The sequence below is a fragment of the Flavobacterium sp. HBTb2-11-1 genome (genome assembly GCF_009826975.1).
Lineage (GTDB): Bacteria > Bacteroidota > Bacteroidia > Flavobacteriales > Flavobacteriaceae > Flavobacterium.
On record NZ_WUMO01000003.1, the window covers coordinates 1 to 461,373 of the forward strand.

The 461,373-nt window shown below is 36.2% G+C and carries 281 protein-coding genes (1 of these 281 only partly in view); 189 read left to right on the forward strand and 92 right to left on the reverse strand.

The features are described from left to right. The 3 genes from GR162_RS07545 to GR162_RS07555 form a co-directional block, all read left to right on the forward strand. The coding region (locus tag GR162_RS07545; protein ID WP_160781618.1) for a gliding motility-associated C-terminal domain-containing protein at positions 1 to 4,480 on the forward strand (4,480 nt) is incomplete at its 5' end. Positions 4,481 to 5,077: 597 nt separating this feature from the next. Next, entirely contained in the window at positions 5,078 to 5,998 is a 921-nt protein-coding gene (locus GR162_RS07550; protein WP_160781619.1) for a type IX secretion system membrane protein PorP/SprF, read from the forward strand. Between the two features lie 113 nt (positions 5,999 to 6,111). Beyond that, positions 6,112 to 8,001, forward strand: a complete 1,890-nt coding sequence (locus GR162_RS07555; RefSeq protein WP_160781620.1) for an OmpA family protein — start codon at positions 6,112 to 6,114, stop codon at positions 7,999 to 8,001. An 80-nt stretch (positions 8,002 to 8,081) separates the two neighbouring features. Here GR162_RS07555 and GR162_RS07560 read toward each other — a convergent pair whose 3' ends face one another. From GR162_RS07560 to GR162_RS07575, 4 genes are all read right to left on the reverse strand, one after another. Then, positions 8,082 to 9,074 carry an AraC family transcriptional regulator gene (locus GR162_RS07560; RefSeq protein WP_160781621.1) on the reverse strand — a complete coding sequence of 331 codons (993 nt, stop codon included), beginning with the start codon at positions 9,072 to 9,074 and terminating at the stop codon, positions 8,082 to 8,084. A gap of 33 nt (positions 9,075 to 9,107) precedes the next feature. Then, a complete protein-coding gene (locus GR162_RS07565) occupies positions 9,108 to 10,088 on the reverse strand; it encodes a helix-turn-helix domain-containing protein (RefSeq protein ID WP_160781622.1) in 981 nt (326 codons plus the stop codon). Between the two features lie 471 nt (positions 10,089 to 10,559). Further along, positions 10,560 to 11,888, reverse strand: a complete 1,329-nt coding sequence (locus GR162_RS07570) for a sigma-54 dependent transcriptional regulator (RefSeq protein ID WP_160781623.1) — start codon at positions 11,886 to 11,888, stop codon at positions 10,560 to 10,562. Positions 11,889 to 11,893: 5 nt separating this feature from the next. Then, complete coding sequence (locus tag GR162_RS07575; protein WP_160781624.1) at positions 11,894 to 12,985, reverse strand: sensor histidine kinase; 1,092 nt, start codon at positions 12,983 to 12,985, stop codon at positions 11,894 to 11,896. Positions 12,986 to 13,947: 962 nt separating this feature from the next. Here GR162_RS07575 and GR162_RS07580 point away from each other — a divergent pair. After that, on the forward strand, positions 13,948 to 14,385 hold the full coding sequence (locus GR162_RS07580; protein ID WP_008467641.1) for a hypothetical protein: 438 nt from the start codon (positions 13,948 to 13,950) through the stop codon (positions 14,383 to 14,385). A 656-nt stretch (positions 14,386 to 15,041) separates the two neighbouring features. Next, positions 15,042 to 15,218: a histone H1 gene (locus tag GR162_RS07585; protein ID WP_008467640.1), complete on the forward strand. Its 177-nt coding sequence runs from the start codon at positions 15,042 to 15,044 to the stop codon at positions 15,216 to 15,218. 106 nt (positions 15,219 to 15,324) lie between these two features. Here GR162_RS07585 and GR162_RS07590 read toward each other — a convergent pair whose 3' ends face one another. Continuing rightward, positions 15,325 to 16,077, reverse strand: a complete 753-nt coding sequence (locus GR162_RS07590) for a response regulator transcription factor (protein WP_008467638.1) — start codon at positions 16,075 to 16,077, stop codon at positions 15,325 to 15,327. A gap of 207 nt (positions 16,078 to 16,284) precedes the next feature. Between GR162_RS07590 and GR162_RS07595 the strand changes: the two genes are divergently transcribed. Continuing rightward, entirely contained in the window at positions 16,285 to 17,463 is a 1,179-nt protein-coding gene (locus GR162_RS07595; RefSeq protein WP_160781625.1) for a serine hydrolase, read from the forward strand. Positions 17,464 to 17,538: 75 nt separating this feature from the next. On the opposite strand, the gene GR162_RS07600 is transcribed toward GR162_RS07595, so the two are convergent. Next, positions 17,539 to 18,579 carry a GntR family transcriptional regulator gene (locus GR162_RS07600; protein ID WP_066035194.1) on the reverse strand — a complete coding sequence of 347 codons (1,041 nt, stop codon included), beginning with the start codon at positions 18,577 to 18,579 and terminating at the stop codon, positions 17,539 to 17,541. Between the two features lie 385 nt (positions 18,580 to 18,964). Here GR162_RS07600 and rhaT point away from each other — a divergent pair, with 385 nt between their 5' ends. The 16 genes from rhaT to GR162_RS07680 all read left to right on the forward strand — a co-directional run bounded on the left by rhaT (position 18,965) and on the right by GR162_RS07680 (position 48,679). Next, on the forward strand, positions 18,965 to 20,014 hold the full coding sequence (rhaT, locus tag GR162_RS07605; protein ID WP_008467632.1) for an L-rhamnose/proton symporter RhaT: 1,050 nt from the start codon (positions 18,965 to 18,967) through the stop codon (positions 20,012 to 20,014). A gap of 26 nt (positions 20,015 to 20,040) precedes the next feature. Beyond that, positions 20,041 to 22,185 carry a bifunctional aldolase/short-chain dehydrogenase gene (locus GR162_RS07610; RefSeq protein ID WP_160781626.1) on the forward strand — a complete coding sequence of 715 codons (2,145 nt, stop codon included), beginning with the start codon at positions 20,041 to 20,043 and terminating at the stop codon, positions 22,183 to 22,185. Positions 22,186 to 22,661: 476 nt separating this feature from the next. Further along, on the forward strand, positions 22,662 to 23,936 hold the full coding sequence (locus GR162_RS07615; RefSeq protein WP_160781627.1) for a TIM barrel protein: 1,275 nt from the start codon (positions 22,662 to 22,664) through the stop codon (positions 23,934 to 23,936). 174 nt (positions 23,937 to 24,110) lie between these two features. Further along, entirely contained in the window at positions 24,111 to 25,472 is a 1,362-nt protein-coding gene (locus GR162_RS07620; RefSeq protein ID WP_160781628.1) for an FGGY-family carbohydrate kinase, read from the forward strand. Between the two features lie 93 nt (positions 25,473 to 25,565). Then, complete coding sequence (locus GR162_RS07625; RefSeq protein ID WP_008467628.1) at positions 25,566 to 26,306, forward strand: (Fe-S)-binding protein; 741 nt, start codon at positions 25,566 to 25,568, stop codon at positions 26,304 to 26,306. Positions 26,307 to 26,484: 178 nt separating this feature from the next. Further along, entirely contained in the window at positions 26,485 to 27,885 is a 1,401-nt protein-coding gene (locus GR162_RS07630; RefSeq protein WP_160781629.1) for a lactate utilization protein B, read from the forward strand. Beyond that, positions 27,878 to 28,465 (forward strand): LUD domain-containing protein, encoded by a 588-nt coding sequence (locus GR162_RS07635; RefSeq protein ID WP_160781630.1) that lies wholly within the window; start codon positions 27,878 to 27,880, stop codon positions 28,463 to 28,465. Before GR162_RS07630 ends, GR162_RS07635 begins: the two co-directional genes overlap by 8 nt. A gap of 177 nt (positions 28,466 to 28,642) precedes the next feature. Further along, a complete protein-coding gene (locus GR162_RS07640) occupies positions 28,643 to 32,683 on the forward strand; it encodes a two-component regulator propeller domain-containing protein (protein ID WP_237421321.1) in 4,041 nt (1,346 codons plus the stop codon). Between the two features lie 629 nt (positions 32,684 to 33,312). Then, the gene (locus GR162_RS07645) at positions 33,313 to 34,710 is read left to right on the forward strand and encodes a hypothetical protein (RefSeq protein WP_160781632.1); all 1,398 of its coding nucleotides are present in this window, start codon (positions 33,313 to 33,315) and stop codon (positions 34,708 to 34,710) included. A gap of 46 nt (positions 34,711 to 34,756) precedes the next feature. Then, the gene (locus GR162_RS07650; protein WP_160781633.1) at positions 34,757 to 37,789 is read left to right on the forward strand and encodes a TonB-dependent receptor; all 3,033 of its coding nucleotides are present in this window, start codon (positions 34,757 to 34,759) and stop codon (positions 37,787 to 37,789) included. Positions 37,790 to 37,800: 11 nt separating this feature from the next. Continuing rightward, positions 37,801 to 39,402, forward strand: a complete 1,602-nt coding sequence (locus tag GR162_RS07655; protein ID WP_160781634.1) for a RagB/SusD family nutrient uptake outer membrane protein — start codon at positions 37,801 to 37,803, stop codon at positions 39,400 to 39,402. A gap of 1 nt (position 39,403) precedes the next feature. Beyond that, positions 39,404 to 41,041 carry a glycoside hydrolase gene (locus GR162_RS07660; RefSeq protein ID WP_237421322.1) on the forward strand — a complete coding sequence of 546 codons (1,638 nt, stop codon included), beginning with the start codon at positions 39,404 to 39,406 and terminating at the stop codon, positions 41,039 to 41,041. A 132-nt stretch (positions 41,042 to 41,173) separates the two neighbouring features. Continuing rightward, positions 41,174 to 42,760, forward strand: a complete 1,587-nt coding sequence (locus GR162_RS07665; RefSeq protein WP_160781636.1) for a glycoside hydrolase — start codon at positions 41,174 to 41,176, stop codon at positions 42,758 to 42,760. 78 nt (positions 42,761 to 42,838) lie between these two features. Further along, complete coding sequence (locus tag GR162_RS07670; RefSeq protein ID WP_160781637.1) at positions 42,839 to 45,262, forward strand: sugar-binding domain-containing protein; 2,424 nt, start codon at positions 42,839 to 42,841, stop codon at positions 45,260 to 45,262. 111 nt (positions 45,263 to 45,373) lie between these two features. Beyond that, positions 45,374 to 46,741: a glycoside hydrolase family 27 protein gene (locus GR162_RS07675; protein ID WP_160781638.1), complete on the forward strand. Its 1,368-nt coding sequence runs from the start codon at positions 45,374 to 45,376 to the stop codon at positions 46,739 to 46,741. Then, positions 46,742 to 48,679 (forward strand): family 43 glycosylhydrolase, encoded by a 1,938-nt coding sequence (locus tag GR162_RS07680; RefSeq protein WP_160781639.1) that lies wholly within the window; start codon positions 46,742 to 46,744, stop codon positions 48,677 to 48,679. 80 nt (positions 48,680 to 48,759) lie between these two features. Here GR162_RS07680 and GR162_RS07685 read toward each other — a convergent pair whose 3' ends face one another. Next, positions 48,760 to 49,092, reverse strand: a complete 333-nt coding sequence (locus tag GR162_RS07685) for a YegP family protein (protein WP_129748184.1) — start codon at positions 49,090 to 49,092, stop codon at positions 48,760 to 48,762. A 128-nt stretch (positions 49,093 to 49,220) separates the two neighbouring features. After that, positions 49,221 to 49,970, reverse strand: coding sequence for a DUF1349 domain-containing protein (locus GR162_RS07690; protein WP_160781640.1), 750 nt, complete (start codon positions 49,968 to 49,970; stop codon positions 49,221 to 49,223). A gap of 101 nt (positions 49,971 to 50,071) precedes the next feature. Between GR162_RS07690 and GR162_RS07695 the strand changes: the two genes are divergently transcribed. The 4 genes from GR162_RS07695 to GR162_RS07710 all read left to right on the forward strand — a co-directional run bounded on the left by GR162_RS07695 (position 50,072) and on the right by GR162_RS07710 (position 53,250). Further along, a complete protein-coding gene (locus GR162_RS07695; protein WP_160781641.1) occupies positions 50,072 to 50,842 on the forward strand; it encodes a response regulator transcription factor in 771 nt (256 codons plus the stop codon). Positions 50,843 to 50,909: 67 nt separating this feature from the next. Further along, positions 50,910 to 51,380, forward strand: coding sequence for a copper resistance protein NlpE (locus tag GR162_RS07700; protein ID WP_160781642.1), 471 nt, complete (start codon positions 50,910 to 50,912; stop codon positions 51,378 to 51,380). Positions 51,381 to 51,527: 147 nt separating this feature from the next. Further along, a complete protein-coding gene (locus GR162_RS07705; protein ID WP_160781643.1) occupies positions 51,528 to 52,649 on the forward strand; it encodes an XdhC family protein in 1,122 nt (373 codons plus the stop codon). Beyond that, positions 52,639 to 53,250, forward strand: a complete 612-nt coding sequence (locus tag GR162_RS07710) for an NTP transferase domain-containing protein (protein WP_237421323.1) — start codon at positions 52,639 to 52,641, stop codon at positions 53,248 to 53,250. The genes GR162_RS07705 and GR162_RS07710 overlap by 11 nt, the downstream gene beginning before the upstream one ends. Before the next feature lie 204 nt (positions 53,251 to 53,454). On the opposite strand, the gene GR162_RS07715 is transcribed toward GR162_RS07710, so the two are convergent. Continuing rightward, positions 53,455 to 54,606, reverse strand: coding sequence for a cysteine desulfurase family protein (locus GR162_RS07715; RefSeq protein WP_160781645.1), 1,152 nt, complete (start codon positions 54,604 to 54,606; stop codon positions 53,455 to 53,457). Positions 54,607 to 54,990: 384 nt separating this feature from the next. Between GR162_RS07715 and GR162_RS07720 the strand changes: the two genes are divergently transcribed. From GR162_RS07720 to GR162_RS07730, 3 genes are read left to right on the forward strand one after another with little or no spacing between them, the layout of a single operon-like run. Beyond that, positions 54,991 to 55,629 carry a 2Fe-2S iron-sulfur cluster-binding protein gene (locus GR162_RS07720; protein WP_160781646.1) on the forward strand — a complete coding sequence of 213 codons (639 nt, stop codon included), beginning with the start codon at positions 54,991 to 54,993 and terminating at the stop codon, positions 55,627 to 55,629. Next, positions 55,626 to 56,606: a xanthine dehydrogenase family protein subunit M gene (locus GR162_RS07725; RefSeq protein ID WP_160781647.1), complete on the forward strand. Its 981-nt coding sequence runs from the start codon at positions 55,626 to 55,628 to the stop codon at positions 56,604 to 56,606. The genes GR162_RS07720 and GR162_RS07725 overlap by 4 nt, the downstream gene beginning before the upstream one ends. 7 nt (positions 56,607 to 56,613) lie before the next feature. Beyond that, positions 56,614 to 58,818, forward strand: coding sequence for a xanthine dehydrogenase family protein molybdopterin-binding subunit (locus tag GR162_RS07730; RefSeq protein ID WP_160781648.1), 2,205 nt, complete (start codon positions 56,614 to 56,616; stop codon positions 58,816 to 58,818). A 279-nt stretch (positions 58,819 to 59,097) separates the two neighbouring features. Here GR162_RS07730 and GR162_RS07735 read toward each other — a convergent pair whose 3' ends face one another. The 12 genes from GR162_RS07735 to GR162_RS07790 all read right to left on the reverse strand — a co-directional run bounded on the left by GR162_RS07735 (position 59,098) and on the right by GR162_RS07790 (position 80,747). Beyond that, positions 59,098 to 59,661 (reverse strand): DUF2911 domain-containing protein, encoded by a 564-nt coding sequence (locus GR162_RS07735; RefSeq protein WP_160781649.1) that lies wholly within the window; start codon positions 59,659 to 59,661, stop codon positions 59,098 to 59,100. A 101-nt stretch (positions 59,662 to 59,762) separates the two neighbouring features. Continuing rightward, the gene (locus GR162_RS07740; RefSeq protein ID WP_160781650.1) at positions 59,763 to 61,568 is read right to left on the reverse strand and encodes a glycoside hydrolase family 2 protein; all 1,806 of its coding nucleotides are present in this window, start codon (positions 61,566 to 61,568) and stop codon (positions 59,763 to 59,765) included. Positions 61,569 to 61,788: 220 nt separating this feature from the next. After that, complete coding sequence (locus GR162_RS07745) at positions 61,789 to 64,188, reverse strand: glycoside hydrolase family 2 TIM barrel-domain containing protein (protein WP_160781651.1); 2,400 nt, start codon at positions 64,186 to 64,188, stop codon at positions 61,789 to 61,791. A 72-nt stretch (positions 64,189 to 64,260) separates the two neighbouring features. After that, entirely contained in the window at positions 64,261 to 65,325 is a 1,065-nt protein-coding gene (locus GR162_RS07750) for a glycoside hydrolase family 88 protein (RefSeq protein WP_237421324.1), read from the reverse strand. Positions 65,326 to 66,022: 697 nt separating this feature from the next. After that, a complete protein-coding gene (locus GR162_RS07755) occupies positions 66,023 to 67,543 on the reverse strand; it encodes a RagB/SusD family nutrient uptake outer membrane protein (protein ID WP_066034270.1) in 1,521 nt (506 codons plus the stop codon). A 205-nt stretch (positions 67,544 to 67,748) separates the two neighbouring features. Beyond that, positions 67,749 to 70,751 (reverse strand): TonB-dependent receptor, encoded by a 3,003-nt coding sequence (locus GR162_RS07760; protein ID WP_160781653.1) that lies wholly within the window; start codon positions 70,749 to 70,751, stop codon positions 67,749 to 67,751. A 349-nt stretch (positions 70,752 to 71,100) separates the two neighbouring features. Beyond that, on the reverse strand, positions 71,101 to 75,195 hold the full coding sequence (locus GR162_RS07765; protein ID WP_160781654.1) for a two-component regulator propeller domain-containing protein: 4,095 nt from the start codon (positions 75,193 to 75,195) through the stop codon (positions 71,101 to 71,103). A gap of 280 nt (positions 75,196 to 75,475) precedes the next feature. Then, positions 75,476 to 77,104, reverse strand: a complete 1,629-nt coding sequence (locus GR162_RS07770; RefSeq protein ID WP_160781655.1) for a right-handed parallel beta-helix repeat-containing protein — start codon at positions 77,102 to 77,104, stop codon at positions 75,476 to 75,478. 233 nt (positions 77,105 to 77,337) lie between these two features. Next, on the reverse strand, positions 77,338 to 78,522 hold the full coding sequence (gene uxuA, locus GR162_RS07775; RefSeq protein WP_160781656.1) for a mannonate dehydratase: 1,185 nt from the start codon (positions 78,520 to 78,522) through the stop codon (positions 77,338 to 77,340). 119 nt (positions 78,523 to 78,641) lie between these two features. Beyond that, positions 78,642 to 79,454, reverse strand: coding sequence for an SDR family oxidoreductase (locus GR162_RS07780; RefSeq protein ID WP_160781657.1), 813 nt, complete (start codon positions 79,452 to 79,454; stop codon positions 78,642 to 78,644). A gap of 178 nt (positions 79,455 to 79,632) precedes the next feature. Continuing rightward, positions 79,633 to 80,295: a bifunctional 4-hydroxy-2-oxoglutarate aldolase/2-dehydro-3-deoxy-phosphogluconate aldolase gene (locus tag GR162_RS07785; RefSeq protein ID WP_160781658.1), complete on the reverse strand. Its 663-nt coding sequence runs from the start codon at positions 80,293 to 80,295 to the stop codon at positions 79,633 to 79,635. Further along, positions 80,292 to 80,747, reverse strand: a complete 456-nt coding sequence (locus GR162_RS07790) for a YhcH/YjgK/YiaL family protein (RefSeq protein WP_160781659.1) — start codon at positions 80,745 to 80,747, stop codon at positions 80,292 to 80,294. Before GR162_RS07790 ends, GR162_RS07785 begins: the two co-directional genes overlap by 4 nt. A 184-nt stretch (positions 80,748 to 80,931) precedes the next feature. On the opposite strand from GR162_RS07790, the gene GR162_RS07795 reads away from it, so the two are divergent. Beyond that, the gene (locus GR162_RS07795; protein WP_160781936.1) at positions 80,932 to 81,939 is read left to right on the forward strand and encodes a LacI family DNA-binding transcriptional regulator; all 1,008 of its coding nucleotides are present in this window, start codon (positions 80,932 to 80,934) and stop codon (positions 81,937 to 81,939) included. A 268-nt stretch (positions 81,940 to 82,207) separates the two neighbouring features. On the opposite strand, the gene GR162_RS07800 is transcribed toward GR162_RS07795, so the two are convergent. Further along, positions 82,208 to 83,377, reverse strand: coding sequence for a DUF4861 family protein (locus tag GR162_RS07800; RefSeq protein ID WP_160781660.1), 1,170 nt, complete (start codon positions 83,375 to 83,377; stop codon positions 82,208 to 82,210). 198 nt (positions 83,378 to 83,575) lie between these two features. Here GR162_RS07800 and GR162_RS07805 point away from each other — a divergent pair, with 198 nt between their 5' ends. The 5 genes from GR162_RS07805 (at position 83,576) to GR162_RS07825 (ending at position 96,442) form a co-directional block, all read left to right on the forward strand. Next, entirely contained in the window at positions 83,576 to 84,235 is a 660-nt protein-coding gene (locus tag GR162_RS07805; RefSeq protein ID WP_237421326.1) for an HAD family phosphatase, read from the forward strand. A 536-nt stretch (positions 84,236 to 84,771) separates the two neighbouring features. Then, positions 84,772 to 87,699 carry a triple tyrosine motif-containing protein gene (locus GR162_RS07810; protein ID WP_237421327.1) on the forward strand — a complete coding sequence of 976 codons (2,928 nt, stop codon included), beginning with the start codon at positions 84,772 to 84,774 and terminating at the stop codon, positions 87,697 to 87,699. Between the two features lie 217 nt (positions 87,700 to 87,916). Continuing rightward, on the forward strand, positions 87,917 to 91,867 hold the full coding sequence (locus GR162_RS07815; RefSeq protein ID WP_160781661.1) for a family 16 glycosylhydrolase: 3,951 nt from the start codon (positions 87,917 to 87,919) through the stop codon (positions 91,865 to 91,867). Positions 91,868 to 91,988: 121 nt separating this feature from the next. Then, entirely contained in the window at positions 91,989 to 94,640 is a 2,652-nt protein-coding gene (locus tag GR162_RS07820) for a beta-1,3-glucanase family protein (protein WP_160781662.1), read from the forward strand. A gap of 176 nt (positions 94,641 to 94,816) precedes the next feature. Beyond that, on the forward strand, positions 94,817 to 96,442 hold the full coding sequence (locus GR162_RS07825; RefSeq protein WP_008467574.1) for a glycosyl hydrolase family 18 protein: 1,626 nt from the start codon (positions 94,817 to 94,819) through the stop codon (positions 96,440 to 96,442). Positions 96,443 to 96,719: 277 nt separating this feature from the next. Here the strand turns inward: GR162_RS07825 and GR162_RS07830 are convergent, their stop codons facing one another. Together GR162_RS07830 and GR162_RS07835 are read right to left on the reverse strand one after the other, a co-directional pair. Continuing rightward, a complete protein-coding gene (locus GR162_RS07830) occupies positions 96,720 to 98,651 on the reverse strand; it encodes a metallophosphoesterase (RefSeq protein WP_160781663.1) in 1,932 nt (643 codons plus the stop codon). Positions 98,652 to 98,999: 348 nt separating this feature from the next. Further along, positions 99,000 to 100,064: a phosphatidylinositol-specific phospholipase C1-like protein gene (locus tag GR162_RS07835; RefSeq protein ID WP_160781664.1), complete on the reverse strand. Its 1,065-nt coding sequence runs from the start codon at positions 100,062 to 100,064 to the stop codon at positions 99,000 to 99,002. 265 nt (positions 100,065 to 100,329) lie between these two features. Here GR162_RS07835 and GR162_RS07840 point away from each other — a divergent pair, with 265 nt between their 5' ends. From GR162_RS07840 to GR162_RS07860, 5 genes are all read left to right on the forward strand, one after another. Next, a complete protein-coding gene (locus GR162_RS07840; RefSeq protein WP_066034284.1) occupies positions 100,330 to 100,854 on the forward strand; it encodes an RNA polymerase sigma-70 factor in 525 nt (174 codons plus the stop codon). Between the two features lie 281 nt (positions 100,855 to 101,135). After that, positions 101,136 to 102,059, forward strand: coding sequence for a FecR family protein (locus GR162_RS07845; protein WP_160781665.1), 924 nt, complete (start codon positions 101,136 to 101,138; stop codon positions 102,057 to 102,059). Between the two features lie 69 nt (positions 102,060 to 102,128). Beyond that, on the forward strand, positions 102,129 to 105,413 hold the full coding sequence (locus tag GR162_RS07850) for a SusC/RagA family TonB-linked outer membrane protein (RefSeq protein ID WP_160781666.1): 3,285 nt from the start codon (positions 102,129 to 102,131) through the stop codon (positions 105,411 to 105,413). A 5-nt stretch (positions 105,414 to 105,418) separates the two neighbouring features. Further along, entirely contained in the window at positions 105,419 to 107,188 is a 1,770-nt protein-coding gene (locus GR162_RS07855) for a RagB/SusD family nutrient uptake outer membrane protein (RefSeq protein WP_160781667.1), read from the forward strand. 502 nt (positions 107,189 to 107,690) lie between these two features. Then, positions 107,691 to 108,059, forward strand: coding sequence for an STAS/SEC14 domain-containing protein (locus tag GR162_RS07860; RefSeq protein ID WP_066034288.1), 369 nt, complete (start codon positions 107,691 to 107,693; stop codon positions 108,057 to 108,059). Positions 108,060 to 108,130: 71 nt separating this feature from the next. On the opposite strand, the gene GR162_RS07865 is transcribed toward GR162_RS07860, so the two are convergent. Genes GR162_RS07865 through GR162_RS07875 form a run of 3 tightly spaced genes read right to left on the reverse strand, consistent with a single transcriptional unit; the run spans position 108,131 to position 109,361 of the window. Continuing rightward, complete coding sequence (locus tag GR162_RS07865; protein WP_160781668.1) at positions 108,131 to 108,403, reverse strand: PrgI family protein; 273 nt, start codon at positions 108,401 to 108,403, stop codon at positions 108,131 to 108,133. Positions 108,404 to 108,440: 37 nt separating this feature from the next. Further along, positions 108,441 to 108,839 carry a hypothetical protein gene (locus tag GR162_RS07870; RefSeq protein ID WP_111367219.1) on the reverse strand — a complete coding sequence of 133 codons (399 nt, stop codon included), beginning with the start codon at positions 108,837 to 108,839 and terminating at the stop codon, positions 108,441 to 108,443. Positions 108,840 to 108,872: 33 nt separating this feature from the next. Then, the gene (locus GR162_RS07875) at positions 108,873 to 109,361 is read right to left on the reverse strand and encodes a hypothetical protein (protein ID WP_160781669.1); all 489 of its coding nucleotides are present in this window, start codon (positions 109,359 to 109,361) and stop codon (positions 108,873 to 108,875) included. A 337-nt stretch (positions 109,362 to 109,698) separates the two neighbouring features. On the opposite strand from GR162_RS07875, the gene GR162_RS07880 reads away from it, so the two are divergent. Both GR162_RS07880 and tnpA read left to right on the forward strand, forming a co-directional pair. Continuing rightward, positions 109,699 to 110,172, forward strand: coding sequence for a CinA family protein (locus tag GR162_RS07880; RefSeq protein ID WP_160781670.1), 474 nt, complete (start codon positions 109,699 to 109,701; stop codon positions 110,170 to 110,172). A gap of 424 nt (positions 110,173 to 110,596) precedes the next feature. Further along, positions 110,597 to 111,058, forward strand: coding sequence for an IS200/IS605 family transposase (gene tnpA / locus GR162_RS07885; RefSeq protein WP_160781671.1), 462 nt, complete (start codon positions 110,597 to 110,599; stop codon positions 111,056 to 111,058). A gap of 55 nt (positions 111,059 to 111,113) precedes the next feature. Here the strand turns inward: tnpA and GR162_RS07890 are convergent, their stop codons facing one another. Beyond that, a complete protein-coding gene (locus GR162_RS07890; protein WP_160781672.1) occupies positions 111,114 to 112,031 on the reverse strand; it encodes a DsbA family protein in 918 nt (305 codons plus the stop codon). Positions 112,032 to 112,361: 330 nt separating this feature from the next. Here GR162_RS07890 and GR162_RS07895 point away from each other — a divergent pair, with 330 nt between their 5' ends. Next, entirely contained in the window at positions 112,362 to 112,838 is a 477-nt protein-coding gene (locus GR162_RS07895) for a TlpA family protein disulfide reductase (RefSeq protein WP_160781673.1), read from the forward strand. Positions 112,839 to 112,844: 6 nt separating this feature from the next. Then, positions 112,845 to 113,459, forward strand: coding sequence for a thioredoxin family protein (locus GR162_RS07900; RefSeq protein ID WP_008467550.1), 615 nt, complete (start codon positions 112,845 to 112,847; stop codon positions 113,457 to 113,459). Between the two features lie 154 nt (positions 113,460 to 113,613). Here the strand turns inward: GR162_RS07900 and GR162_RS07905 are convergent, their stop codons facing one another. The 4 genes from GR162_RS07905 to GR162_RS07920 all read right to left on the reverse strand — a co-directional run bounded on the left by GR162_RS07905 (position 113,614) and on the right by GR162_RS07920 (position 117,278). Continuing rightward, positions 113,614 to 114,843 carry a PQQ-dependent sugar dehydrogenase gene (locus GR162_RS07905; RefSeq protein ID WP_160781674.1) on the reverse strand — a complete coding sequence of 410 codons (1,230 nt, stop codon included), beginning with the start codon at positions 114,841 to 114,843 and terminating at the stop codon, positions 113,614 to 113,616. 348 nt (positions 114,844 to 115,191) lie between these two features. Next, complete coding sequence (locus GR162_RS07910) at positions 115,192 to 115,485, reverse strand: DUF3861 domain-containing protein (protein ID WP_160781675.1); 294 nt, start codon at positions 115,483 to 115,485, stop codon at positions 115,192 to 115,194. Between the two features lie 18 nt (positions 115,486 to 115,503). Then, positions 115,504 to 116,235: a LytTR family DNA-binding domain-containing protein gene (locus tag GR162_RS07915; protein ID WP_160781676.1), complete on the reverse strand. Its 732-nt coding sequence runs from the start codon at positions 116,233 to 116,235 to the stop codon at positions 115,504 to 115,506. Next, positions 116,232 to 117,278, reverse strand: a complete 1,047-nt coding sequence (locus GR162_RS07920) for a sensor histidine kinase (RefSeq protein ID WP_160781677.1) — start codon at positions 117,276 to 117,278, stop codon at positions 116,232 to 116,234. The genes GR162_RS07915 and GR162_RS07920 overlap by 4 nt, the downstream gene beginning before the upstream one ends. Positions 117,279 to 117,542: 264 nt before the next feature. On the opposite strand from GR162_RS07920, the gene GR162_RS07925 reads away from it, so the two are divergent. The 4 genes from GR162_RS07925 to GR162_RS07940 all read left to right on the forward strand — a co-directional run bounded on the left by GR162_RS07925 (position 117,543) and on the right by GR162_RS07940 (position 124,165). Next, complete coding sequence (locus GR162_RS07925; protein WP_160781678.1) at positions 117,543 to 118,697, forward strand: efflux RND transporter periplasmic adaptor subunit; 1,155 nt, start codon at positions 117,543 to 117,545, stop codon at positions 118,695 to 118,697. Between the two features lie 5 nt (positions 118,698 to 118,702). Then, positions 118,703 to 121,873: an efflux RND transporter permease subunit gene (locus GR162_RS07930; protein WP_160781679.1), complete on the forward strand. Its 3,171-nt coding sequence runs from the start codon at positions 118,703 to 118,705 to the stop codon at positions 121,871 to 121,873. An 18-nt stretch (positions 121,874 to 121,891) separates the two neighbouring features. Then, the gene (locus GR162_RS07935; RefSeq protein ID WP_160781680.1) at positions 121,892 to 123,298 is read left to right on the forward strand and encodes an efflux transporter outer membrane subunit; all 1,407 of its coding nucleotides are present in this window, start codon (positions 121,892 to 121,894) and stop codon (positions 123,296 to 123,298) included. Positions 123,299 to 123,703: 405 nt separating this feature from the next. Further along, positions 123,704 to 124,165, forward strand: a complete 462-nt coding sequence (locus tag GR162_RS07940) for a hypothetical protein (RefSeq protein WP_066034299.1) — start codon at positions 123,704 to 123,706, stop codon at positions 124,163 to 124,165. A gap of 175 nt (positions 124,166 to 124,340) precedes the next feature. On the opposite strand, the gene fucP is transcribed toward GR162_RS07940, so the two are convergent. From fucP to GR162_RS07975, 7 genes are all read right to left on the reverse strand, one after another. Beyond that, positions 124,341 to 125,645: an L-fucose:H+ symporter permease gene (fucP, locus tag GR162_RS07945; RefSeq protein ID WP_160781681.1), complete on the reverse strand. Its 1,305-nt coding sequence runs from the start codon at positions 125,643 to 125,645 to the stop codon at positions 124,341 to 124,343. A gap of 125 nt (positions 125,646 to 125,770) precedes the next feature. After that, entirely contained in the window at positions 125,771 to 126,214 is a 444-nt protein-coding gene (locus GR162_RS07950) for a MaoC/PaaZ C-terminal domain-containing protein (protein ID WP_066034300.1), read from the reverse strand. Between the two features lie 106 nt (positions 126,215 to 126,320). Beyond that, the gene (locus GR162_RS07955) at positions 126,321 to 127,394 is read right to left on the reverse strand and encodes a Gfo/Idh/MocA family protein (protein ID WP_160781682.1); all 1,074 of its coding nucleotides are present in this window, start codon (positions 127,392 to 127,394) and stop codon (positions 126,321 to 126,323) included. A 33-nt stretch (positions 127,395 to 127,427) separates the two neighbouring features. Continuing rightward, the gene (locus GR162_RS07960; RefSeq protein ID WP_160781683.1) at positions 127,428 to 128,684 is read right to left on the reverse strand and encodes a sugar ABC transporter substrate-binding protein; all 1,257 of its coding nucleotides are present in this window, start codon (positions 128,682 to 128,684) and stop codon (positions 127,428 to 127,430) included. Beyond that, on the reverse strand, positions 128,684 to 129,823 hold the full coding sequence (locus GR162_RS07965) for a CaiB/BaiF CoA-transferase family protein (protein WP_160781684.1): 1,140 nt from the start codon (positions 129,821 to 129,823) through the stop codon (positions 128,684 to 128,686). The genes GR162_RS07960 and GR162_RS07965 overlap by 1 nt, the downstream gene beginning before the upstream one ends. A gap of 97 nt (positions 129,824 to 129,920) precedes the next feature. Then, positions 129,921 to 131,063 (reverse strand): CaiB/BaiF CoA-transferase family protein, encoded by a 1,143-nt coding sequence (locus tag GR162_RS07970; protein ID WP_160781685.1) that lies wholly within the window; start codon positions 131,061 to 131,063, stop codon positions 129,921 to 129,923. Further along, positions 131,060 to 132,208: an ABC transporter substrate-binding protein gene (locus tag GR162_RS07975; protein ID WP_160781686.1), complete on the reverse strand. Its 1,149-nt coding sequence runs from the start codon at positions 132,206 to 132,208 to the stop codon at positions 131,060 to 131,062. Before GR162_RS07975 ends, GR162_RS07970 begins: the two co-directional genes overlap by 4 nt. 391 nt (positions 132,209 to 132,599) lie before the next feature. Between GR162_RS07975 and GR162_RS07980 the strand changes: the two genes are divergently transcribed. The 3 genes from GR162_RS07980 to GR162_RS07990 all read left to right on the forward strand — a co-directional run bounded on the left by GR162_RS07980 (position 132,600) and on the right by GR162_RS07990 (position 135,422). Continuing rightward, entirely contained in the window at positions 132,600 to 133,613 is a 1,014-nt protein-coding gene (locus GR162_RS07980) for a zinc-binding alcohol dehydrogenase family protein (RefSeq protein ID WP_160781687.1), read from the forward strand. Between the two features lie 174 nt (positions 133,614 to 133,787). Then, entirely contained in the window at positions 133,788 to 134,585 is a 798-nt protein-coding gene (locus GR162_RS07985) for an SDR family oxidoreductase (RefSeq protein ID WP_160781688.1), read from the forward strand. Between the two features lie 6 nt (positions 134,586 to 134,591). After that, the gene (locus GR162_RS07990; protein WP_160781689.1) at positions 134,592 to 135,422 is read left to right on the forward strand and encodes an amidohydrolase; all 831 of its coding nucleotides are present in this window, start codon (positions 134,592 to 134,594) and stop codon (positions 135,420 to 135,422) included. Positions 135,423 to 135,746: 324 nt separating this feature from the next. Here the strand turns inward: GR162_RS07990 and GR162_RS07995 are convergent, their stop codons facing one another. Continuing rightward, complete coding sequence (locus GR162_RS07995) at positions 135,747 to 137,429, reverse strand: glycoside hydrolase family 28 protein (RefSeq protein WP_160781690.1); 1,683 nt, start codon at positions 137,427 to 137,429, stop codon at positions 135,747 to 135,749. Positions 137,430 to 137,822: 393 nt separating this feature from the next. Here GR162_RS07995 and GR162_RS08000 point away from each other — a divergent pair, with 393 nt between their 5' ends. From GR162_RS08000 to GR162_RS08010, 3 genes are all read left to right on the forward strand, one after another. Further along, the gene (locus GR162_RS08000; protein WP_160781691.1) at positions 137,823 to 140,342 is read left to right on the forward strand and encodes a right-handed parallel beta-helix repeat-containing protein; all 2,520 of its coding nucleotides are present in this window, start codon (positions 137,823 to 137,825) and stop codon (positions 140,340 to 140,342) included. 161 nt (positions 140,343 to 140,503) lie between these two features. After that, the gene (locus GR162_RS08005) at positions 140,504 to 141,568 is read left to right on the forward strand and encodes a Gfo/Idh/MocA family protein (protein ID WP_160781692.1); all 1,065 of its coding nucleotides are present in this window, start codon (positions 140,504 to 140,506) and stop codon (positions 141,566 to 141,568) included. Then, complete coding sequence (locus tag GR162_RS08010; protein ID WP_160781693.1) at positions 141,565 to 143,145, forward strand: sodium:solute symporter; 1,581 nt, start codon at positions 141,565 to 141,567, stop codon at positions 143,143 to 143,145. Before GR162_RS08005 ends, GR162_RS08010 begins: the two co-directional genes overlap by 4 nt. Before the next feature lie 364 nt (positions 143,146 to 143,509). On the opposite strand, the gene GR162_RS08015 is transcribed toward GR162_RS08010, so the two are convergent. Further along, positions 143,510 to 144,718, reverse strand: a complete 1,209-nt coding sequence (locus tag GR162_RS08015; RefSeq protein ID WP_160781694.1) for an MFS transporter — start codon at positions 144,716 to 144,718, stop codon at positions 143,510 to 143,512. Positions 144,719 to 144,818: 100 nt separating this feature from the next. Between GR162_RS08015 and GR162_RS08020 the strand changes: the two genes are divergently transcribed. The 35 genes from GR162_RS08020 (at position 144,819) to nagB (ending at position 218,663) form a co-directional block, all read left to right on the forward strand. Continuing rightward, the gene (locus GR162_RS08020; RefSeq protein WP_237421328.1) at positions 144,819 to 145,637 is read left to right on the forward strand and encodes a helix-turn-helix domain-containing protein; all 819 of its coding nucleotides are present in this window, start codon (positions 144,819 to 144,821) and stop codon (positions 145,635 to 145,637) included. A gap of 540 nt (positions 145,638 to 146,177) precedes the next feature. Further along, complete coding sequence (locus GR162_RS08025) at positions 146,178 to 148,364, forward strand: alpha-rhamnosidase (RefSeq protein WP_160781695.1); 2,187 nt, start codon at positions 146,178 to 146,180, stop codon at positions 148,362 to 148,364. A gap of 209 nt (positions 148,365 to 148,573) precedes the next feature. Next, positions 148,574 to 150,253, forward strand: a complete 1,680-nt coding sequence (locus GR162_RS08030) for a hypothetical protein (protein WP_160781696.1) — start codon at positions 148,574 to 148,576, stop codon at positions 150,251 to 150,253. Positions 150,254 to 150,432: 179 nt separating this feature from the next. Beyond that, the gene (locus GR162_RS08035; RefSeq protein ID WP_160781697.1) at positions 150,433 to 151,557 is read left to right on the forward strand and encodes a glycosylase; all 1,125 of its coding nucleotides are present in this window, start codon (positions 150,433 to 150,435) and stop codon (positions 151,555 to 151,557) included. A gap of 180 nt (positions 151,558 to 151,737) precedes the next feature. Further along, entirely contained in the window at positions 151,738 to 155,079 is a 3,342-nt protein-coding gene (locus GR162_RS08040) for a glycoside hydrolase family 2 TIM barrel-domain containing protein (RefSeq protein WP_237421329.1), read from the forward strand. Positions 155,080 to 155,379: 300 nt separating this feature from the next. Further along, entirely contained in the window at positions 155,380 to 158,766 is a 3,387-nt protein-coding gene (locus GR162_RS08045; protein ID WP_160781698.1) for a glycosyl hydrolase, read from the forward strand. A gap of 300 nt (positions 158,767 to 159,066) precedes the next feature. After that, positions 159,067 to 160,491 carry a sialate O-acetylesterase gene (locus GR162_RS08050; RefSeq protein WP_160781699.1) on the forward strand — a complete coding sequence of 475 codons (1,425 nt, stop codon included), beginning with the start codon at positions 159,067 to 159,069 and terminating at the stop codon, positions 160,489 to 160,491. Between the two features lie 284 nt (positions 160,492 to 160,775). Beyond that, a complete protein-coding gene (locus GR162_RS08055; RefSeq protein ID WP_160781700.1) occupies positions 160,776 to 163,103 on the forward strand; it encodes a DUF5703 domain-containing protein in 2,328 nt (775 codons plus the stop codon). Positions 163,104 to 163,118: 15 nt separating this feature from the next. Then, complete coding sequence (locus GR162_RS08060; protein ID WP_160781701.1) at positions 163,119 to 165,578, forward strand: polysaccharide lyase family 1 protein; 2,460 nt, start codon at positions 163,119 to 163,121, stop codon at positions 165,576 to 165,578. Between the two features lie 282 nt (positions 165,579 to 165,860). Then, positions 165,861 to 167,876, forward strand: coding sequence for a glycoside hydrolase family 127 protein (locus tag GR162_RS08065; protein ID WP_160781702.1), 2,016 nt, complete (start codon positions 165,861 to 165,863; stop codon positions 167,874 to 167,876). Positions 167,877 to 168,024: 148 nt separating this feature from the next. Further along, positions 168,025 to 169,011, forward strand: coding sequence for a pectinesterase family protein (locus tag GR162_RS08070; RefSeq protein ID WP_160781703.1), 987 nt, complete (start codon positions 168,025 to 168,027; stop codon positions 169,009 to 169,011). A 672-nt stretch (positions 169,012 to 169,683) separates the two neighbouring features. Beyond that, positions 169,684 to 173,022, forward strand: a complete 3,339-nt coding sequence (locus GR162_RS08075) for a SusC/RagA family TonB-linked outer membrane protein (protein ID WP_160781704.1) — start codon at positions 169,684 to 169,686, stop codon at positions 173,020 to 173,022. Between the two features lie 19 nt (positions 173,023 to 173,041). Next, positions 173,042 to 175,042: a RagB/SusD family nutrient uptake outer membrane protein gene (locus tag GR162_RS08080; protein ID WP_160781705.1), complete on the forward strand. Its 2,001-nt coding sequence runs from the start codon at positions 173,042 to 173,044 to the stop codon at positions 175,040 to 175,042. A 104-nt stretch (positions 175,043 to 175,146) separates the two neighbouring features. Then, on the forward strand, positions 175,147 to 176,859 hold the full coding sequence (locus GR162_RS08085; RefSeq protein WP_160781706.1) for a polysaccharide lyase: 1,713 nt from the start codon (positions 175,147 to 175,149) through the stop codon (positions 176,857 to 176,859). A 104-nt stretch (positions 176,860 to 176,963) separates the two neighbouring features. After that, entirely contained in the window at positions 176,964 to 177,653 is a 690-nt protein-coding gene (locus GR162_RS08090; RefSeq protein WP_160781707.1) for a DUF3826 domain-containing protein, read from the forward strand. A 48-nt stretch (positions 177,654 to 177,701) separates the two neighbouring features. Beyond that, positions 177,702 to 179,408, forward strand: coding sequence for a polysaccharide lyase (locus tag GR162_RS08095; RefSeq protein WP_160781708.1), 1,707 nt, complete (start codon positions 177,702 to 177,704; stop codon positions 179,406 to 179,408). Positions 179,409 to 179,671: 263 nt separating this feature from the next. Beyond that, the gene (locus GR162_RS08100) at positions 179,672 to 182,824 is read left to right on the forward strand and encodes a DUF6298 domain-containing protein (RefSeq protein ID WP_370516234.1); all 3,153 of its coding nucleotides are present in this window, start codon (positions 179,672 to 179,674) and stop codon (positions 182,822 to 182,824) included. Positions 182,825 to 183,088: 264 nt separating this feature from the next. After that, positions 183,089 to 184,492, forward strand: coding sequence for a glycoside hydrolase family 140 protein (locus tag GR162_RS08105; protein WP_160781709.1), 1,404 nt, complete (start codon positions 183,089 to 183,091; stop codon positions 184,490 to 184,492). 254 nt (positions 184,493 to 184,746) lie between these two features. Continuing rightward, positions 184,747 to 186,315 (forward strand): glycoside hydrolase family 28 protein, encoded by a 1,569-nt coding sequence (locus GR162_RS08110; protein ID WP_160781710.1) that lies wholly within the window; start codon positions 184,747 to 184,749, stop codon positions 186,313 to 186,315. Positions 186,316 to 186,376: 61 nt separating this feature from the next. Next, entirely contained in the window at positions 186,377 to 187,294 is a 918-nt protein-coding gene (locus GR162_RS08115; protein WP_160781711.1) for a glycoside hydrolase family 43 protein, read from the forward strand. A gap of 142 nt (positions 187,295 to 187,436) precedes the next feature. Then, on the forward strand, positions 187,437 to 189,299 hold the full coding sequence (locus GR162_RS08120) for a six-hairpin glycosidase (RefSeq protein WP_160781712.1): 1,863 nt from the start codon (positions 187,437 to 187,439) through the stop codon (positions 189,297 to 189,299). Positions 189,300 to 189,552: 253 nt separating this feature from the next. Then, on the forward strand, positions 189,553 to 192,240 hold the full coding sequence (locus GR162_RS08125) for a glycoside hydrolase family 78 protein (RefSeq protein ID WP_237421330.1): 2,688 nt from the start codon (positions 189,553 to 189,555) through the stop codon (positions 192,238 to 192,240). 202 nt (positions 192,241 to 192,442) lie between these two features. Beyond that, positions 192,443 to 193,861 (forward strand): acetylxylan esterase, encoded by a 1,419-nt coding sequence (locus GR162_RS08130; protein WP_160781714.1) that lies wholly within the window; start codon positions 192,443 to 192,445, stop codon positions 193,859 to 193,861. A gap of 268 nt (positions 193,862 to 194,129) precedes the next feature. Continuing rightward, on the forward strand, positions 194,130 to 196,580 hold the full coding sequence (locus tag GR162_RS08135) for a glycoside hydrolase N-terminal domain-containing protein (protein WP_160781715.1): 2,451 nt from the start codon (positions 194,130 to 194,132) through the stop codon (positions 196,578 to 196,580). Between the two features lie 188 nt (positions 196,581 to 196,768). Further along, positions 196,769 to 198,334, forward strand: coding sequence for a glycosyl hydrolase family 65 protein (locus GR162_RS08140; protein WP_160781716.1), 1,566 nt, complete (start codon positions 196,769 to 196,771; stop codon positions 198,332 to 198,334). A 177-nt stretch (positions 198,335 to 198,511) separates the two neighbouring features. After that, complete coding sequence (locus tag GR162_RS08145; protein ID WP_160781717.1) at positions 198,512 to 201,262, forward strand: alpha-L-rhamnosidase; 2,751 nt, start codon at positions 198,512 to 198,514, stop codon at positions 201,260 to 201,262. 144 nt (positions 201,263 to 201,406) lie between these two features. After that, positions 201,407 to 202,552, forward strand: coding sequence for an exo-alpha-sialidase (locus GR162_RS08150; RefSeq protein ID WP_160781718.1), 1,146 nt, complete (start codon positions 201,407 to 201,409; stop codon positions 202,550 to 202,552). 169 nt (positions 202,553 to 202,721) lie between these two features. Further along, complete coding sequence (locus GR162_RS08155) at positions 202,722 to 203,606, forward strand: sugar phosphate isomerase/epimerase (protein WP_160781719.1); 885 nt, start codon at positions 202,722 to 202,724, stop codon at positions 203,604 to 203,606. A gap of 190 nt (positions 203,607 to 203,796) precedes the next feature. Further along, positions 203,797 to 206,526, forward strand: a complete 2,730-nt coding sequence (locus GR162_RS08160) for a hypothetical protein (RefSeq protein ID WP_160781720.1) — start codon at positions 203,797 to 203,799, stop codon at positions 206,524 to 206,526. Positions 206,527 to 206,627: 101 nt separating this feature from the next. Then, a complete protein-coding gene (locus GR162_RS08165) occupies positions 206,628 to 210,158 on the forward strand; it encodes a malectin domain-containing carbohydrate-binding protein (protein ID WP_160781721.1) in 3,531 nt (1,176 codons plus the stop codon). A 163-nt stretch (positions 210,159 to 210,321) separates the two neighbouring features. Further along, positions 210,322 to 212,733 carry a sugar-binding domain-containing protein gene (locus GR162_RS08170; RefSeq protein WP_237421331.1) on the forward strand — a complete coding sequence of 804 codons (2,412 nt, stop codon included), beginning with the start codon at positions 210,322 to 210,324 and terminating at the stop codon, positions 212,731 to 212,733. 190 nt (positions 212,734 to 212,923) lie between these two features. Then, positions 212,924 to 213,481: a YdeI family protein gene (locus GR162_RS08175; protein WP_160781723.1), complete on the forward strand. Its 558-nt coding sequence runs from the start codon at positions 212,924 to 212,926 to the stop codon at positions 213,479 to 213,481. A 47-nt stretch (positions 213,482 to 213,528) separates the two neighbouring features. Next, positions 213,529 to 214,173, forward strand: a complete 645-nt coding sequence (locus GR162_RS08180) for a Pr6Pr family membrane protein (RefSeq protein ID WP_160781724.1) — start codon at positions 213,529 to 213,531, stop codon at positions 214,171 to 214,173. A gap of 86 nt (positions 214,174 to 214,259) precedes the next feature. Beyond that, positions 214,260 to 216,353 (forward strand): alpha-L-fucosidase, encoded by a 2,094-nt coding sequence (locus GR162_RS08185; protein ID WP_160781725.1) that lies wholly within the window; start codon positions 214,260 to 214,262, stop codon positions 216,351 to 216,353. A gap of 396 nt (positions 216,354 to 216,749) precedes the next feature. After that, positions 216,750 to 218,663 carry a glucosamine-6-phosphate deaminase gene (gene nagB, locus GR162_RS08190; protein ID WP_160781726.1) on the forward strand — a complete coding sequence of 638 codons (1,914 nt, stop codon included), beginning with the start codon at positions 216,750 to 216,752 and terminating at the stop codon, positions 218,661 to 218,663. 315 nt (positions 218,664 to 218,978) lie between these two features. Here the strand turns inward: nagB and GR162_RS08195 are convergent, their stop codons facing one another. Beyond that, the gene (locus tag GR162_RS08195; protein WP_008467437.1) at positions 218,979 to 219,692 is read right to left on the reverse strand and encodes a LytTR family DNA-binding domain-containing protein; all 714 of its coding nucleotides are present in this window, start codon (positions 219,690 to 219,692) and stop codon (positions 218,979 to 218,981) included. 72 nt (positions 219,693 to 219,764) lie between these two features. Beyond that, positions 219,765 to 220,823 carry a sensor histidine kinase gene (locus GR162_RS08200; RefSeq protein WP_160781727.1) on the reverse strand — a complete coding sequence of 353 codons (1,059 nt, stop codon included), beginning with the start codon at positions 220,821 to 220,823 and terminating at the stop codon, positions 219,765 to 219,767. Positions 220,824 to 220,953: 130 nt separating this feature from the next. On the opposite strand from GR162_RS08200, the gene GR162_RS08205 reads away from it, so the two are divergent. The 15 genes from GR162_RS08205 to GR162_RS08275 all read left to right on the forward strand — a co-directional run bounded on the left by GR162_RS08205 (position 220,954) and on the right by GR162_RS08275 (position 249,314). Beyond that, positions 220,954 to 223,194: a GH92 family glycosyl hydrolase gene (locus tag GR162_RS08205; protein WP_160781728.1), complete on the forward strand. Its 2,241-nt coding sequence runs from the start codon at positions 220,954 to 220,956 to the stop codon at positions 223,192 to 223,194. A gap of 22 nt (positions 223,195 to 223,216) precedes the next feature. Further along, positions 223,217 to 225,094 (forward strand): sodium:solute symporter family protein, encoded by a 1,878-nt coding sequence (locus GR162_RS08210; protein WP_160781729.1) that lies wholly within the window; start codon positions 223,217 to 223,219, stop codon positions 225,092 to 225,094. 385 nt (positions 225,095 to 225,479) lie between these two features. Next, positions 225,480 to 226,445 (forward strand): glycoside hydrolase family 130 protein, encoded by a 966-nt coding sequence (locus tag GR162_RS08215; RefSeq protein WP_160781730.1) that lies wholly within the window; start codon positions 225,480 to 225,482, stop codon positions 226,443 to 226,445. Positions 226,446 to 226,452: 7 nt separating this feature from the next. Then, positions 226,453 to 227,520, forward strand: a complete 1,068-nt coding sequence (locus GR162_RS08220; protein WP_160781731.1) for a carbohydrate-binding family 9-like protein — start codon at positions 226,453 to 226,455, stop codon at positions 227,518 to 227,520. Beyond that, on the forward strand, positions 227,495 to 228,613 hold the full coding sequence (locus GR162_RS08225) for a putative glycoside hydrolase (RefSeq protein WP_160781732.1): 1,119 nt from the start codon (positions 227,495 to 227,497) through the stop codon (positions 228,611 to 228,613). Before GR162_RS08220 ends, GR162_RS08225 begins: the two co-directional genes overlap by 26 nt. A gap of 91 nt (positions 228,614 to 228,704) precedes the next feature. Next, the gene (locus GR162_RS08230) at positions 228,705 to 229,727 is read left to right on the forward strand and encodes an isoaspartyl peptidase/L-asparaginase family protein (protein ID WP_160781733.1); all 1,023 of its coding nucleotides are present in this window, start codon (positions 228,705 to 228,707) and stop codon (positions 229,725 to 229,727) included. A 264-nt stretch (positions 229,728 to 229,991) separates the two neighbouring features. Beyond that, a complete protein-coding gene (locus GR162_RS08235) occupies positions 229,992 to 233,129 on the forward strand; it encodes a glycoside hydrolase family 2 TIM barrel-domain containing protein (protein ID WP_160781734.1) in 3,138 nt (1,045 codons plus the stop codon). A gap of 6 nt (positions 233,130 to 233,135) precedes the next feature. Further along, entirely contained in the window at positions 233,136 to 235,454 is a 2,319-nt protein-coding gene (locus tag GR162_RS08240; protein ID WP_160781735.1) for a beta-N-acetylhexosaminidase, read from the forward strand. Between the two features lie 187 nt (positions 235,455 to 235,641). Continuing rightward, the gene (locus GR162_RS08245) at positions 235,642 to 237,126 is read left to right on the forward strand and encodes an alpha-L-fucosidase (RefSeq protein WP_160781736.1); all 1,485 of its coding nucleotides are present in this window, start codon (positions 235,642 to 235,644) and stop codon (positions 237,124 to 237,126) included. A gap of 11 nt (positions 237,127 to 237,137) precedes the next feature. After that, positions 237,138 to 239,378 (forward strand): GH92 family glycosyl hydrolase, encoded by a 2,241-nt coding sequence (locus tag GR162_RS08250; RefSeq protein ID WP_160781737.1) that lies wholly within the window; start codon positions 237,138 to 237,140, stop codon positions 239,376 to 239,378. A 13-nt stretch (positions 239,379 to 239,391) separates the two neighbouring features. After that, positions 239,392 to 242,052: a glycoside hydrolase family 3 protein gene (locus GR162_RS08255; RefSeq protein WP_160781738.1), complete on the forward strand. Its 2,661-nt coding sequence runs from the start codon at positions 239,392 to 239,394 to the stop codon at positions 242,050 to 242,052. Positions 242,053 to 242,314: 262 nt separating this feature from the next. Beyond that, positions 242,315 to 245,401, forward strand: a complete 3,087-nt coding sequence (locus GR162_RS08260; protein WP_160781739.1) for a SusC/RagA family TonB-linked outer membrane protein — start codon at positions 242,315 to 242,317, stop codon at positions 245,399 to 245,401. Between the two features lie 16 nt (positions 245,402 to 245,417). Beyond that, positions 245,418 to 247,019 (forward strand): SusD/RagB family nutrient-binding outer membrane lipoprotein, encoded by a 1,602-nt coding sequence (locus GR162_RS08265; RefSeq protein ID WP_160781740.1) that lies wholly within the window; start codon positions 245,418 to 245,420, stop codon positions 247,017 to 247,019. A 143-nt stretch (positions 247,020 to 247,162) separates the two neighbouring features. Further along, the gene (locus GR162_RS08270) at positions 247,163 to 248,209 is read left to right on the forward strand and encodes an exo-alpha-sialidase (protein ID WP_160781741.1); all 1,047 of its coding nucleotides are present in this window, start codon (positions 247,163 to 247,165) and stop codon (positions 248,207 to 248,209) included. A gap of 151 nt (positions 248,210 to 248,360) precedes the next feature. Continuing rightward, on the forward strand, positions 248,361 to 249,314 hold the full coding sequence (locus GR162_RS08275) for a M20/M25/M40 family metallo-hydrolase (protein ID WP_237421332.1): 954 nt from the start codon (positions 248,361 to 248,363) through the stop codon (positions 249,312 to 249,314). A gap of 116 nt (positions 249,315 to 249,430) precedes the next feature. Here the strand turns inward: GR162_RS08275 and GR162_RS08280 are convergent, their stop codons facing one another. Continuing rightward, positions 249,431 to 249,796: a helix-turn-helix domain-containing protein gene (locus GR162_RS08280; RefSeq protein ID WP_160781742.1), complete on the reverse strand. Its 366-nt coding sequence runs from the start codon at positions 249,794 to 249,796 to the stop codon at positions 249,431 to 249,433. 81 nt (positions 249,797 to 249,877) lie between these two features. Between GR162_RS08280 and GR162_RS08285 the strand changes: the two genes are divergently transcribed. Next, the gene (locus tag GR162_RS08285) at positions 249,878 to 250,753 is read left to right on the forward strand and encodes an NAD(P)H-binding protein (RefSeq protein WP_160781743.1); all 876 of its coding nucleotides are present in this window, start codon (positions 249,878 to 249,880) and stop codon (positions 250,751 to 250,753) included. 169 nt (positions 250,754 to 250,922) lie between these two features. Here GR162_RS08285 and GR162_RS08290 read toward each other — a convergent pair whose 3' ends face one another. The 4 genes from GR162_RS08290 to GR162_RS08305 all read right to left on the reverse strand — a co-directional run bounded on the left by GR162_RS08290 (position 250,923) and on the right by GR162_RS08305 (position 256,576). Continuing rightward, positions 250,923 to 251,915, reverse strand: a complete 993-nt coding sequence (locus GR162_RS08290; RefSeq protein WP_160781744.1) for an FAD:protein FMN transferase — start codon at positions 251,913 to 251,915, stop codon at positions 250,923 to 250,925. A 262-nt stretch (positions 251,916 to 252,177) separates the two neighbouring features. After that, a complete protein-coding gene (locus GR162_RS08295; protein ID WP_160781745.1) occupies positions 252,178 to 254,361 on the reverse strand; it encodes a PepSY domain-containing protein in 2,184 nt (727 codons plus the stop codon). Between the two features lie 132 nt (positions 254,362 to 254,493). Beyond that, positions 254,494 to 254,976: a DUF2271 domain-containing protein gene (locus tag GR162_RS08300; protein ID WP_160781746.1), complete on the reverse strand. Its 483-nt coding sequence runs from the start codon at positions 254,974 to 254,976 to the stop codon at positions 254,494 to 254,496. A 109-nt stretch (positions 254,977 to 255,085) separates the two neighbouring features. Further along, positions 255,086 to 256,576: an ankyrin repeat domain-containing protein gene (locus GR162_RS08305; RefSeq protein ID WP_160781747.1), complete on the reverse strand. Its 1,491-nt coding sequence runs from the start codon at positions 256,574 to 256,576 to the stop codon at positions 255,086 to 255,088. 746 nt (positions 256,577 to 257,322) lie between these two features. Here GR162_RS08305 and GR162_RS08310 point away from each other — a divergent pair. The 3 genes from GR162_RS08310 to GR162_RS08320 all read left to right on the forward strand — a co-directional run bounded on the left by GR162_RS08310 (position 257,323) and on the right by GR162_RS08320 (position 261,936). Continuing rightward, positions 257,323 to 258,297 carry a ribonucleotide-diphosphate reductase subunit beta gene (locus GR162_RS08310; protein ID WP_008467402.1) on the forward strand — a complete coding sequence of 325 codons (975 nt, stop codon included), beginning with the start codon at positions 257,323 to 257,325 and terminating at the stop codon, positions 258,295 to 258,297. Positions 258,298 to 258,315: 18 nt separating this feature from the next. Continuing rightward, positions 258,316 to 260,010: a ribonucleoside-diphosphate reductase subunit alpha gene (locus GR162_RS08315; protein ID WP_160781748.1), complete on the forward strand. Its 1,695-nt coding sequence runs from the start codon at positions 258,316 to 258,318 to the stop codon at positions 260,008 to 260,010. 321 nt (positions 260,011 to 260,331) lie between these two features. Next, positions 260,332 to 261,936, forward strand: a complete 1,605-nt coding sequence (locus GR162_RS08320) for a Na+/H+ antiporter (protein ID WP_160781749.1) — start codon at positions 260,332 to 260,334, stop codon at positions 261,934 to 261,936. A gap of 171 nt (positions 261,937 to 262,107) precedes the next feature. Here GR162_RS08320 and GR162_RS08325 read toward each other — a convergent pair whose 3' ends face one another. Both GR162_RS08325 and GR162_RS08330 read right to left on the reverse strand, forming a co-directional pair. Continuing rightward, entirely contained in the window at positions 262,108 to 263,880 is a 1,773-nt protein-coding gene (locus GR162_RS08325; RefSeq protein ID WP_160781750.1) for a DNA mismatch repair protein, read from the reverse strand. Positions 263,881 to 263,940: 60 nt separating this feature from the next. Further along, complete coding sequence (locus GR162_RS08330) at positions 263,941 to 264,774, reverse strand: universal stress protein (RefSeq protein ID WP_160781751.1); 834 nt, start codon at positions 264,772 to 264,774, stop codon at positions 263,941 to 263,943. A 182-nt stretch (positions 264,775 to 264,956) separates the two neighbouring features. Between GR162_RS08330 and mnmE the strand changes: the two genes are divergently transcribed. The 4 genes from mnmE to GR162_RS08350 all read left to right on the forward strand — a co-directional run bounded on the left by mnmE (position 264,957) and on the right by GR162_RS08350 (position 268,227). After that, positions 264,957 to 266,357 carry a tRNA uridine-5-carboxymethylaminomethyl(34) synthesis GTPase MnmE gene (mnmE, locus tag GR162_RS08335; RefSeq protein ID WP_160781752.1) on the forward strand — a complete coding sequence of 467 codons (1,401 nt, stop codon included), beginning with the start codon at positions 264,957 to 264,959 and terminating at the stop codon, positions 266,355 to 266,357. 243 nt (positions 266,358 to 266,600) lie between these two features. Beyond that, complete coding sequence (locus tag GR162_RS08340; protein ID WP_160781753.1) at positions 266,601 to 266,870, forward strand: hypothetical protein; 270 nt, start codon at positions 266,601 to 266,603, stop codon at positions 266,868 to 266,870. A 100-nt stretch (positions 266,871 to 266,970) separates the two neighbouring features. Next, a complete protein-coding gene (locus GR162_RS08345) occupies positions 266,971 to 267,165 on the forward strand; it encodes a hypothetical protein (RefSeq protein WP_160781754.1) in 195 nt (64 codons plus the stop codon). Between the two features lie 147 nt (positions 267,166 to 267,312). After that, complete coding sequence (locus tag GR162_RS08350) at positions 267,313 to 268,227, forward strand: family 16 glycosylhydrolase (RefSeq protein ID WP_160781755.1); 915 nt, start codon at positions 267,313 to 267,315, stop codon at positions 268,225 to 268,227. A gap of 113 nt (positions 268,228 to 268,340) precedes the next feature. Here GR162_RS08350 and GR162_RS08355 read toward each other — a convergent pair whose 3' ends face one another. From GR162_RS08355 to GR162_RS08390, 8 genes are all read right to left on the reverse strand, one after another. Then, positions 268,341 to 269,729, reverse strand: coding sequence for an endo-1,4-beta-xylanase (locus GR162_RS08355; RefSeq protein ID WP_160781756.1), 1,389 nt, complete (start codon positions 269,727 to 269,729; stop codon positions 268,341 to 268,343). 117 nt (positions 269,730 to 269,846) lie between these two features. Beyond that, a complete protein-coding gene (locus GR162_RS08360; RefSeq protein ID WP_160781757.1) occupies positions 269,847 to 270,950 on the reverse strand; it encodes a CIA30 family protein in 1,104 nt (367 codons plus the stop codon). Positions 270,951 to 270,953: 3 nt separating this feature from the next. Next, complete coding sequence (locus tag GR162_RS08365) at positions 270,954 to 272,480, reverse strand: RagB/SusD family nutrient uptake outer membrane protein (protein ID WP_160781758.1); 1,527 nt, start codon at positions 272,478 to 272,480, stop codon at positions 270,954 to 270,956. A 58-nt stretch (positions 272,481 to 272,538) separates the two neighbouring features. After that, the gene (locus GR162_RS08370; protein ID WP_160781759.1) at positions 272,539 to 275,637 is read right to left on the reverse strand and encodes a TonB-dependent receptor; all 3,099 of its coding nucleotides are present in this window, start codon (positions 275,635 to 275,637) and stop codon (positions 272,539 to 272,541) included. A gap of 451 nt (positions 275,638 to 276,088) precedes the next feature. Beyond that, positions 276,089 to 280,213, reverse strand: coding sequence for a two-component regulator propeller domain-containing protein (locus GR162_RS08375; protein WP_160781760.1), 4,125 nt, complete (start codon positions 280,211 to 280,213; stop codon positions 276,089 to 276,091). 240 nt (positions 280,214 to 280,453) lie between these two features. Then, on the reverse strand, positions 280,454 to 282,733 hold the full coding sequence (gene bglX, locus GR162_RS08380; RefSeq protein WP_160781761.1) for a beta-glucosidase BglX: 2,280 nt from the start codon (positions 282,731 to 282,733) through the stop codon (positions 280,454 to 280,456). 326 nt (positions 282,734 to 283,059) lie between these two features. Further along, entirely contained in the window at positions 283,060 to 283,563 is a 504-nt protein-coding gene (locus tag GR162_RS08385) for a transposase (RefSeq protein ID WP_160781762.1), read from the reverse strand. A 1-nt stretch (position 283,564) separates the two neighbouring features. Further along, positions 283,565 to 284,032: a MarR family winged helix-turn-helix transcriptional regulator gene (locus tag GR162_RS08390; RefSeq protein WP_160781763.1), complete on the reverse strand. Its 468-nt coding sequence runs from the start codon at positions 284,030 to 284,032 to the stop codon at positions 283,565 to 283,567. A gap of 392 nt (positions 284,033 to 284,424) precedes the next feature. Here GR162_RS08390 and GR162_RS08395 point away from each other — a divergent pair, with 392 nt between their 5' ends. The 15 genes from GR162_RS08395 (at position 284,425) to GR162_RS08465 (ending at position 314,397) form a co-directional block, all read left to right on the forward strand. Continuing rightward, a complete protein-coding gene (locus GR162_RS08395) occupies positions 284,425 to 287,616 on the forward strand; it encodes a TonB-dependent receptor (protein ID WP_160781764.1) in 3,192 nt (1,063 codons plus the stop codon). An 18-nt stretch (positions 287,617 to 287,634) separates the two neighbouring features. Further along, positions 287,635 to 289,218, forward strand: a complete 1,584-nt coding sequence (locus GR162_RS08400) for a RagB/SusD family nutrient uptake outer membrane protein (RefSeq protein ID WP_160781765.1) — start codon at positions 287,635 to 287,637, stop codon at positions 289,216 to 289,218. Positions 289,219 to 289,226: 8 nt separating this feature from the next. Further along, entirely contained in the window at positions 289,227 to 290,471 is a 1,245-nt protein-coding gene (locus GR162_RS08405; RefSeq protein WP_160781766.1) for a glycan-binding surface protein, read from the forward strand. Between the two features lie 83 nt (positions 290,472 to 290,554). Continuing rightward, complete coding sequence (locus GR162_RS08410; RefSeq protein ID WP_160781767.1) at positions 290,555 to 292,009, forward strand: cellulase family glycosylhydrolase; 1,455 nt, start codon at positions 290,555 to 290,557, stop codon at positions 292,007 to 292,009. 223 nt (positions 292,010 to 292,232) lie between these two features. Further along, positions 292,233 to 295,073, forward strand: coding sequence for an RICIN domain-containing protein (locus GR162_RS08415; RefSeq protein WP_160781768.1), 2,841 nt, complete (start codon positions 292,233 to 292,235; stop codon positions 295,071 to 295,073). Between the two features lie 180 nt (positions 295,074 to 295,253). After that, a complete protein-coding gene (locus tag GR162_RS08420; protein ID WP_160781769.1) occupies positions 295,254 to 296,927 on the forward strand; it encodes an alpha-L-fucosidase in 1,674 nt (557 codons plus the stop codon). A 64-nt stretch (positions 296,928 to 296,991) separates the two neighbouring features. Beyond that, entirely contained in the window at positions 296,992 to 300,126 is a 3,135-nt protein-coding gene (locus GR162_RS08425; protein ID WP_160781770.1) for a glycoside hydrolase family 2 TIM barrel-domain containing protein, read from the forward strand. A gap of 46 nt (positions 300,127 to 300,172) precedes the next feature. Further along, positions 300,173 to 302,608 (forward strand): sugar-binding domain-containing protein, encoded by a 2,436-nt coding sequence (locus tag GR162_RS08430; RefSeq protein WP_160781771.1) that lies wholly within the window; start codon positions 300,173 to 300,175, stop codon positions 302,606 to 302,608. A gap of 6 nt (positions 302,609 to 302,614) precedes the next feature. Further along, positions 302,615 to 304,507, forward strand: coding sequence for a glycoside hydrolase family 97 protein (locus GR162_RS08435; protein WP_160781772.1), 1,893 nt, complete (start codon positions 302,615 to 302,617; stop codon positions 304,505 to 304,507). Positions 304,508 to 304,539: 32 nt separating this feature from the next. Then, positions 304,540 to 305,460, forward strand: coding sequence for an alpha/beta hydrolase (locus GR162_RS08440; RefSeq protein ID WP_237421333.1), 921 nt, complete (start codon positions 304,540 to 304,542; stop codon positions 305,458 to 305,460). 340 nt (positions 305,461 to 305,800) lie between these two features. Further along, positions 305,801 to 307,783: a glycoside hydrolase family 97 protein gene (locus tag GR162_RS08445; RefSeq protein ID WP_160781774.1), complete on the forward strand. Its 1,983-nt coding sequence runs from the start codon at positions 305,801 to 305,803 to the stop codon at positions 307,781 to 307,783. An 87-nt stretch (positions 307,784 to 307,870) separates the two neighbouring features. Then, positions 307,871 to 310,075, forward strand: coding sequence for a beta-glucosidase (locus tag GR162_RS08450; RefSeq protein ID WP_160781775.1), 2,205 nt, complete (start codon positions 307,871 to 307,873; stop codon positions 310,073 to 310,075). A gap of 22 nt (positions 310,076 to 310,097) precedes the next feature. Next, positions 310,098 to 311,672, forward strand: a complete 1,575-nt coding sequence (locus GR162_RS08455) for a glycoside hydrolase family 43 protein (RefSeq protein WP_160781776.1) — start codon at positions 310,098 to 310,100, stop codon at positions 311,670 to 311,672. A gap of 3 nt (positions 311,673 to 311,675) precedes the next feature. Then, complete coding sequence (locus tag GR162_RS08460; RefSeq protein WP_237421334.1) at positions 311,676 to 313,481, forward strand: glycoside hydrolase family 2 protein; 1,806 nt, start codon at positions 311,676 to 311,678, stop codon at positions 313,479 to 313,481. Then, positions 313,471 to 314,397 (forward strand): esterase family protein, encoded by a 927-nt coding sequence (locus GR162_RS08465; protein ID WP_202393919.1) that lies wholly within the window; start codon positions 313,471 to 313,473, stop codon positions 314,395 to 314,397. The genes GR162_RS08460 and GR162_RS08465 overlap by 11 nt, the downstream gene beginning before the upstream one ends. 122 nt (positions 314,398 to 314,519) lie before the next feature. Here GR162_RS08465 and GR162_RS08470 read toward each other — a convergent pair whose 3' ends face one another. The 4 genes from GR162_RS08470 to GR162_RS08485 all read right to left on the reverse strand — a co-directional run bounded on the left by GR162_RS08470 (position 314,520) and on the right by GR162_RS08485 (position 325,763). Further along, positions 314,520 to 318,527, reverse strand: a complete 4,008-nt coding sequence (locus GR162_RS08470) for a two-component regulator propeller domain-containing protein (protein WP_160781777.1) — start codon at positions 318,525 to 318,527, stop codon at positions 314,520 to 314,522. 156 nt (positions 318,528 to 318,683) lie between these two features. Next, on the reverse strand, positions 318,684 to 320,633 hold the full coding sequence (locus GR162_RS08475) for a sialate O-acetylesterase (protein ID WP_160781778.1): 1,950 nt from the start codon (positions 320,631 to 320,633) through the stop codon (positions 318,684 to 318,686). A gap of 96 nt (positions 320,634 to 320,729) precedes the next feature. Beyond that, entirely contained in the window at positions 320,730 to 322,817 is a 2,088-nt protein-coding gene (locus tag GR162_RS08480; protein ID WP_160781779.1) for a beta-galactosidase, read from the reverse strand. Positions 322,818 to 322,901: 84 nt separating this feature from the next. After that, complete coding sequence (locus GR162_RS08485; protein WP_160781780.1) at positions 322,902 to 325,763, reverse strand: TIM-barrel domain-containing protein; 2,862 nt, start codon at positions 325,761 to 325,763, stop codon at positions 322,902 to 322,904. A gap of 500 nt (positions 325,764 to 326,263) precedes the next feature. Between GR162_RS08485 and GR162_RS08490 the strand changes: the two genes are divergently transcribed. Beyond that, positions 326,264 to 328,660, forward strand: a complete 2,397-nt coding sequence (locus GR162_RS08490) for a glycoside hydrolase family 31 protein (RefSeq protein ID WP_160781781.1) — start codon at positions 326,264 to 326,266, stop codon at positions 328,658 to 328,660. Between the two features lie 10 nt (positions 328,661 to 328,670). Further along, on the forward strand, positions 328,671 to 329,015 hold the full coding sequence (locus GR162_RS08495; RefSeq protein ID WP_160781782.1) for an L-rhamnose mutarotase: 345 nt from the start codon (positions 328,671 to 328,673) through the stop codon (positions 329,013 to 329,015). Positions 329,016 to 329,128: 113 nt separating this feature from the next. Here the strand turns inward: GR162_RS08495 and GR162_RS08500 are convergent, their stop codons facing one another. Then, positions 329,129 to 329,665, reverse strand: a complete 537-nt coding sequence (locus GR162_RS08500) for a dihydrofolate reductase family protein (RefSeq protein ID WP_160781783.1) — start codon at positions 329,663 to 329,665, stop codon at positions 329,129 to 329,131. 72 nt (positions 329,666 to 329,737) lie between these two features. Beyond that, complete coding sequence (locus GR162_RS08505) at positions 329,738 to 330,472, reverse strand: helix-turn-helix transcriptional regulator (protein WP_237421335.1); 735 nt, start codon at positions 330,470 to 330,472, stop codon at positions 329,738 to 329,740. Positions 330,473 to 330,773: 301 nt separating this feature from the next. Between GR162_RS08505 and GR162_RS08510 the strand changes: the two genes are divergently transcribed. The 16 genes from GR162_RS08510 (at position 330,774) to GR162_RS08585 (ending at position 364,812) form a co-directional block, all read left to right on the forward strand. Next, a complete protein-coding gene (locus GR162_RS08510; RefSeq protein WP_160781785.1) occupies positions 330,774 to 332,942 on the forward strand; it encodes an alpha-N-acetylglucosaminidase in 2,169 nt (722 codons plus the stop codon). Positions 332,943 to 333,220: 278 nt separating this feature from the next. After that, positions 333,221 to 336,232 (forward strand): TonB-dependent receptor, encoded by a 3,012-nt coding sequence (locus GR162_RS08515; RefSeq protein WP_160781786.1) that lies wholly within the window; start codon positions 333,221 to 333,223, stop codon positions 336,230 to 336,232. Between the two features lie 19 nt (positions 336,233 to 336,251). Beyond that, positions 336,252 to 337,865: a RagB/SusD family nutrient uptake outer membrane protein gene (locus tag GR162_RS08520; RefSeq protein WP_160781787.1), complete on the forward strand. Its 1,614-nt coding sequence runs from the start codon at positions 336,252 to 336,254 to the stop codon at positions 337,863 to 337,865. A 295-nt stretch (positions 337,866 to 338,160) separates the two neighbouring features. Then, positions 338,161 to 340,473, forward strand: a complete 2,313-nt coding sequence (locus GR162_RS08525) for a GH92 family glycosyl hydrolase (protein WP_160781788.1) — start codon at positions 338,161 to 338,163, stop codon at positions 340,471 to 340,473. 21 nt (positions 340,474 to 340,494) lie between these two features. After that, a complete protein-coding gene (locus tag GR162_RS08530; RefSeq protein ID WP_160781789.1) occupies positions 340,495 to 342,768 on the forward strand; it encodes a GH92 family glycosyl hydrolase in 2,274 nt (757 codons plus the stop codon). 14 nt (positions 342,769 to 342,782) lie between these two features. Then, positions 342,783 to 343,343 (forward strand): hypothetical protein, encoded by a 561-nt coding sequence (locus tag GR162_RS08535; RefSeq protein WP_160781790.1) that lies wholly within the window; start codon positions 342,783 to 342,785, stop codon positions 343,341 to 343,343. A 53-nt stretch (positions 343,344 to 343,396) separates the two neighbouring features. Then, complete coding sequence (locus GR162_RS08540; RefSeq protein WP_160781791.1) at positions 343,397 to 345,229, forward strand: metallophosphoesterase; 1,833 nt, start codon at positions 343,397 to 343,399, stop codon at positions 345,227 to 345,229. Positions 345,230 to 345,281: 52 nt separating this feature from the next. Beyond that, positions 345,282 to 349,313 (forward strand): two-component regulator propeller domain-containing protein, encoded by a 4,032-nt coding sequence (locus tag GR162_RS08545; RefSeq protein WP_160781792.1) that lies wholly within the window; start codon positions 345,282 to 345,284, stop codon positions 349,311 to 349,313. Between the two features lie 487 nt (positions 349,314 to 349,800). Next, complete coding sequence (locus GR162_RS08550) at positions 349,801 to 350,682, forward strand: inositol oxygenase family protein (RefSeq protein WP_160781793.1); 882 nt, start codon at positions 349,801 to 349,803, stop codon at positions 350,680 to 350,682. 181 nt (positions 350,683 to 350,863) lie between these two features. After that, positions 350,864 to 354,001: a glycoside hydrolase family 2 TIM barrel-domain containing protein gene (locus GR162_RS08555; protein ID WP_160781794.1), complete on the forward strand. Its 3,138-nt coding sequence runs from the start codon at positions 350,864 to 350,866 to the stop codon at positions 353,999 to 354,001. A gap of 104 nt (positions 354,002 to 354,105) precedes the next feature. Beyond that, on the forward strand, positions 354,106 to 355,248 hold the full coding sequence (locus GR162_RS08560) for an acyltransferase family protein (RefSeq protein WP_160781795.1): 1,143 nt from the start codon (positions 354,106 to 354,108) through the stop codon (positions 355,246 to 355,248). 55 nt (positions 355,249 to 355,303) lie between these two features. Beyond that, positions 355,304 to 356,941: a sodium/sugar symporter gene (locus GR162_RS08565; RefSeq protein ID WP_160781796.1), complete on the forward strand. Its 1,638-nt coding sequence runs from the start codon at positions 355,304 to 355,306 to the stop codon at positions 356,939 to 356,941. Positions 356,942 to 357,082: 141 nt separating this feature from the next. Further along, a complete protein-coding gene (locus tag GR162_RS08570; protein WP_160781797.1) occupies positions 357,083 to 358,612 on the forward strand; it encodes a glycoside hydrolase family 28 protein in 1,530 nt (509 codons plus the stop codon). A 181-nt stretch (positions 358,613 to 358,793) separates the two neighbouring features. After that, positions 358,794 to 360,233, forward strand: a complete 1,440-nt coding sequence (locus GR162_RS08575) for a glycoside hydrolase family 28 protein (protein ID WP_160781798.1) — start codon at positions 358,794 to 358,796, stop codon at positions 360,231 to 360,233. Positions 360,234 to 360,335: 102 nt separating this feature from the next. Beyond that, positions 360,336 to 362,315, forward strand: a complete 1,980-nt coding sequence (locus GR162_RS08580) for an alpha-L-arabinofuranosidase C-terminal domain-containing protein (RefSeq protein ID WP_160781799.1) — start codon at positions 360,336 to 360,338, stop codon at positions 362,313 to 362,315. A 25-nt stretch (positions 362,316 to 362,340) separates the two neighbouring features. Beyond that, entirely contained in the window at positions 362,341 to 364,812 is a 2,472-nt protein-coding gene (locus GR162_RS08585) for a glycoside hydrolase N-terminal domain-containing protein (protein WP_160781800.1), read from the forward strand. Positions 364,813 to 365,294: 482 nt separating this feature from the next. On the opposite strand, the gene GR162_RS08590 is transcribed toward GR162_RS08585, so the two are convergent. Then, the gene (locus tag GR162_RS08590; RefSeq protein ID WP_160781801.1) at positions 365,295 to 366,107 is read right to left on the reverse strand and encodes a ferritin-like domain-containing protein; all 813 of its coding nucleotides are present in this window, start codon (positions 366,105 to 366,107) and stop codon (positions 365,295 to 365,297) included. A 24-nt stretch (positions 366,108 to 366,131) separates the two neighbouring features. Beyond that, a complete protein-coding gene (locus GR162_RS08595) occupies positions 366,132 to 366,878 on the reverse strand; it encodes a ferritin-like domain-containing protein (protein ID WP_160781802.1) in 747 nt (248 codons plus the stop codon). A 276-nt stretch (positions 366,879 to 367,154) separates the two neighbouring features. On the opposite strand from GR162_RS08595, the gene GR162_RS08600 reads away from it, so the two are divergent. The 3 genes from GR162_RS08600 (at position 367,155) to GR162_RS08610 (ending at position 370,545) form a co-directional block, all read left to right on the forward strand. Further along, a complete protein-coding gene (locus GR162_RS08600; protein ID WP_160781803.1) occupies positions 367,155 to 369,347 on the forward strand; it encodes a hypothetical protein in 2,193 nt (730 codons plus the stop codon). A gap of 66 nt (positions 369,348 to 369,413) precedes the next feature. Further along, on the forward strand, positions 369,414 to 369,713 hold the full coding sequence (locus GR162_RS08605) for a Gfo/Idh/MocA family protein (protein WP_160781804.1): 300 nt from the start codon (positions 369,414 to 369,416) through the stop codon (positions 369,711 to 369,713). Further along, a complete protein-coding gene (locus GR162_RS08610) occupies positions 369,679 to 370,545 on the forward strand; it encodes a Gfo/Idh/MocA family protein (protein WP_160781805.1) in 867 nt (288 codons plus the stop codon). The genes GR162_RS08605 and GR162_RS08610 overlap by 35 nt, the downstream gene beginning before the upstream one ends. Positions 370,546 to 370,639: 94 nt before the next feature. Here GR162_RS08610 and GR162_RS08615 read toward each other — a convergent pair whose 3' ends face one another. Beyond that, positions 370,640 to 371,926, reverse strand: coding sequence for a hypothetical protein (locus GR162_RS08615; RefSeq protein ID WP_160781806.1), 1,287 nt, complete (start codon positions 371,924 to 371,926; stop codon positions 370,640 to 370,642). 378 nt (positions 371,927 to 372,304) lie between these two features. On the opposite strand from GR162_RS08615, the gene GR162_RS08620 reads away from it, so the two are divergent. The 21 genes from GR162_RS08620 to ctlX all read left to right on the forward strand — a co-directional run bounded on the left by GR162_RS08620 (position 372,305) and on the right by ctlX (position 402,446). Further along, entirely contained in the window at positions 372,305 to 373,918 is a 1,614-nt protein-coding gene (locus tag GR162_RS08620; protein WP_236940353.1) for an arylsulfatase, read from the forward strand. A 169-nt stretch (positions 373,919 to 374,087) separates the two neighbouring features. Next, on the forward strand, positions 374,088 to 374,903 hold the full coding sequence (locus GR162_RS08625; RefSeq protein WP_160781807.1) for an AraC family transcriptional regulator: 816 nt from the start codon (positions 374,088 to 374,090) through the stop codon (positions 374,901 to 374,903). A gap of 72 nt (positions 374,904 to 374,975) precedes the next feature. Beyond that, positions 374,976 to 375,566, forward strand: coding sequence for an NAD(P)H-dependent oxidoreductase (locus GR162_RS08630; RefSeq protein ID WP_160781808.1), 591 nt, complete (start codon positions 374,976 to 374,978; stop codon positions 375,564 to 375,566). Beyond that, positions 375,515 to 376,153 (forward strand): DUF2652 domain-containing protein, encoded by a 639-nt coding sequence (locus tag GR162_RS08635; RefSeq protein ID WP_160781809.1) that lies wholly within the window; start codon positions 375,515 to 375,517, stop codon positions 376,151 to 376,153. The genes GR162_RS08630 and GR162_RS08635 overlap by 52 nt, the downstream gene beginning before the upstream one ends. A gap of 227 nt (positions 376,154 to 376,380) precedes the next feature. Next, positions 376,381 to 376,833: an Hsp20/alpha crystallin family protein gene (locus GR162_RS08640; RefSeq protein ID WP_008469248.1), complete on the forward strand. Its 453-nt coding sequence runs from the start codon at positions 376,381 to 376,383 to the stop codon at positions 376,831 to 376,833. 80 nt (positions 376,834 to 376,913) lie between these two features. Beyond that, positions 376,914 to 378,083 (forward strand): cation:proton antiporter, encoded by a 1,170-nt coding sequence (locus GR162_RS08645; RefSeq protein ID WP_160781810.1) that lies wholly within the window; start codon positions 376,914 to 376,916, stop codon positions 378,081 to 378,083. Between the two features lie 130 nt (positions 378,084 to 378,213). After that, on the forward strand, positions 378,214 to 379,191 hold the full coding sequence (locus GR162_RS08650) for a fasciclin domain-containing protein (protein ID WP_160781811.1): 978 nt from the start codon (positions 378,214 to 378,216) through the stop codon (positions 379,189 to 379,191). 158 nt (positions 379,192 to 379,349) lie between these two features. After that, positions 379,350 to 379,802: a response regulator gene (locus tag GR162_RS08655; protein WP_160781812.1), complete on the forward strand. Its 453-nt coding sequence runs from the start codon at positions 379,350 to 379,352 to the stop codon at positions 379,800 to 379,802. A gap of 91 nt (positions 379,803 to 379,893) precedes the next feature. After that, a complete protein-coding gene (locus GR162_RS08660) occupies positions 379,894 to 381,024 on the forward strand; it encodes a serine hydrolase (RefSeq protein WP_160781813.1) in 1,131 nt (376 codons plus the stop codon). 390 nt (positions 381,025 to 381,414) lie between these two features. Further along, complete coding sequence (locus tag GR162_RS08665) at positions 381,415 to 385,110, forward strand: family 10 glycosylhydrolase (RefSeq protein WP_160781814.1); 3,696 nt, start codon at positions 381,415 to 381,417, stop codon at positions 385,108 to 385,110. A 129-nt stretch (positions 385,111 to 385,239) separates the two neighbouring features. After that, positions 385,240 to 388,752, forward strand: coding sequence for an N-acetylmuramoyl-L-alanine amidase (locus GR162_RS08670; RefSeq protein WP_160781815.1), 3,513 nt, complete (start codon positions 385,240 to 385,242; stop codon positions 388,750 to 388,752). 242 nt (positions 388,753 to 388,994) lie between these two features. After that, positions 388,995 to 389,678 (forward strand): SDR family NAD(P)-dependent oxidoreductase, encoded by a 684-nt coding sequence (locus GR162_RS08675; RefSeq protein WP_119791407.1) that lies wholly within the window; start codon positions 388,995 to 388,997, stop codon positions 389,676 to 389,678. Positions 389,679 to 389,687: 9 nt separating this feature from the next. Further along, entirely contained in the window at positions 389,688 to 391,103 is a 1,416-nt protein-coding gene (locus GR162_RS08680; protein WP_160781816.1) for an SDR family oxidoreductase, read from the forward strand. Between the two features lie 574 nt (positions 391,104 to 391,677). Further along, positions 391,678 to 394,680 (forward strand): TonB-dependent receptor, encoded by a 3,003-nt coding sequence (locus GR162_RS08685; RefSeq protein WP_160781817.1) that lies wholly within the window; start codon positions 391,678 to 391,680, stop codon positions 394,678 to 394,680. Positions 394,681 to 394,691: 11 nt separating this feature from the next. Further along, the gene (locus GR162_RS08690; protein ID WP_160781818.1) at positions 394,692 to 396,041 is read left to right on the forward strand and encodes a RagB/SusD family nutrient uptake outer membrane protein; all 1,350 of its coding nucleotides are present in this window, start codon (positions 394,692 to 394,694) and stop codon (positions 396,039 to 396,041) included. Positions 396,042 to 396,134: 93 nt separating this feature from the next. Continuing rightward, positions 396,135 to 397,085 (forward strand): isoaspartyl peptidase/L-asparaginase family protein, encoded by a 951-nt coding sequence (locus GR162_RS08695; RefSeq protein WP_066034422.1) that lies wholly within the window; start codon positions 396,135 to 396,137, stop codon positions 397,083 to 397,085. 15 nt (positions 397,086 to 397,100) lie between these two features. Beyond that, positions 397,101 to 397,961, forward strand: coding sequence for a cyanophycinase (locus GR162_RS08700; protein ID WP_160781819.1), 861 nt, complete (start codon positions 397,101 to 397,103; stop codon positions 397,959 to 397,961). A gap of 5 nt (positions 397,962 to 397,966) precedes the next feature. Further along, positions 397,967 to 399,355: a YfcC family protein gene (locus GR162_RS08705; RefSeq protein WP_160781820.1), complete on the forward strand. Its 1,389-nt coding sequence runs from the start codon at positions 397,967 to 397,969 to the stop codon at positions 399,353 to 399,355. Positions 399,356 to 399,367: 12 nt separating this feature from the next. Continuing rightward, entirely contained in the window at positions 399,368 to 400,420 is a 1,053-nt protein-coding gene (locus GR162_RS08710) for a cyanophycinase (protein WP_119791393.1), read from the forward strand. An 88-nt stretch (positions 400,421 to 400,508) separates the two neighbouring features. Further along, positions 400,509 to 401,423: a dimethylarginine dimethylaminohydrolase family protein gene (locus GR162_RS08715; protein WP_066035215.1), complete on the forward strand. Its 915-nt coding sequence runs from the start codon at positions 400,509 to 400,511 to the stop codon at positions 401,421 to 401,423. Positions 401,424 to 401,498: 75 nt separating this feature from the next. Continuing rightward, complete coding sequence (ctlX, locus tag GR162_RS08720) at positions 401,499 to 402,446, forward strand: citrulline utilization hydrolase CtlX (RefSeq protein ID WP_160781821.1); 948 nt, start codon at positions 401,499 to 401,501, stop codon at positions 402,444 to 402,446. A gap of 217 nt (positions 402,447 to 402,663) precedes the next feature. Here the strand turns inward: ctlX and GR162_RS08725 are convergent, their stop codons facing one another. Next, positions 402,664 to 404,586, reverse strand: a complete 1,923-nt coding sequence (locus GR162_RS08725; protein WP_160781822.1) for an RICIN domain-containing protein — start codon at positions 404,584 to 404,586, stop codon at positions 402,664 to 402,666. 500 nt (positions 404,587 to 405,086) lie between these two features. Here GR162_RS08725 and GR162_RS08730 point away from each other — a divergent pair, with 500 nt between their 5' ends. Both GR162_RS08730 and GR162_RS08735 read left to right on the forward strand, forming a co-directional pair. Then, entirely contained in the window at positions 405,087 to 406,388 is a 1,302-nt protein-coding gene (locus GR162_RS08730) for a HAMP domain-containing sensor histidine kinase (protein ID WP_237421336.1), read from the forward strand. Between the two features lie 4 nt (positions 406,389 to 406,392). Beyond that, positions 406,393 to 406,821 (forward strand): response regulator, encoded by a 429-nt coding sequence (locus GR162_RS08735; RefSeq protein WP_160781824.1) that lies wholly within the window; start codon positions 406,393 to 406,395, stop codon positions 406,819 to 406,821. A gap of 108 nt (positions 406,822 to 406,929) precedes the next feature. Here GR162_RS08735 and chrA read toward each other — a convergent pair whose 3' ends face one another. From chrA to GR162_RS08790, 11 genes are all read right to left on the reverse strand, one after another. After that, a complete protein-coding gene (chrA, locus tag GR162_RS08740) occupies positions 406,930 to 408,060 on the reverse strand; it encodes a chromate efflux transporter (protein WP_160781825.1) in 1,131 nt (376 codons plus the stop codon). Beyond that, entirely contained in the window at positions 408,050 to 408,484 is a 435-nt protein-coding gene (locus tag GR162_RS08745; protein WP_035692241.1) for a DoxX family protein, read from the reverse strand. Before GR162_RS08745 ends, chrA begins: the two co-directional genes overlap by 11 nt. A 269-nt stretch (positions 408,485 to 408,753) precedes the next feature. After that, complete coding sequence (locus tag GR162_RS08750) at positions 408,754 to 409,929, reverse strand: chromate transporter (RefSeq protein ID WP_160781826.1); 1,176 nt, start codon at positions 409,927 to 409,929, stop codon at positions 408,754 to 408,756. An 11-nt stretch (positions 409,930 to 409,940) separates the two neighbouring features. After that, entirely contained in the window at positions 409,941 to 410,438 is a 498-nt protein-coding gene (locus GR162_RS08755; RefSeq protein ID WP_008469217.1) for a hypothetical protein, read from the reverse strand. Positions 410,439 to 410,680: 242 nt separating this feature from the next. Then, positions 410,681 to 411,259, reverse strand: a complete 579-nt coding sequence (locus tag GR162_RS08760) for a DUF4833 domain-containing protein (protein WP_160781827.1) — start codon at positions 411,257 to 411,259, stop codon at positions 410,681 to 410,683. 23 nt (positions 411,260 to 411,282) lie between these two features. Further along, complete coding sequence (locus GR162_RS08765) at positions 411,283 to 411,708, reverse strand: GtrA family protein (RefSeq protein WP_160781828.1); 426 nt, start codon at positions 411,706 to 411,708, stop codon at positions 411,283 to 411,285. 1 nt (position 411,709) lies between these two features. Then, on the reverse strand, positions 411,710 to 412,396 hold the full coding sequence (locus tag GR162_RS08770; RefSeq protein WP_160781829.1) for a CDP-alcohol phosphatidyltransferase family protein: 687 nt from the start codon (positions 412,394 to 412,396) through the stop codon (positions 411,710 to 411,712). Between the two features lie 153 nt (positions 412,397 to 412,549). Then, positions 412,550 to 413,356 carry a phytanoyl-CoA dioxygenase family protein gene (locus tag GR162_RS08775; RefSeq protein ID WP_008469212.1) on the reverse strand — a complete coding sequence of 269 codons (807 nt, stop codon included), beginning with the start codon at positions 413,354 to 413,356 and terminating at the stop codon, positions 412,550 to 412,552. Positions 413,357 to 413,587: 231 nt separating this feature from the next. Then, complete coding sequence (locus GR162_RS08780) at positions 413,588 to 414,376, reverse strand: SDR family oxidoreductase (RefSeq protein WP_008469210.1); 789 nt, start codon at positions 414,374 to 414,376, stop codon at positions 413,588 to 413,590. A gap of 279 nt (positions 414,377 to 414,655) precedes the next feature. Next, positions 414,656 to 416,086 carry a hypothetical protein gene (locus GR162_RS08785; protein WP_091134110.1) on the reverse strand — a complete coding sequence of 477 codons (1,431 nt, stop codon included), beginning with the start codon at positions 416,084 to 416,086 and terminating at the stop codon, positions 414,656 to 414,658. Between the two features lie 23 nt (positions 416,087 to 416,109). Next, the gene (locus tag GR162_RS08790; protein WP_160781830.1) at positions 416,110 to 420,693 is read right to left on the reverse strand and encodes a molybdopterin cofactor-binding domain-containing protein; all 4,584 of its coding nucleotides are present in this window, start codon (positions 420,691 to 420,693) and stop codon (positions 416,110 to 416,112) included. Positions 420,694 to 421,227: 534 nt separating this feature from the next. Between GR162_RS08790 and GR162_RS22145 the strand changes: the two genes are divergently transcribed. The 3 genes from GR162_RS22145 to GR162_RS08800 all read left to right on the forward strand — a co-directional run bounded on the left by GR162_RS22145 (position 421,228) and on the right by GR162_RS08800 (position 422,818). Further along, positions 421,228 to 421,395, forward strand: a complete 168-nt coding sequence (locus GR162_RS22145) for a hypothetical protein (protein ID WP_202393920.1) — start codon at positions 421,228 to 421,230, stop codon at positions 421,393 to 421,395. Next, positions 421,364 to 421,927: a PRC-barrel domain-containing protein gene (locus GR162_RS08795; protein WP_237421337.1), complete on the forward strand. Its 564-nt coding sequence runs from the start codon at positions 421,364 to 421,366 to the stop codon at positions 421,925 to 421,927. The genes GR162_RS22145 and GR162_RS08795 overlap by 32 nt, the downstream gene beginning before the upstream one ends. Before the next feature lie 234 nt (positions 421,928 to 422,161). Further along, on the forward strand, positions 422,162 to 422,818 hold the full coding sequence (locus GR162_RS08800) for an outer membrane beta-barrel protein (RefSeq protein WP_160781831.1): 657 nt from the start codon (positions 422,162 to 422,164) through the stop codon (positions 422,816 to 422,818). A gap of 121 nt (positions 422,819 to 422,939) precedes the next feature. Here the strand turns inward: GR162_RS08800 and GR162_RS08805 are convergent, their stop codons facing one another. Further along, entirely contained in the window at positions 422,940 to 425,456 is a 2,517-nt protein-coding gene (locus tag GR162_RS08805) for a cation-translocating P-type ATPase (RefSeq protein ID WP_160781832.1), read from the reverse strand. Positions 425,457 to 425,750: 294 nt separating this feature from the next. Here GR162_RS08805 and GR162_RS08810 point away from each other — a divergent pair, with 294 nt between their 5' ends. Continuing rightward, positions 425,751 to 427,175, forward strand: a complete 1,425-nt coding sequence (locus GR162_RS08810) for an amino acid permease (RefSeq protein WP_160781833.1) — start codon at positions 425,751 to 425,753, stop codon at positions 427,173 to 427,175. Positions 427,176 to 427,388: 213 nt separating this feature from the next. After that, positions 427,389 to 428,009: a hypothetical protein gene (locus tag GR162_RS08815; RefSeq protein WP_160781834.1), complete on the forward strand. Its 621-nt coding sequence runs from the start codon at positions 427,389 to 427,391 to the stop codon at positions 428,007 to 428,009. Positions 428,010 to 428,099: 90 nt separating this feature from the next. On the opposite strand, the gene GR162_RS08820 is transcribed toward GR162_RS08815, so the two are convergent. The 6 genes from GR162_RS08820 to GR162_RS08845 all read right to left on the reverse strand — a co-directional run bounded on the left by GR162_RS08820 (position 428,100) and on the right by GR162_RS08845 (position 436,148). Continuing rightward, the gene (locus tag GR162_RS08820; RefSeq protein ID WP_160781835.1) at positions 428,100 to 430,103 is read right to left on the reverse strand and encodes a RagB/SusD family nutrient uptake outer membrane protein; all 2,004 of its coding nucleotides are present in this window, start codon (positions 430,101 to 430,103) and stop codon (positions 428,100 to 428,102) included. 12 nt (positions 430,104 to 430,115) lie between these two features. Next, complete coding sequence (locus GR162_RS08825; RefSeq protein ID WP_091134119.1) at positions 430,116 to 433,484, reverse strand: SusC/RagA family TonB-linked outer membrane protein; 3,369 nt, start codon at positions 433,482 to 433,484, stop codon at positions 430,116 to 430,118. A gap of 339 nt (positions 433,485 to 433,823) precedes the next feature. Then, positions 433,824 to 434,816: a hypothetical protein gene (locus GR162_RS08830; RefSeq protein ID WP_160781836.1), complete on the reverse strand. Its 993-nt coding sequence runs from the start codon at positions 434,814 to 434,816 to the stop codon at positions 433,824 to 433,826. Between the two features lie 10 nt (positions 434,817 to 434,826). Beyond that, positions 434,827 to 435,120, reverse strand: coding sequence for a hypothetical protein (locus GR162_RS08835; RefSeq protein WP_160781837.1), 294 nt, complete (start codon positions 435,118 to 435,120; stop codon positions 434,827 to 434,829). Between the two features lie 35 nt (positions 435,121 to 435,155). Beyond that, entirely contained in the window at positions 435,156 to 435,818 is a 663-nt protein-coding gene (locus GR162_RS08840; RefSeq protein ID WP_160781838.1) for a hypothetical protein, read from the reverse strand. Between the two features lie 9 nt (positions 435,819 to 435,827). Beyond that, positions 435,828 to 436,148, reverse strand: a complete 321-nt coding sequence (locus GR162_RS08845; RefSeq protein ID WP_237421338.1) for a hypothetical protein — start codon at positions 436,146 to 436,148, stop codon at positions 435,828 to 435,830. Between the two features lie 402 nt (positions 436,149 to 436,550). Here GR162_RS08845 and GR162_RS08850 point away from each other — a divergent pair, with 402 nt between their 5' ends. The 4 genes from GR162_RS08850 to GR162_RS22150 all read left to right on the forward strand — a co-directional run bounded on the left by GR162_RS08850 (position 436,551) and on the right by GR162_RS22150 (position 442,112). Next, a complete protein-coding gene (locus tag GR162_RS08850) occupies positions 436,551 to 437,297 on the forward strand; it encodes a LytTR family DNA-binding domain-containing protein (RefSeq protein ID WP_160781840.1) in 747 nt (248 codons plus the stop codon). After that, positions 437,297 to 439,219 carry a histidine kinase gene (locus GR162_RS08855; RefSeq protein WP_160781841.1) on the forward strand — a complete coding sequence of 641 codons (1,923 nt, stop codon included), beginning with the start codon at positions 437,297 to 437,299 and terminating at the stop codon, positions 439,217 to 439,219. The genes GR162_RS08850 and GR162_RS08855 overlap by 1 nt, the downstream gene beginning before the upstream one ends. Before the next feature lie 127 nt (positions 439,220 to 439,346). Continuing rightward, entirely contained in the window at positions 439,347 to 440,615 is a 1,269-nt protein-coding gene (locus tag GR162_RS08860) for a hypothetical protein (RefSeq protein ID WP_160781842.1), read from the forward strand. Positions 440,616 to 440,666: 51 nt separating this feature from the next. Further along, positions 440,667 to 442,112 carry a hypothetical protein gene (locus GR162_RS22150; RefSeq protein ID WP_202393921.1) on the forward strand — a complete coding sequence of 482 codons (1,446 nt, stop codon included), beginning with the start codon at positions 440,667 to 440,669 and terminating at the stop codon, positions 442,110 to 442,112. Between the two features lie 20 nt (positions 442,113 to 442,132). On the opposite strand, the gene GR162_RS08870 is transcribed toward GR162_RS22150, so the two are convergent. Beyond that, on the reverse strand, positions 442,133 to 442,591 hold the full coding sequence (locus GR162_RS08870; protein ID WP_008469187.1) for an RNA methyltransferase: 459 nt from the start codon (positions 442,589 to 442,591) through the stop codon (positions 442,133 to 442,135). Between the two features lie 370 nt (positions 442,592 to 442,961). Here GR162_RS08870 and GR162_RS08875 point away from each other — a divergent pair, with 370 nt between their 5' ends. Next, positions 442,962 to 443,273 carry an EthD family reductase gene (locus GR162_RS08875; protein WP_160781843.1) on the forward strand — a complete coding sequence of 104 codons (312 nt, stop codon included), beginning with the start codon at positions 442,962 to 442,964 and terminating at the stop codon, positions 443,271 to 443,273. Positions 443,274 to 443,503: 230 nt separating this feature from the next. Then, positions 443,504 to 443,746, forward strand: coding sequence for a hypothetical protein (locus GR162_RS08880; RefSeq protein ID WP_160781844.1), 243 nt, complete (start codon positions 443,504 to 443,506; stop codon positions 443,744 to 443,746). A 24-nt stretch (positions 443,747 to 443,770) separates the two neighbouring features. Here the strand turns inward: GR162_RS08880 and GR162_RS08885 are convergent, their stop codons facing one another. The 3 genes from GR162_RS08885 to bioB form a co-directional block, all read right to left on the reverse strand. Continuing rightward, the gene (locus GR162_RS08885; RefSeq protein ID WP_160781845.1) at positions 443,771 to 444,274 is read right to left on the reverse strand and encodes a DNA-deoxyinosine glycosylase; all 504 of its coding nucleotides are present in this window, start codon (positions 444,272 to 444,274) and stop codon (positions 443,771 to 443,773) included. Between the two features lie 17 nt (positions 444,275 to 444,291). Beyond that, a complete protein-coding gene (locus tag GR162_RS08890) occupies positions 444,292 to 444,843 on the reverse strand; it encodes a GNAT family N-acetyltransferase (protein ID WP_160781846.1) in 552 nt (183 codons plus the stop codon). 127 nt (positions 444,844 to 444,970) lie between these two features. Continuing rightward, positions 444,971 to 445,960 (reverse strand): biotin synthase BioB, encoded by a 990-nt coding sequence (bioB, locus tag GR162_RS08895; RefSeq protein ID WP_160781847.1) that lies wholly within the window; start codon positions 445,958 to 445,960, stop codon positions 444,971 to 444,973. A gap of 199 nt (positions 445,961 to 446,159) precedes the next feature. On the opposite strand from bioB, the gene GR162_RS08900 reads away from it, so the two are divergent. Beyond that, positions 446,160 to 446,933, forward strand: coding sequence for an SDR family oxidoreductase (locus GR162_RS08900; protein WP_160781848.1), 774 nt, complete (start codon positions 446,160 to 446,162; stop codon positions 446,931 to 446,933). A gap of 14 nt (positions 446,934 to 446,947) precedes the next feature. On the opposite strand, the gene GR162_RS08905 is transcribed toward GR162_RS08900, so the two are convergent. Beyond that, complete coding sequence (locus tag GR162_RS08905) at positions 446,948 to 447,418, reverse strand: Lrp/AsnC family transcriptional regulator (protein WP_160781849.1); 471 nt, start codon at positions 447,416 to 447,418, stop codon at positions 446,948 to 446,950. A 188-nt stretch (positions 447,419 to 447,606) separates the two neighbouring features. On the opposite strand from GR162_RS08905, the gene GR162_RS08910 reads away from it, so the two are divergent. From GR162_RS08910 to GR162_RS08935, 6 genes are all read left to right on the forward strand, one after another. Beyond that, the gene (locus tag GR162_RS08910) at positions 447,607 to 448,422 is read left to right on the forward strand and encodes a DUF1338 domain-containing protein (RefSeq protein WP_160781850.1); all 816 of its coding nucleotides are present in this window, start codon (positions 447,607 to 447,609) and stop codon (positions 448,420 to 448,422) included. Between the two features lie 39 nt (positions 448,423 to 448,461). Then, positions 448,462 to 450,015: an aldehyde dehydrogenase family protein gene (locus GR162_RS08915; protein ID WP_160781851.1), complete on the forward strand. Its 1,554-nt coding sequence runs from the start codon at positions 448,462 to 448,464 to the stop codon at positions 450,013 to 450,015. 69 nt (positions 450,016 to 450,084) lie between these two features. Continuing rightward, positions 450,085 to 452,091 carry a trehalase family glycosidase gene (locus GR162_RS08920; protein WP_160781852.1) on the forward strand — a complete coding sequence of 669 codons (2,007 nt, stop codon included), beginning with the start codon at positions 450,085 to 450,087 and terminating at the stop codon, positions 452,089 to 452,091. 227 nt (positions 452,092 to 452,318) lie between these two features. Beyond that, positions 452,319 to 454,451: a beta-galactosidase gene (locus tag GR162_RS08925; protein ID WP_160781853.1), complete on the forward strand. Its 2,133-nt coding sequence runs from the start codon at positions 452,319 to 452,321 to the stop codon at positions 454,449 to 454,451. A 204-nt stretch (positions 454,452 to 454,655) separates the two neighbouring features. Further along, entirely contained in the window at positions 454,656 to 456,953 is a 2,298-nt protein-coding gene (locus GR162_RS08930; protein ID WP_160781854.1) for an aminotransferase class III-fold pyridoxal phosphate-dependent enzyme, read from the forward strand. Positions 456,954 to 457,121: 168 nt separating this feature from the next. Further along, positions 457,122 to 460,070, forward strand: a complete 2,949-nt coding sequence (locus GR162_RS08935; RefSeq protein WP_160781855.1) for an FAD-binding and (Fe-S)-binding domain-containing protein — start codon at positions 457,122 to 457,124, stop codon at positions 460,068 to 460,070. A gap of 651 nt (positions 460,071 to 460,721) precedes the next feature. Here the strand turns inward: GR162_RS08935 and GR162_RS08940 are convergent. After that, positions 460,722 to 461,373, reverse strand: partial view of a hypothetical protein gene (locus GR162_RS08940; RefSeq protein WP_160781856.1) — the final stretch only. It continues 1,358 nt past the right edge of the window; only the last 652 of its 2,010 coding nucleotides appear in the window; the start codon falls outside the window, past its right edge — the gene reads right to left on this strand; the stop codon is at positions 460,722 to 460,724.

Consider the following 461,373-nt stretch of genomic DNA (forward strand, 5'->3'; position numbering starts at 1 on the left):
AGTGTCGCATGCAGGCGGATGCGATAATACATACACGACTACAGTAACGGTAAACCCAGATCCTGTAATTAATATAACAAACCCAAATGTGGTCTGCGACGGTACAACGGTAGATTTATCTGCCCCAGCCGTAACAGCAGGAAGCGCGGCTGGTTTAACGTACAGCTATTTTGCAGATGCCGATGCAACGGTTGCACTGGTAAATTATAGTGCAGTGGCAGAATCTGGCACGTATTACATAAAAGGAACCAATGCAAACGGATGCTATTCTGTAGTGCCGGTTGTGGTTACGGTTAATCCATTGCCTACAGCAAATGTTGTGGCAACAGGAGCGGTCTGTCTGGGAGGAATTTCTCCAGTGGTTACCTTTACAGGAGCAAACGGAACGGCGCCTTATACTTTTACTTATAATATTAATGGAGGTAGTAATTTAACTGTATCAACTGTATCTGGAAATTCAGTAAATGTTGCAGCTCCTACGGCTGTTTCAGGAAGTTTTGTCTATACTTTGGTTAGCGTGCAGGACAGCAGTTCAACAGCCTGCGCCCAGACTCAAAACGGTTTTACAACGGTAACGATAAATCCGCTGCCAACTGCAGCAATTTCAGGAACAGCTACGATCTGCCAAAACGGTACAGCGCCAGCAGTTACCTTTACGGGAACTGGCGGCACGGCGCCTTATACTTTTACGTACAAAATAAATGGCGGAGACGATCAAACCATAACGACAACTTCTGGCAATTCGGCAACTGTTGAAGCTCCGACAGATAGCACAGGAGATTTCGTCTATAGTTTGGCAAGCGTAAAAGATAACAGCAGTACAGCCTGCACGCAGACCCAAACCGGAACAGCGACAATTACGGTAAAAACATTGCCGACAGCTGCTATTTCAGGCGCTGCAGAAGTCTGCAAAAACGGCACATCGCCGCTTGTAACCTTTACTGGAGCAAACGGTACGGAGCCATACACATTCAAATATACGGTTAATGGAGGAGCGGAACAGAGCATAACTACAGTAAGCGGCAGCTCTGTAACTGTTGCAGCACCTACAAATGCATCAGGAGACCTTATATACGAACTTGCAAGCGTAAGTGACAATTCTTCATGCGGGCAGCCGCAGACCGGTTCTGCAGCCATTAAAGTGAATGAGCTGCCTACGGCAACGATTTCAAGCACGGATTCAGAAGTCTGCCAGAATGATGCAAGCCCTGAAATAACATTCAGAGCATCGGGAGGCTCTGCTCCGTATACGTTCAGATATAAAATTAACGGAGGAGCCGACCAGACCGCTTCCACATCAGGAGGAAGCACAGCGACAGTTTCAGTTCCAACGGGAACGGCGGGAACCTTTATCTATTCTCTTGTGAGCGTTACCGAGGGCAGCACAAATGCATGCGAACAGCTGCAGACGGGCTTTGCAACGGTAACAGTTAACCCTACGCCAACAGTAGCGATTACTAATCCAGCAGCAGTATGTTCAGGAACTTCTGTAGATTTGACAGCGGCAGGGATAACGGCAGGAAGCACAGCAAATTTAACATATGCTTATTTTACTGATGCTTTAGGCACAGCTGTTTTGGCGAATCCAAGTGCAGTAACGGCAGACGGAACCTATTACATACAGGGTACAACGGCATCAGGATGCAAGTCTGCTATTGAACCAGTAACAGTAACGGTTAACCTGACGCCGACAGTAGCAGTTACCAATCCTGCGGCCGTATGTTCAGGCACATCTGTAGATTTAACGGCAGCAGCTGTGACAGCAGGAAGTGTTGGAGTGGCATCGTATGCCTATTTTACAGATGCGGCGGGAACATCAGCTTTAGCCAATCCTAATGCGGTAACAGCGGATGGCACGTATTATATTCAGGGAACATCGGCAGAGGGATGCAAATCTGCAATACAATCGGTAACGGTTACAGTAAACCCAACGCCAACGATAGCAATTACTAACCCTGCAGCCGTATGTTCAGGCATATCGGTTGACCTTACAGCGCCAGCGGTAACGGCAGGAAGTGTTGGAGTGGCATCGTATGCCTATTTTACAGATGCGGCGGGAACATCAGCTTTAGCCAATCCAAATGCAGTGACAGCGGATGGCACGTACTATATTCAGGGAACATCGGCAGAGGGATGCAAATCTGCCATACAATCGGTAACGGTTACAGTAAACCCAACGCCAACTGTAGCAATTACGAACCCTGCAGTCGTATGTTCAGGCACATCTGTAGATTTAACGGCAGCAGCTGTGACAGCAGGAAGTGTTGAAGTGGCATCGTATGCCTACTTTACAGATGCGGCGGGAACATCAGCCTTAGCCAATCCTAATGCGGTAACAGCCGATGGCACGTATTATATTCAGGGAACGTCATCTGAGGGATGCAAATCAGCAATTGAGCCTGTAGTGGTGACAGTAAACCCAACACCAACTGTGGCAATAACAAATCCTGCAGCAGTATGTTCAGGCACAGCAGTTGACCTGACAGCAGCTGCGGTAACAGCAGGAAGCACGGGAGTATCATCGTATGCTTACTATACAGATCTTGCAGGAACATCAGTTTTAGCAGATCCAGCTGCAGTAACAGCGGGGACCTATTATATTCAGGGAACGTCATCAGCGGGATGCAAATCTGCAATTGAGCCGGTAACGGTAACTGAGAATGCCTTATTAGCATTAAACGGCACAGAGTCTACGCTATGCGCGGCAGACGGAACGGGCTATGTCTTGAGCTTCAGCGTTACAGGGCAGGCGCCTTATACGGTAACTGGTACAGGAGCTCCTGGAACATGGAATGGAAATGATTGGACTTCTGATAAAATTTTGGCAGGAGTAGATTATAATGTAAGCGTTGCAGATGCTAATGCTTGTAACACAGTTGCTGTAGCTAATATAGCGCCAATCTGCTGTGTGTATGAAGTTTCAGTGCCAACATTCCCAGTTACGGCTATAACATGTTATGATCAAATGCCTACTGCGACAAGTCTGACAAAAGCAGAATACGAAGCCTTAGGAAACGGAGATGGAAAAATTGGAGCTATCCCATGCGGAGTGATTGAGATTACGGCTTCAAACAGCTCTGAACCGTCATGTAACGGAGATGTAACTAGAACTTACACAGTAACAGAATATGCCGATCCGAACAATAATAAAGTGAGAGATGCGGGAGAAGATACCGTATTGAACACGACATCTGTAACACAGACCTTCACGCTTGAGAGAGCAGATTTTGTAATGCCAGCAGATCAAGGAAGGACTGTAGCTTGTGCTTCGGCAGTAACAGCACCAGTGGTTCCAGAAGTGCGAGATAACTGCGGTAATGTATTAACGCCATCTGCACCAGCTATTTCGGCAGTGCCATCTTGTAACGGTGTTGAAACTTACACATACACCTTTACAGATTGTGCAGGAAATAAGCATGATTGGGTATACACCTATACGATCGATAATACGGTTGCGCCGCAGGGCACGGCACCGGCCAATCTTACAGTCCAGTGCATTGGAGACATTCCCGTGGCGAGCATAAATGCGGTAACTAACCTGAGCAGCAATTGTAACAATTCAGTAACGGTAACAGTAGCAGACACCAATAATGGAGGCTCGGGATGCAGTTCCAGCCCTTATATTGTAACCAGAACCTATACACTGACAGACTGCGGAGGATTGAAAACGGAACTGGTTCAGACCATCACAGCGATAGATACAACTAAACCAGCCTTTGTTGGGGCATTGCCCGCAAATGTTACGGTAGAATGTTCAGCGGCTGTTCCTGCGGCGGCAACGCTTACAGCGACAGATAACTGTTCGGCGGCGACAGTAAGCTACAATGAGGTGAAAGTAAATGGAAGCTGTTCAGGAAACTACCAGCTGATCAGAACCTGGACGGCATCTGATGCCTGCGGCAACCAGACCGTGCACACGCAGACTGTAAACGTTGCAGACACGACAGCACCTGTTTTTGTGGAGACACTTCCTGCAAAAGAAGTTTATGCAAATTGCGATACCATCCCAGATGCTGTCACGCTTACAGCGACAGACAACTGCAGCAGTGCGGCTGTAAGTTATAGTGAAGTGAAAGCAGAGGGAGACTGCACGGGAAGATACTCTTTGATCAGAACATGGACTGCGGAAGATGAATGCGGCAATCAGAATAAGTTCACGCAGACCATTTATGTATCATGTCTGGAAGTATTCAATGCAATATCACCAAACGGAGATGGCATCAACGATACTTTTGTAATTAAAGGCATCGACTGTTTTCCAAATAATACGGTTACAATTTACAATCGATATGGTGTTAAAGTATACGAGAAAAAAGGCTACGACAATGTAACGAATCCTTTTGAAGGGTTCTCAGATGGAAGAGCCACAGTACTGAAAGGAGACAAACTTCCAACAGGAACCTATTTTTATACTTTAGAATATGAAGATAACGGAAAAATGGTTCAAAAATCAGCATATCTTTATATAAATAATCAATAATAATATAAAAAAAGGACTGCTTTTGCAGTCCTTTTTTTATATTATTCATTTCTAAAGCCGAATGAAGCCGAAGTAGTGAATCAGAAGCAGAAAATTTTAAATAAAAAGATGTCTTATTATACAATTTTAAAAACTTTTATTGATAGTGTAAGTAATATGTATATAGGATATTTGAATTATAAATTACCATAGTAGATATCGTTTTTGGAATTGATTCCTATTCTTGGTTTTTAATAATTTGATAGCAATGAAATGAGAGGATTTATCCTCTCATTTTTTTTGATTTTTAGTAAAATGCTATGAGATGTTTTTTTTGATGGAGAGAAGCATAGATTTTTTTGATTTGATGCAATTAACTCTACCATTGTAAATTACTAATTCATTTTTGAAGGATGTTTTGTTTTTAAATGATTGATAGATAAGAGCTTAATTTTTTGTGTTTTAGAAAAACATTGTCTTAATCTGTTGTATTAAAAACTTTTACTGGTAATATAAATGTGAGAATAGAAGGAATTTTGCGCCATAATATTTTGCTATAATTATTAAATAACCAGAAGTAGTAATCATTAATAATTTAAAAAAAATAATTGGTAAGTAATGAAAAAAGTTTTAAAAGCAGCAATACTATTGTTTTTTGGAATTTGGAGTGCTTCTGCACAGCAGGAATCCCAATATACACAGTATATGTATAATACGATGACCTTCAACCCAGGTTATACAGGATCAAGAGAAATACCTACGGCAATGGGGTTATACAGAACTCAATGGATTGGTCTAGATGGAGCTCCAAAAACAATGAATTTTTCTATTCAGTCGCCTGTTGGAATGCATAGCGGTTTAGGCTTAAACGTTGTAAGCGATAAAATAGGACCAACAACCTCTACAGGAGCAACACTTAACTATTCTTATACTATTTACGGAAGCACAGATGTAAAGTATTCATTTGGTATTTCTGGAGGATTCAACAATTTTGATGTGGATTATACTAAATTAAAAATGCAGAATCCTAATGACCCTTATATGTCAGGACAGGTTTCGAAGTTTTCACCAAATGTTGGTGTTGGATTTTATATACATTCTTATAACTGGTATGTGGGGTTATCGTCTCCACAGCTGTTAAGAACCTCTTATTATAATGATGTTAAAGGTAAGGAAACAACCTATTCATCAAAATCGCATGTTTATTTGATAGGAGGCTATGTGTTCGATTTAAACCCATATTTGAAGTTTAAACCAGCGGCATTAATAAAAGCAGTTCCAGGAGCACCGATCGCTGTAGATGTTTCTGCAAATTTCCTTTTCAATGATAAATTTACTATTGGTGCTGCATATCGTTGGGATGCTGCAGTAAGTGCACTCGCAGGTTTTCAGGTCACAGATGGTATTCAAATAGGCTATGGATATGATTACGATACTTCTAATATTGGTAATTATAATTCTGGCTCACATGAAATTTTCTTAAGATTTGATTTGATAAACAGATCAAAATCGAGATTAGTTACGCCAAGATTTTTCTAATAACATTTAATACCAAAAAAATAATCATGTGTAGTAAAAATATAAATTTTGTTTTTGTTTTTTTGATTGCTTGCCTATTTAGTATAGGAAATATAAATGCTCAAAATAAACAAATGCAGAAAGCAAATGAAGCATATAATAGATTTGCTTTTATTAAAGCGATTAAATTATATGAGGGCCAGCTAAGCAATGGAAATAATTCAATTGAGCTGTATAAAAGGTTAGGAGATTCTTATTATTATAATGGAAACTATCCAGAGGCTGAAAAATGTTATGCTAAGGTTGTAAATTTTTCGACTAAATTTAATCCAGAGTATTATTTCAGATATGCTCAAACTTTAAATAATGCTAAGAAATACAATGAAGCAGAAACAGTAATGAAATCTTATTATGCTAGTTCTGGCAAAACAGATTTAAGCAAAGACTGGAATGAGACAAAATTAATGGATGGAATTAAAAGACAATCTGGTCGTTATAATTTTAATTCAGTTGGAATTAATACTCCCGCTTCAGATTTTGGAGGTTCTTTTTATGGTGAAAATAAAGTATTGTATACTTCTGCAAAAGATACAGGAGTAATTTTTAAAAGAAAACACAGCTGGAACGAAAAAGCATTCTTAAAATTGTATGAAGCTGAAATTACAGCTGATGGCGGACTACAAAATCCAATTCTTTTGAAGGGAGATATCAACACAGCCTATCATCAAAGCTCTCCTGCTGTTACCAAAGACGGGAAAACCATGTTTTTTACAAGAAACAATTATATTAACGGAAAACTTGGAGAAGATAAAAAAGGAACAACCTATTTGAAGATTTATACTGCACAGAATATCGATGGCAAGTGGAAAAATGTTAAAGAGCTGCCTTATCCTATAAATAGTGATGGTTTTTCTTCTGCACACCCTGCTTTAAGTCCAGACGAAACACAATTGTTTTTTGCTTCTGATCGCAATAACAGTTTCGGAAATTCAGATTTATATGTAGTAAGTTTGAAAAATGGAGTGCTGACTAGTAATGATGTTACCAAATTGGGTGACGAAATTAATACTCTTGGTAGAGAAACATTTCCTTTTATGGATAGCTCAGGAATATTATATTTTGCTTCTGATGGGCATCCTGGACTTGGTGGATTAGATATATTTGCAGCAATTAAAGACAGTAATGGAAAATACCATGTTGTAAATTTAGGAGATGGTGTTAATAGCGCTTCAGATGATTTTGCCTATACTTTCAATTTCGAGAATAAAAAAGGTTATTTTTCATCAGATAGAAATGGAAATGATGACATATACGGTTTTACGGAAAACAAACCTGTAACTTTTGATTTTGATTACAGATCAACAGTTTTTGGTACTATTACCGAAAATGGACGTCCAATAGCGGACTTTAATGCGCAATTGTTTAATGCAAAAGATGAAAGTATCGCTACGCTTAAAACAGATAGCCAAGGAAAATATGAAATTTTATTAGACCCGTATCAAAACTATAAAGTGGTCTATACAAAACAACATTATGCGGATAAAACTTTAAACACAGGATTGCTAAAACCTTTAGAGAAAAAGGAAATGAGTTTTGAAATAATTAGAGAAATGGAAGTTGTGGTAGAAGGTGAAAAAGTAAAAATCAAGGATGGTGACGATTTGACAGAAAAGTTAAAACTAAGTCCAATTTACTTTGATTTTAATGGATATAATATTAGACAATCATCTCAGAAAGAACTGGGTAAAGTTATAGCCTTAATGAAAGACCGTCCAAATATTTCGATAAAAGTAAATTCATATACTGACAGTAGAGGAAGGGATGAATTTAATATGAGACTTTCCCAAAATAGAGCTAAATCTACAGTGGATTATATTGTAAATGCGGGTATTTCAAAAGATAGGATTAGTGGAGAAGGTTTTGGAGAAACGCACTTACTAAACCATTGTTTGAATGGGGTTATATGTTCTGAAAAAGAACATGAAGTTAATAGACGTTCAGAGTTTATAATTAGTTTCAAATAAATAGAAACCGGTTATTTTTTGACTAACCGCTGTTTATCGTTTTATTGGTACAGCGGTTTTTTATTACTACATTTTCTGTTTTAGCGGGCTTTTTTTACAAAATCGTCTATGGGTTTTCTATTTAGTTGCTCATAATATTTAGTGTTAAAATAGTTGAGTTTTGTATAGTTCAATTCATACATGACTTCAGATAAGGTTGAATACTGTCCGCTTTTCAAAAGTTTTTGGGCGAATTTCATTTTCTCTTCTATAAAATAATTTTTTGGGCTGTTTTGAAAACGTTTTTTGAACAGGCTTTTATACTTAGACGCTGACATTCCCGCCATGCTTGCCAGAAATGTTAAAGAAGGAAAAGGACCATGCATATTATTTAGCAGATAGTTTTTTGTCTTCTCCATAAATTCATTTTCAATCTTGGTAAGTTTTGTATCCTCATGTTTTGATTCATAAAATTTATTAAAGAAATTGCCCAGCACTTTTAATGAAATTCCTTTTATATATGAATCATATGAGAGATCAGTAACATCCTTAGTCTTTAAAGAGTTGATTAGTAGTATGCTGTTGCTGTCGATATTGCCGTAATGGTAAAAGACTTTTTTTGTTGTTTGATTATGATTAAAGGCATTTTCCTTTTTTTTAAATTTCTCAATAAAATCATGAAGCAGCTTTTTATCAATAAGCAGTCTTAGAGCAATAATCCTTTCGTTTACCGTTGGTATGAATGTGCTTTCTATCTGATTGTCAAGAATAGCTAAATCCAATTGATTGAAAGCGCCAATTTCATAATCAACCTCGTCGATTTTAATCAGATTGATATGTTCGCTCAAATCAAAATGGAAAATATATAATTCGTTTTCAGATTTTTTTCTTGTCAGTTTAAAAGGTGCTAATGGCGTTACATCAGCATAAACAACTGAAATGCCTTCCATTACTGGAGAAAAGTAAAAAAAGCCTTTTCCTATATCATCGGGGAGAATAATAAGCTTATCCTGTATTAGCTCTGTATTTAGTTGTTTTGCTAAATCGTATTGCCATTCGGGCGTTAAACTGTAATAATGCGTAACTTTTCTCATAGACTTAATTTATTTCTCATTATTGATAGAGCTTTACAGCTGTTTACAAAAGGACTTAGGAGATATCCCGAAATGTTCTTTAAATTTTGATGCGAAATAAGAGTTATTAGTAAAATTTAGCTCATCTGAAATTTGTGAAATAGTCAGCTCTTTATTTTCAAGAAGCTCTTTGGCTAGCAAAAGTTTATTTTCCATGAAAAAAACATTAGCGGTATTTCCAGTTATTTTCTTAAACAAAGTCTTAAATTTTGACTCTGACATATTACACATTTTGGCCATATGTGTAATGCTAGGAAAGTGATCTTTCAAATGATCAATCAAATACATTTGCATCTTGATAATGTGGCTTAAATCTGTTTTGTTGACAGTCTGGATAATGATTTTTTTGGTGGCTATTTTTTTTAGATAATTTGAAATCAATAAATGCACAGTGCCTTTAAGATGCAGATCGAAAATAGCTCCTCCCACTTCCAATTTTCTAAGATCGTTTAATATATGAAAGCTATCGCTGCTCATTCTGTCAAAGCGAACCATTGTGTTTTCTTTAGGATCAAGTATGGCGTCAATGTTTTGAATTACAATGTTGTTCTTTTGAGTAAAGGTTTTTATCATACTCTTTTTTATGAAAAGACATAAAGCAAAAGTTTTGCTTCCTTTTGTTACATTATACTCAGATTCCAGCGATCCGTCGATTACAGCTAAATTATAATTCCATCTGCCAACATTATAAACAAGAAAATCGGTGCTTACAGTAGCTTCACCTTCTGTGAGATTGTAGTAAAATCCAACAAAATCCTGGTTCAAATTCTGCTGTATCAATTTGAAGTTTCTTTTATATTCTACATTTATGTAGTAGGCAAAAATACCTTCGCCACAGTCTAAAAAATATCGAATTCCTGTTTGGGAGTCCTCAGGCAATTTGATAAAGTTTCCTTCAATTTTTCCTCCAATTTGTGCAGCATAATGTTCTACCCAAGAAAGATCAGCATCATAATAATGTTTAATTATTTTCATGGAAATGTGGATTTGTATTATAAAGTTAAGTTTTTTAATAAAAGAAATGTATTTTTTGTTGTATAAGTTATTGATAATTAGAAGTATGCTAATTGTTGATAACTTAAATTGCCATAGCAATACGATAAAACTTAAAAGTTTGGGGTAGTGTTATGAAATCGTCTTAACTTTTTTGTGGTAAAAATACTATAAATATAGTTTTTAAGAGTGATTAAGAAGTAAATTAGAATTAGGAACTGAGAAAAATTTGATTGTATTTTAAAAAAAAATGTGCTTGAATACTTTTTGTGTTCTAGTTTGATCATTTTGATAATGATTTTGATTTATTTTAATACTTTTTTGCCTTTTAAAGGCAAAAGATGTGCCTCTTTTTATAGTATTTTGTAAATCAGTATATTGTATTCAAGCCTTTTCTAAAATATACAAATAGTATAGGTAAATTTTGAATAGCTGAGGAATATATCCCCATTTTTAAAGGATTTTTTGATTTAAAGTCTTTCTGTCAATTTGAAGTATTTGAGCTGCTTTTGTTTTGTTGTTGTTGACAGCTGTTAAGACTTTTATAATTTGTTCTTTCTCGTATTCTTTTAAGGATTTGAAAATAGTATCAGACGAAGGAATGTGATATTTTAAATGTTCTGGAATATGATTCAAAGTGATGTTGTCATCGTTCATAATAACCAATCTGTGAATAACATTTTCGAGTTCACGCACATTTCCGGGCCAGCTGTATCGCTGTAAGACTTCAATTGCTTTGTCATTTATTTGAATATTTGCTTTTTTATATTCTAGTGAATATTTCTCAATAAAAAGATTTATTAAGGATTGCAAGTCTTCTTTGCGGTCTCGCAGAGGTGTCGTTTTAATATTAATCACATTTATTCTGTAATACAAATCTTCTCTAAATAAACCTTTTAAAACCAATTCTTCCAGATTACTGTTTGTCGCAGACAAAATTCTGACATCAATTTTTTCTGGTTTTGTAGCGCCGACCCTTAAAATTTCTTTTTCTTGGATTACACGCAATAGTTTAACTTGTACAGACATGGGAGCATCTCCAATTTCATCTAAGAAAATAGTGCCTCCAGAAGCGGCCTGAAATAAACCTATACGACTTTCTGTCGCACCTGTAAAGGAACCTTTTACATGGCCAAACAGTTCTGATTCTATTAAGTTTTCAGGTATTCCCGCGCAGTTTACAGCAATAAAAGGTTTGTCAGCTATTTTGCTTGTAAAATGTATGGCTCTGGCAATCAACTCTTTTCCAGTACCGCTTTCTCCCTCTATAAGAACAGTTGCTCGGGTATCTTTCACACGATTTATCGTCTCGATTAAATCTTTAATTTGCTTCGAGTTTCCAATAAGATTGCCATATGCATTTGCATTATTTAATTCTAAAGAAAGGTCCGGAGATTTAGAAGCGGGTATTCTTTTCTTCAGTGAATCTAATATCGCCTTATGAAGTTCTTCGCTTGTAAATGGTTTTGTCAGATAATCTAAAGCGCCAGATTTCATAGCATTAACAATATTATACACAGAAGGTATTCCTGATATAACCAATTTTGGTATTGCTGGATAATGTTCTTGCGTATATTTTAGCAATTCTATGCCATTAATGTTTGGCATATTTAGGTCACTTATTAATAAATCTATTTCTGAGTTTTTTAAGACTTCAATAGCTTCATTTACAGAAGAAGCTTTGTATGTACGGTAGTTAAAAGATTTTAATTGTCTTTGAATTAAATCCAGCATATCATTGTTATCATCGACAACCAATATGTTTTCTTTTCTAAAAGTCATGATATTTAAGATAAAGGGATTCGAATGGTAAAAATCGATCCGCTTGGAAAATTGTTTTGGAGCGTAATCTCTCCGTTATGATTTTTAATGATGCCATGAACTACACTCAAACCAAGACCGCATCCATAATTGACAGGTTTGGTTGAAAAAAAAGGTTCGAATATTTTTTCTTTTATGGAGTCAGGAATCCCTGTTCCGTTGTCTTCAATTTTTAAATACAAATTAGCATCATCATCATTAACTATTATTTTAATAATGCTCTTTTCAGGTGATGCATAAATGGCATTTATAAGAAGATTAAAGAGAACTTGGGTGATTTGAACAGAATCTACTTTCGCCATAATATTGTCGTTCTTGAAAACTAATTCATGCCTGATTGATTTTTTCTGAAAATTGGATTTTAGGAAGGAAAGAGCAAAAACGATGATTGGTTTTAGCTCCTGCAATTCTAATTTTTGTGGCATTTCACAAGAAAAGAACATTAGTTTTTTGACAATTTCGCGCGAGTAAATAACGGAATTGATAATTATAGAAATATCAGCACCAATTTCAGGATCTGAATTTTGTTCCTTTATCAGTTCTGCAAAACCTAGAATATTGCCCAACGGCGTATTCAGTTCATGAGCTATTCCTGCAGTCATTTCGCCTAATAAAGAAAGGCGCTCCATGCGTTCTATAGTTTGCCGCAATGCAGCTTTTCTTTCTAAGGTTTGATACTTATCAACATAATTTCCTATTTCTATTGCAATAGTATCAAGAAGCTTTTGTTCATCATCACTAAAATCACTTAAATTGTATTTTTTTGATGGATAATGCACTTTAATATGGCCATAGTTTGTTTTATTTACAATGATAGTGCTGGACTGAAACACGGATAGTTCCATAATCTCAGATGTCGACAAATGATAATCTTTAATATGAAGTTCGACCACACATTCTGTACTATAACGCCATGCATTTTTTGTACTTACAATTATGTCGTAAAATGTTTGAATATTTATTGAATTCGATTTAGAGATGGTTTTAGAAATATCATATAGACAAGTAAGCTCTTTTATTTTTTCTCTTAAATTCTCCTCAGTTGACTGTAAATACATTGTAAGAAATTATTTATAATAATTTTAGATTAATTTCAAAAATAATTAAATAATCTTAACCAATAAATAAAAGCTTGCTTAATATTAACTATTTGAAAACAAAATAAATAGGTGTCTTTTTTATGTCTTATTTTGTTGTTTTTATGTCTTATTGGAGCATTGATTGATAATAAAATTATATATAGAAAAATCGTACTTTTTGTTTGCTTTCAAAAAGTGGTTTTACAAAGTAAAAATTAAAAAGTCTTATTATGATATTTTAAAAACTTTTAGGTCTACTCAAGAGAAAATCTTAAAGATAATTTTGTGTTCAGACTAATCTGAGACAAAATCATGAATACCACAAACTTTTTTTTAGAGTTTCCTCTAAATTTTTCTGAAATAAGGAAATTGAACAAGATGTATTTCGAGCATTTGTTTAAGCAACGTGTTATTTTTACTTCAATATTGATTTTACTACTTCTCATTTTTTCTGATTTCATCAATATTAATTTCGAAGATGACTTTTTTCTCTGGTTGATAAGAAGTCTGGGCATAATTGTTTTTTTTGTCGTTTTCGAAAATTCCTTTGTAGATGCCGTTTCAGGAATTACTTTTCAGATAGCAAAGCGATTATTGAGATTTAAGAATCTAAATAGCAGATATAAGTTTGTATTTACTAATTCTAAGCTCTGCATTAGATTTCCTTTAGGAAGATTAACGCATAAATGGACGACAATTGAAAAAGCAATTCTGACTAAAAACTTTTTGTTTTTATACATAAAAGAGCAAAACAATTATATTATTTCTATTTCCAGAAAAGATTGTAGAAAAATGGAAGAGCTGTTGGCTTTTGTTGAACAGAATGTCATACACGTCATAAAAGTTTAAAATTAACCTTATAGTGTCAGTTTTATGGCATATTAGGGTTATTATTAATTATTTTCCGATTTAAGTTTGTAATGTTTTTAAAAATAGGAGAGATGCAGAAGGAAAAAGTTTTAGTATTTGACAGCAAAGGGATTTTCTTAAGGATGTTCAAAAGAAGGTTTAAAGAAGAGTTCGATTTTGTGGAAAATTCTTTTTTTGACAAAACGGTAACCACAGAATCTGATCGGATTGTTTTTGTAATACATAATCATAACGAATTGCTTAATTTTCTGTCGCAGGAGAAAAGAGGATCCAACGTTTTAGTTTGCTTATTTAATTTACAGTTCTATAGAAGTTTATCGTTTTTGGAAGGAACAAATAATTTTATTTTGTTTGATGAATCAAAAACTAGAACTGAAATTTTAAAGGAATTAAAGGCCTTTTTTGATAATAAATTGGATTCTAATACAATTAAAAAAAGTTTATTACCGCCAAATGTTTCTTACCGAAAGTTTCAGGAATATTACAAGGCAATGTACTTTTTGATGTAATTTATTTTATTTTTTATATTTTTTCACTCGTACACTTAATAGAAATGGTACTTTCAAAGCAGGATAAATGTTGTTTTTATCCTGCTTTTTCATTGTTTGATTAATTCTTAGAAAAAACAGCTTTCTGCAAAACTAAATGTTGAAATAAAGTATTTTCAAATAATAACTGGTTTACTAAAAGTATTAATTTTAAAGACACATTTTTAGATCTTGCAGATAAGATGTAAAAGTGTGATTAAGCAATTTTAGATTTTGAAAATCTGAATCTATAAAAACTAAGATTAATAAAAGCATTATTGACGTATTTGTTTTAAAGAATATGTACCTCAATAAAACTCTTATTGAGTAAATTTTCCTTTTTTGAGGATTTTTTACGCTCCAAAAATTAACAAATAGAAGAGGTATAGGCCATCTTTTTGAATAAAGTTACTTTTAATTTTATACTTTCTACGGAGTACTAAAACAGTTGTTATAAAAATACTTTTAAAGTAAGTGTTTGATTGTTAATGCGTTGTGTTTGCTGGCATTTTAGAAAAAAGCGAAGTCAATTTATTGTAAAGAAAATGAATGAAAAACTGCATTAAATTTAACAGCAAAATTGTTGTAACTATCACACAAACTTTTATTTTTGTGACTTAATTTAACAATATATAAGCATGAAAGATTTATTAGTAAAAATCAACGCCGAAATTGAAACATTCAAAGCTGAAGCTGAATCTTTGACTGAAAAAGGAATTAAAGCTGCTGGACCAAGAGCACGTAAATCGACTTTGGAAATTGAAAAACTTTTAAAAGAGTTTAGAAAAGTTTCTATCGAAGAATCAAAAAAATAATACAACTAACCCCGCTATAAAGCGGGGTTTTTTATATAACTATTAATGAAAGAAGGAAAAAAAACTTAGCATCTTAAAACCTTAGCAACTTAGTGACTTAAAAAAATCATATCCACTTTAGTTTCGTAGCAATTGAGCATGCCTCTGCCGTATTGTTAACTTTCATTTTTTCCAGAATATTTTGCCTATGGCGACTCACAGTATTAATGCTAATAAAAAGTAGAGCAGCTATTTCTTTGCTTTGCTTTCCTGCCTGAAGCATTTTAAGGATTTCTTTTTCTCTTGCAGAAAGAAAAAATTCATTCTCTTTTTCGTTTTGTTTTACGATATTTCCATTCGCCGTATTTAGAATCGCACCTTCGTATTGTAATGCTAAAGAAAAATCAAAATTATAAAGGCAAAGCGCTAATTCTACATCTTCATAGTCATTTGAAAAATAAAACATTTTGTGCTGCAAAGATTTTCCAGACGTTTTATCATTCATTCTTAATCTGCTGATTACGCAAAAATCTTTTCGCTCCTCTACAGGAATGGTTTTTATAAACTGAAAAAAATGAAGTTCTAAAAGATATTTTTGCAATACGTCATCAGCATTTAGTTTGCCAAAAAGTTCTTCTTCCCAAATACTCTCAATTTCCTGTACCTGATCTTTTTTAAAAATACCAAGTTCTTCGGAAATTTTTCCAGAATAAATATAACTTTTGTTATTATACAAATCGCTTAGGACAGCAATCCCGTTTTCTAAATCAGCAAATTTCTGTGCAATTTCCTGAAATGCTTTTAAATCCTGCATAGGCAAAGTGCCCGAGTTTTTTTGCTCTAAAAGCTGTTTGCTTAAATCATCTTTTATGTTTTTCATAAAAATGGTTATTTATCAGTATTGTCTTATGCTTTTATGGCGAATATATTTGTGGGATTATAGGACTGAAATATAATAAAAAATGGTATTTAAACTAATCATAAAATTCCTAATCATTTTATTCGACTTATTATCAAGCTCTTTTGCAAATGCCGTTCAATAGAGTTTGATGTAAAGCAGAAGTAATTCTTAATACTGAACCAAATCATGAAAAATCTTTTTTTAACTATTTCTTTTATAACTATCATTTCTGTTCAAGGACAGAATTCCACAATAAAAAGACTCGATGGGAGCACAATTTCGTCGGATAGTTTGACAGCCACAATTGAAAGTCTTATGGCTAAAGCCGACGTAAAAGGATTAGCCATATCAGTTTTTAATTCTAAAAAACCTATATACACCAAAACTTTTGGTTTTGGTAACGTCGAGGCTAAAAAGAAATTAGAACTGCAGACCAATCTTTACGGAGCTTCTTTGAGCAAAGCAGTATTTGCTGTTTTGGTTTTGAAATTGGTTGACGAAGGGCTAATAAGTTTAGATAAACCGCTTCAGGATTATCTTCCTAAACCTATATACGATTATGATTTTAAAGTATGGCATGAAGATTTTAAGGAATTGAAATCGTATCCCGAATATAAAAAGATTACAGCCAGAATGTGTCTAGACCATACATCGGGATTGCCGAATTGGCGATGGTTTGAGCCGGATGAAAAACTGAAAATTAAGTTTGAGCCCGGAACCCGATATAGTTATTCGGGAGAAGGACTTACTTATCTTCAGGTGGTATTAGAAAAAATTACAGGAAGAACTTTAGAAGATTTGGCTCAAGAAAAAGTATTCAAGCCGTTGGGAATGACTAATTCAAGTTATCGCTGGCAGGAAAAATTCGAAAAAGATTTTGCCTATGGATATGATAATGATGGAAAGATCCAGGAAAAAGACAAAGACAACGCGCCAAGAGGAGCGGGAACGCTAGAAACTACGATTGAGGATTATAGTAAGTTTATAACGGCTGTTTTAAACAAAAAAATACTTAGCGCTAAGTCATATAAAGAAATGTTCAGTCCGCAGATTCGTATTCGTTCCAAAAATCAGTTTGGACCTGGAGCGTTAGAAGACGGAAATTGGAATGATAAAACAGAGCTTTCGTATGGCCTAGGTTGGGGAATAGTAAAAACACCTTATGGATATGGTGCCTTTAAAGAAGGTCAGGGATCAGGTTTTCAAAATTATAGCATTGTATTTTCAGACAAAGGCATCGGTATGCTGATTATGTCGAACAGCTATAAAACAGGCGAAATAATGAAATATTTACTGGAAACAGGAATAAAAGACACTTATACGCCATGGGAATGGGATCAGTACATTCCGTATGATAAAAAATAAGATGCTAAGGTTCTAAGATGCTAAGACTCTAGATTAAAAAAACTTAGTATATAAGCATTTTAGAACCTTAGTACCTTAAATAGAATTTCTATCAATAAAATTAAAAGGAACTTTTACCTGTGCTTTTTCTTTGTTCAGAATCATTCTCGCCGCTGTTTCTCCCATAATATTGAAATCGGTAGACATAACGGTAATACCCAATAATTCTTTTAGCGGAGTGTCGTTATAAGAAATGACGCCAATCTCTTTTCCCAAAACAAATTCTTCATCACGAATCTGCTTCATTAAATTCACTAGATCAGACTCTTCAATGGTGATAAATAAATCTCCTTTTTTAAGAATCATATCATCATAAACCTCACTTAGAATTTCAAAATTAATTTCATGTTCCACACAGAATTTTCTAAATCCGTGTAAAATTCGTCTAGGATAAGGGTAAACAGCTTTATCCGGGTATACTAGAATTAATCGTTTATATTTTGCAATTTTAGAAAGACCTTCTTTTAAGGCATTATAAATATCATTTTCAAAATCCTGATAAATCTTAATGACATCGTCACCCGTTCCTAATTTAATGTTATCTAAAATAACCAGTTTTTCTTGCGGAATTTTTTTGATGGCGCTTACCACATCATCAGTAAAACTTAAATGCCTTAATTCGTCTGTCTTAAAGTGCGTTGTAATGACATAATAATCGTAAGCTCCTTCAAACTTATCTAAGATATTCAAAAATAAAGTTTCGTCGCAGTGGTAAATTTGAAGATCAACATGAGCGTTGGCTCCTAGAGTATCAATGAATGAACTATAGGTTTTCATTTTATAAGAACTCAATTTGTTGGTCAAAAACAAAATATTGACTTTAGATTCTAATTTTGTTCGGGTAATATAATAGCCTTTTCCTCTAATCGAAGAAATGATTTTTCTTTCTTTTAAAATGTTATAAGCTTTCTCAACAGTATCACGAGACATATAAAACTCTTCGCTGAAACTATTTATAGAAGGAATTTTTTGATTGATTTTTAAATTTCCGTTAGCGATGTTCTGAAGAATAGAGTCTACAATCTGCTTGTATTTAGGAACTCGAGAATCTTCATCTATTTTAATAAGTTTAATCATGTTCATTTTGAGGAAATCTGTCTCGTATTTCAACGTGACTCTTTTTAATTCTAAATAATTTAAAAAAATCTCTTCTATAAAAAGAATCTGTTAAGCAGAATCATTTTTATAATGAAAAAGAGAAATTGACAAGGCTTGTAATCTTTTTTTTATGATTTCTGAATTTTAACCCAAATGAAGAATTAATAATTACGAAATCGATTGCTAAAATAGCCATTTTAAATTTATTTACCCAATAATTGCAAGCCCTTATTTCTAATAATCTTTAGTTTTAACAAAAAATATGAAATCCGTAAAGGATAGTACAGGACAGTTTTCTTTTTGACATTCTCTTATTTTACAAAACCAAATACTAACAAACCTAACCTAAACCAAAAACAATAATATGGAATCATTATTAGGAATCATTTTTCATTCTATCGGAGGATTTTCTTCGGGTAGTTTTTATATGCCTTTTAAAAAAGTGAAAGATTGGGCTTGGGAAAGCTATTGGCTTGTGGGCGGATTTTTCTCTTGGCTGATTGTTCCGCCAATTGCAGCTTACTTAACGATTCCAAATTTTACTGAAATTATTGCAGCAGCTTCTCCATCAATAAAAACTTTCACTTTTACAATGGGTTTAATCTGGGGAATAGGCGGTTTAACTTATGGTTTGGGCGTTCGCTACTTAGGAATGTCTTTAGGAAACTCCATTACTTTAGGATTTTGTTCTGCATTTGGAGCTTTAGTTCCGTCAATTTATTATGATATCGTTCCGACTGAAGGCAAAATATCATTCTCTCATATGCTTTCTAATTCTGGCGGACAGCTGGTTTTAATAGGAGTTGTAGTGTATCTGATTGGAATTGCAATCTCAGGAAAAGCAGGAATGCTGAAAGAGAAGGATTTTGCCACTGGCCATGAAGATAAGGACAAAGACTTCAATTTAGTAAAAGGTCTTATTGTAGCCGTGATTTCAGGAATTTTAAGCTCATTCTTCAATTATGGAATTGAGGCTGGAAAATCAATGGCAGAACATGCTGTAATAAATGGCGCTAATCCGTTATTTCAAAATAACGTGACTTATGTTGTGCTGCTTTGGGGAGGACTTACAACCAACTTTATCTGGTGTCTTTATTTGAATTTTAAAAACAAATCAATTAAAAATTATACCGACAAATCTACTCCAATAACAAAAAACGTTTTGTTTTCTGCTCTTGCTGGAACCATGTGGTTTTTACAGTTTTTCTTTTACGGAATGGGAGAAAGCAAACTTGGAAATGGTGCCAGTTCATGGATTCTTCATATGGCAACCATCATTTTAACGGCAAATTTTTGGGGATTTTATTTGAAAGAATGGAAAGGAGTTTCTAAAAAAACATTAAGAACTTTTTTCTGGGGAATTGGGCTTATTATGCTTGCAATCGTTTTGGTAGGAATTGGTAACTCATTATAAATACAAGAAATAATTTAAAATACTATATGTCGAATACAAACACAATTAATAATATGAATTTTAAGCATGTAAGCTACCTTTGGGATGAGGCTAAGGCAGCAGCATTAGCAGGTGATGAAGTAGCGCTTTTTATTTATCGTTCTAACTTGCTAGGGGCTGATTTAAGATTGACCAACTATGGTGGTGGAAACACTTCTGTAAAAATTACAGACAAAGATCCTCTTACAGGAGAATCTTCTGAAGTAATGTGGATTAAAGGTTCTGGCGGTGATATTGGAACGTTGACAAAATCAGGTTGTGCGGCTTTGTATTTGGACAGACTTCGTAATCTTGAAAATGTTTACAGAGGTATTGAGTTTGAAGATGAAATGGTAGAATTATTTAACCACTGTATTTTCGATTTAGCCTCAAAAGCGCCTTCAATCGATACGCCTTTACATGGTTTTCTTCCATTCAAACATATCGATCACTTACATCCAGACGCGGCAATTGCAATCGCTGCTGCAAAAGATGGAAAGAAAATCACAGAAGAATTATTCAACGGAGAAATTGGCTGGGTTGGATGGCAGCGTCCAGGATTTGATCTTGGACTTCAGTTGAGAGCTTGTTTAGAAGAAGCAGAAAAAAAAGGTAAAAAACTACGCGGCATCATGTTAGGTTCTCATGGTTTATTTACTTGGGGAGACACCGCGTTTGATAGTTATATCAATACGCTGGAAGTAATCGAGAAATGCGCTTCTTACTTAGAAGATAATTATGGAAAAACGCGTCCAGTTTTTGGAGGAAAGAAAATTGACAGTCTTCCAGAGGCAGATCGTAAATTGAAAGCAGCAAAAGTAGCTCCGATTTTAAGAGGTTTCTGTTCATCAGAGCGCCAAATGATTGGTCATTATACAGACGATGCAAGAGTTTTAGAATTCATTAATTCTAATGATCTTTCAAAATTAGCTCCATTAGGAACTTCTTGTCCAGATCACTTCTTGAGAACTAAAATAAGTCCTTTGGTTTTAGAATTAGATCCAAACGAAGATTTATCTGATGTTGATGCCATTAAAGCAAAATTAACTCCAGCTTTTGAAGCATATCGTGCAATGTACAAAGACTATTACAATGCATGTAAAAAATCAAACTCGCCAGCAATGCGTGACCCAAACCCTGTTGTGATTTTATATCCTGGAGTGGGAATGTTCACTTTTGCTAAAGATAAAACAATGGCGCGTTTAGCATCTGAATATTATATCAATGCCGTAAATGTAATGAAAGGCGCAGAAGCAGTTTCAGAATATACTTCTTTACCGCATCAAGAAGCTTTTGATATTGAATATTGGTTATTGGAAGAAGCAAAATTACAGCGTATGCCAAAACCAAAAGCATTATCTGGAAGAGTAGCTCTTATCACTGGTTCTGCGGGCGGAATTGGTAAAGCTATCGCTAAAAAATTCGCTCAAGAAGGAGCTTGCGTGGTAATTAACGATATCAATGAAGAGCGTTTGGAAGGTGCTTCTGCAGAGTTTGTAAAAGCATTCGGAAAAGATGCAGTTTCTAGCACTTTATTGAATGTTACGGACGAAGTAAGCACAGAAAAAGCATTGGACGAAGCTTGTTTAGCTTTTGGAGGTGTTGATATTGTGGTGAATAATGCTGGAATCAGTATTTCTAAATCTATCGCAGAACATACTCTTGAAGAGTGGGATAGATTATACGATATTTTGGTTAAAGGACAATTTATTGTTTCAAAAGCCGGAATCGAAGTAATGCGCAAACAAGGTTTTGGAGGTGATATCGTAAATATCGTTTCTAAAAATGCTGTTGTGGCTGGTCCGAACAATCCTGGTTATGGTTCAGCAAAAGCGGCTCAAGCGCACTTAACACGTTTAATGGCTGCAGAACTTGGAGCTGACAAAATTCGTGTGAATACAGTAAATCCTGATGCTGTAATTTCAGATTCAAACATTTGGTCTGGAGGATGGGCAGAAGGTCGTGCAAAAGCATACGGAATTACAGTTGAAGAACTTCCGGCTTACTATGCAAAACGTACGTTATTAAATGAAATCATATTGCCTGATGATATTGCAAATGCTTGTTTCGCTTTTGTTGGAGGTTTCCTAAATAAATCTACAGGAAACGCCTTAAACGTAGACGGCGGCGTTGCAATGGGCTTTTATAGATAAAGATTGTTTAGGTTTTTATATAAGTTTGTTTAAGCAAAAGTGGTTTTTTGTGGTCTAGCGTTCGAATTCTTTCGAACGTTAGATTTTTTTAGCATATAACAATTCGCTTTAACAAACAAAACTTAACAAAAAAGTGAAGTTAAACAAGAGTTCAGCAATTATGGCATATTAAACGCAGATGGCGCAGATTCGCTATCGCGAAAACGCGGAAAAATGCGGATTTTTTATTTCACGCAGATTTAGACTGATTTAAGCAGATCTAAGAGATTTTTAATTTGAGATGATTAAAGAAAAGATCTGCGTTCTCTGCTAGAATCTTTTTAAATCTGCGTGAAACAAAAAATCTGTGTCAATCAGCGTCTTCGCGATAGCGAATCCATAAAATCCGTGTCCGAAATTTCGGCACTACGTGTTAAAAAAATATACTAAACGTATAAAATTTATATATTGTAAACTCTATAAAAAGATAAATAACTATGTTAATCTCATCAAACCACATCGATTCTCATAACGGGGATTTTATTAAAAAACACGAAAATAAGCTAATTTTTACGGCATCAGAAATAAATGATACAGAAGCGATTATTCAAAAATTAATCGATTTTCAAATTGCAATTCCATCTTGGGCCTTAGGAACTGGAGGAACACGTTTTGGACGTTTCGCTGGTGGTGGAGAGCCTCGTTCATTAGAAGAGAAAATTGAAGATGTTGGTTTGCTTCATAAACTTAACAGTGCCTCTGGCGCAATTTCACTTCACATTCCGTGGGATATTCCAACAAATTATAATGAAATAAAAACATTAGCGGCACAGCACGGATTGAAATTTGATGCGATGAATTCGAACACATTTCAAGATCAAGCAAACGCTGAGCATACTTATAAATACGGTTCTTTGCAAAACGTAAATAAAGCAGTTCGCAAACAGGCAATTGCTCACAATATAGAAGTAATTAAACACGGAATCGAATTAGGATCTGAATCTTTAACAGTTTGGCTGGCAGACGGTTCTAATTTTCCAGGACAATTAAATTTTAGAAAAGCGTATCAAAATACATTAGAAAGTTTAGAGGAAATCTACGATGCATTACCTTCAAATTGGAAATTATTCTTAGAATACAAATGTGCTGAACCTAACTTTTATTCAACAACTGTTGCAGATTGGGGACAATCTTATTCGTATGTGAAAAAATTAGGAGACAAAGCGCAGACTTTGGTAGACTTAGGACATCATTTACCAAATGCCAATATCGAGCAGATTGTTTCTTTATTATTGATGGAAAACAAATTAGGAGGTTTCCATTTTAATGATTCAAAATATGGAGACGACGATTTAACAGCAGGCGCATTAAAACCATATCAATTATTCTTGATTTTTAATGAATTGGTAGAAGGAATGGACGCAAGAGGAATGAATCATGCTAAAGATTTAGGCTGGATGATTGATGCTTCTCACAATATCAAAGATCCATTAGAAGATTTATTGCAATCTGTTGAAGCCATTATGATTGCTTACGCACAAGCACTTTCTGTTGATAGAAAAGCATTAGAACAAGCTCAAGAAGAAAATGACGTGGTAAAAGCGCAGGAAATTCTTCAGAATGCTTTCCGTACAGATGTTCGCGCATTAGTTGCTGAAGCTCGTCTTCGTTCTGGCGCGGCATTAAATCCAGTAGCATTATATCGTTCGCTTCAAGTTAGAGAAAATCTAATTGACGAAAGAGGTTTAAAAACAGTGGCAACAGGATTGTAATTATGAGTTATAAGTTATGAGTTATGAGTTAAAAGTTTTAAGTTGATAAACTATTTTTGTTTGTGTTGTTTTTGATGTAAAATAAATTCACTAAGCAATATAATATTAAGTTTTTCAACAAAAAGCATAACCCATAACTCATAACCCATAACTCAAAACTCATAACTAAAAAAAATGAATGTAGTTGCGATTTTTGATATTGGCAAAACAAACAAAAAGGTTTTTTTATTTAACGAAAATTATAAAATTGTCTGGGAGAAATCGGTTAATCTTGATGAGACCACAGATGAAGATGGTTTTCCTTGCGAAGATATCGAATTACTGAAAAACTGGATTTTAGATCGATTATCTGAAATAAAAGAGCTGACAGATTATGTTTTAAAAGCCATCAATTTCAGCACTTACGGAGCCAGTTTTGTTTATATAGACAAAAACGGAAAAGTTTTAACTCCTCTGTATAATTATCTGAAAGATTATCCAGAGGATTTAAAATCTGATTTTTATAAAAAATACAAAGAAGAAAAAAAGTTTGCTGTAAAAACAGCTTCGCCAGTTTTAGGCAGTTTAAATTCGGGAATGCAGATTTACCGATTAAAAGAAGAAAAGCCAGAAATCTTCGAAAAAGTGAAATACTGCCTGCATCTGCCGCAGTTTTTAAGTTTTCTTTTAACGAATGAAGCATACGCCGATATTACAAGTATTGGCTGTCATACTAATTTATGGAATTTCAAAAAAATGAAATATCATAAATGGCTGAAAGAAGAAGGCATTTTAGATAAAATTCCGCCGATACATTATGGTAAAGACGTTATCAAGAATGCTGATAATCTTGCCATTGGAGTTGGGCTTCACGATAGTTCATCAGCGATTATTCCGTACACAATCAATTTTACAGAACCTTTCGTTTTATTGTCAACAGGAACTTGGAGTATTTCTCTAAATCCTTTCAATACTAAACCGTTAACTTTTGACGAATTACAAAACGATTGCCTTTGCTATATGCAATACACAAACAAGCCAGTAAAAGCGGCGCGTTTGTTTGCAGGAAACGAACATGAAGTGCAAACCAAACGTTTGGCAAAGCATTTTAATGTTCCAGTTGATACATACAAAGAAGTTTATTTTGATAAGAAAATTGTAGCCAATTTAAGAGCTCTTAATTATCAGATTATCTATCCTAAAAAATACGATTTTGATATTCTAAAAGAATGTCCTTTTCAAAAAAGAGAGCTTTCATATTACAAAGATTACGAAACAGCCTATCATCAATTGATGCTGGATTTGGTAGAACAACAAGTTTTTTCTACCAATTTGGTAATTCATAACAGTCCGGTAAAAAAGATTTTTGTGGATGGCGGTTTCAGTAAAAATTCGATTTACATGAATTTATTGGCAGAAGCTTTTCCAGATGTTGAGGTTTATGCGGCTTCGATGGCACAGGCAAGTGCATTGGGAGCAGCATTGGCCATTCATCAAAACTGGAATCCAAAACCAATTCAGAACGATTTAATTGACTTGAAATTCTATAAACATTAGGTTAAAACGGTCTGTATGTTGTAAATTTGCTGAGAAACGTATTTTTTACATTTACAGTACACGCCTAATGAACAACACACTAAATACTACAATATGAAAATTGGACTTTTTATACCTTGTTATGTCGACCAATTTTACCCAAAAGTAGGAATTGCAACCTACGAATTACTCCAAAAATTAGGTTGTGATGTCGAATTTCCGATGGGACAAACCTGCTGCGGACAGCCAATGGCCAATAGCGGTTACGCACATTTGACAAAAGGATGCGATGCCAATTTTATTGCCAATTTTTCTGGATTTGATTACATAGTCTGTCCTTCTGGAAGTTGTGTTTTGCATGTGAAAGACCATTTGCATGATGAAAAACAAGAAGAGAAAGCGACAGCAATTCGAAATACAGTTTACGAACTTACCGAATTTATTACCGACGTTTTAAAAATCGATCATATTGACGGAAGATTTCCTTATAAAGTAGGAATGCACGTAAGCTGTCACGGTCAACGCGGATTAAAGCTTTCGCAAATGTCTGAATTAAACGCACCATTTTTCTCTAAACCAGAACAATTATTACACAGTATAAAAGACCTTGATTTGGTTGCTCTAACCAGAAAAGATGAATGCTGTGGTTTTGGAGGAACTTTCTGTGTGACTGAAGAAGCCGTTTCGGTAAAAATGGGGCAAGATCGTATTAAAGATCACGAAAGTCATGATGTGGATTATATTACAGGTGGAGATATGTCTTGCCTAATGCACTTGGACGGAATTCTAAAAAGGCAGAAAAGCAGAATTAAAACCATTCACATTGCTGAAATATTAAATTCACTCGAAAATTAATTTTTTCTACCATTAAGAAATTAAGTTCATAAAGCTTGGTTAAATATTTCTTAGTAAAAAAATAAGAGATTTAAGAGATTTTAAAAAACTTAATTTTCTTTTAATCATAAAGAAATTAAGTTCATAAAGTTTAGCTTAATTTATTTAATATCTTAATGGTAAAAACAACTTTTATAAGATGTCATCAGAAAAAACAATACCGCACAACGAAGCCGCAGCAAAGTTCAATAAAGACGTAGAGCGTGTCAATTGGCACGATGAAACGCTTTGGTTTGTGCGTGCTAAAAGAGATAAATCAGCGCACCAAATAGCAGATTGGGAACTACTTCGTGAAACGGCTTCTCAAATTAAATTTAATGTGCTTTCTAATATTCACGATTATTTAGTCGAATTTGAAGCGAATGCCCAACAAAACGAAATAATTGTGCATTGGGCTGCCGATGCAAAAGAACACAACGAAATTGTACATTCGATCTTGGCGAAACATGATGTAAAGCAGATGGTAAAATCCAAATCGATGCTTACAGAAGAATGCCATTTGAATGATTACTTAGCCGAAAAGGGAATAGAAGTAATTGATTCGGATTTAGGAGAATATATTGTACAGCTTCGTAAAGAACCGCCAAGTCATATTGTACTTCCTGCGATTCACTTAAAGAAAGAAGATGTAAGTGAGACTTTTTACGAACATTTAGGTACAGAAAAAGGAAATTTCAATCCGCAATATTTGACAGAATCAGCTCGCCAGAGTTTGAGAAACACTTTTTTGACTAGAAAAGTAGCTTTAACAGGAGTCAATTTTGCTGTTGCGGAAACAGGAGAATTTGTGGTTTGCACCAATGAAGGAAATGCCGATATGGGCGCGCATTTAGCAGATGTTCATATCGCCTGCATGGGATTTGAAAAACTGATTCCGAAAAGAGAACATTTAGGTGTTTTCTTGAGATTATTAGCAAGAAGCGCAACTGGACAGCCAATTACGACTTTTTCAAGCCATTTCAAGAAGCCAAGAGACGGAAAAGAAATGCACATTGTAATTGTGGACAACGGAAGAAGCACGCAATTAGGAAGAGAAGATTTTAGAAATTCGCTGAAATGCATTCGTTGTGGCGCGTGCATGAACACTTGTCCGGTTTACAGACGAAGCGGCGGACATAGTTATCACAATGCGGTTGCGGGACCAATTGGTTCTATCTTGGCACCAAACTTAGATATGAGCAAAAATGCCGATCTGCCTTTTGCTAGTACGCTTTGCGGTTCGTGCACCAATGTTTGTCCAGTAAAAATTGATATTCATGATCAATTGTACAAATGGCGTCAGGTTTTGGTAAAAGAAGGGCATATGCCAAAAGCCAAAACCATTGCGATGAAAACAATGGCGACCGTTTTGGCCAATCCGACTGTTTTTAATATTGCCGGTAAATCAGGGCGATTTGTAATGAAGAATATTCCAGGAATAGTCAATAATAAAATGAACAAATGGTATGATCAGCGCGAAATGCCAGATGTTCCAGAAGAATCTTTTAGAGAATGGTACAAGAAAAATTCGAGAGAATCTAAAGCAAAAGGGGATGAGTAGTAAAGGCGAAATTTTAAAAAGAATAAAAGCAAATCAACCCGATTTGGTTTCAGAACTGCCAAATTTGAAAGTTTTAGGTTCAGAACAATTTGATATATTAGAAACCTATAAAACGGTTTTAAAAGGCATAGGTGGCGATTCTGTAGAAGTTGCTGATTATAATGAAATCATCAACTATATAAAATCCAATTACAATCTTGAGAAAAGGCTGATTACAACCCTTCCAGAACTTTCAGAGATTGCTTCTTTAGACTGGAAAACAGTAGATCCACATTCACTTCAGGATGTTGAATTAACGGTTGTAAAAGCGCATTTTGGAGTAGCAGAAAACAGCGGACTTTGGGTAACTGATGATATTTTAGGACAGCGTGTTGCTCCTTTCATTGCGCAATATTTAGCTATTATTGTTCATAAAAAAGATCTTGTGCCAACAATGCAGCAAGCGTATCAAAGAATTGGAAACATGGAATATGGTTTTGGAACTTTTATTGCAGGTCCGTCAAAAACAGCAGATATTGAGCAATCTCTCGTTCTTGGCGCTCACGGAGCAAGGGGATTGATCGTGTTTTTATTGGGTTAAGTTTTTCATCTTATTGCAAGGTGAAAATATTCGCATAGAAATAAAGCTCAGTAGGGAATAGTTTATTAAAAAGAAAAGACTAAACATAGAATGCAGGAATGTTTGCCATTTCTGCATTCTTTTTTTAAAATTTTCCTAAAATTAGCTTATAATTGTACTCTTTACACGAATATAATAATGTACATTTTGAAGCGTTTAGTTCTACATCTTCTACTGTTAATTGGATTTTCTTTGGTAGGATATTCGCAGGATTATCCCATCAAATTTCTTGACATATCAGACGGTTTGTCTAACAATTCCATTACCACAATTTATCAGGATAAGGAAGGCTATATGTGGTTTGGAACCTATGATGGCTTAAACCGATATGACGGATATAATTTTAAAGTTTTTAGAAACCGAATCAACGATAAAAAATCTCTTTTATTCAATACCATTTATAATATAGAGGGTGACTCTAGAAATAATATCTGGGTAGGAGGAACTAGCGGAATTTGTATTTACGATAAAACAAAAGCATCATTTCATACGGTTCAATATACGCTGTGGAACGATAAGCCCAAAGTGCTACAAGATATTATACATCAGATGCGCTCCGTGTCAGATAATTTGGTTTTGGTTGCTTCGCAGAAATTAGGATTATTGGCTTTTGAAAATGGTTCTTTTATTGGCAAACATATCCCGCTCAACGCATTAGGAAATAAGATTACGATTTCTAATTATGATGCTATTGCAATTCAGGAAAATAAAGAAAAATCAGGATGTTGGGTGTATGTTCGTAATGTTGGAATTTGCTCTTATAATTATAAGGCTAAGGACTTAAAAATTGTTTTTCCACTTTCAATAGGAGTAAAAGCCATTAAACTTTCTTCTGATGGAAATCTTTTGTTAGGAACAGACGAAGGTTTGTTTTTAATGAATACCAAAACAGGTTCTGTTTCAGAAAATTATTTCACCAATAAATGCAGCGTTACAGATGTTCTAGTAGATAAAAAAGGAAAAATTTGGGTTACAACAGATGGTTGCGGCATTTTCTACATTAATCCGAACACTAAAAAGCTTCTTTCTTATAACGAACAATTAGCCAAAAGCAATTCGGTTTGGAGTTTATACGAAGACCAATCAGGCAATAAATGGTTTGGTTCGCTTCGTGGCGGAATCAGCATGCTGAGTGATACGCCAAAGTATTTTAAAAGTGTTCGTTATAATGCCACAGATCCAGCAGACAATTTTATTTTATCTTTTTGCGAAGATGAAAATAAGAATGTTTGGGTCGGTACAGACGGTGCAGGCTTAAAATATTGGGATAGAAAAAACAACAATTATACAAATTATGGAAATTCGCTTTCCAGTCCTTTTATAACAGGAATAGTTCGTGATAATACTAACGATATCTGGATTTCAACTTGGGCTGGAGGAATCAATAAAATAAACAAGAGTACGAATAACGTTAAAAAATATTCTTGCTATAATCCTTATACCAAACAAATTGAGAAAAATATCTGGTTTGTCTTTAAAGATTCAAAAGCAAATATTTGGGCAAGTTCGACAAATGAAGGTACGCTGTATCTTTTAAATCGAAAAAAAGATGTCTTTGAAACTTTCGATAAAAGAATCGACAACCTGCAGTGTATGATTGAAACTTCCGATGGAAAACTATGGGCAGGAAATTATACCTCACTCTTATCTATTGAAAAGAATACTCGAAAAATAACTAAAAAAGTAATTGGCAATCCTATCAGATGTATTTACGAAGACAAGGACAAAAATCTTTGGGTGGGAACTCAGGAAGGGGGATTGCTTTTATTTGACAGAAAGACAAATACATTTAAAAGATTAACAATAGATGATGGTCTGCCTTCAAACTCCATTCTAAGGCTTTTGGAAGATCAAGAAGGAAACTTGTGGATGAGTACTTATAATGGAATCTGCCGATACGATAAAAAGACTAAAACATTCCGTAATTTTTCTGTAAATGACGGACTTCAAAGCAATCAGTTTAGTTTTAATGCAGGAATAAAACTATCATCGGGAGAATTTCTTTTTGGAGGCATAAACGGTTTTAATATTTTTTATCCCCATACAATAAAAGGCTTTATTCAAAAGAATAATGTCTTGCTAACAGATTTTTACGTCAATAATCAGCTTATTGAAGAAAGTAAAGCTGAGGTTGATGTGAGTTCTAATAAAATCAAAGAAGTTAGCTTGGAATACGATCAAACCACTTTGTCATTAGAATTTGTGGCGCTAGACTACAATAACGCAGATAAGATAAATTATGCCTATTTTTTGGAAGGTTGGGATCAGCAGTGGAACTATGTGGGTCAAACCCGAAAAGCAAATTATTCGCGACTTCCAGAGGGGAAATACACCTTTAAAGTAAAGACAACCAATTTTCAAGGCGGATGGAATAAAGAAGTAAGTCTGGTTTCTATAACAGTTTTACCGCCTTGGTATAGAACTTGGTGGGCTTATGCCTCATATCTTTTAGCAATTGGGGGAATACTATTTTTATACTTGGATTATAACAAAAACAAAGAAAAATTAAAGTATAAGGTTAAAATCGCAGAGCTTGAAAGCAAGAAAGAAAAAGAGATTGCCGAAAAGCAGTCGTCTATGTTTACTTATATTTCGCATGAATTTAGAACACCGCTTTCGCTGATTATTAATCCGCTGAAAAAAGCAGTTCAGAAGGAAATTGTAGAAAACGGATCTTCTGGAAGTGATTTGGCCATTGCTCATCGAAATGCCAGAAGACTTTTAAGTTTGGTAGATCAATTACTTTTACTAAGAAAAGCAGAAAACGATGTCGATTCCTTGCGTTTGTCTCCAATAGATGTAAATAATCTTTCGAATGAAGTGTATCAATGCTTCGTCAATCAGGCAAAGCAAAAACAGATTAGTTATAATTTCATTATTCCAGAACACGAAATTACCATTATTGGTGATTATGAAAAGATAGAGATTTCATTATTTAATTTAATGTCAAATGCTTTTAAATACACGCCAATTGGAGGCGAAATCAATTTGACAGTAACTGAAAATGATGATGAAGTTTTTCTTGAAATAAGTGATAGCGGAGATGGAATTGATAAAAAAGATATTGATGTTATTTTTGAAAAATTCAGACAAATCAATTCGAAAGTTTCAGTTGGAACTGGTTTTGGCATTGGACTTTATATTGTTAAATATTTCGTTGACAAACATAAAGGATCTGTACTCTGCAGCAGTGAGAAAGGAAAGGGAAGTACATTTAAATTGGCATTTTTAAAAGGAAACAGTCATTTTGAGGATATAGAAATTACCAATGAAAAACCACAGCGAAGCCAATTATTTGATGAATTGATTCCAGATGAAATCGAAGAGCCGATTCCTGCAGCAGTAACTTCTATTGCCGACAGTGATTTTAAGAAGACTATGTTAAGCGACAAGCGAACTGTTTTGATTATTGATGACAATGCAGAAATTAGAGCGTACCTTATTAAGCTTTTTGCTGATAATTATATAGTCTACAGTGCTGAAAATGGCGAAGAAGGTTTAAAAATGACCAAAAAACATATGCCAGATCTTGTCATTAGCGATATTACAATGGAAGCTATGGATGGTTTAGAGCTGTGCCGAAGAATTAAAGAAGATAACGCTTTATCACATATTCCGGTTATTTTATTGACAGCATCTAAAAATCCGGAAACTCATTTGCAAGGAATTAATGAGGGCGCAGATGACTATATCACAAAACCATTTGATGATGATATTCTCACAGCAAGAGTCGATTCTCTATTGCGAAATCGCCATAACTTGCGAACCTATTTCTTAGATAGTATAACATTAAAAGAAAATACACAGAAAGTTCCTGTTGAATATCAAGAGATATTAAAAAAATGTATCGAAATTGTTGAAGCTAATATTCATAAAAAAGATTTCACGATTCGAACTTTTGCCCTTGAAATGGGAATGAGCCACAGAACGCTTTATACTAAGATCAAAATTATTTCTGGTCAAACCTTAAATGCTTTTATTCGTTCTTTGCGAATCAGAAGGGCAGCGATGCTGATGCTGACTGAAGATATGAATATTACTCAGGCGAGTACCGAGGTTGGATTTGAAGATCCGAAATATTTTAGACAACAGTTTGTAAAACTTTTTGGAATGACTCCTTCAGAATATATCAAAAAGTATAAAACGTCATTCAATTCTGACTTGAATATCATTAAATAGGCTCTAGATTCATTTTTACTGTTGCAGAATCAGCTGCTTTTTTTAGTGAAAGCTTGAATTTTTTTTATCCAGCTCAAACGTTTTAGCTTAAAAACTGCATTTTATTCAATAATTATATATTTTGTAAAAAATCCCACATGATTTTAAATACTCTTTAAAATTTAATTCAAAATAATGGTTAATTACAATTTTGACCTCCTTTTTTTTCCAATTTACCCCTCATCAGAAGTGTTATTTAAACATTTCTTTGCAGTAATAGCAATCAACAAATAGGTTTTGCTGTTAGTCATAAGTGTTAATTAAGATAGTTAGTTATCTGTTTAAAGAACTGAGCACTCTTTAAACTTTAAGATCAGTAGTGGTTGGTTTTCATTACTTATCATCCCGCAGTTTATTTAGGCTGCGGGTTACTTAAAAAAGACATTTATTATAAACGGAAAGAAATAAAAAGAAATATCTAACCATGTAACCAAACTCAAATAATATGAAAATGACCACATAATAATCGTTTTACTTTTTTTACCGCCTCACATAAAAAAAGCATTGCCTCGAGTAACCTACGAGATTTAAAAAACAAACTTTGACTTTTAGAAAAAAAACTAACTAACCTAACCTCAAAAATTAAAGAAATGAAAAAAAATGTATTTTTATTTTTTCTTGCTCTTTTTGGCCTTCTCGTAACAGGATGCCAAAACAATGAATCAGGATTTCCAAGTTCTGATAATCCTACGGTGGTAGTTTCTACAAAAGAGATTTATGGAGCTCCGAGTAGAAAATTTGAAATTAAAGCTGCGCTTGCAGACGATTTAGGATTAAAAAGCGTACAAATTCAGATTCCAGAATTATCTCTGGATAAAGTGATTTCTTTTGGAACAGATCCGCTTTTAAAATCGTATGATTTAAGTTATTTTTTTGAAATTCCTGCTGACAGAGGAACGTCGGAAGCTTTCAAAATTAAACTAGCTATTACAGACGTTTCAGGCAATGTTGTCAACGAAGAGATTAATCTGCGTTTAGATGGTGAGTTTGCGGCTCCTAGCATAACAATGGTTACGCCAAAAGAAGGGGCGGTGATTTTGTTGTCTACAAGTAATGAAATGCCAGTAAATTTTGTAGTAAACGATGATTCAGGAATCGACTATGTACAAGTAAAATGCGAAGCTTTAGGAATCGATGAAATCATTCAGTTGTCAGGATCTCCGCAGTCATATACATTCAACAAAACATATAAATTGCCAGTAACTGCTGCTAATTATGTTTTAACAATTACAGCTAAAGATAAATTTGCGATTCCAAATTCAGGAGTACTAAACGTAAATATTGTGGCTACTAATGAATATCCAGCTATCTATTTATGCGATCAGCCAAAAGGGACCAATCTGACTACAGATGCAGTTGGAGTTCCGATGTATTTCCATGAAAAAAGCGGACAGGATTTCGAATTCAAGTATTACGCCGATAAAGACAACAAAGAAGTATATTTCTTAGGTCAGGAATCTGATTTTGCCCCTCACTGCTTTGGTTTAAATGCTTCTGGAGAATTAGTAGATGATGTGGCTTCAACGCCAATTATTTTGCCAACAAAAGGATATTATAAAATCAAAGTAAATCCAAATACTTTAAAATATACTGCTGAGAAATATACTCCAACAAGTAAAGTTTGGGCAGATATTGCAAATGGTTTATGGCATGATGATGCTGCGTTAAGAAAACCATTTGTAAGTGTTTGCGGCGGCGGAATTCAAGGAGCAACTTGGGATACTTGGGATGCCTGGACTCAAAAAAGTTTACACTTAACTAATAATCCTGCCAATCCATATCAATTGGTTGGAGAATACACTTTAACGGGAACTATAGAAGCAACTTTCACAGGCCAATGGTGGGATCCTTCTTGGAGACTAATCAAAAATGGAATTGCAACCATGTCGCCAGGAGAAAATGGAAATGCGAAATATCCTGCCGCTCCAGGTGTTTACAAAGTAGTCTTAGATACCGAATTGGAAAGAGTATTTATAACAAAAAAATAGTTGGTTATAACGTAGTTGTAACATTAAACAAATAAAACAGCTTGATATGAAATTTAAATATATAGGATTTTTTATTGCCCTTTTGTGTACTGCTGTATCTTTTGGACAAATAAAAATAAAAGGTACTGTTAAGGATAAAGCCAATGTGCCGATTCCAGGAGTAAATGTAATAGTAAAAGGAACTTCGACATCGGCAGCAACTGATTTTGATGGAAATTATGCGATAAGTGTTCCAAACAAAAATGCACAAATCGAATTCTCGTTTGTAGGTTTTACTTCCCAAATTGTATCGGTTGGAGATAAAACAGAAATTAGTGTAGTAATGCAGGAATCAAGTCAGGCATTAGATGAGATAGTGGTAGTAGGTTATGCGGCTGTAAAAAAGAGCGACGTTACGAGTTCAATTTCTTCTGTAAAAGGAAAAGAATTGCAAACTATGACTGTTGGTAACGTAGCAGAATCGCTTCAAGGAAAAGTTTCTGGAGTGCAGGTTACGGGACAAGGAGGTCCAGGAGCGCAGCCAAGGGTTTTAATTCGTGGTATTTCGACTTTAAACTTAAACACAGATCCATTGTATGTAGTAGACGGAATTCCGATGGGAACAAGCATCAATTTCTTAAGCAACAACGAAATTGAATCTATGGAAGTCTTAAAAGATGCTTCTGCAAGTGCTATTTACGGTTCTCGTGCGTCAAATGGAGTTATTTTGATCACCACTAAAAAAGGTAAAGAAGGCAAAACCAGATTTACTTTCGATTTAAGCTCTGGTATGCAGATTATGAATAATCCATACGATATGGCTGATGCAGAAACTTACGCCCGAATAATGAATACGGCCAACAATAATTCAGGTTATGCTGATTATCTGCCAAATCCGTCACAATACAGAGGAAAAACGACAGATTGGTGGAAGGAAGGAATTAGAAAAGGAACACCCGTTACCAATGCTTCTTTAGGAATTTCAGGAGGCTCTGACAAACATACTTACGGAATAAGTCTGAATTATTATAATTCGGAATCTATTTACGGTATAGGCGGATGGGAAAGAATAACAATGAGAATTGCCAACGATTTTAAATTCTCAAAAAAGCTGTCAGCAGGAATTACATTAAATCCGCGTTATGAAACTTGGGGAGCACCTGGAAACTGGGCTGACTTCGATAAAATTGATCCCATTACGCCAATTTACAAACCAGCAGATCAGTTGAACGGAACAGAAAATGAATACAGCATTTATGCAAGATCTCCATCTTATGTATGGAATCCGGTTGCAGCTGTAAAAAGATATGATGACTATACCGATCAGTACAATTTAAACACAAACGGATATTTACAGTACGAGCCAATAAAAGGTTTAGTGATTCGTACACAAGCATCTGTTGAGGTTGGAGACAAAGTGAGAAATAAATTCGTTCCAGATTTTGTAATTGACGCAGCTCACGAAAAACAAGAAATTAATACCGTTGAAAAATGGAATACTACAAATGTAGATTGGACTTGGCAGAATACGATTACGTACTCTAGAAAATTTGCAGAAAAACACCATGCTTCTTTAATGGTGGGTAATACCATGGAAGAATATAACGGCAATGATCTTTGGGGATATGGTGAAGGGGTGCCAAATAACTCAGATTCTATGAGAGAGTTAAATGCTGCTACTAAAAATAAAGACAGTAAAGGAAACAGCTGGTCTAGTTCATTAATGTCTTATATTTCTCGTTTTTCTTATAACTACGACGGTAAATACTATTTTACAGGAACATTCAGACGTGATGGTTCTTCAAAATTCATGACCAATAACAAATGGGCAAATTTCCCTTCGGCATCAGTTTCTTGGAGAATTTTAAATGAAGGCTTTATGGAATCTGCCAAAGATGTTGTTAGCGATTTAAGATTAAGAGCAGGATGGGGTAAAGTTGGTAATCAAGGTTTGCCAGATGCGGTTTATCAATCAAATATTGGGCAAGGATATTATGTAATTGGCGGAGGAGTTGTTGATACTTCTTTTCCTTCTTCAATGGCAAATAAAGACATTAAATGGGAAACGGTAGAAGATATGAGTTTTGGTTTGGATTTCGGTTTCTGGAAAAACAAACTTTCAGGCTCTTTGGAATATTATAAAAAGAAAACCAATGACATGCTGTTCTTAAAACAGTTTCCAACGTATAGCGGATTTCCAGATTATTCAAGAATGTGGACCAATGTTGGTTCTATGCAGTCAAGCGGTATCGATTTGCTTGTTTCTTATAAAGATAAAAAAGGGGATTTCTCTTATGGGGTAGACGTAACTTTTACAACGGTGAATGTAGATATGGTATCGCTTTCTTCTGATGGAGAAAGATTATACGGATCAGGAAACAGAACCTTAACTGTTAAAGGTGACGTTCCTGGGTATTTCTACGGATATGTGGCAGATGGATTGTTCCAAAACCAAACGGAATTAAACTCGCATACAGATGAGCACGGAACGAAATTACAGCCGTATGCACAAGTAGGAGATGTTCGCTTTAAAGATTTAAACGGCGATGGAAAAATAGATGAAAAAGACAGAACAAAAATTGGTTCTCCGTGGGCTGATTACAACATTGGTTTGAATTTAAATTTTGCTTACAAAGGATTTGATTTAGTGGCCAATTTCTATTCAAGTATCGGAAATGAAATCGTTAACCAGAATATATCGGATTTATACAATGGTGCAAGTTTAACTAACAAAGTAAGCGGATTGGAGCAGATGGCTTGGCATGGCGAAGGGACTTCAAACTATATCCCTCGTTTGTCTAAAGACGATAACAACGAAAACTTTACCAAATTCTCTTCTCTTTATGTAGAAGATGGCTCTTATGTGCGTATGAAAAATTTACAAGTAGGATATTCTTTCTATAACAAATTCGGATTGGATAAATTAAGAGTTTCATTATCGGGCCAGAATTTATGGACATGGACAAAGTATACAGGAGTTGATCCTGAGGTTGCTGGAGGAGATCCTAATCAGGGAGATAGGGTAAAAGGATCAGGTTTTGGAGGATGGAATTATCCAGTACAGCCAACAATCTTGATGGGACTTAATGTTGCATTTTAATCAAAACGATCATGAAAAAAATAATAGTATCAATAATAGCTTTTTCTCTATTAGCAGTTTCTTGCAGCGATTTTATTGAAAAAGAACAAAGAGGAACACAGACTTTAGAAAATTATTTTCAAACCGCGCAAGAATGCGAAAATTATGCTAATGAGTTAACACAGCGATTGCTGCTGGCCAAAGATTGGTGGACACTAACAGCTCCAAGAGTGACCAACGAAATGTCTACAGATGACGCTTGGATGGGAAATACAGGACAAGACAGCGGAGCCCATAGACCATGTTCGCAATACATTATTACTCCAGATAATATGGGAGATATGAATAGTATTTATACAGCCCATTATTATACCATTCAATCTGCAAACATTGGTTTAGAAAGAATGGCTAAATCGCCAATTACAGATGCCCAGAAAAACCAATATATGGGAGAATCTTTATTTGTGCGTGCATATTGCTACTACGAATTGGTAAATCTCTTTGGAGGTGTTCCTTTATATACAAAATCATTAGGAACAGGAGATTTAACTTTACAGAGAAGTTCTGCTTCAGAAGTATATGCGCAAATTGAAACCGATCTTAAAGATGCGGCGGCTAAATTAGAAGGCGCTCCTGTAAATAGAGACGGCAGAATAAACAAATGGGCGGCTTATGCTTTATTGGCACGTGTTTCTTTATTTCAAGAAAAATGGGCTGAGGCAAAAACCTATTCAAACAAAGTTATTACAGAAGGACCTTTTCAGTTAGAGGCAGATTTCTTAAATATTTGGAATGTAAACAATCATAACGGAGTAGAATCTATTTTAGAAGCGCAGTCTTCTTCTATTCAAAACAGAGATTTAGGCGCGGCATTGCCAACTTTATCTGGAGCAAGAGGAGAAGACAAGAAGAATTTTCCAAGTAATGATGCTGCTGATGTTTTAGACGGATGGGGATGGTGTATGCCAACAAGTGACTTAGAAAATGCTTATCTTTCTGAAAATGATGTGATTCGTCGTAGAAGTACTATCACAAAATGGGGAGAAGCAGCTTATGGAGATGAAGTTTTAAACCCAACACATAAGTTTAGCTTAAACGATAATAAATCAGGACGTATTTGCCGTAAATATTATATTCCGATTGCAACTCGTCGTTCTTTAGATAAAAAAGACGGACACTTACCGCTAAACATTCCATTAATTCGTTTGGCGGAAATGTATTTGACAAGAGCAGAAGCAAATTATCATTTAGGTGGTGATGCTTTAGCAGATATCAACATCATTAGAGCACGTGTGAAATTGGATCCAAAAACAGGAATTTCGGGACCAACTTTATTGAGACAAATCTACAAAGAACGCCGTTTAGAATTGGCTTTTGAAGGATTGCGTTTATTTGATATCCGCCGCGAAAAAGACCCAACAACAGGAAGACCGGTTATAGAATCTTTAATGGGACCAAACGGAACTTTTGTGAAATATAATTTAAGTTCTACAGATCCATATGAAACAACTAACTTGAGAGAACCGCAAGACAAAGGAATCAATTTTGATCCTTCTAAACACTTATTGTGGCCAATTCCGCAAGTAGAAATCGATTTAAGTGGTAATGTCATTAAACAAAATCCTGGGTACTAAAATGAAGTTTAATAATCAAAATAAAGTGAGTCTGCTGTGTGCAGGCTTACTTTTCGCAAGTTCTCTTTTTGTAAGCTGTGATGCTGAAAAATCTGAAAATTCAGGTTCAGAAAATGCTTTGGCGGAATTGAATGTGAGTTTAGACATGAATCTTCAAACCATGGAAAGTTTTGGAGCTTCGGATGCTTGGCAATGTAATTTTATTGGAAAAAATTGGCCTACTGACAAAAGAAATAAAATAGCCGATTTATTATTCAGCCAAGGTATGGATGCTGACGGAAATCCAAAAGGAATTGGATTGTCTTTGTGGCGTTTCAATCTTGGGACAGGAAGCGCAGAACAAGGTGACGCAAGTGATATTACAGACGAATGGAGAAGAACGGAATGCTTTACTGCTGATGGAGTTTCGTACAATATGTCAAAACAATCAGGTCAGGTTTGGTTTATGAAAGCCGCGAAAGAACGTGGTGTAGACAAACTTTTAGCTTTTGCCAACAGCGCACCTGTTTATTTGACTCAAAATGGAAAAGCTCATGCGACAATCAAAGAATTTTACAATTTAAAAGAAGGTAAAATGCTAGATTTGGCCGATTTCTGGGCAACATCCTTAGAAAAGTTAAAAACAGAACATGGTTTGACTATTGATTATGTGAGTCCGTTTAACGAACCGCAATATGAATGGGATGGTTCTGGACAAGAAGGTTCTCCAGCAACCAATGCTAATATTTATAGTTTTGTAAATGTCCTTTCGCCAAAATTACAATCAAAAGGCTTAGATGCAAAAATTGTAGTGGGAGAAGCTGGGTCTTATGAATCTTTATACAAAACTGTTTCAGGAAAAGAAAGCAGATCCAATCAGATCGATTATTTTTTTGCCGCTAATTCTTCTAAAAATATTGGCGGTTTAAGCAATGTAAAAAAGACAATTTCTGGACATAGCTATTGGCAGGCTTGGCCGTTGCAAGAAATGATTTCTTCCAGACAGTCAGCAGCTGCGAGAATCCAATCAGTTGGAGGGGTTAGTCTTTGGTCATCTGAATATTGTGTGTTAGAAAGTCCTGGAACTGCTGAACTTCCGGGCGGATCAGGCGCAGGAAGAGATTTAGGAATGTCATTGGCGCTTTGGACAGCACGCATCATCAGCACAGACATTGCTGTTGGAGGTGTCACATCTTGGCAGTGGTGGACCGCGGTAAGTCGTGGTGATTATAAAGATGGATTAATTCACGTAGATGATGGAGCAAGCAACGGAGCTGGAAATGCCGATTACTGTAAAAATGACGGATACATCAGAGATTCTAAAACACTTTGGGCTTTAGGAAACTTTTCGTTCTTCGTTAAACCAGGAATGGTAAGAGTTCAAATTCCTAGTGTTGACAATTCAACTGCTTTGAATGATGTTATGGTTACGGCTTATAAAGATGCGACAAATAAAAAACTGGTAATTGTTGCCGTTAACATAAGCAAATCGGCGAAAGCCTACAAATTAAATCTTTCAGGCGGAGCTGTAACAGATAATAAATTAACGCCTTATACAACTTCTGAAACATTGAGTTTGAAAAAAGGAACAGCGGTTGATGTTTCTGGTTTTGAAATTCCAGCGAGATCTATAGTAACTTACGTAGGAACGTATAAATAAAAATAAAAAATTAACCGCAAAGTCGCAAAGACAAAAAACGTAATCCCGATAGCTATAGGGAGCAAATCTAAAAATAAGCTTAGCGAACCTTGCTATAACTTGGCGTCTTTGCGGTTAAAAAACAAAATATAAATGAGAAAAGTATATCTCTCGCTTTTATTGGTAATTAGTTCGCTGTCTTTTGCACAGCGAACCGTTACCATCAGCACAGATAATGTAGTACAAACCATGGACGGTTTTGGAGGTTCTGATGCTTGGAGAACGCAATTTGTGGGTAAAAACTGGCCAGAACAGAAAAAAAATGCCATTGCAGATTTATTGTTTAGCAAAGAAATCGATGCACAGGGAAATCCAAAAGGAATTGGACTTTCGATTTGGAGATTCAATTTGGGTGCAGGAAGCGTAGAGCAAGGAGAAAACAGTAAAGTTTCGGACGAATGGAGAAGAAGCGAATGCTTTTTGAATGCCGATGGAACTTACGATTTTTCAAAACAGGAAGGCCAAAGATGGTTTCTGCAGGCAGCCAAAAAACGCGGAGTAGAAAAATTCCTGATTTTTACCAATAGTCCGCCAGTGCATATGACGAACAACGGATTGTCTTTTGCTTCTCAAAAGAATAAACTGAATCTAAAAGATGGTGCGATTCCAAAATTTGCCGATTTCTTAGTTCAAAGTATTCAAGGATTGGAGAAAAAAGAAGGGATCAAATTCGATTATGTCAGTCCGATAAACGAACCGCAATGGGAATGGATGCCAAAAAATGGAGACACTAACAGTCAAGAAGGAACACCAGCAACCAATCAGGAAATATATGATTTAACCAAATCACTTTCAGAGAAACTGAAAGTTAAAAAACTGAGCACCGAAATCGTAATTGCAGAAGCCGCGCAAATCGATTATTTATATGAAAATGTAAATGCCGAAAATCGTGACAATCAGATCGATTTTTTCTTTGGAAAAACAAAAACCAATGTGGCAAAATTTTCGAATGTAAAAAATGTAATTCTCGGACACAGTTATTTTACTACTTGGCCTATTGAAAGACAAGTTTTAAGCCGAAAATTGATTGCCGCAGAAGTTAAGCAAAAACCGGGATTAAAGTACTGGCAGTCGGAATATTGCATTTTAGAAAATCCGGGAGAAGCTGAAATTCCGGGAGGTTCTGGCGGCGGAAGAGATTTAGGAATGCAGACTGCTTTATTCGTAGCAAGATTAATCCATAATGATATTGCCGTTGCCAATGCCGCATCATGGCAATGGTGGACTTCTATTACAAGAGTAGATTACAAAGACGGCTTAATTTATCTGGATGACGGAAAAAGCAATGGAAGCACAACACCAGATTATGTGAGGAATGATGGAGAATTTCACGATTCCAAATTGCTTTGGGCTTTAGGAAATTATTCGCTTTTTGTACGTCCGGGAATGCAGCGAGTTGATGTTCCAAACCAAAAAGAATTAGATGCAGCAAATGATGTAATGCTTACCGCATACAAAGACATTTTAAACAAAAAACTGATTGTTGTTGCTGTAAACTGTGGCAAAGAAGCTCAGAAATACAAATTCGATTTATCAAAAGGAACTTTAAAAAACAATGAGTTCACACCTTATGTAACTTCTGACACATCAAATTTAAAAAGAGCTGAAGTCCAAAAAAATGGAAATTTAGAAATTCCTGCAAGGTCAGTAGTGACGTTCGTTGGAGAATTACAATATTAAAAAAAGGTTTCAAGTTTCAGGTTTCACGTTCAAACCTAACTTGAAATCTGAAACCCGAAACAAAAAATAACTAAAAACATGTTTACTAAGAAAATTTTACTTCCTGTTTTACTCTTTTCTTGTCTGTCTGCGAGTAGCCAGATTTCGTTTGGAGATTCAAAAAAAATTAATGAGAATTGGAAATTCAATCTTCAGGATGTTTCCGATGCAAAAAATGCTGCTTTTGATGATACTAAATGGCAGAACGTAAATGTACCGCACGACTGGAGCGTAAAAGGACAGTTGAGTCCAACGCTGGCAAGCTGTCAAGGGTATCTGCCGGGTGGCATTGCTTGGTACAGAAAATCAATCAATATTCCGCAAAGCAAAGCGGGAGAAAAAGTGTATTTGTATTTTGAGGGAGTTTACAACAGAAGCGAAGTTTTTATCAATGGAAAATCATTAGGAAAACGTCCAAACGGCTATATTTCATTTGCTTATGATGCTACACCTTTCGTGAAATTTGGAGGAGAAAATACGATTTCAGTACGTGTTGACCACAGCCAAAGTGCCGATTCAAGATGGTACACCGGTTCGGGAATTTACAGAAATGTTTGGTTGGTTTGTGCAAACCCAGTTCACATTGCACAATGGGGTGTATATGCTTATCCAGAAGTGAAAAAAGGTGCTGGAACATTGAACGTTGAGGTTGATGTAGAAAATGGTTCTGCTTCTAAATCTACATTGACTGTTGTAAACGAACTGTTTTCAAAAGATGGAAAATCGGTTGGAAAAACAGTTTCTAAAGTTGAAGTGGCAGCAAATCAAAACGGAAAAATTTCAGCCAAAATCAACGTTAAGAATCCACAATTATGGGATTTAGACAATCCAAATTTATATCAGCTAAAAACAACCGTTTTACAAGACGGTAAAGAAATAGACAAAACGGTAACTCAAACAGGTTTTAGAAGTTTTACATTCGATCCAAATAATGGTTTTGCCCTTAACGGAAAATGGATGAAAATGAAAGGCGTTTGCTTGCATCACGATGCGGGAGTTTTAGGATCTGCAGTTCCAAGAGAAGTTTGGGTAACTAGATTAAAAACCCTGAAAGAAATTGGAGTAAACGCAATCCGTACTAGCCATAACCCGCAGGCGCCAGATTTCTATGAACTTTGCGATGAATTGGGATTATTGGTTTTAAACGAAGCTTACGACGAATGGGAGTTTCCAAAACGCAAATGGCTAGAAGGATGGAATTATGGAACACCTGGATTTGAAGGCTCGTTTGATATTTTTGCTGATTGGGCAGAAAAAGATTTAGAAGATTTCGTACGCCGCGACAGAAATCATCTTTCCGTTTTTGGATGGAGCATTGGCAATGAAGTGGATTATCCAAACGATCCGTATTCTCACCCAGTTTTAGATCAGGGAAAAAACGGATTCGGACAGGCTGCTTATGGAGGCTATAAAAAAGACGCTCCAGATGCCATGCGACTTGGAGCAATTGCAAAACGTTTGGTGGCTGCGGTAAAGAAATACGACAAATCTCGCCCAACAACAGCAGGTTTAGCTGGAGTTGCCATGTCTAACGAAACAGAATATCCAGGCGCTTTAGACATTACAGGCTATAATTATACAGAAAGCAAATATCAGTCAGATCACGAAAAATATCCAAAGCGAGTGATTTTTGGAAGTGAAAATGTACATGATATGGAACCTTGGCTCGCAGTAAAAAACAACAAACATATTTTCGGCCAGTTCCTTTGGACAGGAATCGATTATTTGGGAGAATCAGGAAGATGGCCTTCACGAGGATTTTACTCAGGTTTAGTTGATTTTGCTGGAATTATCAAACCAAGAGGCTATTTCCGCCAGTCATTATGGTCAGATAAGCCGATGGCGTATTTGGGAACCTATCCATTAGTAAATGAAAAAGATGTTTCTAAAGACGCATGTGCAATCTGGAATTACGAAAACGGTCAAAAAATCCGTGTGGTTTGTTATACCAATGCAGCAAAAGCACGTCTAGAATTGAACGGGAAAGTAGTGGGAGAAACGAAACCCTACGATGAAAAAACGGGAATAATCTATTGGGATATTCCGTTTGCTTCAGGAAAATTAGAAGCAGTTGGGTTAGATAAAAGCGATAAGGAGGTAAGCCGTTATGCCATTACTTCTACTCAACAGCCATTTGAGTTAACTATTGCCGATAAAGATATCACCATTAGTAAAGATAAAGGCGTTGCTAAAATTATGGTTCAGGTAAAAGACCAAAACGGACTTCCAGTAATGCTTTCAGACAACGAAGTGACTTGCACCATCAATGGAGCAGCGACTTTATTAGGTTTGGAAGCAGGAAACAACAGCGATATGACCGATTACACAGATAATGTACAGCGTGTTTTCCACGGACATATAGCAGCATATATTCAGGCAAATGGAGATTCGACAGCGCCAATAAAAGTAAAATTTACAAGCCAGTGGCTAAAACCTGTTGAGGTTACTGTAAATGTGAAATAACAAAGCAAGAAAAGACCTGGCAGGTTTTTAAAACCTGTCAGGTCTAGTTTTTGTCTGTAACAATAAAATTTCATTACATTTAAAGTGTAAAAACCACACATAAAAACACAGATGAAAATTACAAACTTACTTACAATGGCTATAGGAGCCTTTTTTCTATCAGCTACAACTAACGCTCAAAACACATTTCAAAAAGAAGAATTTAAACAATGGGCTCAGACTCCGCCCATGGGTTGGAATAGCTGGGATTGTTACGGACCAACAGTTGAAGAACACGAAGTAAAAGCCAATGCCGACTATATGGCAAAAGAGCTCAAGAAATTTGGATGGGAATATGTCGTTGTAGACATTCGTTGGTTTGTCGAAAATGATAAAGCAGGAGGCTACAACCAAACAGATCCTCGTTATGTAATCGATCAATACGGGAGATATCTTCCAGCTGTTAATCGATTTCCTTCAGCAAAAGACGGACAAGGTTTTAAACCACTAGCCGATTATATCCATAAAAAAGGATTAAAATTCGGAATCCATATTATGCGCGGTATTCCGAAAAAAGCTGTTGAAGAAAAAATGCCAATTAAAGGAGCAAACGGAATTACAGCAGATCAGATTTATTCAACAGCATTACAATGCGAATGGCTGAGAGACAATTATACAGTTGTAGCGGATAAACCAGGAGCACAGGAATACTACAATTCTATTTTCGAATTATATGCACAATGGGGAGTAGATTTTATTAAAATTGATGATTTGTCTAGACCGTATCACGAAGGCGAAATTAATTTAATTAGAAACGCCATTGATAAATGTAGGCGTAAAATTGTTTTAAGCACATCTCCAGGAGAAACACCAATCTCAGCAGCGCCACACGTATCTACACATGCCAATATGTGGCGTATGGTAGATGATGTTTGGGATACATGGCCGCATATCACGCATTTAATGGATGTGGCACAAAAATGGTATCCGTATATCGCCCCGGGGACATGGCCAGATTGCGATATGATTCCGTTAGGGCGTATTTCGATTAGAGGAGAACGTGGCAACGATAGAATGACTCGTTTAACAAAAGACGAACAATATACTTTAATTACATTTTTCAATATCTTCAAATCACCATTGTTTTTTGGCGGCGATTTACCAAGCAATGATGCTTTCACCTTATCGTTATTAACGAATAAAGAAGTAGTAAAAATGCATAATGAAAGTACTGAAGTAAAACAGCTTTTCCAAAAAGATGGAAGGATTGCAGTCACTTCAAAAAATGCAAAGGATGGGAGTGTTTATTTAGCTTTATTTAATATTTCAGATAAAGATTCGCAGAAAGTATCCGTAAATCTTTCAGATCTCGGAATTTCAGGTACTGCGGAAGTTTTAAATATGTGGACAGGAGAAAAATCTAAAACAACTTCAAAAGAAATTGGAGCGAATTTAAGACCTCACGCTTCAGTGTTATATCAATTAAAAAGTAAAAAATAAATGAAGAGAATATTTTTTTGCCTTATATCATTATTAAGCCTTTTTGATCCCTTACAAGCCCAAAATACAGCAAAAGGAATTCCGCCCGTTATTGCCGACAAAGACTTAACAGCGTATTTGTTCGTTTATTTCATTGGAAATAGAGTCGAAGAAGAAGCGGTCAATTACGCCATAAGCACAGACGGTTATCATTATTATGCCCTTAATAACAACAAACCTGTTATAGACAGTAAGAAAATAAGCTCGACAGGAGGAGTTCGTGATCCGCATATATTGCGTGGCGAAGATGGCAAGACTTTTTATATGGTTTTGACTGATATGACTTCTTCAAAAGGTTGGGACAGCAATCGTGCAATGGTTTTATTAAAAAGTACCGATTTAGTAAACTGGAAAAGCAGTATTGTCAATATCCAAAATACATTTCCAGGAAACGAAAATCTAAAACGTGTTTGGGCGCCACAAACTATTTATGATACAAAAGCGGGCAAATACATGATTTACTTTAGTATGCAACATGCAGGAGGACCGGATAAAATTTATTACGCTTATGCGAATAAAGATTTCACGGCTTTAGAAAGCGCTCCTAAACTGTTATTCGTTCCAAAGTCAGGAAATGCTTGTATTGACGGGGACATAATTGAAAAAGATGGAGAATATCATCTTTTTTACAAAACAGAAACCAATACACCTGGAATCAAAGTGGCAGTTACAAAAGATTTGACTTCAGGAAATTGGATTGAAAATGATAACTATCTGCAGCAGACAAAAGATGGAGTAGAAGGTTCGAGTGTTTTCAAATTAAACAATTCAGACGAGTATATTTTGATGTACGATGTGTACACCAAAGGGAGGTATCAATTTACAAAAACGAAAGATTTAGAAAATTTCAGCGTAATTGACAATGACATTTCAATGGACTTTAATCCGCGCCATGGAACGGTTCTTCCGATAACCCGTTCTGAATTAAAGCGGATTACAGACAAATGGGGAACGCCAGCAAAACTTCCAAAAGTAAGCCATAATCCAGTTTTGGAAGGGTATTATGCCGATCCTGAAATTTTGTATTCCAACAAAACAAAAAAATATTACATCTATCCAACAAGCGATGGATTTGACGGCTGGTCAGGTTATTATTTCAAAACTTTTTCGTCAGATAATTTAGTCGATTGGAAAGATGAAGGTATCATTATCGATCTCAAAAAAGATGTGGCTTGGGCAAACAGAAATGCTTGGGCGCCTTGTATTGTTGAGAAAAAGATAAAAGGAAAATACAAATATTTCTACTATTTTACGGCTGCACAAAAAATTGGAGTTGCAGTTTCTGATAATCCCACAGGACCTTTTAAAGACAGCGGAAAAGCAATTGTAGCGACAAGACCAGAAGGAATAAAAGACGGTCAGGAGATTGACCCAGATGTTTTTACAGATCCCAAAACAGGAAAGAGCTATTTATATTGGGGTAATATGTATATGGGCGTTGCAGAGCTAAATCCAAATATGGTTTCGATCAAAGCAGGAACAACTCAAGTAATTGCAGTTGATGACACTTTCCGTGAAGGAACTTACGTAATCTACAGAAACGGAAAATACTATTTCTTTTGGAGCGAAGATGACACCAGAAGTCCGAATTACAAAGTGAGATACGGAATTTCAAATTCTCCAACAGGACCAATTGAAGTTCCAAAAGATAATATCGTCATTCAAGGAAAACCAGAAGAAGGAATTTATGCTACGGGGCACAATTCGGTTTTACAAATTCCTAACAAAGATGAATGGTATATCACGTACCATAGATTCTCATATCCAACAGGAATAAAAATGGGAGATGCTGGAGGCTTTCATCGTGAAGTCTGCGTTGATAAATTAGAGTTTAATGCAGATGGAACGATCAAACAAGTTGTTCCAACTCATGGTGGAATTGATGCTTTGAAGAAGTAATTTCAGGATTTAATTTTCAATAAAAAAGCTGTTTCTGAATAAATAGAAACAGCTTTTTGTTTTTATAATATAAATAGGTATTAAGCCGTTTGATCGTCTATAGTAGCGTCAGGAGCATTTTTCTTTACCGATTCAATTCCGTTTTCTCTAGCAGATACACTTTCGTACATTTCGCTTGAGCCAATGATTTGGCCATTTCCAGCTTTTAAATTAAAATATGGCTTTCCGCTTTTAGATTCTAATCTATCATAACGATCATCGTCTGCCGCATTTTTTTTAACAGACTCAATTCCATTATTGCAAGCTGCTTTTGTTGTGTATCCTTCACTTGTTAGAATAGTCTGGCCATTACCAGCTTTTAAATTGAACTGGAATTCTCCATTGGCTCTAGTAGTGATTACAAATTTTCCCATGTAGTTTATTTTTTAAAATTAGGTAATAATAAAATTTTGCTATTTATAAAAATACAAAACTTAGTAATACAAATCATACACCTGTTTAAAAAAATGATTATCTTATTGATAAAAAATTTAAACTAGGATTATATGCCTAAACGAAAATCAGAAACACTTTTTTCTTCTAGATTGATTTCTTCAAAAATACTTTTCGTTCCTTTATCTACAGGGCATTGCGTGCTAATTCCCACCCAAATTTCTTTTGGATAATTGTTTTTGTACAAACGAACCATCTGCCAATTTTTTTTATCTACCGAATAATAACTCGCAACCGTTTTAGTATCAGAACTGATTTTCATGTAAACAGAAGGCACTTTCACTACATCATGATTATTATCGTCAGAAGTTCTCATGGTACGAACAGTTACAACTCTGTGATTGCCTCTTTCATCCTGCTCAAAACAAAATTTCTGATAAAAACTATCGTTAACATAAAGATATAGGACACCAGCATTATATAATCCTTTTTCTGTAAACTCAGGCGTAACTTTCGCGGTAAGCGTAAAAGGTTTTGTGTTGTCTACTTTAGACAAAAGCATTGGGGCGCTTGTATTGGACAATTTTTCGTTTGGATCAGAAAAGTAATCTGATTTTTCACCAGCTTTAAAAATGATTTTTTCATTTGTTTCTAATTTTATTAGCGAGTCGGCACCGTTAACCGCTTTTGTAAAATGTATAGAAGACAGTTTAATATCGCAAGGCGAACCATTTACAAATGCAGAATCTGTTTTTGTTTCCTCTTTCAATGTGGCTTTTGCAGATTTGTTTTTATTATTGCAGCTTAATAAAATAGAAAGACTAAGAATAATAAGGATGTTAGGAAAAAATGTTTTCATAGATTATTTTTTTGGGATAGAAAGTGATATTTTTAATGCTCCAAAAATAGAATTGCTTTACAAAAGAGGCAATACGTAAAATTAACCAATTACACTTCTAAATGCCACAGACTTCTTCGATCGAAAACCAATTAATGACCACATTTTTAGAACAAAAATTTGAAATTGGAGAATCTAATGATATTGAAATGTACAAACAGTTCGTTAGCAATTATGTCAAAATTGAACAATGTGTAGCTGTATTATCCGATTATCAATCCGATAGAAGTTATATCTACGCTGGGAGTTTCGGTTCTGTTTTTGGACTGCCAAATGAAAAAGCTGTAATTGACTCTGCTTTTGAAGAATGTATTTTTACCAAAATCAATTCGGAAGATTTGATAGATAGACATATTTTAGAACTTAATTTCTATCAGTTTTTAAAAGGAATACCAAAAGAAGAATATAGTAATTACAGCACGTTTAGCCGTTTAAGAATGAAAGAATCGGTAGAAAAATGTGCTTATATAAATCATCGAACGATTTATCTCAAAACTTTTAGCAACGGTAGTATTTCCCTTGCATTATGCCTTTATATTCCATCAACCGATTTACAGCCTAGAAAGGGAATCGACGGAAAGATTTTTAATATTCAAACAGGTGAGATAATTGAGTCTGAGAAATATAAAAATAAGGCAGAAGCCATTCTTTCTAAAAGAGAAGTGGAAGTCCTAGCCAATGTTGCAAAAGGATATAAAAGCGAGCAAATTGCTGCAGAAATGCATATTTCAGTCTATACGGTAAGGCGTCACAGGCAAAACATTATCGAAAAATTGAAAGTTACCAATACTGCAGAGGCTATACAAACAGCGATAGTCATGGGAATTATTTAGCTGTAAACTTTAATAGTTAAATTTCATGTTACGTAAGAATAATCTTTATATTTGAAGAAAAAATAATATGAAGAAAATATTTATTCTTGCGTTTGCAGCTGTTATTGTAACATCTTGCAATTCTAAAAAAAGTAAAGATGAAAATAATGCTGTTTTGACAGACACCATCGCAAATAATGAAAAAGAGGATACCGTTGAGAGCATTTCTGTATATGAAGGAACATTGCCATGTGCAGATTGCGAAGGAATAAAAACAATTTTAAAAATTGATGCTGTAGCTAATAAATTCCAGTTATCCAGTATATACGAAGGAAAACAGCCTGAAAAAAGCTTTACAGAAAAAGGTAATATCAACACAGAAAGAGGTTTAGAAAAAGATCCTGATGGAACGATTTTTATTCTAAACTGGGACAAACCAGAAAAAGATCAAACGTATTATGGTTACTACAGCAAAAATCCTGAAAAACTTTATTTATTAGATAGAAACAAAAAAGTAATCAAATCTAAGTTGGATTATTTTTTAGAATTAAATGAATGAAATAATTTAAAACCTTTTAAATTAAGCTTTTTACGGAAAATATTATAAACTTAACTACTGCGATTGTACTTAAGTTTGTAATATTTTTTTATTTTTAGGCTGATAAAAAGTACCATCAATATTAATTTCTATTGATGAAGATTCACTATGAAGGAAATCAGCGAAATTCTAAAAGCTTACACGCAAGCAAAATCTGAAGGAAAGAAAACGGCTTTAGCGACCGTAGTTAAAGTTGAAGGCTCATCATACAGACAACCAGGCGCTAGAATGCTTGTAACAGAAGATGGTCAGCTTACAGGTGCAATAAGTGGCGGATGTTTGGAAGGAGATGCGTTGCGAAAAGCGCTTCTCTCTATAAATCAAAAGCAAAATAAACTTGTAACTTATAATACGAGTAACGAAGAAGATGCCGAAGTTGGTTTACAGCTTGGTTGCAACGGAATCGTTCATATTCTTTTTGAATATATAAATGAAGACGCTGGAAACAACCCGATTCAGCTTTTAAAACAATTAGAATTAGAAAGGAAAGAAGCTGTGATTGTAACCGTTTTTTCTTTAAAAAGAAATGCTTTTCAAACTGGAACCACTTTGTTTTTTAGAAAAGACAATCCGCTTATAAATTATAACAATGATTTAAACCTAATTTCTGATGTAAAAGAAGTGCTTGAAAGCAAAACATCGGTAGTAAAAAAACTTCAGGAAGAAAACGACAACGAAGCCTTAATTGAATATGTAAAACCATCTATTTCACTCATAATTGCTGGTGCAGGAAATGATATTCAGCCACTGGTGAAAATGGCTTCTGTTTTGGGATGGAAAATTACTATTGCAGAAGGTCGCGCAACACACGCCACTTCAAAACGTTTTCCAGAAGCCAGCCAAATTTCGGTTGTAAAACCCGAACATTTTCTTGATCAAGTTATTATCGACGATCAGACTTATTTTCTTCTAATGACACACAATTACAAATACGATTTGACGGTTTTAAAATCATTATTGCAAACCAATTATCATTATGTTGGCATCTTAGGTCCAAAATCAAAATTCAATCGAATGCTAGATGATCTTTTGATTGAAGGAATTACCGTAAACGAAGAACATTTAAGCCGAATTCACAGTCCCGTAGGTTTGGATATCGGAGCTGAAACCTCAGAAGAAATTGCCCTTTCGATTATTGCTGAAATTAAAGCTGTTGCCTCTGAATGTGCGGGAACATCGTTGAAATATAAATCGGGCAAAATTCATAATGAAATTCATTATGGAAAATAAACATCATCAGAAAATTGGCATTATCATTCTTGCAGCTGGAAATTCGTCTAGATTAGGCAGACCCAAACAGTTGTTAAAACATAAAGAATCAACTCTTCTCAAAAATACGATTTCAGAAGCTTTAAAGATTCAAAATTCTTTTTTAATAGTGGTGACAGGTGCAAATCACGATGTAATAAAAAAAGAGCTGAATTTGCCTGAAGTAAAACTTTCATTCAATTCTGAATGGGAGAGCGGAATGTCTTCTTCAATTGTCAAAGGAATTACAGAATTAATGCTTTTAAACCCCGATTGCGAACAGTGCATTCTATCAGTCTGCGACCAGCCTTTTGTAACAAGTTCTGTCTTCGAAAATTTAATCAACCAATCTAAGAGAACTGGAAAGGGAATTGCAGCATCAGCTTATGCGGAAACTTTAGGAACACCAGCTTTATTTCACCAAAAATACTTTGAGGAACTTCTAAAATTGAAAGGAAAGGAAGGAGCCAAAAAACTCATTGAAAAATATGCTGATGATGTAGTTTCAGTTCCTTTTGAAAAAGGGAATATTGATATTGATACTGAAGAGGATTATTCTCAGTTGATTTCTTTTGACAAGTGACAAAGGTTTAAAGTGACAGAGGAGCAAAGTTTTTTATGCAGATTATGTAGATAAAGTTTGTCATCCTGACGAAGGAAGGATCACACGAGAGAATCGACAAAGATTGAGACATTCTATAATGGAGCTTCTAGTGTGATCCTTCCTTCGTCAGGATGACAAAAAAAACTTCCCGCCTCAGCGACTTGGCGAGAGATAAAAAAAAACTTAGTGTCTTAGCGCCTTAGCGGCAAACTCCATAGCTAAACTCAAAACACGCTCAACAGCAATATCAATTTCTTCTTCTGTAGTAAATCTCCCCAAACTAAAACGAATCGAACTCAAAGCTTCTTCATCAGATAATCCCATTGCTATTAAAACATGCGAAGGCTTAGAAGTAACAGCAGAACAAGATGCTCCATTTGAAACGGAAATATTTCCTAAAGCCAAAATCAGCTGTTCTGAATTTACGCCAGGAAAACAAATATTTGAAGTATTATAAATTCGGTTTTCTGTATTTCCGTTAACAAAAGAACCTTCAAATTGTAATAAACCTTTTTCAAGTTTATTTCTTAATGCTTCAATTCGTTTCTGATCTTCTTGCTGTTCTTTCAAAGCAATTTCTGCAGCTTTCCCTAAACCAATAATGCCAGAAACATTTAGTGTTCCGCTTCGTAATTTTCTCTGTTGTCCGCCTCCAAGAGTCTGAGGTTTCAATTTTACTTTGGCTTTCGCCGAAATATACAAAGCGCCGACTCCTTTTGGGCCATAAAATTTATGAGCTGACAATGCTAAAAGATCGATTCCCAAAGTTTTTACATCAATCGGAACTTTGCCGACAGCTTGAGTTGCATCACACATAAAAAGTACATTTCTGGCTTTCAGTGTTTTAGAAATCGCACTAATGTTTTGTATGACGCCAGTTTCATTATTAGAAAACATTCCAATGAAAACCAATGTTTTATCTGTAATTATTTCTTCTAAAAGTTGAATGTCTAAAAGGCCATCAGCAGCGATTGGAAGATAAGTAACTTCAAAACCAATGCTTTCCATAAAGTGGCAAGTTTCAAGAACGGCTTTATGTTCGGTCTGAATGGTTATAATATGCTTTTTGCCTTGATCAGCGAGTCCTTTTATAGCTAGATTGATGCTTTCTGTAGCACCAGAGGTAAAAACGATTTCATCAGCATCGGCATTTATCAAATCTGCCGTTTGCCAAGCAGCATTTTCAACAGCTTCTTTTACTGTTAAACCAGCCAAATGTGTGCTGGTCGAATTGGCATAAAAATCAGTAAAATAGGGAAGCATCGCATCCAAAACGCGTTCATCAACACGCGTTGTGGCATTATTATCCAAGTAAATGATTTTTTGCTGTGACATAATTTGAGGTTGATTCAGTAAAAATACAATTTCAGAATTAATCTATATGGAAAATTAACTGTAAAGCTCCCAAAGTTTTAATGGGTATAATTTTTTGTTTCTCGCAGATTTTGCAGATCTAAACAGATTTTTATTTATTTCTATATAAAGAATCTTCGCAAATCTTTCCATCGTATTCAAAATCTGCATTATCTGCCAAATCTTCTAGAGAAAAATAAGTTTGCGAACTTTGCGAAAACATTGCGCCTTTGCGGTAAAAAAATAAAGAAATTGTAATTATTCTAAATAAGGGTAATGTTTGAATTTCATAACTTTTTGTGATTTAAGTTGATTAAATTTGTTAGAATGACAAAAGTGAATTTGCTAATTTAACAAATAGATTGCATGGCTTCTAAAAAATCAAATCAAAGTAAAGTAACGTCGGAAGATGCTAATTCGCGTCGTGACTTTATAAAGAAATCAGGACTTTTTACCGCTCTTGCTCTGACGCCTCCTTCATTGGTAATGGCTTCAGAAAAGAAATGGGATGAAAAAATAGCAGAATATCTAGAAACAGTACCGCTTTCTATTGAAGTAAATGGCACAAAACACAACTTGAACATAGAGCCGAGGACTACGCTACTTGATTTACTTCGCGAACAATTACAACTTACGGGAACTAAAAAAGGTTGCGATCATGGGCAATGTGGCGCATGTACTGTTCATGTAAACGGAACCCGAATTTTGTCGTGTCTTTCTCTGGCTACGATGCAGCAAAACGCGCAAGTGACTACTATCGAAGGTCTTGCAAAAGGCAAAAAACTACATCCGATGCAGGAAGCTTTTATCAAACACGATGGTTTTCAGTGCGGGTATTGCACTCCAGGACAAATCATGTCGGGAATTGCCTGTATCAAAGAAGGCCATGCCAGCAGCAGAGAAGAAATCAGCGAATATATGAGCGGGAACATTTGCAGATGTGGCGCTTACCACAATATTGTCGATGCTATAACGGAAGTGAAGGAAGGAGGAAAGGAGATATGAAAAATTTTCAGATAATAAAAGCATTGTCGTCTTCATCGGCAGTTTCAGGAAAAGCAAAAGATAATTCCTCGATGTTTATTGCTGGAGGAACCAATCTTGTCGATTTAATGAAGAAGAATATTGTAGCTCCAGATAAACTAGTTGACATCAACGGATTGGATTTAAAGAAAATCGAATTTTTAAAAGGAAAAGTTTCGATTGGAGCATTGGCAAAAAACAGTCAAGTTGCTGAAGATTCATCCATAAAAGAAAAATATCCTTTACTCTCATTGGCTTTAGCAGCTGGAGCTTCTCAGCAAATTCGTCATATGGCAACAGTTGGAGGGAATATACTGCAAAAAACGCGTTGTTCATACTATTACAATACTGATATGCCATGTAACAAAAGAACACCAAAAAGCGGATGCGGTGCCATTGGGGGTTTTAACCGAATGCATGCTGTTTTTGGTGCCTCAGATAGTTGTATTGCTGTGCATCCAAGCGATATGTGTGTAGCTTTGGCTGCACTTGATGCAACAGTTTTGGTGGAAGGTCCAAAAGGAAAACGAGATATTAATTTTACCGATTTTCACAGACTTCCAGGAAATACACCAGAAAAAGACAATACACTGGACAGCAGAGAATTAATTACTTCTATTGAAATTCCAGATAATAATTTTACTAAAAATGTACATTATCTAAAAGTTCGAGACAGAACAAGTTATGCTTTTGCATTGGTTTCTGTTGCAGTAGCTTTAGACATAAAAAATAATACCATAAATGATGTTAGACTAGCTATGGGCGGTGTGGCACATAAACCTTGGAGATTAACTGAAACAGAAAAATTCCTGAAAGGAAAAACAATATCTGAAGATCTATTTAAACAAGCTGGCCATTTGTCTATGAAAGGAGCAAAAGGATACGGCGACAATAATTTTAAACTAACGCTTGGAGAGAATGCAGTAGCAGAAGCACTTACAATAGCAGCATCAAAATAATTAAATTATGAGTAAGACAAGTAATATTAATAGAGTTGACGGATTTGCTAAAGTAACGGGTTCTGCAACTTATTCGTCTGAATATAAAACATCTGGTGTGGTTTATGCCTGCCTTGTGGGAAGTACCATTGCAAAAGGAAGAATCAAAACCATTGATACTAAAAAAGCAGAATGGGCGCCGGGAGTTTTGGCGGTTATTACACATTTGAATGTAGATAAACCTGCAGGTTATCAGAAAGCCAAAGACAAGCATAATTTTGGTCAGCCGCTGCAGATTTTTAAAGATGATTCGATTTTGTATTACGATCAGCCGATTGCTTTGGTGATTGCAGATACTTTTGAACGTATGCAATATGCGGCAAGTCTAATTAAAGCTGAGTATTTTAAAGAAGAGCATTCGACAGAACTTAAAAAAGCAGCAGAAAAAGAAAAGAAAGTTGAAACCGATAAAGGAAATGATTACCATCGCGGTGAACATGATGGCTATAAAAATGCTGAGGTAATTCTAGAAGCTGAATATACAATTCCAACCGAGGTGCATAACCCGATGGAATTGGCCAATATCATTGCCAAATGGGACGGAAACAAACCAATTTTATATACAAAAAGTCAAGGTGTAGAGGGAACTCGCAGAAGTGTAGCAGGTGTTTTTGATGTTCCCGCCGAAAATGTCGAGGTTCATGCTGAATATCTTGGAGGCGCATTCGGAATGGGATTGCACACTTGGCCGTACGAAATCGCAGCTTTAATTGGCGCGAAAAAATTAAATCGTCCTGTAAAATTAGTTTTGCATCGTGAACAGATGTTTACCAATGTTGGTTTCAGACCTTACACCATTCAGAAAATGGGTCTTGGTGCTACAAAAGAAGGGAAACTGACAGGCTTAACGCACGAAGCTGTAGCTATGACTTCGAGTTATGAGGATTTCATGGAAGGAACCGTAAACATGTCGCGATTTATTTATGATTGTCCGAACGTTTCAACACGCTATAGAATTGTGCCTTTGGACACTTGTACGCCGATCTGGATGCGTGGGCCAGGTGAAGCAACAGGTTCTTTTGCCTTAGAATGTGCCATGGACGAATTGGCTTATAAATTAAACTTAGATCCGATTGAATTCCGTAAACTGAATTATGCCGAAAAAGATCAGGAGCAAAATAAACCGTGGAGCAGTAAATACCTTTTGGAATGCTACGAAGCGGGAATGGAACGTATTGGCTGGAACAACCGTAAAAATGAACCGAGTTCTGTTAAAGAAGGAAATTGGCTGGTAGGTTATGGAATGGGAACGGGAACGTTTGGCTGTTATCGAAGCCCAACTTCGGTAAAAGCAAAATTCTTAGCCAATGGCGATTTGGTTTTGCAATGCAGCGTAAACGATATGGGACCTGGAACAGCAACCATGATGACAGCAATTGGAGCTGAAGTAATAGGTTTGCCAGCTGAAAATGTAATCATCGAAATGGGCAAAAGCGGACTGCCAAAAGGCCCAACGCAAGGTGGTTCGGCAACGACTTCATCTGTTGGTTCTGCAGTTCATGATGCTTGTAATTTATTGTTGAATAAAATAATTGAATTGGGAAGTAAAAATCCTGCTTTGAAAGGAATCGCTCTCACTGATTTAACTTTTGAAAATGGGGCAGTTTCTTCTAAAAAAGACAAATCGAAGTCGGTTACTTTAGCAGCACTTTTAAGCAGTAATAAATTAGAAGATTTTGAAGTAGAAAATCTTTCTAAAGCTGCTGAAGAAGCGAAGAAATATTCAATTTACTCATTTTCTGTTCATTTTGTAAAAGTATTAGTGAATCCGAATTTGGGTAAAATACGATTGGCTCATGTGGTTTCCTGTGCAGATATTGGAACAGTGATCAATCAGAAAACATCTGCGGGACAAATGTTTGGCGGTGCAGTAGGAGGAATCGGAATGGGATTGATGGAAGCATTAGAAATCGATCATCGTTTCGGTCGTCCGATTAATAATAATTTCGCAGATTATCATGTTCCTGTAAATGCTGATATAGAAAAGCAGGAAGTTTTCTTCGTAAATAAAAAAGACCCGATTAGTAATCCAATGGGAACAAAAGGTCTCGGAGAAACAGCGTTGGTTGGAATGGCGCCCGCAATTGCCAATGCCGTTTTTAATGCAACGGGAAAACGTGTTCGAGATTTACCTATTACATTGGATAAGATTTTAGAAACTGCTAAGGTTTAAACAAAAACAATTACTAGAGTCCCTTTGAGAGTACAATGTTAAAGGGATTATTTTTTGTTTTGAAGAAAATCTCGCAAAGTCGCAGAGACGCAAAATTTTTTAAACCATATAAGTGATATAAGTTCAATTAAGAGAAAACTTAAAATTCCTTATATGACTTATATGGTTGTTTTTTTTGCATTAAACTTTGTGTCTCTGCGACTCTGCGAGATAAAAAAAATCGCAAAGCTTAAAAAAAACTTTGCGACTTTGTGCCTTCGTGGCATATAGGATTAAAACTTATTTAATTGTAATTGGCAACTCAACTGTTGTTTTATCCCAACCGATAACAAGATTTGCTACGTTACCTTGAGTTGTAAAAGCAATCGATAAAGCTTCGATAACATCAGAAACTGGTTTAACAGGAACTGAAACTCTTACAACATCTTTGCTTTCGTCGTAAGCATAACCGCCCCATAAATCTAGTTCTTTATTGATAATGATAGTCCATTTGTCCTTTTCTGGAATAGCAAATAAGCTGTAGTATCCTGCAGGAACTTTTTTACCACCGATTGTTACATCTTTGTAGAATTTGATTTCTGTGTTTTCATTAGCGCCAACTCTCCAAACTTCTCCAAACTTAACCACATCACCAAAAATAGTTCTTCCTTTTACAGAAGGTCTTGCATAAAGAACTTTGATAACTGGGTTTGGATTATCTGTTTTTTTGAATTTAACCGCTTTGTTTGGGAAATACGAAATATCAACCGGACTTGCATCAAGCGGAGCAAATTTTACTATGTCCTGAGCCTGAACTGTAAAAGCAGCAAACAAAGTAACTGCTAGTAAATAGAATTTTTTCATGGTTTACAATTTTTAGATTAACTACAACAAAGTAAATTAATAATGAAGAAAAATCATATAATTTGAAGCCTGTTTTTTGTTAATGAATTGGTAATGACGAATTAATTCTGATATTCTTTTTTCTTTTTAGCATACCAATCCTGCATAATGTAAAACGCTTTTTTCTTTTCACCGTCATTTGAAATTAGACCTTTACGATTGTAACCGTCCTGAATTCCAGGAAGCAATCTTTTTGGAGATCTAAAATCGACTAAAATCCAAGGGCTTGTTCCGCTTAGATGTGGAATCTTTTCGATCATTTTTAAATTCTGAATGTATAAATATTCTTGATATTCTTCTGTCCAGCGTTCGTTTTTCTCTCCGTGGAAACCAGCTTTGGCATCGCCACCAAATTCAGACACAACAATCGGTTTATTGTATTTAGATTTCCATGTTATTTTCTCAGCATCTTCCAGATTTCCGCCGTACCAGCCCAAATATTGATTGAAAGCCACAACATCTAAAACTTCGCCAATAGGGTCATCAATAGTTTCTTTTTTTGTTAATAAAGCAGCGCTGATTAATCTTGTATTGTCTAATGATCTAGTGTGTGATGCTAAATTTTTAATGAACGTATTTCTAGCGTCTGAAATTGGTGTTTCATTTGCCATTGACCAAATAACAATACTAGCTCTGTTTTTATCTCTTGTGATAGCGGCAGTTAATTGATCTTCGGCATTTTTATAGGTGTTTTCATTTTTAAATTCTACTGTCCAGTAAACTGGGATTTCTTCCCAAACCATTAAACCCAATTTATCAGCTTCTCTAACCATGTTTTCGTTGTGTGGATAATGTGCCAGACGAACATAATTACAGCCTAATTCTTTCGCCCAGTTTAATAAACGTAAAGCATCTTGTACAGAATTAGCACGTCCGCCTTTTCCATTTTCTTCATGAATCGAAATTCCGCGTAAAAAGATCTCTTTTCCGTTTAGCAGAATTTTATCTTCTTTGGTTTCAATAGTTCTAAAACCAATCTTATCGTTTAATTTTTTTCCGTTGAAATCAAAAGTAACATTATACAATTTCGGATTTTCTGGCGACCAATACGAGATTTTTTTAGTTGGAATTTCGAAGTTTAAAATTCCGTTGCTAGCCGCTTTTCCTTTGAAATTGATTTTTAATTCAGGAATAGAAATCGAAATATTATTTTTCGAAGCATCTAAATTATTGATTTTAATAAAACCTGAAATAATATTTGCATTGCCTTTTTTCAGCTGAATAGTATAATCTTCCACAAATGATGATTCTTCTTCAATTAAAGTCACATCGCGCGTGATTCCGCCATAATTCCACCAATCGGTGTTTACGGTTGGAACATCTTCTTTATGACGTGTATTATCAACTTTAATTACTAAATAATTTCCAGTAGGTTTTACAATCGAAGTTACTTCGTAATTAAACGGAGTGAAACCGCCTTCATGTGTGCCAAGTTTTTTTCCGTTTAAATAAACATCGGCTTTGTAATTGATTGCTCCCAAATATAAGAACAGACGTTTATTAGCTGTTAAATTGTAATCAAAAGACTTTTTGAACCAAACATTTCCTTCATAATATTTCAGTTCCGCAACCTGCGAATTCCAATCGCCTGGAATATTGATTGTAGGGGATTTATCAAAGTCATATTCTACCAATTCCTGTTTGTTTTGAGCATGATAATTAGAAAAAAAAGCTCCTTTTGCCGGTTTTTCACTTTTGTCGTATTGATCCAAGTGAAAGCTATAAAAACCAGTTTGATAAGGATCGATAATATAATTCCAAACTCCGTTTAAAGAAGTGGTGTTTCGGTTTGATACGTTAGAAATTAAACCTTGTGATTGTCCAATTGCGAACGATGTCAGGAATAATAGTGTTAGAATTTTTTTCATTTTTTAATCTTTGTTTGTATTCTATTTATGTTTTGCCACGAAGGCACTAAGTCACGAAGTTTTTTTTCTCTCGTTTTTTTGTCATCCTGACGAAGGAAGGATCGCAATAGAAACTCCGCAATCTTTATCGCCAATCTTTGTAGAATTCCGAGTGTGATCGTCAGGATGACAAGCTAGACTAAAAAACTTTGCGTCTTAGCGTCTTTGTGGCTAGAAAATCTTATTCGATAGGAATCTTCAAATATTCTCCTTTAAAGCTCTGGTTCAATGCCGTCATTTCAATCGGTTTGCCAGAACTATCAGGCATTACTTCAATCGAAGCTTTTCCGTTTGCCATTCTGATGGATTCGCTTCCAGTTGGTGTTCCTTGATTTTTTAGCGTTTTTCCACCTTTTAAACATTGAAAATAAACACTAGCTTCATAATCCAGGCAGCGCAAATTATTGTTGTCAATTGCAATTGCAGTTACCAGATAATTACCATTTTTTAGTTTTTCTGATGATAATTGCAACGAAACCGCCGTGTCATTTTTATTGAAACGATAATTCACTTTCAACGTATCCGAAACTGTTTTGCCTTCTTTTGTTTTTCCGACGGCAACTAAAATATTTTCCCCTTTCGTAAAATTGACATCCCAAGTTAAACCATTTGCAGGATAAAGAGCAAGATTTCGCTGTTTTTCTCCTAGTGATTTTCCGTTATGGAAAAAAGTCACTTTCTCACAATTACTGAAAACGCTTATCGTTCTCAGTGTGCCTTCAGGACCTTGGCGTTCTGTCCAAGTATGCGATTCGATGTAAGCGAAAGGTGCTGTTGCCCAATAGCTTTTAAAAACATAATAAGCATCTTTCGGAATTCCGTTTCGGTCTGTCAATCCTTTTTGGTTCATGTACGGAATATCGTCTTCAGGACGCAAAGGCGTTGCAAAATCCTTAAATGCCCATTGTATGTTACCCACGAACGTTGGGTCATTCTCGGATATATGCAAATGCCAGTCAAATAAATCAACGATATAATTTTCGCTCCAATCCCCAATTTGTGCAATGTTAGCGACTTTAGTCTGTACAATGGCTTCTTCCCATCCTTCGGCTTTTATTACATTTTCACCTGTAATTGGGTTTTCGCTATGACGTCCAACATGACTATCTCCGCCATATTCGGCATGAATAAAATGTTTGTATTCTTTCTTGTAAACATCAATCGCTTTTTGGTAGCTTTTATAGCTTCCAGAATACCATCCAGACCAGATAGAAGGGGAGAATACATCTACAATATGCGAACCTTCGTAATATTTTCTGATAGCCGTTTTTCTTGTCGGATCAAGTTTGTGAGCAATATCATTTAATTCATTTAAAAACGTATTGGTTTTTTCTGCGTTATCACCATCAGGAAAATCAGGAAGCCAGTTTATTTCGTTTCCTAAAGACCAGATAATAATACTCGGATGATTATAATTTTGATTGATGATTTCAGCCAGCATATTTTTGGTATTCGTTTTCCAAACGTCATTTCCAATTCCGCCGCGGCACCAAGGCAATTCATCCCAAACCAAAAGTCCAAGTTCATCGCAGGCTTTATAAACTTCTGGATCTTGCGGATAATGTGCTAAACGGACAAAATTAGCGCCCATTTCTTTAATCGATTTCATATCAGCCCAATGCTGTTCGTTGCTCATCGCAGCGCCAACACCAGCTTGTTCTTCATGGCGATGCGTTCCTCGAATTAATAATCTTTTTCCATTCAAATAAAAAGGGCCATGATCTTTAAATTCAAACCATCTGAAGCCAACTTTTTCTGAAATACTGTCTTTAATCTGATTTTTTTCTGATAAAACAGCAGAAAGTCTGTATAGATTTGGTTTTTCAGTATCCCAAAGTTCGGGGTTTTTGATGTTTTCAAAAGTGATTGTTGAAGTTCTATCTGTAACCAAAACGGTTTTGCTCGCTACTTTTTTCCCTTTCGGATTTTTAAGCGTTACAGTTAAAGATAAGTCCTTTGAATTGTCAGGATTTACAAAAGAAGAAACAACTTGTAGGGAAGCTTTTTTTGAAGAAACTTCAGGAGTTGTAATTTTTATATTTTCGATATGATTTTTGTATTTCGAAACTAGCCAGACGTCGCGCGTGATTCCTCCATAAATGAAGAAATCGCTTTTTTGAGACGGAATAATTTCGATATCATAACTATTATCCACACGAGCAAAAATATCGTTGTTTCCTTCTTTTATGAAATTCGTAATATCAATAGAAAAACCAATATAACCGCCAATATGCGATCCCGCTTCTTTTCCGTTGACATATACTTTTGTGGTTACATTCGAGCCTTCAAAGTATAAAGAGTAAACTCTGTTTTTATCGATTTGCGGAATATTTAATTTTTTTTGATACCAGCTTGCATCGCGTCGGTAACCTGGATTTAAGTCGGTTGCATCTTCGGCATTCCAAGTATGCGGTAAATTTAAAGAAGTCCAGTTGGAAGCTTTTTGCGCTTCGTTTAATTTTTGAGTATCATTTTCTAAATAAAGCCAATTGTCGTTAATGTTCATCTTTGTCTGAGCAAAACTGCTCAGACAAATCTGAAACAAAACAAAAAGTGCAAAAGTTGAAAAAGTTTTTTTCATAGTTAAAAAGGTTCATAGTTACAAAGGTTCAAAGGTTTTCTGGCTTAAAGTTCAAAGGTTCAAAAACCTTTGTTACTTTGAACCTTTGAGCCTTTGCGCCTTTATTAAAGCTTCCAAAAAATAATAATCGGCGTAAATTATTGGTTCGTCAATTTCGTCATGTTTTGGCCAGTTTCCAGTACTGTGATCAAATAAGAAAGGTGCTTTGATCTTAGCATCTAAAATATATTTACCCGTTTGTACTGAAGTCATCAGTTTATCTGCAAAAGCCAAATAACTGTCATTTTTTGTGTAACCATACAATTCGTATAGGGCAGACGCAATTACCATTGCTGCAGAAACATCTCTTGCCGAATTTGGAATGCTAGGATCTTTAAAATCCCAATACGGAATTCCGTCTTCTGGCAGGTTTTTATTCGTCATAAAAAACTTCGCTGTTCCTTCGGCTTGCTTTAAGTATGCTGGATCTTTTGTATATCGATATGACATCGTGAATCCGTAAACTGCCCAAGCCTGACCGCGAGCCCAAACCGAATCATCATTGTATCCTTGAAGAGTCGTTTTCTTTCTAACTTCACCAGTTGTTGGATTATAATCGATAACGTGATAACAAGAGTTGTCTGCTCTAAACTGATTTTTTAAAGTTGTGTTGGCGTGCTGAATCGCAACGTCACGATATTTTGGATTTCCTGATATTTTAGATGCTTCAAAAAGCAATTCCAGATTCATCATATTATCAATGATAACTGGATAATCCCAAATTTCCTTGTTGAAATCCCAAGAACGAATCGCGCCCACTTTTGGGTTGAATCTTTTGCATAAAGTTTCGGCGCCTTTTACAATTACCGCTTCGTATTCTTTCTTGTTTTCCACTTTCAGCGCTTCTCCAAAACTGCAAAACACTTTAAAACCTACGTCATGCGAATTGCTGTTGACACTTTCCTTTTTGCTGAAAGGAGTCCATTTTTGTGCTTGTTCTTTATATTTTGAATCGCCTGTCAATCGGTACAGTTGCCAAAGATTTCCAGCAAAAAAACCGCTTGTCCAGTCTCTAGATGGCACTTTGCGGATTTCGAGAGTTTTGGTATTCATGCTTCTTGGCATCGACATCGAATCTACTGGATAATCTAGTAGCATTTTGTAACGCGTTTCGAGTAAATTATTTTTCGCTGTTGTGCTTTTTGTTTGAGAATTAACCCCAGATTTGCACGCTGTTGCCAGCGATGCAAACCCAAGGATTAAAATGAAACTAATTTTATTCATATTACTAATTAATCTTTATTTTTAGTTTCTATACTAAAATGTTAGACGCGGATTGTACGGATTCGCTATCGCAATCCCGATAGCTATCGAGAGCTGATTTGGACGTTTTTTTTATTTCACACAGATTTAAAAAGATTTTAGCAGATTCAAACAGATTAATTTTGAAATGCGCTAAAAAAATATTCTCTCGCTCCCGATAGCTATCGGATTGCAGATTTTGGAGATTTTTTTATTCATCTAATACATATTGATTGTAATTAGATCTGCTCACCCAAGCGTTTACGAATAGGCGAAGCAATCTTCCAAATCTGCGGGAAAAATAAATCAGCGTTATCTGCAAAAATCCTTTTAAAATCTGTGTGAAACCAAAGACGCATAATCTGTTTTTTTATTTTCTCACAGATTGAGCAGATTGAGCTAATTTTTTTTTTACTTCAGGCAGATTAAAAATATTTTTTAAATTTAATCTGTTAAATCTGCTGGAAACCATCGATTCAAATTAGTCCTAAATAGCTATCGGGATCGCGATAGCGAATCCGTTTCATCCGTGTTCAATACTAATTATGCTAAATTAATAACCCGGATTATTAGGTTTTAGATTCGGATTAATAGCCAATTCTGTTCCTGGCAATGGCCATAAATAATCTCGGTTTGGATCAAAATTGGCATGCGGTTCTAAACCGTTTGGTCCAAATACTTCTGGTCCGATTTTTAACCTTTTGATGTCGTACCATCTCACATATTCAAACGCCAATTCTAATCTTCTTTCATCAATAACCATTTTTCTGAAATCGGTTTGAGAAAGTCCTGGCGTTACATTTGCCGGGAACGAAACCAGTTTTCCAGCTTTATTTCTCGCTCTTGCACGAACACGGTTTACGTAACCATCAGCTTCAGTTGTTCCTGGATTAATTTCGTTTAAAGCTTCAGCAGCAGTTAGTAAAACTTCTGCGAAACGCATTGTAATGTAATTGTGCTGAGAAGTTCTTCCATTCGCTCCAGCTTTCCCCGGAAAACGGAAATATTTAGCAATATGTGGACGTGGCGCTTTTTCATTGTCGCTTGAAGGATAAACCTGAAGCGATCCGCCTGGACCTGTTTTCTTTCTGATAATGGTATCAAAACTTACGGCTCTTCTATAATCTCTCTGATCCCAAGTATTGAATACTTTTAATGACGGAACAGCAACAGAAAACCCTTGTCCGTAACTATAACTGTCATCTTTTAACGATCCTGTAAAAAACGCGGTATAATCTTGACCGTAATTTCCAGAAGTCAAGTTGTTAAAGTCAATTGTAAATAAAGGTTCTTTTAAAGAAGCTGTTTTGGTAGCATTGAATAAATCCTGAAAATCAGCATCAAGACCTAAACCAAATTTGGCTTCGTTTGTAATAACAAATTTGGCTTCGTCGTACGCTTTTTGAAAATTTCCTAAAGTCAGGTAAACAGAAGCCAAATACCCTGCAGCAGTACCTTTTCCAGGAACAGCTTTTACTTTTGGTTTGTCATCTAGCCATTGTTTGGCAAATTCCAAATCGGCAATGATTTTTGGGTAAACGTCTGCTTCTTTTGTTTTGCTAAGGGAATTTACTTGATTCACATCATTTACAACAAAATCAACATAAGGAATATCTCCAAATAGGCGCACTAAATGATAGTAAGCAAAAGCTCTTGCAAAATACGCCTGAGCCACAATGGCATTTACTTTTGCTGGATCTCCAGGTGTTTTTTTAGCACCTTCAATGGCTTGATTTGCCGCGGTAATAATTACATACGATTGTGGCCAAAAGTTAGCTACAAGTGCATTGGTGTCATTCATCGACATGTCGTTTACGTCAATACGTGCAGCCTGAGTGGTTCTATCGCCGATGTCAGCCATATCATCACGAAGCATAAGGGCAATTGTAAATTCTCTTCCCCAATAATTGTTGTGGGCAATATTAGCGAAAGCTCCATTTACAGCAGCTTGCAAATCGTCTGTATTGTTGAAAAAGTTCTCTGGACGAATAATTCCTACTGGTTTTTCTTCCAGATCAGAACAGCTGAAAAACGCCATTGTTCCGAAGCAAAGAAAAGCTATATATTTTTTCATAGTATTTTTATTAGAGCTAATTGGATGTAATTAATTTTAACACATAGAGACATAGGTTTAAAACTCTTAAAAAGGCGTTTCACTTATCTAAAACACACATAGAAAGCTATGTGTTAGAAACCATGTTTCTTTCTGCATTCTTTACGTAACGCATAAAATCTATGTTTCTATGTGTTTAATTAATAGACCCAAAGAGGTTATTAGATTAAAATTTTAAATTGAATCCTGCCGTAAATGTTCTTACGTTTGGATATCCTCCATAATCCAATCCTAAATTGGTATTACTTCTTGAGTTGGTGTCGTTTAAATAATTCGTTTCAGGGTCTGTACCTGGATAATCTGTAATCGTCCAAAGGTTTTGCGCGCTGATGTAAAAACGAACTTTGCTTAGGCCTATTTTTGACACAATTTTTTCATCTAAGCTATATCCGATAGAGATGTTTTTTAGACGGATATAACTTCCATCATAAACAAATCTTGAAGTAATTCTTTTGGTTCTAGCAGCATTTGCAGGAACATTTGTATCCGTATTAGTCGGTGTCCAAGCATCTAAAACTTCGGTTGTAGCATTGTTGTTTCCAGAAGCCAATTCCATCAAAGTATAGTTTAGGATTTGATTTCCTTGCGAACCTTGAAAGAAAATATTCAGATCAAGATTTTTATAGGTGAAATCATTGTTAAATCCGAAGATGAAATCTGGATTTGGGTTTCCAATGATGGTCTTATCCTGAGAATCTAATTTTCCGTCGCCATTGTAATCTCTGAATTTTTCTCCTCCAGGAGCCGTTTCAAAGTTTCCTGGTAATACCGTTTCTCCTTGTTGAATTACACCATCATAAATAAATCCGAAGAAAGAGCCAACCGGTTGTCCAACTCTTAAAATCTGTGACTCAGTCGCTAAGAAATGCCCAGGCGCAGAGTTGATTAAAAGATCTTTATTATCGGCTAATTTTAATACTTTATTTTTGTTTGAAGAAATATTAAAGTTGGTTGACCAAGTAAAATCTGCACCAATGAAATTTCTAGTGTTAATACCCAATTCCCATCCTTTATTTTCTAATTCACCTACGTTTTGAAGCTGAGAAGCAATTCCAGAAATTCCAGGAAGTGGTCTGTTGAACAACAAATCTTTGGTAATTGTTTTATAATAATCCGCCGTTATGCTGATTCTATTGTCAAACAAACCTAAATCAATTCCGTAATCTTGCTGATAAGACGTTTCCCATTTTAAATTCGGATTATCTAATGAAGTCAGCTGAACCGCATTGGTAATCACGTCACCGCTTACATAATAGATTTCAGAGAATCTAGAAAGAGTAGAGTAGGCACCAATTGAAGGATTTCCTGTTGCTCCGTAACTTGCTCTTAATTTTAAGTTTGAAACCGTTTTATTGTCTTTTAAGAAGTTTTCTTTGCTAATGTTCCATCCAATTGCTCCAGAAGGGAAAGTTCCGTATTTATAGTTTTTACTAAAGCTAGAAGAACCGTCTCGTCTTGCTGTGAAGGTCAGTAAATATTTATCAGCATAATCAAAATTCAACCTTCCGAAAGCAGAGATTAATTCCGTTTCAGATAAGCCAGAATCCGGTTTTAAGAAAACTGTTCCTGCTCCCAAATTTCTATACGAATTGGTATTCGTTAAAAATCCTCTTGAAGCAGCATACGAATTTTCGTTTTTGTTTTTTTGATATGAATATCCTCCCAAAACCGTCAGCATTCCTTTGTCAATAATTTCACGTTTGAAAGTCAAATAATTCTCTGTTAGGAAAGAAGAAAATCGTGTATTGTTTACAGAAGCTTCTCCTTTGATATTTTTTCCGGCAATTAATGTTGAAGGAATAAATCTCCCAGTTTGCGAATTACTATCGGTTAAACCTAAAGTGGTTTTAAAATCTAGATCTTTTGTGATTTGATATTGAGCGAAGAAATTGTTTCGGTTTGTAACAGAAACGGTTTCCAAGATATTCTCCATTGCTGTTGCGTAAGGATTGTCAATATCATCACCAATTGGAGCTGTTGTCGTGTAAGTTCCGTCAGCATTATAAATTCCTTTATCAGGCATAAAACGATACGCCGATGCGATAACACCCGCAGCTCCAGTTCCTCCAGCGCTAGTCTGGCTTACGATTCCTTCTTTGTTCTGTTTGCTTGTAAAAGTGTTTAAGCCCATTTTGAATTTTGGAGATAAATCAGCTTCAAGATTTCCTACGATTGTGTATTTGTCAATTCCTGAATTGATTACAACACCATTTTGATTGAAATACGTTCCAGAAACATAATATCTTATATTTTCAGATCCGCCAGAAAAAGACAATTGTGAATTCGAAATCATTCCATCACGATAAATTACATCTTGCCAATCTGTATTTGCTGGACCTTGAGTATGCGTTGTAAAACTTTTTCTGTAAGCTGCAAACTGGTCTGCATTCAATAAATGCAATTTGTTATTTACCGATTGGACAGAAGTCGAATTGCTAAACTCAATTACTGGTTTTCCTGGTTTTCCTTTTTTTGTCGTTACCATAATAACCCCGTTAGAACCTCTTGATCCGTAAATAGCAGTTGCAGATGCATCTTTTAAAACCTCAATAGAAGCAATGTCCTGCGGTGCTGGCATAGAAACGCCTGCAAAACCGTCCACAACAATCAGAGCATCTCCACTTGCATTAATTGAAGTTCCTCCACGAACTCTGATTTTTACAGGAGCTCCAGGTTCACCACCGTTATTGGTCATTACCGAAACACCCGCAGCACGACCTTGTAAAGCCTGCTCAGCATTTAAAAGAGGAAAAGCAGTCAGTTCTTTTGCTGTAACAGAAGATACAGAACCTGTTATGTCGCTCTTTTTACGTGTTCCGTAACCTACTACGATAACTTCGTCTAGTGCTTTTGTATCTGGTTTTAAGCTTACATTGATTACGCTTTTGGTTCCAACTGGAACTTCAACCGTTTGAAATCCGACGAAATTGAAAACTAAGACAGCATTTTTCTCTCCTACAATCACAGTATAATTTCCGTCCATATCGGCAGAAGCGCCTACAGAAGAATTTTTGATGTAAACATTGGCACCAGGAAGTCCAAGTAAATCTTCACTAGAAGTTATTTTTCCGGTCACTTTTCGTTCTTGTGCGTGCATCACGATATTTATCAGTAAAAAAGATACCAGTAAACACCATTTAAACGATTTGTTTGTTTGGTTTGTAAACATTCATTTTTTGGTTTTAGAGTTAATAAGTTAGATTAAGTAGAAAAACAATAAACTCATTCCGATGACGAGAATGACAAATAAAATTTGAAGCACTAAGTAACTCGTTTTTTTGATTTTCATATCGCAAATGTAAAAGCCGAAAACGATATAGAAATACAAAAAAGGGTATCTAAAAATACAGATACCCTTTTTTTAACCCTTTAAAACAGTGGAGTGTTTAAATAAGATGCGAAAATTGTGAGATGTAAAATTGTGAAAAGTGAAAAGTGAAATGTGAGATGTTAAAAGTAAAAAGTAAAAAGTAAAAAGTAAAAGATAGTAACATCTAACATTTCACATCTCACATTTTTCACAATTCAATCGTTGAAGATTTATAAAATTTGTCAGCGTATTGTGATGGCGTTTCGCCGTACTTTTTCTGGAAGCATTTGCTAAAGTATTTCGGATTATTGAAACCGACTTTATAGCTTATTTCAGAAACGGTCAATTTGTTTTGTTCTAATAATTGAGCCGCACGCTTTAATCTAATTTCATGAATAAATTCGTTTGGCGTGCAATTCGTCCACGCCTTGATTTTTAAAAATAGCATGGTTCGGCTTACGCCTAATTCTGAACAGAAAAACGGAATATCAAATTGTTCATTTGAAATGTTTTCTTCCACGATTTTGAAAGCTTTTTTCAATAGTTCTTCGTCCAATGATGAAACCGTTATTTCTGACGGAATAAAACTGTCCTCGCTTGAGAATTTGATTCTTAAACGTTCTGTGGTGTTCAACAGATTTTTAACACGAAGCTTAAACTCCATTAGATTGAATGGTTTACTGATGTAATCATCTGCACCGCTTTCTAATCCTTCAAATTTGTAAACCAAAGATGATCTCGAAGTCAGCAGAATAACAGGAATATGGCTGGTTTTGATGTTTTCCTTTATTTTAGAACACAATTCAGTCCCTACCATTTCTGGCATAATGACATCGCTGATAATCAGATTTGGAACAAATTTTAATGCTTTTTCCAGAGCAATTTTACCATTTTCAGCCTCAATAATATTGTAATCTTTTTTCAGAAGGTTTTTCATGAATTTTCTCAGAACCTTGTGATCTTCAACCAATAAAATCGTCTGTTTTTCTTCATTGACAATTAAATCTTCGATGTCTTCATGTTCGATGACTTCCGAAGGTTCCAATTGCGCTTGGTATTGCTCAATATCGTCACTAATTTTAAAATCAGGAATGATTTCACTGTCCAGAAGATGTTCGCGTCCCAGCGGTAAAGTCACTTTAAAAATTACGCCGCCACTTGGTTTATTGGTAACATCGATTTTTCCTTTATGCAGTTCTACAATGTTTTTTACGATTGAAAGTCCGATTCCTGTTCCTTTATTGTAATTTTTCTGAACCTGATTGTGAGTTGGAACTTCAAAAAACAAATCAAAAATTTTATCGATATGTTCTTCTGCAATTCCAACACCTGAATCTTCAACAGCAATAAACAGATTTTGCTGATCGTGATTGATTTTAATATTTATTGAACCGCCTTTTGGAGTATATCTAAAGGCATTCGAAATCAGATTGTAAAATACACGTTCGAGTTTATATCGATCAAAATAAACCAGAATCTCTTCGTTTTCAGTTTCAAATGTATAGTCGTAACCGCCGTCTTTGGCATATTCAATAAAGGATAAAAAGATTTCTCTAGTAAATTTGACAATGTTTCCGTTTGCCGATTCAAGCGTAACCTGATGATTTTCTAGTTTTCTGAAATCCATTAGACGATTAATCAGACTCAAAAGATGATTGGCGCTGCTTTCAATCACCAGAAGCTTTTTGTACATTTCGTTAGTTCCGTTATAGTCAGAAAGAATTTGCTGTAATGGTCCTAAAATCAAAGTCAATGGCGTTCTGAATTCATGCGAAATATTGGTGAAGAAATCTAATTTGAGCTTGTTGTTTTCTTCGATTCGCTGTGTTTCTAAATATTCCAGTTCGAGTTTTTGTTTCAGTCTGGCTTTTGATTTCATAATCCAAATCAAACCGTATAAACCTAAACCAATTACGATTCCGTACAACATAAATGCCCAAATGCTGCGCCACGGAGCTGGATTTACGATTACGGTTAAAGTGGTTGGTGTCTGATTCCAAACGCCATCGTTATTAGCACCACGAACTTCAAACGTATAGGTTCCAGGATTCTGGATCGCAAAATTGGCTTCACTGTTTTTAGTTGTTGTCCAGTTGTTTTCCAAACCGGTTAAACGATAACTGTATTGATTGTTTTTAGATCGAATATAATTCGGAATCGCAAAACTGATCGAGAAATTGGCCTTGTCATAATCCAAAGTAATCGTTTTGGTAAAACCAATGCTTTGTTCTAAAATTCCGTCTTTATCGTGCGCATGAACAATTTCGTTTTTAATCTTCAAATCAGTAATTAAAACTTGTGGAGCATATTTATTCAAGGAAATCTTTGTAGCATCAAAGAATGTTGCTCCAGACGGACTTCCAAAATAAAACTGATTGGAACTTAATTTTAAAGCCGAATTATCATTAAATTCATTACTCGCCAAACCGTCTTTCTGGTCGTAAATAACAACCGTTTTCTTAATTGTATTATATTTTATAATTCCTTGATTGGTACTGATCCATAGGTTTTTATCATCATCTTCTAAAATTGAATGTATAGAAGTGATAACCGTATTTCCAAATCTCAAATTGATTCGGTTGAATTTTTTTCCATCAAAATAATGCAATCCTTTTGCTTTTGTCCCAACCCAAATTTTGTTTTGAGAATCTTGAAACAAAGTCAGAATATCATCGCCAGACACAGTCGAATGATCGTAAAAGAAATGCTGAATCGTATATTTCTGCGGATTGAAATTTTTGAGCGGAATGCGGTTCAAACCATTTTGAGTTCCAACCCAAAGAAAATTTTGCTTATCGACTAAAATCGTGCGCAGGATATTATTGGTAAGGAAAACTGGTTTGGTGTTATCATTTCCAATAGCATCAAAGGTTTTGGTTATGGTGTTGTACCGAATTAAGCCTTTGCCGAAAGTTCCAATCCATAAAATTGAACCTTCAGTTTTAAGAGCATAAACACCGCTGTCTTTTAGTAATTCGCTTAAATCTGAAGAAATTCTGTTATTTTCAATTCTTTTAGAAACGGTATTGTAAGCTGATAAGCCTTTTGAAAAAGTTCCAATCCATAAAATATGATCATCAGAAAGGCACATCGCTTTGATATCATTTTTATTCGTTTGTCCAGTTTTGCTGTTGATGTAACTTACAGACTCAGTATTTCTATTGTAAATCGTAATTCCGCCTCCTTCAGTCCCAAAATAAATATTCTGGTTTTTGTCGGCAATTATCGAACTTACGACATCAAAACTCATCGGAATCTTTTTCGAATTCTGATTATAATTAGAGAAATTGACGTTTGAAACATCCCAAAGATTCACACCTTTGTAATAGCAGCCAATCCAGATTGAACCTTTTTTATCCATAAAAACGGACTTCACTTTGTCGATTCCGTTATTGTTATTGCTATTATTTATTTTCTGAAGGCTTTTATCTTTTCCAAGAATATAAATTCCGTCATAGGCGCCAACCCATAAAGAGCCTTGATTGTCAATTACTAAAGATCGAATATCGGTATTTATTTCGCGGTATTTTTCAGCTGGCAAAAAAGAAACAAAAGCTTTTTCTTTTGGATTGAATTTTAAAAGGCCTTTGTTTTTTGTTCCCACCCACAAACTGCCGTCTTGGTCTTCAATAACCGATTGAACGTTTAATAAATCAGTTGTGTTTAACGGATAATTTTTAAAGAATAATTTTCCGTTCATTCGATTTGTCAGCTTACATAACCCTTTTGTCGTTCCAATCCAGATTTGGTCTTCTTTGGTTTTTAAAATGCTGAGAATATTATTGCTAGGAAGAGTAGAAGCATCATCATCTGAATGAAAAACAGAAGTAAATAATCCTGTTTTTTTATTGTAAATGGTTAATCCTTTTGAAGTTCCAAACCACATTTCGCCACCAATTTCTCTGATGCTCCAAACAGCGTTATTGCTTATCGTATGATTTGCTTTCGTATGAAGATATCTCGTAAAACGGTTCGAAACAGGATCATAACAGTTTAAACCATTATAAGTTCCCACCCAGATTTTTCCTGCGTTGTCTTCTTCAATAGCTAAAATATCATTGTTGCTAATCGAATATTTATCTGTAGCATCATTCCTAAAAATCGTAAAACCGCTTCCATCATATTTATTCAGACCATCACGTGTACCAAACCACATTTGTCCAAACTTATCCTGATGAATGGCAATAACAGAACTCTGCGAAAGCCCGTCTGTCGTTGAAAAATTTTTAAGACGATATTTATTTTGGGAAAATACATTTCCGAAAACAAAAAGTAAAACTAGAAAGACGCTCGTGTATTTCATAGTGTGTTTTTTTAGGTTCAAAGTTGCAGAGTTTTGCTTAATTATTTTAGTCTCGCAATCCAGATAGTTATCGGGAGCTAAAGACGCAAAGTATTTTCTCATTTTTGTCATTTCGACGAAGGAGAAATCTCCACGAGAAGCTCGACAAAGATTGGCTTATTGTTGCGGAGTTACTTGCGAAGATTTCTCCTTCGTCGAAATGACAAACAATACTTATTGATCATTTAATAAAACAATAAGCTTTTTGTTTTAGCTCCCAATAACTATCGGGATTGCGAGATTATTTCAAGCGTTTTTTTAATTGATAATCATACAGAGAAGGAATCTTCTCAATTGGCGTATTCAAAAATTCAATATAAGGATCGACGTCGTATTTGATTTCAAATTTCGTATTTCCGTGAACGCCAATGATTCTGGCTAAAGCGCCGTCTTTCATTCCGTGCAATAAAACTGGTTTTGATGCATCAGGATTTTCAACTTGTACATTTAAATTCCAAAAAGTGCTGAAAGGCCCGTGAGAAGGTTTCCAATAATCAGCGCCGCCGCCTCCAAATAAAGCATAACTATTATTTTTATCGGCTTTTAGATGAACCGTGATATTGTCAAACAAATTTTGATGATTGGCTCCTGAATGCTGATCTAAAACAGGATCTGTAAATATTTCGCAGTTTTGATACACATTTTTAGTCGCAAAAGTGTTGAAACTTAAAGGATGAACCGCTGAATTGTAGATCTTTATATTTTTAACCAAAACATTATGTACGCCGCCTAAAGTTACTGTATAATGCGCCAAATGCGATCCATCTGTTGTAACATCTTGAATGGTTACGTTAGAAACTTCTTCGGCTAAAATTCCGCTGTCAGCATTGGTAATTTTAACATCTTTCACCCATGAATTGAATAATCGGGTTAAGAAAATCCCATTATTTCCGGGTTCTACATGATGCGCCACCCTCGGAATGTCAGGGAACGTAAAACGAAGCTGTTCAATTCCGACTTCATTTAAATGTTTCCATTCAACCAATTGTGCTTGATAACTCGGTTTTATCGAAATAGTTAAAGGTGTTTTTAAAGTGATTTTAGAACCAGAGATTTTAGCGATTTCAACCTGCTGCCTTACAATAGGAAGCTTTGGGAATTTCCAGTGATGCGAACCTGGCTTTACTTTAGCACCTTGATACAAATCTTTGATGATCTCGCCGTTTTCGCCATCCTTATTGAACAATTGCAATTCGACAACATCGCCAACTTTCAATCCTTTTACATCAGAAACAGTAACAATATGTTCGCCCATTTTTCCCGAACTGACTTTAGCCAACGGATTAGATTCTGGTTCGTATTTATCTAAATATGATTTTACACGCTCACCCGGAACCTGAGTCCATATAAAACCTCCAGACCACGCATATTGCGAAAAAGGAAGATCAATATTGTTTTCTGGCTCTCGCTGTCTTTTGTCAAATGTGGTCAAGTATTCGCGAAGTTCAGCCAAAACATCAGAATCTTTAAGATACATCATCGGTCTTGGACAATAGATTTCAGTTCCGTTTTCAGCAGAACCAGCGCCTCGAAGTACAAAATTACTTCGTTCGATGTAGAGAATTTCACTCAAAATAATACGTCCTGCAGGCAATTGCACGATTACATTTCCTTCAATAGAATTGGCTGCTTTAAAAGCTTTTAAAAGTGCTTTTGAATCGTCTAAATTGTCATTGGCTTTTACGCCAAAATCTGTTGCGTTAATGATTTTTCCATTAGTTTCAGGAATGGGACTTTCGCCAAAACGATATCCTGCGTAACTAAAATCAGGCAGATAATTGGTTTTTGAAGTAAGAATTTTGGGTATTTCCTGCGCCAGTAAAGTGTTTATAAAAAAGCCACAGGATAAAAGAATGGCTTGGCGAATCATGGTTTTGTGGTTTTTGTGGTTAGTTAGTTTTTTTGTTTTTGCCGCTAAGGCGCTAAGGCACGAAGTTTTTTTAAGCTTTGTGTTTTTAGTCACGCAAAGTCGCGAAGATGCAAAGTTTTTTTGTTTTACGAATTGTAAGTCTTGATAAGAACTTTGTCAAAGTTTAAAACTTTGACAAAGTTGAGTCTTAATAAAAAAAACTTCGTGCCTTAGCGCCTTCGTGGCAAACAAAATTATAAAGATCGTTTAATCCCTATTTCAAGTCCGCGTAGTTCTGCTAAGCCTCTTAAACGGCCAATTGCAGAATAACCCGGATTCGTTTTTTTCTTTAAATCGTCCAGCATTTGATGTCCGTGATCTGGACGCATTGGCAAAATGCTGTTGTTTCTTTTTTCCACTTCTAAAATTGCTTTTACAACTTCATACATATCAACGTCGCCTTCAAGGTGATTTGCTTCGTAGAAACTCCCTTCTTCGTCGCGCTGTGTGCTTCTTAAGTGAATGAAATTCATTTTATCGCCATGGCGTCTTACCATTCCAGGCAAATCATTATCGGCACGAACACCGTAAGAGCCTGTACACATTGTAAACCCGTTTGATTTAGATGGAGCAGCGTTCATTAACTCAATCAAATCTTCTTCTGTACTTACGACTCTTGGCAAACCTAGGATTGGGTAAGGAGGGTCATCTGGGTGAATCGCCATCAATACGCCTTTACTTTCAGCAACGGGAATAATTTCTTTTAAAAAGTGAAAAAGATTATTTTTTAAAGCTTGTCTGTCAATATGATTGTATGCACTTAAGGTTACCAAGAAATCTTCAACTGTATAAGCTTCTTCAGCTCCTGGAAGTCCCGCTAAAATATTTTGTTGCAATTTTACTTTATCTTCTGCCGTCATCGCTTCAAAATAGTTTTTTGCTTTTTGCTTTTGTGCATCAGAATATTCGTTTTCAGCACCTGGTCTTTTTAAAATAAACAATTCAAAAGCTGCGAAAGCATTGATATCAAAACGTAATGCTTTTGAACCGTCTTCAACCGTATAAGACAAATCTGTTCTTGACCAATCTAAAACAGGCATAAAGTTGTAGCAAACGCATTTGATGCCGCATAAAGCTAGATTGCGAATGCTTTCTTTATAATTTTCAATGTATTGCAAATAATTTCCAGTCTGTTTTTTGATGTCTTCATGAACCGGAATACTCTCTACAACCGACCAAGTTAGGCCAGAAGCACCTTTTTTAGGATTTCCGTCTTCATGCTCGATTTCAACTTTGCGCTTGATAATTTCATCAATGCTCCAAACTTCTCCGTTTGGAATATGGTGTAAAGCCGTCACAATTCCAGTTGCGCCAGTTTGTTTAATGTCTTGTAAAGAAACAGGATCATTTGGTCCGAACCATCTTAATGTTTGTTCCATTTTTTATATTTTTTATTTCTTGCAAGGTTTCCAAAACCTTATAGGTTTAAATTAGTTGTTTTTATAAATTAGATACCTACAAGGTTTTGGAAACCTTGCAGGAGAGGTTGGACTAACTCTTAAATACTTGTCGCGGCAAATCCGCCATCAACTTTTAAGATAGTTCCCGTTACGAATTTTGACATATCGCTGCACAAAAATAAAAGCGCACCGTCAATATCTTCTGGAGCTCCGAATCTTCCCATTGGCGTATGATCGATTATTTTTTCGCCTCTTGGGGTTAGATTACCTTCTGGAGTCAATAATAAAGCGCGGTTTTGTTCGCCAATGAAAAATCCAGGAGAAATAGCATTTACACGAAGTCCTTCGCCATATTTTTGAGCCAATTCGACCGCCATCCATTGTGTGAAATTGTCGATTGCCGCTTTTGAAGCAGAATAACCCACAACTCTTGTTAAAGGTCTTTGTGCTGAAGCGGATGAAATGTTAATAATATTTCCTGATTTCTGTTTAGCGAAAAGCTCAGCAAAAACCTGAGTAGGAAGCATCGTTCCAATAATGTTCAAATCGACAACTTTTTGCAAATCATCGCTTTTCATATCATAAATTGCTTGATCAGGCTGAATTGTTGCGCCAGGCATATTTCCGCCCGCCGCATTGATTAGAATATCAAGATGCCCGTATTTTTCAACAATAAAATCTTTGGCTTTTTCTAATTCTTCTTTGTTTAAAACATTTGCCTGAACAGCAAAACCTTGTCCGCCGTTTGCTTCGATTGCTTTTACTGTGTTTTCAGCTTTTTCTAAAGATTGTGAAACGATTCCGACCACAACACCTTGCTGTGCCAAAACATCTGCAAATCGGCTTCCCAGAACACCAGCGCCACCAGTTATTAATGCAATTTTTCCTTTTAAATTAAATATTGACTCCATTTTAATTTTTAATTTTCAATACTTTATGTGTCAAATTCCAAAATTTGAAATTCCAAATTCCAAATTTGGATGATAAAGTACAGTTATGATTTATTTAGTTTTAATATTTTGTATTTGAATTCCAATTTAAAAGTTAAGGTTTCGTTTTAGTTGGAATTTGGGATTTTAAATTTGGTATTTAATTTCTGATCGCTCCAATCAAATCCAAAACCCTTTTAGTTTCTTTTTCGATGGTTTCATAAGCACCGTATTCCATTACTTCTTTACTAATTAATTTGCTTCCCATTCCAACAGCAGAAACACCGGCATTAAACCAAGTTTCAATACTTTGGCGAGTAGTGTCAACACCGCCTGTTGGCATAAAGATTAAATCTGGAAATACATCTTTGATTCCGCTCATAAAGTCAGGCCCTAAAATATTTCCTGGAAAAAGTTTAATGAACTTTACTCCAGCATTTTCAGCAGCAATAATTTCTGTCGGAGTCATACAGCCAGGAGCGTATAAGACTTCTTTAGAAATTAAAAATGAAGCAATTTCAGGAACAAACCCGGGACTTATAAAAAAATCGGCACCAGTTAAATAATACGTTTCTGCTTGCGCTAAATTTTTGATGGTACCAATTCCTAAAAGCATTTCAGGCATTTCAGCATTTCTTACTTCAATCATTTTTTTGAAGTTTGAAAGTGCTTCAGGGCCACGATTTGTATATTCTACAGCTCTGATTCCTGCATTATAAAGTGTTTTTAGAATAGCGATACTTTTGCTTTCGTCAGCATTAAAATAGAGCGGAAGTATTCCTTGTTTTAAAATGACATCTATAGAGTTCTGAATGGTGCTCATGATTCTATTTTTACTTTAATGACAATCTTTTTCAATGGCCCGCTTCCGATCATGGCAGAATGAACGTCTTCTGGAAACAGAATTGTAAATTGATTTTCTTTTATTTCAAAAAACATATCAGGTTTATCATGAAAGAAACGAACATCTCTTTCGTCACTGTAATCGCCATTTGGACTGATGCATTTTTCTCTAGGTTTCCATGCAAAGGTTTCTGGACCAATAATAGAAATCTGGATGTCAATGTTTTTGTCATGGCATTCAAAACCTTTAACACTTTCTTCTCTTGTGCTTCCTTCTCCAACAATTACGATTAGTTTTAAGCCTTCACCAATTTCATAAGAACCTTCTTCAAGATTGGCAATATCATTTTGGTTTACATAATCAAATGCTTTTTTGAAATTGGGATGCAGACCGTAGTATTTTGTTGCATTATGTAATGAGTCTATTATCATTTTGTACGGTTTTTATTTTGGTTTTTTAATGTTATGTGTATATTTGCGTGTGCGTACACGGTATTTTACAAATGTATGCAAAATGTAATGTAAAACAACTTATTTTTGATAAAATAAATTAATTTTACCCAACTGCTTTTATATTTTTAACTTAAAAAGAATCAATATCATAACAATTAAAAAAATTGCCGAATTAGCAAATGTCTCTGCCGGAACAGTAGACAGGATTATACACAAACGCGGACAAGTAGCTCAGGAAACCGTTGATAAAGTCAATGCGATTATTGAGGAGTTTGGTTATACGCGAAATATTCTGGCAAGCAATTTGGCTCTGAATAAGAAATTTCATTTTGCAGTTTTTCTTCCAAAATCTGAAACTTTAGAATATTGGAAAAGTCAGGCAGATGGTATTGAAAAAGCAGCTTTAGAGTTCAGCAAATTCGGAATCGTATTGGATTACTTTTTCTATGACTACAATCTGTTATCTTTTAAAGAAACGGCAGAAAAAATAATGAAATTTGATTGTGACGGTTTGCTATTTGCTCCAATTTTTTATGAAGATTCGGTTCGATTTTTAAAAGAATATGAAAAGAAAAATATTCCAGTTGTAATGATCGATTCGAATATATCTGAAGAAAACGAACATGCTTATGTGGGGCAGGATGCTTTTCAGAGCGGATATTTGGCAGGAAGATTAATCAGTTTTGCCGTGAAAAATGAAAGACAAGTTCTGATTTTTAAGATTACCCGCGAGATTGAAAGCACTTCGGTTTATCAGCAGCGCATCAAAGGATTTTACTCTTATTTTGAAGATCATAACGAATTGACCAACTTCAAGTTCTCAGAATTTACTTTAAAAGATTCTGGAATTGATCAATTGAGTTTGGAAATGTTTTCTGGAACAAATAGTGTTTTTATACCTAATTCCAGAGCTTATATTGTGGCTGAGTTTTTAAACAAAAACAATATAAAAGGTGTTCGAATAATCGGTTTTGATTTGCTAAAAGAGAATATCGAATATTTAAATAAAGGCGTAATTGATTTTTTAATCAATCAAAGGCCAGAAGAGCAGGGGTATTTGGGAATCAATTATTTGTATAAAAAACTGGTTCTTCAGGAAGAAATAGAAAGAACACATTATATTCCGCTGGAGATTATTTTGAAGGAGAATTATTTTCCTGTAAAGCGATAGTTGTTTTGCCACGAAGAAGCTAAGGCGCGAAGATTTTTTTTAGGCTTTGTGTTTTTTAATCTCACAATCGCGATAGCTATCGGGAGCTGAGGCAAAAAGCTCTTTTTGTTTCACGCAGATTTAAAAGGATTTAAGGAGATTTGTTTAAATTAAAAATCTGAATAATCTGCTGCAATCAGCAATATCTGCGTGAAATAAAATCATTTTAATCCTATAATCTGTCGCTTTGAAAAACTTCGAGCCTTAGCGCCTTAACGGCAAAAAAAAATCACTTCTTAACCTTCGCAACCAAAGGATTATTAATCTTCTCAGCAAAAGAACTCAAATACTTTTCCCATTCCTGCTTAGTCTGAAACGGACTTCCTTTTTTCCATCCAAAACCAACATAATAAATGGCTTTATTGTTTTTTACTGAAATATTTCCGTACAGATTGCTTAAATCTTTTTCATCAGTAATATGATTGTCAAAACTTAACAAAGTGTTTTTTGGAGCAACCAAACCAATTCCAATTTCAGAATCGTCAATGGGTTCCCAATAGCTCAACCAACCTTCTTTTAGATTTGTGCCGATTGTTCCTTTTTTGTCATGAAGCGTTAATCCAGCAGCAATTTGTTTGGTTCCAGTAATATTGATTTCAAAACGCGAAAGTTGGCTTCCGTAATCTAAACTGATTAATTTTGATTCGGTTATTTTATTGCCTTTTGCATCCCAATCTGCATAAGTCAGAATAAAACTGGTTCTGATTGGCCCCGTCGTAATGGTTTTCCAACTGATGAAATTTTTAGAAAAATAATATTTTCCATCCACATTTACGGCAATTCCGCCCACACCGCGACTGTCGCCTACGTGAAAATTATCCAAACCTTCACCAGTATCTTTATGATACGTTCCGGTTCCGTTAGTTGCTTTTTCGTACCATTTGTTAATGATTGGATAATCCACTCTTTTTAGCCACGCATCAATTCCGCTGGTTAAAGTTCCGCCAGGAATTTTGTCTTCAACCATTTTTTGAGCTACAGGGCCGTAGGTTCTAAAGGCGACTTTATTGTTTTCCCAAGCATAATCGTCTGTACGTTCTGGAACAAAGCGAGAATAACAGCTGATTACTTTTGAAGCTGAAGGATTTGTTCCAACTATAACTTCAAAATCCTGTTTTGAAGAAGCTTTGATTTTAGGCTGAAAAAGTAATACATCTGCTTTTCCATCGCCATCATTATCTACTGTTTGAGTTTCTAAGAAAGTATTGCTGCCAATTTCTTTTACGGCATAATTTTCAAGTTTCGAATCTGCATGTAATCCAAGAGATTTTTTAGTCAATTCGATGGTTTCAAATTCTCTGTCTACTTTTAAATTGTTGGTAACGGTAATGATTTTATTCTGAGAAAAAGCAGTAAAATTAGCTGTCAGAATGGTTATGATAAAAAGATGTTTTTTCAAAATTCTTCGGTTTTTAATATTTCAAAAATTAGGTTTGATAGGATTATAAAAGTACAAATCAAAACGGAATTGAAAATACAGAATAGGAGTAATTCTGTACAGAAGTTTAAAAATGAGCAGAAAAGCTTTGAAAATGAAATAGATTATTTTTCGTAATTTACATTTCCTGATTTTGATTTCGGGAGATTATATAATTAAATGAAAATCAACAAAATGGTTAAATGTATTATTTTCGATTGTGACGGCGTATTGGTCGATACAGAAAAAATCGGCAACGGAATATTGTTAGAAATGGCTCAAGAACACGGATTTGAAATGGAATTGGAAGATGCCTATCGTCATTTTAACGGTCGAAACCTAAAAGATTGTTTCAGACATATTGAAGAAGCAATTGATCAGAAACTTCCAGAAAACTTTGAAACAGAATATCGAGAAAAGAGTTTTGAAGCTTTTAAAACTCACGTAAAACCAATGGAAGGTATTATCGATTTTATAGAAAGAATAGAAAAATTAGAAATTCCGTATTGCGTTGCATCAAGTGGACCAGTAGATAAAATTCGTCTGAATCTTGAAGTGGCAGGATTGCTGGATAGATTTGAAGATAAAATATTTAGTTCGTATCAAATTGGCAGTTGGAAACCAGAACCAGGAATATTTCTTCATGCGGCTGCAACAATGGGTTTTGAGGTAAAAGACTGTGTCGTGGTTGAAGATAGTAAAGCTGGCGTTAAGGCAGGAGTAAATGGCGGATTCAAAGTGTACGGTTTCGCAAATGGTTTTAATAATGATGATTTAAAAGAAGAAGGAGCAGAGCTTTTTACTTCGTATGAGGAATTAAGCGAGATACTAGGTTTTTAGTTTTGTTTCAAGTTTAAGGTTTCAAGTTTCAAGTTAAACCTCGATAGCTTTTAAAAACCTGTCGGGATTGTTTTTACGATTAAATTATTCCGTTAGGAATATTTGGTCGGTAGAAAAAAAAAACGCATTTGCATAGTGTCCTGTAGGGCCACCTGTTTTTGCGTAATGAATGTTATACGTATGTTCAAACGTTCCTACGGAACGTGTAACTCTGAATCTAATTCGAAAATCTACCAACCAGACATTCCTACGGAATGAAGAACATCTTTTTGCACTTTTACAAAGTTTAATTTTCTCATTGCCACATTTCCTAATTATCAAATTCACTCATTAAAATGTAATTTGTTGCAATAAAATAAAATTTTATATATTTGAATTTCCACATTCTCTTTTTTGCTTTAATAATAATGAATAATTGTTATTTACACATTTAAAAAGAAAGAATGTTTTTGTCTAGAAAATGACTTTTCCCAAAGAAGCATTTCCGGATTGTGATTGCAAAAAATCACAAAACTAACCTACAGACCCGCGACAGAATGATGAAATTTAAAACCAGAATTTTACTTCTATTTCTATTATTTTCTTCGATTACCAACTCCCAAATCAAAAAGATTGGAGTTCCCTTTATAGCCAATTATAGTCCGAAAGCTTATAAAGCTGCATCAGAAAATTGGGATGTTTTGCAAGATTCTAAAGGCATGATGTTTTTTGCCAACCATTTTGGAATCATGCAGTTTGATGGTGTTCGCTGGGCGATTGTGACGCAGCCAGAAAATCGAAGCATGGTTCGTTCTATGGCAATTGACAGAAAGGATAAAATATATGTTGGCGCTCAAGGCGATTTCGGATTTGTGATCCAGCTCCCAAACGGACAATATCAATACACTTCTTTAGTAAAACTGCTTCCTAAAACTGCTAGAAATTTTGGTGATGTGCTTCATACGGTCATTCGAAATGGCGAAGTGATTTTTTTCTCCTATGAAAGGCTTTTTATTTATAAGAATAATACAATCAAGGTCATAAATGCTAAAAAAGCTTTTGATGATTTCTTCGAAGTTGGGAAAGAAATTTATGTTTCGGATAACGAAAAAGGATTATTAAAACTAAAAAACGATGCTTTAGTTCCAGTAGAAAATGGCCAGAAGTTTCTTGGATTACAGGTTCGAAAGATTTTTCAAACCAAAAACGGACTTTTGCTATTCACTCAAAAAAATGGCCTTTTCATTTTCGATGAAAATCAAATTAAACCATTTGCAACAGAAGTGGATCATTTGCTGAAGCAGAATCAGATTTCGGCAGGAATTCAGCTTTCTGATGGCTATTTCGGAATCGGAACCCGTCAATCTGGGTTGATAGTTATAGACGGTGAAGGACATTTGATTCAGCATATTGACAAACAAATGGGACTTCAGAATGAATATGTGACCAATTTTAAAATTGATAAGGAAGGAAATCTGTGGGTGACGCTCAAAGGCGGAATTTCATTGATTCAGATTTCATCTCCTTTGTCTAAAATTATAGACAGCACTAATTCCGAAACCAAAATCTATTGCAGTCAGATTTACCAAAATAAATTATATATCGGTACCGACAACGGTTTGTATTGGCTTGATTGGGAAGCTTACAAAAGCGGAAAAAGAGAAAATGTAACCTTTCAGCACATTTCTGGAATGTCTGAAAATGTCTGGAATGTGGGAGTTTTTGGTGATTCATTACTAGCCTTTGAGAAAAACGGAATATTTGAAATCAGTGGAAATTCTGCAAAAGCTTTGGCAAAAATTGATGGCGCTTGGCAAGGAATTCTAATTCCAAATCATTCGGATTTACTGCTTGTTGGAGGTTATACAGGATTGTATCTTTTGAAAAAAATAAATGGTTCTTGGGTTTTTCAGCATCGTATAAAAGGTTTTGATGAAAGCAGCAGAATTATGGAAACCGACCAACAAGGCAACATTTGGATTGCGCACGGTTATAAAGGAATTTATAAAATTAAATTCAACGCGACATTTGATTCCGTTAAGGATATCCAATTTTATAATGATAAAAACGGATTTCCGTCGAGTTTGTTTTTGAATACATTTAAAGTGGATAATCAGATTTTGTTTGGAACAACAAAAGGCGTTTACAGACAGGATTTGTCTTCAAAAAAAATGATTCCAGATCCAGTTTTCAAAAAATATCTGGGGTTAGAAAATCATATTCGATTATTAAAACCAGACCATCAGGATAATATTTTGTACATTTCTGGCGAAAATACTGGAAAAATGAGCAGGCAGAAAAATGGAAGCTTTAAGATTGAAGAACTTCCTTTTCGAAAACTTCGTTATATATATGTTCCTGGTTTTGAAAATATTCAGACTACAAAAGGAGGTGATGTTTTTTTTGGAACGCAAGAAGGTTTGATTCATTACAGTGCCATTAAAAACAAGAAATATCAAACAAAATATAAAGCTCTTATTTCTGAAGTAAAATGCATTTTTCCTAAAGATAGCCTATTGTTTTCCAGCCGTTATGATGTTTTGCCTAATAAAACAGGATCAGAAAATGATAAACTTTCAACGGTATTGCCATATTCTAGTAATGCGCTTCATTTTTCTTTTGCATCATTATGTTTTGAAGATGCCGATGCGACGAAATATGAATATTGGCTAGAAGGTTTTGAACCAACGTGGTCAGATTATAGTCTTCAGACCGAGAAAGAATATACGAATTTGCCTGAAAACGAATATGTCTTTCATCTAAGAGCAAAAAATATGTATGATGTGGTGAGTGAAGAAGCCGTTTTTCACTTTGAAATTTTACCCCCTTGGTATAGAACTTTTTGGGCTTACTTATTTTATTTTGCGCTTTATAGCATTGTAATTTACTTAATTGTTAGATATCAGAAATCTGTTGCGGAGCGTCAACGTCGTCAATTGATAGAGAATCAGGAAAAGGAATTGCTGCGAAGCCGTGCCGAACTTAACGAACAGAAACTCACATTGGAGCAGCAGAATATGGCTATTATTCGAGAAAATCTTGAAACGACCATAAATCTTAAAAATGCTAAGGTAGCTTCAAATACGGTCAATTTGATTCATTTAAATGAAATTTTGCTTTCTATTAAAGATTTGATTGGACAGATTGATAAGAAAAATGATCCAAATGTAAACTTTAGCCTGCTGACCAAAATCAATAAATTGATTGATCACGAATTGCAGGGAGACAAACATTGGAATGAGTTTGAAGAAATCTTCAATCAGCTGCATGACAATTTTATGCAGCGGTTGAAATCGACTTATCCAGAATTGACTCCTCGTGATATGCGTTTGTGTGCTTACTTGCGAATGAACTTTAATACAAAAGAAATTGCACCGCTTTTAGGAATTTCGGTTAGAGGAGTTGAAGATACCCGTTATCGCATTCGCAAAAAATTACAGCTTCCGTCAGATACGAATATCACCGAATTCATTCTTAATTTTTAATTTTTCTCAGAAAAATGGAATTTAAAGTGATTTTGTGCATTTCATCGATGATTTGTTACATTTCTTCGATAGTACCGTAGTCAAACCGTACTCCAAAATGTAAGTCTTGCCTGATTTTTTAGTTAATATTGCGCTGTTATTGTCAGAAAATACGATCTGCTTTTTCAAATTGAATGTATTGATGAAATAACATTTACTAACTAAAAACCTATCAAAAATGAAGCAAAATGACTTTTTTTTCGGCCGACCACCGAAAAGCAATTCTTATTTATTTAAACAATTTTGTCTGGCAGTTTTATTCTTATTGCTGCCATTTCTTAAGACTCAGGCCCAATGTAATACGCTTGTCTGGTCTGATGAATTTAATGGCACTACGGTAGATTTGACCAAATGGCAAAGTATCTCAGGAAATGGATGTCCGTCGCTTTGCGGATTTGGAAATGCTGAGGCACAGCGCTACGATCCCAATCAGGCAACAATTGTAAAAGAAGGAACAAACAGCTACTTAAATATTGAAGCAAAATATGCGCCGAGTTCGCAATTTCCTGATCAGCCGTATGCTTCTTCAAAACTAACTACCGAAGGAAAATATTCGCTTAAATATGGAAGAGTAGAAGCGCGTATGAAACTTTCTAACGGAATGGGCGCTTGGCCAGCTTTTTGGATGTTGCCAGTAGGAGGAAACTGGCCTTTTACAGGAGAAATTGATATTATGGAAGCCAAACATAGAAACCCGAAATCTATAGATGGAACTATTCATTACGATGGCGGTGGCTATCAGTTTACAGGAAGAAGTTATAGTTCTCCAATTGATTTATCGGCTGATTTTCATGTGTATGCTGTAGAATGGGGTCCAAATATCATTAAATGGTTTGTTGATGATGTGTTATTTCACACTGCAACCCCAAATACGACGGTAAATGGAGGATGGCCTTTTAATGACAACAATTTTTATATTATTCTGAATTTAGCAGTTGGAAGCTATGGAACGCCTTACACGAGAGTAAACGGTGCAGGAGTTGAGCCTATTCCTGCCGATTTCCCAGCAAAATTACAAGTCGATTATGTTCGTGTTTACGATGGGAGTTTTAAATATGCGGTAACAGGCGATAACAAAGTGTACCAAAATGAAACTAGTAAAACCTATTCTGTAAATGCAATTGCGGGGGCGACCTACAACTGGACTGTTCCAGCAGGAGCAACAATTGCATCAGGACAGGGAACAAATTCGATTACTGTAAATTGGGGAACTTCTGGAGGAGATGTTTCTGTAGCGGCAACAGTTTCAGGCTGTAATGTCAATACCTACAAACTGGCGGTTACAACCGAACCTGCCTTGCCAGTTGAAAAAATACATGAAGATTTTCAAAGCAATCGAAATGTATTGTATCCTGTAAAAACTGGAGTTTTGACAGAAGCTGTTGCGAATCCTTCTGCAACTGGAATTAATACATCGGCTTTGGTTGGAAAATACGTTAGAAATTCAAGCGAATTGTATGATGTTTTGAATATCAGAAATGTAACGATTACGAATGCGAACGATTATGTTTACGGAAGAAAAAGGCTTTCGTTTGATATTTATACTTCGGCTCCAGTTGGAACAAAAATATCCATGCAGCTGGAAAATAGCAATGTAACCACTGCAACCAATTATCCGTTAGGGAGACATAGCGGTTTTAAAGCAACAACAACAGTTCAGAACAAATGGGAAACCATTGAATTTGAGTTCGAAAAAGTAATCGATCCAAATACAAGTGCTTTGGCGATTAATAATGTAGTGATTCTTTTTGAATCAAATTCTAATTCTGGAGCAACGTATTATTTTGATAATTTGCTGACAAAAGCGGCGCCAGAAAAACCAATTGTAGCCACAGATGTTCTGCAAAACTATGATGGAGCCAATAAAATCATAAAGGGAACTACAACTGGAACATATTCTGTTGTGGCAAATCCGGGTTCAAATTCGGTTAACTCTTCTGCAAATGTGGCAAGGTATGTTCGAAATGCATCAGAGCAATACGATGTACTTTTCTTTAATACACAAACTTCAATCGAAGATGCTGGTTTATTTAAAAATCAAACCAATAAAATTATGATTGATGTGTATACAACAGCACCAATTGGTACGGTTGTAAGCATGAATTTTGAAAACAGCGCGACTTCGCTTCCAGCCAATTATCCGACAGGAAGAAATAGTAATTATGTAGCCATTACAACCAAACAAAATCAATGGGAAACATTAACTTTCTATTATAATTCCAGTCCGGATGCTGGAACTTCAAACTTAGCTGTAAATCAAATGGTTTTATTGTTTAATTCAGGTTCGTACACAAGCGATACCTATTATTTTGATAATATCAGAATTGGTTCGACTAAACTTCCAGATACTTTTACGCCAGGTGTGGTATATGAAGATTATCAAACGATTCACAATATTACTTTTAGAGATGCGATTGGGACTTATACGCCAAATACGGCAAATCCAAATGCAAGCGGCATTAATACTTCCTCGAATGTTGGAAAATACGTTCGTAAGTCAACAGAATTGTATGATAATTTCTCATTCAATACGACTTTAAACAATATTGGAGATTTTAAAGCGGGAACAAAAAAATTCGCGATGGATGTTTACACTTCTGCGCCAGTAGGCTCTATTATTTCATGGCAGGCAGAAAGCAGCGCTTCGGTTCCGTCCAATTATCCTGTTGGAAGACACAGTATTTATCAAGGAGTTGTAAAACAAAGCAACGCTTGGCATACCATTACTTTTACGTATGTAAGTACGCCAGATGCTTCGACGCCAGATAATGATGTTAACCGTTTTGTTTTCTTGTTTGAACCAGGAACTAATTCTGGAAACACTTATTATTTTGACAATTTAAGAGCTCTAAATTTAGTGTCTACAGAAACTCCAGCAGGATTGCCTTCGCCTTGGATTAGTACAGATTTAGGTGCTGTTACGCCAGCAGGAGAAGCGACACATTCTAATGGTACTTACACGATCAAAGGAGCAGGAAATGATATTTGGGACACAAGCGATCAATTTCAGTTTGTAAATCAGTCTATAACTGGAGATGCCGAAATTATTGCTAAAGTTAATTCATTAACCAACACTAATACGTATGCAAAAGCAGGTGTAATGTTTCGTGAAACGCTTACAGCAACTTCAAAACATGCTATAACAGATGCAAGTGCTGCGGCAGGAATTGAGTTTTTAACTCGCGATACTACTTCGGGAGTAACAACTGCTACGGTTACAACAGGAGCTGCTCCAAAATGGGTTCGTTTGGTAAGATCAGGAAATGTATTTACTTCTTATGCTTCTGATAACGGAACTACATGGACACAAGTTGGAACGCCAAAAACAATTGCAATGGCGAACACAATTTATGTGGGAATGGCAGTTACCTCTCACGCTAACGGAACATTAGCAACAGGAGTTTTCAGCGATGTAACGGTTAGAAATATTACAGCAAACCCTAATGTGAATTTAGCTTTAGGAAAAACAGCAACAGCTTCTACAGAAGAAAATGTAACGCTTTCGGCTAGTAAAGCAACTGACGGAGATGGCGCAGCATCAAGATGGGCAAGCTCTTTTGCCAATGCTACAGAATGGATTTATGTTGATTTAGGAAGCAATTATACGCTTAACCGTGTCGTATTAAAATGGGAAGCGGCTTATGCAACGCAATACAAAGTGCAGTTGTCTGCAGATAATGTTTTCACAGAAAGCGAAACTATCAATACGCAAACAGCAAGCGATGGCGGAACTGATGATTTAGCAGTAAGCGGAACAGGAAGATATCTGCGTATTTTATGTACAGCAAAAGCTTTGGCTCCTTACGGATATTCATTGTATGAAATTGAAGCTTACGGATCTTCATCAACAGCTAGAATGGCTTTGAATGTTGAAGAAGAACCTCAAACGGAAGAAGCTGTTTTTGCAGTATATCCAAATCCGACGAATAATTATGTTCAAGTTTCATCTCCTGATAACTTAGACAATAAAGTCATTACCATTTATGACAACACAGGAACTTTGATTTTACAGAACAAACCTCAAGGAAATGAAAGCGTAATTGACGTAAGTAAACTTCGCAGAGGAATTTATATTCTAAACTTCAAATCAGATCAAAAAAGCTGGACTAAAAAGCTGATTAAGAAGTAATTTTTTAAATCCGTTGGGTGCAATTTAAAGAAATACCAATTGCACCTAACGGATTATTTAGTCATTAATTTGAAAATGGCTTTGGTTTAAAATCTATTTATTAATCTCAAATTATTTAAATATGAAAAAAATTAGACTTCAAAGATTTTCTTTATTGACAGCACTCTTTTTAGTGTTTTCAAGCCTGACGCATGCTCAAGGGCCTGTGCCATTTACAATCAGTAATAATTCCACTTTCGCAGACAGCGATCTTTATGTGGCCATTGTCGGAATCGACTATACCACAGGAAACCATGTTTGGGTAAATGCCAAAACAAGTCAGGTTCTACCAATGAATGCTTCTTACAATACCGTTACAGGACCAACTTATGGTGGAAATACAGGTCCAGGACAAAACTCAAAATATGCAGCCTGTTTTACCAAGCTAAGTGAAATTCCAAACAAAACTTTCACATTACCTTTAATTGCGGGATGTCGAGTTTTTATTTCTAAAGGCTCTCAATTGTATTTTTACTTTTTCGGTGCCAGCGGAGCGCCTTCGGGGTATGCTTCGCCAAATCCGCAGAATGCTACAGATCCAAATCAGGGAATTTTGTATGAAATGATCGAATTGACCAATAATCAATACGGTTTCTTCGGAAATCCAACAAGGGTAGATTCATACAAATATCCAATGGGATTGGAGTTGTTTGGCGCTAACGGATATCAAAAGAAAGTAGGCGATTTGAAAAAACACGCCGATATTGTTGCCGCTTTTAAAGCGAATGTTCCAGCAGAATTTCAAGGTTGTGTAAACGATGCAACAGGAGAAATTACTGCTCCGTCAAAAACTTCAGCTTATGCTGAAGGATCGGGCCCATACGCCAATTATTTAAAATCGTATATCGACGCGATTTGGAACAAATACAAAAATGAAGATTTAATATTTTATGCAGGAGATGCCGGAGTTTTTAAAGGAAGAGTTATTGGAGAACAACTGGAAATGGTTGGGCAATCTGGAGCTTTTGTTGGAAGAACTGGACGCGTTCAAAATCGACCAACGACTCAGGAAGCTCTTGAAGGAAAAGGTGTTTTGGACAGGAGATTGGTTGACGGAGATCTGGATTTAGTAATTCAAGCTCAATTAACGGCTGCGATCAACCGTCATGTGGTAAACACTACAACGGCAAATCCGGGACAGCAGAATTGGTACGATGCATCAAAATATTATCAAACAAACCCAACCAATCATTATTCTAAATTTTGGCATTTGCCAGGAATTAATATCGATAATTTAGCTTACGGTTTTGCTTATGATGATGTTGCCGATCAATCGCCATCGCTTCATTCGCCACAGCCGACAAAAGTTATCGCTACGTTTGGAGGTTATTATGGACTTACAACGCCTTCGGTTCCAGCATCGACAGATGTAATCACAGTTTATAAAGATTGCAATTATACAGGATTCTCAGGCGGATTAACAATTGGAGATTATAATCTGGCTCGTTTGAATTCGTTAGGAGTTTTAAATGATGATATTTCTTCACTTAAAATCACTCAAGGTTATCAGGCGATTTTATATCAAGACGATAATTTTGGAGGGGCTTCAACCGTAATCAATTCTGATAATTCTTGTTTGAATACGACTTGGAATGATAAAGTGAGTTCTATTAGAGTTATAGCAAACGGAACGGCAACTTTAGGAAATCAGACTTTCTTTCTTCAAAACAGAAACAGTGGTTTATACATGGATGTTTGGAATTCTAGCATGTCAAACGGAGCAGGAATCAATCAAGGCGCTTTGAATTCTGGAAACAATCAGAAATTTACTTTTACGCATTTAGGAGACGGAATGTATAAAATCATTGCGAACCATAGCGGTATGTCAATGGATATCAATAATTTTAATAAGGCCAATGGTGCAAGAGTAGAGCAGTATCCGTATAACGCCACAACAAATCAGCAGTTTATTTTAGTTTCTACTGGAGATGGCTATTATAAAATTGTTGCCCGTCATAGCGGAAGAATTGTTGAGGTTGCAGGAGCAAGTACAGCTTCTGGCGCAATTGTTCAGCAGTGGGATAATAACAACCAAACTTGCGGACAATGGAAATTAGTTCCCGCAACAAGTTCACAAACTTCAGTATTGATTCAAGCAGAAGATTATTCAGCGATGAGCGGTATTCAAGTCGAAGCAACTACAGATACAGGCGGCGGTTCAAATGTTGGTTATACAGAAACTGGAGACTGGTTAGCGTATAACAATATTAATTTCCCAACAACAGGATCTTATTTAATTGAATACCGAGTAGCAAGCGCAGTTACAGGTGGAAGATTATCTTCTGATTTGAATGCAGGAGCAATTGTTTTAGGAAATGTTGATATTCCGAATACAGGGGGTTGGCAAAATTGGCAGACTGTTTCGCAAACCGTAAATGTAAACGCAGGAACGTATAATTTCGGAATCTACATTCAGAATACGGGAATGAATATTAACTGGATTAAAATTACAAAAGTGGCAGGAACAGCTAGAATGGCGGCAGCTGAAACAATAGAAGAACCAGAAGAAACGGTTTTAAATGTTTATCCAAGTCCAGTAGAAAATACTCTTTTTGTTACCACAGATCTTTCTGGAGAAACTGCAAAAATTGTGGATTCTCAAACTGGAACTACTTTGTCTTCACAAAAAATAACCAACAATAGTTTTGATGTTTCGCATCTTAGAAAAGGAATCTATTTTATAGTTTTTGAGAAAGATGGTAAGCAAACCATCAAGCGATTCATAAAGAAATAGTTTTAAAAAGTGATCTCAGGCTTTAGATTTAGATCATAATTTACGTAGTGTTAGTTCTACGGTATTAGATTATAAATCAAATCAAAAAATCTAAAGTCTGAAATCTTAAATCAAAATATATAACTCAAATAACCGTCCCATGTTTACGAGTTTATTAATCTATTAAAACAATTATTATGAAAAACAATTACCGAAGAATGCTGCAGAAATGCATGATTATTTTAGTGTTGGGGGCTTTTAATTTAGTTTCGGCCCAAAAGAAAGTAATAGCTTATGTTCCGAACTGGATTGATTTGAATGCCTTTTCAAGTACGATTCAGTACAGTAAATTGACGCATATTAATATTGCATTCGAAAATCCTGATGCAAATGGTTATTTAAGCTTTAATTCAGGAAGTAATGCCATTATCAATGCGGCGCATGCCCAAAACGTTAAAGTTTTTGTATCGCTAGGAGGAGGTTCTGTTTCAGAAGGCGGACCAATTCGCGATAATTATTTTAATTTAATAACGCCAGCCAATAGAACGGCTTTTATCCAGAAAATCTACGATTATGTAGTGGCTCACAATTTTGATGGAGTAGACGTTGATTTGGAAGGTCCAGCAATTAACGGAGATTACGGCGGATTTGTAATCGCTTTGGCTAATAAATTGCATGCCAATGGCAAATTGATTTCAGCAGCGCTTTCAGAAGGATATGGTGGTGCCAATGTACCTTCATCTACTTTTGCGGCTTACGACTGGATCAACATTATGGCTTATGATGCAACTGGGCCTTGGGCGCCAAACAATCCGGGTCAGCATTCTCCTTACAGCATGGCAGTAAACCAATTTAATTACTGGACAGGAAGAGGATTACCAGCAAGTAAAGCTATTATTGGACTTCCGTTTTATGGCTACGGTTTTGGCGCTTCTGCCAATCAGGGAATTTCTTATGCGAATATCGTAGCGCAATATCCAGGAGCTGAAAATCTAGATCAGGTAGGAAATACGATTTATTATAACGGAATTCCAACCATCAAACAAAAAACAACTTTTGCTATTCAGAATGCGGGAGGAGTTATGATTTGGGAATTGTCTCAAGATGCAACAGGAACAAAATCTTTGTTGAATGCCATTAATCAGGTAATTACTGGAGGTACTTCTCCAGGAACAGGAACTTTAATTCAAGCCGAAAATTACAATACGATGAGTGGGGTTCAAACCGAAGCAACAACTGATACAGGTGGAGGTTTAAACGTTGGATATTGCGATACAGGAGACTGGATGGCGTATTACAATATTAATTTTCCAACTTCTGGTTCATATCAAATAGAATATCGCGTTTCAAGTGCGGTTACAGGCGGTAGATTATCATCTGATTTAAATGCAGGAACGATTCAGCTTGGTGCCATAAATGTTCCAAATACAGGAGGATGGCAAAATTGGCAGACGATTACGCAAACCGTAAACGTAAATGCAGGAACGTATAATTTTGGAATCTATGTTCAAAATACTGGTTTTAATATCAACTGGTTTAGAATAACAAAATCGGGTTCAACGGCAAGAACAGCTGCGCCAACTACAGAACAATCAATTGCAAGTTTGGAAGTTTATCCAAATCCAACTGAAAGCCAGCTTTTCTTTAGTACAGAGGTTTCTGGCGGAAATGTAAATGTCATCAACACAGAAGGCGGAGCAACTGTTTTCTCTCAAACTGTAAACAATAACAGTATTGATGTTTCTACTTTAAAAACAGGAATTTATCTAATTTCAGTTGAGAAAAACGGAATCAAAACGGTAAGACGTTTTATTAAAAAATAATACTAACCCATTTGCCATAATGGTTTTAGATACATTAAATTTTAGGTTTTAATGTGATAAAGGCTGTCAGAAATGATAGCCTTTTGTTTAACCATAATAGTCTTTTTTTAAACCGCAAAGCACGCAAAGGTTTACGCAAAGAGCGCAAAGTTTTTTTAAGTTAAATTTTATAAAATAAAAAGTTCGCAAAGTTTTGAGTTTAGCTTTGCGAACTTTGCGTTTTTATAAGTTTACAGAGATAAAAAATCTTTGCGTGCTTTGCGGTAAAAAAAAAGAATCATTTGAGGCTTTTAACGCCCCCATTTTTCAAGTCAACTGTAAAATGATCTGCTGGGATTTCATGCATAAATTTATTGAAGATAATAAGAAATAATTTCATCTGTTTTTGCAGCGCAGTGTCTTTTGAAAGATCTGCTTTAGAACCTTCTAAAAATAAATGAGATAAGACTTTGTATTCTTTTGCTCTTTGAATTCCAACATCGGCTAAAGCCAATTCATCAGCACTTCTAAAACGATAAAAATCTACTAGAAGATCATAACCCGTCCAATTAAAATTTTCTTTTTTGAGATTGTTTTGAGATAGAACTTTTTCTGATTTTGCTTCAGCCTCATTCCATTGTTTTTGAAATTGATCTTTATTTTTAAGAATAAAATCAAAATCTTTATCCGATTGCATACTGGCCAAAACAAGCAAATCTTTTGCAGAAACATTCATTATAAAATCTTTGAAAGCAGAAGGCCAATCGTCTTTTAAGAATCGAAGACGTACTAATTCTTTTAAATGAAAATCGGTAAAATCGTGATAGTTTTTTGTTTTTAAAATATCAATATTCCAAATGTCTTGTGCATTTTGACTTTCTAGAAATTGATATTCCATTTTATACAAATCAAAAAGTTCGTTGTATCTCGGAACATCATCTGTAGTAATGGTTTGAATATCTACAAGATTATCTTTTTTGAAAGTCAATAATTTGTAAGCGGGAATATAGGCCGCAAGCGATGGCGTCTGAATATTAACCAAAGTATTTCCTTTTGCAGAAGTTCGAACTCCTGTATCATTAATATGCATATGTCCGCCAAAATGAATTTTTAGTCCTGCATCTGCAAAAACTTGTGCTACTTCTTCAACAGGAACACGGTTTAACTGCCATTTGTTAGGGCCAAGCAATTCTTTTATTTCTGCGGAAGCGTCATCGTTAAAATCAATCATTGGAAAATGGCTGAAAGCGATCAAGGTTTTTCCTTGTTTTTTGGCTTCCGCCGAAATCGTCTCAACCCATTTTATGAGATGTTTTTTGTTAGAAAGCACATTGTTATAACCTGTACTGGCTTCGCTGTAATTTTTAGAATCTTTTTCTGCAGAAGCATTTTTCTTCGGAATATAAACATTTCCATCAATCGCCATTAACCAAAGTCCGTCGATAGGTTCTACGACATAACTAACATCTGGAACTTCGTAATCTGGAGCTACTTCGTATACGCGATTTGCCAATTTTGAACTTTCTAAAGCTTTTTCGAATGTATAATTTTTGCTTGTATAAGAAGAAAACGGAGTTGCCCAGAATTTGTATTTTTTATTGGGATGAAAACCAAAATCATGAAGCTGATCTGTAATTCCTAAATAACCCATTTTAGCAATATCGGCTGTAACAACTACTGGCTGTTCGATGTTTAAATTGGGCTTATAAAGGCCGTCTTTGCTAAAAATGGGCTGGCTTTTACCATCATTTCCTAAGAAATCTTCTTTGCCTGATTCTTGAGCAAAAGGCCCAACTGGATCATGATTTCCTGTGGTGATGAAGAATTCTATTCCGTATTTTTTGGTGTATTGTTCTAATATTGTAGCTAGTCCGCGAACGTGAATTGGTTGTCCGTCATCGGTATAATCTCCGGGGAGTGCCACATATTTTATTTTTCGTTTTGCGATATCTTCTAAAGCAGCTATAAATGCAAAATAATTTTCATTGAAGATTCTAGTGGAATGCAACTGAGATGACATGGTTCGAATTAAAACATGTTCTCCCGTCTTAGGATTTAGAACGCCTTTGTAATCGGAGTCAGAAAAACTGCCGAATAAATCCTGTAGATGTACATCTGAAAGAAATGCGATTTGTGTTCCGTTGAGGTTTTTTACTTTTTGTGCTGATGCGACATTATTGAAAAAAACTAGGAGCACTAACATGTATAATATTGTATATCTTGAATTCATAGGTTTCGTATTGTTTTTTAACGCAAAGAGCGCAAAGTTTTTTCGCAGAGAACGCAAAGATTTTGAGTATGATTTATAAAATAAATAAGTCCACAAAGCTTTGTAGATTTTATATTTTTTTTAAAATATCAAATTCAATTTTTAACATAGCCCGCGGTTTCAACCGCGGGAACATGACGTATATTCCTCTCTGTGCGTTCTTGCGGTTGAAACCGCAGGCTATATCTGAAAAACTATATGGATAAAGCTTTGCGGACTTTGTTTTTGCTGTGCAAAATCTTAAGAAAAAAATCTTTGCGAACTTTGCGTAACTCTTTGTGTCCTTTGCGTTAAAAAAACGGTTAAAAATTAAGGCACGTTTACAGGATTATTTCTAACATAACTTCCATCATCATATTTAATCTGATAAGGAGAATTAAAGAAAGTGCTTGGCAGATAATAATCGGTTGTGATGATTTGTGCACCTGATTTTTTAGCAGCTTCAAAATGCGAATAATCATTGGCGCGCGCTTCTTTGGTATCAGAATCGGCTCTAGTTCTTATTAAATAGCCTTTTTTAACTAAATCTTCAATTTGTGGATCTTCAGAATTGTTTCTGAACAAAGCTGCGGCCTCTGGTTTTCCTGGTTTGGCGTTAATAAAAACGGCGCGTCCCTTAAGGGACGGATGATTCAATGCGTACAAATCTCTTTTTACGCCGTTATTATCTAATAAGAATAAAAATCTTCCTTTTGCCTCTTTTAATGTTGGCCAATTGTTATGCAAAACCGCTTCTTCGAGTGTTTTATATTTTCCGCGAACCATGTCTGGCGTAATCAGTTTGTCTTTTCCTAATTCTTTTCGGATTACTTTGTCCATTTCGTCAAAAACTGCTGTGGTGAAATCTTCTGGTTTTGTTCCGAAGAAATTAGCATCGCCGTCTTTTGGTTCTAGAGTAATGAAAACAGGAATATGATTTGGATTGGCATCTGACCATTTTTTCAATTCCTGAAGGCAGATTTCGAAAGTATAGCAAGAAGTTCTAAAATCGATATCTGGCATATGGAAAACCTTGAAACCTGGTTTTTTCATTAGTCCGTTTGGGTCGTAAGCTTCTTCAGATTTCGCAATTTCCAAACCTTTCGGGTGCGCATATTTTCCGCCTTTCGCGTCAGCAAAAATATCAATTTCCAGATTTCGCAAACCTTTGTTTAATTGATCGGTAATGCTAATGTGAGTGTATTGCAAACCTTTAAGCGAACGAGAAGTATCTCTAGCTTGAATAAGATTGTATAAGTCAGTTTCAATCGCGTGACGATAACTGTTATGTGATCCGATAACCTGAATTTGGTTAATTTTCAGATTGTCGTTTTGCATTTGAGCACTTAAATTTAAAGCACTGGCAAATAATAAAGTGAACAAGAATGATTTCATAATTCTAAAATGTAATTAAAACTGTTTGACTGGGACGCATCAAAAGAAAATTCCATTTTTTGAAAGTGACTAAATTAAATGTCATGCTCGATTTTGATGTTAGTTTAATAAAAAGAAATCGCAAAGACATTCCTATTTCTGCTTGAAAAAAGTAGTATTTCTACATCAAATGTGTTTGTTTTTTAATTTAAAGATAACATTGACACAAAAAAGATTGGAGTTTCATTTCCTTATTTTACGATAGTATAAAGCCTCTAATTGCCGTATGAATAATCCTGAAATTTTTGAACAGACGTATAACCAATATTGGAAAAAGCTCAACGCTTTTTCTTATACGATGACTCAGGATAAAGACTTGGCACAGAACATTGTTCAGGATGTTTTTGTGGATTTATGGGAGAGAAAAGAAGAACTGAATATTAATGCAATTGAACCGTTTTTGTTTCGTGCGGTTAAGAATCAGGTTTTCAAACATTACCAGAACAATCGTTTTGATAAGACTATTTTAGAAGAAAAATTTGAAGACTACATTATAGATAATTTTTCAACAATTGATCCAGAAATTATGGATCTACTTTATTCTCTATTGGACAAACTTCCAGAAAAGAGAAAAGAAGTTTTGCTGATGTATAAATTTCAGGATATGACAATCGATCAGATTGCAGAAGAACTTGGAATTTCTAAACAAACCGTAAAAAATCAGATTTCATCGGCGGTGAAACAACTTCGAGAAGGCTTAAAAGACTTAGCTTGGCTAGCTCCTTTCATTATTTTCAATCAAAAATTTTAAAATAACTTTCGCTTGATGTTTTCATAATATTTGGTGATAGTACGATTTCGTGATTCTGGTACTTATATAAAACAATAGTCTGTTAAGTGTAATTAGCAATTTTTGTTTTAACACATAGAAACATAGATTTTTCTTTTTAATAAAAGGTATTTAAAAAAACTAGTTTTTACACATAGCTATACAACTATGATTATTTAAACTAGTGAAACGCCTTTAACAAACAGCGAAAAACTATGATTCTATGTGTTGAAAAATTACACTGATAGGCAGTAATAAGTATTATGATAAAAAGAATCAAACATAGTTTAGAATATCTGCTGGATAAAAGTTCGCGAGGAAAAACTTCGTCGGCAGAAGAAAATTTATTACATGATTTTGCTTTTAGCGAATATCAGAATTCAAAATGGGATAATGATTTTATGGGAAACCCAGAAATCGAATCTCAAAATATCTATGAAGAAATTCAATTAAGAATTGGAAGAAAGAGATCTTTCCGTCCTTATTTAAAATATATAGCTGCTGCCAGCATTCTTTTTCTACTTGGTTTAGGATTTTTCTTGAGACCAAATGTTTTAAACCAAAAACAAATCACATTTAAAACGTCATCGATTCCCAAATCTATCCAATTAAGTGACGGTTCGAAAATTTATCTGGCAGCAAACTCATCATTTCAGTATCCTGAAAAATTTGAAGGCGATCAAAGAACGGTTTCTTTACTAAAAGGAAACGCGTTTTTTGAAGTTGCCAAAGACAAACAGCATCCTTTTATTATTCATTCTGGTGAAATACAAACCAGAGTTGTAGGAACTTCATTTCACATTCAATTATCAAAATTAAACTGTAAGGTAATCGTAGTAACCGGAAAAGTAAATGTTTCAGGAAAAGGACAAAGTGTTGATTTAGTACCGAATCAGGAAGCTTTATTTGAGTCTCAAAAGTTAACCAAACAAATGGCTGATAAAGCTTTTTTGGTGAATTGGTATAATGAAGATGTGACGTTGGAGCAAACTACTTTAAAACAAGTAATCACCATTTTACAATACAAATACGGAGTTTCATTTGAGTATGATGACAAATACGTATTAGCAACGCCGTTAACGGTATTCATCAAGAAGGACGCGACATTAGAAAATGTTTTGGAGCAAATAAATTATATCACAAACCTAAAATTCAAAGTTTATGGCGAAATAGTAAAAGTGGATTAAAAACAAAAAAGCAGTTGCGGGAACAACTGCTATTAATAATTAAGCATCGTAAAAACAATTACTTAAATCATGTATTTTAAACCTTCTTATTTAAATCTAAAGAGTTTTGTCTTTTTAGTTCTAGCTTTACTTGCCTTTCAGAGCGGTTATAGTAAAACTAATTTGCTAAAAGAGCCAAAAGTAACAAATAAAATAGAAAAAGCTACCCTTGTCTCTATTTTTTCAAAATTAACGCAGCAGACTGACTACAAATTCAGTTATGGACAAGCTGTAATTGCTGATAATACAGTTTATGCAGTAAATTATAACAGTGAGTCTATTACGGCGATTTTGAATGATCTTTCTAAAAAAGCCAATTTTAATTATAACATTAACGGAAAACTAGTTTTAATTCAAAAAACAGCTGCGCCAAAAGCAGTTAATACTAAAGCGGTTGACAGAATTAAAGTAAAAGGAAAAGTGGTCGATGAAAATAAACTGCCGATTCCTGGAGCAACAATTACAGAAACAAGTTCGTCAAATTCAACGGTAACTAATTTCGATGGAGAATTTGAAATTACAGTTGGAGAAGGAAAAACGATTGACATTTCTTATATGGGTTATAAAACTAAAACAGTTGCCGTACAAACTGGTTTTATGACCATTCAATTAGATCCAAATACAGCGGAATTAAACGAGGTTTTGGTTGTAGGTTACGGAAAACAATCTAAAAAAGACGTTACTGGTGCGGTTACACAATTGGAAGCAGCAAACTTCAAACAAGGTGTAAACGTTTCTGTAGACAATTTAATACAAGGAAAAGTGGCTGGTGTGCGTGTTGTAAATACTAGCGGTGAGCCAGGAGCGGGGGTAAACGTAACAATTCGTGGAGTTGGATCTATTAGAAGCGGAAGTACGCCGTTGTTTGTTGTAGATGGTGTGCCTTTGTCTAATGACGATGTGAGTCCGTCGGGAAGTAATGTTGGATTTGGAACTTCTTCAGCAAAAAATCCATTGAACTTTTTGAATACAAGCGATATCGAATCGATTACGGTTTTGAAAGATGCGTCGGCTTCTGCCATTTATGGAGCAAGAGGATCTAACGGAGTGGTTTTGGTAACCACTAAAAAAGGTTCTAAAGGAGAAGGAACATTAACTTTTGATACTTATACAGGAGTTGCAACTGTGGCTAACAAACTTGATGTTTTAAGCGCTGGCGAATACAGAAATGCAATTAAAGACAAAGCGTTTGATCACGGCGGAAATACAGATTGGCAAGATGTAATTTACAGAACAGCTATTACGACAAACAATTCGCTGTCTTTTTCTAAACAGACAGAATCTGGAAATTATTATGCTTCGATTGCTCAAATGGATCAGGAAGGTGTGGTTCGCAACAGTAATTTCAAACGTCTTTCTGGAAGAATCAATGCTACTGAATCGTTTTTGGATAACAAACGTTTGAAAGTAAAAATGAATCTTACGGCGAGTGAAACTAAAGATAATGGAGTTCCAACAAGTGATGACGGTGGTTCTAACGGACAATTGATTGTGCATACTTTAATGGCAAACCCGACCCGTTCTGTTTTTGATGCGAATGGAAATTATACCAATTTCAATATGAATGCGCATTACAACCCAGCGTATTTGTTGAGCATTTACCAAGATCAGACTAGAACTTTAAGAGTTTTAGGAAACTTAGAAGCGTCTCTTAGAATTATTGACGGATTAGAATATAAATTGAACATTGGTGTCGATCGTTCGATGGCGGAGAGAAACACAACCATTTTTCCAAACTTAACCGATTTGAATCCGAAAGGGAAATATGTTCAGAATAATTTAGACTCTAAAAACTCTTTAGTTGAGCATTATCTAACGTACAATTTGAATTTAGATAAACATAAAATTGAAGCTTTAGGAGGTTTTTCATACCAAAAATTTGAAAGATCGGGTACAAGTTTCAGCATTGACGGAATCGCAAATCAAGGTGAGGGAGTTCCGCCTTCAATCAATCCTGGTTTTAAAGGCACGCAATCTGGAACAACAGGTTACGCGCAGGAAAATGAATTGCAGTCTTATTTCGGAAGATTGAATTACAGTTTTGATAACAGATATCTTTTAACAGCTTCAATGAGAGGTGATGGTTCTACTCGTTTTGGTAAAAACAACAAATATGGTTATTTCCCATCATTTGCCTTAGGATGGAATATTGCTAACGAAAGTTTCTTGAGAGATTCTTCTACTTTGAACAATTTAAAACTAAGAGCAAGCTGGGGACAAACAGGAAACCAAGAGGTTGAAAATAAAATTACGCAAGCTAGTTATTCTTTGTCTGGAGCTGATGGATATTATTTATACGACGATTTAAATCTAGTGAATGGAGTTTCTGTAAACAGAACACCAAATCCTGATTTGAAATGGGAGGTTGTAACGCAATATAACGTTGGTCTAGATTTCAATTTATGGAATGACAAGTTATATGGAACATTAGATTATTTCAATAAAACGACTACCGATGCGATTTTAAATGTTCCATCTCAAGCTTTGAGTCCAACGACTACAATCTGGACAAATATTGACGGTAAAATCATCAATAAAGGAATCGAGTTTATGTTAGGTTCAAAAATAGTGGACACTAAAAACTTCTCTTGGAATATTGATATGAATGGAGCAACGCTTCATAATAAAATTGAAGATCTTCCGGTTTCAGAAATTTTGACAGGAACAATTTCTGGTCCTGGGCAATCGGGTGTAAATGCGAATATCTACAAAAGCGGATACGCAGCAGGATCATTCTATTTGTTGGAACACATTGGTTTTGATGCCAATGGAGCAAATATCTTTAAAGATCAAAACGGAGATGGTAAAATTGACAATAGCGATAGAATCATTATCGAAGGAGCTTTACCAACTTTCTACTACGGATTTAATAGTGATATGAGATACAAAAACTTTACATTCTCATTTTCTATTATCGGACAAACGGGAGGCTATTTATTGAATAATACAGGTTTAAATGCATTAAATATCAACAACTTGGCATCTGACCGCAACGTAGCGACAAATTATTATGAGTCTGGGGCAAATCCTGCAAATTCACCAATTTTGTCCACTTTATTCTTAGAAAAATCAGACTTTATCCGATTGAATACAGCTCGTATTGGTTACAATTTTGATTTAAAAGGATTGAACTGGATCAACGGATTAACACTTTATATTACAGGTCAAAACTTAATTACGATTACCAATTACACAGGTTACGATCCGTTAATCAACAGTCCGAAATCTAATGGAGGAAATCAATCTATCGGTATTGATTATGCGAGTTATCCAACTTCTAGAACATTCAGTTTTGGAGCAACTTTAAAACTATAATTATTATGAAGACAAATACTATTTTTAATATAAAAACATTAGCGATATTTTCTTTTATATGGCTTTTTGCAAGCTGTACGAATCTTGACGAAGTGGTGCTGGATGAGGTTTTAGGAGAAGACGCTTCAAATCCTGCTGGAGCTTTGGCGGCAGCTTATGATCGTTTGGGAGACGGAACTTTTGTAGATCATGGCGGTGTTTTCTCTTTACAAGAATATACGACAGACGAAGCCATTTTGCCAACTCGCGGAAGTGACTGGGGAGACGGAGGAAAATGGAGAGACATGCATGAGTTTACTTGGAAATCGGATAATGCAATTGTGGTAGATAACTGGAATAAATTGACAAACGGAATTACGCGTTCCCTAACGGCTATTCAATCAGTTGAAGAAAGTTCAATTCCAGAGAAGAAATTGTTTTTAGCGGAAGCGAAAGGACTTTTAGCATATTATTTATACACGACTTTAGATTTGTACGGTCAAGCGCCTTATAGAGACCCGATGAATCCGAATGCGCCTTTACAGATTTTAAAAGCCGATACGCAAATTGATCAATTGATAAAAGATGTAGAAGCTTTATTGCCAGATTTGGCAGAAATGGGAACACAGCAGACGCATCATGGAAGATTTACAAAAGAAGCGGCGTATGGATTTTTAGCGCAGATGTATTTGAATCGTGCTGTTTTTAAAGATCGTTATAATGCATCTTCAAGCTTTAATTTTACTGAAGCGGCAGCAACGGGTACAGGAACAGATATGGATCGGGTAATTTATTATACTTCATTGCTGATTGATTCTGGAAAATATTCTTTAGAAAGTGATTATTTCAAAAACTTTGCAAGAGACAATGATAAAGGAAAAGAATTGATTTTTGCTATTTCTCAAAAGATCGATTACATCAGAAATGGTTCAAACAGTTTTGCTTATGTGTGTATGGAGCGTAACCAGAGAACTTCTGCTGCAAATAGAGGAACCAATGCGGCTTGTACAACTCCTGAGTTTTTTGCAACATGGGATGGAAATCATGATGATCCGAGATTTCAGCAAAAATACCAATATTCTGACGGAACTTGGTTTAAAAATGACGGTACAGATGTAAGTGTTCCAGCAACAGATATTGTACCTAAAAGTGCCAATTTGCCTTGGTTCCACTTCAATAGAGGAATCCAGTACGGACCACAATACGGTTCAATCCTATTGTCTTCTGGTTCATTGGAAATGCTTAACGGACGTATAAAAGTCTCTCCATTATACATGGAAAAAAGCACAACAACAAGAATGGATTTTACGCCTTCTTTGACTTTTAAGAATCCAGCTCAGGCTGTTTTTGCTCAAAATGAAATCAATCAAGGAGCACGTATTTTTAAATATGAATTTGACCCAGAAGGAGGAAACGGAAACAGTAATGTTGATATTCCGTTATATCGTCTAGGCGGAATTTACACGATGAGAGCCGAAGCGTATTTCAGAAAAGGAAATACAGCTCAGGCCATGGAAGATTTGAACAAATTGCGCACAAGCAGAAAAAGAGAATCATTATATGGAAGTACGCCAGGTAAAGCTTTGACAGCAATTGACCAGACCGTTTTATACAACGAGATTGGTTTTGAATTATACTGGGAATTATATAGAAGACCTCAAATGATCCGTTTTGGAAAATTTGATCTTCCTGGAACTGCAAAAGCTGCTTCACAACCTTACAGAAGAGTATTCCCAATTCCACAATCGACAATCGACGTGACCAAGGAGTTTAAACAAAACCAAGGATACAATTAAGTTTGTTTTTTAGAGTAACAAAGTAACAAAGTGACAAAGGTGCAAAGGCACAAATTAAAGCGCTAAATCTAACATTAAATATTTACAATGAATTTTTTAGCAATTAAAAAACTTTGTCACTTAAAATCTTTAAAGTTTGTGTGTTAGTTTTTTTTATTTTTTTCCAAAAAGCCTGTTTTCAAAAAAGCAGGCTTTTTTTTTAGATGCTAAGGTTCTGAGATGTTAAGATTCTAAGTTTTTTTCTGCACTGTAGAGATGCACTGCAGTTCATCTAAACCAAAGTTTTTCCTTTCCCACTAATAAAAATTTAAGTCTGTAAAAGGAAACTTAGAATCTTAGCATCTCAGAACCTTAGTATCTTTAAAAAGAACTTAAAAAAATATAATAAACGAATAGTTAAATGTAAGTGTTATCAGGTTGATAATGAGTATATTTGAGATAGCTTTGAAACATCATTAAAATGTTAAAATAAAACTCATTAATAACTCAAAATATAAAAATCATGATACATCAGATCGATACTACAGATAATATTGTTGCCTTTAGAGCATTGGCGGAAGTAACAAAAGAAGATTTTGTGACAACAGTAACTCCAGCCGTTGAGCATTTGGTAAAACAGACAAATGAAATTAATTTTTTGTTGGTTTTAGATACTGACATTGAGAATTTTACGGCAGGTGCTTGGCTTCAAGATGCTCTTCTTGGCTTGAAAAATCTTGGAAAATGGAATAGGGCAGCAATCGTTACGGATACAGACGAAATCATTTCTTTCACAAATGGATTTAGCTATATTGTTCCCGGTGAGTTTCGTGGTTATAAAAAAGTTGATTTTAATAAAGCATTAAACTGGGTAGAAGGAAATATAAATTAATCCAGTAGCGAATAAAAAAGAGCGCTTATTTCACATATAAGCGCTCTTTTTTTATTATGGTTTATAAAATTTTAGTGATTGTATTCGATACCGCTGCTTGATTGAGCATCAATTTTGTCTTTAGATACTTGACTATATTTTTTATAACATGCCGATGCCAAAATTGGTAATGCAAGACTTCCTACAACAGCACTTGCTTTTGGATGTCCCATTTTCTTCAAAACTGCCGATGCTAAAAGAGCACCAACGCCAACACATACCATTTGTTTTACTGACAGATTTAACGGTTTGCTTTCAGGTTTAATTCCGTGTAATAATGGGTCTATAAAATTTAAATTCTCCATAATGCCAATTAATTTTAATTTTACTTATTTGTTATTTTTAATTTTTACTGTTTTCAGTGTCAGTTTCACTCTCAATTTTCTCAATTTCGACCTTTTCCTTTTTTATGGCTTGGCGCAAAAGAGCAAAAAGACTCATATAAACATTTGCCATAAAAACTAGAGAAAACCCTGCCAAAATATATCCTCTCCAGTCATTTAACAAAAGTTTATAATCGCAGATAATCAGAAACGCAATTGTAACGTAATGACTAAAGCAATATTCACACGTAAGGAGATAAAAAAACTTCCTTGACAGTATGTATTTGTCATTTTTAGAATGTCTGACACACCATTCATGCGGTTCTCTAAAAATCTCTTCGTGTGTGACAGTCCAGCTGATGCAAGCAATTGGAATCGCTAGTACAAAAAGCCAGACAATTTGAGTGGCTAAAGTCATATCACTTAATGCTTTACAATTTACGAAATTTTGTTATTCTCTCGGGTGATTTTCAGGATAATGTTCTGCATCAAAATCGTCCAATTCTTCATCCTTATCCAGATCGACGTCTTTTTCCAGATCATTTTCATAATCCAAATCAGGATCATATTCATCATTTAAATCATCTTGTTTGCCATCGTTTGTAATGGCATCATCTTCATTGATGATTCTTTCCTGATTAGGAATATTCTCTGAACGGATATTAGTATTAGGTTCAAAATCTCCTTTAGGATGCGATGGATCTTCAATAAACTCTTCCTGATATTGATATGGATCTTCATCACGTGCATAATTGTCATTGTCAACCAGCGTATTTTGTTCATAATAATCAGGATCGCTTTCGCCAAATTCTCGATTGTCATGTTTTTTCAAAACTTGTTTGAACTCGTCTTCATTAGAGTAAGTACCGTCAACAAGAGTATTTTGTTCGATATAATCAGGATCAAATTGACCATAATCATGGTTGTGTTGCTTTTCCATAATACTATTTTTTAGATTATTACTTTTTCAAGATTGAATCTTCATAAAAGAAGACCTTTAATTCCTTACAGTTTACTGTAATTGTCTTATCGTAGCTTTTAAAAGTCACATCATTTTTCTGGTTTTAAATTATTTTTCGGCTTATACTAGTGACTTTAAAAAGCTGTATTTACAAATTTACCACGTAATAAGAAGGAAGTCTTTATAGAAAAATAAATGATAGTTGCATAATTAACAGTTACTTATAATGTAAATATTGTAAGAAATTATGTAAGTTTAATCTCTGGTAACAATTTACATTTGAAGTAAAATAATGTGTAATTAAATCGAAATCAATATGCCATCAGAAAAGGTAACCGCGTGCTGTCAGACTTTAATCGAAAAGAACTTAACAATAGCATTTGCAGAAAGCGCCTCTGCCGGAAAAATGTGTTATGAGTTTTCGAGAGTTATTAATTCCGGAAGAATTCTCATAGGAGGAATTGTATGTTATCACACTTCAATGAAGGAAGATTTGTTACATATTCCGTGGGGAACTATTGAACAGTATAGTGCAGAATCTGCAGAAGTTACCAAGTTAATGGCGCAAAATTTTTATCGCTACATTAATTCAGATATTTGTGTTGGTTTAACAGGACTGACAACGCCAGGGGGAAGTGAAAGTGAGTCAAAACCTGTAGGGACTATTTTTATCCATATTATCCTTGGAGAAAAACAAATTGCCAAACGTTTTGAATTTAAAGGAACTCCTGAAGGCATTATTGACCAGGCAATAGATGTTGTAGCCGATTTGATTTTGAAGGAAATCTAATAAACCAACCAAACGTCCCTACGGGACGAAACACAAAAAAAAACATTTTTTTTTCTACCGATGAGATGTTCCTAGCGGAACATGTTTTGGATAGATATTTTCTAGATGTTGTGGGCGATTTGATTTTGAGGGAAATATAATCCAATCAAACTTCCTTACGGGACGAAATAAAAAAACATTTTTTTTCTACCGATGAGATGTTCCTAGTGGAACATTTTTTTTAATTTTTTCTATTATAGAAAGAAATGCTCCTGTGGAACTTTTTTGTCTTAAAGTAATATTCTAAAAACTTTTAGAAGGCATATTAAAAGTGATTATTTTTAAAATTTGCATTGTTGAGAAAAGAATGTTCCGCTAGGAACATCTCATCGGTAGAACTTTAATTAATCATGTTTTTTCGTTCCGTAGGAACGTTTGGTCGGTAATGGCAAATACATATACGCAATTGCACATACAATTTGTATTTGCGGTGAAATACAGAAAAGCATTAATTGCAAAGGAATGGAAAGACAAATTGCATCAATATATCACAGGTATAATTCAATCTAATAATCATAAATTGTTATGTATTAATAGTATGCCGGATCATATACATATTTTTATAGGGATGCGTCCTACACAATCCATTTCAGCACTAATCCAAAATGTAAAAACAGAAACCAGCAAATGGATTAAAGAACAAAACTTGTCACCAGATTTTTCTTGGCAAGAAGGTTACGGAGCATTTTCATATTCAAGAAGCCATGTGCCAAACGTCATTCGTTATATTCAAAATCAAGAAGAGCATCATAAAAGAGAAACATTTTTAGAAGAATACCAGAAACAGCTGAAGGCTTTCGAAATTGAGTATGACAAAGAATATATTTTTAAGGAACCTCTTATGTAATTTTAGTCATCTTAGCCATCAGATGTTTCAAAATGATATTCTGTAGTTTTTCCAATTATTCTTTGCAGTATAACACGCCATTTTTAATCGTCTTTTTATCCAGTTTTCCTTTGCTGAATAATTCCTCTAGAATAATTTTTGCCTCGTTAACTGAAATATTGTGAATAACAGCATATTCTTTTGGAGCAAGTGTTGGATATATTTCAAAAATTGATAAAGAATTTTTGTTCTCAAATTTTTTCTTTTTAGCCTCAGGAAATAAAGCCAACAAAGCATTTTCATAAGCGGTGTAAGGTTTACAGCCATAGACAGTAAGCTGATTATTATTGGCATCAGCTAAAAATAAAGTTGGAAAACCTCTTATGCCAAGAGTTTTTCCTAGATTTAAATCTTCTTGAAAAAGTTTTTTGGCATCTCCATCATAGTCTGTTTTTAATTTTTCCACATTCAATCCGGCAGTTTTAGCAGCTTCTGCCAAGTTCTCCCATTTTGCAATATTCTTTTTATCTAGATATAGCTTTTCGCGAAGAATGCGCATAAATTTCACAGCCTTTTCTTTACTCTGCATTTGGGCTCCTTTCATGGCAATGCAGGAAGGATAAGAAGAATCTAACGGATCTTCAAGCCAAACATTTCCATCAATTGGCATTTCGTAATACAAACTCGCCTCGTCCCAATGATGCGCAACGTCAGAAGGTTTGCTTATTCCGCCGCTGTTATAGGTCCAATCAGGCAATAAACCGCCCATTCGGTAATCAATTTCGAAATAATCGCCGTATTCCAGTTTTAATTTTCTAAGCTGAGGTTCAATTCCCCAACAAGAAGAACAAATGGGATCGGTATAGTAAATTATCTTAACAGGTTTATTTTCTACAGGAATGGCTGTTTTTGCATTCGTTTTTTCGCCAGCAGGTATTTCGCACATTCCGCTCACAGGATCGCATAATAGCGGATTTGTTTTGTCTTTACTCATTTTAGAATTTGTTTGTGACTGACAGTTTACACTGAAAATCAGGATTAATAGTATCGACAGTATTTTCATAGTAATTTTTAAAAGGTACTCTCGGATTTATGAATATGCTGCAAAGTTGAGCAGAATTTCATAGCCAGTCAATTAGTCAAGAAAACATGACTAGAATCTAGGGATTTCATTTCTGAATAAATCTGGTTTTGTATCGGAATAATAAACTTTGCCTCTTTGCAACTTGGCACCTAAAAAACTCATTAAACTTTCATTAACAAAAAGTAAGATTTCATTATTTTATATTTGTAAGACACAAATTAATCCTAAAGCATTCTTCTCATGAAAATAAAGCCTTTTTTCTATATATTTTTATTCGGTATTATTTCGATTTCGGCATATAGCCAGAATGTGAAACTGATTAATATCAATCAGCTTAATGAGAGAATCAAAAACGGGAAAGATAGCACTTATGTCGTGAATTTTTGGGCAACGTGGTGTGCGCCATGCATAAAAGAATTACCACATTTTGAGAAATTAGGAGGAGAACACAAATCAGAAAAACTGGCTGTTTTATTAGTAAGTTTAGATTTTAAATCGAAACTAGAATCAAATGTAATTCCGTTTGTGAAAAGGAAGAATTTAAAGAATGAAGTCTTTTTATTAAATGAAAGCAGTCCACAAGAATTTATTGATAGAATTGATTCAAGCTGGTCGGGAAGTATTCCAGCAACGCTTTTCATCAAAGGAGATAAACGAAAATTTGTCGAAAGCGAATTTACCTACGAACAATTATTAACTGAATATAAAAAACTGTAAACCATTATGAAAAAAATAATCTTATTACTAGCATTAGCATTTTCTGCTTTTCTATCTCACGCACAAAATGCTGTAACACTTAAAGCGGGCGATGCTGCTCCTGATTTCAAACTGAAAAATGTGGACAACAAAGAAGTTTCTTTTGGAACTTTTAAAGATGCAAAAGGATATATTGTAGTTTTTACCTGTAACACTTGTCCATACGCAATTGGATATGAACAGAGAATTATCGATTTGGATAAAAAATTTAAACCGCAAGGATATCCAGTAATCGCTATTAATCCGAATGATCCTGAAGCTTCTACGGCTGACACTTTTGCTAAAATGCAAGATTTGGCAAAAGACAAAAAATATCCTTTCCCATATTTGTTTGATCCAGGACAGAAAATTACGGATGAGTATGGAGCAAAGCGTACGCCTCATATTTTTATCGTTTCTAAAACTGCAAAAGGAAATGTTGTTGAATATGTAGGAGCAATCGATAATGATCCAGAAGGAAATAATCCTCAGAAAATTAAATACGCAGAAGATGTAATTGCATCCTTAAAAAGCGGACAAAAACCAGCAATCACGCAGACTAAAGAAATTGGCTGTACTGTAAAAAGAAAAGCAAAAGCTTAAGTTTTTTGTTTCAGGTTTCAAGTTCCATGTTTTATTCCGTTTGCGTTTAACTTGAAACATGAAACATGAAACTTGAAACTTGAAACAAAAGAATCATAAAACACGAAACGCCCCATATTTGGGGCGTTTTTTTGGCATGTATAGATGAACAAGTTTACTTTTTATCTATTTTATAAAGTCTTCCTTGATCGGTAACGGCGTATAATGCTTCATCTTTTCCTTGTGTAATATCTCTAAATCTTTGTCCTTCGCCAGCCAATAATCTTTCTTCACCAGCCACTTTATTGTCTTTAAAAGCTAAACGTACAATATGCATACCGCTTAAAGCGCCTATGAATAAATTATTTTCCCATTCTGGAATTCGTTTTCCAGCGTAAAACGTCATACCGCTTGGCGAAACCACAGGATCCCAATAATAAACAGGCTGTTCCATTCCGGTTTGCTGCGTAATACCCTCTCCAATTTTCGTACCACTATATTCAATTCCGTAAGTAATTGTTGGCCAGCCGTAATTTGCTCCAGCTTTAATTCGGTTAATTTCGTCACCGCCTCTAGGCCCGTGTTCGCTTTGCCATAATTCGCCTGTTGTCGGATGCATAGCCAATCCCTGTGGATTTCTATGTCCGATGGTATAAATTTCTGGTAAAGCCCCAGCCTGAGTAAACGCTGGATTTCCTGGAGCTGCCTGTCCGCTTGTTGTAATACGGATAATTTTACCCAAACTGCTTGTTACAGATTGAGCCAACGGACGCGTTTCTAGAACTGATCTTTCTCCAATGCTTACAAATAAATTTCCAGTTTTGTCAAATAAAATACGGCTTCCGTAATGCAGTGTGCTTGCGTTGGGCGTGTTCGAACGATAAATAACCGTTGCGTTCTCAATTGCTTTTTCGTCGTCAGAAATTCTTCCTTTCGCGACAGCGGTAATATTTCCGCCTGCTACAACTTCAGAGAAAGTCCAATAAATCATTCTATTGGTAGCAAATGCAGGATCAAGACAAATTCCAAGTAATCCGCCTTGGCTATCTGGATTAACAGCAGGAACTCCAGTTAGTGCATTGCTGATAACACCTGCTTGAGTTACGATTTTAATTTTGCCTCCTTTTTCAGTTACAAGCAGACGTCCGTCAGGAAGATAAGCAACTCCCCAAGGAGCGCTTAAGCCGCTGGTAATAACTTTAGATTCAATTTCGGTGGTAGTTTGGATACTTCCTGCTCGTGTCTGCCCTGCAAAAGCGGGCTGATAAGTCGTATTTGCCGTTCCCGTTTCTACAGGAGGCCCTGTTGGTCCTGGATCTGTGCCTCCGTCAGTATTGTCGTTATTAGAGCAACTGCCTAAAACAAGAATGCCTGCAAGAAGAAAAATACTTTTTTGAATTATCATAATGCTTTTATTTTTTGGTTAACAATAAATTTTTGCATTATCGAACATTTCGAAAGTGAAGATTATGAATAGAGATTCAATAACGTTGAAATGGTCAGTTTCAAATGAATGCTCTGTTTTTTCAATTAAGAATGCCTAAACGCTTGTGCCATTTATGTGAAGCAGTAGAATTTCAAAATAGAAATTAAACTTCTTTTGGAAAAAGCATTTAGTGGGACATGCTTAATTGGAACGGAAAATTGTGATAAAATATTGCCAATACGAATTGGATTGTCTTCATCTTAGCAGAAATTTAACATTCAATATTTTAAAAGAAATTGGGCTGAGGCCTTACTTTTAAAGAAGATTTTAAAGGCTTTTTAATTTTTTCATGAAAATGGGAAAAACTTCGTTCAATTCGTCAAAAAGAGGATTTTTGCGATTTTTCAATTTGATTTCGCTAAACAATTTTAATCCCAAAGCAAATTGAACTGCTTCTGAATCGCTTGCAAAAATATTTTTTTGTTTGATTTTTTCTATAATTCCAAAAATTTCGTCGTGATTGTCAAATTCTATTCCAAGTTCTTTTGCTGGTTTGATTTCGCCGTTTGCATATTCCTTAAGGCTTAAAGTAAGGAAATATTTGTTTGATCTTTTTTCCATGATTTTGTAATTCTAATTTTATTTCAGCCATTTATCTACCAATGTTTTAAAGGCTTCTTTATATTGTTCGCCAACTGTTATTTCTATTTTATCAATAAAAATGGAGTTTTTGCTGATGGCGCTTATTTTATCTAGTGAAACAATGAAAGAGCGATGCACTCGCATGAACTTTGAAGAAGGCAGTTTTTCTTCTAATGCTTTAAGCGAAATAAGAGACATTAAGGCTTTCTGAGAATCCTCAAGATGTACTTTTACATAATCTTTCAGACTTTCAATGTAGGTGATATCTTTCAGTGAAATTCTGACCCATTGGTATTCAACTTTTAGAAAGATAAATTCATCATCTGCAGCAATGGAATTGAAATGATTATTTGCTTCTTCAGACAATTGTAAAACTTTGCTAGAGGCGCGCAGAAATTCTTCGTAGCTGAAAGGTTTTAAAAGATAATCCACAGCATTTACTTTATACCCTTCAATTGCATAATGATTGTAAGCAGTTGTAAAAATAATTTTTGGCAATGGTCCAGCTTGATCTTGTATTAACCTTGCCAGCTCCATTCCGCTTAAATTGGGCATATTGATATCCAAGAAAACTAAATCGGGTTTTGTTTCCCTGATAAGTCCCATGGCATCAACGGCATTATCGCAAGTAGAAATTAATTCTAAAAACGGAGTTTGCTCTATAAAAGTTTGCACCAATCTTAAAGCCAATGGTTCGTCATCTACTGCTATACATTTTAATACTGTCATTGCTCTAAATTTATCTTCAACTTAATTTTATACGTTCCGTGATCGGTAACTCCAAAAGAAATAAAATGCTGATTTGGATAAATCAATTGTAATCTTCGCTTGGTATTGGCTAAACCAATTCCACCCACATCAGAAACAGCTGTTTTTTCGAAATAAGTATTTTCTACTTCAAATTCCAGTTCGCTTTCATTTTGTGTAAGCTTTATGTAAATCTCACTTTTATCTGTGGCATGAACACCGTGTTTAAAAGCATTTTCTACTAAAGGTAGTAATAACATCGGAACAATTGGGTAATCGTGTATTTTTTCGGGAATATCTGTTGTAATGGTCAGTTTGCTATTGGCACGAAGTTTCATTAAAGCAATAAAATCTTTCATAAATTCAGCTTCTTTCAGCAAAGTTGTTTTCTCTTCAGTGCTATAAAGCAGATAGCGCATCATGCGGCTTAAAGTATGAAGTGCATTTCTAGAATCTTCAATATTGGTATACGTTAACGAATAGATGCTATTAAGCGAATTAAAGAAAAAATGCGGATTGATTTGCGCTTTTAGCATTGCTAACTCAGCTACAGTTTTGTCTTGTTCGAGTTTCTGTTTATGCTGTGCTGCTTTTTGCCAATGCTGTAACATGGCCCAACTGGTGCTTATTCCTAAAACCAATAAGGTCAAAGTAAAAACATAATTGTCAAAATAAGGATTTTTATATTTTTTAAAACCAATAGCTTTCATAATCTGATTGTGAAGATCGGTTTGCGAGGTATAGAAATAAGCGATTAGCTGCATGGCAATAACAGCCGCAAATGCCCAAAGCAAGAAAGGGGAGGTATTGTCTTTTATGATGGTTTTTGGAACTATGATTTTTGCAGTAGAATAAAATAGAACCATTAGTAAAATTAGTAATATGCTCTGCCAAAGCCAGAATACTTGCGGAAGTACAACATTCCAGGTAAGCGGAATATAAAACAGCATAAGATACCCTAATAAAGACCAGCCAAGAATGTGTAATCCGGTAAATAAATAAGGTCTGAAAATATTCGGTGTCATTAATTTATGATTTGTTTGGACAATATTACATTTTATTTGGATACAAATTTTCAGCAATCGCCAAAACCCGAATTAGAGCCTCTAAAAAGCATTTTAGAGCCGATAAGATAAAAATTAAACAGCTGTTTAATATTTTAAAAAATTCCATCGGCTCTCATCTTATCTTTATCGATTATCTCTTGCTGTTCGTCTATTTGAAAAATTTCGTGCGTAATATTTTATTTCTTTTGTTGGCATTTAATCGATAATTACACATTTTTCACAATGAATAAGCCATCATTTTTAAGCATTCTCGCAGCATCACTTATTATCGCTTCTTGCGGTAAAAATGATAAATCGGCTCAGGCCGGAGGTGCACCGCAGATTAAAGAATATAAGACTGTGACATTACAGCCGGAATCAGCGACTTTGAACAGCGATTTTCCTGCTAGTATTCAAGGCCAGCAAAACATAGAAATCCGTCCAAGAGTGGAAGGTTATATTGATAAAATTTTTGTTGATGAAGGAGCAGTCGTAAAAGCAGGGCAACCGTTATTTAAAATCAGCGCTCCAGAATATGAACAGCAAGTTCGTACTGCAACAGCAAGCATTAAAAGTGCTCAGGCAGAAGTGAGCTCGGCAAAATTGGCTGTAAATAAAGTGAAGCCATTGGTTGAAAAAGGGATTATAAGCAAATACGATCTAGAATCTGCTCAATACACTTATGAGTCGGCTATGGCATCTTTAGCTCAGGCCAATGCCGCTTTAGTAAATGCTAAAGTTAATTTAGGATATACCACCGTAACGAGCCCTGTAAATGGAGTTGTAGGTTCAATTCCGTTTCGTTTAGGAAGCTTGGTAAGTTCAAATACAGCGGAGCCTTTAACAACAGTTTCAAGTATTGGTAATGTCTATGCTTATTTTGCAATGAATGAAAAAGTACTGCTAAATTTTACTAAAGACGCAGGAGGTTCATTAAACCAAAAAATAAAAAGTATGCCCGAAGTTTCTTTAGTGCTTTCTGACGGGTCGACTTATGATCAGAAAGGAAAAATTGAAACTGTAAACGGATTAATCAATACAGAAACAGGTACAGTAAATTTTAGAGCACGTTTTCCAAACCCAAAAGGAGTTATAAGAAGCGGAAGCAGTACAACAGTGCAGATTCCGAATTTCGTAAAAGATGCCATTATAATACCGCAAAGCGCCACTTTTGAACTTCAGGATAAAATGTTCGCAGTAGTTGTTGGTAAAGACAAAAAGACAAGAAATGCGAATATCACGGTGCTTGACAATTCAGCAGGAAACTATTATGTGGTAACAAGCGGTTTGAAACCTGGTGACGAAATTGTATTGGAAGGAGTTGCTTCATTAAAAGAAGGAACTGAAATTAAAGCTCAAAATCAAAGCCCAGAAACAGTTTACGCCGATTTAAAATAAAAAAAATGTTTAAAAAATTTATACAAAGACCCGTACTCTCGACGGTAATATCTGTTATTATCGTTATTTTAGGTGTTTTAGGCCTAATTGAGTTACCGATTTCTCAATATCCCGATATTGCACCGCCAACTGTAAACGTTGCTGCAAGTTATACTGGAGCCAATGCTGATGTGGTACTGAAAAGTATCGTGATTCCGCTGGAAGAGCAGATTAATGGTGTAGAAAACATGACTTACATGACTTCTACAGCAACAAATGATGGTAACGCTTCAATTAAGGTTTTCTTTAAAGTAGGTACAAATCCTGACTTAGCAGCGGTAAACGTTCAGAACAGGGTTTCTAGAGCAACAAGTTTATTGCCAGTAGAGGTAACTCAGGCTGGGGTTACTGTAACCAAAAGTCAGAGCAGTAACTTATTGATTTTCTCTTTATATAGTGATGATAAAGCATATGATCAGACGTTTCTTCAAAATTATGCAAAGATCAACCTTGTACCTCAAATCCAGCGTGTAGTTGGAGTGGGTGACGTAACCGTTTTTGGTGCAAAAGATTACTCCATGAGAATCTGGCTGAAACCAGATATAATGCAGCAATACAAACTGATTCCGAGTGATATTTCTGCAGCTTTGGCAGAACAAAATATTGAAGCAGCACCAGGTAAATTTGGTGAGAACGGAAATCAGGCATTTCAATATGTAATTAAATACAAAGGACGTTTAACAAGTGCTCAGGAATTTGAGAATATTGTTATCAAATCGGTTGGAAATGGGCAAATGCTAAGACTTAAAGATGTAGCCAAAGTAGAGCTTGGATCTTTAAGTTATTCGTCAACTATTAAAACAAACGGTGTAGAATCGGCAGCAATGGCAATTAGCCAGACTCCCGGATCAAATGCGCGTGATGTAATCATCAATTCTAAAAAACTGATTGAAGAAGCAGCAAAAAGTTTCCCAAAAGGAATGAAGTACACTATTATGGTGGACGTTAACGAAAACTTGGATGCGTCTATAGAAAAAGTAATTCATACTTTGGTTGAAGCCTTTATATTGGTTTTCATCGTAGTATTCATTTTCCTTCAAGATTTTAGATCGACTTTAATTCCAGCGATTGCAGTTCCGGTTGCGATTGTGGGAACATTTTTCTTCCTGAATTTATTTGGATTCACGATTAACTTATTGACGCTTTTTGCGATGGTGCTCGCCATTGGTATTGTGGTCGATGATGCGATTGTCGTCGTCGAGGCCGTACACGCTAAACTGGATCACGGATATAAATCGGCTAAAAAAGCCACAATTCATGCAATGGACGAAATTTCGGGAGCGATTATTTCGATTACATTGGTAATGGCCGCGGTATTTATTCCAGTAACATTTATTACAGGATCTACAGGAGTTTTTTACAAACAGTTTGGTATTACACTGGCAGTTGCGATTATTCTTTCTGCAGTAAACGCCTTGACATTAAGTCCGGCTTTATGTGCGCTTTTATTGAAGCCGCACGCTGATGACCATAAACATAAAAGTTATCTGCAGCGTTTTTACACTTCATTTAACGTTGCATTCGATAATGTTACGGCAAGATACAAACGCTCGGTAAGTTTTCTTTCTGCTAAAAAATGGATTGCATTAGCATCGATTGTAATTGCTGGTTTGGCATTGGTTTATATGATGAAAACTACGCCTTCGGCTTTCGTTCCTTCAGAAGATCAGGGGACTGTTTTTGCTAACATCAGCTTACCGCCATCTGCTTCTATGGAACGTTCGGATGTCATTGCAAAGCGAGTAGATAGCATTGCGAAAACCATTCCAGGAGTTAAAAATACACTTCGCATTGTAGGTCAGAACTTTACCGCTGGAGCGGGTAGTGCTTACAGTATGGTTATCGTGAAATTGAAACCTTGGGACGAACGTGATTTGAGTGTCGATGATGTAATCGGACAGCTTTTTGCCAAAACAAGCGGTATTCGTGAAGCTAGTATATTTTTCATTTCACCTCCAACTATTCAAGGTTTTGGACAAAGTGGAGGATTCGAATTCCAATTGCAAGATAAAGGTGGACATACAACAGCAGAATTCTATAAAGTAAATAATGAATTCTTAGCCAAATTATCTGAACGTCCAGAAATTCAATACGCGACAACACCATTCAACCCTGGTTTCCCTCAGTATATGATGGATATTAATTTAGCGAAAGCGAAAGATGCAGGAGTTTCGGTAAATACCATTTTATCAACGATGCAAGGATACTATGGTGGATTGTATGCTTCCAATTTCAACAAATTCGGAAAACAATACCGTGTCATGGTTCAGGCAGCACCAGAATTTAGAGCCAATACCGAAGGGTTGAATAAGATATTTGTCCGTAATAGTGCAGGAAATATGGCGCCAATTACTGAGTTTGTAAAAATGACGAGAGTTTTTGGACCAGAATCTATTTCGAGATTTAATTTATTTACCTCAATTTCGATTACTGGAGCACCAAAACCAGGTTATAGTTCTGGAGATGCTATTAAAGCGATTCAGGAAGTGGCGGCAGAAAATCTTCCTGCGGGTTATGGTTATGAATTTTCTGGATTAACGCGTGAGGAATTAGCATCTGGAGGAGAAACGATTTTTATTTTCATTTTATGTTTGGTATTCGTTTACTTCCTTCTAAGTGCACAATATGAAAGTTACATTTTGCCATTTGCCGTATTATTCTCCATTCCGTTTGGATTGGCAGGAGCATATTTGTTCTCCATTATTTTCAAATTGAACAGTAATATTTACCTGCAGATTTCTTTAATCATGTTGATCGGTCTTCTGGCTAAGAATGGTATTTTGATTGTCGAATTTGCTTTGGATAGAAGAAGAAAAGGGCTTCCAATAGTGCAAGCTGCAATCGAAGGAGCTGTAGCACGTTTACGACCTATTTTGATGACTTCGTTTGCCTTCATTTTAGGATTGGTTCCCTTAATGTTTGCTTCTGGAGCGGGAGCTGTAGGAAATAGATCGATTGGTACAGGAGCCATTGGAGGTATGTTAATTGGAACAATCTTAGGAGTTTTCGTAATTCCAGTATTGTTTATCATTTTCCAAACTTTACAGGAAAAAATAAGCGGTCCGGCAAAAGATGGCTATGATGATGACGATGATGATGAAGACGAAATTCATTTAATAGAAGCTCACAAAGAGTAAAATTTAATTACAAGAAAAATGACGAATAGTTCAAATAAATATATTTTACTGGTAATAACAGCTGCGCTTATCAGTGCGTGCTCTGTTACCAAGAAATACGAACGTCCCACGACATTAAAAACAGACCAATTGTACCGAGATCAGTCTTCAACCGATTCTACGACAATTGCAGATATGCCTTGGAATACTGTTTTTAAAGATGAGAAGCTGAATGCTCTAATTCAAAAAGGATTAGATCAGAATTTGAATCTAAAAAATGCCATTGAGAATATTGTTCAAGCCAGAGCATCTCTGCGTCAGAGCAAATTGGCATATTATCCAAGTTTGCAGTTAGACGCCAATGTAACGCATAACAAACAGTCTCAGGCAGGATTGAATTTTCCAGCGGGAATTAACATTAATACGCTGACAACAACTTATAAATTAGGCGTAAGCACTTCTTGGGAAATTGATGTTTGGGGTAAATTGAGCAGTTCTAAAAGAGCCGCACTGGCGACCTATTTAGCTTCTGATGCTGCAAAACAAGCCGTTCAGACACAATTGATTGCAGATATCGCGAATAATTATTTCCTGCTTTTGGCCTACGATAAACAATTGGAAATTACAGAGGAGACGCTAAAAAGCCGAATTGAAAATGTAGAAACGATTAAAGCTTTAAAAGAAGGCGCAATTGTAACTGGTGCGGCTGTTGTTCAGAGTGAGGCGAATCAGCATGCGGCAGAAGTTTTGATTCCAGATTTGAAGCAAAATATTCGCGAAACCGAAAATGCAATCAATATTTTGCTAGGACAAGCTCCTGGACCAATTGATAGAGGTGTTTTGGGGACACAAATTATTCCTGAAAAAATCGCAATCGGAATGCCTGCACAATTATTAAATAACCGCCCGGACGTTCGTCAAGCAGAATTTAATTTCAGAGTTGCTTTTGAGTCGACTAATTTAGCTAAAACGTATTTCTATCCGAGTTTGACACTTACAGCAAGTACAGGTTTTTCAAATTTAGAACTGAACGATTTTTTTAGCCATTCCATTTTTTATTCAATTATTGGAGGATTAACACAGCCTTTATTCAATAACGGACTTAATAAAATGAGATTGACAACAGCTCAGTCGCAACAATTGCAAGCCTATAATAATTTCCAGCAAAGTCTTTTAGTGGCAGGTCAGGAAGTTTCAAATGCATTGTATTCGTATGAAATGGCTGTTGAAAAAGAAGATTCGAGAGCAAAACAAATTGCAGCTTTAGAAAAAGCAGTAGATTTTACACAAGAGCTTTTAGAGTATAGTTCGGCAACAAATTATACAGATGTATTGACGTCACAGCAAAATCTTTTAGCGGCACAATTAAGCGGAGTAGCCGATAATTTGCAAAAATTACAAGCTGTTATTAATTTGTATAGAGCTTTAGGTGGTGGCTGGAGATAGATTTATTTGTTAAAATTGTACGTTTATCGTTATAATTAAGCCTTTGGTCTAAAATATATTTCAAATAGAAGCTATTATTTTACTTTTGAATCATTCAAATGAAGATATTGAGAGTTAGTAGCCGTTCCACATAGATCATACTAGTTCAGTATAATCACTACAAAACATGACAATAAAACGCCTCAGAAATGAGGCGTTTTTTCTTTTTATCAATATTTCTACCTTTTTTTCAACTATTAATCTTTTTATATCGACCAGCAGAATAAGAAAGAGATAAAATACATCGTCTAAAAAACACTATTCGTCGATTTGTTTAGTACATTTATATAATTGAATGCTCGAATCTTAAATTTTGGCATTAATTTCGATTAATATCTACTAAATTAACATTTAAATTTTAAGAACATGAAAAAGTTAGTATTTGCCTCTGTGCTTTTTATGAGTGTTTTTTTCGCTCAGGCACAGGTATCAGTTAATGTAAATATTGGTACTCCTCCAAATTGGGGACCGCAAGGATATGACAGCAGCAGATATTATTATTTGCCAGACATTGATGTGTATTATGATATAAACCAAAGCGTATTCATTTACGACAACAGCGGAAGATGGATTCGTGAAAGAAGTTTGCCATCACGATATAGAAACTATGATTTATATTCTGGTTACAAAGTAGTCTTGACCGATTATAAAGGAGATGCACCTTATAAGTATCATGCTAAACATAGAGCCAACTATCCGAAAGGGTATCACGGAAAGCCTCAAAAAAATAGAGGAGAAAAACCTAAAGGCAACAACGGAAACCATTACGGAAATGAGAAAGGAAATAATAAAGGAGGAAATGGTCACGGTAATGGAAAAAAACATTAATTCTTAAACATAACACTAAAAAAGAAAACGCTTCCGATTGGAGGCGTTTTTTCTTTAATAGCTAATACTTAAGCGATGGTGAGCCAGACAAAGTATTCATGAATTTTATTTTTTTCTGTCACAGATTAAGGATTATTACTGGTTAAATCTGTTGTATAATTTACAGTTTAACAAACTATTCTGAAACCGTCTTCACTTTGTGGCCAAACGCCCCAAAAGAAAGAATAATCAAGAAACAAACTAATGGGATAATATATCCTGACTGAATATCATCATGATTCACATCGATTAAAGTTCCCATTCCGTATGGAATAATAGCACCTCCAACAATTGACATTACCAGCCACGAAGAACCTGTTTCTGTATTTGATTTTAGGCCTTTAATGCCTAAAGAAAAAATAGTAGGGAACATAATAGACATAAAGAACCCGATTCCTCCAAGAGCATAAATTACTACAATTCCAGAACCGTAAATCGCTACTAAGCAAAGTAAAACACTTATTACGCAGTAAATTGACAATAAAACATAATCTTTTACAAAACGCAAAAAGAAAGTCCCAATAAAACGTCCTGCCATAAAAAGAAAACCATAAACACCTAAATAATATCCTGCTGTTTTTTCGTCCAATCCTGCTCCTTGCTGTGCAATACGTATAAAGAAACTAGTAATGCAAACTTGCGCACCAACATAAAAGAATTGAGCAATAACTCCCCAGCTTAAATGTCTGAATTTTAAAACAGAGAAAAATCCAGGTTTGATTTCAGCTTCGGCATGAGTAGCTTTCATTGAAGGCAATTGCACAAAATAGAATATAACCGCAACTAAAACTAAAATACTTCCTAATACGATATAGGGCATTTTTACAGAAGCCGCTTCACCCAATAAGTAAGCTGCTTTTTCTGCCTCTGGCATTGCATCCATTTGTTCTTTTGTATGATTGGTTCCTGAAAGAATAAATAAGGAGCCAACAATAGGAGCAACCATGGCAGCCAGTCCGTTGAAAGAAGCTGCTAAATTCAATCTTTTAGAAGATGACTCTGCTGGCCCTAAAATAGCAGCGTATGGATTTGCACTTGTTTCTAAAATAGTTAAACCACAGCCAATTACAAATAGAGCAAATAAAAATAATTCATAAGTTCTGGTATTAGCAGCGGGAACAAATAAAAATGCTCCAATGGCAAATACTAATAATCCAGTTATAATACTGTTTTTGTATCCAAATCTCTTAATCAGCATTCCCGCCGGAATAGCCATAATAAAATAGGCAAAGAATACAGAAGTATCAATTAAAGTAGATTGACGGTTATTTAATTCGCACGCTTTCTTTAAGTGTGGAATTAATACAGAATCAAGATTATGGGCCATTCCCCAAAGAAAAAATAGGCATGTAACGAGAATAAAAGGAAGCAGATATTGTTTTTGATTTCCGCCTTCTGTTGGCACTTCATGTTGATCGCCGGCTTGGTTTGTAATTTGCATTAGTGTGATAGTTTAAGTTGTTTTTTAGTGGTTCTCGCAAAGTCGCAGAATCGCAAAGTTTTAAATAGTTTTACTTTTAACTCTGCGTCTTTGCGACTTTGCGAGATTGTTTTTAAAGCTAATGTTTAAGATTTTCTTTTCACAAATAAAAGGTGATCACAAACCAAAACCACTTCTCCTCTTTGGTTAATGATTTCTACGTGTTCTGTGACAGCTCCCATTTCTGGATTTTTGGCTTCACCTTTTTCAGAAATGGTAACTTCTGAGTGAATGGTATCTCCTATATGAACAGGTTTTACAAAACGCATTTTATCATATCCTCTTGAAAAAGCTTCAGGATTGATTTCAGAAGCCGTTAATCCAATTCCGATGGCAAAAACCATGGTTCCGTGGGCGATTCTTTGTCCGAAAGGCTGTGTTTTACACCATTCTTCGTCCATGTGGTGCGGAAAGAAATCTCCAGTGTGTCCTGCGTGAACTACAAAGTCAGTTTCTGTGATGGTTCTGCCTAAAGTTACTCGTTTGTCGTCGATCTGATAATCTTCGAAAAAAGTCGATTTGAAATACATAATTTATTCTTTTTGTTTGTCAGCTCTTTCAAATAGATTTCAAAATCAGGTTTGTTTTGAAGAGGACTTAAATTTTGTTTTTTGGTTTTGAAATATAGTGTTTTAATTACACTTCATCAAAAGAAATTCCGCCGTTTTTATTACTTTCATAACAAGCTTCTACAACTTTCATCGTCCCTAAAACATCTTGAACACTTGCAGATAATATCTTGTCAGAGCCTTCTTTGTAACGCATTAGGTTAGACATCGCACCTATAAAGGCTTCAGGAAACCATGAGCCTTCCAGTTTTACTTCTGTCCATTCGTATACATTTTCGTTATCTTTTTTAGGCAAGGCATACTCAAAAACGTCAGCAAGACCATCAGGATAATTCATTAATAATCCCATTTTTGCTTTGATGGCACCTTTTGTTCCTTCCCACTTGATGTAGCTTTCTTCATGTTTTGGACCAAAATGATGGTCATGATTCGTATTGATGACAACATGTTTATCTTCGCCATAATCCAAAATAATCGTAGATCGGCTTGATGATAATTTTTTAAGCGGATGTTTGGCTGTTTTTGCCATAACGCTTTTCGGATTTCCTAAGAAAGAACGAATGCAGTCAATATAATGTACACTGTGGAAAAGAATCTCCAATCTTGGATGTTCTTTAATTAAAGGAAATAACTCCCAAGGCGTATTTACAGTTACTTTGAATTCTAAATCGTATAATTCGCCAATAATGCCCTGATCAATCAAGTATCTGGCTGCACTTACAAAAGAAGCAAAACGCAATTGAAAGTTAATCGCTGCTACGAGATTTTTTCTTTCGCAGACTTCCACGATTTCACGTGCCTGAGCTAAATCATTTCCCATGGGTTTCTGAATCAAAACTGCTGCTCCGTCAGGCAATTGTTCCAAAATTTCAATATATTGATCTGGTAATACCGTAATATCATAAACAGCGTTTGATGGCGCATTTTTTACAGCGTCTGCAACAGTTTCAAAAACATGATCGATTTTGAATTCTTTTTGCAAATCATAAGCTTTTGAAATGGTTCTATTGGTAATGCCAAAAACTTTAAAACCAGCCATTTCATAAGCAGGAAGATGCGCGTCTTTTACAATACCACTAGCTCCAATAATTACAATGGGCTGTTCTGTTTGAGGAAGTAAAGGTTTATAGGGAATATTCATTTGTTCTATATTTTGAAATTGAATCTGTCAAGTTTAATTTCTGACAGAGCTGTGTAATGTTGTTCCTTGACTTAATTTGCTAATTTTTTCCTGAGTTTCTTTTAAAAGTATTTCAGAAGAAATATCGGTTTCAATCGCTTTTAAAACCGCACCGTCAATAAGTTCAGCTACTTTGGGCCAAATTGGCGTTTGTGGAAGTGTCAGTGCATTTTCATGAAGCATTTCCAGTTTGTGATAAAAAGGAATTAAAGTATTAATTTCTTCATCTTTCCAAGTCGATTTTCGGCATCCAATTCCGCCTTCTGTTGTCAATAATTTGTCGCTCTCGGGAGTGACGGCAAATCTTAGGAAATCGTACGCCAGTTTTTGGTGTTTGCTTCCAGAACCAATGGTGTACAGCCAATATACATTCAAAGAGGCTGTTTTGTAACCAGGATCAGATGGGAGGGAAGTTATATCGATTTTTCCTTTTACTTTGGATTCTTCGATTACTTCCGCCATAGAGGCAAATCCAAACCAATTGATGGCCATTGCCGCTTGCCCTTGGGCGAAAGTCAAGCCTGCTTCAACCGAACCAAATTCTCTCGATTTTGGATGAACAGCACTCTTGTCGTTGACCATTTTTCGATAAAACTCCAATGCTTTTATCGCTGCTTCATTATGAATGTCAATCTGATTTTTTTTGTTTAATAAAGACCCGCCGCGTGTCCATAACTGCAGACAGAAGTCAAAAACCATATTGTGACCGTCAGGATAATTGGCAAAAACACAGCCATATAAATTTTCTTCGGGACGATTAAAGAATTCTGCAATTTCTGCAAATTCCTGCCAGGTTTTTGGCGTAGAAAGTTCGTAACCAAATTGTTTTTTAAAATTGGCTTTTTCCGTTTCGTTTTCGAATAAATCTTTTCTGTAAATCAGACATTCCGGTCCGTCGTGAAATGGAAGTCCGTAAATGCCGTTACTTAATTTTTGCAAATGCAATAGCGATTTATGCCAGCCAAAAGGATAATTTTCTGGCGGATTTTCTCCAATTAGTGAAAATAAATTTAGAACCGCATTTTCGTTTACAGCATCAAAAATCCAATCGGTATTAATATGGGCAATATCCCATTTTCCTTCTTTTAGACCTTTTTCTGAAATGGTAGTTTCATATAAATCATGAAGTTCCAGCGGAATCATTTCTGCTTCCATTTTGATATTGTTTTGAAGGCAGAAAGCGTCCCATAATTTTTGAAGAGTACTTTCGAAGGGATCGAATTTTCGAATGGCGATTCTAATTTTTTCCATCAGCAGGCTATAAATTCTTTAGTAATTTTCTCATTGTCCTGACCTAGTTTTGGCGAACCTTTTCCAGAAGTTAGATATTCACCGTCAATTTTTATAGGACAGCGTGTTGTTTTATACGTGTAGCCGTCGAGCATTTCGACTTGCTGAGTGAAATTCAAAACCTTAAACCCATCTTCATCAAATAACTGCGGATAGTTTAAAACTCCTGCACACCAAATGTCTGCGGGTTCTAAAATGTCTAGCCAGAACTGTGTTTCCTGAGTTTGCAGATGATCGGCAAGTATATTTTTGATTTCGTCTCTAAGTGTGAATTTATTTTCAGGAAAAGCCAATAAAGCATCACATTTTAGTAATGAAGCCAAAACTGGAATCGAGCCCATGGCTAATGCTAAATAACCGTTTTGGGTTTTGTAAATTCCGTATGGAGCGCCCAAATAAGCATGTGCATTATTGGTTTTGGTTCGAACAGGCAATTCACCTCCGTCATTGAAGAAAGTAGTAATCGTTTCAAACTGAAAGTCAAATGCTGATTCCAGCATACTTACTTGAACTTGCGCTCCAATATTCTGAGTTGCTTTTCTGTATAATGCAGCCAAAATTCCTTGAGCTAAATGCGCTCCTGCAAGCATATCCACAATCGACAATCCCATTGGTACTGGACCATCTTCTTGATTGCCGCTTAACCAAGTTAAAGCGGCTAGAGATTGTAAAAGCAAATCTTGTCCTGGTAAATCTTTTAAATCGGGATGTTCTCCAAAACCCGAGATTGAGCCGTAAATTACAGTTGGATTAATGCTTTTTACATCCTCATAACTCAAACCAATGCGTTCCATAACGCCAGGTCTGAAATTATGCATTATCACATCGGCTTTGGCTAATAATTTTTTTAGTTTTTCAAGTTCCTCGGGCTGTTTAAAATCAATCGCAAACGATTCTTTGTTTCTGTTGATGGTATGAAAAACTGACGATTCGCCGTTCATAATCAAATCAGAAGTATATAAAGTACGGCAGATGTCTCCCGTTCCCGGTTTTTCAATTTTTATTACGCGTGCGCCCAAATCTGCCAAGCGCAAACTTGCTGAAGGACCAGAAAGAAACTGACTGAAATCTATAATTAAATAATCTTCTAATGGTTTCATATTATGTTTAACCGTTTAATTGGTTATTTATTTAACTGTCAATTCGTTTATTTGTTTAATTCGATTAAACGATTAAACAAATAAACGATTCAACAATCTAGCGAATAAACTCTTCGTGTATTTTTAAATTATCCTGCCCCACTTTTGGCGCTGCTTTTTCGCTAAGCAAAATTTCGCCGTCTATTTGAATCGGACTTCTGGTTGTAACCAAACTTTCTCCTTCGGTATTTTTTACAGTTTGCTTCAGCTGTAATTCATTCACAAAAGGCTGATTATCCAATTCTTCGTAATTGAGAACTTTGCCGCACCAAATGCTTTCTTTTTGCAAGATTTCAATCCAATAATCAGAAGTTTGGGTTTGAATTCTATCGCTCAAAATGGTTCTGATTTCATCTCTTTTTTCAAACCACAAATGTTTGTTCGCGAAAGCGTTTAAATCCAATCCTAACGTTTTTCCAATGAAAATTAAATCGCCCATCGCAAGAGATAAATAGCCGTCTTGCGTTTGATAAACTCCGTAAGGGGCGCTCAGAAAAGCATGTGCGCTTCCTTTTATATCGCCACGTTCAGGCAATTGACCGCCATCGTTTAGGAAAGAAGTTATCGCTTCAAATTGCACATCGAGAATAGATTCTAATAAACTGACTTCTACCAAAACTCCTTTTTTAGTTTTGTCTCTTTTTAAAAGTGCTGCCAGAATACCTTGTACAAAATGATTGCCGCACATTAAATCGGCTACAGCCAATCCGAAAGGCACTGGTCCTTGACTTTTGCAGCCGCTCAGCCAGCTTAATCCAGAAAGGGATTGCAATAGTAAATCTTGTCCTGGTTTTTTGGCCCACGGACCTTCATTTCCGTAACCTGTAATGGTTCCGTAAATAATCTGCGGATTTATAGCTAAAGTATTTTCAAAATCTAAACCGATTTTCTCCATAACTCCGGGTCTGAAATTATGAGTCATAATATCAGCCTTTTGGATTAGTTTTTTAATCAAAACCAAATCGTCAGGATTTTTTAAATCGGCTGCAAAAGATTCTTTATTTCTATTAATTGTATGAAAAAGCAAACTGCTGTCGTCAACAAATAAATCTTTAATGCTCAATTGCCTGCATGCTTCGCCTTTTATTGGCCGCTCAATTTTGATAACGCGTGCGCCCAAATCAGCCAGTTTTAATCCAGCCGAAGGTCCTGCCAAAAACTGGCAGAATTCCAGAACAATTAATCCTTCTAAAGGCCTCATACGGTTTGTATTTTTTGAGATTCTGCGTAAAGCGAATTCATTTCCTCCAATGCTTTTAATTCGTCTCCGCCATTCATCAAATAATTGCGAACCACATCTCCTGCATGATCTTGGAAATACATGTGTCCGTAATATCTTGGACGAAGGAAAGCACGCTCTAACGCAGGAAGTGTATTTTTGAAATAATCATGCGTTACACCATTAATTCTCTCGCTTTTCCAAGCTTGCAAATGTCCCGGTTGACCGCCGTTATCCGTATAAATATTCTGCTGCACTTGTGAAGAACAAGTAAATTCAGCATATTTTATGGCGGTTTCACTATGTTCGCTGAAGGAAGAAACAGCCAAACCAGTTCCTCCTAGAGAAGAAATCATTGGATTGTCATTCAAACGAACTAAATCATAAAAATGTAAAAGGTTTTTACTGTAGCCAATGCGGGAATAGTTAGAATAGCCATAAGCAAATGGGCAATACGCAATTTCGTCTGAATTGACCATAGCTTCGTAAACTTGAATTGGGTTACAATTAAAGTTAGCAGGATCAATCAATTGAGCCAACTCTCTAAACATTTGAAGCGCTTTGATTCCAGTAGCTTCAGAAATCACTTTTTCTTCAGAAAGAAAAGGAGCTTCACCCAAACTACAGCAAAACATATAAAAACTCATCAATACGTCAACTGGTATTCCAGCAAAAGCCACTAAACCTTTTTTAGCTAAAGCCAATAAATCGTCGTAAGTTTTTGGAACTTCTAAATTATTCTTTTCCAAAAGGTCTAATCGGGCAGAGGCAACAGGAGTTGCTGCATCAATTGGCAACGCCCATAATTTATCGTGAAAAACATAACTTCCGTATGATTTTCCAACGGTATTAATTTCTAGGTCTTTAATATATGCTGGAGGTAAATGATCAGATAACGGAAGGATCGTTTTGGTTTGCGCTCCAAAACCTGTCCAAGGATGATCGATTACCAATAAATCAAACCTTTTGGCTAGGTCTTCAATTGAAGCATCGGCAAATTCTTGTAAGCTCCTTTTCTCCCAAGAAATTTCAACTTCAGGATGTAATTCAGTAAAACGCTGCGATGTCGCAACCATCGGAAGCAAACCTCTTGTATGGTTCCAAGTTATGCCTTTTAATTTTATCATTTTTATCTAAAAGTTTTGGGTAATGTAATCGATTGAATTAATAAATGTAGAAAATACAATTACAAAAGTAGGAATAAGATTTTAATGGGCAAGAAATCCCTTCTTTTTAAAGAAATTTTTTTACACAAATTGATAGTTATTGATGTAATTTTTACAAACCATTTAAAAAATGTTATAAAAATTTAAAGTTTAGTTATTTTAATAGAGTGAAAATAAAATATATCTCGGATATTAATTTTTAAAAGGTATTTTTGTAATTGTAATTTTCACATTTATTGGTTTTGCTGTGTTCTTTTTGAAGAATTTTAAATTTCTAAATGAAGAATTGCCATTTTGGAAACAAGTAAACAGAAGCAATTGCTTATCAAAATAAAATTAAAGAAAGTATAAAATGAAATATATTGTTTGCGAAAAACCGCAGGAATTTCTATTAAAAGAAACCAGTATTCCAGAACAAAAAGAAGGTCAAGTTTTATTGAAAATTAAAAGAATTGGTATCTGTGGAACAGATATCCACGCTTTTGGTGGCACTCAGCCTTATTTTGAATATCCAAGAATTTTGGGCCACGAATTGGCCGCAGAATATGTAAAAGGAAATGCTCCAGGCTTTAAACCAGGTGATAAAGTGACTTTTATTCCATATTTTAACTGTGGAAAATGTGTTGCCTGCAGAAACGGATTAACAAACTGCTGTGTAAATATTAAAGTTTTTGGAGTGCATATTGATGGCGGAATGGCAGAATACGTTTCGATTCCAGAACAATATTTACTGCACGGACAAGGTTTAGATTATGATGAATTGGCTTTGGTGGAGCCTTTAGCAATTGCAGCGCATGGTGTTAGAAGGGCTGCTGTAAAACCAACAGATACCGTTTTGGTAATGGGAGCAGGCCCAATCGGAATTGGTTTGATCCAGTTTGCTAAAATTGCTGGAGCTAAGGTTATTGTAATGGATATCAACGATTACAGATTGAATTTCTGTAAAGAACAATTGCACGCAGATGAAACGATTAATCCGTTAAATGATGATGTTGCTGCAAAATTGGCTGAATTGACCAATGGCGATATGGCAAATGTGGTAATTGATGCGACTGGAAACCAGAAAGTAATGAACAGCGCTTTCAATTATATTTCGCATGGCGGAAGATTCGTTTTGGTTGGACTTCAAAAAGGCGAATTAAGTTTCAGTCATCCTGATTTCCACAAAAGAGAATCGACTTTAATGAGCAGTAGAAATGCGACAATTGAAGATTTCGAATATGTGATGAAATGTTTGAAAGAAGGAAAAATAGATCCTAAAAAATACATCACACACAGAACTAGTTTTGATGAAATGATAACTGATTTTGGAAACTTGATTGATCCTAAAAATAATGTGATCAAAGCTTTAATTGAAATTGATTAATTTGTGAAAAGTGAAAAGTAATATGTGAAATGTGAAATGTGAGATGTGAAAAATAAAATTTATTATAAGGAGCTATAATTAAATTAGGTGATGTACTTTTTACATCTCACTTTTACGTTTTACAAAAGAATAAACATTTCACATCTCACAAATAACATCTAACATAAAAAAGAAATGGATTTAAACTTAAAAAATAAAATAGTTGTTGTTTCTGGTTCGGCTGGAAAAGAAGGCAGTATAGGAGAAACTATTGTTAATAGATTGGCTGATGAAGGTGCAATCCCAGTTTTAGTTGATAGAAACGCAAGAGGTTTCGAATACGTGGAAAAACTTCAAAAAAGAGGCGTTAATTCATTATTTGTGCAGACTGATGTAACCGATCCTGTGGCAATGGAAAATGCTGTAAAAGTAATTGGAGCTAAATATGGGAGAATTGACGCTATAATCAATAATGTGGGCGTAAATGACGGAGCAGGAATAGATTCAAGCTACGAGGATTTTATGAATTCTTTGAAACTGAATGTTGTTAGTTACTTTTTATTGGCTAAATATTCGCTTCCATATTTAAAGGAATCCAAAGGAAATATTCTAAATATTGGTTCAAAAGTCGCTTTAACAGGGCAGGGTGGAACTTCTGGTTACGCTGCTGCGAAAGGTGGAGTTTTGGGATTAACCAGAGAATGGGCTGTCGATTTGATTCAGTATGGAATTCGCTCGAATGCAATTATTATTGCAGAAAGTTACACACCGGCCTACGAAGATTGGATTAAAACATTGCCTGATGGTGAAACGGTTTTAAAGAAAATCAACAAAAGCATTCCGTTTGAAGGAAGAATGACCAAAACAGAAGAAATTGCAGATACGGCACTTTTCATCATTTCAGAAAAATCGTCGCATACTACAGGACAATTTGTTTTTGTGGATGGAGGTTACGTACATTTAGATCGTGCATTAATCAGCGATGTTAATTAAAAAGTTATGAGTAAAAGAATAGATTCCCATCAGCATTTTTGGAAGTTTGACCCCGTTCGAGACAGCTGGATTGATGAAACCATGGCGGTAATCCAAAGAGATTTTCTTCCTGAAGATTTAGAACCAATATTAAAAGAAAATCAGTTTGAAGGTTGTGTTGCGGTTCAAGCAAGCCAATCGGAAGAAGAAACCCATTTTTTATTGGATTTAGCTTCTAAAAATGATTTTATAAAAGGAGTCGTAGGATGGATCGATTTGAGAAATGAAAATATCGAGGGACGTTTGCAATTCTTTTCAGATCAAAAAAAACTAAAAGGGTTTAGACATGTAGTTCAAGGCGAAGCGGATGATTTTATGGATGGAGCAGAATTCAGGAGAGGAATCAAAGCTTTAAAACCATTTAATTATACTTACGATATATTAATTTTCCACAGACAGCTTCCGGCTGCAATACGTTTGGTTAAAGATTTTACAGAACAGCGTTTTGTAATTGATCATATTGCGAAACCAGATATTAAATCAGGAAGTATTGATTCTTGGAAAAAAGGAATCGAAGAAATCGCAAAATATGAAAATGTTTGGTGCAAAATCTCCGGAATGGTCACAGAAGCCGACTGGAAAAACTGGAAATCAGAAGATTTAAAACCGTATTTAGATGTGATTTTTGAAAATTTTTCAGCAGATAAATTGATGTACGGATCAGACTGGCCGGTTCTTAATGTAGCTTCTGATTATCATGAAGTGGTGAAAACTTTGGAAGATTATATTGCTGAATTTTCGATTGATGACCAGAATAAGATTTGGTTTGAGAATGCGAATGGGTTTTATGAGTTATGAGTTATGAGTTGTGAGTTGTGAATTGTGACTTGTGACTTGTGAGTTCGCTCATAGATTGTAAGAGCCTGAAAGGCTCACATCATGAACACTGGGCAATGCCCAGTGACAGCAAATAGACATACGTAACAAAGCCCTGAAAGGGCGTAAGCAATTACATGGCGATTATTGCTTACGCCCTTTCAGGGCTTTTGCTGTGCTCTGGTCTATATCAATTCATAGGGCGTTGCCCTATGGTGATGCTTTGAGGCCTTTGGCCTATTATCAAAAATGACACAAAAAACATAGCCCGTGGTTTCAACTACGTGCTATATTTGAAAATTGATTCTAGAATTTAACCGTTTTCTTAGATACATTTTTATCAATAGTCGTCGTCTTCGAAAAATTTACCGAAGAACCACTTAAATCGATATTCTTGCTCGCTTCACCATTAATGGTAATCGCATTTGAAGAAGAAGCATTAAACTCGATATTTTTTAGCGAAAGGTTTTTAGTATTGTAAATTTCGAAAGCGTTTTTGGCTTCAATATCCAATTGTGCGTTGCTGATTTTAATTCCGTTTGCATCAATTATAGAAAAACCCTTTTGTGTTTTAGCAATTAGGTTTGTGATTTCAATATTTTCTAAATTCATTTCAGGAAGACCTTGTAAAAATACTGCTTGCTGAGCGCCTTTAATGGTAATGTTTTTGATCACGATATTTTTAAACTGAGGCGTTTCTTCGTTTACGGGAATTGCTTTTGTGCTTACCGTATTTCCACCTTCAGCTAAAGTTTCAGCTATTGATTTTCCACCATAATACAAATCAAATGAAATCGCCTGAGACGGAATATCAGTCATAAATACGTCTGAGATATAAATGTTTTCTACTACACCGCCACGTCCGCGAGTACTTTTAAAACGAAGACCGACATCTGTTCCCATAAAAGTACAGTTCGAAACGTGCAGATTTTTTACACCGCCAGACATTTCACTTCCAACCGTAACACCGCCGTGGCCGTGATACACAATATTATTTTTCACAATGATATTTTCGCAGGGAACACCTCTGTCGCGTCCGTCTTTGTCTTTTCCAGATTTTATGCAAATCGCATCGTCACCCACATCAAAACTTGAATTTTCAATCACAACGTTTTTGCATGATTCTACATCAAGACCGTCACCATTTTGAGAGAACCACGGATTACGAACGGTTATATTTCTAACAATCAAATCTTCAATTAATAAAGGATGGATATTCCACGCAGGAGAGTTTTGGAAAACAGGACCGTCAAATAGTACTCTTTTGCTGTTTTGAATGCTCACCAAAACTGGACGAAGAAAATCGTGAATGGCTTCAAAATCTTCTTTTGTTTTTAAATCATGACGCACGTTTTGATCTGCGCCTTTTGCTCCTTTTAAATATTGTTCTGAAGGATACCAGCTGTCTTTCTTTTCGTTTAAAACTCCTCCTGAAGCTACAAATTTCTTCCATTGTTCGTCTGTCAGTTTGCTTTTTTTAACCTGTCTCCAAGCTTCACCAGAACCATCCCAAACCCCGTTTCCTGTAAAAGCAATGTTTTCTAAGTTTTTACCGTAAATAGGAGAGATGCAACGCCAAGTATTTAAACCTTCAAAACTAGTTTCGATAATCGGATATAAAGATTTATCTGTAGAAAATTTGATTAAAGCTCCAGTTTGAGCGTGAAGTTCGATATTGCTTTTCAAAATTATCGGTCCTGTAAGCCAAATTCCAAGTGGAATAATCAATTTTCCACCGCCTTTCTTAGAAAGCGCATCAATAGCATCTGCAAAAGCTTTTGTGTTTAAAACGTAACCGCCATTTACTGCTCCAAAGTCTTTTAGATTTACTGTATTAGCAGGAATTATAGGTTCGTTAACTTTAGGCATTTTGAATTCGACATTGGCATAAGTATCGTAAGAGGTGCTTTGAGCATTTGCATTTTGCAAACTCAGACAAAGCATAATTGCCATTGCAAGAAAAAGAAGATTTAATCGGTTGGTTTTCATCGTTAGTAATTTTTTGGTGTTATTTTATCGATGTGAAAAATAACTGCTCACATAAATAATAATAGTTAAATGTAATCGATTACACAAATCTATTAAAAAAGTTTAAAAAATATCCACGAATTCACGAATTTTCTTTTTAATACTTTATCTAAAAATATTATTCGAATTAATTAGAATAAATAATAGCAAAGATTTTAAAAATAAAATTCGTGAATTCGTAGCTAATAAAACCAACTAAACAGGAGGGTACAGGATAGATATAACTTTATGTTCAAGTAAATTGGACGAATTATTTGGTAAAAATTTTAAAAACACATTTATTTATAAATTATGTATGCTTAAAATTGACTGCCTTATAATTTTTACCCAGAAAAAAAATCAAAATATTAAATAATGCGTTTAAATTCATTTACTAAAATCCTGAGCTTCTTTTTAATCCTCTGCGGTTCGTTTTCTATGAGTGCGGCTGAAATTTGGGTTTCCCCGAAAGGAAATGATAAAAACTCGGGAACAAAAGAAAGTCCGCTGGCAACGGTTCACATGGCGATGCGAAAAGCGAGAGAACTCCGCCGACTAAAAGATCCATCGATAAAAGGTGGAATTCGTATCATTGTAATGAACGGAATGTATTATTTAAACGAGCCTTTATTCGTAAGACCTGAAGATTCTGGAACAGCAGAAAGTCCGACAACAATTGAAGCCGATTCAAACGCAAGACCCATTATCAGCGGTGGAATCGAAATTAAAAACTGGACAAAATCGACAACTGTCATAAACGGACTAAAAAAAGGTGCTGTATGGGTTGCGGATGCTCCTAAAAAAGCAGGAAGCATTATCGATTACAGACAATTATGGGTAAATGGTAAAAAAGCCGTAAGAGCTAAAAATACTGCTGGAACTACAATGGAGCGGATTCTGTCTTGGAATCATGAAGAGCAAACTTGTTGGATTCCGTTTAAAGATAAATCGGTTAAGTTTGAACCGGGAATGGAAATGTTTATTGTGCAATGGTGGTCGAATGCTAATTTGCGTATCAAAAATATAGAAGTTAAAAAAGACAGTGCTAAACTTTCGTTTGAAGAACCAGAAAGCCGTATTCAAAGTGAACATCCGTGGCCAGCACCGTGGATTTCTAAAAACAACGGAAATTCAGCCTATTTCTTAAACAATGCTTTTTCGCTTTTAAATGAGCCTGGAGAATGGTATTTGGATAAGAGAAATGCTAAAATCTATTATATTCCAAGAGCTGGCGAAGAAATGAATTCGGTTACCGTTACAGCTCCCGTTTTAGAAAATCTTGTAGAAGTAAAAGGAACAATTGATTCTCCTGTGCATCATTTTCAATTTAAAGGAATTTCGTTTCAATACAGCAACTGGCTTCGTCCATCGCAACAAGGTCACGTGCCATTACAGTCAGGTTTGTATTTGCTGGATGCTTACAAATTGAAACAGCCAGGAACTCCAAATCAGGCGAATTTAGAAAATCAGGCTTGGATAGGAAGACCTCGTGCAGCCGTTGAAGTCAATTATTCGAATAATATTCAGTTTGAATCGTGCCGTTTTGAGCACTTGGCTTCGACTGGTTTGGATTTAAATAAAGGAACCAATCACAATACGGTAAAAGGAAATTTATTTAAAGATATTGGCGGAAGTGCCATTAACGTTGGCATTTTCTCTGAGGAAGCTTTTGAAGCGCATTTGCCTTTAATCATAAAAGACGAAAGAGAAATGTGCTCTGATGAAGTGATTTCAGATAATTTAATAACGAATGTAACCAATGAAGATTGGGGAACTTTGGGAATCAGTGCGGGTTTCGTTAGAAATATTACGATTGAACATAACGAAATTTCAGATGTATCCTATTCAGGAATCGCAATGGGTTGGGGTTGGACACACACGCCAAATGTGATGCAGAACAATAAAATTCTGGCGAATAAAATTCATCATTATGCTAAACACTTGCATGATGTTTCAGGAATTTACACGCTTTCGGCTCAGCCAAACAGCCGAATTGAAGAAAATTATATTGACAAGGTTTACAACAGTCCGTATGCGCACGATCCGTTTTTATGGCTGTATTTGTATACCGATGAAGGAAGTGAAGGTTTTACAATTAAAAATAACTGGATTGCAGAAAAGAAAATCCTTAAAAACCATAACGGTCCAAAAGGAAATATTTGGGAACATAACGATCCGTATGTAAGCACTAAAATTAAAGAGGCTGCGGGAATTAGAGCGCCTTACAAAGATCTCGAAAAAGAAGTTGTAATCGACGAAAAATGGGGATTGCAGGAAATGCCAAAACCTTATGCAATAGAATTGATTGGTTCTGATTTTGATATCGAAAAAATCAAATCGACTTTAGTTGGATTCAGAATTGTAGGTCAGGAGCTGTACCAATGGAAAAATCATCTGGTGATTTACGGAAAAATGAATCAGCCAGAAAGAACAAAACGAAAACTGGCGGGTGCTTTTCCTTCTTTAGAAATAAAAATCTACGACGATTTGGTTTATGATTTCCAGAATTTTGAAAGATGTAAAGATTCAAAACCAGCATCAGATTGGGAAAATGTGGTTTTAACAGCAAATCTTCCTGCTGACGAAAAACTGCAGAAAGAATATGTAGAATATCACAAAACGCAATTCGAAAAATGGCCAGAAGTAGCAAAAGGTTTCTGTAACGCCGATTTTCAGCAATTGCAGGTTTTCAAAAAAGACAGACAATTAATCTTGGTCATCAGTATTCCGAAAGGAGAAAATCTGGATAAGCTAAATCCGAAAACAACACAAAACAACCCTCGCGTAGACGATTGGAATGCTTTAATGAAAAAATACCAAAGTGGCATCGACGGCACAAAACCAGATGAAACCTGGATTTTCTTGAATAAAGTGAATGTCGAAGAGAAGAAATAAAAGAGAAAAGAAGCAAGAAGAAAGATCGTAGTGGAGAATCAAGAAAAAAGAAAATCTGCTCGATCTGCTTAATCTGCGTGAATAAAACTACCCCAAAGAAGATTTCAAAAAAAATCTAAAATCTAAAATCTAAAATCAACAATCTAAAATAACCACAACCCATGTTAAAAATAGCCATTCTGGGACTTGGAGAAGGACGAAGCACCATGTCGGCGGCTTTGGAAAGTTCAAAATTAGAACTTGTAAAAGTGTGCGACAGAAATGAAGAAATCTGCAAGCAGAGAGCAAAAGAATTCAATTTTCATTCTTACACAACCAATTACGACGATTTACTAAACGACGCATCAATTGATATTATCGCGATTTATACGCCTGATCATCTTCACGCACAACACGTAAAACAAGCTTTATTAAGTGGAAAACATGTCGTTTGTACAAAACCGTTTATTGATGACCTTTCTGATGCCAAAGAATTGTTAGAACTAAGCAAATCGACAGGAAAAAAAGTTTTCATTGGACAAAGCTCACGTTTCTTCGAACCAGCAAAAAGACAAAGAGCTGATTACGAAGCAGGTTTAATAGGAGATTTAATCACGATTGAAGCACAGTACCACGCCGATCACAGATGGTTTTTAAAGAAAGAATGGTCGCTTTTACAGTCATTTAAATGGTTGTACGGAGGTTTGAGTCATCCTGTAGATTTCATCAGATGGTATCTTCCAAACATTCAGGAAGTAATGGGTTACGGAATGATTAGCGCTAACGGACAATCAGCAGGATTGAAAAATGAGGATACGATGCACTTCATCTTCAAAGCGACTGATGGAAGAATTGCGCGTGTAAGCGGTGTTTATACTTCACCAACCCAGCCAGCGCAACGCGATAGCGGCATGAGTACTATTTTAAGAGCAACAGAAGGAGCAAGTCAAGCCGATTATCATGAATTGCGTTATGCAGTTACGGATAAAACTGGCGAAGAAAAAGTAATTACTTGGGGCGACAGCACTTTAAAATATTATTTCCGTTTTGAAGGACAAAGTCATCACGGCGGAGAATATCAGAACTATTTAGAATATTTTGTAGACAGTATCGAACAGAATTTCGAAGCCTATCCAAACATGGAAGAAGGAATTGGAACTGTGGCTTTGCTTCAGGCAATGGACAAATCGCTGCAAACTGGAATACCGGTTAAAATTGCCGATATTCTTAACGAATACGGGCTATGAACAGTATCTACGATAAATTAACAACACTTGATTTTGTAATTGTGGCTGGTTATTTGGTCGCATTATTAATCATTGGTTATGTGGTAAGTGTCAAGCAGCGAAAGAAAGACGAAACGCTTTTTTTGGCTGGAAATTCATTAAACTGGTACAGCATCGGTTTTAATATGTGGGGAACCAATGTTGGACCGTCGTCATTATTAGCTTTTGCGAGTATTGGTTACGCTACAGGAATTGTAGCAGGAAACTTCGAATGGTATGCTTTTGTGTTTTTATTGCTTTTGGCAATGGTTTTTGCACCGCGTTATATTGCGAGTAAAGTAAGCACAATGCCCGAATATATGGGAAAACGCTATGGAGATAGCACACAGAATATTTTGGCTTGGTATGCTTTGGTTAAAATTCTGGTGAGCTGGCTTTCTTTAGGATTATTCAGCGGAGGCGTTTTAGTGCGTCAGATTCTGGGAATTCCGATGTGGCAGAGCGTTACGGTTTTAGTAATTTTTTCTGGAATTTTTACTTTTGTGGGAGGATTAAAAGCGATTGCTAAAGTCAATGTTTTTCAGATGATTTTGCTGATCGTAGTTTCATTAACGCTTTCCTTTTTAGGTTTGCAAAAACTTGGCGGAATTGATGTTTTAATTGCCAAAACGCCCTCTAATTTTTGGAATTTAGTTCGTCCTTCTGATGATGCACATTATCCATGGCCAGCAATTTTGTTAGGATATCCTGTAGCGGCAGTTGCTTTTTTCTGTACGGATCAATCGATGGTGCAAAGTGTTTTAGGAGCTAAAAACTTAGAACAGGGACAATTGGGCGTCAACTTTATTGGATGGTTAAAAGTTATGGCGCTTCCGTTATTTATTTTACCAGGAATTTTGTGTTATGCCTTATATCCAGAATTAGGAAGTAATTCAGACTTAGCTTATATGACCATGGTTACGAACCTTTTTCCAAGCGGAATGAACGGTTTGGTAATTTGTGTGATGATAGCTGTTTTGGTGGGAACAATTGGTTCTTCGTTAAATGCCTTGAGCACCGTTTTTACGAATGATATTTATGTAAAGAAAATCAATCCGACAGCGACGATTCAGGATCAGATTAAAATTGGTCGTTTAACAATTGCTGCCGGATGCATATTTGCGATTCTAATTGCCGTTGCGATTGACAATATCAAAGGACAGAATTTATTCAACATTTTTCAGGCAGTTTTAGGTTTCCTGGCGCCTTCGTTATCTGTTGTTTTCCTTTTGAGTGTCTTCTGGAAACGCACTACTAAAAAAGCTGTAAATGCAACGCTTTCTTGGGGTTCTGCTTTTAGTTTGTTTGTTGGGGTTTTATATCTATGGATTTTCCCTGCGGATAAGTACCCTGTTTGGCCTCACTTCTTATTGATTTCGTTTTACATTTTTGCTGTGCTTTTAATTGCTGCAGTGATTATTTCTTTAATAGATAAAAATCCTGAGGTTAATGTTTCAGATGAAACTGATATTCCTAAGACTAGTAAAAAGGTAAAAGTATTATTTGGTTTATTAGGACTGACAATCTTTGTTTTATATTTAATTTTCAATTTTCATTAATTATTCAAAGAAATTTGAAATTGCTTCCAAAGTCGCGAAATCGCAAGGTTTATTTCTCTTAGAATTAGGGCTTAGCGACTTTGCGAGATTTAATTAAGTTCTTTTAGCAAAGAAATTCAACATAGCCGAGGTTGAAACCTTGGGCTATGTTTTGAAAAGGATTATAAATAAAAAACAGATAGTTTTCTAGATTGAAAGCTATCTGTTTTTTTATGAATTGCCTCCAGTTTCAACTGGAGGTATTTAGCAAGAATAGAAAAGCCTTTTCAGCTTTTGTATTAATCTATCATCCAGCTAAAGCTGGACGCAATTGAATATTTAAAAGACTTTGTGTCTTAGTGACTTCGTGGCAAATCTCTAAAAATTAATCCTTTTTTCTACCTTCAATATTTGGTAAAAATCCAGTAATAACACCAATTAAAGGCAGGAATGCACAAATTTTAAATACATATTCTATACTCGTTGCATCGGCGATTTTTCCTAAAACAGCAGAACCTAATCCTCCCATTCCGAAAGCAAATCCGAAGAAAAGACCTGCTACAAGTCCGACCTTTCCAGGCATTAATTCCGTTGCATAAACCAGAATGGCAGAGAAAGCCGAAGAAAGAATCAATCCGATAATTACAGATAAAGTTCCAACCCAGAATAGAGAAACGTAAGGCAACATTAACGTAAACGGAGCAACTCCAAGAATAGAAACCCAGATCACATATTTTCTTCCAAAACGGTCGCCAATTGGCCCTCCAATTAAAGTTCCAGCAGCAACAGCTCCAGAAAATAAGAATAAATACACTTGCGACTGCTGAATAGAAATGTGGAATTTATCAATCAAAAAGAAAGTGTAATAACTCGTAATACTGCTCATGTAGAAGTATTTAGAAAAAATCAAAACCAATAAGATAATCAGTGAAGCAATTACACGGTTTTTAGATAAATGATGCGTTTCAATTTTATGAGCCGCTTTATTGGCATTTCTTTCAGATAAATGTGCCGTGTACCAAATCGCTATTCTGTACAGAGTAAAAACCCCAATTAAAGCAATAATACAAAACCAAGCCACATAAGATTGTCCATTAGGAATGATAATAAAAGCAGCTAACAAAGGTCCTATGGCACTTCCTGCATTTCCTCCTAACTGAAAAATAGACTGCGCCAATCCCTTTTTACCGCCCGAAGCCAAATGCGCCACACGTGAAGATTCAGGATGAAAAATCGAAGATCCGATTCCGATTAAACTTACTGATAACAATAAGAAAATAAAACTGGTTGCAATAGAAACCAGAAATAATCCAGTCATTGTAAAACACATTCCAACAATTAATGAATAGGGTTTAGAATTTTTATCGGTATACATTCCCACAAATGGCTGCAGGATTGAAGCTACGATTTGGTATGTAAAAGTGATGATTCCGATCTGACTAAAGCTCAGTCCAAAATTGTCTTTAATAAGCGGGTAAATAGACGGAACTACAGCTTGCAAAAGGTCATTAATTAAATGCGAAAAGCTGATTATAAAAAGTATCGAATACGTTGTTTTTTTAATTACTTCTGGTTGTACTTTAACGGTTTCCATGAGTGTTTTTTAGGTTAATGGTATTTTTAAAAATTACAGCTGTATTAATTTTTTACAAAATTGAAACAAATTAGAATGTCAAAATTGCTATATTTGGACAATGAATAATCAGATTCGGACATATCGAATGGCGCAGGAACATGGATACAGAGTAGATCCATCGATTCCTGTTATTGGTTATACCGAAATGGTAACCAACGAAATGTGTGTTTCGCACTCGCACCCAAGAGGTCAGCTGATTTATGCAACTCGTGGCGTAATGAACGTTGTGGTGGGCAATCATATTTGGGTGGTGAATCCGTTGCAGGGTTTGTGGCTTCCGGGCGGAGTAGAGCATCAGGTTACTTTTCAGAAAGACGTGAACTATTATAGCGTTTTTATCGATCCTTCTGCAATGGCAGGATTGCCAGAAAAAAGTTTTTCTTTTGATATTCCGATGTTTTTAAAACAATTGGTTTTCAAGATTATTTCTTTTGGAGTTGGCGGAAATTTAACTCCTCCGCAACACAGAATCATATCGGTTTTTCTGGATGAACTAGCTTTAATTGAACCAAGCGCTACTTTTCTGCCAACAACTAATCACGAAAGATTGCAAAAAGTAGTCGAACTTATAATGGAAGATATCGCCAGCAAAAACACCATTGATTATTACGCCGAACTATCGTTTATGAGCAGTAGAACTTTATCGCGCTTATTCATTAAAGAACTCGGAATGAACTTCAGCGAATGGCGTACTCGTTTAAAATTATTGGAGGCCATAAAACGACTTAGTGAAAAACAATCCATTAAAGAAATCGCTTTCAATTTAGGTTACGAAAACACAAGCGCTTTTATTTATATGTTCAAAAAGCATTTAGGCAAAACGCCTTCTAATTATATTTTAGAAGATGAAAATGAAAACGATAAATTATCTGCTTAAATTGTAAACTTTAGAACGCAGATAAAACGGATTTACTTCGTAAAGACGCGGATTTGCACAGATTTTTTCTTTTAGTTTTTTCTAAAATTACCAGAATCATTGTCATTTCGACGAAGGAGAAATCTCCACGAGAAGCTCGACAAAGATTGGGCTTTCGTTGCGGAGTTACTTGCGAAGATTTGCTGCGCCTGTTCGCTATCGCTAGGGTCTCCTTCGTTGAAATGACAAAAATGCGAAAGCTGACTTTAAATTTAAGCTCTTATAAAAGTTTTTTATATTCTTAATTTCAAAACTTTAACAAAGCTATTGATAGTAAAAAAGAAAAAATCCGTTTTCATCCGCGTCTTCGTGATAGCGAATCCTTCTCATCCGTGTCCCATAAAATTGTAACATCATTTTTTTTAATAATAAAAAAGTGATAACTCATAATTTTTCCCTTAAAAAATTATCAAAAAGTACTGTTTTTTATGAAATAGCAGGATAGTGCAGGGTGTGAAATGTGACAAGAACACTTAACTTTAGTCCCAAAATTAACTTACTATGCTAAACCGCTTTTCCATTTTTAAGACTTTACTTCTTTTTGCTGCCCTTTTTTCATGTTCATTATCATCTGCACAGGAAAAGTCAAAAGAAGCGACATGGATTTGGTATCCAGGCGATTTTGAAGTTTGGCTAAGCAATAAAATGCAGGTAAGACGCACAGAACGCGAAGCAGTATTTCCTCCGCTTTGGCAGTATTACAGTCCGTATGCTTTGGTGACTTTTCAAACCGAAGTTGACATTCCAAAACCAGACCAAGTAAAAATCTTCTCTGAAGGACCTTTTCAATTGCTTTTAGATGGCGTTCAAATTTATGGACAGCCAAAATCAATTGCAATTCCTGATGGAAAACATAAAATTTCGTTTAAAGTTTACAATCAGGAAGTATTGCCGGCTATTTATATTTCTGGTCAATACGTTAAATCTGATGCATCATGGAAAGTAACGAACGAAGATAAACTTTGGATTGATGAAACTGGAAAAGCACAGCAATCTGGTACACCGTGGGTTCCGGTTGGCTCTTGGAATTTTAATTCACCAGAAAATAAACCTTCAGGATTTAAATTAGCAACCAAATCTTTGAGTGCAAAAAAAACAGATAAAATAGGAGCGGGCCAGCTGATAGATTTTGGAAAAGAAACTTTCGGTTATATTAAAATTCACGGTTTAAAAGGAAAGGGTAAAGTTGCACTTTATTATGGTGAATCTCGCGAAGAAGCGTTGGATTCTGCGAAATGTGAAACTTTAGACCATTTATCTTTTGACGGTAAACAGCCAGAAACTTACACACATGACGGTTCAAAAGCTTTTCGTTATGTTCAGGTTCAGGCAGATGCAGGTGTAAAATACGATTCAATTTCGATGCTATATGAATATTTGCCATTGGACTATCGTGGTGCATTCAAATCTTCAGATGAGCAATTGAATAAAATTTGGGATGTGTCGGCTTACACGATGCATTTAACCTCTCGCGAATTTTTTATTGACGGAATCAAACGTGACCGTTGGGTTTGGTCTGGCGATGCTTATCAAAGTTATTTAATGAACTATTATTTGTTCTTCGATTCGGCTTCTGTAGAAAGAACCCTTTTAGCACTTCGCGGAAAAGATCCTGTAACGGCTCACGTAAATATCATCATGGATTATTCGCTGTATTGGTTTGTTGGAGTTTACGATTACTACTTACACACAGGCGATACGAAATTCATCAAAACTTTTTATCCAAGAATGAAATCTTTGATGGATTTCTGTTTAGAAAGAAGAAACAAAAACGGATTTCTTGAACCGTTAGAAGGTGACTGGGTTTTTATCGATTGGGCAGACGGATTGCCAAAAACAGGAGAAGTGAGTTTTGAGCAAATGCTTTTAGCAAGAAGTCTTGAAGCAATGGCAGTAAGTGCTGAAATTGCTGGTAAAACCGAAGATCAAAAACAATATCAGAAATTAGGAAATGACTTAAAAACGAAATTATTTGATGTCTTTTGGGATAAAAAAGAAAATGTGATGAAACACCAGCGTATCGATGGTAAAATGCAGAATATTGTAACCCGATACGCCAATATGTTCGGTATTTTTTTCAATTATTTTAATGAAGAACAAAAACAGAGCGTAAAAAACAAAGTACTTCTTAATAAGGATGTCCTTCAAATTACAACGCCTTACATGCGTTTTTACGAGTTGGAAGCCCTGTGCGCAATGGGCGAACAAAATTATGTTTTAAAAGAAATGAAAGAGTATTGGGGCGGAATGCTAAATGAAGGCGCAACATCTTTCTGGGAAGAATACAATCCGAACAAAAAAGGAACGGAGCATTTAACGATGTATGGCCGTCCGTATGGAAAAAGCCTTTGCCACGCTTGGGGGGCAAGTCCGATTTACTTATTAGGAAAATATTATTTGGGTGTAAAACCAACTGCTCCAGGTTATTCAGAATACGAAATCAAACCTAGCTTAGGTGGTTTAAAATGGATGGAAGGAAAAGTGCCAACCCCAAACGGAGAAGTTGCTGTGTATTGCAGTACCAAAGAAATCAAAGTAAAAGCAGGCGAAGGAGAAGGAAAATTGATTTTTGAAAGTTCAGCAAAACCAAAAACAAATTCTGGAACGATTACAGAATTAGCAAAAAATAAATATCAATTGATTGTAAAACCGAATGTGGAGTATAAAGTGAGTTATAAGGCTTTATAAGTTATGAATTATGAGTTACGAATTATGAGTTATGAGTGATTAGCCGATAGTTTATAACGCTGAGTTTGTCATTTCGACGTAAGGAGAAATCTTCGCAAGTAGCTCCTCACAGAATGTCGCCAATCTTTGTAGAGTTTCTCGCGAAGATTTCTCGTTCCTCGAAATGACAAGATTGAAGAAATTCAGAGTCAATAAAAAATAAAAAACCAATGTTTTCAAAAAATAAAAAATACAACATCAAATTAAAAACTGCTTTCCTAATGCTAATTGCTGTCTGCATCCAAGCCACAGCACAAACCACCGCATGGAAACCAGCCTCATTTGAAATTGTAAAATCAAAATACAAAACGTTCAAAACCACGCAATACGCTCATGTATTTTCGGGAAGCAAACACAATATAGTTCGTTTAGCCCCAGAATTACAAGGGTTAACAGGGATTGAACTTCCTTTAGAAGCCTGTAAAAACGGAACTAATGCTCCATTACAATTAAAATTCAAAGAGCCAGTAACGGTTTTGATTGGCGTTTTTCAAGATAAAAACGCAGAATATCTTCAAGCGAATCAAATTGGCAATAATAATGAAATTCTTGAAAACGGAGTTACTATTACAGGTTTACCACCACTAAGTGTTTATGCGATTCCTTATACAAAAGGAACCCATACCATTTTACCCAATCAAAGGGGTTTATTTGCTTTTTTGGGAGTTTTGAAAATCGACCAAAAATTGAATGCCAGAGACGCAAAATTACCAGACGGAAAACTATGGAATCCAACTTTTATCGTAGAAGGATTTTCAGATGAAAAACCGCTTTTCGAAATTATCGGAGGAGAAAACAAACCCGTTATTGACGAAGGAATGCCAGGAACAGAAGGAATCCAAGGAGGTTTTGAAGGCGGACGCGTGGTAAAGGTGGGCGATACGTATCATATGTTTCCAACAGAAAGAGCAGGAGAAAAAGGCGTTGATTATTATTACGATCGTGTAAAAACGAAAATCGGACATTGGACCAGTAAAGATGCTATTCACTGGAAAAGAGAATCGACAATTTATCAAGCAAGCGGAACGTATGCTGTAACAGAAGACGATAACCCAATGAATGATCGTCGTGCTGCCATTTGGTCGTATATGCCAGTTTTTAATGAAAAAGCAAACAAATGGTACGGTTATTATTTGGCATATACGGTTAGTAAAGAAATAGAACCCAATCACTCATTTGGAAGAATTTGGCGTTGTGAATCGACTGTAGATGGAATCAACGGAATTGGCGGTCCTTATAAAGATATGGGAATTATTATGGAACCTGGATTAGATTCTCAGCCTTGGGAAGGTCGCCAAGGAGTTGCTTCATTTTTTCCATATCAGGTTGGAGATAAATATTTCGGATTTTACAGCGGTGCATATCCATTCAATTCATGGGCAGATTATCCGAAAAAATCAGGAAAAGGCTGGTTTGTAGCTTTAGCCGAATCCAAAAGTTTGGAAGGTCCGTGGCTTAGAATGAATAAAGGTTTGGAACCCATTAAAACCATGCATCCGCTTTTTGTTGAAAATCCAATCGTGAGTCAATTGCCAAACGGAATGTACATCGCGATTTTCGACGGCGGTCCAGACGGCTGGGGTCATCATTTACCAAATATGATTGCGTATTCGTTATCTGCAGATGGCATTAATTGGGCAGAAGCACATTATTTACCAATAGAAACTAAAGTCGATAAATGGTGGGATATTATGAGAACTCCATTGTGCCTAATCCCAGAAGGAAATGACGTTTACACAATAGTATACAATGCGATCGATTTAAAAAGAAGATTTCATCCAACAGGAATGGTAAAAGTGAAGTTGAACAGAGATGTGATGGATTCTAAATTAAAAGCGTTGAAGAAGTAGAAGAGAGTGGGGAAGAAGAAAGATGCAAGAGGCAAGATTTTAGAATATAGAAAATAGAGTATAGAAAATAGAATATAGAGAATAAAAACTTTGCGACTCTGCGACTTTGCGAGATTAAATCGTTCCCAAACAAAAAAAAACTTAGAGCCTTAGTGTCTTCGTGGCAAAAACATATAAAAATGAAAATTAAATATCTAATCCTAACCATTTCAGCACTTGCCATTACCAGCTGTGCAACCAAATACAAAAAAAGAGAAATTACCGACAGCGTAATGCAGGAAATTTACGAAGAAGTAAAAACGCCTTATAAATACGGTTTGGTAATGGTTCCTACTGACAACTCATATAAAATGGATTGCCCAAGCGTTTTTAGAAAAAACGGAAAATGGTATATGACTTATTTAATTTATGATGGAAGAGGCTATGAAACTTGGTTAGCAGAAAGTGACAATTTATTAGACTGGAAACATCTAGGAAAAGTAATGTCCTTCTCAGAAAATGAAAAACATTGGGATGTCAACCAAAAAGCTGGATATATTTCGTTGCAAGATATGACTTGGGGTGGAAGTTACGAATGGGAAAAATACGATGATAAATACTGGATGAGTTATTTTGGTGGAGACAGCAAAGGTTACGAAGCAGGTGTTTTGTCAATCGGAATGGCTTATACGAAAGAAGCGCCGACAAAACCGCATGAATTTCAAAGATTAGAAAATCCCGTTTTGACACCAAAAGACAAAGACGCCAAGTGGTGGGATAATAGTACAATGTACAAAAACAGTGTAATTCGTGATAAAGACAAAGTTACAGGACACAATTTTATTATGTACTACAATGCCCGCGGAGACAGTATACATCCTGCAAAAGGGGCAGAACGTATTGCTATGGCAGTATCAAACGACATGAAAACCTGGAAACGTTATGGTGATAAACCATTAATCAACCATCATAAAGGAATTTCGGGAGATGCTTATATCCAGCGTATTAATGATACTTGGGTGATGTTTTATTTCGGTGCTTTTTGGACGGGTTGGAATCAAGGCGCATTTAATCGTTTTGCCGTTTCAAACGACTTAGTAAACTGGACGGACTGGAAAGGTGATGATTTAGTTAAATCATCTGAACCTTACGATGATTTGTTTGCGCATAAATCATTTGTGGTAAAACATGATGGCGTTGTGTATCATTTTTACTGTGCCGTTAATAAAGCAGAACAAAGAGGAATCGCCATTGCAACGTCTAAAGATTTAGGGAAAAGCAAATTGAATTTTGTGGCACCGCCTGAGAAAAAGGCTAAGAAATAGTTATGAGTTATGAGTTATGAGTTATGAGTTATGAGTTATGAGTTATGAGTTATGAGTTATGAGTTATGAAATACTTTATACTCCCAACTGAAATGACTCCGTTAGGAGGCACTCGTCGGTAGAAAAAAAATATTAACGCATTTATTGTTTGTCCCGTAGGGACAATTGAATTAAATAATAATGAAATACAATATAGAAGCAATGTTTACATCAAAATCAAATTATAATAATCCATTTTTCAGATTACGATTTTTGACGTATACATTTTACATTTTACTATTCACAACTTACACGCAGGGACAATCCGTAACAGGAGAACCAGCTGGAGTTCCGGAATTGCATAAAAAATACGAATTTGCTCCGTGGGAAGATCCAACAATTACAAGTATCAATAGACAGCCGTCAAGAGCGACTTCATATTCTTATTCAAGTGTTGAAGACGCATTAAAAGGTGACAGAACCAAAAGCAGAATGCAAATGCTTACTGGCGATTGGGATTTTAAATACGCGGTAAATTTAAAAGAAGCTTCAAAAGACTTTTACCAAAACAAAGTTTCAGGCTGGGATAAAATCGAAGTGCCTTCCAACTGGGAAATGAAAGGATATGATAATCCAATTTACAAAAGTGCCGTTTATCCGTTTCGACCAATCAATCCGCCTTATATTCCTAAAGATTATAACGGAGTAGGTTCTTATCAAAGAAGTTTTACCGTTCCTGAAAATTGGAAAGATATGACTGTTACGCTTCATTTCGGTGCCGTAAGTTCAGGTTTTGAAGTTTGGTTAAACGGAGAGTTTTTAGGATACGGAGAAGACAGTTTTTTACCGTCAGAATTTGATATTACGCCTTATTTAAAAGCAGGAGAAAATGTAGTTTCAGTTCGTGTAATTCGCTGGACAGATGGTTCTTATTTAGAAGATCAGGATCATTGGCGTATGAGCGGCATCCAGCGTGAAGTTTTCATTATGGCCGAGCCAAAACTGCGTATTCAGGATTTCTTTGTACAAACGAAATTAGACAAAGAATACAAAGACGCTATTTTCAAACTGAGACCAAAAGTAGAAAACCTTACTGGAGAAAAAATCAAAGATTATACGATGAATGTTCAGTTGTACGATGCCAATAATACGGCAATGTTCAAAGAACCGCTTCAAAGACCTGTAATTGATTTAATTAACGAAAGTTATCCTCGTCTGGATAATGTTCGTTTTGGATTCTTTCAGGAAACCATTAAAAATCCTAAAAAATGGAGTTCAGAAGAACCGAATTTATACACGATGGTTATTTCGATAAAAGATAAAAACGGAAATGTTACCGAAGCCAAAAGCTGTAAAGTGGGGTTCCGTTCGATTGAATTTTCGAAAGAAAACGGAAAAATGCTCATCAACGGAAGAGAAACCTATGTGTATGGCGTGAACCGTCACGATCATCATCCGACAAGAGGAAAAGCTGTTACGAGAGAAGACATCAAACAAGATATTACGACGATTAAGAAATTCAATTTCAATTTTATACGTACAAGCCATTATCCGAACGATCCTTATTTCTACGAATTATGCGATCAATACGGAATCATGGTAATGGATGAAGCGAATCAGGAAACACACGGAATTGGCGGTAAATTAAGCAACGATCCACAGTGGACAAATGCTTATATGGAGCGCATGATTAGAATGGTAGAACGCGATAAAAACCATCCGTCTATTGTGATGTGGAGTTTGGGTAACGAAGGCGGAAAAGGACCAAATCACGCTGCAATGTCGGGTTGGGTTCACGATTTCGATATCACGCGTCCCGTGCATTACGAACCAGCGCAAGGAAATGCGAAATTAGACGGATATATTGATCCGCTTGATCCTAGATATCCAAAAACAATTGATCACGCGTATAGATTCGAAAACCCGCAAGATGATTCGTATGTTGATATGGTTAGCCGTTTTTATCCAGGCGTTTTTACACCGAAATTTTTAGTAGATCAAAAGAAAGATACGCGTCCGATTATTTTCGTTGAATATTCTCATGCCATGGGGAATTCAGTTGGAAATTTAAAAGAATTGTGGGATGAATTCCGTTCGCTTCCAAGAGTTATCGGTGGCTGTATTTGGGAATTTAAAGATCAGGGAATCGTGAAATTCGATTCAAGATCGGGTCAGAATTATTTTGCACATGGAGGAGATTTTGGCGAAAAATACCACGACGGAAACTTCAATACAAAAGGAATTGTTGATTCTTACGGAAAGCCAAAAGGCTCGATTTTTGAGAATAAATGGGTGTATCAGCCAGCGATTTCGACTTTAAACGGAAATATTTTAGAAATCAAAAATCGCAGTGCCGTTAAATCTTTAGAAAGTTATGTTCCGGTTTTAAAAGTTTTAGAAAACGGAAATGTGATTAAAAATCAGATTTTAAAACCATTAAAGGTAGAAGCGGGACAATTGACAAGTTTAGATATCAGCTCATATCTTCCAAAAATGAAAAGCGATGCTGAATATCTTTTAAATATTGAATTTCAGCTTTCAGCAGATGAACTTTGGGCTTCAAAAGGATATGTGGTTGCCGAAGATCAATTTCAGCTGAAAAAGAAAGAAGCGTTAGTTTTAAATGCAAAAAAAGAAGCGTTGAATGTTTCTGAATCGGATTCTGAATTTATAATCAAAGGAAAAACTTTTGATATTACAATTGGAAAAACAAACGGTGCTTTGAGTTCGTATGTTTTCAACGGAGAAGAGCAAGTTTTTGCGCCATTGCTGCCTAATTTCGTAAGACCACTGACAGACAACGACAAGCGCGGATGGAAATCGCAAAAGCTGTTGAAACAATGGTATAAAGCGAAACCAAAATTGGTGAATGTAAAAATCGACAAATCGGCTTCTGAAATTAAAGTGATAAGCGATTATGAAATTATAAAAGACAGTGCGAGCGTAAATGTGGTTTACAATATCAATCCAGACGGAGTTATAAAAGTAGATTACAGCTTAAAAGCATCAGACAAACTGCCAAACATTCCAAAAATTGGAATGCGGATGGGGGTTAAAAGAAGTTTCGACCAGATTTCATGGTACGGAAAAGGCGAATTGGAAAATTACAGCGACAGAAGTTTTGGTTCGTTTGTTGGTAAATATTCGCTTCCAATTAATTATTTCATAGAACATTATCCAAAACCGCAGGAAAACGGAAACCGATGTGATGTTAGATGGATAGCATTAACAACTCCGCAGAAAAATGAAGGTTTTGTGGTCGTTAATGATGACAAAGTTTTAAGTATGAGCGCTTGGCCTTACACACAAGAAAACTTAAGTGCATCTGGCCATACGTATGATTTAAAAGATCCAGGATTTTTGACGCTAAACATCGATTTAATGCAAATGGGAGTGGGAGGAAACGACAGCTGGACGATTGTAGCACAGCCTATTGAACAATATCAGATTAAGTCTGGAAATTATCAGTATAGTTTTTATTTAACGCCTTTCAGCGGTTCGAAGAATCAATTGGAAAGTAGTTTGAAGAAGTTTAAATATTAAAAAGTTATGAATATCCTAACAGGTTTTTAAAACCTGTTAGATATTTTGTATTTCATAGATAAAGTATATTTTAAGTATAGTATAAATACAGTGTATAAAGTACAATTTGTCATTTCAACGTGAGGAGAAATCTTCACGAGTAGCTCCGTAACGAGAATCCAATCTTTGTGGAGTTTCTTGCGAAGATTTGCTTCGCCTGTTCGCTATCGCTCGAGTCTCCTTCGTCGAAATGACAAAACTGACGAATAAAGCAATATGTTAAAACCTCTCGGGTTTACAAATAAAATAAAACGATTAAAAATGTTTGAAAAAAAACACCTCTTTTTTATCGTCCTTCTCGCAAGCTTCGTCTCTGCGCAGGAAGTTCATAAAAAAGAATCTTTTCAGCCCACATTAGAATCCTCCAAAACTTGGGTGTATTGGTATTGGATGAAATCGGCCTATTCTAAAGCAGGAATCACAGCCGATTTAGAAGCCATGAAAGAAAACGGAATTGCAGGCGCATATCTAATGACCATAAAAGGTCCAGCAAATCCGCCATTGATTGATCCGCCGGTTTTACAGCTGACGCCTGAATTTTGGGATATGATTCATTGGGCTTTTAAAGAAGCCGATCGTTTAGGTTTGAAACTCGCTTTTCATGGAGCAGACGGATTTGCCGTTGCGGGTGGTCCGTGGATCAAACCAGAAATGTCAATGCAAAGAGTAGTTTGGTCAACGACTGAAATTTTAGGAGGAAGGAAAGTCGCTTCAAAACTACCAGTTCCAGAGCATTACAAAGATTATTATAAAGACATTGCGGTTTTTGCAATTCCGATAAAAGAATATCAGACAACTTCTCAGATTCAATTACCAAAAGTTACAACATCAAACAATACCGATGCATCGTTTTTGGCTGATCCTAAGAAAGATGAAAATTTCAAGTTTGCCGATTCAGGATGGATTCAGTACGAATTTGCGCAGCCTTTTACTTGTAAATCTATTGTAATTGAAACCAAAGGAAGAGATTTTCAGGCACAGCGTCTGATTGTGGAAGTAAGTGATGATGGAGTTAATTTTAGATTCCACGAAAGACTGATTGCACCGCGTCATGGCTGGCAGGATATGGATTTTCCGAACACGCATACTATTACGCCTGTTGTAGCAAAATATTTCAGATTTGTGTATGACCCAGTTGGAACAGAACCCGGAGCAGAAGATTTGGATTTTGCGAAATGGAAACAGAATCTGAAAGTGAGTAAAATAACACTTTCAAATCAGTCTTTAATCAATAATTACGAAGGAAAATCAGGCGCAATATGGCGTTTGACTCCAGAAACAACGGAGAAAGAAATTCCGAATACAGATGCATTCAAAAAATCTGAAATTATCAATATTTCCAATTTTGTTGATGCTGATGGAAACTTGAATTGGAAAGCGCCAAAAGGAAAATGGAAAATTATCCGAATGGGACATACTTCAACAGGCCATGAAAATGCAACGGGCGGAGCAGGAAAAGGATTGGAAGTAGACAAATTCAATCCAGAATTAATTCGTTTTCAATTGGATCATTGGTTTGGAGAAGCAGTACGTTCTGCTGGTCCAGAACTGGCTTCAAGAGTTTTGGCAATTCTTCATTTTGACAGCTGGGAATGTGGAAGCCAAAACTGGTCTTCGGTTTTTCAGGCTGAATTTAAAAACAGACGAGGTTACGATATCGTAGAATATTTGCCTGTAATGGCTGGAATTCCAGTAGAAAGTGCTGATTTCTCCGAGAAAGTTTTATATGATGTTAGAAAAACAATTGGTGATTTAGTAGCCGATAATTTCTACGGAACGGTAGCTCAAATTGCAAAAGAATATAAGGTTAAATTAAGTTCTGAAAATGTTGCGCCAACCATGATGAGCGATGCTTTATTGCATTATAAATATGTCGATTATCCGGGCGGTGAATTTTGGCTGAAAAGCCCAACACACGACAAACCTTTTGATATGGTCGATGCCATTTCGGGCGGACATATTTATGGGAAAGACATTATTCAGGCAGAATCTTTTACGGCTTTGCGAATGGATTGGGACGAACATCCAGGAAATCTAAAAACAACGGCAGATCGAAATTATGCTTTAGGAATCAACCGTTTATTCTATCACGTTTTTGTTCATAATCCGTGGACGGATAGAAAACCGGGAATGACTTTAGATGATATCGGAACTTTTTTCCAAAGAGACCAAACTTGGTGGAAACCCGGAAAAGCATGGTTTGATTATTGCCAAAGAGTGCAGTTTCAATTGCAGAAAGGAAAACCAGTAATTGATTTGGCGGTTTTTATTGGCGAAGATTTTCCTTCACGTTCTTTTGTTCCAGATCGTTTGGTGCAGTTTATTCCGAATGTATTTGGAAAAGAAAGATTGGAAAGCGAGAAAATCCGTTTAGAAAATGAAGGTCAGCCAACAGCAAAAATGCCAAAAGAAGTGACTTATTCTAAAAATATCACCGATTTATCGCAATGGATTAACCCGCTAAATGGGTATCAATACGATTCTTTCAATACAGATGTTTTAATCAATCGTGCGAAAGTCGTTAACGGAAAAATTTCATTTGAAGGCGGAATAGAATACGGAGCTTTATTGTTTCCGGGAAGTCATAAAATGGCACCAAATAAGATGCTTTCTTTGGCTTCCGCCGAAAAAATCTTGCAATTGCTAAAAGACGGAGCAACGATTTTTGTAGATGAAAAACCAAATATTCAGCCTGGAATTCAATCAGAAATCGATCAAAAGAAGTGGCAGAATATAATTGATGAAATCTGGAATAACAGTAATTCATCAACATGGAAAATCGGAAGAGGAACCGTTGTCAAATTACCATATTTAGGAAATGATTTTGCATCAATCGGAATTACTCAGGATATTTATTTTCCAAATTTAAACAGAGCCGATTCAGAGACAATTGCGTGGACGCATAGAAAAGCAGAAAACGAAGAAGTATATTTCCTTTCAAATCAAAAAGCGGAAAAGAGAACATTTGAAGCTTCTTTTAGAATAGCTGGAAAAGTTCCGCAATGGTACAATCCAGTTACAGATGAAACTTCGGCTTTAGCCAATTGGAAAATAGAAAACGGAAGAACAATTGTTTCAATAACTTTAGAAGCCAACGAATCTGGTTTTGTGATTTTTAAGGAAGGAACAAAAGAAGTTTTAGCAAAAGGAAAAATAGCGGAATTTGAAAAAGTTCAGGTTTTAGATGAAAATTGGGAATTGCAGTTTGATCCAGAATTCAAAGGTCCTAAAGAAGTTGTAAAAACTAATAAACTTTTTGATTGGAGTACTTCAGAAAGTGATCAGATTAAGCATTATTCTGGAACTGTTATTTATAAAAAAGAGTTTGTTTGGAAAGGAAAAGATGCCAACAAAATCTGGCTTGATTTAGGCGAAATCGCCAATATTGCCGAAGTTTCCATTAACGGAAAAGATTGCGAAACGCTTTGGACTTTCCCTTTCAAAACAGATATTTCGAATGCCTTACAAAGAGGAAAAAATACAATCGTAATAAAAGTGACCAATACATGGGCGAACCGCTTAATTGGCGATCAAAAATTGCGAAAAGAAGAAAGGTTAACCTGGACAACAGCGCCATTTAGGTTGGAAGGAAATCCATTGCTAAAAGCGGGATTATTAGGCCCAGTAAGTATTGTAAAAGAAAAATAAAGTTTTTGCCACAGATTTAAAGGATTAGAAAGGATTTTTAATCTGTAGCAAAAAGAAATAAATTCATTTGCCTCCATCTTTAGCTGGAGGTTTAGAAAAGAATATAACAAGAGGGCTTTAGCCAAATTAACGATTTGGCTAAAGCCCAATGACGAGAAAACAATTGTAACCTCCAGCTGAAGCTGGAGGCAATTGAAAAAGGAAATAAGTTTAGCAACAGATTAAAAGGTTTTCACAGATTAAAAATCCTTTCTAATCCTTTCTAATCCTTTAATCTGTGGCATTAAAAAATAAATCAAAATGAAAAAATCAATTATTGCTTTTTTAGTACTTCTAGCAAGCCTTCAAATCAATGCAAAAATCAAAATGCCAGCATTGTTTTCAGACAATATGCTGTTGCAGCAAAAATCAAACGCACCAATTTGGGGCTGGGCAGAAAAGAATGCAAATGTCACGATCAAAACTTCATGGAATTCTAAAACCTACAAAACAAAAGCAGATGCTTCAGGAAAATGGAAAACAGAATTACAGACTTCCACTTTTGGCGGACCGTATACGATTGAAATTTCAGAAGGAAATGAAAAAGTAACGATCAAAAATGTTTTGTTGGGAGAAGTTTGGCTTTGTTCTGGACAGTCGAATATGGAAATGCCATTAAAAGGATTTCAAGGTCAACCCGTTAAAAACGGAAATGAAATTATTGTAAGATCGACCAATAAAAATATTCGTTTAATCACAATTCCGAGAGCGACGGTTTTAGAACCATTGCAAGATTTTGAAGGAAAATGGGAAGAAGCTTCTCCAAAATCAACTTCTAATTTTAGTGCGACGGCTTGGTATTTTGGATCGCTTTTGCAGGAAGTTTTAGATGTTCCGGTTGGATTGATTCATGTTTCGTACGGAGGTTCAAGCATGGAAGCGTGGATGAATCAGGAAATGCTGAAAGATTTTGCCAGCGCTAAAATTCCAACCACAAAAGAAGAATTGGCAAAAGATCCCAATCGTGTCCCGACGACTTTGTTTAACGGAATGCTTTCGCCTGTAATTGGTTACGGAATTAAGGGCTGTATTTGGTATCAGGGAGAATCAAATTATGAAAGAGCAAGTGAGTATACCGCTTTAATGAAAAAAATGGTTAGCAGTTGGAGAACGTTGTGGAATCAGGGAGATTTTCCTTTTTATTTCGCTCAGATTGCGCCATTCAATTATACTTCATTTCATCCAAAAGATTATTTGGAAAAGTATAATTCGGCTTATTTGAGAGAAGCGCAGTTTAAAGCTTCGAAGGAAATTCCGAATTCGGCAATGGCGGTTTTAATGGATGTTGGTGAAGAAAACAACATTCATCCTATGGATAAAGAAAAAGGCGGAAATCGATTGGCTTTTCAAGCTTTGGCGAGAACATACGGAATTGAAGGTTTCGAATTCGAAAGTCCGAAATACAAATCGATGGAAATAAAAGATGGTGCTGTAACCGTTTCTTTTGATGATGTTGCAAACGGAATAACATCTTACGATAAAGAAGTTTTAGGTTTTGAAATAGCTGGAGAAGACAAAGTTTTTTATCCAGCTAAAACTGTGGTTAGAAGAAAATCGGTAGTTCTGACTTCAGATAAAGTAAAGAAACCTGTTGCAGTGCGCTATTTATGGAAAGATTTCGCTAAAGCGGAATTGTTTAGTGCAGGAGGATTGCCGGTTTCTTCGTTTAGAACAGACGAATGGTAATACACACGCGCTCCTGCAAGGTTTTCAAAACCTTGTAGGTGTCATTTGAATTATGAGTTTAACGCCCAGTTTGTCATTTCGACGAAGGAGAAATCTTCGCAAGTAACTCGACAAAGATTTGAACTTAGCATGATGATTTTTTTAGATGCTTAATTTATAACTCTCGCAGATTTGGCAGATTTTGGAGATAAAAATAAATCTGCTCAATCAGCTAAATCTGCGAGAGAAAATTAAAAAAAATAAATACCTACAAGGTTTTGAAAACCTTGCAGGAAAACGAAAAAATGAAATACATTAAATACATACTTCTTTTCACCACGCTTTGCCTCAAAGCGCAAATCCCTACGCTTGATACTTACAATCAGGTTTGGACAAAGCAGAGTCAGAATTCATCAGAATCAATGCCTTTGGGAGGCGGGGATATTGGTATGAATGTCTGGGTTGAGAAAGGCGATTTGTATTTCTATTTTTCACGAAGCGGAACTTTTGACGAACATAATACTTTATTGAAATTAGGAAGAGTAAAAGTAACGTTAAGCCCGAATCCGTTTGAAGGGAAAGACGGTTTTCATCAGGAATTAAAACTCAAAGATGGTTATGTTTTGGTTGGGCAGAATGATACTAAAATTAAACTTTGGGTAGATGTTTTTAAACCGATTATTCATGTTGATTTAGAAAGTAAAAATGCCTTGCAAATGACGGCTTCGTATGAAAGCTGGCGTTATCAAAACCGTTATCCGAAAGGAAAAGAAAATAATGCGAATTCTTATAAATGGGCACCTCAAGGAGAACTCGTTACGTATAAAGATTCTATTTCATTTGAAAATGACGGAATCAAATTTTACCACAGAAACAGAGAAAATACGGTTTTTGATGTAGCGGTAAAACAACAAAAAATGGAATCGGTTAAAGACGAAATGCTGAATCCGATTGCGAATCTGACTTTTGGCGGATTTATGACGGGAAATAATCTACAACCAAACGGAACATATTTAGGAAAATATCAATCAACAGATTTTAAAGGCTTTAATTTATCAAGTGTAAAACCTTCAAAAAAGCATTCACTAGAAATTTATTTGAATACGAATCAATCTGATTTTTCGACTTGGAATAATGGATTAAAAAGTTTGATTTCGGCCAATAAAAACAATTTCAAACAAGCAGAAAAAAACACTCAAAAATGGTGGAATACTTTCTGGAACCGCAGTTTTATTTTTACTCAAAAAAATCAATCGAATGTTAAAGATTCGGTATATCAAATTGGACAGAATTATCAGTTGTTCCGATATATGCTAGGTTGCAATGCGTATGGAAAATATCCAACGAAATTCAACGGTGGACTTTTTACGGTTGATCCTGTTTACACGAATAAAGATCTGGATTTTACACCCGATTTCAGAAATTGGGGTGGAGGAACAATGACAGCTCAAAACCAGCGATTGGTTTATTTTCCGATGGTAAAAAGTGGTGATTTTGATATGATGAAATCACAGTTGGATTATTACATAAGCCTTCAAAAAAATGCCGAATTACGATCTAAAGTGTATTGGAAACACAACGGGGCATCATTCACAGAACAATTAGAAAATTTCGGCTTGCCAAATCCCGCCGAATACGAATGGAAACGTCCCGCAGATTACGATCCAGGAATGGAATATAATGCGTGGTTAGAATATGAATGGGATACGGTTTTAGAATTCTGCAAAATGATGTTGCAACAAAAGGAATATGCTGGAGAAGACATTCAAAAATACAATCAGTTCATGATCAGTTGTCTTCGTTTTTTTGATGAACATTATCAATATTTAGCCAAACAAAGAGGAAGAAAAGCCTTGGATGGAAACGGAAAATTAATTCTTTTTCCAGGATCGGGAGCTGAAACGTATAAAATGGCGAATAATGCCAACAGTACAATTTCGGCTTTACAAGTTATTACAGAAAGCCTTTTAAACCTTTCTGCGAATGAATTGTCAAAAGAAGACGTTGAATATTTAAAAGCATTTCAAACAAGAATTCCGCCTTTGAATTTTGGACAGATTGAAAATCATAAAGTATTGCTTCCTGCGAAAACTTGGGAACGCGTTAATAATTCGGAAGTGCCGCAATTGTATCCTGTTTATCCGTGGGGAATTTACGGTGTTGGGAAACCTGATTTAGAAACGGCCTTGAATACTTGGAAGTATGATGCAGATGCTATAAAATTCAGAAATCATGTAGGTTGGAAACAAGACAATATTTTCTCAGCTCGTTTAGGATTAACAGCCGAAGCGGCAAAATACAATACCATGAAAATGGGAAACTCAGAAAGACGTTTTCCAGCATTTTGGGGTCCGGGCTTTGACTGGGTTCCTGATCATAACTGGGGCGGATCTGGAATGATTGGTATGCAGGAAATGCTTTTGCAGGAAACAGAAGGCAAGATTTATCTTTTTCCGGCCTGGCCAAAAGACTGGAATGTTCATTGTAAATTACATGCCAAACAAAATACTACGATTGAAGCCGAACTCCTAAATGGAGAATTGAAGGTTTTAAAAGTTATTCCAGAAGAAAGAAAAAAAGACATTATAAATCTGCTTGGAAAATCTGAAGGAGAGAAAACGAAATTAAACTAACTATTACTAACAGAAATGATTAAGAAATTAATAAGCGGTGCTTTTTTGTCCATACTTTTAACCACAAACGGGCAAGCACAATCAGTTCAAAATGCTGATAAACAAATAGTAAAAGTCGATTTTGACTTTTTTCAAAGAAGACTAGAAGAGGTTCACGATCCGAGTTATGATTCTTGGGTGATTAATGAAGGAAAAGAAGCTGAAAAATCATTTAATAATGTGTCATTTAAGCTAAAAGGAAACTTTACTTCAAAATGGTACAAAGTGGGTATGAACGCTCCGTTTTACAATAAATTGGGAAGCGACGGACTGATAACAGCTGAAAATTTAGAGTTAAAAATCAGCGGTTTGAAAGAAGGAAAACATACACTTTTGACATTTCATAACGCTTTTGATGTGATTACAGGCAAAACTTTTTCTCCAATCAGAATTTTCGTAAACGGAAAACTTCTAGAAACGGTAAACGCTAGTCAGAGAGCCAATGCAAAAGTAGATGCATCAATGGCTTATATTACTTTTAATGCTGAAAAAGGCAAGGATGTAATCATTCGTTTTGAAATTGATCCAACAACGAATCTGGATATTGTAAAACAAATTGTAATCAACGGTTTTGAAATTGATACACCAAATTTAATGAATCAGGCACGTACACCAGAACCAAAAAATAGAGACGAGCATGTTGAAGTAGCTAAAAATGTGATTTTGAAATGGGATGCTCCAAAAAATGTAGTGGCTCATAAATTGTATTTTGGTTTAGACCAAAATGCCGTGGCAAACGCAACAGAATCTTCAAAAGAATTCAAAGGAAAATTAACAGACAAAAGTTTCTCTGTTTCAGATTTATACAGCGGTTCAACGTATTATTGGAGAGTAGATGAAGTAGATAACAATGGAGAAGTGACTTTGGGAAATGTGTGGTCGTTTAAACCTGCTCAATTGGCTTTTCCGGGAGCTGAAGGTTATGGGCGTTATGCTGTTGGTGGTCGTGGCGGAAAAGTGGTTGAAGTTACCAACCTAAACGATGATGGCCCGGGAAGTTTGCGCGACGCTATTAATCAGGAAATTGGGCCTAGAACGATTGTTTTTAATGTGTCGGGAAATATTAAACTGGCTTCGAGATTAGTGGTAAATCAGCCGTATATTACCATTGCTGGACAAACAGCTCCAGGCGAAGGAATCACGATCAGTAGAGCACCAATCGGATTAACTGGAAATGATGGTGTAATTCGATTTTTGAAAGTAAGAATCGGAGGCGGAACTACTTTTGATGGAATGGGATTAACGGGAGCAGATTATAGTATTATAGACCACTGTTCGATCAGCTGGACTATTGATGAATCGTTTAGTTCGCGTGGTGCGCACCATATTACGTTGCAGCGAACTTTAATTTCTGAAGCTTTAAATGTAGCGGGTCACGACAAATACGAAGCAGGAAAAATGCATGGATATGCGGCTACAATTGGCGGTGATATCGGAAGTTTTCATCACAATTTGCTGGCTCATAACTATGGAAGAAACTGGAGTATTGGCGGTGGTTTAAGTGGTGACGGATTTTATACAGGAAGATTGGATATTCGTAATAATGTCGTTTACAACTGGGGGAAAAGAACAACAGATGGTGGTGCAAATGAGGTGAATTTTGTAAACAATTATTACAAACCAGGTGCTTCAACTGGAATTTTTGTGGCGTTAAATGCACAGCATGAAGGAGTTGGAAAAGGAATGCAACGTTACTATTTTGATGGAAATGTCATGCCAGGTTACTTCGACGAAAGAACGCAGGATAAGGGAAGAAAAATGACTGTTACCAACAAAGAAATGGTTAATTATGAAACTTTCGTTAACAAACCATTTTTTGAATCTTATGTACAAACACAATCCGCTAAAGGGGCTTATAAAAATGTACTTTCGGATGTTGGGGCAAATCAACCCTATTTTGATAAGCACGATAACCGAATCATAAATGAAACGTTAAAAGGCACATTCACTTATAAAGGAAGCAAAAGCGGTTTAGGCGGAATGATTGATAATGAAGCAGATGCTGGAGGATGGCCAAACTTTCCGTCAGAAACTCGTCCCGCAGATTGGGATACAGATCATGATGGATTGCCAAATTGGTGGGAGAAAGCTTTGGGTTTAAATGAAAATTCGCCAGCAGGAGATTTTTCAGATGCCAATTCAGATGTGGATAAAGACGGATTCACACAATTGGATAATTATTTAGATTGGTTAGCTCAGCCTCATTATTTTATCGATTTGAAAGATAAAAAGGTTTTAGCTGCTTCCGATTTTTTCAAAGGATATGAAAACAAACCAGTTTACACTTTCTCTGAAGTTAAAAACGGAAAAGTAAATTTAAAGGGCAAAGAAATTCAGTTCATGGCTTCAGAAAAAGGTTTTGCATCTTTTGTACTAACAGTAAAAGATGCCGAAGGAGATTCAATGAGCAGAACGATAAATTTCTTTGTAAAATAAAAAGATTTCACGCAGATTTAGCGGATTAAAGTCGATCTGCGCAAATTTTATTCTAAGAGGAAAGAAATAAAAAATATCTGCTAGATCTGCGGAATTGCGGGAAAAAATAATCTCTCGCAGATTTAGCAGATTACACAGATTTATTTAAATAAAAATCTATTTGAATCAGCTTAAATCTTTTTTAAATCTGCGTGAAACAAAATTTAGAAAATAAAAATCCGCGTTTAATCTACGTCTTTACGAAGTAAATCCGTTTTATCCGCGTACCAAAAAATATTCAAAATGAAAAAGAACATCATCCTATCCTCTTTATTTTTTTCGACTGTAATCTTTGCTCAGAACAAAGGTTTAGTGGCGAATTCACAAAGTCCCTATTCAAAATTGCAAAGCGTAGGCTTACAAGACGTAAAATGGACAAACGGATTTTGGAAAGAGCAATTTGATGTAGAAACTAAAAATACCTTGCCGTATATGTGGGATTTGTACCATAGCGAGACTTCTCATTCGTACAAAAACTTCGAAATTGCTGCAGGATTAGACAAAGGAACTTTCAAAGGACCTTCCTTTCATGATGGTGATTTCTACAAGATTTTTGAAGGAATGGCGGCGACTTATGCTGTTACAAAAGACAAAAAACTCGATGCCGAAATGGATAAAGCTATTGCGCTTTTCGCGAAAGTACAGCGTAAAGACGGTTATATTCATACTCCCGTTTTAATTGACGAGCGCTGGGGAACTTTAGGTCCGGAGGAATTGAAAAAGCAATTGGGTTTTGAGAAATACAATATGGGACATTTAATGACTGCGGCCTGCATTCATTATCGTGCTACAGGAAAAGCAAATTTCTTGAATATCGCCAAAGGAGTTGCTGATTTCTTGTATGATTTCTATAAAAAAGCTTCGCCAGAATTGGCTAGAAATGCGATTTGTCCGTCTCATTATATGGGAATTGTCGAAATGTACAGAACAGTAAAAGATCCGAAATATCTGGAATTGGCTAATAATCTGATTGACATTCGCGGAACTACGAATGATGGAACCGATGATAATCAAGATAGAGTTCCGTTTAGACAGCAGACTACGGCAATGGGTCACGCGGTGAGAGCGAATTATCTGTATGCAGGAGTTGCCGATTTATATGCCGAAACAGGCGAAAAGAAATTACTAGACAATTTAGAATCGATTTGGGATGATGTAACTTATCGTAAAATGTACATCACAGGAGGCTGTGGTTCTTTATACGATGGTGTTTCTCCAGACGGAACTTCTTATGATCCATCTGTCGTTCAGAAAATTCATCAGGCTTACGGAAGACCTTTTCAATTGCCAAATGCAACGGCTCACACAGAAACTTGTGCGAATATTGGAAACGTTTTATGGAACTGGAGAATGCTTCAAATTACAGGAGATGCTAAATATGCTGATATTGTAGAATTGGCACTTTACAACAGTGTACTTTCTGGAATGAATTTAGAAGGAGATAAATTCTTGTACAACAATCCGTTGAATGTTTCTAACCATCTGCCGTTTCATCAAAGATGGGGAAATGTGCGTGAAGGTTATATCGCTTTATCCAACTGCTGTGCGCCAAACGTAACGAGAACAATTGCTGAAGTTGGAAATTATGCTTACAATATTTCGAAAGATGGTTTGTATGTAAATTTATACGGAAGTAATCAGTTGAAAACAAAATCTTTAAACGGAGAAGAAATTGAAATTGAACAGCAAACCAATTATCCGTGGGACGGAAAAATAACTTTGAAAATCATTAAAGCTCCAAAAGATCTGCAGGCTTTCTTTTTAAGAATTCCGGGTTGGAGTCAAAATGCGGAAGTTTTGGTTAATAATTCAAAAGTTTCAGACAAAATTGTTTCAGGAACTTATTTGAAATTAAATCAAAAATGGAAAAAAGGTGATGTTATCGAATTGAATCTTCCAATGCCGGTTGAGTTGATGGAAGCCAATCCGTTAGTAGAAGAAGTTAAAAATCAAGTTGCAGTAAAAAGAGGACCTTTAGTGTATTGTTTAGAATCAGATCAATTGCCAGCAAATTCAAGTGTAAACGATGTGATTTTAAATTTGAATTCTGATTTTAAAACTGATTTTACGGAATTGAAAAACAGAAAATTAGTTACCATTGAAGCGACTTCGAAAATTTCCTCTGGTAATTCTTGGAATAAAACGCTTTATAAACCTATTTCAACAAAAGACGGAAAATCGGTAACTGTAAAATTGATACCGTATTTTGCGTGGGGAAACAAAGGACAGGGAGAAATGACGGTTTGGATGTCGCATTAAAATTATATATAGATTCCTGTTTTTTCGTAGAGACGCACTGCAGTGCGTCTACGTCATGTGTATCAAACATTGTTGTTACGTTGCGTAAGATGCACTGCGGTGCGCCTCTACAGATAAACTCTGTCTATAAATCCTAACATTAAATAATATGAAATTTATTCTGGCTTTATTTTTAATAACAACACTTTCTCTATCAGCCCAAACGCTCGATAATAAACTAGCGTTAACTGTTGCTCAGGATGGTTCTGGAGATTTTAAAACCATCCAAGAAGCGATAAATAATGTAAAAGACAATTCAGAAAGACGCGTTATAATAACTATAAAGCCAGGAAAATATGTGGAGAAATTGGAAATTCCAATTTCTAAAACATTCATAACCTTAAAAGGAACAGACAGAAATAAAACCATTATTTCATTTGACGATTATTCTGGAAAACCGCTTCGTGAACCAGATCCATCAGGGAAAAAGGAATTTGGAACATCAACATCTTATTCCTTCTTAATCAAAGGAAACGATTGCATGCTGGAAAATCTTACTGTTGAAAATTCAGCAGGAAGAGTAGGACAGGCGGTTGCTTTACATATTAAAAGTGATAGAGTTGTTGTCAAGAATTGCGATCTTTTAGGGAATCAGGATACGCTTTATTTATCAGAAGGAAACACCAGAACTTATTTTGAAAATTGCTTTATCAACGGAACGACCGATTTTATTTTTGGAGCTGCAACGGCATATTTTTACAAATGTACGATTGAAAGCTTAATAAACTCTTATATCACCGCAGCTTCAACGCCCCAAGGGCAAGCTTATGGTTTTGTTTTCGTAGATTGTAAATTAACTGCAAAAGACAAATCAGTAGATAATGTGTTTTTAGGAAGACCTTGGAGACCTTATGCGCAAACCGTTTTCATTAATACAGATGTAGGTTCGCACATTATTCCCGAAGGCTGGAATGCTTGGATTGATTCGCGATTTCCTGATAAAGACAAAACAGCTTATTACGCTGAATATGGAAGTAAAGGAGCGAGTGCAAAAAGTATTTCGCAACGTGTATCATGGTCGCATCAGCTAAAAAAACAGGATATTCAAAAATATGATAGAGATTCAGTTTTAAACGGATGGAATCCGAATAAGTAAAAATAATATTTAATAAATTGAAGCTAGCTCGCTAAATATAAGATTTGGCGGGCTTTTTTGTTTTTCTTTTAAAAGTGAAAAATCAGAAATTAGCCGTTTACATTTTGTTGGTCAGAATTTACGTTTAAAAAAATGTTCTTTTATTAAAAAATATTAATGTTTTTTTTGGAGTTGTGTAAAAGTGTCCTGTTGATTTTTTTGTAAGTTTTTTAAAGTAAAAAAAATATACTCTGAGTATTTTTCTCTATCGTTTTCGTAAAAAATCGTATTTTATAAGCTGTTATTTATCAGATGCTACAGTGTTGTGTTTTGAAGAATGTATACTATATGTTTATTTTTGATAACAATCTTATTGTTTTTTATTCAAAATGTGTTTGTATATTTTATTTTAAGCAAACAATTGTCTTAATTATTTTGGTTCGTCTATTTTTTCCATTCGTTTTTTATTAATATTGTTTTTTTTGAGTTATTTTTTTTGAAATAACATGATTAAAACAGGATAGAGCAGGACGGTAATAATGTGTCATCATCATATTTTTGGAATACTAAAATAAATGTGTTTTAGACATTTAATAAAATTAATTTAATATTCCGTTAAGAAAAATTTTGTTAATAGCTGGGGCGCATTAAACATGACTAACTAACATTAATAACCTAACCAAAAAAACATTTATGAAACAAGCACTTATAAAAAGATGTAGTTTTCTTTTGTTTACACTGATGAGTGTATTGAGTTATGCTCAAAGTAATCAAGTTACAGTAACTGGAGCTGTTACAGATAATGTATCAGGGCTTCTTCCAGGAGTAAACGTGACAGAGAAATCTACAAAGAATACAGTTACAACAGATTTTAATGGTAAGTATCAGATTAAAGTAAAACCAGGTGCTACTTTGGTATTTTCATTTATTGGAATGAAAAAATTAGAAATTCCAGTTAACGGACGCGCAATAGTAGATGCAAAATTATCTGAAGATTCTAATGTACTGGATGATATTGTAGTTGTAGCATACGGGACCCAGAAAAAGAATAATGTTACAGGAGCAATTGTTACCTTAAAACCAGATGATTTTCAGGATTTACCTGTTTCAAATTTATCTGAGGCATTAAGAGGTTTGACACCAGGTTTAAATGTTGATGGTGGAGCTGGACGTCCTGGAGATGCTGCAACTCTTCAGATTCGTCAAACTTTTGGTTTCTCAAAAGATGGTAATTCATCTATTCCATTGGTAGTTATTGACGACATGGTGCAGATTGATCCTCAAAACGGGAAGCCTACGTTAGAGACTTTTAATCAATTGGATCCTTCAGAAATTGAAAGCATGACAGTTTTAAAAGACGGTTCAGCGGCAATTTATGGATCGAGAGCTTCACAAGGAGCTATTATTGTGAAGACTAAAAGAGGAAAATCAGGGAAACCAAAATTTACTTATTACAGCCAATATTCTTTCAATGATGCAGTAAGCCATGGTAAAACAATGAGTGCTTATGAGCATGGAATTTGGAAAAATAGATTTTTGAATTCAAATCTAGATCCTGTAGCATCTAAATATTTTTCTGCTGCAGAACTAGAACAAATGAAAAGTCTAGATTATGATTGGCTTAAAAAAGCTTGGAAACCAGCTACACAACAAAGACAGTCACTTTCTGCAAGTGGCGGAACTGAAAAAGCTACGTATTTTGCTGGTATTACCTACTTTGATCAAGGACCGAACTTAGGAGAGCAGGATTATAAAAAATGGAATTTCAGAACAGGAACAAATATTAAAATCTCTCAAGATTTAGAATTTTCTGCGTCGGTTTCTGCTATTACAACAGATGTTACTAAATCATACACTAAATCTTCAGCAAATTTAAATGATAGCAGTTTTGGTTCAGCCGCTGGAGGTGAACAAGCAGATTATGCTTATTTATTACATATGCCAAAGTACGTTCCTTGGGATACTACAATAAATGGCCAAACGTATTGGGTGTCTCCTTTTCCACGTTCAGATCGTAATTTAGGAAGTGCAAACGCTAATACCACTATTGCAGGATGGAACTATTTTGCAGCTTTAGATGCTGGAAAACAAATTGAAGAGCAATTTTCATATAATGTGAATTTATCTTTGGAGTATAAGTTGCCATTTATAAAAGGTCTAAGTGTAAAAGGGAGTTTTGCAAGAAGCCAGTCAAGTAGTTATACAGAGCAGTTTCAGCTACCTTATGATTTACTAAGAATTGCCAATCATGAAAAGCAAGATAACCACCTTTTAACTGCAAGTTCAGAGTTTGCAAATGGTGGAAAACCAGACACAAATACACGCGGCTCAAGAGCATATTATACTACAGATTTGGATAAATTAATCCAAGCTAACTTTTTTGCAACATACGCGAGAACATTTGGAAATCATAATGTATCAGCAATGTTTGGTTATGAGCAATCAGAAGCTTGGAACAAAAGAGTTCGTTTAGCTTATGAAGGAACTTCAAAAGACTTTTTAGGAAATAGTACTACTGCTGGACCTATAAGCACAAACTCAGAAGCTGTGAAAGTGGAGTCAGGTACTCAGTCTTACCTTGGACGTTTAAACTATAACTTTAAAGACAAATACCTTGTTGAGTTTATATTTAGGAGTGATGCTTCTACTAAGTTTGCACCGCAAAACTATTGGGGCTTTTTCCCAGGTGCTCAATTAGGATGGGTGGTCTCTAGAGAAGATTGGTTTACTGAGAATGTTTCTTGGATTAATAATTTAAAATTACGTTACTCAATCGGAAAAACAGGTAAGGACAATATTGATTATTGGAGATGGCTTCAGTTTTATGAGCCATTGGCAGACAAGGGAGCACAATTTGGAGGGAATGGAGGTCTTTTAGGAGGTGGAATTACACCACGTCCAAATCCAAATGAAGACGTGCATTGGGATACTACAATTAAAAATAATATTGGTATAGATGTGGCCTTCCTTAAAAACAGACTACAAATTTCTGCAGATTACTACTATGATAAAACAACAGACGCTTTGATTGGATTGGCAGGTGAAGCAGGTACTCCAATTACTGTTGGAGGTGGTTTTGCAGAAGTGAATTATGCTGCGGTTGATAGCTGGGGAAGTGAGTTTAGTTTAAACTGGAATGATAAAATTAAGGAAAACTTTAGCTATAATGTTGGAATTAACTTTGCGTTTAACAATAATGAAATCAAACAATATCCTACACTTGCAAGACCAAATGCAAATATGAATGTAACAGAAGTTGGTCATTCTACGTTTTTTCCTCAATGGGGATTCAAAACTTGGAAAGGAACTTCAACAGGTGACGGTATCTTAAGAACAGATGAGGATATAGCTAATTATTGGAATTATTTAACAGAGAGAGCTACGGCAGTAGGAGGGGTTCCTAACTATTTAACTATCAACAATGTAAGTATGATGAGAAAAGGAATGTTGGCTTATGAAGATACGGGAGGTGTTTATAATGCGTCAACAGGCACTCAAGCTGGAGCTGATGGTAGAATTATGGCAAATGAAGATTACGTTAAATTGGCAAAAAACAATAGAGTATATGGTTTTACAAGTAATCTTGGATTCAAATATAAAACGTTCTATTTTAAAACACAGATTCAAACTTCATGGGGTGGCTACAGATCTATCGACTTAGTAAAACAAGGGGTTGGTTCTGCCCATAACGATTGGTCTCACGAATCTTTCTGGACAGATATGTACGATGCTACTGATAATCCTAATGGTAAGTATCCTAACATGGCGCAAGAATCTGCTTTAGTTCCATCAGATTTCTGGCAGTTAGATACTTTTAGATGTGTAATTAGAAATATGTCTTTCGGATTTGAACTTCCAAAAGAAGCTATGAAGCAATTAAATATCCAAAAAGCTACTTTAGGTGTAACAGGTAACAATCTTTGGGATTTATATAATCCTTATCCAAATCATTACAGAAATATGTATGATGATTCAGTTTCAAGATATCCAACTCTTAGAACTTGGTCAATTAATTTGAATGTATCATTCTAATTTTATTTAAAAAACAATTATGAAAGCAAAAATTTGTACATATATAGCAATGATACTTTTAATGGTATTGGGAGTTTCATGCAGTGACGACTTTTTAGAAGATAAAAAACAGTATAAGTATTATGACGCTGAGTTCTTTAAAAGTGAAGAGCGTGTTAATTGGTATGTAAACAATTTATACTATGATTTTTATGACGGATACAAAACACCAACAGCAGTAGTTGTTGGATCCTGGACAACGACTCAAACTTCTTATACGGAAGAGGTCGGTGGTATTTCGGCTATGATTAATCCAAATATAACTTTGGAAAATGCGGCGGATGGATCGGGCTATTTCGGAAAGACATTAGTTGAAAACCCTTCAAATGATCCATATAATAGAATTAGAGATTGTAATGTAATGTTGGAGAGAATTGATGTTGATGGAGCTAATTTATCTCAGACATTTCGTGATCAAATTAAAGGTCAGATGTATTATTTACGCGCCATCCAATACTTTGATTTAATGCGTACTTATGGTGGTGTTCCAATTGTAACAACAGTTCAAACTCCTTCTAAAGACGATCCGTCAATAAAAATACCAAGAGCTACAGTTACGGAAGTGGTTAAGCAAATTGTTGCAGATCTTGATTTAGCAGCTGGCTTACTGCCTCCAAAATGGCCTGCCAGCGATTATGGCCGTTTTACAAAAGGAGCAGCAATGGCTCAAAAAGCTCGTGTATTGCTAACATATGCAAGTCCATTATTCAATAAAAATTGGGATTCATCGACAGAACGTTGGGATGCAGCTTTAGCGGCTGGATTAGCGGCAGAAACAGAATTGACTTCACAAGGGCATGGATTATATGGAACTACTGCAAGAGATTGGGAGAGAATGTTTTATCTTAATGATAATGCATTCATTTCGGAAGCTATTGTTGTTAAGCTTTTAGCAAGCAGTACGACGGTTACTCCTTCTTTACAGTCTAATAACTCTTGGGAAAGATCGATTCGATTAACAAGCCAAGGCGGACAAGGAAGTGGTGGAGTTGATGCTCCTAAAAGTATGATTGACTTATTCCCTATGGCTAGTGGAAAAAGACCTACAACCGCAAATAATTATGACCCTTTCTTATTTTTTAAAGATCGTGACCCACGTTTTTATAGAACATTTGGATTTTCAGGAAGTTATTGGCCTTACAATAATAGTTTGCCAACAGTTGCGGCACCTACTGTTTGGGCATATCGTTGGACGACTCCTTCCAATGCTAATACTTTTGGCTTTAGTATGGGGAATGATGTGGCAAGCCCTGCCTTTATTCGTAAAATGTCAAGTCCGACGGTAAGTAATGCGTCAAACTTCCAAATCTCTGGAACAGATATTATGGAATATCGTTTTGCTGAGTTGGTATTGAACATTGCAGAATGTTATGCTGCTAAAGGGGATATTGGAAATACGATTGCTTATTTGGGAAGAATTCGTAAACGTGTTGGAATTGCTGCTACAGATAACTATGGAATAGGTACATTGGGAGATAAATATGCAGCTTTAGAAGCTTGTTTATATGAGCGTAGAGTAGAGTTAGCTTATGAAGGAAAACGTTTTTGGGATACTCAAAGATGGATGCTTTATAGTGATGATGCTTCAATTAATGACCAGACAAATGCTAAACTTGGTATTCCAGTAATAAACGGTACACAACGTATTGGAAATTATTTACATTATAAAAATGGAACAAGCGCAGCAGGTACAGATCCTTTAGCAAATGCTCGTGCTTCTATTTCTGTAGATCCAGATGCATCAAACTTTCAAGCTCAAATTACTGCTTTAGCAACATTTTATACAGCTAATTTCGAATTACGTTCTCCGCCAACACCTATGGATAATGTTGGTAATGTTGCGACTCCAATTTCATGGAGATCTAATTACTACATTATGGGATTAAATCAAAGTGCTTTAGTGAATAATCCTTGGTTGACGCAGACGGTAGGATGGAAAGATGGTAACGGTGCCGCAGGTACTTTTATCTACCAAGAATAAATTTAACTATTAAGAAACAGAAAATTATATAAAGCTTTTCACCTGTACTTCTCAAAAGATACAGGTGATTTGTTTAAAAAGAATTACCACAACTAGAAATTAACATGAAAAATTCTGCATTATTTATCGCATCATCTCTGCTTTTTTTGGGAAGCGCAAAATGTTTTGCACAATATCCGAAGATAAGTCCAGAAGTTCAGGCTCAGGAAAAAGCAATTAAAGAAGAAGCTCAAAGACTTTCTGATGAAGCTTGGGCAAAAGCTTTAGTAGTTATTGAAGAAGAAGCAAAACATGGAAAACCTTATATTCCGTGGGCAGCAAGACCAACTGATTTACCTCAAGCTGAAATTCCAGCTTTCCCAGGTGCCGAAGGTGGCGGAATGTACACATTTGGAGGCCGTGGCGGAAAAGTATACACCGTAACAAGTTTGGAAGATCGTGGGCCTGGAACTTTGCGTGAAGCCTGCGAACAAGGAGGAGCGAGAATAGTGGTATTTAATGTTGCTGGAATTATTAGATTAAAAAGTCCGTTGATTATTCGTGCGCCATACATTACAATTGCAGGACAGACAGCTCCTGGTGATGGTATTTGTATAGCTGGAGAGTCAACTTGGATTGATACGCATGACGTAATTATCAGACACGTACGATTCCGTCGTGGAGAAACTTTCGTAGGACGCCGTGATGATGCAATTGGTGGAAATCCTGTTGGAAATATCATGATCGATCACGTTTCCGCAACTTGGGGATTAGATGAAAACATGTCAATCTACAGACATATGTACAATCCAGGACCAGGTTATCCAGATATTAAAGTGGGAACGGTAAATATTACTATCCAAAACAGTTTATTCGGAGAAGCTTTGGATACTTACAATCATGCTTTCGGAAGTACTTTAGGAGGAGAAAACTGTTCTTTCATGAGAAATATGTGGGCCAACAATGCAGGAAGAAACCCTTCTATTGGATGGAACGGAATTTTCAATTTTGTAAATAATGTCGTTTTCAACTGGTATAACAGATCAACAGACGGTGGAGATTATACTGCAAATTACAACATCATTAACAACTTCTACAAACCAGGTCCTGTAACCGATTTGACACAGCCAATCAGTTATAGAATTTTAAAACCAGAATCAGGAAGAAGCAAATTGCCTTATATGGTTTTTGGTAGAGCTTATGTAAACGGAAACGTTATTAATGGAAACGAAAAAGTTACTAAAGATAACTGGGACGGCGGAATTCAGCTAGAAAATAAAAAAGGTGAATTGATGACGTATGACGAGGCAAAAGAATACTTCGCTAAAATGAAAGTGAACAAACCTTTCCCAATGCCATGGTTCAACAAATTTATGACTGCTGAAGATGCTTATGAATTTGTTCTTAAAAATGTTGGAGCGACTCTTCCAATAAGAGATAAAGTAGATGAAAGAATCGTAAGAACTGTAAAAACTGGAGTTCCTGAATATGCAAAAGGATTAGAAAAAAAGACTTTCTACCAATTTGAACACAGACGTCTACCGATGGATTCTTATAAAAAAGGAATTATTACTGATATTTCGCAAGTGGGCGGCTATCCAGAATACAAAGGAAAACCGTATGCAGATACAGACAAAGACGGAATGCCTGATGCATGGGAGAAAAAATACGGTTTAAATCCGAATGATCCGTCTGATGCACAAGGAGATTTAAACGGAGATGGATACACTAATATCGAAGATTATATCAACGGTGTAAATCCTGCGATAAAAGTAGACTGGAAAGATTTGGCTAATAACAAAGAAACATTAGTTAGACCTTTATTAGATTTAAAATAAGAAAAACTGAAATAATTGTTAAACACATAGAAACATAGAATTTTAATATAAAAAAGGAAATAAAAGAAAATCTAAGCTTCTATGTGTTTAAAAAAACAAAGACAATGGCACTAAATAAAATAAACGCAGGTTTGTTATCGCTGGTTTTTGCATTTTCAACTTTAAATGCGCAACAGCATTTAGATCCTGAATATGTAAAGGTTACCAACGAAAGAGCTGCAAAAATTGTTACCAAATTAGATTTGAAAAACGAAGCTAAAGAAAAAGCGGTTTCAAACATTATTGCACAACAATTCAGAGATTTAAGTGAAATTCAGGACGGAAGAGATGCTGAAATCAAAAAAGTAAAAGAAGACACTTCTTTAGCTAAAGAAAAACAAAACGAAAAGATTGATAAACTGAAAACAAAAGCAGACGAATCAATTGCCAAACTGCACAAATCTTATATCAAAAAATTAGGTAAAGAATTATCAGAAGACAAAATCACTGAAGTAAAAGACGGAATGACTTATGGCGTTCTTCCAATCACGGTGGCAGGTTATAATGATATGCTTCCAAACTTAACTGCAGAACAAAAAGATTACATCTACAAAGCTTTAGTTGAAGCCAGAGAACATGCCATGGATGCTGGTTCATCTAAAGAAAAACACGGCTGGTTTGGCAAATACAAAGGGAGAATCAATAACTATTTATCAAAACAAGGTTACGATTTAAATAAAGAAAGTGCTGATTGGCACAAACGTATTGAAGAAAGAGAAAAGAATAAAGCAAAAGATTCTACTTCAAAAGAATAATCTCTTAAAACTTTACACCAAAAACTATTAACGACACCACAAAATTCAATGCAAAATATTTTTCCCAACCGTACTTTAAAGAGAACATTTATGGCGCTGTCATTTTGTTCGCTTGTTTCGTCGGCCTATGCCCAATATCCTGTAATTCAAAAAGAGGTTCAAGCAAAAGCAGATACTATTTTGGCTGACGAAGAAAAAAGACTAAGCGAAATATGGAACGCTAATCTGCATGTAATCAAAGAAGAAGCAAAGCAAGGAAAACCTTATTTACCTTGGGCTTCATATCCAAAAGATTTTGTTCAGGCAGATATTCCTGCTTTCCCAGGTGCAGAAGGCGGTGGCGCATACACACAAGGCGGACGTGGCGGAAAAATATTTGTGGTAACGAGTTTAGAAGACAGCGGAAAAGGAACTTTTCGTGAAGCCTGTGAAGCCGTTGGAACAAGAACAATTGTTTTCAATGTTTCGGGAATAATTCAGTTGAAAAAGAGAATCAGCATGCGTGCACCTTACGTGACCATTGCTGGACAAACCGCTCCTGGAGACGGAATTTGTATTGCGGGAGAAACTTTAGAAATCGACACACACGACGTAATCATCAGGCACATGCGTTTTAGACGTGGTGCAACTGAAGTTACGAGAAGAGACGATGCTCTTGGAGGAAATCCAATGGGAAACATTATCGTTGACCACTGTTCTGTAAGCTGGGGATTAGACGAAAATATTTCTTTATACAGACATCAATTTGCAGCAAATGCAAAATCAAAACTGGAAAAATTGCCAGCTTGTAATATCACGATTCAAAACACGATTTCATCAGAAGGTTTAGATACTTATAATCATGCTTTCGGAAGTACAATTGGCGGATTAAATAGTACTTTTATACGTAACTTATGGGCCGACAACATTTCTAGAAATGCTTCTATCGGAATGTATGGCGACTTTAATTTTGTGAATAACGTAGTATTCAATTGGTGGAATCGTACCCTTGATGGAGGTGATTATCGTTCGATGTTGAACATCATCAACAATTATTTTAAACCTGGACCAATTACACCGCAAAATGAACCAATTGCTCACAGAATTGTAAAACCGGAATCAGGATATATTGAGCCAAAACAATACGGAAGAGCTTACGTTTCAGGAAATTTTATTGTAGGTTCACCTGAAGTTACAGCGGATAACTGGAATGGCGGAGTACAATTGGAAAATCTTCCTGAAGCTGAAACAAAGGAATTTTTAGCAGCAATCAAACAGTCAAAACCTTTCTCAATGCCAGCATTCAAAATTATGGGAGCAGAAGAAGCTTACGAATATGTTTTAGCGAATGTTGGAGCCACAATACCAAAAAGAGATGCAGTTGACGAAAGAATTATCAAACAAGTTAAAACAGGAAAAATCGAAGTTAAAGACGGTTTAGAAAATAACATCGGAAAAGAATATATCAAAAGAAGATTGCCAGCAGATTCTTATAAAAAGGGAATCATAACACATCCTGACCAAGTTGGCGGATATCCAACTTACAAAGGAAAAGCCTATAAAGATTCAGATAACGACGGAATTCCTGATGCATGGGAGAAAAAATACGGTTTAAATCCAAATGATGCTTCAGATGCCAATAAAGATTTAAACGGAGACGGTTACACCAACATCGAAAAATATTTTAACGGAATCGACCCAACCAGTAAAGTTGATTGGACGAAAATCGAAAATAATATGGATACTTTGGCGAAATTAAAGTCTTTATTACAATAGAAAAATTAGGAAGACCTAACAGGTTTTTAAAACCTGTTAGGTCTCTTAAATGCAATATCCGCTTAGTTTGTCATTTCGACGAAGGAGAAATCTTCGCAAGAAACTCCACAAAGTATATCAATCTTTGGCAATATAGCAACGAAGATTTCTCCTTCGTCGAAATGACAAGATTGGAGAAAATAGGATTTTATAAATTTATTGTTCTTTAAAAGGTTAATTTTAAGAATATAAAATCTAAACACTGAAATTTAAATTAAGAAAAAGTGAATTTCAATCAATTACAAAATATAGTTTCTTCTTATAAAAACACATTTTCATTAATGTGTATTACTTTGTTTATTAGTGGAAACATCACAGCTCAAAACAATTTTCCAGACATCGTAAAAACCAAAGAAGGCAAATTTTCTTTTACGACAGATAGTCAAGGAAATCAAATCCCTGATTTTTCTTTTGCAGGATATAGAAATTCTGAAGTTGCGCTTCCGAATCTGGAGAACAAGATTTTTGTTTCTAAACAAGAAGAAGATGCCACACAGAAAATCCAAAATGCAATTGATTATGTAAGCGCATTAAAACCAGATAAATCAGGTTTTCGCGGAGCCGTTTTGTTAGACAAAGGAACTTTCAAAGTTAGCGGAACCTTATACATCAGAAAATCAGGAGTTGTTTTAAGAGGAAGCGGTAATGGCGAAAACGGAACTGTACTTTTAGGAACTGGATTAGAAAGAGAAGCTTTAATTAGAATTTTGGGTGTAAACGATAAAATTTATAAAGATGCATTTGAATTTGCTAATGCTTACACACCGCTTGGGACTCAAAAAATCCAATTAAAAAATGCTTCGAAATTAAAAGTTTCGGATGAAATAGAAATCAGCAAACCTTTGACAGATAATTTCATTAAAGAAGTAAACATGCAGGATTTTGGCGGAGAAACTTCTTGGATTGGATGGAAAAAAGGTGCTTGGGATATGACTTGGAATCGAGTTGTGACCAAAATCAATGGAAATGAAATTACATTGAATGCTCCAATTACAATGGCATTAGATGATGTTTTCGGAACTTCAAAAGTAACCGTTTATTCATGGCCAGGAAGAATTGAACATTCAGGAGTTGAAAATATCTTAATGAAATCAACTTTCAATGTTTCAAATGCAAAAGACGAAGAACACAGATGGCAGGCAATCAGCATTGAAAACACTAGGAATGCTTGGGTAAAACAAGTTAATTTCAAACATTTTGCCGGTGGAGCAGTTACGATTTTAAAAACAAGCCAGCAGATTACAGTAGAAGATTGTATTGCTACAGAACCAGTTTCAGAAATTGCTTCATTCAGAAGACATACTTTTTATACAGAAGGTCAGCAGACGCTTTTCCAACGTTGTTATTCTGAATTTGGATATCATGATTTCGCTGTGGGAGGATTTGGAACAACAGGTCCAAATGCTTTTGTGCAGTGCGAATCACATCTTCCATTCAACAATAGCGGAGCAATCGGAAGCTGGACAACTGGCGTTTTATTTGACATCGCTAATATCGACGGTGCAGCCTTAAGCTACAACAACAGAGAACAAGGCGGAAGAGGAGCAGGATGGACAGCAGCAAATTCTGTAATTTGGGAGTCTTCGGCATCAAAAGTAGAATGTTACAGTCCCCCAACAGCACAAAACTGGGCTTTTGGAGTTTGGGGACAATTTGGAGGAAACGGACATTGGAAAAACGTAAACGAACATATCAGTCCAAGAAGTTTATTCTACACACAGTTAGAAGCCAGATTAGGAAAACTTCCGGTTCAGCCATTTATTTACGATTTAGGTTCAGAAGCTTCTTCAAGTCCGAGTGTAGAAGTAGCTGAGGAATTGACTAAAAACTCAGCTACGACAGCAAAAAGTTTGCAAGAATTGATTTCAGAAGCTTCAAGAGCAAATCCGATAAATACAGATAATAAAGGTTTAAAAAATGCAAACGATTTAAAAGTTGTTCCAAATAAAACAGAAAAATCAACTTCTAAAGTAACAACAGAAAATGGCTGGTTAACTTTTGAAGGAAAAGTAATTGCAGGAAAACAAAGCAACGTAGCATGGTGGAGAGGCGATTTAACTGATGATTTCGTAAACAAATCAACACCACATATTACTCGTTTTGTACCTGGAAGAACAGGAAACGGATTGACAGATAAAGTTCAGGAAACAGTAGATTATTTGACTAAAAATAATATCGTTGCCTTAGAACATAATTACGGTTTATGGTACGACAGAAGAATGGACGATCACGAACGCGTTCGCAGAGTTGATGACGATGTTTGGCCTCCGTTTTACGAACAGCCTTTCGCAAGAAGCGGAAAAGATTTCGCCTGGGATCATTTGAGTAAATACGATTTAACAAAATTCAACGATTGGTATTGGAGCCGTTTAGCGCAATTCGCAACGCTTGCAGAACCAAACGGAGAATTGTTAATCAATCAGCAATATTTTCAGCACAATATTTTGGAAGCCGGAGCGCACTGGGCAAGTTCGCCTTGGCGTTCTGCAAACAATATCAACAGCACAGGTTTTCCTGAGCCACCGCCTTATGCAGGAGACAAACGCATTTTCATGGCGGAACAGTTTTACGATATTACGAATGCTCAAAGAAGAAAACTACATGAAGGTTTTATCAGAAAATCATTTGAGAATTTTCAGGAAAACAGCAACGTAATTCAGTTAACAAGTGCCGAATATACAGGTCCGTTACATTTTATGGAATTTTGGTTAGACCAAGCCCAAAAATGGAAAGATGAAACTGTTAAAAAAGGATTAATTGGTTTAAGTGCTACGAAAGATGTTCAGGACGCGATTTTAAATGATGCTAAAAGAGTAAAAACAGTTGATGTAATTGACATTCGCTATTGGTATTACAAAGAAGACGGTTCAGCTTATGCACCGCAAGGAGGCGTTAATTTAGCACCAAGACAACACGCCAGAAAACTGAAAACGGGAAAAGAAACCGACAATCAAGTTTATCGTGCCGTTCGTGAATACAGAGAAAAATACCCTGAAAAAGTCATTTTATATTCAACAGACGGTTCATCAAGATTTGGATGGCCGGCTTTGATGGCAGGAGCCTCATTGCCAAATATTCCGAAAATCGAGTTGCCTCAGTTTTATTCCGCTTTAAGCGAAATGAAATTAGTTGACGGAAATACGTTTTCAGATAATCTTTGGAAATTGGAAAACAAAGGAAAAAGCTATCTTTTTTATTTGAAAAACGACCAAGATATCACAATCGATTTAGCAAATGATAAAGGAACATTTGAAGTATTTGCAATCAATGCTTCAACAGGAAATATTACCAAAAAAGCCAACATCAGCGGAGGAAAACAAGTCACAATCCCACAAGCTGAGATAAGAGAAAAAGTGCTTTTTGTAGTGAAAAAATAAAAGTTTTAATAGCCACGAATTCACGAATTAATCAGATTAAATTAAGAATAAAATCTGCTAAATTTCCCAAATCTGCGAGAAAAAATTTCACGCAGATTTAAAAAGATAAAAGCAGATTAAGCAGATTTTTTAAAATTTAGATCTGCGCAAATCTGCCAAAATCAGCAGAATTTGCGTGAAATAAAAACATAAAGATTATAAAAGAAAAATTCGTGAATTCGTGGCTAACAAACTCAAAAAACATAAATTCAAAAACAACCCAAAATGAATCTGAAAATTAAATCTTTATACGCTCTTAGTATAAGCTTTATGTTGACAGCACAAAGCGGATTTTCGCAATCTGCCAAAACAAAAGCATCTCTGCCTGAAATCAAAGTATCTAAAAATCAGCATTATTTTGTAACCGAAAACGAAAAACCATTTTTCTGGCTAGGCGACACAGGCTGGCTGGCATTCGGAAAACTGGACAGAGCAGGAATTGAGAAATATTTCAAAGACAGAAAAGAGAAAGGATTTAATGTAGTTCAGGTTATGGTTTTGCATAACATCAATGCGGTTAACGTTTATGGCGCTAAAGCTTTAATAAACGAAGACGTTTCAAAACCGTTGATTACGGCTGGAAATGATTTCAAAGATGCAAAACAATACGACTATTGGGATCACGTAGATTATACTTTAGACGTAGCTCAGAAAAACGGAATCTACGTTGCCATGGTTCCAGTTTGGGGAACAAACGTTTCAAAAGGAAATAAAGTAAGCAAAGAACAGGCAATAGTTTATGCTGATTTCTTGGCCAAAAGATATAAAAACAGAACCAACGTAATCTGGCTAAACGGTGGTGATACACACGGAAACGAATTTCAGGATATCTGGAATGCCATCGGAAATACTTTAAAAACCAACAATCCAAACCAATTAGTGACTTTTCACCCGTTTGGAAGAACCGATTCTTCAGAAAACTTCCATAACGAAAAATGGTTAGATTTCAATATGTTTCAATCTGGACACAGAAGATACGATCAGGATTCTATAAAAACGAATTTCAAAGAAGACAATTACAAGTTCGTTCTTAGAGATTTCGAATTGAAACCAATAAAACCTTCACTTGACGGAGAACCATCTTACGAAGGAATTCCACACGGTTTACACGATACGCTTCAGCCAAAATGGACAGCAAGCGATGTTCGTCGTTACGGATATTGGTCAGTTTTATCAGGTGGAGCAGGCTACACATACGGACACAACGCTGTAATGCAAATGTTCAGAAAAGGCGATAAACCAGCGTACGGAAACAAAGAATTATGGACATCAGCTATCAATGCACCAGGAGCAAAACAAATGGTTTACATTAAGAAATTAATGGAAGAGTTTCCGTTTTTAGAAGGAACTCCAGATGTTTCTTTAGTGGTAAATCAAGGTGAGAAATACGATTATATTCCAGCGATAAGAGGAGAAAAATACGCTTTACTTTACACCTATAACGGAAGAATAATAGAAGTAAAACTTGGAAAAATTGCTGGAGATAAATTCGAAGCAACTTGGTACAATCCAAGAAATGGTAAGAAAACTAAAATCGGAACATTTGATAACAAAGGAACTCAAAATTTTCAACCCGCTGGCAAAAAAGAAGATGGTAATGACTGGGTTTTGATTTTGAAATCAAAGTAACCACACAGTTTGTCATTCCGAGGAACGAGGGCACGAGCGATAGCGAACTGGCGAAGCAATCACACTCGAGAATCGACAAAGATTGGAGAATTACTTTACGGAATTTCTAGTGAGATTTCTCCTTCGTCGAAATGACAAAAAATAAGAATAAAATATTTCACGCAGATTTAAAATGATTTAAGCAGATTCTGCAGATACTTTAAATATAAATCAGTGTTAATCTGCAAGATCTGCGTGAAACCAAAAAATAAACTATGAAAAATATACTAATAATACTCTGCTTCATAACCGGATTAAGCACCGCTTTTGCACAAGACGGTTGGATAAACATCCTAAAGGAAGGCGGAAACAACAAAGGAATAAAATGTACCCAAGCCATTCAGAATGCCATTGAAAAAGCATCTAAAAACGGCGGAGGAACTATCTTTTTCCCAGCGGGAGAATATTTAACCGGAGCTTTAACATTAAAAAGCAACATCACGATTCGCTTAGATTCTGGAGCGCTTTTAAAGTTCTCGGAAAACTTCGATGATTTTCTGCCTTATGTAGAAATGCGTTACGAAGGAATTGTGATGAAAAGTTTCCAGCCCTTATTTTATGCAAAAGACGTTGAAAACATCACCATCACAGGAAGAGGTATAATCGACGGACAAGGAAAAGCGTGGTGGAATGAAGTGTACCGAATTGAAAGCGCCAAAGAACCTTTACCTCCAACAAAATACCAAACGATGTGGGAAGAGCAAAACAAAGGTCTTTACACAGAACCGTATTACAAAAGAACGGTTGACAAGAAATTCTTCAGACCTTCTTTCTTTCAGGCTTACAACTGTAAAAATATTATGATTGAAGGCGTGACTTTCCAAAATTCACCATTTTGGACCATTAACCCAGAATTCTGCGATAATGTAACCATTACAGGAATTTCGATCTTCAATCCGCATTCGCCAAACACAGACGGAATCAATCCATCTTCGTGCACTAATGTTCACATTTCAAACTGCCACATCAGCGTTGGAGATGACTGTATTACCATCAAATCAGGAAGAGACGGAGACGGTCGTAAATACGGAAAAGCTACAGAAAATGTAACCATCACAAACTGTACGATGTTAAGCGGTCACGGCGGAGTGGTTATTGGAAGTGAAATGTCGGGAGGAATCAAAAAAATCACGATTTCAAACTGTGTTTTTGACGGAACAGATCGCGGAATTCGTATTAAATCGGCTCGTGGAAGAGGTGGCGTTGTAGAAGATATTCGTGTAGATAATATCGTCATGAAAAACATCAAAGAAGAAGCCATCGTTTTGAGTCTTTTCTACGATAAAGGAACTACAGTTGAACCTGTTACGGAGAAAACACCGATTTTCAGAAACATTCACATGAGCAACATCACGGCTTCAAACGTAAACAAAGCTGGACAGATTCTTGGAATTACTGAAATGCCAATTCAAAACATCACTTTCTCGAACATCAATATGGACGGAAAAGAAGGTTTTACGGTAAATACAGCAACAGATGTTGAATTTCACGATGTAAAAGTGAACGCAACTGTAGGCTCGTCTTTCAAAATATCCGATTCAAAAAATGTGATTTTAGACAATGTTGGATCTTCAACAGCCATAAAAGGAGTTCCAGTTATCAAATTAGATAATGTTTCGAATGCGTTGATCAACAATAATTTTCCATTCAATCCAACCGATATTTTTATCGAAGCCAATGGAAAAGACACTAAAAATATTTTCCTAAAAAATAATGTGCTTAACAATGTAACCACAGCGATCAAAAAAGGAAAAGATTTAGATAAAAAAGCTATTACAGAATAAAAATCGATGAGTCAACTTTGTCAAAGTTTCAAGCTTTGACAAAGTTTAAACGCAACATAAAATGAAAAAAATATTCATTATACTAACTCTTTCGCTTTTTGCTGTGAGTTATTCGCAGAAAAAGAAAGATTTATATCTTTTTACGTCGTTTAGAGAACCAGCGACAGAAGGTTTATATTTGGCATACAGCGAAGACGGATATAACTGGAAAGGATTAGAAGGATCATTTTTAAAACCAGAAATCGGAGCCAGTAAAATTATGCGTGATCCATCAATCACAAAAGGAGCATACGGAATCTATCACATGGTTTGGACAACCGATTGGAAAGGCGGAAATGGTTTTGGTTATGCAAGTTCGAAAGATTTAATTCATTGGTCAGAACAACAGTATATACCCGTAATGAAAAACGAACCAGAAGTGGTAAATGTTTGGGCACCAGAGATTTTTTATGATGATGTAAAAAAAGAATACATAATCATTTGGGCATCTACAATTCCGTTCCGTTTTGAAAAAGGAGTGGAAGACGAGAAAAACAATCACAGAATGTATTATGTAACGACAAAAGATTTCAAAACGTTTTCGGATGCAAAATTATACTACGATCCAGGTTTCAGCGTAATAGACTGCGTGATTGTTAAAAAAGGAAAAAAAGATTATGTTTTGGTTTTAAAAGACAACACAAGACCCATGCGAAACATAAAAGTAGCTTTCGGAAAATCGCCTTTAGGGCCTTTTCAAAAAAGTTCTGAACCTTTGACAGAATATTTATCAGAAGGGCCAACGGTGGTAAAAGTCGGTAAAAATTGGTTGTTGTATTATGACAATTACGGTTCAAAAAATTATAAAGCGTTAAGCACAACAGATTTTGTTCATTTTGAAGATGTATCGTCCAAAGTAAGTCTTCCAGAAGGACACAAACACGGAACGATTACAACAATCTCTGCAGACGTTTTAAAAGAATTAATTGAAAAGAAATAGTTAGAAAAATTTCACGCAGATTTAAAATGATTTAAGCAGATCAAGCAGATTTTTAATCTCTATAAAATCAGAAAGATTAAAATTAAATCTGCGTAAATCAGCGAAAATCTGCAAAATCTGCGTGAAACAAAAAAAATATAAAATGATTGCTTTCCAAAACATAAAAACCAACATCATCACAGCCACAATTCTTTGGGCGTGTACGGTTGTAAATGCCCAAAACGACATGGTGCGTTATGTTGGCAAAACACTTTCAAACATCGATTACCATCACGGAATGTTAAGTCCAGCAGTTGGAGTTCACGCGACGCAAATCATGCGTGCAAGTCGTGAACATCCAGAAAAAGCAGATGGTTTCGGATGGACATACAACCACCAGCCAATGATGGCGTATTGGAATAATTCTTTTTATCTGCATTATTTAAGTGATCCTTCTGGGGAACATATTCCGCCAAGCCAAACTTTATTGATGACATCTAAAGATGGAGTAACTTGGACAAAACCAGAAGTGATTTTCCCAATTTACCGAATTCCTGACGGATGGAAAAAAGAAGGAGTAGAAGGAGTTGCTAAAAATCTCGATGCGATCATGCACCAGAGAATGGGCTTTTACATTTCAAAAGACAAACGACTTTTTGCTTTGGCTTATTACGGAATTGCAATGGATGAAAAAGATGATCCAAACGACGGAAAAGGAATTGGTCGTGTAATTCGTGAAATCAAGAAAGACGGAAGTTTCGGAGAAATTTATTTTATCAGATACAACAAAACTTGGGATAAATCGAAATCAAAATTCCCTTTTTATACCGCATCAAAAGACAAAGGATTCAAAAAAGCCTGCGAAGAAATTTTATCTGAACCACTAGTTTTACAGCAGTGGGTGGAAGAAGCCGATCGCGACGATGAACTGATTCCGTTACAGAAACCTTACAAAGCATTTAGTTATTACCATTTGCCAAACGGAAATGTGGTGGGTTTATGGAAACATGCTTTAACTTCAATCAGTAGAGACGGCGGAAAATCGTGGGATTATATGCCATTGCGTGCGCCAGGATTTGTAAACAGCAATGCTAAAATCTGGGGACAAAAAACGTCTGATAATCGTTATGCAACCCTTTACAATCCATCAGAATATCGTTGGCCTTTGGCGATTTCAACTAGTGATAATGGATTGAATTATAAAGATTTATTGTTAGTTCACGGAGAAGTAAGTCCAATGCGTTACGGCGGAAACTACAAATCGGCAGGCCCTCAATACGTTCGTGGAATCACAGAGAAAAATGGAACTCCGCCTGACGGAAAAATCTGGGTGGGTTACAGTATGAACAAAGAAGATATTTGGGTGGCGTCGATTCCCGTTCCTGTAACTTCGGTGGTCACAGAACAAGCAAATGATGTTTTCAATACGCTTCCAGACGGAGAAGAATTGAAAATGTGGAATACGTACGATCTTTCATGGGCATCAACAAAAATCGAAAAGAAAGCCGATGGCAAAAAATGGCTGACTTTGAGAGACCAGGATTATTTTGATTATTCTCGTGCTGAAAGAGTAATTCCTTTTACATCAAAAGTGGAAGCCATTTTTACAGTAAAACCAGAACAAAACAATCACGGTTTATTGCAGATTGAATTCCAAAACAAACAAGGTCTGCCTTCAGTAAGATTGGTTTTTGACAGCGACGGTCAATTGAAAGTAAAAACGGGAGCACGTTTTAATACAATTGCTAAATACGAAGCCAATAAAACGTATAAAGTAGTTGTAAAATTAGATGCTAAAAACCGTCAGTACACTGTAAAAGTAAATGACGAAAAAGAATCAACCAAGATATTTTACGCGCCAACAGATGGTTTTGAGCGGATTATGTTCCGCACAGGAGAGCAAAGACATTCGCCAAATCCTGACACAGCGCCAGATACAGACGATTACGATGACCTGCCTCAAACCGGAAAATTAATTCCAGAAGCAGTATTCAATATCGAATCGTTGATTACTAAAAAGTTGTAAAAAGTTGAAATCGCCACGAATTCACGAATTATTTTTATAATCTATACGTAGTTTTTGTGATGAATTAATCGAATTAAACTTTCGGTTTAAATTAGAGAAATAAAACGCAAAGAATAATTAGAGAAAATTCGTGAATTCGTGGCGAAAAAAAATATACAAAGTGAAGTTTTTTAAAAGCATATTATTATCTGTTTGTCTTTTAGTAACTATAGTTTCTAAAGGACAAATTCTACCTGTACGCCTAATAACAGAAATGGCAGAGAATCCATTAGCAGTTGTGGAGAATAAGCCGAGATTGGGTTGGCAGTTGGTTTCAAAAGAATCCAATGCATCGCAAATTGCCTATTTGATTTTAGTTGCCTCTTCTGAAGAAAAACTAAATAATGACGATGGAGATATTTGGAACACAGGAAGAGTTAATACCGATAAAAACCTACATATAGTTTATAACGGAAAGCCATTGAAAAGCGAAACCAAATATTTCTGGAAAGTGAAAGTTTGGAATCAGGAAGGTAAAGTTTCAAAATGGAGTAAAATTGCCACCTTCAGAACCGCTCCGTTAGAAACAGATTTAAATCCCATTTGGATTGGAGCGATTACAAAGGCTGACAGTCATTTGCCAGAAGGAAGAAATTTTCATAGTGCCAGTTACAAAAGAGAAAAGAAAGACTCGATTATCAATGCTTCCGATTCTCTTTCAAGAAGAAGCATCATGCTTCGTAAACCTTTCGAAGTAGAAAAAGCAGTTAAAGAAGCGGTTGTTTACATTTCAGGTTTAGGTCATTATGAATTAACTATCAATGGGAAAAAAGTAGGCAACAGTCAATTCGCTTCTTTGTGGACAGATTATGATAAAACGGTTAATTACAATGTTTACGAATTAACTGCCAAAGATTTTCAAAAAGGAGATAACGTAATTGGCGTTTTGTTAGGAAACGGAATGTACAATACGCTGGCTGAAAGATATACCAAATTCTTCGTTAGTTTTGGTCCGCCGACTTTATTTTTTAAAATGAAAATCAAATACAATGATGGTTCAGAAGAAATTGTAAAGTCAGACGGAACTTGGAAATACAGCAAAAGTCCGATTACTTATAATAGTATTTTTGGTGGCGAAGATTACAATGCTAATCTAGAACAAAAGGACTGGAATAAAAAAGGTTTTAAAGATAGAGAGTGGAAAAAAGTAGTCATTCAAGAAGCTCCAAAAGGAGTTTTAAGGCCTCAGACAGCACCGCCAGTTACCATCCAAAAACAATACGAAGTTAAAACTGTAAAAGAACTGAAACCTAATTTCTATGTTTTTGATATGGGGCAAAATCTTTCTGGATTTCCAACCATAAAAGTAAAAGGAAAAAGAGGACAATCGATTCGGGTTTGGGTTGCGGAAGGATTAAATGAAGAAGGTACAATTGCGCAAGGAAGATCAGGGAAACCGTATTATTACGATTACACCTTAAAAGGCTATGGTTTAGAAGAATGGACGCCAAAATTCAGTTATTATGGTTATCAGTATGTTCAAATTGAAAATATTAATTATAAAGAAGGTAAAAATAAAGACCTTCCAACTTTAGTAGATTTAAAATCGAATTTCATTTACAATTCGGCTGGAGAAGCGGGAAGTTTTACGTGTTCAAACGAGATTTTCAATAAAACACACGAACTGATTAACAACTCGATAAAAAGTAACTTCCAAAGTGTTTTTACCGATTGTCCGCAGCGTGAAAAATTAGGTTGGTTAGAAGAAATTCAGTTGAATGGTCCAGGTTTAATGTTCAATTACAATTTGCAGACTTTCTTTCCTGCAACCATGCAGAATATTTCAGATTCACAAAGAGATAACGGTTTAATTCCAACCATTGTTCCAGAATATGTGGTTTTTGGTGGCGATTTTACCGATTCTCCAGAATGGGGCGTAACAGGCGTGATTTTGCCTTGGATGTATTACGAATATTACGGAGATGCTTCATTATTAGAAAAGTATTTTCCTGTAATGAAAAAGTACGTGGATTATTTAGAAACCAAATCTACAAACCACATCGTTTCTCACGGATTAGGCGATTGGTACGATTACGGAACTCATGCCGCTGGATATTCAAAAAACAGTCCGATTGCGCTTTCGGCGACTTCACATTATTATTACGGAGCTTATTTGACTGCTAAAGCCGCTAAATTATTAGGTAAGAAAGAGGATTTTGAGAAATATGAGAAATTGGCTTCTGAAATTAAAATCGCTTTTAATGCAACGTTTTTCAATCTAGAAACCAAACAATACGGAACTAATAGTCAGTTTAGCAACTCAGTTCCAGTTTTTATGAATATCGTTGAGCCTCAGTATAAAGAAGCGGTAATGCAGAATTTGCTGGCTGATATCGCAGCAAAAGGCGATCGTTTGACAACGGGAGATGTGGGCAATCGCTATTTATTTCAAACATTAGCGAGAAACGGCGAGAACGAAACGATGTTCAGAATGCACAATCATTATGATGCGCCGGGTTATGGCTTTCAGATTAAATTTGGCTTGACCACTTTAACCGAACAATGGGATCCGAGAAAAGGAAATTCGTGGAATCACTTTATGTTGGGGCAAATTGAAGAGTGGTTCTATCAAAGTTTAGCGGGAATTATGTCTGATCCTGAAAAACCGGGTTTCAAACATTTCTTCATTCAGCCTGAGGTTGTTGGCAATATGACTTTCGCGAAAGCGGATTATCAATCGGTTTACGGAAAAATTGCTTCTTCATGGGAGAAAAAAGAAGGCAAATTTATTCTGAATGTTCAGATTCCAGTGAATACAACTGCAACAATAAAATTGCCTATTCTTAAAACGTCTGAGATAAAAATTAATGATGAAAAAGCGAAGGCAAGTTTTAATGAAAAAGATAAAAAGCAGATTTTAGAATTAGGATCTGGGATTTATACAATAGAATGTAAGTTGTAATTGGAGTTATGAATTATGAATTATGAATTGTACGTAGGCTCAAAAAAATAAAAATTAATTGCCTATAGTTTTAACTGGAGGTTACAAAATAAAGTAAGTCAGAAGACTTAGCCGAATGAATAAGTTTGGCTAAAGCCAATTTTTGAAAATCAATTTGTTTTCCTCCAGTTAAAACAGGAGGCAATTCAAAAAATATTTGACAATGAAAAATTTAAAATACATCATCTTAGTTTCCATTTTTGCTTTGACATTTGCCAATGCGCAAAGCACTTCTGATACCAATTTTAGAAAACCGGTATCAGAAACTTTAAAGAAAATTGAAACGCTTTTTAAAGTAACAATCAACGATGACAGAGGTTTATTAAAAGGAAAAGAACTGGATTATGCCGATTGGAGAATTGAACCGGGAAATTTAGCGCTTTCGCTGACCAATATTTTAGCTCCATTCGAATTGATGTATTTTAAACAGCCCGATGGAACCTACATCATTCGTAAATATGAAAACCATAAAGTTTCTGTCGATAAAGGAAAAGAACGCTTATTTTATCTAGAAAGCCTTTATTCGACTAAAGAAGAATGGGAAAAACGTAAAACGGAGTTAAAAGCTTGTATGATAACCTCATTTGGATTAGAAAAGGCTCCCCCAATGCCAAAATCTAAACCACTTTTAACTCCAAAAAGAATTTACAAAGACTATAGTGTCGAAAATATTGCTTTGGAAATCCTGCCTGGGGTTTATGCTACAGGATCAATTTATAAACCGTATCCGTTGAATAAAAAAGCAGCTGTTATTATAACTCCCGACGGGCATTTTGGCGACGGAAGATATAGAAAAGACGAGCAGTACAGATGTGCGATTATGGCAAAAATGGGAGCAATAGTTGTGGCTTATGATTTATTTGCTTGGGGAGAATCGTTATTGCAATTTCCTGAAGAAACGCACAGAAACAGCATTGCATCGACAGTTCAGGTTTTAACTGGAATCCGTTTCTTGGATTATCTAGCAACCGTAAAAAATGCCGATATGACAAGAGTCGGCGTGACAGGTGGTTCTGGAGGAGGATCGCATACGATGTTTTTAGCTGCGATCGATGACAGAGTAAAAGTTTCGGCTCCAGTTGTAATGGTTTCGTCTCATTTTTCAGGCGGATGTCCATGCGAAAGCGGACGCGGAATCCACTTATGCGGAAACGGAACAAATAATGCTGAAATCTCAGCCATGATGGCTCCAAAACCGCAATTGATTGTCTCGGATGGAAAAGATTGGACATTAGCAGTTCCAGAATTGGAGTTTCCGTTCATTCAAAGAACGTATGAATTATACGGAAAAAAAGATTTAGTAGAAAATGTCCATTTTGCGAAAGAAGGACATGATTTCGGAATCTCGAAACGTATGGCTTTGTATCCGTTTATGGCGAAATATTTAAATTTAGATTTGAATAAAGTAAAGAATGATAAAGGCGAAATCGAGGAATCAACTTGTGTAATTGAACCAAAAGAAAAGCTGTTTGTTTTTGGAGATAAAGGAGAAAAATTGCCCAAAAATGCTCTAAAAGACATCAACAAATTATATGAAATGTTCGGAGAAAAGAATCTGAAGGTTTACGAGGTTAAGAAATAAAGTTAGTTGCCACGACCCGAGCGATAGCGAACAGGCGAAGCAATTTCACTAATTCGCACGAATTATTTGTTTGCCACTGATTAAAAAGATTAAAATGATTTTTTTTTATGCTGAATCTGCAAAATCTGCGAGAATAAATTTTTTTTCGGCAGATTTAGCAAATCAGGCAGATTTTATTCAGTGAAAATCCTTTAATCAGTGGCTAAAAATAAAAAAAAAGAAACTAGTGCTAATTCGTGTAATTCGTGGCAAAAAGAAAAACATATTTATGAAGTTAAAATTTAAAATCACAGCAATCTGTTTTGGAATTTTTTCGTTTGCTGCAACGGCACAAAACGACTTAAAATTATGGTACGATAAACCAGCAACAATCTGGAACGAAGCTTTGCCATTAGGCAACGGACGTCTAGGTGCCATGGTTTTTGGTGATCCAGCAGTGGAACGTTTGCAATTGAATGAAGAAACTATTTGGGCGGGTTCTCCAAACAGCAATGCACATACAAAATCTATCGAGGCTTTGCCAAAAGTAAGACAGCTTATTTTTGACGGGAAATTTGATGAAGCGCAAGATTTAGCGACGAAAGATATTATGTCGCAAACTAATGACGGAATGCCATATCAGACTTTCGGAAGCGTTTATATTTCATTCGCAGGACATCAAAAATATACGGATTATTACAGAGATTTAGATATCAGCAATGCTACAGCAAAAGTCAAATACAAAGTAAATGGTGTTGAATTTACTAGAGAAATTCTAACAGCATTTTCAGATCAGGTTATTGTGGTGAAGCTTTCTGCGAGTCAGCCAGGTCAGATTACCTGTAACGTTTTCATGAACAGTCCGATTGATAAAACTGTCGCTTCGACAGAAGGAAATCAGATTATACTTTCGGGAACAGGAACTAACTTTGAAAATGTAAAAGGAAAAGTAAAATTTCAAGGAAGACTTACCGCTAAAAATAAAGAAGGAGAAATCGATGCCAGCAATGGCGTTTTAAGTATCAACAAAGCGGATGAAGTTGTTTTGTACATTTCGATTGCCACCAATTTTAAAAATTATAAAGATATTTCTGGAGACGAAATAGCAAAAAGCAAATCGTTTTTAGAGCAAGCATTGCCAAAAAGTTTCGACGAAATCAAAACAGCGCATGTTGATTTTTACCAAAAATTCTTCAACAGAGTTTCTTTGGATTTAGGTTCGAATGATTTAGTTAAGAAACCGACAAACGAAAGAATTAGAGATTTTTCTAAACAATTTGATCCGCAGTTGGCGGCTTTATATTTCCAATTTGGACGTTATCTTTTAATTTCAAGTTCTCAGCCGGGCGGACAGCCAGCGAATTTGCAGGGAATTTGGAATGATATGGTTACACCGCCTTGGGACAGCAAATACACCACAAACATAAATGCCGAAATGAATTACTGGCCGGCACAGGTAACGAATCTTCAGGAAATGCACGAACCGTTTGTTCAAATGGCAAAGGAATTAAGTGTAACAGGAGCAGAAACGGCAAAAACAATGTACAATGCCAGCGGATGGGTTTTGCATCATAATACTGATATTTGGCGTGTTACAGCTCCAGTAGATTCAGCAGCTTCGGGAATGTGGCCGACAGGTGGCGCTTGGATTTGTCAGGACTTATGGGAAAGATATTTGTATACAGGAGATAAAAAATATTTGGCAGAAATTTATCCAATCATGAAAGGCGCTGCCGATTTCTTTTTGGATTTTATGATTGTAGATCCAAACACAGGATATTTGGTTGTCGTGCCATCAAGTTCTCCAGAAAATACACATGCTGGAGGAACAGGAAAAGCAACAATTGCATCTGGAACGACAATGGACAATCAGCTGATTTTTGATTTGTTTACGCATGTTATGGAAGCTTCTGCATTGGTTTCGCCAGATGCAGCTTATGTGAAAAAAGTAAGCGACGCTTTGGCTAAAATGCCTCCAATGAAAATTGGAAAACACAGTCAGTTGCAAGAATGGCAGGACGATTGGGATAATCCAAAAGACAATCACAGACATGTTTCGCATTTGTACGGATTGTATCCAAGTAATCAGATTTCGCCAATTAAAACACCAGAATTATTTCAAGCAGCCAAACAATCACTGATTTACAGAACAGACGAATCTACAGGTTGGTCAATGGGCTGGAAGGTAAATTTGTGGGCAAGATTATTAGATGGAAATCATGCTTATAAATTAATTCAGGATCAATTGCATTTGGTAACGGCTGACCAAAGAAAAGGAGGAGGAACGTATCCGAATATGTTAGATGCGCATCAGCCTTTTCAAATTGACGGAAACTTTGGATGCACAGCCGGTTTTGCCGAAATGCTGATGCAGAGTCAAGAAGACGCGATTCAGTTATTGCCTGCTCTGCCAACGGTTTGGAAAGACGGAAGCGTAAAAGGTTTAGTGGCAAGAGGCGGTTTCGTAATCGATATGACTTGGAAAAATAATAAAGTTTCGACTTTAAAAATCTATTCGAAAATTGGAGGAAATTGCCGATTGAAAGTGGAAAATACTTTAAAAGGTTCTTCGCTTAGAAAAGTAAAAGGGAAAAATACAAATCCGTTGTTTTATGATGTAGAAGTTAAGAAACCGATTATTTCTAATGAAGCAAAATTGCCAAAAGTGCAATTGCCAAATTACAATATTTACGATGTGAACATGAAAGCGGGGCAGACGTATACTTTTACTGGGAATTAAAATAATGAATTAAACTCGACAGGTTTGTAAAACCTGTCGAGTTTACGTACAGTTTGTCATTTCGAGGGACGAGAAATCTTCGCAAGAAACTCTACAATCAAAATCGACAAACTTTGTCGAGCTACTAACGAAGATTTCTCCTTCGTCGAAATGACAAAATTGAGTAAAAAGAATTAAAAAGAAGAATAATGTTACAACATTTCAAATATAAAATAATAACACTTTCAATTGTAATTGCATGTATAAACAGCAGTTGCAAATCTGTAGACCATTCTCAGAAAGGAAAATCGGTTGTTTTAAAAGAACAAAACTTCAAACATTATGTTGATTATTTCAATACGATGGAAGATGAAAATTTAAAATTTGCCATTCCCAATGACAGCGCTTGGGTCTGGATGGAAAAGAATATTCCGTTGTTTGAATGTCCGCAGCAGAATTTTGAGGAAATTTATTATTATCGATGGTGGACGGCTCGAAAACACATTAAAAATACACCTCAGGGATTTGCGATTACAGAGTTTTTAGTAGACCGTTCGTATGCCGATAAATACAATATGATCAGTTGTGCTTTGGGACATCATATCAACGAATTCAGATGGGTTCATGATCCGAAATATATCGAGCAGGATGTGAAGCTTTGGTACAGAGGAAACGATGGAAAGCCAATGAACAAATTGTATAAATTCAGCAGTTGGACAGCCGATGCTTTATACAATCGTTATTTGGTGAATAAAGATGAGAAATTCTTGTTGGATTTGTACCCAGATATGGTTACGGATTATGCAGTTTGGGAAAAAGATCGTCAGCGTAAAGATGGTTTGTTTTGGCAGCATGATGTGAAAGATGGAATGGAAGAATCCTTAAGCGGCGGGCGTAAAGTTCAAAATGCAAGACCTACGATTAACAGTTATATGTATGGAAATGCTGCAGCGATTTCTAAAATGGCTTCCTTAAAAGGCGATAAAGATGTTGAAGCAAAATTCAAAGCCAAAGCTGATGAACTGAAACGATTAATCGAAACGAAATTATGGAATCCGAAAAATGAGTTTTTTGAAACCTTAACACAAAAAGATACTCTGGCACAAGTTCGAGAGGCGATCGGATTTATTCCGTGGTATTTTAATCTTCCTGAAAAAGGAAAAGGATTTGAAAAAGCTTGGGAGCAGGTGAAAGATGAAAAAGGATTTTCTGCACCGTTTGGTTTAACAACGGCTGAAAGAAGAAGTCCGCGTTTTAGAACTCATGGAACGGGAACTTGTGAATGGGACGGTGCGATTTGGCCTTTTGCGAGTTCGCAGACTTTGACCGCTATGGCAAATGTTCTAAATAATTACAGCCAAGATTTTGTTGCAAAACCAGATTATTTCAAACAAATGGAGTTGTACGTACAGTCGCAGTATTACAGAGGAAAACCTTATATTGGCGAATATTTAGACGAAACTACGGGTTATTGGTTAATGGGCGACAGAGAAAGAAGCCGTTATTACAACCACTCGACTTTCAATGATTTAATAATTACCGGATTGGTTGGTTTACGCCCGAGAGCGGATGAAAAGATTGAAGTGAATCCGTTGATTCCGCAAGAAAAATGGGAATGGTTTTGTTTGGATAATGTTTTGTATCACGGCAATATCATTACTATTCTTTGGGATAAAACAGGGGAAAAATATAAAAAGGGAAAAGGTTTCAGAATTTTCAAAAACGGAAAAGAAATTGCGTTTTCTGAGAAATTGGAACGAGTGACTTCTGAGTAAATCGAATTGTTGTACTAAATTGTTTCACGCAGATTTTAAACAGATTTTAGCAGATTAAAATGGATTTTTTATTCTTAATCTTGTTTCATATCAAAAAGATAAAATCTGCGGATATCTGCTTAAATCTACCAAATCTGCGTGAAATAAAAATCATCGCAGGCACAATAAAATAATACCATGAAAAAGTTTTTTTTACATCTTACATTAATCATTTCACTTTTCACCATTTCGGCGAAAGCCCAAAACAAAATCAGTGTGAGTGATTTAAAATGCGAAATGCTGACCAATCCAGAAGGAATTGATGTTTTACAGCCAAGACTAAGCTGGAAAATAAAGGCAGCTATAAACGATGTAAAACAGACGGCATATCAAATTATTGCTTCTTCAAGTTTAGAAAAACTAAATGCTGGAAACGGTGATTTATGGGACAGCGGGAAAGTGGAAAGTGATGCTTCTGCAAATGTTATTTATAATGGAAAGAAGCTCAAAGACCGTCAAGATGTTTTTTGGAAAGTAACTGTTTTTACCAATAAAGGAGAAATTCAATCTAAAGAAAATGCACATTTCAGCATTGGGATTTTGACTTATGCTGATTGGAAATCAACTAGATGGATTGGTTATGAAAAAACGTCTCCGGGCGATAGTATTTCGCAGTATTCTAGGCTGTCAGCGCGTTATCTTCGCAAAGAAATCAACCTGAAAAAGAAAGTCAAAAATGCTAAGGTTTATATCATGGGAATGGGCTTGTATGAGCTTTATATTAACGGAAATAAAATCGGCGATCAGGTTTTAGCGCCCGTTCCGACAGATTATACGAAGAATGTAAAATACAATGTTTTTGATGTGACTTCGCAGTTGCAGGAAGGCAAAAACATGTTGGGAACGATTTTAGGAAATGGACGTTTTTTTACGATGCGTCAGGATTACAAACCGTATAAAATCAAAACTTTCGGTTACCCGAAAATGGCTTTGCAGTTATTTGTTGAATATACAGATGGAAGCAAAGATGTAATCAGAACCGATGATACTTGGAAAATCACAACAGACGGACCGATTTTATCCAACAATGAATACGACGGAGAAGAATATGATGCCCGCAAAGAAATGAAAGGCTGGAATACCGTTGATTTTGATGATAAAAAATGGCTTTCTGCAGAATATGTTCAAGAACCGGGTGGATTCTACGAAGGACAGATGTCGGCTAATATGAAGGTGAAATGTGAAGTAAAACCGATTTCGATAAAGCAGACTCCAAAAGGGACTTATATCTTGGATATGGGACAAAATATGGTGGGTTGGTTACAATTGAAAGTCAAAGGAAATAAAGGCGATAAAATCACGATGAAATTTGCGGAATCGCTTCAGCCAGATGGTTCGTTGTATATTGCCAATTTGCGTGATGCCAAAACGACTGATATTTATACTTTAAAAGGCGAAGGAGAAGAAGTTTGGGAACCTCGCTTTGTTTTTCACGGATTCAGATTTGTGGAGATTTCAGGATTTAAAACAAAACCAAGTTTAGAAAATTTCATTGGAAAAGTAGTTTACGATGATATTGCGACAACAGGAACTTTTGATTCATCAAATCCAATAATGAATCAGATTTTTAAGAATGCGTGGTGGGGAATCAGCGGAAATTATAAAGGAATGCCGATTGACTGTCCGCAAAGAAATGAGCGCCAGCCGTGGTTGGGAGACAGAACAACGGGAGCTTATGGCGAAAGTTTCTTATTTGATAATCAGACTTTGTATGCAAAATGGCTGGATGATATAAAAAACTCACAAACTATCGATGGAGGAATTCCTGATGTTGCGCCTGCTTTCTGGCGTTATTATGGCGATAATGTGACGTGGCCAGGAACTTATATTACCGTTGCCGATATGCTGTATCAGCAGTTTGGAGATGCGAAAGCGGTTGAAAAACAATATCCGTACATGAAAAAATGGATGGATTATATGGAGGAAAATTATCTGGTTGACAATTTAATGACCAAAGATAAATACGGCGATTGGTGCGTCCCCCCAGAATCATTGGAATTAATACGTTCAAAAGATCCTTCTCGTTTAACTGATGGCGAATTGATTTCGAGTGCATTTTATTATAACCTTTTGAATATCATGAAGAAATTTGCTGTGATTGCAGATTCAAAAAATGATATCCAACATTATGAAGATTTAGCGTTAAGAATCAAAAAAGCGTTTAATGCCAAATATTTAAATACAGACAAAAACAGTTACGCCAATAATACGGTTACAGCAAATTTATTGCCCTTAACTTTCGGAATGGTTCCAGACGGACTTCAAACCATAATATTTGAAAACTTGGTACATGAAGTTGAAGTGACGAAAAACGGCCATGTAAGTACAGGCGTTATTGGAACACAATTTTTAATGCGAACGTTAACCAATTTCGGTCGCGGCGATTTGGCTTTCAAATTGGCTTCAAATAAAACCTATCCAAGCTGGGGTTATATGGTCGAAAATGGTGCAACAACCATTTGGGAACTTTGGAACGGAAATACAGCAGATCCGGCTATGAATTCGCAAAATCACGTTATGCTTTTAGGCGATTTATTGATTTGGTATTACGAAAACATGGCAGGAATCAAAAGCAACCCCGAAACTCCTGGTTTCAAACAAATTATCATGAAACCAGATTTCGATGCTGGATTGACTTATGTAAATGCTTCATACGAATCGATTTACGGCTTAATTAAAAGCGACTGGAAAAAGGATAAAAAATCTTTAATTTGGAGTATTACAATTCCTGCCAATACTTCTGCAATTGTTTATCTTCCTGCGAGCGAAGTTTCGGCTGTTTCAATCAACAAACAGAAGCTGGATAAGACTTCTTATGCTTATACTACAGAGAAAAATCAAATTGTGGTGACACTTTCGTCAGGAAATTTTGCGATAAGCGTTAAATAACCCTCATTTTTGGTATTTCGGGACAGTACAGGATACATTGTTAATTTTTTGGTGTTATTTTTACACTTATTAAATATTTTTACCTAAAAAAATGTTAGGTATATATTTATACTCAAAAAAAATAATTCATAATTTAAATTGATAATGAAGGTAACAAAATTAGCATTTGTCTTGTTTGGACTTTTCCTTTTGGGAAGTTGTAAATCGGCTTTAGAGAAAAAGACTTGGAAAGAAGGAATTTTAGTGGACCAGTTTGTTTACGATAAAGCGCCTTATCCGTCTTGCCACGCGATTACAATTGTCGAAGCTGAAAATGGTGATTTAGTTGCTTCTTGGTTTGGAGGAACTCACGAAAGAAATCCTGACGTTTGCATTTATGTGGCAATCAAACCAAAAGGAAGCGATAAATGGAACGAAGGCGTAAAAGTGGCTGACGGTGTTATGAAAGAAGGGCCAAGAATGCCAACTTGGAATCCTGTTTTATATCAAATTCCAGGTGGCGATTTAATGCTTTTCTACAAAATCGGACCAAAACCATCGGAATGGTGGGGCGTAATCAGAACTTCATCTGATGGCGGAAAAACGTGGTCAGAGGCTAAAAAAATGCCAGATGGTTTCTTAGGACCCATTAAAAATAAACCTGTTTTATTAAGTAACGGAACTTTATTATGCCCGTCAAGCATCGAAGGTGACGGATGGAGACTTCGTATGGAATTTACTCCAGATTTCGGAAAAACTTGGGTGATGGGCGATACGCTTCCAAGAGGAAAACAAAAAATCAATGCGATTCAGCCCAGTATTTTGTTTCATAAGGACGGAAGCATTCAAGCAATTGGAAGAACCAGAAACAGAGCGATTTTCAGCACTTTCTCAAAAGATAACGGAAAAACTTGGTCGGATATTGAGTTAATCGGACTTCCAAATAACAACTCTGGCACGGATGCCGTAACTCTTAAAGATGGAAGACATTTATTGGTTTACAATCACGTTCTTCCTCCAGGAAAAGAGGCAAAAGGGCCGAGAACTCCTTTAAACGTTTCGGTTTCAAAAGACGGAATTCACTGGAACGCAGCTTTGGTTTTAGAAGATTCAAAAATCAGCCAATATTCTTATCCTTCCATGATTCAAAGTTCAGACGGAATGGTGCATATTGTGTACACTTGGAGAAGAGAAAAGCTGAAATATGTAAAAATCGACCCAAGTAAACTGGTTGCGCTTCCAATCAAAAACGGAATCTGGCCAGGCGAAGAAGGAAAAGTGGTAACAGCTGTAAAAGCGGAAGAAGAGTAAAATAGATATAAGCCACAGATTAAAGGATTAAAATGATTTTTTATTCTAATTAATCTCCAAAATCTGCTCAATCTGCGAGAGTAAAATTTTTTCCCGCAGATTCGGCAGATTCAGCAGATTTTTTTAATCCATCTAATCTTTTAATCTGTGGCAAAAAAAATATATAAGCATGAAATCAAGAAAACATTTATTAATTGCAATGCTTGTTGTAATGTCAACAACATTCAACAGCTGTGCAACGGCTCAGTCTTCCAACAAAAAGCAAAAATATAAAGTGGCTGTTTGCGATTGGATGATTTTGAAAAGACAAAAACTTGGAGCTTTTGGTCTGGCTGCTGAATTAAAAGCAGACGGAATCGAACTAGACATGGGAGGTTTAGGAAATCGACCGACTTTTGACAGCAAACTAGGCGATCCTGTAGAAAGACAAAAATTTTTAGATAAATCGAAAGAAACAGGAGTTGGGATCAGTTCGATTGCGATGTCGGGATTTTACGCGCAATCTTTCGCTACAAGAGAAATTACACCTATGATTACAGATTGTATTCAGGCAATGAAGAATATGAAAGTGAAGATGGCGTATCTTCCATTAGGAACTCAAACGGATTTGGTTAAAAATCCAGAACTGCGTCCAGAAGTAATTAAAAGACTGCAATGGGCAGGAAAAGAAGTGGGTAAAATAGGCGGTGTTATTGCAATTGAAACTTCTTTAAGCGCAACCGAAGAGAAAAAACTTTTAGATGAAGTAGGTTCAAAATACATTAAAAGTTCTTTCAACTTTGCTAATGCTTTAGATAATAAAAGAGATATTGCGTCAGAGTTAAAGATTTTAGGTAAGAAATATGTGGCGCAGATTCACGCTTCCAACACCGATCAGTTTTGGTTAGAAAATGATCCTGCGATCGATATGCCAAAAATCAAACAGACTTTGGGCGAAATGAAATGGAGCGGATGGCTGATAGTGGAGCGTTCTCGTGACGTAACACAAGTACACAATGTAAAAGCCAATTACGGAGCAAATGTGGCTTATTTGAAGAAGATTTTTCAGAATTAATTTTTTTTAGCCACAGATTAAAATGATTAAAATGATTTTTTAATCTGTGGAAATCTTTTATCCCGATAGCTATCGGGAGTGGCAAAAGAATCAATATAAAATCTGCCAAATCTGCTGAATCTGCGAGAGATAATTTTTTCACGCAGATCTAGCAGATTATTTTAGAATGAATACCCAAAAACAGCATACCATGAAATATTTGCAATTACTTTTTTTATGTCTTTATGTTTCTTTCGCGACAGCGCAAAACATTACTATTGTTAGTGATGCCAATTCGCCAAGAGCAAAATTTGGAGCAGAAAAATTATCAGAAACGCTTTCAGCAAAAGGTTTTACTGTCGCTTCTGCAGATAAATTGAAAAGTTCAAAAGATAAAGTAATTGTTATTGGAGAAAAAGGAACTGACTTTTGGAAAAAGAATGCAAAAAGCGCTAAAATTGATGACAGTAAATTAACTAAGAAAGAAGGTTTTTTAATTCGCACTCAAAAAAACATCATTTTCATTGAAGGAACAGATGCCAGCGGTAGTCTGTACGGAGCTTTAGAATTAGCGGATCGTATTAAAACTTCTGGCCAGCTTCCATCAGAAATCAATATCGAAGACAGTCCAGAAATGGTTTTACGCGGCGCTTGCATCGGAATGCAGAAACCGGTTTATCTTCAAGGGCGCGATGTTTACGAATATCCGTATACACCAGAAACTTTCCCTTGGTTTTATGATAAAGCACTTTGGATTAAATACTTAGATATGCTGGTGGATAACCGCATGAACTCTTTGTATTTATGGAACGGACACCCATTTGCGTCTTTAGTAAAATTGAAAGAATATCCGTTTGCAGTTGAAGTAAGCGATGAGGATTTCAAAAAGAACGAAGAAATCTATAAATTCCTAACAGTTGAGGCAAACAAACGCGGAATCTGGGTAATTCAGATGTTCTATAATATTCTTGTTTCTAAGCCTTTTGCAGAACATTATAACATTAAAACGCAGGATCGTTCTAGACCAATTACACCTTTATTGTCAGATTATACTAGAAAATCTATTGCCGCTTTTATCGAAAAATATCCCAATGTTGGCTTAATGGTTTGTTTGGGAGAAGCAATCAATACCGTTGATGATGATGTAGAATGGTTTACCAAAACTATTATTCCGGGTGTCCGTGACGGCTTGCAGGCATTAGGAAAAACAGAAGAGCCGCCAATTATTCTTCGTTCTCACGATACAGACGGGCCTTTGGTAATGGAAAAATCACTTCCGTTATACAAAAACTTATATACGGAAAGTAAATATACAGGAGAGTCTTTAACGACTTATACGCCAGGCGGGCCTTGGGGAGAAACGCACAAACAGTTGAGTGCTTTGAAATCAATTCATATTGAGAACGTTCACATTTTGGCCAACTTAGAACCTTTCAGATACGGTTCTCCAGATTTTATTCAGAAAACCGTAAAAGCAATGCACAGTGTGCACGGAGCCAATGCATTACACTTATATCCGCAAGCATCTTATTGGGATTGGCCGTATTCTGCTGATAAAACAAAATCGGGCGAACGTTTGTTAGAAATGGATCGCGACTGGATTTGGTACAAAGCTTGGGCAAGATATGCTTGGGACAGTAAAAGAGACCGAAACGAAGAAGTTCAATTTTGGGATAAAGATTTAGCGGCAAAATTTGGAACGACTCAAGAAGCAGCAAATAATATTTTAAAAGCGTACGAAGAAACAGGAGAAATCGCTCCAAAAACGTTGAGACGTTTCGGAATCACAGAAGGAAACAGACAGACTTTATTGTTAGGAATGTTCGAAAGCCAGTTGGTAAATCCGTCAAAATGGAGAGTGTATCCAGGTTTCCACGAATCTTGCGGACCTCCAGGCGAATTGCTTTTAGAATATGCCAAAAAAGAATGGAACAAAGAGCCTCATTCTGGCGAACTTCCAACGCAGATTATTGCTGAAATTACAGAACACGGAAGATTGGCTGTTGAAGCCATCGACAAAGCAGAAGCCAGCGTAACGAAAGATAAAGAAGAATTTGCACGACTTAAAAATGATATTTATGCGTATAAGGCATTTGCCGATTTCTTCTCAGAAAAAGTAAAAGCAGCTTTGTTGGTTTTAAGATATAGTTATTCTAATGACATTGCGGATTTAAACAAAGCAATGCCTCATTTAGAGAAAAGCATCGAACACTATGAGTTATTGGTAAAACTGACAAAAGACACGTATTACTATGCCAATAGTATGCAAACTGCTCAACGACGAATCCCAATTGGAGGAGACGACGGAAACAACAAAACGTGGGCTGAATTGTTGCCGCATTACGAACGTGAATTGGCTAACTTCAAAAGAAATTTAGAGAAGCTAAAAGCATCAAAAGACGGAAAAATCGAAACCAAAGAAGGAAAACCTTGGAAAACGGCAGACGTGACTTTTATTGATGAAAAACCAGGAAGTTATTTAGTGAAACCAGGAACAAAAGTATATGGAACAGATATTTCTGAATTAACGAAAATTGCTCCAGAACTTAAGAACCTAAGAGGATATTCGTTTGTAGAAAACGACCAAAACGAAAAAGGAACACATTTGAAGTTTAGAAATGCAAAAGCCGTTAAATTAGTAGTTGGATATTTCAATTCAGATCAAAAGAGATTTTTATTGCCGCCGAGTTTGGAAACTGATGCTGCAGGAAATGCTCATGGCCAAGCCGAAGTTATTCTGGCAAGTGCCATGAATTTAAAAGAGCTTCCAAGAGTAAATATTCATACGTATACTTTCCAGCCAGGTGAGAATAAATTGGATTTAGGAAAAGGAAAGGTATTGATTTTAGGTTTTATCGACGCAGATCAAACCATAACACCTCGTGATGTAGGATATATAGATGCAGGAGAAAAAGCAGCTATCGATTGGTTGTTTTATTAATCTGCGTTCCTGCAAGGTTTTCAAAACCTTGTAGGTATCTAAAATGAACGTTAAAAAGTTAAACCTACAAGGTTTTGAAAACCTTGCAGGAAATAGAAAATATGAATAGAATAGTTTTTTTTATTTTTTGTTTTTTTTCAAGTCTTTGCTTTGTTTGGAGTCAGAGCAAAGATTCAGGGAAGTTTCGTAAAGAGATTTCGCTGAATTCGTCTTGGGAAACCGTAATCTTGGATAATCTTCCGCTGAAAGAAGAAGATTTTGTAGAAAATCCAAAAACTGATTCTAATTGGCAGAAGGTTAGTGTGCCTCACAATTGGGATCAGTATTATGGTTTCAGAAGAACAAAACATGGAAATTTGCACGGTACTGCTTGGTACAAAAGATCATTAAAGCTTGATAAAAAAGACAATTCAAAACAGCATTTTCTTTATTTTGAGGGCGTTAGTTCTTATGCAACGGTTTGGGTAAATGGTAAAAAAGTAGGTGAACACAAAGGCGGAAGAACCACTTTTACTTTAGACATTTCCAAAGCGGTTTCTTTCGATAAGGAAAATATCATTTTAGTAAAAGCATCACATCCATCCTTTATTGCCGATTTGCCTTGGGTTTGCGGAGGCTGTTCGGGTGAATGGGGATTTTCAGAAGGTTCTCAGCCAATGGGAATTTTCAGACCTATTACCTTGGTTATTACAAACGATGTAAGAATTCAACCGTTTGGTGTTCATGTTTGGAATGATAAATCGGTTTCTAAACAAAAAGCAATTCTTCATACGACTACAGAAATCAAGAATTATGGTACTTCACAACGAAATTTAACTATCGAAAATATTCTTTTGGATGCTTCAGGAAAGAAAGTTGTGATCATAAAAACCGATAACAAGATCAATTCGGGAGAAACAAAAGAAATAGCACAGACACTTCCTGAGATTACAAACCCCAAATTATGGTCACCATCTAATCCATATTTGTATAAATTGGTTACTTCAGTTTACGAAAACGGAAAAATAATCGATCAATTAGCAACACCATACGGAGTCCGCTGGGTAAGCTGGCCGGTTAGTCGTGACGGAAAAGACAATCGTTTTTTCATCAATGACGAGCCTGTTTTTATCAATGGAGTCTGCGAATATGAACATTTGATTGGAAAAAGCCATTCGTTTTCAGACGAAATGATTCATTCCAGAATAGAACAAATCAAAGCAGGCGGATTTAATGCTTTTAGAGAAGCGCACCAACCCCATAATTTATTATATCAAAAAGAACTTGACGAGAACGGAATCTTATTCTGGAGTCAGTTTTCAGCACATATTTGGTACGATACGCCCGAATTCAAAGAAAATTTTAAAACTCTGTTGCGAGAATGGATTAAAGAACGCAGAAACAGTCCATCTGTCGTAATGTGGGGATTACAGAACGAAAGTACGATTCCAAAGGAATTTGCGGAAGAATGCACACAGATAATTCGTGAAATGGATCCGTTATCAGCTTCACAAAGAATCGTTACGACTTGTAACGGCGGCGAAGGAACCGATTGGAATGTAGTTCAAAACTGGTCAGGAACTTATGGCGGAGATCCGTTAAAATACCATTTAGAAATGACGACTCAGTTATTAAATGGAGAATACGGCGCTTGGCGTTCGGCAGATTTGCATACAGAAGGCGAATTCGACCAGAAAGGAATTTTAAGCGAAAACCGTTTTTCTCAGTTAATGGAAATTAAAGTGAGAGAAGCTGAATCCGTAAAAGATAAGATTGCGGGACAATTTAATTGGCTTTTTGCTTCGCACGAAAATCCGGGACGTGTACAAAACGGAGAAGGTTTTAGAGATATTGATAAAGTCGGACCAGTAAATTACAAAGGACTTTTTACGATTTGGGGCGAACCTTTGGATGCGTTTTATATGTATCGAGCAAATTACGTTTCGAACAAAACGAATCCGATGGTGTATATCGTTTCGCATACGTGGCCAAGCCGTTGGGAAAAACCGGGAATCAAAAACGGAATCGATATTTACTCGAATTGCGATGAAGTAGAGTTGTTCAACGATGTGAATAAAGTTTCACTTGGAAAACTTAAAAATCCAGGGATTGGACAGCATTTTCAGTTTAACAATGTCAATATTCAGTACAATGTTTTATACGCTGTTGGATATGTAAATGGAAAAGCGGTTGCCAAAGATTATATTGTTTTGAATACTCTTCCAAAAGCGCCAAATTTAGAATCTCTGATTGCTGATAAAAATGATATTTTAAAACCTAATAAAAGTTACAATTACCTCTACAGGGTAAACTGCGGCGGTTCTGAATTGACAGATAGTTCTGGAAATGGTTGGTCAGCAGATAGACACAAAAGCGGACAAAATACTTGGGGTTCGCTATCATGGACCGATAATTTTGAAAAATTGCCAGATTTTTTTGCCAGTCAAAGAAAAACTTTTGACCCAATAAACGGAACAAAAGATCAGGAATTATTTCAAAGTTTTAGATACGGCGTTGATAAACTGCGTTACGAATTTCCTGCGCCTGACGGAGAATATTTAGTAGAATTATACTTTACAGAGCCGTGGTACGGAACTGGTGGCGGAATGGACTGCAAAGGCTGGCGTTTGTTTGATGTAGCAATCAACAATAATGTAGTTTTAAAAGATTTTGATATTTGGGCAGAAGTTGGACATGATAAAGCTTTAAAAAAGACTTTTAAAGTAAAAAGCACTGGCGGAAAAATTAAAATTTCATTTCCCAATGTAAAAGCAGGGCAAGCGATAATTTCAGCAATTGCAATCGGTACAAAAGATTATCACGCAAGACCAGCTAGTGAATCTCCGAAAAATATTGAAAATCTGTTTTTGAGCCATTATGATAAATCAATAAATAGAGTTGCTTCGTGGTTGGATTTTAATTCGAAACAGTATTCAAATTCTGAGGTTGTTTTTACCGAATTACCTTCTGAAGTTTTTGGTGCAGATTATTTACAGTTTTCTACTGATTCTAAAGTTTCAGGTTCGTTTACAGCAAAAGAAGGATCCACAGTTTATGTTTTAGTTGATGATAAAATAAAGTCATTAAAAGGGCTTTTAGATTATAAAAAGATAGAAGAAAAAGCGAAAAACAGCAACGGAACTTCATTTGATATTTTCACTAAAAAAGTAAAGAAAGATGAGAAGGTTCTTTTTGATAATTCGGAAGCAATTTCTACAATTGTCGTAGTTCCAACTTACGATATGGGCGAAAAAGACGATTCGAGACCAGTAGTAATCATCGAAGCAGAAAAAACAAAAACAACGGGAGCAGGAATCGAAAAAGGAAATTTCAAAAAAGCTGATTTTGTTGAGTTCACAAAGAAAACCAATAATAGCATCGAGTTTGAAGTAAAACCTGGCGTTGCAGGAATCTATTTAATGCGTTTCCGTTTTATGAATCGGAATGAAGTGCCGATGAAAGTGAAATTCAAAATGGAAGATGCCTACGGAATTTTAATGCGAAATGATACTATTGAATTTTTCCCTTCACCTGAAAAATGGAAGATTTTGAATACAACATCAGGAGGTTATATCAATGCGGGAACGTATAAAATTACACTCGAAGGTGATGATTTGAAAGGGTTGATGTTAGATAACTTCGAGTTTCAGTAGATAAAAATAATAATCTCGCAAAGTCGCAGAGTCGCAAAGGAAATTAAACCATATAAGTAATATAAGATAATTTAAGTTTTGCGTTAAATGAACTTATATTACTTATATGGTTCAGAATAAAAACTTTGCGCTTTTGCGTCTTTGCGAGAGAAAAAATAAAAATATGGTTAAGAAAATTACACTTGCATTTGCAATATTGTTTTCAGTTTCAGTTTCAGTTTTTGCGCAAAAACAAGCCAGAATTGTAGAAGACTTCAACAAAAACTGGAATTTCAAATTAGGAGATTTTCCAGAAGCGGTAAATGCTAATTTCAACGCTTCAGATTGGAGAACGCTTCAATTACCGCATGATTGGAGTATCGAAAGCGCTTTTGATAAAGATGCTAAAACCAAACAAGCACAAGGATTTTTACCTGCAGGGAAAGGTTGGTATCGTAAAGTTTTTACTATTCCTGCCAATTGGAAAAACAAAACCGTTTCTATTGAATTTGATGGTGTTTTTAAAAATAGTGAAGTATTCATAAATGGTAAATCATTCGGTATTCGCCCAAATGGATATATTTCTTTCGGTTATGATTTAACGCAGCATTTAAATTTCGGAAAATCGAATGTTATTGCAGTAAAAGTTGACAATGATTCTCAGCCCAATTCAAGATGGTACACCGGTTCTGGAATTTACAGAAATGTGAGATTGGTTGCTTCAGACAAACTGCACGTAGGTAAATGGGGAACTTTTGTTACAACGACTGAAGTTACTGCAGATAAATCCAAAGTACATTTTGAAGTTACGATTGATAATGATAATGCTTCCGCGAAAGAATTTAAGTTGGTTACTTCAATTGTAAACGCAGATAATAAAGAAGTTGCAAATTTTACTTCTACAGAAAAAATAGGTGCTAAAACATCTGGAAAAAAGGTTCATGATTTAGAAGTAAAACAGCCAAAATTATGGAGTCCGGAGAGTCCGTATTTGTATAAAGTCATTACAAAAGTGTATGAGAAATTGAAGTTGGTTGATAATTATGAAACTCCGCTTGGGTTTAGATTTTTCAATTTCGATTCAGAAAAAGGCTTTTCATTAAACGGTGTTCCAACTAAAATATTAGGAGTTTGTCTGCATCACGATAATGGCGCTTTGGGAGCTGTAGAAAATATTCATGCGGTTAGAAGAAAACTGGCTTTGATGAAAGAAATGGGCGCAAACGCTATTAGAATGTCTCATAATCCACATTCTTTAGAAATGATGCAATTGTGCGATGAAATGGGATTCATAGTTCAGGACGAAGCTTTTGACGTTTGGAAAAAGAAAAAAGTGACGAACGATTACCATAAAGACTGGGATGCTTGGCATAAAAAGGATTTAGAAGATTTTATCAAAAGAGACCGCAATCATCCATCGGTTATGATGTGGAGTATTGGTAACGAAATTAGAGAGCAGTTTGATTCGACTGGAATTGCGATTACAAGAGAATTGGCTAAAATTGTAAAATCGTTAGATACCACTCGTTCTGTAACTTCGGCTTTGACAGAGAATGTTATCGAGAAAAACTTCATTTATCAATCAGGCGCTTTGGATCTTTTGGGATTCAATTACAAACACGAAGATTATAAAGATTTCCCAACTAAATTTAAAGGACAAAAAATATTAGCTTCAGAAAGTGTTTCAGCTTTAGAGACGCGCGGACACTACGATCAATCGGATGTTATCAAAGCTTGGCCGACAAAACACGGAGCTCCGTTTGATGGCAATTCAGATTGGACAGTTTCGGCTTACGATCAGGTGAAATCGTACTGGGGCGCAACGCACGAAGAAAACTGGAAAACGATTAAGAGTCAGGATTTCATGGCGGGAACTTTTATCTGGACGGGATTTGATTATATTGGAGAACCAGATCCGTATCCATATCCTGCGAGAAGTTCGTACTTTGGAATCGTTGATTTGGCAGGACTTCCGAAAGATGTGTATTATATGTACCAAAGCGAATGGTCGAACAAAACCGTTTTGCACATTTTACCACATTGGAACTGGACAAAAGATCAGGAAATCAACGTTTGGGCGTATTACAATAATGCCGATGAAGTGGAATTATTCTTAAACGGTAAATCGCTTGGCAAGAAATCAAAACAAAATGATGATTTGCACATTTCATGGAAAGTGAAATTCGAACTAGGAACTTTAAAAGCAGTTTCAAGAAAGAATGGGAAAGTGGTTTTAGAAAAGGAAATCAAAACTGCAGGACAAGCTTCTAAAATTGATTTAAAAGCTGATAAAACTGAAATTAAAAATGATACTTACGGTTTGGTTTATGTAACTGTTTCAATGTTAGATAAAGATGGAAACGTATTACCAAATGCTATGGATTTAATTAATTTTGAAGTTACTGGTGGAGGAAAATTAGTTGGTGTTGATAATGGTTATCAAGCTAATTTGGATTCGTTTAAAGCGAATTCTTGTAAATTGTTTAATGGAAAATGTATTGTTATTATTCAATCTAATGGGAAGAATCAAAATATTCAGTTGAAAGCAACAACTGCTAGTTTACAAGCTTCAACAATCAAAGTTGAAGTAAATTAATCTCGCAAAGTCGCGGAGACGCAAAGTTTTTTTTAAAACCATATAAGTTATTTAAGTGATTTTAAGTTTGGGCTTAATTAGACTTATATAACTTATATAACTTATATAACTTATATGGTTTAGTTTTTTTAATAAACTTTGCGTCTTAGCGACTTTGCGAGATTCTTTATACATTTATAAAAAAAAACAAATGACTCCAACTTTCTTCGCAGATCAACAAGAATTTAGAAAATGGCTTGAGAAAAACTATCAAAACGAAAAAGAGCTTTTGGTTGGTTTTTATAAAGTTACAAGTGGAAAACCATCTATTACTTGGCCAGAATCTGTAGATCAGGCGCTTTGTTTTGGTTGGATTGATGGTGTTCGCAAATCTATTGACAAGGATAGTTATACAATTCGTTTTACCCCGAGAAAATCCTCCAGTATTTGGAGTGCCATTAATATTCAGAAAATGGAAGATTTGACTAAAGCTGGATTAATGACCGATGCGGGCTTGAAAGCTTTTAGTTTTAGAACCGAAAATAAGTCTAAGATTTATTCGCACGAAAAAGAGCCAGTTCCGCTTTTGGAATCTTATGAGGAAGAATTTAAAAGCAACAAAATTGCATGGGAGTTTTTTGAGAAACAAGCTCCTTCATACAAGAAAGTGATGATTCATTGGATTATGAGTGCCAAACAAGAAAAAACACAACTGTCAAGGCTTGAAAAAACTATCTTGGAAAGCGAAAAACAGAAAAGGGTCATGTAAATCTTTAGAATAAAATTGCTTAACTTAGTAAGCTGACTTTGAATAATATGGAAAAAGAAAATACCACAACAATTAAAGGGGAAATTTTGCTGGGTATTATTTTTGCCCTCGAATTGTATGCCTTGCCCATGCAATTTTATTTATTATTACAAGGTGATGGATTTAATTTTTTTAGCGCGGCAGTCCGCTTTTTTAGTTTCTTCACCATCACAACAAATTCTATAGTTTTCATTTGCACTGCCATGCTGTTGTTTGGCGGAAAAAACGCAATGAATGCTTTTTTTCGAAAGTGTACAACCATTACTGCAATCACAGTGTATATTTTGATTGTTGGAATTGTGTTTAATCTGCTTTTGCGCTCCATTGTTGATTTGCAAGGGCATCATAGTATAGTTAGTGAAATCTTTCATGTTGTTGTTCCCATTTTATTTTTCTTTTATTGGCTTTTTTTCGTCAGTCCAGAAAAAATTTCTTTTAAAACGATTTGGTTTTGGCTTTTATACCCGATTATTTACATGATTTATACCGTATTTCATGGTTTTATTTCCAATTTTTATCCTTATCCTTTTATTGATGTTACAAAATTAGGATTGGAAACAGCACTTATAAATGGAGTTTTTGTTCTAATTGCTTTTGCGGTTTTGTCTGTTATTTTGATTTCGATTTCTAAAATGAGAACCAAAACGGTTTAAAACCTGCTGTTGGTCGAAATTCTGGGAGACAGATTTTAATTTATACTACATTTATGCTTTATACACTATTTTAAAGCAGATCAGCAATGAAAAAAATATTCCTCTCCTTATGTCTTTTTGGTGTAATTTCTAGTGCATTAAGTCAGGAATTTGCCAACGCGCCAAAACCTTTTGGACCAGTTCCGACGCAAAAGCAAATTGATTGGCAGGAAATGGAATTTTATGCTTTTGTACATTTCTCGTTAAATACATTTACCAATAAAGAATGGGGTTACGGAGACGAATCGCCTGAACTTTTTAATCCGTCACAATTAGATGTTCGCCAGTGGGCGCGTGTGGTAAAAGAAGCTGGAATGAAAGGAATTATTCTAGTTGCCAAACATCATGACGGCTTCTGTTTATGGCCTTCAGCTTACACAGAACGTTCTGTAAAGAATTCGCCTTGGGAAAACGGAAAAGGTGATTTGCTAAAAGAATTGGCGGCAGCCTGCAAAGAATACGATTTAAAATTTGGGTTATACCTTTCGCCTTGGGATCGAAATCATCCGCAATATGGAAAACCTGAATATATAACCTATTTCAGAAATCAGTTGAAAGAATTATTGACCAATTATGGTGATGTTTTCGAAATGTGGTTTGATGGTGCAAACGGCGGAGATGGTTATTATGGCGGTGCCAATGAAACTAGAAAAATCAATACACTTACGTATTATAATTGGGATGAAACGTACAAATTAATTTACGATATCGCACCAAAAACTTTAGTGTGGGGAGTTGGACCATCTGAAGCAAGATGGATTGGAAATGAAGAAGGGCGAGCAGGAAAAACCAATTGGTCGTTACTGCGTCAGAAAGATGAATTGGCAGGAAAAGTACATTATACAGAGTTTATGTCTGGTCACGAAGATGGCGAAAAGTGGGTTCCGGGAGAAGCTGACGTTTCAATAAGACCAGGATGGTTTTATCATTCAGTAGAGGATGATAAAGTGCGTTCGCTTGATGAAATGGTGGATATCTATTATGAATCGATTGGACGAAATGCTACTTTATTATTAAACCTTCCAGTTGATAGACGCGGTTTGGTTCATGAAAATGATGAAGCAAGATTAAAAGAATTGGTTGCCACAATTAAAGCCGATTTCAAAACAGAATTATTAGCAGGAACTCAGGTTCAAGCTTCAAACATTCGAGGAAACGATTCTAATTTTGGTCCGCAAAATGTTATCGACGGAAATAAGAATACCTATTGGGCAACAGATGATAAAGTAAAAGAGGCTACGGTTGAGTTTACGTTTGAAAAGCCAACGCCAATTAATAGAGTTTTGCTTCAAGAATATATTAAATTGGGTCAGCGCATAAAAGCATTTTCTATTGAAGTAAAAGTTGATGGACAGTGGAAAACTATTGCGAATGAAACTACTATTGGCTATAAAAGAATTTTGCGTTTAGATCGCGTTACTGCTTCTGCACTTAGGGTTAATGTTTTGGATGCAAAAGCAGGATTTGTAATTAGTACAATCGAAGCGTACAATGCGCCGACTTTTGTAAAAGAACCGCAGATTTCTAGAGATAAAAACGGTTTGGTTACGATTAAATCGGAAGAAGGAAATGCTGTTTATTATACTTTGGATGGAAAAACACCTACTGAAAAAAGCACTTTGTATAAAGCGCCATTCGTACATAATAAAGAAGTAGAAATTAAAGCTATTTCAAGAAATATTAAAGAGAAAATCAATAGTGCCATAAAGTCGGCAAAATATGGAGTTTCTAAAGAAAAATGGAAAGTAACTTCGGTTTCGAGTGGTGACAGCAAATCTGTAGAACGAATAATTGATGGAAACCCAGACACAGATTGGGGATTTGGAAATGATGAAAACAAGCTGCCGCAAACTGTTGTTATAGATATGGGAGAATTGATTAGTATTAAAGGTTTTATCTATACACCGCAACAGGTTGGTAACAATTTAAATTTGATTTCAAATTATGAATTGTACACAAGTGTAGACAGTTTTTATTGGGACAAACAATCTGAAGGAGAATTTTCGAATATTAAGCATAACCCAATTGAACAAATTATAAATTTTCGTGCAGTTAAAGCAAGATTTTTGAAATTTGTTGCTACAGCTGCTGTCGGAAAAGGGCAAACTGTTTCGATTGCCGAAATTGGAGTTGTTGAATAAATATAGATTCACAGAAACATTTCATTCCATAGGAATGTTTCGTCGGTAGAACCAGATTTGTGTTGCGATTATACGTTCCGTAGGAACGTTTGATTAATAAAACGGGGTCCATTTCTATGAAATCAGGTGTTCCTAGGGAACACAATGCTAAACAGTATTTTTTTTCTACCGACGAGATATTCCTACGGAATATTAAAACATAATTCGTTTGCAGAAGTGAATAAAATAAATCTGCGATTATCCGTGTTTTCGCAAAGCGAATCTGTTTTATCCGCATACTATTTCATTCCTATTTTGTTTTCTGCCGAACGGCAATCGTTATTAGTCGAATTTTTGGTAATAACAGATAAGAGAATTCTACTTTTATCTTGCGTTAATTAAAATAGCAATAACGGCATGATTAAAGAAGATATAGGTTTTAGAGAAGCAGGAAAATTTGAGGAGACTCGTTTTGAGAAAATTCATAACGTTATTTTCGAATCGTCTCAGGAGGCTTCTTTATTGGTTGCTCGTGAAATTGCTAATTTAATTCAGAGAAAAAGTGAGCTGAACGAACCTTGCGTTTTAGGTTTGGCTACTGGATCTTCTCCTGTCAAAGTTTACGAAGAACTGGTTAGAATGCACAAAGAGGAAGGACTTAGTTTTGCTGGTGTCGTGACCTTCAATTTGGACGAATATTATCCTATGGATAAAAATGATATTCAGAGTTATTATCATTTTATGCATGAACATCTATTTAATCATGTCAATATTCATCCAGAAAATATCAATATTCCAGACGGGCAGGTAAGCGCTGAAGATTTGCAGCAATATTGTATAGATTATGAGATGAAAATCATCTCTTACGGAGGATTAGATTTTCAGCTTTTAGGAATAGGAAGAACGGGACATATTGGGTTTAATGAACCTGGTTCTCACGTAAATTCAGGGACAAGAAGCATTACTCTAGATCATATAACAAGGGTTGATGCAGCTTCTTCATTTTTAGGAATAGATAATGTTCCTAGAAAAGCCATTACAATGGGAATTGGAACTGTAAGAAATGCAAAAAGAATTGTTTTACTAGGATGGGGAATTAGTAAAGCAGGAATTATAAAAAAAACAATCGAAGGAGAAATTTCTTCGCAAGTACCGGCTACGTATTTACAAGAGCATCACAACACAACATTTGTTTTGGATACGGAAGCTTCATCTGAATTGACAAGAGTTAAAACGCCTTGGCTAGTAAAGTCTTGTGTTTGGACAGATGAATTAAAATTAAAAGCGGTGGCTTGGTTAAGTGAGTTGACTAAAAAGCCGTTTTTGAAACTGACCGATAAAGATTATAACGACAATGGGATGTCAAGTCTTTTAACGGAAGAAGGAACTGCATACGATTTGAACATTAAGATGTTTAATAAAATGCAGCAAACCATCACAGGTTGGCCAGGCGGAAAACCAAATGCTGATGATACGTATAGACCAGAACGTTCTGTGCCGGAAAAGAAAAGAGTAATCATTTTCAGTCCGCATCCTGATGACGATGTGATTTCGATGGGAGGAACTTTTGACCGTTTGATAGAGCAGGGACATGAAGTTCATGTCGCATATCAAACCTCTGGAAATATTGCCGTTTCTAATGAAGAAGCGTTGAAGTTTGCTGAAATTTCGAAAGCATTGCATCCAGATTCTAGAATGTCTGATAAAATAATCGAATTTCTTCAGAATAGAACTGGAAATGAGATCGATTCATTAGAAGTAAGAAAATTAAAAGGATTAATTAGAAGAAGTGAATCTTTCGGAGCAACTCGCTATTTAGGTTTGCCAGATTCGAATGTACACTTTTTAGATCTTCCGTTTTACGAAACGGGAACGGTTAAAAAGAATAATCTTTCAGATGCAGATATCGATATTATGTCTGATATTATAGAAAGATTAAAACCGCATCAAATTTATGCCGCAGGAGATTTAGCAGATCCGCATGGAACTCATAAAGTGTGTTTAGACAGTTTGTTTGAAGCTTTGAAAAGATTAAAACACAAAGACTTTATGAACGATTGCTGGGTTTGGCTTTATAGAGGCGCTTGGCATGAATGGGAATCGTACCAAATTGACATGGCAGTACCAATGAGTCCTGATCAGGTTTTAAAGAAACGACATGCTATTTTTTATCACCAGTCTCAAAAAGACGGCGTTATGTTTCAAGGTGATGACAGCAGAGAGTTTTGGGTGCGAGTTGAAGACAGAAACAGATTGACTGCAGAAAAATACCACAGCTTAGGACTAGCAGATTATTCGGCTATTGAGGCGTTTAAACGTTATCATTTCTAAGTGCTTTTTGCAGCAATGAAGATAATAGACTATTTCATGGTTTATTTTGGTTAGTTACCTATAATTGAGAGAAAATGCGGTCGTGGTTGGCCGCATTTTCGTTTTTTTACCGCGAAGTTTTTTTTACCGCAAAGAGCGCAAAGAATACGCAAAGTTCGCTAAGAATATTTATTCAAGCGTATATATTTTGAGAATAAAAAAGTTCGCAAAGCTTAATCATTAAGCTTTGCGAACTTTTTTATTTTCTCTTTTAAATTAAGAAAAAAAAACTTTGCGAACTTTGCGTAAAATCTTTGTGTGCTTTGCGGTTAACCTTTAGATAGAAGAGTTTAGGATTTTTTGCTTTACTTCGTCTATGTAAGATCTTCCTATAACATATCTTAACCCTTCAATTTCGATGCTGTTTCCTTCTACAGCGTCAATTTTATCAATGGCAATGGTGTATGATCTGTGTATTCTAATGAAATCTCTTTCGGGAAGTAAACTTGTGAAATCAGATAAAGTGCTGTGTATTATAAACTTTCCTGAAGTAGTGCTTATTTTTAAGTAATCTTTTAGGCTTTCGATAACTAATATTTCGTTCAAGAAAATCTTCTTCATTTTTTTCTTGTCGATTTTCACAAAAATAAAAGGATTCTCTTTGCTGTTTTCTTGAGGAATTTTACTGGTATTGTTAAGGCGTTTGTTGATTTTATTTACCGCTTTCATCAAACGTGGAAATTCAATTGGTTTAACCAAATAGTCCAAAACATCAAGCTCGTAAGTTTCAATTGCAAATTGGTCGTAGGCACTTGTGATAATAAGCAAAGGAGGGTTTTCTAGACTTTTAATGAAATTAATACCGTCTAAAACAGGCATATTTATGTCCAGAAAAATTACATCTATAGTATTGTTTTTTAAGAAATTTAATCCTTCAATAGAATTACTGAAAGTGTTTACTAATTCTAAATCCTCAATCTGTTCAATATAATTTTTAATAACGTTTATTGCCAATGGCTCATCATCGATAATTAAACACTTTATTTTCATTTCTAAATGGTATTTTAGGCCGATATTTGGTTTTTTGTAGGTATAGTTTTCTAAACCGATAAAAGTTGGGGCTTAAGTGACTTTTATAACTAGTTTAACGACAAAAATATTCTTTTTATTTTTAAATGAAAGCTTATAGTCATTTTTATTATATCCTAATTCAAGTCTTTTTTTTACGTTTTCAATACCTATGCCACTTGCCTTGTTAAAATTATCTTTATGTACGGTAAATTCGGGCATTGGGTTTGAAATGGTGAAATATAAATAATCGCCTTTTACCTTAAACCTGATATCAATGAGAACATTACCCGTGTTTTTATTGACACCGTGTTTGAAGGCATTTTCGACGAAAGTCAAAAGTAATACGGGAGAAATTTCTTTATCGTGAATATCTCCAGAAATGGACATATCAACTTCTAAACGTTCTCCGTTTCTAATTCTTTCCAAATCCAGATAATTCTGGATGCACATAATTTCATTTTCCAAAGTCTGCTTTTTGCCTTTTGTTTCATAAAGCATATAGCGCATTAGTTCAGAAAGTTTTAAAACTATTTTAGGCGTTTTATTTGATTTTTCTACAGAAAGAGAATAAATATTATTTAAGGTATTGAAGAAAAAATGCGGCGAAATCTGTGACTTCAAAAACAATAATTCGGTTTCCAGTTGAGATTTCTCGAGATCGGTTACGCGTCTTTGCTCTTTCAAGAAATCCAAAGTGATTTTAATCGCCGTCACAAACGTCATTACGTACAATTCGCCCATCATCATATCGATAGTATAATTGAGCGTTAGCGTGTTAATGGTTTGCGGACCTTCGGGCCAAACATCGTGTGTGATCAGTAAATATGTTAGATTAAATTTTAGGACGACCATCACAAAAATTGCCGACAATACAGTTACTATATATAGGAAGTATTTTTTTTTGTAAACCAAATGAGGCATTAAAACCAAAATATTCAAATAACACAATGCCATGTGAATAGGAAATCCAAGCAAAGTGGTTTTTAAGGAATAAACATAATCGTTAAAATAACTTCCCCATCGGAATGTGTTAAACACAAAATACGTCAGCCAAAAGTAAACATGATAGCGTATAGGTAAACTATAAGGTTTGTTGGAGTTGAAAATCATAATCGTAGAAAAAAATGTCGTTTGTTACTATTTTTTGATGTTTAGGGCTGTTTAAATGTCGTCCGTCTAAAAATATTTTGGTAAAAATTGAATTTATCTAAATTTAAAGTTAAATTAATATTGTTTTGATATGAGGAAAATTACTCTGCTTTCTTTAACGGTAATTTTTACTGCAAGTTGCAAAATAAATGTAGATAAAAATACGCATCACAAAAGTTTTGCAGCAAATTATGTAGATCCTTTTATAGGTACTGGAGGCCACGGACACACATATCCAGGTGCGACAGTTCCGTTTGGGATGCTGCAAGTGAGTCCAGATAATGGAATTTCTACCTGGGACTGGTGCTCAGGCTATCATTATTCTGACTCGATAGTTTCTGGATTTAGTCATTTACACTTAAGCGGAACAGGAATCGGTGATTTGGCAGATATTTTATTTATGCCGACAAACAAAAAGTTAGACTTAACCGCCAAAGCCGCTTCACGCGATTTCTTTCCGTATAAATCAAAATACAATCATGTACACGAAAAAGCAATACCGGGTTATTACCAAGTTTTTCTTGAAGATCCTAAAATCAATGTAGAACTAACTTCTACGCAAAGAACCGCATACCATAAATATACCTATAATAATAACGACACACAATCTGTTGTTGTCGATTTAGGTTTTGCCATTAACTGGGATAAAGCGGTAAAAACTTCTATTAAAATTGAAGATGCCAATACTATCAGCGGATACCGTTATAGTACAGGTTGGGCAAAAAATCAGAAAGTATTTTTTGTGGCGAAGTTTTCTAAGCCAATTACAGAATCTATCATTACTGCTGATAAAAAAGTGGTTTCTGGTCAAAATGCTGAAGGAGAAAATACCGCCTTACAATTGTTTTTCGATTCTAAAAACTCAAATGAATTAGGCGTAAAAGTGGCACTTTCTTCTGTGAGTGTTGAAAATGCAAAAGGTAATTTAGATGCTGAAAGTCAGAATTTTGAAAAAGCAAAATCGGATGCCACTTTAGAATGGAATAAAGCTTTAAGTAAAATTACAGTTGAAACTCCAATTGATTCTCTAAAAACAATTTTCTACACTGCTTTATATCACGCTCAAGTTGCTCCTGTAACGTACAGCGATAAAAACGGCCAGTTTAGAAGAGAAGACGATAAAATTATTACTGCGAAAGATTATACAGCATATTCCACATTATCGCTTTGGGATACCTTTAGAGCAGAAAACCCATTGCTGACCATATTAGAGCCAACAAAAGTTTCAGATATCGTTAATTCAATGTTAGCCTATTATGAAACTAAAAAAATACTTCCAGTTTGGACTTTATACGCCAATGAAACCAACACAATGACAGGATATCATTCGATTCCAGTTATTGCAGATGCTTATTTAAAAGGCATTAAAGGTTTTGATGCTGAAAAAGCTTTTGAGGCGATGAAAGCAACGATGATGCAAGACGAACGCGGATTGAATTTTTATAAAAAATATGGATATATTCCCTATAATTTACTAGACGAGTCGGTTACCATCACTTTAGAATATGCTTATGATGATTGGTGCGTGGCACAAATGGCGAAAGCTTTAGGAAAACAAGCTGATTATGAGTTTTTCTCAAAACGTTCAAAAGCTTACGTATATTTATTCGATTCGAAATCTGGTTTCATGAGAGGAAAATCGGAAGATGGAAAATCTTGGAACGAACCTTTCGATCCAAAACACTCCAATCACAGAGAACACACCGATTATACAGAAGGAAACGCTTGGCAGCATAGCTGGTTTGTGCCTCATAATGTTGATGAGTTTATTAAACTGCATGGCGGGAATGCCGCTTTCACAAAACGATTAGAGCAGTTATTTACAGAAAGTTCAGAGATTACAGGAAACAACGTTTCGGCAGATATTTCTGGTCTCATCGGACAATACGCGCACGGAAACGAGCCAAGCCACCATATTGCTTATATGTTTAATCATGCGGGTCAGCCTTGGAGAACCCAATATTGGGTGCGTCATATTTTGGATACACAATACAATACAACAGCAAACGGTTTGAGCGGAAATGAGGACTGCGGTCAAATGTCAGCTTGGTATGTATTTAGTTCAATGGGATTATATCCAATGAATCCAGCTTCTGGTGAATACGAAATTGGAAGTCCGATTTTCGAAAAATCAACTTTAAATCTTCCAAACGGAAAAACTTTTGTAATTGAAGCAGAGAATGTTTCAGACAAAAATTTCTATATCCAATCTGCTACTTTAAACGGAAAAGCATTTAATAAAACAGCCATTTCTCATCAGGAAATGCTAAAAGGCGGTGTGCTTCATTTTGTAATGGGAGCACAGCCAAACCAAAACTGGGGTCTAAACTAACTAATTCAAAATAAATAATTTAATGAACATAATAGACGTATCAATCATTTTAATCTATATCGTACTCTCGGTCGGTATTGGAATCTGGATTTCAAGAAAAGCATCAAAAGGTCTTGACGATTATTTCCTTGGCGGGAAATCAATCAAATGGTATTTTTTAGGATTGAGCAATGGCTCAGGAATGTTTGATGTTTCCGGAACATCCTGGATGATTGGAGTTTTGTTTTTATATGGTGTAAAAAGTTTCATGTTTATGTGGCTTTGGCCAATATGGAATCAGATTTTTGTCATGATGTTCCTCGCTATTTGGATTAGAAGATCAAAAGTAATGACAGGTTCTGAATGGATTTTAACTCGTTTTGGAAGCGATCAGGCTGGAAAAGCTTCGCATATTATTGTAGCGATTTTTGCGATTATTTCTACCATTGGTTTCATCGCTTATTTCTTCGTCGGAATCGGAAAATTTGTAACGATCATTCTTCCTTGGGATTTAACGGTTCATATGAACGATGGCGTTTTCTTGACTTCAGAACAAGCTTATGCGTTGTTAATCATTTTCTTAACGACAATTTATACCGTTAAAGGCGGAATGTTTTCTGTTGTGGCAACAGAAGTTGTGCAATATTTAATTATGATTGTTGCCGGAGTTTTAATCGCTGGTTATGCATTCATTAATTATACTGATATTCAGATCAATTCAGTTATTACGCCAGAATGGAAGAATGTTTTCTTCGGATGGGAATTTGAAACCCAATGGAGCGATAAATTCGAAACTTTCAATAGATTAATTGATACTGAAGGTTACAAAATGTTTGGCGCTTTCATCGGAATGACTTTGTTTAAAGGATTCTTTGCGAGTGTGGCTGGACCAACTCCAAGTTACGATTTACAGCGTGTGCTTTCTACAAAATCTGTAAAAGAAGCAGCTTATATGAGTGGTTTCACTAACTTGATTTTATTCATTCCTAGATATTTATTAATTACGGGAATTGTAGTGATTGCTTTAGTAAATTTAGCGCCAGAATTAAATGCAAACGTAAATCTTACAGGAGCAGATTTAGAATTGTTGATGCCAAAAGTGGTCAATCTTTATATTCCAGTTGGTATTAAAGGAATTCTTTTAGCAGGTTTATTAGCGGCGTTCATGTCTGGATTCTCTGCTTTCGTAAATGCAGGGCCAGCTTATATCGTAAATGATATTTATAAAAAATACTTCAAACCAGTTGCGTCAAACAAACACTATATCAAAGTAAGTCAGATTTCTTCTTTCCTTGTTGTTGGTCTTGGAGTTTTCATGGGATTCTTTGCAGATTCTATCAACTCCTTAACACTTTGGATAACAAGTGCTTTGTACGGAGGTTACGTTGCCGCAAACTTCTTAAAATGGATTTGGTGGCGTTTTAACGGATGGGGTTATTTCTGGGGAATGGTCGGCGGATTAATTGCAGCTTCTCTTCAATTTATTTTAGATCAGAATAAAGCAAATTTAACAGCTGGAACATTCTTGCATGATCTTTCACAAGTGCCATCGATTTACTTATTCCCATTAATTTTCGGAATGTCAATTTTAGGCTGTCTTTTAGGAACTTATCTAAGCAAGCCAACCGATATGGAGGTTTTAAAATCGTTCTACAGCAACGTTAGACCATGGGGATTCTGGAATCCGGTTTACAAACAATTAAAAGCGGAAGATCAATCTTTCCAAAAAAATAATGATTTCTATTTAGATATGATGAATTGTGTAATTGGTATTATCTGGCAGTCAAGTATGATTCTGCTTCCGATTTACTTTATCATTAGAGATTATCCAAAAGCATTAGTGGCTTTAGCGGTATTCTTAGTGACGACTACGGTATTGAAGTTTACTTGGCTGGATAGAGTTCGTAAGATTGAAGAGTAGATTTTTAGAGGAGAAAGATTTTAGAAGCAAGAAGCAAGATTTCTTGGATTGAGACAAGAATTTAAACACATAGAGACATAGATTTTCTTTTGCTTGAAAAGGGAATGGAAAGAAACTAGTTTATAACACATAGATATACGATAACGTTTGTCATCCTGAGGAACGAAGGATCACACACGAAACCCGATAAAGATTGGTGACAAAGATTGTGACATAGTCCATAGTTTCAACTATGTGAACGCATCGGAAGTCTACAAAGATTGGCGAATAAACGAGACGGAGCTTCTTGCGGAGATTTCTCCTTCGTCGAAATGACAAACAAGGTAAAAAACAAAAACAATAAACAAAAAACAACAAACAGATAATTTATAAAAAAAACAATAAAATGAGTACTATTCCTTGGCAAGACAGACCCGAAAACAGTAAAGATGTAATGTGGAGATATTCGGAGAATCCAATTATCGACAGATATTCGATTCCTTCATCAAACAGTATATTCAATAGTGCAGTTGTACCTTTTGGAGACGGATATGCTGGGGTTTTTAGATGTGATAATAAAGCAGTTCAGATGAATATTTTTGCTGGTTTCAGTAAAGATGGTATCAATTGGGACATCAACCATGAACCAATTGTAATGCAGTCTGGAAATACAGAAATGATCGAATCTGCTTATAAATACGATCCGCGTGTGGTTTGGATCGAAGATCGCTACTGGATTACTTGGTGTAATGGTTACAACGGACCAACAATTGGTATTGGTTATACTTTTGACTTTAAAGAATTTTTCCAATGCGAAAATGCCTTTTTGCCATTTAACAGAAATGGAGTTTTGTTTCCACAAAAAATCAACGGAAAATATGCAATGTTAAGCCGTCCAAGTGATAACGGGCACACACCATTTGGAGATATTTGGATTAGCTACAGCCCGGATATGAAATATTGGGGAGAACACAGATTGGTTATGAAACCTAGCCCTTTTGAGCAAAGCGCTTGGCAATGTACAAAAGTTGGAGCAGGACCAATTCCGATTTTAACTGACGAAGGATGGTTAATGATTTACCACGGAGTTATCAATACTTGCAACGGTTTCCGTTATGCAATGGGTTCAGCGCTTTTAGATGTTGATTCACCAGATCAGGTAAAATACAGAACGCAACCTTATCTTTTAGGACCGGCAGAAACGTATGAAATGGTTGGAGATGTACCAAATGTAGTTTTCCCATGTGCGGCTTTACACGATATTGAAGAAGATAAATTGGCAGTTTATTATGGTGCTGCAGATACTCACGTTGCAATCGCTTTCGGAAAACTGAGCGAAGTAATTGAGTTTACTAAAAATAATAGTTTATAATATAAAGATGCATAGTAGAAGTAATTTATTGTCCCTAGCCGTTTTTTTTGTTGGATTGATGAGTTATGCGCAATCTGAAAAACCGGTTACACCGAAAAGTTATATTGCCTATAAAACGTCAAGCGAAATTGTTATTGACGGAGACGGAGCAGACAAAGCTTGGGAAAAAGCATCTTGGACAACGCCTTTTGTCGACATAGAAGGTGTTGAAACTCCAAAATACAAGACTCAAGTCAAAATGCTTTGGGACGATAAATACTACTATATCCTGGCAAAAATGGAAGAGCCTCATGTTTGGGCAAATCTAAAACAGCGTGACACTATTATTTTCTACAATAATGATTTTGAGGTTTTTATCGATCCAGATAATGATACGCACAATTATTATGAATTGGAAATTAATGCGCTGAATACCGCTTGGGATTTATTCATTAATAAACCATACCGAGAAAAAAATACCGTTTTAAACGACTGGAATATCACAGGTTTAAAATCGGCTGTTAAGATCGACGGAACTTTAAATAATGCTTCAGATACTGATAAAGGCTGGACATTAGAAATTGCCATTCCGTGGTCGGTTTATAAGACATCGTATTTTGATAATATTGTTCCGAAAGATAAATTTTGGAGAGTCAATTTTTCTAGAGTGAATTGGCAGCATGATATTGTTGACGGAAAATACGAACGAAAAAAAGATAAAGAAGGAAAGTTTCTCCCAGAATACAATTGGGTTTGGTCGCCTATGGGAGTGATAAATATGCATGAGCCCGAAAAGTGGGCTTATGTATATTTTTCTTCAAAAGAAAGCGATGATAAGTTTTCAATTCCTCAGGAAGAAAAAGTAAAATGGGAACTGTATACATTGTATCGCGCTCAAAAAAGATATTTTGAAAAGAATAAAACTTGGGCAAAATCACTGCAAAACATCAGTAAAAAAAATATAGTGGTGGATGGAAAGACTTTAAAGCCAGTTTTAGAAAATCATTCATCAGGATTTAATATCTTGGTAAAGAGTCCTTTTTCAAACAAAACCTTAATAATTAAAGAAGATGGTAAAATTATTACGAACGAATAAGTTGCAAAAACTATCAAAAGTTGTAGTTCTTGCGCTTTCGCTAAGTTTATTCTCTTGCGGGCAAAAAGATGCTAAAGCAGAAGAAAACGGAAAATTCACTTTTGGAGTTTGGACTACTGCTGACGCTAAAAAATCGGATGCAGATTATTCGAAAGAATTCAAAAAATACAAAGATGGCGGTATTGACGAAGTTTTAATTAACACGCAAACCGACCCGAAACTATTAGCAAGACTCGTTCCGCTTGCAACAAAAGAAGGACTAAAAGTGCACGCTTGGATTATGGCTATGAACCGCCCAAATGATTCCGTTGCGTTACAGCATCCAGATTGGTATCAGGTGAGCAAAGAAGGAAAATCTTGTTTTGATAACCGTCCGTATGTAGATTATTACCAATGGCTTTGCCCAACTAAAGAAGCATCTAGAAACCACGTTTTAGGTTTGGTTGAAGGTTTAGCAAAAGTAGAAGGAATTGAAAGTGTGCATTTAGATTACATTCGTTTCCCAGATATTTTCCTGCCAATCAGTTTGCTGCCAAAATACAACTTGGTTCAAGATGTAGAATTGCCACAATTTGATTTCTGCTATTGTGATGCCTGCGTAAGCAAATTCGAAAAAGAACATCACAAAAATCCAAAAGAAAGCCACAATACTGCAATTGATATGGAATGGAAAAATTTCAGATTAAATGCGGTAAAAGCAGTAGTTGACGACGCTTACAAAATTGCTCATAAATACAATAAAAAATTGACAGCTGCAGTATTTCCTTATCCAGAAATGGCAGACCACATGGTACGCCAGCGTTGGGACAAATGGAATATTGACGAAGTATATCCAATGATTTATCATAGTTTTTATGATGAAGAAATTGACTGGGTGGGTTATGCAACAAAACAAGGTGTAGCCGATTTAGAAGGAAAACCAACGAAAGTAAATACAGGAATTTATATTCCGGGATTAAAATCGGATGCAGAATTAAAAGAAGCGATTTTGCTGGCTAAGAAAAATGGCGCAACGGGAGTTTCGTTTTTTGACGGAAACGCCTTATCAGATAGTAATTTAAAAACGATTGCAGCAGTAAAATCGGCGTTATAGTCGATTTTAGTGGGATTAAAAATTATTACTGATTAATTTAGCAACATCAAGAACATTTTGTTTTTGGAAAGTTGAATTTAAACCAAAAGACATGTCAAATAGAAGAGATTTTATCAAGAAAACCACTTTAGGCACCTTGGCCATTAGTTCTGTTTTGGGCGTAAGCGGATTTGCGGCCAATCATGAAAATGAACCACAAGCAGAAGAAAAAGAAAAAAAGCAGACCAAACCAATTATTATTTCGACATGGAACCATGGTCTGCCTGCGAATAAAGAATCTTGGAAAAACTTAAAAGAAGGAAAATCAGCTTTGGATGCTATCGAAGCAGGAATGAAAATACCTGAAGCCGATCCGAATGTCCGCAGTGTTGGTTATGGAGGATATCCGGATCGCGAAGGGAAAGTGACTCTTGATGCCTGTATCATGGATCACAACAGCAATTGTGGATCTGTTTGTTTTCTTCAAGGAATCAAACATCCAATTTCTGTTGCAAAAAGAGTGTTGCAAAATACACCCCACGTAATGTTAGCAGGGCAAGGTGCATTGCAGTTTGCTTTGTCTGAAGGTTTTAAAGAAGAAAACTTACTAACGCCAGAATCGGAAAGAGACTGGAAAAAATGGCTGGAAGATTCCAAATATAAGCCAGTCATTAACATCGAAAACCACGACACCATAAGTATGCTAATGTTAGACCAAGAGGGCAATCTTTCTGGCGGCTGTACCACAAGTGGAGCAGCTTGGAAAATGCACGGACGCGTCGGTGACTCCCCAATAATCGGCGCGGGTCTTTTCTTGGACAACGAAGTGGGTGCTGCGGCTGCAACGGGCTTGGGAGAAGCTGTTATCAGAACTGCTGGAAGCGCAATGGTGGTCGAATTAATGCGTCAGGGAAAATCGCCTTTTGATGCTTGCAAAGAAATCACAGAACGTATTTACAACAAACATAAAAACCACAAAGACATGGAATATCTGCAAGTGGGTTTTATTGCTTTGAACAAAAACGGTGAATATGCAGGTTACAGTTTAAGGTCAGGATTTAATTACGCTGTTTCCGATGACGTGAAAGGCCATAGAATGGAAGACGCGAAATTTAAAATGTCTTGGGATAAATAATAATCACGTTTAGAACTTTGTCAAAGTTTCAAACTTTGACAAAGTTCTAAACTTTGACAAAGTTGACAAACTAAAAAATTAATCACATAGAAACATAAATTTCATGTGTTTTAAAAACTAAAAGAACTTAAAAAGAAACTAGTTTCTTCACAAATAGCTATGTGTATTTATTTAAAGTGAAACGCCTTATTTAAGCTTTAAAAAAAAACTATGTCTCTACGTGTTTAAATGAATTAAGCAGATAGAGAAACCAAAAAACAACCAATGAAAAAAATACTATCCATATTAACCTTAATAATAGCCATATTTTCGGTTCAGGCGCAGGAGAAACTCCCGTATTGGCAGAACGAAAAAATAAACGAAGAGAATAGAGAACCGATGCATGCTGCGTATTATGTTTTTGAAAATGAAAACGCTGCAACGCAAAATGATTACAGGAAATCTAAAAATTATCTGGACTTAAACGGAACATGGAAATTTAAATATGTTGACAGTCCGAAAGATTTGCCAAACGGATTTGAGGCAATTAAATTTGATGATAAAAACTGGGATAACTTCAAAATTCCGGCAACTTGGGATGTTAATGGCTACGGTTATCCAATTTATACTAATACCACATACGATTTTGCGAAATATATTAAAATAAATCCGCCATTTGTACCTACAGATTATAATCCGACTGGAGTTTATAGAAGACAAATTACTATCGATAAATCTTGGGAAGGAAAAGATATTTTACTGCATATTGGTGCTGCAAAATCAAATTTGACCGTTTGGGTAAACGGCGTTTACGTAGGTTATGGTGAAGATGGAAAATTGCCATCTGAATTTAACATAAGCAAATTTGTTAAAATTGGTAAGAATGATATCGTTCTGAAAGTAATGAAATGGAACGACGGTTCTTATTTAGAATGTCAGGATTTCTGGAGAATGAGCGGAATTACTAGAGATTCTTATCTACTTGCCAGAAATAAAACACATTTGAACGATTTCGAGATTATCCCAGATTTAGACGCAAATTATGTAAATGGAAGTTTAAAAGTTTCAACTCAGTTTTCAAATGTAAATCCAAAAGACAATTACATTTTAGATGTACAGTTAAAAGACGGAGATAAAATTATTGCTTCAAAAGTCATTGCCGCTTTAAGTGAAAAACAAACGTTTGAATTTGCTGTGAATAATCCAAAGAAGTGGAGTGCGGAAATTCCGAATTTATATCAAATAAGTTTTATTCTAAAGGACAAAAAAGGCAATGTGGCTGAAGTGATCAATCACAATGTTGGATTTAGAAAAGTAGAAATTAAAGGAGGACAGCTTTTAGTAAACGGAAAAGCAATTTACATAAAAGGAGTAAACCGCCACGAAACAGATCCTGTTACAGGACAGACGATTTCTAGAGAGCGCATGGAAGAAGATATTAAATTGATGAAGGAATTTAATATCAATGCCGTGAGAATGTCTCATTATCCAAACGATGAATATTTCTACGAATTATGTGATAAATACGGAATTTACGTTGTAGATGAAGCTAATATAGAATCGCACGGAATAGGTTACGATATTACCAAAACCTTGGGGAATAAGCCAGATTGGGAATTGGCGCACTTGCAGCGCATGCAACGCATGGTAGAACGTGACAAAAATCATACGTCGATAATTATCTGGAGTATGGGTAATGAAGCGGGTAACGGATATAACTTTTACAGAGGTTATTTATGGATTAAAAACCGTGATGCATCAAGACCAATTCAGTATGAAAGAGCAACTGCCGGCGCTTGGGACGGGAAAGATTTAAAATACGAATGGAATTCGGATATTATTGACCCAATGTACAGTTCTCCTAACAAAATGGAAGAATATATTTTGGCAAATCCAAATCCGACGAGGCCTTACATTCAGTGTGAATATGCGCATGCAATGGGGAACTCGATGGGTAACTTCAAAGATTATTGGGACATTATCAGAAAATATCCAAATTTTCAGGGTGGTTTTATTTGGGACATGATCGACCAGTCGGTTTATAAAACACAACCAAACGGAATCCGCGTTTTTGGTTATGGAGGTGATTGGGGGCCAAAAGATGTTCCGAGCGATAATAATTTCTTGGATAATGGAGTATTTAATCCGGAAAGAAAACCAAATCCGCATGCTTTTGAAATGCGAAATGTGTACCAAAACATTTTAACTTCTTGGGAAAATCAAGTAACAGCGAGTATTAAGGTTTATAATGAGTTTTCATTTAAAGATTTAAGCAATGTTGTTTTAAATTGGAAATTAGTTTTAGATGGAGTTGTTCAAGGTTCAGGTTCTATCGATTATTTAGCAATCGATCCAGAACAATCTAAAGTTTATACCTTGCCAATAAAATTAGGGGATAAAGAATTTAAAGAAGCTTTTATCAATATCTCGTATACTTTAAAATCGGATGAACCATTTTTACCAAAAGGTTTTGAAATTGCCACAGAGCAATTGGCATACAAAGGCGAATGGAAAAATGATATAAAAGTAGAAGGAGCTTCAAAAATTGCAGTTTCTAAAACGGCAATTGCAACTGTTTTTAAAAGTGATAAAATGGAAATTGCTTTCGACAAGAAAACAGGATTTATAAGTGCCTATACTTTCGAAAATAAGCCAATCATAAAAGAAGGTTACCAATTACGTCCGAATTTCTGGCGAGCGCCAAATGACAATGATTTTGGAGCTAATTTTCAAAATTATTTGATGGCATGGAAACAAGCGACAGAAAATCCAACATTGCTAAGCTGGACAAGTACTAATATGAAAGACAATAAAATTCTGGTAAAAGCAACCTACAATTTACCTCAAGTTTCTTCAAAAGTAGAATTGGATTACGATATCAACAGCAATGGGGAGTTGAGTGTAAAACAACAATTGACTATTGATAAAACCAAAGAAATCGTAATGCTGCCAAGATTTGGCATGGAAATCATTTTACCTAAAGATTTCAGTAATGTATCATATTACGGAAGAGGACCACACGAAAATTATATCGACAGAAATTACAGTTCAAAAGTCGGGCTTTACAATCAAACCGTTTCAGAACAGTTTTATCCGTATATCCGTCCACAGGAAAACGGAAATAAGACTGATGTTCGCTGGGTAGAATTATCAAATGATACAATAAAATTAAATATTAAATCGGATGGATTGCTTGCTTTTGCAGCCCTACATTTCTTAAATGAAGATTTAGACGACGGATTGCAAAAAGACCAAAGACATTCTGAAGAATTGAAAGAAAGAGATTTAACAAGTTTAAAAATCGATTACAAGCAAATGGGAGTCGGCGGAATCGACAGCTGGCAAGCTTGGCCAATGGAAAAATACCTTTTGAGAAACAAAACATATCAGTATCAATTTAAAATCACACCTTCTTTAAAATAATAGTTTATGAGAATTATAAAGTCATTTTTGATTATCGGTTTTCTTGCTCTGGTAACATCTTCGCATGCGCAGAAAGTTTACACAGAAAGTGATATTCGTATCATTCCGAAACCGACTCAAACGCTGATAAAAACTGGTGTTTTTGAATTTACTAAAGAGACAAAATTTGTGGTGAACGGTGATTTTCAGAAAGATGCCGCCAATGCACTAGCTTCCAAATTTGAAACAGCGGCAGGATTTAAACCTGAAATTACCACAAAAGCTCCTGCGAGTAATTATATTTTATTAAAAACAGACCCAAACTTAAAAAACGAAGCTTACGTTTTAGACGTAAATCCAACGAATATTGTTATTGCTGCAAAAGGAAATAATGGTTTTCTGTACGCTTTAGAAAGTATCAGACAATTGCTTCCAGAAGCTATCGAAAGTAAATTTGTGATTACTTCTGCAAAATGGCAGATTCCAAGTTTGACCATTAATGATGAACCTCGTTTTAAATGGAGAGGTCTAATGCTGGATTTTTCACGCCATTTCTTTGATAAAAATTATGTTTTAGCTACAATCGATCGCTTGGCAGCGCATAAAATGAATGTTTTGCATATGCATTTAGTGGACGATCAGGGCTGGAGAATTGAAATCAAAAAATATCCAAAACTTACAGAAGTTGGAGCTTGGAGAGTAGATCAGGAAAATGTTGCTTGGAATGCAAGATTAACGACAAATCCTGATGAAAAAGGAACGTACGGCGGATTTTTTACGCAGGAAGAATTAAAAGAAATTGTAAAATATGCCGCAACAAAAGGAATTGAAGTAATTCCAGAAATCGAAATGCCGGCACACGTAAGCAGTGCTATTGCTTCTTATCCTGAATTGGCATGTTTTAATCAGAGAATTGGTGTTCCGTCGGGCGGAGTTTGGCCCATTACCGATATTTATTGTGCAGGAAAAGAAACTACATTTGAGTTTTTGCAAAATGTAATTGATGAAGTAATTGCCATTTTTCCTTCAAAATACATTCATATTGGTGGCGATGAAGCGACTAAAACCAATTGGACAAAATGCCCTCACTGCCAGAAAAGAATTAAAGACGAGCGTTTGAAGGACGTTAACGAATTGCAAAGCTATTTTGTGAAACGTATGGAAAAATATATCAACTCAAAAGGTAAAAAAGTTATTGGTTGGGACGAAATTCTAGAAGGCGGTTTAGCTCCAGATGCGACTGTAATGAGTTGGAGAGGAATGAAAGGCGGAATTGAAGCGGCAGATCAAGGTCATGATGTGATTATGACACCTGAAACACCTTGTTATTTCAATTTTTATCAAGGTCCGCAAAACGAAGAACCTTTAGCTTTTGATGCTTATAATCCGTTAAGTGAGGTTTACAAATTTGATCCTGTAGTTTCAACAATGACGCCGCAGGAAGCAGCACATGTTTTAGGTGGGCAAGCCAATTTATGGGCAGAATATATTACGGGACCAAAAGATTCTGAATATATGATTTTTCCAAGATTAGCCGCTTTATCAGAAACATTGTGGAGTCCAAAAGAAAAACGCAATTGGAATGATTTTACATCAAGATTGTTTTCAATGTTTAAACGTTACGATTATCAGGGATTAAATTATGCAAAAAGCGCTTATTTGGTAACAGCTTCTTCTACAGCAGATATAGCAAACAAACAAGTAAAAGTAGAGCTGAAAAATGAATTCCCAAATCCAGATATACGTTATGTTTTAGGAAACCAAAGCATTGAACATCATGCGATAAAATATACAAGTCCAATTGAAATTAGAGAAACAACATTTTTAAAAGCTTCTTTATTTCAGGATGAAAAACCAGTTGGAAAAACATTTACGGATACCATTGTTTTTCATAAAGGATTTGCGAAAAAAGTGAAATACTTAACACCTTACAACGATAATTATAAGGGAGATGCCAATACCATGGTAAATACCATTCGCGGAAGCAAAAATTTCCATGACGGACAATGGCAAGCTTGGTTGGTAAACGATATGGAATTGGTAATCGATCTTGAAAAAGTAGAAAGCATCGAGCAAATATCAGTAGGAGCTTTAGAAAGTCAGGGAGCAGGAGTTAATTTTCCAATTCAGCTGAAAGTATTGATTTCTACTGATGGAATAAATTACACTCAGGTTGGAAAAATAGTTCGTCCATATGCGGTAAACCCAGTTCCCGAATTGAAAGATTTCAAAATCAATTTCCAAAAACAAAATGCACGTTTTGTAAAAGTAATTGGCGGTAACCTAAAGAAAAGTCCAAAAGGCGAAAGCTCTTGGCTGTTTGTGGATGAGATTGTAGTGAATTAAATCACTTATAACGCTTTATCAAAGTTTTAAACTTTGACAAAGTTGATATTTTTAAACGCACAAAAACATAAAAAGATAAACTAGTTTCTAACGCATAGTTTTGAGAACCAGTCCAAGGTTTAAACTTTGAATTCGCATTATTAAACAAAAAACAAAAGAATAATAAAACCTAATAAATAGATTAAAGATGAAAAGAGGAATATTCATTATCGCCCTTTTATTTTCAGCTCAGATATTCGCGCAGGCGATATATGAAGATGAAAGATACGTACCAGAAACAGATCCGTTAGTTTTAAAGAACTTAGACGAATGGCAAGGCAAAAAATTTGGTCTGCTAATGCACTGGGGAACTTACAGCCAGTGGGGTATTGTAGAATCTTGGTCTATTTGTCCAGAAGATTATGGATGGTGTGAACGTAAAAAAGGAAGCAACCCATCTAATTATAATGATTATATTAAAGATTACGAAGGTTTAAGAAAAACGTTTAATCCAGTAAAATTTGATCCTGCAAAATGGGCAAAGGCGGCTAAATATGCGGGAATGAAATACATGGTTTTTACCACCAAACACCATGACGGATTCAATATGTATGACACAAAATATTCTGATTACAAGATTACGAGTAAAGATGTTCCTTTTCATACTAATCCGAAAGCAGATGTTTTAAAAGAAATTTTCAACTCGTTTAGAGGAGAAGGCATTTCAACTGGAGCTTATTTCTCTAAACCAGACTGGCATAACGAAAACTATTGGGATCCATATTTTCCACCATTCGACAGAAACGTAAACTACGATCCTGCTTTATATCCAGAAAAATGGCAGAAATATGTTGATTTCACGCACAACCAAATCTTAGAAATTCTTTCTAATTACGGTAAAGTAGATATCTTATGGTTAGATGGTGGATGGGTTAGAAAAAGAGACCAAGTAAACATCAAAGAAAACTACGATGAGAAATTTACTGAAAACGAATCTAAAAACGGTTTCATTAAACATAGAGTAGTAGATCAAGATCCGAAAATGGATGAATTGGTTGTAAAAGCGCGTCAGAAACAGCCAGGATTAATTGTGGTTGATAGAGCAGTTCACGGTAAAAACCAAAACTATTTAACTCCAGAAGGGCGTGTTCCTGCTAAAACATTGCCTTATCCTTGGGAATCTTGTATCCCTGCAGGCGGTGGATGGTCTTATTCTCCAGGCGCAACTTACATGACTGGAAGACAAGGAATTCACTTATTGATTGATATTGTTGCGAAAGGTGGAAACTTATTATTGAACGTTGCTCCAAGTCCAGAAGGAGAATGGGATAAAGGCGCTTACGATTTATTGCAAGCTTACGGAGACTGGATGAAAGTAAACAGCACAGCAATTTACAACACAAAACCAATCGAACCTTACAAAGAAGAAAACATCTGTTTTACACAAAATAAAGTAGGAAATGTATTTGCTTTTTATTTAGCTAAAGAAGGAGAAGACAAAATTCCTGCTGAAGTTACCGTAAAATCAATCAGCCCTAAAAAAGGAACTAAGATTACGATGTTAGGTTCTAAAACTTCTTTAAAATGGACAAAAGAAGGAAACGGATTTAAAGTAATTATTCCAGAAAGCTTAAGAAATAATCTTCCTGCGAAAGAAGCTTGGACTCTAAAAATCGAAGCGATCAGCAGATAAAAATGAAACCTATGGTTTTAAATACAAATAAATTTCAAACAGCATGTATTTTTTACATGCTGTTTTTTAGCATTACCATTTTTGCGCAGGAACCTGCCGATTTTGTTAATCCGTTTATTGGAACTTCTAATTACGGTGCGGCTTTTCCCGGACCAATTGCTCCGCGTGGAATGGCAAGTATCAGTCCGTTTAATGTGGCTGGAGTAAAAAATACACCGATGGAAAAAGACAGTCAGTGGCTTTCGAATCCGTATGTGAATGAGAATACTTTTTTGACTGGATTTTCTCAAGTAAATTTAAGTGGAGTTGGCTGTCCAGATTTGGGTGTTATTTTATTGATGCCGACAACTGGAAATGTAGAAATCGATCATTTAAAATATGGGTCAACTTATTCTAATGAAGTTGCCAAAGCTGCTTATTATAGCGTAAACATAGACAAGTACAAAGTAAAAGGTGAATTTACAGCTTCAAAACGAGTTGGGATTAGCAGATTCACTTTCCCGAAAGGGCAATCTAATATTTTATTAAATCTTGGATTGGGATTAACAAATGAAGAAGGCGCCATGATAAAAGTGGTTTCTTCTACAGAAATTGAAGGAATGCGTTCGGTTGGCTCATTTTGTTACAACAGTCCAGAAGATGCTTATCCGGTTTATTTTGTGGCTCAATTTTCTAAACCTGCCCATAAATTTGGAGTTTGGAAAAAACCTGCAAAATACAACGGTGTTGAAGCGCAATGGATGGGTTACAACGGAAAAGCGAGAATAATGGAAAATACCATTAAAACTGTAGTAGGTGACAGTATTGGAAGTTATTTTACGTATAAATTCGACAAACAAGAAACGGTTGAAGTGAAGATTGGAATTTCGTATGTAAGTATCGAAAATGCCCGTGAAAACTTAGCAAAAGAAGTGGGTAACAGATCTTTTGATGCAATTTACAAAGAAACCTATAACGAATGGAACGAAGAATTGTCTAAAATTTTGGTTGAAGGCGGTACAAAAGAGGATAATACGATTTTCTACACAGCTTTGTATCACACTTTAATTCATCCCAATACTTTAAATGATATTAACGGGCAATATCCCGTAATCAAAAGAACTAAAATTGCTAAAACCGATGACACCCGTTATACCGTATTTTCTTTATGGGATACGTACCGAAATGTACATCCGTTGATGTCTTTGGTTTATCCAAAACAGCAATCGGATATGATAAAAAGCATGTTGACTATGTTTGATGAAAACGGCTGGTTACCCAAATGGGAACTGAATTCGACTGAAACTTTTACCATGGTTGGAGACCCTGCAAGTATTGTAATTACAGATAGTTATATGAGAGGAATTCGTGATTATGATATTAATAAAGCCTATTATGCGATGTTGAAAGGCGCAGATAATATTGAAAATAATCCGCTTCGTCCGGGATTGAGAGATTATATTAAAAAAGGATATTTGACAACCGACAACAAAGGGCCAGTTTCGACGACTCAGGAATATAACATTTCAGATTATTCTATTTCGCTTATGGCCAACGAATTTGGTGACAAAGACAATGTAAAACGTTTTAAAGAACGTTCATTATCTTATAGAAAATTATTTGATAAAAACTTAAATCTGCTTCGTCCAAGAACGCCCGATGGAAAATGGTACGAACCTTTTGACCCAAATTCAGGAGCTAATTTTGAAGAAAATGTTGGTTTTATTGAAGGAAATGCGTGGCAATATAATTTTATGGTTCCTCATGATATTGTCGGATTAAAGAAATTAATGGGCGGTGATATACCATTTTCGGCTCAATTGCAGAAAATATTCGACAGCAAACAATTTGATATGGCAAACGAACCAGACATTGCCAATCCGTATTTGTTTAATTATGTGAAAGGAGAAGAATATAAAGCTCAGGATATGGTAAAGAAATTGGTTCGCGAATATTTCAAAAACGAACCAAAAGGATTGCCAGGAAATGATGATACCGGAACAATGTCGGCTTGGTTAGTGTATTCGATGATGGGGATTTATCCGATTTCTCCAGGAGATCCAATTTATACAATTACAACGCCGATGTTTCATAGAGTAACAATCAAATTAGATCCTAAATATTATAAAAAAGAAAACATCGTAATTGAAAGACAAGAAAATAACGGTGGAAAAATCAATTCGATTGAACTAAACGGAAAATCACTTAATACCTTTTTTATTTCGCACGATGCTTTTGTGAACGGAACAAAACTTAAAGTGATTCAAAACTAAACACAACACAACTATGTTACAATTAAGAATGAAGAAAACGGCCATTATTTTTGTAATGGCTGTTGGTTTTTTAAACCAGACCCATGCCCAGAAAAAGTATCTGTATCAAGATGCAAAAGCGCCTGTTGAAGACAGAGTAAAAGACTTATTAAGCCGTATGACACTTGAAGAAAAAGTGCGTCAGATGGATATGTACAGAGGAGATTTTTTTAAAGATAAAGAAGATTTTGCTAAATCTAAATCGGCAGAAAAAATTGGAAAATTAGGAATAGGAGCGATTCATGATTTGTATCCGCGTTCAGCGAAAATGATTAATGATTTGCAAACCAATGTAATCAAAGGAAACCGTTGGGGAATTCCAGCGCTGATTATGTGCGAGATGCTTCACGGCTATTTAGATGAAGGAAGTACCGCTTTTCCAATGAATATTGGTCTTGGAGCTACTTGGGATATTGCAACAATGGACAAAGTGGGTAAAGTTATTGGTATGGAAGCAAGAGCGCATGGAGTGCATTTTGGTTTTGGACCGAACTTAGATTTAGGACGCGAGCCAAGATGGGGACGTGTTGCTGAAACTTTTGGTGAGGATGCTTTCCTGAATAGCGAAATTGGTTTGGCTTTTATTAAAGGAATGCAGGGAGACGATTTAAAATCAGATCGTTCTATTATTGCAGAACCAAAACACTTTGCTGTTCACGGTATTCCGCAGGCTGGAGGAAATTCTTCTCCAATTTTGGTTGGAGAACGTTCTGCAAGAGAAGATCATTTGCCATCTTTCGAAAAAGCATTTAGAAAGGGTGGTGCTTTAGGAACCATGTGCGCTTATTCGGAGCTAGACGGAATTCCGTGTGCAGCCAATCACTGGTTATTGACGGATGTTTTGAGAAACGAATGGGGTTTTAAAGGACTTGTAGTTTCAGATTTAGGAGCTATTAAATACATTCAGACCACTCACAAAGTGGCTGATTCTCCAAAAGATGCTATTAGAGAAGCGGTTTCAGCTGGTGTAGATATGCAGTTTTATGATTTTTCAAATGAATTCTGGCAGAATACTGTTATCGAATTAGTAAATGAAAAGAAATTGACAATGGAAAACATTGACCGTGCAGCAGGAGCAGTTTTGCGTTTGAAATTCTTATTGGGATTATTTGAAAATCCGTACACAGATAAAAATCTGATTAAAGAGCGTTTTCATACTCCAGAGAACCAAGCTGTTGCTTTAGAAGCAGCGCAGAAATCTATGGTTTTATTGAAAAATGATAACAATACTTTGCCTTTAAGTAAAAACTTGAAAAACATTGCGGTTATCGGACCAAATGCAAATGCTTCAAGATTGGGAGGTTATGCTCCTAAAAACAGTGTCGGAATGACGGTTTATGAAGGTGTGAAGGAATTGGTTGGAAAAACGGCTAATGTAGTTTATGAAGAAGGTGTTCCGTTGATTGTAAAAGGACAAATTATTCCATCTAAATATTTATTTACTCCAGACGAATCTCAAAATGGATTAAAAGGAGAATATTTCAATAACAGAAACTTAGAAGGAACTCCAGCTTTGACTCGTATCGATAGTCAGTTAGAGTTTGACTGGCCTTGGGCGCCTGGTGATGGTGTGAATGTGGATGACTTTTCTATCAGATGGACGGGATTCTTAAAATCAGATCAAGCTCTTGACGGTTGGTTAGGTTTAAGTTCTGATGATGGAATCAGAATGTATATTGATGACCAATTGGTAATCGACAACTGGACAAAAGGGGCAACAAGTATGGTTACGGTTCCTAAAAATATCGAAAAAGGTAAAAAATACAAAGTCCGCATTGAAATGTGGGAAGGAGGCTGGGGAGCGAGAGCTCATTTCCGTTGGAATTTAGAAAAAGTAAACTTACAGCCAGCAATCGATGCCGCTAAAAAAGCAGATGTTGCGATTGTAGTTTTAGGAGAATCTAACGAATTGGTAGAAGAAAACAGAGATGTTGCTTCTTTAGACTTATTCGGAATTCAACAACAATTGATTGAAGAAATTCAAAAAACCGGAACTCCTGTAGTTTGTGTGTTGTTAAACGGTCGTCCGCTTTCTACAAACTGGATTGCTGAAAACATTCCTGCAGTTCTAGAAGGATGGTTCCCAGGGGAATTAGGAGGAAGAGCAGTGGCAGATGTTTTGTTTGGAGATTATAATCCAGGTGGAAGATTGCCAATTACAGTTCCGAAATCGGTTGGGCAGTTACCTATATATTATAACCAAAAACCATCTGCAATCCATAAATACGTTGCAGAAAGCGAGCATCCTTTATATTCATTTGGTTACGGATTGAGTTATACGAAATTTGAATATTCTAATTTAAAACTGAATACTACGGAAATTAAGCCAAACGGAGAAGTTAAAGTTTCTGTTGACGTTAAAAACATTGGAGACAGAGATGGAGACGAAGTGGTTCAGTTATACATTAATGATGTTTACAGCTCAGTAACAACTCCTGAAAAAACATTAAAAGGATTCAAAAGATTAAATATCAAAAAAGGCGAAACAAAAAATGTTGAATTTACACTTACACCAGATGAGCTATCTCTTTGGAACAGAGAAATGAAGCGCGTTGTAGAGCCTGGAGATTTCGAAGTTATGGTTGGCGGAAATTCGACCGATTTACTTAAAACGAAATTTAAGGTTTTGAACTAAAAAACCAAAAACGCCGAAGATTTTTCGGCGTTTTTACTTTAAAAAAATGAATACAATTATAAAAGACCAAATTCTATTCAATAATAGAATTTGGTCTTTTAATTTAAGGCAGAGTAGGATTACAAATGAAAACGTTTTCTTTCAATAAAACACTAAAGATTTACCAACACCTTTTCAAAATTGTCATTTGTCGAAATTATATTTTGTTAACAGAATGTATTCTTAAGTTTAACATGTTATTAACTCTAAAAAAACAACTAATATGATTAAAAACGTACTAAAATTACTGTTTGTCATATGCCTTTTCGGTTTTCAAAGCCTAGAAGCGCAGACAACAGTAAAAGGAACGATAACAGATGCTCAAAGCGGGATTCCGATTCCTGGAGCAAATATTATTGTTAAAGGAACTAAAACAAGTGCTTCAACAGATTTTGACGGTAAGTACAGCATTAGTGTTCCTAATCAATCAGCAGTTTTGGTTTTTACTTATGTAGGATCTGCTACAAAAGAAGTTGCTGTGGGAGCACAAACGACAATTAATGTAACTCTAGGGCCAGATACGCAGCAGTTAGGAGAAGTAGTAGTTACCGCTCTTGGTATTAAAAGAGAGAAAAAAGCCATTACGTATTCTGCACAAAACGTTTCTGTTGATGAGTTATCAGAAGCAAGATCATTAAACGTTGCCAACTCACTTTCTGGTAAAGTTGCGGGTCTTAACTTCTCTACAACTTCAAATGGTGTTGGTTCTTCTTCTAGAATTACTTTAAGAGGTAACAGATCTCTTAATGGTAACAACCAACCTCTTTATGTTGTAGATGGTGTGCCAATTTCTAACGGAACAACAAACACAAATCCTGATATTGATACAGGAGGAACTACTCAGCCTGATGGTATCTCTAATATTAACCCAGAAGACATTGCTTCGATGACTGTTCTTAAAGGACCATCTGCAGCAGCACTTTATGGTTCTAGAGCATCAAATGGTGTAATCGTAATTACTACTAAATCTGGTAAAGCAGGAAAAACTTCTGTTTCGTTATCATCTAACTTTATGGCTTCTTCAGCTTATAACTTGATGAATTTACAAAATGAGTACGGACAAGGAACAAACGGAAATTATGTTTCTAACTCAAGCTCAAGCTGGGGTGCGCCTTTAGACGGGCGTCAGGTATCTGCATGGCAGTTGGTTCGTAATCCAAATTATGCTGGACCTGCGACACAAAGTTATTCTCCACAGCCAAACAACGTTATTGATTTCTACAAAACAGGTTATAACTTAGCAAACACTTTGACAGTTACTGCTGGTAACGAAAAAGCGCAAGGTTATTTCTCTTACACTAACACACGTGCTGAAGGTATTGTGGGTGGAAACCAAATGGACAGACACAATCTTAACTTAAGATTGACTAGCAAGATTACAGATAAATTAACTTTAGATGCTAAAACAAACTACATCGTTCAGGATATCGATAACTTATTGAGAACGGGTGAAGAGTCTATCGGAACATCTGCTTATTTATTGCCACGTAGTATTGCTTACAACGATTACAAAGATTTCGAATATTTTGATGCTGCAGGACAAAGACAAGTTAACTATTTTATCGATGAAACTGGAGCTCCTGGAGGAAACCCATTCTGGTCTGCTTTAAGAGATGATGCTCGTACAGATAAAAGAAACAGATTTATTGGTTTAGCTTCTCTTAAATATGAGTTTACAAAAACGTTAAGCTTACAAGGTAGAGCTGGTTTAGACCAAATGACAAACAAAAACGTAAGAAACAGATATGCAACTGCAGCTTTCAACAGTAACATGGGATCTTATAGCGAATCTTATGAAACAGTAAGCGAATTGAACGTAGATGCTTTACTTTCTTACAATGAAAAATTCGGAGATTTCTCTGTTGGTCTTAATGCGGGTGCGAGTTCATTGCAGCAAAATAGTTCAGCTTTAAATTCTGGCGGTGTTTTAAGTAAAAGAAACTTCTTTGCATTATCAAACGTTCAGACAGTTCAATCTACTTCTACAGCTTCAGAAAAAAGAATCAATTCTGTTTACGGATTTGGTCAAATTGGTTTCAGAAACTACTTATTCTTAGATTTAACAGCTAGAAATGACTGGTCTTCAACTTTACCAGAAGATTATTTCTACCCATCTTTCGGACTTTCAGCTGTTATTTCTGATATGGTTACATTGCCAGAAGTAATTAGTTTTGCAAAAGTTAGAGCTTCTTACGCACAAGTGGGTAACGATACAGATCCGTATCAGACACAACAAAGATTCTCTTACATTGGAGGAAACGGTGGTATGTTATACGGACAAAGCACAAAAGCAAATCCAAACTTAAAACCAGAGATTTCTTCTTCTACAGAGTTTGGTGCCGATGTTAGATTTTTCAACAACCGTTTAGGTTTAGATTTTACATATTTCAATACATTAACTAACAATCAAATTTTCTACATCAATACGCCTGAGCCTTCTGGATATTCTAGAGCTATCGTAAACGGTGGAGATATTGAAAATAAAGGTATCGAGCTTACACTTACTGCAACTCCAATCCAGACAGAAAACTTTACTTGGGATATTACAGCAAACTATGCTTCTTACAAGTCAAAAGTAAAATCTATCTTTGAAGGAAGAGATGAATTAGTTCTTGGAGAAGGACGTTTAGTAAGAAGTAAAGTGGTTGTTGGAGGCGAATATGGTGATTTATACATCAAAGGTTTCCAAAGAGATCCAAACGGAAATATCATTGTAAATAGTGCGGGTATTCCATTAGCTACAAATGGTTTTGATGTTCGTGCTGGTAACTTTAACCCAGATTGGACTGCAGGTTTCAAAAACAACTTTAAATACAAAGATTTCTCTTTAAGCTTCTTGGTTGATTTCAGAATTGGTGGTGAAGTTATTTCATACACTCAAGCGAGACAAGCTGGTTTAGGGGTAAGTGATATTACTTTGGCAGGAAGAAATGGCGGAATTATTGTGGATGGTGTTGTAGATAACGGAAACGGAACTTATTCTCCAAACACAACAAGCATTAATGCTGAGCAATACTGGACAGCTATCGGACAAAGAACTCCAATTGCAGAGCCATTTGTTTATGATGCTACAAACATCAGATTAAGAGAGCTTGTTTTTGGTTACTCAATGCCAAAACGTTTATTAGGTAATTCAGGATTTTCAAGTATCGATTTCTCACTAGTAGGTAGAAACTTGTTCTTCTTCTTGAATAAAGCTGAGCACTTTGATCCAGAAGCTGGAGCAGGTACAGGTAACTTACAAGGTATAGAATCTTTCAACATTCCATCAACGAGAGATTATGGAGTGAATGTTAAATTCGGATTTTAATTAAAAAAGAGACATCATGAAATATAGTTTTAAAATAAAAACATTAGGAGTTGCATTAATGGCGGTTTCGATTTTGTCAAGCTGTACTGGCGACTTTGACGAAATAAACAAAGATCCTAATTCTTTGACTGAAGATCAGTTAGATGCTACATTGGCAGGTCCTGCATTTGCTTCAGCATTGTATGCAGGTATCCACAATGGTTCTTATTCGTCACCAAGTGGGATAGATGATCAAGGTACGTGGGGTATTGCTACTGGTATTTTGTCTTCAACTTTTATCCACTATTTAAACTGTGGATATGGAACGGAAAGAAATGCTTTCGTAAATGGATACGAAGGTAGAGGATGGACAAGATTTTACACCGTTGCAGCTCCAGCTTTATCAAATGCTATAAAAGCATCTGAAGGAAACAATGAAGCATTGGCGATCTTAAAAATCTGGAAAGTTTTCATGTACAACCAAATGGTTGATGCTTACGGACCAATTCCTTACACTGAAGCCGGTAACGGAAAAGATAAAGTTCCTTACGATAGCGTAGAATTTATCTATGCAGATTTCTTTAAACTATTAGACGAAGCAAACGCAACATTAACTTCTACTTCTGCAACTTCAGTTGCTTCTCTTGCTCCAAATGATAGAGTTTATGCAGGAAGTGTTGACAAATGGAGAATCTTTGGAAACAGTATGAGATTACGTTTAGCTTTAAGAATTTCTGATAAAGATCCTGCAAATGCAAAAACTCAAGCTGAAGCTGCTGTTGCTGCTGGAGTTATGCAGACAAACGATCAAAGTGCATTCTTTAAAGCAAGTAACATTACGCCAAACAACTTAAACATGATTGTAAACAGCTGGGGTTATGTAATGACTGCTTCTATGGAAAGTATTCTTGTAGGTTACAAGGATCCGCGTTTAGCAAAATGGTTTGCTCCACTTGATGCAAATGCTACTGTAAAAGTGTATAGAGGAAATCCAGTTGGAGGTTTAGAAGATCAATTTGGAACTACTAAATTCTCTGCTTTTAACAATGATGTTTTAGGAAATGGTCCAAATAACACACTTAGCGAAACTAAAAATATTGAAATCTTTATGGCTTCTGAAAACTATTTAAGTAGAGCAGAAGGAGCTTTAAATGGATGGAATATGGGAGCAGATGCTAAAACTTTGTATGAAACAGGTATTAGATTATCTCTTGCGCAATGGGGAATTACAGAAGTAGCTGATGTTAATGCTTACATTGCTGGAACAACATTGCCAACATTACCAAACATTTTGACTTTATACCCAACTTTAGATTTACAAGATATTCCAGTTAAATTGCCAGTGGCATGGTCTGCATCTACTGCTGATCAAAGAACGCAGATTGCAGTTCAAAAATACTTAGCCATTTTCCCAGAATCTTGGGAAGCTTGGGCAGATTTAAGAAGAAGTGATGCTAAAGTAATTTATCCAGTTTTAAATACGGATAATCCAGATGCAGGAGTTGGTAAATCTTTAATGAAAAGAATTATTTACACTACAAATGAGTACTCATCAAACAAAGAAGCTGTAGATGGCGGAGTTGCTAAATTAGGAGGTCCAGATTCAGGTGGAACAAGACTTTGGTGGGACACAAAATAATTAATTTGGTAAAGTAAAAGATCAAACGATTTGTTACTTGAGCAGAAGGAGAGGTAACTCTCCTTTTGTTTTTTATGAAGACCTGTGAATTTTTGCCCCAACTTTAATTCATAACATACAATATTAATTTTCATCAAAATAAAATGATTTTAAAGACAAAATATACTGTTGCAGCATTGTTTGCTTTATTTCTTTTTTCTAATGAAACAAAGGCACAATTAAAGGCTGTAAATATCGAAAGCAGTTATATTGCAGACCCGCCTGTTACAACCAATAGCCATGCCTCAACTTTGGTTGAATACAAGCCAAACGAAATTTTAGCAGCTTGGTTTGGCGGAAAATATGAAGGTGCAAAAGATGTCGGAATTTATATTTCGGCTTACAAAGACAAAAAATGGTCTGTTCCAAAAGCACTGATTCAACCCTTAATTAAAAACGGAGATACGCTTCCTTGTTGGAATCCCGTTCTGTTTAAAAGCAAAAGCCAGAATTTGTATTTGTTTTATAAAATCGGAAAAAATCCGAGAGAATGGTTTGGCGCTATGATGGTTTCAAAAGATAACGGAACAACTTGGGGAGAACCAAAATATCTCCCAGAAGGAATTTTAGGACCAATCCGAAATAAACCAATCGAAACCACTCCAGGTGTGATTTTATGCGGAAGCAGCACAGAAAGCATCAACACAGATCAATGGCGAGTACATGTTGAAGAATACACTGAAGCAACAGATTCTTGGAAGAAAATAGCGGTAGAAAACAACCAGAATTTTGATGTTATTCAGCCCACATTTTTAATTCATAGTAAAAGTGATATTCAGATGCTGTCTAGAAGCAAACACAATAAAGTAGTTTCTAGCTGGTCGGGAGATAATGGAAAAAGCTGGATAAGAACCAATACCATAAATGTAATTAATTCTAATTCTGGTATCGATGCTTTGACAGTTAATAAAAACCTATTCTTATTGGTAAATAATCCGCTTCCAATTGGAAAAGACTGGTTTAACGGACGTAATATTTTAGACGTAGAATATTCTAAAGATGGTTTAAAATGGACGAAACTATTCGATCTCGAAAAACAGGAAAAAGGAGAATTTAGTTATCCAGCCATAATCCAAACCACAGACAAGAAAATACATGTTTTGTATACTTATGATCGAAAATATATTAAACATACCTCTTTTGATTTATAAGATAATAGTACGCTGATAAAACGGATTCATTTCGTGAAAACGCTGATTTTTACGGATTTTTTTATTCTATTTTTTATATAATATCTGTATTTATCCGCGTCTTTGCAAAGCAAATCCGTTTCGTCCGCGTCCAATCTATAGAAAAACAATTATGAAATTAAAACTTCTTTTTACGACCGTATTTTTTTGCTGTACTTTCGTGAATGCACAAATGGCTAAGACCTTTTATAAACATGACAAATATCTTTCATCAGATAAATTAGAAGGTCGTTTTGTAGGAACTAAAGGAAATAACGATGCGGCTGCATATATCAAAAAATATTTTAAGAAATATGGTTTACAGCAATTCAATGATAGTTATTATCAGCCTTTCAAAGTATTTGTCAAAGAAGGAATCAATAAAATGAAATCGGATAGTGTGGCAACGCAAAATGTTGTGGGTTACATTGAAGGCTCCGATCCTAATTTGAAAAACGAATACATTGTAATCGGTGCACATTACGATCACTGGGGTTGGGGCGGACAAGGTTCTGGAAGTAAAAAGAAAGAAGCCTTTGCCATTCATAATGGTGCCGATGATAATGCATCTGGTGTTTCGGCTTTGCTTTGCATCTTAGAAGAAATTTCAAAACAAAAAGTAAAACCTAAACGAAGCATCATTTTTATTTCGTTCAGCGGAGAAGAAGAAGGATTGCTTGGTTCAAAGTATTTTGTAAATCATCTTCCACTTCCAAAAGAAGCTGTAAAAGTGATGCTCAATATGGATATGGTTGGAAGATTGAATGATAAAAAAGAGCTTTACATGGGAGGAGCAGGAACTTTTCCGAACGGAGTAGAATTAATGAAAAAACTGCAAGAAAATAGCGGATTAAATCCTGTAGTACATGCAGGCGACGTTGGTGGTTCAGATCATGTTTCTTTCTACAAAGAATCCATTTCGGCAGTTGGTTTTCATACAGGCGGACACCTGCAATATCACACGCCCGAAGACGACATCGAATTGATTAATTCAGAAGGAGGCGCATTGGTTGCTCAATATATTTATAATGCCCTTGTACAAATTGCCAATTACGAAGAAGCTTTGGTTTTTATCAAACAGAATTAAAACGAAGCGATATTTAATACAAATAAATTAAGTCGACTAGTGAAATTAATGCCTGTTCAATTTCACAAAACAAGTTAAGTTAATTAGTTTTTGTTTTTTAGCAAAGACGGTGTCTATTACATATTATAGACGCCGTCTTTCATTTTAAAAGCCCATGAAGCCATAGCATCAATAACAGGCATTAAACCAGTTCCTGCAATGCTTAATCTGTACGTTACAAATGGCGGTACAACAGGTTTTGCCTCGCGAATAACCAATCCGTCAGCTTCCAGCTGTTTTAAATGCTGAATTAGCATTTTTTCTGTTATGGCAGGAATAGCTCTTTTCAGTTCGCTATAACGTTTATCTCCAGTCGATAAATGATATAAAATAATAGGTTTCCAGTAGCCTCCAATTTTTTCCATAACAAAAGTCACGGGACATTTTTCCAATGCATACTGCTTGTTTTCCTGAATAGTAGACGATTCTTTAATTGCGGTCATAATACATACTTTAGGGTAAGTACTTGTATAAAAGTAAGTACAAAGATACCTTTGTCTTGTTAAATAAAAAAACATTTAAAGATGAAAATTATAGTCTCAGGTTCATTAGGAAACATAGGAAAGCCATTAGTGGCACAATTAGTACAATCGGGACACGATGTAACCGTTATCAGTAGTAATGCAGACAGAAAATCTGCTATTGAAGATTTAGGCGCAAAAGCCGCAATCGGATCAGTTAATGATGCCGATTTTCTTTCTAAAACTTTTGCAGGTGCAGATGCTCTTTTTGCCATGACACCTCCAAATATGGGCGGAGTAAATATTGTAAAAAATACTACAGATGCTGGTGCCGCTTTCGCGAAAGCAATTCAAACAGCCAATATTAAAAGAGTGGTTATGTTAAGCAGTATTGGTGCCGATTTGCCAACAGGAAACGGACCCATTGCAGGATTGCATAACATTGAGAAGATTTATGAAAAATTAGACGCTTCAATTACCTTTTTAAGAGCTGGATATTTCTACATCAATTTCTTTAATGATATTCCGATGATAAAAGGAGCAGGAATTATGGGAGCCAATTTCCCAGCGTCAAACCTTATTCCGTTAGTTCATCCAGAAGATATTGCAAACGCAGCTGCGGAAGAATTGCAAAAAACTGCAGACGGTAAGAGCATCCGTTACATCATCAGTGATGTAAAAACACCTTCAGAAATTGTAAAAGCATTTGGAACGGCTATTGGAAAACCAGAACTTCCGTGGATTGAATTTACAGACGAACAATATTTTGGCGGAATGACTCAAGCAGGAGTTCCAGAAGAAATGGCAGGTTTATATACCGAAATGGGAACTGGATTGAGAAACGAAACCATAGCAGCCGATTTTCTAAATAATGACGGAAATGCAACAGGTAAAATTAAATTAGAAGATTTTGCAAAAGAATTTGCTTCAAAATTCTAATTGCAAAAAAATCAAGAGAGGAATTTTTCGCACACTGTTTACGCAAAGCGTTCTATTGCTAATGTAGTCAAAATAATCTCGTAATGCCAATAGCTATCGGGAGCTAAGAGTAAAAACTTATTTATGAATTGCCTCCAGCTTTAGCTGGAAGTAATTCATAACTCACAATTCATAACTTATAAGGAAAGTTTTTAGACTTAACAATTTTCCCTTTATCCGTAATCAGAACACAGCTGTAATCGGGAAATTTCTGAAGCAGAAGCAAACCTTCTTTCTGACCTAAAACCATCATCGAAGTGCTTAATCCGTTAGCGGTTTCTGCATTTGGGCCAAAGACAGTTACACTGCATAATCCAGTGGCAGGATAACCCGTTGCTGGATTTATAATATGCGAATAACGTTTTCCGTTAAAAACAACAAACTTCTCATAACTGCCCGAGGTTGTGACAGCACCTTCTTTAAGCGGAATTGCAGCCAAAATCTTTTCAGGTTTAAACGGATTTGTAATTCCGATTTTCCAGTCTTTTCCATTGGGTTGTTTTCCCCAAGTGCTCATATCTCCAGAACCATTTATAATTCCGGCTTGAACGCCTTTTGCAATCATCATCGCACGGCATTTATCGGTTGCGTAACCTTCTCCCAAAGCGCCAAAACCAATTTTCATTCCTTTCAATTTCAAGAAAATGGTCGATTCTGTACTGTCTAAGATAATGTTTTTATAGCCCACTTTTTCAACCGATTTTTTTATGGCGTCCGCCGAAGGCATTTCGGTCATCGAACCGTCAAATTTCCAGATTCTGTCCATTGCCGCAAAACTAATATCAAAACCGCCATTTGTAATTTCAGAAAGTTTGATAGCTCTTTTAGTCAACTCAAAAACTTCTCGATCTACTTTCACAGGTTTAATTCCAGCATTCTGATTGACTTCAGAAATCTGAGTAGTGGGTTTCCAATCGGAGATTAAATATTCAATTCTAGTGATTTCTGCAATAACTTCATCTATATTTTTTTCCGCAGAAAGCGAATCTTTATCTACAATAGAAATATCAAAACGTCCGCCCATCAAAAGCGTTGTCCTTTTTCGTAATACTTGAGAATGTGTAGATACACAGTAAGCGATTAAAAAAAATAATGAAATTTTATATGATAATAATTTATGCATGAAAATCTTTTTATAGGGTTTTAAAAAGGCTCCGGAGGAGCATAATATTTATAGAAATAGATTTGACACCTATGAATAAAGCTCCTGAGGAGCGATATCTGTAGATTATGTATGTCGCCCTCTGGGGCTTTAGCTGTATTCAGATAAAATTAAATCTATAAATATGTCATCCCTCTGGGATTTGTTTTAGACTTAAAAATTAAAAATTAGAAATTAGAAATCAAGAATCTAAAATCTAAAATCAACAATCTAAAATCAACAATCAATAACAGTCCGTCACAAATTGTTTATTGGCTTTGTATTCAGAGAGTGTTTTTAATCCTTTTGATAAACATAATTCACTTAGAACATTTTCTACATCTTTTTGCATTGCAAGAGAACCGCAAATCATAATGACACCATCTTTTTTCAATACATTCACGAAGAAATTAGCATCTCTTTTAATCAAATCCATTACATAAATATGCTCTGCTTCGCGAGATAATGCAACATGAAAATTTTCCAGATGTTCTTTCTGTATCATGATCGCAGAAAACTTTTTATAAGCCATTAGTGTTGGCGTTTCCATTCTGAATCCGCTGTAGAGATGAAGCTCTTGTTTTGTTTTATTCTGTTCAATCATACCTAAGAAAGGAGCAATTCCAGTTCCGTTAGAAATAAAAGCCACTTTTGAAGCTTTTTTCGGAAGATGAAAAGCAGGATTTTTTACAATTTGTGCTTTAATTATATTTCCAGGTTCTAAAGCATTCAAAAATCCAGAACCCAATCCGTTTGGATGTAATTTTACAACAAGCTGAATATTGCCAGAATGATTTCCTATAGAGTAGAGGCGCTCTCTAGAATCGTTGGCAGGATAAATTGCCAGTAAATCGCCTGAGCTAAATTTAGTTCTGGCATTAGATTTTAAAGTCAGAATAAAAGTATGTTCGGTTTCAGAAATTGGTGTTTTATCCAAAACCATAAATTTTTGTAAACCTTTTGGAACGTGGTTATATAATGACGGAGTTGTCGCCAACGGAATTCCCGTTTTTTCGCTCCATAATTTTACCCATTCTACAAATTCAACAGCCGATTTATCATTGACCGTTTTCAGATCTAAATAACGGTCTGCCCATTTTTGTTTTCCTAAAAGCTGGTCAATTTCAATTGCAAATTGGCAAAAGTCAGGATAAGATTTAGAACCAAAACCAACCACAGAGAAATTAATACGCTGTTCTTGGTTTTGTTTTTCTATTAAAGATTTAAGTTGTGTTCCGTTAGAAGGCGCATCTCCCAAACCATGCGTTGACGTAAATACAAGAATATGTTCTGCCTTTGGATAAGCTGTAAATTTATTCAATTCGCTTACAAAAACCTTTTGTCCACGGTCAATTAATTGTTTTTGAATTGAATTGGCAAATCGGAAAGTGCTTCCGTTTTCAGAACCTACTAAAAGTATAAAAGTACTCTCGCTTGCTTTAAATTTATTCTTAATTCGGCTTGACCTTCTTTTCAAAGTAATTGCAAAACCAGAATAAATAAAGAATAGAATATTGATACAAGCAACTGCTAAGATTACAGCCCAAATTCCGTTAATTCTTCCCGTATGAAGATCAAGGCTTAATGCCGCAAATTGCGCCGTCATTGGAGAACGTTTTTCAGAAATTACAGCTCCTGTAACCTGATTGACTTCTACTTCTCGATCTTTCAATTCAATAATATAATACTCTTCAGGATCATCTGTAAAAGGAAATTCGATTTTCTTTACATCAGATAATAAAGTCGTTTTAAAGATTGAAACTGTTTTTGCTTTTTCTGAAAGTTCTGTTTTTACAGGTTTTGCTTTTTCTTCACCCATAAAAAAGTTGAATCTTTCGAGTGATAAATAGGTTCCTGTAAGTGCAATAATCAAAATAGGTATAAGAGCCAATCTTCCTAGAAGCACATGGTAATATTGAGCAAAGTATTCTTTGATTATTTTAGAAAAGAAATTTCGAATGCCACGCTGTCTTTTTAGAACCAGAACAAAACCAGAAATGGCTATTAATAGTAAGCAAAAAGAAATTATCCCTACAAAAAAACGTCCTGCTTCATGAAGAAACAGCGAACGGTGCAAACTCGTAATCCAATTTATGAATTCGGATTTCTTTGCTGGAGTTCCTAATGCTTTTCCTGTTTTTGGATCAATGTATGCCTTAACATCATTTCCATCAGCGTCAATAGCTTGAAGGGTTACAAACTGATTGTAATCTACGCTCAATTCTGTAATTTCAGAGTACTCTTTTTTTAAAACTGACAGTGTTTCGCCTAAAGTTATTTCATTAAAATTTTCAGCTTTGTAAGGAAGTGTTTTTTCCTGAACTGCATCGACCGCCAGAATAATTCCGGTCACCGAAGCCAAAAGCAAAAAAAGAGAAGAAAATAAGGCTAGAGCCAAGTGTGCATAACGCCAGAAAGAAAGAGTCATTGAGTGTATTCTATTATAAAAACGTTTAAAGCTTTGTCAAGGTTAAAAACGATGACAAAGCTCAGATTTTAATTCTAAGCACAAAAATAAAATTTGTACTCATTGTAAGGTTAAAAAATAATGTGCTTAAGATTATATTTTGTTTAATCTTACATATTTGATGTAGCCTTTACCATCTGTTTTATCTGCCAAACCTTCAGTTGTAAGCGGAACTTCAAGATCGCTTACATAATATTTCTGATCTTCGACAGCCGACTCAAAACGCAATTTATATCCTTTATTGATTTTAGAATTCTCGATTTCGATTGTCGTTACACTACGGTCTCCACCAGTTACAGAAGCGCCAGTTTTAGCACTGATGTCTTCGTTTTTCTTAGAATGGAATTTATTCCATTCTTTTAATGATTTGTACCATTTTTTATCATCGCCCATTACATAAAGCGTTTTTTCGTATTCACCAGCCGAATTAACTAACGAAACAACGATATAAGCACCTTCTCCCATATAGTTGTTCATTTGAAGCATGATTTTATATTTGCTCGATTGTGCTTGAGATTGGAAAGAAACTAAAAAGATAAAAGCGCTGGTAAGAGCAATTTTTAATAGTGATTTCATGAAATTTAGTTATAAATTATAAATTATGAGTTATGAGTTTTGCGTTTTGGATTATGACTTAGATTTTTAACTCATAATTCATAACTCAAAACTCATAACTATGTAAAAGTTATTTTAAAAACTCAACTGAGATATTATTTTTGGTAAGCACTTCATTTTCTTTAGCCAAAGCATAAGCTGTTTCGTCAAATTCTGTGCTGATGTCTTTTTTAGCTCCAGCAGAAACTAAATATTTTAAAATAGCATCATCTTTAGAAGTCATCGCCGCTCTGTGCAAAGCCGTTAAACCGTCTTTATTTTTAGCATTGATATCTACTTTTAAATCGGTAATTTTTTTAAGAAGCGAAACATCATTTTTAGTAATGGCTAAATGATATAAAGTGTTTCCATCTTTTTGGGGAGCTGCTAAGTCCAAACCATTTTCCTGAAGCAGTTTTGCTTTTGCATCAAAAGGATCTGTTGCAGCTTTTTCTCTTCCTGCCGGGCGATAAGATTGTACTAAATAAACGCCTAAGTTGTTTCCGTCTTTGTCTTTTACATTTACATCGGCACCTTTAGCCAAAAGTAAATTTACAGCTTCTGGAGATCCGTTTTTTACAGCAAAAGTCAAAGCCGATTCTCCTTTTAGATTTTGAGCATTTATATTTTTAACTTTTGGAAGGAAAAGTTCTAAAACTCCCGTTGCTCTTGTAGATGCAGCAGCCATTAGTGGAGTATTTCCTTCTTTGTCGGCTTTGTTTAGATCAGCTCCTTTTGTTAAGAAATATTGAAAAATCTCTGTCTGATTTGGTTTTCCTGCCAAAATATGCAATACGTTTTGTCCTGCTTTGTTTTGAGCTATAACCTTAATTTTTACTTCTTCAACCAAATATTTATAAGTTTCAAGAGTATTAGTTTCTCTTCGGCTTCCTTGTGCAGCAAATAAAAGAGCACCATCTGTTGGTTTAATTCCTTTTTCTAAAAGTTTTTTCAAAAGAGCAATATTTCCAGATCTCGCGGCATAAGAGAAAGCTGTGTTTCCATCATTATCAACATCTTTTAAAGACATTCCTTTAGTAGAAAAATAGTCTGCCGCTTTTAAATCTTTGTCAGAGGCTATAGTTAAAAGCAGAAGGTTTGCACCATTAGCATATTTTTTCGTCGGATTAAGTCCAGCTTTAAAAAAAGAATCATAAAGGGCCGGATTTGACTGTCCGCTTGAAGCAGCAAAATCAGCAGGGGCAGTTCCGTGGCTGTCTTCAAAATTTACATCAGAACCGTTTGCAATTAAATATTGCACCAATTCCGTATTTCCTCTATAAGCGGCCCAATGCAGATAAATACGATTGTCATGAGTTAATTTTGTAACTGAATTTCCAGGCTGTTCAACTAAAAATTTGATAGTTGCAAAAGGAGCATCGTTATTAATCGCTAAGGTCGTCACATCAAATGCATTAGCATTAGCTTCAGCTGGATTATTTCCTTTAGCGATTTCTGCCTGAACCGTTTCAACAGTTGGTGAAGTTTTCCAGAAAGCTGCGTCTAAAAGCGAGTTTTTTTGCTGTGCACTTACAAACAAAGAAGCAGCAAATGCAAAAGAAACAAAAAGGCTCTTTTTCATATTTGGATAATTTATAGTTATTGAATTGTACAAGATCAATTTATTTTTGAGAATATCTTCACTCTATTTAGAATAAATAAAAATAAAAGCAAATGTAAAAATTTATATTCTTAATGCAAGAATAATTTACAGTAAAAAAGAATTTACAATTGAGTTCTTCTACTAGACAAGGATCGCCAAAGTAAAAGTCAGTTTTGAATTTTTTTCTTCTTTAAGACGTTAAGCGCAACAGACTAATGTTTTGTTGCTGTTTTGCTGTTTTTAGGCAGCATTTCGTGCACAATTACTTTTTTTAAAGTCAGATTTAAATGTAAATGTTTGGAATAAAGTTACTTGTGTTTTTTGCCGAATATAAATTATTTAGAATAATTATTAATAATTAGCGTTTTTTTCAATTGGAATTGCCTTTCAAATTTCTATTTCCAAAATGAGAATGTTGATAACTGTTGTGATTTCCACCCGCGAAAAACTCAATTTTTCATGTTGATAACCTCACCTTAATTTTAGGGAAAATGCTAGTTCATTGTGAATTACATAAAAGGATTTTCATGTTGATAAGATTTATAAAATCATGAATATTTGGAGTTTTAAAACTGTTGATAATTGTACAGATTTTTAACATCTAAAATTGGACAAACGAATAACTGTGGGCTAAATTTGTAATTATAGAAATCACGCTAATACCACTCCCCAACTTGAGCGCTCGCATTCCTATTTCAAAGTAGTCACTTAAAACTCTATATATTATGTCAATTTTCGATAAAAGAATCAATTATAAACCTTTTGAATATCCTGAGGTTCTGCAATTTACTGAAGCGATCAATAAAGCTTACTGGGTACACACTGAAGTAGATTTTACTGCCGATACGCAAGACTTTCATGCGCATTTGAATCTGGCTGAAAAAACAGCAATCAAAAATAGTTTGTTGGCAATTGCACAGATTGAGGTAGCTGTAAAAAGTTTTTGGGGCAATATATATGAGCATTTTCCAAAACCAGAATTTAATGGGTTAGGAACCACTTTTGCAGAATGTGAATTTAGACATTCAGAAGCTTATTCCCGTTTGTTGGAAGTTTTAGGCTATAATGACGAATTTGAAAAATTATTGGATGTTCCTGTAATACGAAGACGCGTAGACTATCTTTCGAATGTGCTGAAAGACACTAAATCTCAGGACAACAGAAAATATATGGTTTCGTTGATTCTGTTCAGTATTTTAATAGAAAACGTTTCATTATTTAGTCAGTTTGCCATTTTGTTGTCATTTACCAGATTTAAAGGATATATGAAAAACGTGAGCAATATTATTGCGTGGACTTCAATCGATGAGCAGATTCATGCCAATGGCGGAATTTATATTATCAATAAAATCCGTGAAGAATTCCCAGAATATTTTGATGCAGAAACTCTAGAATTGGTAAGAGAAACAGTTAAAGAATCTATTGGTGTTGAAGCTGATATTTTAGATTGGATTTTCGAAAATGGTGCTGTTGAAACTATAAATAAAGAAGATTTGGTAAACTTCATGAAATTTAGAATTGACGAAAGTTTAAAACAAATCAATATCGAAACTATTTTTAATGTTTCTCCAGAAGAATACTCAAAAATGACTTGGTTTGAAGAAGAGGTTTTTGCAAACAGTCTAGATGATTTCTTTGCAAAACGTCCTGTAGAATATACAAAACACGATAAAAGTATCACTGCAAACGATCTTTTCTAATACAAGCCGATAATACATATGAATACGACAGACACAAACCCAGCAAATAATTTTGAACCACAAAACGATAGTAAAATGTGGTGGAAAAATTCTGAAAGCGAACAGATTTTAAACCGCGGTTATCTTTTAAAAGGAGAAACTGTAGAAGGAGCAATTGATAGAATTTGTACAGCAGCTGCTAGAAGGCTGTACAAACCAGAGTTGAAAGAATCTTTCGTGGAAATGATCGAAAGAGGCTGGATGAGTATTAGTTCGCCAGTTTGGGCCAATATGGGAACAGAAAGAGGTTTGCCGATTTCTTGTTTTAATGTGCATGTTCCAGATAAAATTGAAGGCATCACTCATAAATTAGGAGAGGTGATTATGCAGACCAAAATTGGAGGTGGAACTTCTGGTTATTTTGGCGAATTGCGCGAACGTGGAAGCGCTGTAACGGATAACGGAAAAAGTAGTGGGGCGGTTAGTTTTATGAAACTTTTTGATACGGCAATGGACACCATTTCGCAAGGTGGAGTTCGTCGCGGTGCATTTGCTGCGTATTTAGATGTAGACCACCCAGATATAGAAGAATTTTTAAAGATCAAAAGTATTGGAAATCCAATTCAGAATTTATTTACCGGAATTTGCGTACCAGATTATTGGATGCAGGAAATGATTGATGGAGATGTTGACAAAAGACAAATTTGGGCAAAAGTATTAGAAAGCCGTCAGCAGAAAGGATTGCCTTATATCTTTTTTAGTGATAACGTAAATAAAAGTAAACCACAAGTATATAAAGATCAAAATCTTCGCATTAATGCAAGTAATTTGTGCAGCGAGATTATGCTTCCGTCAACTCAAGACGAATCATTTATCTGCTGTTTGTCTTCTATGAATTTGGAATTGTATGAAGAATGGAAAGATACGGAAGCAGTTAAATTAGCAATCTTTTTCTTGGATGCCGTTTTGCAGGAATTTATCGAAAAAACAGAGGGCAACTATTATCTTGCTGCAGCTAATAAATTTGCTAAAAGACACCGTGCGCTTGGTTTAGGCGTTTTAGGGTGGCATTCTTATTTGCAGAAAAACATGATTCCGTTTGAAGGTTTGGAAGCTAAAATGAAAACCACTGAAATTTTCAAACACATAAGTGATAAAGCCGATAAAGCAACGCAGGAATTGGCTAGAATTTATGGTGAACCAGAATTGTTAAAAGGCTACGGCAGACGTAATACCACTACAATGGCAATTGCGCCGACAACCTCTTCTTCAGCAATTTTAGGACAGACTTCACCAGGTATTGAGCCTTTCAGCAGCAACTATTACAAAGCGGGATTGAGCAAAGGGAATTTCATGCGTAAAAATAAATACCTGAAAAAATTGCTTGAAGAAAAAGGTTTGGATAATGAGGAAATATGGAGAGGAATTATGCTAAATGGTGGAAGTGTGCAGCATATTTCACAGCTTTCTCAGACCGAAAAAGATGTATTTAAAACATTCAAAGAAATAAGCCAGTTGGAGATTGTACAGCAAGCGGCAATTCGCCAGAAATTTGTTGATCAAGGGCAGAGTTTAAATCTTAATATTCCAGCCGAACTTCCAATTAAAGAGGTAAATCGCTTAATGATTGAAGCTTGGCAATTAGGAATCAAAAGTTTGTATTACCAAAGAAGCCAAAGTGTTTCTAAAGAATTGGTTACAAGTCTGGTTTCTTGCAGCAGTTGTGAATCATAAAAATCAAAAGCCGAATCTTAATTTAAGATTCGGTTTTTTTTTTATTTAGAATGCGTCGAAAAGTTTCACGCAGATTTTACAGATTTAAGCGGATTTTTAAGTAGATCCAAATTGCACTAACGGACTTAATTCTGTACTTATCATATTTTTTTTTGTTGAAATAATAGAAAGCAAATCTAAAGCGGTTTAAAAGTAAAAAGTTTGATATAAGTCAATAAATTGAAGTTCTATTTTTTTAATCTTAATCTAATTTAGTTGTTATAAAATCTTAATTTAGTGCCCAAATTCCATAAACCAAAAATCAATAAATACCGCGAATAAATGGAGAATATTACCGTAATCATCATGCTGCTTTTCGGTGTAGCTTTTCTTAGTCTTGTTAGTAAAAGATATAATTTTCCAATTCCGATTGTTTTGGTTTTATGTGGCGTTGTAATTAGTATTTTTCCTGGACTTCCTGTAATTGCTTTGAGTCCAGAAATTGTATTTATTATATTCTTACCGCCGCTTTTGTATCACGCCGCGTGGCACACCAGTTGGTCCGACTTTAAGCAATCGATTCGGCCTATAACTTTTGCTGCTGTAGGTTTGGTCTTTTTTACGACAGGTTTAGTTGCTGTATTTGCGCACTGGCTTATTGATGATATGTCTTGGCCGTTAGCTTTTTTGCTTGGCGCTATTGTTTCGCCTCCTGATGCAGTTTCGGCAACAGCCATTACAAAAGGCTTGGGGCTTAATCCGAGATTAATTGCAATTCTGGAAGGGGAAAGTTTGGTAAACGATGCTAGTGGTCTTGTAGCGTACAAATATGCCCTTACGGCAATTACAGCGGGAAATTTTGTTCTATGGCAAGCGGGATTAAATTTTGTACTCATGTCGGCTCTTGGTATAGCAATAGGTCTGACTGTTGGTTACATCATGTTCTACATTCATAAAAGATTTGTTTGCGATGATATTATCGAGGTGACATTGACACTCTTAACACCATTTGCCTCTTATCTGCTGGCAGAGCATTTTGAAGGCTCAGGAGTTTTGGCTGTGGTGACTACAGGCCTTTTTCTGGCGGCGAGATCAGGAACAATCTTTTCTCACGAAAGCCGAATTATGTCGAATACGATTTGGGATGTTTTAAATAATATTCTTAATGGTTTAATTTTTATCTTAATCGGACTTCAATTGAGGCAGATTATCGCAGGAATTAGCAATTATTCTGGCAATTCATTATTTATCTGGGGAGCCGTGATAAGTATCGTAGTGATTTTGGTTCGTTTTTTATGGGTTGTTCCTGCAACGATGATTCCGAGAATGATTAGTAAAAGGATTCGTGAAAAAGAAGCTTTTGACTATCGAAACATGATTATTTTTGGCTGGTCTGGAATGCGCGGAGTCGTTTCTATGGCTGCTGCGTTGGCGCTTCCACTGATGTTGAATAAAACAGAAGCATTTCCACTTCGAAATTTAATTATATATTTAGTTTTCTGTGTTATTCTGTCGACTTTAGTTATACAAGGTCTTACACTTCCGTGGTTGATTAAAAAACTGAAAATCGAGCGTTATTCGATACTTGCGGAAGAATATAATGTTCGAAATGTGATTGTTTCTGAAACTATTGCGCATATAGAAGATAATTTCTCATTGCTGAATGACGAACTGTTGCATAACATTAAAAGCAAATATGAAGTAAAATTCAACCGTCTTCAAAAAACTGAACTTCCTGCTAACTTCTTTGGAAACGGAAAACTTCTTGGCGGTGAAATTTTTAATGATTTCACTAAAATTCAAATCGATTTGCTGAATGTAGAACGGGCAAAACTAGAATCAATGCATAAATCAGGTTCTGTAAACGAAGAAATCTTCCGTAAAATAGAAAAAGAATTAGATCTAGAAGAAACTCGTTTGTGGATGGAAATGTACGAAGAGAATTAATTTTTTAAAACTCCAATTTTTTAAATTCCAAATTCCAAAGAATAAGAACTATTAGAGCTTTGTCACAAAGTTTAAAACTTTGACAAAGCTTTTTCTACATCTCACATCTTACGTCACAACATCACACATTTTACATCTCACAATTCACCTTTTACCATTTACAATTCACAATTAGATGACGTTCATTTTCTGCATCAAGAATGTAGCGCTTTTATTTTTACAGATTCCATTTCTTAGTTTGTAATCGAAATGCAGTTCGTTATTTTGAATTTCAACTTCAAAACATTGATTGGTTAAAATTTCGGGATATTCATTTGTGGTCAGACAAACTTCTATGTCGTGAGTGGCAATTGCTCCGATTGCTTTTTTAGAAATTATCTTTTTCACTACTTCAATTGTTCCATTTCTTTTATCGTCGGAGTTTGTGCCCCTTAAAATCTCATCCAATAAAACAAAAGCAGGCTGATTTTCAAGCGCATCCATGATCTGCTTTAAACGTTTAATTTCAGCAAAAAAGTAAGATTCAGAATCCGACAAGGAATCTGATAATCGCATTGAAACTAAAACTGGAAGCGGATGGACTTTAGCTTCTGATGCACAAACAACTGAACCTATTCCGCTAAGCACCATATTGATTCCTAAACTTCTCAAAAACGTACTTTTCCCAGACATATTAGATCCTGTCAAAATCACAAAAGATTGTGGGAAAAATTGAGTATCATTTCCAATTCTTGTTGCTGGATTGAGTAAAGGGTGACTTAAATTTTTAAACTCAATTTTATAGTCAGAATTAATTTCAGGGAAAACAAAATCTTCATTATTGTAGGCTAAATTAGCTAAACTATTTAAAGCTTCGATTTCGCCTATAATTGTAATCCAATGGTTTATTTCTGATGCATAATCTTCTTTCCATTTTAAAAGCGCTCTTAAAACATGAAGATTGAATAGGAATGTTCCGTTGAATAAAGTGGCTGTCACAAAGTTGTTTATCGTATCCATTCTTGAGAACAACTCAGAAAGCTGTTTTAAATGCTGGCTAGCTTTTGCATTCTTAAAATTCAATTGTTCTTGTAAATGAATGAGTTTTTTGGAATGGAAAGATTCACGTTCAATTTTTTCAATCAATAAACTGTATTGCTTTATGATTTTGTCAACATTATCAGCTTTTGCAATTTCCGATTGAATTCTTTTTACAGCTCTTCCTAAGACAATTAAGTTAGCAATAAAAATGTACGTTAAATAAGAAAGTATAATAGTTTTTGTTGTAATAAAATACGCAACCAAAAACCCCAAAAAAGTTACCGGAAGAATAAATGATAATGCAATTAAAACTTTAGGTAATGAATTGTTTTTAAAAGAAATCCAATGCTTTATGGCTTCATAAGATGCTCTAGAATCTTCACTAATGATTGCCAAAGCTTGAAATTCTTGCCTCCAATCCATTTTACTTTTCAATTCGTTGACAGCCTCTTGATTTTCTAAAATCTCAGCTTCAGGAAGTGCATGGAGCAAGAGCTCGGCAAGCGTTTTTTTACCGATAAAAGAAGCTGTCCGGTTGATATTTTGAAATAAAGAATGTTCTCCAAAAATATCCAAATCGTAAGCATAGGGATGATGAAAATCGATAAATTCTGCTCCGTTCTCAAAAGGCGTTTTTTCTCGTTTTAAAAAAGCAATTTCATTCTGATTGATTTTTAGCAGTGTTTGAACCAGCAATTTTTGATATGAAACTTTCGAATGTAATTTCATTAAAAAAATAAAACCAGCAAAAGATAAAACAGCTAGAATAACATAAAGTATTTGATCTGTTTTGATGTAGTAAAACATAAAAAACAAGAATAGTGCAATACTTAGGAGCCTCAAAAGGCTTATGCTGTTGTATTTTTTGTTGGTCTTATTATAGAGTTCTGTGTATTTTGCAACGTTGTCTGGATATGCTTTCATTCTATTATTTTGCTTGAATACAAATATAGCTTTTAAGTCATAAAATCATCAACATTGTTATTAATCTTCGTGCATAACCAAAATCGGAATAGGAACTTCCTTGGCTATTTTTTTTGAAAAGCTAGAATCAAATAGGCTCTCAAAGAAAGAGCGTTTGTGTGTTATAGTAGTCAGAATGTCAATGTCTTTATACAGCACAAAATCAAGGATGGTTTCTTTTACATCATCACTTGGCAGAACTAAAAATTCAACATTTTCTCCAGCGAATTCTTTTTCAAATTCTTTTCTGGTTTCTTCTGTAACATCAGAATTAGATGTTTTTACATATAAGCTTTTAACCTTAGCATCAGTCTTTTTGGCAATCTTCAAGACTTTTTTCAGTTCTTTTTTGTCTTTATCTCTGTAGCGTGTGGTAAAGCCAATTGTTTTTACCTTTTTGAATTTAGCATCGATAGGAATGCATAAAACCGGAACTTCAACCCCTGAAATTACAGATTCCGTATTTGATCCCGTAAAGAATTTCGTCCAATCAGAAACGCTGTTCGTTCCCATAATAACAAAATCGATGCTGTCTTCTTCGACTGCATTTTTAAGATTATAAATTAGGTCACCATCCATTAGGCGGTGTTTGATCACAATATCTTCTAAATTGCGTTCAGCGGCAATAGTTCGCAGTTTCGGAATTTCATCCTTAAACATTTCAAATTTTGCTAGTTCGATTGAACTGTATATAGAAGCATAATTCTCTGGAAAAAACTGGCTGTCGTAAACAGGAATCTCGAATGTATGAAGTAAGATTAATTCGGCGTTTACCACTTTAGCAAATTCTAAAGCATGGACAAATGCATTGGTAGCCGCATCAGAGAAATCGGTTGGGAATAATATCTTTTTCATCGTATGTAAGATTAAAGTTTGTCTCTCAAATTTACTCATTCTGCAAAGAAAACAACCTGATATTTATCAGTATTTTAACAATTAATAATTTATTAATCTTAATTAATTTGAAGATTTTCTTGTTTGCATGCAGCCGCATTAACACAGAAAAGAAATTGAGCGTTTTTTTATACCTTTGCAGCATGATAAATCAAGATTCTATAGTTGCTTTGGCTACGCCTTCGGGAGCTGGAGCTATCGCCATAATTCGTATTTCTGGTGCCGATGCCATTACCATTGGCAATTCGGTTTTTAAATCTATTAAGAACAAAGATTTAACCAAACAGAAAACGCATACGCTTCACTTGGGACATATTGTAGACGGTAGTAAAACACTAGACGAAGTGCTGGTTTCTGTTTTTAAAGGTCCAAACTCTTACACGGGTGAAGACACAATTGAAATTTCTTGTCATGGATCGACTTATATCCAACAGCAGATCATTCAGTTATTGCTTCGAAATGGCTGTAGAATGGCAGATGCAGGTGAGTTTACATTGAGAGCTTTCTTAAATGGAAAATTGGATTTGTCTCAGGCAGAAGCCGTAGCTGATTTGATTTCGTCAGATAACGAAGCTTCTCACCAAATTGCGATGCAGCAAATGCGTGGTGGATTCAGTAATGAAATTGCAAAACTGAGAGAAGAACTTTTGAATTTTGCTTCTTTAATTGAATTGGAATTAGATTTTGCTGAAGAAGATGTAGAATTTGCAGACCGAACGCAATTTCATGAATTATTAAATAGAATTGAATTTGTTTTAAAACGTTTGATAGATTCGTTTGCAGTTGGAAATGTAATTAAAAACGGAATTCCAGTCGCAATTGTTGGCGAACCAAATGTTGGAAAATCAACTTTGTTAAATGCTTTATTAAACGAAGAGCGTGCAATCGTTTCTGACATTGCGGGAACTACGCGCGATACGATTGAAGATGAATTGGTAATTGGCGGTATCGGATTTAGATTTATTGACACTGCGGGAATTCGTGACACTAAAGATGTTGTAGAAAGCATAGGAATCAAGAAAACTTTTGAAAAAATTGATCAGGCACAGGTTGTAATTTATTTGTTTGATGGATTGAAATTCCAAACTTCAAGTTCAGAATTCGTAAACGAAATTGAGCAGATTAAGAACAAATATCCGCTAAAACCGCTAATTATTGTGGTGAATAAAAAAGATATTTTATCTGCAGATGAAGTAGCAAATATTACGAATCAGTTACAAAACCTAAATGCGAAACTATTATTGATTTCTGCGAAAGAGAGAATAGGGGTAGAGGATTTAAAAAATGAATTATTGACTTTTGTAAATACAGGGGCACTCCGTAATAATGAAACGATTGTAACTAATACTAGACATTATGATTCGTTATTAAAAGCTTTAGATGAGATTCAGAAAGTGAAATTTGGTTTAGAGTCAGGTCTTTCAAGCGATCTTATGGCACTAGATATTCGCGAAGCTCTGTATCAATTCGGATTGATTACAGGTCAAGTTTCTAATGATGAGTTGTTGGGGAATATCTTCGCCAATTTCTGCATCGGCAAGTAGAAGGAACAAAGAAACGCAAAATAAAAATAAGTCAAGGGCTATGATGTTATGGACATTTTAGCCCTTTTTTCAATCATTTCTTTAGAGTAATTGAATGTTGCTTTATACTTGTATGGTATTGAATTTGTTAAACTTAAAGTTAGGATTTTTACAACCATTTTGTAATATATTGTTTTAAAAAATAAAACAAATGGACAAATAGAAGTTCTAAAATGGATTGATGGACTGGACAATCCGCAAGGAATGGCTTTATTTAAAAATAAACTGTTTGTGGCTGATATTAATAAAGTTTTGCAAATAAATACCAATACGTCTAAAATAGAAAAAGTATATAAAGTGGATTCTGCAAAATTTTTCAACGATGTTACATCAGATGCCAACGGAGACATTTACATATCGGATTGTTTTGATAATAAAATCTATAAAATATCTGATGGAGAAATAAAGGTATGGCTTGAATCTGATTTTCTTTCTATGCCAATGGATTATTATGCAGAAAAGATGAAGTTTTAGTGTTGAATATGAAAAGCCGAACTGCTTTTGGGGTTAATAAATCGACAGGTAAGGCTTATGAAGTTTTTTAATGGAATTGATAATTTAGGTATCTCCAGTGATGGGTAACGGGTTAATAGTCTCTGGAGCATGGCAGGGACAAGTGTTTTGCATTGATTCAAAAGAAAATAAAAAACTCATTATTGATTTGGGAAAAGAAAAGATTGCTGCCGCAGATATTGAATATATCAAAGAAAAAAAGCTATTGATAGTGCCAACTTTAAATAAGACTGTAATCGGATATCATTTGGAGTAAAATTATTTTTATTGCAAGCTGTATCTCACACAACAGTGAAAATACAACATATATGGCATTAACTGCCTCAAATGTGGCATTCTGTTTTTTTATATAAAGTTACTTTTAGTCCTTAATAGAAACTAAATAATAACTAAAAAACATTTCATGAAAAAATTAAGTCAGGTTGCCTTAATGCTAACATGTGCTGTTGGATTTTCTTCTTGTTTTGAAAATTCAGGCACAGAGAAAAAACAGGATGAGATAAATGCAAACACCAAGATTAATAAAGCCGCAGGATCTGATTGGATAAAACAATTTGAAGACACTTTTGGGACAGATATTTCGCTTTCAAAGTGGACAAAAGTGCAACGTACGGACTATAATTCTAAATATTGCGATTACAAAAGTTCGGTGCCTTCAGTGCAATCTAGAGACGGAAAAGGATGTCTAGAAATTAAAACAACTAAGCTCAGCGCAACCAAATACCAGTCAGGACTTGTGAAGTCGCTTTATGAGTACACGCCTGAAAATAATACCGAATACAGATTGTCTGCCACGATAAAACTGCTGGCAATGGATGGAGCCAATTATAAGTCATTTACGCAAACATATGGCGCATGGCCGGCCTTCTGGACAGTTCAGGAAGATGGATGGCCTACATATGGCGAAATTGATATTATGGAAGGCTATTCTTTTGCTCCAAATGCTTCCCGATTTGCCTCTAATCTTTTTTACGGAACAGTTGTAGGAAAAAATCAATTGGGAAATCTGGCAGAAAGGCAATATCCAGGAAGTTTTAATATTGATGGAAACAATGGATGGCATTTATATGAATGTTTTATAAGAATGAAAGATAATGCGATAACCATAACAATAAAAATTGATGACACTATTGTTGCAGCTTACGCAAACAGCGGCGTATCAAAATTGAATTTGAATAATTTCAAAAAGCATAATATTGTTTTAAATATGAATGTCGGGTCAAATGACTCCAGTTTTATAAATCCTGATAAAATAAATTTGTTTACAACTGCAATCATGTGGGTAGATCAAGTTTCGGTCTATAAAAGAGCGCTATAATAACCCTGCCGTTTTTCATATTGCTGCTAACAAAAAACACCACTCCGTTATGAGTGGTGTTTTTTTTTGGGGCAGATGGCTGCCGATCTAATTCAAATTTGTTTTTTTTTGATTTAATGTAAACCTTCTAAAAATCCGGTGTGTGAGCTTTTAACCGCAAAATTAGAATCGTACAATAAAGGCCAGTCATTGCCTGGGTGATTCAGTTCAGTGCTGAACGGAATCCATGATTCATTATCTCTCATTCCCCAAATTGTCAAAGCGTATTTGTTTGCTGCTGGAAGAGCATTATAGAGTTGCACCATCTCTTTATATTTTGCTTTTTGAGCCAATCTTCTTTCATTTGTAAAAGTCGAAATATCATTAAACTGGTTTACCTGTATATCCAATTCTGAAACATGAATTTTTAAGCCTTTTGCTACTGCTTTGTTAAGATCTGCTTCTATTTGTGCTTTAGTTGGACTTAAATAGGTATTGTGCATCTGAAAACCAACACCGTCAATTACTTTAGCTGTTTTTAAATCATCCAGTAAACCAAAAACTTTGTCTTGTTTTGCTGTATTAGTTGAGGTAGCGTAATCATTATAGAATAATAATAAAGAAGCATCACCAGCAGCAACAGCGGCATTTCTTGCCCATTGAAAACAGTCTTTAACATAATTTGGTCCCATTCGCTGCAAGAAAATAGTATTTCTCATGGCACCACTGTCATCTACAGCTTCATTAACCACATCCCAAGATTTAACTTTGCCTGCATAATGTGTCACTACATCTGTAATGTATTTTTTTACTTCTGCAGCAAATTCGGCATCTGTACCAGAAAAATCTTTAAGCCATTGTGGTACTGCATTATGCCAAACTAGGGCATGGCCGTGTACGTTAATGTTATTGGCATTTCCATAGGCAACAATTTTGTCGGCTACTGTCCAGTTGTACACACCGCTTGCAGTTGAGATCTGATCCATTTTCATTTCATATTCGGCAGAAATGCTGCTGAATTCATTTTTTAGGATCACATCGTACGGACTTCCGCTTGTCAATTGTGAAGCTTTTATCGCCATACCAACAAAAAACGGATTGGCTAGTTTATTTACTTTTACCTTTAAAAAAGTGGGATCTTCAGGAATACCGCTTGAGCCTGTCGTAACAACACTAATTACATTTGAATAATCTGAAATCTGAGTTTCGTTTTTAGCTCTCACTCTGTAATAATATTGCGTTCCTCCAGTTAAACCTACTACGACTTCGTTTAAGTCAGTTACAGTTTTTGCATTATAGTTTGGCAGAATAGAGGTGAAATTTTCGTCGGTAGAAACATCTAAAAGATAACTTTTAGAATAGGAAACATAATTCCACTTTGCTTTAAAACCATGATCATTTACATCTTTTGGAGCATTGGCAACTGGCGTTTCTAGAGTTTCAACAGTTTCGTTCTCGTCTTTCGAGCATGCATTTAAAAAAAAGACGAGGCTGGCCAGCATTAATAAAAATTTACTTTTCATACTGTTTGTATTATGGACATTCTTTTTTCATAGAATGTCCTTATTTATAGTTATTTATTCGATTTAATAAAGAGGCCGTTTTACCGGCCTCTTTTTAAAGTTAAAATGCCAGATTAATTATTGATAGCGGATTTTAATATTATCAAATTTAATGGCACTAGGGTTAGGGGTATCTCCCTGAGCAATTCCAACTTTAATTTCGTTGATTTTAGATGGATTTAAATTTGCAGCTGTATTAGATCCAAAACCATAGTTGTCTTTAAAATCAGCAATTGATATAGTTTTTGTAGTCCAGTTTACATCCGTAATTTTAAAATTATAGCCATAATTTACTCCGTCAATAGTATTTAGCTGGATTGCAAATTGGGCGCCCGCAACATTTGCGCTTACGTCAATATCAATATAAGCTTTTGCAGCATCTGTATTGGAAGCGCTTAGGAAACTGGCTCCTCCGCCGCCACTGCTTCCGTTGTAGCCATTGGCAGTTGAACCTGCCCAAACCAATGTGGTGTAATTTCCAGTCGGGCCTCCAGCTGTACTGGTGTTGAAGCTTTCTACGTCTCCATAAGATGTCCAATCTTTTCTAGCACCATTTCCGTCAAAATCAGATACTAGAATAATTGTTGCAAAATCAATTGTCTTTTTTGCTGTTCCTCCTGGTGTAGTAATGGCAAGTTCTGATCCAGAAGCTGCATTTGCAGGTAAACCGATGATGATAGAAGATGACGATTTTACCGTATAGCTTACCTCTTTTCCTGCCAAGGTAATAGAGGAAATATTATAAAACCAAGTTCCTTCGATTTCTAACGGAAATCCTGGAGTTGCAACAGCAGGAGTTGTTTTGGTAATTGTAGGTACAGGCTGTAGAATCTCAATGTTTTTAGTAACAGAACCATTTGCAGTTGTAAAAGTAATAGGCTGCACACCAAATCTGCTTCCTAGTTTTTCATCAAAAGGAATAGTGAAAATAAACGATTTGTCTGAATTGTAATTAGGATTAAAAGCAATATTAATAGTATTATCGAGTGTAATCTTTTTTAATCCCGTTAAACCTTCTCCTTCAACTCTTACTTTATTGTTTGGAAAGGCCTGATTTAGTAAATCCCCTGGTTCGGCAACCATTGCATCTATGTTTGCGCTAGTTGCATCATCATTCTGGCAGGCTGTAAAAGAAGCCAGCACAAAAAGTAGTAGAATGCTATATTTTATTGTATTGATCATAGTTTAGTTATTAAAGTTAAAAGGAACCGGAGCTTCTAATAATGATGGATTGGTATCTATGGCAGACTGAGGCAATGGAAGTTCAAAATAATTGCTGCCAGGCGTTATTTTTCTTGAAACCAATTCTGTTCTGGCATCATCAGAATAAAAACCTACTTCCTGCTGCGAGATAATCGCAGTTGCTTCAGCCAGACCGCGGCGTTTTAAATCGAAGAAATATTGGCCTTCAAGAGCAAATTCAATTCTTCTCTCATTAAACAGCTCATCTCTTGTCAATACTGTTTTAATTGGTAATCCTGCTCTTTTTCTTACTTCATTAAAAGAGCTTAAAGCTGCAGCTGAAGTAGTGGAAGGTGCTCCAGCCATAATTGCCTCAGAATTCATCAATAAAATATCAGAATATCTTAAAATAATCGTGTTTTGAGAAGTTCTCATAAAGAATACATCGTTTCTTTCTGCAGCAGATCCTACTATATATTTTCTAAAATTAGCCGCCGTAGAAGAGTATATTTTTTTATAGGTAAAACCGCCTTGACTTTTTAATAATTCAGGGTAAAAATCGCCATCCGTCATGATTGTGCTTTTTTTTCTGATATCTTTTGGCTCAAATCCATTTTGTAAAGAAATAGAAGGAAGGTAAACTCCCCATCCGTCACCACCGCCTGTAATTCCTGTACCTCCCGGAACAATATACGCCTGATTAGTGTTTTGCGTTCCCCATTCTGTAGCAATAGCTTTCCATTGAAGAGCAAACATACTTTCTGCACTATTATTATTTTCCGGACTGCTGAACAGATTTTCGTATTCTTGAATTAAAGTATACTGATTTCCGATAATTTTCTGGGTTAAAGCTGCGCATTGGGTATATTCATTTAAAGTTAAATGCACTTTGGCTAAAATTCCCATTGCGGCATATTTAGTCACGTAACCTTTCTTTAATCCTTTTTCCGGTAAATTTTCTGCCGCGTATTCTAAATCCTGCTTGATGAATTTGTAAACATCTTCAACAAGATTTCTTTTTGGCTGTGCTGCAGAACCCGCTTTATTGATGATAGGCACAGCTCCAAAAGTCCTAACTAAATAGAAATAAGCATTTGCTCGCATGAATCTTGATATGGCAATAGCATTTTTATACGACGCTTCAGGAAGTTCGCTTTTTCTAGCTTCGACAAGACTCATTAAATTATTAGACTGATCGATAACGGAAAACAAGGCTACATATCCTTCTGTAAGAATCGGGTTTTGTGATGTTACCTGAGCATCTTTAAACTGTGCATAAGCACCGTCAAATGTAAAGGCGTTTCCGGCATACATGTCTCCTACAGCAATCAGGAATTTATCGTTAAAAGCAAACCAAGGCTTAAAGTACAAGCTCTCGGCAATTCCGTCAAAAGCGGTAACGCCTTCAGGCAGATCGCTTGGCGTTAATTGATTTTCAGATGGAGCATTCAAAAACTCATCTGAACAGGAAAATAAAGACAGCAATGGTATAAGCATTCCCATCAAAAAAAGTTTAAAAAGTTTTTTCATAACTATTTTTTTATATTAGTGATTATGAATCATTAAGTTAAATGTGTTTTTATAAAGCTTAGAATTCTAAATTTACCCCTATAGAAGTTATTCGTGGCACAGGATAACGCCCTAAGTCGATACCGCTCAGCGTTATATTCTGGTCTAGGTTTCCAAGAGCTGGATCAAATCCGGTATATTTTGCAAACGTGTACAAGTTTTGAACGTTTGCATACAATCTTACTTTAGATATAATAGAATTGTCGAAAATCTTATTTGGCAGATCATAGCTTAAAGAAACATTCTGGATTCTTAAATAAGAACCGTCTTCAACAAATCTGTTCGAAATTCTTCCGTTGCCATTTGGATCATTAAGCGTAATTCTTGGAACATCTGTATTTTCATTCACTCCAGGTTCAAAAGCCTGTATTGCCTGTGTGCTTACGTTTCCAAATCGGTCTCCAAAACCAGGATAAATGCCGTCAATATAATGGCGCGTAAAGTTGTAGATCTTGTTGCCTTGGCTTCCTGTTAAAGAAACCGAAAAATTGAAGTTTTTGTATCTAAGGTTATTCGTAATGGCATAGGTAAAATCTGGAATAGCATCTCCTATGGCTGTCTGGTCTTTACTGTCTATTTTTCCGTCACCATTAAGATCTTTAAATCGAATGTCTCCCACGCCTGTTCCTGCTTCTTGAATTGGTCCAGCTGCCAGTTCTGCGGCATTTTTAAACAAGCCATCTGTTACATAGCCATAAAATTGTCCTACTGGTTGTCCTTCGGTAGTTCTGGTAACATTGTATAAATCAAACTGCACTTTTCCCAACAATGATTTGCCCTGACCTTGAAAACGAGTCAATTCATTATTGTATTTTGAAAAAATGATCGTTGTATCCCAGTTAAAATTTTCTGTAACGATATTTCTTGTATTTAAAGTAAGCTCAATCCCTTTGGTTACAATTTCACCGGTATTCAAATAATAATTAAGCGCACTTTGATTGGATTCATCGTTGATTTGTTTGGTCAAGAAATCTGAAGAATTTTTAATGTAATAATCAAAATCTAATTTTACTCTGTTGTTAAGCATTGCCAGTTCAAAACCAGTATTGAAAGATTTAAGAGATTCCCATTTTATGTCTGGATTTCCTAAATTATCGATCGTTGGCGAAACCCCACCAAAAGGCGATGCTAGTAGCGATAAAATAGTTTGGTATCTGTTTGCCGGAATGTTTTGATTTCCTACAAGACCGTATCCAGCTTTTAATTTCAGATAATTGATGCTTTTTGACAAAGGCTCAAAGAATTTTTCGTTGCTCACTGTCCATCCTCCTGAAAATGAAGGGAAATATCCCCATTTGTGATTTGGTCCAAAGTTAGATGAAGCATCTGCTCTTAAAGAAGCAGAAAAAGAGTATCGGTCAGAAAAACTGTAATTTAATCTTGAAATATAAGAGGTCATAGACCAGCGTCCAGAACCGTTTCCGTTTAGGGCAGTGGCAATATCACCGATATTAAGATTGGTGAAATCTTTATTTAAGAAATCGCCTGTTCTGTAACCGCTTAAATATTCATAATAGCTTTCCTGTGCTTCCTGGCCTAGTAAAAAAGTAAAATTATGTTTCTCGTTTAGCGTTTTGTTATATGTCAAATAGTTTTTGATATTCCAGTAATAGCTCTGATCTTGCTGTTTGAACGATTTATTTAAAAGTTCAGTTACGTTTCCTAAAGTATATTTAGGCACAAAAGTGCTGTTTTTTGAGAAATTCAAATCGTATCCTAATTCTGATCGGAAAACCAATCCTTTTAAAATAGTAAAATCAGCAAATAGATTTCCATTGATTTTGAATCTTTCTGTAGTGGTATTATTGTATTCAGATAACGCAATTGGGTTAGTGGCTTCATTTGCCGATGATCCCAAACCAGATGTTGGTCCCGCATAAGAACCGTCTGCAGCTCTAACCGGCAATTCTGGAGACTGTCTTAAGGCGTTCATAACCAATCCACCTCTGTCATCATTTCTTACCACTTGCTGGGATGATTTGCTTATTGAGAGATTGTTACCAATTTTAAGCCAAGATTTTACATTAGAATCTACATTTAAACGCATTGCTAATCTGTTGAAATCTGAGTTTAAAACAATACCTTCCTGATCAAAATAATTTAAAGAAGTGTAAAAGCGTGTTCCATCTTTTTCTCCAGAGAAAGAAAGCTGGTGATTGTACATGGTTGCCGTTCTGAAAAGTTCATCCTGCCAGTTTGTGCCATTTCCAAGAAGATTAGGCTTTTGATATTGATACGGAACAGGCTCACCATTTAACTTGTAGATTTTTGCCTGATAAGCAGCATATTGAGGCAGGTTTAAAACATCAACCGTATTGTTTATCTGCTGTGTCCCTAAATAGGTCTCGTATGTAAATTTAGATTTTCCCTTTTTTCCTTTTTTAGTGGTAATCAAAACCACTCCATTTGCACCGCTTGAACCATATATCGCAGTTGCAGAGGCATCTTTTAAGATATCGATCGTTTCTATATCTGAAATATTCAATCCAGCCAAAGCAGAGTTTTTAGTCTGTCCGTTTCCTCCTCCTAGCGCGCTAAACGAAAAGGAATCATTGTTTTTGTCTGCAAAAACAGGAGTTCCGTCAATTACATATAAAGGCTCATTTCCATTAATAGAGGTAATTCCTCGAATCTGAACAGAGATTCCACCTCCTGGAGTACCAGAATTCTGCGTAACATTCACACCTGCGGCTTTACCAACAAGAGCTTGATCGATAGAGATAAATGGCTTATCTTGAATTTCAGAAGCTTTAATAGAAGATACTGCACCATTTATGTCTTTTCTTTTTGATGTTCCGTATCCGATAACGACCACTTCGTTTAATTTTTCCAGGTCGCTCACCATGACCACTTGCATATTCGGTTTAGCTTCAAGAATTAAATTTTTATATCCTATGTAACTAAAAAGCAGCATTGCTTTTGGTTCAACATTGTTCAATACGAAAGTACCGTCAAAATCGGTGACCGTTCCGTTTTTGGTTCCCTGTACTATTACACTAACACCCGGAAGACTGTTTCCTCCCGATGTTACTTTACCTTTAACAGTTTGAGCGAAGAAAAAATTTCCCCACAAGCATACTATTAAGCACAATAGTCTTTTCAATGTTTTTTTCTGCATAAAGTTTGGTTGTTTAGTTTAAATTGAAATAATTAGTAATTCGTTAAGTTTTAAAAAAATATTTAAAAATTTGGGTGTTTTGCCAAGAGATTGTTTTGAGTTAGAATGGCTAAACTTTTTTCTTAAATATTTCTTAACGAAAGTAGATTCTAGAGGTGTTGCATTGTAGCATAGATGATGCATATTGTGCAACAGATGATGCAAAAAGCACCTATAAAACCCTGTAAATGCTAAAATGAATCTCTGTAAGCATTAAAACAGTTGCTGAAGTATTGGTAATTTTTTAATCTAAAAAATATTGTTTGTTCAAAATATTAAGGTTTTATTTTTTATATGCTGATTTTTACCTGAAATTTAAAAGCTTGCATTTTGAAAAAAATCACTGACAGAAAAAAAGCTTCGGTTTAAACCGAAGCTCTTGCTGTTTAATATCCAAATTGTAGTTTGTTTTCTATTCTTTCGTTCTTTTTTCCTGAGTAGGCAAATGGCCGTATTTGATTTTATAGCATTTTGCAAAATAGGAGGGAGAAGTAAAACCAACTTTGAAGCTTATTTCGTTGATATTATTATTGCCCTGTTCGATCAGCTGTTTTGCTTTTTCTAATCGCACATTTCGGATAAATTCATTAACCGAAACACCTGTAAGCGTTTTTATTTTTCGATAGAGCTGGCTTCTGCTTAAAAAGATCTTAGAAGAAAGGAGTTCGACCGTTAGCTCAGGTTCGCTAATGTTTTCGTTGATATAATGCAGAATCTTTTGAATGAAATCATTATCAAGCGAGGTTGTTTTTTCTTTGCCTTGCTTGGTGATGCCGCTGTAAAATTTCTTAAACATGATCTGTCTGCTGGTAATAAGCTGCGCGAGACTCGATTTTAGAATATCCAGTTCAAAAGGTTTGCTTAAATACATATCGGCACCAGAATCGATACCTTCCAATCGGTCTTTTACCATTGCTTTGGCAGAAAGCATCAATAAAGGAATATGGCTTGTTTTTAAATCGCCTTTTATCTTTTTGCACAGTTCAAGTCCGTCCATGACTGGCATAATGACATCGGTTATGATTAAATCAGGCAATTTCTGTACAGCAAGGTCGTGACCTTTTTGGCCATTTTCTGCTGTAATTACTTTGTATGATTTGCCAAGTTCCTGTTTTAAATAATTTCTCAGTTCTGCATTGTCTTCTACAATTAGAACGGTATAGGCTTTTTGAGTTTCTGCTTCAGAATTGGATTCTATCTCATCTAGAACAGGTTCAGATATAAGTTCGTTTTTGCTCTCTATTTTATATTTCTCATCAATGATCTCACTTCCTTTATATAGCGAGCTGCCTAGCGGAAAAGTTATTTTAAAGCTTGTGCCTTGTCCAACTTGGCTTTCAACTTCAATTTTTCCTTTATGGAGTTCGACAAATTCCTTTACAACCTCCAAGCCGATTCCCGTGCTTCCGTAATATTCCTTATTGAGATTATTGACCTGATAGAAACGGTCAAAAATTTTATTCAAATCTTTTTTGCGTATTCCCGAGCCTGTATCTGCAATGGTTATTGAGAAAGAAGGAACTTTATTTCCGTCAATTATCAATGCATTTTCGGTTTCTGATGCGTTTATGGAAATATGGATCGAACCATTGTCTGGAGTAAATTTAAATGCGTTTGAAATAATATTAAACAGTATTTTTTCCAGCATTTTAGGATCTAGCCAATCTTCGAGCTCGTCTACAGCCGACTCAAAATTAACAGCAATGTTTCGGGCAGCGGCTTCTTCATAAAAGTAGCCTATAACGGCTTCTGTAAACGATACGATTTCAACTTTTTTGGCTTGAAGCGAAATTTTATTAAACTCCAATTTATTAAAATCCATAAGCTCATTAATAAGTCTGGAGAGCCTGTCAGAGCTTTTATGCACTATTTTTAGTTTATTGTGTATCTCTGGAGAGATTTTTTTGCTTTTTAAAATGTCTTCCAGCGGATTAATGATCAGTGTCAAAGGAGTTCTGAATTCATGCGAGATATTGGTGAAAAACTGCAGTTTTTTATTGTTTAATTTCTCCAATTGGATATTCTTTTCTTTTTCCAGAATTATGGCCTGCTTCGCTTTGAAACGGTTTTGATAGATCTTGTTAAGATACAGGATCAGGAAAATCAAAATAGAAGAATAGATCAAATAAGCCCAAATGGTTTTCCACCACGGAGGAAGCACTTTTATTTTCAGTTCTAATTGATTGCCGCTCCAAGTGCCGTCTGCGTTGGCTGATTTTACTTTAAAGATATAATTTCCCGGAGCTAAATTGGTGTAAGTTGCTGTTCTGTTATTTCCTACATAGTTCCAGTCTTTTTCAAAACCTTCCAGATAATAGGCGTATTGGTTTTTCTTAGAATAATTATAATTGATTCCCACATATTCGATTGTAAAAACAGACTGCGTGTAATTAAGCGTAATTTCTTTACTCTGTGAAATTACTTTGCTTAATGACGAGCCTTCTTCATTTGGCTTTACTGATTTATTGAATAATTTAAAATCACTGAAATAAAGGCGTGGGGCTTTTTCAGCTTTTTTAATTTCGTTCGGATTAAAATAATTTACGCCTTCATAACCTCCAAAATAAAGTTCTCCGTTCCCGTCTTTATAAACAGCATTGTTGTTAAAATCGTTATCAATAAGACCATCATCTTTATTAAAGTTGTTGCTTTTTCGGTTTTTAAGATCAAGTTTTGTAAGCCCAGAGCCACCGCTTAGCCATAAAGCGCCATTATTGTCTGAAATTATAGCACGAATTGATTTTTCGTCAAATCCAGGAAAATTATCATAATTGGAGAATGTCTTGTTTTTTTTATTGTAGCTAAATAAACCTTGAGTATCTGTTCCTATCCAAATGGTTTTATCATTAGATTCATAAATAGATAAAATAATCTGAATGCTATTGTTTTTATTAATGCCGCCAAACATGGCATCGCGCATTTTTGTGACCTTAAAGCCAGACTCGTCCTTTATATTGATCTGATATAATCCTAAGATAGTGCCGACCCACAAAACATTATCAGAATCCACAAAAACTTTACGGATAAAAGCATTATCGAGACCGTTTTTGACAAATGGCTCAGAATCGCAATGTACAAATGTGTTGTTTTTATTATCAAAATAATGCAGTCCTTTTATAAAAGTTCCGATCCAGATTCTGCCTTTTGAATCTTCTGAAAAACTAAAAATTCGATTTGATTTTAATCCAGGTGTATTTGCTGTATTATAGTTGACAAATCTGGAAGTTCCGTTTTTTAAAAAGTAGATGCCGCGGTCCCAGCTTCCAAGCCAGATGTTTTGCCTGCTGTCTATAAAAATGACTTGAATATCGACAGCATCTAAACCAGAGTAGTAACTTTGATTTGTTTTATTTACATGAATGAAGCTTTTATTGGCAAGGTTATATATGTCAAGTCCGCCTCCTTCGTTACTGATAAGCAGGTTTCCTTTTTTGTCTTTTGCAACCGAAGTGACATAACTTGTCTGTAGGGAATTTTCATTGTTAGCAAGCGATTCAAGAGAATTGAATTTATTATTTGGCTTGTCAAAAACGCCAAGTCCCTTATTGAAATATCCTAGCCACAATCTTTTTTCTCTGTCCTCGTACAAGGACCAAACCGAATTGGATTTTAAGCTGGCACTATTGTACTTGCTGTGCAGGTATTTTTTCAGCACTTCTCCCTTATAGTTCACAACCAGTAATCCGTCATTTTCAGTGCCGCAGACAATGTAACCCAAACTGCTTTGTACGATTGATAGGATCTTATTTTTGGTAATGGCATAGTTTTCAAACTGATAATTATCTGTTTCAGGCTTGATTTTTATGAGTCCGTTTTCGGTTGTGCCCATCCATAGGTATCCAAATTTATCTATAACAAGACTTTCAATGTCGTTAGTTAGAGGTTCTCGTTTAAATTTGTCTTTATAAATCTGTTTGGCTTTTCCATTGGCGTCAATTTCTAAAAGTCCGTAACTGGTTCCTAAATAAATAATTCCCTGTTTGTTTTTAACCGAGGATTTTATCAGAAAATTGGGCTTGTCCAGTACTTTTGAATGGACCAGAGAAGCTTTTAGAGTTTTTATGTTAAGTTTGAATAATCCAAAACCGTAAGCGCCTAAGTATAGATTGCCATTATTGTCTTCAATAATTGTTTTTATCGTAATGGGCTGCGTGTATCCCTGTGTTATGGCATCTTCAATATTGATTCGGGTAAAGTTGTCCAAATCTCTGTTATATAAGCATAAACCCTGATCGGTGCCCACCCAAAGATTATTTTTGGAATCGATAAACGTCGAATAAATAAAGTTGCTGTTTACCGAGCCGGGTTTGTTATCGTATTTATATCCGAAATAATTTACGCCATCGTATCTATACAGACCAGCACCGCTTGTACCGATCCATATAAAATCATTTTTATCCTGAATGATAGAAGAAACAGCTCGTTTTGAAGCAGTTTCTTGTATGCTCCTAAACTGGTAGCTGTCAAATTGGCCTTGAGAAAACAGCGAGTTTGAAATGGTTAAAAAGCATAAAAGGATATAAATTGTTTTTTTCATGTAGATGTAACGATATGCATTATTTGGTTTGTATAAGTGGATTTTTCAGGATATGGGAAACAATATTAATAAAACTAATTTGAACACTTATTTTTTTTTATTCAAATCTGTCTTATTGCCAAAATCCTGAGTACGATTATGAGCCTTATTAAGGAATTATCGTACTCAGGATATAAAAAAAATAAAAGATATTCGATTCTTGTTAAGACAGAAATCCTTTTGGGCTTTATTTTTGGGCTTTTATTTTAGCTCAAATTTACCGTTAAGTCCATTATTAGAATTCCAGCCCACCATAATATTAAATTGGCCAGGTTCTACTAAAAATTTACCGTTGTTGTCGTAGAATCCAAGTTCATTATTTGTCAATGTGAATTGAACTGTTTTGGTTTCTCCCTTTTTTAATTCGACAAGCTCAAAACCTTTTAATTCTTTTACAGGTCTTGCAATGCTTGCAACAGGATCATTTATATAGAGCTGGACGATTTCTTTCCCATCAAAATTACCCGTATTGGTCACATCAACAGAAACTTCTATTTTTTCTCCTTTTTGGAAAGAAGCTTTTGAAATCTTCAGGTTTTTATACTCAAAAGAAGTATAGCTTAATCCGTAACCGAATGGATATAATGGTGTTTTCTCGACATCAGAATAGTGCGACCAGAAAACATTATTGTCTTTGTCTGTAGGTCTTCCCGTATTGTACAGATTGTAATAGATAGGGCATTGGCCTACGTTTCTTGGAAAAGACATTGGCAGCTTGCCACTCGGATTATAGTCTCCGTATAAAACCTGCGCTATGGCATTGCCAGATTGCGTTCCTAATTGCCAAGCTTCAACAACAGCAGGTATATGTTCTGCCGCCCAAGGTATAGACAAAGGACGTCCGTTGTTTAAGACTAAAACAATATTTGGGTTTACTTTATAAATTTCCTCCAGCAATTGCTGCTGATTGCCTGGAAGGGCTAATTCAGTTCTGCTGCGCGCTTCGCCGCTTTGAAAACCTATCTCGCCCAGCACCATTACTACAATTTCAGCCTCTTTGGCCGCTTTTTTTGCCGCTTCAAATCCAGAAAAGTCAGTTGAATTGACTTTTACTTCGTCTAAAAAGGATTGCTTGTTTGTAGCAACATCAGTCCCTTTTTCATAAACTAATGCGCTGTTTTTATATTGCTGCATTCCTTCCAGAACCGATACCGCAGTATTATCATCTGCGGCAATTCTCCAGCTGCCCAAAGGACTGTTTTTATCATTGGCCAAAGCGCCGATTAAAGCAATTTTAGCGCCTGACTTTTTTAAAGGCAGAATATTTTTATCGTTTTTTAATAACACAATCGATTTTTTGGCCATATCCAGAACATCGTCGTTGTTTGCTTTGCTGCCTATATTTGATTTTTCGCGAGCTTCGTCACAATATTTATAAGGGTCGTCAAAAAGGCCCAGTTCAAATTTCACGCGAAGGATTCTGCGCACGGCATCATCAATTACGCTCTCTTTTACCGATCCCTTTTTTACCAGTTTAGCGAGTTCTGTAACATATATATTCGATTCCATATCCATATCAGAACCTGCAAGAGCTGCTTTTTTAGCGGCATCGGCACCATCTGCTGCGTAGCCGTGAGTAATCATTTCTGCTATTGAAGCCCAGTCAGAAACCACAAATCCTTTAAATCCCCAAGCGCCTTTTAGAATATCTCTCTGTAAAAAGATATTTCCTGTAGCGGGAATTCCATTTAAGGTGTTGAATGAATTCATAAAAGTGCGGATTCCCGCGTCACTTGCCGCTTTAAAAGGAGGCAGCACCGTATTATATAGTTTAGAATTACTCATATCTACGCTGTTGTAATCTCGGCCTGCTTCTACAAAACCATAACCGGCAAAATGTTTTGCACAGGCGATGATTTTAGTATGGTCAAAACGCTCGCCTTGAAAACCTTTAACTCTTGCTGTGGCAATTTTACTTCCTAAATAAGGATCTTCGCCAGCGCCTTCCATAACTCTTCCCCATCTTGCATCATTTGAGATATCTACATTAGGTGCAAAAGTCCAATTTAATCCAGATGCAGAAGCTTCCAAAGCAGCTACACTGGCTGAATTTTTAATGGCTTCCAAATCCCAGCTTGCCGCTTCTGCCAGCGGAATTGGGCTTAAGGTTTTATAGCCGTGTATGACATCAAAACCAAAAAGAAGCGGAATTCCCAAACGGGTTTCTTCAACAGCCATTTTTTGCAAAGTTCTGACTTGGTTAACCCCTCGAACGGTAAGAACAGAACCCACCAATCCTTTCTTTATATTATTGTATTTTTCTTCATTAGAACCTGATTCCGGTTTTGGTCCCGTTACATCCCATGAACCATTGTACTGATTCATTTGTCCGATTTTTTCTTCCAATGTCATTTCTTTCATTAAAAGAGAAATTCTTTCCTCTATTGGTTTGTTAGAGTCAAGATACTTTTTTGCTTGTCCGTAACTGGTTCCATAAACAATAAGCAGAAAAAAAGCGTATTGTTTAATTTGTTTTTTCATCATTGTGGTTTTAATTTTATTGTTGAGGTTTTTATAATAAGATTTATTGCTTTTGTAATATGTAAATTCCTGCGAAGAAAATGCACAAAAAATAAAAGATGTAAATGTACTTTTAGGAAAGAAGTCTAAATAATAAATTTGAAGCATTATGTGCGACAAATGATGTATTTTCAGCCTTCGCGATAAGCAAAAACAAAAAATAAGCGACATTAGAAGGCATGAGTGTTTTTCTAAACTGCGCTTTTTATAAAATATCAGTTTAATGATAAAAAAGGAATCGAAATAGGCATAAAACAAAAGGCAGTGTAAATCTACACTGCCTTTTGTTATGCTCTTAGACTGAATAATTTAATGCATAAGGGAATTAATGCGCAGGAAATGACAAGAAATATAATGACCCTGATATAATTGAGCGTCTGCCAAAGGGAAGTTCGTTTTGCAAGATCCTTTGCAAGTGAAGGATTTTCTGCTATTTTTTGAAAATCAATGATGTTTGGTGCAAAATAGGAGAGCGTCCATGCTCTAACTGCAAAATGTGCAGCAAATAAAACTAAAACCCAGTTTCGTACGGGGTCAATTCTCCAGCAGAAAATAATGGCAAGAATAAAGGTGATTTCGTGGATCGAATGAAAAACAATCCAAAAAACTTTTAGGCTCATGCCTTTTCCATCCAATAAAAGCTTAAAATTTTCAGGTGCTGATTCGGTCCATTTAGGCACAAAAACCAGAGTTTCGAAAATCTGTGCGCCATTCATTAAAAAATAGAAAAGTGTGGTGATGCAGAGCCATATTTCAGCTCTGGTCAGGTAATTTGCAGTAAGACCTTCCATATTATTTTTTATTTAAATTATCTTTTGTTTCCTCCATTATGGCTGCAGCTTTAGTAAAATAGCTTTCTATAGTTTCTATCTGCTCTTCTGAAAAAGTGGCAAGCAAAGCCATAGTTTTCTCCTGCAGTTCATCAAAAAAGGGTTTAAGCAGTTTCATGCTATTTTCGACATTTGGAACAATGATGACTTTTCTTCGGTCTTCCTTGATGAAATGCCTTTCCAAAAGTTTCATTTTTTCCAATCGATCTATTAACCCTGTTACAGCACCTGTGCTTAAACCTGTAAGCTTAGAGATTTCTCCAGCAGTTATAGATTGGTAGGAAAGAATAAGTCCTAAATATTTATGGTCTGCTCCCGAAAGCCCTGCTTTTCTTGCAATCGCAGCGTGCATAAATGTAGAGGCATCAGAATATTTTCTGCTGGCAGTCTGAAATCGTGACAGTAAATCTGCAGTATTATTTTTGCTCATAAACTAAGTATCTTAGTTACAAAGATAAATAAATTATTCAAATAAATGTTTGTCAAGTAAAATTTCTATTTTTTAAAATTGTGAACACTACTTTGCTTTTTTAAGTTTCATAAAGATATCTTTCCAATTGCTCTTTAATAAGTTGCTTTTTGAAGCACGTTGATTAATATGGGTATTAGTAAAATCATAAAAAATTATGATATAAAATATTTTAATGAAATAAATAGTTGCTTTTTTTTATCATAAGTTCTGTAATAGTTACAATTAGACCCTTTTTCTGATACAAATAGAACCGTAGTTTGGCAAGTCTTTATTGTTAATTTGTTCCCTGTCTATAAGATTTTTTCGAAAAGACAAACCAGCTTATTAACTAATACCTAACCAACCAAATTATGAATGAAAAAAAAGGAATGCGATGCATTAAAAAGCGCAGTTACTGTCTTTTTAATACAGGCATTATTATAGCAATGCTATTTTATGCCGCACTGATGTCAGCCCAAAATGCTGACCCGAAAAAAATTAAGGGTACTGTAACATCAGAAACAGATGGGCAACCTCTCTTTGGGGTGAATGTCCAGCTTAAAGGAACCAATCAGAAAACCGCAACAGATGCCGATGGAGGTTTTACCATCACAGCAAAAATCGGTGAAACTATTGTGTTTAGCTATCTGGGTTTTGTCAAGGAGGAAGTAAAAATTACCGATGCCCAGCTTACAATCAAACTGAAAGAGGATTTAAAAGCCTTAAATGAAGTAGTGGTAATCGGGTACGGAAAAGCTAAAAGAAAAGATCTTACAGGAGCTATATCCTCTATTAGCGGAGATGAGCTCCGCAAAACACAGCCCGTTACTTTTGATCAGGCACTGCAAGGAAAAGTTGCCGGAGTGGTGGTACAGCAGACTTCAGGACAGCCTGGAGGAGGTGTAAACATCCAGATACGAGGTATGTCTTCCTTTGGCAGCAGTTCACCTTTGTATGTAATTGACGGGGTTATCATTGGCCAAAGTTTTGACAGTGGTAATGGTACCAATCCATTAGCAACTATAAACCCTTCAGATATTGAATCGGTAGATGTCTTGAAAGATGCTTCGGCAACAGCAATTTATGGTTCGCAAGCTACGAATGGCGTAATTGTGATTACTACAAAAAGAGGTAAGGAAGGTGCTGCTAAGATTACTTATGAGGTTTCAACGGGATTTCAAGAGCTTATCAAGCAGTATCCGACTATGGATTTAAGGGAATATGCCACATTTATTAATCAAAGGGCAGCGGTATGGGGTTTTGACGAAAGACCAGAGTTTGCTAATCCGAATTATTTAGGGGAGGGTACCAATTGGCAAGAAGAATTGTTTCGCAAAGCTCCTGTCACAAATCATGTCCTTACTTTAAGCGGCGGTTCAGAAAAAACACAGTATTTGCTATCAGGTTCGTATTTTAATCAAGAAGGGATAGCCTTGGGATCTGAATTTACTAGAGCATCAGTGCGATTGAACTTGGATAATAAAACAACAAATTGGCTTAAGATAGGAACGAGCCTGCAGCTGACCCACATTGATGAAAATGTGAATTCTACTGGATCAAACGTTATTCAGGAAGCTCTTAGCCAGACACCAGATATCCCCGTAAGAAATGCCGACGGAAGTTTTGCAGGGGAAGAAAGCAGCGAAGGATGGATTGCAAAACGTGTGAATCCTTATGCATTGGCACTTATCAATAAAAATAATCCGAAGAGAAATCAGTTTTTTGGTAATCTTTATTTAGATATCGCTTTCACAAAAGACTTTTCTTTCCGTAATGAGATCTCAGGCAATTTTCTGTATAAGACAGAAGACAGGTTTAGCCCAACTTATAAATTCGGACTGGCTGAAAAATTGACCAATGAAGCTTTTTATTCTTATAATCAGGATTATTTTACCACATTTAGAAGTTTCTTCACCTATTCAAAAGTCTTTAATAAAAAATACAATTTTAATGCTCTTTTAGGACATGAAGCGCAGCTGACACAGTTTGAAAATGTTTCTGCAGGAAGAAGAAATTTCATTTCAAATAATGTAACCAATATCGGAAGCGGAGATATTACTACTGCCACCAATGGCGGTACAAAAGGAGACAGCGCACTAGAATCGTACTTCGGACGTTTGAATTTTATCTATGATGACCGATATCTCTTTACGGCAAACATCCGTGCTGACGGTTCTTCAAAGTTTGCGCCTGATAACCGTTGGGTAACTACCTATTCTGGAGCATTTGCATGGAAACTAAACAATGAGAAATTCTTAAAAGGTTCTAAAATCGTTAATGAATTGAAGTTAAGAACAGGATATGGACTTACCAACAATCAAAATGTTAGAAACAATGCCTATCTGTCAACTTTAGAATCGGCATCTACAGGTCTTTCCGGTAATGCACAAATGACTACCAATATTGCAAATCCTGCGGTTGAATGGGAAAAAACAAAATATGGCAATATAGGTCTTGATGCTTCACTGTTTGGATGGAAACTTAATTTATCTGTCGATGTTTACAACCGTATGACTGATGGATTGCTTATGCAGATTCCTCTTCCGTTGTATTCAGGAACAATCGTGGGATATTCGCCTGGAGCCATCAATGCTCCTTATGTCAATATTGGGCAGGTTCGCAACAGGGGTATAGATCTTCATTTAAGTTCAAAAAACATGGAGCATGGAGATTTTACATGGACTACCGATTTTACTTTATCGCATAATAAAAATAAAGTAATGAAATTAAATACCGATGGAGCTTTCCTTCCAGGATACTATGGAGGAGATGTGGTGTCTAGAACTGTAGTAGGCGGTTCAATAGGAGCATTCTACGGTTATAAAGTAGATGGCGTATTTGCTACAGCAGACGATTTTAAAAATCATGCATTGCCAACCAATACCGACGGAACAGTGTTGCCAATTACACCTAATTCGGGTGGAGTATGGTACGGAGACCTTAAATTTAAGGATCTTAATGGAGATGGCGTAATAACTGAAAAAGATCAGACATTTTTAGGATCGCCTGTTCCTGACTTTCAGTTTGGACTTGGGAATACCTTTACTTACAAAGGTTTTGATTTGAATATTTTCTTTACTGCCAATCAAGGCAGTGAGGTGGTGAACGGAATGAGAATCAATGGAGACAATCCTCTTACCAATAACGGCTATTTGAAGTCTTTGAAAGATCACGCTGTATTGGCTTTAATTGATCCTAACGGTTCGGCTTCAGATGTGAATAACGTATATGTGACGAATCCTGAGACCTCAATTGTAGGACTAAAAAACAATGACAGCAACAGAAACAACCGTTTTTCTGATCGATATGTAGAGAATGGCTCTTTTATAAGATGTCGAAACATGACTTTAGGCTATTCTTTTCCAAGTGAAATGATGAAAAAAATACATATTAGTTCGCTAAGACTTTATGTGAATGTCAGCAATCCTTTTTTAATTACCAGCTATACGGGAATGGATCCTGAGGTAGGTTCATGGAATCCTTTGCAGGCGGGAATTGATAATGGTTTCTATCCGCAATCCCGGACTTTTACATTTGGACTTAATCTGGGATTAACTAACTAAAAAACGAAACAGAACATTATGAAGGCTATTTATAAAAATATCATTCTAAGCCTCCTGGCTTCAGCAGTGCTTGTTGGGTGCCAAGACGATTTTCTTGATCGTCCATCGCAATCAGAGATAAGCACAGAAAATTTTTACCAGACCAAAGAAGAGCTTCGTTTAGCCACAGCGGCATTATACGGCGGCAAAATCTGGGCACAATGGAATAATACGGCGTACCTGCCTTTAGGAGATATATTGAGTGGGAATCTTATTCTTCAATATCAGGGTTCAGATCTGGTACAGCTTAATACTTTTACTCTTTCAGGATCCAACGGACGTTTAACAACGGGCTGGGCAGCACTTTACATTATAGTGGCACATTGCAATACGACTATTAACGCTATTAATGAAAAAACACCTTCATCAGTATCGGCCACAGATAAAAATGCGGCTATAGCCGAAGCAAGATTTATACGTGCAATGGCTTATTACCATTTGGCGATGCTTTGGGGTGAAGTGCCAATTATAGAAGATAATACCAAACTCATAAAATCGCCTCTAATAAATAAAAACAAAATTGAGGATGTGTACAGATTTGTAATCGAAGATTTAACTTTTGCAGCAGAAAACCTGCCTAAAACCGATCAGGCAGGCCGAGTTACATCATGGTCCGCTAAAGGAATGTTGAGCAAGGTCTACTTAACTATAGCAGGTGTTGGCCAGACTGGAGGAAGCCGCAATCAAGAATATTTAAATCAGGCTAAAAAGTATGCTAAAGATGTTATCGCAAACAGCGGATTAACTCTGCTTCCTAGTTATGCAGATCTTTTTAAAACCAAGTTCAACGACAATCAGGAATCGCTTTTTGCGTTGCAATGGTCTGCCACTACAGAATGGATGCATGGCAATCATTTACTGACTTACTCTCCAAGCAATGACATTAATCCTCAAAAAGGAGGAGCATGGGGATCTCCAGGTGTGAGCTACGATTTGTATTTAGCTTATACAGAGCAGGATTCTATTCGCAGAAAAGCAAGTTTTATGTTGCCAGGAGATCATTATCCTGAGCTTAATGCCGCGGGTGGCGGTTATACGGCAGCCTCTCCAGGAATGAAAAAACATATTATTGGGAATGAAGCCGACAATAATTCACCTGCGATGTCTTATTTGGGATCTATTGAGCATAATGCCCTTTTGAGACTTGCAGATGTGTATCTGGTATATGCAGAAGCGGTGCTTGGAAATGATGTTTCGACAAGTGATGCTGATGCACTGCTATATTTTAATAAAGTGAGAACACGCGCAGGTGTGGATCCTCTTACCTCGATTAATGAAGATATTATTCTTAATGAGAGAAGAGTAGAATTTGCCTGCGAGGGACAATATTGGTATGATTTGGTAAGACTCTCGTATTATAATCCTCAAAAAGCAGTGGCACTTTTGAGCAACCAGCAGAGAGTATTGTTTGATTACGACAAGGATTCGAAAACTGCAACGCCAAACGATCCTATTGGAACGATATCGCCTGCAACCTCTGCCACTTTTACCCTGCAGCTTCCGACAACAGAAGTGGTAGTGAACCCTAAGTTAAATGAACCGTCAGTTCCATACTATAAATAATGACAGTTATGAGAAAAATATTAGATAATAGTTTTAATCGCCTGCTTTTTGCAAGCTTGATGTTTGTTGCAGCCTTGTTGATGTCCTGCAATAATGATGAAGATTCGGGGTCTGGACCGGTTATCACGGAGGTGCGCAATTATGCTGCAGCTCCCAATGACACATTGGTGAATAAATTGGTTCCTGGGCAGTGGGTTGTATTAAAAGGATCTCATTTAAAAGATGCGGTAAAGATTGCCTTCAACGGTATGGCAGTTGATTTTAATGGAGGTTTGTTTGCCGATAACTACGCAGTGGTACAAGTGCCAGCAGTGATTCCATTTCCTTCTGTAGCTGAAAATGATTTAAACACCATTGAGCTTGTTACGCCAAAAGGAAAAGTGATTTTTGATATTGATATAGTGGCGGGACCACCGGCGCTAGACCGTATTTCAAATGAAAATGCACTGCCGGGAGAAGAGGTGGTTGTGTACGGAACAAATTTGTTTCAGATCAGCGAACTCATTTTTGCAGGCGTGTCCGTACAGGAATTTACAGGTTCAGATGACGGGACTTCAGTCAGTTTTATAATGCCAGATGCTGGAAGTAGCGGACCTTTAAAAATTACTACTGCATCAGGTGAAATTGCGACATTATTTAATGTGAATGATCTCACTACAGGCATGATTTGCAATTTCGATACCATAGGCAGCATGTCTTGGGGAACTTCTACCAGCGACAATGATCCGGATTTTCCAAACAATAGAGGCGTATATCCTATTTTAAACCCTGGTGCGTTGAGTGCAGGAAATGGTTCTTGGTGGGAAAACGGAAGATGCATTAACATTGAGCAGCCCCAGCATTGGATTCAGCCTAACGATTTAGCATTAGACCTTAACCAGTTTGCGTTAAAATTCGAAATTAATATTGCAGGAACTTGGAAAGGCAGTTCAATTTTTATTGTAAAAGATTATAACTGGACCTATTTGGCGAGATACGAACCTTGGAAAACTGCTGGAAGCAAAGGTGTTACTACAGAAGGTAAATGGACTACTGTAACGATTCCTTTAACGGAGTTCCGCACTAAAAAGGACAATAAAGACGGAACAGGCGATTCAGCAGCAAGCTTAACCGAATTGGTTGGCAGTTCTGGTACAGGCGGCATCAACTTTTTTATTATTAACGATGCCTCCACTCCTGCGCCTGGAGATTTCCGAGCAGCAGTTGATAATATCAGGGTAGTAAAGATCCTTAATAAAGCTAACACAAATTAGAAAAACGAAAGATTCTGAACTGCGGAAATTCAGCTACAGAGATAATTTCTGCAGTTCAGATCATAAACTTTAAAACAAATTAAATGAAACATAAATTCTTATATCAGATGCTGTTGCTTTTTATGATCAGCGGATCTTCTTTTAGCTGTTCTAAAAGTACAGATGAAGAGCCGTATTTGACAGTTTCGACAGAATCGGTTTCTTTTATGCCTGAGGGAGGCACATCTGAACCAATTACTATAGAGGCAAACAGCAAATGGACTATAACAAATTCAGCCTCATCCTGGCTGCAGTTAAGCAAATTAAGCGGGGCCCAAGGTACAGAGAAGACCGCATTTACAGCCTCTGCTAACAACAGCGGGGTTAGCCGTTCGGCTGTTCTGACTGTTACAGCAGATAATGGACAAGCCAGACGAATTACAGTTACACAAACAGGCAATTTATATCCAGGTTATAATTTATCTCCAAAGCCAGCTGATGCTGTAGGGATGAGCACAGCGGTTGAATTGGCTGCCAAATTTAAACTGGGATGGAACATTGGGAATACATTTGAAGCACCGGGTGGTGAAACCGGTTGGGGTAGTCCAGTGATCACAGAGGAATATGTAAAAGCTGTAAAGCAATTAGGTTTCTCTGCCATTCGCATACCTTGCGCTTGGAATTTTCATCTTGACAACGAAGCTACCGCACATCTTGATCAGAATTGGATAAAAAGGGTAAAAGAGGTCGTAGGTTATTGTGTGAAGAACGACATATATGTTATGCTTAATATTCACTGGGACGGTGGATGGCTGGAAAAAAACATCACTAAAGCAAAGCAGGAGGTTGTCAATGCCAAACAAAAAGCATTATGGGAACAAATCGCTACCGCAATGCGTGATTTTGATGAGCACCTGATGTTTGCTAGCGCTAACGAACCGGATGCCAGGAATGCGGAGGAGATGGCAGTATTAGCATCATACCACCAAACCTTTGTTACAGCTGTTCGCTCTACAGGTGGAAGAAACAGTCACCGCGTTCTTATCGTTCAAGGTCCTCAAACAAATCCTGGATTGACATTTGACCTGATGAACACGCTTCCTACAGATCAGGTGCCAAATCGCCTTATGGTTGAGGTGCATAACTATACACCATCACAATTTTGTATCGGAAATAAAGATGAGAGCTGGGGTAAATTGATTTACTACTGGGGTAAAGGCCATCATTCGACCATTGAACCTGACCGTAATGCTACATACGGAGAAGAGGACGAGATAATTGCCGATTACAACAAAATGAAAACCAAATTTATAGATAAAGGAATACCGGTTATAATGGGAGAGTATGGCGCTTACAGACGTAGTGACCCTGCTTATCTTCCTAAAGATTTGGCTATGCATAACGCCTCGGTAGACTATTGGATAAACTTTACAACCAAAGAAGCATTAGCACGCGGTATTAAACCTTTTTGGTGGGATATAGGAGTAGCTATAGACAGGAGTAATTTTACTGTAAAAGATCAACGTACGATAGATGCTCTTAAAGCAGGGGCTAACTAAAATTTTAAGATATCCGCCTTTCAAAGTTTTTTCAGGATTAGGCATTTATTGGCTATTCCTGAAAAAAAGCAATTTTTTGCTTTTACATTATGAAGTATACTGCCGCATTTCTGGTGCGGCAGCTCTTATCAGTACTAAAATGCTAAGAATTTTGAAGCATGGGTTCGGGTGAGAATAGATTGTAAGGATGATAATAATTTAAACTTTTAAAAAACAAATCAAGATGAAAAAAGCTTACTTATTATGTGTATTGATTTTAACAGTTTTTGTTTCCCAAGCCCAGAGCGTTTGGAAAAATGTTCAGATTGGAGGTGCTGGTTTTGTTACTGGTATTATTCCAAGTAAAACAGATGCCAATTTAAAATATGCCCGCACAGATGTGGGAGGAGCTTATCGATGGGACGCATCTGGCAACAGATGGATACCCTTATTGGATTGGACCAGTGTAGACCAGCTGGGGTATCAGGGAGTGGAATCGCTAGCGATTGACCCCCAGAATAATAATGTGGTATATATGCTGGTTGGAACCGATTATTTTAATGGTCAGAAAACAGCGATTTTAAAATCAACCGACAGAGGCGCTAATTTTACTGAAACTATAGTTACCTCACAATTTAAGGCGCATGGAAACGGTATGGGAAGATCTAATGGCGAGCGATTGGCTGTAGATCCCAACAATTCTAATGTGCTTTTCTGCGGAAGCAGACGCGATGGATTGTTTAAAAGCACTAATGGCGGTTCGACTTGGTCTAAGGTATCGTCATTTCCTGTTACGACAACAGCAAATGATAACGGAATCTGTTTTGTAATTTTTGATTCTGCATCGGTTTCTGGAGGCAGCACCCAGACTATTTATGCTGGCGTTTCCAGAACTGGAGCTTCCAATCTTTATAAAAGTACAGATGCTGGAAATACTTGGAATGCCGTTTCGGGAGCCACAGTAAATTATATGCCTCAGCGAGCAGTGTTAGATTCTAACAGAGCTTTATTAATCACTTATGCTGATAAGGAAGGGCCTTGGAATCCTTCTTCAGGACAGATTTGGAAGCTTTCTAGCGCAGGGGCTTTAACGAATATTACACCGTCGTCCTTTTCGGGGCCTTTTGGCGGAATCGATGTTGACCCTTCCAATTCGCAGCGTCTGATTGCCTCTTCGATGAATACTTATATGGCGCAGTATACCAATGCACAAGGCAATATAATTTATGCAGATCGTTTCTTTTTAAGTACAGATGGAGGTGCATCATGGAGAGATCTGGTTGGAAATTCAGGAATCAATGTTTTAGACAATGGCTGTACTTGGATTTCAGGATCTTCAGCATCCATTCACTGGACTGGCGATATCAAATTTAATCCTTTTAATACCAATAAGGCAAGCGTAATATCTGGAAACGGTATTTTTACCTGTGATGATCTTAATGCATCAAAAACCTCGTGGAAGTTTGATGCTATTGGCCTTGAAGAGAGCGTTCCTCTAGGTTTAATCAGCATTCCAGGCGGACCTTTAATGAGTGTTATTGGAGATTATGACGGATTTAAACATACTGATGTTTCGGTATATGCACCACAATATAAGCCTGCAATGGGAACCACATCTGGATTGGCTTATGCATCAGGAAATACCAATAAAATTGTAAGACTTGGAGAATATATGTACTATTCCAACAATCAAGGAACTGATTGGATAAAGACAACTGCAACCTTAGCAGGACCACGCGGAACGGTGGCACTTTCGTATGACGGCGCAACTATTCTACATGTTCCAGAGTCTTCCAGCGCTATGTACCGCTCTACCAATAATGGAGCTAGCTGGACGACTGCAACAGGAATTAATTTCAATACGGTTGCCGTATCTGATGCAGTTACAAACAATAAATTTTATGCCTACAACAGAAGTAACGGAGATTTAAAAGTAAGTACAGACGGAGGTGCTTCTTTTAATACGGTTTCTAATGTTGGAGCAGGGGGATCTAGCCTGATTAGAACAGTTCCTGGGTATGCTGGGCATTTGTGGATTGCTAAGAATTCTGGCGGATTAATAAGGTCAGTTGATGGCGGAGTTAGTTTTAGCACACCTTCAACAGCGGTAAGCAATGCTGCAGCAGTCGGAATTGGTAAAGCGAAGACAGGCACTTCTTATCCAATTATTTATATCTGGGGTACTGTAAACGGCGTTACGGGAGTTTTCCGTTCTGTAGACCAAGGCAGCAATTGGACTCGCGTTAACGATGATGCGCATGAATATGGAGGTACTGGAAATGGAAACTTCGTAATGGGAGACATGAATATTTACGGACGTGTATATATGAGTACTGTTGGAAGAGGACTTGTTTATGGTGACGATCTTGCTGAAACCGCATCTTATTATACCATTTCAAATAGAAGCACTGGACTGCTGATAGACGGAATGAGCAGAACCACAAATGGAAGTAACGCAGGACAATGGAACTACAGCGGAAGCAGTGCCCAGCAATGGGCTCTAGAGTATAACGGCAGCGAGGTTATGATTAAAAACAGAGCTACTGGATTGTATATAGACGGAATGAGCAGAACAGTTAATCCGTCAATCGCTGGACAATGGGCCTATAGTGGAAGTGAAGCGCAGAAATGGATACAGGAAGATGCTGGTTCGGGCTATATCAAGTTTAAAAATAAGGCGACTGGATTGTACTTGGATGGTTTAGGAAATGCAACTAACGGAGCCGATTTAAGCCAGTGGAGTTTCAGTTCAAGTAATAACCAGCAATGGTCTCTTACTGCGGTATCGAGTGCAACTTTGAGATTAGGTGCTAATACAGAAAGCTTACAAGAGCAGAAATTTACTGTCATCTGTTCTCCAAATCCGTTTACAAGCAGCTTTAAAATTGAAATAAACGATTATAAGGAACCGATAAGCGTGCGAATTTTTGATATTAACGGAAAAAATGTTGAGTCTGCGCAAGTCAAAGACCAGAGCCAGCTATCAATGGGAAACACACTTCAATCAGGATTCTATATCGTAAAAGTGGAAGGAACTGGAGGTAATCTTCTCCAATCATTTAAAATGATTAAAAAAACGAGATAAATTAAATTGACAGAAGTCCTAACAGTAGAATAACTCTGTTAGGACTTTCATATAGAGATTATGTACCTGTATCAGCACATTCTACTGTAATTTAGAAGACCAATAATTTTTTGCAATAAAAGCCAAAAAGAAAAATTTAAAAACACGTTAGCTCAGGGCTAACAAAAAATAAAAATCAAAATGTATAAAAAGAATAAGAGAAACCAATTATTTACAGCTTTATGTATCCTCTGCGCCAGTTTTTTACAGGCACAGCAAAAATACCAGTCACCGGTTACAGAAAACACTGAAAAGGTAGCTTCTGGAAAATTTAAACCAACTTGGGAGTCTCTTCAGCAGTATAAAACTCCTGAATGGTTTCGCAATGCTAAGTTTGGAATCTGGGCGCATTGGGGACCGCAATGTCAGCCGGAGCAAGGAGATTGGTATGGCCGATTTATGTATGATGAAGGCGGAGCGCAGTACAAATGGCATGTAGAACATTACGGACACCCATCTAAAGTAGGGTTTAAAGAGGTTATTAAGGATTGGAAAGCTGAAAACTGGGATCCTGAAAAAATTGTAGCACTATATAAACGAGTTGGAGCACAGTATTTTTTTGCCATGGCCAACCATCATGACAATTTGGATTTATGGAACAGCAAATACCAAGCGTGGAATTCTACAAAAGTTGGCCCTAAAAAAGATATTATTTCAGGCTGGGCTGCGGCGGCTAAAAAACAAGGATTACCATTTGGATTAAGTGTTCATGCGGCTCATGCTTGGACTTGGTTTGAAACTTCGCAACGTTCAGACAAAAAAGGACCTTATGCTGGAATTCCTTACGATGGAAAACTTACTAAAAAAGACGGTGTTGGCACTTGGTGGGAAGGGCTAGATCCGCAGGAGTTATATGCACAAAACCATTCTCTAAGTGCTGGAAGTGCAGAAAGCATTACCTCTTTGTGGGGGCAGTGGAATTGGGATAACGGAGCCTCTATTCCTTCAGTAGAATATTGCGAGAATTTCTATAACCGCACTATGGATTTAATTAATACCTACAAACCAGACCTTCTTTATTTTGATGATACGGGACTTCCGCTTTATCCGGTAAGTGATGCAGGCTTAAAAATAGCGGCTCATTATTACAATACCAACATGGCAACCCATGATAATAAACTCGAAGCAGTTTTATTTGGAAAAGTACTGACTCCAGAACAGAAAAAATGTATGGTCTGGGATGTTGAAAGAGGAGTGCCTGACCAGATTCAAAACGAAGCTTGGCAGACTTGCACCTGTATTGGCGACTGGCACTACAGCAGGGCAATTTATGATGGAAATGGATATAAATCAGCTAAGACGGTTATTCAGATGCTTATTGATATTGTCAGTAAAAACGGAAACCTATTGCTAAACATACCTGTACGCGGAGATGGTTCTATCGATGACAAAGAAATCGCAATTCTTGAAGATATAGCGAAATGGATGGATGTAAATAAAGAAAGTATTTTTGATACTCGTCCTTGGAGTGTATATGGTGAAGGACCCGCAGCAGAAACAGTCAATCCTATTAATGCTCAAGGATTTAATGAAGGGAAAGTAACGCTGACAGCCCAGGACATTCGCTATAATCAGAAAGGGAAAATCTTGTATGCTACTGCATTAGGTGTTCCTGCTGAGAATGTAATCCTGAAACTCCTTGGTAAAAAGAAAAATAATACCACGATAAAAAATATCAGTGTACTTGGCAGTAAAGAAAAAATTTCCTGGAAGCAATATCCGGATTCACTTGTGATTCAAAAACCAAAATTTATTCCAAATAATATAGCAGTAGTCTTTAAGGTACAGTATGCAGATGCTGTCAAAAGTAATTAGTATTAAATTGTAAAGCATTAAGGAACAGATAAATGCTAAAAAGCAATCGTTCAAACCCATTGACATGATAAAAAAAATCTTTCTCATTGCCGTATTTTTTGCGGTTAACCTTATAAATGCCCAGCAGGTAAATGACTGGGAGAATCCAGCTGTTAATGGCATCAATAAGGAAAAACCACATGCATACGGTTTTCTTGCCGAAGAGAAAAAAAATAATCCAATGCTTTTGTCTCTGAATGGGATGTGGAAATTTAACTGGTCGGCCAATCCACAGTCTCGACCAGCTGATTTTTACAGCAAAGATTTTTCTACTGATGCTTGGACTGCTATTTTAGTACCTGGCAGTTGGGAATTGCAAGGATTTGGAACCCCTATTTACACCAATGTGGCCTATCCTTTTAAAAGAGATATTCCAAGAGTAAGCGGCGAACCCGATGAGAGTTTTACGACTTTTAAAGAAAGAAATCCCGTTGGCAGCTATACAACTAGCTTCAAGATTCCCGAGAACTGGAGTAGTAAACAGATATTTATTAATTTCGGAGGAGTACAATCGGCAATGTATCTTTGGGTAAACGGACATAAAGTAGGCTATAGCGAAAATTCTATGTCGCCTGCCGAGTTTGACATTACGCCTTATATCGAAAAAGGAGACAATAAACTGGCTGTAGAAGTTTACAAATACTGCGATGGCAGTTATATGGAAGATCAGGATATCTGGCGTTTGGGCGGGATATTCAGAGATGTCGATCTGATTGCAAGACCTAAAACCTTTATCGGAGACTATTTTGTAAAGGCAATTCCAGACAAATCATATTCAAAAGCAGAAGTTGCCATCGATATCCGTTTGGATAACAGAGGCACAGAGAATACTTCAGGATTGAAAGTTGAGGCTACTATAAGCGGATATTCAAAATCAGGAGATTATATAGAGAAGCAGTTTCAGGCAAAAGTGCCGGTTTCATCATCCAAAGGACTCTTTACGATGAATGCCATACTAGATAATCCGAAACTTTGGTCAGCAGAAACTCCCGACTTGTATAAGCTTGTTCTGCAACTTAAAAATAAGAAAAATGAGATTGTAGACAGAGCCGAATGCTATTTTGGTGTTCGAAGCATTGAAGTGCGTGCAGACGTATTTTACATCAATGGCAAAGCGGTGAAATTGAAAGGCATTAACCGCCATGAAATGCATCCGCGTACAGGAAAATACATCAGCCGTCAATTCATGATACGTGATATGGAGCTAATGAAACAGGCTAATATTAATATGATACGCACAAGCCATTATCCTGATGATCCGCTGTTTTATGAACTTTGCGACAAATACGGTTTTTATGTAATGGACGAGGCAAATCAGGAGTCCCATGCTTTCGGTCTCGGGAATAAAGAGCTGGGCGAAGATCCTCTCTGGAAAACTTCTCATATAGAACGTGCCACTTCGCTTGTTGGAAGAGACAAAAATCACGCGTCCGTGGTTATCTGGTCTCTTGGCAATGAAGGCGGTAAAGGAGAAAATATGAAAGCAATGGCAGATACCATTCGCAAACTCGATAAGACACGCCTCGTTTTTTCGGATACCCACAGAGAAATATCAGATCTCTATGATGATAGTTATTTGCATCCTGAAGATTTTAAGAAATTGGGCGAAAGGATAAAAGACAAACCTGTAATTATGCGCGAGTATGCTCATGTTATGGGAAATTCAGGCGGAAATCTGCAGGAATATTGGGATGTAATTTATGCAGATCCAAGCCTATGCGGTGCTGCAATTTGGGAATGGGACGAACACGGACTGCCAAAAGCCAAAGATGGTTCTCCGTTTCAACTTACCCAGCACCCTGACGATTATTCTTTAAGAGATAGCGAATTTTGGGCATATGGCGGAAACTTTGGCGACAAGCCCAACGATGGCAATTTTGTCATGAGAGGATTGGTTTCTTCTGATCGAAAACCATATCCGCATTATTATGAGGTGCAGAAAGTCTATCAGCCTGTTATTTTCCAAATGCAGGATGAAAAGAAAACAAGTATTAAAGCCACCAATCGTTTTGATTTTCTGCCGCTTCAAAATTTCGATATTGAATATGAATATGTTTGCGAAGGAAAATCTTTGCAGAGAGGTCTGCTGAACTTCGGTTCTGTTTTGCCAGGGGCTTCTGCTGTTATTGATCTCCCATATCTTCAGAACGAACAAAAAGCCTGTCCTGAAATCTGCCTTAACATTTATGTAAGGCTTAAAGATGGTGCACTTTGGGCAGAAACAGGCTATTGCATCGCTCGTGAACAGTTTATAATAAAACCTTATGAGTGGAAAAAAGGCATTTCTGGAGCAAAAGCTGTAAAAGTAAAGGAAACGTCTACTGTTATTGAGCTTAAGACGGATGATATGAATTTTGTTTTCAATAAAAACAATGGTGAGCTAACAAGTTGGAAAATCAAAGATCAGGAGCTTTTAATAGGATCTTTGGAGCCTTATTTCTGGAAAACTCCAAATGACAACCAGAAGCAGAGCGGTTATTCAAAAGAATTCTCAAAATGGAAAAACGCAACAGCCGATAGAGTGGTTAAAAAGGTTGCTGTAACCAAACAAGATACCTTAGCTACGGTAAAATTTGATATCAGTTTTCCTCGTATTGGAGCCAATTATACGCTAGAATATCAGCTAAACGGAGATGGAAAATTAGGCACAAGAGCTTTTTATAGGCCATTAAGCGATACTATCGGACAAATTCCTAAATTTGGAATGAGACTTCGCATTCCCAAAAATTATAATGCTGTAAATTGGTATGGCCGAGGCCCTTATGAGAATTACCCAGACCGAAAAACAGCTTCTTTTTTAGGAGCATATCACAAAGATCTGGAACATTTTATCGTTCCGTATCCAGCTCCGCAAGATAATGCAAACCGCAGTGATGTGCGTTGGTTTTCTCTTGAATCGCCAAACGGAAACAGTATTAAAGTAACGGGATTGCAGCCGTTGAATTTCCGTGCATGGCCTTATACAGAAGAAGATTTGGAAAATGCCAGACACGATTACCAGCTGGCCAGACGTGATTTTATCAACCTTAATATTGATCTAAATATTCATGGTGTTGGAGGCGATGATTCTTGGGGAGCAAAAACAATGGAAAAATATACCAATTCTGGCAGTAAGCCGTATGAGTTTGGATTTACTTTAGAATATTTCCAAAAACAGTAACGTCTTGCCGCATTATTTCAGAACAGTACAAAATCAAATAACGAAAATGAATAATTCAATTTCAGATCACATACACTATTTAAAGAAAAGCATGCTATTTTTATGCCTGCTGCTTCTAAATTTTTCATCTCTGCATGCACAGGAAAACGTAAAGAGAAAACAGCTTTTTGACGATGATTGGAGATTTTTTCTGGGAGAGGAGACAAAAGCCTCATCCGATAATTTCAATGATAAGGACTGGCGAAAGCTTGATCTGCCTCATGATTGGAGTATTGAAGGCAAAGTCCATCCAAAGAATCCTACTGGAGCAGGAGGAGGATATTTTCCCGCAGGAGTGGCTTGGTACCGAAAGACTTTTACAGTGCCAGATAATTGGAAGACCAAAAAAACAGCGATTTATTTTGAAGGGGTTTATATGAATTCCGAAGTTTTTATTAATGGCAAGTCGCTTGGGGTTTATCCGTACGGATATTCCTCTTTCAGCTATGATCTTTCTCCGCATCTCAAATATGGAGAACAGAATGTGATTGCGGTGCGAGTAGATAATTCGCAGCAGATGAACAGCCGCTGGTATAGCGGATCGGGAATCTACAGACATGTCTGGCTAATTCAGACCAATCCAGTTCATATAGCACAATGGGGAACAGGAATCAGCACTTTCGAGATTTCTCCCAAAAAAGCCACAGTCCGTGTGGAAACCAAAGTGATCAATGAAACCGAATCGTTACCGGAAATTACCGTTACAGCATTAATCCAAAATCCAACATCTAAGACTGCAGGGCGTCAGGAAACAAAAGTGGCGCTTTCTCCAAAGAGCGAAAAAGTCGTGACTCAGCTTATAAAAGTTAGCAATCCGGCACTTTGGAGTCCGCAGCAGCCTTTTTTGTATAAAGTCTTGATGCAGGTTTCAAAACAGAAGAAAATCCTTGATGAGAGTATTGTCGATTTTGGAATCCGCTCTCTTAAATTTACAGTTGAGAATGGATTTCAGCTCAACGGAAAAACAATTAAGCTCAACGGAGGATGCGTGCATCACGACAACGGTGCCCTGGGTGCCGCTGCTTTTGACCGTGCAGAACAACGCAAAGTGGAGCTTTTAAAAGCCAGCGGATTCAATGCTGTAAGAACTTCTCATAATCCACCTTCAGAAGCCTTTTTAGATGCCTGCGACCGATTAGGTTTGCTGGTTATGGACGAATCTTTTGACTGTTGGAAAGTTGGAAAAAATAAATATGATTATTCAAATTATTTCAATACTTGGTGGAAACGCGATTTGCAAGCCATGGTGCTGCGCGATCGCAATCATCCCAGCATTTTTATGTGGAGCATTGGAAATGAAATACCGGAAAGAGAAAATCCTGATGCAGTAAATACGGCCAAAATGCTTTCTGAAGAAATAAAAAAAATCGACACAAGCCGTCCGATAACATCGGCCATTGTTAATGGCGGTAAAAATTGGGATATATTTGATCCTTTGATGGCTCAGCATGATGTTGCGGGATATAACTACAGTTTAGATAAAGCACCGCAAGACCATTTAAGAGTACCTTCTCGAATTATAGTCCAAACAGAATCGTATCCTAAAGATGCTTTTAAAAACTGGGAATTAGTACAGAAAAACAATTATATCATTGGAGATTTTGTATGGACGGCCATGGATTATCTAGGAGAATCGGGAATAGGACGCAACTATTATTCAGGAGAAGTACCTGGTGAACATTGGGAGAATGATTTTTTTCCGTGGCACGGCGCTTATTGCGGGGATATAGATTTGATTGGATGGAGAAAACCTATAGCACACTACAGAAGTATGCTCTATAACGAAAAGGAAAAACTCTATATAGCAATTCGAGAGCCGGCACCTGAACCTCTTGAAATCAAACAGACCTGGTGGTCGGTATATCCTACGTGGGAAAGCTGGACATGGCCCGAATATACAGGGAAAAATGTTGAGGTCGAAGTATATTCCAAATATCCAAAAGTTCGGCTGTATCTTAATGGCCAGCTTTTAGGAGAGAAGGAAACAGGAGAGCAGCAACAATTTAAAACTGTTTTTGTCGTACCTTACGCATCAGGAATCTTGAAAGCGGTTGGTTTATCAAATGAAGAGGAACAGGAATACGTTACGCTGAAGACTGCAGGTGAGGCGGTGCAGATTAAATTGGCAGCCGACCGAAAAGAGATGAAAGCCGACGGACAAGATTTGACTTATATTGCAGTCGAACTAATGGATCGTGAAGGAGTTTTGAATCCTAATGCAGACGGACGCCTTACTTTTAAAATTGAAGGACCTGGAACTATCCAAGCAGTTGATAATGCAAATTTAAAAGATTTTGAACCGTATCAATCCACAACTAGAAGGGCTTGGCACGGAAGAGCTCTGGCAATTGTGAGAAGCAGTCATCAGAAAGGACAAATCAAAGTAACGGTTTCTGGAGATGGATTACAACCTCAGACCATTACTATTACATCAAATAATTAAAAGAATATGATATCAGCAGCAAGGCAAAGCCTTTTTTTAATCCTTTTTTTATGTTCATTCTGTATAGACGCCCAAAAGATCAGTTCTCCTGATGGACGTATACAAGTTATTTTAAACCTGCCTGATAAAAACAAGCCTGATGGTGTTTCTTATAAAGTTTTATACCAAAGCGAAACGACCCTTTCTGAAGTGGTGCGCGAATCAAAATTAGGCATCACACGAGAGGATCAGCAGTTTGTGGGGAATCTATTGTTTGTTGGACAATCTGAATCTGTTTCGGTGAAGGACACTTACGAGATGATCTGTGGCAAGCGCAAGCATTGCGAAAATACAGCAGTCGAAAAAACATTTCATTTTAAAAACACAAACAATCAGACTTTAGATATCATTTTCAGGGTTTATAACAACGGAGTAGCCTTTCGTTATGCATTTCCTGATGCTTCCGATTCTAAACTTAGCATTACTGGAGAGGCTACTACATATGTCCTGCCGAAAAAAGCAGACCGATGGATGCAGCCATACGATCCTTCTTACGAAAGATTTTTCCCGTATAGCACAGGCGAATCAGCAACAGATAAGGCACAGCAATATGGCTTTCCAGCATTGTATAAACTTCAAGACCAACCAGTGTGGGCATTGATTTCTGAAGCTGATATTAGCGAGGATAACTGCGCCGCCAGATTAACGAGCACTTCTAATGCTGATGAATATCAAATTGCATATCCGTCTGCGGCGCAATCAAAACAGCCATGGCACTCCCAATGGCATACCGTAATAATTGGGAAACTTTCAGATATTGTGGAGTCTACTCTTATTACTGATGTAAGCGCGCCTAGCCGCGTGAAAGATACCCAATGGATTAAGCCCGGCGCCGTTTCGTGGATTTACTGGGCCAACAACCGAGGGTCTAAGGATTATCAGATTGTGAAGGATTATATTGATTTGGCTGTCGAAATGAACTGGCCGTACGTGCTTATTGACTGGGAATGGGATGTAATGGCAAATGGTGGTAACATCATTGATGCGGTAAACTATGCCAAAAGCAAATCAATAAAACCTATGATATGGTACAATTCTGGCACAAGCTGGATGGAACCTACTCCAAACGATCGTTTGCAAACGGCTGAAAAAAGAGCTAAAGAATTTTCGTGGCTCAATAAGATTGGCGTGTATGGCATTAAAGTCGACTTTTTTGCAGGCGATCAGCAAGAAATGATGCAGTATTATATCGCTATTTTAGAGGATGCAGCTAAATATCATCTGATGGTAAATTTTCATGGTGCCACTGTTCCTCGAGGCTGGGCAAGAACCTATTCGAATCTGATGTCCACCGAGGCAGTTTATGGAGCAGAATGGTACAACAATACGGCTGAACTTACAGATAAAGCGGCTGTACACAATACCACGCTCCCTTTTACTCGAAATGTAGTAGGCTCGATGGATTATACTCCCGTTACTTTTTCAAATTCTCAGCATCCGCATATTACTTCTTACGGTCACGAATTGGCTTTGGCGGTCGTTTTTGAATCAGGCCTGCAGCATTTTGCCGATAGGCCATCAGCTTACAGATCTTTGCCTGAACCAGCCAAAGAGTTTCTGAAAAAAGTGCCGGTAGGTTGGGACGATACGCAATTAATTGACGGCTATCCCGGAGAAAAAGTTATTATCGCCCGTAAAAAGGCAGATAAATGGTACATTGGAGGCTTAAATGGTAAAGATCAGGCTCAGACTTTAACGGTAACATTTGATTTCGTTGGCAAAGGAACTTATAGTTTTGAACTTATAAAAGACGGAAAAGACGATAAATCTTTTTCTTCTGAAATAATAAAGGTAAAAAAAGGCAGTGTATTAAAAATTGAGTGCCTGCCAAGAGGAGGATTTACAGGGGTAATAAAATAGTTAGAATATTGACAATTAAAATGAAAAGCATTTTGAAAACAAAAAGAATTAGAACCACATTGCTTATTTTTCTGATGGTTGCTGGAAAGACATTTGGACAAAGTAAAACCATTAATCTGTGGGATAAGAAAGCGCCAAGCGCTATAGCTAATGCCGATTATAAAGAGACCAATTCAGATGATAGCTGGATGCAGCGTGTCACAAATCCGAGATTGGACGTGTATCCTTCTCCTGCAGAAAAATCAACAGGTACAGCTGTCATTATCTGTCCTGGCGGAGGTTACTCAGGAATGGCTATCGGGCATGAGGGAAAACAGGTTGCAGAATGGCTCAATAGTCTTGGCATTACGGCTTTTGTACTAAAATACAGATTGCCAGATGCTGCTATAATGACTGATAAATCGGTTGGTCCTATGCAAGACGGACAGCGTGCCATCCGTTTGGTTAGAAGCAGAGCCAAAGAGTGGGGAATAGATCCTAAAAAGATTGGCATTATGGGGTTTTCTGCCGGTGGGCATTTGGCATCTACTCTTTCTACACATTTTAATGCAAAAGTATATGAGACTGCAGATGCAACTAGTGCGCGTCCAGATTTTTCATTGCTGATATATCCTGTAATATCAATGCGTGATGATATAACACATATGGGATCTAGAATTAATCTTTTGGGCGAAAAACCATCAGCGGAGCAGGTTAATAATTTTTCAAATGAACTGCAAGTCAATAGTGAAACTCCGACAGCATTTTTGGTTCATTCCATGAATGATGATGCTGTACCAGTAGAAAACAGTATTGAATATGCTTTAGCGCTAAAGAAAAATAAAATTCCTTGCGAACTCCATATCTACGAAAAAGGAGGACATGGCTTTGGACTTGGCAAATCTGGCGGCACAGAGTCTGATTGGAGTCTGGCATGCGGCAGATGGCTTAAAGCAAAAGGCTTGATGAATTAAAAAAAGAAATATTTAGTTTCTCAGCGACTACCTGTTTTTTGGAAGCAGATCTTTTTGGAAAACCATATCAATTCATCTTTATATTGTCTAAAATATTGATGATTACAACAATTATTGCCCTTTTTTAATACAAAACGTACCGTATTCAGCTATTTTTTCTTGTCAAATTTGCCCGTTGAAAAAACTTCGAAGCTATAATTCGAAAGCTCCAATATGAATTAGTGCAGTGAGATGTCAAAAATAGTTTTCCAAAAGAGATAACACTTACGCGAACGTTTTTAAGTTTTTTCAAAGCGCATTAAAGAACATGTATTTACTAACTAGAATAACCACACAGCAAATGAACAGGACATTATTACAGGCAATTATTTTTATATTTTTATCAGCAAGCGGATCGGCGCAAGTGCTTCATCTCAAATCTCCCAACGGAAAGATTGAGATGGACTTAGAAAACGGCACCAAAATCCGATGGTCTGTGAAACATAACAATACAGAAGTCGTTGCCCCTTCTGCTATTTCACTAACCTTGGGCAGCGGAGAGATTTTGGGAAACAATGCGAAAATTACTAGCACTAAAAAATCAGCTTCTAATACTACTTTTGAAACGCCTGTTTATAAGAAGAAAACGGTTGTAGACCAATACAATCAGCTGGTTGTGAATTTTAAAGGAAATTTTGGCCTGATACTAAGAGCCTATAATGATGGTGTAGCGTATCGTTTTTTTACAAATAAGAATAAAAAAAATACCATTGCATCTGAAGAAGCCAGTTTTAACTTCAGCCAAGACCATAAAGCTTTTGTGCCCTATGTTCGCGATTTAAGAGAAAAAGACATGTACACTTCTGCTTTTGAAGCGCTTTATGACGAAATTCCGCTTTCTAAATTCGTCAAAGATTCACTGGCTATTTCTCCGCTTCTTGTTGATTTAGGAAATGGAAAAAAGGTAGCTATTATTGAGGCTGAACTCCAAGATTATCCTGGGATGTTCTTAACACGCAACAATGAGGCACAATATGGACTGAAGGGAATATTTGCCCATTACCCAAAAAAAGAACGTTTAGGAGGCTATAATAAAATGAATTATATGGTCTCTGAGAGAGAAAACTACATTGCAGAAACAAACGGCAGTAGAAGTTTTCCTTGGAGGGCAATCATTATAAGTGAGAAAGACAGCGAACTTTTGAATAATGATTTGGTTCAAAAACTTTCTTCGCCCTCACAAATTTCCGATATGAGCTGGATCAAACCCGGTAAAGTGGCTTGGGACTGGTGGAATGACTGGAATATATCGAAAGTAGATTTTAAGGCCGGAATCAATACGCAGACTTATAAATATTATATTGATTTTGCTTCTAAAAACAATATTGAATATGTGGTGATAGACGAGGGATGGAGTGAAGAAACCGATATCTTGAAGATCTCGCCAGCTATGGACATTAAAGAACTTATCGAATACGGGAAACAAAAAAATGTAGGAATCATTCTTTGGGCTTCATGGTATGCCATAAATCAGGTTTTAGATGATGCGTTTGCGAAGTATTCGAATATGGGAGTGAAAGGCTTTAAAATAGATTTCATAGACCGCGACGATCAAAAAATGGTTAACTCTCTTTATAATATTGCCAATAAAGCAGCTTCTTACAAACTTCTTATTGACTATCACGGAATGTATAAGCCAACGGGCATTCAAAGAACCTATCCTAATATTGTGAATTTTGAAGGTGTTAAAGGATTGGAAAATGCCAAATGGACACCAAATGATGACATGCCGCATTATGAAGCGAGCATCCCTTTTATAAGAATGCTGGCCGGCCCTATGGACTATACGCCGGGAGCTATGCGCAATGCGACAAAAGCAGATTTTCGTCCAAGCAATTCGCTGCCTATGAGCCAAGGCACAAGATGCCATCAGTTGGGAATGTATGTTCTTTATGAAGCGCCGCTGCAAATGATGGCAGATAGTCCAACAGCTTATATGAAAGAGCAGGAAAGCACTACATTTATATCTCAAATTCCAACCACTTTTGATGAAACTGTTGCGCTGGATGGAAAAGTGAGCGAATATGCTGTCATTGCCAGAAAAAAAGGCAATACATGGTTTGTAGGCGGATTAACCAATTGGTCGGCTAGAGAAATAGAGATCGATTTATCTTTCCTTGAAAAAGGAAGCTTTACAGCAGAAGTTTTTAAAGACGGTTTGAATGCCGAAAAAGATCCTACAGATTATAAGCGCGAAATAATTAAAGTTACAAATGCCGCTAAGCTGAAAGTGCAAATGGCACCTGGAGGCGGTTTTGCGATTATAATTAACCCAGAAAAGTAATTGAAATATCATGGAATGGTGCTCTGCTTATTTCAATTAAGGGAAGGATTGTTCGTGATTTCATAAATAATTAGAAAGTATACCATAATGAAAAAAAGATATATCACTGTTTTACTATTACTATATTTTTTCCTCTCACCATTTTTTGGATGGGCGCAATCTGCTCTTTATTTAGATGAAAGCCAGCCAATAGAAGTTCGTGTAAAGGATGCCTTATCGCGAATGACGGTAGAAGAAAAAGTGGCGCTCTGCCATGCCCAGTCAAAGTTTAGCTCCAAAGGAGTTCCTCGTTTGGGCATACCAGATCTATGGTCATCAGATGGATCGCACGGAGTGAGCGATGAAAAATTGTGGGATGAATGGAACTCAGCACAATGGACGAATGACTCATGCACTGCTTTTCCTGCCTTAACGTGTCTTGCGGCAACATTCAATCCAAAGATAGCACAGCTTTACGGCACATCTATTGGAGAAGAAGCCCGATACCGAAACAAAACCATGCTGTTAGGGCCAGGCGTCAATATTTACCGTACGCCACTTAATGGGCGAAATTTCGAATACATGGGCGAAGATCCTTTTTTGGCTTCGCGATTGGTGGTTCCATACGTGCAAGGCGTGCAGTCTAATGGAGTCGCAGCCTGCGTAAAACATTTCGCCCTGAACAACCAAGAAATTGCTCGTGGTGAAATTAATGTCAACGTAAGCGATCGTGCGTTGCATGAGATTTATCTTCCAGCCTTCAAAGCAGCAGTTCAGGAAGGAAACGTATGGTCGATCATGGGAGCCTATAACAAAATATGGGGAGTGCACTGCTGCCATAACGACATCTTGCTCAACCAAATCTTAAAAACCGACTGGAAATTTGATGGTGTAGTGGTTAGCGATTGGGGAGGTGTCCACAATACGGATGAAGCGGTCAATGGCGGACTTGATATTGAAATGGGCACTTATACAAACGGATTGACCACGCAAGGCCATTTTCCTTTCTCAAGCTATTATTTAGCCGATCCTTTTTTAAAGGGAATTAAATCGGGCAAATACGAGATGTCAAAACTTGACGATAAAGCAAGCCGAATTCTCCTAATGATTTTCCGCACCACTATGAGCGCCAATCGTCCTTATGGCCGTTTTGTTTCTCCTGAGCATAGCGATGCAGCCCGAAAAATAGCACAGGAAGGAATCGTACTGCTTAAAAATGAGAAACAGTTTTTGCCTATTCCACAAGGCAGATATAAAAAAATTGCTGTGATCGGTGAAAATGCCGTGAAAAGCCTGATTGTTGGTGGAGGTTCTACGTCATTGAAAGCGGCTTACGAAATTTCTCCTTTGCAGGGATTAAAAAATAAATACGGCGAAAATAATATTGTTTACAGTATGGGATATGCTTCGGGACGACCGCTTTATGGCGCCGAAGAACCATCTAAATTAAATCTTGATTCTTTGCAAAACGCAGCAATTGAAACTGCCCGCCATGCAGATATAGTGCTTTTTGTTGGAGGGCTGAATAAAAATTATTTTCAGGATTGCGAAAGCGGAGACCGTAAATCATTGAGCCTTCCGTTTGGTCAAGATAAGCTTATTGAAGAAATTCAGAAAGTGAATCATAACGTTGCGGTTATTTTACTAAGCGGAAATGCAGTTTTGATGCCTTGGCTTAACAAAACAAAAGCCGTTGTGCAAGGATGGTATCTTGGCTCGGAAGCAGGAAATGCTTTGGCTGATATTATTTCGGGTGAAGCAAATCCGTCAGGAAAACTTCCGATTTCATTTCCTAAAAAATTGGAAGACGGCGGGGCACATGCTTTTGACCAACTTTGTTATCCAGGTGACGAAAAAAATGTCTATTATAAAGAAGACATCTTAGTAGGATACCGCTGGTACGATACTAAAAAAATCCCTGTGCTTTTCCCTTTCGGATATGGATTGAGCTACACCACATTCCAGTACGGAAAGCCAGCTGTTTCATCAAAAACGATTACAGCTGCTGACTCTTTAGAGGTAACAGTTTCCATAAAAAACATAGGAAAAGTGGCAGGAAAAGAAGTTGTGCAGCTTTATGTTAATGACGAAACGTCAAGCCTGCCTCGTCCAATTAAGGAGTTAAAAGGATTTGAAAAAATTTCGCTTGAACTGGGAGAAGAAAAAACAGTGCGTTTTACTTTAACAAAAAAAGATCTTTCTTATTACGACGACACTAAAAAAGAATGGATTGCAGAACCAGGCAAATTCAGAATAATGATTGGAGCTTCGGCTACTGATATTAGAGGTGTGGCAGATTTTAATTTAAAATAAAGCATTGCAATAATTTACAATTATGAAAAGAATAATTTTCCTTTTAATTACTATAGTCGGATGCTGCCATTTTTTGAATGCGCAAGGATACAAGAATCCAGTTATTTCTGGATTTCATCCCGATCCGAGCGTTTGCAGAGTAGGAGATGACTATTATCTGGTGACTTCCAGCTTTGAGTACTTTCCGGGAGTTCCTGTTTTTCACAGTAAAGATTTAATCAATTGGACCAAAATTGGGCATTGCCTTACGCGTGCTTCTCAGCTCAAATTAGACAAATGCGCTCCTTCAGCTGGGATTTATGCTCCAACAATCCGTTATCATGAAGGGCGTTTTTATATGGTCACGACCAATGTATCGGGCGGAGGAAATTTTTATGTGCATACTGATAATCCTGCAGGAGAATGGTCAGAACCCGTTTTTGTCGATCAAGGCGGTATAGATCCTTCTTTATATTTTGAGGATGGCAAATCTTATTTTGTATCGAATCAGAATGGCATTACGATCTGCGAAATTGATATTAAAACAGGAAAAAAACTCACCAAAGGACAAACGGTATGGAATGGGACTGGAGGACGTTATCCTGAAGCGCCGCACATTTATAAAAAAGACAGCTGGTACTATTTGCTTATTTCTGAAGGAGGCACAGAATACGGCCATAAAATAACCATAGCGCGAAGCAGGAACATTTATGGACCCTATGAGTCCAATCCTGCCAACCCGATTCTGACGCATATCAATGAAATTGCTCAAAGCAATCCGATTCAAGGTACAGGGCATGGCGATTTTATTCAGGCGCATGATGGTTCTTGGTGGATTGTCTTTCTGGCTTTCCGCCCGCAAAGTCTGCTGCACCATGTTTTAGGCCGAGAAACCTTTTTGGCTCCTGTAAGATGGGATGCAGATGCTTGGCCCGTAATAAATGGCAATGGCACAGTAAATATAGATATGAATGTGCCTACTTTGCCATTACAGGCTGTAAAACCTCATGATTTTTCTACGAGTTTTGATGAAATGAAGCTCGGTGTCGATTGGAATTATCTTAGAAATCCTTTTATGCAACAGTATTCACTTACCGAAAAAAAAGGTTCATTGCGATTAAAAGCCACTTCGGTATCTTTAGACGATAATGATTCGCCAACCTTTGCAGGACGCAGACAGGAACACATTGATTTTTCAGCTTCCACCGTGATGTCATTGAATAATGCAAAAAGCGGAGATGAAGCTGGAATGACCATTTTCTATTCGAGTCAGGCGCATTACGACCTTTCTTTGAAAAAAACAGAAAAAGGCAAAAACAAACTAGTATTGCGTTATAAAATGGGCATACTGAATCATACCGCATCTGAAGCGGAAATTCCTGCAGATAAAATTTATTTGAAAGTGGAAGGCAATAAGGATTTTTATAGCTTCTATTATTCTTTGGATGGAAAAGAATTTAAGTTTTTGGATAAAATCAATGTTTGGTATCTAAGCTCTGAGACAAATGGAGGTTTTACTGGCGTGTATGTTGGACTGTATGCCTCATCTCAAAATAAGAATACCAAAGCCTTTGCGGATTTTGACAGTATCACATATAAACCCGGTAAAATGGAATAGAAAATGGATCGACTGCAAAAAATCTGCAAAGCACAGATAATAAACGTTTTATTGGCAGTTTTTTTAGCCAGCACGACAAATGCCCAAACAGCAATGGCCAATGCTGCATCTAGAAACTCAACAAGTTTGAATGGGAAATGGAAAGTGCTGTCTGATCCGGGAGCTGCTGGCGACTGGAAGAAAGTTTGGATAGAGCCAAAACCGCAGAAGAAAACAGATTTTTTTGAATATTCATTTGACGGTGCGCCAGAATTGAATGTTCCGGGCGATTTCAATTCGCAATTGTGCGAGCTTGCTTTTTATGAAGGTGCTGTCTGGTACAAAAAAGCGGTTACTCTTAAAAAGAAAAATTCAAGGCAGTTTCTGTACTTTGGAGCTATAAATTATAGCGCTGACGTGTATTTTAATGAAGAAAAACTGGGAAGCCATGAAGGAGGCTTCACTCCGTTTCAATTTGAAATTACAGGCAAAATAAAGGATGGAGATAATATCATTATTGTAAAAGCAGACAATAGGCGTTTAGAGAACGGAATTCCCGGTTTAGGATATGACTGGCTGAATTATGGAGGAATTACTCGCGAGGTGAAAATTATTGAAACCTCAAAAACATACATTGAGGATTATTCCATCCAGCTAGAAAAAGGCAGTCTGACCAATGTGCAGGGATGGATTCGATTAAGCGGTGAGAATTTGAGCCAGAAAATTATAGTTAAAATACCAGAATTAAATATTGTTTATCAGACAAAGACCAATAGCAACGGTTATGCAAAGCTTGAATTTTCGTCCAAGTTTAAGCTATGGTCACCTCAAAATCCTAAACGATACCATGTAATTGTGGAATGCGACACCGATTCCATTGCTGATGAAATTGGCTTTAGGAGCATTGAAACTAAAGGGAGTGAAATTCTGCTTAATAAAAAACCAATTTTCATTAAGGCCATAAACATTCATGAAGAAAATCCGATGAAAAAAGCAAGAGCATTTTCATTGGATGATGACAGGCTATTGCTTAATTCTGCCAAAGAGTTAGGATGTAATTTAGTGAGATTGGCACATTATCCGCATAATGAAGACATGATTAAAGAAGCTGAAAAAATGGGTCTGATGGTGTGGAGCGAACTTCCGATCTATCAGAATATTAAGTTTTCCGATAGTTTGGTTCCCAAAAAAATGCGGCATATGCTGCAAGAAATGATTGCTAGAGACAAAAACCGATGTGCAGTTGTGGTCTGGAGCCTTTCGAACGAAACATATCCCGGCACTCCAAATAGAGATAAAGCGCTTATTGATTTAACAAAAGAATGTAAAGCGATCGATTCTACAAGATTGGTTACCCATGTTATCAATACGCAAGGTTATGCCAATAATGCATTTCATGTTTGGGATCCGCTTTATAATTATTCTGATTTAGTTGCTCTTAATGAGTATATTGGCTGGTATATTCCTTGGCAAGGAAAATCTTCAGAAGTAAAGTGGAAAATAGATTTCTCTAATAAACCTGTATTCATTTCAGAATTTGGAGCCGAGGCATTATATGGAAATAGAAATGTGCCTACAGATCAAGCTGCCTACTGGTCTGAAGAATATCAAGAGCAGGTTTACAAAAATCAGATCGAAATGTTTAACACTATTCCAAATTTAAGAGGCGTCTGTCCATGGTTATTGTTTGATTACAGGTCATTGGGAAGAATGCATCCTGTATATCAAAAAGGGTATAATAGGAAAGGATTAATCTCTGAAAATGGAGAAAAGAAAAAAACTTGGTTTATTATGAATGACTATTATAAAAAAAAGAAGAATGAAAACTAAAATGATATTAATTGCAATTTTGGCTTTGGCCTGCTGCTCTATAGGACATTCCCAAACAGAAAATGCTACAGATAAAAAATTAAACCTGCAGCCCATAGTATTGAATGCCGACGACAAACCAGCGTTTCCAGATCCTCCAAAAGGATTTAGGGACAAGCACGCGGAATTGGCTTCTGGAAAACTGACAGTGGTTCAGTACAATTCTAAAACACTGGGCACGCGACGCGAAATGGCAGTCTACACCCCTGCAGGTTATGCAGCTGATAAAAAATACCCTGTGCTTTATCTGCTCCATGGCCTTAATTCAGATAAAGGGCAATGGACGGATTGGATTCGTGCCCAGGATGTTATAGATAATTTAATCCGTGACGGAAAAATCAAGCCAATGCTGGTGGTTTTTCCCAACTGCAACTCAAGTGTCACCGTTGAAAATCCGGCTCCTGACCAAGAGAAGGAGAAAGAAATGGGATATAAAAGTTATGGAGTATCTTTTGAGAAAGATCTGCTGAAGGATATCATTCCGTATATTGAATCAAATTATGCTGTATATCGCAACAGACAGCAGCGAGCTTTAGCAGGTTTATCTATGGGAGGCGGACAATCTTTGAATATTGGCCTTTCTCATATCGATACTTTTGCTTTTATTGGAGGCTTTTCTTCAGCTCCCAATACAAATGAAGTAGGAGGGCTTTCTACGCTAAAACTTATGCCTGACGTAAAAGCAGCAAGAAAAAATCTTAAAGTATTGTGGGTTTCTTGTGGAAGTAAAGACTGGCTTTTTAATGTGAGCCAGCGCATTCATGGCTGCTTAAAGACCAATCAAGTGCCTCATGTGTGGCATGTAGATGGCAATGCGCACGATGATGTAGAATGGGCCAACAATCTGTATCTTTTCTCGAAGCATATTTTCAAATAAAAATCTTTTAAGCAGTTTATAGCCGTTTTTGAAATACTTTTAAATAAAACGAATATAGTGTGAGAAAATTAAAAAAAGCAGCCTTAATGTATCATTAAAAGTTGCTTTTTTTTGTTACGCTGTTATAGCTTTTTATGAAGTTTTAAATACTCAGAAGGAGATAAGCCAAATTCTTCACGGAAATATTTTGAAAATCTTTTCGGCGAATTAAATCCGACTTCATAGGCTATCTGCGAAACCTGCAGTTGGCTTTTATCCAGAAGCTGGCGTCCTCTTTTCAAACGTATGGTTCTAATGAATTCGGCTGGTCCTTTTCCAGTTATGAACATCAGTTTTTTGTACAGATGTCCTCGGCTCAAACCCAAAATATCTCCTAGATTTTCTACAGAGAATTCCGTGTTGCTGATATGCTGCTCTACGGCTTTTATGGCTTTTTCAATAAAAATTTCATCTAGAGAGGTAATGGTAATCTCCTGCGGATTAACATCTATTTTTTGCTTAAATGCGGCATGGCTTTTTTTGGTCCATTCGATAAATTTATTAATTCGAAGTTTGAGAATATGAATATTAAATGGTTTAGTAATATAATCGTCGGCTCCGTATTTTAATCCGTCAATATGATATTCTTCAGCAGTACGTGCGGTAAGCAGAATTACTGGGATATGCGACCAGTAGATATTGGTTTTGACCAATTTGCAAAGCTCAATGCCATCCATAACAGGCATCATTACATCACTTACAATAACCGTTATATTGTGTTTTTGAAGCAGTTCGATAGCCTCTTGACCATTATGGGCAGTAAGCACCGTAAAGTCGTCTTTTAGGTTGTCTTCTATAAATTCGCACAAATCTTTATTGTCATCTACAAAAAGAACCAGCTGTTCAGTAGGACTGTCTATTTTCTCCTCCTCAATGGTTATAATATCAGACTGAGCAGGACTAACCATTAAATTCTTTTCAGAACTTTCTCTAATTGGGATTTTAAAAGTAAATGCACAACCATGCGGAACATTATCTTCAATAGTTATAGTGCCACCATGAAGATGTATGTATTCATACGCAATATGCAATCCAAGACCGCTGCCGGTTTCATTTTGGCTTTGTTCGCCTTGATAAAATCTCTCAAATACAAGCGGTTTATCGTTGTCGCTGATTCCTGGACCCGTGTCGCGAACTTTGGCACAGACTTGAGTACCGTCACTGCTAATTTCTACCTGAATTTTTCCTCCATCGGGAGTATATTTAAAAGCATTCGAAAGCAGATTGGTAAGTGTTTTTTGGATCTTATCCTTATCAAATTCCATAAGCAGACTCTCTATCTCGCTTTCAAAAGATAATTGGATATGGCGTTCCGTAGCATAAACATTAAACGAACTGCAGATATCCTCGGCGAAACTTACAAACTCTGATGCCTTTAAGTTTAAGCTGACGATTCCTGCATCTAATTTGCGAAAATCCAGCAGAGAATTGATTAAGGAAAGAAGCTGCTGCGCATTTTTATGGATGACATTTATTTTCTTTCGCATAACCTCATCCATAGAATCATTCAAGAGCACTTGCAGAGGCGTTATGATAAGGGTTAGAGGAGTTCTCAGATCATGGCTTATGTTGGTGAAAAAGTTCAGCTTCATTTCGTTAATCTGCCATTCCTTCTCACGATTCATTCTTTCGCGCTGTTCTTCTAATTTTAAATGATGGCGGATTTTTGATCTGCGCACGGTATACCATATTAGGGCCGCGATCGTTAGCCCATAAAAAAGATACGCCCAGATAGTTAAATAAAAAGGAGGCAGTACACTCAATGCCAATACTTTGATATTATCGTTCCAACCCGAAGCATTATCGTACGCTTTTACCAAAAGCTTGTAATTGCCGGCTGGCAAGGCAGAAATTGCAATTTTATTGTCCTGAATAGGAATCCATTCCGAATTAAACCCTTCAATCCTGTAAAAATACTTGACTTTATCGGCATTTAATAAATCTGTGCTCGTAAACTTAAGAGTAATAAGCCTGTCATCGTGCCTTAAAGTAAGCTTGGAAAGCAGTTCTGTCGAATGCTGCAATAATTTATGCCCATTATAGATAGAATCCACCTCAATATTCTGATTTCCAAGAGTTAGTCCTGTGAAAATAATTTTTGAAACAGGTTTGTTTTCTTTTAACAGCTTGTTTGGGTTGATTATGGTATATCCGTCCAGATTGCCAAGCAAAATATCACCGTTTCTTAATTGCAGAATAGTGTGTTTGTTAAAATAATTATCTATTAATCCGTCTTTTACCGAATAGTTTTTACTGCTTATGGATAAATTATCATTTGCATCATAACTGACCGTTAAAATAGAAAGCCCATTGGGAGTTGTAACCCAAATGTTATTGCGGTTATCTTCCAATATGCCGCTTACAGAATTGTCGCAAAGGCCATTTGATTTGTTGAAGTAATAAATGGTATCTTTTTTCGGATCCCAGATATTCAGTCCATCATTATGGGCAATCCATAAAATATTGTGTTTGTCTTTGTAGATCGTAGAAATCTGAAAGTGTTTGAATTTTTGCGTTCCTTTTTTATTGCCATACGATACGACTTTCTTATTATTGGTAATATCAATATTGAAAAGCCCGTAACCCGTACCCAGCAGAAGCTCATCGCCTGAATCGTAAAACATATCGAGCGCAAAGACTTGATCTTCAAATACAGAAACGACAGAATCAAAACTAGTGGCATCGGACGGAAGCTGCTGTATTTTTCCTCCCATAGACCCTATCCAGATATTTCCGTAACGATCCTGTTTTAAGTTCCAGACATTGTTGTTGCTTAGTTTGCTGTTTTTCGTGGTATATTGGGTTATGGCGCCATTTTGCCAGCAAAACAGCCCGTTTTGATAAGTGCCGATCCAAATGCGGTTTTTGCGATCTTCCAACAAACAGGTGATGGCTGCTTTGGGAAATGGAATTCGAGAAGTATTTCCTGATTTTTTATCTTTTTTAAAAAGTCCTTTCCCATCTGTTGCAATCCAGAGATCTTCGTTGTGATCCTCCATTATGGTGCTAATATCAGAGCATTCCGGGTGTTTGAAATTGATGAAATTTTTAAAGCTTTCATTAAAAAAAGAGAGCCCTTTTTTGCTGTGACCAATCCAGATAGTCCTATCGTTGTCGCGATATAGGCAAGTGATATTGTTGGATGGCAGAGAATTGTCTTTGTTTGAGTTTTGAACACAGTTTGTTATGCTGTTTTTTGATTTGTCAAAAATAAAAAGCCCTTTATGGTCTGTTCCAATCCATATTTCGCCTGGCTTATTTTCGATAATGCTGCTAACGAAATTAATGTCGCTGTCTACACTGGATTTTAATGTTATAGAGCTCCATTTCTTAGTTTGATGATCTTGATAAGAAACTTCATTGGGGTTATTGCTGAAATAGACCCATAATCCGTTGTTGCTGTCCAGAAAAACGATATGCCATTCATCAGTTCCATTTTTTCTGCTGGAAGCTGGGAGTTTAATGGTTTTAATATGGCCTGTAGTACTGTTTAACTGCCAGCATTTTTGAGAATTTTCAATGCAATATACAGACTCGCCATTATCTGTTACGCTAGCAAAAAAAGGATTTTCAATGTTTACGCCAGTAAAGACAGAAGTATGCCTTTTTTTTATATCGTAGAAAAATATGTTTTTTTTATTGAAAACCCATAAATTCTTTTTTTTATCCACATAAATTTTACAGTTGGCATCTGCGCGAATGTGCAACTTATTTAAAAGAGAAGTGATGTCCGTAATAAAGCAGTCCTTATCTCTGTTATATATCGCATTATCATGCCCGAAATTGACCCATATATTTCCCAAGCCGTCTTCTTGAAGACCTAAAATATCGTTGGAAATTAAGCTATTGGGCTTTTTGGAGTTGGTGGTGTAAACTTTGAATTCGTAACCATCATATCGATTAAGTCCAGTTTCAGTGCCAATCCATAAAAAACCGTAGCTGTCCCTTAGAAATGTCTTGACATTGGTGCTCGAAAATCCTTCGCTGGTTTTCAACTGGTGAAAAATATAATTGGACTGCGCAAGAATACTTTGGAAAGAAATTATTCCAAAAAGAGCAAGAAACAATAAGAGGACTTTATGCTTTTTCATTCGGTCTAAATTAATCATTTATCTGAATTTGCAGTGTAAGAAGGGCTATTTTTATCTAAAATCACAGTCAACATTCCAATTCATATCAATTCTATTTTCTTTAGAATCGATATGAGAAATTGAAATGTGCAATAAGCCTTTACTTTATAAAATGGCTTATTTTTCAAAGCTGTATTGAATGCCTTTTGTGATGCTATTCCAGTCGTCTGTTCGAAAAGGAACAGCAGGGAAATTTTCAGCATTGTACAGATTACAATCACTAGCATCGTCAGCCCAACCGTAGCGAATTGCTTCTGGATTCTGAACCTGATCGCTCCATACCAAAAGCTGGCTGCCTTTTATTTGAGCTTTGGCATAATGAAAAACATGATCGGATCCTGCAATTTCAAATCCTTTTATATATTGGTATTTGTCATGAACCATTAAACCGTTTTCGGCATTGTCAAATGTTAAGAGCATCTGATTGCCTTTCGTTTCCATAGATTTGTAGGCTGGTCCGCTGAAAACTTTTCCTTTGCCATACACTTTATTTAAAGCGATGGCAGCCAGTCTGTATCCTACATCTTGTTTATTTTTTGGATGAATATCTTTTGGATCTCCAATATCTGCAGTAACGCACATGCCAGTATTGACAACATTGTTAAGGGTGAAAGTTTGCGCTTCTCTTAATTCTGCCCAATAACTGCCAACGCTGCTGTTTCCTCCAAACTCATTAAAAGAAGACAGCTGGACAAAAAAGAAAGGAAAATCACCTTGATTCCATTTTGTTCTCCAGTCATTGATTAGTAACGGAAAAGCTTTTTTATATTGTTCGGCACGTGTAGCATTTGCCTCGCCTTGATACCATAAAACTCCTTCAATAGCATACGGAATCAAAGGATTGATCATGGCATTATAAAGAAGGGCAGGGTAGCTGTTTGGAGACAAGTCTGTTCTGATTTCTGTAACCTGAAATTTCCATTTTCCTGCAAGTGGTACAATGGTACTGTCTACAGTTAATTTTAAGTCAGCCTCATCGCCAAAAATGCCGCCTCCTCCGCTGTAATCTGTCACTCTTACTGCAATAGTGTTAAGCCCGTCTTTAAGCGTTCCGGCAGGTACTTTGTATATTCTTTTTTTGTCCCATTGGGTATTCTTTCCCACTTCAATTCCATTTACATAAGAAAGGTCTTCATCGTCTATTTTGCCAAGCTCCAATAAAGCCTCTTTACCAGCATCTTCTTTTGAAATCATAAAAGATTTGCGCATCCACAATGTGCCGTCTAAACTGCCCAATTGCTGGTTCCACAATTGCGGTACGTGCATTTCTGGCCACGAACTATCGTCAAAGTTTACCGTTTTGTATTGGCTTTCTGAGTTTGAAGTGATTTTAGATCCTTGAAGATTTTCAATCTGTACTTTCAGTGTAGCCAGTTTATTTTTCAGCAATGAATCCATAGGGATTTTTGGTAGGTCGACAATCATGCTGCTGAATTCGGGACTTTTTTCAAAAGCTTCCCTGCTGGTCCATGTTTCCACGCAAGTGCCTCCCCAAGAGGAGTTTATTATCCCAATAGGGATTTTTAATTCATTGTATATTTTTTTGGCGAAAAAATAACCCACCGCTGTAAAAGCTCCTGTATTTTTTTTACTGCTTTCTTTCCAACTTCCAGCTTTGAGTTCCTCTTTAGGTGTCGAGTTTAAATCTTTGTCTACTAAAAATTGTCTTATCCAAGGATTATCTGCCTGACTGATTTCATAATCGGCATTCTGTGCCTGAGCAACTGGCCATTCCATATTAGACTGTCCGCTGCATACCCAGACTTCGCCGACTAGGACGTTCTCAATAATAATACTGTTGTTTCCTTTAATGGTCATTTTAAAAGGACCGCCTGCTTTTTCAGGTTTCAAGTACAAAAGCCATTTTCCGTTTTTGTCCGCTTTAGTTTTCTGAGTCTGTTTGTTAAAAGTGACTTCAATTTTTTCTCCAGAATTGGCCCATCCCCAAACAGAAATAGGTTTATTGCGCTGTAAAACCATTCCATCGCTAAAAAGCAGTGGCATTTTTACATTTGCATTTGCACACAAACTCAGGGCAAAAAGCAAAGTGATTAAATTCTTTTTCATTTGATTGGTTTAAATTTATAGTTAGTCAGTGTTGAAACCTGCAACAGAAGCTGCAGGAATCTTTAAGAATTATGGCTGTTTAGAAAAAAGTCATTTTTATTGCTGCCAAACGGTTACGCCTCCTGGCGGTACCGTTTTACCGCCAATTAAAATATTTGCAGTGTTGGATATTTTTTCGATCTGGTAATCTTCTGAAGAATAATTGACTGCAATCCAGAATCCATCTCGCCAGCTAACGTAAACTCCTTTAGGATAATGCTCCACAGCGATCCCAACCTGATTATACACCTGCTGCAGGACTTCTTTTTCAAGTTGTCCATCGTCTGTATCTGTGCCAATATAAGTAACGGTTCCTTTCCCTATTTTGTTGGTCACCACAGCTGCCGTGCCTGCGTAAAATTGGTTCGTGTATTTGGCAAGTACATTTTCGGGCTTATTGGTTTTTACTAAATCTGCCCAGTTGTTCCAGTAATATTCTTTTCCGAAACCTTGGATAGTTCCTTTTGCATAAGGCAGAAGATGATCAAAGTCTTCAATTTTGGCATCGATTAAAGGATAAATCGGAGCGCCCCATCCTGCTTGGAATAAATGGCCGTTTCTGTCCTTAACAGCCGTACGCACGGTTAAGATTAAATGCCCGCCTTGTTTTACGTACTCTGTCCATTTGGCAATAAGTTTCTCATCGGCCAGTTCGTATGCAGGAGCAACCACAACCGCATAAGAATCTAATGGTTCGTTTTCATAAATTATTTCTGCTGGTGCTCCGTATGATTTTACGATTTCAAGATATTTTTGAAAAAAAGATAGCGTATTCCATTGGCTTGTTTGCGCTTGACGGCCCATGCTCCAAGAATTGTCATAATTCCATAATAAAGCAGTTCTTCGAGCCTTAATTTCTCTAGGCATTTCTGCCTTCGGATTATAAGCTTTTCTTAATAATTTCATTTCCTGCATCGTCTGCTGGTAATCTTTTCCTCCTTGTGATAGGGTAGTTCCATCAAGTTTTGTAATGCCGCTGTGGTATTGCTCTGCACCGTAATTGATCTGGCGGTAACGATAAGAGCACGCAAAAGACATGCCTTCGGCCATACAATGATAAAGCCACATGCGTACTACGCCGGGCTGCAGCAGAGGATTAACATTTCCCCAATTGACAAAACCAGGCTGAAGCTCCATAATTCCTGAAATATTATCTCTGGTTTTAAAGAAGCTCAAGGCAAAAGAAAGTTCTTGAGGATCGCCAAGACGAAAGCCTTTGTCTCCAATATTAAAAACTCCTTTGTTAGGATAGCTGGTAAAAGAGTTAAAATCGAGTTTTTTTGTTCTTCTAGGATCTGCTGATGGAGTAGTAGCGGTATAATTTGTTGTTACAAACTGATTTTTAGCAATTAAAGGTCTGATAAGGTCTGCTTGAAAATCTAAAAAATCGGCCTGTGTATCGGCTGTATATCGTTTAAAGTCCAGCAAAGCATGCGGATTGATTCCCCACCATCCAACATGATCAGCATTTGGGATTTTAACTTGGTCAAAACTGCTGTACGTCTGACTCCAGAAAGAGGCTCCCCATGCCGTATTTAAAGCGTTTATGGTGCGGTATTTATTCTCTAACCATTTGCGGAAAGTGTCTTGAGAAGAAGGACTGTAATCTTCTTTCGCTTCTGGCTCGTTGTCGAGCTGCCATCCCATTACATTTGGATTATGGCCATAGCGCGCTGCCAATTTACTAATGATGTTTTTAGAAAAATTTCTCCATACTGGATTGCTCAAAGACTGCTGTGCTCTTGTTCCATGTTCAGCCCTTTGATAATGGCTGTCCATCAGATAGATTTCAGGATATTTAATGCCCATCCAAACGGGTGAAATTGCTGTAGGTGTGCCTAAAATAACTTTTAATTTGTATTTTCCAGCCAAATCGATTACTTCGTCAAGCCATTCAAATTTGTAAAGTCCTTCTTCTGGCTCCATGTCTATCCATGCAAATTCTGCAATGTGAATAAACTCAAAACCAGTCTTAGAAATGTTACTAATGTCTCTTTCCCAGTCTTTTTTATTCCAGTGTTCCGGATAGTAATAAATCCCCATTGCCATCAGATTTTCTTTAGGAAAGAAAACAGGAGATTTCTGTGCCATTGCGCCTGCTGAAGACAGCAGCAATAAACAAACGATATAGTTTTTTAATTTCATGGATCTATATTTTTCTCACTTGCATAGAGACCTGCATTAAGGTTGTCCTAAATGCAGATGCTGAATGTGATTGTTCTAAGATGATTAAATTTTTATGACTTGAAGCGCTCCGTTATAATCGATTTCTTTTCCAGAAGCATCAGAAAGGAATGCCTTCGGGTTGGATGGATCAACAACGACGATTTTAAATTTTCGGTCTTTTAGCATGCCTTTAAAATCTCCTTTGCGCTCGCCAATGGTTAAAGTTCCCTTTTCTTGATTGAAATGGAAGCTTATCGCACTATAATGGCCTTTTTCATAATTGTAGTTAACTCCTTCATCTTCATACAAGGTAAAACTGCCATCGCGGCCTTTATAAACATACAATATAACATGATCAGCAGGTTTCTGATCGGTGTATTGGATTTCAGGGCCAACAGGAACTATAGCGCCTTCAGGAATAAATAGCGGAAGACGTCCATAAGGAGCATCTGCCTGTAAAGTTTGTCCGCCTAAGAGCTGCTTGCCCGTATAAAAATCATACCAGTTTGTGCCAGCAGGAAGATACACTTCTCTTTTTCGTGCTCCATATTGGTAAACAGGGCAGACCATAAAAGAAGATCCGAACATGAATTGGTTGCTGATGTTAACGACATTTTTATCGTTTTGAAAATCCATCACCAAAGGACGCATAATGGTATAATCGTTAAAATGCGTCATACCCGCCATTGTATAGATATAAGGCATTAATCTATAGCGAAGGCGGTCATAATATACAATAGACTCGTATGCTGGGTGACCTTCGGGAGCAATGTTCCAAGGTTCGCGATAAGGAAATTGTCCGTGTGATCGGTATAGCGGAGCAAAAGCTCCAAACTGATGCCAGCGTGCATTTAATTCACGCCATTCTTTGCTATCAGAGTTTTCATTTCCATTTTTGTCGTACTGCTGCTGTGCGCTCACATAACGGTCTTCCACACAAAATCCTCCAATATCCATCGTCCAGTACGGAATACCGCTTGCAGCAAAGTTAAGACCTGCCGAAATCTGTGCTTTCAAATCTTCCCATCTCGTTGCAATATCGCCGCTCCAGGTTGCTGTTGAGTAACGCTGCAGTCCAGCGAAACCTGATCTCGTTAAAAGAAACACACGTTTATTAGAATCTACAGCTCTTTGCCCATCGTAGATTGCTTCTGCATTCATTAAAGCATAAGTATTGAAATATTCGGTTGCAGGCCCTAAAGCGGTTGGTCCCTGCAATTTTTTGCGGTACTCCATATCGGTGCAGTCCAATACGTTAGGTTCACTAGCATCCATCCACCATGCATCAACTCCTATAGGATATAAATTCTCATAAATCTGCTTCCAAAACAGTTTGCGCGCACCGCTTGCATAAGCGTCATAAAATGAGCCTACGTAACCTGGGCCAACCCAGTCGCGTACATTGTCTTTAATGGCCTGCTGATACATCCATCCTTTTTGGTCGAATTCTTTAAAGTGGTCTGTGGTTTTATAAAATTTAGGCCAGACGGAGATCATCATTTTGGCATTCATCGAATGGATGGAGTCTGTCATGGCTTGTGGATCAGGAAAACGCTTAGGATCAAACTTGTGGCTTCCCCATGCATCATCTTCCCAATAATTCCAGTCCAATACGATATTGTCAATTGGAATCTGGCGCGTTCTGAATTCTTTTAAATTGCTTAAGATTTCATCTTGGGTTTTGTATCGCTCGCGGCTCTGCCAATATCCCATTGCCCATTTAGGCATAATTTGGGATTTTCCCGTCAAGGTTCTATATCCCTTAATTATGCTGTCCATGGAATTGCCATGAATAAAGTAGTAATCGATTTTTTTGTTCATTTCGCTCCACCAGACCTGGCTGTTTTTTTCCTCAGCCAATTGAGGCGTTCTTACCCTTAATCCGCAGTAAGAGGTTGAACCGTCTGGTCGCCATTCTATCCTTAAAGCAGTTCGTTTGTCTGCTTTTAGATTCATAGAGAATTTGTAGCTATTCGGATTCCAAGCGGTTCTCCATCGCTCGGCAACCACTAATTGATTGTCTAAATAGACTTTTACATATCCAGAATAGTACAATATAAATTTATATTCTCCGTCCTGCGGAGCTTCAATTTCGCCTTCATACGTGACATTAGCATTTTTTAAAGGAAGATCCGTTGGCAGGTTTTTAATGCTTTTTACATCCTCAAAAAAAATGGATTTTTCTTCGCGAATCAGCGGTGCATTTTTCTTCTCAGGTGTGCTGTAAGTTCCCGTTAAGAAACCAGGTTCGCCATTTTTTCCAAATAATTTGAAAACCTGATTTAATTGTTCATAAGGACGGCTGTCTCCAAATCGGCTTAAAGAATAGCTGTCCCACAAAAGCCCGTAATTTTTATTTGATACGACAAATGGTACAGATACTTTGGTATTGTATTGAAAAAGTTCTTCGCTTTTATCCTTATAATTAAATTCGTCCGACTGATGTTGTCCTAGTCCGTAAAAAGCTTCATCTTGAGGCGACTCAAATATTTGGCGCACGGTATAGCCTTTTGTCTGATCGGCTTGTATTGGAAGAAAGGTTCTGCCTCCGCCTGCTTTTTCGGCCAACAGTATTTTTCCGTTTTTATCTTTAAATTTGATTCCGCCGTCTTTTGCCGAAACCATAACATTCAGCGTTTTGGTTGAGAGTTTAATGGAATCTTTCGATTGATTAATGTGAAATGGAACAGTTTGCTGGTTGGGAACAATAATCAGACTGGAATCTTTTTGAAATTCTTGTGCTGTTGCAGCAACATGTATGAGATCATTGCCTAAAACCTGAAGGCGCAGTGTGCGCAATTGGTTTTCTGTGCTTGGGTTTAGGCCTATTAAAACACCGTCATCTGTTTTGGTGTAATTTTTAACAGCACATGATGCCAAGAGTAATCCAGCCGAAAGACCTAATGCTATTGTGTTTTTTTTCATGTTTTTTGGTTACGAATAGTTTATGATAATTAGCAGTTTTGTGATTTCTCGATTTAAAAGCATAGGAAACTGATGGAGCTGAAATTTGAATTTCTGTAAAGTTATTAGCAATCCGTATTTTAGATTGCAAAAGCTTATTAGAATCCTATTGCTAAATCGATTGTGTCAGGGTGTAAAAATATCCTTTAATGAAAGAGCATATGGGGTATAAATGTGTCATTTGACAGGCTCTTATGTATCATTATGCTTATTGAAGACCGTGAGGGGGATGGAATGTATTTTATGACAGGTCAAAATGTATCATTTTTTTTGCACCAGCCAACTAAAGAGTACATTAGCATCTGCAAAATTTCGAGGCAAGAATTAAAAGGCTTTTTTGAAGATCATATGCTCCTTCTTTTGAATTGCGACAGCATAAAAAAATCTTAAGCTTCTGCTTTTATATAATATGCAAACTAAAAAACTAAAACTATAATACTATTAACTATCAAACCATCAAAATGAAATTTATTTACCAATTAATTTGCCCTTTGCTTTTCTGTGTGATGAGCTATGGACAGAAGTATGAGAAAACAAGTCTTGGGATTAAAACCGAAGCAGACGGAAATACAATAGAAATTCAGTTTTACAGTCCTTCGATTGTAAGGGTTATAAAATATCCTGCAGCAGGAGTTTATTCCAAAGAAAGCCTTTCGGTAATCATGAAACCGTCGGCGACTGCTTTTACAGTAAAAAGTCAGGAAAGCCAAGTGGTTTTAAAATCCGAAAGTTTAAATGTTGCGGTACAGTTTCCAACAGGAGAAATCTCATTTGCAAGTTCAGATCAGACTTTACTTCGCGAGAAAAAACATGGAACAAAATTTAAACGAGTAAAAGATACCGATACCGATTCTTATGCCGTATATCAGGGATTTGATTTGGACAAAAATGAACCTATATATGGATTAGGACAGCACCAGAGAGGAGATTTAAACCAAAGAAATCAAAATTACCGTTTGGAACAGGGAAATACAGAAGATGCTGTAACTTTTTTCCAGTCGGTAAAAGGGTATGGACTTTTTTGGGATAATTATGCTCCAACAGAATTTAAAGATGATGCCAATGGGACTTCATTTGAATCTAATGTGGGAGATGGGGTAGATTACTATTTTATGTATGGCAAAAATGCAGATGGAGTGGTTTCGCAAATGAGAAAGCTTACAGGAAGCGCTCCAATGTTTCCGCTTTGGACATATGGTTTCTGGCAAAGTAAAGAACGTTATAAAAGCCAAAACGAAATAGTCGGCGTAGTAAAAAAATACCGCGAACTGGGAGTGCCTCTAGACGGAATAATTCAAGACTGGCAGTATTGGGGGAATAATTATTTATGGAATGCGATGGAGTTTCTTAATCCTGAATTTTCTGAGCCTCAAAAAATGGTGGATGAAATTCATGGCCTGAATGCTCATATGATTATTTCGATCTGGTCTTCATTTGGACCAAAAACCAAACCTTATAATGAGTTGAATAGTAACGGAATGCTATTTGATTTTTTGACGTGGCCTGAATCTGGCAGCGAAATTTTTCCGCCCAAAAAAGATTATCCTTCTGGAGTGCGTGTTTATGACGCCTATAACCCAAAGGCAAGAGACATTTATTGGAAATATGCAAGCGAAGGCCTTTTCGCAAAAGGAATTGACGGCTGGTGGATGGATTCGACAGAGCCTGATCATCTTTGGGTAAAGCCAGAAGATTATGATACCAAAACCTATTTGGGAACTTTTAGAAAGGTGCGAAATGCTTATCCTCTGATGACTGTTGGAGGAGTTTACGATCATCAGCGAAAAGAGACTTCAGATAAACGAGTTTTCATATTGACAAGATCTGCTTTTGCTGGCCAACAGCGTTATGGTGCAAATACATGGACAGGAGACGTAGGATCTAGTTGGGAAAACCTGCGCGCCCAGATTCCAGCAGGACTTAATTTTACCCTTACTGGTATGCCACATTGGAATTCAGATATTGGAGGTTTTTTTGCTGGTGCTTATAACCAAAAAGGAGAAGTTTCTGGAGCAGATAATCCTTTGTTTCGTGAGCTTTATGTTCGTTGGCTGCAATTTGGCGCTTTTAACCCGATGATGCGTTCTCATGGAACAGATATACCTCGCGAGATCTATAACTTTGGTCAGAAAGGAGAATCGGTATACGATGCGATTGAGAAGTTTATACATCTGCGCTATTCCTTATTGCCTTATATTTATTCGACATCATGGGAAGTAACTCATAGAGATTCTAGTTTTATGAGGGCATTATTTATGGATTTTGCTGCTGATTCTAAAAGCTGGGATATTAAAGATGAATTTATGTTCGGAAAATCTATTTTGGTTGCACCAGTGGTTGAGGCTCAATATACACCCGAAAAAATAAAAGAAGGCCAGAATCAAAATCAAAGTATAGATTTTACAGCAGAAAAATCAAGAACCGTTTATCTTCCTGCTGGAAGCGGCTGGTACGATTTCTGGACAAACGAAAAACTGCAAGGCGGTCAGGAAATTACCAGAAAAACAAAACTGGATATGATACCGCTATTTGTAAAGGAAGGCGCTATACTTCCAATCGGACCTCAAGTGCAATTTGCGGAGGAAAAAAAATGGGACAATCTTCAAATAAAAGTCTATCCTGGAAAGGATGGTTTCTTTACTCTTTATGAAGATGAATTTGATAATTATAATTATGAAAAAGGTGCCTACACAGAAATTGATTTCAGCTATAACGACAAGCAAAAAAAATTAACTATTTCTAACCGTAGAGGACAATATAAGGGCATGTTATCTGAAAGGACTTTTACCATTGTGCTGCCAGACGGAACAAAAAAAGTGTTGGCATATAAAGGAAAAAAAATAGAATATAAACTGTAAGCCGGAAAGTATGCCTTTAAAAAGAATATGTTATGTCTGCGATCTAATTGATAATCCAGAGCTTATAGAAGAATATAAAAAGTATCATCTTGCAGAAAATGCGCGTCCCGAAATCACAAAAAGTATTAAAGATGCAGGAATAGTCTCTATGGAAATTTACCTCCTAGCCAACAGATTATTTATGATTATAGAAGTGGATGAAACTTTTACTCCCGAAAGAAAACAGCTCATGGATGCTGCAAACACAGAGGTTCAGGAGTGGGAGCGTCTGATGTGGAAATTTCAGCAAGCGCCTCCTGGAGCAAAAGAGGGCGAAAAATGGCTGAAGATGGAGCAGATCTACACCTTGCCATAGTTTTCAAATTTTTAGGCTTGAACAGTTTGCATAATTCCAAGTTAATGGAATTATGCAAATGGTTTAAGTTTTATATTATAGATGTTATGGTGCATTAGATTATACTTAAATTTTTAGTGTTGTTTCTTTTTATAATAAAGTTGTGCCAATCCAGTTTCAAATGTTTTTGCCGAAATAAATTCAAGTATTTGCTCAGGTCTTCCGTCTTTAAAAAGTTTGGTTCCGTTGCCCAATAAAACAGGGATAATTGAAATTATGAATTCATCGATTAAACTATTTTGCAGCAGTTCGTTTATTACTTCGGCACCACCATCACAATAAATGTTTTTTCCTTTTTCAGACTTTAATCGACCGATAAGTTCCATTAAGCTTCCGGTATAAAAAGTAGTTTTGCCAATTGGCGGCCTTTCAGTTCGGGTTATTACATAAACCTCTCTTTGGCCATTGTCGTAATGAGATGGACCAATTTCTTTAAGGACATAGTCATACGTTTTTCTGCCAATAATTATTGTATCTATGTTTGCCGTAAATTCGGCATAACCATAATCTTCTCCCTCTTTTTCTACGAGTTTTAAAAAACTCAAATCATCATTGGGCTTTGCAATGTATCCATCTAGGCTCATAGCAATAAAAAGTGATATTTTTCGCATTGGTTTTAATTTTGAATGTTTAGCCAAATATACTTTCAGTCCATCAATTGTATTTTGTAAAAATGCGACAAATTATAGCGAAGATAGAGAAAGTCCGGTATTTCGCTTAATTTCATTGCTAAGATGCGAAAGATCATAATAACCGCATTCAAATGCAATATCCGACAAGCTTCGATCTTGGTTTGTTTTTTCAATAGCATTTAATGCATTTTGAAAACGGATGATATTTGTGTATTTTTTTGGCGACAACCCGATATACTTTTTAAAATTTCGCTCCAGCTGTCTCACCGTTGTACAATTCTTTTGAGCTAATTCATAAATGCTAATTTGTCCGTTTGTTAAATCTATATCCCTAATAACAGATTGTAACGGAATGTTTCTGCTTTTTATTCTTTCCAAAAAAAAGCAATCGAAATAACTAAAGGACTTTTTAAATATTTTATCGATGCTAAATGAATTAGATTTTTCAAATTCAACAGTATCATTAATCAAAGTATTTTGTGGATCATAGCTGTAGAAATTGGCAAAAGCAGCAGGTTTTAGGCATGCACCCGCTAAATGGGTATCGGTATCAATTAAGCTGTCTTTATACGAATTCATCGCACCAACAGCGTAAGTTTTTCCAAATTCCAGATACAGAGAACCGTTATCTGTCAAACAGCTATTGCCTAAATTTATTATAATTCCACTGCAGCCGTCTGGATAAACCCGTTCCCACTGCGCTCCATTTGGATTTCCTTTCAGTTCCCAAAAGAAATGTATATAAGGTTCTAATTCCTTGCAGGGTTTTATTTTTAGGTATTCCATACACATCTTTATTGATTTGCAAAAATAGTTAACCTTCAACTTGACCGAATAAAATAGACTGTTAAATATGTCTATGCTTTTGACTGATAAATCCATCTTATGGGATGGCATTATATATAATTTTATTTTCGGTTCCAGAACCTATTTATTGGCTTTCTGGTTTATTCGTTAGTACTGCTAAGTATTAGTAGTAATTTTTTGTTAGGTTTTGTTTGAGCAGGGAGATTAATGTAAAGATTTAATCTCCTTTGTTTTATCAGACCGAAGTGAATAAAGACAATTTAATAAATATATGATTTATATGAAAAGTGAGAATTTTAAAATTAAAAACCGCAGTTCCTTAAAGTTGGCTGTAATGGCCTTTGTGCTGTTATTTTCTGGATCTATAAAAGGATTTTGCCAAAACGAAGAAAAAACAAAAAGTGCTTTTGGAGTTATTGAAAGGCTTGTTGGGAGTCGCGCGAGCGAATTTCAGTTAAGTCTTGCGGAAGACAAAAAAAGTAATACGGAATGGTTTGAAATTCAAACAGAGAATAATCTGGTAAAGATAAAAGCGTCAACCAATACCGCAATCTGTTATGCAGCTTACAATTTCTTAAGAGACATAGGAGCAGTTTTGGTAAGCTGGGAAGGAAACAGAATGGATCTTCCTAAAGCTTGGCCTAAATATTCAAAAAAAGGAGAAACGCCTTTTCAGTACAGAGAATATCTGAATGCCTGTACTTTTGGCTATACAACTCCGTGGTGGGACTGGAGACGTTGGGAACAGGAAATTGACTGGATGGCATTACACGGAATCAATCTACCGACTGCAATGGAAGGTCAAGAAGCGGTATGGCAGGAATTGTGGAAAGAATATGGCTTAACAAGCTCGCAGTTAGAATCTCATTTTGCAGGACCAGCTTATCTGCCTTGGCAGCGTATGGGAAATATCAATAGTCTCGAAGGGCCATTGCCTCAAGAATGGTTCGTTAAGAAAGAAGAGCTCCAAAAGAAAATCTTAGAAAGAATGAAAGCGCTGGATATGCATCCTGTTGTTCCTGCTTTTAGCGGTTATGTGCCAAAGGCTTTCGCCGAAAAACATCCCGAAGCCAAAATAACCGAATTAAAATCATGGTCTGGAGGCGGTTTTGCAAGCACTTTTCTGTTAGATTCCAAAGATCCTTTATTCAAACAAATTGGAAAGCGTTTTATTGAAATTTACACCAAAAAGTACGGGAAATCTAATTTTTATTTAGCTGATTCTTTCAATGAAATCGAACCTCCAGTTTCTGAACATAATAAATATGAAGAACTTTCTAATTATGGAAGCGCTGTTTATGAAACTATAAACGAAGCCGCTCCCGGTGCAGTATGGGTGATGCAAGGATGGCTTTTTGGCGATAACAAAGAATTTTGGACAAAAGAAGCGACAAGTGCCTTTTTAAGCAAAGTTCCCAACGAAAAAGTGATGGTTCAGGATTATGCCAACGATAGATATAAGGTATGGGAGAATCAGGAAGCTTTTTATGGCAAACAATGGACGTATGGTTATGTGCATAATTATGGAGGTTCTAATCCTGTGTATGGAGATTTGAATTTTTATAAAGAAGAATTGGCGAGTTTGCTGAAAAATCCGAAGAAAGGAAATATTGTAGGTTACGGCGCAATGCCTGAAGGATTAAACAATAATTCTATTGTTTACGAATATATATATGATCTTCCGTGGACCAAGGCAGAACAGTCTCTAGAGGATTGGTTGGCTAAGTATTTAAATGCAAGATACGGACAGACTTCACCAGCAGTTTTTCAGGCTTGGGAATTATTGCTGAAATCGGTTTACAATGTCAAATATTGGGAAACACGCTGGTGGAATGATTGGGCTGGTGCGTATTTGCTTTTCAAACGTCCAACAGTTAAAATTACAGAGTTTAAAGAAAACCCTGGAGATAAAGAAAAGCTTAAAGAAGCTTTGGACATTTTAAGCCAAGAAGCTAAAAAATACAATAAAAAGAATCTTATCCAATACGATCTGATAGATGTTTCAAGACATTATTATTCCCTTTCTATTGACGAAGATCTGATGGCATGCGTAAAAGCGTATCAGCAGAAAGATATCGCAAAAGGAGACCAGTTATTTAAAAAGATAGAAAAACAAGTTTTGCATATAGATGCTATAATGTCTGGACAGCCATTAAATAGCTTAGATCAATGGGTAAAGTCAGCTTCTGATTATGGAAGTTCGTCTGAGGTTTCTTCTTTATATGTTAAAAACGCCAAAACCTTAATTACGTTATGGGGCGGAGAAGGCCATTTGAACGACTATGCTTCAAGAGCATGGAAAGGAATGTACAAAGGATTTTACTGGCCAAGATGGAAAATGTTTTTGGAGGCTCTTAAAAAGGCATCTGCTGATAATAGTTCTTTTGATGAAAATAAAGAAAGAGAATCAATTAAAAATTGGGAAATAAATTGGACAGAGCATAAATAAAAAGAACATTAGATAATAATTACTTCGTATATAAACATAATTTAACACCATATTTCTAACATAACCTAAAACCACACCATCAGTATGCAGAAGAAAAATTTCCGAAATCGATTTATTAGTCAGTTTTTCATTATATAATTTTATAAAAAAAACGTCGCTAAGCCTTGTTATAATTGACTTTATAGAAATTATCCATGTTTATGAATAACTTGTCCATTTGTTAACATTTCTTTAGCACTAATTTCGTCAATACTTTAACTAAAATAACCAACATTACAATGGAAAAACTTAAACTATTATTATTAGCCTTTTTCTTTGGCTTTTCAATTAATACTTGGGCACAAAAAACAGAAGTGTCTGGTGTTGTATTGGATGACAAAGGTATTCCTATGCCAGCAGTTAATGTACTTGAAAAAGGTACAACAAACACTGTTACAACAGATTTTGACGGAAAATTTAAATTTACAGCTTCAAACAAAAATGCAACCCTTGTATTTTCATTCATGGGATTTGAAGATCAAGCCGTAAAATTAGACGGAACGAAAACTAATTTTTCGATTAAAATGCTGTCTACCACAACTAACCTAGAGCAAGTTGTTGTTGTAGGTTATGGCAAAGGATCTCGTAAAAACTTAACCACTGCAGTTTCATCTGTAAAGGCTGAAGATTTGAACAGAGGAGCAATCAGCGACGTTGGACAGCTCTTGCAAGGGAAAGTTTCTGGTTTGAACATTTCATCAAGCGGCGATCCAACGAAAACGGCTTCTGTGGTTTTGCGTGGAGCTTCAACATTAAATAGTTCTCAAGGGCCATTTTATGTTATTGACGGTATTCCTGGTGTTGACATTTCTGTGATTTCGCCAGATGATATTGCTACTATTGACGTTTTGAAGGATGCTGCTGCAACGGCAATTTATGGTAACCGTGCTGCAAATGGAGTTATAATGGTAACAACAAAAAAAGGAAGCAAAGGCAGAACGCAAGTGGCGTACAACGGATATGTTGGTTGGGAAGAAGTTTCAAATGATCTCGATATGATGGATGCAAACCAATTGAGAGATTTTACAAAAAGAAACAATCTAAACTTTACTCCAGAAAATGACAAAGGTGCCAACACGAACTGGCAAAAAGAAATTTTAAGACCTGGACGCGCCAAATCGAGCAGCCACAACTTGTCTATGAGTGGTGGGGGAGATCACGGAAGTTATACAGCAAGTATCACATCCATTAATAAAGAAGGGGTGATGTTAAAAAGTGACTTCTCTCGTATTATTGCCCGTTTGTCTGTCGAACAATTTGCTTTTGATGATAAGGTTAAATTTGGCTTGAATGTTACTAATTCAAATACAAAATATCAAAATGTACCACAACGTAATACGGTACTTTTGCAGGCGGCAAGTTATCTTCCTGTATCTCCAGTAAGAAATCCTGATGGAAGTTTATTTGAAAATTTTGTGAGCCCAGGATATTTTAACCCTGTAGCTTTAATCGAACATGGTACTGACGAAACTAGAACAGATAACCTTGTAGGAAATCTTACTGCTGAAGTAAAGCTTCCTTTTGGAATCACTTATAATTTGAATTTAGCACATCAGAGATTAACTGCATCTCACGGAGAGTTTTATGACAGTTACTATTCTCAATACAACAGTGCGAACTTTTATAACAACCCAGATCCGCCTTTGACAAAAACATTGGTTAACTTTGGTGTAAATGGTTCTGCATTGAGAAATTCTTATGAAACTAGAAATAATATTATAGAGAGTTTCTTTACATGGGATAAAACATTTGGAGACCATAAAATAAAAGCTGTTTTGGGGTATTCATGGCAAGAAAATACTTTAGGAGACGGTTTTCAGGCTACTACGACAAACTTTCCTGTAGATAATGTTGGATATAACAATTTAGCATTAAGTAATTATACTTCAGTTAATGGTTATGTAGTAAATTTTGGTGATAGCAAAGCCTATCAAAAAACACGTTTAATCTCATATTTCGGACGTTTAAACTATAATTATAAAGACAAATATCTTTTGCAAGGATCTCTAAGAAGAGACGGTGGTTCTATGTTTGGTGCAAATAACCAATGGGGATATTTTCCATCTATAGGAGGTGCATGGAGATTGGATAAGGAAAGTTTTATGCAGAATCAAAATGTTTTTAGTGATTTGAAACTGCGTGCAAGCTGGGGGGTAACAGGAAATTCTTCTGGATTTAATGCTTACACGGCTCAATTTATATCTGGAAGTTTAGGAACTTTTTATTACAACGGACAGCAGATTGGGGCTTACGGACCTAACCAAGCAGCAAATCCTGATTTGAAATGGGAAAAAACAGCCACAACAAACATTGGACTTGATTTCTCTATCGCAAAAGGAAAAGTAACTGGTTCTGTTGATGTTTACGACAAAAAGACCACAGATATGATTTTCAACTATAATGTTAATCCGGTGTTGGTGCCAGTAGGAACAATTGTAGCAAACGGAGGTACAATGTCAAACAAAGGTATTGAGCTTAGCTTGAGCACAACGCCAATTAAAACAGCAAATTTCAGCTGGAATTCGAACCTGAACTTGGCTCACAACAAAAATGAGATTGTTAAATTAACTAGTCCGTTTTTTGTTGGCGGAGATTCTATCCGTCGTGTACAGCCAGACGGAGGCGGACAAACAGGAAGCACTTTGCAGATTTTTAAAGAAGGAAAACCTCTTGGACAATTCTTTACTTTAAAATATGCAGGAAAAAATGCAGCTGGAGTTTCTCAGTATTATGACAAAAATGGCGATTTGACAACTACTCCTCAAATCGGAGTAGATTACCATTATGCAGGAAGTGCACAGCCAAAATTATTAATGGGATGGGCAAATAATTTTCAATACAAAAAATTCGATTTAAGTATTTTCTTTAGAGGAGTTTTTGGTAACAAAATTTTCAACGCAACTCGCGCCGATTTATTTAGACCAAGCACAGCAATGACTAATAATATTCTGGTTGATGCAGGAAATGAATCTCCAAATGACTTAAACTCTTTTAAATATTCAGATCGTTTTATAGAAGACGGAAGCTACATAAGATTGGACAACATGACATTAGGATATAATTTTGGTAAAGTAGGCAGGTTCATAAGCAGTCTTCGCCTTTATCATACCGTAAACAACGTATTTGTGATTACTAAATACACCGGAATTGATCCAGAGGTAGAACAAGGAGGAACAGCTCCTGGTGTAGATTCAAATAACTTCTATCCAAAAACAAGAACGTATTTGTTCGGTTTAAATGTGACCTTCTAAAAATTAAATGCTAAAAATTATGAAAAAGATATTAAAATATTTAGGACTCCCAGTACTTATGGCTGGTTTAGTATGGTCTTGCAGTGACCTTGATGTGCCTATTACAACACAATTGACACCTGATGTATTTCCTCAGAATTCAACGCAATATGTTCAGGCTACAGGTCCGGTTTATGTAGCATTCAGAGGAGAATTTTCTTTTGCTTGGTGGTGGGCTCAATCTTTAAGTACAGATGAATCTATTTTGCCTGCAAGGGGAGGAAACTGGTTTGATAACCGAAATTATATTGCCATGCATTACCATGACTGGAATGCTGACAATGGTATTATTGGAAGTCTTTGGGATTGGACATCTAAAGTAATTGGAACAAGCAATCAGACGATATCTATTTTAAGACAGACCATGCCTGAAGGTGCAGAGAAAAAAACTTTGATTTCAGAGATTAAAACCATGCGTGCTATTTCTTATTTTATGTTAATGGACAGTTACGGAGATGTGCCGCTAGATACTTTATACGGAGATTTTACTGCTCATGCTAAAACGCCAAGAAAAGAAGTTTTTAATTTTATTGAAAAAGAATTAAAAAGTGCTGTTCCTTATTTAAATCCAGCATCGGGTGTTAGCACTTACGGCAGACCAAACAAACAGACTGCCAATGCCATGTTGGCTAAATTGTATCTGAATGCCGAAGTATATTCTGGAACACCGCGTTACACAGATTGTATTGCAGCTTGTGATGAGGTAATAAATTCTGGATTGTATGCTGTTGAGCCAAGAGCAACTTACTTGCAGATGTTTTATCCTAGCAACGGACCGCAGATGAAAGAATTTATTTTTGCTGTTCCTTACGATCCGGCAGCAGTGACAGTGGGTTACAACGGACAAATGTATCACGCACGTTATGATGTGCCGCGTTCTGAGAGAGCGAAGTTCGGTCTTCCTTTTACGCCAAGTGCGCCTAGAAGTACGCTGCCTGAATTTTATGCGTATTTCAATGATCCGAACGATATTCGTAACAAACAATGGCTTACAGGTCTTCAATATATGAATGACGGCGTTACGCCAGTTATGGTTACGACAACTAAAAAAGGATACGACCAGTTTTACACAGGATCTGATGGAGGGGCAACATATACGTATCAGGTAAATTTAACGCCAGATATTATACCTCGTCAAAGTGTAGCTTTATTTGATCTTGGAAATGATGAAATCGCTTGGAACATGGGATATAGAAATATTAAATTCTATCCAGATGCCACTTCAACAAATCGTAACCAAAAGAACGATGTTCCTTTCTTACGCTATTCAGATGTGCTGTTGATGAAAGCAGAATCAATCCTTCGCGGAGGTGCTTCTACTCTAGGACAAAGTGCAGATGCCTTGGTAAACATGGTTCGTTCTAACCGTACAACATCTGCACCTTTAAGCGGAGTGACTTTAGAGGATCTTTATAAAGAAAGAAGCCGCGAGTTTGCTTGGGAAGCATGGCATAGAAACGATATGATCCGTTTTGGGAAATATGAAGGATCATGGGGCTATAAAACTAATACAGATGTTTATCGTCGTGTATTCCCAATCCCAACTAATGCAATGGTCTTAAATCCAGCTTTAATTCAAAACGACGGATATTAAAAATAAGGGTTTCAAATAGGTACGCATTGTGTAACCCGATTTAATTTTGAAAGGAGAAGAGCGTAAAAATTCTTCTCCTTTTTACTAAAAGAAAACTGTTTTATTTTGTTGCTCATGATAAACAGTTCAGTTCAGTTTCATTTTTGAATGTGTATAAAGTCTAATCAATGCAGTTTCTGAAAAGTAATGAAGGATTAGGCTTTGTATAACATTCCTTTAAATTTTGAGAAGGCTCTGCCTTAATTGCAAAAATCACAATCAGCCCAATTTTGTCCCATCAATACATGCAGCATAAATGGAACTAAATAAAATCTATAAAATAGGACATATTGCTATAAGTTTGACTCTAGTTTTTTTATTGTCATGCAACGCTCAGAAAAACATTTCTTTACAAAACAAACAAGTATCAGATTTAGTTTATCCGTTGTTGGACACCGAAAATTCAAGATGGTTTTACTTTTCATCAGCAAGCCGTCCTTTTGGTATGGTTAATTTAAGTCCTGATACAGAAATAAAAGGCGATTGGGGAGGCGGATATAAATATACCACAGATACAGTTAAGGGTTTTAGCCACATTCACGAGTGGCAAATGTCTGGCGTCTCCGTAATGCCAGTAACCATGTCTGGTGACAATAAATCAGCTGTTTTTAAAGACTTTTATTCAAAATTTAGTCATCAGAACGAAATTATAACACCGGGATATCATTCGTTGAAATTGGATAGATATCAGATAACCGCAGAATTGACCAGTACACCAAGAGTTGGATTTCATCAATACACTTTTCCAAAAAAAGCGCAGAAAGCCATTCTTTTTAATCTCAATACCATTTTAGGGCCTTGTGAAAACACTAATGGAAAATTAGAAAAAAACAGTGATTACGAACTTTCCGGTTCATTAGTTTTGAGCACTAATTTCAGACGCCCAAAACCTTTAACCGTATTTTTTAAAGTTAAAACCAATCAGCCAATTGCTTCTGTAGAAAGAGATCCTGCAACAGGGAATTATTTAGTCCTTTTTAGTGGAGCAAAAGAACAGATAGTGATGAAAGTTGGCATTTCTTATACGTCAATGGAAAACGCTACGATCAATATCGAAACAGAATTGCCGCATTGGAATTTTAGCCAAACAGTTTCCGATTCAAGAAAAGAATGGAGTGCCTTATTAGGAAGAATAAAAATTGAAGGAGGTACAGAAACCGACCAGAGACGATTTTACACCGATCTATGGCATGCACTACAAGGAAGAAAAATGATCAGCGACGCAAATGGAGCCTATCCTGATAATACAGGAAATCAATTCAGGGTGGGGCATTTACCTTTGAATACTGACGGAAAACCCAAATTCAACCATTACAATTCGGATGCTTTTTGGGGAGCACAATGGACAATCAATACGCTTTGGGGATTGGTTTATCCTGAAATTATGGAAGAATTTGTGTATTCGCTAATGCAGTATTACAAAGATGGCGGTATTATTCCGCGTGGTCCAGCTGGCGGAAACGACACGTATGTAATGACAGGAGCTTCGACAACTCCGTTTATTGTCAGTGCCATTCAAAAAGGAATTGTAAAAGAAAACCTAGAAGAGATATACACAGCGCTTAAAAAAAATCATATGCCAGGCGGTATTATGGAAAAAGCGGGATATGAACACAAGACCAACATTGGTGGCGGACTAAAATATTATATGCAGAATGGATATGTGCCGTATCCGCTTCCCGATGGCAATTTCGGAAGCCATGAAGACGGAGCAAGCCAGACTTTAGAATATGCCTATCAAGATTGGACTTTGGCGCAGTTGGCTAAAAAACTGAACCATGAAGACGATTATCACTATTTTATGAAAAGGTCTCAGAACTATAAAAATATATTTGACACTTCAATTGGCTGGATACGTCCGAAAAATGCAGAAGGAAAATGGCGCGAAAATTACGATCCGTATCAGTATGAAAACGGATTTATTGAATCCAACGGAGCACAGTCAACTTGGTTTGTGCCACATGATATGGAAGGTTTAGCCAATTTAATGGGAGGAAAAGCAAAAGCAGCAGAAAAATTGAATCTCCAGTTTGAAACCGCTCAAAAGTTAAATTTCACTTCTGGTATCTCACATGACGCCGAACTGCATCCAGAATTCAGCAGAATACCTGTAAATTTCGGAAATCAGCCTTCCATGCAGACTTCAAATATTTTTACTCTTTTGGGAAAACCTGATTTAACGCAGTTTTGGACCAGAAATGTAGTCAAAACCACTTTCAGCGGATTATCTCCCAAAACAGGTTACAATGGCGACGAAGATCAGGGTTTGATGGGAAGTTTAAACGTTTTGCTTAAAATAGGCATGTTTCAAATGAATGGGGGAACAGACAAGGATGCAGTTTACCAAATAGGAAGCCCAATTTTCAATAAAATTACAATAGATTTAAATTCGAGATATTATACAGGAAAGACATTTGTAATTAGAGCCCAGAATAATAGCTCAGAAAATGTATATATAAAAAACATCAGATACAATAATAAAGCAGTAGAAGACTTTACGCTTTCGCATCAACAGATTACAAATGGAGGTGAGTTAATCTTAGAAATGTCAGATCAGCCAAAATCTTAATACTAAAGAAATAATTAGGGAATGAAAAATACAAAGTCGCTCATTTTTTTAGCAGCAAGTTTTCTTCTTGCCATAAATAGCAGTGCTCAGCAGAATGTACATCAATATGTTGATCCAATGATAGGTTCAGAAGGCGTAGGAAGAGTTTTTATCGGGCCTTCTTGTCCGTATGGAATGGTAAAACCAAGTCCAGATTGTACTTCTAGTCCAAACAGTGGTTGGCTTCCAGAACCAAAAGAAGTAACAGGATTCAGTCAGGTGCATGTGAGCGGAACGGGTGGCGGGCCAAAATACGGCAACATTCTGATTATGCCTTTTTCGGGTACTTTAGACAAAATGGATCAGATTTCTTATAGAGCTGAAGAAAATGTAAAACTGGGGTATTACGAAACTGTTTTCAAAGAAAATAATATAAAAACTGAAATTACTACTGGAGAGAAAGTTTCATTTTATAGAATTACCTATCCCAAAAACAGCTCTAAAGAGTTAAAAATAGATCCAGGATTTTTTCTAGGAGAAGAAAAAATTCCAGATGCCAGAGAAGCTCAGCAGTTTGTGGGTTCTCAGATCGAGATAGTTTCAGATACAGAAATAAGAGGTTACAGCAGAATTAGAGGCGGATGGAATAACGGAAGAGCGTATACGGTTTATTTCTGTGCCGTTTTCGATCAGCCGATATCAAAATATGTAACTTTTAAAGACGGAAAATTCTACAATAACCAGAAAGCTCAGTTTGATTCAGGAAAGAAAACAGCAGCGCTTCTTTCTTTTGGAAATGCTGGAAAAGAAGAGCTGAACGTAAAAATCGGAATTTCGTTTTTAAGCGAATTAAAAGCCAAAAACAATATAGAAGCAGAAATTCCGCATTGGAATTTTAATAACGTTTTAAGCACATTACAGAACAAATGGGAGAATTTACTAAGCCGCATCCAGCTTTCAAAAGACACTTCAGAAGAATATAAAAAAATGTTTTATACCGGTTTGTATCACACCATGATTATGCCTGTAGACAGAACGGGAGAGAATCCATTATGGACCAATAACGAACCGTATTACGATGATTTTTATACCATTTGGGACACCTTTCGAACATCAAGTCCACTAATCACTTTAATTGACAGTAAACGAAAAGTGGATATCATCAATGCCATGCTGAATATTTATAAACGCGAAGGCTATTTGCCCGAAGGCAGAAGCGGAAACGATAACGGAAGAACTCAAGGAGGATCAAATGCTGAGGTGGTTATTGCCGACGCTTTTGTGAAAAACTTAAAAGGAATTGATTACGAGCTGGCGCTGCAGGCAATGCTAAAAGACGCCACAGTGCCGCCTGGAGGAAATGAAGAAAAAGAAGGAAGAGGCGGACTTATAGATTACCTAAAACTAGGATATGTTCCGTATGGCACAGACCGCGCAGGAAACCGAACAATTGACTATTCGTACAATGATTATAATATTGCCACGGTAGCCAAAGGTTTAGGCAAAACCGAACTCTATAATCAATACATGAAACAGGCGGAAAGCTGGCAGAATTTATGGCGTTCTGATTATGAAAATAATGGTGCCAAAGGATTTATCATGCCAAAAGACAAAGATGGAAACTGGCTGGACGATGTAGTTTTTGGAGAATCTAAAATCCAGAAACCGACTTTTAAATATACGCCCGTCATTATCGAATCGCCTTGGTATGTTTGCCACTGGTGCGTGTTTTTTTACGAAGGGACTTCTTGGGAATATTCATTCAGTATTCCGCATGACGTTCCAGAATTAATCAAGAAATCAGGAGGAGAAAAAGCGTTTGAAAACCGTCTGGATATTTTCTTTGATCAGAATTTATATAATGTGGCCAATGAGCCTTCATTTTTAACGCCTTGTTTGTACCATTGGATCGGGAAACCTTATTTGAGCAGCGACAGGATTAGAACCATTATAAAGAATAATTTTAATACTTCAAGAGAAGGTTTGCCGGGAAATGATGATTCTGGAGCAATGTCCTCGTGGCTGGCTTTTCATATGATGGGATTGTATCCAAATGCAGGACAACCTTATTATCTGATCAATACGCCTTTGATTAAAGAAACAGCAATTCAGCTGGAAAATGGAAAAAAGTTTACCATTTCGGCTAAAAAAATGACAGATAAAAACAGATACATAAAAAGCGCGCTATTAAATGGAAAACCATACAGTAAAGCTTGGATTACGCATGATGATATTAATAACGGTGGCGAATTGGTTTTAGAAATGGATTCAAAACCTTCAGCTTGGGGAACAACAATTTTACCTCCAACGAAATAAAAAGGATAAACAGGATGAAAAATATATTTTTAATGCTTCTTTTCTGCATCGTTTATCAGAAAGGAATTGCACAGCAGTACATTCCGACAATAAAAAATAACACACAGCTGCATTATGTCTGCAAGCTTCACGGACAGACCAGAAGTCTTCAGCTCACTGCCGAAACAGCAGCAGATAAACTGGCTTTTAAATTGGAAACCAGAGGCGTTAAAAGTAAAATTGTGATGCTTTCAGAAGCCGTACAAAACGGAACCGAATTAAGTTTCAATCAGGGAGAATATGCACCTGTTTTAAACTTAAAACCAACAGAAACGTTTTTTATGATTTCGCAGTCGGCTTATCAAGATTTAGTCAAAAAAGGTTCCTTTGTTTATAATAATACAACCTATGTTCTAGATGAAAAAAATGCAGAAAGTGTTCAAATTGAAGGCAAACCAATTGATGCTCTGCATGTAAAAGCGCAGATTGATGAAACTGAAATGTGGATTGTAAAAAATCCAGATTTTCCGCTAATTTGTAAAATCACCAATAATCCGTTAGGAATCAACCCAACCTTGGTAAAGGTCGTGAATTAATAAAATTAATTTCACCCAAACGGTTAAAGTTTCTGAGTTATAATGAATAAACCATGGCATTTAAAAATTTCTTTTGGGTATTGATTTTTGCTGTTCTGATTTCCTGTAAGACAGAACAGCATTCGCATGACCAAAAAACAAAGATTGCTTTTATAGCCGATGCGCATTTGCAGGATATTTTTGCCAAATTTGAAGATAACAGTTATCAAGGCATTCAAAACCCTGAGACGGGCCAATATGCCAATATCAGAACCATGAATGCGCAACTGCATTCTACCCGAATTTTTAATGAAAATTACTTCGCTTTTTTAGAAGCTTTAAATGATATTGTAAAAAGAGGCATAAAACAGGTGGTGCTTCCTGGCGACTTTAGCGATGACGGACAGCCTGTACATGTTCGCGGATTACGAAAAATTCTCGGTCAATATTCCCAGAAATACGGTATTTCATTTTATGTAACCACAGGAAATCACGATGTTGTGAGGCCTTTTGCACAAGATGCTGTTAAAACTGATTTTTTAGGAAAAGACGGAAAAGAACAGATTATCAGTAGTTCTGAAAATATTTTTAATAAAAGTAAAAGCGAACTCGTTCCCATCATAACCGCCGATATCAAAAACTGGGGATACAAAGAAACGATTCATGAAATGCAAGATTTTGGTTTTTTTTCCAAAAAGACTGATTTGTACTGGGAAACGCCATTTTCAAAATACACTTATTCAGAATATAATTTTGAAGAAGCTCAAAAAGAATCTCCTTTAGAAAAAAGAACTTACGCAGTTAAAAATACCAATTTGTTTCTGCCAGATGCAAGTTATTTGGTGGAACCGGTTAAAGGAATCTGGCTTTTAGCAATTGATGCCAATGCCTATGTTCCGAATGAAAGATTATCAGGAAAAACAAATGATCCGCATGATTTTTCGGGAGCCAATATAGGCTACAATAACGTTCTGATTTATAAAAGCCATTTGCTAAACTGGGTAAAAAAAGTCGCTGCAGAAGCCAAAACGAAAGGAAAAATTCTGATCGCTTTCAGCCATTACCCAATGGTGGAATTTAATGATAATGCTTCGCCTGAATTAAAGCAGCTTTTTGGCGCCGATAAAATGCAATTGCAACGCGTTCCAAATGAAGAAGTGGCGCAACAGTTTGCAGATGCTGGAATTCAGGTTCATTTTGGCGGACACATGCACATCAATGATACTGGCGTTCGAAAAACAGCAAAAGGAAATACGCTTTTTAATATTCAAACCCCATCGCTTGCGGCTTATATGCCTGCTTATAAAATATTGACAATTCATTCTAATTCAGAACTCGAAGTGGAAACCGTTGTGGTAGGGAAAGTCAATAAATACAATAGTTTGTTTCCTTTTTATGAAGAAGAATATGCCCATTTAAAAGAAATCAAAAGCAATGCAATCTGGAACAAAGAAATTTTAAAAGCAAATGATTATAAAGATTTTACCACTTGGCATTTGAAAGAATTAGTGAGGTTGCGTTTTTTGCCAGAAGATTTTCCAGTCGAATTTCTAAAATCAATTGTAAATCTTTCTGGAAGGGATTTGTTAGAAAAAAGTAATAGCCAAAGCCTTGATAATAATCTGAAAGAAAGTTTATTAACTCGTTCTGATTTTGAATCATGGAACGGATTCGACATGATTTTCGATTTTTACCGTTTAAAAAATGCTGGAGAACTGGCTGTTACAGACATTGGAACCAAGAGATTAAAGCAATATGAGCTGATTTGCAAAGAATTAAAAAAATCAGATAATCCAGAACTAGTTTTATGGTCGGAGATATTCTCTAAAACTATGAATGGCGAACCTTCCAATCATTTTAAGATCGATTTGAAAAATAGTAAAATCCATAACTTATCTGTTAAATAATTTTAATATTTATTAGATCAAAAAGACTAAATTGCATTTATAATTTATTTTCATGAGATTAAAATTCCTTATAGTATTCTTATTATCTGCCAGTTTTTATTATTCCTATTCACAGAATATAAAATTTGCGCATTATAACGACAATAATGGACTGTCTCATAATTCCGTGCGCCATATTGTACAGGATCAAAAGGGTTTTATGTGGTTTGGAACATTCTCTGGATTAAATCGTTTCGACGGTTATCAGTTCAAGAATTACATGAGTTCCACTCCTGGAAAAAATAAATTGTACAATGATGATATTACCGCTTTAGAATTAGATGAAGCTTCCAATAATTTATGGATAGGCACTAGAAAAGGATTGACGCTTTTTAAAATGGACACTCATGTCTTTACCACTTTTTTTCATAAAAAGAATGATCCAAACAGTTTGCCTGATGATGAAGTAAGATCGGTTTATGCAGATAAATTCAATAGAGTTTGGGTGGGTACCAAAACCAAAGGAGCCTACCTTTTTTCTCTTAAAGAGAACCGATTTGAGAAAATCCAGCTTAAAGGTTTTGATTATGTCAAAGACATTTTTGAAGATAAAAATGGCAATGTTTGGGTTGGTAGTTACGAAAAATCGGGTGTGGCCAAAATTACAATGGATGCAAAAGGGGCAATTGTTAGAATTATGACCTATACGCTTTCTGTACCCAATTCAAATATCAAAAACCCTTATCTTAATTTTATTTATGAAGATGCCAAATCGGATATTTTCATCGGAACCAGAGAAGGACTATATAAATTGGAAAAAGCCAAAAATCAGTTTGTCAATCTGTACATTGATAATAAACAGGTTAGAGGTGCTTTAGGGCCTTATTTTCTATCTGTTGCAAGAGCTCCAGACGGTAAATATTGGGTAGGAACTCTGGGCGGATTATTGGTTTGCAATGAGCTGGAAGATATTCAGAAAGGAAATTACAAATGGTATTATTCCATTTTGTCTGATGATAGTTCGCTGGTTGATAATTTAATAGCATCTCTTTATTTTGATAAATCTGGTGTCTTATGGATTGGAACCGAAGACGGTTTGGACAAATATGATCCTTATGAAAATCAGTTTACATTAAACAAAGACATATCGCGTTCTATTGGCAATCAAGCGCCTAGAATTCGGGGTTTTGCTAAAACATACGATGAAAAAGTAATTGTAGCGACTTATCATAACGGACTTTTTATATCGAATACAAAAGGTTCAGTTCCTTTGCACAACAATGGAAAAGATATTGCCAGCATTTATTCAGATGACGGAAAAATCTTTTACTGCGGTCTTTGGGATGGAAATATTTTGGTGTACAATTACCTCACAAATTCTTCGAGAGAAATACATACAGGATTTGATAATTCGCCTGTTTTTGCTTTTTCTAAAATTGATGGAGAGTCTCTCATTGCGGGTTCATTTGGAGAAGGTGCTTTAATTTTAAATACTAAAACCCTACAAGTGCAGACCTCAAGCAAGCTTCTGCCAAACTTTCAAATCAATGCGATTGATAGAGATGCCAAAAACAATATATGGTTTGCTACAGAAACGGGAGTGGTAAAATACAATATCAATTCTGGGAAAATAGAAACCTATTCATCACTATTTGTGAAAGAAAAAGGCGTTCCTCATGATGAGAATGTAAGTGATGTTTTAGTGGATGTAAAAGGTAAAATTTGGGCTTCAACACGCTCGGGACTTTGTTTGTACAATCCGAAAAAGAACGAATTTGAGCCCGTAAAAAAACTGAAGGAACTTTCAGGAAAATGGATTACCGATATTCTCTCCGATGCAAAAGGAAACTTATGGCTGAACATCAATAACAATAACATTGCTTTTGTTAAAGGTGATTTAAAAGACATCAGCATTTATCACGTAAACAGCGGTAACAGATTGGACGTTTTTAGCTCAAGCGGTTTCTTTTATTTCAATAATTCAAATATTTTTCTGGGAGGCAAAAACGGCGTCATTTCTTTTTCGCCTCCAGCAATGAAACGAAACAAATGGTCGCCCATGCCTGTTATTTCTGAATTTAAGATTCAGAATGAAGAAGTTTTTCCAGAAATGGAAATTAATGGAGAAATACCGCTTTCAAAAGATCTGAATTATGGCAAAGAAATAGAGCTTACGCATAAAAACCGCAATTTTTCGATTCAGTTTTCTGCTCCTTCATTTGCAAATGAAAAACTGAACAGGTTTCAATACATGCTCGAAGGTTTTGATAAAAATTGGATTACAGCTAACAGCACTTCTAGAATTGTGCAGTATACGAATTTGTATCCTGGCAATTATATTTTTAAAATACGATCAAGCAATAGTGACGGATATTGGAGTAAAACCGTTTCTTATAAAATAAAAATCCTGCCTCCGTTTTGGCTTACGCCGACTTCATTTTTGATGTTTTTTGCGATTCTGTTTGGGGTTTTCTATTTTATCAGAAGAGAAATTAAAAACCGAATCCGCTTGAAACAAGAACTGCTTACCGAAAAAGTAAACAGAGAACACGATATAAAACTCAATAATGAAAAGCTGCGTTTCTTTACCAATATTTCGCATGAATTAAGAACGCCTTTGACCTTGATTTTAGGCCCAGCAAAACAGCTTTTGGAGGAAAACAGCAACGCAACCGATTATGAGAAAAGCCGATACAATCTCATTTATCAGAATGCAAGCCGACTATTGAATCTGGTAAATCAGGTTTTAGATTTCAGAAAAGCGCAATCGGGCGAATTAAAGCTCAAAGTAACGCAAACGGATATCCTTTCTTATTCGAGAAATATTTTCGATTCGTTTAAGGAAATGGCTTTTGACAAAAAAATTAGGCTCAATTTTATCACAAAAGAGCAAGAGATAAACGGATGGCTGGACAATGATAAATACGATAAAATACTGTACAATCTTTTATCAAATGCCTTGAAGTTTACCAATAAAAATGGCAATGTAGATTTGTATATCGGACTTAAAGACACGATTGAAGAAGTTTTAGTGATTGAAGTAACCGACGACGGAATCGGGATTCCGTTAAAAAGTCAGAATAAAATCTTTAAACGTTTTTATCAGGTTGCAAACAGTCAAGCAAACAATACAGGATCAGGGATTGGTTTGTCGCTGGTAAAATCTCTGGTGTCTCTTCACAAAGGTGTTATTTCTGTTGAAAGCACGCCAGGAAAAGGAAGTACATTTAGAGCCGAAATTCCGATAGACCGCGATTCTTATGAAAGTAAAGAAGTCTTTGAATATGCTATTAAAAATGACAATTTGAGCATGCTTATTCCAGAAAAAGCAGCTAAGAAGATCATTCAAAATACAGATTTAAAAGAAAAAATCTTAGTGATTGAAGACAATAGCGAACTCAGAAAATATCTGGTAGACTATTTGTCTGATTATTACAAAGTTTACGAAGCAGAAAATGGACAGGAAGGTTTGAAAATCTGCCGTCAGATTAAGCCAATCTTATGTGTTACAGACGTGATGATGCCTGTTATGGACGGATTGGAATTTTGCCGCGAACTTAAAAATGATGAATTCATCAGTCATATTCCAGTTATAATGCTGACGGCTCTTTCTGAAAATATGGATAAAGTGAAAGGTTATGATACTGGTGCAGATGGTTATCTAGTAAAGCCTTTTGAACCATTATTGCTTAAAACAGTTATTGAGAATATGATCAAATCGAGATTAGAGCTCAAACAGAAATTCTCTGGTGAGGTAGAAAGCAAAGTAAGCATGCTGACGCACTCGCCAATAGATGAAGAATTTATGGAAAAAGTGACCAATCTAATCAATGATAATTTGAGTGAAGTCGATTTGTCTACCGATTTCTTATGCGATAAATTGGGAGTAAGTTCGTCTAAACTCTACAGAAAAATTAAAGAGCTTACCGACTTGGCACCAAATGAATTCATTAGAACAATCCGTTTGAAAAAATCGGCAGAACTGCTTAAGACTAAAAAATATAATGTTTCTGAAGTGACCAATCTTGTTGGTTTCAATGATCCGTTATATTTCAGCAGATGCTTTAAAAAGCAGTTTGGTTTCCCGCCGAGCAAACTGATATAATTAGGTTTTCTTCTGCCACGAATTGCACAAATTTCCACTAATTTATAATTGTAGCCTTTGTCAAAGTTTAAAACTTTGACAAAGGTCTTACACACCGTTTTGGCATTTGAGCGAAAGAAAAATCTAAAGTAAAATTCGATTAAGATGAGAAAAACATAGCCCAAGGTTTCAACCTTGGGTACACGATCCATTTTCATTAATGTATAATTTGTGAAATTGGTGCAATTCGAAGTAAATATTCTCTACGAGTAAATGAAAATTCGTGAATTACTTCGCCAGTTCGCTATCGCTCGAGTTGTGGCTAAAAAAGACAAAGCCCAACATTAAAAAATCTAAATAGCAACCTTACAGAACAAGCCTTTTTGCATGTTTTTAAGGTAGAAATCCTATAAAAACCAAAATTATCCATGTTTTTGATGTATTAATCCATTTTGAACGGAGTATGTAATTCTACTTTTGTCTTATAACATTATAACTATTTAGCATTATGAAAAAGCATATAGACACAGATAATCCGTTGAAAAATTTAGATGAGTGGGAAGATGATTTGCTAATGCGATATCCTGATCCTTCTGAAGAAAATGTAAAAGAAAAGCAGAAGGAAGAATTCAGGAATTATGTCGATTCAGAAAGAGTAGAAACAGTTAAGGAATTTTATAGAATAAACCATACGTATCAGACTTACGATTTTGTATGCAGTAAAGAACAAGAATTTTTACAGTTCAATAGAAAAGAAATGTCGATCTGGGAAGCGGTTGATTTTTTGAACACGCTTGTAGATGACAGTGATCCAGATATTGATCTAGATCAGACACAGCACCTTTTGCAGACTTCAGAAGCAATTAGAGCTGACGGTCACCCAGACTGGTTTGTTCTGACAGGTTTTATCCATGATTTAGGTAAAGTTTTATGCCTTTTTGGAGAACCGCAATGGGCAGTTGTTGGGGATACATTTCCAGTTGGATGTGCGTATTCGGATAAGATTGTCTACCCAGAATTCTTTAAAGAAAACCCAGATTATACAGATCCAAGATTCAATACCAAATTTGGAATCTACACAGAAAATTGTGGATTGGATAAGGTAAAGATGAGTTGGGGGCATGACGAATATTTATATCAGATTATGAAAGATTATCTGCCAGAACCAGCTTTATACATGATTCGTTATCATTCATTCTATTCTCAGCACAAAGAAAATGCTTACGCACATTTAATGAATGAAAAAGACATTGAAATGTTTGACTGGGTTAGAAAGTTCAATCCGTACGATTTGTACACAAAAGCTCCAGTTAAACCCGATTTACAAGCATTACTTCCTTATTATAAAGAATTAGTGGCTAAATATCTGCCTGAGAAATTGAAGTTTTAAAAAGGCCAGATAGATACATAGAAACATAGTTTTTTGAGCTAAAGATGTATTATAAGAACTAGTTTTCCACACATAGCTTGATATTTTATAATAAGTCAAGCGCCTTTGAAATAAAGGAAAAAACTATGTCTCTATGTGTTTTTTAAAAAAAAATAATGTCAGCTATCTAAAACCAAAACAAATGCAGAAAACCAAAACCAAAATACTTTTATTCAGCCTGTTTATACTTTGTGGCGCAGCTGTTTTGGCACAGGAAAAAGACCGCAACGATTGGGAAAATCCTCTTGTGTTTCAAATAAACAGAGAACCCGCAAGAGCAGCTTTTCTTCCATATGCAGACGAAACTTCGGCAATCATTGATAAGTATGAAAACTCACCTTGGTATTTTTCTTTGAATGGCAAATGGAAATTTTCATGGGCTCCAACACCAGATGAGCGCCCAAAGGATTTTTATAAAACAGATTTCAGCACTTTACACTGGAAAGAACTTCAAGTGCCTTCGAATTGGGAATTAAACGGATATGGAGTTCCGATTTACACCAACATAACGTATCCCTTCGAAAAAAATCCGCCTTTTATTAATCATTGGGACAATCCTGTTGGGTCTTATAAAAAAGATTTTGTGCTACCTGAAAATTGGAAAGGCCGACATGTTTTTCTTCATTTCGAAGCAGGAACTTCAGCAATGTACATATGGGTAAATGGAGAAAAAGTGGGTTACACAGAAAATACTAAAAGCCCCGCAGAATTTGATATTTCGAAATATTTGAAACCGGGTAAAAATAATTTGGCTATTGAAGTTTACAGATGGAGCGATGGTTCTTATTTAGAAGATCAAGATATGTGGCGACTTTCTGGAATTGACAGAAATGTGTATTTGTATAGTACTGACAATGTTCGCATTTCGGATTTCTTTGCAAAACCAGATTTAGATGCAAAGTATAAAAACGGAAGTTTAAATGTTGATGTGAGTTTAAAAAATCTGACTTCAAAAGCAGTAAACAACCAAAAGTTGGTTGCAAAATTGGTTGACGCCTCGGGCAAAAATGTTTTTAGCAAAGAATTCAATATCAATTTTGAAGCTTCAAAAATTCAGAATCTTAATTTTTCTCAAAGTATTTCAAGTCCGAAATTGTGGAGTAGTGAAACGCCGAATTTGTACACTTTGCTTTTGACTTTAAAAACTACAAAAGGAGAAATTGTAGAAACCGTTGGAACCCAAATCGGATTCAGAAAAGTGGAACTAAAAGGCGGACAATTATTGGTAAACGGTGTCCGATTAATGGTTCATGGCGTAAACATTCACGAACATAATCCAGAAACTGGACATTATCAGGATGAAGCCACGATGTTGAAAGACATTCAGATGATGAAACAGCTCAATATCAATTCTGTACGCTGCAGTCATTATCCGAACAATATTCTGTGGGTAAAATTATGCAACAAATACGGTTTGTTTTTGGTGGATGAAGCCAATATTGAAAGCCATGGAATGGGAGTAGAAGGACAGCCTCTAAAGTGGATGAATCCAAAAACGAATCCGGGCCATCTTCCAGAATGGAGAGAAGCACATTTAGACCGAATTTATAGCTTGGTAGAAAGAGATAAAAATATGCCATCGGTAATCATTTGGTCATTAGGAAACGAAAGTGCTAATGGACCAGTATTTCATGAGGCATATAAATGGATCAAAAAAAGAGATAATTCGCGTTTGGTTCAATTTGAACAGGCAAAAGAAAATGAGAATACAGATATCGTCTGCCCAATGTATCCAACAATTGAATACATGAAAGAATATGCTGCGAGAAAAGAAGTGAGCCGTCCGTTCATTATGTGTGAGTATTCGCATGCCATGGGGAACAGTAGCGGAAACTTTCAGGAATATTGGGACATCATTCGCGGCAGCAAAAATATGCAGGGCGGATTTATTTGGGATTGGGTAGATCAGGGATTTTATGGAATTGATGAAGCGGGTCGTAAATATTGGACTTACGGAGGCGATATGGGAAGCCAAAACTATCTAAACGACGAAAATTTCTGCCATAACGGATTAGTTTATGCTGATAGAACGCCGCATCCTGGAGCATTTGAAGTGAAGAAAGTATATCAGAATATTTTATTCAAAGCAGTCGATATCAAAAATGGTATAATCGAAATTAATAATGATTTTGGATTCACAAACCTGAACAAGTACAACTTTAGATATGAAGTTTTAGAAAACGGTAAAGTAATCAAAGAAGGAAATTTGAATGTTGATTTAGATCCAAAAACTAAAAAACAATTCAAACTTGATTTACCAAAATTAGAATCAAAAGAAGGAATAGAATATTTGCTAAATGTTTTTGCTTACACCAAAACGGGATCAGATTTACTGCCTCAGAATTTTGAGGTTGCGAAAGAACAATTTGTAATCGAAGACGGTAAATATTTCCAAAAATCTGAAAAAACAAACAATTCGAAAGTTCAAGATGAAAAAGATCAGTTTGTTTTAACTTCTGATAATGTTACAGTTAAAATCAGCAAATCGACTGGACTGATTTCTTATTACAGTATAAAAGGCGAAGAATATTTTAAGCAATATCCTGAACCTAACTTCTGGAGAGCGCCAACCGATAATGATTTTGGAAACAAAATGCAGATTAGAACCAATGTCTGGAGAACGGCAGGAAAAAATACATCGCTAGAAAATATTCAGCAAATTGAAGAAAACGGTAAGCAATATATTGTTGCTAAATTGAAGTTGAATGATGTTGCTTCAGACTACACTATTAAATATGCATTAGGAAATGACGGTGCTTTGGAAATTCAGGCTTCTTATAAAAAAGGAAATAATCCAGTGCCAGAGCTGCCGCGTTTCGGAATGATTTTCACCTTGAAAAATACTTTGGAGAATCTGGATTATTACGGAAGAGGTCCTTTAGAAAATTATCCAGATAGGAAAACTTCTTCATTCAAAGGAATTTATAACAGTAAAGTTGCAGACCAATATGTGCCTTATACGCGCCCTCAGGAAAATGGATATAAGACCGATATACGCTGGTTTAAATTATCAAGCAATACAGGAAATGGCTTGGAAATAAAAGGTCTGCAGCCTTTATGTATGAGTACTTTGAATAATTATCCGAGCGATTTTGATGGTGGGATTTCTAAAAAGAACCTTCATTCCAGTGACATCACTCCAAGAGATGAAGTAGTTGTTTGTGTAGACTTAACCCAGCGAGGTTTAGGAGGCGACAACAGCTGGGGACAACCGCCACACGAACAATATGTATTAAGCCAAAGCGAATACAGCTACGGATTTATTATTAAACCACTTTAAATAACCTGTTGTTTAGTTCCAGTCACAGTTTTCAGTAACATAAACACTGAATACTGTGACTGCTACTGAATACTGCGATAGAAAATTAAAACTAGAACTAAAAAATGAGTAACCCTACAAACGGAAGATTAATTTCTTTAGATGCGCTGCGCGGATTTGTAATGTTTTGGATTATGAGTGGCGAACATATAATTCATGCTCTAGCCAAGGCGGCCCCAATTCCTATTTTTCTCTGGATGTCATCGCAATTGCATCATGCGGAATGGAATGGCATTACATTCTATGACATGATTTTCCCTGTGTTTTTGTTTGTAGCAGGCGTTTCTATGCCATATTCTTTTGAGAAGAAAATGAATTTAGCGGGAGTATCAACTCCGCAGGAATTGCCCTCAAAAGAAAAACGAAAAATATACCTTTCTATGCTGAGGAGAACCATTATTTTAGTGGTTTTAGGTTTTGTAGTAAATGGATTATTGCGTTTTGATGGCTTTGACCATACCCGTTTTGCGAGTGTTTTAGGAAGAATTGGAATAGCTTGGTTTTTTGCCGGAATGATTTATTTGAATTTTGATTTCAAAAAACAGTTCATATGGTTTTTAGGCATTTTGATGGGCTATTATGCGGCCATGAAATGGATACCAGTTCCTGAGTTTGGAGCGGGAGTTTTAACCAAAGAGGGATCATTAGAAGGATATATTGACCGCCTATTTTTACCGGGCAGACTTCACAGTACCGTTTATGATCCAGAAGGCATTTTTTCGACTCTTCCCGCTATTTCTACGGCATTATTAGGAGTTTTTACAGGAACATTTTTAAAAACAAAAAATCAGTTTTCAATAAATGCAAAGTTAATTTTGATGGCCTTGACAGCTGTTTTGTTAATTATTGCAGGTTTAATTTGGGACATTGATTTTCCAATTAACAAGCATTTATGGACAAGCTCTTTTGTCTGTTTTGTCGGCGGATTTAGTATTTTATTTTTTATCTTTTTCTATTTGATAATTGATTTGTCTGGCTTTCATAAATGGGCATTTCCGTTGATTTTAATTGGTTCAAATTCGATTTTAATATATATCGCAGCCGAAGGCTCTGTAGATTTTAAACATACTGCTGATTACTTTTTTGGAGGTATGATACAGTATTTGCCAATGATATGGCAGCCAGTATTTGTTGCTCTCTCAGTAACTGGTGTACAGCTTCTTTTACTTTATTTTCTGTATAAAAGAAAATGGTTTCTCAAGATTTGATGCGATCAGATCTTACAATACATTTTACTATCTAACCACACAATAACCACACATTATGAATGTATTACAAACCGCAGATTACATTGTTTTCTTTATTTACTTTATCATAGTCACGGCCTATGGAATGTACATTTATAGAAGCAAAAAAACTGCAACAACCAGTTCCAAAGAATATTTTTTAGCAGAGGGTTCGCTTACTTGGTGGGCAATTGGAGCTTCTTTGATTGCGTCTAATATTTCAGCAGAACATTTTATCGGGATGAGCGGTTCGGGTTTTGCCATTGGACTAGCCATTGCTTCTTATGAATGGATGTCTGCGGCTACTCTGATTATCGTGGCCATGTTTATTCTTCCCGTTTATTTGAAGAATAAAATATTTACCATGCCGCAGTTCCTAGCCAAAAGATATAGTGGAACCGTAAGCACGATCATGGCCATAATTTGGCTTTTAATTTATGTATTTGTAAATCTTACTTCGATTATCTATTTAGGCGCTTTGGCCATTTCGTCCATTGCACCGATAAGTTTTCAGTTTTGTGTAATCGGATTGAGTCTGTTTGCTGTAATTGTGACTTTGGGTGGTATGAAAGTAATCGGATACACAGATATGTTTCAGGTTATTGTTTTAATTCTGGGTGGACTGGTAACAACTTATTTGGCCTTGACACTATTGTCAGACCAATTCGGTTTTGGAAAGGATATCTTAAAAGGATTGTCTGTAATTGCCGATCAAGCCCCAGGACATTTGCATATGATCTTAGATAAGTCCAATCCGCATTATAATGAATTGCCAGGAATGTCGGTTTTAGTTGGGGGAATGTTAATTAACAATCTGGCCTATTGGGGGTGCAATCAATATATCGTTCAACGAGCTTTAGGAGCCGATTTAAAAACAGCGCGCAAAGGAATTTTATTTGCCGCTTTTCTAAAATTATTGGTTCCAATTATTGCCGTTTTACCGGGTATTGCCATGTTTGTCATGCATGAAAACGGAACGTTTCAGCAGGAAATGGTTGACGCGGCTGGAGTTTTAAAACCAGATCATGCGTACCCGACTTTAATGAATCTGCTTCCCGCAGGATTAAAAGGAGTGGCATTGGCGGCTTTAACAGCGGCAATTGTGGCTTCTTTGGCTGGAAAAGCCAATAGTATTTCAACTATTTTTTCGCTAGATATTTATAAAAAATATTTCAACTCACAAGCATCAGAAAAAAAATTGGTTCGTATAGGAAAGTGGTGTGTGGTGGTTTGTATGATCATTGCAGCTTTTGTAGCTCCTGCATTAAAATCATTAGATCAGGCGTATCAATTTATACAAGAATATGTGGGATTCTTTTCGCCAGGAGTTTTAGCGATTTTCTTGTTGGGAATGTTCTGGAAAAAAACAACTCCAGCTGCAGGATTGGCAGGGGCATTGTTAACGGTGCCTATTGCAGCGGTCTTAAAATTCTTGCCGATGTGGACAGAAGGAGCTTTTCCTGATTATCCTTTCTTAGACAGAATGACTATTGTTTTCTTTATCATTGTATTGATAATGGTGGGAATCAGTTTAGCCAAACCAGTATCAGAAGAGGAAGCTGAAATTCATAAAATTGAAGTTGATAAATCGATGTTTAAAGTATCATCAGAGTTTATAGTTGGGTCTTTTATTATCTGTGGAATTTTAGTGGCTTTGTACACTGTTTTCTGGTAATTTATGTTTTGCCACGAAGGCACAAAGACTCAAAGTTTATTTAAAAGGATTAAATTGAAAATTGCTCGCAAAAGCGTAAAGTTTATTAAGGAGAGAAGGTTAAAAAAAACTTAGTGTCTTTGTGGCATAAAAAAAATAGAAATGAAAAGAAATTTTGTAATCATACTGGTTGTTTTTTGTGTTTGCTTAACTGTTTCAGCGCAAAAAGTATTTGATATTAAAAAATACGGCGCTGTGGGAGATGGTAAAACTTTAAATACAAAAGCAATCCAAAAAGCCATTGATGCAGCTAATAAAAGTAAAGGGGGTAGAATTCTTTTTTCTAAAGGGACGTTTTTATCGGGAAGTATTGTTTTAAAAAGTAATGTAGAATTATTTTTTGAAGAAGATGCCGTTTTGTTAGGAAGCACCAAACCAGATGATTATCCGAAATATGAAGGAATAAGAGCTTTGATTATTGCAGCTGAATCTAAAAATATGGCGGTAAAAGGAAAAGGCATTATAAATGGACAGGGAAGAGAACTGGCTTTAGCAATTGATTCGCTGCATCACACGGGAGTTCGAATAGATCCGAAATATAATTACAGAAGAATGCGTCCTGAAGATGGAAGAGGAAAACTGATTTCGTTTGTAAAATGCGATTCGATTACAATGACTGATATTACTTTGAAAAATAGTCCAGGCTGGACACAATGTTTTAGAGAATGCAAGAATATTGTCATTGATTTTATGAAAGTAGAAAGCAGAGCGTATTGGAACAATGACGGAATTGACGTTGATGGTTGCGAAAATGTCCGAATAACCAATTGCAATGTGAACACTGCCGATGACGGAATCTGCTTGAAATCGGAAGTTCCGGGACTTCACAATAACAATATTTACATTGGAAATTGTACCATTAGATCAAGTGCCAATGCTGTGAAATTTGGAACAGGTTCTTACGGTAGTTTCAAAAATGTAACCATCGAAAATATCAAAGTTTTTGACACGTTTAGATCCGCAGTAGCGATTGAATCTGTTGACGGAGCCGAAATTGAGAATATCAAAGTTTCAGATATTACAGCTGTTAATACAGGAAATGCAATATTGATTCGTTTGGGGCATAGAAACGGAGATAAACCAGGATCTATTAAAAATGTATCGGTAAAAAACGTAAAAGTGCAAGTACCGTTTGGTCGTCCTGATATTGACTACGATATGCGCGGGCCTGAGGTTGATTATTTCCATAATCCGTTTCCATCTTCTATTGTTGGAATTCCGGGGCATTTAATTGAAAATGTGACATTAGAAAATATTGAAATCATTTATCCAGGAAGGGCATCAAAAGGAATGGCATATCATCCACTAAGCCGATTAAAAGATGTGAAAGAAAACATAAACGGTTATCCTGAATTTAACATGTTTGGAGAACTGCCTTCTTGGGGATTTTATGTCCGTCACGTAAACGGAATTGAAATGAAAAATATCAAACTGATTTTGGATAAAGAAGATTTTCGTCCTGCTTTTGTTTTTGATGATGTAAAAAATCTAGCGATGAAGGCAATTGATATTCCTTCAGATAAAGTCAGTCAAATTATTTTTAAAGATGTCATAGGAAGCAATTTGGATAGCGAAGCTGCAAAAAGAAAAATAGAACCAGAACAGAATAAATTTGAATTGTCTGCCCATTAAGAGTTGGCTGCAAAGACGCTAAGAAGCAAAGTGTTTTTGTTTCACGCAGATTGAAAAAAACCTAAGCAGATTTAACAGATATCTTATAAAAAAAAATCTAATTAAATCTGCCTAAATCTGAAAAATCTGCGTGAAAAAAACTTAGCGCCTTTGTGCCTTTGTGGCAAAAAAAATAAAAAATATGAAAAAGAAATCGATTATCACACTGCTAATTTTCTGCCTTTCGTTAACCGTTTCGGCACAAAAGATTTATGACGTTAAAAAATACGGAGCAAAAGGAGACGGAAAGACAAATGATGCTGCAGCTATTCAAAAAGCAATCGACGCTTGCAGCAAAACGGGTGGAAGAGTTTTAATTCCAGCACCATTTACCTTTTTAGCAGGACCAATTGACGTCAAATCAAAAGTAGATTTGCATATCGAAGCTGGGGCGAAATTACTGGCAAGTCCAGATGAAAAACTCTATACAAAAAGTGCTTTCAGAACCAATCCAGGTGAAGGGACGATTTGGATTGGAGGAGAAAACGTGGAAGATTTTACCATTAGTGGAAGCGGAAAAATAGACGGAAACGGAATTTCTTTTATGGGAGAAGAACAAGAAGATGCGTATGTTCTAAAACCATTCAACGTTCTAGATCCAAGACCTCACGTTTTGACGATTATTGGAGGAAAAAATATCAGAATACATGATGTGCATATCGGAAACTCGGCTTATTGGACAGTTCATTTAGTAGGGTGTAACGATGTTGTAATCAGCGGCATTACTTTGTTAAACAGCTTGAAAGTCCGCAATAGCGATGGAATCGATTTGGATCATTCTAAAAACGTGCGAATCAGCGATTGTTATATTGAAAGCGGAGACGATTGCATCTGCTTAAAAAACAGAAGAGAATTTGAAGAATTTGGAGCTTGTGAAAATATTACGGTAACCAACTGTACTATGACCAGCAGCAGCTGCGCCATTAAAATCGGTTCAGAGAACATGGATGCCATCAGACAAGTCGTTTTCAACAATTGCATCATTAAAAACAGCAATCGTGCTTTAGGAATCCAAAACAGAGACGAAGGCACAGTAAGCGATGTTATTTTTTCTAATATCATTATCGAAAGCAAATTAAATACCGACACGTGGTGGGGAAAAGCAGAACCAATTTATGTAACCGCCTTTAGAAGAGCCAAAATAAATCATAAAGATGCCAACTGGCGTTTTCCAAAAGGCGCGACAGAAGGAAAAGTAGGCGAAATCAAAAATATTTACTTCTCCAATATTCAATGTACGGGAGAAAACGGTGTCTTTGTTAGCGGTGAATCGAAAGATAAAATCAAGAATATTGTATTTGATAATGTGAGTGTTTTTATAGATAAAACAACTTCTTTTCCTGGAGGATTCTACGACAGACGCCCTGCAAATGTGGAAGGTTTTGTGCAGGGGAGCACTTCCGGTTTCTATTTTGATTCGGCTGAAAGTGTTAAGGTTCAGAATTGTACCGTGGAATGGGGAAAAAATAGACCCGATTATTTTAAACATGCAGTTGAAAGTAAAAATGTTGATGTATTAAAGGTTGTTAATTTGGACGGAGAAGCCGCTTTCCCAAGCAAGTATGAGTCGGTTAAGAAGTAATTTATGCTTGAAAAAAATAAGTGTAAAAATCACAATATAGAGACGCTTTAAAAAAGATTATTTAATACATTGCAGATATATTCTCAATATAAAAACAATACAATGAAAAGAAACGTAATTTCAACATTATTCGTAGGAGGTTTGCTATTTAGCAGTATGTATGGAAATGCTCAAAAAGCGACTTTAGAAGTTGATGCTTCCAAAACTATAACTAAAATTCAGCCGACCATGTTCGGTTTGTTTTTTGAAGACATCAATTTTGCTGCAGATGGAGGACTATACGCTGAAATGATTAAAAACCGATCTTTTGAATTTGAAAAACCTTTAATGGGATGGGAGCAACCCAATAGCGACAGATCTTCTATGAATAAAGAATCTGGAATTGCTTTACCTATTAAATTATCGAAGGACAATACCAATTTTTGCAGAGTTGAAATCAATAACGACAAAGGATATGCTTTAATAAATGAAGGTTTCCGTGGGATGGGAGTGAAGAAAGATGCAAAATACAATCTTTCTTTGAAAGCGTCCAACCCTAATGGAGAAATCAAAAAGATTATTTTTCAGTTAATAGATAAGGATAAAAAAGTAATTGGAGAAACGAGCATTATTCCAAATTCGGCGCAATGGACAAATTATACCGCGCAAATTGTAGGGACTCAAACAGAAGCAAAAGCCAAATTAAAAATAACGTTTGAAGGAAAAGGAACTATCGATCTGGATATGATTTCGCTATTCCCAGAAGATACTTGGAAGAATAGAAAAAACGGACTAAGAAAAGATCTTGTGCAGCTGTTGTATGATGTGAAACCTGGTTTTTTGCGTTTTCCAGGAGGCTGTATCGTAGAAGGAAGAACACTTTCTGATCGTTATCAGTGGAAAAAATCAGTTGGAAATGTAGAAGACAGAAAGACGATGATGAACCGTTGGAATGTTGAATTCAACCACAAACTGACTCCAGATTATTTTCAAAGCTTCGGATTAGGGTTTTACGAATATTTCCAGCTTTCAGAAGATATTGGTGCAGAACCGCTGCCCATTTTAAGCTGCGGAATGGCTTGCCAATACAATACAGGAGAACTCGCTCCATTAAACGAATTGGATCCGTATGTGCAAGACGCTTTAGACTTGATCGAATTTGCGAATGGCGCTGTTACTACAACTTGGGGAAAAGTCCGTTCAGATATGGGACATCCACAACCATTTAATTTAAAATATATCGGAGTTGGAAATGAGCAATGGGGACCTGATTACATAGACCGTTACAAAGTTTTTGAAAAAGCAATCAAAGCAAAATATCCGAATATCGTTATCGTATCTGGAAGCGGACCTTCGCCAGACGGAGAACATTTTGATTATGCGATGGCAGAACTTAAAAAGCTAAATGCAGAACTGGTAGACGAGCATTACTATAGAAGTCCGCAATGGTTTAGAGAAAATGCTGGGCGTTATGACAAATACGATAGAAAAGGGCCGAAAATATTTGCGGGCGAGTATGCAGCGCAAAGTATTTCAGGAGCGAATCCGAATAATAGAAACAATTGGGAATGTGCTTTTTCTGAAGCGGCTTTTATGACAGGTTTGGAAAGAAATGCTGAAGTTGTGCAATTGACTTCTTACGCACCATTGATGGCGCATGAAGACGCTTGGCAGTGGACACCGGATATGATTTGGTTTAATAATCTTCAATCTTATGGTTCGGCAAACTATTATGTGCAGCAATTGTTTTCAACTAATAAAGGAACCGATTTATTGAGCATTACACAGGATGGAAAAGCATTAATCGGCCAGCATGATTTATACGCATCGGCAGTAAAAGACGCGAACAGTAAAGAAATTATTGTGAAATTGGTCAATACTGCAGCCTCAAGCCAAGAGGTTAACATTGATTTGAAAGGAGCAAAATTAGGATCAAAAGGAAGCATGATTAGACTAGTAAGTGCAAATCTGCAAGATGAAAACACTTTTGCAGATCCAAAAAAAATCACGCCAAAACAGAGCGAATATAAGATTACGAAAGGAAGCCAGCTATTGAATCTTCCTCCGTATTCAGTAACAGTGTTAAAATTGAAAACGATTTAATTAATTTCATCAAAAAGTAAAATTCATGCCGCATCATTGTTTAAAAAAAAGTTTTTTTCTGCTCTTTGCATTAGCAGGAGTTTCTGTTTCTGCGCAAAAAGATTTAAAACTGCAATACAAACAGCCCGCTGTTGAATGGACAGAGGCACTGCCTATAGGAAATGGTACGCTGGGCGCAATGGTCTTTGGAAGGGTTGAAGAAGAGTTAATTCAGTTAAATGAAGCTACTTTATGGAGTGGAGGACCAGTTCATAAAAATGTAAATCCAGATGCTTTCAAAAACTTAGCTTTAATTAGAGAAGCGCTTCAAAATGAAGATTTTGAAAAAGCTAATGTTTTGACCAAAAACATGCAAGGACCATATAGCGAAAGTTTTATGCCTTTAGGAGATCTTATTTTAAAGCAGGATTTTGGCGGGCAAAAAGCGGCATCATACGATAGAAGCTTAGATATACAAACCGGATTAGCCGTAACGAGTTTTAATGCTGGCGGAGTACATTACAAACGAGAAATATTTGCGTCGGCGCCGGCACAATGTATTGTAATTAAACTTTCGGCAAACCAGCTGAAAAAAATTTCTGTGACTATTGATGCGGCAAGTCTTTTAAAGAATCAGAAAGCAGTACAAAATCAAACATTGGTTGTAAAAGGAAAAGCGCCTTCACATGCCGATCCTAATTATATCGATTACAATAAAGAACCTGTTATGTATGAAGATGCAACGGGATGTAGAGGAATGCGTTTTGAACTGATCATTAAACCAGTTGTAAAAGATGGTCAATTAAGTACAGAAGGAGATAAATTAGTTATTAAAAATGCCAGCGAGATTTTACTTTTCGTTTCGGCGGCGACAAGTTTCAACGGATTTGATAAATGTCCGGATGGTCAAGGAAAAGATGAACATAAACTTGCTGAAATTCCCATAAAAAAAGCCTCTGGTAAAAAATATGATGTTCTATTGAAAGAACATATTGCTGATTTTCAAAAATTCTTCAATAGGGTTTCATTAAAGCTGAATGAAAAAGAAACCGACAAATCAGGTCTCCCAACTGACATAAGATTAGAGCAATATGCAAAAGGTGAAAAAGATGCTGGTCTCGAAGCTTTGTTTTTTCAGTTTGGACGATATTTACTGATTTCTTCTTCGCGTACGCATAATGCGCCAGCAAACCTGCAAGGAATTTGGAACAATAAGCTTCGTGCACCTTGGAGCTGTAATTATACGACCAATATTAATTTGCAGATGAATTACTGGCCTGTAGAATCAGGAAGTTTGTCAGAATTGTTTTTTCCGCTCGACGACTTCATTAAAAATGCTTCTGTTACAGGAGCAGAAACAGCTCAAAGTTATTATCATGCCAAGGGGTGGGTTTTGCATCATAACTCTGATATTTGGGCTATGACCAATCCGGTAGGCGATTTTGGAAAAGGCGATCCTATGTGGGCCAACTGGTACATGGGAGCCAGCTGGCTAAGCAGGCATTTATGGGAACATTATCAATATACTGGCGATAAAGAATACTTGAAAAAAGTATATCCCATTATAAAAGGTGCGGCAGAATTTAGTTTAGACTGGCTTCAAAAAGATAAAAATGGCCATCTGGTAACCATGCCGTCAACCTCTCCAGAAAATATATTTTATTATGACGGAAAGAAACAGGGAACTGTAACAACAGCTTCTACAATGGATATCGGAATCATAAAAGATTTATTTGAAAATACGATCGAAGCTTCTAAGGTTTTAAATACCGATTTAGAGTTTAGACAAAAAGTAAACCATGCGAGAGAGGAATTGCTTCCTTTTCAAATTGGAAGTAAAGGACAATTGCAGGAATGGTATAAAGATTTTGAAGAAGAAGATCCGCATCACAGGCATACTTCTCATCTGTATGCTTTGCATCCAGCCAGTTTAATTTCTCCTCTTCAAACTCCAGAATTGGCTGCTGCGGCAAAGAAAACGCTAGAACTTCGCGGAGATGATGGAACAGGCTGGAGTTTGGCATGGAAAGTAAATATGTGGGCAAGACTTTTGGATGGAAATCATGCCTATCAATTATTTAAAAATCAATTAAGACTGACAAAAGATAATGATCCAAAATACAAACGTCAAGGAGGCTGCTACCCGAATCTTTTTGATGCGCACCCGCCATTTCAGATTGATGGAAATTTTGCTGGAACTGCCGGTGTAATAGAAATGCTGATGCAGAGCCAAAATAAAGAGATACATCTGCTTCCTGCTTTGCCAGATTCATGGAAAGACGGAGAAATTAAGGGAATTACAGCAAAAGGTAATTTTACTGTAGATATCAAATGGAATGAAGGTAAAATGAGCCAGACAACAATTTTGTCTAATATTGGCGGGACTTGTTCTATAAGATCAGCGCAGCCATTTGTAATTGAAAAACTGAATATCAAAAGTGAAAAATCGTCTATTGGTTACACAGCAGTTTTTGAGACTAAAAAAGGAACTTCTTATAGCATAACACGCTTAAAATAAGTTTAATTTAATAAAAACAACAAAAAAGAATATATTGAAAAGCAAATAAATCTTTCTGCCCATAAAGAAAAGAAGGGGGCATTTAGAATATTAGCACATTAAAAAGCTGTAATTTCTACTTGATATTCTGTAAGAAAAACTAGAAATGCTTTTGCTAATTTTGATATACATTGGTGTGGCGAAATACTGTACAATCTGTCAGAAAAGAAACAGGGGACCGACGGGGTTCGTCTGAAGGTTCTGTACAATGATTTAGTTAATTTGCCCCATACCTTTTCAGGCACCCGTCGGCTGCCAAGAAGCTCCTTAATTTTTGAGGGGCTTTTTTGTTTGAGCGGGTTGGGTGAATCCTTATATTTTAGTCAAGTTACACTCGACTAGATTGAGCAGTAGGATATTTTCTATAACTGTCTGCCTTTGCTACAAAAAAAACGCCTGCATCTTTAGAACGCAGGCGGCAGATATTAGTATTGTTTAGAATATTAGACGATAAAGATATTGGCGATATCCACTACTTGCTGGGTAGTTAAAGGCTCATCGTAAGCTTCTGATCCTGCGGCAGCTCCAAACGCGGCAGCGGTATTAAATCCAGCTTGTACAGTTACGCCTTCTCCGTCATAAACGGCCTGAGTGGCAGCAGGCATTCCAGCACCTCTCTCGGTATTAGAAATCCAGCCTTTGAGACCTCTTAGTCTTCTGACCTCAGACGCGTGGCGTGCTTCTACTGAGTGAATCTGCAGAGCGGCGGTAAGCAGATCTGGCGTAGTAATAAGATTCGCGGCCTGTCCTTTGTAAGCTCTTACGCCCGTATCTTCAAAAGCTTGGGCCAAAGCCAGAAAAGTGGGGTAGTCATTAAAAGGATCAAAAGCGCCTCCAACTGTAAAGTCAAAGGTCGGCTTAGCAACAAAATTGGCACTTGCTGTTCCTCCAAGTCCTGCAATAAGAAATTTAACATGATCGGACTCGTGGGCTGAGATCTGCTGGAATACCTTCAAATCCCTACCGCCGTTCTCAGATGCTGGGATGACACCTGAATCCAGTGCCATAGCATAAAATTCATCTTCTAGGTATTCAAGGGTGAGAGCGAACTGCAGTGCGCCTATTGGCGTTGCAGGAGTAGCTGTTATATCCTTGGCAAAAGCTTTGCTGCTCAAGGCAGAAAGCCCGAAAGGTATTGAGGCCATAGCCAGATTTTTTCCGATATTTCCAAACTGAGCAAAACTGTCTCTTCTAGTGCCCATGCTTTGCATTATGCGCTCATCGGCGAAGGATTCTATAAATTTTAGGATGTTCATAATTTTCAGTTTTTAAGGTTAGCATTAAGGCAGGTATTTAGCGGTAAATTTAGTGGAGATAAATCCTCCAGCAATCGGAAGTATCTTTGAAGGATCCTTCGCGTCATCTAGTCCTGTTGACATATTCACGATATCATCTCCTGCAAAATCTTTAGAGTTAGGATTGATAAGGCTTCGGATAGCCGATGCGTGGCGAGCTTCCACCGAAACAATTTTTCCTGCCAGCAGCAGATAATCGGCTGTCTTAATTAATCTTCCCGCTCCGTTATAAGCAGCTACTCCTGTATCTTCAAGCGCTTTGGCGGTGGCAAGGACTTCAGTGCGGCTGTTAAAGTTTAGAGAACCATAGTTAAAAGAAAGCGTTGGCAGTAGTTGTGTGGACGGATTAGGAAGCGCTCCGGTTAAGGCAGCTTTAAAGAAATCTCTATGCACCACCTCATGATGATAAAGATCAGTCAGTACTTCGCGTTCTAGAGAACTGAACGCGCTGTTGAAGCTAGAGGAGTTAACGACTTTGGTGTAAAAGTCGGCTTCTAGCTGTTCTAAGGCATAGGCATAGGTGAGCACTCCGAAATCTCCCGAGCCTAAATCGAATACGCCATTGCGGACGCCCGGAAGGGTATCCTCCTGCATGGATTGGTCATCATCACTGTCGTTGCATCCTGCGATAATAAGACTGGCGGAGGCAAGAGCCAAGCCGCTGAGCTTCAAAAAACTTCTTCTGCTGTCCAGGGACGGGTTTACTGCCTGGATTTTAACTTCGTTTTTCATAATCTAGTTTTTATTAGGTTAAACAACACTGGTTTAGTTCGCTGGTATTTAGGTATTAACGAAATTTTAGCAAGAACGGTTTTAAAATGAAACTCTTTTTTTTAAAACGTCCGCTACGCTTATGAAAAATGAAGATAAAGGAGTCTTAAACTCTGTTTATATTTTTAGAGCGAACGAAAAAGGGAGATTAAATTTATGTAAGGTTTCAGAGGTATTATATAAGCAACAGCGTCATTTATGAGACAAATTTGATTTATTAATTTAAACATTATCGATATGCTTCATCCTGTTACGCCTTGGACAGCTACTGTTCACGCAGATATTGTAAATGCCGAGTTGCTGCATGAAACCGCGCTTTTCGAATACCAACTTCAGATATATAATGCTGGAGATTCCCTATGGCTTGCCGTGCAGTGGCCTAAATCTGGAAGAATGGCATTTAGACTGGCCTTTGGCATGAACAGCAATTTTTATAAAGTTCAGGTTAAGAAGCGGGAAAATGATTTGCTAATAGAAGCTTGGACTAGACTGGGACATTATACTGTAAGGCTCTGCTTTCCAGAGGCAGATTCAGCGCTGTTTCGTTATACTACCTCATTCACAGCGGCTTTTTCTCTACTGATTCCATTCTGGCCTCGAGATATTGTGCCACTAACCTATGACGGCAGGGTAGAGAATACCTCAGGGATCATTCATTCACATCAGCAGGGCGCGCGCTCAGGGCATATCTTTTTCAGCATGACTCGACCTGAAACAGGATCGGTCTTCTATTTCCAAAATCTAAGCGCCATGTCTGCCTACTGCGAGACATCGCAGACTTCGCTTTCGGAAACAGTCGGAGGAAAGTGGCCAGAAATCGGATTTGAGTTTCCGGTAAACCTTGAAAAGCCCATTCCTGCAGGGATGGAATTTATTATCTCGGATGCTTTTGTTTTGCTTGATGAAAAGATCATGAAGGAAGAAAGTGAGACGACCTCTACATTTTTAAATCATCTTAGCACTATCTACCAGCATATCGAAAAGCCTGAACCTGTTTATCAGGACTGGCTTAGTGTAGCGGAGAAAGTGCTAGGGCAACTTCACCTCAATAAAGGATGCTGGACGATGGCCAACAGTTCGCCTTTTTTGAATGCTTATGTGTGCGATTATAAAACCCCTGCTGAAATTATGGTACAGCTGGCTGTGAAGCTGCCTCTTCACGAATATTTAGCCTGGTCTGAAAGTTCCCATCCCATGTATGATGATCTGGATATGGGACTTGAGGACTTCTATGATGAGCGTGTCAAAAGCATCGTCCGCTGGCATCCCGCTCTTGTAGACCAGCTAGACAAATCTGAAGAGCAGAAACGTGAGATGGTGATGGATTCTTGGTACCTCCATCATCCGCTTTTAAATTTGGCGCGTCTAGCCCTTAGAGGGGATAAAATTGCAGAGAAGCTCTTTCTGGATTCCGTAGATTATGCCGTAAAGACCGCACGGCATTTTGACTATAATTGGCCAGTTTTTTATAAGATGACAACCTATGAGGTAATTAAGGCAGAAACCCAGCCAGGAGAGGGAGGGGAGAAGGATGTGCCAGGCTCATATGCTCATGTGATGCTGATGGCGTACAAGCTCACAGATGAAAAGCGTTTTTTAAATGAAGCCCTGCGTGCACTTAAAAGTTTAGAAGGGCTAGGATTTGACATTTTCTATCAGGCCAATAATACAGCTTTTACCGCCGGTGCATTGGCAGAGCTCTACCTCGAAACCAATGATGAGAAGTTCCTCAAGCTGAGCTATAGCTGTATAGCTGGCCTATTTAAAAACATGCAGCTCTGGAGTTGCGGCTACGGCTATGGAAAGCATTTTCCTAGCTTCTTTTCGGTATTTCCATTAGACGATGCGCCCTATACGGCAGCTTACGAAGAGTTTGAAGTCTATGCCGCTCTTCATCATTATATGGAAGTGACACAAGGTATTGACATACTCCCCGCATTAAAAATCTTAATTCCTGAGTTCATTAAATATGCTTCAGCAAGACTTGCCTACTATTATCCGCCACTGTTGCCTCAAGACATGATTGCTCAAGAGATTAAAACAGGAGAAGTGCAGAAAGAGCTCTGGGTGCCTCTGGAAGACATTCACGATGGGTGGGAGAAATCTGGTGAAGTCGGACAGGAGGTTTATGGGGCAGGGCTCGCTTTCGGAGTGGTACCCCGACAGTATTTTAGGCTAAAGGGACTTAATGCAATAGGCTTTATCAATTATCCTGCAGTAAAGTTCCGCTTCGCAAAAAAAAAGACCACCTTTATAGTAGCTGGAAGTCCAAAGTTTAAGGCTCTAATGAAAGTCAGCGGGCTTTCCAAAACTGCCGTATCAAAAATTAAGGTAGAGGTTAAAGAGAATTCCAAATATACCGAAATTAAAGCCGTGAATGGGGATGAATTTGAATTTCCTGGTGATGCGACAGTACGAATCAGCTGGTAATTTGCTCATGCAAAAGAATAGAACATTTTTAGAACAAATGCCCGCTTGGGTTTAAATTTAAAAGATATGAAAACATATAAAGTTGGTATCATAGGCTATGGTGGATTTGGACAATTTCTACACCACTGGTGGAACAGGTTGGAGCAGATCCAGATAGTGGCTATCGCTGATACCGTGACAGGTCTTCAGCCTGAAGGTAATTGTAAGTTGTATGAGAGCTGGAAAGAGCTGCTTACAGATCCCCAAATAGATATTGTAAGTATCGTAACGCCTCCTGCGCTACATGCCGAAATGGCCTGCGCTGCGATGCAGGCCGGAAAGCACGTATTGCTTGAAAAGCCCGCTGCCCTTACTGCAGCAAGCTGAGCGCATTCTGCAGGTCGAGACAGAGACGGGAAAGATTATTACTGTTGACCATATGATCCGATATAACCCCATTATCCGCTCTTTAATACTACTTTCGGAAATGGGAGCGCTTGGAAAGCTGCGACATGTCGCTGTGCACAATTATGCGCAGGACCAAGCTCTACCTATAGAGCACTGGTTTTGGGATGAAAAAGTCTCTGGCGGTATTATGGTAGAGCACGGCGTACACTTTTTTGACATAGTAAGCGCACTTAGCCAACAGAAGCCCGTAGAGGTTTATGGCACCTCTAGTCAGCGCAATCAAAGGCAGAGAGACCGCATGTCGGCAATTGTAAAGTATGATGATGGACTCTTAGGAGAATATCATCACGCTTTTTCCGGGCCAGGTTTTTTTGAACAGACTACTCTTCATTTAGCATATGATCTTGCAAGAATTGAAATCGAAGGCTGGATGCCAATGAAAGGCACTCTAAAAGCTCTTACCAATTCTTCAACCCGAAAAGCTTTTACTTCTCTGTCAGACTGGAAAGAAATTTCAGCAGAAGCAATTGGCTGCGGTTCTGATGACTCTAGACCAGAAGGCTGGGGGGCCGCAGAGGCATTATCAGATGTGAAAGATTATGTAAAGGCTGGCGGAATATCCTATAAGGCAGACCATATAGTTTCGGGCAGTTTTGAAATTGAGAGGACTAAGGCAGAGGTGTACGGTAGATGCGTGCAGGAGCTTCTGCTAGATGTCATTGCAAAGATTGAAAACAAAGAGCATGAGCTTGCCGTTACCCTTCAAGATGGAGTCCAAGCGTTGCGAACTGCACTTCTGGCTTCAAGGTAGCTTAAGCGCAACGTTTAAAAGATGATTTTATGCTAAATAAAAAAGGAAACAGTAGTTCTGTTTCCTTTTTTATAGTGTTTTAAGATAATCACAACTATCTGCCGCTAGACGCAGTGATTTTTCCCAGCTGCAGCCTGTAATCCGGTCTTTTGCCGTTATAGATATCCACAAAGGTTTCTTTGTTATCGGTTTGAGAATAAACATTAGCGAAAATGCTGTTGCCGTACCAGTTTTCCAAATCGGAATTATCAGTATTGTTTTCTGTAAAGATGTTGCCAGTGCACTGGTTGAAAAACATCTCTTCAAATTTGATTTTTTTCAAATTATCGGCATTCACTTCAGTTTTGCTATCCAGTAGCACTGCTGGATTAAATCCTGATACAACGCTTCTTTTTAGTTCCAACGTAGTGTTTTCGCCTACATAAACCGCTTCTTTTACTAAACCAGACTGAACATCAGCTTTAATATTCTCGCTGTCATTAAGCAGGGTAAGGTTGGAAGCAGAAACGAAAGTCGATTTTTTAGTGAAGTCAGTTTCGTTTTTCTTTTCGTAAGCTTTAACCTCAAGGCATCTCGAACCATCTTTATTGCTTGAAAGGTAAGAAGATCTCACTGCAAGAGAATTGAAAAGGCGACATTGCGCTCCTTGAGTAATTTTAAAGTCATCATTGATGGATTTATAAGAAACCAACTGTGATGCATTTACATCTCCGCCATAAAAGGCAAAAGAATCGCCTCCTGAGAAGCTCACCATAATGTTTTCTAAGACTGTTTTATTTCCAGCTCCTGCAACTGTAAGGCCGTTAAAGGCATCTGCTCCCTTTACTTTTCTTCCAGCAAATTCAATACGAACATATTTTAAGATTCCTGAGGAGCTAGCAACATTGTTGCCACCATACACGGTAAGGGCAGGATCAAGATCCATGTTATAGGAGCCCACGCTTCCAAATTTATTGATAGGCGCATCACCCAAAATAACTAGGCCGCCCCAGTCACCTGCTTTTTTCATGCTGGCATTTGAGGTAAATATGATAGGGTCTGTTTCCTGACCTTCAGCCATAATTTTAGATCCTTTTGTAATAATAAGAGTGCCTTTGGTTGCGGCATCGCCAATAATTACTGTACCCGGGTCAATAGTTAAAACCGAATTATTGGTTACATATACATTGCCATGAAGAATGTATACGTTTTTTTTCATCAATTTAGTATTCTCGGTAATGTTTCCAGCCAGTATTTGGTTTGCATCTTTGGATTCGGTTTTCTGTGGTTTGAATTCTGTCCAGTTGTCCAACCAGTTTGCATATCCAATTATTCCTTTTTCTTGCTGTGCATTTGCTGCCACTGCTAGTAGTAGACAAATCGTTAAAGTAATTTTTTTCATAGTCTTGGGGCTATTGTTATTATTACATGTTTTTGGTACTCAAATAGTTTACTTGTTTTTATTTTATAGCAGATGTAAAAATGATCGCCAGTATTAAAAAACAAAAATCCCTACTTTTCGGATGACCTACTACAAATATACTAAAAAGATTAGACTCTGCGGGGCTTTGCTTATATTTAACATTTGTTGAAGCAAACTTAGCTGAGAAAAGTTTTTCAGAGGCTTTTTATCTGTTTTTGAATTACCAGAATAGGTTTCATTTTTTAATATTTGGTTTCATTTTATAAAATGAAACCAGATTGATATACGAATAGATATCCATTTAAATTTTAAGGCTTTAATTTTAGTAAGATATTAATTCCAATAAATTATAGCTCTATGAAAAAGAAAACACTATTAATGGCATTGATCAGTTTATGTGCTTTGGCATATTTAAGCTCAGAAGCTCAAACTAAAAAAAAGCCTAATATCATAATGGTTATCTCAGACGATACAGGCTGGGGAGACCTAGGAGTCTACGGAGGAGGAGTAGGTCGAGGCATGCCGACACCTAATCTCGACAGAATGGCAAAAGAAGGCATGCAATTTTGGTCATTTTACGGACAGCCAAGTTGTACCCCAGGAAGAGCCGCGATGCTTACAGGACGCATTCCGAATAGAAGCGGTATGACCACAGTTGCTTTTCAAGGACAGGGAGGCGGACTGCCTAAAGAAGAATGGACGCTGGCTTCAGTGCTTAAAAAAGCCAACTACAAAACGTATTTTTCTGGAAAATGGCACCTTGGAGAAGCAGACTATGCAATGCCTATAGCGCATGGTTTTGACAAAATGCAGAATGTGGTACTTTACCATTTGAATGCTTATACTTATGCTTTCCAGTCTTGGAATCCAGAGATGTCTCCAGAGATGCTGGAGCTTTTCAAAAAAGTAACAACAGGCATACTTGAAGGTGAAGCAGGCGGAAAAGCTAGAGAGGTTAGTAAGGTTACTGAAGAAAATATAGCTGAACTGGATATGATGATGGTAGAAAATAACTTAAAGCAGCTTGATGAATATGGAAAAAGCAAAGATCCTTTTTTTATGTGTATCAATTTTGCTAAAAACCATCAGCCAAACCTTCCTTCTAAACAGTTTGCAGGCAAATCTCCAGGTAAGAGCAAATATTCAGATGCTGTAGTAGAGATGGATTACAATGTAGGCCGTATTATGGATAAAATTCGTTCTTTGGGCATAGCAGAAAATACAATTGTCATTTATACAGTAGATAATGGCGCTTGGCAAGATGTGCATCCTGATTCTGGATATACTCCTTTTAGAGGTACCAAAGGAACAGATAGAGAAGGTGGCAGCCGCGTGCCTGCAATTGCTTGGTGGCCAGGACAGATTGAGGCAGGAAGCCAAAGTCATGATATTGTAGGCGGACTTGATCTTATGGCTACTTTTGCAAGCCTTGCTGGAGTGGAGCTTCCTAAAAAAGACAGAGCAGGTGCTGACATGGTTTTTGATAGCTATGATATGTCAAATGTATTGTTTAAAAAAGGAACGCCGCTTCGTGATAGATGGTTCTATTTTACAGAGGCCGAATTGTCCCCAGGAGCTGTACGAATAGGAAAATTCAAAGCGGTATTTAATACGCGAGGAGATAATGGTGCTATTGCAGGAAGTGACGCTCCTGGGCAGCAACTAGGCTGGAGAGGAGATGAAACCTATGTAGCAACAGTTCCCGCTATTTACAATTTGTGGCAAGATCCTCAAGAGCGTTATGATTTGTTCATGAACAGCTGGACAGAGAAAACATGGACAGCTATAATTTTTAACCAGGCCATTGCAGATCTGATGAAAACCTATGCCCAGATACCTCCAAGAGCACCTCAGAGCGAAACTTTTACAGGTGAGATGCAGATAGAGCGTTTTAGAACTATTGAGCAAGTGAAAAAAATGATGAACGAAAAGAAAACCACTCTGCCACCATTAAGCGTGGATCCAAAATAGATTGGATATAGAACTTTAACAATCAAAGAGACAGCATGCTGTCTCTTTTTATTTTTTGGCTAAAATATGTTTTCTTTAATTCATAGAAATGTTGGACTACGAAGCTCTGAAAAGAAGATCTACATTCAGCAATGCCATGATGGATTTTTTTATAATTTAGCTTCTTATAATGGGAAAGGAGAAAATTTTAAGCGGAAGAATTGCTGTTCCTGAAGAATTTCAGGAGGTATTTTCGCATTTTTATTTTGCAGAGAACAATTCGGAAGGGACGATCACACAAACACTTCTGCCTTCCTATCAGACTATTATGATCTTCATTTTTGGAGAAAAGGCTTTAATCCACACGCAGAACGATGCCAGCTTGGAAGTGGAGAAGTCTATTGTTCTGGGGCCCGTAAAAAAAGCATTTGACTATTCTCTACCCGCGGGAAGCAAAATTTTAGCAGCAAATTTTAAAGACGATGCCTTTTATCGTTTTTTTGGACCGGCGGCCATTTCAGAGAATCTACCCGTTGATTCTGATTCGTTGCTAGATGAAAACTGCTTTACTGCTCTTTGGAACAGACTTGCAGGGATTGAAGATCAAGAACGGCAGGTAGAGTGTATCCTTGAATTTTGCAGGCCTTATCTGAGAAATCGAAATCCGGTGGTCCAGCAACTAATAGAACTAAATACTACAGCTTACAGTCCCATAAAGGAAGTGGCAGGAGATAAAAACCAAACTGAGCGCGCCATACAGCTTACCCATAAAAAACATTTGGGCTATTCAGCCAAAGAGATTATGCGCTTTCAGCGTTTTCTTAAAGCTGTCCAGATCATGCAGACTATTGCAGGGAGAGCTTCAAAAGAGGATTGGTTTGAAATCATTGAGCAGTGCGGGTATTATGATCAGAGCCAGCTTATTAACGATTTTAAACATTATATAAATCTAAGCCCATCCAGATATCTTAAGCTCCAGTGCAGCATATGCAGTCCTTTCGAGTAATTTTCGTTTTCTTACAATTTTATGGTATGTGCCAAGTCTAAATTTGTCCTATCAATTTAAAATTATAGAACAATGAGACATTTAATTATTTATGCCCATCCTAATTGGGAAAGCTTGAACGGAAAATTTAAAGATGCCTTGCAAGGTTATTTGTTGCAAAAAGGCAATGAGGTTATAGTTAGAGATTTATATGAATTGCAATTTGACCCTGTACTTTCACTTCAAGATATGGAAGGCCAAAGAAAAGGCAAGGTGGAAGATGATGTAAGATTAGAGCAGGAATTCATAAGCTGGGCAGAGCACATAACGTTTATTCATCCGATATGGTGGACAGGAATGCCCGCTGTTATGAAAGGCTATATTGACCGAGTATTTAGCTATGGATTTGCTTACCGCTATGATCAGGGCGTTCAGAAGGAGCTTCTTAAGGGGAAGCAGGCTGTGATCATTAATACGCATGGCAAATCGCATGATGAATACCGTGAAATTGGAATGGATAGGGCATTAAGGCTTACTTCCGACAAAGGAATCTACAACTACTGTGGATTTGAGATCAGCCAACATTTCTTTTTTGAAAAGGCAGACCGTGTGGATGCCGAAACTGTGGAATCATGGATTACAGAAATATTGGCCTTGTACAAAAACACGGCTGTCGCATTATGAATATCTCGCATTCAGCGCAGGATATTCTGCACAGATACCGCAATGAGGCTGGAGCAATAAAAGCAGAGCAGGGACTTATTCTTATTCCAGATGTGAGTGGCTTCACCGATTTTGTCCCAAGTATATGTATCGAAGCAGGAAGCTATATTTTGCGTGAGCTTCTTATGGCTATTATGGATAGTAACCGTCTAGGAATGAAGGTTTCTGAAGTAGAAGGAGATGCTGTCCTTTTCTATAAATTTGGTCTGCCTCCTCAAATTGATCTTATTATTGAGCAGTACGAAATCATGCTGAAGAATTTTAGGGAAAAGCTGGACGCCATAGAATCCCTTATCGACAGAAAGCTTAATTTATCCCTGAAGTTGGTCGCGCATTACGGGCTTTTTGCCGAATATGCTGTGGGCGGTTTCAGTAAGCTTTATGGCAATGCAGTAGTGCAGTCGCATTGTTTGCTCAAAAATGCAATTCAGAGTAGCACTTATGTGTTGTTCACTTCTGATTTGCTGAATTGTGGTGGCTCGGATCACAGCTTTGCCTCAGAAGAAAACTATTGCTATATAGATTATAAAAATAGAAATCTTGCTTAAATTTAAATCCTGACAAATTAAACTCTTTTGTTTCAAGTGTCAGAAATTAGTAAGGCACATGGAGAAGTTTTTTTAGTTTAAAACCAAGATAAAACTGACATTTTTTCGCTTGAAAAACTGAAAAAATGTCATTTTTTTGTACTGGCACAATTTTGGTTTTTTTCTCGTCGGCACTGCTAGCCAGTGCATGTTCACAAATATTGTCTAACAATTAAAAGTAAAATGTTATGAATCTTATCAAAAGAAATGCAGACCAACGCACTGGTTTGCCTCGTATGTTTTTTGATGATGTTTTTGGCCGCGAGCTTTTCAATTGGGAAAACAGCAATTTTTCTGCAACAAGCACCACGCTGCCATCGGTAAACATCAAAGAGACAGCAGACCATTATGAAGTCGAAGTTGCCGCTCCTGGGCTAGATAAGAACGACTTCAAAGTAACCCTTGACGGAAACCTGCTCACAATTTCTTCAGAGAAAGAAAACAATCAGACTATCGAGCAAGAGAATTTTACCCGCAGGGAATTCAGCTATCAATCTTTCCAAAGAAGTTTTGAGCTACCTAAAAATGTGGTGGACGAAGAAAAAATCAGCGCCCGCTATGAAAACGGTCTTCTTTATCTGTCCATCCCTAAAAAGGAGGAAGCCAAACAGAAACCTCCAAGAAGGATTGAAATCGCGTAATTTTCAATCTGTTATTTTACCTTATTTTTAATTAAAGCTGTCCATTTGGACAGCTTTTTATCGTTTTTAAAACCAGAATTATGTCTTCACAATTATTCTCAGGGATAGCTGTGCTGTCCTGTGTTGTCTTATTTTTAATTTTATTGCTGCGTCGTTTTAGACAGCCCTATTTTACTGCATACATTATAGCAGGCATTCTTTTAGGGCCAAAACTTTTAAATGTGATTCATGATCCGGCAGTAGCTGCGGAATTAGGTGAGATAGGTATTGTGTTGCTTATGTTTTCTATCGGGGCAGAGATAGACTTGAACCATTTGAGCAGGAACTTCTATAAGCCCTTTGCAATAGTCCTTGTGCAAATTCTGATGAGTTTTTTATGCATGTACGCTTTGGGGGCGTATTTAGACTGGTCAGCCAGCAGGATTATGCTGATGTCTTTTATTATAAGCCTTAGCAGTTCGGCTATAGTGTTTCAGTATTTAGAAAAATCTGGGGAAATTAGAAGTTCATTGGGTATTATAACCTGTGGTGTGTTGCTGATGCAGGATATTCTTGTTGTTCCAATGATCCTCTCACTCAATTTCATTTCAGGTAGTAATGCATCTTTTTTTGAACTTATTAAAGTATGTGCGGGAGGCATACTAATACTACTGTTTTTAAGAGCTGCAATCAAAAAAAAGATTTTGAAGATTCCCATGAGAAGAGAAATCATTGCCGATCATGACCTGCAGGTGTTTATCGGTTTCTGCATTTGCTTTGGAATGGCTTGGGTGAGTTCTTGGTTTGGACTGTCTCCTGCTTTTGGAGCATTTGCTGCTGGAATAGTAATTGGCCAAGATAAAGCTACACGTTGGCTTGAAAAATCTTTGATTCCCTTGAGGGTTTTCTTTATGGCATTCTTTTTTCTCGCCATTGGATTACAGCTTGATTTACATTTTTTTGCTGCAAATGCAGGCACAATTATAATTGTTGCTGTAAGTGTTCTGTTAATCAGCAGCCTTATTAACAGCCTGCTTTTTAGGTTAACGGGTAGCAGCTGGAGAGATAGTATATATGCTGGTGGACTGCTGTCGCAGATAGGTGAATTCAGTTTTGTTTTGCTTACCCTTGCCGCCTCACTTGGCCTTGTCGAGGATTACATCTATCAGATCACTCTTGCAGTCATAACTTCTACCATGCTACTATCTAGTATCTGGCTTACTATAATCCGAAGGTTGATCTATACGTTGCCGCCTGTTGGAAAATCTTAATATTTAGATTTTTATGTTTTTTTTAGGAATGTTAAAATTGTATTAAATTTTATTTTGTTTAATATTTTTTGATTTTTGTTAAACAAAATTGTTGTAAATTTAATTTAGCTAATCATAAAAAAGACACACTATGAAAACTATTAAAATGAAATTCGCAGCCGCATTGGCTTTATTTGTTTTGACACTGAGTTCATGCAGCAGTGATGATAATGGTCCTTCACAGGATAATATGAGTATTTATGCAACCGCGAAAGCGAATGCCCAATTAAGTGTTTTGGCATCAGCTTTGGAAAAAGCAGGTCTTGCTAGCACATTGAGTTCTTCAGGATCTTTAACCGTATTTGCTCCAACTAACGAAGCTTTTAACGCATTTTTGTCTAAAAATGGATATGCAGATCTTAATGCAGTTCCCGTAGCTGCCTTAAAAGAAATTTTACTTAATCATGTTCTAAGCACAAAAGTTAAGTCTAATGCTATAGTAACGGGATATGTTAAAACCCTCGCAAAGGGAAGCGCCTCTACAAGTAACACCCTTAGCATGTACATAGAAAAAAATACTGCTGTGGATATTAACGGAGGAAAAGCCAATGGAGGAGCAACTGTAACCACTGCCGATATAGAGGCAACAAACGGTGTGGTACATATAGTCGATGGCGTTATCGGTCTGCCTACTATAGTGACTCATGCTATAGCAAACAAAAACTTTACTACTCTTGTGTCGGCACTAACCTATAATCCTGCTTCGGGATTTGCAGCCATGCTTTCGGGAACCACAGGTTCTCCATTTACCGTTTTCGCTCCCACAAACACTGCTTTTGCAAGTTTTTTAACGGAGACTGGATTTTCTGGACTCTCAGCCATTCCAGCGAATGTTCTGGAAACAACCTTAAAATATCATGTTGTGGCTGGTGCAAATGTCCAGTCTTCAGCATTGACTAATGGGCAGACGGTAAATACTGCCGCAAGCCAAAGTTTTACAATTAATACGGCTGGAGGAGCAAAGATAACCGATGCAAACGGAAGAATAAGCAACATCATTATTACCGATGTACAGTGCTCCAATGGTATTATTCATGCTATAGATAAGGTTCTACTGCCTAAATTGTAATTTCTGGTTTATAATTTTTTGTGGGCAATTGTTTTTAATGGCGGTTAAAAGCTTTTTTAACCGCTTTTTTTTAAAATAAATCTTGATTGGTTAGGAACTACAAGATTATTTCTGACTTGATTTATTTTGCCAGACAATAAACATCAATACGTTTTAAAATGAAAACTAGAATAATTTTACTCATTGACGATGACTGCGATGATATTGCATTTTTTAAAGAGGCATTCGCGGAGATGGGCGATCGTTTTAGGCTTATCTGTGCAGATGGCGGTGCAAAGGCCATCCAGATGCTTTACGAAATGGATAGCACCCCTGCGTTGATATTCCTTGATGCAGGCATGCCCATGATTAATGGATGGGAATGTCTGAAGCTTCTCAAAGCGGATAGCCGTTTTGCATCCTGTCCTATCATCATGGCCTCAACCGCTGCACTGCCTTCAGGTATAGAAAAAGCCCGTGATCTGGGGGCGTCAGCCTATATGATCAAACCTTGGGATTTTAAAGAATTGGTATTTATGGTTCAGTTAATTTGCGCTGGATTGGATGGAGCCATTCAAAAGAATCTTCTAGAGCTTGAGCAGGCTATGCCAAAGCATTTTTTTGTCTTTTGAGAGACGCAGGTCTGCGAGATGCAGATCGGTTTAAAAGAAGAACGGTTTCATCTTATCAAAATATATCATAACTTTCCTTAAAAATAAAGTTATGTACAGATTCTTCTTATTAGCATGTATTTTATGTATTTTTTCAGGCTGCAAATCTGTAAAAAATGATCCGATAAAAAAGGTTCTTAGCAGTAATAATAGTGCTATAAAAAAGGTTGCAGATCAACCGGAGCACTTTGAACTCCAAATTATATACACTGCTGTAAAAAGAAAAAATAACGGAAAAGTCCTTTTAAAGGATTATAAATATAATGTCGATGCTTCAAATTATTATTATCCAGCAAGCACGGTTAAACTTCCGATTGCAGTTTTAGCTTTAGAGAAGGTCAATAGCATGAAAAATGCTGATGTGAATACAGTTTTTGCTGTTGCTGATGGCGGGACGAAATTTTCCTTTGCAGATGATCTTCGCAAAGTCTTTGCCGTAAGCTCAAATGAAGCAAGCAATGACTTTTATGAGTTCATGGGGCGTGACTATATTAACAGAAAAATGAAGGAAAAGGGGTTGAAACAGGTTCGAATTTCCCATCGTCTGTCGGCTGAAAATTCAGGAGCATCGCAGACCAAAAAAATAACTTTCTACAATAATAAGGGTGAGACGGTAATCATTCCCAGAGTAAGAGATAGTGCAGTCGTACCTTTGAAACTGAATAAAATATTGAAAGGCAAGGGGTACTACGATAATGGCAGGCTCATTGGTCAGCCAATGGATTTCAGCAAAAAGAATTATCTGTCTTTGGAAACATTGCACGGCACGTTGAAAAGGGTTGTTTTTCCTGATAATTTTCCAAGAAAAAAGCGTTTCGATCTATCCGCAGAAAACAGAGAGCTTCTTCTGTATAATATGCAGAATTTACCCAGAAATGCTGGATATGATCCCAAAGAATACTACGACGGATACTGCAAGTTTTTTATGTTTGGCGATACGAAAGAAACAATTCCCGATAATATAAGGATATACAATAAAGTTGGAGATGCATACGGAACTATGATAGATTGTGCCTATATTGTTGATAAAGAGAATGATATTGAGTTTATGATTAGTGCGGTCTTGCTGGTAAATGAAGATCAGATTTTTAATGATGACACTTATGAATATGATGAAATCGGGTTGCCTTTTCTGGCAGAATTAGGACGTGCTTTTTATGAGCTAAATTTAAAAAAACTCTAGCTCTTTTGTTTTTGCGTTATTTTGCATGTTTTGTTCGTTTCGGCATTTGGGAATTTCAAATTAAAATCCATTTTATTTTGTTTCATTTTACGAATAATGTTCTACAATTTTTACCATAATTTTCCTTATTTATATTCTGTGTAAATCTAAAAAGTAGTAATTTTCTTTAATTTTTACTTTTTTTAATTTAAAATGTAAATATTTTATTAACAATTTTGAAAGTATTTTTGAAAAAGAAAAAGCATTGTGTTTGCTAGAGTTTACGCATTATTTTGTGAGTAAAAATGAATTATTTTGCATTTTTAAGTTAAAATATTAAGTATAAATGCATGTTTTTGCGTTTTTATTTATGGTACATTTACGGTTATTAACCAAAAAATTGCCAAATTTATGAATCAAAAACTACTCAATTTGTTCTTTTTAATAGTTGTAAATGGCTTTATTTTAGGTCAGGGAACTAATATAACTCCAGGCTGTTCTAATAGTGGACCTGAAATAAATGCAAGCCCGAAAGCAGATTTAAGAGGGACTTATTTAACATCAGTCTATAATTTGGACTGGCCAAGCAATAGGACTGCAACTCCTGCGGTTCAGCAAGCTGAGCTAATTGCAATCTTAGATAAATTGGTGCTTACGGGCATCAATACGGTTTATTTTCAAGTTAGACCGGAATGTGATGCTCTTTATAATTCATCAATAGAACCTTGGTCGTACTGGCTGACAGGAACGCAAGGGCTGCCACCAAATCCTATGTGGGATCCTTTAAGTTTTGCCATAACAGAATGCAGAAAACGAGGATTGGATTTGCATGCATGGCTGAATCCTTATCGTGCAAGTGTTGGCAGTTATACATTGGCGAATAATCACGTTTCTAAACTAAATCCTTCTTGGGTTTTTACAGCTTCAAATAATGCCAATCTTAAAATTTTGAATCCGGGTTTGCCAGCTGTAAAAAATTATATTATCAGTATTGTAGAAGATATTGCTTCACGATATGATATTGACGGAATTGTTTTTGACGATTATTTTTATCCGGATCAGGGTATGGCAAATAATCAGGATGCCACGACTTATGTCAATAACAATCCGACCGGAATAAGTAATATTGATGATTGGCGCCGTGATAACGTTAATCGCATGATTGCAGGTGTTTATGATGCTTTGCAGGTTATTAATGCCAATTATAATAAAAATATTGTTTTTGGAGTTGCTCCCTTTGGAATTTGGAAAAATGGAGTTCCAACTGGAATTGTTGGAAATTCTTCTTATAGCGCATTATATTGTGATCCAATAAATTGGCTTCAAAATGGTAAAGTCGATTTTATTTCGCCTCAATTGTACTGGAAAATTGGCGGCTCTCAAGATTACATCAAACTTTCTCAATGGTGGAATGATCAGGCCGCTACTTATGGCAGACATTTATATGTTAGTCAAGGGTATGATCGCTTGCCGAGTACTTCTTCTCAGAATTGGCCTGCTTCAGAGATTCAGAATCAGATCGATCAAAACCGAATTGCGGGAATGACCAATACTTTTGGACAGACTTCTTATTCAACGCGTTATATTATGAGCGACGAAAAAGGAATTGCAACAGCTTTACAAAATAATCAGTATAAGTATAAATCTTTTCCGCCTTCAATGCCATGGAAAGATAATGTTTGTCCGTTAGAACCAACAAATATTAGATTTGAAGGAAATACTCTAAAATGGGATGCTCCAGTTGCAGCTACTGATGGCGATTTGGCAATAAAATATGTAGTGTATGCATTTGGCACACAGGCCGATATTCCAAATTTTAAGCAAGATGGCACAAAAGTTTTGGACATTGTAAATGCAACTCAAATTGTATTGACTACAGCTCAATTGACTGCTCCAAATAATTATTTTCTGGTAACGGCTTTGGATAAAAATAATAACGAAAGTACTAATATTACAGGTGTTCCATATAGTAGTTTGCCGGCAGCTCCAGTAGCTTTAAGTCCGACCGAAGGAGAATTGTATGTGAGTTCTCCAGTAAATTTCTCTTGGAATTCTAGTGTTACTAATGGAGATTATCGCATTCAGGTTTCGAAATCTAATACTGGGTGGACAGAAACAAACGGATTTACGACTGCAACAGCGCCAAATGCTACGGTTGTTGTAAATGCTGTCGTAAATACAACCATGAGTTATATTTGGGATCAAGCCAATGCTGCAGTTTATGAAGCTCCAGCGGGAGGAACTACATATTATTACACCATAAGAAGTTATAGTGCTGCAACGGGAACTTCAAAGTATTCTGCTCCTGTAAGTTTTACTCCAAAAAGTGCCAATTGCACTGTGCCGGGAACAACTGTTATTACTTTAGATAATGTTGATGCAACTTTAGTAGGATCATGGACAGCAACATCTGCCACTGCAGGCTATGTTGGGGCAAATTATATTCATGATGGCGATACGGGAAAAGGAACAAAAACAGCAACTTTTACTCCAACAATTACGCAAAGAGGCAAGTATGAAGTTTTTATCAACCATACGGCTGGAACCAATCGCGCGAATAATGTTCCTGTGGATATCATTCACGAAATTGGCACAACAACCGTTCCTGTAAATCAGCAAATTAATAATGGGACGTGGGTTTCCTTAGGAACTTATAATTTCAGTGTAGGAACAAACAATAAAGTGGTAATTCGCACAACTGGCACTTCAGGCGTTGTTATTGCAGATGCTGTTCGATTTTATTTCATAGATTGTTTGCCTGATGCTACACCGCCAGTAGCCGATTTTACACCGGTGTCGGCTACAATTTGTGCAGGACAAACGGTTTCATATACGAATGCATCTACTAATGCAACTTCCTACAGTTGGTCGTTTCCAGGAGGAACTCCGAGTACGAGCACTGCTACGAATCCAGTTGTAACTTATAATACTGCAGGAACTTATAATGTTGTTTTAACCGCTACAAATGGAGCAGGTTCAAATACGAAAACATTGACGAGTGTAATTACTGTAAATCCTTCAGGAGCAGTTACAGCAGGATTTACAGCTCCTTATTCAGAATTGGCAACAGGCGAAAATATGACTTTTACCAATACTTCTACAGGCGCTACAACTTATGCATGGACCTTTCCTAATGGTTCTCCAGCAACGAGTACAGCTGCAAACCCTACAGTAAATTTTACGACAACAGGCAGTAAGACTATTACTTTGGTAGCTTCAAATGCTTGTGGTAGTAATACTTACACAATGACAATCTGCGTTGGAACAAATACCAAAACTACACTGGAAACTTTCGAAAGTTCGGCAGGAAGATTTACAAGTGTTCCTACTGCGTCAGGTTCAACTGTTGGAATTGCAACCACATCAACATTGGCAAGAGCTACAGATAGTTTTAAAAACGGGACAGCAAGCTTAAAAGCAGTTTTGTATGATAATACAACGGTAACAACAAATTGGTTAGTGCGTTTGCTTTCGGGCGGAGGTACACCTGCGAATAATCAGGCTTTTGTTGGGAATCAGGGATCTTTTGGATTTTGGATGAAAACGAGCACGGCAAATGCAGGAGCAACGGTAACGGCTTGGATTGATGATACGGATGGTTTAGAAGAATTGCCTCCACAAACAATCATCAACAATGGAGCTTGGAACTATTACGAATGGTTTTTGCCAACTGCCGTTGGAACCACTATTACTACTGGAAATGGAATCGTTGGCGGAGCATCTGTAACTTTGGATGCTATTGTAATCAAACAAAATAATACCGCGTCTACCATGACAGTTTGGATTGATGATATTCAGCACAATTATATTTCTGCTTGCTCTGGAACTAGAAAAATGTTGGATGTAGAAGAGGCTGAAGATCTTAAAGTTTCTAATGAATTAATTGTATATCCTAATCCAACCAATGGAATATTGAATTTGAAATTGGATAGCAACATAAAGTCCGATGTCAGATTATTTAATATTACAGGACAGCAATTGTTGAGCACCACTTTTGAAGGTACAGAACAACAGCTTGATTTGAACAATTTTACAAAAGGAATTTACCTTCTTCAGGTTTCAACTGATGGGAAGATAACTACTAAAAAGATCATTTTAAATAAGTAATTTTTGTTTTTAGGTTAAGACCGCCAATTCAATTGGCGGTTCTTTTTGTGCTAAAAAAATAATTTTAAAAGTGTTTTCTTATTAATAATCATAACCACGTAAACTATTTATTAACAAAAAGCAAAAAACATGAGGAAAAACAAACTTATCGATTTGCGAAACCAAATTGCTTCAATTATGGTTTTGTTTAGTATTGCAACCGGTTTGGCGCAAACGACGCCAGACTCCAAAAAACCAAGTGATGAGCAGCTCTATTCTTTGGCAGACAAATACTTGAGATCTTCTATTCAAAAAGAAGTCAAACCTGATGGAGAGGTATTTCTACAAAGAGAAATGGGCGACTATCTGGCATTAGCGAATAAAAAAAATGCAGTAACCAGCAAGCCAGATTTAGTAGAAAAACACGATGAATTAGAATGCGAGCACAATGGGGAACTTTTGAAAGAGTATCTAAATAGGCCACATCCTTCGGTTAAAACAATGGTAAAATATTTTACTGAAGCTAGTAAAGAATTTGATGTTCCTGTAGAAATTTTAATGGCAGCTGGACAAGTGCAAAGCAATTGGGCGCAAGTGTCTTCTTCTTTCTACGGATCTTGGGGAGTAATGGGATTGATTGAAAGCGATTATAATAATCAAATTGCTATAGCGGCTAAATTAATCAAATCTACTCCAGAGGCTATTAAAACGGATGCTAAAACTAATATCAGGGCAGCAGCAGCCTTATTAAAAAGTTATCAAAAAAAAACGAATCCAAAAGGATTGGAAGATTGGTTTGATGCGACACGAGAATTAACAGGTTTGAAAGATGAAGAAATGAAAACTTCATTGGCAGAACGTTTTTTTAAAGTAATAAAAGTAGGGTCCAAAACAGTTACACTTTGGAAAGAAATCATAGATATAAAAGGAAATGCAGTAACAATTCCATCAAACAAAAACTCCAAAAGTTCTACGGCAAAAATAAGCGCCGTTCAAGCAACAGCAGCGGTCGATTACCCTGATGCTTTGTCAAGAATTACCTCTTGCAATTATGGAGTTGGGCGAAATGGCTACGGTATAGATTACTACTTTGTCCATTATATGGCAACAGGCACGTATGAAGGTGCTATTTCTTATTTTAATGATTGCAGCAGAACAACACCAACTTCTGCACACTATTGTATACGCAACTCAGATGGCCAGATTTCGCAAGTTGTGCGCGAGGCTGATCGTGCTTATTCGCAAGGAGTTTCAGGATATCCGCAATGGAATGGAGCCGGAGTAAGTACAGAACACGAAGTTTTAGCAACCAATTTATCTATGTGGGACAGCCAGCCTATGCTTAATGCAGCGGCAGCTTTGGCAATTGATGTCTGCGATAGAAATGGTGTTCCGAAAACAAGACGTGTTACCAATGGTAATCGCGGAATTTATGGCCATAACGATGTAAATACGGGTACAGACTGTCCTAATCTTACAACAGCTCGCTGGAATGTTTTATTGGCAAAAATTGCTGCTGGAAGCACAACAAATGTTCCAGTCCCTACAGCTCCAACTGCAGGCCAGGTATATGTGAGCACACCGGTAAACTTTACATGGGATTCTGCAGTTTCAAATGCCGATTACCGCATTCAGGTTTCCAAATCGAATGCAGGGTGGAACGATGCGGACGGATTTACATCTGCAGCAGCGCCAAACAGCACAGTAGTGGTGAATGATGTTGTCAATACGGTAAAAACGTATTCCTGGAATGCTACAAACTCAGCAGTATCAGAATCTCCGGTAGGAGGAACGGTTTACTATTACACAATCAGAAGCTATAGCGCAGCAACGGGCACTTCAAAATATTCGGCTCCCGTGAGCTTTACTCCAAAAAGCGCCGGCTGCACATTGCCGGGCTCAACTTCGATTACGGTTGACAATCTAGCGGCGACTTTAGCAGGGGCCTGGACCTCCACTTCAGCAACTGCGGGTTATATAGGTACGGATTATATTCATGATGGCGATACTGGAAAAGGGACAAAATCGGCGACTTTCACCCCTTCAATTCCTCAAAGAGGGAAGTATGAGGTATTCATCAACTTTACGGCTGGCACAAACCGCCCGGCAAACGTTCCGGTTGATATCATTCATGAAAACGGAACAAGCACAGTTACGGTAAACCAGCAGATCAATAATGGAACTTGGGTTTCATTGGGAAGATACAATTTCAGCGCCGGCTCTGCGGGAAAAGCTGTGATCCGCACAGCTGGCACAACAGGGGTTGTCATTGCAGATGCCTTTAAATTCACCTTTATTGACTGCCTGCCTGAAAATACGGCTCCAGCAGCCAGTTTTACGCCAACAGCTGCCGCAGTTTGCGAAGGGCAAACGGTAGCCTATACCAGCACTTCTGCAAATGCAACTTCATACAGCTGGTCATTCCCGGGAGGAACGCCAAGCACAAGCACTGCCGCAAATCCAGTAGTCACTTACAGCACGGCAGGAACTTACGATGCAAGCTTGACTGCTACAAATGCAATAGGCTCTGACACTAAAACAATAACAGGATTGGTGACTGTAAATCCTGCAGCAACAGCAACTGTCGTAGCTGGATTCACAGCCCCTTTGACAGAATTGGCAATTGGAGAGAGCATAACGCTGACAAATACTTCTACAGGGGCAACTGCATACGCTTGGACTTTCCCTAACGGATCTCCTTCGGCAAGTACAGCTGCAAATCCATCGGTAAGCTTTACATCTGCAGGTTTGAAGACTGTTACCTTAGTGGCTTCAAACGCCTGCGGAAGCAATACCTACACCATGACATTTTGCGTGGGCTCAAATACTACAACAGCTTTGGAAACTTTTGAAGCTTCTGCCGGAAGATTCACGCAAGCTCCAACTACTTCAGGTTCTACGGTGGGTATTGCAGCGGCCTCTACCTTGGCAAGAGCGACAGATGGCTTTAAAACCGGAACAGCGAGCCTAAAAGCAGTTTTATACGACAATACATCAGTTGCCACGGATTGGCTGGTGCGTCTGCTTTCGGGCGGAGGAACCCCTGCAAACAATCAGGCGTTTGTCGGCAATCAGGGCTCTTTCGGCTTTTGGCTGAAGACAAGCACAGCAAATGCAGGAGCGACTGTTACGGCTTGGATTGATGATACAGATGGCTTGGAAGAACTGCCTCCGCAGACGATTATAAACAACGGAGCTTGGAATTATTACGAATGGTTTTTGCCAACTGCGGCAGGAACAACAATCACGACAGGAAACGGAACCGTTAATGGCGCTTCTGTAACTTTAGATGCGATTGTGATCAAGCAAAGCAATACGGCCAACACAATGACAGTTTGGATCGATGATATCCAGCACAATTATATTTCTGGATGTTCCGGAACCAGAAAAATGCTGGATATAGCTGATGTTGAAGAAGTAAAAATTACAAAAGGCTTGGTAGCATATCCGAATCCGACAGACGGAATCTTGAATTTGAGTTTGGAAAACAACACAAAATCTGATGTCCGATTATATAATGCTTCAGGCCAGCAATTGCTGAACACCACTTTTGAAGGGGCTGAACAGCAGCTTGATCTGAATGGCTTTGGAAGAGGGATCTATCTCCTTCAGGTTATTGCAGATGGCAAGACGATAACCAGAAAGATTATTTTAAATAAATAGTTTTAACTCGATATTTTTTAGCTGCCCAAACCCGTAAAAGAGGTTTGGGCAGTTTTTTTACTTGTTACCAATCTTAAAAATGTAATTATTGTTTCTTTTCATATTATTGATTTTATTTTGTTTAATATTTTTTGATAAAAATTAAACAATTCTTACCTTTAATCTATAAATCAAGCCTTTATTTAAACTGAGGTATAAAACATGAAGTTTTTAATAGTGATCCTAATATAAAAATGGTGTTTATGGAAAAAATACTTGTAATAGGAGGAAGCGGAGGAATTGGAGAAGCAATAGTATTGGAGCAATTGGGAACGAAGCAAGTTTATAACATTAGCAGAACTGCTCCTAATATTTCACATCCTAACTTAATTCATTTTACGGCAGACATTTTAAAGGACGCGCTTCCAGAAATTGAGAAAATTGATGCTATTGTTTACTGTCCAGGTTCTATAAATCTGAAACCTATTCTGAGTTTAAGCATTGATGATTTCAGAAATGATTTCGAAATCAATGTTATTGGTGCTGTGAAAGTAATACAGCATTATCTGCCAGCCTTAAAAAAAGGCACAAATCCGTCTGTGGTCCTTTTCAGCACAGTTGCAGTAAAACTTGGAATGCCTTATCATGCTAGTGTTGCTGCAGCAAAGGGTGGAGTAGAAGGTCTTGTTAAATCACTAGGTGCGGAGCTCGCTCCTGCAATCCGCATTAATGCTATTGCACCTACTATTACAGAAACTCCATTGTCAGCTTCAATCCTCAGAAATGATCGTATGAAAGAAAACATGTCTGAGCGTCATCCTTTAAAAAGATATTTACAGCCTAAAGAAGTGGCTAAAATGGCAGATTATCTTATTTCAAATGCGGCAGGATCTATTTCGGGACAAATTTTTCAAATGGATTGTGGCTTGGTCAGCTTTAAAATCTAATATGTCATCATGAAAATTCTATTAACCGGCTCAACAGGATATATTGGCAAAAGAATTCTGCCCTTACTACTTGAAGAGGGGCATGAGGTAATCTGCTGTGTACGGGACAAGAACAGATTTTTTTATCCTGAAAAGTATTCAGCAAACGTTAGACTTCTTGAGGTTGATTTTTTGCAATATAAAAGTGTAGAAACTATTCCTAATGATATTGATGCCGCGTATTATCTTATTCATTCCATGTCTAGCGCTGACAATTATGATGAGCTTGAAAGAATTTCTGCAAATAATTTCAAAAAAAAGATAAATGATACAAGCGCTAGGCAAATTATTTATTTAAGCGGAATTGTCAATGATAAATCCTTATCTAAACATTTGGCTTCTAGAAAGGCGGTAGAAGAAATCCTAAAAAGTGGTAAAACTCCAACAACAACCTTGAGAGCAGGAATTATAGTAGGTTCAGGCAGTGCATCTTTTGAAATTATACGGGATTTGGTCCATAAACTGCCTGTAATGATTACACCAAAATGGCTTAATACAAAATGCCAGCCTATTGCCATTGCCGATGTTTTAGAATTTTTAATGAAATCACTGCTAAACCCTAAAACATACAACGCGAGTTTTGATATTGGCGGGCCAGATATTCTTACATACAAGGAAATGCTGCTAGAATTTGCAAAGATTAAAAAACTCAAAAGATTTATTTATACACTGCCAGTAATGACGCCAAAGTTGTCTTCCTATTGGTTATATTTCATTACTTCCACTTCTTTTAAACTGGCTTCGGCATTAGTGAGCAGCATGAGAGTAGAAGTGGTTTGCAGGGACAATAGAATCAATGAGTTGTTGGATATAAAACCTATGAGTTACCGTCATGCATTACAAAAAGCAATTGTAAAAATTGACCAAGATGAAGTAGCTTCGAGCTGGAAAGACGCGCAAATAAGCGGACAGTTTAAAGGAAGTATCTCATATTATTTAAAGGTTCCTAAAAAGGATTGTTTTATAGATAGAAGAAAAAGAAAAATTATAAACAGAGACTATACTATTGCTAAAATTTGGTCTATAGGAGGAGAAACCGGATGGTATTATGGTGATTGGCTTTGGGGTTTGAGGGGATTTATTGATAAGCTTTTTGGAGGTGTTGGAGTTCGACGAGGAAGAACGAATAAACATGATATACATGCAGGAGATGCTCTTGATTTTTGGCGTGTGGTGTATGCTAATAAGGAAGAAGGAAAATTGATTCTCTATGCAGAGATGAAACTTCCGGGAGAAGCATGGCTTGAATTCAAAATTTTTAATAATACATTATATCAGGCAGCAACTTTTAAGCCATCAGGAATTCTCGGAAGGTTGTACTGGTATGCTGTGCTGCCTTTTCATGGTTTTATTTTTAATGGCATGATCAATAAATTGATAAATTGACTTAATAACTTTGATATTTGTTATCGTTAATGGCTATTGGAAAAGAACTTCTTAGTTCTGTATTATTTATAAATTCTTTTTGTTTTATTTGATTAAACTCTTAAAATTATGCGGAAAAGTCAGATTAAAAACTAAAAGTATGGAAAAAGTTTAATTAAAAATATGATTTTTATTTTTTAATTCATTTTTTTTTCTAATTTTATCGTGAAATAATACCACTCTATTTTGATTGCAGGAAAAGCAAATACAATCACAAAATCAAAATCTCTTACTCTAAGAGGTCTTCAGCCTATCTTTAACTGTTGAAGAATTGATATACAAACACTATTCTTAAGTGTTTAGTATCATTATTGTATTTTTTATTTTCTCAACCAAACCTAACCAAATGAATTTTACCAATTTATTATATCGTTGTATTGATTGCAAATCACTTTATCTAAAAGGTTTGCAACCAATATTTAATTGTTAAAAAGTTTCACTTCTCAGTTTACAGATTTTTATGCCAAAACTCTTCATTTTCATGAATAGTCGAGGTGTTTCTATTGTCAATTTTATTAAATTTTAAACTAAGAAAATGAAACTAACCAATAAAATAAAACTGATTATTGTGTTGTTGTCATGTATTACAACATATGCACAAAAAACTATAAAAGGAACTGTTACAGACAAACAATCCAATATACCCATGGTAGGCGTCAATGTTATTGTTCCTAATTCAAAAGCAAGTACAATTACAGATTTTGATGGAAAATTTCAACTTCAAATACCTGAAAACAGCACTTCGATAGAATTTTCCTATATTGGATATCAAACCCAAAAAGTTACGATAGACGAAAAATCCAATTATACTGTTTCTATGACTTCCGGTCAAGGCCAAAGCTTAGATGAAGTAGTAATTATTGGTTATGGAACGCAATCTAAAAAAGATGTGAGTTCTAGTATACAATCTATAAAAACCAGAGATTTGCCTCAGGGAACTTCTTCAAGTTTTGAAAACAGTTTGCAAGGACAGACTCCTGGGGTGAATATAAGTTCGTCATCGGCTACACCAGGAAGTGCTGTGAGCGTTAATATTCGTGGTGTTTCATCTATATCAGCGAGCAGCCAGCCTTTGTATATCATAGACGGAATTCCAATCGTGTCTAGAAATAATTCGGCACTAAATGCAAATATACAGCCAGTTAATCCATTAGCAGATTTGAGCCCAAATGATATTGAATCTTTTACAGTTTTAAAAGATGCTGCCGCAGCCGCCATTTATGGATCAAGAGGTGCTAACGGAGTAATCTTAATTACCACAAAAAGAGGTAAAACAGGTAAAAGTATTGTAGATGTTAATTATTACACTTCTTTTGCTGAAATTTCGAAATATCCAAAAATGGTTGACAGCGAGAAGTTTAAAAAGTTTTTTAACACCGCTGCAGAATTTGACGGACTAGGTTCTGATTATTTTGATTGGATCGATACTTCAAAAGGAATCAATACCAATATCTACGATGAAATCTTTAGAGTTGGCGTAACGCAAAATTTAGATCTTAGTGTTAAGGGCGGAAGCGAAAAAACGAGCTATTATCTGAGCGGAAATTATTATAATCAGGAAGGAATTCAAATAGGTCAAGGCTTTAAGAGATTAAGTGCCCGTATGAATCTGGATCATAATATTAATGAAAAATTCAAAGTAGGAAATACTTTTTTTATAACTCGTAGCAATCATCAGCGAACAATTGGCGAAAATGATGAATATGGAGTTGTAATCAATGCACAAGGTTGGGATCCTACAGAACCTATTTATGATGAAAATGGGAAGTATACCAACCCTTTTAAATACAACACTTGGTGGCCGCTTGAAAATCCTGTTCAGATTGCCAAAGAGTATAAAAACACTTCTCAATCTACTCGCGTGCAGGGTACAGCATATGTTGAATGGAAAATTATTCCAGATTTAAAGTTTAAATCGGCTTTTTCATTAGAGTATTCCAACCTAGTCGAGGATTCTTATGTTCCTTCTGGCACAAATAAATCGAAGACAGGTGAAGGTATTTTTGCAACTTATGAAGAAACCAATTGGCTGGTAGAAAACACTTTAAACTACAATAAACAATTTGGCGAAAAGCATAATTTCGGAGCTATTTTAGGATGGACAATACAAGAAAATGAAACTCGTTTTTCTGACCAATCTGGTGTCGGATACGCTACTAACACTACATCTAGTATTTCTGCTGCAAGTGCTATTATTGCTAGTACTTCGGGTAAAAACCAATATGGTTTGCAATCTTTTTTTGGAAGAGCAAATTATGTTTACGATGATAAATATATAGCATCATTTACAGTTAGAGCTGATGGTTCTTCACGTTTTGGAGAGAATAATCAATATGGCTATTTTCCATCAGGATCAGTGGCTTGGAGAATCAATAAAGAAAAATTCTTTAAAAGCGAAAGCATTTCTGATTTTAAAATTAGAGCCAGTTATGGTCTTACAGGAAACCAAGAAATTGGTTCAAATTGGAGAGGGACTTATACTCTAAATGCTAATTACAACGGAGTTCCAGGAATAGCGCCAAATCGATTAGAAAATCCAGACTTGGGCTGGGAAAAAACTAAACAGCTGGATATAGGTTTGGATTTAGGATTGTTTAAAAACCGAATTAGTATTACGGCTGATTATTTTAACAAACAAACAGATGATCTGTTATTGCAAGCCAAAGTTTCGGGGCTTACAGGTTTTAACTCTGTTTATCAGAATGTTGGAGCAATAGAAAATAAAGGATTTGAATTTGGAGTTAATGCTGCTGTTTTTGATGGAGATGATTTTAAATGGAATACTGGAGTAAATCTAACACTGCTTGACAACAAGATTAAAAAATTGATTAATGACGGTGAAGAAGTGGGCAGAAATCATATTTTGAAAGAAGGACAAGAAGTAAGCACTCTATATTTAATTAAATTTTTGGGTGTGGATCCACAAACCGGAGACGCAAAATTTGATGACATAAATAAAGATGGAATAATCGATTTCTCTGACAGACAAATGGTTGGAGGTGCATTGCCAACGTATTTTGGCGGATGGAGCAACAATTTCAGCTACAAAGGATTTACTTTGACGGCAAACTTTGTGTTCTCTGGAGGAAACAAAATATTCAATCAAAGCCGTCATGTTTACGATAATTATGGGTATACAAAAAGCGGCATCCCATATTCTAATATTAGCGAAAGAGTATATGATAATTATTGGAGAACGCCAGGGCAAATTACTGATGTGCCAAGGCCTTCTACAAAAGATGGACAGATGCAGCGCTTTAGCACGCAATTTTTGGAAGATGGAGATTATATCAGATTGAAAACTTTAAGTCTTGCTTATAAGCTGCCTTCTAATGTGATTCGCAAAATTGGTTTGGATAGTCTTTCTCTTTATATCCAAGCTCAAAACGTATTTACTATAACCGATTATTTAGGTTTCGATCCTGAAGTTTCTACAAATACTTCAAGTCAGGAAGATTTGAATATTCTGCAAGGGGAGGATTTTGGAACTTTAGGTCAGGCACGCACTTTTACATTAGGATTAAGTACAACATTTTAAAATTTGAAATCATGAAAAATAAAAAGATATATGTATTCTTGTCTATGTTACTTGCTTTTACAGTTTTAGGATGTGATGATGTACTGGACACAAAATTAGATGATGAAATTCCAGCGCCAACTGCCATAACAGATAATATTTCATTAAAAGCCGCCGCTGTAGGACTGTATGATGTGATGCAAAGCGGAACGTACTACGGAGGTGAATTTATATTGGCTCAGGAATTAACAGGAGGCAATGCAGATGCGACCGGTTTCCAAGAGCGTTTTACCCAGTTGGACAACGCTATTGTACCACCATCAAATGCTTATATTCAAAGTAATTGGGTAAATGTTTATACGCTTGTAAATGCCAGCAACTTGATTTTGAAGAAAATGGAAGAGCTTCAGCTGAAAGATGACAATTCTAAAGGAACTGCGCTTTTTTGCAGAGCACTAGGACATTTTGATGCGTTGCGCCAATTCGGGCAGTTTACAGATCCAAACTCAAAATATGGTATTCCTGTTTCAACTAAATATTTGGATGCAAAATCTGCTAAAGAAATTTCCAGATCTACTGTTGCTCAGTCTTATCAGCAAATTATTTCAGACTTAAAAGATGCCATTGCAATTTTGAAATATGACAGCAATAGATTTTTTATTACAAAAGCTGCTGCTGAAGCTTTACTTGCGAGGATTTATCTCTATCAAGGCGATTATGATAATGCCATATTGTATGCCAGTAAAGTAATTAGCAATAGTACGTATAAATTAAATATAAAATTTAATGATATTTATGATGTTGAAGGTTCGTCTGAAGCTATCCTAGAGTTACAGTTTTTAGGTATTGACGGTAATAGTTTAACCGAATTTTTATCAGTTTCACCTCCGGAAGTTTCTGCTGATTACAATAGTTTTTTCAAACCAATGGACGATGACAACGATCCAAGAAGTTATAAATATTACGATTCAGGAAAAGAAGTTTTTTGTGATAAATATGGAACTCGTGACAGCGAAATAGACGGAAATGCCATTATCATTAAACTTTCAGAAATCTATCTGATTCGTGCAGAAGCTTTGGCAAAGAAAAACCCTCAAGATTTAACTTCGGCTTTGGCTGATTTAAATGTGGTACGCCAAAGAGCTTTACCGAGTAAGCCTTACACTTTAGCCCAAATTCCAAATCTAGATGCTTTTGTTACTATTTTGATTGAAGAAAACAAAAGGGAATTAGGTTTTGAAGGACACCAATGGTTTACTATCGTTCGATTAGGCAGAGCAACTTCAATTTTGAATATTCCTGCTTTCAGAACAACTTATCCAATACCGCAAAACGAAATTACAATTGCCCAAGGCAAGTTAGAACAAAATCCAGGATACTAAAAAAATCCCCCAGGAAGCTGCTAATGCGGGATTCATTTACAAAAAATGTATGTCGCTTAGCAGTCTTCTTTAAATTCAAAAAAAGAAAAAGAAATGACAAATAAAACGCCGTTTGCACTTTGTATACACGGAGGTGCGGGTGTGATAACTCCCGAGAATCTATCACCAACAGATAAAAAAATGATAAAAGAGGATCTTATTCTTGCTCTTAATGCAGGAGAAGAGATCTTAGCAAAAGGCGGTAATGCCGTTGATGCGGTCGCTGCTGCCGTAGTAGCTTTAGAGAATAGCATTCATTTTAATGCGGGAAAGGGAGCCGTTTATTCTCGAGAAGGCAAACATCTATTAGAAGCTTCAATAATGGATGGCGCTACGTTAGAGGCTGGATCGGTAGCAAACAGTATGAAAATTAAAAATCCCGTTTTATTCGCCAAAAGTTTATTAGGATATAAAGACCTTATCATGATTTCTGGTGAAGCTGCCGATAATTTGGCAGAACAAACTAATCACGAATTAGTAGAAAACCATTATTTTGATACTGATTTTAGAAAAGAACAATTTTTGGAGGCAAAAAAAATCTCTGAAACAGCAACTTTTCTCGATCATACCAACTTAAAGATGGGAACTGTTGGTGCAGTTGCTATTGATAGAAATGGCAATATAGCCGCAGCGACTTCGACAGGAGGAATGACTAATAAATTGGATGGACGAATTGGCGACTCTGCAATTATTGGAGCTGGGACTTATGCCAATAATAAGACTTGTGGCGTCTCTTGCACTGGTGTTGGAGAATATTTTATTAGAGCCACAGTATCTTCCATGGTTTCAAATTTAATGGAATTTGGAAAAATGTCTCTAGAGCAGGCAACCGAAGTAACGATAAAAGGCCATTTGACAAAGCTGGGCGGAGAAGGAGGGCTTATTGCAATTGACAAAGACGGAAATATTAATTTTTCATATAATTCTCAAGGAATGTACCGTGGATTTGTGTGTGAAAAAAAGAAAGAAAAAAAAGTATATATCTGGGATAACGAAGAAGTATAACACTAAAATCATATCATGAAATCTATTCCGTTTTTTGTAATCTTGTGTTTACTACTGTTGTGTTCTTGCCAATCAAAGCTTAACAATGTTGAAGAGCTTAAAGCTAAAGGAAAGCTATTCATAATTGGTGGCGGAAAAAAATCTGATAAATTGGTTTCTGAATTGATTGCAGTTAGTAATCTAAATAAAGAAAACTTTATGGTGATACTTCCAATGGCTAGCGAAGAACCCGATTCGGCAGTTTATTATACGGCAAAACAATTTATTGGATTAGGTATAAATTCAAACAAGATAAAGGCTTTTAATTTTAATCGAATCAGCCAGCCAAAAGTACAGATTGATTCTCTCAAAAAAGCTAGCCTAATTTATATTACTGGCGGAGATCAAAATTTGTTTATGAAATCAGTTTTGAATACCCCTGTTTATAAAGCTATTCATATTGCCTATCAAAATGGGGCAACCATAGCAGGAACAAGTGCTGGCGCAGCAGTGATGAGCACAAAAATGATTTCAGGAAATGAATTGAAGCACCCAACTTATACTGGAGAATTCCATAGCATCGAAGCAAAAAATTTTGAATTAGCAACGGGATTGGGTTTGCTGCCAAATGCCATTATCGATCAACATTTCATTTACCGAATGCGAATGAACCGTTTATTGTCGGTTGCTATGGAAAATCCAGATTATTTAGGAATCGGCATTGATGAATCGACCGCTATCGTGGTACAAGGTGACGATGCAAGAGTTACTGGAGATTCGCAAGTGGTCATTATAAGAAAAACAAACAAAACAAATATCCAAGTCAAAAACGGACAATTAGGAAGTAAAGATATTAGATTAGAAATCCTTCTGCCGGGAGAGAAATTTAAATTATAAAAAAAATGAAAATATTAGAAAAATTCCCAGATACAATTACTATAATTCTAGTAATTACACTTCTCTTTATAGGTCTGACATGGATAATTCCGTCAGGAGAATTCGATCGTACGATTGCAAACGGAACGGAGAAAATTATTGCAGGTTCTTACAAGTCTGTACAAGCATCTCCTCAAGGAATCAAAGCTTTTTTGGAAGCTCCGATTAAAGGATTTATTTCGGCATCTCAAATTATTGCTTTTGTCTTTCTGGTGGGAGGAGCGTTTTCTATTATAAACATGACGGGCGCAATAAACGCAGGACTTTTTAATGTAATTGAGTTTAGTCATAAAAGGCCAAAACATAAAATTTTTATTGTTCCATTTTTAATTGTATTATTTTCTTTTGCAGGAGCTACTTTTGGAATGAGCGAAGAGATTTTAATCTTTATTCTGATTACCGTACCCATGGCAAAAGCAATGGGTTATGATGCAATTGTTGGAGCGGCAATTCCAATTGTAGGAACTGGCGTTGGTTTTGGAGGTGCCTTTAGCAATCCATTTACTATTGGCATTGCACAAGGTATAGCACAAATTCCAATTTTTAGCGGAATGGAATATAGGATTTTTGTCTGGTTTATTTTAACAACATGTGCTTGCTTCGTAATTACGCATTATGCAATAAAAATTGGAAAAGATCCGAAGAAAAGCCTATTGTTTGGTATTGCCGATGAAAAAGAGAATAGCAATTTCGAGACATCTGACTTTAAATTAGACACCGCTAGGAAAATAATTTTATATGCACTTTTTGCAACCATTCTCATTTTAATTTACGGGGTGAGCAATTATAATTGGTACATAAACGAAATCGCTGCTTTGTTTTTGGCCTTAGCTATTTTTGTTTCCATTGTTTACAGAATGTCAATATCAAAAGCGATAGATGCTTTTGTATTGGGAGCTAAAGACATGATGACTGCGGCATTGGTAATAGGACTGGCCAAAGGACTTCTAATTATTACACAAGAAGGCAAAATTATTGACACGATACTTAATTCTATTGTATCAATAACCCAAAACACGCCAAAGGCTGTATCTGCTGAATGCATCTTTTTTTTCCAATCATTTTTAAACTTTTTCATTCCGTCAGGATCGGGACAAGCTTCTTTGACCATGCCCATTATTATTCCGATTTGTGATGCCTCAGAAATAAGCCGACAAATGGCAGTGCTGACTTTTCAATTAGGAGACGGCTTTACTAATCTTATTATCCCAACAAGCGGAGTTACAATGGGAGCGCTTTCTTTGGCTAAAATACCTTATAGCAAGTGGTTTAAATGGATGCTGCCTCGAATGGTGGTATTTTTAATAGCATCAATGCTGCTGATTCTTCCCCCTTTATATTTATTCAATTGGTAAAATCAGACTAAAATGAAAACACTAGCAATAACTTTTCTGTTTATTTTGAGCGCTTGCTCTTCTGAAAACAATACGGAAAATTCGGTTCCAAAAACACCAGAAGCAAAAAACTATGTGTCTTACTTTACAGGAAATAAAGTAGATAAAATTACAGCCCCAAAGGGAGGAATTTGCTTGATGGGAGGAGCAACCGAAAACGATCAGGCAATGAAATGGTTTTTAAATAGGGCAGATGGCGGAGATGTTTTAATATTACGCACCTCTGGAACTGATGGCTATAATTCGTATTTGTATACCTCTTTAGGAATTGCTATTAATTCTGTTGAAACTATTGTTTTTAAAAATACCAAAGCGAGTTCTGATGCATATATAATAGAAAAAATAAATAATGCAGAAGCAATTTGGTTTGCAGGAGGAGATCAGTGGGAATATATTTCGTATTGGAGAAACACGCCAATTTCTGAAGCTATCAATAAAGCAATAATCAATAGAAAAGTTGTCGTGGGCGGAACCAGTGCTGGTATGGCGATTCAGGGAGGATTTTATTTTTCGGCTCAAAATGGCACGATCACTTCTCAAGAAGCATTGTTAAATCCTTTTGATACTAAAGTCACAATATCCAACGAGTCTTTTTTAGATAATGCAATTTTAAAAGATGTCATTACCGATACCCATTATGATAATCCCGATAGAAAAGGAAGACATATTGCTTTTTTAGCCCGAATTATAAATGATTATAAAGCTCAAGGAAAAGGAATAGCTTGCGATGAATACACTTCCGTTTGTATAGACGAAAAAGGAATTGCAAGAGTCTTTGGAAATTATCCTTCTAAAGATGATGTTGCCTATTTTATAATGCCAAATACAGAAATTCCAAACAACAAGCCAGAAATTTGCAAACCAAACAATCCATTGGAATGGAATCTGAATAAGGTTGCCATTAGCGTTTACGAGGTTAAAGGAACTAGTGCTGGAACTAATACATTTAATTTAAATAATTGGATTGATGGAACTGGAGGCACATGGAAAAAATGGTTCGTAGAAAATGGCAAACTCAATGAATAAGGGAAACGCAATAGAATAATTAACTCTCAAAAATAAAATACCAATATAATACAAGATGTACCATTATCTTCAAAAATATAATAGATTCTTGCTGCGGTTAAATGTAAAGAACGAAACGTCTCGACTTCGTGCTGTAGTTTTGGGTTCAGCTGTCAGCAATGGTCCGACTCCATCTATAGAAGAGGCCTATGACCCTAAATCCTTGGAACATATTAAGGCAGGAACTTATCCTGTGGAAAAGGATATGGTTGCTGAAATGAAGGCTTTCAATGCTGTTTTTAAAAAATATGGCGTAAAAGTGTATCGCCCAGAAACGATTGAAAATTACAATCAGATTTTTGCCCGTGATATTGGATTTGTCATTGATGATGTTTTTGTAAAATCTAACATTTTGCCTGACAGAGAACGCGAACTGGACGCGATTCAATATGTAATTGATCAGATTGATCCATTAAAAATTGTTCGTCCGCCAGCAGAAGTTCATATAGAAGGCGGCGATGTTATGCTTTGGAAAGACCATATTTTTATAGGAACTTATAAAGGGAGCGATTATAAAGATTACATAACTGCAAGAACCAATATGCATGGTGTAAATTATATCAAATCTCTGTTTCCTCATAAAATTGTAAAAGAGTTTGATTTAGTAAAATCTAAGTTAGAAGCAAGAGACAACGCTTTGCATTTAGACTGCTGTTTTCAGCCAGTAGGAAAAGATAAAGGGATTATCTATAAAAGAGGTTTTCGTGAAGAGGCAGATTATTTGTATTTGGTTGAACTTTTCGGAAAAGAAAACTTATTTCATATCGAAAGAGAAGAAATGTACAATATGTTTTCGAATGTATTTTCAATAGATGAAGATGTGGTGGTTTCTGAGAAGAATTTTACGAGATTGAACAACTGGCTTCGTGAAAATGGCTTTACTGTTGAAGAAATTCCGTATGCCGAAATTTCAAAACAAGAAGGTTTGTTAAGATGTTCAACTTTGCCATTAATTAGGGATTAAATAATTGTTTCAAGTTTCAGGTTTCAAGTTTTTCCAGAATTTGACATTGAAATTTAAAACAAAAAAATATAAAAAATGAAACAAACTACTAATGCTATCGTGATGATTCGCCCAGTTGCGTTCAGAATGAATGAACAGACGACGGTCAATAACTATTATCAAAAAGTATTGGATGGGCTTTTGCCTAGCACAGTTAATGCTAAAGCGCAGCAGGAGTTTGATGCTTTTGTAGAAAAGCTAAGGACTGTTGGTGTCGATGTAACTGTTGTTGATGACATTATAGAAACCGATACTCCAGATAGTATTTTTCCAAACAATTGGGTTTCATTTCATGAGCATGGTGATGTAGTATTGTATCCTATGTTTGCAGAAAACCGTCGTCTGGAACGTCGTGATGATATCTTGGATATTTTGGAAAAAAAAGGCTTCGAGATTTCTAATATTATTTATTATAACGCGGCAGAAGAAGAAGGCATTTTCTTAGAAGGAACCGGAAGTTTACTTTTAGATCGTGCCAACGCAAAAGCATATTGTGCTTTGTCACCTCGCGCAGATGAAGAATTGGTTATTAAATTCTGCCAAAACTTTGATTATACACCAGTAATTTTTAAAGCTTTTCAAACTGTAAATGGAAAGCGGAAACTGATTTATCATACTAATGTGATGATGTGCTTAGGCGAAACTTTTGCAGTTATTTGCGCAGATTCTATTGATGATGAAAAAGAACGCAAAATGGTTTTGGATCATTTAAAAGAAGATAAAAAAGAAATCATTTTAATCACAGAAGATCAGGTAAATAATTTTGCAGGAAATATGCTGGAAGTGAGAGGGAAAGATGATAAGAGATATATTGTAATGAGTGCTTCTGCACATCAAAGCTTGACTCCGAAACAAATTGCCCAATTAGAAAATCATGCAGAAATTTTAAGTTCAAGTTTAGATACGATTGAAGCTTGCGGAGGCGGAAGTGCTAGATGTATGATGGCTGAAGTTTTCCTGCCAAGAATTCACAGCATTGCTTAGCGTTACTTTGAATGGAATGAGATAAATAAATATGGAAAATATGAGAGAAAGTGCCTGTGGATATAAGTCGCAGAGATTTGCTTGTATACGTTAATTAAATCAGTGTTTTTATTTTCATGATGCCAGCAGAAGAAAAGAAAAAGCCACTGTTTTAAATGAAGATATAAAACAGTGGCTTGGTATTTATATGATTGGTAGAACTATAAAAGTTCTGCCTTTATTCAACGACTATTTTTTTGGATGCAGCAGATGAATCTTGAAGGACCCTTGCTACATATATGCCTTTGCTAAGTTTTGTTCTAATAGTTTGACTAGCATTGGCTTTCAGATTTTTTGCTTCATAAACCAGTTCGCCGCCAATTGAGTATATGGCTAGAGAATACTCTTTATCTGACTCTGAAGTGAAATGGATATTAAACTCTCCACCTTTTGACGGATTTGGATATATCTGTACGCCAGCATCTATTTCTATATTGTCTGCTGAAATATTCTGTGCAACAGCACTTTTTGAAGTCGTTCCTATTTTATTGAATTTAAATAGTTGGCATGAAGTCCCATAATATTCCCAAAGTTGGAGATTTGCTGTTCCATCCATATTGCAGTTGGATGTGTCCCAGCCTTTTGTGGTGTCAACTGCTGATTTTATGCTGTAATAGCCGTTGCCAACATCGGTTACCAGCCATTTTTGGGCATCATTAGTATAATTGTCCCAAAGCCTTATTGATTTCCCATTTGTTGGATCTGCACTTTCAAGATCTATTACACGTCCAGTTGAGCTTGCATTGGATTTAAAACGCCAATACCCGTTTCCAGCATCAATGGCAATCCACTGCTGTGCTGTTGTGCCCAATCGATCCCAAGGTCGGATAGCAGTGCCATTTGCATTCGTTCCATACATAAGGTCTACCACTTTATTTGAATTTGTTTTAAATTCAATTTCATAGACGCCATTGTTTACTAGAGTAGTGCAGGTTTGCGACGGAATGTTGCTGTTTGCATATTCAGAGAACCACTGTTTGACTGGCGCAGCGCACGCCTCCCAGTTATTGTTGAAGGCAGTTGTAACATTGTAGGGATCTGCATTAGTTATAAGTCCCTCGGGTGCCAGTAGATTCCAGCTACAATTTCCTGTGGCATCGATTCTGCCCTTAAGATTAAGTCCGAAACCGCTTGTTGTTCCAGTTCCCCATGTCTCTGCTCCAGTAGGTGACCAATCGGTTTCTGTTATCATAATTGGTGCTATATTAGCAATCGGTTGCACATTGGCATTCCAAGCATTATTGAAGCTGGTTGTATTTTCAGCATTTGCTCCCCAATACCCTGGATAGACATGTACAGCATAGCCAATATTGCCACCTGTTATCAAATGGTTTGGATATCCCTGATAATGGGATTGGTATCCTGTTCCCGGTATCCAGCAGACATTATTTGCACCATTAGACCTAATTCTATTCACAATATCTTGAAAGAAGTTCTTCAATGCGGCAAAGTGCTCATCACCTGTTGCGCCCCAGTTTCCATTTGTTCCTAGTATTTCTATAGGTTCATTGGCAATTTCAAACATAACATTGTCTACATTTTTTAAGTTGGGATGGTTCGATAAATATTGCCAAACCGTTCTTAAATAATTATGGTAGCTGTCTCCATAAGCGATTCGATTGGGACATACCCCAGGAGGGCGAAGCACAACATAAAGGCCTCTACTTCTGGCGTGGTTGATTAGGGGGATTATGACTTGGTTTACATAAGTCACCAGTCTATTATAGTCAAAGCACGAGATGTTATTTTCTCCAGCTGAGCATCCTGGTGTGTTAGTCCAGTAAGGGTCAATATGGAGTCTTATATAATTTAACTTCCATCCGTTGCCTGTGTCTGTGAGCGCATCCATAACGGCATTATTATAATTCAGACATCCTTGAACATTATAATTATCCCAACGACATTGGTTATAAGAACAGCCATTGAACCAGGGGCTGGGAGTTATGGCAACGCCATGGAGCAGTACATTTTTTCCGCAGGGATCTTTTAAATTTTTGCCATCAACATGCAGAGGAGGCAACGGCATTCCGGGCCAAGCATATAATTGCATGAGGGGAATAATCGCCAGAAATAGAAAAATCATTTTTTTTACTTTTTTCATAACTTTAATTGGTTTAATTAGTTAGTAAATTAACCCACATTTATTGTAGGTTTTTCATTGCTAATTTAATAATAAAAGAAATTAAAAAACAACCGATTGCGTTATTTTTTTAACATGTATTTTAAGATTTTCGCATCTAGAACAAATAAAAAAAGGAATTAAACTGTCGTAATAGGTTATGTTTTGGCTTTGTTGATGTAGGATTTGCATTGAAAAGCATTATAATATTTAGTGTTTTCTAATTTTTGCTATGCTCTTATTAAAGTGTCGGAAAATTTTGTATTTTAGTTCAAGCCCAGTTCCAAATCTTGAAGACATGCTGAACTTATGCAAATGTTCGGCAGCTTGAAAATCATCTCGAAGAAAAGTATCTCAGAATTGTAGTAACAGTTTTTAGATAGCCACAGAACGTTTGATGGCCTGATGCTTTTAGAATGCTAAAATTGGAATTTATTTTACAGTATAGATCGTTTTAACCTTAAATAGCTTAAGAGATGCAAATGAAGCAAAAAGACGAAAACCTAGACCAATCAGCGCATATTGCTGAATTTTTATCAGCTATTAAAACCAAATCGGATCGTTTAGCCAATTATTTTATTTTCACCTTTTTTGCTTTTGGCTTGTTTCTGGCTACTTTTTATGATACCTGGCAGATAGCAGTTGGAGTGGGTGGCCTATTATTGGTGGCCTATTTTTCGGCAAAAATGACTCTTGCTGATTCAGACTTCTACCAGTATGTTTTAAGTGCTGTTTTAGGAATCTTTATGGCCCAATTTATCTATCAGATGCATGGCCTGTTTGAAATGCACTTTACAGCATTTCTTTCCAGCGCCATATTGATTACATATCAGAAATGGAAATTACAGATTCCTCTTCTAATCATCGTGATAGTGCATCACGCCCTGTTTGCCTATATGCAGTACTCAGGGGTAGGCGGCATTTATTTTACGCAGTTGGATCATATGTCGCTGCAAACCTTTATATTCCACATTGTTCTTGTGGCGGCTATTTTCTCAGTTTGCGGACTGTGGGCCTACCAGTTTAAGAAATACAGCGAAATGCATATCGATCTTATTTTCAAGAAAAAAGAAATTGAAAATATGGAACTTAAAAGAGCTAATTATGAATTGGACCACTTTGTGTATAGTGCTTCCCACGACCTAAGAGCACCACTAAATTCCATGCTGGGGCTGATTGAAATTGCAAAAGATGAGACAGAAGAAGAGCATACTTTGGAATATTTAGAAGCTTTGAAAGGCAATGCAGAAAGGCTGGACACCTTTATCTGTGATATTTTAGACTATTCGCGTAATCTCCGCACTGATGTAAGCAATGACTTGATTAGTTACAAAGAGCTTTTGAACGACATAGAGCAGAATCTAAAATTCATGGGCGATAATAGCCGCAGCGTCGATTTTATCACTGCTATTAGAGGGGACAGCCCTGTTTTTTCTGACAAAAGCAGGCTTAACAATATTTTAAATAATCTCATTTCAAATGCGATTCGTTATCAAGATACCGAAAAGAAAAATCCTTTTGTTAAAATTGAAATTGACATTTTGGAAGATGAAACGCATATTGTAATTAGTGATAACGGAATAGGCATTCCAGAAGAGTCCCTGCCTAAAATATATGATATGTTTTATCGTGCATCCAACAAGGCGGTAGGATCAGGGCTTGGGCTCTATATTGCAAAGGAGGCTCTCAACAAACTTGGAGGCCAGATAAAGGTAACTTCCAAAGTGGGAGAGGGAACCGCTTTTTATATTCAAATCCCAAACAGACAGATTATAAAAATATAAAGTGATGGAAGCAGCTTCTCAAAAAACATTTTACAAAAAGGTTCTTGTTGTCGATGACAATCCGACAGACCGATTTATTGCAAAAAAAATGATTGAAAAATGCAGTTTTGCCCAAGAAACTATTCTGTGTGAATCTGCTCAGCAGGCATTGGAATATCTGAGAGCATTGGAAGATGAGCCTGATGCTTTGCCAGATTTTATCTTTCTAGACATCAGCATGCCAGGCATGGATGGATACGAGTTTTTGGAGCAGTATGCCACGTTTCCAGATGCGGTTAAGGCCAAAAGCATAATCTTAATGCTCACCACTTCTTTGCATCCCAATGACATTGAGCGCGCCCAAAGTAATCCTCTCGTCATCCGTTTTATAAACAAGCCAATAAGTAGAGATAAACTCGAAATGATCTGCAATGATTTTCCTATGGAGAATTAGTTGGCATTTTGATATTATATAGGCTAGTGATATTGTTAAGCTGGTTAGAAGCAGATTATGTGCGTTTTTTTGAGATTTGATAGCAATCAAAAGTTTTTGCTCTATATACTAAACATAAGTCAGAAGATAGCCCAGCAATGCGCCTCCCAAAACTACTAAGGCAGTATTTAATTTTTTTAAGGCAAAAACAGAAATACCGCTAACGGCTGCAATTAGAGCTGTTCGCCAGTCAGTAATTGTTTCTTCAGCCATAGACATGCACAAAGCGGCTATTATTGCTATAGAAGCAGCATTTACTGCATCAATAAAAACAGATAATTCTTTCACGTCGCGTAATCGCTTCATTATCAGATTTAGCAGTACAACAAAAATAAAAGATGGCAGAAAAATTGCGACAGTCGATATCACTGCTCCTGAAAGACCATTTATTTGATAGCCGATAAAAGTTACAGAAGAAAATACAGGACCAGGTGTAAATTGGCCTACAGCAATGGCATCCATTAATTCCTGCTTTGTAAGTAGACCCTTGGCTGTTAATTCAGCATCCAAAAATGCAAACAGCACATATCCGCTTCCGTAGAGAATAGCACCTATTTTTAGAAACGTTAAAAAGAGTTTAGAATTTACTGCTGTCCAAAATCCGGTTTGAGGCAAAGACATTAAAGCAAGTGGAGCAAAGCTGCCAAGTCCGTCAATTCTCATTTTTTGAATATAAAAAAAAGCCATCGCCAGAAGTCCCGATCCGAAGAGCAGGTAAATTTCATTAGCTCCGAACATAGAGGCTGTAAGGACAGCTATTGCGATCAAACCTAAAAATATAGATTTTACCGACTTTACAGCTAATGGTGAGACTGCTCCAATAATAATGGCTATAATAGCTGGTTTGATGCCATAAATGAACGGCTGTACTTCAGGGAGCTGTCCATAAAGACTGTATAGGTGTGCCAGAATCCCAGTTATCAATACGGCTGGCATGATAAAACAGCACCCGGCAGTTAGCAAACCCTTCCAGCCTCCTTTGACATAACCTATATGAATAGCCATTTCGGTGCTGTTCGGTCCAGGAATAAGGTTGGTAGCTCCAAGCAGATCCAGAAAATGCTGTTCATTTAGCCATTTGTATTTCGAGACCACTTCTTTGTGCATCATGGCTATGTGCGCAGCAGGTCCGCCAAAGCCAATTGTTCCCAGCTTTAGGAATACCCGTGCAATTTCTTTAAGGGTTGCATTATGCTCCATTTTTCATTAAAGTTTTGTCAGCTGACCAATTGCCAGCACCTTTAATAATAAGAAAAATGCTTCCCAGTAGCATTGCCCAATCTGTGCGGCTCTCGTGCATCATTTCCCAAAAGCCATCTTGGGCAAGAATTTTGAATTTGGTAGTGACTATAGCTGCAACCATTATTACTAAAAGAGGAATGCCTGCCAATCTTGTGATAAATCCAATCAAAATTAGTATTCCACAGATTATTTCTAAGCCAGCAACAAGGTTTCCTAAGAATTCAGCAGAAGGCAGTCCCATTTTTTGGAAACGGCCTACGCCGCGAAGAGCGGGAAACAGAAATTTTTGAATACCTTCTGAAAGAAATACCGTACCGACCATGAGACGGATAAGTAACGTAGTTTTTGAGTCGTCCGTCTTAATTATATTATGAAATTTCATGCTTATATGGGCTTAAGGATTTTTTGGACTAGTAATGTTTCAGCTCATAAATCTAAAAAATATATTCAGATTAAGATCTATTTTTTTAAAGGTTCAATGGCATAAAACTTTTGATCTCTTAAAAGCCCTCTATCTGGTATTTTAAATCTGGATGAATGAGGTATTTCGTTGCTAATAGAGACAAGGAGCGTCGTATTTTTCTTTTTCAGATTTGTGAGCAATAGTTAGCTTGAATCTCTTGGGAGAGGGAAGTAACGAAGCTGTTAGCCCTATACGATGACTAATTTAATGATTAGACCCAAGAAAGCCGCCACCACAATAATATAAGGTTCCTGAATTTTTTTTTTATAAAGCAGTGCAAAAATGGTGATAATAGCGATGATAGCCGTTGGAATGTCTATTATGCTCCTTTTGGCTATTACAATTACAGATCCGACAAGTGCGCCTATCACAGCGGCCGTAATGCCTTCTACAAATGCTTTAACAGGCTTGTTCTGAGCAATCTTCTTAAACGATGGAGCCATCGCGATAGTAAAGAGATAGCAAGGAAGAAAGGTCGCTAGTGCAGCTACCAGTGCCCCCAAAAAACCATTGACGAGATAACCTATAAATCCTACAGTTATTACTACAGGACCTGGCGTGATCATGGCAACAGCAACAGAGTCCAGAAACTGCTGTTCTGTAAGCCATTGATTTTCGGTCACAACTCCTGAATGAAGAAAGGGAACTATAGCAAGGCCGCTTCCGAAGACAAAGGTGCCGGCTTCAGCAAAAAAGACCGCTATTTTAGTGAGAGTTGAACTTTCATAGCTCCAAAATATAGCGAGAAAAGTAATTAAAGAAAAAGAGTTTGCAGTCTTTATATTCCACCATTTAGGACGCGCATAAACAATCATGTATAGAAGTCCTGCTGCTATAAAAAGAAACACTTGTTCTTTTTCTGTGACATAAGTGATAAGAACGGCAAGAATAAAAAAGAGCCATAATAACCATTTGGATTTTATTGCTTCAAGATTTGGCTTTCCTATAGATTTTAAAGTAAGTTTATACGAACTCAAAGCTATTATTCCGATGACAGCTGCGCCTACACCACAAAATACAGCCTGAATCCAAGAAAGGCCACCATATATCTGATAAATAATCCCTAATAGCAGTACCATTAAGAAAGAGGGCAGTACAAAGGCAAATCCAATTAATGTTGCACCCAAAAAGCGATAATGCACAAATCCCAGATAAATGCCAAGCTGCGCTGCAAGAGGGCCAGGGGCTAGCTGTGCCAATGCAAGTCCTTCTCGGTATTCTTCTTCAGTTATCCATTTTCGACTTTCCACCAAATCTTTGTGCATATAGCCAACCAAAGCAACAGGACCTCCGAATCCGATTGTGCCGAGCTTTAAGAAATATAGAAACAGCTCTTTTAATGTGTATTTGGGATTTTCGTTCATAAACCTAAATTTTAAAATGCAATTCCAAATTGAAAACCTGCTGTAAAAGAAGCTGGATGATCGTTGCCAAAGCGTACAGGGAGAGGTATAGCGGCAAAGTAGCTGCAATTGGCGCTTTTTATTATTGTTTTATTTATAACAGGTGTGAAGCCATATCTCCCCGAGGACTCAAAAGCGGCTCTTCCTGCAAATGTAAATCCGTTTCCTAAAGCAACCAGAATTCCAGGATGGAACAATAAATTGGTTACTTTATCAGTTCCCTGATCATCTTTAATATTCGGAACTACCTCAAAAGAGAATCCGATTTTCTCGTTTTTCCAAATATTGATTCCCGTTGGAAAACCCACAGCATAATAATCTCTGAAGTTTACAGCAGTCTGATCTTCACTTACGGTTACTATTGGATGCAAAATGCCAAAATATCCTGTAATCTTAGGATAAACAGTTTGAGAAAAAGAGGTGTGGCTGAATACTGATAAAATTAATAGAAGCTGAAATCTGAAAGACATTGGTTTTGGTTTTTATAAGTTATGAAAACAAAATTATCATCATTGAAGTTCTCTTAATAGAATGCTTTTTACGTTTTGTATATGGATTACTTTTTTTCTGATTTTTTTTGGGGATACTCAGATGGGTTTTAGCAATTTTGTTGGATTTTATAGTTTCAAACAATAAGATCTTGTGTGCTAGCGTGACGAAAACGATAAGAAGTTGCTTCTATTTGTATTACTTCTAAAGTTTGGTTTAGCATTTATTTTAATACTATTCTTTCAGTAATTATTTTATTTGAAGAGGCATCAATTCCCGTAACTTCTGCATACTTAACATTTGGTAGCCAGAACGAGCCTCCTTCAATTCGGACAAATATTTTTTCTACCTGTATTTTTTTACGGTTCACATTTACAAAAGCACGATATCTTTGATCTGAATCTATTTTTTTCAAGGTGAAGGGAAGCTTTTTATAGGCTTCAAGCTGAAGCTCAAACTCCTCATTATTTAAAATCTTACTTTCTATTCCATAGGCAAATCTGCGCTGGATATAATTGAAGTCTTTTCGTTCTCCCTTTTCAGCATATCGAATCCAATACCCTTTTACGGGATTGCTTTTGTTTATTTTTCCGTTTTCTAGATAGTTTATGGCATAAACAGCAGTGTTTGTATTGGGATCCCGCTGAATGTAAAACAGCATATCATCTATATTTTTAGGTGTTGGAAAATGTAATGGCGATGGATTTTCAGACTGCGCCCATAGTTTTTCAGAGGCCATGTTTATTAAGATCGCTATAGCGATTACTGATTTTGAAAAATATTTAAACGTCAATTTGTCCATAACAAAACATTTATACGTTAATTTTATTCGGTTGCACTCTGTTTTTCGTTTACCCGAAAAACCCAATATTTAATTAGTGGGTAATTAAAACCATACGATACAAAACTATCGGTGATTACTCTTCCGATTCGATAATCGATTTGAAATGTTTTCTGCAGAATGAGCGTGCCAAATGATTTTAAGGAAATGCTACCCAATACAACCAGCGCAAATTTGAAAAGCTGGTTATTGATACAGCTGCTATAGCCAGAGTGATTTTTAAATACCCAAAATCTATTGATGCTGAAATTGATAATTGCGCCAACGCTTCCTGAAATTAAAATAGAGAAGGTGAAATGCAGCTTAAATATTTCGGTCAATAAAATCATTAAGCCATAATCCGTAAGGCCACCTAAAAATGCCGCAACTTGCGCCCGCAGAAAAGTGAAAATTGATTTTTTCTTAAACATCTCAGTCTTGGCTTCTGTCTTTTAAATCGCCCAGCTTTAAAAGTTTAAAGCTGTCTATGGTATTGATTACAAATAAAATAATGGTAATAAAGCCAGCCAAGTAAGCAATTGATCCATGAGCAAAGACTTCTGCAATTAAAATTAGAGCAATAATAAACCTGAGTTCTGTTGGACCGACAAGACCGGAATCTATGCTGTATTGGTTTGTGATTTTGTAGCGTAGCTGGCTGATGATCATAGACCAGCCATATAATGCAACAAAAGCAAAAGCTATGATTTGCGTGCCGTTTTCAGCATAGATGTAGTAGCCAAAGCCTATAAGCACGATACCAATCCAATCGACGATGATATCGAGCGCAAAACCATACCAGCGGCGCGGAATATTTCTGTAATATGCCAATCTTCCATCTAAAGAATCTCCTAACCAATTTATAGCCAGTCCGATAATGCCCAAAAGTAGATATTGATCTGTTGAATAAGCACCCAAAACAAAAGCTAAAAAAACTAATCCAGAACCAAGCGCACCAATTAAAGTGAGCAGGTTAGGCGAAATGAATCTTGGCACCTTCGGAAGCAAAAATGCAATGGTCAGCTGCTCCGCTCTTTTTAAGATATTAGTTCGCTTGCGGTCTGAAAATGTTCTTTGCAAAATAGCATTATTCGCTTCATGCTGCGTTTCCCTTCCCATTAATAACCCAATATTAGTAAACCTGACAGTATACCCAATTCCAGTTTTATAATTTTTACTTTTATCTTTCTTTGGACATTTTTTAAAAAATCGGAGGTTCTTTTTAGTTTACCTGATCTGACCAGATAACTAAATGCAATAACAAACAGCATATTACTTTACAATTCCCGCAAAACGTTGATAGAAAACCGTTGGGCTGTTCTCATTTTTAGGAGCATATTTTCCTGCTATAATGGGAATATAAATAACTCTTCTTCTGCTTTCTTCGCCGCGGATAGATGATTCCGCGACTCTGTGCCACAAGCGCCCGTCATGGATGGTTAAATCTCCAGCTTCTGGAATTATTGAAACTTCGTCTGGATCTTCTTTATGGTCTAAAAAGTATTTCTTGCGAAAAAGCATTTGGTAAATACTCTGTTTGTGCGTACCTGGAATGATTTTAAGACCGCCGTTTTCAGGTTTTAAAGAGCTTAAATGAATGCCCACATTTAACATGGGATTTAATTTTGTACCATAAAAAATATCCCTCAAGCCATCTGTATGCCAGCCCATCTTAGTAAACTTGCTTTCAGGTCCATTGATATAATGATTGAAAACCATTCCATCTTTTTCTTCAGTGCCTAATCTTGCGCCATCGCCTGCCAATTGCAACAAGCTATTAAATCTTGGATCAAGAAGAAGGCCGCTTAATGTTTGATGGTGCTGATTGATAAAGGCAAAGCGCTGCACAATAGGAGAGCCGTCTAAATCTTTACCATATTTAATTGGAACGCCGTTTACTTTTTGAAGATCATTGTCAATCCATTTTTGTTCTACTTCTTTTGAAGCATCAATGATTGATGAAACGGTTTCTGGGGTTATAAAATTTTTGAAATGGATAAAACCATATTGGTTAAAAAAGTTGATTTGTTCAGCAGTTAATTGATTAGCTAGGGTAAATGTTTTATATGAAGAGACCATGATAAATATATTTAATAAATGAAAAATAGTGTTTGAAATTTTATCTAAAAGTTTAGCAACAGCTACAACAGCAACAGCAACACATTCGCATGTTTGCGTGCATTTGGTTTTTAGGAAAATTAAACATATTTCTTTTACTAGACATATTCTATCGAATTAGTAGAGATTTAATGCGAAGATAATATAATTTTTCTTTTACAATGAATTTTTTTTTATTTTTTTTTGAAAAAATTAAATTTTATAAATCCCAGCTGCTGTTTTTTCGATAAATGCTTTCGGTAGTATACGGTTAGCATAAACAGAAATGATATTTGTAAAACCAGGAATAACTTCTGATTTTTTTCCGAACATGGCTTTTACTGCCATTTTTGCCACTTTATCAGGCTGCATATTAAACTTTTCAGCCATTTTGTTTAAAGCGCTTAAACCCGCTCTTGCAGCAAAGCCTGTATCGACAGGACCTGGACTGAAACAGGTTACTGATATTGAAGTTTTAGCAAGTTCGAAACGAAGAGCACGAGTAAAGGACAAGATAAATGCTTTTGTGGCAGAATAAATTGCAAGTGTTGGTACAGCTTGATACGCAGCCGTACTGCATATGTTTAAAATGTAGGCTTGTTTTTCTTTTGAAAGGATAGGCATCAATAAATGCGACAGTTCTACCACTGCATTCATGTTAAGCTGCATCATGCCAAGCTGATCGCTGAGAGGAGAATGGCTAAAATCGCCCCATACACCATAACCAGCGTTGTTAACTAAAATGCCAACGGGATAATTATTCATTTTTATCCAATCAACTACTTTCAGGGATGCCTCTTTTATCGAAAGATCAATAGGAAAGATAGGAGCAATAGTGCCGTATTTTGCATGAAGATCATCAGATAGCGTCTTTAATTCCTCACCACTTCTTGCAACAAGCAGTAACGGATAGCCCTGTTTGGCCAACTCGTAAGCAATAGATTTTCCAATTCCTTTGCTTGCACCAGTTATTAAGGCATATGCTTTTGTTTCTTCGCTCATTCTATTAATTTAATTATCAAATATAAAGATTAATTTTTAACCCAGTCGGTATAATTAAATAGTTTGATTATGTTTATGAGCCTGTCAAATGTGTTTTTTTTGATCTATAGAATAAATGTTATTGTTGTAAAGATGAACTTTTAAAATTTATAGGATTTCATTTGAGACACTAAATTAGCACAGCCAAATAGCGGGAAAATATTTTAAGTGAATGTACGCTGTTATTAAATCTTACCTGCCATAAAATAGGACAGGTAAGATTTAATTTTGAGTGTGAAATTATTTGTTAGGTGCAATATCTCCACGGCGTATAGGCACGTGAACAGCTTTGTATTGTGATGCAAATTTACCGTTTTCTGAAGCAGCCTTAGCAGTAAAGAAATTTTCTAAGGCAATAGCGACTTGGAAAGAGAAATCGGTTGAATATACATTCGGGTCCATAGAAGTTCCGCATTCTATATTCTGAAACCACTCCATCCATACTTTACCTCCTCCTCCAACAGGTGGGTTTACGCCTCCGTCTGGAGCAGCATTAGGCGGAACAAGAGATGTCACTGCAGGATATTGAGCTGCATTATGGCATGACATGCATGAAACTGTATTAAGATCAGCAGGACCGTCTAATCTGCCGTTCCATCCGAGATGCTGAGGAGGCAGATTTGGACTTTCGAAAATTACCGTTTCTTTCAAATCCTTGTTTACTTCAGTCTTAATTGGCGGATAAGGAGATGTTTTGTTAATCTTGTTTTCGGGATCATTCCCCCATGTAAGCCCAACAGGCACAAGATTCATCAATTTGTTTTTCTTGTTTAGCTTACCATTGTAGCAGAAAGTTCCAAATACCCATCCAGTTCCTTGAGGATTGCTAGGGCTTCTGTCTGCTCTAGGATCACGCACAGAAATATCCATTTGCAGAAGGTGCACATCAGAAACTACTCTTTTGTCTGATTTCCAGAAATTTTCTGTTATATAAGCTTTCCAAGTAAGCGGATTTACAAGATAATCTACGAAATCTGTACCTTTTGGAGCATCGGTAAAAAGCAGTTTGATAAAAACAGTCCCTGTTGGGAAACCGCCATTGTCATAACGTTTATCCAATACTTTTATATTAGGATTTTGAGGAGATTTCCACATTTTACCCATAGCATAACCTGCTTTATCATTGATCAAGGTAATGGCGTAAACAGAGTAGTCTCCCTCAATTCCTTTGAGTCCTGGTCCTAACTGTAAAGGTCCCAGAGGCGCTTCTTTAATTAAACCATGAAAACCTTCTGTACCTCCGTTTGGCGGGTAAGCATTTGGTCCTTCAACACTTGGATGAAGCCATGGAATATGGTACCAGTTGCGTACTTTGTTTTTGTATGGATCCCATTCCTCTGTATTTCCCTCAAAACCATAGTCACGTACAGCTTCTATATATTTTAAAGGTTCTTTCTTAAAATCAATATCAAGAAATTTAGGCATTTCCTCTGGCAATTCAGTTGGGAAATCTGTTTTTAGACGAAAAATAGGCTGATCAGAATATTTTTCTCGATATTCTTGAGGGCTTACCATGTAACCGAAGTCGGGAAAACCATCTTCTTCATAATTTTTCTGTTCCAGTGCAGCGAGGGCTAGATTCTTTTTTTCTGCAACAGGTTCTTCACGTTTTTTGTCGCAGGAAGCAAACAAAATCGAAATTGCTATAATAAGCGGTCTTAATTGTTTCATAAATTGAAGATTGGGTTAATAGTTTATGTATTGGCTAAATTGTTTTCAGTAATCTCACAAGCCCTACGCACTTCCTGTACAGTAGCAGGAGCATCTAGTCGAAATAGTGGAGATAATCCACGCTCTACTCTTGAGGCTCTTATGGCATCTTTTATGGCAAAGAAGACACTGTTGGCTAGCACTAAAGGAGGTTCACCGACCTCTTTGGCAGAAAATATCTGGTTAGGATCTTCAGGTATGCTTTGAACAGATTTTTCATCCCTTGGAAAAAGATAGGTGTTCATTTCTAACGGAATTGTAGTTATAGCAGGAATTTTGTAACGCCATGTATTGGTTGAATTTAATCTTCCGATGTCTGGACCGTCTGTTTCTGATACTAATTTTTCAGTTAATAAATATCCGATTCCCTGAACAAAAGCGCCTTCAATCTGTCCTATGTCAATAGCAGGATTCATACTCCATCCCATATCATAAATAATATCAGAGCTTATGATTTTTACTTCTCCTGTGAGGATATCTACTTCGGTAACAGAACAGGCAACAGAATAGGTGAAGCCTACAAAGGAATCAACACCTCCGCCAAGCGAAGCATCTTTTATACGTTCTATGCCTGGAATATTCGGCTGGTCTTTTTCAGTTTTAAATGTCATGGCAGGGATCTGTATTTCGCCACCTTTTATTTTAGCATTAAAAGTAGCAATAAGATTTACCCTTTGAGAGGCGGCCAAACTTATTAGGTTTTGCCATATCATAGATTTATTTCCCTGTTTTGGGTCAATTTTTTTGGCCCAGCCTTTATTTTCACCTGCGCCGTAATTCCAAAAATCTATATTTTTATTTTTGCACCATTCTTCGCCATTTTCATTTAGCATCTGATAGCCAAATTCCATAAGCCTAGATCGCATTTCCTCGCAGGTTTGTTTTACGGCTTCGCATGAATAAGGAGTTCCTGTAGAACCTCCCGTACTTGTTGGATTCGGAGTGATGCTTGTATTTACATTGTCAATAAAAATCATCTCCATCGGAATTCCTAAGACATAGGAAGCTACCTGTTGTGCTTGAGTAACTAAGCCTTGCCCAATTTCAACACCTCCCTGATGGATTACTACGGTTCCGTCGGCTGGATTAATGGCCACAACAGCAGCTGATTGTTCCAGCATAAGCAGATTATATCCTGACCCATATTTTACAGGAATCATAGAAATACCTCTTTTAAACCATTTGTTTTCTTTATTGAATTTTTGGACATCTGCATATTTAGCTTCAAAATTTGAAACTTCTTTAGCGTATGCCCATACCTGTTTCATATAGCAGTAAGTTAGCGCCTGACCAAATGGAGTCACATCACCACGGTCGTAAAGATTTTTTTCACGCAGATCTTCAGGTCTCATGCCAATAGAAACAGCGGCATCATCAATAGCATTTTCTACAATATTTTTTCCTTGTACATCTCCAAATGCACGCATCGCTGTGCTAGGAGCGGTATTGGTTCTGCATACATCAATCTGGCTTTCGAAATTTTTAATTTTATAAGCATTATCTGTGCGCAGTTGGATGCAATTGGATACGATGAAGGAACAGTCATAGAAAGCACCGCCGTCTCCCCACATTTTAAGCTGAAAACCATGAAGAATTCCTTTGTTTTCAGGTTTATATTCACCAGTATCTACGGCAATTTCGTATTCACCATAATAGGCATGACGTTTTCCTATCATGGCAGTATCTTCGTCACGTGGCATGGCTATTCTGACAGGCTTTTTCACCGCTTTCGCAGCAACCGCAGCAGGTCCAGCCACAAAGCGCGTTTGTTCGGTTTTTCCTCCAAATCCTCCTCCAACGGGCGGAACATTTATTTCTACTTGGTGATGATACATGGCTAATGCCGAAGCGACTGTATCATGCATTCCTCCTGGACTTTGTACTGATGGCTGCACTTTTATTCGGCCTTCGTCTATAGGAGTTGCAATACAGGCTTGCGGTTCCATATAAAAATGAGCTTGTCCACCACAAAGCTGTGAAGAAGTAACCACTGTACACGGGATATTGTCTACATTCTCTTTTCTTTTGGTTATGGATTGTTCACGTATTAGAGTTTCAATTTTAGTGGGATGTTCTTTCACCCAATCAAACTGGCTTCCTGGTCGCGTTATCTTCCAGATATGAGATATAAACGGGGTTGAAGTAGGCGCATCGGGAAAGATGCTTTCTTTTTTTATCGCTTCAAGAAAATCGAATATAGGTTCACTCCATTTTCCTGTCCAAGGAGTTCCAGGTTTTGTATATTGAACATATTTTTCAGAAACCTCTGTGGCAATTCTGATTGCTTCCTGTTCGTTTGAGGCAAGTACCATAGCAATAGATTGACCAACATAACTCACTAATTCTTCTGCAAAAAGCGGCTGGTCATTTCCCATTCCCTGATAATTACGGCCTCCGTTTTTAACGTTTTCATAAGTAATAATATCGCTAAAAGCAGGAAACTCCTTTTTAAGATGTATTCGTAATTCTTCAATCTTGACTTTTTTGTCATGTACTGCGAAAGAATAATTCATCAGGGCTTTTCGGCTTTGTACGAATGCTCCGTTTAATGTTTGCGGAGGCACTGGAAGCTCATGTGTATAATGAATCTGTCCTGAAGTTTGGTACATGGCCGTAACTTTGATATAAGGCTGTGCCACTGGCGCTTTGTAATCTTGCGTTTTGTAATGTTGAACGCCATCACTTGCAGGCCAGTGGCTCCATTTGTTTTCTGCCGAAGAAACCAGATTCTCTGGGATTTTCGCGCCTTTAGCCACTAAAGCGTTAATAATTGATTTGTAAAAAAAGGATACGGCTAATTGTGTTCGGTACTCTTTAGTGAAATCTTCATTAGGAACTTCTTTCATGCGTTCATCCTGAAGATCGAGTTCTTTTCGAACTTCTTTAGCTAGAATTGCTGAAAGCGTAGCAGCGTTTTTAAGTTCCAGTTTTTTATTTAGCATCGCTTTTTCTGTCTCTGTTGCTCTCCACGGAAAAGGAGCAATACCGCCCAGCGCAATTACTGCAGACTCCGTAATATATTGATCGCTAATTTTGAAGTTGGTGGTAGCATTGACTATACTGTGAGCGTTTACTTCACGAAGTGCTACTTTTTGAGCAAATACAATAGCATTAGAGTCTTTTAACGGAATTTCATATGAGCTAAGAACAATAGTATCAGCAAGTTTTGAATCTGTTTTTATTGCTTCTAAAAGTTCTTCTGCCGTTTTTGCATACGCTTTAAATTGGCCATTTTTCTCTAATTGGAAATAGCTGATTTTTACATTTAAAGCAAACAAGACAGTGAAAAGGTCTGACGGAAATGGTTCGCCTGTGCCTTTTGGAATATGTTTCAGAACTAGCATCGTGTTTCCGCCAATTGTGGCGGCATTACGTACTATTCGCCCGGCGGTTCTGCGAGCCATATAATCTAGTGCTTTAAGTGCTGTAACATCCGATTGGGATTTCTTTTTAATGTCTTGCCCTGTTTCAATGTACTTAGAAAGTATTTCAAGAAAGCTGCTATAAGTGGTGCTGGCTGATAGCAGAATGTGATCTTCAGTTATTTTATTTCTCTCGTTTAATTCGGGAATGAAGCGAATATCAGCGTAAAAAGTACTTGGCAGATACTCGTTTTTATAAATTCCGTAAGAGGTGTTTGCATGTACCAATCTAACGTCGTGGTTTTCCTTTAAAATTTCTGCGAGTTCCTGTAGTGTAGTCGGAGCAGCCCATCGATTGGTTGAAACACCTATAGCCGAATTTTGGGCTTCTTTTGGGAAAGGTATTTCTAATTTGCCTGGTAATTGAGCTTTACCCACAGGATCAAGCATGCAGGGCATCCTCTTTTCCTCATCATCCTTACTCCAATCAGAAGCAAAAGTTTTCATTCCCGTAAGGATTGATCGATATCCTGTGCATCGGCATAAATTACCGTCAAAGGCTTGTTCGATTTCTTTTTTGGTTGCTTTTTTATTATTAATTATGAATTCTGACATATTCATCACAAATCCTACGCTGCAGTAACCACATTGGCTGCCGTTATTAAGCGCCAATTGATATGCGACTGGGTTTATTCCTGTATGCGTCTCTTCAGATGGAAAATCAGAAATATTCTTTATAAGTTTTATATCAGCAGCACTGGCTCCATCTTTAGTGGCGCGGGCAACTTTTTTTAGAACAGCAAGATGTTTTTCTTCAGCTTGTTTTTCAGCCTCTTTTAATACAGGAGAATAATCTTCGCCTAACGGAGCAGGCATGCGTGTTGAGCTGGTTTTTTGGACAAAATGCTCTGGATCGGGTTTACGGGCTGCACCTGTTCCTTCGATAGTGGTAATAGAAAGCCCTCCTATAGAACATACTGGTCTAAGGCAGGAGTTTATTGCCAGATGCTTGGGTTTCTTTTCCTGATTATCCCATTCTGACAAGATAACTGTACATCCGCCACAGCCCCCTTGTCCACATGGTTTCTTTGGTCCGCAGAGCGCTACTTCGGGAGATCTTAAATAATCAATTAAAAGTAAATCGGGAGAAGGATTTTCTATAATCGTAGGTTTCCCATTTAAAAAGAAATTTACCGTGTTTTTCATAGTAGCTGAGGAATTGATTTGTTTTTTGATTTTTCTAACTTAAAAAATGAAATAAATCCACATGGAATTCACCAGTAGCTGAACTGGAAATCTTGCATACAGATGTTTTGGCGCAGAGTTTTTTAATGCTATTGAATCTTCATGCCTTTTATAGCAGCATTTCAATAGGATAGGAGTATAGAAATGGAGATTTTAATAATAGTTTATTTCAGAAGAATATAACAATAGCTTTTGTTTAGAAACATTTGGAGCAGGAATATTATCTGTAAATATTCGATTATTAAATCATAACAAATGTAAGATGACGTTTGAAATTGCCATCAGGTAGTAATACGTGTTTTTTAAGAGAAACCCTATAAAATGATTTTTTTTGATTATAAATCAACATCTAATGCAAAGAGAAAATTTAAAGTTTGTCAATCTACTGGGAATTCTATAACATCTGCTTGAAATTAAATACTTTATGATTTTTTGCGGTTTGTAACTTTATGATGAAATTAAAAAAAATGAATATCAATAATAAAAATTAAAGTTATGGCAGAAATTAAAATTGAAAAGAAGAAGCCTATCTGGCCATGGATTATAGCCCTGCTTTTGATTGGTGCGATACTATATTATGTCTTTTTAAGGGACGATCAGATGCAGGATCCGAATAGAACAGAAATCGAAAATGTTACTCCAGCTGATACCATTGGAAATTAATTATAAAAGCAACAAAAACATGGAAAACAAAGACAGAAATTTATACAGGCTTGATGAGCTTTCCGACTATAAAGTAGCTTCTGACTATTCTGATGTCAGGGGATGGAAGATAGTGGATGCGGACAATCGTACAATAGGAACTATTGACAATCTATGGGTGAACAAAGATATGCAGCGTGTGGTGTATCTAGATGTAAAAGCCGATAAAACCTTAATTGAGGACAGCCAGCGAGAGGTGCATGAAAATATTGCAGATGGAAATGAAAAAGAATTTATGTACCGTGACGGAGACAGCCATTTGATCATACCAATTGGTTCGGTGAATATTAATAAAGATACGAAGACTGTTATGGCAAGTGGAATCGGATATGACACATTCAGAAGAACAGGCCGTTTCAATACTCAGCAGCGATTTGACCGAAATTATGAAAGGGAAGTGCTAAGGTCGTACTATCCTGATAATGATCCGAGTTTAGGATATGATAGCGATGATGATACTTTTTATAGCCGTAAGGAATTTGGGGATCGATAGATGGCCAACTATAGTTTTAATGCCTTAAAGCGGGATTGATTTATGAAGAGGTAATGGCAAGACCAGATGTCTAGGATGTCTGGTCTTTTTTGTACATTTTTTTTAGAAATGACTAATAAGTTGGTTTCATTTTATAATTTGAAACATGTTTAGTCTTGTATTTTAGCTGAAAATCAATTCTGTAAAATAACTTTGATAGGAAATTAGCCATGAACAATTAAAAAATTAGAAATTATGAAAAAGTATCATTTATTAGTTGCCTCGTTTTTCTTTTCATTGGCGCTGTCAGCGCAAAGCAGCCAATCATTTCTGCTTAACCTATATGGAGGGTATACCTTTTCCGATAGAGTAGATTTCGATTCATCTTACGGAAAGGTAGAAGATGGTTTTGAATGGGGAGCAGGTCTGGAATATTTTATAATGGATAATGCTTCAATAGAATTGAAGTACAACAGGCTGGACACACACATGCCTCTGTATACAAAAGTGCCTATAACTAATGGTCCCAACAATATTCCTGCCGGAACCCAAGTTAATGCGGGCGATGATAAAGGCGCTATCAATTACATATTGGCAGATTACACGTATTATTTTGGCTCAAGCTCCCAAAAGGCACTTCCATTTCTTGGTGCAGGTTTAGGGGTATCGATTCTTGAAACGCCAAAAAGCGGCAACGGAACTTATTTTGCGTGGGAGATTAAGGGTGGTGTGAAAATAAAAACCGATTCGCCTGTATCGATTAATCTTCATGCCTATTTGCAGTCTATGTCAGCAGCTGTTGGATATGATTACTATTGGGATTACTACTGGGGTCCAGTAGCAGTCACTGATTATGCATCAACATTTCAATTTGGGCTTGGCGCTTCTCTGAGCTACGATTTCAGTAAATAATTTTCAGCATAAACATTTTAACAAAAGCCTTAGAAGTTTCTCAAGGCTTTTGTTTTTGAGCTAAATATTGATTGTTAATTATGAAGACAGGTGTTTTTAATATCTGTCTTTTTTGATTTATTTAGGAGTTGTTTTTTTCTGCTCCTAATCTCTTTATGATTTTATATCCTTCAAACCATAATACAGATATAGAAGCAATACCAGCAGATAACCCCAATTCTCTTATATTGAGTCCAGTTAGACGGAAAAAATCAGATAAGGGATTTATATATAAAATAGCAGAAAGCATGATGAGTGTGGAAAAGCTTACGATGGGAAAAAGAATGTTTTTATTTTTGAAACTTTCAAAAAGGCTATAATGAAAGGAGCGGTTGGTAAGGCTCAATAAAATATTGGCAAAAATTAATGTGCTAAAAACCATTGCTCTCGTTTTTTCTTCGCTACCGCCACTTTGAACCGTGTACTGATAAACAAAAAGAACACCTGCAGTTATCACTAATCCTTGGATAATGCTGATGGCGAGTTCCTTCCAATTGAGAAAAGTGTCGGTCATTTTTCTTGGTTTTGTCAGCATTGTATCGCGCTCCATAGGTTCATTTTCATACACAATAGAGCAGGTGGGACCCATTATCAATTCTAAAAAGATAACGTGGACTGGGGTGAATATCTGCGGAAATATCCATCCTAGAAATAGCGGAAGTGAGACAGTAAGAATAATCGGGATATGAATGGAGATGATGTACTGAACAGCTTTTTTTATGTTGGCGTAAATTCTTCTGCCTGAAGCAATGCCAGCAATTAAACGGTCTAAATCATCATTTGTAATTACCAAAGCGGCGGCGGCTTTGGCAATTTCAGTTCCTTTACTGCCCATTGCTACACCTATATGAGCTGCTTTGAGAGCTGGCGAATCATTAACACCATCGCCAAGCATGGCCACAATTTCACCTTGCTTTTTAAGAGCATTTACAACAGCAAGTTTAGCATCAGGAAACATTCGTGTAAATAGCACTTTTTCTTCCGCAGCCTTCAAGAGCTCAGAATCTGAGTATTCCATGATGTCCTTACCTTCAATAACTTGAGAGGTATGTTTTATTCCTGCCTGAAGTGCGATGCTTCTGGTCGTATCGACATTGTCTCCTGTAATTACTTTTACTTTGATTCCCGCATTGTAAATCTGGCTAAAAACCTCCTGAATGCCCTTTTTTGGAGGATCATAGAAAACTACTAACCCGAGAAAATCAAACTTGAAATCCTGCTGTTTTTCTGGAAAATCACTGCCCTCAAAATTTGCTCTAGCTACACCTAAAATTCGGAATCCCTGACTGCCAAGAGTTTTAATAATATTTCGAACTTTATTTTTTTCATTTTCACTAAGCGCCGAAACAGTAATAATAGCTTCAGGAGCGCCTTTTGCCGCTATAATGCGTTTCTTTTCGGTATTTTCAAAAAGATGCGTCATCATTGGTGGCTTCCCTTCGAGGGGATATTCGTGTATCATTTGAAAATCTTTGCGTTGGTCAGCTTTTTTACACTGTTCATACAAACGGTGCAAGGTTTTTTCCATAGGATCAAATGGCACAGGTTCACTACTCCACATGGCATAGTCAATAAGGATGGAGAGATCTGGATCATTAAAATCGTTTACATCGAAAATCTTGTCTGAGGCATAATTGTAGATATGTTTGAGCTGCATGCTGTTTTCTGTTATAGTACCTGTTTTGTCGGTGCATATAACTGTTGTGCTGCCTAGTGTTTCGACTATGCTGCTACGCTTGACAATAATACCCTCACGCATTAGCTTCCAAGCGCCGAGTGCCATGAAAGTTGAAAAAGCTACAGGAATTTCTTCTGGCAGAACAGACATTGCCAGTGTCAGTCCGTTAAGCAGACTGCTCAAGAAGCTATTCGTTTGATAGTAGCTAATAATGCATACCAGTGCGAAGACGGCGATACCCAAAATAGCCATCCCTTTAACAAATCGTCCTATCTGAAGCTGTAAAGGTGATGTTTCTTCTTTTATTTCCGAAATAGAAACGCCTATTTTGCCCAACCGTGTCTCTTTTCCTATTTTTTCGACTTTGATTACGGCGAGTCCTGAAACTGCCAAAGTTCCGCTGTAAACCTTATTGTCATCACTTTCGCTGCTTTTAAAAACAGATAGACTTTCTCCGGTAAGGGAAGACTCGTTAACCGAAAAATCATTGCTGTGCATAATCTCGCCATCAGCATTGATCATCTTTCCTTCTTCGACAATACAAAGATCTCCAACGGTAATTTCATGGGTAGGAATCTCAATAACTTTTGCGTTGCGGATAACCTTGCTCAACGGTTCGTTGAGTTTTTCCAATGCTTCCAAAGCTTTTCTGCTCCGATTATCTTGATACAATGAAATGGCGGCAACTGCAGCAATGGCCACAAACATAAAAAGAGCCTCGCCATAATCTCCTATGAGGAGATAAATAATTGAAATAGCAAGTAAAAGTACAAGCATTGGCTCTTTTACTATACTTAGGAGAAGCTCTTGCCAAGTATTTTTATCGCCATTATCTATCTGATTGTTATCGTATTTTTTTCTTGATACGGATACTTCTGTATCGTTAAGACCTTTGAGATGTGCAGGTATATTGTAAGACATAGAGGTTTGATGTTGATAAGTGTTAAGCAATTTTTGAAGAGATTAAACCAAGGTGCTAAATGCTTATTGAAAACGTAAACACAGATAAATATAATGAAAATTCGCATATTTTTTTAAATGCTTATTTCAAATCATGTATTGCAGTTTGCTTAAAATAAAAAAGAAGAAGCTTCGAAGTTTCTTGAAATTTATAAATACGGACAATTTTGAGTATGGCTTTGTACGATTCCTTTTTTAACCTATCTTCGCTTTTATAGATTTCTGAAAACATTTAACTCCTTTAAAACCTAATTTGTGGAAAAAAATCATGAAACCGCAGAAGAGAATCAGCTTAAACGTGGGCTGACTAACCGTCACATTCAGTTAATTGCTTTAGGCGGATCAATAGGAACAGGTCTTTTTTTGGGCATTGGTCCAGCGGCTGTATTAGCAGGTCCATCTGTTATCTTAGGATATGCTATTGCTGGAATTATTGCCTTTTTTATTATGAGACAGCTTGGTGAAATGGTTGTTGAAGAACCTGTGTCAGGAAGCTTCAGCTATTTTGCCTATAAATATTGCGGTTCTTTTGCAGGTTTTGCTTCAGGTTGGAATTATTGGATTTTATACATCTTAGTTAGTATGGCAGAACTTACAGCCATTGGGGTTTATGTGCAGTTCTGGTGGCCCGAAATTCCGCTGTGGGCATCCAGTTTATTTTTCTTTCTGGTTATTAATGCTTTAAATTTTGCCTCGGTAAAAGTGTATGGAGAAACCGAATTTTGGTTTTCAATTATAAAAGTTGTTGCAATTATTGCCATGATTCTCTTTGGAACTTATTTGCTGGTAAGCGGAACAGGTGGAGAGCAAGCAACAATTCATAATTTGTATAATGATGGTGGCTTTTTTCCAAAAGGTATTTTTGAAAAAACTTCAAATGGCAGTTTTCAAGGTTTATTAGCTGCAATGGCGTTAATTATGTTCTCCTTTGGAGGTTTAGAATTAATTGGAATTACAGCAGCTGAGGCAGAAAATCCAGAAAAAAACATTCCAAAAGCGACCAATCAGGTGATCTATAGAATTCTTATATTTTATGTTGGAGCATTGGTAATTTTATTTGCTTTGTCGCCTTGGAAACAAATCACGACAGATAGCAGTCCGTTTGTTATGGTTTTTCAAAATTTGAATGGAATGGAATTTGAGTTATTTGGCAGCAAAATATATTTTACAAGCCTTATTGCTAATGTCCTTAATCTGATTGTATTAACTGCCGCTTTGTCTGTGTATAATAGTAGTGTATACAGCAACTCACGTATGTTATTTGGCTTAGCAGATCAGGGCAGTGCTCCTAAATTTTTGAAGAAGTTAAACAAACACTCAGTGCCAATTAATGCCATTTTAATTTCTTCGTGTTTTGCGGCTATCTGTATTTTAATAAACAAATTAATGCCAGAAGAAGCTTTTGGCATTTTAATGTCTTTGGTCGTTTCTTGTTTAGTGATTAACTGGGTTATGATATCGTATACCCATCTACAATTTAGACGTGCAAAAGACAAGGAAAATACAAAAACTAAGTTTGCATCGATATTTTATCCGATAAGCAATTACATCTGTTTTATTTTTTTGTTGGGTATTTTATTTATCATGTGGATGACGGATATGAAGTTATCTGTAGAATTAATTCCAATTTGGCTGGGTATTCTTTTTGTATTTTATAAAGTTTATAAAACTAAAAAATAAGTAGATTAAATATATTCTATTTCATCAGAAATGGAATTATTATCATTTTTAGTAAAATTTATCTCCATGAGCAGAAGCTAGGCATAATTCAATTTTTTTAGTATTTCAAACTTAATGGTTTACAGCAAAGAAAACTTTCCAAAAATGTGCTCTGAGCGCAATACTGTCGTTACCGTAGTAATGTATATGCTGTTTGCACTTTTATGCATCGCAATGATTGCTTTATTTGTTGGAATTCCATTAGCTCTGCAATTGGAGCATAATAGTCCTTTATCTAACGGAGAAATGATTTTTAATCTTATCTATTTCCCTTTGCTGCTTTGGGGCAGTTGGTCACTTTATAAAAATTACCGTCGGCAAAGGCAAAAAAAAGTCATTTTGATTTCCGTAGATCAGGATGGTCTTCATCATCACCAGACTGATGGTTCGGTTCAAAGTATTTTATATAAAGAACTGGAGAGGAGCAAAGAGAATTACATCAATGATATTGATCGGAAAGTTGGAACAAAATATTCTCCAGGTTATATTTTTGGCTTTAAGAACGGAGTGAAAGTTCCTATTCATTTTTCAACACCTGAAAATGGATTGTCCTATGTTCCTAAAAATAAATATCAGCTAATTGCTCATTTTCTGCAAGGCGCTGTTTTATTTTGCCCACATATAAAAATTTCGCCTGCAGTTTATGCTGATAGTTTTATTAATCCCGAAACTTTTGAATTTGATAAAAGAGCTCAAAGAATGATATATTTTCTCGCTTTTGTACTATTTATCATTATCCTGCTTGCAATTGATTTGTTTATAAAATATACCAAAGGTTTTTCTATACTATTTTAATGTAAACGCGCAGATAAAAATGACATCCATTTCAAATAAAAACGAGTTAAATGAACTTTAACTCGTTTCTATATCTTTACATCTTTTAAATTAAATTTTGCTTTCGTCAGCAACAGCATCTTGCCATTTATCCCAAACTTTTACTCCTGCATCATAACCATCATAACCAAAATTTTGGCTTAACTGACCTTTAATATTAGGCTCTATAGCCAGTCTATATGGAATTGGCCAGTAATTATTACGCTTGTCCATAGAATAAAACTTTACGCCTGGTTTAAGAGAAATTCCAGCTGGATATTTGTTGTAAAGCGTGTAATGAACAATGCGTTGCCACCAGTAGCTTCCGCCAGTTGCATCTTTTCCGGATTGTTTATCCCAAGTATCTTTGCTATACGTATTTCCCCATTCATCTGCTTTTCCGCTTAGAGCCAAACAGTGCGAAATACGTTTTAATTCTACATTTCGCCATTCTTCCATATACAGTTCTCTTCCTCTTTCTGCGCAGATATCACCAATCGTTACGGTAGTATACATTTGCGAAGCTTTTGCTCTAGCTCTTACTACATTTACGTCCTGAGCCGCTCCAGAAACATTGCCTTGATAAAAACGAGCTTCGGCGCGTAATAAATACGTTTCGGCCAAACGATAGATGTACATATGTGCACTTGCTCCTGCAGTAGCTCCTTGAAAATCATTTGCCGCTGGATTTGCTTCGGCCACGACATCATGATAAAAGATTTTATAATGTGGAAAATCAAACCAGTCACGAATAGAATCTTGTGCTAACAATTTTCCAGACGCATCTCTCATTCTGAAATTTTGACCTGCCCATGTCGCGCTTCCGCCAGCTCCGGATGCATATTTAAGATTTTCCATGTTCACCCAGTTACCAACTGTACTGTTATGTCTAAGATCTACTTTGTCCTCAACACCATTCACAACCCACATTGGATGCTGCGAATAATAGGAACCACTGATTGTGCCAATTCCACGTCCAATTGCTCTTTGATAATCATATTTTGCATTATAATTTGTTTTATCAGTCAAAGGAAAACGAGGCGCTGCAGTTTTACCGTCAGGCGTGATTAAGTTGGCATCATTCCAGTTTGGGCCAAAAATTCTCATGGATGAAAAGGCTAAAAACGATTGCGCACCTCCATTTGGTGCCACCAATATAGCCTCAGTATTAGCCCCAATCACTTTGTTTTCTGGTCTGTGTAAATCCCAGATTACATTTCTTGTAATGGGCCATGCGGTAGGATTTCCTCCTGGATCAAAAATTCCTAAATTGCCTTGCACCAATGCGTAGCCTGACTGATTAATCAAAATATTGGCTTGTGCTTCAGCTTCAGCAAATCTGCCTGACGCTAAATAACATTTAATCAACAGCTGACGGCAAGCACCTTTGCTTACCATTCCAACATATCCAATTTTAGCCTGTTCCGGAACCCATTCTACAGCTTTTTCCATATCTGCCGTAATCATTTCTATGATGGCTTCTTTTTTAGTAGAATAATAGCTCTGTTTTGGAACTTCCAAAATTTTGGTGATCAACGGTATATCTCCAAATTGATATACTAAATTAAGATAACGATAAGATCTGTGGAAATATGCCTGACCAATATATTTTCGTTTAACTTCTTCTGATAAACTGGTCACTTTATCAATATAGGTTAAGACAGTATTCGCATTTTTAATTCCTGTATACGCTTCTGTCCACATGAATCCAAGATAAATATGTTCTCCACCAGCATCTCTTCTAAAATCTCCAGTAGGGACAATAGTATTGGCATAATCGGCAATATTGCTACCCGTGTCTGTTTTTCCATATTGGGCCATATCAGAGAAAAGATACTCGGTACCAATTGGCACGCTAACACCAGAATAACCAAAGTGAATATAATTATTACGCAACTGCTTATCGCAAAGTGCTAAAGTTGCCTGTAACCCAGCTTCTGTAGAGAATGTAGTTTCAGGTTCATAGAACGAAAGCGGATCAGCTTCGAGAAAATCTTTTGAACAAGAGCTAGAAAGCACTGCCAATGCTAAAAAAGGCACTAGCCTTGAAATGCTATTTTTTATATATTTTTTCATTGTTGTATAATTTTAAAGTTGGAAATTAAAACCTAAGTTAAACTGTCTCGTAGCCAATCCTCCTGTTTCTGGATCTCCAAAATATTTCCATTCTTTAGAAGCAGCCCATGTCGCTACGTTTTGAACTGAGGCATATATTTTTATACTCTTAATATGCACTTTATCCATAAGATCTTTAGGAAGCGTGTAGGCAAGCGAAATATTATCTAGACGAATAAAACTACGGTCATACAATCTTCCCGGTGCAACTGGAGTTCCGGCAGGCCCTTTAGCATCAAGACGTGCCCAGTCATTAGTTGGGTTATCTAATGTCCAATATGGATTCACGTATGGGTTAAAATTGAATTTATATAAACTCGCATCGTTGAAAGTATTCATATAATTTGAATTCAGCGATTTGCCCCCCATATTAGCATACATACTAATGCCTAAATCCCAATTTTTATAAATCTTAAAATCATTACGCAACATCCATTGTACTGGTGGATTTGAGTTTCCTAAAAACTGTTTGTCTTTTTCATTATAAACTGCTTTTTTGTATGGTTTACCATCTGAGTCTACCGCATCGATATCATCTGCTGTATAACTGTTAGCTACTTTTGGATCTCCAGGGCGCTGTCCGTATTTTTGAGCTTCTTTCCATTCATCTTTCTGCCAGATTCCAGTTACTCTATAATCCCAGATTTGGGAGATTGGTCTTCCAATAAACCATCCATTAGCAGAATCATTTCCTTCTTTTTTCCCGATTACATTTCCATTATCATCTTTAATATCTACCATGTTTCCATATAATGAGACAATTTTGTTTTCGTTGTAGGATATTCCAAATGAAGTACGCCATTCAAAATTTGGTTTTTTCATGTTTAGCGTGTTAAGACTCAATTCAAAACCTTGATTTTGAACTTCTCCAAGGTTGGTAGCAATTGTTGAAAATCCAGTAAAACCTGGCAAAGATTGACTCATAATCATATCATGAGTAGATGCTTTGTAAAAATCTAATGTCGCAGTGATTCGATCACGTAAGAATCCTAAATCAAGCCCAATATTTGTTGAGGTAGTTTTTTCCCATTCCAAGTTTGGATTTGCCATACGGTCAAGTGCTAAATACTTTATTTCAAGTGCTTTTCCAGAAGCATCTAAATAGCCCATAGTTCCAGTATTGACTAAGTTTGCCAAAGAAACATACGGATCTGCAAGCGATCTATTTCCGTTTTTACCCCAAGACAAACGAAGTTTACCAGTGCTCATAGGTTCCCAGTTAAACCATTTCTCATTTTTAAAGTTCCAAGCAACACCAAAAGAAGGGAAAACTGCGTAAGGATTTGAAGCTCCAAATGCCGAATATCCATCACGACGTACCGTTGCTGTCAGCATATAACGATTATCAAACGAATAGAAAAGTCTCGCCATTAATGCATCTGCGGTTTCATGTGTATCGTTTGATCTAAGTGCACTATTCGCCATTGTTGCTGTATTAACAAGGTGAAAACCTAATGCATCTGACGGCTGAATATTATAGGCATCCATTCCGTCTGACCAAAAACGGCGTTCTTCTGCTTCCTGAACAAAAGTGGCAATAATGTGATGTTTTTGTGCAATCGTATAATCCCATGTAATGGTATTATTCAAGTTGTAATCAAATCTTGTTGAGTTATTTCTATTTACCCCTGTGGTAGCTGCAGGCCAGTTTGGATTCTGCGTTGATCTAAAATAACGATCGTGAAAAAACTGGTAACGAGGAGCAATATTGAATGCGTAGGTGATACCTAAAGGCAAAGTTACTTTAGCATTGAAAATAGTATTCAATGTTGTATATCCTGTCTCTTTATCAATAAATTGACGCTCGTAGTAATAGTTATAATTTTGTCCAGAAACATTTTTCCCCATCGGCTGTCTCTCATAATTGCCATTTGCATCGATGAATGTTCCAAACGGACTGGTTCTCATCATATTATTATCTCCAGCATTTGTACCTAAAGAAGGCGTAACATCTCCATCTGATCGATCTTGAAAATTAACGTTTACTCCAAGGTCAAGCCAATCTGTAACTTTAGCGTCAACTTTCATGTTGGAGCGAGCGGCTTTATAATCGTTCCCAACAATAGCTCCTTCTGATTTTAAATAACCAAAAGAAACATAATAATTTACTCTGTCAGCTGCACCTGAAATACTTAAATTGTTATCATGATTAATCCCTGTTCTAAAAGAACTATTGCTCCAGTCATGTGTTTTATTAGCTAAGAAATTTGCCATTAGTGATGGATCAAAATTCAATCCTAAACGTGCTCCCCAAACTTCTTTACTGCTTTTTCCATTTGTTTGAGAGGCTGGCTGATAAGCTAACCATTGCGCTTCAGTAATGCCCCATTTACTCAAATCATTTGGATTTGAAAAATACCCTGGTTTTCCATTAGCCACTGTTCCAGCAATAAATGCTTCGTATTGTCCTGTTGCTGTGTTGACACCATAGGTTTGAGCAGTTTCCCAATCTTCACGGTATTTTAAGTAGCCTTCTGGAGAATACACTTTGCGATAAGCACTTTTATTGCTAATCGTTGTGTTGGTAGAAAAACTTACCATAGGCTTACCTGTTTTGCCTTTTTTGGTTGAAATAAGAATAACCCCTGCAGCTGCTCTCGATCCGTAAACAGATGCTGCCGAAGCATCTTTTAGAATATCAAGTTGGGCAATATCGTCAGGGTTGATTTCTGATAGCTCACCATAAAACTGCATTCCGTCTAAGATAATAAGAGGTGAATTATGACCACCCGCTGTATATACAGAAGTCTGCCCTCGAATTTGTATATTCCCGCCTCCTTTTGCAGAAGGATCATAACCTACTCGCACACCAGGAGTTCCTCTTAAGATATCCTGAACGGTCTGCGGATTTTGGTTAACTAATCTATCAGGAGAAACTTGAACAACTGCTCCTGTTAAATCTTTTTTCTTCATTTTACCGTATCCTACAACTACAACTTCCTCCAACGAAGCCGTTGTCCTTTGCATTTTTACATTTACGATAGTTTTTCCTTTTACAGAAACTTCAGTATTGGTATACCCCAAAAAAGAGAATACTAATACAGCATTTTCATTTTCTACTTTTAAAGAAAATTTTCCGTCAAAATCTGTTAGGGCAGCATTTTTACTTCCTTTTTCCAAAATGGTAACACCTGGAAGTGGCATACCATTTTCATCATTGACCTGTCCAGTGATGTTTTTTTGTTGTTGAACATTTTGCGATTTCGCCGCACCTTTAGAACTAAGGGTATATCCGTGGACTTGCGATAGAGAAAACAAAATGCAGAATAGCATCAATTTTGTTTTCAAACTAAATCCAGATACCCCATTAGGACCCATTTTAATCCTGATAAAATTTGTCATTTTGGTTGGTAATTTGGTTAATTGAATAGTTAGTTTTGGAAATTGCTTATGACACCTCTGTCAAGTGGAGGTCTTCAGTAACTTCGTGTGCAAAATTGACTAATAATGATTTTTAGAAGGAGAAATAAAATACATTTTTGGGTGCAATAAAGTCCTGAAAATATATTTTCATGGTTTTTTTAGCCATAAAAAATATTTTCTGTAAAAAAAATATTAAAAAAATGAGAATAAGATGTTTACTGCACAAACAGAAGTTTAAAAAGTGCAGTTGGTGTTTGATTTTCTTAAAATACGTTTAGGAAACCCAATTAGTTTAAAAAGAAGCTTTTGAATAAAAAGTTAGGGTTTATAAGGATATAAATCTTTTAATGGAATGATGATGCCATTTTTAGACATTTCACATTCGGCATAAGCGTTTTTATATACCTTAAAAGTGAATTTTATATCGCTTGAAGAAACACCTTCATTTAATTTTCTGAAAGCACTTAAAACTTCAATAGGAGACAATTCATATTGAATATTATATTTCTTTTTCTTTTTATCCTCCCAATAGATATAAAATATTTTTGGAATGCTGCGAATTGCAGCAGCATAAGCATCTTCTGAGAGTTCTATTCTGTCGTCTTTAAATGAATATGCATAAAAACTTGCCAACACATCTTGTTCTTCCATTTCAACTTTTGAAGACCATTTGTATTGATTTTGAAGTAAATCAGCATAATCGGTTATATTTTCAATGCTTTCAAAACGATTGTATTTTTCGCCTAAAGATTCTTCATAAACTAGCATATCCAACTTTCCTGCGATTTCTTTAGCCATAAATGTTTCCAAAAGCTGAGGTTCTGTATTTTCTTTAGGAATTATTTTCAAAAGGATTTTGCCTTTAGGCTGCACTTCTAAAATTAAAATAGGAACCACATCTTTTTCGGTAACCAAATTTTTCATTTTTTTATAAGGAACCAGAGTTTGAAGCTGATAAAATTTGCGTTCGTCTACAGAGAAATATTTTAGTTTAAGAGAATCGGGTAAAAGCTCCTCCTGCCAGATTTTGAAAAAAATAGAATTCTCACTTTTAGCGCTGGTTACTCGTTTTGATTCAGAATCGATTTCACTTTTAGAATCGTTGAAAGTATTATAAAAAGTGGCATCTATAATTTGAATGATATTTGATTTTTCTGCTGTTGGATTTTGTAAACTGCTATGAATTTCAGCATTCCAAAACATTTTGTCTTGCTCTTTATTTTTAAATCTTGTAGCAAAATAAAGGGCGATTACGGCAACCAGAATTACAGCCAAGAAAATGTTGATATAATCGAGTTTTGTATTATTCATGGTCGTTCTATTAATGTTGATATGCTTTTGCTAAAGCTCCTAAATATGATAATACTGCAAATACCATAATTGAAACAATTACTAGAAATATAGAAAAGTATTTGAATTCTTTTTTATACGGAATATTGGTGAAAAATATCGAAATTAAAACTGAAATTGCAGGAACTGTAAAGCAGAATAATGGCATAAGTGCGCCTCTATAGGCAGAAGAGTTTGATATTAAATTTATATAATCCATATAATAATACAGCACGATTTCTATGCAGAACAATAAAATAACGGTTAGGAATGGATTGTTTCTCATGTATTAATGATTTGGATTTCTAAATATAATAAATGTTATTTTTCATTCTGATTAATTTGCGAATAGATTTTGCCTTTCCAAAACAGCGGTTTATCTGGGTTTTCGGGATCTTCAAAAATAAAGTCAAATTTTGCTTTTAGAATTCCATTATGCCATAAATTCCTGTCAATTGTAATAGCACCTTTTTTGCAAGCATATATCTGCCTTCCTATTGAACCCGAAATGCTATTGAACTCGATTTCAGGAATACATTTATCCTTTGTTATTTTCAGAATCAAACTGCTATGAGTCGCGATATTTTTATTAGTAAAACAATAAATCGTATCTCTACTGATTCTTTTAACGCTTATAAAATTTGCACCTGCCCATTCATAACTGTTGGTTTTAGATTTAATCGAATGAAATAGGTGAGTGGTATCTACAAGCTGATAGAATTTTGCCAAAGAATCTTTATAAATTTTTCCATTCTCATCTTTCATCCTTTCTGTTTCCGTCGGACAAAGTCCTTCACAGCTTAATTGCCCAAAATCATTTCGATAAACTCCTTCTGGATATTCCCAATTTTTTGCAAATGAAAAATCGCCTGATAGGTTTTTCTGCCAATTGATTTTAATTTCTAAGTTTTTATTCTTTTCAATTGACGAACTGCCACATAAAAAGATGAATATTAAAAGAATATATGTAAAAAACTTTATCATTGGAGATTATTATTTGGATTTTATAAATGTAAGGTACTTTTCACCGCATTGCGTAAAATGCACATATTCGTTCATTGCATTTCCGTAATTCTGAATTTGTATTGTGTCGGTATCATATATGCCGTCAATTTTTCCAAAGTTCAAATAAAGAGTATCATCTTCAGTATGTTTTCCAACCTTACCTTTTGAAATGATTTTATTCCTATCGAAAATTAAAAATGAATATTCTCCAGCTTTCTTTTCTATTTTAATTTTAAACCTAGAATTTTCGCAAGATGTCAAAACATAAATTCCAGCAATTTCCTGATTGGCATCGGAATATGAAACCAAAGATTGCTGTTTTTGTAAAACATGTACAAAAAGAAAAAAGCTCGAGAGAAGAATAAATTTTTTATAAATCATGATTCTTAAATAAAATAGTAAACGGATAGTACAAAAATGAAAATAAAAGATTTACTGATTTAAGCTAATATAAATTCGTTGAAATTCTGAGGAGATTTGCAATGTTCTTTTTTAAATGTGCACTCAAATTACTTTTTGTGTGTGCTTGGACTAAAGGAAAAATCACTTACAGAGAAATAAAAAAAATATATCGAAAGTATAGCATTTAAAACATTGAAATAAAAAATTATATATTCGTACTGCAAATTTTGATCTTTGTAAAGAGACAGTTTCCTACCGCTTTTTTTATCTGGTTTAAAATTTCAATTTGTAAAACTGTTATTTCCTAATATGAACAAAATACGAACCTTAATAATAGAAGACGAACCAGCAATTAGAAAAGAGTTGCAATGGTTAGTCACGCAAGAAGATTCTCTAAAATTTGAAGCGATGGCAGGTTCGGTAAACGAATCAGTACAAATCTTAAAAAATACAGAAATCGATTTGATTTTGATGGATATTCAGCTTACAGATGGTACGGCTTTCGATATTTTAAATCAAATAGAAGTGACTTCTTTTCATATTATTTTTATTACTGCTTACAATCATTTTGCAATAAAAGCCATTAAGTATGGTGCGTTGGACTATCTTTTAAAGCCTATAGATAATGATGAATTTGTAGCAGCGATACAAAAAATCAAAAAGGTAAAACAGACCGATTATTTGAATCAGATTAATCTTGTGAAGGAATATAGTTCAAGAACGATCGATATGAGTTCCAGAATTTGCATCACATCTTTAGACTATATGCAAATTGTTCGTCTCAATGACATTGTACATTTGTCTGGCGAAGGATCTTATACTCAAATTCATTTGGAAAACAAGAAAGTAGTAACGGCTTCCAAACCCTTAAAATATTACGAAGATATTCTTCCTGAGGACTTTTTCATAAAAACCCATCAGTCTTATATTGTCAACAAAGATTTTATAGATAAGTATATGAAAACAGGCATCCTTGTCATGAAAAATAACTCCGAAATTCCTGTAGCGACTCGCAGAAAAGAGTTTGTGATAAATCATTTAAATCCTTTGAGATAATGAAAAAAACATTACTTTTTTTGCTGCTGACTGTTATTTCTTGTCAGCATAAATCTGAAAAAGTGTCGATTCATCCAGAAAAAATGCTGGAATCATTGCAGGTAATCAGCGATAGTTTAGATCAAAATCCAGAAGTAGATAAACTGGCTTTCTGGTCAGGCAAACTCAAAGAAAAAGATTTCTCAAAAACAGGTTCGGCTTTAGCATTCATACATTACAATCTGGCAAAAAACCTAGTAAAAAAAGACATTGACAGTGCTAAACAGCATATCAATTTTGCTTTAGGGTTGGTAGAAAAAGAAAAAGAATTCAATGCCCTAAAATTTACCATTTATAATGGAGCGGGTTTAATTTCAGAACTTGAAGGAAAGTTTTATCAGTCGGTTTATTATTTCAATAAATCTGCGGCAATTATTATGAATGACGATTCGCTAAAGTGCAAACCAATGGCAAAAGTTATCTGTTTGCTAAATGCAGCTCAGGATAATAATAAAATCAGCCAATATCAAAAATCAATCGAACAGAATCAGCTGGCCTTAAAAATTTTAAAGGGATTGCCTGAGGATAATTACAAATATAATTTTAGGGCTTATTCGCAATTGTTTACCGCCTGTGAAGAAAGCAATATTTATAAGCCAGATTCGCTTCTTTTTTACATTAAAAAACTCAAACAGATTTCATCAAAAACAAATGAGCCGATGCAGGTTAGATTTACTAATGAGCATATGGCACATTATTATTTGTTAAACAATCAGTACGATAAGGCGATACATCATTACAATTTGGTTAAAGTATATGATGAAGAAGGTCTATTGGCAAGTCCTGAGAGTCCTGTCATGATTAAAAATCTGTATACGACTATTGCCAACCTAATCGATCTGTATGTTCATACCAAACGTTTTCCTGAGGCAGAAAACTTAATTAAACAAGCTGATAAGATTGAAAGCCAGCATTTGCAGCTGTTGTCTTATTATGAAAAATGTCTGAACAAAAAAGCCAAAATGCATTATTATTTTGCGAAAGGAAATAAAGAAAAAGCTCTAGAAGAAGCAGATGAGATATTGGCACTTAAAGATAACATTCTCAGGAATTCGGGTATTCAGGCTACAGAAGAAATGGCTACGATTTATGAACTTCAGGCCAAAGACAGGTCTATTCATGGATTAAATAAGGCTATTGATAATACAGAGAATCGTCTTGAACGAAATCAATTACTGTTGCTTATTGTGGGGTTATTATCATTATTGGCCATTTCGTGGATATTTTTGCTTTATTTTTTCCAAAGGCAGAAAAGGCAAAAGCAGGAAAAAGAGAAAATTTTATTGCAGCAGCAATTGCTGAGAACGCAAATGGAACCGCATTTTATTTTTAATACTTTGTCTGCACTGCAAAGTTTTATCAGATTTGACGAAAAAGAAAAATCTATAAAATATTTAAGTCAGTTTAGCCGATTGTTGAGAAGCAGTTTAGAATTAAGCCGTAAAAATTATGTGCCTCTCGACCAAGAAATCGAAGCAATAGAAAACTATCTGAGTTTGCAGCAGATGCGCTTTGAATATACGTTTGCCTACAACATAATCGTACCCGATACGGATACTTCTGCTTTATTGATACCTCCAATGCTGATTCAGCCTTTTGTCGAAAATGCTATTATTCATGGAATAGGAAATCTTTCTGATAAAGGATTGATAACACTGGAAATCGCCGTGGAAGAAAATCAGATCGTGGTGAAAATTACAGATAACGGAAAAGGTTATCAGGATAAATCGAATGTTGATTCCGATCATCAGTCTTTATCGGGGACTATAGCCCGAGAACGTTTGGAGATTTTGGCTAGAGAAAACAAAATCAAAACCAATATAGAAATTACTTCCAATGAGAACGGAACTATAGTTTTACTGACACTTCCTCTTAAAAACTAAAGACGCCCGTACGGATTTATTAAAAATCTTTACGAATATTCAATTACAGCAGACGGATTTATATCAGTTCAAATCCGTATGCTTATATTTTTCAAATTTGTCTTAAAAAAGATAAAACAATAAGAATTTGAAAGCTAAAAGCAATTTAATCGGCGCGGTGCTCTGTTTACTTTTATTGACCGCATGTTCTAAAAAAATACTAACTGATAATCCCGAACCCGAGGCAATGCTTTATGAAATTAACCATAAAGACGATGTGAGTTTGGTATTCTTCGACCACAATCAGGAAGGTGGTTTAGAAAAGCATTTAAATATCTACCAAAGATTTGCTGAAGCTTTTGACACCATTCAGGATGTGCATGTGTTTCATGTCAAGGAAGATTGCGTAATCGAGTTTAGGAATTATGGCTACTATTATTTCAATAACCAAGATTACAAGCTAAAATCGGGAATGATATTGTCCAATGGTGTCGATAAGCCGATTCTTGTAGCCAATCCGGATAAGTATATTGAAACCTACGAATCGTATTTTAAAGTTCCCTTTAATGACAAAGTGTATTATAGCAAATTGCGAAAAGCAGAAATCGCGGAAAGGCAGAAAGAATCAGAAAAAGAATTAAAATCAAAATTTAAAGTGGATCAAAACTATGCTCATAATTTGATACAAAATTCAAATGTTTCTTATTATCCCAAACCAAATGCTTTTTTTAAATGTTCTAAGGGAAAGGTAACAGCAAAAGCATTTAGAGACAGTACCAAAACTGCAAAGAGTTTTATGCAGATAGAAACGCTGTATGACAAAAACGGATTGATTAAACAATATTCTACTATTATTAATGGCGTGCTGTATTCTGACGATTTGTATTATAGAAATTCATATCATTTGATTGACAGTATAGTGCGAAGAAATGAAAAGGGAGAAAAATCTAAGGATGTTTTTAAATATGGCAAAAAACAGTTCAGCATCATTTCTGTTGATGAAAAAAATGTGATGATTGCCAAAGTGTTTCATCTGAATGACAAATTTCAGTGTGCAAAGAGTGAAACAGTAAATGGGAGCGGAGATGTGGTTGCGATCAGTTTTTGTGAATATGATGATTTGGGAAGAATTGCAAAAGAAGTCAATGCAACGCAGAGACTGGTTTATGAATATAAAAACGAACAGGAAGTTTTGTATTCTAAAATGAAAATTTACAATATAATAGACAATACATTACTTTCTGAGAACATGCGATATTCAGTGGGTAACAAGGATATTTTTATATCGAAGGAAAAAGATAAGATTTTATCGAAAACAGTTTCGTTAAATGATTCTAATGGCTGTGCTAAAATGATATACAATTACAATTCTGATAATAATTTAAGCGAAGTATACCAATATTCATATGAGAACTAATCCTTTAATTTGAATAGTAAATTATATTCAAGTAAATATTTCAAAAAAAATATGCGTGTTATATTAATCTTTTTTATGTTTTTATCGTCTGCGGTTAGATGTATTTCGCAGGAATCACAGTTTTATTCCCCATCAAAAAAAGAAAAGCTTTCAACAGAAGCGTATGAAGTTTTTAGAACCAATAAGTTTTTGAATTTTAAAGATAAAGACAGTCTAATCGAAAATATTGAAGGTTCTGTTTATAAGAAAACCAATTTGAATACATTTTTCCAGTATAAGAAAGATTGGGAAAAAATTCAGAAAGAAGATACGGCTTCTTATGCTAAAAAAGAAAATGCAAAATATGCGTATAAAAATAATACGATGATTGAAACTTATTTGGAATTTGGAAGTTACAATGTTCGAAAAGAAATAAAAATGGTTTACAATCCGAAAAGTTTTGTCTTACTATTTGAGAAAAAATATTTTGTGGGAGAAAACTACAATCGTACTGAAAGCATTGTTAATGAGTACGATAATCAAAACAGGGTAATTAAAATTATAAAACGAACTGAGTATAGCAAAAAAGAAAATAATGAAGAATCGATAATTACGTCTAAATACGAAAATAATACCGTGACTATTTCAAGTAAAAATGGAACTATTGCCTGTGAATTAATCAGCAATAAAAATCTTTTGGAGAAAGAATCTTTATTAGCGTTGCCATTTGATTATTATAAATATATAGAAGAATGTTATTTGGAAGAAAATGCAAAATGCAATGAAAAGTATCCGCGAGTAAAAGGAAACGAATTAAAATCAATAACGAATATCATTCATTCAAAAATCAATAAAAACAATCCTAATGTTGTTTATAAAATAGATAATGGAGGATTGCCATTTCAGACTTATCTTGTAAATATTCGAGATGAAAAAGAGGATTATTTCTTAGATCATTTGATTCTAAATGTAAAAGATCAAGAACTGATTTCGAAACAGCTTATTGCGATTGAAGCAGACGGTGAAGTTCCAGAAGATGCCAATTATACTGCCAAATCGTTTGTAATCAATAAAGATTTAACAATCGGTATTTTTGAAATGCGGTTTTCAAAAATTTATAAAAAGCTGAATGAGGGTTATAAAATTACCCCTGAAGGGAAAATCATAAGTTCTAAAACCAGATCTGAAAATAGGAGAGAAGCTAATTCTTGGTCAGGGAAATACACTTTTAAGAGAACAAATAAAGATGAACTGGTAACCAGTTTTTCAATAGACATAAAAAGTCTAGACGATATTGCCATTGTTTATATTGGTGATGGAGAAAAACCAGAATTGTATAAAAATCTTAAGGCAGAAAATATAGCTGAGGATAAAATTAAAATAGTATTCAATAAAAAGTATAATGAACTTGGAATTATATACATTCAAAAAAATGATAAGCAGTATATAATCTCAGGAGAGTCAATAGCAAACATTAATCCAGGGAATGATGAGTATCCGCTTAAGAAAATTAATTAAGAAACTTGTCTAAATTGGCATCAAGAACGAGGTTTAGACAAATTTCTATCATACATGACTATGGTTCCTGCCACGGCAACATTCAAACTTTTTTCCGATTTAAATTTTACTAAATGATGGCATTTTTCCATTACTTTTTTAGATAAACCATGATCTTCTGCGCCCAATATATAAACACAGCGTCTAGGATGTTCGAATGTTTCCAGATCAGCAGCTTTTTCAGACAATTCAACGCCAACTAATCTTGCTCCTTTAGGTAAGTTTTCAAAAAAAGCTTCAAACGTATCGTAATGAAAATAAGGAATTGCTTTTACTGCGTCGTGTGTATCGCAGGCTTGTTTGGCATATCGATTTCCAATGGTAAATATAAAAGTAGCACCTAAGTTTTGAGCAGAGCGCCACAAAACACCTAAGTTTTCTGGCGTTTTACCATTTTGTATTCCTATGCCGAAGTATTCATTTGTAAAATTATCATTCATACGGGCAAAAGTACAAACTGTCTGTAGATAAATCAATTTTTTGTTAAGATGTAAATATTACTTATTTATATTTATATCATTCATGATTTGTGTTTATATCAGCACAATAGATTTGATAGACCATTCGCTTTATAAAATCTTCATGATCTTTCCAGCTTTCAGAAAAACAACATTTTAACTGTGGAATAATTAGCTCATTTATAGAAGGTTCAAAAATAAAGAACAGGTGTATTAGATGTTTTATATTAAAATACTAAAAGTTGCTGTCCAAATACACTATTAAGAATGTCTATTCATCATATTAAACAGTTCAGAATTTACTTTTAAATTTACGTTAAACAATTGTCTAACATTATAGAAAATCAACATCATGGCAAAAATGACTGTAATTTACAAAACGCCAAAAGACATCAGTTCTTTCGAAAAACATTATTATGAAGTGCATATTCCATTAGCCAAAAAACTTCCAGGATTAATAAAATATGAAGTAAGCAATGGTTCAGTTCGGTCAACAACGGGGCATTCAGATGTATATCTTGTAGCCAATTTATATTTCGATTCTTTAGAAACGATGATGGAATCTTTTAAGTCAGATATCGGACAGCAATGCGCTGCTGACCGCAGGATTTTAGCCAGTGATGATGAGGTGCAGATTTACGTATATGATGTGAAAAACACCTGATTTTTAGTTGTTTCATTTTAGCGGTTCAAGGTTCATTTTACTATTTCTGGTTTCAGATTATAATCTGAAACCATTTCCAGAGGTTCAAATACAAAGATTAAAGTTTTTCACTTTAATTTTAAGTATTATTTCAACAGCAGTTTTCTTAGATAAAAGAAGAGCTGGAACAATTGAGTATGTAATGAACTTATAAGGTGAAATAAAGTATTAATTTAAATACAACCAGACCTATGGCCGCTATTCCTGACGAATTGTACAATGTTAAATTTGCAGCGTATTTTGATTCAATGAAAGAATTGTATGTACTCGACCAAAAATTTAAGGTAATATGCGATGCTTACTGCGCAAGTACGGCTAAAACTGAGCTTTATAAGGATAAAAGCGAAAAAAACTTTCGACGCAGAATGAAATTTGAGAATCTGTCAAGGGAGTTAGAAGAAGAAATACTTTTCTATATCATGCGAAATAGGTAATTCTTTTTATTGTTCGAGGGGAAATCAACCTTCAAGTTTTGAAAATACTGCTTGCGCTACAGCTTTCCACTGTTCCATTTTTTCAGTTTTGGTTAGACCTGCATTTAACCCGCTAGTGGAAGGGAGGGTGATATAAGTAATTCCTTCCTGCGGAATAGTGTGTTTATGGAAGTATTTTGCGGCGGCTTTACTTTCAAAAAAAACATACTTGATATTCGGAAATTGTTTATGCAGACTCTCAAAATCATTAATAGTTTCTTCTGTAATTTTGGCATCGCTGCTTCCTTCTCTTTTGCAGCTTTTAAGGACATTCCAAAGACCGATATTGTATTTTTTGACCAGCGCTTTACGATCTTCATAAGAAGTGCTGAATTCTTCTTCAAAAATAGCAAACAAAATCTTCCAGAAAAGATTGCCTCTGTTGGCATAGTATTGCTGTTTAGCAATGGATTGCTCACCCGCCATAGTACCCATAATTAGGATAATTGTGGAATTGTCTATTAATGGTTGGAGGGCTTGTTTTAGCATTTTTTTATCAAATAGTATTATTTTCTCTTATCCCATTCACGTTTCAGCATGGCATACTGAAATTCGCTTCCCCATTTTCCTTTAAAGAAAATATTTTCAATAAAGTGTCCTTCTTGTTTAAAGCCAGTGCTTTTTAATAGATTAATAGAAGCAATATTTTCGGCATCTACAATTTCGACAACACGGTGAATTTGCTTTGTGTCAAATAGAAAAGCTAAAATGCAAAGTAAAACTTCTTTTGCAAAACCTTTCTTTTGTTCAAGATGAGAAATCGTTATTCCGATTTCGGCAATTCTTGTGTCGTATTGGTCGAGTTTAATGGCACAATCGCCAATAAGCTGTTTAGTTTCACTATTTTCAATTCCGTATTGCACCCATTCTCCAGCTTTTCCAAAATGCTTCGTTGCGTTTTCTTCAATAAAGTTTTTGGCTTCTTCATTTGTCATAACATCAAAACCTTGATATTTGGTAACCTCAGGATTTGAGCGATATATATGAAAATCAGATAGATCTGATACTGTGAGATGTCGTATATTGAGTCGTTTGGTTTGTATATTTAATATTTCCATTGAGTAAATTTCTGCTCGCAATAATGCATTCCAAATATATTTAAATATTTTTTGAAATACGATCTAAAAAAGCGACGCAGTCCAGAAAGCTTTCAGAACTGCGCCATTTTTATATTTCTCAGTGTTTTTAAACCACCGAACAAGCACTTTTATTTTCTTTAACCAAAGGCTTAAGTCCAAGATTTTGAAACATCTGCATATCTTCAGAAAGCCCTGGATTTGGCGTTACTAATAAAGTTTCGCGCTCTCCCGTAAAAATAGAATTGGCGCCTGCCATAAAACACCAAGCTTGTTCTTCTTCAGTCATTTCGATACGTCCAGCGCTTAAACGTACAATAGACGCAGGCATAACAATACGTGCTGTGGCAATCATTCGAACCATATCCCAAAGAGGCACTTTAGGATTATTTTCTAGGGGAGTTCCTTTTACTCTCGCCAAAGCATTTACAGGAACAGATTCTGGATGAACAGGCATAGTTGCTAAAGTTAATAGCATAGAAACTCGATCACCATTAGATTCTCCAAGACCAATGATTCCACCAGAGCAAACTGTGATTCCCGCTTTTCGGACATTATTTATAGTATCAAGGCGTTGGTCAAATTTACGCGTGCTGATTATTTCATCATAATAACTTTCAGATGTATCCAAATTATGGTTGTAAGCATAAAGGCCTGCTTCTTGAAGACGTACAGCTTGTTCTTCGGTAAGCATTCCGAGCGTGCAGCAAACTTCCAGTCCAAGATCGTTTACACCTTTTACCATTTCGATAACGCGATCAAAATCTTTATTATCTCGAACTTCACGCCAAGCCGCAGCCATACAAAAACGAGAAGAACCGCCATCTTTTGCTTTTTGCGCATGTTCTAATACTTTTTCTGTCGGAAGAAGCGCCTGCACTTTAATATCGGTATGATAACGCGCTGCTTGTCCGCAGTAATAACAGTCTTCCGGACAACCGCCTGTTTTTATAGAAAGTAATGTGCTAACCTGTATTTCGGAAGGTTTATGAAATTCTCGATGTACAGTAGCAGCCTGATAAACCAATTCTAACAAAGGCTGATCGTAGATAGCTTGAATTTCTTCTTTCTTCCAGTCGTGTCTTATTTTCGTGTTCATTTTATTTTGATATGCTTTAATGATTTTTATTCAAAAGTATCGTTTTGCTGTATCATCAAAATGTACCACTTTTTATATTTTAGGTAGACCGGTTACTAATGGGAGATTTGTTCTTCTTCAAAACCAAAATAATGGTACCGAAACATTTTTGAGAAATAAAAGTTTATTTTCTAATATAGTATCTTCAAATACTAAGCAGATGAATAAGATATTAGTTACGGGTGGAAACGGACATTTAGGAAAATATGTTGTTAGTGCATTAATAGAAAAAGGTTTCCAAACAGCAGTATTAACAACTCAAGCAAATTGTGAAGTTCGACATGATGTGCAGTTTTTTACTGGAGATTTGGCTCAAAATCTTGGATTAAAAGAAGCTGCAAAAGGAGTAGAGGTCATTATTCATTGTGCAAGCAATCCGAAGAATTCTCAGCAGACAGATATAAATGGCACTAAGAATTTGCTTGATGCAGTAGATAAAAATACAATAAAACACTTTATTTATATTTCTATAGTTGGAATTCACAAAAGCGATTATCCTTATTATCAAGCAAAATTAGAAGTAGAAAATGCCATTGCAAAAAGCGGTATCCCTTTTACCATTCTTAGAACCACTCAATTTCATGATTTTGTTTTTAATATCATTAAGGGATTAGATCAAAATTCTGAAAGCAATTCCATAACAATTCCTTCGAAAATGAGGTTTCAATCTGTAGCTGTACAGGAAGTTGCCGAGTTATTGGCTTCTCTTGCATTAGAATCTCCAAAAGGTTTAATGGAAGATTTCGGAGGCCCAGAAGTGCTTCATTTTGAAGAAATGGCCAAAACTTATTTACAAGTCACTCAGAATACTAAAAATTTAAAATTAAAAGAGCCAGAAGATATACGCCACAAGTTATTTACTACGGGAATAAATCTGTGTCCAGATAATAATTTGGGAAAACAAACTTGGCATGAATATGTAATCAAACGATAATAAAACAGTTAGGTTTATACAGGAAGATTTTTCTCAAATGCAGAACCAAAAGAGAAAAAAGAATCGGTGCTTCCAACGCCTTCAATTTGGTGAATTTGTTCGTACAATATTTTACGAAGTTCTTCATTGTTTGCCGCTACAATTTTGATGAATAAAGCATAATTGCCCGAAACCCAATGGCATTCTACCACTTCGGGAATCTGTTTTAGTTTTTCTGCAATAGAATAGGAAAAATGAGCCTCTTTTGTAACAATTCCTGTGTAGGTAATGGTTTCAAAACCAACTTCTTTTGGAGCTAGTTTTACAGAGAATCCAGTTATTACGCCAGATTCTTGCAGTTTGCGAACTCTTAAATGTACCAACGAATTGGAAATGTTTAATTCGCGTGCTAAATCAGAAAAAGCAATTCTACCGTTTTCGCTCAGTTTCTGTATAATTTCTCTATCTAAAGCATCAATATTTTCATTCTTTTTAATCGCTGCCATATGCTGTGCTGGTTTATGGATTCTATTATTTTGACAATTCTTTCGGTCAAACTCGTTTTCAAAGTGTCAAAATTACAAAAAAAAGAGTTCAAAGTGTCGAATTGTAAATAATCGTATGACTATAATGTTATAATAACAGTATTATCTATAGATTTGTGTCATTATAACACTATTTAACAAACTTAAAAATGGATAAAAATCAACTACTTACGAAACTTTGGGAGCAATATATTGAAATTACTCCATCGGCTTTAAAAATACATGAATTACTGGAAGAAAAAGGCGAAGAAATTTTAAACGACCATATTGCAATTCGTACTTTCAACGATAAACGTGTCAATATTGAAGTTTTAGAAAAAGCTTTCCTTAATGTTGGTTATGAAACAAAAGGCGAATATTATTTTGAAACCAAAAAACTATATGCTAAACATTATGAAAATGCTTTAGATAAAAATGCACCAAGAATTTTCATTTCAGAATTAGAATTAGAAAAATGTTCTGCAGAATTACAGGAAAGAGTGCAGCAGCTTTTAGACAGTTGTGATCAAAATGTATTTAATAATCCAGATTTGGTATTAAGCGGAGCGGTTTGGAAAGGAAATTCGCAAGCGGTTTACAAATCATTATTAGAAGAATCTGAATATGCGGCTTGGATGTATGTTTATGGTTTTAGAGCCAATCACTTTACAATCAATACTAATGCTTTAAAAGGATTTAAAACTTTAGAGGAATTAAACAATTTCTTAGAAACTAGCGGATGGGAACTGAATGCTTCTGGCGGAAAAATTAAAGGAACCCCAGAGCAGCTTTTAGAACAATCAAGCACATTGGCAGATTTGTACGATATTGATTTTGAGGAAGGAACTTTAAAAGTGCCATCTTGCTATTATGAATTTGCGTTGCGTTACCCTATGTCAAACGGAGAATTATATCAAGGTTTTGTGGCTTCATCGGCAGATAAAATATTTGAAAGCACCGATGTGAAGCTTCAAAAAACAATATAATATTCAGTCAATAGAAAATGCACAACTAAAAAGTTTATAATGGCAATCGAAGAATTAGAAACTACAATAAAAGAAGCTTTAAAAGAATTAAACATAAAAGATAGTAATGAGGGAACTTCAACAGGATTGAATAACTTTTCTAATGGAGAAATTCTAGAAAGTTATTCTCCTGTTGACGGAAAATTGATTGGAAAAGTTAAAACATCCACTGCAGCTGATTATGAAAAAGTGATGGAATCGGCTAACGAAGCTTTTAATCAGTTCCGATTAATTCCTGCACCAAAGCGAGGCGAAATGGTACGTCAGTTTGGTGAAAAATTACGCAAGAACAAAGAAGCGTTAGGAAAACTGGTTTCATACGAAATGGGTAAATCTTTGCAGGAAGGTTACGGAGAAGTTCAGGAAATGATCGATATCTGCGATTTTGCGGTGGGGCTTTCGCGTCAGCTGCATGGATTAACGATGCATTCAGAAAGACCTGGACACAGAATGTATGAGCAATACCATTCTTTGGGAGTTGTCGGGATTATTTCGGCATTTAACTTTCCGGTAGCCGTTTGGGCTTGGAATACAGCTTTGGCGTGGGTTTGCGGAGATGTTTGCGTTTGGAAGCCATCTGAAAAAACACCGCTTTGTGCCGTTGCCTGTCAAAATATTATGGCAGAGGTTATAAAAGAAAATAACTTGCCAGAAGGAATTTCGTGTTTGGTTACGGGAGATTATAAAATAGGTGAGTTGCTGACTAATGATAAACGCATTCCATTAATTTCTGCTACAGGTTCTACTAGAATGGGGAAAATTGTTGCGCAGGTAGTTGCAGGACGTTTCGGTAAATCATTGCTAGAATTAGGAGGAAACAATGCCATCATTGTAACACCCGATGCAGATTTGGAAATGACTATTATTGGTGCCGTTTTTGGAGCCGTAGGAACAGCAGGGCAAAGATGCACTACTACACGTCGTTTGATTATTCACGAAAGCATTTATGATAAAGTAAAAGAAGCTCTTGTTTCCGCATACAAACAATTGCGTATCGGAAATCCGTTGGACGAGAAAAATCATGTCGGACCTCTTATTGACAAACAAGCAGTTGAATTCTATAATGAAGCGCTGAAAAAAGTAGTTGCTCAAGGAGGAAAAATTCTGGTTGAAGGCGGAGTGCTTTTTGGCGAAGGATACGAAAGCGGCTGTTATGTAAAACCTGCCATTGCTGAGGCCGATAATTCTTTTGAAATTGTACAGCACGAAACTTTTGCGCCTGTCTTGTATCTGTTGAAATATTCAGGAACGGTTGAAAACGCTATTGCAATCCAAAATGATGTGGTTCAAGGATTATCATCTGCAATTATGACAAATAACTTAAGAGAAGCCGAATTGTTTTTATCAGTTGCAGGTTCTGACTGCGGAATTGCAAATGTGAATATCGGAACATCTGGCGCTGAAATTGGAGGGGCTTTTGGGGGTGAAAAAGAAACTGGGGGAGGAAGAGAATCTGGATCTGATGCTTGGAAAATTTACATGAGAAGACAAACCAATACAATCAATTATGGTGTGGGCGTAGCATTATCTCAAGGGATAAAATTTCATTTGTAAAATGAATTTTGCCAGTAAATTAACAAGTCCTATATTTAGATAAAAAACACTTCACAAAAATGAAATAACATGTACAAAAAGAAATTTCTTTTGATTCTTGTATTCTTTTTCATCATCTCAGCGGGCTGGTCTCAAAAAGGCTTTCCCATTTTAGAATCAGCTAAAAACAGTATTAATTTTAAGGGAAATCCAGCAAATGCAACAGACAGAAAATCTCTTGCGTTTTCTGATAAAGGCGCTTGGTTCGCCTTCGGATTTTTAGATGCTTCAAATGTTCAAGCAGGATTTTCGGGGCCTTTTTTAATGACCGAACAAAACGGCGTTTGGTTAAGTTCTTCTTTTGTTTCATTGCAATTAAAAGACGAAAAAGGCCAAGATATTATCGACTGGAAAAGTTCATTGGTAGCACAAAACAGTTACAATAGTCATTTAGAACAGCAATTTAAGAATGAAAAAATAGATGTAAAACAACAATTGGTGTTTTTATCAGGTCACACTGCTCTGCAAAGGACAAGCATTACAAATAAAAGTGCAAAGCCAATTACGCTTTTTCCGTCTTATAATGCAACGCTTTTTTTAGATGATTTGCAATTATCGAATGAGAAAAATACTTTAAAAATTGTTTCTTCAAAAAGCATAGCGGTTGGTTATATTCAGTTTCTAAAATCAAATCCAGAAATTGAAATTACCAAACAAGGATACAAAGCACAAACCGAAAAATTGTTTTTAAAACCAAATGAAACTAAAGAAATTATAGTTTCACAAAGTTTTATTTTTCCGCAATATTCTTGGAAAACGGAAAACGAAACGATACAGAAAACGGTATTCACTACACTGTTGAACAAGACACAACAAGAAAAAGAAAAACAATTGGCACAGCTTATTGCCAAAAAGAAGAGTATTTACAAAGATCAGAGTTATTCAGATTTGGTTGCAAAATTGGTACTGACTTTACAAAATAATACCAGAATTGCTGCGGAAGGATTAAAACATGGAGGTCTTTTCCCTAGTTACAATTACGAATGGTTTCATGGTTTTTGGGTTTGGGATAGCTGGAAACATGCCGTTGCAGTAGCCAATTATGATGCCGAATTAGCCAAAAATCAAATGCGTGCTTTATTTGATTATCAGGATCCTAATGGTTTTATTCCAGATTGCGTTTACAGAAACAATCTTCTTGAAGAAAATAATTATAGAAATACAAAAGCACCGCTTGCAGCTTGGGCTGTTTGGAAGATTTATGAAAAAACAAAAGATGATAATTTTATAAAAGAGTTTTATCCAAAGTTGACTTTATATCACAATTGGTGGTACAAAGAACGCGATCACGATCAAGATGGTTTATGCGAATTTGGTTCGACAGACGGAACTGTGATTGCCGCAAAATGGGAGAGTGGAATGGATAATGCCGTTCGTTTTGACGAAAGCAAAATCCTGAAAAACGAAGAAAAAGCCTATTCGTTAAATCAAGAAAGTGTCGATTTAAATTCGTTTTTATTTGCGGAGAAAAATTATCTCAGTAAAATGGCATCAGTTTTAAAATTAAATGATGAAGCTAAAAAATGGAAGAATGAAAGCGATGCATTAAAACTCAAAATTCAAAAGCAATTTTGGGATCAAAAAACGGGTTGGTTTTACGACACAACAATTGATGGCAAAACATTGATAAAAGCAATGGGATGCGAAGGATATTGTCCGATTTGGGTAGAAGTTGCTACCAAGGAACAAGCCAAAGCAGCAAAAAACAATATGGTTGATCCAGCGAGTCTGAACACTTTTGTGCCTCTACCAACATTGGCTGCGAATCACCCAAAGTTTAAACCAGATAACGGATATTGGAGAGGACCTATTTGGCTTGACCAAAGTTATTTTGGCATCAACGGATTAGAAAAGTATGGATACACTAAAGAAGCAAACGAACTGGCCTATAAACTGATGCACAATGCGGAAGGCGTTATGGACAAAGGAACTTCTATCAGAGAAAATTATCAGCCCGTAAACGGAAAAGGATTGGAAGCTTACAACTTTAGCTGGTCTGCTTCGCATTATTTAATGCTGCTTTTAGAGGATAAATAATATAAAGCGTTGGTTTTTAACACATAGAAACATAGTTTGCTAGACTCATAATTGTAGCGGTGAAAGACGTTGTACTTTTCTTAAGCAAACATAGCTATGTGTTAGAAACTAGTTTCTTTCACTTTATCTTTTTTAGAAATATAACTATGTTTCTATGTGTTTAATTTAATAAATCAACAACAACAACAACAACAACAACAACAACAACAACAACAACAAAAACTAACATGTCTAACCACAAAACTTTAACCAAAATTATATTAGCAGGATTGCTTATGGCAAGCTGTAATTTAACACCTGTTTTTGCTCAGAACAAAAAGGGGGCGGTTTCAGAAAAACAGGATCCGCAACGTTTTTTCTCCAAACCAGATTTAATGCAGATTGGAGTTTATTATTATCCAGAGCAATGGCCTAGAGAACAATGGGAACGTGATTTAAAAAACATCAAAAAACTGGGTTTTGAGTTTACGCACTTCGCTGAGTTTGCATGGACTTTTATGGAACCTGAAGAAGGAAAATACGATTTTAAATGGCTGGATGATGCATTGGCTATTGCCGAAAAGCAAGGTTTGAAAGTAATTATGTGTACACCAACGCCAACTCCGCCAGCATGGATGGCAGAAAAATATCCCGAAATTTATCTGGTTGATGCAAGCGGAAGACGAAGAGAACACGGTAACAGAGCCAATCAATCTGTATCTAATGAAAAGTACAGAGAATTTGTGACCAAAATTGTTACTGAACTTGGTAAAAGATACGGCAATAATAAAAACGTAATTGGGTGGCAAGTTGATAATGAACCAGGAGCGCCAGACGATTTTAGCCCATCAGCACAAAAAGGATTTCAGAAATGGCTGAAAGCGAAATACGGAACAATTGAAAAATTAAATGCCGAATGGGTGGCCAGTTTCTGGAGCATTAGATATAATAATTTTGAGCAGATTGCGATTCCAAATGCAGAGATTTATTTTGAAGACAAACTAAGTCCGCATGCTGTTTTAGATTTTAAGCGTTTTACAGCAGATTCTCAGGCAGAATATTTGAATTTGCAAGCAGAAATACTTCGAAAATATATCGATCCAGAACAATGGATTACCACCAATTACACCAATGTAGTTTACGGAGCAGACCCAAGAAGAACAGATAAAATGGATTTTGCAACTTATACGATGTATCCTGTAAGTGGAAGAAACAATTTAGGCGGACAAAATTTTAGAATGGGACATCCTAATAAAATTTCAGAAGCAAATGATTATTACAGATCCATAAATGGCGTTACAGGAGTAATGGAAATGCAGCCGGGACAGGTAAACTGGGCAAGCATTAATCCACAATTATTGCCAGGAACAGTACACATGTGGATTTCTCAGGCTTTTGGCGGAGGTTGTTCTTTTACTTGTACTTACCGATACAGACATCCTCTAGGAAGCAGCGAAATGTATCATGACGGAATTGTGGGTACAGATGGCGTGACGTTAACAACAGGCGGAAAAGAGTTTGTACAATCAATTGAAGATATGAAACTGCTTCGCAAAGAATACAATCCAAAAGCAGTAATTCCGCAGGAAATAGTGAAAAGAAAAACGGGATTTTTATGGAGCCACGATAATCTGTGGGATCTGGAAAATCAGAAACAAACCCAATTTTGGAGTACTTGGAGACATAGAAACATCTATACTTCAGCTGTAAAATCGACTGGTGCGCCAATGGATTTTATTACAGAAGAAAGCGATTTTTCGGATTATGCGTTTATAGTAGCGCCAGCATATCAATTGATTGATCAAAAACTAGTGGGTAAATGGACGAAATATGTTGAAAATGGCGGAAATTTAATCCTTTCGTGCCGAACTGGCCAAAAGGATAAAAACGGTCATTTTTTTGAAGCTAATTGGAGCGGTCCAATTGTGCCTTTGATTGGAGCAGATGTCGAATTTTTTGATATGCTTGTTGAAGATGTAAACGGAACTATAAATGTTGGAAACAATACTTATAAATGGAATGTTTGGGCAGATGTTTTAAATCCGAAACAGGGAACTGAAGTTTTGGCTTCTTATGCAGATCAGTTTTATAAAGGCAAAGCGGCGGCGATTACCAGAAAACTTGGTAAAGGAACCGTTACTTATATTGGAGCAGAAAGTAAAGAAGGAAATTTGGAAAGGCAAGTGGTACGAACTGTATATGAACGTGCAAAAGTTGCTATTGAAGATTTTCCAAAAGGCGTATATGTAGAATGGCGTGATGGTTTTTATGTGGGTGTGAATTATACCAATGAAACTATAAATATGCCAATTCCTGCAGGAAGCAAAATATTGGTGGGAAAAAATCCATTAGAACCAGCACAGGCTGTTATTTGGAAATAGTCATACCGTATTCCTGCAAGGTTTTCAAAACCTTGTAGGTATACTTACGACAATGAAAATTCCAAGAATCTTGTGGAGTATATTTAAGACCTACAAGGTCTGAAAAAGACCTTGTAGGAAAACGAAAAAAGAAAAAAATTAGTGCAAATTCGTGTAATTCGTGGCTAAAAAAAAAAGAAACAAAAACAATTTAATAGAATAGCAATGATTTTTTCAGAAGCAGTTATTCAGGACTTAGTAAAAGAATATTACGGATTAAATGTCACCGTAAAAGCATTGAATGGATATGATGAATTGAATTTTCTTTTGTCCCATGACAAAAACGGAAAGTACATTCTTAAAGTATCAAATGAGAGCCATTCATTTCCATTTTTAAAGGCACAAGCTTCCATTATGAGGCATCTTGCCAAAAGTGCTATTTCTGATTGTTTTCAGCATTTCTGTCCTAACTTAAAAGGAGAAGGTCTCACTGAGTTAAGAATAGATTCTCAAACCTATCATATTCGAATTCTAAACTTTTTGGATGGTACTTTTTGGGTAGAGGAGAAGAACAAAAATAGCGAACTGCATTATAATCTGGGTTCATTTTTAGGCAATATGGATGCTGTGTTGGCGAATTTTTCACATCCAGCAATGCATCGTCATTATACTTGGGATATCAGCCGTGCAAGTGAAGCAGGAGATAATTTAAAGTATATTCTAAATCATGAAAGAAGACGTATTGCAGGTTATTTTTTATTGCAGTTTGACACGGAAGTGCTGCCACAGTTGCATCGTCTAAGACACGCCTATATTCACAATGACGCAAATGATTATAATGTTTTGGTGAAAGACAATCGCATTAGCGGACTGATTGACTTTGGCGATATGGTTTACACCGCTTTAATCAATAACCTTGCGATTGCCTGTGTGTATGCGATGCTTGATGAAGAAAATCCATTGAGCGTAGCGGCAACCATTGTCAAAGGATATCATAATTCGTATGCGCTTACCGAACAAGAATTGGATCTTTTGTATTATTTAATTGCTGGAAGACTTTGTATTAGTGTAACACAATCTGCTTACAATGCATCATTGGATAGTAACAATGAACATCATTTTGTTACCGAAAAACCAGCTTGGGATTTGTTATATAAATGGATAAAAATAAACCCAATTAAAGCGCAAGATACTTTTAGAAAAGCATGCGGTTTTGAAGGATTAATCAATGATGACAATTATTCTGAACTTCTTGAAATTAGAAAACAGAAAATAGGACGAAATTTAAGCATTGGCTATAAAGACAAATTAAAAATTGTAAAAGGAGCTTTGCAATATTTGTACGATGACAAAGGAAGAACTTTTGTTGATTGTGTAAATAATCCATCGCATGTTGGGCATTGCCATCCGGTTGTAGTGAGAAAAATGCAGCATCAAATAGCGACTTTAAATACAAATACCAGATATTTGAATGACGCCATAACGGATTATGCACAAAGGTTGACGGCAACTTTACCGGAGAAACTAAGCGTTTGTTATTTTGTCAATTCGGGTAGTGAGGCCAATGATTTGGCGATTCGTATGAGCCGTCATTTTACCAAACAAAAAGATATTATTGTATTAGACCATGCTTACCACGGAACCTCGACAGTTGCAATGGAAATGAGTCCGTATAAATTTGACAGTACAGGCGGTTCTGGACAAATGCCTTGGATTCATAAAGCAATTAATCCAGATTTGTATAGAGGTCCTTATAAATATGGCGATGCAGAAGCTGGAGAAAAATATGCTGCAGATGTACAGCGAATTATTGAAGACTTAAAGAAAGAAGATAAAGCGCCAGCCGTATTTATTTGTGAAACCTTATTGGGAGTTGGAGGTCAGATTCCGTTGCCAGAAAACTATTTAAAAACTGTATATGAATATGTTCGTGCGGCAGGTGGAGTTTGCATAGCCGATGAAGTTCAGGTTGGTTTTGGAAGAATTGGAGATCATTTCTGGGGGTTTGAATTGCAGAATGTTGTTCCAGATATTGTTGTTTTAGGAAAACCAATAGGAAACGGGCATCCGCTTGCAGCTGTAATTGTAACCGAAGAGATTGCAGAAGCTTTCAATAATGGCTTGGAGTACTTTAATACTTTTGGCGGAAATCCTGTTTCTATGGCTACAGGATTGGCTGTTTTAGAGGTAATTGAACAGGAAGAAATGCAAAAGCATGCTTTGGAAACTGGAAATTATTTGATGAACGGACTAAAAGGTTTGATGGCTAAATATCCTATTATCAGTGATGTCCGAGGACACGGATTATTTATTGGAGCAGAAATGGTAAAAGATAGAACAACTATGGAACCTGCTATTCCTGAAATAGATATTGTAGTCGAAAAACTTAAAGCAAAAGGTTATTTGTTGAGCACGGATGGACCTCTGCACAATGTCTTAAAGATAAAACCTCCAATGCCATTTAATCAACAAAATGCCGATGAAATGGTGGAGTTATTAGATATTGCATTAAGCGAATTATAGTTTTTTTTTAACACATAGAGACATAGTTTTTTATTTTGCGGGAAAGACGTTTCACTTAACATGAATGCACATAGCTATGTGTTAAGAAACAAGTTTCTTTTTTTATTCCCTTTTTTAAGATAAAATCTATGTTTCTATGTGTTAAAGCACTAGTTAACAATAATAAAAATGAATAATAATATCCTTCCAAAGATTTCTGCTAAACTTGAAGGTTTAGAAAAGCAATTAGAGGGCAAATTATTTTACGATCATACCATGCGTCTGCTGTACGCAACAGATGCAAGCGCATACAAAGAAATGCCTTTGGCTGTCGCCATTCCGAAAACTAAAGAAGATATTCAGAAAATTATTGCTTTCGCAAAAGAAAACAAGAGTAGTATCATTCCTCGTGCGGCTGGAACTTCATTGGCTGGACAAGTGGTTGGAAACGGAATTGTTGTGGATATTTCGCAAGAATTTACTAAAATTATTTCGGTAAATCAGGATGAAAAATCGGTTTGGGTAGAACCTGGAGTGATTCGCGATGAACTGAATCTGCATTTAAAACCGTATAAACTTTTTTTTGGACCAGAAACTTCCACCAGCAATCGCTGTATGATTGGCGGAATGGTAGGAAATAATGCTTGTGGAGCAAGATCTGTTGTGTATGGATCTACTCGCGAACATGTGCTTGAAATACAAGGTTTTTTAGCAGATGGAAATGAAGTTGTTTTTGGCTCTTTGACCAATAAAGAATTTGAAGATAAATGCAATGGAATAAATGTAGTGAGTCCCTTAGAGCAGGAAATTTATGTTCAGGCCAAAGAAATATTATCATCTGAAAATAATCGAAATTTATTTGAAGCTAATTTTCCTAAGAAATCAATTCCGAGAAGAAATACAGGCTATGCTTTAGATTTATTGGCAGATAGCAGTCCGTTTAATGGTTCTGCTGAAAAGTTTAATTTCTGTAAACTGATTGCAGGATCTGAAGGAACATTATTTTTTTCTACAGCCATAAAACTGAATCTGGTTGATGCTTTAAAACCTTATTCGGCTTTGGTTTGTGTTCATTTTGAAAGCATTCATGAATCTTTGAAAGCCAATATTGAAGCATTGAAGTTTAATCCGGATAGTGTAGAATTAATCGATCATTATATTCTGGAATGCACCAAAGAAAATATTGAACAAAGCAAGAATCGTTTTTTTGTAAAAGGCGATCCTCAGGCTATTTTGGCAGTAGAATTTTTGAGAGATTCACAAGAAGAAATAGACAACATTGCAAGAGAAATGGAAGCTTTGATGCGTTCTAAAAATCTGGGCTATCATTTCCCGATTGTTTATGGCGAAGACACTAATAAAGTTTGGGCATTAAGAAAGGCAGGCTTAGGTCTGTTGTCTAATATTCCGGGAGATGCTAAGGCGGTTGCAGTGATTGAAGACACGGCAGTCGATGTTAATGATCTTCCTGATTTTATTGAAGATTTTAATGCTATTTTAAAAGAGAGAAATCTAAACTGTGTGCATTACGCGCATGCCGCTACAGGCGAATTGCATCTGCGACCAATTATAGATTTAAAAACCGAGGAAGGAACAGCGCTTTTTAGAACTATTGCAACCGATATTGCACATTTGGTAAAGAAATACAAAGGTTCGTTGAGCGGTGAACATGGCGATGGAAGACTTCGAGGAGAATTTATTCCTTTGATGCTTGGAGATGAAATTTATCAGCTATTTGTTCAGATAAAAAAGGTTTGGGACCCGTGGGGAGTTTTCAATCCTGGGAAAATTGTGAATACGCCACCAATGGATACAAGTCTGCGATATACTGCAGGACAAGAAACTCCAATGCCCGAAACCTATTTTGATTTTTCAGAACATAACGGAATTCTTCGCGCCGCTGAAATGTGCAACGGATCTGGTGATTGCAGAAAAACAGAGAAAAGCGGCGGAACTATGTGCCCAAGTTATATGGCTACTCGAGACGAAAAACATACGACGAGAGCACGTGCCAATATGCTGAGAGAAACGATAACCAACTCAGCAAAAGCAAATAGATTTGACGATAAAAACTTGCTTGATGTTTTAGATTTATGTCTTAGCTGTAAAGGATGCAAGTCTGAATGTCCATCGAATGTGGATATGGCAAAATTGAAAGCCGAAACTTTGCAGCAGTATCATGATAAAAACGGTGTAAAATTTCGATCAAAACTGATTGGAAATACACCAAAAATAAATCAATTGTTTGCCTCAGTTCCGTGGCTTTATAATTTTTCTACTAAAGGATTTTTAGGAAATTGGATGAAAAAAAGCACCGGTTTTGCTGTAGAAAGACAATTGCCCTTAATGCATCATATTACATTTGCCAAATGGATAAAAAACTACAGTCAGATTGGTGATTTTAGAAACGGAAATGTCTATTTGTATAATGACGAGTTTCTCAACTATTATGATGTAGAAATAGGGCAGACTGCTGTCAAACTTTTGAATCAATTAGGGTACAAAGTTTTGGTTCCTGAAATTGGAATCAGTGGAAGAACATATCTCTCAAAAGGAATGCTAAAAGAAGCACGAGAAATTGCGAAACAAAATATCAAAGATTTTGAAAAAACGATTCCAAATGATGGTATTTTAATTGGAATTGAACCTTCGGCAATACTTTCATTTCGTGATGAATATCCTGATTTATGTCGTGGAGCTTTAAAAGAAAAAGCAAAAAACGCATCAAAAAGAACTTTCTTGATAGAAGAATTTTTAGCGAAAGAATTAGAAACTGGACGCATAACATCGGATCATTTTACAGAACAGACAGAAAGAGTACGTATGCATGGACATTGCTTTCAGAAAAGTTTATCGTCTTTAGTGCCACTTAAAAAAATTCTTTCGCTGCCAAAGAATTATACCGTTTTAAATATTCCAAGTGGCTGTTGCGGAATGGCAGGTTCGTTTGGTTATGAAAAAGAGCATTATGATATTTCGATGAAAATTGGAGAATTGGTTTTGTTTCCGACAATTAGAAAAGAAGAAACAGCTACTTTAATTTCTGCATCCGGAACGAGCTGTAGACATCAAATTGCTGATGGAACTGGGCGAAAAGCATTGCATCCTGTTGAGATATTATTTAAGGCTTTGAAATAAAATGGGTTGTATTACCGTCCTAATATCCTGTAGAGGCGCACTGCAGTGCGTCTCACACACGTTTGTCCTCAAAGATTTTCCTGTTGCAGATATACTGGGCGTAGACGCACTGCGGTGCGTCTCTACAGATATACTTTATGTATAAAATAATCTGCAGATTTAGCAGATTTTTTTGTTTAAATCTGTATATAAATCTATTGATAATAAAAAACAAATTTCCTTGATATATTGGGCGTAGACGCACTGCGGTACGTCTCTACAGACATACTGTATGTATATAATAATCTGCAAAATCTGCGGGAGGCATTTTTATTTATATTTTTCTCTCGCAGATTTAGCAGATTTAGCAGATTTAGCAGATTTTTTTTGTTTAAATCTGTATATAAATCTATTGATAATAAAAAACAAATTTCCTTGATAGATTGTGCGTAGACGCACTGCGGTGCGTCTCTACAGATATACTGTATGTATAAAAAAATCTGCTAAATCTGCAAGATCTGCGGGAGACATTTTTATTTATATTTTTTTCTCTCGCAGATTTAGCAGATCCTATTGGTTTAAATCTGCGTGAAAAAACTACTCGAAAAAAAACAAACAAACCTCCAAGATATATTTCGGAGGTTTGTTTCAAAAACAATAATTCAAAAAAAATTATAACTCAATATTTATTGTGCTGCCATCTTTAATGACTTTATTGATGGCTAGTTTCTTTCCATCCGTTATTTTTAACCTTAGATTTTTGCCCGCTCTTTCAACAGTAATATCAAAATCGCGTTCAAAAGCATGAATACGCTTCAGTTTCATATTAGACCAAGATTTAGGAAGTCTTGGCGTAAAATCGAAACTGTGTAAACCTGTTGGGCGAATACCAAATAATCCTTCTGTAAAAATTCGGCAGTATAAACCGCTTTCGGCCGAAAGATGGCGCTGATCACCTTCTGGATAGGCTTCAACAGGATATGGAACATGATCTCCCAATAAACGTCGATTAGAATAATAATGTAAAAAGTCTAGTGCTTTGTCTGTTTCGCCTGCTGCAAGAACTCCTCTTAAAGCGTACAAAGTAGATCGATCCCAGAATATTTTATCTCCAGCAACGCTAGCAAGACCGTCTTTAGTCCATAATCTAGGAGAAAATAAGGCATCTATAGTTCCGTCTTTTCTATCATAAATGCCCATTGTAAGCGGAGTACAGATCCAAGCTCTTAAAACATCATTTTCTTTGTAATATTTGTACGTTTCAAAACCTTCGACTTTTGCGCCAAAATATTTTTCTATGGCTATTCTCAATTTTTCAGCTTCG

Excerpts from the sequence above, each read along its gene's own strand:
- GR162_RS07920 (WP_160781677.1), bottom strand. The coding sequence starts at position 117,278 with ATGACACCGAATATTTTCAGACCTTATTTATTTACCGGATTACACATT.
- GR162_RS07895 (WP_160781673.1), top strand. The coding sequence starts at position 112,362 with ATGAAAATAAAGCCTTTTTTCTATATATTTTTATTCGGTATTATTTCG.
- GR162_RS07880 (WP_160781670.1), top strand. The coding sequence starts at position 109,699 with ATGCCATCAGAAAAGGTAACCGCGTGCTGTCAGACTTTAATCGAAAAG.
- GR162_RS08355 (WP_160781756.1), bottom strand. The coding sequence starts at position 269,729 with ATGAAAAGTAAATTTTTATTAATGCTGGCCAGCCTCGTCTTTTTTTTA.
- GR162_RS08420 (WP_160781769.1), top strand. The coding sequence starts at position 295,254 with ATGTATAAAAAGAATAAGAGAAACCAATTATTTACAGCTTTATGTATC.
- GR162_RS08210 (WP_160781729.1), top strand. The coding sequence starts at position 223,217 with ATGAACATAATAGACGTATCAATCATTTTAATCTATATCGTACTCTCG.
- GR162_RS07810 (WP_237421327.1), top strand. The coding sequence starts at position 84,772 with ATGATGAAATTTAAAACCAGAATTTTACTTCTATTTCTATTATTTTCT.
- GR162_RS07780 (WP_160781657.1), bottom strand. The coding sequence starts at position 79,454 with ATGGAGTCAATATTTAATTTAAAAGGAAAAATTGCATTAATAACTGGT.
- GR162_RS07730 (WP_160781648.1), top strand. The coding sequence starts at position 56,614 with ATGAGTAAGACAAGTAATATTAATAGAGTTGACGGATTTGCTAAAGTA.
- GR162_RS08680 (WP_160781816.1), top strand. The coding sequence starts at position 389,688 with ATGAAAATTCTATTAACCGGCTCAACAGGATATATTGGCAAAAGAATT.
- GR162_RS07660 (WP_237421322.1), top strand. The coding sequence starts at position 39,404 with ATGAAGTTTAATAATCAAAATAAAGTGAGTCTGCTGTGTGCAGGCTTA.
- GR162_RS08175 (WP_160781723.1), top strand. The coding sequence starts at position 212,924 with ATGACTCCAACTTTCTTCGCAGATCAACAAGAATTTAGAAAATGGCTT.
- GR162_RS08230 (WP_160781733.1), top strand. The coding sequence starts at position 228,705 with ATGTCAAATAGAAGAGATTTTATCAAGAAAACCACTTTAGGCACCTTG.
- GR162_RS07680 (WP_160781639.1), top strand. The coding sequence starts at position 46,742 with ATGAAGAGAATATTTTTTTGCCTTATATCATTATTAAGCCTTTTTGAT.
- GR162_RS08110 (WP_160781710.1), top strand. The coding sequence starts at position 184,747 with ATGAAAAATATACTAATAATACTCTGCTTCATAACCGGATTAAGCACC.
- GR162_RS08505 (WP_237421335.1), bottom strand. The coding sequence starts at position 330,472 with ATGGAATACCTAAAAATAAAACCCTGCAAGGAATTAGAACCTTATATA.
- GR162_RS07570 (WP_160781623.1), bottom strand. The coding sequence starts at position 11,888 with ATGACTTTTAGAAAAGAAAACATATTGGTTGTCGATGATAACAATGAT.
- GR162_RS08095 (WP_160781708.1), top strand. The coding sequence starts at position 177,702 with ATGCAAAATATTTTTCCCAACCGTACTTTAAAGAGAACATTTATGGCG.
- GR162_RS07700 (WP_160781642.1), top strand. The coding sequence starts at position 50,910 with ATGAAGAAAATATTTATTCTTGCGTTTGCAGCTGTTATTGTAACATCT.
- GR162_RS07690 (WP_160781640.1), bottom strand. The coding sequence starts at position 49,970 with ATGAAAACATTTTTTCCTAACATCCTTATTATTCTTAGTCTTTCTATT.
- GR162_RS08125 (WP_237421330.1), top strand. The coding sequence starts at position 189,553 with ATGGCAGAGAATCCATTAGCAGTTGTGGAGAATAAGCCGAGATTGGGT.
- GR162_RS08345 (WP_160781754.1), top strand. The coding sequence starts at position 266,971 with ATGGGTAACGGGTTAATAGTCTCTGGAGCATGGCAGGGACAAGTGTTT.
- GR162_RS07890 (WP_160781672.1), bottom strand. The coding sequence starts at position 112,031 with ATGAGTAAAGACAAAACAAATCCGCTATTATGCGATCCTGTGAGCGGA.
- GR162_RS08275 (WP_237421332.1), top strand. The coding sequence starts at position 248,361 with ATGAAATTAAAACTTCTTTTTACGACCGTATTTTTTTGCTGTACTTTC.
- GR162_RS07970 (WP_160781685.1), bottom strand. The coding sequence starts at position 131,063 with ATGAGGCCTTTAGAAGGATTAATTGTTCTGGAATTCTGCCAGTTTTTG.
- GR162_RS08585 (WP_160781800.1), top strand. The coding sequence starts at position 362,341 with ATGCCGCATCATTGTTTAAAAAAAAGTTTTTTTCTGCTCTTTGCATTA.
- GR162_RS08625 (WP_160781807.1), top strand. The coding sequence starts at position 374,088 with ATGGGAAAGGAGAAAATTTTAAGCGGAAGAATTGCTGTTCCTGAAGAA.
- GR162_RS08065 (WP_160781702.1), top strand. The coding sequence starts at position 165,861 with ATGAAAAAGAACATCATCCTATCCTCTTTATTTTTTTCGACTGTAATC.
- GR162_RS08200 (WP_160781727.1), bottom strand. The coding sequence starts at position 220,823 with ATGATTTTCAACTCCAACAAACCTTATAGTTTACCTATACGCTATCAT.
- GR162_RS08760 (WP_160781827.1), bottom strand. The coding sequence starts at position 411,259 with ATGGACAAATTGACGTTTAAATATTTTTCAAAATCAGTAATCGCTATA.
- chrA (WP_160781825.1), bottom strand. The coding sequence starts at position 408,060 with ATGGAGCATAATGCAACCCTTAAAGAAATTGCACGGGTATTCCTAAAG.
- GR162_RS08485 (WP_160781780.1), bottom strand. The coding sequence starts at position 325,763 with ATGAAAAAAAACACAATAGCATTAGGTCTTTCGGCTGGATTACTCTTG.
- GR162_RS08620 (WP_236940353.1), top strand. The coding sequence starts at position 372,305 with ATGAAAAAGAAAACACTATTAATGGCATTGATCAGTTTATGTGCTTTG.
- GR162_RS08220 (WP_160781731.1), top strand. The coding sequence starts at position 226,453 with ATGCATAGTAGAAGTAATTTATTGTCCCTAGCCGTTTTTTTTGTTGGA.
- GR162_RS07925 (WP_160781678.1), top strand. The coding sequence starts at position 117,543 with ATGAATAAGCCATCATTTTTAAGCATTCTCGCAGCATCACTTATTATC.
- GR162_RS08205 (WP_160781728.1), top strand. The coding sequence starts at position 220,954 with ATGAGGAAAATTACTCTGCTTTCTTTAACGGTAATTTTTACTGCAAGT.
- tnpA (WP_160781671.1), top strand. The coding sequence starts at position 110,597 with ATGGCAAATACATATACGCAATTGCACATACAATTTGTATTTGCGGTG.
- GR162_RS07650 (WP_160781633.1), top strand. The coding sequence starts at position 34,757 with ATGAAATTTAAATATATAGGATTTTTTATTGCCCTTTTGTGTACTGCT.
- GR162_RS08265 (WP_160781740.1), top strand. The coding sequence starts at position 245,418 with ATGAAATATAGTTTTAAAATAAAAACATTAGGAGTTGCATTAATGGCG.
- GR162_RS08540 (WP_160781791.1), top strand. The coding sequence starts at position 343,397 with ATGGCATTTAAAAATTTCTTTTGGGTATTGATTTTTGCTGTTCTGATT.
- GR162_RS08295 (WP_160781745.1), bottom strand. The coding sequence starts at position 254,361 with ATGACTCTTTCTTTCTGGCGTTATGCACACTTGGCTCTAGCCTTATTT.
- GR162_RS07900 (WP_008467550.1), top strand. The coding sequence starts at position 112,845 with ATGAAAAAAATAATCTTATTACTAGCATTAGCATTTTCTGCTTTTCTA.
- GR162_RS07715 (WP_160781645.1), bottom strand. The coding sequence starts at position 54,606 with ATGTCACAGCAAAAAATCATTTACTTGGATAATAATGCCACAACGCGT.
- GR162_RS08055 (WP_160781700.1), top strand. The coding sequence starts at position 160,776 with ATGAAATACATTAAATACATACTTCTTTTCACCACGCTTTGCCTCAAA.
- GR162_RS08820 (WP_160781835.1), bottom strand. The coding sequence starts at position 430,103 with ATGAAAAAATATATAAAAAATAGCATTTCAAGGCTAGTGCCTTTTTTA.
- GR162_RS08930 (WP_160781854.1), top strand. The coding sequence starts at position 454,656 with ATGATTTTTTCAGAAGCAGTTATTCAGGACTTAGTAAAAGAATATTAC.
- GR162_RS07915 (WP_160781676.1), bottom strand. The coding sequence starts at position 116,235 with ATGACAGTATTAAAATGTATAGCAGTAGATGACGAACCATTGGCTTTA.
- GR162_RS07685 (WP_129748184.1), bottom strand. The coding sequence starts at position 49,092 with ATGGGAAAATTTGTAATCACTACTAGAGCCAATGGAGAATTCCAGTTC.
- GR162_RS07965 (WP_160781684.1), bottom strand. The coding sequence starts at position 129,823 with ATGAAACCATTAGAAGATTATTTAATTATAGATTTCAGTCAGTTTCTT.
- GR162_RS07770 (WP_160781655.1), bottom strand. The coding sequence starts at position 77,104 with ATGATTCGCCAAGCCATTCTTTTATCCTGTGGCTTTTTTATAAACACT.
- GR162_RS08910 (WP_160781850.1), top strand. The coding sequence starts at position 447,607 with ATGGATAAAAATCAACTACTTACGAAACTTTGGGAGCAATATATTGAA.
- GR162_RS08350 (WP_160781755.1), top strand. The coding sequence starts at position 267,313 with ATGAAAAAATTAAGTCAGGTTGCCTTAATGCTAACATGTGCTGTTGGA.
- GR162_RS08310 (WP_008467402.1), top strand. The coding sequence starts at position 257,323 with ATGTCAATTTTCGATAAAAGAATCAATTATAAACCTTTTGAATATCCT.
- GR162_RS07820 (WP_160781662.1), top strand. The coding sequence starts at position 91,989 with ATGAAAAAAATTAGACTTCAAAGATTTTCTTTATTGACAGCACTCTTT.
- GR162_RS07620 (WP_160781628.1), top strand. The coding sequence starts at position 24,111 with ATGAATGTAGTTGCGATTTTTGATATTGGCAAAACAAACAAAAAGGTT.
- GR162_RS08400 (WP_160781765.1), top strand. The coding sequence starts at position 287,635 with ATGAAGGCTATTTATAAAAATATCATTCTAAGCCTCCTGGCTTCAGCA.
- GR162_RS08070 (WP_160781703.1), top strand. The coding sequence starts at position 168,025 with ATGAAATTTATTCTGGCTTTATTTTTAATAACAACACTTTCTCTATCA.
- GR162_RS08655 (WP_160781812.1), top strand. The coding sequence starts at position 379,350 with ATGAAAACTAGAATAATTTTACTCATTGACGATGACTGCGATGATATT.
- GR162_RS07625 (WP_008467628.1), top strand. The coding sequence starts at position 25,566 with ATGAAAATTGGACTTTTTATACCTTGTTATGTCGACCAATTTTACCCA.
- GR162_RS08270 (WP_160781741.1), top strand. The coding sequence starts at position 247,163 with ATGATTTTAAAGACAAAATATACTGTTGCAGCATTGTTTGCTTTATTT.
- GR162_RS07590 (WP_008467638.1), bottom strand. The coding sequence starts at position 16,077 with ATGAAAAACATAAAAGATGATTTAAGCAAACAGCTTTTAGAGCAAAAA.
- GR162_RS07955 (WP_160781682.1), bottom strand. The coding sequence starts at position 127,394 with ATGAATATTCCCTATAAACCTTTACTTCCTCAAACAGAACAGCCCATT.
- GR162_RS07670 (WP_160781637.1), top strand. The coding sequence starts at position 42,839 with ATGTTTACTAAGAAAATTTTACTTCCTGTTTTACTCTTTTCTTGTCTG.
- GR162_RS07910 (WP_160781675.1), bottom strand. The coding sequence starts at position 115,485 with ATGGAAAAAAGATCAAACAAATATTTCCTTACTTTAAGCCTTAAGGAA.
- GR162_RS07935 (WP_160781680.1), top strand. The coding sequence starts at position 121,892 with ATGACGAATAGTTCAAATAAATATATTTTACTGGTAATAACAGCTGCG.
- GR162_RS08105 (WP_160781709.1), top strand. The coding sequence starts at position 183,089 with ATGAATCTGAAAATTAAATCTTTATACGCTCTTAGTATAAGCTTTATG.
- GR162_RS08630 (WP_160781808.1), top strand. The coding sequence starts at position 374,976 with ATGAGACATTTAATTATTTATGCCCATCCTAATTGGGAAAGCTTGAAC.
- GR162_RS08480 (WP_160781779.1), bottom strand. The coding sequence starts at position 322,817 with ATGAAATTAAAAAACTATATCGTTTGTTTATTGCTGCTGTCTTCAGCA.
- GR162_RS08600 (WP_160781803.1), top strand. The coding sequence starts at position 367,155 with ATGCTTCATCCTGTTACGCCTTGGACAGCTACTGTTCACGCAGATATT.
- GR162_RS08365 (WP_160781758.1), bottom strand. The coding sequence starts at position 272,480 with ATGAAAAAACTTTTTAAACTTTTTTTGATGGGAATGCTTATACCATTG.
- GR162_RS07990 (WP_160781689.1), top strand. The coding sequence starts at position 134,592 with ATGAGTAAAAGAATAGATTCCCATCAGCATTTTTGGAAGTTTGACCCC.
- GR162_RS08285 (WP_160781743.1), top strand. The coding sequence starts at position 249,878 with ATGAAAATTATAGTCTCAGGTTCATTAGGAAACATAGGAAAGCCATTA.
- GR162_RS08215 (WP_160781730.1), top strand. The coding sequence starts at position 225,480 with ATGAGTACTATTCCTTGGCAAGACAGACCCGAAAACAGTAAAGATGTA.
- GR162_RS08725 (WP_160781822.1), bottom strand. The coding sequence starts at position 404,586 with ATGAAAAAAGTAAAAAAAATGATTTTTCTATTTCTGGCGATTATTCCC.
- GR162_RS08705 (WP_160781820.1), top strand. The coding sequence starts at position 397,967 with ATGAAAATATTAGAAAAATTCCCAGATACAATTACTATAATTCTAGTA.
- GR162_RS08290 (WP_160781744.1), bottom strand. The coding sequence starts at position 251,915 with ATGCATAAATTATTATCATATAAAATTTCATTATTTTTTTTAATCGCT.
- GR162_RS07600 (WP_066035194.1), bottom strand. The coding sequence starts at position 18,579 with ATGATTAAACTTATTAAAATAGATGAAGATTCTCGAGTTCCTAAATAC.
- GR162_RS08385 (WP_160781762.1), bottom strand. The coding sequence starts at position 283,563 with ATGGAAGGTCTTACTGCAAATTACCTGACCAGAGCTGAAATATGGCTC.
- GR162_RS08775 (WP_008469212.1), bottom strand. The coding sequence starts at position 413,356 with ATGGTCTCTTCATATAAAACATTTACCCTAGCTAATCAATTAACTGCT.
- GR162_RS07665 (WP_160781636.1), top strand. The coding sequence starts at position 41,174 with ATGAGAAAAGTATATCTCTCGCTTTTATTGGTAATTAGTTCGCTGTCT.
- GR162_RS07610 (WP_160781626.1), top strand. The coding sequence starts at position 20,041 with ATGTCGAATACAAACACAATTAATAATATGAATTTTAAGCATGTAAGC.
- GR162_RS07555 (WP_160781620.1), top strand. The coding sequence starts at position 6,112 with ATGCAGAAAGCAAATGAAGCATATAATAGATTTGCTTTTATTAAAGCG.
- GR162_RS08915 (WP_160781851.1), top strand. The coding sequence starts at position 448,462 with ATGGCAATCGAAGAATTAGAAACTACAATAAAAGAAGCTTTAAAAGAA.
- GR162_RS08315 (WP_160781748.1), top strand. The coding sequence starts at position 258,316 with ATGAATACGACAGACACAAACCCAGCAAATAATTTTGAACCACAAAAC.
- GR162_RS08710 (WP_119791393.1), top strand. The coding sequence starts at position 399,368 with ATGAAAACACTAGCAATAACTTTTCTGTTTATTTTGAGCGCTTGCTCT.
- GR162_RS07710 (WP_237421323.1), top strand. The coding sequence starts at position 52,639 with ATGGAAAATAAACATCATCAGAAAATTGGCATTATCATTCTTGCAGCT.
- GR162_RS08320 (WP_160781749.1), top strand. The coding sequence starts at position 260,332 with ATGGAGAATATTACCGTAATCATCATGCTGCTTTTCGGTGTAGCTTTT.
- ctlX (WP_160781821.1), top strand. The coding sequence starts at position 401,499 with ATGAAACAAACTACTAATGCTATCGTGATGATTCGCCCAGTTGCGTTC.
- GR162_RS07865 (WP_160781668.1), bottom strand. The coding sequence starts at position 108,403 with ATGGAGAATTTAAATTTTATAGACCCATTATTACACGGAATTAAACCT.
- GR162_RS08430 (WP_160781771.1), top strand. The coding sequence starts at position 300,173 with ATGAATAATTCAATTTCAGATCACATACACTATTTAAAGAAAAGCATG.
- GR162_RS08530 (WP_160781789.1), top strand. The coding sequence starts at position 340,495 with ATGAAAAATACAAAGTCGCTCATTTTTTTAGCAGCAAGTTTTCTTCTT.
- GR162_RS08340 (WP_160781753.1), top strand. The coding sequence starts at position 266,601 with ATGGCTTTATTTAAAAATAAACTGTTTGTGGCTGATATTAATAAAGTT.
- GR162_RS08495 (WP_160781782.1), top strand. The coding sequence starts at position 328,671 with ATGCCTTTAAAAAGAATATGTTATGTCTGCGATCTAATTGATAATCCA.
- GR162_RS08490 (WP_160781781.1), top strand. The coding sequence starts at position 326,264 with ATGAAATTTATTTACCAATTAATTTGCCCTTTGCTTTTCTGTGTGATG.
- GR162_RS07830 (WP_160781663.1), bottom strand. The coding sequence starts at position 98,651 with ATGAATTCAAGATATACAATATTATACATGTTAGTGCTCCTAGTTTTT.
- GR162_RS08735 (WP_160781824.1), top strand. The coding sequence starts at position 406,393 with ATGGAAGCAGCTTCTCAAAAAACATTTTACAAAAAGGTTCTTGTTGTC.
- GR162_RS08650 (WP_160781811.1), top strand. The coding sequence starts at position 378,214 with ATGAAAACTATTAAAATGAAATTCGCAGCCGCATTGGCTTTATTTGTT.
- GR162_RS07870 (WP_111367219.1), bottom strand. The coding sequence starts at position 108,839 with ATGACTTTAGCCACTCAAATTGTCTGGCTTTTTGTACTAGCGATTCCA.
- GR162_RS08825 (WP_091134119.1), bottom strand. The coding sequence starts at position 433,484 with ATGACAAATTTTATCAGGATTAAAATGGGTCCTAATGGGGTATCTGGA.
- GR162_RS08685 (WP_160781817.1), top strand. The coding sequence starts at position 391,678 with ATGAAACTAACCAATAAAATAAAACTGATTATTGTGTTGTTGTCATGT.
- GR162_RS08020 (WP_237421328.1), top strand. The coding sequence starts at position 144,819 with ATGAATAATCAGATTCGGACATATCGAATGGCGCAGGAACATGGATAC.
- GR162_RS08525 (WP_160781788.1), top strand. The coding sequence starts at position 338,161 with ATGGAACTAAATAAAATCTATAAAATAGGACATATTGCTATAAGTTTG.
- GR162_RS08415 (WP_160781768.1), top strand. The coding sequence starts at position 292,233 with ATGAAAAAAGCTTACTTATTATGTGTATTGATTTTAACAGTTTTTGTT.
- GR162_RS08280 (WP_160781742.1), bottom strand. The coding sequence starts at position 249,796 with ATGACCGCAATTAAAGAATCGTCTACTATTCAGGAAAACAAGCAGTAT.
- GR162_RS08510 (WP_160781785.1), top strand. The coding sequence starts at position 330,774 with ATGAAAAGTGAGAATTTTAAAATTAAAAACCGCAGTTCCTTAAAGTTG.
- bioB (WP_160781847.1), bottom strand. The coding sequence starts at position 445,960 with ATGAACACGAAAATAAGACACGACTGGAAGAAAGAAGAAATTCAAGCT.
- GR162_RS08085 (WP_160781706.1), top strand. The coding sequence starts at position 175,147 with ATGAAAAATTCTGCATTATTTATCGCATCATCTCTGCTTTTTTTGGGA.
- GR162_RS07855 (WP_160781667.1), top strand. The coding sequence starts at position 105,419 with ATGAAGACAAATACTATTTTTAATATAAAAACATTAGCGATATTTTCT.
- GR162_RS08435 (WP_160781772.1), top strand. The coding sequence starts at position 302,615 with ATGATATCAGCAGCAAGGCAAAGCCTTTTTTTAATCCTTTTTTTATGT.
- GR162_RS07825 (WP_008467574.1), top strand. The coding sequence starts at position 94,817 with ATGAAAAACAATTACCGAAGAATGCTGCAGAAATGCATGATTATTTTA.
- GR162_RS07905 (WP_160781674.1), bottom strand. The coding sequence starts at position 114,843 with ATGATAATTCAAAAAAGTATTTTTCTTCTTGCAGGCATTCTTGTTTTA.
- GR162_RS08795 (WP_237421337.1), top strand. The coding sequence starts at position 421,364 with ATGTTACTCCAGCTGATACCATTGGAAATTAATTATAAAAGCAACAAA.
- GR162_RS08660 (WP_160781813.1), top strand. The coding sequence starts at position 379,894 with ATGTACAGATTCTTCTTATTAGCATGTATTTTATGTATTTTTTCAGGC.
- GR162_RS08060 (WP_160781701.1), top strand. The coding sequence starts at position 163,119 with ATGATTAAGAAATTAATAAGCGGTGCTTTTTTGTCCATACTTTTAACC.
- GR162_RS08515 (WP_160781786.1), top strand. The coding sequence starts at position 333,221 with ATGGAAAAACTTAAACTATTATTATTAGCCTTTTTCTTTGGCTTTTCA.
- GR162_RS07560 (WP_160781621.1), bottom strand. The coding sequence starts at position 9,074 with ATGAGAAAAGTTACGCATTATTACAGTTTAACGCCCGAATGGCAATAC.
- GR162_RS08500 (WP_160781783.1), bottom strand. The coding sequence starts at position 329,665 with ATGCGAAAAATATCACTTTTTATTGCTATGAGCCTAGATGGATACATT.
- GR162_RS07635 (WP_160781630.1), top strand. The coding sequence starts at position 27,878 with ATGAGTAGTAAAGGCGAAATTTTAAAAAGAATAAAAGCAAATCAACCC.
- GR162_RS07645 (WP_160781632.1), top strand. The coding sequence starts at position 33,313 with ATGAAAAAAAATGTATTTTTATTTTTTCTTGCTCTTTTTGGCCTTCTC.
- GR162_RS08815 (WP_160781834.1), top strand. The coding sequence starts at position 427,389 with ATGATTGCTTTATTTGTTGGAATTCCATTAGCTCTGCAATTGGAGCAT.
- GR162_RS08470 (WP_160781777.1), bottom strand. The coding sequence starts at position 318,527 with ATGAAAAAGCATAAAGTCCTCTTATTGTTTCTTGCTCTTTTTGGAATA.
- GR162_RS08140 (WP_160781716.1), top strand. The coding sequence starts at position 196,769 with ATGTTACAACATTTCAAATATAAAATAATAACACTTTCAATTGTAATT.
- GR162_RS07750 (WP_237421324.1), bottom strand. The coding sequence starts at position 65,325 with ATGCTACTAGATTATCCAGTAGATTCGATGTCGATGCCAAGAAGCATG.
- GR162_RS08225 (WP_160781732.1), top strand. The coding sequence starts at position 227,495 with ATGGTAAAATTATTACGAACGAATAAGTTGCAAAAACTATCAAAAGTT.
- GR162_RS08360 (WP_160781757.1), bottom strand. The coding sequence starts at position 270,950 with ATGATCAATACAATAAAATATAGCATTCTACTACTTTTTGTGCTGGCT.
- GR162_RS08635 (WP_160781809.1), top strand. The coding sequence starts at position 375,515 with ATGGATTACAGAAATATTGGCCTTGTACAAAAACACGGCTGTCGCATT.
- GR162_RS07565 (WP_160781622.1), bottom strand. The coding sequence starts at position 10,088 with ATGAAAATAATTAAACATTATTATGATGCTGATCTTTCTTGGGTAGAA.
- GR162_RS08475 (WP_160781778.1), bottom strand. The coding sequence starts at position 320,633 with ATGAAAAAGAATTTAATCACTTTGCTTTTTGCCCTGAGTTTGTGTGCA.
- GR162_RS08040 (WP_237421329.1), top strand. The coding sequence starts at position 151,738 with ATGAAATACAATATAGAAGCAATGTTTACATCAAAATCAAATTATAAT.
- GR162_RS08405 (WP_160781766.1), top strand. The coding sequence starts at position 289,227 with ATGAGAAAAATATTAGATAATAGTTTTAATCGCCTGCTTTTTGCAAGC.
- GR162_RS07580 (WP_008467641.1), top strand. The coding sequence starts at position 13,948 with ATGCAGAAGGAAAAAGTTTTAGTATTTGACAGCAAAGGGATTTTCTTA.
- GR162_RS08325 (WP_160781750.1), bottom strand. The coding sequence starts at position 263,880 with ATGAAAGCATATCCAGACAACGTTGCAAAATACACAGAACTCTATAAT.
- GR162_RS07785 (WP_160781658.1), bottom strand. The coding sequence starts at position 80,295 with ATGAGCACCATTCAGAACTCTATAGATGTCATTTTAAAACAAGGAATA.
- GR162_RS08560 (WP_160781795.1), top strand. The coding sequence starts at position 354,106 with ATGAGTAACCCTACAAACGGAAGATTAATTTCTTTAGATGCGCTGCGC.
- GR162_RS07575 (WP_160781624.1), bottom strand. The coding sequence starts at position 12,985 with ATGTATTTACAGTCAACTGAGGAGAATTTAAGAGAAAAAATAAAAGAG.
- GR162_RS22145 (WP_202393920.1), top strand. The coding sequence starts at position 421,228 with ATGGCAGAAATTAAAATTGAAAAGAAGAAGCCTATCTGGCCATGGATT.
- GR162_RS08240 (WP_160781735.1), top strand. The coding sequence starts at position 233,136 with ATGAGAATTATAAAGTCATTTTTGATTATCGGTTTTCTTGCTCTGGTA.
- GR162_RS08450 (WP_160781775.1), top strand. The coding sequence starts at position 307,871 with ATGAAAAAAAGATATATCACTGTTTTACTATTACTATATTTTTTCCTC.
- uxuA (WP_160781656.1), bottom strand. The coding sequence starts at position 78,522 with ATGGAACAAACATTAAGATGGTTCGGACCAAATGATCCTGTTTCTTTA.
- GR162_RS08255 (WP_160781738.1), top strand. The coding sequence starts at position 239,392 with ATGTTACAATTAAGAATGAAGAAAACGGCCATTATTTTTGTAATGGCT.
- GR162_RS08835 (WP_160781837.1), bottom strand. The coding sequence starts at position 435,120 with ATGAGAAACAATCCATTCCTAACCGTTATTTTATTGTTCTGCATAGAA.
- GR162_RS07860 (WP_066034288.1), top strand. The coding sequence starts at position 107,691 with ATGATACATCAGATCGATACTACAGATAATATTGTTGCCTTTAGAGCA.
- GR162_RS08575 (WP_160781798.1), top strand. The coding sequence starts at position 358,794 with ATGAAAAAGAAATCGATTATCACACTGCTAATTTTCTGCCTTTCGTTA.
- GR162_RS08090 (WP_160781707.1), top strand. The coding sequence starts at position 176,964 with ATGGCACTAAATAAAATAAACGCAGGTTTGTTATCGCTGGTTTTTGCA.
- GR162_RS08445 (WP_160781774.1), top strand. The coding sequence starts at position 305,801 with ATGAACAGGACATTATTACAGGCAATTATTTTTATATTTTTATCAGCA.
- GR162_RS08790 (WP_160781830.1), bottom strand. The coding sequence starts at position 420,693 with ATGAAAAACACGGTAAATTTCTTTTTAAATGGGAAACCTACGATTATA.
- mnmE (WP_160781752.1), top strand. The coding sequence starts at position 264,957 with ATGATAAATCAAGATTCTATAGTTGCTTTGGCTACGCCTTCGGGAGCT.
- GR162_RS08590 (WP_160781801.1), bottom strand. The coding sequence starts at position 366,107 with ATGAACATCCTAAAATTTATAGAATCCTTCGCCGATGAGCGCATAATG.
- GR162_RS08395 (WP_160781764.1), top strand. The coding sequence starts at position 284,425 with ATGAATGAAAAAAAAGGAATGCGATGCATTAAAAAGCGCAGTTACTGT.
- GR162_RS08925 (WP_160781853.1), top strand. The coding sequence starts at position 452,319 with ATGTCTAACCACAAAACTTTAACCAAAATTATATTAGCAGGATTGCTT.
- GR162_RS08605 (WP_160781804.1), top strand. The coding sequence starts at position 369,414 with ATGAAAACATATAAAGTTGGTATCATAGGCTATGGTGGATTTGGACAA.
- GR162_RS08875 (WP_160781843.1), top strand. The coding sequence starts at position 442,962 with ATGGCAAAAATGACTGTAATTTACAAAACGCCAAAAGACATCAGTTCT.
- GR162_RS07695 (WP_160781641.1), top strand. The coding sequence starts at position 50,072 with ATGCCACAGACTTCTTCGATCGAAAACCAATTAATGACCACATTTTTA.
- GR162_RS07675 (WP_160781638.1), top strand. The coding sequence starts at position 45,374 with ATGAAAATTACAAACTTACTTACAATGGCTATAGGAGCCTTTTTTCTA.
- GR162_RS08805 (WP_160781832.1), bottom strand. The coding sequence starts at position 425,456 with ATGTCTTACAATATACCTGCACATCTCAAAGGTCTTAACGATACAGAA.
- GR162_RS08670 (WP_160781815.1), top strand. The coding sequence starts at position 385,240 with ATGAGGAAAAACAAACTTATCGATTTGCGAAACCAAATTGCTTCAATT.
- GR162_RS07755 (WP_066034270.1), bottom strand. The coding sequence starts at position 67,543 with ATGAAAAAATATATAGCTTTTCTTTGCTTCGGAACAATGGCGTTTTTC.
- GR162_RS08765 (WP_160781828.1), bottom strand. The coding sequence starts at position 411,708 with ATGTTTAAGAAAAAATCAATTTTCACTTTTCTGCGGGCGCAAGTTGCG.
- GR162_RS08640 (WP_008469248.1), top strand. The coding sequence starts at position 376,381 with ATGAATCTTATCAAAAGAAATGCAGACCAACGCACTGGTTTGCCTCGT.
- GR162_RS08800 (WP_160781831.1), top strand. The coding sequence starts at position 422,162 with ATGAAAAAGTATCATTTATTAGTTGCCTCGTTTTTCTTTTCATTGGCG.
- GR162_RS08695 (WP_066034422.1), top strand. The coding sequence starts at position 396,135 with ATGACAAATAAAACGCCGTTTGCACTTTGTATACACGGAGGTGCGGGT.
- GR162_RS08880 (WP_160781844.1), top strand. The coding sequence starts at position 443,504 with ATGGCCGCTATTCCTGACGAATTGTACAATGTTAAATTTGCAGCGTAT.
- GR162_RS08520 (WP_160781787.1), top strand. The coding sequence starts at position 336,252 with ATGAAAAAGATATTAAAATATTTAGGACTCCCAGTACTTATGGCTGGT.
- GR162_RS07950 (WP_066034300.1), bottom strand. The coding sequence starts at position 126,214 with ATGTATTTCAAATCGACTTTTTTCGAAGATTATCAGATCGACGACAAA.
- GR162_RS08890 (WP_160781846.1), bottom strand. The coding sequence starts at position 444,843 with ATGGAAATATTAAATATACAAACCAAACGACTCAATATACGACATCTC.
- GR162_RS08645 (WP_160781810.1), top strand. The coding sequence starts at position 376,914 with ATGTCTTCACAATTATTCTCAGGGATAGCTGTGCTGTCCTGTGTTGTC.
- GR162_RS07985 (WP_160781688.1), top strand. The coding sequence starts at position 133,788 with ATGGATTTAAACTTAAAAAATAAAATAGTTGTTGTTTCTGGTTCGGCT.
- GR162_RS07980 (WP_160781687.1), top strand. The coding sequence starts at position 132,600 with ATGAAATATATTGTTTGCGAAAAACCGCAGGAATTTCTATTAAAAGAA.
- GR162_RS08010 (WP_160781693.1), top strand. The coding sequence starts at position 141,565 with ATGAACAGTATCTACGATAAATTAACAACACTTGATTTTGTAATTGTG.
- GR162_RS07805 (WP_237421326.1), top strand. The coding sequence starts at position 83,576 with ATGAAAATCAACAAAATGGTTAAATGTATTATTTTCGATTGTGACGGC.
- GR162_RS08465 (WP_202393919.1), top strand. The coding sequence starts at position 313,471 with ATGAAAACTAAAATGATATTAATTGCAATTTTGGCTTTGGCCTGCTGC.
- nagB (WP_160781726.1), top strand. The coding sequence starts at position 216,750 with ATGATTAAAGAAGATATAGGTTTTAGAGAAGCAGGAAAATTTGAGGAG.
- GR162_RS07725 (WP_160781647.1), top strand. The coding sequence starts at position 55,626 with ATGAAAAATTTTCAGATAATAAAAGCATTGTCGTCTTCATCGGCAGTT.
- GR162_RS08135 (WP_160781715.1), top strand. The coding sequence starts at position 194,130 with ATGAAGTTAAAATTTAAAATCACAGCAATCTGTTTTGGAATTTTTTCG.
- GR162_RS08185 (WP_160781725.1), top strand. The coding sequence starts at position 214,260 with ATGAAAAAAATATTCCTCTCCTTATGTCTTTTTGGTGTAATTTCTAGT.
- GR162_RS08535 (WP_160781790.1), top strand. The coding sequence starts at position 342,783 with ATGAAAAATATATTTTTAATGCTTCTTTTCTGCATCGTTTATCAGAAA.
- GR162_RS08120 (WP_160781712.1), top strand. The coding sequence starts at position 187,437 with ATGATTGCTTTCCAAAACATAAAAACCAACATCATCACAGCCACAATT.
- GR162_RS08855 (WP_160781841.1), top strand. The coding sequence starts at position 437,297 with ATGAAAAAAACATTACTTTTTTTGCTGCTGACTGTTATTTCTTGTCAG.
- GR162_RS07790 (WP_160781659.1), bottom strand. The coding sequence starts at position 80,747 with ATGATAATAGACTCATTACATAATGCAACAAAATACTACGGTCTGCAT.
- GR162_RS07760 (WP_160781653.1), bottom strand. The coding sequence starts at position 70,751 with ATGTTTACAAACCAAACAAACAAATCGTTTAAATGGTGTTTACTGGTA.
- GR162_RS07735 (WP_160781649.1), bottom strand. The coding sequence starts at position 59,661 with ATGAAAAAATTCTATTTACTAGCAGTTACTTTGTTTGCTGCTTTTACA.
- GR162_RS08905 (WP_160781849.1), bottom strand. The coding sequence starts at position 447,418 with ATGGCAGCGATTAAAAAGAATGAAAATATTGATGCTTTAGATAGAGAA.
- GR162_RS08745 (WP_035692241.1), bottom strand. The coding sequence starts at position 408,484 with ATGAAATTTCATAATATAATTAAGACGGACGACTCAAAAACTACGTTA.
- GR162_RS08305 (WP_160781747.1), bottom strand. The coding sequence starts at position 256,576 with ATGAAAAAGAGCCTTTTTGTTTCTTTTGCATTTGCTGCTTCTTTGTTT.
- GR162_RS08410 (WP_160781767.1), top strand. The coding sequence starts at position 290,555 with ATGAAACATAAATTCTTATATCAGATGCTGTTGCTTTTTATGATCAGC.
- GR162_RS07840 (WP_066034284.1), top strand. The coding sequence starts at position 100,330 with ATGAATAATCCTGAAATTTTTGAACAGACGTATAACCAATATTGGAAA.
- GR162_RS08235 (WP_160781734.1), top strand. The coding sequence starts at position 229,992 with ATGAAAAAAATACTATCCATATTAACCTTAATAATAGCCATATTTTCG.
- GR162_RS07740 (WP_160781650.1), bottom strand. The coding sequence starts at position 61,568 with ATGAAAAAAATTCTAACACTATTATTCCTGACATCGTTCGCAATTGGA.
- GR162_RS22150 (WP_202393921.1), top strand. The coding sequence starts at position 440,667 with ATGCGTGTTATATTAATCTTTTTTATGTTTTTATCGTCTGCGGTTAGA.
- GR162_RS08170 (WP_237421331.1), top strand. The coding sequence starts at position 210,322 with ATGGTTAAGAAAATTACACTTGCATTTGCAATATTGTTTTCAGTTTCA.
- GR162_RS08870 (WP_008469187.1), bottom strand. The coding sequence starts at position 442,591 with ATGAATGATAATTTTACAAATGAATACTTCGGCATAGGAATACAAAAT.
- GR162_RS08770 (WP_160781829.1), bottom strand. The coding sequence starts at position 412,396 with ATGGGAAGGGAAACGCAGCATGAAGCGAATAATGCTATTTTGCAAAGA.
- GR162_RS08690 (WP_160781818.1), top strand. The coding sequence starts at position 394,692 with ATGAAAAATAAAAAGATATATGTATTCTTGTCTATGTTACTTGCTTTT.
- GR162_RS08460 (WP_237421334.1), top strand. The coding sequence starts at position 311,676 with ATGGATCGACTGCAAAAAATCTGCAAAGCACAGATAATAAACGTTTTA.
- GR162_RS08425 (WP_160781770.1), top strand. The coding sequence starts at position 296,992 with ATGATAAAAAAAATCTTTCTCATTGCCGTATTTTTTGCGGTTAACCTT.
- GR162_RS08245 (WP_160781736.1), top strand. The coding sequence starts at position 235,642 with ATGAAAAGAGGAATATTCATTATCGCCCTTTTATTTTCAGCTCAGATA.
- GR162_RS08785 (WP_091134110.1), bottom strand. The coding sequence starts at position 416,086 with ATGAAACAATTAAGACCGCTTATTATAGCAATTTCGATTTTGTTTGCT.
- GR162_RS07995 (WP_160781690.1), bottom strand. The coding sequence starts at position 137,429 with ATGAAAACCAACCGATTAAATCTTCTTTTTCTTGCAATGGCAATTATG.
- GR162_RS08080 (WP_160781705.1), top strand. The coding sequence starts at position 173,042 with ATGAAAGCAAAAATTTGTACATATATAGCAATGATACTTTTAATGGTA.
- GR162_RS08045 (WP_160781698.1), top strand. The coding sequence starts at position 155,380 with ATGTTTGAAAAAAAACACCTCTTTTTTATCGTCCTTCTCGCAAGCTTC.
- GR162_RS07720 (WP_160781646.1), top strand. The coding sequence starts at position 54,991 with ATGGCTTCTAAAAAATCAAATCAAAGTAAAGTAACGTCGGAAGATGCT.
- GR162_RS08300 (WP_160781746.1), bottom strand. The coding sequence starts at position 254,976 with ATGAAATCACTATTAAAAATTGCTCTTACCAGCGCTTTTATCTTTTTA.
- GR162_RS07975 (WP_160781686.1), bottom strand. The coding sequence starts at position 132,208 with ATGATAAAATTAAAAGGCATAACTTGGAACCATACAAGAGGTTTGCTT.
- GR162_RS08885 (WP_160781845.1), bottom strand. The coding sequence starts at position 444,274 with ATGCTAAAACAAGCCCTCCAACCATTAATAGACAATTCCACAATTATC.
- GR162_RS08555 (WP_160781794.1), top strand. The coding sequence starts at position 350,864 with ATGCAGAAAACCAAAACCAAAATACTTTTATTCAGCCTGTTTATACTT.
- GR162_RS08000 (WP_160781691.1), top strand. The coding sequence starts at position 137,823 with ATGCGTTTAAATTCATTTACTAAAATCCTGAGCTTCTTTTTAATCCTC.
- GR162_RS07655 (WP_160781634.1), top strand. The coding sequence starts at position 37,801 with ATGAAAAAAATAATAGTATCAATAATAGCTTTTTCTCTATTAGCAGTT.
- GR162_RS07845 (WP_160781665.1), top strand. The coding sequence starts at position 101,136 with ATGATAAAAAGAATCAAACATAGTTTAGAATATCTGCTGGATAAAAGT.
- GR162_RS08130 (WP_160781714.1), top strand. The coding sequence starts at position 192,443 with ATGAAAAATTTAAAATACATCATCTTAGTTTCCATTTTTGCTTTGACA.
- GR162_RS08665 (WP_160781814.1), top strand. The coding sequence starts at position 381,415 with ATGAATCAAAAACTACTCAATTTGTTCTTTTTAATAGTTGTAAATGGC.
- GR162_RS08455 (WP_160781776.1), top strand. The coding sequence starts at position 310,098 with ATGAAAAGAATAATTTTCCTTTTAATTACTATAGTCGGATGCTGCCAT.
- GR162_RS08900 (WP_160781848.1), top strand. The coding sequence starts at position 446,160 with ATGAATAAGATATTAGTTACGGGTGGAAACGGACATTTAGGAAAATAT.
- GR162_RS08595 (WP_160781802.1), bottom strand. The coding sequence starts at position 366,878 with ATGAAAAACGAAGTTAAAATCCAGGCAGTAAACCCGTCCCTGGACAGC.
- GR162_RS07850 (WP_160781666.1), top strand. The coding sequence starts at position 102,129 with ATGTATTTTAAACCTTCTTATTTAAATCTAAAGAGTTTTGTCTTTTTA.
- GR162_RS07815 (WP_160781661.1), top strand. The coding sequence starts at position 87,917 with ATGAAGCAAAATGACTTTTTTTTCGGCCGACCACCGAAAAGCAATTCT.
- GR162_RS08115 (WP_160781711.1), top strand. The coding sequence starts at position 186,377 with ATGAAAAAAATATTCATTATACTAACTCTTTCGCTTTTTGCTGTGAGT.
- GR162_RS08145 (WP_160781717.1), top strand. The coding sequence starts at position 198,512 with ATGAAAAAGTTTTTTTTACATCTTACATTAATCATTTCACTTTTCACC.
- GR162_RS08025 (WP_160781695.1), top strand. The coding sequence starts at position 146,178 with ATGCTAAACCGCTTTTCCATTTTTAAGACTTTACTTCTTTTTGCTGCC.
- bglX (WP_160781761.1), bottom strand. The coding sequence starts at position 282,733 with ATGAAAAAACAAATTAAACAATACGCTTTTTTTCTGCTTATTGTTTAT.
- GR162_RS08830 (WP_160781836.1), bottom strand. The coding sequence starts at position 434,816 with ATGAATAATACAAAACTCGATTATATCAACATTTTCTTGGCTGTAATT.
- GR162_RS08160 (WP_160781720.1), top strand. The coding sequence starts at position 203,797 with ATGAAATATTTGCAATTACTTTTTTTATGTCTTTATGTTTCTTTCGCG.
- GR162_RS08550 (WP_160781793.1), top strand. The coding sequence starts at position 349,801 with ATGAAAAAGCATATAGACACAGATAATCCGTTGAAAAATTTAGATGAG.
- GR162_RS08005 (WP_160781692.1), top strand. The coding sequence starts at position 140,504 with ATGTTAAAAATAGCCATTCTGGGACTTGGAGAAGGACGAAGCACCATG.
- GR162_RS08050 (WP_160781699.1), top strand. The coding sequence starts at position 159,067 with ATGAAAAAATCAATTATTGCTTTTTTAGTACTTCTAGCAAGCCTTCAA.
- GR162_RS08165 (WP_160781721.1), top strand. The coding sequence starts at position 206,628 with ATGAATAGAATAGTTTTTTTTATTTTTTGTTTTTTTTCAAGTCTTTGC.
- GR162_RS07585 (WP_008467640.1), top strand. The coding sequence starts at position 15,042 with ATGAAAGATTTATTAGTAAAAATCAACGCCGAAATTGAAACATTCAAA.
- GR162_RS08180 (WP_160781724.1), top strand. The coding sequence starts at position 213,529 with ATGGAAAAAGAAAATACCACAACAATTAAAGGGGAAATTTTGCTGGGT.
- GR162_RS07615 (WP_160781627.1), top strand. The coding sequence starts at position 22,662 with ATGTTAATCTCATCAAACCACATCGATTCTCATAACGGGGATTTTATT.
- GR162_RS07595 (WP_160781625.1), top strand. The coding sequence starts at position 16,285 with ATGAAAAATCTTTTTTTAACTATTTCTTTTATAACTATCATTTCTGTT.
- GR162_RS07835 (WP_160781664.1), bottom strand. The coding sequence starts at position 100,064 with ATGAAATCATTCTTGTTCACTTTATTATTTGCCAGTGCTTTAAATTTA.
- GR162_RS08035 (WP_160781697.1), top strand. The coding sequence starts at position 150,433 with ATGAAAATTAAATATCTAATCCTAACCATTTCAGCACTTGCCATTACC.
- GR162_RS08390 (WP_160781763.1), bottom strand. The coding sequence starts at position 284,032 with ATGAGCAAAAATAATACTGCAGATTTACTGTCACGATTTCAGACTGCC.
- GR162_RS08260 (WP_160781739.1), top strand. The coding sequence starts at position 242,315 with ATGATTAAAAACGTACTAAAATTACTGTTTGTCATATGCCTTTTCGGT.
- fucP (WP_160781681.1), bottom strand. The coding sequence starts at position 125,645 with ATGCAAATTACAAACCAAGCCGGCGATCAACATGAAGTGCCAACAGAA.
- GR162_RS07630 (WP_160781629.1), top strand. The coding sequence starts at position 26,485 with ATGTCATCAGAAAAAACAATACCGCACAACGAAGCCGCAGCAAAGTTC.
- GR162_RS08150 (WP_160781718.1), top strand. The coding sequence starts at position 201,407 with ATGAAGGTAACAAAATTAGCATTTGTCTTGTTTGGACTTTTCCTTTTG.
- GR162_RS08850 (WP_160781840.1), top strand. The coding sequence starts at position 436,551 with ATGAACAAAATACGAACCTTAATAATAGAAGACGAACCAGCAATTAGA.
- GR162_RS08375 (WP_160781760.1), bottom strand. The coding sequence starts at position 280,213 with ATGAAAAAAACAATTTATATCCTTTTATGCTTTTTAACCATTTCAAAC.
- GR162_RS08935 (WP_160781855.1), top strand. The coding sequence starts at position 457,122 with ATGAATAATAATATCCTTCCAAAGATTTCTGCTAAACTTGAAGGTTTA.
- GR162_RS08015 (WP_160781694.1), bottom strand. The coding sequence starts at position 144,718 with ATGGAAACCGTTAAAGTACAACCAGAAGTAATTAAAAAAACAACGTAT.
- GR162_RS08075 (WP_160781704.1), top strand. The coding sequence starts at position 169,684 with ATGAAACAAGCACTTATAAAAAGATGTAGTTTTCTTTTGTTTACACTG.
- GR162_RS08195 (WP_008467437.1), bottom strand. The coding sequence starts at position 219,692 with ATGAAAATAAAGTGTTTAATTATCGATGATGAGCCATTGGCAATAAAC.
- GR162_RS07960 (WP_160781683.1), bottom strand. The coding sequence starts at position 128,684 with ATGGAAAAAATTAGAATCGCCATTCGAAAATTCGATCCCTTCGAAAGT.
- GR162_RS08570 (WP_160781797.1), top strand. The coding sequence starts at position 357,083 with ATGAAAAGAAATTTTGTAATCATACTGGTTGTTTTTTGTGTTTGCTTA.
- GR162_RS08920 (WP_160781852.1), top strand. The coding sequence starts at position 450,085 with ATGTACAAAAAGAAATTTCTTTTGATTCTTGTATTCTTTTTCATCATC.
- GR162_RS08750 (WP_160781826.1), bottom strand. The coding sequence starts at position 409,929 with ATGAACGAAAATCCCAAATACACATTAAAAGAGCTGTTTCTATATTTC.
- GR162_RS07640 (WP_237421321.1), top strand. The coding sequence starts at position 28,643 with ATGTACATTTTGAAGCGTTTAGTTCTACATCTTCTACTGTTAATTGGA.
- GR162_RS07765 (WP_160781654.1), bottom strand. The coding sequence starts at position 75,195 with ATGAAATACACGAGCGTCTTTCTAGTTTTACTTTTTGTTTTCGGAAAT.
- GR162_RS08030 (WP_160781696.1), top strand. The coding sequence starts at position 148,574 with ATGTTTTCAAAAAATAAAAAATACAACATCAAATTAAAAACTGCTTTC.
- GR162_RS07745 (WP_160781651.1), bottom strand. The coding sequence starts at position 64,188 with ATGAAAAAAACTTTTTCAACTTTTGCACTTTTTGTTTTGTTTCAGATT.
- GR162_RS08545 (WP_160781792.1), top strand. The coding sequence starts at position 345,282 with ATGAGATTAAAATTCCTTATAGTATTCTTATTATCTGCCAGTTTTTAT.
- rhaT (WP_008467632.1), top strand. The coding sequence starts at position 18,965 with ATGGAATCATTATTAGGAATCATTTTTCATTCTATCGGAGGATTTTCT.
- GR162_RS07705 (WP_160781643.1), top strand. The coding sequence starts at position 51,528 with ATGAAGGAAATCAGCGAAATTCTAAAAGCTTACACGCAAGCAAAATCT.
- GR162_RS07550 (WP_160781619.1), top strand. The coding sequence starts at position 5,078 with ATGAAAAAAGTTTTAAAAGCAGCAATACTATTGTTTTTTGGAATTTGG.
- GR162_RS08615 (WP_160781806.1), bottom strand. The coding sequence starts at position 371,926 with ATGAAAAAAATTACTTTAACGATTTGTCTACTACTAGCAGTGGCAGCA.
- GR162_RS08840 (WP_160781838.1), bottom strand. The coding sequence starts at position 435,818 with ATGATAAAGTTTTTTACATATATTCTTTTAATATTCATCTTTTTATGT.
- GR162_RS08780 (WP_008469210.1), bottom strand. The coding sequence starts at position 414,376 with ATGAGCGAAGAAACAAAAGCATATGCCTTAATAACTGGTGCAAGCAAA.
- GR162_RS08250 (WP_160781737.1), top strand. The coding sequence starts at position 237,138 with ATGGTTTTAAATACAAATAAATTTCAAACAGCATGTATTTTTTACATG.
- GR162_RS08565 (WP_160781796.1), top strand. The coding sequence starts at position 355,304 with ATGAATGTATTACAAACCGCAGATTACATTGTTTTCTTTATTTACTTT.
- GR162_RS08155 (WP_160781719.1), top strand. The coding sequence starts at position 202,722 with ATGAAATCAAGAAAACATTTATTAATTGCAATGCTTGTTGTAATGTCA.
- GR162_RS08370 (WP_160781759.1), bottom strand. The coding sequence starts at position 275,637 with ATGCAGAAAAAAACATTGAAAAGACTATTGTGCTTAATAGTATGCTTG.
- GR162_RS07940 (WP_066034299.1), top strand. The coding sequence starts at position 123,704 with ATGAAAAAGTTAGTATTTGCCTCTGTGCTTTTTATGAGTGTTTTTTTC.
- GR162_RS07930 (WP_160781679.1), top strand. The coding sequence starts at position 118,703 with ATGTTTAAAAAATTTATACAAAGACCCGTACTCTCGACGGTAATATCT.
- GR162_RS08580 (WP_160781799.1), top strand. The coding sequence starts at position 360,336 with ATGAAAAGAAACGTAATTTCAACATTATTCGTAGGAGGTTTGCTATTT.
- GR162_RS08755 (WP_008469217.1), bottom strand. The coding sequence starts at position 410,438 with ATGTCTTTCAGATTTCAGCTTCTATTAATTTTATCAGTATTCAGCCAC.
- GR162_RS08675 (WP_119791407.1), top strand. The coding sequence starts at position 388,995 with ATGGAAAAAATACTTGTAATAGGAGGAAGCGGAGGAATTGGAGAAGCA.
- GR162_RS08730 (WP_237421336.1), top strand. The coding sequence starts at position 405,087 with ATGAAGCAAAAAGACGAAAACCTAGACCAATCAGCGCATATTGCTGAA.
- GR162_RS07875 (WP_160781669.1), bottom strand. The coding sequence starts at position 109,361 with ATGGAAAAGCAACACAACCATGATTATGGTCAATTTGATCCTGATTAT.
- GR162_RS08330 (WP_160781751.1), bottom strand. The coding sequence starts at position 264,774 with ATGAAAAAGATATTATTCCCAACCGATTTCTCTGATGCGGCTACCAAT.
- GR162_RS08700 (WP_160781819.1), top strand. The coding sequence starts at position 397,101 with ATGAAATCTATTCCGTTTTTTGTAATCTTGTGTTTACTACTGTTGTGT.